431 protein-coding genes, 5 tRNA genes, 10 pseudogenes and 1 riboswitch (2 of these 447 running past the window's edge) are annotated in these 454,618 nt (G+C 62.0%); of the genes and pseudogenes, 219 read left to right on the top strand and 227 right to left on the bottom strand.

The window, feature by feature from the left end; all coding sequences use genetic code 11:
* On the bottom strand, positions 1–386 hold the 5' end (the start) of the coding sequence (locus RHE_RS03640) for an acetoacetate--CoA ligase (RefSeq protein ID WP_011424082.1). The gene continues 1,567 nt to the left of window position 1, outside the view; the window shows 386 of its 1,953 coding nt (coding positions 1–386); the start codon lies at positions 384–386; the stop codon falls past the left edge of the window.
* 248 nt (positions 387–634) lie between these two features.
* Here RHE_RS03640 and RHE_RS03635 point away from each other — a divergent pair, with 248 nt between their 5' ends.
* Entirely contained in the window at positions 635–2,527 is a 1,893-nt protein-coding gene (locus RHE_RS03635; protein ID WP_011424081.1) for an AsmA family protein, read from the top strand.
* A 24-nt stretch (positions 2,528–2,551) separates the two neighbouring features.
* On the opposite strand, the gene RHE_RS03630 is transcribed toward RHE_RS03635, so the two are convergent.
* From RHE_RS03630 to RHE_RS03610, 5 genes are all read right to left on the bottom strand, one after another.
* Positions 2,552–3,370, bottom strand: a complete 819-nt coding sequence (locus RHE_RS03630; RefSeq protein ID WP_011424080.1) for an ABC transporter permease — start codon at positions 3,368–3,370, stop codon at positions 2,552–2,554.
* A gap of 3 nt (positions 3,371–3,373) precedes the next feature.
* Complete coding sequence (locus RHE_RS03625; protein WP_011424079.1) at positions 3,374–4,285, bottom strand: ABC transporter permease subunit; 912 nt, start codon at positions 4,283–4,285, stop codon at positions 3,374–3,376.
* 4 nt (positions 4,286–4,289) lie between these two features.
* On the bottom strand, positions 4,290–5,432 hold the full coding sequence (locus tag RHE_RS03620) for an ABC transporter ATP-binding protein (RefSeq protein ID WP_011424078.1): 1,143 nt from the start codon (positions 5,430–5,432) through the stop codon (positions 4,290–4,292).
* A 91-nt stretch (positions 5,433–5,523) separates the two neighbouring features.
* Positions 5,524–6,621, bottom strand: a complete 1,098-nt coding sequence (locus tag RHE_RS03615) for a polyamine ABC transporter substrate-binding protein (RefSeq protein ID WP_011424077.1) — start codon at positions 6,619–6,621, stop codon at positions 5,524–5,526.
* Between the two features lie 124 nt (positions 6,622–6,745).
* Complete coding sequence (locus tag RHE_RS03610) at positions 6,746–8,155, bottom strand: helix-turn-helix domain-containing protein (protein WP_011424076.1); 1,410 nt, start codon at positions 8,153–8,155, stop codon at positions 6,746–6,748.
* A 192-nt stretch (positions 8,156–8,347) separates the two neighbouring features.
* Between RHE_RS03610 and aceA the strand changes: the two genes are divergently transcribed.
* Positions 8,348–9,637, top strand: a complete 1,290-nt coding sequence (gene aceA / locus RHE_RS03605; RefSeq protein ID WP_011424075.1) for an isocitrate lyase — start codon at positions 8,348–8,350, stop codon at positions 9,635–9,637.
* A 21-nt stretch (positions 9,638–9,658) separates the two neighbouring features.
* On the top strand, positions 9,659–9,895 hold the full coding sequence (locus tag RHE_RS03600; RefSeq protein ID WP_004673767.1) for an SMc00767 family acetate metabolism repressor: 237 nt from the start codon (positions 9,659–9,661) through the stop codon (positions 9,893–9,895).
* An 86-nt stretch (positions 9,896–9,981) separates the two neighbouring features.
* On the opposite strand, the gene RHE_RS03595 is transcribed toward RHE_RS03600, so the two are convergent.
* Positions 9,982–10,851: a LysR family transcriptional regulator gene (locus RHE_RS03595; RefSeq protein ID WP_042117916.1), complete on the bottom strand. Its 870-nt coding sequence runs from the start codon at positions 10,849–10,851 to the stop codon at positions 9,982–9,984.
* Positions 10,852–10,938: 87 nt separating this feature from the next.
* Here RHE_RS03595 and RHE_RS03590 point away from each other — a divergent pair, with 87 nt between their 5' ends.
* Positions 10,939–11,193, top strand: a complete 255-nt coding sequence (locus RHE_RS03590) for a hypothetical protein (protein ID WP_042119165.1) — start codon at positions 10,939–10,941, stop codon at positions 11,191–11,193.
* Here the strand turns inward: RHE_RS03590 and RHE_RS03585 are convergent.
* The 4 genes from RHE_RS03585 to RHE_RS03575 form a co-directional block, all read right to left on the bottom strand.
* A complete protein-coding gene (locus RHE_RS03585) occupies positions 11,166–13,013 on the bottom strand; it encodes a methyl-accepting chemotaxis protein (RefSeq protein ID WP_011424073.1) in 1,848 nt (615 codons plus the stop codon). The genes RHE_RS03590 and RHE_RS03585 overlap by 28 nt on opposite strands.
* A 201-nt stretch (positions 13,014–13,214) precedes the next feature.
* Complete coding sequence (locus RHE_RS03580; protein WP_011424072.1) at positions 13,215–15,746, bottom strand: methyl-accepting chemotaxis protein; 2,532 nt, start codon at positions 15,744–15,746, stop codon at positions 13,215–13,217.
* Positions 15,747–16,059: 313 nt separating this feature from the next.
* Positions 16,060–16,203: a hypothetical protein gene (locus RHE_RS33385; protein WP_020920413.1), complete on the bottom strand. Its 144-nt coding sequence runs from the start codon at positions 16,201–16,203 to the stop codon at positions 16,060–16,062.
* Positions 16,204–16,348: 145 nt separating this feature from the next.
* Positions 16,349–17,530: a BaiN/RdsA family NAD(P)/FAD-dependent oxidoreductase gene (locus RHE_RS03575; RefSeq protein WP_011424071.1), complete on the bottom strand. Its 1,182-nt coding sequence runs from the start codon at positions 17,528–17,530 to the stop codon at positions 16,349–16,351.
* 125 nt (positions 17,531–17,655) lie between these two features.
* Between RHE_RS03575 and RHE_RS03570 the strand changes: the two genes are divergently transcribed.
* The 5 genes from RHE_RS03570 to edd all read left to right on the top strand — a co-directional run bounded on the left by RHE_RS03570 (position 17,656) and on the right by edd (position 24,615).
* Positions 17,656–19,092: a glutamine synthetase family protein gene (locus tag RHE_RS03570; RefSeq protein WP_011424070.1), complete on the top strand. Its 1,437-nt coding sequence runs from the start codon at positions 17,656–17,658 to the stop codon at positions 19,090–19,092.
* 8 nt (positions 19,093–19,100) lie between these two features.
* The gene (locus RHE_RS03565) at positions 19,101–20,396 is read left to right on the top strand and encodes an NAD(P)/FAD-dependent oxidoreductase (protein WP_042117909.1); all 1,296 of its coding nucleotides are present in this window, start codon (positions 19,101–19,103) and stop codon (positions 20,394–20,396) included.
* A gap of 134 nt (positions 20,397–20,530) precedes the next feature.
* Positions 20,531–22,006, top strand: coding sequence for a glucose-6-phosphate dehydrogenase (gene zwf / locus RHE_RS03560; RefSeq protein WP_011424068.1), 1,476 nt, complete (start codon positions 20,531–20,533; stop codon positions 22,004–22,006).
* A gap of 10 nt (positions 22,007–22,016) precedes the next feature.
* Positions 22,017–22,715 carry a 6-phosphogluconolactonase gene (pgl, locus tag RHE_RS03555; protein WP_011424067.1) on the top strand — a complete coding sequence of 233 codons (699 nt, stop codon included), beginning with the start codon at positions 22,017–22,019 and terminating at the stop codon, positions 22,713–22,715.
* Between the two features lie 79 nt (positions 22,716–22,794).
* Positions 22,795–24,615 carry a phosphogluconate dehydratase gene (edd, locus tag RHE_RS03550; RefSeq protein WP_011424066.1) on the top strand — a complete coding sequence of 607 codons (1,821 nt, stop codon included), beginning with the start codon at positions 22,795–22,797 and terminating at the stop codon, positions 24,613–24,615.
* Positions 24,616–24,698: 83 nt separating this feature from the next.
* Here the strand turns inward: edd and RHE_RS03545 are convergent, their stop codons facing one another.
* The 6 genes from RHE_RS03545 to RHE_RS03520 form a co-directional block, all read right to left on the bottom strand.
* The gene (locus RHE_RS03545; RefSeq protein ID WP_020920408.1) at positions 24,699–25,052 is read right to left on the bottom strand and encodes a hypothetical protein; all 354 of its coding nucleotides are present in this window, start codon (positions 25,050–25,052) and stop codon (positions 24,699–24,701) included.
* A 175-nt stretch (positions 25,053–25,227) separates the two neighbouring features.
* Entirely contained in the window at positions 25,228–26,316 is a 1,089-nt protein-coding gene (locus RHE_RS03540) for an ABC transporter ATP-binding protein (RefSeq protein ID WP_011424064.1), read from the bottom strand.
* A gap of 21 nt (positions 26,317–26,337) precedes the next feature.
* The gene (bglA, locus tag RHE_RS03535; protein WP_011424063.1) at positions 26,338–27,990 is read right to left on the bottom strand and encodes a beta-galactosidase BglA; all 1,653 of its coding nucleotides are present in this window, start codon (positions 27,988–27,990) and stop codon (positions 26,338–26,340) included.
* A gap of 34 nt (positions 27,991–28,024) precedes the next feature.
* Entirely contained in the window at positions 28,025–29,188 is a 1,164-nt protein-coding gene (locus RHE_RS03530; protein ID WP_011424062.1) for a carbohydrate ABC transporter permease, read from the bottom strand.
* 1 nt (position 29,189) lies between these two features.
* Positions 29,190–30,203 carry a carbohydrate ABC transporter permease gene (locus tag RHE_RS03525; protein WP_011424061.1) on the bottom strand — a complete coding sequence of 338 codons (1,014 nt, stop codon included), beginning with the start codon at positions 30,201–30,203 and terminating at the stop codon, positions 29,190–29,192.
* A 184-nt stretch (positions 30,204–30,387) separates the two neighbouring features.
* Complete coding sequence (locus RHE_RS03520; protein WP_011424060.1) at positions 30,388–31,749, bottom strand: ABC transporter substrate-binding protein; 1,362 nt, start codon at positions 31,747–31,749, stop codon at positions 30,388–30,390.
* A 297-nt stretch (positions 31,750–32,046) separates the two neighbouring features.
* On the opposite strand from RHE_RS03520, the gene RHE_RS03515 reads away from it, so the two are divergent.
* Complete coding sequence (locus RHE_RS03515; protein WP_011424059.1) at positions 32,047–33,075, top strand: LacI family DNA-binding transcriptional regulator; 1,029 nt, start codon at positions 32,047–32,049, stop codon at positions 33,073–33,075.
* Here RHE_RS03515 and folD read toward each other — a convergent pair whose 3' ends face one another.
* The 26 genes from folD to RHE_RS03385 form a co-directional block, all read right to left on the bottom strand.
* Positions 33,076–33,975 carry a bifunctional methylenetetrahydrofolate dehydrogenase/methenyltetrahydrofolate cyclohydrolase FolD gene (gene folD, locus RHE_RS03510; protein ID WP_011424058.1) on the bottom strand — a complete coding sequence of 300 codons (900 nt, stop codon included), beginning with the start codon at positions 33,973–33,975 and terminating at the stop codon, positions 33,076–33,078. It abuts the gene before it with no gap.
* Between the two features lie 120 nt (positions 33,976–34,095).
* Positions 34,096–35,859 carry a GumC domain-containing protein gene (locus RHE_RS03505; protein ID WP_011424057.1) on the bottom strand — a complete coding sequence of 588 codons (1,764 nt, stop codon included), beginning with the start codon at positions 35,857–35,859 and terminating at the stop codon, positions 34,096–34,098.
* 170 nt (positions 35,860–36,029) lie between these two features.
* Positions 36,030–36,869, bottom strand: a complete 840-nt coding sequence (locus tag RHE_RS03500; protein WP_011424056.1) for a WecB/TagA/CpsF family glycosyltransferase — start codon at positions 36,867–36,869, stop codon at positions 36,030–36,032.
* A 291-nt stretch (positions 36,870–37,160) separates the two neighbouring features.
* Entirely contained in the window at positions 37,161–37,700 is a 540-nt protein-coding gene (locus RHE_RS03495; RefSeq protein WP_011424055.1) for a hypothetical protein, read from the bottom strand.
* On the bottom strand, positions 37,700–38,065 hold the full coding sequence (locus RHE_RS03490) for a hypothetical protein (protein ID WP_011424054.1): 366 nt from the start codon (positions 38,063–38,065) through the stop codon (positions 37,700–37,702). The genes RHE_RS03495 and RHE_RS03490 overlap by 1 nt, the downstream gene beginning before the upstream one ends.
* Positions 38,066–38,189: 124 nt before the next feature.
* A complete protein-coding gene (locus RHE_RS03485) occupies positions 38,190–38,753 on the bottom strand; it encodes a rod-binding protein (RefSeq protein WP_011424053.1) in 564 nt (187 codons plus the stop codon).
* 31 nt (positions 38,754–38,784) lie between these two features.
* Entirely contained in the window at positions 38,785–39,198 is a 414-nt protein-coding gene (locus tag RHE_RS03480; RefSeq protein WP_011424052.1) for a hypothetical protein, read from the bottom strand.
* Between the two features lie 7 nt (positions 39,199–39,205).
* Entirely contained in the window at positions 39,206–39,958 is a 753-nt protein-coding gene (locus RHE_RS03475; RefSeq protein WP_011424051.1) for a flagellar biosynthetic protein FliR, read from the bottom strand.
* Positions 39,955–42,042, bottom strand: coding sequence for a flagellar biosynthesis protein FlhA (gene flhA / locus RHE_RS03470; RefSeq protein WP_011424050.1), 2,088 nt, complete (start codon positions 42,040–42,042; stop codon positions 39,955–39,957). Before flhA ends, RHE_RS03475 begins: the two co-directional genes overlap by 4 nt.
* A gap of 134 nt (positions 42,043–42,176) precedes the next feature.
* Positions 42,177–42,443, bottom strand: coding sequence for a flagellar biosynthesis protein FliQ (gene fliQ, locus RHE_RS03465; protein WP_011424049.1), 267 nt, complete (start codon positions 42,441–42,443; stop codon positions 42,177–42,179).
* Between the two features lie 90 nt (positions 42,444–42,533).
* Entirely contained in the window at positions 42,534–42,962 is a 429-nt protein-coding gene (gene flgD, locus RHE_RS03460; protein WP_011424048.1) for a flagellar hook assembly protein FlgD, read from the bottom strand.
* A complete protein-coding gene (gene flbT, locus RHE_RS03455) occupies positions 42,953–43,402 on the bottom strand; it encodes a flagellar biosynthesis repressor FlbT (protein WP_011424047.1) in 450 nt (149 codons plus the stop codon). The genes flgD and flbT overlap by 10 nt, the downstream gene beginning before the upstream one ends.
* Positions 43,399–43,746, bottom strand: coding sequence for a flagellar biosynthesis regulator FlaF (gene flaF, locus RHE_RS03450; protein WP_010028573.1), 348 nt, complete (start codon positions 43,744–43,746; stop codon positions 43,399–43,401). The genes flbT and flaF overlap by 4 nt, the downstream gene beginning before the upstream one ends.
* A 36-nt stretch (positions 43,747–43,782) precedes the next feature.
* On the bottom strand, positions 43,783–44,835 hold the full coding sequence (locus RHE_RS03445) for a flagellar hook-associated family protein (protein WP_011424046.1): 1,053 nt from the start codon (positions 44,833–44,835) through the stop codon (positions 43,783–43,785).
* Between the two features lie 3 nt (positions 44,836–44,838).
* Complete coding sequence (gene flgK, locus RHE_RS03440; RefSeq protein WP_011424045.1) at positions 44,839–46,326, bottom strand: flagellar hook-associated protein FlgK; 1,488 nt, start codon at positions 46,324–46,326, stop codon at positions 44,839–44,841.
* A gap of 19 nt (positions 46,327–46,345) precedes the next feature.
* Positions 46,346–47,650, bottom strand: coding sequence for a flagellar hook protein FlgE (locus tag RHE_RS03435; protein WP_011424044.1), 1,305 nt, complete (start codon positions 47,648–47,650; stop codon positions 46,346–46,348).
* 126 nt (positions 47,651–47,776) lie between these two features.
* Complete coding sequence (gene rem / locus RHE_RS03430; RefSeq protein ID WP_011424043.1) at positions 47,777–48,448, bottom strand: transcriptional activator Rem; 672 nt, start codon at positions 48,446–48,448, stop codon at positions 47,777–47,779.
* Positions 48,449–48,716: 268 nt separating this feature from the next.
* A complete protein-coding gene (locus tag RHE_RS03425; protein ID WP_042117903.1) occupies positions 48,717–49,313 on the bottom strand; it encodes a lytic transglycosylase domain-containing protein in 597 nt (198 codons plus the stop codon).
* Positions 49,234–50,664 (bottom strand): flagellar hook-length control protein FliK, encoded by a 1,431-nt coding sequence (fliK, locus tag RHE_RS03420; RefSeq protein ID WP_041678546.1) that lies wholly within the window; start codon positions 50,662–50,664, stop codon positions 49,234–49,236. Before fliK ends, RHE_RS03425 begins: the two co-directional genes overlap by 80 nt.
* Complete coding sequence (gene motC / locus RHE_RS03415) at positions 50,661–51,956, bottom strand: chemotaxis protein MotC (RefSeq protein WP_011424040.1); 1,296 nt, start codon at positions 51,954–51,956, stop codon at positions 50,661–50,663. The genes fliK and motC overlap by 4 nt, the downstream gene beginning before the upstream one ends.
* A gap of 10 nt (positions 51,957–51,966) precedes the next feature.
* The gene (locus RHE_RS03410; protein WP_011424039.1) at positions 51,967–53,277 is read right to left on the bottom strand and encodes a MotB family protein; all 1,311 of its coding nucleotides are present in this window, start codon (positions 53,275–53,277) and stop codon (positions 51,967–51,969) included.
* On the bottom strand, positions 53,274–53,903 hold the full coding sequence (locus RHE_RS03405) for a FliH/SctL family protein (RefSeq protein ID WP_011424038.1): 630 nt from the start codon (positions 53,901–53,903) through the stop codon (positions 53,274–53,276). The genes RHE_RS03410 and RHE_RS03405 overlap by 4 nt, the downstream gene beginning before the upstream one ends.
* Before the next feature lie 199 nt (positions 53,904–54,102).
* On the bottom strand, positions 54,103–55,065 hold the full coding sequence (locus tag RHE_RS03400; RefSeq protein ID WP_042119164.1) for a flagellin N-terminal helical domain-containing protein: 963 nt from the start codon (positions 55,063–55,065) through the stop codon (positions 54,103–54,105).
* 302 nt (positions 55,066–55,367) lie between these two features.
* Positions 55,368–56,279: a flagellin N-terminal helical domain-containing protein gene (locus RHE_RS03395; protein ID WP_011424036.1), complete on the bottom strand. Its 912-nt coding sequence runs from the start codon at positions 56,277–56,279 to the stop codon at positions 55,368–55,370.
* A 244-nt stretch (positions 56,280–56,523) separates the two neighbouring features.
* Entirely contained in the window at positions 56,524–57,432 is a 909-nt protein-coding gene (locus RHE_RS03390) for a flagellin N-terminal helical domain-containing protein (RefSeq protein ID WP_011424035.1), read from the bottom strand.
* Between the two features lie 280 nt (positions 57,433–57,712).
* A complete protein-coding gene (locus tag RHE_RS03385; RefSeq protein WP_011424034.1) occupies positions 57,713–58,618 on the bottom strand; it encodes a flagellin N-terminal helical domain-containing protein in 906 nt (301 codons plus the stop codon).
* Positions 58,619–59,110: 492 nt separating this feature from the next.
* Here RHE_RS03385 and RHE_RS03380 point away from each other — a divergent pair, with 492 nt between their 5' ends.
* On the top strand, positions 59,111–61,027 hold the full coding sequence (locus RHE_RS03380; RefSeq protein ID WP_042117898.1) for an O-linked N-acetylglucosamine transferase, SPINDLY family protein: 1,917 nt from the start codon (positions 59,111–59,113) through the stop codon (positions 61,025–61,027).
* 70 nt (positions 61,028–61,097) lie between these two features.
* On the opposite strand, the gene fliP is transcribed toward RHE_RS03380, so the two are convergent.
* The 13 genes from fliP to flgF all read right to left on the bottom strand — a co-directional run bounded on the left by fliP (position 61,098) and on the right by flgF (position 70,026).
* Positions 61,098–61,835, bottom strand: coding sequence for a flagellar type III secretion system pore protein FliP (gene fliP, locus RHE_RS03375; RefSeq protein WP_011424032.1), 738 nt, complete (start codon positions 61,833–61,835; stop codon positions 61,098–61,100).
* Complete coding sequence (locus RHE_RS03370) at positions 61,832–62,338, bottom strand: flagellar basal body-associated FliL family protein (protein WP_011424031.1); 507 nt, start codon at positions 62,336–62,338, stop codon at positions 61,832–61,834. The genes fliP and RHE_RS03370 overlap by 4 nt, the downstream gene beginning before the upstream one ends.
* A gap of 12 nt (positions 62,339–62,350) precedes the next feature.
* The gene (gene flgH, locus RHE_RS03365; protein ID WP_011424030.1) at positions 62,351–63,067 is read right to left on the bottom strand and encodes a flagellar basal body L-ring protein FlgH; all 717 of its coding nucleotides are present in this window, start codon (positions 63,065–63,067) and stop codon (positions 62,351–62,353) included.
* Positions 63,064–63,603 carry a MotE family protein gene (locus tag RHE_RS03360; RefSeq protein ID WP_042117895.1) on the bottom strand — a complete coding sequence of 180 codons (540 nt, stop codon included), beginning with the start codon at positions 63,601–63,603 and terminating at the stop codon, positions 63,064–63,066. The genes flgH and RHE_RS03360 overlap by 4 nt, the downstream gene beginning before the upstream one ends.
* The gene (locus RHE_RS03355; protein ID WP_011424028.1) at positions 63,600–64,721 is read right to left on the bottom strand and encodes a flagellar basal body P-ring protein FlgI; all 1,122 of its coding nucleotides are present in this window, start codon (positions 64,719–64,721) and stop codon (positions 63,600–63,602) included. The genes RHE_RS03360 and RHE_RS03355 overlap by 4 nt, the downstream gene beginning before the upstream one ends.
* The gene (gene flgA / locus RHE_RS03350; protein ID WP_011424027.1) at positions 64,718–65,200 is read right to left on the bottom strand and encodes a flagellar basal body P-ring formation chaperone FlgA; all 483 of its coding nucleotides are present in this window, start codon (positions 65,198–65,200) and stop codon (positions 64,718–64,720) included. The genes RHE_RS03355 and flgA overlap by 4 nt, the downstream gene beginning before the upstream one ends.
* Before the next feature lie 16 nt (positions 65,201–65,216).
* Positions 65,217–66,005 carry a flagellar basal-body rod protein FlgG gene (gene flgG, locus RHE_RS03345; protein ID WP_011424026.1) on the bottom strand — a complete coding sequence of 263 codons (789 nt, stop codon included), beginning with the start codon at positions 66,003–66,005 and terminating at the stop codon, positions 65,217–65,219.
* Between the two features lie 19 nt (positions 66,006–66,024).
* A complete protein-coding gene (locus RHE_RS03340; RefSeq protein WP_011424025.1) occupies positions 66,025–66,366 on the bottom strand; it encodes a flagellar hook-basal body complex protein FliE in 342 nt (113 codons plus the stop codon).
* Positions 66,367–66,369: 3 nt separating this feature from the next.
* Positions 66,370–66,786, bottom strand: a complete 417-nt coding sequence (gene flgC, locus RHE_RS03335; protein WP_011424024.1) for a flagellar basal body rod protein FlgC — start codon at positions 66,784–66,786, stop codon at positions 66,370–66,372.
* 5 nt (positions 66,787–66,791) lie between these two features.
* Positions 66,792–67,184, bottom strand: a complete 393-nt coding sequence (flgB, locus tag RHE_RS03330) for a flagellar basal body rod protein FlgB (protein ID WP_011424023.1) — start codon at positions 67,182–67,184, stop codon at positions 66,792–66,794.
* Positions 67,185–67,345: 161 nt separating this feature from the next.
* Positions 67,346–67,888 (bottom strand): hypothetical protein, encoded by a 543-nt coding sequence (locus RHE_RS03325; RefSeq protein ID WP_011424022.1) that lies wholly within the window; start codon positions 67,886–67,888, stop codon positions 67,346–67,348.
* Between the two features lie 2 nt (positions 67,889–67,890).
* Entirely contained in the window at positions 67,891–69,288 is a 1,398-nt protein-coding gene (gene fliI, locus RHE_RS03320) for a flagellar protein export ATPase FliI (protein ID WP_011424021.1), read from the bottom strand.
* A gap of 3 nt (positions 69,289–69,291) precedes the next feature.
* A complete protein-coding gene (gene flgF, locus RHE_RS03315; protein ID WP_011424020.1) occupies positions 69,292–70,026 on the bottom strand; it encodes a flagellar basal-body rod protein FlgF in 735 nt (244 codons plus the stop codon).
* Positions 70,027–70,279: 253 nt separating this feature from the next.
* On the opposite strand from flgF, the gene motA reads away from it, so the two are divergent.
* The 6 genes from motA to RHE_RS03285 all read left to right on the top strand — a co-directional run bounded on the left by motA (position 70,280) and on the right by RHE_RS03285 (position 75,565).
* Complete coding sequence (motA, locus tag RHE_RS03310) at positions 70,280–71,152, top strand: flagellar motor stator protein MotA (RefSeq protein ID WP_020920386.1); 873 nt, start codon at positions 70,280–70,282, stop codon at positions 71,150–71,152.
* Positions 71,153–72,103 (top strand): FliM/FliN family flagellar motor switch protein, encoded by a 951-nt coding sequence (locus tag RHE_RS03305; RefSeq protein ID WP_011424018.1) that lies wholly within the window; start codon positions 71,153–71,155, stop codon positions 72,101–72,103.
* Positions 72,104–72,168: 65 nt separating this feature from the next.
* A complete protein-coding gene (fliN, locus tag RHE_RS03300) occupies positions 72,169–72,744 on the top strand; it encodes a flagellar motor switch protein FliN (RefSeq protein WP_042117888.1) in 576 nt (191 codons plus the stop codon).
* 27 nt (positions 72,745–72,771) lie between these two features.
* Entirely contained in the window at positions 72,772–73,812 is a 1,041-nt protein-coding gene (fliG, locus tag RHE_RS03295; protein WP_011424016.1) for a flagellar motor switch protein FliG, read from the top strand.
* Between the two features lie 227 nt (positions 73,813–74,039).
* Positions 74,040–75,119, top strand: coding sequence for a flagellar biosynthesis protein FlhB (gene flhB / locus RHE_RS03290; RefSeq protein ID WP_042119162.1), 1,080 nt, complete (start codon positions 74,040–74,042; stop codon positions 75,117–75,119).
* Positions 75,120–75,124: 5 nt separating this feature from the next.
* Positions 75,125–75,565 carry a hypothetical protein gene (locus RHE_RS03285; protein WP_011424014.1) on the top strand — a complete coding sequence of 147 codons (441 nt, stop codon included), beginning with the start codon at positions 75,125–75,127 and terminating at the stop codon, positions 75,563–75,565.
* Between the two features lie 48 nt (positions 75,566–75,613).
* On the opposite strand, the gene visR is transcribed toward RHE_RS03285, so the two are convergent.
* The 13 genes from visR to RHE_RS03220 all read right to left on the bottom strand — a co-directional run bounded on the left by visR (position 75,614) and on the right by RHE_RS03220 (position 87,863).
* A complete protein-coding gene (gene visR, locus RHE_RS03280; protein WP_011424013.1) occupies positions 75,614–76,360 on the bottom strand; it encodes a transcriptional regulator VisR in 747 nt (248 codons plus the stop codon).
* Positions 76,361–76,368: 8 nt separating this feature from the next.
* Complete coding sequence (gene visN / locus RHE_RS03275; RefSeq protein WP_042117883.1) at positions 76,369–77,115, bottom strand: transcriptional regulator VisN; 747 nt, start codon at positions 77,113–77,115, stop codon at positions 76,369–76,371.
* A 445-nt stretch (positions 77,116–77,560) separates the two neighbouring features.
* Positions 77,561–79,252, bottom strand: coding sequence for a flagellar basal-body MS-ring/collar protein FliF (gene fliF, locus RHE_RS03270; protein ID WP_011424011.1), 1,692 nt, complete (start codon positions 79,250–79,252; stop codon positions 77,561–77,563).
* Between the two features lie 194 nt (positions 79,253–79,446).
* Entirely contained in the window at positions 79,447–79,836 is a 390-nt protein-coding gene (cheT, locus tag RHE_RS03265) for a chemotaxis protein CheT (protein ID WP_011424010.1), read from the bottom strand.
* 16 nt (positions 79,837–79,852) lie between these two features.
* Positions 79,853–80,407: a chemoreceptor glutamine deamidase CheD gene (gene cheD, locus RHE_RS03260; protein ID WP_011424009.1), complete on the bottom strand. Its 555-nt coding sequence runs from the start codon at positions 80,405–80,407 to the stop codon at positions 79,853–79,855.
* Entirely contained in the window at positions 80,404–80,793 is a 390-nt protein-coding gene (locus RHE_RS03255; RefSeq protein ID WP_011424008.1) for a response regulator, read from the bottom strand. The genes cheD and RHE_RS03255 overlap by 4 nt, the downstream gene beginning before the upstream one ends.
* Positions 80,794–81,837, bottom strand: coding sequence for a protein-glutamate O-methylesterase CheB (gene cheB, locus RHE_RS03250; RefSeq protein ID WP_011424007.1), 1,044 nt, complete (start codon positions 81,835–81,837; stop codon positions 80,794–80,796).
* On the bottom strand, positions 81,834–82,742 hold the full coding sequence (gene cheR, locus RHE_RS03245; protein ID WP_020920377.1) for a protein-glutamate O-methyltransferase CheR: 909 nt from the start codon (positions 82,740–82,742) through the stop codon (positions 81,834–81,836). Before cheR ends, cheB begins: the two co-directional genes overlap by 4 nt.
* Entirely contained in the window at positions 82,739–83,206 is a 468-nt protein-coding gene (locus RHE_RS03240) for a chemotaxis protein CheW (RefSeq protein ID WP_011424005.1), read from the bottom strand. The genes cheR and RHE_RS03240 overlap by 4 nt, the downstream gene beginning before the upstream one ends.
* A 3-nt stretch (positions 83,207–83,209) precedes the next feature.
* On the bottom strand, positions 83,210–85,492 hold the full coding sequence (locus tag RHE_RS03235) for a chemotaxis protein CheA (RefSeq protein ID WP_011424004.1): 2,283 nt from the start codon (positions 85,490–85,492) through the stop codon (positions 83,210–83,212).
* Between the two features lie 17 nt (positions 85,493–85,509).
* Positions 85,510–85,875, bottom strand: a complete 366-nt coding sequence (cheY1, locus tag RHE_RS03230; protein ID WP_011424003.1) for a chemotaxis response regulator CheY1 — start codon at positions 85,873–85,875, stop codon at positions 85,510–85,512.
* On the bottom strand, positions 85,872–86,168 hold the full coding sequence (locus tag RHE_RS03225; RefSeq protein ID WP_011424002.1) for an STAS domain-containing protein: 297 nt from the start codon (positions 86,166–86,168) through the stop codon (positions 85,872–85,874). The genes cheY1 and RHE_RS03225 overlap by 4 nt, the downstream gene beginning before the upstream one ends.
* Before the next feature lie 63 nt (positions 86,169–86,231).
* Complete coding sequence (locus tag RHE_RS03220) at positions 86,232–87,863, bottom strand: globin-coupled sensor protein (protein ID WP_011424001.1); 1,632 nt, start codon at positions 87,861–87,863, stop codon at positions 86,232–86,234.
* Between the two features lie 645 nt (positions 87,864–88,508).
* Here RHE_RS03220 and RHE_RS03215 point away from each other — a divergent pair.
* The gene (locus tag RHE_RS03215; protein ID WP_011424000.1) at positions 88,509–89,930 is read left to right on the top strand and encodes an ArnT family glycosyltransferase; all 1,422 of its coding nucleotides are present in this window, start codon (positions 88,509–88,511) and stop codon (positions 89,928–89,930) included.
* Between the two features lie 15 nt (positions 89,931–89,945).
* Here the strand turns inward: RHE_RS03215 and RHE_RS03210 are convergent, their stop codons facing one another.
* Positions 89,946–90,242: a helix-turn-helix domain-containing protein gene (locus tag RHE_RS03210; RefSeq protein WP_020920372.1), complete on the bottom strand. Its 297-nt coding sequence runs from the start codon at positions 90,240–90,242 to the stop codon at positions 89,946–89,948.
* A gap of 34 nt (positions 90,243–90,276) precedes the next feature.
* Between RHE_RS03210 and ybaL the strand changes: the two genes are divergently transcribed.
* From ybaL to RHE_RS03190, 4 genes are all read left to right on the top strand, one after another.
* Positions 90,277–92,094, top strand: a complete 1,818-nt coding sequence (ybaL, locus tag RHE_RS03205; protein ID WP_011423998.1) for a YbaL family putative K(+) efflux transporter — start codon at positions 90,277–90,279, stop codon at positions 92,092–92,094.
* 54 nt (positions 92,095–92,148) lie between these two features.
* Entirely contained in the window at positions 92,149–92,532 is a 384-nt protein-coding gene (locus tag RHE_RS03200) for a hypothetical protein (RefSeq protein WP_020920371.1), read from the top strand.
* Positions 92,533–92,616: 84 nt separating this feature from the next.
* Positions 92,617–95,166 (top strand): protein translocase subunit SecD, encoded by a 2,550-nt coding sequence (gene secD / locus RHE_RS03195; protein ID WP_011423996.1) that lies wholly within the window; start codon positions 92,617–92,619, stop codon positions 95,164–95,166.
* 174 nt (positions 95,167–95,340) lie between these two features.
* Positions 95,341–96,063, top strand: coding sequence for a sensor histidine kinase (locus RHE_RS03190; RefSeq protein ID WP_011423995.1), 723 nt, complete (start codon positions 95,341–95,343; stop codon positions 96,061–96,063).
* 27 nt (positions 96,064–96,090) lie between these two features.
* On the opposite strand, the gene RHE_RS03185 is transcribed toward RHE_RS03190, so the two are convergent.
* From RHE_RS03185 to RHE_RS03175, 3 genes are all read right to left on the bottom strand, one after another.
* Positions 96,091–96,528: a response regulator gene (locus RHE_RS03185; protein ID WP_011423994.1), complete on the bottom strand. Its 438-nt coding sequence runs from the start codon at positions 96,526–96,528 to the stop codon at positions 96,091–96,093.
* Between the two features lie 28 nt (positions 96,529–96,556).
* On the bottom strand, positions 96,557–97,261 hold the full coding sequence (locus RHE_RS03180; RefSeq protein ID WP_011423993.1) for a helix-turn-helix transcriptional regulator: 705 nt from the start codon (positions 97,259–97,261) through the stop codon (positions 96,557–96,559).
* A 475-nt stretch (positions 97,262–97,736) separates the two neighbouring features.
* Complete coding sequence (locus RHE_RS03175; protein ID WP_011423992.1) at positions 97,737–98,114, bottom strand: response regulator; 378 nt, start codon at positions 98,112–98,114, stop codon at positions 97,737–97,739.
* A 194-nt stretch (positions 98,115–98,308) separates the two neighbouring features.
* Between RHE_RS03175 and RHE_RS03170 the strand changes: the two genes are divergently transcribed.
* From RHE_RS03170 to RHE_RS03155, 4 genes are read left to right on the top strand one after another with little or no spacing between them, the layout of a single operon-like run.
* Positions 98,309–100,453 carry a sensor histidine kinase gene (locus RHE_RS03170; protein ID WP_042117875.1) on the top strand — a complete coding sequence of 715 codons (2,145 nt, stop codon included), beginning with the start codon at positions 98,309–98,311 and terminating at the stop codon, positions 100,451–100,453.
* Positions 100,440–100,865: a response regulator gene (locus RHE_RS03165; protein ID WP_011423990.1), complete on the top strand. Its 426-nt coding sequence runs from the start codon at positions 100,440–100,442 to the stop codon at positions 100,863–100,865. Before RHE_RS03170 ends, RHE_RS03165 begins: the two co-directional genes overlap by 14 nt.
* Positions 100,866–100,869: 4 nt before the next feature.
* Positions 100,870–102,465: a response regulator gene (locus RHE_RS03160; protein ID WP_011423989.1), complete on the top strand. Its 1,596-nt coding sequence runs from the start codon at positions 100,870–100,872 to the stop codon at positions 102,463–102,465.
* A 21-nt stretch (positions 102,466–102,486) separates the two neighbouring features.
* Positions 102,487–104,166 (top strand): VOC family protein, encoded by a 1,680-nt coding sequence (locus RHE_RS03155; RefSeq protein WP_187331714.1) that lies wholly within the window; start codon positions 102,487–102,489, stop codon positions 104,164–104,166.
* On the opposite strand, the gene RHE_RS03150 is transcribed toward RHE_RS03155, so the two are convergent.
* The 3 genes from RHE_RS03150 to RHE_RS03140 all read right to left on the bottom strand — a co-directional run bounded on the left by RHE_RS03150 (position 104,132) and on the right by RHE_RS03140 (position 107,112).
* A complete protein-coding gene (locus RHE_RS03150; RefSeq protein WP_011423987.1) occupies positions 104,132–105,037 on the bottom strand; it encodes a DMT family transporter in 906 nt (301 codons plus the stop codon). The genes RHE_RS03155 and RHE_RS03150 overlap by 35 nt on opposite strands.
* A gap of 107 nt (positions 105,038–105,144) precedes the next feature.
* Complete coding sequence (locus RHE_RS03145; protein WP_011423986.1) at positions 105,145–106,629, bottom strand: FAD/NAD(P)-binding protein; 1,485 nt, start codon at positions 106,627–106,629, stop codon at positions 105,145–105,147.
* A 48-nt stretch (positions 106,630–106,677) separates the two neighbouring features.
* Positions 106,678–107,112: an OsmC family protein gene (locus RHE_RS03140; protein WP_011423985.1), complete on the bottom strand. Its 435-nt coding sequence runs from the start codon at positions 107,110–107,112 to the stop codon at positions 106,678–106,680.
* Between the two features lie 143 nt (positions 107,113–107,255).
* Between RHE_RS03140 and RHE_RS03135 the strand changes: the two genes are divergently transcribed.
* The 4 genes from RHE_RS03135 to ligD all read left to right on the top strand — a co-directional run bounded on the left by RHE_RS03135 (position 107,256) and on the right by ligD (position 110,656).
* Entirely contained in the window at positions 107,256–107,516 is a 261-nt protein-coding gene (locus RHE_RS03135) for a hypothetical protein (RefSeq protein WP_011423984.1), read from the top strand.
* Positions 107,517–107,592: 76 nt separating this feature from the next.
* Positions 107,593–107,823 (top strand): DUF2188 domain-containing protein, encoded by a 231-nt coding sequence (locus tag RHE_RS03130; RefSeq protein WP_020920363.1) that lies wholly within the window; start codon positions 107,593–107,595, stop codon positions 107,821–107,823.
* 18 nt (positions 107,824–107,841) lie between these two features.
* Positions 107,842–108,675 (top strand): non-homologous end joining protein Ku, encoded by an 834-nt coding sequence (gene ku / locus RHE_RS03125; RefSeq protein ID WP_011423983.1) that lies wholly within the window; start codon positions 107,842–107,844, stop codon positions 108,673–108,675.
* A gap of 1 nt (position 108,676) precedes the next feature.
* Positions 108,677–110,656 carry a DNA ligase D gene (gene ligD, locus RHE_RS03120; protein ID WP_011423982.1) on the top strand — a complete coding sequence of 660 codons (1,980 nt, stop codon included), beginning with the start codon at positions 108,677–108,679 and terminating at the stop codon, positions 110,654–110,656.
* Positions 110,657–110,675: 19 nt separating this feature from the next.
* Here ligD and ku (RHE_RS03115) read toward each other — a convergent pair whose 3' ends face one another.
* From ku (RHE_RS03115) to RHE_RS03095, 5 genes are all read right to left on the bottom strand, one after another.
* A complete protein-coding gene (gene ku / locus RHE_RS03115; protein WP_011423981.1) occupies positions 110,676–111,479 on the bottom strand; it encodes a non-homologous end joining protein Ku in 804 nt (267 codons plus the stop codon).
* Between the two features lie 88 nt (positions 111,480–111,567).
* Positions 111,568–112,713 carry a right-handed parallel beta-helix repeat-containing protein gene (locus RHE_RS03110; protein ID WP_011423980.1) on the bottom strand — a complete coding sequence of 382 codons (1,146 nt, stop codon included), beginning with the start codon at positions 112,711–112,713 and terminating at the stop codon, positions 111,568–111,570.
* A 227-nt stretch (positions 112,714–112,940) separates the two neighbouring features.
* Positions 112,941–113,963, bottom strand: a complete 1,023-nt coding sequence (locus RHE_RS03105) for an ABC transporter permease (protein ID WP_041678543.1) — start codon at positions 113,961–113,963, stop codon at positions 112,941–112,943.
* Positions 113,947–115,467, bottom strand: a complete 1,521-nt coding sequence (locus RHE_RS03100; RefSeq protein ID WP_042119158.1) for a sugar ABC transporter ATP-binding protein — start codon at positions 115,465–115,467, stop codon at positions 113,947–113,949. The genes RHE_RS03105 and RHE_RS03100 overlap by 17 nt, the downstream gene beginning before the upstream one ends.
* A 127-nt stretch (positions 115,468–115,594) precedes the next feature.
* On the bottom strand, positions 115,595–116,581 hold the full coding sequence (locus RHE_RS03095; protein ID WP_011423977.1) for a sugar ABC transporter substrate-binding protein: 987 nt from the start codon (positions 116,579–116,581) through the stop codon (positions 115,595–115,597).
* A 315-nt stretch (positions 116,582–116,896) separates the two neighbouring features.
* On the opposite strand from RHE_RS03095, the gene RHE_RS03090 reads away from it, so the two are divergent.
* From RHE_RS03090 to RHE_RS03050, 9 genes are all read left to right on the top strand, one after another.
* Positions 116,897–117,907, top strand: coding sequence for a LacI family DNA-binding transcriptional regulator (locus RHE_RS03090; protein ID WP_011423976.1), 1,011 nt, complete (start codon positions 116,897–116,899; stop codon positions 117,905–117,907).
* Between the two features lie 224 nt (positions 117,908–118,131).
* A complete protein-coding gene (locus RHE_RS03085) occupies positions 118,132–118,863 on the top strand; it encodes a FadR/GntR family transcriptional regulator (protein ID WP_011423975.1) in 732 nt (243 codons plus the stop codon).
* Entirely contained in the window at positions 118,860–120,446 is a 1,587-nt protein-coding gene (locus tag RHE_RS03080; RefSeq protein WP_011423974.1) for an ABC transporter substrate-binding protein, read from the top strand. The genes RHE_RS03085 and RHE_RS03080 overlap by 4 nt, the downstream gene beginning before the upstream one ends.
* A 75-nt stretch (positions 120,447–120,521) precedes the next feature.
* On the top strand, positions 120,522–121,481 hold the full coding sequence (locus tag RHE_RS03075) for an ABC transporter permease (protein WP_011423973.1): 960 nt from the start codon (positions 120,522–120,524) through the stop codon (positions 121,479–121,481).
* 3 nt (positions 121,482–121,484) lie between these two features.
* The gene (locus tag RHE_RS03070) at positions 121,485–122,360 is read left to right on the top strand and encodes an ABC transporter permease (protein ID WP_011423972.1); all 876 of its coding nucleotides are present in this window, start codon (positions 121,485–121,487) and stop codon (positions 122,358–122,360) included.
* A 19-nt stretch (positions 122,361–122,379) separates the two neighbouring features.
* A complete protein-coding gene (locus RHE_RS03065; protein WP_011423971.1) occupies positions 122,380–123,297 on the top strand; it encodes a dihydrodipicolinate synthase family protein in 918 nt (305 codons plus the stop codon).
* Positions 123,297–124,325 carry an ABC transporter ATP-binding protein gene (locus RHE_RS03060; RefSeq protein ID WP_011423970.1) on the top strand — a complete coding sequence of 343 codons (1,029 nt, stop codon included), beginning with the start codon at positions 123,297–123,299 and terminating at the stop codon, positions 124,323–124,325. Before RHE_RS03065 ends, RHE_RS03060 begins: the two co-directional genes overlap by 1 nt.
* Positions 124,322–125,275, top strand: coding sequence for an ABC transporter ATP-binding protein (locus RHE_RS03055; RefSeq protein ID WP_011423969.1), 954 nt, complete (start codon positions 124,322–124,324; stop codon positions 125,273–125,275). Before RHE_RS03060 ends, RHE_RS03055 begins: the two co-directional genes overlap by 4 nt.
* A 10-nt stretch (positions 125,276–125,285) precedes the next feature.
* Positions 125,286–126,221 (top strand): dihydrodipicolinate synthase family protein, encoded by a 936-nt coding sequence (locus RHE_RS03050; protein WP_011423968.1) that lies wholly within the window; start codon positions 125,286–125,288, stop codon positions 126,219–126,221.
* A 36-nt stretch (positions 126,222–126,257) separates the two neighbouring features.
* On the opposite strand, the gene RHE_RS03045 is transcribed toward RHE_RS03050, so the two are convergent.
* Positions 126,258–126,650: a RidA family protein gene (locus RHE_RS03045; RefSeq protein ID WP_011423967.1), complete on the bottom strand. Its 393-nt coding sequence runs from the start codon at positions 126,648–126,650 to the stop codon at positions 126,258–126,260.
* A gap of 155 nt (positions 126,651–126,805) precedes the next feature.
* Between RHE_RS03045 and RHE_RS03040 the strand changes: the two genes are divergently transcribed.
* Positions 126,806–127,399, top strand: a complete 594-nt coding sequence (locus RHE_RS03040) for a TetR/AcrR family transcriptional regulator (RefSeq protein WP_042117869.1) — start codon at positions 126,806–126,808, stop codon at positions 127,397–127,399.
* Positions 127,400–127,475: 76 nt separating this feature from the next.
* On the opposite strand, the gene RHE_RS03035 is transcribed toward RHE_RS03040, so the two are convergent.
* Positions 127,476–127,703 carry a hypothetical protein gene (locus RHE_RS03035; protein WP_011423965.1) on the bottom strand — a complete coding sequence of 76 codons (228 nt, stop codon included), beginning with the start codon at positions 127,701–127,703 and terminating at the stop codon, positions 127,476–127,478.
* Between the two features lie 232 nt (positions 127,704–127,935).
* Between RHE_RS03035 and RHE_RS03030 the strand changes: the two genes are divergently transcribed.
* Entirely contained in the window at positions 127,936–129,192 is a 1,257-nt protein-coding gene (locus RHE_RS03030; RefSeq protein WP_042117866.1) for an arsenic transporter, read from the top strand.
* Between the two features lie 152 nt (positions 129,193–129,344).
* Positions 129,345–129,665 (top strand): ATPase inhibitor subunit zeta, encoded by a 321-nt coding sequence (locus RHE_RS03025; RefSeq protein ID WP_157700389.1) that lies wholly within the window; start codon positions 129,345–129,347, stop codon positions 129,663–129,665.
* 188 nt (positions 129,666–129,853) lie between these two features.
* Here RHE_RS03025 and RHE_RS03020 read toward each other — a convergent pair whose 3' ends face one another.
* From RHE_RS03020 to RHE_RS03000, 5 genes are all read right to left on the bottom strand, one after another.
* Positions 129,854–130,351: a DoxX family protein gene (locus RHE_RS03020; RefSeq protein ID WP_011423962.1), complete on the bottom strand. Its 498-nt coding sequence runs from the start codon at positions 130,349–130,351 to the stop codon at positions 129,854–129,856.
* A complete protein-coding gene (locus RHE_RS03015) occupies positions 130,348–131,124 on the bottom strand; it encodes an HvfC/BufC N-terminal domain-containing protein (RefSeq protein WP_011423961.1) in 777 nt (258 codons plus the stop codon). The genes RHE_RS03020 and RHE_RS03015 overlap by 4 nt, the downstream gene beginning before the upstream one ends.
* A gap of 2 nt (positions 131,125–131,126) precedes the next feature.
* Complete coding sequence (gene bufB / locus RHE_RS03010; RefSeq protein WP_011423960.1) at positions 131,127–132,014, bottom strand: MNIO family bufferin maturase; 888 nt, start codon at positions 132,012–132,014, stop codon at positions 131,127–131,129.
* A 63-nt stretch (positions 132,015–132,077) separates the two neighbouring features.
* Entirely contained in the window at positions 132,078–132,365 is a 288-nt protein-coding gene (locus RHE_RS03005) for a BufA1 family periplasmic bufferin-type metallophore (protein WP_011423959.1), read from the bottom strand.
* A gap of 365 nt (positions 132,366–132,730) precedes the next feature.
* Positions 132,731–133,624 (bottom strand): LysR family transcriptional regulator, encoded by an 894-nt coding sequence (locus tag RHE_RS03000; protein ID WP_011423958.1) that lies wholly within the window; start codon positions 133,622–133,624, stop codon positions 132,731–132,733.
* A gap of 99 nt (positions 133,625–133,723) precedes the next feature.
* Between RHE_RS03000 and RHE_RS02995 the strand changes: the two genes are divergently transcribed.
* From RHE_RS02995 to RHE_RS02975, 5 genes are all read left to right on the top strand, one after another.
* Positions 133,724–134,185 carry a cupin domain-containing protein gene (locus tag RHE_RS02995; RefSeq protein ID WP_011423957.1) on the top strand — a complete coding sequence of 154 codons (462 nt, stop codon included), beginning with the start codon at positions 133,724–133,726 and terminating at the stop codon, positions 134,183–134,185.
* Between the two features lie 112 nt (positions 134,186–134,297).
* On the top strand, positions 134,298–135,089 hold the full coding sequence (locus RHE_RS02990) for an arylamine N-acetyltransferase family protein (protein WP_011423956.1): 792 nt from the start codon (positions 134,298–134,300) through the stop codon (positions 135,087–135,089).
* Between the two features lie 35 nt (positions 135,090–135,124).
* Positions 135,125–135,742 (top strand): YceI family protein, encoded by a 618-nt coding sequence (locus tag RHE_RS02985; RefSeq protein ID WP_011423955.1) that lies wholly within the window; start codon positions 135,125–135,127, stop codon positions 135,740–135,742.
* A gap of 174 nt (positions 135,743–135,916) precedes the next feature.
* Positions 135,917–137,098, top strand: a complete 1,182-nt coding sequence (nhaA, locus tag RHE_RS02980) for a Na+/H+ antiporter NhaA (RefSeq protein WP_011423954.1) — start codon at positions 135,917–135,919, stop codon at positions 137,096–137,098.
* Between the two features lie 292 nt (positions 137,099–137,390).
* Positions 137,391–138,212, top strand: coding sequence for a hypothetical protein (locus tag RHE_RS02975; RefSeq protein WP_011423953.1), 822 nt, complete (start codon positions 137,391–137,393; stop codon positions 138,210–138,212).
* Between the two features lie 59 nt (positions 138,213–138,271).
* Here the strand turns inward: RHE_RS02975 and RHE_RS02970 are convergent.
* From RHE_RS02970 to RHE_RS02925, 10 genes are all read right to left on the bottom strand, one after another.
* Positions 138,272–138,347, bottom strand: a tRNA-Phe gene (locus RHE_RS02970).
* A 180-nt stretch (positions 138,348–138,527) separates the two neighbouring features.
* Entirely contained in the window at positions 138,528–138,740 is a 213-nt protein-coding gene (yacG, locus tag RHE_RS02965) for a DNA gyrase inhibitor YacG (protein WP_011423952.1), read from the bottom strand.
* Between the two features lie 136 nt (positions 138,741–138,876).
* A complete protein-coding gene (locus tag RHE_RS02960) occupies positions 138,877–139,497 on the bottom strand; it encodes a Maf-like protein (protein ID WP_011423951.1) in 621 nt (206 codons plus the stop codon).
* 36 nt (positions 139,498–139,533) lie between these two features.
* Complete coding sequence (gene infA, locus RHE_RS02955) at positions 139,534–139,752, bottom strand: translation initiation factor IF-1 (protein ID WP_003545338.1); 219 nt, start codon at positions 139,750–139,752, stop codon at positions 139,534–139,536.
* A gap of 123 nt (positions 139,753–139,875) precedes the next feature.
* Complete coding sequence (locus RHE_RS02950) at positions 139,876–140,361, bottom strand: arsenate-mycothiol transferase ArsC (protein ID WP_011423950.1); 486 nt, start codon at positions 140,359–140,361, stop codon at positions 139,876–139,878.
* Complete coding sequence (locus RHE_RS02945; RefSeq protein ID WP_011423949.1) at positions 140,358–140,831, bottom strand: UPF0262 family protein; 474 nt, start codon at positions 140,829–140,831, stop codon at positions 140,358–140,360. Before RHE_RS02945 ends, RHE_RS02950 begins: the two co-directional genes overlap by 4 nt.
* A gap of 8 nt (positions 140,832–140,839) precedes the next feature.
* Positions 140,840–142,135, bottom strand: coding sequence for a histidinol dehydrogenase (hisD, locus tag RHE_RS02940; RefSeq protein ID WP_011423948.1), 1,296 nt, complete (start codon positions 142,133–142,135; stop codon positions 140,840–140,842).
* Positions 142,136–142,176: 41 nt separating this feature from the next.
* Positions 142,177–142,608 carry a DUF2948 family protein gene (locus tag RHE_RS02935; RefSeq protein WP_011423947.1) on the bottom strand — a complete coding sequence of 144 codons (432 nt, stop codon included), beginning with the start codon at positions 142,606–142,608 and terminating at the stop codon, positions 142,177–142,179.
* Between the two features lie 157 nt (positions 142,609–142,765).
* Positions 142,766–144,058 (bottom strand): UDP-N-acetylglucosamine 1-carboxyvinyltransferase, encoded by a 1,293-nt coding sequence (gene murA, locus RHE_RS02930; protein ID WP_011423946.1) that lies wholly within the window; start codon positions 144,056–144,058, stop codon positions 142,766–142,768.
* A 90-nt stretch (positions 144,059–144,148) separates the two neighbouring features.
* Entirely contained in the window at positions 144,149–144,343 is a 195-nt protein-coding gene (locus tag RHE_RS02925; RefSeq protein WP_011423945.1) for a hypothetical protein, read from the bottom strand.
* 156 nt (positions 144,344–144,499) lie between these two features.
* Here RHE_RS02925 and RHE_RS02920 point away from each other — a divergent pair.
* Positions 144,500–144,574, top strand: a tRNA-Thr gene (locus RHE_RS02920).
* Between the two features lie 261 nt (positions 144,575–144,835).
* On the opposite strand, the gene RHE_RS02915 is transcribed toward RHE_RS02920, so the two are convergent.
* Complete coding sequence (locus tag RHE_RS02915; RefSeq protein WP_244425754.1) at positions 144,836–145,192, bottom strand: hypothetical protein; 357 nt, start codon at positions 145,190–145,192, stop codon at positions 144,836–144,838.
* Between the two features lie 268 nt (positions 145,193–145,460).
* Between RHE_RS02915 and RHE_RS02910 the strand changes: the two genes are divergently transcribed.
* A complete protein-coding gene (locus tag RHE_RS02910; protein WP_009996061.1) occupies positions 145,461–145,706 on the top strand; it encodes a DUF982 domain-containing protein in 246 nt (81 codons plus the stop codon).
* A gap of 226 nt (positions 145,707–145,932) precedes the next feature.
* Here RHE_RS02910 and RHE_RS02905 read toward each other — a convergent pair whose 3' ends face one another.
* Entirely contained in the window at positions 145,933–146,190 is a 258-nt protein-coding gene (locus tag RHE_RS02905) for a hypothetical protein (protein WP_020920342.1), read from the bottom strand.
* A gap of 163 nt (positions 146,191–146,353) precedes the next feature.
* Between RHE_RS02905 and RHE_RS02900 the strand changes: the two genes are divergently transcribed.
* Together RHE_RS02900 and RHE_RS02895 are read left to right on the top strand one after the other, a co-directional pair.
* The gene (locus tag RHE_RS02900; RefSeq protein WP_011423943.1) at positions 146,354–146,620 is read left to right on the top strand and encodes a hypothetical protein; all 267 of its coding nucleotides are present in this window, start codon (positions 146,354–146,356) and stop codon (positions 146,618–146,620) included.
* 102 nt (positions 146,621–146,722) lie between these two features.
* Complete coding sequence (locus RHE_RS02895; protein WP_011423942.1) at positions 146,723–148,783, top strand: ATP-dependent helicase; 2,061 nt, start codon at positions 146,723–146,725, stop codon at positions 148,781–148,783.
* 126 nt (positions 148,784–148,909) lie between these two features.
* Here RHE_RS02895 and RHE_RS02890 read toward each other — a convergent pair whose 3' ends face one another.
* The 6 genes from RHE_RS02890 to mscL form a co-directional block, all read right to left on the bottom strand.
* Positions 148,910–149,848, bottom strand: coding sequence for an MBL fold metallo-hydrolase (locus RHE_RS02890; RefSeq protein ID WP_011423941.1), 939 nt, complete (start codon positions 149,846–149,848; stop codon positions 148,910–148,912).
* A 242-nt stretch (positions 149,849–150,090) separates the two neighbouring features.
* Positions 150,091–151,143: an enoyl-CoA hydratase/isomerase family protein gene (locus RHE_RS02885; protein WP_011423940.1), complete on the bottom strand. Its 1,053-nt coding sequence runs from the start codon at positions 151,141–151,143 to the stop codon at positions 150,091–150,093.
* Positions 151,144–151,225: 82 nt separating this feature from the next.
* Positions 151,226–153,187, bottom strand: a complete 1,962-nt coding sequence (locus RHE_RS02880) for a putative bifunctional diguanylate cyclase/phosphodiesterase (RefSeq protein ID WP_042117851.1) — start codon at positions 153,185–153,187, stop codon at positions 151,226–151,228.
* Positions 153,188–153,302: 115 nt separating this feature from the next.
* Positions 153,303–154,337 (bottom strand): UDP-glucose 4-epimerase GalE, encoded by a 1,035-nt coding sequence (gene galE, locus RHE_RS02875; RefSeq protein WP_011423938.1) that lies wholly within the window; start codon positions 154,335–154,337, stop codon positions 153,303–153,305.
* 203 nt (positions 154,338–154,540) lie between these two features.
* Positions 154,541–155,707, bottom strand: a complete 1,167-nt coding sequence (locus tag RHE_RS02870) for a pyridoxal phosphate-dependent aminotransferase (protein WP_011423937.1) — start codon at positions 155,705–155,707, stop codon at positions 154,541–154,543.
* Between the two features lie 120 nt (positions 155,708–155,827).
* Positions 155,828–156,265: a large conductance mechanosensitive channel protein MscL gene (gene mscL / locus RHE_RS02865; RefSeq protein WP_011423936.1), complete on the bottom strand. Its 438-nt coding sequence runs from the start codon at positions 156,263–156,265 to the stop codon at positions 155,828–155,830.
* Positions 156,266–156,485: 220 nt separating this feature from the next.
* Between mscL and RHE_RS02860 the strand changes: the two genes are divergently transcribed.
* Complete coding sequence (locus tag RHE_RS02860) at positions 156,486–159,989, top strand: PAS domain-containing hybrid sensor histidine kinase/response regulator (protein WP_011423935.1); 3,504 nt, start codon at positions 156,486–156,488, stop codon at positions 159,987–159,989.
* Positions 159,990–159,996: 7 nt separating this feature from the next.
* Here RHE_RS02860 and RHE_RS02855 read toward each other — a convergent pair whose 3' ends face one another.
* Positions 159,997–160,554: a TetR/AcrR family transcriptional regulator gene (locus RHE_RS02855; RefSeq protein ID WP_020920333.1), complete on the bottom strand. Its 558-nt coding sequence runs from the start codon at positions 160,552–160,554 to the stop codon at positions 159,997–159,999.
* 136 nt (positions 160,555–160,690) lie between these two features.
* Between RHE_RS02855 and RHE_RS02850 the strand changes: the two genes are divergently transcribed.
* On the top strand, positions 160,691–161,893 hold the full coding sequence (locus RHE_RS02850) for an MFS transporter (RefSeq protein WP_011423933.1): 1,203 nt from the start codon (positions 160,691–160,693) through the stop codon (positions 161,891–161,893).
* A gap of 15 nt (positions 161,894–161,908) precedes the next feature.
* Here RHE_RS02850 and RHE_RS02845 read toward each other — a convergent pair whose 3' ends face one another.
* Together RHE_RS02845 and RHE_RS02840 are read right to left on the bottom strand one after the other, a co-directional pair.
* Positions 161,909–162,352 carry a YybH family protein gene (locus RHE_RS02845; protein ID WP_020920331.1) on the bottom strand — a complete coding sequence of 148 codons (444 nt, stop codon included), beginning with the start codon at positions 162,350–162,352 and terminating at the stop codon, positions 161,909–161,911.
* Between the two features lie 119 nt (positions 162,353–162,471).
* Positions 162,472–162,876 (bottom strand): GFA family protein, encoded by a 405-nt coding sequence (locus tag RHE_RS02840; protein WP_011423931.1) that lies wholly within the window; start codon positions 162,874–162,876, stop codon positions 162,472–162,474.
* A gap of 57 nt (positions 162,877–162,933) precedes the next feature.
* Between RHE_RS02840 and RHE_RS02835 the strand changes: the two genes are divergently transcribed.
* Positions 162,934–163,434 carry a MarR family winged helix-turn-helix transcriptional regulator gene (locus RHE_RS02835; protein ID WP_187331713.1) on the top strand — a complete coding sequence of 167 codons (501 nt, stop codon included), beginning with the start codon at positions 162,934–162,936 and terminating at the stop codon, positions 163,432–163,434.
* A gap of 144 nt (positions 163,435–163,578) precedes the next feature.
* Here RHE_RS02835 and RHE_RS02830 read toward each other — a convergent pair whose 3' ends face one another.
* The 4 genes from RHE_RS02830 to RHE_RS02815 all read right to left on the bottom strand — a co-directional run bounded on the left by RHE_RS02830 (position 163,579) and on the right by RHE_RS02815 (position 169,618).
* On the bottom strand, positions 163,579–163,788 hold the full coding sequence (locus RHE_RS02830; RefSeq protein ID WP_011423929.1) for a cold-shock protein: 210 nt from the start codon (positions 163,786–163,788) through the stop codon (positions 163,579–163,581).
* 318 nt (positions 163,789–164,106) lie between these two features.
* Positions 164,107–166,323, bottom strand: a complete 2,217-nt coding sequence (locus RHE_RS02825; RefSeq protein ID WP_011423928.1) for an FAD-dependent oxidoreductase — start codon at positions 166,321–166,323, stop codon at positions 164,107–164,109.
* Between the two features lie 67 nt (positions 166,324–166,390).
* Positions 166,391–167,599 (bottom strand): acetyl-CoA C-acetyltransferase, encoded by a 1,209-nt coding sequence (locus tag RHE_RS02820; protein WP_011423927.1) that lies wholly within the window; start codon positions 167,597–167,599, stop codon positions 166,391–166,393.
* A 222-nt stretch (positions 167,600–167,821) separates the two neighbouring features.
* Positions 167,822–169,618: an acyl-CoA dehydrogenase C-terminal domain-containing protein gene (locus RHE_RS02815; protein WP_011423926.1), complete on the bottom strand. Its 1,797-nt coding sequence runs from the start codon at positions 169,616–169,618 to the stop codon at positions 167,822–167,824.
* Positions 169,619–169,859: 241 nt separating this feature from the next.
* On the opposite strand from RHE_RS02815, the gene RHE_RS02810 reads away from it, so the two are divergent.
* From RHE_RS02810 to RHE_RS02785, 6 genes are all read left to right on the top strand, one after another.
* Entirely contained in the window at positions 169,860–170,543 is a 684-nt protein-coding gene (locus RHE_RS02810; RefSeq protein WP_011423925.1) for a DNA-3-methyladenine glycosylase I, read from the top strand.
* A gap of 340 nt (positions 170,544–170,883) precedes the next feature.
* On the top strand, positions 170,884–174,633 hold the full coding sequence (locus RHE_RS02805) for a peptidoglycan-binding protein (RefSeq protein WP_011423924.1): 3,750 nt from the start codon (positions 170,884–170,886) through the stop codon (positions 174,631–174,633).
* Positions 174,634–175,098: 465 nt separating this feature from the next.
* Entirely contained in the window at positions 175,099–176,022 is a 924-nt protein-coding gene (locus RHE_RS02800) for a sulfite exporter TauE/SafE family protein (RefSeq protein WP_011423923.1), read from the top strand.
* The gene (locus RHE_RS02795; RefSeq protein WP_011423922.1) at positions 176,022–176,822 is read left to right on the top strand and encodes a TIGR02186 family protein; all 801 of its coding nucleotides are present in this window, start codon (positions 176,022–176,024) and stop codon (positions 176,820–176,822) included. The genes RHE_RS02800 and RHE_RS02795 overlap by 1 nt, the downstream gene beginning before the upstream one ends.
* A gap of 192 nt (positions 176,823–177,014) precedes the next feature.
* Positions 177,015–177,572, top strand: coding sequence for a dihydrofolate reductase family protein (locus RHE_RS02790; RefSeq protein ID WP_011423921.1), 558 nt, complete (start codon positions 177,015–177,017; stop codon positions 177,570–177,572).
* Between the two features lie 99 nt (positions 177,573–177,671).
* Entirely contained in the window at positions 177,672–178,253 is a 582-nt protein-coding gene (locus tag RHE_RS02785) for a transglycosylase SLT domain-containing protein (protein WP_011423920.1), read from the top strand.
* Positions 178,254–178,489: 236 nt separating this feature from the next.
* Here the strand turns inward: RHE_RS02785 and pdeM are convergent, their stop codons facing one another.
* Genes pdeM through RHE_RS02770 form a run of 3 tightly spaced genes read right to left on the bottom strand, consistent with a single transcriptional unit; the run spans position 178,490 to position 182,430 of the window.
* Entirely contained in the window at positions 178,490–179,215 is a 726-nt protein-coding gene (pdeM, locus tag RHE_RS02780; RefSeq protein ID WP_020920327.1) for a ligase-associated DNA damage response endonuclease PdeM, read from the bottom strand.
* 23 nt (positions 179,216–179,238) lie between these two features.
* Positions 179,239–181,749: a ligase-associated DNA damage response DEXH box helicase gene (locus RHE_RS02775; RefSeq protein WP_011423918.1), complete on the bottom strand. Its 2,511-nt coding sequence runs from the start codon at positions 181,747–181,749 to the stop codon at positions 179,239–179,241.
* Between the two features lie 48 nt (positions 181,750–181,797).
* Positions 181,798–182,430: a YitT family protein gene (locus RHE_RS02770; protein WP_011423917.1), complete on the bottom strand. Its 633-nt coding sequence runs from the start codon at positions 182,428–182,430 to the stop codon at positions 181,798–181,800.
* Between the two features lie 131 nt (positions 182,431–182,561).
* Here RHE_RS02770 and RHE_RS02765 point away from each other — a divergent pair, with 131 nt between their 5' ends.
* Positions 182,562–183,062: an RrF2 family transcriptional regulator gene (locus RHE_RS02765; protein WP_004672867.1), complete on the top strand. Its 501-nt coding sequence runs from the start codon at positions 182,562–182,564 to the stop codon at positions 183,060–183,062.
* Between the two features lie 20 nt (positions 183,063–183,082).
* Positions 183,083–183,544, top strand: coding sequence for a carboxymuconolactone decarboxylase family protein (locus RHE_RS02760; RefSeq protein ID WP_011423916.1), 462 nt, complete (start codon positions 183,083–183,085; stop codon positions 183,542–183,544).
* Between the two features lie 371 nt (positions 183,545–183,915).
* Here the strand turns inward: RHE_RS02760 and RHE_RS34845 are convergent, their stop codons facing one another.
* The 3 genes from RHE_RS34845 to RHE_RS02750 form a co-directional block, all read right to left on the bottom strand.
* Positions 183,916–184,050 carry a hypothetical protein gene (locus RHE_RS34845; RefSeq protein ID WP_276328765.1) on the bottom strand — a complete coding sequence of 45 codons (135 nt, stop codon included), beginning with the start codon at positions 184,048–184,050 and terminating at the stop codon, positions 183,916–183,918.
* Between the two features lie 131 nt (positions 184,051–184,181).
* The gene (locus RHE_RS02755; RefSeq protein WP_011423915.1) at positions 184,182–184,817 is read right to left on the bottom strand and encodes a YitT family protein; all 636 of its coding nucleotides are present in this window, start codon (positions 184,815–184,817) and stop codon (positions 184,182–184,184) included.
* Between the two features lie 208 nt (positions 184,818–185,025).
* Positions 185,026–185,958, bottom strand: a complete 933-nt coding sequence (locus RHE_RS02750) for a class I SAM-dependent DNA methyltransferase (protein ID WP_042117845.1) — start codon at positions 185,956–185,958, stop codon at positions 185,026–185,028.
* A 194-nt stretch (positions 185,959–186,152) separates the two neighbouring features.
* On the opposite strand from RHE_RS02750, the gene RHE_RS02745 reads away from it, so the two are divergent.
* From RHE_RS02745 to RHE_RS02735, 3 genes are read left to right on the top strand one after another with little or no spacing between them, the layout of a single operon-like run.
* Positions 186,153–186,419: a DUF6460 domain-containing protein gene (locus RHE_RS02745; protein ID WP_004675818.1), complete on the top strand. Its 267-nt coding sequence runs from the start codon at positions 186,153–186,155 to the stop codon at positions 186,417–186,419.
* A 1-nt stretch (position 186,420) separates the two neighbouring features.
* Positions 186,421–186,939, top strand: a complete 519-nt coding sequence (locus RHE_RS02740) for a CAP domain-containing protein (protein WP_011423913.1) — start codon at positions 186,421–186,423, stop codon at positions 186,937–186,939.
* 7 nt (positions 186,940–186,946) lie between these two features.
* Positions 186,947–188,290: an MATE family efflux transporter gene (locus RHE_RS02735; protein ID WP_011423912.1), complete on the top strand. Its 1,344-nt coding sequence runs from the start codon at positions 186,947–186,949 to the stop codon at positions 188,288–188,290.
* Here the strand turns inward: RHE_RS02735 and RHE_RS02730 are convergent.
* Entirely contained in the window at positions 188,266–189,354 is a 1,089-nt protein-coding gene (locus RHE_RS02730) for a quinone-dependent dihydroorotate dehydrogenase (protein ID WP_011423911.1), read from the bottom strand. The genes RHE_RS02735 and RHE_RS02730 overlap by 25 nt on opposite strands.
* Positions 189,351–189,704 carry a DUF952 domain-containing protein gene (locus RHE_RS02725; protein WP_011423910.1) on the bottom strand — a complete coding sequence of 118 codons (354 nt, stop codon included), beginning with the start codon at positions 189,702–189,704 and terminating at the stop codon, positions 189,351–189,353. Before RHE_RS02725 ends, RHE_RS02730 begins: the two co-directional genes overlap by 4 nt.
* Before the next feature lie 118 nt (positions 189,705–189,822).
* On the opposite strand from RHE_RS02725, the gene RHE_RS02720 reads away from it, so the two are divergent.
* From RHE_RS02720 to RHE_RS02700, 5 genes and pseudogenes are all read left to right on the top strand, one after another.
* The gene (locus tag RHE_RS02720; RefSeq protein WP_042119156.1) at positions 189,823–190,221 is read left to right on the top strand and encodes a hypothetical protein; all 399 of its coding nucleotides are present in this window, start codon (positions 189,823–189,825) and stop codon (positions 190,219–190,221) included.
* A gap of 89 nt (positions 190,222–190,310) precedes the next feature.
* Entirely contained in the window at positions 190,311–190,958 is a 648-nt protein-coding gene (locus tag RHE_RS02715; protein ID WP_011423908.1) for a response regulator, read from the top strand.
* Positions 190,959–191,081: 123 nt separating this feature from the next.
* Positions 191,082–191,753 carry a S24 family peptidase gene (locus RHE_RS02710; RefSeq protein WP_011423907.1) on the top strand — a complete coding sequence of 224 codons (672 nt, stop codon included), beginning with the start codon at positions 191,082–191,084 and terminating at the stop codon, positions 191,751–191,753.
* Positions 191,754–191,812: 59 nt separating this feature from the next.
* A pseudogene (locus RHE_RS02705) lies at positions 191,813–192,074 on the top strand (thermonuclease family protein); the annotation flags it as partial.
* A gap of 85 nt (positions 192,075–192,159) precedes the next feature.
* Positions 192,160–192,573, top strand: a complete 414-nt coding sequence (locus tag RHE_RS02700) for a tellurite resistance TerB family protein (RefSeq protein ID WP_011423905.1) — start codon at positions 192,160–192,162, stop codon at positions 192,571–192,573.
* Between the two features lie 11 nt (positions 192,574–192,584).
* Here RHE_RS02700 and RHE_RS02695 read toward each other — a convergent pair whose 3' ends face one another.
* On the bottom strand, positions 192,585–193,460 hold the full coding sequence (locus tag RHE_RS02695; RefSeq protein ID WP_020920318.1) for a transporter substrate-binding domain-containing protein: 876 nt from the start codon (positions 193,458–193,460) through the stop codon (positions 192,585–192,587).
* 423 nt (positions 193,461–193,883) lie between these two features.
* Here RHE_RS02695 and RHE_RS02690 point away from each other — a divergent pair, with 423 nt between their 5' ends.
* On the top strand, positions 193,884–195,890 hold the full coding sequence (locus RHE_RS02690; RefSeq protein ID WP_042117840.1) for a methyl-accepting chemotaxis protein: 2,007 nt from the start codon (positions 193,884–193,886) through the stop codon (positions 195,888–195,890).
* A gap of 141 nt (positions 195,891–196,031) precedes the next feature.
* Here the strand turns inward: RHE_RS02690 and RHE_RS02685 are convergent, their stop codons facing one another.
* Positions 196,032–196,412: a VOC family protein gene (locus RHE_RS02685; RefSeq protein ID WP_011423902.1), complete on the bottom strand. Its 381-nt coding sequence runs from the start codon at positions 196,410–196,412 to the stop codon at positions 196,032–196,034.
* Positions 196,413–196,772: 360 nt separating this feature from the next.
* Here RHE_RS02685 and RHE_RS02680 point away from each other — a divergent pair, with 360 nt between their 5' ends.
* Positions 196,773–197,054 (top strand): hypothetical protein, encoded by a 282-nt coding sequence (locus RHE_RS02680; RefSeq protein WP_041678811.1) that lies wholly within the window; start codon positions 196,773–196,775, stop codon positions 197,052–197,054.
* A 140-nt stretch (positions 197,055–197,194) separates the two neighbouring features.
* On the opposite strand, the gene RHE_RS02675 is transcribed toward RHE_RS02680, so the two are convergent.
* From RHE_RS02675 to RHE_RS02665, 3 genes are all read right to left on the bottom strand, one after another.
* On the bottom strand, positions 197,195–198,016 hold the full coding sequence (locus RHE_RS02675) for an oxidoreductase (RefSeq protein WP_011423900.1): 822 nt from the start codon (positions 198,014–198,016) through the stop codon (positions 197,195–197,197).
* A gap of 72 nt (positions 198,017–198,088) precedes the next feature.
* A complete protein-coding gene (locus tag RHE_RS02670; protein ID WP_011423899.1) occupies positions 198,089–201,199 on the bottom strand; it encodes an efflux RND transporter permease subunit in 3,111 nt (1,036 codons plus the stop codon).
* Positions 201,196–202,314, bottom strand: coding sequence for an efflux RND transporter periplasmic adaptor subunit (locus RHE_RS02665; RefSeq protein WP_011423898.1), 1,119 nt, complete (start codon positions 202,312–202,314; stop codon positions 201,196–201,198). Before RHE_RS02665 ends, RHE_RS02670 begins: the two co-directional genes overlap by 4 nt.
* A 98-nt stretch (positions 202,315–202,412) precedes the next feature.
* Between RHE_RS02665 and RHE_RS02660 the strand changes: the two genes are divergently transcribed.
* The gene (locus RHE_RS02660) at positions 202,413–203,000 is read left to right on the top strand and encodes a TetR/AcrR family transcriptional regulator (protein ID WP_011423897.1); all 588 of its coding nucleotides are present in this window, start codon (positions 202,413–202,415) and stop codon (positions 202,998–203,000) included.
* A 418-nt stretch (positions 203,001–203,418) separates the two neighbouring features.
* Complete coding sequence (locus RHE_RS02655; RefSeq protein ID WP_042117836.1) at positions 203,419–203,766, top strand: hypothetical protein; 348 nt, start codon at positions 203,419–203,421, stop codon at positions 203,764–203,766.
* A gap of 66 nt (positions 203,767–203,832) precedes the next feature.
* Here the strand turns inward: RHE_RS02655 and RHE_RS02650 are convergent.
* Positions 203,833–203,906, bottom strand: a tRNA-Gly gene (locus RHE_RS02650).
* Between the two features lie 58 nt (positions 203,907–203,964).
* On the bottom strand, positions 203,965–205,059 hold the full coding sequence (locus tag RHE_RS02645; RefSeq protein WP_042117833.1) for a 2'-deoxycytidine 5'-triphosphate deaminase: 1,095 nt from the start codon (positions 205,057–205,059) through the stop codon (positions 203,965–203,967).
* 74 nt (positions 205,060–205,133) lie between these two features.
* A riboswitch (SAM riboswitch) is annotated at positions 205,134–205,212 on the top strand.
* Between the two features lie 42 nt (positions 205,213–205,254).
* On the opposite strand from RHE_RS02645, the gene RHE_RS02640 reads away from it, so the two are divergent.
* Positions 205,255–206,439 carry an O-succinylhomoserine sulfhydrylase gene (locus RHE_RS02640; protein ID WP_011423894.1) on the top strand — a complete coding sequence of 395 codons (1,185 nt, stop codon included), beginning with the start codon at positions 205,255–205,257 and terminating at the stop codon, positions 206,437–206,439.
* Between the two features lie 223 nt (positions 206,440–206,662).
* A complete protein-coding gene (apaG, locus tag RHE_RS02635; protein ID WP_011423893.1) occupies positions 206,663–207,055 on the top strand; it encodes a Co2+/Mg2+ efflux protein ApaG in 393 nt (130 codons plus the stop codon).
* Between the two features lie 74 nt (positions 207,056–207,129).
* Here apaG and RHE_RS32850 read toward each other — a convergent pair.
* The 4 genes from RHE_RS32850 to RHE_RS02610 form a co-directional block, all read right to left on the bottom strand.
* Positions 207,130–208,078 (bottom strand): IS630-like element ISRel6 family transposase gene (locus tag RHE_RS32850; protein WP_086005013.1). Its coding sequence is split into 2 segments (ribosomal slippage): positions 207,130–207,741 and positions 207,743–208,078, totalling 948 coding nucleotides; the frame shifts between segments, so codons are not numbered across the junction.
* Between the two features lie 209 nt (positions 208,079–208,287).
* Positions 208,288–209,280 carry an Hsp33 family molecular chaperone gene (locus RHE_RS02620; protein ID WP_011423891.1) on the bottom strand — a complete coding sequence of 331 codons (993 nt, stop codon included), beginning with the start codon at positions 209,278–209,280 and terminating at the stop codon, positions 208,288–208,290.
* A 90-nt stretch (positions 209,281–209,370) separates the two neighbouring features.
* A complete protein-coding gene (gene argF / locus RHE_RS02615) occupies positions 209,371–210,285 on the bottom strand; it encodes an ornithine carbamoyltransferase (RefSeq protein ID WP_011423890.1) in 915 nt (304 codons plus the stop codon).
* Positions 210,286–210,322: 37 nt separating this feature from the next.
* Positions 210,323–211,522 (bottom strand): aspartate aminotransferase family protein, encoded by a 1,200-nt coding sequence (locus RHE_RS02610; protein WP_011423889.1) that lies wholly within the window; start codon positions 211,520–211,522, stop codon positions 210,323–210,325.
* A gap of 425 nt (positions 211,523–211,947) precedes the next feature.
* Between RHE_RS02610 and RHE_RS02605 the strand changes: the two genes are divergently transcribed.
* On the top strand, positions 211,948–212,481 hold the full coding sequence (locus RHE_RS02605) for a GcrA family cell cycle regulator (RefSeq protein WP_011423888.1): 534 nt from the start codon (positions 211,948–211,950) through the stop codon (positions 212,479–212,481).
* A 484-nt stretch (positions 212,482–212,965) separates the two neighbouring features.
* Here RHE_RS02605 and phoB read toward each other — a convergent pair whose 3' ends face one another.
* From phoB to phoR, 7 genes are all read right to left on the bottom strand, one after another.
* Positions 212,966–213,649, bottom strand: coding sequence for a phosphate regulon transcriptional regulator PhoB (phoB, locus tag RHE_RS02600; protein WP_004672768.1), 684 nt, complete (start codon positions 213,647–213,649; stop codon positions 212,966–212,968).
* Between the two features lie 160 nt (positions 213,650–213,809).
* Complete coding sequence (phoU, locus tag RHE_RS02595) at positions 213,810–214,523, bottom strand: phosphate signaling complex protein PhoU (protein WP_004672769.1); 714 nt, start codon at positions 214,521–214,523, stop codon at positions 213,810–213,812.
* A gap of 44 nt (positions 214,524–214,567) precedes the next feature.
* Entirely contained in the window at positions 214,568–215,383 is an 816-nt protein-coding gene (gene pstB / locus RHE_RS02590) for a phosphate ABC transporter ATP-binding protein PstB (protein WP_011423887.1), read from the bottom strand.
* 14 nt (positions 215,384–215,397) lie between these two features.
* Positions 215,398–216,720: a phosphate ABC transporter permease PstA gene (gene pstA / locus RHE_RS02585; RefSeq protein WP_011423886.1), complete on the bottom strand. Its 1,323-nt coding sequence runs from the start codon at positions 216,718–216,720 to the stop codon at positions 215,398–215,400.
* Complete coding sequence (pstC, locus tag RHE_RS02580; RefSeq protein ID WP_011423885.1) at positions 216,717–218,198, bottom strand: phosphate ABC transporter permease subunit PstC; 1,482 nt, start codon at positions 218,196–218,198, stop codon at positions 216,717–216,719. The genes pstA and pstC overlap by 4 nt, the downstream gene beginning before the upstream one ends.
* 166 nt (positions 218,199–218,364) lie before the next feature.
* Positions 218,365–219,399: a substrate-binding domain-containing protein gene (locus RHE_RS02575; protein ID WP_011423884.1), complete on the bottom strand. Its 1,035-nt coding sequence runs from the start codon at positions 219,397–219,399 to the stop codon at positions 218,365–218,367.
* Positions 219,400–219,762: 363 nt separating this feature from the next.
* Entirely contained in the window at positions 219,763–220,983 is a 1,221-nt protein-coding gene (gene phoR / locus RHE_RS02570) for a phosphate regulon sensor histidine kinase PhoR (RefSeq protein ID WP_042119155.1), read from the bottom strand.
* Between the two features lie 239 nt (positions 220,984–221,222).
* Between phoR and ppk2 the strand changes: the two genes are divergently transcribed.
* Positions 221,223–222,104, top strand: coding sequence for a polyphosphate kinase 2 (ppk2, locus tag RHE_RS02565; protein WP_011423882.1), 882 nt, complete (start codon positions 221,223–221,225; stop codon positions 222,102–222,104).
* A gap of 61 nt (positions 222,105–222,165) precedes the next feature.
* Here ppk2 and RHE_RS02560 read toward each other — a convergent pair whose 3' ends face one another.
* The gene (locus RHE_RS02560) at positions 222,166–223,383 is read right to left on the bottom strand and encodes a hypothetical protein (RefSeq protein WP_020920305.1); all 1,218 of its coding nucleotides are present in this window, start codon (positions 223,381–223,383) and stop codon (positions 222,166–222,168) included.
* 284 nt (positions 223,384–223,667) lie between these two features.
* Here RHE_RS02560 and RHE_RS02555 point away from each other — a divergent pair, with 284 nt between their 5' ends.
* The 4 genes from RHE_RS02555 (at position 223,668) to RHE_RS02540 (ending at position 226,804) form a co-directional block, all read left to right on the top strand.
* On the top strand, positions 223,668–224,627 hold the full coding sequence (locus RHE_RS02555; RefSeq protein WP_011423880.1) for an NAD(P)H-dependent flavin oxidoreductase: 960 nt from the start codon (positions 223,668–223,670) through the stop codon (positions 224,625–224,627).
* A gap of 117 nt (positions 224,628–224,744) precedes the next feature.
* A tRNA-Thr gene (locus tag RHE_RS02550) sits at positions 224,745–224,820 on the top strand.
* Positions 224,821–225,288: 468 nt separating this feature from the next.
* Positions 225,289–226,023 (top strand): HipA family kinase, encoded by a 735-nt coding sequence (locus RHE_RS02545; protein ID WP_166486887.1) that lies wholly within the window; start codon positions 225,289–225,291, stop codon positions 226,021–226,023.
* Position 226,024: 1 nt separating this feature from the next.
* The gene (locus RHE_RS02540) at positions 226,025–226,804 is read left to right on the top strand and encodes a DUF3037 domain-containing protein (protein WP_011423878.1); all 780 of its coding nucleotides are present in this window, start codon (positions 226,025–226,027) and stop codon (positions 226,802–226,804) included.
* Positions 226,805–227,600: 796 nt separating this feature from the next.
* Here the strand turns inward: RHE_RS02540 and RHE_RS02530 are convergent.
* The gene (locus tag RHE_RS02530; RefSeq protein ID WP_011423877.1) at positions 227,601–228,737 is read right to left on the bottom strand and encodes an acyltransferase family protein; all 1,137 of its coding nucleotides are present in this window, start codon (positions 228,735–228,737) and stop codon (positions 227,601–227,603) included.
* 231 nt (positions 228,738–228,968) lie between these two features.
* Here RHE_RS02530 and RHE_RS02525 point away from each other — a divergent pair, with 231 nt between their 5' ends.
* On the top strand, positions 228,969–229,325 hold the full coding sequence (locus tag RHE_RS02525; RefSeq protein WP_042117823.1) for a hypothetical protein: 357 nt from the start codon (positions 228,969–228,971) through the stop codon (positions 229,323–229,325).
* A gap of 221 nt (positions 229,326–229,546) precedes the next feature.
* The gene (locus RHE_RS02520; RefSeq protein ID WP_011423875.1) at positions 229,547–231,037 is read left to right on the top strand and encodes an MDR family MFS transporter; all 1,491 of its coding nucleotides are present in this window, start codon (positions 229,547–229,549) and stop codon (positions 231,035–231,037) included.
* Here RHE_RS02520 and RHE_RS02515 read toward each other — a convergent pair.
* Together RHE_RS02515 and RHE_RS02510 are read right to left on the bottom strand one after the other, a co-directional pair.
* Complete coding sequence (locus tag RHE_RS02515) at positions 231,034–232,983, bottom strand: ABC transporter ATP-binding protein/permease (protein ID WP_011423874.1); 1,950 nt, start codon at positions 232,981–232,983, stop codon at positions 231,034–231,036. The genes RHE_RS02520 and RHE_RS02515 overlap by 4 nt on opposite strands.
* 216 nt (positions 232,984–233,199) lie before the next feature.
* Complete coding sequence (locus RHE_RS02510) at positions 233,200–234,099, bottom strand: GntR family transcriptional regulator (RefSeq protein ID WP_011423873.1); 900 nt, start codon at positions 234,097–234,099, stop codon at positions 233,200–233,202.
* Positions 234,100–234,335: 236 nt separating this feature from the next.
* On the opposite strand from RHE_RS02510, the gene RHE_RS02505 reads away from it, so the two are divergent.
* From RHE_RS02505 to RHE_RS02475, 7 genes are all read left to right on the top strand, one after another.
* Positions 234,336–235,838 carry a UxaA family hydrolase gene (locus RHE_RS02505; protein ID WP_011423872.1) on the top strand — a complete coding sequence of 501 codons (1,503 nt, stop codon included), beginning with the start codon at positions 234,336–234,338 and terminating at the stop codon, positions 235,836–235,838.
* Positions 235,839–235,884: 46 nt separating this feature from the next.
* Positions 235,885–236,904, top strand: coding sequence for an aldo/keto reductase (locus tag RHE_RS02500; RefSeq protein ID WP_011423871.1), 1,020 nt, complete (start codon positions 235,885–235,887; stop codon positions 236,902–236,904).
* A 9-nt stretch (positions 236,905–236,913) separates the two neighbouring features.
* Entirely contained in the window at positions 236,914–237,363 is a 450-nt protein-coding gene (locus RHE_RS02495; RefSeq protein WP_011423870.1) for an RbsD/FucU family protein, read from the top strand.
* A gap of 206 nt (positions 237,364–237,569) precedes the next feature.
* Positions 237,570–238,559 carry an ABC transporter substrate-binding protein gene (locus RHE_RS02490; RefSeq protein WP_011423869.1) on the top strand — a complete coding sequence of 330 codons (990 nt, stop codon included), beginning with the start codon at positions 237,570–237,572 and terminating at the stop codon, positions 238,557–238,559.
* 103 nt (positions 238,560–238,662) lie between these two features.
* Positions 238,663–240,216, top strand: a complete 1,554-nt coding sequence (locus RHE_RS02485; RefSeq protein WP_011423868.1) for a sugar ABC transporter ATP-binding protein — start codon at positions 238,663–238,665, stop codon at positions 240,214–240,216.
* Positions 240,217–240,243: 27 nt separating this feature from the next.
* The gene (locus RHE_RS02480) at positions 240,244–241,218 is read left to right on the top strand and encodes an ABC transporter permease (RefSeq protein WP_011423867.1); all 975 of its coding nucleotides are present in this window, start codon (positions 240,244–240,246) and stop codon (positions 241,216–241,218) included.
* A gap of 63 nt (positions 241,219–241,281) precedes the next feature.
* Entirely contained in the window at positions 241,282–242,301 is a 1,020-nt protein-coding gene (locus RHE_RS02475; protein ID WP_011423866.1) for a zinc-binding alcohol dehydrogenase family protein, read from the top strand.
* 181 nt (positions 242,302–242,482) lie between these two features.
* Here RHE_RS02475 and RHE_RS02470 read toward each other — a convergent pair whose 3' ends face one another.
* Both RHE_RS02470 and RHE_RS02465 read right to left on the bottom strand, forming a co-directional pair.
* The gene (locus RHE_RS02470; protein ID WP_011423865.1) at positions 242,483–243,208 is read right to left on the bottom strand and encodes a copper homeostasis protein CutC; all 726 of its coding nucleotides are present in this window, start codon (positions 243,206–243,208) and stop codon (positions 242,483–242,485) included.
* Positions 243,205–244,434 carry a LysR family transcriptional regulator gene (locus tag RHE_RS02465; RefSeq protein ID WP_042117818.1) on the bottom strand — a complete coding sequence of 410 codons (1,230 nt, stop codon included), beginning with the start codon at positions 244,432–244,434 and terminating at the stop codon, positions 243,205–243,207. The genes RHE_RS02470 and RHE_RS02465 overlap by 4 nt, the downstream gene beginning before the upstream one ends.
* On the opposite strand from RHE_RS02465, the gene RHE_RS31370 reads away from it, so the two are divergent.
* The 7 genes from RHE_RS31370 (at position 244,402) to RHE_RS02435 (ending at position 251,652) form a co-directional block, all read left to right on the top strand.
* Positions 244,402–244,668 carry an acetyltransferase gene (locus RHE_RS31370; RefSeq protein ID WP_244425753.1) on the top strand — a complete coding sequence of 89 codons (267 nt, stop codon included), beginning with the start codon at positions 244,402–244,404 and terminating at the stop codon, positions 244,666–244,668. The two genes, RHE_RS02465 and RHE_RS31370, sit on opposite strands and share 33 nt — an antisense overlap.
* Positions 244,669–244,854: 186 nt before the next feature.
* Positions 244,855–245,763 carry a glycine betaine ABC transporter substrate-binding protein OsmF gene (gene osmF, locus RHE_RS02460; protein WP_004668856.1) on the top strand — a complete coding sequence of 303 codons (909 nt, stop codon included), beginning with the start codon at positions 244,855–244,857 and terminating at the stop codon, positions 245,761–245,763.
* A 57-nt stretch (positions 245,764–245,820) separates the two neighbouring features.
* Entirely contained in the window at positions 245,821–246,987 is a 1,167-nt protein-coding gene (locus tag RHE_RS02455; protein ID WP_011423862.1) for an ABC transporter permease, read from the top strand.
* On the top strand, positions 246,984–247,928 hold the full coding sequence (locus tag RHE_RS02450) for an ABC transporter ATP-binding protein (protein ID WP_011423861.1): 945 nt from the start codon (positions 246,984–246,986) through the stop codon (positions 247,926–247,928). The genes RHE_RS02455 and RHE_RS02450 overlap by 4 nt, the downstream gene beginning before the upstream one ends.
* Complete coding sequence (locus RHE_RS02445) at positions 247,925–248,674, top strand: ABC transporter permease (RefSeq protein WP_011423860.1); 750 nt, start codon at positions 247,925–247,927, stop codon at positions 248,672–248,674. Before RHE_RS02450 ends, RHE_RS02445 begins: the two co-directional genes overlap by 4 nt.
* Before the next feature lie 44 nt (positions 248,675–248,718).
* Positions 248,719–249,114, top strand: coding sequence for a VOC family protein (locus tag RHE_RS02440; protein ID WP_042117814.1), 396 nt, complete (start codon positions 248,719–248,721; stop codon positions 249,112–249,114).
* Between the two features lie 84 nt (positions 249,115–249,198).
* Positions 249,199–251,652 carry a glycoside hydrolase family 2 protein gene (locus RHE_RS02435; RefSeq protein ID WP_011423858.1) on the top strand — a complete coding sequence of 818 codons (2,454 nt, stop codon included), beginning with the start codon at positions 249,199–249,201 and terminating at the stop codon, positions 251,650–251,652.
* An 88-nt stretch (positions 251,653–251,740) separates the two neighbouring features.
* On the opposite strand, the gene RHE_RS02430 is transcribed toward RHE_RS02435, so the two are convergent.
* Positions 251,741–252,133 carry a PRC-barrel domain-containing protein gene (locus RHE_RS02430; RefSeq protein WP_011423857.1) on the bottom strand — a complete coding sequence of 131 codons (393 nt, stop codon included), beginning with the start codon at positions 252,131–252,133 and terminating at the stop codon, positions 251,741–251,743.
* A gap of 261 nt (positions 252,134–252,394) precedes the next feature.
* Between RHE_RS02430 and RHE_RS02425 the strand changes: the two genes are divergently transcribed.
* The 3 genes from RHE_RS02425 (at position 252,395) to otsA (ending at position 257,721) form a co-directional block, all read left to right on the top strand.
* Complete coding sequence (locus RHE_RS02425) at positions 252,395–254,095, top strand: long-chain fatty acid--CoA ligase (protein WP_011423856.1); 1,701 nt, start codon at positions 252,395–252,397, stop codon at positions 254,093–254,095.
* Between the two features lie 147 nt (positions 254,096–254,242).
* A complete protein-coding gene (pgi, locus tag RHE_RS02420) occupies positions 254,243–255,868 on the top strand; it encodes a glucose-6-phosphate isomerase (protein ID WP_011423855.1) in 1,626 nt (541 codons plus the stop codon).
* Between the two features lie 446 nt (positions 255,869–256,314).
* A complete protein-coding gene (otsA, locus tag RHE_RS02415; RefSeq protein WP_011423854.1) occupies positions 256,315–257,721 on the top strand; it encodes an alpha,alpha-trehalose-phosphate synthase (UDP-forming) in 1,407 nt (468 codons plus the stop codon).
* A 384-nt stretch (positions 257,722–258,105) separates the two neighbouring features.
* On the opposite strand, the gene RHE_RS02410 is transcribed toward otsA, so the two are convergent.
* The 3 genes from RHE_RS02410 to RHE_RS02400 all read right to left on the bottom strand — a co-directional run bounded on the left by RHE_RS02410 (position 258,106) and on the right by RHE_RS02400 (position 260,513).
* Entirely contained in the window at positions 258,106–259,032 is a 927-nt protein-coding gene (locus RHE_RS02410; RefSeq protein WP_011423853.1) for a carbohydrate kinase family protein, read from the bottom strand.
* A gap of 62 nt (positions 259,033–259,094) precedes the next feature.
* Positions 259,095–259,784 (bottom strand): orotate phosphoribosyltransferase, encoded by a 690-nt coding sequence (locus RHE_RS02405; RefSeq protein WP_011423852.1) that lies wholly within the window; start codon positions 259,782–259,784, stop codon positions 259,095–259,097.
* Between the two features lie 75 nt (positions 259,785–259,859).
* Positions 259,860–260,513, bottom strand: a complete 654-nt coding sequence (locus RHE_RS02400; RefSeq protein WP_011423851.1) for a TetR/AcrR family transcriptional regulator — start codon at positions 260,511–260,513, stop codon at positions 259,860–259,862.
* A 94-nt stretch (positions 260,514–260,607) separates the two neighbouring features.
* Between RHE_RS02400 and RHE_RS02395 the strand changes: the two genes are divergently transcribed.
* Complete coding sequence (locus RHE_RS02395; RefSeq protein ID WP_011423850.1) at positions 260,608–261,090, top strand: anthrone oxygenase family protein; 483 nt, start codon at positions 260,608–260,610, stop codon at positions 261,088–261,090.
* A gap of 162 nt (positions 261,091–261,252) precedes the next feature.
* Here RHE_RS02395 and RHE_RS02390 read toward each other — a convergent pair.
* The 7 genes and pseudogenes from RHE_RS02390 to RHE_RS02360 all read right to left on the bottom strand — a co-directional run.
* Positions 261,253–261,528, bottom strand: a pseudogene (locus RHE_RS02390) (glyoxalase superfamily protein); the annotation flags it as partial.
* A gap of 79 nt (positions 261,529–261,607) precedes the next feature.
* Positions 261,608–262,786, bottom strand: coding sequence for a GGDEF domain-containing protein (locus RHE_RS02385; RefSeq protein ID WP_011423848.1), 1,179 nt, complete (start codon positions 262,784–262,786; stop codon positions 261,608–261,610).
* A 173-nt stretch (positions 262,787–262,959) separates the two neighbouring features.
* Positions 262,960–264,006, bottom strand: coding sequence for a dihydroorotase (pyrC, locus tag RHE_RS02380; RefSeq protein WP_011423847.1), 1,047 nt, complete (start codon positions 264,004–264,006; stop codon positions 262,960–262,962).
* Positions 264,007–264,162: 156 nt separating this feature from the next.
* Positions 264,163–264,795, bottom strand: a complete 633-nt coding sequence (locus tag RHE_RS02375; RefSeq protein ID WP_011423846.1) for a nucleoside triphosphate hydrolase — start codon at positions 264,793–264,795, stop codon at positions 264,163–264,165.
* On the bottom strand, positions 264,792–265,574 hold the full coding sequence (locus RHE_RS02370) for an ATP-binding cassette domain-containing protein (RefSeq protein ID WP_011423845.1): 783 nt from the start codon (positions 265,572–265,574) through the stop codon (positions 264,792–264,794). The genes RHE_RS02375 and RHE_RS02370 overlap by 4 nt, the downstream gene beginning before the upstream one ends.
* 2 nt (positions 265,575–265,576) lie before the next feature.
* Complete coding sequence (locus RHE_RS02365) at positions 265,577–266,641, bottom strand: ABC transporter permease (RefSeq protein ID WP_011423844.1); 1,065 nt, start codon at positions 266,639–266,641, stop codon at positions 265,577–265,579.
* A gap of 152 nt (positions 266,642–266,793) precedes the next feature.
* On the bottom strand, positions 266,794–267,813 hold the full coding sequence (locus RHE_RS02360; RefSeq protein WP_011423843.1) for a sugar ABC transporter substrate-binding protein: 1,020 nt from the start codon (positions 267,811–267,813) through the stop codon (positions 266,794–266,796).
* 325 nt (positions 267,814–268,138) lie between these two features.
* Here RHE_RS02360 and RHE_RS02355 point away from each other — a divergent pair, with 325 nt between their 5' ends.
* From RHE_RS02355 to RHE_RS02340, 4 genes are all read left to right on the top strand, one after another.
* Complete coding sequence (locus RHE_RS02355) at positions 268,139–269,386, top strand: ROK family transcriptional regulator (protein WP_011423842.1); 1,248 nt, start codon at positions 268,139–268,141, stop codon at positions 269,384–269,386.
* Positions 269,370–269,843, top strand: coding sequence for an RbsD/FucU family protein (locus tag RHE_RS02350; RefSeq protein ID WP_011423841.1), 474 nt, complete (start codon positions 269,370–269,372; stop codon positions 269,841–269,843). Before RHE_RS02355 ends, RHE_RS02350 begins: the two co-directional genes overlap by 17 nt.
* Positions 269,844–270,203: 360 nt before the next feature.
* A complete protein-coding gene (locus RHE_RS02345) occupies positions 270,204–271,481 on the top strand; it encodes a DUF892 family protein (protein ID WP_011423840.1) in 1,278 nt (425 codons plus the stop codon).
* Between the two features lie 266 nt (positions 271,482–271,747).
* Complete coding sequence (locus RHE_RS02340; protein WP_011423839.1) at positions 271,748–272,329, top strand: TetR/AcrR family transcriptional regulator; 582 nt, start codon at positions 271,748–271,750, stop codon at positions 272,327–272,329.
* A gap of 28 nt (positions 272,330–272,357) precedes the next feature.
* Here the strand turns inward: RHE_RS02340 and RHE_RS02335 are convergent, their stop codons facing one another.
* A complete protein-coding gene (locus RHE_RS02335; RefSeq protein ID WP_011423838.1) occupies positions 272,358–273,365 on the bottom strand; it encodes an NADP-dependent oxidoreductase in 1,008 nt (335 codons plus the stop codon).
* Between the two features lie 434 nt (positions 273,366–273,799).
* Between RHE_RS02335 and RHE_RS02330 the strand changes: the two genes are divergently transcribed.
* Entirely contained in the window at positions 273,800–275,341 is a 1,542-nt protein-coding gene (locus RHE_RS02330; protein ID WP_011423837.1) for a putative bifunctional diguanylate cyclase/phosphodiesterase, read from the top strand.
* 126 nt (positions 275,342–275,467) lie between these two features.
* On the opposite strand, the gene RHE_RS02325 is transcribed toward RHE_RS02330, so the two are convergent.
* Together RHE_RS02325 and RHE_RS02320 are read right to left on the bottom strand one after the other, a co-directional pair.
* Complete coding sequence (locus RHE_RS02325) at positions 275,468–275,950, bottom strand: RidA family protein (protein WP_011423836.1); 483 nt, start codon at positions 275,948–275,950, stop codon at positions 275,468–275,470.
* A 111-nt stretch (positions 275,951–276,061) separates the two neighbouring features.
* Complete coding sequence (locus RHE_RS02320) at positions 276,062–276,496, bottom strand: cupin domain-containing protein (protein ID WP_011423835.1); 435 nt, start codon at positions 276,494–276,496, stop codon at positions 276,062–276,064.
* A gap of 116 nt (positions 276,497–276,612) precedes the next feature.
* Here RHE_RS02320 and RHE_RS02315 point away from each other — a divergent pair, with 116 nt between their 5' ends.
* From RHE_RS02315 to RHE_RS02300, 4 genes and pseudogenes are all read left to right on the top strand, one after another.
* The gene (locus tag RHE_RS02315; RefSeq protein ID WP_011423834.1) at positions 276,613–278,145 is read left to right on the top strand and encodes a winged helix-turn-helix domain-containing tetratricopeptide repeat protein; all 1,533 of its coding nucleotides are present in this window, start codon (positions 276,613–276,615) and stop codon (positions 278,143–278,145) included.
* A gap of 227 nt (positions 278,146–278,372) precedes the next feature.
* Positions 278,373–278,954 carry a TetR/AcrR family transcriptional regulator gene (locus RHE_RS02310; RefSeq protein ID WP_011423833.1) on the top strand — a complete coding sequence of 194 codons (582 nt, stop codon included), beginning with the start codon at positions 278,373–278,375 and terminating at the stop codon, positions 278,952–278,954.
* The gene (locus tag RHE_RS02305) at positions 278,951–279,313 is read left to right on the top strand and encodes a nuclear transport factor 2 family protein (RefSeq protein WP_011423832.1); all 363 of its coding nucleotides are present in this window, start codon (positions 278,951–278,953) and stop codon (positions 279,311–279,313) included. Before RHE_RS02310 ends, RHE_RS02305 begins: the two co-directional genes overlap by 4 nt.
* Positions 279,306–279,685: pseudogene (locus RHE_RS02300) on the top strand (TfoX/Sxy family protein). The gene RHE_RS02305 and the pseudogene RHE_RS02300 overlap by 8 nt, the downstream one beginning before the upstream one ends.
* A gap of 35 nt (positions 279,686–279,720) precedes the next feature.
* On the opposite strand, the gene RHE_RS02295 reads toward RHE_RS02300, so the two are convergent.
* The 9 genes and pseudogenes from RHE_RS02295 to RHE_RS02255 all read right to left on the bottom strand — a co-directional run bounded on the left by RHE_RS02295 (position 279,721) and on the right by RHE_RS02255 (position 288,010).
* Positions 279,721–280,758: a 4-hydroxyproline epimerase gene (locus RHE_RS02295; protein WP_011423830.1), complete on the bottom strand. Its 1,038-nt coding sequence runs from the start codon at positions 280,756–280,758 to the stop codon at positions 279,721–279,723.
* Between the two features lie 52 nt (positions 280,759–280,810).
* A complete protein-coding gene (locus tag RHE_RS02290) occupies positions 280,811–282,061 on the bottom strand; it encodes an NAD(P)/FAD-dependent oxidoreductase (protein WP_011423829.1) in 1,251 nt (416 codons plus the stop codon).
* Between the two features lie 83 nt (positions 282,062–282,144).
* Positions 282,145–283,422, bottom strand: coding sequence for an alpha/beta hydrolase (locus RHE_RS02285; protein ID WP_011423828.1), 1,278 nt, complete (start codon positions 283,420–283,422; stop codon positions 282,145–282,147).
* A gap of 611 nt (positions 283,423–284,033) precedes the next feature.
* Positions 284,034–284,915 carry an aldo/keto reductase gene (locus RHE_RS02280; RefSeq protein WP_011423827.1) on the bottom strand — a complete coding sequence of 294 codons (882 nt, stop codon included), beginning with the start codon at positions 284,913–284,915 and terminating at the stop codon, positions 284,034–284,036.
* Between the two features lie 256 nt (positions 284,916–285,171).
* On the bottom strand, positions 285,172–285,840 hold the full coding sequence (locus RHE_RS02275) for a class I SAM-dependent methyltransferase (RefSeq protein WP_011423826.1): 669 nt from the start codon (positions 285,838–285,840) through the stop codon (positions 285,172–285,174).
* A gap of 263 nt (positions 285,841–286,103) precedes the next feature.
* Positions 286,104–286,397 (bottom strand): hypothetical protein, encoded by a 294-nt coding sequence (locus RHE_RS02270; RefSeq protein ID WP_011423825.1) that lies wholly within the window; start codon positions 286,395–286,397, stop codon positions 286,104–286,106.
* Positions 286,398–286,593: 196 nt separating this feature from the next.
* A pseudogene (locus RHE_RS31365) lies at positions 286,594–286,751 on the bottom strand (cell surface protein); the annotation flags it as partial.
* Positions 286,752–286,879: 128 nt separating this feature from the next.
* On the bottom strand, positions 286,880–287,200 hold the full coding sequence (locus RHE_RS02260) for a hypothetical protein (protein WP_011423824.1): 321 nt from the start codon (positions 287,198–287,200) through the stop codon (positions 286,880–286,882).
* A 222-nt stretch (positions 287,201–287,422) separates the two neighbouring features.
* Positions 287,423–288,010 carry a hypothetical protein gene (locus tag RHE_RS02255; protein WP_011423823.1) on the bottom strand — a complete coding sequence of 196 codons (588 nt, stop codon included), beginning with the start codon at positions 288,008–288,010 and terminating at the stop codon, positions 287,423–287,425.
* A gap of 262 nt (positions 288,011–288,272) precedes the next feature.
* Here RHE_RS02255 and RHE_RS02250 point away from each other — a divergent pair, with 262 nt between their 5' ends.
* Both RHE_RS02250 and RHE_RS02245 read left to right on the top strand, forming a co-directional pair.
* Complete coding sequence (locus RHE_RS02250) at positions 288,273–288,695, top strand: hypothetical protein (RefSeq protein ID WP_011423822.1); 423 nt, start codon at positions 288,273–288,275, stop codon at positions 288,693–288,695.
* 240 nt (positions 288,696–288,935) lie between these two features.
* Complete coding sequence (locus RHE_RS02245; protein WP_166486886.1) at positions 288,936–289,784, top strand: hypothetical protein; 849 nt, start codon at positions 288,936–288,938, stop codon at positions 289,782–289,784.
* A gap of 71 nt (positions 289,785–289,855) precedes the next feature.
* Here RHE_RS02245 and RHE_RS02240 read toward each other — a convergent pair.
* The 3 genes from RHE_RS02240 to RHE_RS02230 all read right to left on the bottom strand — a co-directional run bounded on the left by RHE_RS02240 (position 289,856) and on the right by RHE_RS02230 (position 293,774).
* Positions 289,856–289,932: transfer RNA gene (locus tag RHE_RS02240), tRNA-Arg, on the bottom strand.
* Between the two features lie 123 nt (positions 289,933–290,055).
* On the bottom strand, positions 290,056–291,573 hold the full coding sequence (locus RHE_RS02235) for an ATP-binding protein (RefSeq protein WP_011423820.1): 1,518 nt from the start codon (positions 291,571–291,573) through the stop codon (positions 290,056–290,058).
* A gap of 197 nt (positions 291,574–291,770) precedes the next feature.
* A complete protein-coding gene (locus RHE_RS02230; RefSeq protein WP_011423819.1) occupies positions 291,771–293,774 on the bottom strand; it encodes a methyl-accepting chemotaxis protein in 2,004 nt (667 codons plus the stop codon).
* A 419-nt stretch (positions 293,775–294,193) separates the two neighbouring features.
* Between RHE_RS02230 and rpmH the strand changes: the two genes are divergently transcribed.
* The 8 genes from rpmH to RHE_RS02190 all read left to right on the top strand — a co-directional run bounded on the left by rpmH (position 294,194) and on the right by RHE_RS02190 (position 299,930).
* Positions 294,194–294,328, top strand: coding sequence for a 50S ribosomal protein L34 (rpmH, locus tag RHE_RS02225; protein WP_008524438.1), 135 nt, complete (start codon positions 294,194–294,196; stop codon positions 294,326–294,328).
* Positions 294,329–294,349: 21 nt separating this feature from the next.
* Complete coding sequence (rnpA, locus tag RHE_RS02220) at positions 294,350–294,751, top strand: ribonuclease P protein component (RefSeq protein ID WP_011423818.1); 402 nt, start codon at positions 294,350–294,352, stop codon at positions 294,749–294,751.
* Positions 294,751–296,544 (top strand): membrane protein insertase YidC, encoded by a 1,794-nt coding sequence (gene yidC / locus RHE_RS02215; protein WP_011423817.1) that lies wholly within the window; start codon positions 294,751–294,753, stop codon positions 296,542–296,544. The genes rnpA and yidC overlap by 1 nt, the downstream gene beginning before the upstream one ends.
* A 140-nt stretch (positions 296,545–296,684) precedes the next feature.
* The gene (gene yihA / locus RHE_RS02210) at positions 296,685–297,338 is read left to right on the top strand and encodes a ribosome biogenesis GTP-binding protein YihA/YsxC (RefSeq protein ID WP_011423816.1); all 654 of its coding nucleotides are present in this window, start codon (positions 296,685–296,687) and stop codon (positions 297,336–297,338) included.
* A 244-nt stretch (positions 297,339–297,582) separates the two neighbouring features.
* Positions 297,583–297,792 carry a cold-shock protein gene (locus RHE_RS02205; protein WP_016737600.1) on the top strand — a complete coding sequence of 70 codons (210 nt, stop codon included), beginning with the start codon at positions 297,583–297,585 and terminating at the stop codon, positions 297,790–297,792.
* Positions 297,793–297,922: 130 nt separating this feature from the next.
* On the top strand, positions 297,923–298,147 hold the full coding sequence (locus RHE_RS02200; protein ID WP_011423815.1) for a hypothetical protein: 225 nt from the start codon (positions 297,923–297,925) through the stop codon (positions 298,145–298,147).
* A gap of 201 nt (positions 298,148–298,348) precedes the next feature.
* On the top strand, positions 298,349–298,624 hold the full coding sequence (locus RHE_RS02195; protein WP_020920256.1) for a hypothetical protein: 276 nt from the start codon (positions 298,349–298,351) through the stop codon (positions 298,622–298,624).
* A 235-nt stretch (positions 298,625–298,859) separates the two neighbouring features.
* On the top strand, positions 298,860–299,930 hold the full coding sequence (locus RHE_RS02190; protein WP_011423813.1) for a sensor histidine kinase: 1,071 nt from the start codon (positions 298,860–298,862) through the stop codon (positions 299,928–299,930).
* A gap of 105 nt (positions 299,931–300,035) precedes the next feature.
* On the opposite strand, the gene RHE_RS02185 is transcribed toward RHE_RS02190, so the two are convergent.
* From RHE_RS02185 to RHE_RS02175, 3 genes and pseudogenes are all read right to left on the bottom strand, one after another.
* On the bottom strand, positions 300,036–300,590 hold the full coding sequence (locus RHE_RS02185; protein ID WP_042119152.1) for a fasciclin domain-containing protein: 555 nt from the start codon (positions 300,588–300,590) through the stop codon (positions 300,036–300,038).
* 109 nt (positions 300,591–300,699) lie between these two features.
* The gene (locus RHE_RS02180; protein WP_011423811.1) at positions 300,700–301,419 is read right to left on the bottom strand and encodes an anti-sigma factor; all 720 of its coding nucleotides are present in this window, start codon (positions 301,417–301,419) and stop codon (positions 300,700–300,702) included.
* A pseudogene (locus RHE_RS02175) lies at positions 301,416–301,956 on the bottom strand (sigma-70 family RNA polymerase sigma factor). Before RHE_RS02175 ends, RHE_RS02180 begins: the two are co-directional and overlap by 4 nt.
* 144 nt (positions 301,957–302,100) lie before the next feature.
* Here RHE_RS02175 and argB point away from each other — a divergent pair.
* Entirely contained in the window at positions 302,101–302,988 is an 888-nt protein-coding gene (gene argB / locus RHE_RS02170) for an acetylglutamate kinase (RefSeq protein ID WP_011423809.1), read from the top strand.
* A gap of 96 nt (positions 302,989–303,084) precedes the next feature.
* Here argB and RHE_RS02165 read toward each other — a convergent pair whose 3' ends face one another.
* Entirely contained in the window at positions 303,085–303,450 is a 366-nt protein-coding gene (locus RHE_RS02165; protein ID WP_042117808.1) for a metalloregulator ArsR/SmtB family transcription factor, read from the bottom strand.
* Between the two features lie 162 nt (positions 303,451–303,612).
* On the opposite strand from RHE_RS02165, the gene RHE_RS02160 reads away from it, so the two are divergent.
* A complete protein-coding gene (locus RHE_RS02160) occupies positions 303,613–304,551 on the top strand; it encodes an acyl-CoA desaturase (RefSeq protein WP_011423807.1) in 939 nt (312 codons plus the stop codon).
* A 382-nt stretch (positions 304,552–304,933) separates the two neighbouring features.
* The gene (locus RHE_RS02155; RefSeq protein ID WP_011423806.1) at positions 304,934–306,082 is read left to right on the top strand and encodes an alpha-hydroxy acid oxidase; all 1,149 of its coding nucleotides are present in this window, start codon (positions 304,934–304,936) and stop codon (positions 306,080–306,082) included.
* A gap of 63 nt (positions 306,083–306,145) precedes the next feature.
* Here the strand turns inward: RHE_RS02155 and RHE_RS02150 are convergent, their stop codons facing one another.
* The 3 genes from RHE_RS02150 to bchE are packed head-to-tail and all read right to left on the bottom strand — an operon-like array spanning position 306,146 to position 309,571.
* Positions 306,146–306,916 carry an isocitrate lyase/PEP mutase family protein gene (locus RHE_RS02150; RefSeq protein WP_011423805.1) on the bottom strand — a complete coding sequence of 257 codons (771 nt, stop codon included), beginning with the start codon at positions 306,914–306,916 and terminating at the stop codon, positions 306,146–306,148.
* Positions 306,913–307,986, bottom strand: a complete 1,074-nt coding sequence (locus tag RHE_RS02145) for a bifunctional transcriptional activator/DNA repair enzyme AdaA (RefSeq protein WP_011423804.1) — start codon at positions 307,984–307,986, stop codon at positions 306,913–306,915. Before RHE_RS02145 ends, RHE_RS02150 begins: the two co-directional genes overlap by 4 nt.
* A 55-nt stretch (positions 307,987–308,041) precedes the next feature.
* Positions 308,042–309,571 (bottom strand): magnesium-protoporphyrin IX monomethyl ester anaerobic oxidative cyclase, encoded by a 1,530-nt coding sequence (gene bchE, locus RHE_RS02140; protein WP_011423803.1) that lies wholly within the window; start codon positions 309,569–309,571, stop codon positions 308,042–308,044.
* 185 nt (positions 309,572–309,756) lie between these two features.
* On the opposite strand from bchE, the gene RHE_RS02135 reads away from it, so the two are divergent.
* Complete coding sequence (locus RHE_RS02135) at positions 309,757–310,473, top strand: pyrimidine 5'-nucleotidase (RefSeq protein ID WP_011423802.1); 717 nt, start codon at positions 309,757–309,759, stop codon at positions 310,471–310,473.
* 107 nt (positions 310,474–310,580) lie between these two features.
* Positions 310,581–311,195 carry a CREC-EF hand family protein gene (locus RHE_RS02130; RefSeq protein ID WP_011423801.1) on the top strand — a complete coding sequence of 205 codons (615 nt, stop codon included), beginning with the start codon at positions 310,581–310,583 and terminating at the stop codon, positions 311,193–311,195.
* Positions 311,196–311,269: 74 nt separating this feature from the next.
* Here RHE_RS02130 and RHE_RS02125 read toward each other — a convergent pair whose 3' ends face one another.
* Positions 311,270–312,130 carry an LOG family protein gene (locus tag RHE_RS02125; RefSeq protein ID WP_041678806.1) on the bottom strand — a complete coding sequence of 287 codons (861 nt, stop codon included), beginning with the start codon at positions 312,128–312,130 and terminating at the stop codon, positions 311,270–311,272.
* Positions 312,131–312,323: 193 nt separating this feature from the next.
* Here RHE_RS02125 and dapD point away from each other — a divergent pair, with 193 nt between their 5' ends.
* From dapD to RHE_RS02110, 3 genes are all read left to right on the top strand, one after another.
* Entirely contained in the window at positions 312,324–313,184 is an 861-nt protein-coding gene (dapD, locus tag RHE_RS02120; protein WP_011423799.1) for a 2,3,4,5-tetrahydropyridine-2,6-dicarboxylate N-succinyltransferase, read from the top strand.
* Between the two features lie 100 nt (positions 313,185–313,284).
* Positions 313,285–314,478 carry a succinyl-diaminopimelate desuccinylase gene (gene dapE, locus RHE_RS02115; RefSeq protein WP_042117802.1) on the top strand — a complete coding sequence of 398 codons (1,194 nt, stop codon included), beginning with the start codon at positions 313,285–313,287 and terminating at the stop codon, positions 314,476–314,478.
* Positions 314,465–315,061, top strand: a complete 597-nt coding sequence (locus tag RHE_RS02110; RefSeq protein WP_011423797.1) for a hypothetical protein — start codon at positions 314,465–314,467, stop codon at positions 315,059–315,061. The genes dapE and RHE_RS02110 overlap by 14 nt, the downstream gene beginning before the upstream one ends.
* Before the next feature lie 27 nt (positions 315,062–315,088).
* Here the strand turns inward: RHE_RS02110 and truA are convergent, their stop codons facing one another.
* The 6 genes from truA to RHE_RS02080 all read right to left on the bottom strand — a co-directional run bounded on the left by truA (position 315,089) and on the right by RHE_RS02080 (position 319,700).
* On the bottom strand, positions 315,089–315,892 hold the full coding sequence (truA, locus tag RHE_RS02105; RefSeq protein WP_011423796.1) for a tRNA pseudouridine(38-40) synthase TruA: 804 nt from the start codon (positions 315,890–315,892) through the stop codon (positions 315,089–315,091).
* Complete coding sequence (gene fmt, locus RHE_RS02100) at positions 315,892–316,827, bottom strand: methionyl-tRNA formyltransferase (RefSeq protein ID WP_011423795.1); 936 nt, start codon at positions 316,825–316,827, stop codon at positions 315,892–315,894. Before fmt ends, truA begins: the two co-directional genes overlap by 1 nt.
* A gap of 20 nt (positions 316,828–316,847) precedes the next feature.
* Positions 316,848–317,267, bottom strand: coding sequence for a type II toxin-antitoxin system VapC family toxin (locus tag RHE_RS02095; RefSeq protein ID WP_011423794.1), 420 nt, complete (start codon positions 317,265–317,267; stop codon positions 316,848–316,850).
* Positions 317,264–317,524, bottom strand: a complete 261-nt coding sequence (locus RHE_RS02090) for a FitA-like ribbon-helix-helix domain-containing protein (protein ID WP_042117799.1) — start codon at positions 317,522–317,524, stop codon at positions 317,264–317,266. The genes RHE_RS02095 and RHE_RS02090 overlap by 4 nt, the downstream gene beginning before the upstream one ends.
* A 65-nt stretch (positions 317,525–317,589) precedes the next feature.
* Positions 317,590–318,105, bottom strand: a complete 516-nt coding sequence (def, locus tag RHE_RS02085) for a peptide deformylase (RefSeq protein WP_011423793.1) — start codon at positions 318,103–318,105, stop codon at positions 317,590–317,592.
* 98 nt (positions 318,106–318,203) lie between these two features.
* Positions 318,204–319,700 carry a globin-coupled sensor protein gene (locus RHE_RS02080; RefSeq protein ID WP_042119151.1) on the bottom strand — a complete coding sequence of 499 codons (1,497 nt, stop codon included), beginning with the start codon at positions 319,698–319,700 and terminating at the stop codon, positions 318,204–318,206.
* A 198-nt stretch (positions 319,701–319,898) separates the two neighbouring features.
* On the opposite strand from RHE_RS02080, the gene RHE_RS02075 reads away from it, so the two are divergent.
* The 3 genes from RHE_RS02075 to RHE_RS02065 all read left to right on the top strand — a co-directional run bounded on the left by RHE_RS02075 (position 319,899) and on the right by RHE_RS02065 (position 324,692).
* Complete coding sequence (locus tag RHE_RS02075) at positions 319,899–321,119, top strand: DNA recombination protein RmuC (RefSeq protein ID WP_042117797.1); 1,221 nt, start codon at positions 319,899–319,901, stop codon at positions 321,117–321,119.
* 79 nt (positions 321,120–321,198) lie between these two features.
* The gene (locus RHE_RS02070) at positions 321,199–322,098 is read left to right on the top strand and encodes a ribokinase (RefSeq protein ID WP_020920237.1); all 900 of its coding nucleotides are present in this window, start codon (positions 321,199–321,201) and stop codon (positions 322,096–322,098) included.
* Between the two features lie 239 nt (positions 322,099–322,337).
* On the top strand, positions 322,338–324,692 hold the full coding sequence (locus tag RHE_RS02065) for a methyl-accepting chemotaxis protein (RefSeq protein ID WP_011423789.1): 2,355 nt from the start codon (positions 322,338–322,340) through the stop codon (positions 324,690–324,692).
* A gap of 72 nt (positions 324,693–324,764) precedes the next feature.
* Here the strand turns inward: RHE_RS02065 and ptsN are convergent, their stop codons facing one another.
* From ptsN to lptC, 7 genes are all read right to left on the bottom strand, one after another.
* Entirely contained in the window at positions 324,765–325,229 is a 465-nt protein-coding gene (ptsN, locus tag RHE_RS02060; protein ID WP_011423788.1) for a PTS IIA-like nitrogen regulatory protein PtsN, read from the bottom strand.
* Between the two features lie 73 nt (positions 325,230–325,302).
* Entirely contained in the window at positions 325,303–325,878 is a 576-nt protein-coding gene (gene hpf / locus RHE_RS02055; protein ID WP_020920235.1) for a ribosome hibernation-promoting factor, HPF/YfiA family, read from the bottom strand.
* Positions 325,879–326,167: 289 nt separating this feature from the next.
* Positions 326,168–327,073 (bottom strand): DMT family transporter, encoded by a 906-nt coding sequence (locus tag RHE_RS02050; protein WP_041678532.1) that lies wholly within the window; start codon positions 327,071–327,073, stop codon positions 326,168–326,170.
* An 88-nt stretch (positions 327,074–327,161) separates the two neighbouring features.
* Complete coding sequence (gene rpoN, locus RHE_RS02045) at positions 327,162–328,721, bottom strand: RNA polymerase factor sigma-54 (protein WP_011423785.1); 1,560 nt, start codon at positions 328,719–328,721, stop codon at positions 327,162–327,164.
* 144 nt (positions 328,722–328,865) lie between these two features.
* A complete protein-coding gene (lptB, locus tag RHE_RS02040; protein WP_011423784.1) occupies positions 328,866–329,642 on the bottom strand; it encodes an LPS export ABC transporter ATP-binding protein in 777 nt (258 codons plus the stop codon).
* 37 nt (positions 329,643–329,679) lie between these two features.
* Positions 329,680–330,312 (bottom strand): LptA/OstA family protein, encoded by a 633-nt coding sequence (locus RHE_RS02035; RefSeq protein ID WP_020920233.1) that lies wholly within the window; start codon positions 330,310–330,312, stop codon positions 329,680–329,682.
* A gap of 15 nt (positions 330,313–330,327) precedes the next feature.
* The gene (gene lptC, locus RHE_RS02030) at positions 330,328–330,993 is read right to left on the bottom strand and encodes an LPS export ABC transporter periplasmic protein LptC (RefSeq protein WP_011423782.1); all 666 of its coding nucleotides are present in this window, start codon (positions 330,991–330,993) and stop codon (positions 330,328–330,330) included.
* Positions 330,994–331,211: 218 nt separating this feature from the next.
* On the opposite strand from lptC, the gene sppA reads away from it, so the two are divergent.
* From sppA to RHE_RS02015, 3 genes are all read left to right on the top strand, one after another.
* Entirely contained in the window at positions 331,212–332,162 is a 951-nt protein-coding gene (sppA, locus tag RHE_RS02025) for a signal peptide peptidase SppA (RefSeq protein WP_011423781.1), read from the top strand.
* A 29-nt stretch (positions 332,163–332,191) separates the two neighbouring features.
* Positions 332,192–332,491 carry an integration host factor subunit beta gene (locus tag RHE_RS02020; protein ID WP_003544934.1) on the top strand — a complete coding sequence of 100 codons (300 nt, stop codon included), beginning with the start codon at positions 332,192–332,194 and terminating at the stop codon, positions 332,489–332,491.
* A 130-nt stretch (positions 332,492–332,621) separates the two neighbouring features.
* The gene (locus tag RHE_RS02015; RefSeq protein ID WP_011423780.1) at positions 332,622–332,954 is read left to right on the top strand and encodes a LapA family protein; all 333 of its coding nucleotides are present in this window, start codon (positions 332,622–332,624) and stop codon (positions 332,952–332,954) included.
* Between the two features lie 19 nt (positions 332,955–332,973).
* Here RHE_RS02015 and RHE_RS02010 read toward each other — a convergent pair whose 3' ends face one another.
* The gene (locus RHE_RS02010; RefSeq protein ID WP_020920232.1) at positions 332,974–333,408 is read right to left on the bottom strand and encodes a GNAT family N-acetyltransferase; all 435 of its coding nucleotides are present in this window, start codon (positions 333,406–333,408) and stop codon (positions 332,974–332,976) included.
* Between the two features lie 58 nt (positions 333,409–333,466).
* A complete protein-coding gene (locus RHE_RS02005) occupies positions 333,467–333,922 on the bottom strand; it encodes an SRPBCC family protein (RefSeq protein ID WP_011423778.1) in 456 nt (151 codons plus the stop codon).
* Positions 333,923–334,028: 106 nt separating this feature from the next.
* Here RHE_RS02005 and RHE_RS02000 point away from each other — a divergent pair, with 106 nt between their 5' ends.
* The 6 genes from RHE_RS02000 to RHE_RS01975 all read left to right on the top strand — a co-directional run bounded on the left by RHE_RS02000 (position 334,029) and on the right by RHE_RS01975 (position 340,524).
* Positions 334,029–334,628 (top strand): NUDIX hydrolase, encoded by a 600-nt coding sequence (locus RHE_RS02000; protein WP_041678531.1) that lies wholly within the window; start codon positions 334,029–334,031, stop codon positions 334,626–334,628.
* 126 nt (positions 334,629–334,754) lie between these two features.
* Positions 334,755–335,849 (top strand): class I SAM-dependent methyltransferase, encoded by a 1,095-nt coding sequence (locus RHE_RS01995; protein WP_011423776.1) that lies wholly within the window; start codon positions 334,755–334,757, stop codon positions 335,847–335,849.
* The gene (locus RHE_RS01990) at positions 335,846–336,706 is read left to right on the top strand and encodes a TrmH family RNA methyltransferase (RefSeq protein WP_011423775.1); all 861 of its coding nucleotides are present in this window, start codon (positions 335,846–335,848) and stop codon (positions 336,704–336,706) included. The genes RHE_RS01995 and RHE_RS01990 overlap by 4 nt, the downstream gene beginning before the upstream one ends.
* A complete protein-coding gene (gene lspA / locus RHE_RS01985; RefSeq protein WP_011423774.1) occupies positions 336,703–337,206 on the top strand; it encodes a signal peptidase II in 504 nt (167 codons plus the stop codon). Before RHE_RS01990 ends, lspA begins: the two co-directional genes overlap by 4 nt.
* 55 nt (positions 337,207–337,261) lie before the next feature.
* Positions 337,262–339,544, top strand: coding sequence for a hybrid sensor histidine kinase/response regulator (locus RHE_RS01980; protein ID WP_011423773.1), 2,283 nt, complete (start codon positions 337,262–337,264; stop codon positions 339,542–339,544).
* Between the two features lie 110 nt (positions 339,545–339,654).
* Positions 339,655–340,524, top strand: a complete 870-nt coding sequence (locus RHE_RS01975) for a GNAT family N-acetyltransferase (RefSeq protein ID WP_011423772.1) — start codon at positions 339,655–339,657, stop codon at positions 340,522–340,524.
* Between the two features lie 255 nt (positions 340,525–340,779).
* Here the strand turns inward: RHE_RS01975 and RHE_RS01970 are convergent, their stop codons facing one another.
* Positions 340,780–343,062 (bottom strand): NADP-dependent malic enzyme, encoded by a 2,283-nt coding sequence (locus tag RHE_RS01970; protein ID WP_011423771.1) that lies wholly within the window; start codon positions 343,060–343,062, stop codon positions 340,780–340,782.
* 113 nt (positions 343,063–343,175) lie between these two features.
* Here RHE_RS01970 and mutS point away from each other — a divergent pair, with 113 nt between their 5' ends.
* The 4 genes from mutS (at position 343,176) to murJ (ending at position 350,821) form a co-directional block, all read left to right on the top strand.
* Entirely contained in the window at positions 343,176–345,902 is a 2,727-nt protein-coding gene (gene mutS / locus RHE_RS01965; RefSeq protein ID WP_011423770.1) for a DNA mismatch repair protein MutS, read from the top strand.
* Between the two features lie 11 nt (positions 345,903–345,913).
* Complete coding sequence (locus tag RHE_RS01960; protein ID WP_020920229.1) at positions 345,914–346,189, top strand: hypothetical protein; 276 nt, start codon at positions 345,914–345,916, stop codon at positions 346,187–346,189.
* 134 nt (positions 346,190–346,323) lie between these two features.
* The gene (locus tag RHE_RS01955; protein ID WP_020920228.1) at positions 346,324–349,230 is read left to right on the top strand and encodes a [protein-PII] uridylyltransferase; all 2,907 of its coding nucleotides are present in this window, start codon (positions 346,324–346,326) and stop codon (positions 349,228–349,230) included.
* A gap of 10 nt (positions 349,231–349,240) precedes the next feature.
* Positions 349,241–350,821 carry a murein biosynthesis integral membrane protein MurJ gene (murJ, locus tag RHE_RS01950; protein WP_011423768.1) on the top strand — a complete coding sequence of 527 codons (1,581 nt, stop codon included), beginning with the start codon at positions 349,241–349,243 and terminating at the stop codon, positions 350,819–350,821.
* A gap of 168 nt (positions 350,822–350,989) precedes the next feature.
* Here the strand turns inward: murJ and RHE_RS01945 are convergent, their stop codons facing one another.
* Positions 350,990–351,418, bottom strand: coding sequence for a YcbK family protein (locus RHE_RS01945; protein WP_011423767.1), 429 nt, complete (start codon positions 351,416–351,418; stop codon positions 350,990–350,992).
* A 185-nt stretch (positions 351,419–351,603) separates the two neighbouring features.
* Here RHE_RS01945 and RHE_RS01940 point away from each other — a divergent pair, with 185 nt between their 5' ends.
* The 16 genes from RHE_RS01940 (at position 351,604) to trmB (ending at position 365,624) form a co-directional block, all read left to right on the top strand.
* Positions 351,604–352,002: a VOC family protein gene (locus tag RHE_RS01940; protein WP_011423766.1), complete on the top strand. Its 399-nt coding sequence runs from the start codon at positions 351,604–351,606 to the stop codon at positions 352,000–352,002.
* 97 nt (positions 352,003–352,099) lie between these two features.
* On the top strand, positions 352,100–353,164 hold the full coding sequence (trpS, locus tag RHE_RS01935; protein WP_011423765.1) for a tryptophan--tRNA ligase: 1,065 nt from the start codon (positions 352,100–352,102) through the stop codon (positions 353,162–353,164).
* 109 nt (positions 353,165–353,273) lie between these two features.
* On the top strand, positions 353,274–353,765 hold the full coding sequence (locus RHE_RS01930) for a universal stress protein (RefSeq protein WP_011423764.1): 492 nt from the start codon (positions 353,274–353,276) through the stop codon (positions 353,763–353,765).
* Positions 353,766–353,874: 109 nt separating this feature from the next.
* Positions 353,875–354,441 carry a NifU family protein gene (locus RHE_RS01925; RefSeq protein ID WP_011423763.1) on the top strand — a complete coding sequence of 189 codons (567 nt, stop codon included), beginning with the start codon at positions 353,875–353,877 and terminating at the stop codon, positions 354,439–354,441.
* Between the two features lie 87 nt (positions 354,442–354,528).
* Positions 354,529–355,191: a tRNA (adenosine(37)-N6)-threonylcarbamoyltransferase complex dimerization subunit type 1 TsaB gene (tsaB, locus tag RHE_RS01920; RefSeq protein WP_011423762.1), complete on the top strand. Its 663-nt coding sequence runs from the start codon at positions 354,529–354,531 to the stop codon at positions 355,189–355,191.
* A gap of 2 nt (positions 355,192–355,193) precedes the next feature.
* Positions 355,194–355,688: a GNAT family N-acetyltransferase gene (locus RHE_RS01915; RefSeq protein ID WP_011423761.1), complete on the top strand. Its 495-nt coding sequence runs from the start codon at positions 355,194–355,196 to the stop codon at positions 355,686–355,688.
* Positions 355,689–355,767: 79 nt separating this feature from the next.
* Positions 355,768–356,196, top strand: a complete 429-nt coding sequence (locus RHE_RS01910) for a Fur family transcriptional regulator (protein ID WP_011423760.1) — start codon at positions 355,768–355,770, stop codon at positions 356,194–356,196.
* A 27-nt stretch (positions 356,197–356,223) separates the two neighbouring features.
* The gene (locus RHE_RS01905; protein ID WP_042117786.1) at positions 356,224–357,021 is read left to right on the top strand and encodes a lysophospholipid acyltransferase family protein; all 798 of its coding nucleotides are present in this window, start codon (positions 356,224–356,226) and stop codon (positions 357,019–357,021) included.
* Between the two features lie 49 nt (positions 357,022–357,070).
* Complete coding sequence (gene miaB, locus RHE_RS01900) at positions 357,071–358,480, top strand: tRNA (N6-isopentenyl adenosine(37)-C2)-methylthiotransferase MiaB (RefSeq protein ID WP_011423758.1); 1,410 nt, start codon at positions 357,071–357,073, stop codon at positions 358,478–358,480.
* Between the two features lie 18 nt (positions 358,481–358,498).
* The gene (locus RHE_RS01895; RefSeq protein WP_011423757.1) at positions 358,499–359,551 is read left to right on the top strand and encodes a PhoH family protein; all 1,053 of its coding nucleotides are present in this window, start codon (positions 358,499–358,501) and stop codon (positions 359,549–359,551) included.
* Entirely contained in the window at positions 359,551–360,066 is a 516-nt protein-coding gene (gene ybeY, locus RHE_RS01890; RefSeq protein ID WP_011423756.1) for an rRNA maturation RNase YbeY, read from the top strand. Before RHE_RS01895 ends, ybeY begins: the two co-directional genes overlap by 1 nt.
* Positions 360,063–361,208 carry a hemolysin family protein gene (locus RHE_RS01885; RefSeq protein ID WP_011423755.1) on the top strand — a complete coding sequence of 382 codons (1,146 nt, stop codon included), beginning with the start codon at positions 360,063–360,065 and terminating at the stop codon, positions 361,206–361,208. Before ybeY ends, RHE_RS01885 begins: the two co-directional genes overlap by 4 nt.
* A gap of 111 nt (positions 361,209–361,319) precedes the next feature.
* Entirely contained in the window at positions 361,320–362,912 is a 1,593-nt protein-coding gene (gene lnt, locus RHE_RS01880) for an apolipoprotein N-acyltransferase (RefSeq protein ID WP_011423754.1), read from the top strand.
* A gap of 160 nt (positions 362,913–363,072) precedes the next feature.
* The gene (locus RHE_RS01875; RefSeq protein ID WP_011423753.1) at positions 363,073–363,492 is read left to right on the top strand and encodes a helix-turn-helix domain-containing protein; all 420 of its coding nucleotides are present in this window, start codon (positions 363,073–363,075) and stop codon (positions 363,490–363,492) included.
* Between the two features lie 180 nt (positions 363,493–363,672).
* Positions 363,673–364,926 carry a methionine adenosyltransferase gene (gene metK / locus RHE_RS01870; protein WP_011423752.1) on the top strand — a complete coding sequence of 418 codons (1,254 nt, stop codon included), beginning with the start codon at positions 363,673–363,675 and terminating at the stop codon, positions 364,924–364,926.
* Positions 364,923–365,624, top strand: a complete 702-nt coding sequence (gene trmB / locus RHE_RS01865; RefSeq protein WP_020920220.1) for a tRNA (guanine(46)-N(7))-methyltransferase TrmB — start codon at positions 364,923–364,925, stop codon at positions 365,622–365,624. Before metK ends, trmB begins: the two co-directional genes overlap by 4 nt.
* A gap of 284 nt (positions 365,625–365,908) precedes the next feature.
* Here trmB and RHE_RS01860 read toward each other — a convergent pair whose 3' ends face one another.
* Together RHE_RS01860 and RHE_RS01855 are read right to left on the bottom strand one after the other, a co-directional pair.
* A complete protein-coding gene (locus RHE_RS01860) occupies positions 365,909–366,166 on the bottom strand; it encodes a BQ00720 family protein (RefSeq protein WP_008524631.1) in 258 nt (85 codons plus the stop codon).
* A gap of 46 nt (positions 366,167–366,212) precedes the next feature.
* Entirely contained in the window at positions 366,213–366,638 is a 426-nt protein-coding gene (locus RHE_RS01855; protein ID WP_010032703.1) for an Hsp20 family protein, read from the bottom strand.
* A gap of 281 nt (positions 366,639–366,919) precedes the next feature.
* On the opposite strand from RHE_RS01855, the gene RHE_RS01850 reads away from it, so the two are divergent.
* Complete coding sequence (locus RHE_RS01850; RefSeq protein ID WP_011423750.1) at positions 366,920–367,864, top strand: nucleoside hydrolase; 945 nt, start codon at positions 366,920–366,922, stop codon at positions 367,862–367,864.
* 40 nt (positions 367,865–367,904) lie between these two features.
* Here RHE_RS01850 and grpE read toward each other — a convergent pair whose 3' ends face one another.
* Positions 367,905–368,540, bottom strand: coding sequence for a nucleotide exchange factor GrpE (gene grpE, locus RHE_RS01845; RefSeq protein ID WP_011423749.1), 636 nt, complete (start codon positions 368,538–368,540; stop codon positions 367,905–367,907).
* 111 nt (positions 368,541–368,651) lie between these two features.
* Positions 368,652–369,740, bottom strand: a complete 1,089-nt coding sequence (hrcA, locus tag RHE_RS01840) for a heat-inducible transcriptional repressor HrcA (RefSeq protein ID WP_020920218.1) — start codon at positions 369,738–369,740, stop codon at positions 368,652–368,654.
* Positions 369,741–369,867: 127 nt separating this feature from the next.
* Between hrcA and rph the strand changes: the two genes are divergently transcribed.
* The 4 genes from rph to hemW are packed head-to-tail and all read left to right on the top strand — an operon-like array spanning position 369,868 to position 372,864.
* Positions 369,868–370,587 carry a ribonuclease PH gene (gene rph / locus RHE_RS01835; RefSeq protein ID WP_011423747.1) on the top strand — a complete coding sequence of 240 codons (720 nt, stop codon included), beginning with the start codon at positions 369,868–369,870 and terminating at the stop codon, positions 370,585–370,587.
* Entirely contained in the window at positions 370,584–371,009 is a 426-nt protein-coding gene (locus RHE_RS01830) for a VOC family protein (RefSeq protein ID WP_042117778.1), read from the top strand. The genes rph and RHE_RS01830 overlap by 4 nt, the downstream gene beginning before the upstream one ends.
* Positions 371,010–371,654, top strand: coding sequence for an RdgB/HAM1 family non-canonical purine NTP pyrophosphatase (gene rdgB / locus RHE_RS01825; RefSeq protein WP_011423745.1), 645 nt, complete (start codon positions 371,010–371,012; stop codon positions 371,652–371,654).
* Between the two features lie 7 nt (positions 371,655–371,661).
* Positions 371,662–372,864, top strand: a complete 1,203-nt coding sequence (hemW, locus tag RHE_RS01820; RefSeq protein WP_011423744.1) for a radical SAM family heme chaperone HemW — start codon at positions 371,662–371,664, stop codon at positions 372,862–372,864.
* A 63-nt stretch (positions 372,865–372,927) separates the two neighbouring features.
* On the opposite strand, the gene RHE_RS01815 is transcribed toward hemW, so the two are convergent.
* From RHE_RS01815 to mutM, 5 genes are all read right to left on the bottom strand, one after another.
* The gene (locus RHE_RS01815) at positions 372,928–374,010 is read right to left on the bottom strand and encodes a saccharopine dehydrogenase family protein (protein ID WP_011423743.1); all 1,083 of its coding nucleotides are present in this window, start codon (positions 374,008–374,010) and stop codon (positions 372,928–372,930) included.
* A gap of 161 nt (positions 374,011–374,171) precedes the next feature.
* A complete protein-coding gene (dnaA, locus tag RHE_RS01810) occupies positions 374,172–375,722 on the bottom strand; it encodes a chromosomal replication initiator protein DnaA (RefSeq protein WP_011423742.1) in 1,551 nt (516 codons plus the stop codon).
* An 839-nt stretch (positions 375,723–376,561) separates the two neighbouring features.
* A complete protein-coding gene (rpsT, locus tag RHE_RS01805) occupies positions 376,562–376,840 on the bottom strand; it encodes a 30S ribosomal protein S20 (RefSeq protein ID WP_011423741.1) in 279 nt (92 codons plus the stop codon).
* Positions 376,841–377,031: 191 nt separating this feature from the next.
* Positions 377,032–377,805 (bottom strand): enoyl-CoA hydratase, encoded by a 774-nt coding sequence (locus tag RHE_RS01800; protein WP_011423740.1) that lies wholly within the window; start codon positions 377,803–377,805, stop codon positions 377,032–377,034.
* 20 nt (positions 377,806–377,825) lie between these two features.
* Positions 377,826–378,716: a bifunctional DNA-formamidopyrimidine glycosylase/DNA-(apurinic or apyrimidinic site) lyase gene (gene mutM / locus RHE_RS01795; RefSeq protein ID WP_011423739.1), complete on the bottom strand. Its 891-nt coding sequence runs from the start codon at positions 378,714–378,716 to the stop codon at positions 377,826–377,828.
* 149 nt (positions 378,717–378,865) lie between these two features.
* On the opposite strand from mutM, the gene ubiE reads away from it, so the two are divergent.
* The 8 genes from ubiE (at position 378,866) to RHE_RS01755 (ending at position 388,871) form a co-directional block, all read left to right on the top strand.
* The gene (ubiE, locus tag RHE_RS01790; RefSeq protein WP_011423738.1) at positions 378,866–379,642 is read left to right on the top strand and encodes a bifunctional demethylmenaquinone methyltransferase/2-methoxy-6-polyprenyl-1,4-benzoquinol methylase UbiE; all 777 of its coding nucleotides are present in this window, start codon (positions 378,866–378,868) and stop codon (positions 379,640–379,642) included.
* A 50-nt stretch (positions 379,643–379,692) separates the two neighbouring features.
* Positions 379,693–381,267 (top strand): 2-polyprenylphenol 6-hydroxylase, encoded by a 1,575-nt coding sequence (gene ubiB / locus RHE_RS01785; RefSeq protein ID WP_011423737.1) that lies wholly within the window; start codon positions 379,693–379,695, stop codon positions 381,265–381,267.
* 90 nt (positions 381,268–381,357) lie between these two features.
* Positions 381,358–382,935, top strand: a complete 1,578-nt coding sequence (locus tag RHE_RS01780) for an aromatic amino acid lyase (RefSeq protein ID WP_011423736.1) — start codon at positions 381,358–381,360, stop codon at positions 382,933–382,935.
* 136 nt (positions 382,936–383,071) lie between these two features.
* Positions 383,072–384,451 (top strand): dihydroorotase, encoded by a 1,380-nt coding sequence (locus RHE_RS01775; RefSeq protein ID WP_011423735.1) that lies wholly within the window; start codon positions 383,072–383,074, stop codon positions 384,449–384,451.
* Positions 384,448–385,728, top strand: coding sequence for a Zn-dependent hydrolase (locus RHE_RS01770; protein ID WP_011423734.1), 1,281 nt, complete (start codon positions 384,448–384,450; stop codon positions 385,726–385,728). Before RHE_RS01775 ends, RHE_RS01770 begins: the two co-directional genes overlap by 4 nt.
* Positions 385,709–386,806, top strand: coding sequence for a DUF917 domain-containing protein (locus RHE_RS01765; RefSeq protein WP_042117775.1), 1,098 nt, complete (start codon positions 385,709–385,711; stop codon positions 386,804–386,806). Before RHE_RS01770 ends, RHE_RS01765 begins: the two co-directional genes overlap by 20 nt.
* Before the next feature lie 3 nt (positions 386,807–386,809).
* A complete protein-coding gene (locus RHE_RS01760; RefSeq protein ID WP_011423732.1) occupies positions 386,810–387,139 on the top strand; it encodes a TfoX/Sxy family protein in 330 nt (109 codons plus the stop codon).
* 70 nt (positions 387,140–387,209) lie between these two features.
* Complete coding sequence (locus RHE_RS01755) at positions 387,210–388,871, top strand: urocanate hydratase (RefSeq protein ID WP_011423731.1); 1,662 nt, start codon at positions 387,210–387,212, stop codon at positions 388,869–388,871.
* A 30-nt stretch (positions 388,872–388,901) separates the two neighbouring features.
* On the opposite strand, the gene RHE_RS01750 is transcribed toward RHE_RS01755, so the two are convergent.
* The 3 genes from RHE_RS01750 to RHE_RS01740 form a co-directional block, all read right to left on the bottom strand.
* A complete protein-coding gene (locus tag RHE_RS01750; protein ID WP_011423730.1) occupies positions 388,902–389,288 on the bottom strand; it encodes a VOC family protein in 387 nt (128 codons plus the stop codon).
* The gene (locus RHE_RS01745) at positions 389,285–390,523 is read right to left on the bottom strand and encodes an MFS transporter (protein ID WP_011423729.1); all 1,239 of its coding nucleotides are present in this window, start codon (positions 390,521–390,523) and stop codon (positions 389,285–389,287) included. Before RHE_RS01745 ends, RHE_RS01750 begins: the two co-directional genes overlap by 4 nt.
* Before the next feature lie 138 nt (positions 390,524–390,661).
* Positions 390,662–391,573, bottom strand: a complete 912-nt coding sequence (locus RHE_RS01740) for a LysR family transcriptional regulator (RefSeq protein ID WP_011423728.1) — start codon at positions 391,571–391,573, stop codon at positions 390,662–390,664.
* A gap of 125 nt (positions 391,574–391,698) precedes the next feature.
* On the opposite strand from RHE_RS01740, the gene RHE_RS01735 reads away from it, so the two are divergent.
* On the top strand, positions 391,699–392,463 hold the full coding sequence (locus RHE_RS01735) for an SDR family oxidoreductase (protein WP_011423727.1): 765 nt from the start codon (positions 391,699–391,701) through the stop codon (positions 392,461–392,463).
* Between the two features lie 158 nt (positions 392,464–392,621).
* Positions 392,622–393,830, top strand: coding sequence for a bifunctional phosphopantothenoylcysteine decarboxylase/phosphopantothenate--cysteine ligase CoaBC (gene coaBC / locus RHE_RS01730; protein WP_011423726.1), 1,209 nt, complete (start codon positions 392,622–392,624; stop codon positions 393,828–393,830).
* Between the two features lie 122 nt (positions 393,831–393,952).
* Here the strand turns inward: coaBC and RHE_RS01725 are convergent, their stop codons facing one another.
* On the bottom strand, positions 393,953–394,765 hold the full coding sequence (locus RHE_RS01725) for a class II glutamine amidotransferase (protein WP_011423725.1): 813 nt from the start codon (positions 394,763–394,765) through the stop codon (positions 393,953–393,955).
* A 505-nt stretch (positions 394,766–395,270) separates the two neighbouring features.
* On the opposite strand from RHE_RS01725, the gene RHE_RS01720 reads away from it, so the two are divergent.
* The 7 genes from RHE_RS01720 to RHE_RS01690 all read left to right on the top strand — a co-directional run bounded on the left by RHE_RS01720 (position 395,271) and on the right by RHE_RS01690 (position 406,588).
* Entirely contained in the window at positions 395,271–395,948 is a 678-nt protein-coding gene (locus RHE_RS01720; RefSeq protein ID WP_011423724.1) for a FadR/GntR family transcriptional regulator, read from the top strand.
* Positions 395,945–397,234: a CynX/NimT family MFS transporter gene (locus RHE_RS01715; RefSeq protein ID WP_011423723.1), complete on the top strand. Its 1,290-nt coding sequence runs from the start codon at positions 395,945–395,947 to the stop codon at positions 397,232–397,234. The genes RHE_RS01720 and RHE_RS01715 overlap by 4 nt, the downstream gene beginning before the upstream one ends.
* An 87-nt stretch (positions 397,235–397,321) precedes the next feature.
* Complete coding sequence (locus tag RHE_RS01710) at positions 397,322–398,851, top strand: S10 family peptidase (protein ID WP_041678529.1); 1,530 nt, start codon at positions 397,322–397,324, stop codon at positions 398,849–398,851.
* Positions 398,852–398,861: 10 nt separating this feature from the next.
* On the top strand, positions 398,862–399,263 hold the full coding sequence (locus RHE_RS01705) for a GFA family protein (protein WP_011423721.1): 402 nt from the start codon (positions 398,862–398,864) through the stop codon (positions 399,261–399,263).
* A gap of 609 nt (positions 399,264–399,872) precedes the next feature.
* Complete coding sequence (locus RHE_RS01700) at positions 399,873–403,430, top strand: DUF5801 repeats-in-toxin domain-containing protein (RefSeq protein WP_011423720.1); 3,558 nt, start codon at positions 399,873–399,875, stop codon at positions 403,428–403,430.
* 81 nt (positions 403,431–403,511) lie between these two features.
* The gene (locus RHE_RS01695) at positions 403,512–405,257 is read left to right on the top strand and encodes a type I secretion system permease/ATPase (protein WP_011423719.1); all 1,746 of its coding nucleotides are present in this window, start codon (positions 403,512–403,514) and stop codon (positions 405,255–405,257) included.
* Positions 405,254–406,588 carry an HlyD family type I secretion periplasmic adaptor subunit gene (locus tag RHE_RS01690; protein ID WP_073990356.1) on the top strand — a complete coding sequence of 445 codons (1,335 nt, stop codon included), beginning with the start codon at positions 405,254–405,256 and terminating at the stop codon, positions 406,586–406,588. The genes RHE_RS01695 and RHE_RS01690 overlap by 4 nt, the downstream gene beginning before the upstream one ends.
* A 22-nt stretch (positions 406,589–406,610) precedes the next feature.
* Here RHE_RS01690 and RHE_RS34170 read toward each other — a convergent pair.
* Positions 406,611–406,828 (bottom strand): annotated as a pseudogene (locus tag RHE_RS34170) (DUF1236 domain-containing protein); the annotation flags it as partial.
* A gap of 75 nt (positions 406,829–406,903) precedes the next feature.
* Here RHE_RS34170 and RHE_RS01685 point away from each other — a divergent pair.
* Positions 406,904–407,974: an acyltransferase family protein gene (locus tag RHE_RS01685; RefSeq protein ID WP_011423717.1), complete on the top strand. Its 1,071-nt coding sequence runs from the start codon at positions 406,904–406,906 to the stop codon at positions 407,972–407,974.
* 244 nt (positions 407,975–408,218) lie between these two features.
* Here RHE_RS01685 and RHE_RS01680 read toward each other — a convergent pair.
* Both RHE_RS01680 and RHE_RS01675 read right to left on the bottom strand, forming a co-directional pair.
* A pseudogene (locus RHE_RS01680) lies at positions 408,219–408,493 on the bottom strand (DUF1236 domain-containing protein).
* Between the two features lie 232 nt (positions 408,494–408,725).
* Positions 408,726–410,309, bottom strand: coding sequence for a peptide chain release factor 3 (locus tag RHE_RS01675; protein ID WP_011423715.1), 1,584 nt, complete (start codon positions 410,307–410,309; stop codon positions 408,726–408,728).
* 90 nt (positions 410,310–410,399) lie between these two features.
* Here RHE_RS01675 and dut point away from each other — a divergent pair, with 90 nt between their 5' ends.
* Together dut and RHE_RS01665 are read left to right on the top strand one after the other, a co-directional pair.
* Entirely contained in the window at positions 410,400–410,870 is a 471-nt protein-coding gene (dut, locus tag RHE_RS01670; protein WP_011423714.1) for a dUTP diphosphatase, read from the top strand.
* A complete protein-coding gene (locus RHE_RS01665; protein ID WP_011423713.1) occupies positions 410,870–411,769 on the top strand; it encodes a GNAT family N-acetyltransferase in 900 nt (299 codons plus the stop codon). Before dut ends, RHE_RS01665 begins: the two co-directional genes overlap by 1 nt.
* Before the next feature lie 14 nt (positions 411,770–411,783).
* On the opposite strand, the gene RHE_RS01660 is transcribed toward RHE_RS01665, so the two are convergent.
* Positions 411,784–412,248, bottom strand: coding sequence for an Lrp/AsnC family transcriptional regulator (locus tag RHE_RS01660; RefSeq protein WP_011423712.1), 465 nt, complete (start codon positions 412,246–412,248; stop codon positions 411,784–411,786).
* Between the two features lie 112 nt (positions 412,249–412,360).
* Between RHE_RS01660 and RHE_RS01655 the strand changes: the two genes are divergently transcribed.
* From RHE_RS01655 to cysK, 3 genes are all read left to right on the top strand, one after another.
* A complete protein-coding gene (locus RHE_RS01655; protein ID WP_011423711.1) occupies positions 412,361–413,263 on the top strand; it encodes a DMT family transporter in 903 nt (300 codons plus the stop codon).
* 117 nt (positions 413,264–413,380) lie between these two features.
* On the top strand, positions 413,381–413,998 hold the full coding sequence (locus RHE_RS01650; RefSeq protein ID WP_011423710.1) for a LysE family translocator: 618 nt from the start codon (positions 413,381–413,383) through the stop codon (positions 413,996–413,998).
* Between the two features lie 147 nt (positions 413,999–414,145).
* Positions 414,146–415,108: a cysteine synthase A gene (cysK, locus tag RHE_RS01645; RefSeq protein WP_011423709.1), complete on the top strand. Its 963-nt coding sequence runs from the start codon at positions 414,146–414,148 to the stop codon at positions 415,106–415,108.
* Here the strand turns inward: cysK and RHE_RS01640 are convergent.
* From RHE_RS01640 to rsmI, 6 genes are all read right to left on the bottom strand, one after another.
* Positions 415,105–415,692 carry a hypothetical protein gene (locus RHE_RS01640; protein WP_244425752.1) on the bottom strand — a complete coding sequence of 196 codons (588 nt, stop codon included), beginning with the start codon at positions 415,690–415,692 and terminating at the stop codon, positions 415,105–415,107. The genes cysK and RHE_RS01640 overlap by 4 nt on opposite strands.
* Before the next feature lie 281 nt (positions 415,693–415,973).
* Positions 415,974–417,506: a YifB family Mg chelatase-like AAA ATPase gene (locus tag RHE_RS01635; protein ID WP_011423707.1), complete on the bottom strand. Its 1,533-nt coding sequence runs from the start codon at positions 417,504–417,506 to the stop codon at positions 415,974–415,976.
* 173 nt (positions 417,507–417,679) lie between these two features.
* Positions 417,680–418,627: a glutathione synthase gene (gshB, locus tag RHE_RS01630; RefSeq protein ID WP_011423706.1), complete on the bottom strand. Its 948-nt coding sequence runs from the start codon at positions 418,625–418,627 to the stop codon at positions 417,680–417,682.
* 87 nt (positions 418,628–418,714) lie between these two features.
* Complete coding sequence (locus tag RHE_RS01625) at positions 418,715–419,218, bottom strand: cupin domain-containing protein (RefSeq protein ID WP_187331711.1); 504 nt, start codon at positions 419,216–419,218, stop codon at positions 418,715–418,717.
* A gap of 119 nt (positions 419,219–419,337) precedes the next feature.
* The gene (locus RHE_RS01620) at positions 419,338–419,706 is read right to left on the bottom strand and encodes a YraN family protein (RefSeq protein WP_042117767.1); all 369 of its coding nucleotides are present in this window, start codon (positions 419,704–419,706) and stop codon (positions 419,338–419,340) included.
* Positions 419,696–420,613: a 16S rRNA (cytidine(1402)-2'-O)-methyltransferase gene (gene rsmI / locus RHE_RS01615; RefSeq protein ID WP_020920194.1), complete on the bottom strand. Its 918-nt coding sequence runs from the start codon at positions 420,611–420,613 to the stop codon at positions 419,696–419,698. Before rsmI ends, RHE_RS01620 begins: the two co-directional genes overlap by 11 nt.
* A 257-nt stretch (positions 420,614–420,870) precedes the next feature.
* Here rsmI and dnaN point away from each other — a divergent pair, with 257 nt between their 5' ends.
* From dnaN to RHE_RS01580, 7 genes are all read left to right on the top strand, one after another.
* Positions 420,871–421,989, top strand: coding sequence for a DNA polymerase III subunit beta (gene dnaN, locus RHE_RS01610; RefSeq protein WP_011423702.1), 1,119 nt, complete (start codon positions 420,871–420,873; stop codon positions 421,987–421,989).
* A 54-nt stretch (positions 421,990–422,043) separates the two neighbouring features.
* Positions 422,044–422,949 (top strand): DUF72 domain-containing protein, encoded by a 906-nt coding sequence (locus RHE_RS01605; RefSeq protein ID WP_011423701.1) that lies wholly within the window; start codon positions 422,044–422,046, stop codon positions 422,947–422,949.
* 95 nt (positions 422,950–423,044) lie between these two features.
* Entirely contained in the window at positions 423,045–423,644 is a 600-nt protein-coding gene (pmtA, locus tag RHE_RS01600) for a phospholipid N-methyltransferase PmtA (protein WP_011423700.1), read from the top strand.
* A 1-nt stretch (position 423,645) separates the two neighbouring features.
* Complete coding sequence (locus RHE_RS01595) at positions 423,646–424,227, top strand: histidine phosphatase family protein (protein WP_011423699.1); 582 nt, start codon at positions 423,646–423,648, stop codon at positions 424,225–424,227.
* 5 nt (positions 424,228–424,232) lie between these two features.
* On the top strand, positions 424,233–424,940 hold the full coding sequence (gene pyrF / locus RHE_RS01590) for an orotidine-5'-phosphate decarboxylase (RefSeq protein WP_011423698.1): 708 nt from the start codon (positions 424,233–424,235) through the stop codon (positions 424,938–424,940).
* 22 nt (positions 424,941–424,962) lie between these two features.
* Positions 424,963–425,250, top strand: coding sequence for a DUF1330 domain-containing protein (locus tag RHE_RS01585; RefSeq protein ID WP_011423697.1), 288 nt, complete (start codon positions 424,963–424,965; stop codon positions 425,248–425,250).
* Positions 425,251–425,356: 106 nt separating this feature from the next.
* On the top strand, positions 425,357–426,337 hold the full coding sequence (locus RHE_RS01580) for a complex I NDUFA9 subunit family protein (RefSeq protein ID WP_011423696.1): 981 nt from the start codon (positions 425,357–425,359) through the stop codon (positions 426,335–426,337).
* Positions 426,338–427,007: 670 nt separating this feature from the next.
* Here RHE_RS01580 and RHE_RS01570 read toward each other — a convergent pair.
* Complete coding sequence (locus RHE_RS01570; RefSeq protein WP_011423694.1) at positions 427,008–427,805, bottom strand: undecaprenyl-diphosphate phosphatase; 798 nt, start codon at positions 427,803–427,805, stop codon at positions 427,008–427,010.
* A 258-nt stretch (positions 427,806–428,063) separates the two neighbouring features.
* Here RHE_RS01570 and RHE_RS01565 point away from each other — a divergent pair, with 258 nt between their 5' ends.
* From RHE_RS01565 to RHE_RS01525, 9 genes are all read left to right on the top strand, one after another.
* Positions 428,064–428,756: a glutathione S-transferase family protein gene (locus tag RHE_RS01565; protein ID WP_011423693.1), complete on the top strand. Its 693-nt coding sequence runs from the start codon at positions 428,064–428,066 to the stop codon at positions 428,754–428,756.
* Positions 428,757–428,768: 12 nt separating this feature from the next.
* Entirely contained in the window at positions 428,769–429,926 is a 1,158-nt protein-coding gene (gene queG / locus RHE_RS01560; RefSeq protein WP_011423692.1) for a tRNA epoxyqueuosine(34) reductase QueG, read from the top strand.
* Positions 429,926–430,795, top strand: a complete 870-nt coding sequence (locus RHE_RS01555; RefSeq protein WP_011423691.1) for an SDR family oxidoreductase — start codon at positions 429,926–429,928, stop codon at positions 430,793–430,795. Before queG ends, RHE_RS01555 begins: the two co-directional genes overlap by 1 nt.
* Positions 430,796–431,192: 397 nt before the next feature.
* Entirely contained in the window at positions 431,193–431,555 is a 363-nt protein-coding gene (locus RHE_RS01550) for a septal ring lytic transglycosylase RlpA family protein (protein WP_011423690.1), read from the top strand.
* 156 nt (positions 431,556–431,711) lie between these two features.
* Entirely contained in the window at positions 431,712–433,001 is a 1,290-nt protein-coding gene (locus RHE_RS01545) for an RsmB/NOP family class I SAM-dependent RNA methyltransferase (RefSeq protein WP_011423689.1), read from the top strand.
* Between the two features lie 168 nt (positions 433,002–433,169).
* A complete protein-coding gene (locus RHE_RS01540) occupies positions 433,170–434,444 on the top strand; it encodes an imelysin family protein (protein WP_011423688.1) in 1,275 nt (424 codons plus the stop codon).
* 45 nt (positions 434,445–434,489) lie between these two features.
* Positions 434,490–436,028, top strand: coding sequence for a di-heme oxidoreductase family protein (locus RHE_RS01535; RefSeq protein ID WP_011423687.1), 1,539 nt, complete (start codon positions 434,490–434,492; stop codon positions 436,026–436,028).
* Complete coding sequence (locus tag RHE_RS01530) at positions 436,028–437,128, top strand: imelysin family protein (protein WP_011423686.1); 1,101 nt, start codon at positions 436,028–436,030, stop codon at positions 437,126–437,128. The genes RHE_RS01535 and RHE_RS01530 overlap by 1 nt, the downstream gene beginning before the upstream one ends.
* A 4-nt stretch (positions 437,129–437,132) precedes the next feature.
* Entirely contained in the window at positions 437,133–438,230 is a 1,098-nt protein-coding gene (locus RHE_RS01525) for a DUF1513 domain-containing protein (protein WP_011423685.1), read from the top strand.
* Here RHE_RS01525 and RHE_RS01520 read toward each other — a convergent pair.
* Positions 438,212–439,284 (bottom strand): annotated as a pseudogene (locus tag RHE_RS01520) (DUF2252 family protein). The gene RHE_RS01525 and the pseudogene RHE_RS01520 sit on opposite strands and share 19 nt — an antisense overlap.
* A 241-nt stretch (positions 439,285–439,525) precedes the next feature.
* Between RHE_RS01520 and RHE_RS01515 the strand changes: the two are divergent.
* From RHE_RS01515 to guaA, 3 genes are all read left to right on the top strand, one after another.
* Entirely contained in the window at positions 439,526–439,975 is a 450-nt protein-coding gene (locus RHE_RS01515) for a PaaI family thioesterase (protein WP_011423683.1), read from the top strand.
* On the top strand, positions 439,972–440,610 hold the full coding sequence (locus RHE_RS01510) for a 5'-methylthioadenosine/S-adenosylhomocysteine nucleosidase (protein ID WP_011423682.1): 639 nt from the start codon (positions 439,972–439,974) through the stop codon (positions 440,608–440,610). The genes RHE_RS01515 and RHE_RS01510 overlap by 4 nt, the downstream gene beginning before the upstream one ends.
* Before the next feature lie 98 nt (positions 440,611–440,708).
* On the top strand, positions 440,709–442,271 hold the full coding sequence (gene guaA, locus RHE_RS01505) for a glutamine-hydrolyzing GMP synthase (protein WP_011423681.1): 1,563 nt from the start codon (positions 440,709–440,711) through the stop codon (positions 442,269–442,271).
* Positions 442,272–442,491: 220 nt separating this feature from the next.
* Here guaA and RHE_RS01500 read toward each other — a convergent pair whose 3' ends face one another.
* Positions 442,492–443,190, bottom strand: a complete 699-nt coding sequence (locus RHE_RS01500) for a hypothetical protein (protein WP_042117756.1) — start codon at positions 443,188–443,190, stop codon at positions 442,492–442,494.
* A 330-nt stretch (positions 443,191–443,520) separates the two neighbouring features.
* On the opposite strand from RHE_RS01500, the gene RHE_RS01495 reads away from it, so the two are divergent.
* Both RHE_RS01495 and RHE_RS01490 read left to right on the top strand, forming a co-directional pair.
* Entirely contained in the window at positions 443,521–444,051 is a 531-nt protein-coding gene (locus tag RHE_RS01495) for a dihydrofolate reductase family protein (RefSeq protein ID WP_011423679.1), read from the top strand.
* A 206-nt stretch (positions 444,052–444,257) separates the two neighbouring features.
* Complete coding sequence (locus RHE_RS01490; RefSeq protein ID WP_187331710.1) at positions 444,258–444,749, top strand: GNAT family N-acetyltransferase; 492 nt, start codon at positions 444,258–444,260, stop codon at positions 444,747–444,749.
* A gap of 83 nt (positions 444,750–444,832) precedes the next feature.
* Here the strand turns inward: RHE_RS01490 and RHE_RS01485 are convergent, their stop codons facing one another.
* The 3 genes from RHE_RS01485 to RHE_RS01475 form a co-directional block, all read right to left on the bottom strand.
* Complete coding sequence (locus RHE_RS01485; RefSeq protein WP_011423677.1) at positions 444,833–445,378, bottom strand: YbhB/YbcL family Raf kinase inhibitor-like protein; 546 nt, start codon at positions 445,376–445,378, stop codon at positions 444,833–444,835.
* A 39-nt stretch (positions 445,379–445,417) separates the two neighbouring features.
* Positions 445,418–446,272: a helix-turn-helix transcriptional regulator gene (locus RHE_RS01480; protein WP_011423676.1), complete on the bottom strand. Its 855-nt coding sequence runs from the start codon at positions 446,270–446,272 to the stop codon at positions 445,418–445,420.
* A gap of 144 nt (positions 446,273–446,416) precedes the next feature.
* The gene (locus tag RHE_RS01475) at positions 446,417–447,313 is read right to left on the bottom strand and encodes a LysR family transcriptional regulator (protein WP_011423675.1); all 897 of its coding nucleotides are present in this window, start codon (positions 447,311–447,313) and stop codon (positions 446,417–446,419) included.
* A 125-nt stretch (positions 447,314–447,438) separates the two neighbouring features.
* Between RHE_RS01475 and RHE_RS31355 the strand changes: the two are divergent.
* The 3 genes and pseudogenes from RHE_RS31355 (at position 447,439) to RHE_RS01460 (ending at position 449,478) form a co-directional block, all read left to right on the top strand.
* Positions 447,439–447,812: pseudogene (locus RHE_RS31355) on the top strand (Atu4866 domain-containing protein).
* 43 nt (positions 447,813–447,855) lie between these two features.
* Positions 447,856–448,707: an oxidoreductase gene (locus RHE_RS01465; RefSeq protein WP_187331709.1), complete on the top strand. Its 852-nt coding sequence runs from the start codon at positions 447,856–447,858 to the stop codon at positions 448,705–448,707.
* Between the two features lie 36 nt (positions 448,708–448,743).
* The gene (locus tag RHE_RS01460) at positions 448,744–449,478 is read left to right on the top strand and encodes an SDR family oxidoreductase (protein WP_011423672.1); all 735 of its coding nucleotides are present in this window, start codon (positions 448,744–448,746) and stop codon (positions 449,476–449,478) included.
* 16 nt (positions 449,479–449,494) lie between these two features.
* Here the strand turns inward: RHE_RS01460 and RHE_RS01455 are convergent, their stop codons facing one another.
* The gene (locus RHE_RS01455) at positions 449,495–450,058 is read right to left on the bottom strand and encodes a methylated-DNA--[protein]-cysteine S-methyltransferase (protein ID WP_011423671.1); all 564 of its coding nucleotides are present in this window, start codon (positions 450,056–450,058) and stop codon (positions 449,495–449,497) included.
* Positions 450,059–450,173: 115 nt separating this feature from the next.
* On the opposite strand from RHE_RS01455, the pseudogene RHE_RS34165 reads away from it, so the two are divergent.
* The 4 genes and pseudogenes from RHE_RS34165 to ybaK form a co-directional block, all read left to right on the top strand.
* Positions 450,174–450,537, top strand: a pseudogene (locus RHE_RS34165) (2'-5' RNA ligase family protein); the annotation flags it as partial.
* A gap of 92 nt (positions 450,538–450,629) precedes the next feature.
* The gene (locus RHE_RS01445) at positions 450,630–451,691 is read left to right on the top strand and encodes a M14 family metallopeptidase (RefSeq protein WP_011423670.1); all 1,062 of its coding nucleotides are present in this window, start codon (positions 450,630–450,632) and stop codon (positions 451,689–451,691) included.
* Between the two features lie 85 nt (positions 451,692–451,776).
* Positions 451,777–452,127, top strand: coding sequence for an ArsC family reductase (locus RHE_RS01440; RefSeq protein WP_011423669.1), 351 nt, complete (start codon positions 451,777–451,779; stop codon positions 452,125–452,127).
* 3 nt (positions 452,128–452,130) lie between these two features.
* Positions 452,131–452,604: a Cys-tRNA(Pro) deacylase gene (gene ybaK, locus RHE_RS01435; RefSeq protein ID WP_011423668.1), complete on the top strand. Its 474-nt coding sequence runs from the start codon at positions 452,131–452,133 to the stop codon at positions 452,602–452,604.
* On the opposite strand, the gene RHE_RS01430 is transcribed toward ybaK, so the two are convergent.
* Complete coding sequence (locus RHE_RS01430) at positions 452,605–453,048, bottom strand: MarR family winged helix-turn-helix transcriptional regulator (protein ID WP_042117749.1); 444 nt, start codon at positions 453,046–453,048, stop codon at positions 452,605–452,607.
* A gap of 82 nt (positions 453,049–453,130) precedes the next feature.
* On the opposite strand from RHE_RS01430, the gene RHE_RS01425 reads away from it, so the two are divergent.
* Together RHE_RS01425 and RHE_RS01420 are read left to right on the top strand one after the other, a co-directional pair.
* Positions 453,131–453,814 carry a glutathione S-transferase family protein gene (locus RHE_RS01425; RefSeq protein WP_011423666.1) on the top strand — a complete coding sequence of 228 codons (684 nt, stop codon included), beginning with the start codon at positions 453,131–453,133 and terminating at the stop codon, positions 453,812–453,814.
* 130 nt (positions 453,815–453,944) lie between these two features.
* Positions 453,945–454,618: the 5' portion of an aminopeptidase gene (locus RHE_RS01420; protein WP_011423665.1), read on the top strand. 580 nt of this gene lie beyond the right edge of the window; the window shows 674 of its 1,254 coding nt (coding positions 1–674); its start codon is at positions 453,945–453,947; its stop codon lies beyond the right edge, outside the window.

Raw genomic sequence — 454,618 nt, 5'->3', positions numbered from 1 at the left:
TGCAGCTTGGAGACCAGCGCGCGCAGCCGATCCCACGACCAGCGGTCTTCGGCCTTGTCCTCGCCGCGGAAGATGATGGCGTCGGCCTCGCCGCGGCCGGGCAGCAGGTTTTCGGCGAAGTTCAGCGTCGCGTCGGGAAAGAAACGGGCTCCCAGCATGCTGTCGCCGTCGACGAGCACCTCTGCGCCGCGTTCTCCCTTTACGCCGCAGAAATTCCAGACGCTCGACCAGAACTTCTCCCGCTCGGCCACCGACCATGCGTGCAGATCCTCAAAGCCTGCAAGCGAGAGGCCGAATTCGGTATTGCAGCGCTCGATGAAGGCATGGATCGGGCTTGTTGCAACGGTCTCGGCCGAGGGCACCCAAAGTGGCTTGATATCCTGCATTCATTCTTCCTCCCCAATCCCGTCCTTATATCATGCTGCATTGCATTATAAAGTGCGCGACCGCCCGATCCCAAGCCTAAACGCGTCGCATAAACTGGATTCATGCGACGCTGTTCGGCTCTTCGTTTTATGATGTAGGTGTCCTGGAACCGCTGCGCGCTTCCGGGGCGACATGCATTGGATTTGCATAGGCCCGATATTTCATATATCGGGCGAAATCAGCGCATAACCGGTAACCGGCAGAGATCATGAGCACGTCTAGACATCGCAGGTGGCGCAGGAAGATCGGGCCTGTTTCGCGCTGGCTTCCGGCCTTCGCCCGCATCTCGACGCTGTTTCTGCTGGTTGCGCTTGCACTGTTCGTGGCCCTCAGGGTCGCAGCGCCCTATCTCATCACGACGGGTTTCGTGCGCTCCGGCATCGAGGACGCGCTGTCGAAATGGACGGGCTATCATGCCGAGATCAAGGGTAATCCGGTTCTCGAATTCTGGCCGACGCCGCGCATCACGCTGAACCAGGTCACCATCCGCCAGCCGCGCGAAAGCGGCGACAAGCTGCTCGGCAGCATTGAAAGCTTGTCGGCGGATTTCAGCCTCATCGATGCGCTGAGAGGCCGGACGAGTTTCCACGAATTCCATCTGCTGCGGCCGAACCTGGCGCTGACGCGTGACGAGAATGGCCTGATCGACTGGAGTTACACCGGCCTGCTTGCCCATGCGATCAGCGGCGTGCGCTACGAAAACGGGGCGGAGGTGCTCGATCCCGCTCTCGATGCCGAGATCGGTGCGGTGACCGTCGAGGACGGCACGCTTGCCGTGACCGACGTCAGGAGCGCCAAGACTTACAATTTCGACAGCGTCACGGCCGACATCGGCTGGCCACGGCTCTCGGGCGCGATCTCGGCTGTCGTGATCGCCCGTATCAACGGCGTTGACCTGAAGGTGGATTTCGCCTCGCGCCAGCCGCTGCTCGCCTTTGCCGGCAAGAGCGCCGAGACGCGGACATCGCTGACGTCAAACCTGCTGACGGCCCGTTTTCAGGGGATCGCCAGCATCGCCAGCCTTTCGGCGCTTTCCGGCAACATCGCCGTCAGCATTCCCGATGTGCCGGCATTTCTGACATGGTCGGGCAGATCGCTCCCCGGTGTCGGCACGCTGAAGAGCGCCTCGCTGGAATCCGACATCATGTCGTCGGGCAGCGGGCTGCGTTTCAACGATCTCAGCCTGTCGCTGAACGAGGCGAGCGCCACCGGCGTGATGGACCTTTCGACCACGACCGGCAGACGGCCGAAGATCGGCGGCACGCTCGCCTTCGACCAGATGAACCTGAAGCCGTTCCTCGACGCCTTTGCGCTGAGATTGGCGGCCGGCGAGGCGGAGGGAATCTCCACCGGCATCAGCGAGCCGCTGCAGTTGCTCGACGTCGACGTCAGGCTTTCGGCGCGGCGGGCTGAGATGGGCCGCTTCCAACTCTCCGATGTCGGCGCCAGCATGATCGTCACCGGCGGCGAGGCGAAGTTCGATATCGGCGACAGCGGCTTCGAAGGCGGCGAAATGACGGCACATCTGGAGGCGACGCGGCGCGACTTCGACGGCGGCGGCAAGCTGCAGCTATCGATCCGCGATGCCGACTTCGCCGGCCTTGCCGAGCGTCTGCAGCTCAAAGGACCGCTACCGCTTGCGACGGGATCGCTCGATCTCGACCTGCAGTCGCCGAAAGCGATCTGGGCGACCGGTCTTGCCGACGTCACCGGTAAGCTGCATTTCTGGACGAGGGAAGGCACGATCCCCGGCATTGACGCCGGCGCGCTCAGGACACAGGCTGTCGAAAAGCCGTTCTTTCCGCTGAGTGCCGCAGCAGGCGGTGCCTTCGCCTTCAACCAATTGGACCTTCAAGCCGATTTCGCCAACGGCTCCGCCGAAATCCATGACGCCCATGTCATCGGGCCTACGCAGACGCTGGCGCTTTCCGGCGTGGTTACCTATCAGTCGAACGGGCTGGCGCTTTCCGGTTCGCTGGAGGCAACCGATCCGGCCAAGACGGCAGAGCTGCCGCTTCTGCCGTTCTTCGTCGGCGGCTCATGGCCGAACCCGGTGATCTCGCCGGTTCCGCTTTTTGGCGGCACGCCCCACGCGCAATAAACCCTGCGTCCAATAGGACAGGGCTCAGGCGCCGGCGGCGGCCGCCCGCTCGTCGCGCTCGCGCTGCACTTCGCGCCGCTTGGTGACGATCGATGCGCAGATAACGCCGACTGCGACAATGGCGATGAGGATCGTGCAGATCGCATTGATCTCGGGCGTCACGCCAAGGCGCACCTGGCTATAGATCTTCATCGGCAGCGTGGTTGCGCCGGGGCCGGAGGTGAAACTTGCAATCACGAGGTCGTCGAGCGAAAGCGTGAAAGCCAGGATCCAGCCCGAAAACACCGCCGGCGAGATGATCGGCAGCGTGATCTCGAAGAAGGTGCGCACCGGCGGCGCGCCCAGATCCTGCGCGGCTTCCTCGATCGACTGATCGAAGCTTAAGAGCCGTGATTGCACGACGACGGCGACGAAGCACATGGTCAGCGTCGTATGCGCCAGCGTAATCGTCCAAAAGCCGCGGTCGAAGCCGATCGCCACGAAGAGCAGCAGCAGCGACAGACCGGTGATGACTTCCGGCATGACGAGCGGCGCATAGACCATGCCTGAAAAGAGCATGCGGCCGCGGAAGCGGGTATAGCGCACCAGCGTCAGCGCCGCCATCGTGCCGAGGATGGTCGCGAAGGTGGCCGACAGCAGACCGACACGGATCGTCACCCAGGCGGCATCGAGCAGGGCCTGGTTCGAGAGCAGCGAGACATACCATTTGGCGGAGAAGCCGCCCCAGACGGTGACGAGTTTCGATTCGTTGAAGGAAAAAACCACCAGCAGCACGATCGGCAGATAGAGGAAGGCAAAGCCGAGCACGACGGAGATGATGTTGAAACGGGTCCATCTCAGCATGGCTTACTTCTCCCGCTCTTCGGCCTTGGCCTGCACATTCTGGAAGAAGACGATCGGGATCACCAGGATCATCAGCAGGATGGTTGCGACCGCCGAGGAGACCGGCCAGTCTCTGTTCGCGTTGAATTCGTTCCAGAGCGTCTTGCCGATCATCAGCGTCTGCGAACCGCCGAGAAGATCGGGAATGACGAACTCGCCAACGGCAGGGATGAAGACCAGCATGCAGCCGGCAACCACGCCGGGGATCGATAGCGGGAAGGTGACGCGCCAGAAGGCCTGGACCGGCGTGCAGCCGAGATCCTGCGCTGCCTCGATCAGCGTGCCGTCCATCTTTTCGAGCGCCGAATAGAGCGGCAGCACCATGAAGGGCAGATAGGAATAGACGATGCCGATATAGACCGCCGTCGGGGTGTTGAGAATGATCAGTGGGGTGTCGATGATATGCAGCGACAGGAGGAGCTGGTTCAGCAGTCCCTCGGGCTTCAGGATGGCAATCCAGGCATAGACGCGGATCAGGAAGCTCGTCCAGAACGGCAGGATGACGAGCATCAGCAGCGTCGGCCGGATCGTGCGCGGCGCCTGCGCCATGCCATAGGCGATCGGATAAGCGATCAGCAACATCAGCAAAGTCGAGACCGCCGCGATGATGACGCTCGACAGGTAGGCGTTGAAGTAGAGTGGATCGTCGGTGAGATAGCCGTAATTGTCGAAGGAGAAGGTCGCGATCTTGCTCCAGAAACCGCTCCAGCCGTCGGCAAAAGAGAAAACAGGCTCATAGGGCGGTATGGCGATCGCCGTCGTCGACAGCGAGATGCGGAAAACGATGAAGAACGGAGCCAGAAAGAAGAGCAGCAGCCAAGCATAGGGAATGACAATGACGAGGCGGTTATAGAAGCGTGATGCCAGCGTGCCCATGATTTCAATCCTTCAGCAGCACACCCGCATCCTGATCGAAAGAAACCCAGACATCCTGATCATAGGTGAAGGGGTCTTCGACGGAACGCTGCGCATTGAGGGAAGAGGTTCTGACGAACTGGCCGCTCGCCAGCTTTATGTGGAAGACCGTCATGTCGCCGAGATAGCCGATATCCCAGATCTCCCCCTTGGCCGCATTGACGGGGGTGTTCGCCGGTGCCGCGCGGCTGACACGGATCTTTTCCGGACGAATGGCAAAACCGGCCGTGCTGCCGATTGCCGGAGTGTCGGGGGCGGCAATGCGGATGGTGAAACCGCTGTCGACAGCAATCTCGACGGCGCCATTTCCCGACGTCGTCACCTTGCCGTCGAAGATGTTCACGTCACCGATGAAATCGGCGACGAAGCGGCAATTCGGCGCCTCATAAATTTCGGCCGGCGTTGCCACCTGCACGACCTTGCCGTGGCTCATGACCGCGATGCGGTCGGCCATGGTCATCGCCTCTTCCTGATCGTGGGTGACCACAACGAAGGTGAGGCCGAGCGTCTGTTGCAAGTCCATCAGTTCGAACTGGGTTTCCTCGCGCAGCTTCTTGTCGAGCGCGCCGAGCGGTTCATCGAGCAGCAGCACTTTCGGGCGTTTGGCGAGCGAGCGGGCGAGCGCAACGCGCTGGCGCTGACCGCCGGAGAGCTGGTTCGGTTTGCGTGAGGCAAACTGCTCTAGCTTTACGAGCTTCAGCATCTGCGTCACGCGTTCGGCCATCTCGTCCTTCGCCATGCCGTCCTGCTCGAGGCCGAAGGCGATATTCTTCTCGACGGTCATATGCGGAAAAAGCGCGTAAGACTGGAACATCATATTGACCGGCCGCTTGTAGGGCGGCGTGCCGGCGAGGTCGGTGCCATCGAGGATGATTTCGCCCGAGGTCGGCTGCTCGAAGCCGGCGAGCATGCGCAGAAGCGTCGATTTTCCACAACCGGAGGCTCCGAGCAGCGCGAAGAACTCGCGGTGATAAATGTTCAGCGACAGATCATCGACGGCGGTAAAATTGCCGAAGCGCTTGGTGATATTCTTGAAGGCTATGAAAGGTTTTGCAGATGGATCGGTCCAGGGTGCGAAGGCGCGGCGGATATTGCCCAAAGATTTCATAAAATTCCCCGAGAATATAAGTTTTCAGCCGGCCTCCCCCCAGGCCGGGTAATTGAAAGGCCCGGACGTTTCCGTCCGGGCCTGCATCGACTTACTGGCCGGTGACGACCTTGGTCCAGATCCGCGTCGCCGTGCGCTGGGTCTTCGGGTCCCACGGCTTGACGGTGAAGAGTCCTTTCATCACCTCGTCCGTCGGGTAGACCGCCGGATCTTCGAGCACCTCCTTGCTGACGAATTGCTGCGAGGCCTTGTTGCCGTTGGCATAGAAGGTGTGGTCGCTCGCCTTGGCGATGACTTCGGGCCTCATCATGTAGTTCAGGAACTCATGCGCTTCGGCCACATGCTTGGCATCGGCGGGGATCGCCATCATATCGAACCACATCTGAGCGCCCTGCACGGGGATCGAATAGTTGACCTCGACGCCGTTCTTGGCTTCGGCGGCGCGGTCGCGGGCCTGCAGCATGTCGCCGGAATAGCCGAAGGCGATGCAGATGTCGCCATTGGCAAGGGCGTTGATATATTCGGAGGAATGGAACTTGCGGATATAGGGGCGGACCGCCGTCAGCAGTTCCTCGACCTTCTTGAAATCTTCGGCCTTGGTGGAGTTCGGATCGAGGCCGAGATATTTCAGCGCCGTGGTCATGACGTCCTTCGGCGTGTCGAGCACGTAGATGCCGCAGTCCTTGAACTTTTCGGCGACCTTCGGATCGAAGATCACTTCGAGGCCCGGCTTGGCATCGGGGCCGAGGATCTCGGCAACCTTCTTGACGTTGTACCCGATTCCGTCGGTGCCCCACATGTAATCGACCGCATATTCATTGCCTGGATCGTATGCGGCGGTGCGCTGCTGGATCACGTCCCACATGTTGGAGAGGTTCGGCAGCTTCGACTTATCGAGCTTCTGGAAGACGCCGGCCTGGATCTGGCGCTGCAGGAAGTCGGCGGTGGGAACGACAACATCATAACCGGTGCCGCCGGCGAGCAGCTTGGTTTCGACGGTCTCGTTCGAATCGAATGTGTCGTAGACGACCTTGATGCCGGTTTCCTTGGTGAAATCGGCAAGGATGCTGTCGTCGATATAATCCGACCAGTTGTAGACGTTGACGACGCGCTCCTGCGCAACCGCCGGAGCGGCGGCAAAGAGCGCGGCGATTGCGGCGGCCGTCACATTTGCGATGGTTGACCTCATGACTTCTCCTGTTTGTTCAAAGCGTCCGCATTCCCGGACCTCTTTTCCCTCTGGTTTGCCCGCAGACTAAGAAGGAATTTCTAACCCCACAAGCGCAAAAAATGCGCGTTCAATCATTTCACGATCACTGGAAGTCGAAGGCGCTGAGGCCCGCTACCATCTCGTCGAGCCCGAGCGGTCTCGTCACCGGCGCCTCGGCGCGGGAGAGGCAGCCGCGCCGCTCGCAGAGGCGACAGGCCGGGCCGATCGTGACCGGATCGACCGCCGTCATCTGCCCGTAGGCCAGGCCGTCTGAAAGGGCGGCATCACAGCCGATCAGCATCGCCGTGCGCCTGACCCTTTCGCCGAATTCGACGCTCGGTCCCTCGAGCGTGCGGGCGACCGTCAGGAAGGATGCGCCGTCCGGCATGATGACCGTCTCGGCGAGAATCTGACCGGGCTGCAGGAAGGCGGCGTGGATATTGAGCTTCGGACAGCCGCCGCCGAAGCGGGCCTGCGGAAAGCCCTGGGCGCCGCCTCGCCGCAGCCGGTAGCCGGCGGCATCGATCTCCATCATGAAGAAGGGGATGGCTGCCGCCCCCGGCCGCTGCAGCATGGTCAGACGCGTCGCCGCATGACCGAAAGAAACGCCGAAGCGGGCGCGCAGAATGTCGATATCGTAGCGCGTCGCCTTCGCCGCCGCCAGGAAGGCCTCATAGGGCATGGCGAGCGCCAGGGCCGCGATGCGGGCCAGCTCGAAGCGGGCGATGCGGCGCGCCTCGGCGGAGGAGAGCGAGAGATCGTCGAGCTCGGCATCGATAGCCGGCAGCAAAGCGAGGTTGGCCGTCTCGATAGCGATCTCGTGCGCACGGTCGGCCGGCGACAGGCGCTCGGAAATGAAAAGCCTCATCGAATGCCGGTCGAAACGGCGGCGTAGATCCGGCATGACATGCACCGGTAGGACGCGCACCGCAATGCCGCGCTCGGCCCGCAGCCAGTCCTTCAGCCCTGCGGCAAGGTCGACGCCGCCGGGAAGCGTCGCGGCAAAGGCTTCCGCCGCCGTCTCGATCCGGCCGAAATAGGCCGGTCTGCGCTCCAGCGTCTCGCGCAGCTCGTCGAGCGGCAACCGGCTGGCGGCGATCGGTGTGTGCCCTTCGGCCGCCATCAGCGCCGTCAGGTCCGACAGCCGGGCGGCCTGCTCGCGATAGGCGCGATAAAGCTTGATCATGCCGGCCGCGGCATTGGGTGCGGCCTCGGCCACTTCCACCAGTTCCTGGTCGCCGGGCAATTCGCCTGCAAGCAGCGGATCGGCAAAGACCTCCTTGAGCTGGCCGAGGCTGCCGCCGGTCTGCCCGCGCAACTCCTCCAGATCGACCCGGTAGACTGCCGCGAGCTTCAAGAGCAGCTGCACCGTCAACGGCCGCTGGTTGCGCTCGATAAGGTTCAGATAAGAGGGCGAAATCTCCAGCGCCTCGGCCATGGCGGTCTGCGTCAACGCCAGCGCATTGCGGATGCGCCGCAATTTCGGGCCTGCGAATATCTTCCGTTCCGCCATTGTCACACCCTTTGACAAGCAGGCGGCGCCTACGTTTACAAAATTTTACAAATTCACAGCGCCGCTCTGTCAATCCTCGTCATCTTAACCTCTTTCTGTTCAGGAAATCAAAGGTTTTTCTGGCCATTCCGCGCGATGTTGTCAATCTTGTCATCAACACCCCTGATATCGGTTTTTAGTGAGGAGATCAGCATGACCGATTTTTACAAGCTTGTTCCCAATGCACCGGCGGGCCGCTTCGACGGCATCGAAAGGCCCTATTCGGCCGCCGACGTGCAGCGGCTCAGAGGCTCGGTGGCGCTGACCCACACGCTGGCCGAAATGGGGGCGGATCGGTTGTGGCGGCTGCTGCACCAGGAGGACTTCGTCAATGCGCTCGGCGCGCTCTCCGGCAACCAGGCCATGCAGATGGTTCGCGCCGGGCTGAAGGCGATCTACCTCTCCGGCTGGCAGGTGGCGGCCGACGCCAATACGGCATCGGCGATGTATCCCGACCAGTCGCTTTATCCCGCCAATGCCGGGCCGGAGCTAGCCAAACGCATCAACCGCACGCTGCAGCGCGCCGATCAGGTCGAGACATCGGAAGGAAACGGGCTTTCCGTCGAGACCTGGTTCGCGCCGATCGTCGCCGATGCGGAAGCCGGTTTCGGTGGGCCGCTCAACGCCTTCGAGATCATGAAGGCCTATATCGAGGCGGGTGCGGCGGGCGTCCATTTCGAGGACCAGCTCGCCTCGGAAAAGAAATGCGGCCATCTCGGCGGCAAGGTGCTGATCCCGACGGCCGCCCATATCCGCAACCTCGACGCCGCACGGCTTGCCGCCGACGTCATGGGCGTGGCGACGCTGGTGATCGCCCGCACCGACGCGGAAGCGGCAAAGCTCTTGACCTCCGACATCGACGAGCGCGACCAGCCCTTCGTCGATTACGATGCCGGGCGAACGGTCGAAGGCTTCTACCAGGTCAGGAACGGCATCGAGCCGTGCATCGCCCGGGCCGTCGCCTATGCGCCGCATTGCGATCTCATCTGGTGCGAGACTTCCAAACCGGATCTCGAGCAGGCGCGCCGCTTTGCCGAGGGCGTGCACAATATCCATCCCGGCAAGCTGCTCGCCTATAATTGCTCGCCTTCGTTCAATTGGAAGAAGAACCTCGAGGAGGCGACGATCGCCAGGTTCCAGCGCGAACTCGGGGCGATGGGCTACAAGTTCCAGTTCATCACGCTCGCCGGCTTCCACCAGCTGAACTACGGCATGTACGAACTGGCGCGCGGCTATCGGCAGCGGCAGATGTCGGCCTATTCCGAGCTGCAGGAGGCGGAATTCGCCGCGGAGGACTACGGCTATACCGCGACCAAACATCAGCGCGAGGTAGGCACCGGCTATTTCGACGCCGTGTCGCTCGCCATCACCGGCGGCCGGTCGTCGACCACCGCCATGCACGATTCAACCGAACATGCGCAGTTCAAACCGGCTGCGGAATAAGGCGAAGAGGAGGACAAGACCATGGCATCCATTTCACGCGTCCGGGAACGGGCCGAAGAGCAGACGACCAGCATGAGCGAGGATCAGCAGACGACGATCCGCATGCTCGCCAACGACCTGCACCGGCTGAACCAGTCGGTCATGAAAGCCGTCGAGGCCGGCGTTTCGGTCGAACTGGTGCGCTCGGCCCGTCATCACGGCGGCGACGGCAACTGGGGCGACCTGCTCATTCCGGTCGTCGTCACCAACCGGCATTGACAAGCATAGCCTGGCGACCTCGGGTCGCCGCCCTTCATCGAAACGCCCGCGTGTCTCGGAGATGCGCGGGCGCTTCATCGTAAACTTCAACCGCGGCTCGGGCGCTTGCCGGCGAAGAGATCGGCATAGCTTCGGATGAGCTTGGTCATGCGGTCGGCGACCGTGCGGATCTCCGGACGATGGCGATCCTCGGCATTCATGACGATCCATTGGCGGTGACGCAGTTCCGGCAGTTCGCCGCCCTGGCGCTGCAATTCCGGATGAAGATCGCCGACGAAACAAGGAAGCACGGTCTTGCCGGCGCCGGCGCGCACCAGGTCCGGCAGCGAACGCGGCCGGTTGACGGTGGCGACGATGTTAGCAGCGGCATGGGCGTGCGGCCAGCGCAGATAGGCTGATATCGCCTCCTCCTCGCCGACGGCAATCCAGCGCTCGTCGGTCTCGGCGGCGTTGCGCCTGGCATAGACAGCATAGGCCACCTCCCCGAGCAGGCGTGCGGCCAGATTGGCCTCCTCCGGCTCGAAGGCACGAATGCCAATATCGCTCTCACGATAGGCAAGGCTCGCCCGCGCCTCGCCAATGGAGAGCGCAATGGCGAAGCCATCGCCCGGCATGCGGATCGCGGCGAAATTTTCGGTCAGCAGCCAGGCGAGCCAGGTGCCGGTGGTGATCCTGACGGTCGTGCCGCCCTCACCGGATTGCCGCCAGGCCTCCACCTTGCGGGCGGCGGCTTCCATCTCCTGAAGATGGTCGAGCAGCGCCTGGCCATCCTGCGTCAGCCGGTAACCGGTCTGGCTGCGCGAAAACAGGGCGCGGCCGACATCCTGTTCGAGATCGAGCATGCGCCGGCCGACCGTCGCGGGACTGAGCCCGCTGGCAGCACTCGCTCCGGTCAAGCCGCCGAGCCGGGCGACCTGCAGGAAAAGCTGGTAGGAATCCCAATTCGCGTTTTTCATTGATGAAAAACATAGCGGGATTTTCTCTGTTTATGAAGAGAATTTTGACGCCTAAATGAAGTGATGTCTAACAGAAAGGACATCGCCATGTTCGACATGATCACCATCGCCGGCGTCCACGGATATCGGCGTTACAGCAAGCCAAGCGGCTCCAAGGCGGATGAAGAGCGGTTCTATGCCGAGTTCGGAGACAGCAGCATCGTCCGCTTCGCGGCCTGGGTTACCTCGCTCGACCTGACGTTAAGGCGTCTTGCATCGAACGGAAGACGCCGCAATGTTGCGGCGCAATCCTGCGGCCGCCACGGCCGGGTTCCTCAGGCGACTTTCCTTGCGCCGAGGTGAGCGACCGCCGGTTCTGCGCCGAGGCGGAAACGCTCGATGAGCGCCATCAACGTGTCGGCTTCGCCGGCGAGCAGGCGGCTTGCCTGCGTCGTCTCGGCAACCATCGAGGCGTTCTTCTGGGTCATCTGGTCCATGGCGTTTACCGAACCGTTGACCTCCTGCAGCGCCGCCGACTGGTCGCGGCTGGCGGTGGCGATGGTTTCGACATGGCCGCTGATCGCAATGATTTCCTGGCTGATGGAGGCAAGTACGCTGCCGGTCCTCTGGACCAGCTCGGAGCCAGCCGTCACTTCCCGGCTGGATGTTTCGATCAGCGACTTGATCTCGCGCGCCGCATCGGCCGAACGCTGGGCAAGCTCGCGGACCTCCTGGGCGACGACGGCAAAGCCCTTGCCGGCCTCGCCCGCCCGTGCCGCCTCGATACCGGCGTTGAGCGCCAGAAGATTGGTCTGGAAGGCGATATCGTCGATCACCTCGATGATGTGTTCGATCCGCTGCGAGGCCCCTTCGATGCGCTGCATGGCAGCGACGGCATCGCCGACGACGGTCCCGGAATTGTCGGCCGTCTTCTTGGTCGCGGCGACGACATTGTTGGCTTCACGGGCGCGCTCGGCGGAAGAACGAACCGTGACGGTGATCTCTTCGACCGCAGCGGCGGTTTCCTCGAGATTTGCCGCCTGCGCCTCGGTTCGCTTGGAAAGCTCATCGGCAGAGGCGGACACGGCGCCGCTGTTGCGCTGGATCGTCGAGGCGCTGTCGCGGATGCCGGAGAGCGTATCCTGGAGCCGCAGCAGCGATGCGTTGAAATCGACGCGCAGCTGCTCCAGTCGGCCGACGAAGGGTGTGCCGATCGTTTGCGAGACATCACCCTGGGACAGGCGCCCAAGGCCGGCGGCAAGCTGGTTGACGGCGAAGTCGATCTGGCTGTCGAGCGAGCGCTTGTCGGCATCGTTGCGGGCGCGCTCGGCGTCGCTGAGGGCCCGCTGTTCGGCAGCCTCGGTTTCCAGGTCGCGCCGGGCGCGAGCGCTGTCGCGGAAGAGCGAGAGGGCGCGGCCGATCTCACCGAACTCATTCTTCTTCTCGAGACAGGGGATCGCCCCATCGAGATCGCCCGAAGAGATCGAATGGACGCTTGCGGTCAGCGCCTGCAAAGGCTTTACCGATAGGCGGATCGTACAGAAGGCGAGAACGCCGACGAGCAGCATGACGACGGCGCCAATGCCGAGAACCAGGATCAGCAATTCGTTCATGCGCTGATAATAGAACTCCATCGGAATGCCGATGAAGAGAATGCCGACATTGGCGTTCGATGCGTTCTTGATCGGGAAATAACCGGTCATGAACTTGCGGCCGAACAGCTCGGCCGGGCCAAAATAGGCCTCGCCCCGGGCAAGAACCGACTGGGCCGGGTGCTCGGCTGCAAGCTTGGTGCCGACGGCGCGATCGCCGTTTTCCTTCTTGACGTTGGTGGATATGCGGACGTAGTCGCTGCCCTGCTTCTGGAAGATGGTCGCAACGCCGGAAATCGACTGCGCCGTGCGGTCGACCAGCGAATGATCGGCAAGGGCCGGAATGGCCTCTTCGGTGACGGCGGAAAGCTGGTTGTCCTTGACTTCGACCTTCGCAGACTGATCGGCTGCGCCGTAGAGGACAGCCATGGCGCGGGCGGCGTCCCGAGCGTCGGAGACGGCACCATCCATCACATGGCGGCTCAGATTGTAATAGGTCACGCCGACAATAGCCGCTGTGCTGATCGCCAGCAGAAACAGCGTGATCGCGACGATCTGGCGGACGATGGATGCAGAGAAAAGGCGCGGCATCAAAACCCCCGGCGGCACAACGAGGGCTAAATTAGAGGAAAAGCGTTAAGGAAAATTTTCCGTAAATCTGGATCGGCCTGATATTCAGCCGCCCCGTTTTCGGACATTCCGTTGACCTGCCGAGGCGGCTGATCGGGGCCTGCCAACATGCAAACGGCCCCGGAAACCGGGACCGTCGAAAGAATGGAAATCGAGCCTTGATCAGGCGGCGCGGTAGACGCGCGCTTCACCCACCCCGCCGTCAATCTTGAACTGCTGGATGAGGCGGCGCAGTGCATCGGCCTCGTCGGCCAGTTCGCGGCTGGCGGCAGTGGTCTCCTCGACCATGGCGGCGTTCTTCTGCGTCATCTGGTCCATCTGATTGACCGTCGAGTTGACGCTCTGCAGTGCGTTGGACTGATCGTGGCTGGCGCGGGCGATCATCTCGACATGCTGGCTGATCGTGACGATCTGCGCGCTGATCTTGGCGAGCACCGTGCCGGTCTCCTGCACGAATTGCGAGCCGGAGCTGACCTCATTGGTCGATTTGTTGATCAGACCCTTGATCTCCTGAGCCGCGGCGGCGGAGCGCTGGGCAAGTTCACGGACTTCCATGGCGACGACCGCAAAGCCCTTGCCGGCTTCGCCGGCGCGGGCCGCCTCGATGCCGGCGTTGAGCGCCAGCAAATTGGTCTGGAAGGCAATCTCATCGATGACGCCGATAATCTGTTCGATCTGGCGCGAGGCTTCCTCGATGCGGCCCATGGCGTCAATCGCATTGCTGACGACGACGGCGGAATCGTCGGCGCTGCGCTTGGCCTGGCGCACGATCTGGTCGGCATCCTTGGCGCGTTCGGCCGACGAGCGGACCGTGACGGTGATCTGATCGACGGCAGCCGCGGTCTCTTCAAGCGAAGCGGCCTGTTGTTCCGTGCGCTTGGAGAGATCCTCGGCCGACTGGGCCATCTGGTTGCCATTGCCCTGGATCAGTTCCACATTGTCGCGGATCTGGCTCATCGTCGCCTGCAGGCGCAGCATCGAACCGTTGAAATCTTGACGCAGCTGTTCGAGACGGCCGATAAAAGGCGTTTCGATCGTCGTCGAGATATCGCCCTGCGACATGCGTTCAAGGCCGGCGGCGAGTGCATTGACCGCGAATTCGATCTGACGGTCCATTTCGCGCTTTTCGGCATCGTTGCGCTGGCGCTCGTGTTCGGCGGCAGCGCGCTCCTCGTCGCTCTGTTCCTCGATGCGGATCTTCGAGATCGCATTTTCCTTGAAGATGCCGAGCGCCCGTGCCATGTCGCCGATTTCATCGTGGCGCTGCTCGCCCGATATGCTGGTATCCAGGGCGCCTTCGGCGATGCGGCGCATGGCGCCGGTGATCTGACTGATCGGCCGCTGCAGCGTCAGCACCAGGGCGATGCCGCCGAGGATCGACAGAAGGATGCCGAGGCCGGTGGTCATGACGGAGATGCTGTTTGCCTGGGTGCGCTCGGTGCCAGCCGTCTGCTTCTGCAGTTCGGCGAAATCGGTGAGCTTCTTCCAGATCCCATCGAGTTCCTGTCGCGCCGCGGCATAGGCGGTCACGCGCTCGCCGATCGTATCGACAATCTTCGAACCGCCGCCGGAGATGGCGTCGAGCGCCGGCTTGATCGCGTCCGATATGCCTTCGGCAAAGCCCATACCCTTGGCGCTGGTGGTCAGCACCTCCATGTCCTTGCCGAGCGTGCCGGTCTGCTGCTGCAGACGGACGAGATTTTCCTTGCTTGAATTGGAGAGGAAATCGGAAAGGACGATCTGCAGTGCATAGACGGAATTTTCGAGACGCCGCGTATCCTGAAGGACCGAATTGGTCTGCGCGATGCGGCCTTCGAGTTCGGCGAAGCGCTGCGTCGCCTCACGCATTTTCTGCGTCGCGGTCAGCTGCGTATAGGTCGAGGTCTGGCGGAAGCGGGACACGAGACGACCGAGCTCGGTGATGTTTTCCTCCGTCGGGCTGGGCATCTCAGCGATCGTTTTGATGCTGTCGATGGTCGCAGCCAGCGAATCGATGACATTCTTCTGGTTGGTGGGGACCGAAATGGCGATCAGCCGCTGGGATTTGGTGATCTCCGGCAGCTGTTCCTTGATGTAGGCGATCTTTTCCTCAGGCGTCTGCGGCTTGCTGTAACCGCTGGCGACGCTGCCGAGGAAATCGCCGCCCTTCAGCAGGCGGTCGGCCGTACGCAGCGTGATGGTTGCGGCGCCTTCGTCGCGTTGAAGCGCGGTCTGCAGTTCATCGGCCTGATAGGAGACCGTGAAGCGGGTGCTGATTAGGCTCTTCTGCGCCGCGTCGATCTGCTCGTGCAGCTTCTGCTCCTGCTCGTGTAGCCCCCAGAGCTTGTCGACGACGCTCGAAATATCCTTGGTGCGGCGCGATGCCTCGGCAAGACTGTCGCGGCCGGCGGCCTCTTCTCCGACCTGATCCAGCGTCTGGTCGAGCACGCCCTGCTGGGTCTTCAGATCCGACAGCAGCTTGTCGCGCGCCTCGGGGCTGGTGACGCGCAGGAAATCGTCCATCGAACCGTAGAGATCCTTGAACCCGCTCAGCGACTGCAACACGCTGTTGGATATTTCCATGCGGCCCTGGAGAAGCCCGGATGCGTAAAGGCCGGTCAAGCCCACCGCCGAAATGGTGACGACAAAGGGCAGAACGAAGATCAGAACCTTGGTCTTGATCCTGAAACGGGAAAGAATCTTGTCAATCAACATGGCGTTCCGGGCCTTTCATACACTACTCCTCCCGCGGGCAGCCATAAGGCGCGCCAGCCGAGTGCACATCGAACTATTCTATTTCCATCGGGGGACCTGGAGGCCAGGCGGCAGTCATTGCCGGTTCATGTCCAAGCAGAGTTGGAAACGCCCAAATAATCGCGGGCAATAGTGTCAGATTAGATATTAATTTTCAGATAAGCGGTAATGGTGACGTAAGCCAAGGCGGTGAAACAATTGCAAATTATGCGCCGCGCGGCCGCAGTGGCGCGATCGGGAGCCGGCAGGTTTGCTTTCAGACGCGCGGGCCGGGTCAGATGAGGTGGGCGAGCAGCAGCGCCAGGCTGGCGGCGGTCGCGCCGGCTGCGAGCATCATGTATCGCAGGGTGGCGATGCGGGCATCGGGTTTTGCCTGGGCGATTGCAATGGCGCGGGCGCGTCGTGCGTTTCTGTTCATGCTCGAAACCTCACTCTTATGACACAACAGTCCAACAAAAAGGCCTGCCGGTAAAGCTTAATTTGGGAAAAGCTCTGTGAGCCGGCAATTGAGACAGGATGGCGCACCCCTCTTAAGAAGTCTTGAATCGTTATACCGGATATTTCTATGCGCATTCGCCGGCGGCAAAGCCGGAAGCCCAGGCCCATTGGAAATTATAGCCGCCGAGCCAGCCGGTGACGTCGACGCATTCCCCGACGAAATAAAGACCGGGAACGGTCTTTGTTTCCATGCTGCGGGAATCGAGCGCCGCCGTGTCGATGCCGCCGAGCGTCACCTCGGCAGTGCGGTAGCCTTCCGAACCGGACGGTTTGATGATCCAGTTCTGGGCGCCGGCGGCCAGCCGCTGCAGCGCCTTGTCGGGCAGATCGGCCATATTGCCGGCGATCTTTTCGCGCTCGACGAGAAACTGCGCCAGCCGCTTCGGCAGGATCTCGCCGAGAGCCGTCTGGGCCGACTGGCGGCCATTCAGCTGCTTTGCCGTCTTCAAATGCGCTGATATGTCGATATCCGGTTCAACCACGACGACGATTTCATTCCCCTCCCGCCAGTAGGAGGAAATCTGCAGGATGGCGGGGCCGCTTAAGCCCCGATGGGTGAACAGCAGCGCTTCGCGGAAAGCGGTGCGGCCATGGCGGATTTCGGCGGGGGCCGAAATGCCGGCCAGCGGCGCAATGCTTGCGAGCAGGCCGGGATCGAGCGTCAGCGGCACGAGACCCGGGCGGGTTTCGAGCACGGCCAGGCCGAACTGCTCGGCAAGGCGGTAGGCAAAGCCGGTGGCGCCCATCTTCGGGATCGATTTGCCGCCGGTTGCAACGATCAGTGAGGATGCCTCATAGAAGCCCTCCCCCGTGGAGACGTGGAAGCCTGTCTCGCTCCTTTCGACGCCTGATATTTCGGTGCCGAGATGCAGGCCCGCGCCGACCGCGCGCATCTCGTCCAGCAGCATGCGGATGATGTCCTTGGCGCTATCGTCGCAGAAAAGCTGGCCGAGCGTCTTTTCATGCCAGGCAATGCCGTGCCGGTCGACCATGGCGATGAAATCGGCGGGCGTGAAACGGGCGAGCGCCGACTTGCAGAAATGCGGATTGGCAGACAGGAAACTCTTCGGTTCGGCATGGATATTGGTGAAATTGCAGCGACCGCCGCCCGATATGCGGATCTTCTCGCCAGGCGCCTTCGCATGGTCGATGACCACGACCGAGCGGCCGCGTTTGCCCGCGCGAATGGCCGCCATCATGCCGGCGGCTCCGGCGCCGATGACGATGACGTCGCTTTTGTGCTGCAAACCCTTTTCCCCGATCCAACCGGCGTCTTCTTTTCCATCGAAGGGCGAAAGTCAACGTTCTCGACCTCTCGCCAATTGGCAAACTCCGGCTATGATGGCGCCACGATCAACCAGACCGGTGTGTCATGTCCCCAAAAAAGACGACGCTGAAGCCTGCCAGAAACGTACCCGCCTCGACCAAAACACCTCCGGACCCCGGATCCCTGCGCGGCGTTGCGAACTGGAAGGAAGCGGCGCAGTGGCTGAGGGCCAGGGGCATCGAAGACATCGAATGCATTACGCCGGACCTTGCCGGCGTTCCGCGCGGCAAGATGATGCCGAGCTCGAAATTCACCTCCAACACCTCGCTAGCCCTGCCTTCGGCGATCTACCGGCATACGATTTCGGGCGAATATCCCGAGGAGACGGAAAGCTTCCGTTACGAGCCCCGCGATAGCGACCTGAAACTGATGCCCGATCTTTCGACGCTGTCCGTCGTGCCCTGGGAGACCGACCCGACGGCGCAGGTGATCTGCGACATCGTCGATTCGGACGGCGGCGAAGTGCCCTATACGCCGCGCAACGTCTTGAAGCGGATCATGAGCCTCTATCACGACCGCGGCTGGAAGCCGATCGTGGCGCCGGAGATCGAGTTCTATCTGGTCGCCAAGAATGACGACCCCGACTATCCGCTGCATCCGCCGAAAGGCCGGTCCGGCCGCTCCATCCTCGGCGGCCAGGGCTATTCGATCGCCGGCATCAACGAATTCGACGAACTGATCGATGACATCTACCATTTTTCCGAAAAGCAGGGGCTGGAGATCGATACGCTGATCCACGAGGAAGGGCCGGCGCAGCTCGAGATCAACCTGCGCCACGGCAATCCGATCGAGCTTGCCGACCAAGTGTTCCTGTTCAAGCGCACGATCCGGGAAGCGGCGCTGAAACACGACATTTACGCGACCTTCATGGCCAAGCCGATGCAGGGACAGCCGGGCTCGGCGATGCACATCCACCAGTCGGTGGTCAATGTCGAGACCGGCAGAAATGTCTTCTCCAATGCGGACGGATCGGCGTCGAAGGAATTCTTCCACTTCATCGGCGGCATGCAGAAATTCGTGCCGAGCGCGATGGCGATGCTTGCCCCTTACGTGAATTCCTACCGGCGCCTGCAGCCCGACATGTCCTGCCCGGTCAACAACGCCTGGGGCTACGACAACCGGACCACCGCCTTCCGCGTCCCGGTTTCCGATCCGCAGGCGCGGCGGGTGGAAAACCGGCTGCCGAGTTCGGATGCCAATCCCTATCTGGCGCTTGCCGCCTCGCTCGCCTCCGGCCTGCTCGGCATCATGAAGGAGATCGAGCCGACGGCGCCGACAGAGGATTCAGCCAATGAGGGCTCGATCGACCTGCCACGCGGCCTCTTGGAAGCCGTGGCGCTGATGGAGGACGAGCCCGCCTTCGAAGAGGTGTTCGGCAAGCAGTTCATCGGCCTTTACGCCGGTGTCAAGCGCGGCGAATTCGAGACCTTCATGCAGGTGATCAGTCCCTGGGAGCGGGAGTTTCTTCTGCTGAACGTGTGAGCGATATCATGGCATCGCAGGAGATGTGGCGGAGCCCGATTGCGCCCGGGCTATCCTGGTATCAGGCAAGTGTCGGGGAGCGGCCGACCTACGCCGCTCTCGACGGTTCGAGGACATGCGACGTCGTCATTGTCGGCGGCGGCTATACCGGCCTGCAGGCCGCCTACAACCTCGCCAAGTCAGGCGTTTCGGTGGTGCTGATCGAGGCCTGGCGATTCGGAGACGGAGCGTCCGGACGCAATGGCGGCCAGCTCGGCACCGGCCAGCGATGGTGGCCGGAAGAACTTGAGGAAAAGATCGGCTACGAACGCTCGAAAGCCCTGTTCGATGTTGCCGAGGCGGCCAAGCGCCATCTTCTCGATTTCGCCCGGGAACATCAGATCGAGATCGATTATGTGCCCGGTCAGCTCAACGTCGCGCATAAGGCAAGCTACGAACGCGACTATCGTCAGAATGCCGAAATCGCCGCTGAGCGCTACGGCTATCCGCATTTGAGCTTCATGGACAGCAAGGAAACGCAGGAGCGGCTCGGCTCGAAGCGTTTCCACTGCGGCGTTCGAGATCTCGGCACCGGCCATATTCATCCGCTGAAGCTGCTCGTCGGGCTGGCGCGGGTGGCCTCCAACGCCGGCGCTTCCATCTTCGAGATGACCCCGGCAAAGGCGATCCACCAAAGCGGCGGCAAGGTGACGATTGAAACCGAAAAGGGCACGATCACCGCCGACCGGGCACTGATCGCCTGCAACGGCCATATCGGCAATCTGGAGCCGGTGACGGCAAGCCATGTCATGCCGATCCGCTCCTTCATCGGCGCCACCGTTCCGCTCGGCGGCTATCCCGATGTGCTGCCGGGCGGCGAGGCCGTCGCCGATTCGCGCTTCGTCGTGCGCTATTTCCGTAAATTCGAAGGCCGTCTGCTATTCGGCGGACGCGAGGCCTATACGGCCGACAATCCGCGAGACATTTCGCAGCATATCCGCCGGCAGATCAGAGAAATCTATCCCGACCTGAAAGACATCGAGATCACCCATGCCTGGGGCGGCAGCGTCGGCATCACCATGCCGCGCCAGCTTTTCGTGCGCGAGGTGATGCCTGGCGTCACTTCGATCGGCGGTTATTCCGGCCATGGCGTCATGCTGTCAAACTACTGTGGCAAGCTCTATGCGGAAACGGTGCTTGGCAAATCCGGCGATCTCGATCTGTTCAAATCGCTCGAAATTCCTGCCTTTCCCGGCGGGGCCCGGATGCGGGCGCCGCTGCTTTTCCTAGCCTTGTCGTGGTTTGCGCTTCGCGACAAGTTTTAGTCCGATTGCGGATTTCCTCTCATTGAAATTCGCTCTAAAACCGGTGCCTGACAGATTCATTGCACTGCACACTGGCTTTTTTAAATCGATTAGATTAAAAGGGCCGCCAACCAGCCTGATTGAGAGACAAGCTCATGAGCAGCCAGATCATTCCCGTTGAGCCTTTTGATTATGTCGTCTTCGGCGGCAGCGGCGACCTTGCCGAGCGGAAGCTTTTGCCTGCGCTCTACCATCGCCAGATCGAGGGTCAGTTTACGGAACCGACCCGTATCATCGGCGCCTCGCGCAGCCCGCTTTCGCATGAGGAATATCGCAAGTTCGCCAAGGACGCGCTCAATGAGCATCTGAAGAAAGGCGAATACGACGACGCGGAAGTCGAGAAGTTCTGTGCCCGCCTTTACTACGTGTCAGTCGACGCCCGCACGGATGCGGGCTGGGACCAGCTGAAGAAACTGCTCGACGAAAGCAAGGACCGGGTGCGCGCCTTCTATCTGGCGGTAGCACCCGGTATCTTCGGCGACATTTCGCAAAAGATCCACGATCACAAGCTGATCACCAGGTCGACCCGCATCGTCGTCGAAAAGCCGATCGGCCGCGACCTCGCCTCGGCGCTGCAGCTCAACGACACGATCGGCCGCGCCTTCAAGGAAGAGCAAATCTTCCGCATCGACCACTATCTCGGCAAGGAGACAGTGCAGAACCTGATGGCGCTGCGTTTTGCCAATGCGCTTTACGAGCCGCTGTGGAACGCCAACTATATTGATCATGTGCAGATCACCGTGGCGGAATCTGTCGGCCTCGAAGGTCGCGCCGGCTATTACGATACGGCCGGCGCGTTGCGCGACATGGTGCAGAACCACATTCTGCAACTGCTCTGCCTGACGGCGATGGAAGTGCCCTCGTCGATGGATTCGGAAGCCGTTCGCGACGAGAAGCTGAAAGTTCTGCGCGCGCTGAAGCCGCTCGATGCCTCCAATGTCGAGCAGGCGACGGTGCGCGGCCAGTATCGCGCCGGCGCTTCGGGCAGCGGCCCGGTCAAGGGCTATCTCGAAGAGCTGGAAGGCGGCGTCTCGAACACCGAGACTTTCGTCGCCATCAAGGCCGAGATCAATAACTGGCGCTGGGCAGGCGTTCCCTTCTATATCAGAACCGGCAAGCGCCTGACCGGACGCATGTCCGAGATCGTCATCACCTTCAAGCCGATCCCGCATGCGATCTTCGACCAGGCGGCCGGACGCATCGTCGCCAACCAGCTGATCATCCGCCTGCAGCCGGATGAGGGCGTCAAGCAGTCGCTGATGATCAAGGATCCGGGTCCGGGCGGTATGCGGCTGCGCAATGTCTCGCTCGACATGAGCTTCGCCCAGGCCTTCAATGTCCGCAATCCCGACGCCTACGAGCGTCTGCTGATGGACGTGATCCGCTCCAACCAGACATTGTTCATGCGCCGAGACGAGGTCGAAGCGGCATGGAAATGGGTCGACCCGATCCTGAAGGGTTGGGAAACGACCGGCCAGCAGGTGCAGGGCTATACGGCCGGCACCTGGGGCCCGAGCCAGGCCATCGCGCTGATCGAGCGCGACGGCCGCACCTGGCATGACGACATCTAGGACGACATCGATGGCATCGACCCTGCATTCCTTCGCCAGTGCCGCTGACCTCGCCGGCAGCCTCGCCGACACCGTCGCCGATAGGCTTTCGGCAGCAATAGCCGCCCGCGGCGCCGCCTCCATCGCCGTTTCCGGCGGCTCGACGCCAAAGGCCTTCTTCCAGGCGCTTTCGACGCGCGACATCGCCTGGGACAAGGTGACGATCACGCTGGTTGACGAACGCTTCGTGCCGGCCGACAATACCCGCTCGAACCATCTGCTGGTCGATGCCAATCTCTTGCAGGGCAAGGCAAAGGCGGCGCGGTTCGTGCCGCTTTACCAGCCGGCAGCCTCGGTCGAGGAGGCCGCAAGGCTGGCAACGAAAAAGAGCGCCGAGATCGGCATTCCCTTCGACGTCGTCATCCTCGGCATGGGCGGCGACGGCCACACGGCCTCGTTCTTTCCCGGCGGCAGCAATCTTGCCGAGGCGCTTGATGCGTCGACGCCGCGCGGCGTCATCACCATGGAGGCAGAAGGAGCCGGCGAGCCGCGCCTGACTTTCACCTTCTCCAGTCTTCAGGATGCCGGACTGCTGGTTCTCCATATCGAGGGCGAAGGCAAAAAAGACGTTCTCGCCAAGGCGGAAGGCAGCGGTGACGAGGCAGAAATGCCCATCCGCGCCGTTCTGCGCCGGGCCACTTCCCCGGTCGAGATCTACTGGGCTCCCTGATCGGCCCCAGACCCGGATCCGGATATCAGGCCGGAGCCGCCGAAAGAGATAGAGACAACGAACAAGGCAGGGATTTTCCATGTCCGCTCATGCACGCATTTCTGCGATCACGGATCGCATCGTCGAACGCTCGAAGCCGACCCGCGAGCGCTACTTGGAACGGCTGCGCGCCGCGGCTTCCAAGGGCGTGCAGCGTTCGGTGCTCGGCTGCGCCAACCTCGCCCACGGCTTCGCCATCTGTTCCCCCGCCGAAAAGGACGCGCTCGCCGGCGACCGCGTTCCCAATCTGGGCATCATCACCGCCTATAACGACATGCTCTCGGCCCACCAGCCGTTCGAGACCTATCCGTCGATCATCCGTGAGGCGGCCGCCGAGGCAGGCGGTGTCGCCCAGGTGGCCGGCGGCGTGCCCGCCATGTGCGACGGCGTCACCCAGGGGCAGCCGGGCATGGAGCTCTCGCTCTTCTCGCGTGACCTGATCGCCATGGCCGCAGGCGTCGGCCTGTCGCACAATATGTTCGATGCCGCTCTCTTCCTCGGCGTCTGCGACAAGATCGTCCCGGGCCTCGTCATCGCCGCACTTTCCTTCGGACATCTTCCGTCGATCTTCGTTCCCGCCGGGCCGATGACGACAGGCCTGCCGAACGACGAGAAGTCGCGCGTGCGCCAGCTGTTCGCCGAAGGCAAGGTCGGGCGCGCCGAGCTCCTGGAGGCAGAATCGAAATCCTATCACGGCCCCGGCACCTGCACCTTCTACGGCACGGCCAACTCCAACCAGATGCTGATGGAGATCATGGGATTCCACATGCCGGGCTCCTCCTTCATCAATCCCGGCACGCCGTTGCGCGAAGCGCTGACGCGCGAAGCCGCCAAGCGGGCGCTCGCGATCACCGCGCTCGGCAACGAATTCACGCCGGCCGGCGAGATGATCGACGAGCGCTCGGTCGTCAACGGCGTCGTCGGCCTGCATGCGACCGGCGGTTCGACCAACCACACGCTGCACCTCGTCGCCATGGCGCGGGCAGCCGGCATTCAGCTCACCTGGCAGGACATTGCCGAGCTTTCGGAAATCGTGCCGCTGCTTGCGCGCGTCTATCCGAACGGTCTTGCCGACGTAAACCATTTCCAGGCGGCGGGCGGCATGGGCTTCCTCATCAAGGAACTCCTGAAGCACGGCCTGGTGCATGACGACGTTCGCACCGTCTTCGGCCAAGGCCTTGCAGCCTACACGGTCGACGCCCGGCTCGGCGAAAACCGCACGGTGCTGCGTGAACCGTCGCCGGATAAGAGCCACGATCCGAAGGTGCTTTCCAACATCGAGACGCCTTTCCAGGCGAATGGCGGGCTGAAAATGCTGCGCGGCAATCTCGGCAAGGCGGTCATCAAGATCTCCGCCGTCAAACCGGAGCGCCACATCATCGAGGCGCCGGCAATCGTCTTCCACAGCCAGCAGGAACTGCAGGACGCTTTCAAGGAAGGCAAGCTCAACCGCGATTTTGTCGCCGTCGTGCGGTTCCAGGGCCCGAAGGCCAACGGCATGCCGGAGTTGCACAAGCTGACGCCGCCGCTCGGCGTGCTGCAGGATCGCGGCTTCCGTGTGGCGCTCCTGACCGACGGGCGCATGTCCGGCGCATCCGGCAAAGTGCCGGCGGCGATCCACGTCACCCCCGAAGCCGTCGATGGCGGCCCGATCGCCCGCATCAAAAACGGCGACATCATTCGCCTGGACGCGATCAAGGGCACGCTCGAAGTGCTCGTCGATGCCGCCGACATGGCCGAGCGCGAGCCGGTGACCGTCGATCTCTCCGACAATGAGTTCGGCATGGGCCGCGAGCTCTTCGCGCCGTTCCGCCGCGCCGTCGGCGCTTCGGACCAGGGGGCGAGCGTTCTTTTCCACTGAACGCAACCATCGTAAATAAGCAAAAACCCGCGGAGCGCGCGAAGCGTCCCGCGGGTTTGCTATTGGCAGTCCCGATCTATCCGTCAGGCGCGGATATCGAGGACGTAATCCTTGTGCGCCGGGTGCGTGCTGTAGACGAAGATCTTGTTCAGCTCCTTCTGCGTCAGCAGGCGCAGGAAGCGGACTTCGATCGTATTGTTGGCGTTGACCTTCATCAGCAGGCAGCCGACCTTGGTGATGCGGGCATCCGGAATGTCCAGATAGAACTGCTTCGGCAGGCTGAACTGAGTCAGAATCGCGAGCGTCGCGCTGCTCATCGAGATCCGCACGATGTCGCAGCGGCGCGAGGCCGCGTGCATGACGCCCTTTTCCGTATATTCGATGCGCGCGGCGTTCATTGTGTCCTCCATCTTGAACCGCGCCTCGCGGTCATACATGAAGGATTCTTCCTTGCTCAGGAAATGAGATCTTGGCTGTGACGGATTGGAAGCGGCCACCTGCTTGTCCCCCTCATAAATTGATGAGGAAAAGGTAGCAGCCGATCTTTAACAGAAAGTGATAATCCGGTCCGCCAAGTATAATTCTCGGGATTATTACCCAAAAATGGCCGCCTCATTTCCGGTAGGTATGGCCGCTTGCATCAAACAGATGCAACTTCTGCCTGTCGGCGGCAAAGCGCATCCTCTGGCCCTTATGGACATCGTAAATGCCCGGCAGCTTGACGACGATCGGCTCGCCGGGCACCAGGCCCTCGATGTAAAGCAGCGTCACTTCGCCGAGTGCTTCGACGATCGACACTTCGCCCTCGAAGACATAGTCGGCGCCGTCGGCGATCCTCAGATCCTCCGGACGAACGCCGAAGCTCGCCTGCTTGCCCTTCTCGGAGGCATCGGTCGCCACATCGAGCGTCACCGACATGCCGCCGGTCAGCGTCACGGTCGTCTGGCTGCCGGTTTGCGCGATCGTCGCGGGAATGATGTTCATGGCGGGCGAGCCGATGAATTTCGCGACGAAGAGGTTGGCGGGGCGCTCATAGAGCTCCAGTGGCGCACCGACCTGCTCGATATTGCCGGCCGACAGGACGACGATGCGGTCGGCAAGTGTCATCGCCTCGACCTGGTCGTGGGTGACGTAGATCATCGTCGTATCGGCCATCTGCTCGTTGAGACGGGCAATTTCGATACGCGTGGCGACGCGCAGCGCTGCATCGAGGTTGGACAGCGGCTCATCGAACAGGAAGACCTTGGGATCGCGGCAGATGGCGCGGCCGATCGCCACGCGCTGGCGCTGGCCACCCGACAGCGCCTTCGGCAGACGGTCGAGATATTTCGTCAGCTGCAGGCTTTCGGCCGCCGCCCGCACGCGGCGGTCGATCTCCTGCTTGCTTTCGCCGGCGATCTTCATGCCGAAGGCCATGTTGTCGTAGACGGTCATATGGGGATAGAGCGCGTAGGACTGGAAGACCATGGCAATGCCGCGCTTCGACGGCGGCACGTCGTTGACGAGCTGGCCGTCGATATACATCTCGCCGCCGGTAATCGCCTCGAGACCTGCGATCATGCGCAGAAGCGTGGACTTGCCGCAGCCGGACGGACCGACGAAGACGATAAATTCGCCTTGTTTGATATCGAGGTCGATACCGTGGAGAACGTCCACGGAACCGTAGGATTTGCGGATATCCTTCAGCGTCAGTCCAGTCATTTCTCACTCCCCTCCTGATCCTTAGGCGAGACGGGCGAAATACGCCCCCCAGGCCGGAATATCGATCTTGTCGCCATAGTTGTTGCTGGTAAATCCATGGCCCGTCAATGCTTGCCATTCTCCCGCAGGCAGAGTGACGCTGGTTTCGGCCGGGCTCATGTTGAAAATGCAGAGCAGCTTCTCGTCGCTATATTCTCGGGTAAAGACCAGGGTATCGCCCTCAGTCTCCTCGAATTCGATCTCGCCCTTGGCAAAGGCCGGGTGCAGCTTGCGGAAGGCGATGAAGCGTCGATAGTGCTCGAGCACGGAAGTCTCGTCGCCCTGCTGGACGTTGACGGCGCGCAGAATATGTTCGACCGGCACCGGCAGCCACGGCTTGACCGTGGAAAAGCCACCCTGGGCGACGTGGCTGTCCCAGACCATCGGCGTGCGGCAGCCGTCACGGCCCTTGAACTCCGGCCAGAACTGAATGCCGTAAGGGTCCTGCAGATCCTGATAGGCGAGATCGGCCTCCGTCAAAGCCAGTTCCTCACCCTGGTAAAGGCAGACGGAACCGCGCAGCGTCATCAGCAGCGAAGCATAGAGCTTGGCGAAGGCGTCATGATCGGCGACCAGTCCGCCCCAGCGGCTGACGTGACGCATGACGTCGTGATTGGAGAAGGCCCAGCAGGCCCAGCCGTCGGGAGCGGCCGCTTCGAAATCCTCCATCACCTCCTCGACGCGCTCCGGCGTCAACGGATCGGGCGCCAGGAACTCGAAGGCGTAACACATATGCATCTTGTCATTGCCGGAGGTATATTCGCCGACGATTTCCAGGCCGCGCTGGCTGTCCCCCACCTCGCCGACGGCGGCGATTGCCGGGAACTCTTCGAGCACGGCGCGGAAGCGCTTCAGGAAGGCAAGGTTCTCCGGCCGGTTCTTGTCGTAGATATGCTCCTGGAAATTATAGGGATTGACCGCCGGAGCCGTCGAGGCGTTGCGGCGCTCGGGAGCGAGTGCGGGATTGTCGCGCAAGAGCGGGTCGTGGAAATAGAAATTGATGGTGTCGAGGCGGAAGCCGTCGACCCCGCGATTGAGCCAGAAGCGCACGACATCAAGCAGGCGGTCCTGCACTTCCGGGTTATGCAGGTTCATATCCGGCTGCGAGGTCAGAAAATTGTGCAGGTAATATTGCATGCGCGTCGGATCCCACGCCCATGCGGAGCCGCCGAAGATCGACAGCCAGTTGTTCGGCGGCGAGCCATCGGGTTTGGCGTCGGCCCAGACATACCAATCGGCCTTGGCATTGGTCTTGCTGGAACGGCTCTGGACGAACCAGGGGTGCTGGTCCGAGCTGTGGGAGATGACGAGGTCGATCATCACACGGATGCCGAGGCGATGGGCCTCCGCAATCATGGTATCGAAATCCACCAAGGTGCCGAAGATCGAATCGACATTCTCGTAATCGGAAACGTCGTAACCGAAATCGCGCATTGGCGAGGTGAAGAAGGGTGAGATCCAGATCGCATCGACGCCGAGGCTTGCCACATGCGGCAGGCGGGCGGTGATGCCCTTCAGGTCGCCGATGCCGTCGCCGTTCGAATCCTGGTAGGAGCGCGGATAGATCTGATAGATCACCGCGCCGCGCCACCAGTCCTTGTCGGCGGTCAAGATCGATTGGGAAGCCACGTTCATGAGATATCCTGTCTGAAGTCACGTTTGGGAATGGTCAGCCGCCCTTGACCGAACCCGCCAGCAGACCACGCACCAGATAACGCTGCAGTCCGAAGAAAACGAGCAGCGGCACGACGATAGTGACGAAGGCCGACGCCGTCAAAATCTCCCAATTGCCGCCGCGCGAGCCGAGCAGCGCGTTCAGCCTGCCGGTCAGCACGAGGTGATCCTGGTCGGTGCCGAGGAAGACCATGGCGACGAGCAGGTCGTTCCATACCCACAGGAACTGGAAGATGGCAAAGGAAGCGAGTGCCGGGAAGGACAAGGGCAAAACGATACGAACGAAGATCTCGAAGTCACTTGCGCCGTCGACGCGGGCGGATTCGATGATCTCCTTCGGCAGGCCGGCAATATAGGCCCGCAGGAGAAAGATGGCGAGCGGCATGCCGAAGGCGGTGTGCGCAAACCAGATGCCGGGATAGGTCTTCGACGGCTGGCCGAGCATATTGCCGATCTCGTTGTAGAGGCGAAGCAGCGGAATCAGCGACATCTGCAGCGGCACGACGATGAGGCCGACGACGAGCGCAATCAGCAGCGCGCGACCGGGAAACTCCATCCAGCTCAAGGCATAGGCGGCAAAAGCGGCAATCAGGATCGGGATGATCGTCGCCGGGATCGTCACCGTCAGCGAATTGATGAAGGACTGGCCGATGCCTTCGCCGGTCAGAACCGTCTTGTAGTTCTGCAGCGTGAATTCCGGCGGCGCCGAGACGGACGCGTAGATGCGCCGCGGCCGCTCGTCAGGCGAAAAGGCCGTGTTCTTCATGTAGCGGTAGCTGCCGTCGCTGTTGATCTGCAGGCTTTCGCCGTCGCCGAGATCGGCGGTCTCGCCGGCTTCGAAAGCGGCCGGCTGCTGCACGCGGTTGCCGAACGCCTTGACCGAGCGGCCGGTCTGCCCTTCCAGCACATTGCCTGTGATGACGTAGTTGGCGCCTTCCTGCTTTTGCTGGTCGGGCGTGCCCAGGCGGACGGCGACCGTCTGTGTCGAGCCGACAAAGGCCGTCCACCAGCCGGAGACGACGATCTGGTCCTTGTCGCGCAGGGCGCTGACAAAGATGCCGAGCGTCGGGATGAGCCAGATGATGACGATCAGCAGAACGGCAAGGTGAACGAAGAGACGGGCGGGGCCGATCTTGAAGTAATTTCCGACAGCGGTCATCTCAATGGCCCTTCAGTTCGCGGTTGGCGCGGCGCACGTTCCAGATCATGATCGGCGTGACGGCGAGCATGATGATGATGGCGATGACAGCGCTTCGGCCGGAATCGCCACCACCGCGGAACATCCAGTCGAACATCAGATTTGCCAGCACCATCGTCTGCCACTGGCCGTTGGTCATGGTCAGCACGATGTCGAAGACCTTGAGGACGAGGATGGTGATCGTCGTCCAGACGACGGCGATGGTGCCCCAGACCTGCGGCACCATGATGCGCCAGAAGATCTGCCAGCCATTGGCGCCATCGATAACGGCGGCCTCGATCGTCTCCTCGGGAATACCGCGTAGCGCTGCCGACAGGATGACCATGGCGAAACCGGTCTGGATCCAGATCAGGATAACCATCAGGAAGAAATTGTTCCAGAAGGGAACCGAGATCCAGACTTCCGGCGTGCCGCCGAACAGCTGGACGATGGCGTTCAGCAGGCCGATCTGGACGTCGTTACCGCCGCGATATTCATAGATGAATTTCCAGATGACCGAGGCGCCGACGAACGAGATCGCCATCGGCATGAAGACGATGCTCTTGGCAATATTGCCCCACCAGATGCGGTCAGTCATGACAGCGATGACCAGGCCGAAGAAGGTGCAGGCGGCCGGCACGACGGCGAGCCAGAGGATGTTGTTGAAGATCGATTGGCGGAATTCGCGGTCGCCGATCGCCCATTTATAATTGGCGAGGCCGACGAACTGCAGACCGCTGCGGTCGTAGAAGGAAAGGATGAAGGTCGCAACGACGGGATAGACGAGGTAGACGAAGAGCAGGAAGAGCGCCGGGCCGAGAAACAGCCAGGGCCGGATGACCGCACGGCGGTTGAGGTTGCGCGATGCGGCGCGCACGTCGCCATCGCTCACCGGCAGAGCCAAATCCAGGATCTTGTTCGAAAAATAGAAATAGGCCGAGCACGCGAAAACGGCGACGACCACGACGCCTAAAGCGGACACTATCTGCGACAGCATTACGTCCCTCCCCTGCTTCCCCTGATCTTATTCCGACCGGTTTTATTCTGACGGGTCAGCGCCGGTCACCGTCAATCGGTTTATATTGCCCAATCACAAAATATCCTGCGATGGCCGGGCTGTTGGCGAGCCCGGCCACTCATGCAAGCCATGCCGCCGGCAAGCCGGCGGCATATATGAACGATTACTTGATGCCGTCCCAGGCGCTCTGGATTTCGCCGGCGGCCTCTTCGGCAGACTTGCCGCCGACGAAATCGACCATGCCCGTCCAGAACGCGCCGGCGCCGATCTTGCCCGGCATCAGGTCGGAACCGTCGAAGCGGAAGGTGGTGGCGGACGTCAGGATCTCGCCTTCCTTCTTCATCTGCGGATTGGCATAGGCATCGGTGCTGACGCCCTTGTACGGCGTCAGGAAGCTCGACTGCGCCATCCATACCTCGTGCGCGATAGGGCTCTTCAGGAAGTCGATGAAGGCACGAGCCGCCTTCGAATCCTTGGTGATCGAGACAAGCGTGCCGGCGCCGAGAACCGGCTTGCCGAGTTCCGGATGCGCGGCATAGGTCGGCATATAGAAGAAATCGGCATCCTGGCCGAGTTTCGTCCCCTCAGGGAAGAAGGACGGAATGAACGAAGCCTGATGGTGCAGGTAGCACTTCGGCGGAACGGCGAAGAGGCCCTTCGGACTGTCGCGGAAATCGGTCGACGCCACGGCCGCGACACCGCCATCGACATATTTCTCGTTCTTGGCGAATTTGCCGAATTCATCGATCGCGGCAACGACAGCCGGATCGGTGAACTTCAGCTCATTGGTCGTCCACTTGTCATAGGCTTCCGGTGGCTGCATGCGCAGCATGATGTCCTCGACCCAATCGGTCGCCGGCCAGCCGGTGGCGCCGCCGGAACCGAGACCGATGCACCATGGAACGCCGCCATCCTTGACGATCTGATCGGTCAGGGCATGCAGCTCTTCCATGGTCGTCGGGATCTTGTAGCCGGCTTCCTCGAAATTCTCCGGAACGTACCAGACGAGCGACTTCACGTCGGCCTTATAAGGGAAGGCGTAGAAGGCTTCCTTGCCATCCTTGCCCTTGTAGGTGCCGTAACCGACCCAGCTGTCGCCGGCGCCGTAATTGTCTTTGATCCACTTGGAATTGTCGTCGCCGAGCGGCGTCAGGAAGCCCTTGCCGGCGAGATCGGCCAGAAGGCCCGGCTGCGGCAGAATGGCGACGTTCGGCGGCGAGCCGGCCTGCGTGTCGATGACGATCTGCTGTTCGTAGTTTTCGGAAGAAGAGTATTTCGCGTCGACCCCGGTCGCTTCGGTGAAATAGGCGAGAACGCTCCTGAAAAACGCCTCGTCCTCGCCGCGCCACGGCCCGAAGATCGTCAGCGGCTGACCCTTCAGATCAGCGTGCGCGGCCTTGAATTCGTCATAGCTCTTCCAGTTGAACTTGGAATCCTGTCCCGGGGCAAATTTCAGATCGGCCGCGGGCGCAGCACCGGCAAACAGCGCCGCAACGGCAACGCCCATCAAAAATGACTTTTTCATGTGATCAACCTCCCATCACAATCCCAACCGCGCCGAATTCCTCGAAAAAAGAAATTTCAAAGCGCTTTGACACCCAACTCATTTCACTTTCGGTGGAATGAAGTCAAGTCATTTCGCGAGAATCCCCTGTGAACCCAGGGAATATCGTGGCGCAGCAGCGCCTACCGGGGAAATATGGAGCGATTTTTCTTGAGTCAAGCGCGCCAGATGCTACATAATTAAAAGCGCTTTGAGCGCTATTTGGAGGCAGGAGGCCTTCTAAGCGGCCGACAGGCATGCCGGGAGGAAGCATAGCAGGTGAATCTCAAACAGCTATCGGAATTGCTTGGGCTTTCGCAGACGACGGTAAGCCGGGCGCTCAACGGCTATCCCGAGGTCAACGAAGCGACCCGGGAGCGCGTGCTTCAAGCCGTCAAGGAGACCGGGTACCGGCCGAACAAGGCTGCCCAGCGGCTTGCCACCGGCAAGGCAGGCTCGATCGGCCTCGTCATGCCGACGGCGCCCGGCCACCAGTCCGACGTGCATTTCGGCGAATTTCTGGCCGGGCTCGGCGAGGAAGCCGTGCGCCACGATTTCCATTTCGTCATCATGCCTTCCGATCCGGATGACGAGGTGGCGGCGCTCCGGCGGCTTGCGATCAGCGGCAATGTCGATGCGCTGTTCATTGCCTATATGCGCGGTCACGACCCGCGGCTCGCCATGCTGAAGTCACTCTCCATGCCCTATGTCGTGCACGGCCGCTCCTTCGGCGCGGAGCTGGACTATCCCTATCTCGACATCGACAATGAAGGGGCCTTCTACGACGCGACGCGACTCTTGCTGCAGCTCGGCCACACGCGCTTTGCCTTGATGAATGGGCCGATGCATCTCGATTTCGCCATCCGCAGAAGGAACGGCGTCATCTCAGCGCTTGCCGAACGCGGCCTCACGCTCGAGGAGGATTGCATGAGCCACGCGCTGATGACAGACGAACAGGGCTTGCTGGCGATGGAACGGTTCCTTCAACTGCCGGAACGGCCGACGGCGATCCTCTGCTCCAGCACGGTGATGGCGCTCGGGGCGATCCGCGCGGTGAACCAGGCGGGATTGCGGCTCGGCGAGGATGTCTCGCTGATCGCCCATGACGACGTGCTGCCGCTCTTGAAGCCCGAAAACTTCTCGGTGCCGCTGACGACGACACGCTCCTCGCTGCGGGCGGCCGGCGTGCGCATCGCCCAGCGGCTGATCGGCACGGTGAAGCAGGCCGGCCCCTTCCCCGAACAGGAGCTCTGGAAAACCGAGCTGATCGTCAGGGCCTCGACAGGTCCTGCCCCGCAGCAATCATAATCAGAACTGCGGCGGCGTTTGCCCTGCAGCGCGATGAGCGGCGATGACGGTGTTGGCCATCAGCATGGCGATGGTCATCGGCCCGACGCCGCCGGGCACCGGCGTGATGGTGCTGGCAATCTCGGAGACCTCCCGGAAGGCGACGTCGCCGACCAGCCGGGTCTTGCCCTCGCCCTTCTCAGGAGCCGGCACCCGATTGATGCCGACGTCGATCACGGTCGCGCCGGGCTTGACCCAATCGGCCTTGACCATCTCCGGCCGGCCGACGGCGGCGACCAGAATATCGGCGTTGCGGCAGACTTCGGCTAGATTCTTGGTTCTGGAGTGCGCGATCGTCACCGTCGCATTGGCGTTGAGAAGCAATTGCGCCATCGGCTTGCCGAACAGATTGGAACGGCCGATGACGACGGCGTTGAGGCCGGAGAGATCCTCGCCATGGGTGCGGCGGACGAAGACCATGGCGCCGGCCGGCGTGCAGGAGACCAGACCGGTCTTCAGGTCGCCGGTGGCGAGCTTGCCAGCATTGACGACGCTCAGGCCGTCGACATCCTTTTCCGGCAGGATCGACTGGATGATCGGCTCGCTGTCGAGCGGCTTTGGCAAGGGCAATTGCACCAGGATGCCGTGGATCGACGGATCGGCGTTGAGCGTGGCGACGAGGCCTGCCAGTTCCTCCTGCGTCGTCTCGGCCGGCAGCGTGTGCTGCACGGATTTGAAACCGCATTCCTTGGCCATCCGGCTCTTGGAGCCGACATAGGCGTGGCTTGCCGGATCGTCGCCGACGATGATGACCGCAAGGCCCGTCGTGACGCCGCTCGCCTTTTCCAGCGCTGCCGTCGCACTCTTGACCGTCTGAATGACCGATGCAGCTACGTTCTTGCCGTCGATTACTGTCGCCACGCGTCTCTCCGCCCTGTTTCGCGTCAATCTATGGATAGTTGACGAGCGTCAAATGCCCGCTAACGCCCTATCCTGTCGGAAAGCGGCAAGGCAATATCAAATTTGCAAGGAAATGTTCGTTCAGCGCCGCGGTTGCCGCGTTTCCATCACGTGAACACGAAGCCGATCGCGCAGGCCCGAGATTTCGGAGCGCATCAGCTCGATCTCGTCGACCGCCGCCGGAGCCGGCACGGGCGATGGCGGCGGAGAAGCGACGGGCGCGAACGCCGGCAAATCCATTGCCGGAGCCGCGACGGATTTGCGCAAGGACAGCAGGAAAGCCAGGGCAAGACCGACTGCCAAGCCTGTGGCGGCGCCGGCCAGCGCGCGGCCGGTCAGACCGTTCGTTGCCGATATCGCCGACGCCAGCGGCGGCTTCAGCACGGTTATATGACCGTCGTCGGCTGCCCCCGATGCGGACGCCGCCTCTTCCAGCCGCGAATGCGCGGCATTCGCCTTCTCGCGCAGTTCGGTCAGTCGTGACAGATCGACGCCGGTATCCCGGCTTTGGGCGATCAGCGTGTTGCGGCGGTCGTTCAGGACCTTGCGCGCATCGGTCGCAGCCTTAGCGGCGGCATTGGCGACCTGGGCGAGCCGGGCAAGTTCCTTGCCCATATTCGCCTTCAGGCCCTCGGTTTCGGCCTGCTGCTGCAGCAGGCGCGGATGGCGCGGGCCAAGCTCGGCGGAAAGCTGCGCAAGCGCCGCCCTGGCGACCGCATATTTGTCGCGCCAGTCCTGCAGCGCAGGCGAAGTCATATCGGAGGACAGCGAACCATCGAGCACATCGGCAAGTTTTGCGGCCTTGAGCTGGTCGGCCTTCGCCTTGGCGGCAAGGATGCTCTCCTCCGCCTCTTTCAGATCGGCATCGAGCCGGTCGATCTGGCGGCGAAGATCAATCGCCACCTTGACGTTGCCTTCGCCGCTCTTTGCCGTGAAGGCAGCAAGCTCCGCCCGAGCCTCGTCATAGGCCTTGCGCAAAACCGCGTCGGTTTCGGCGTTGCCGCCTCGTGCGTCTCCGCCCGCTGCTTCGGCAAGCCTTGCGGCGATGCGGGTGGATTTGGCACCGTCGCCGGTCGTCACCCGCACCCGGATCGTGCCGGCGGCGGCATCGGGCACAATCTCGACCGCATGTTTCAGCGCGGCCTCGGCACGCGAGGCCGGATCGGCGGCAGTGCCGGTCGCCGAGAGAAGATCGAACACAACGGCGAGCGCATTGGCGCCCGTGCCGACGAATTCAGGATCGTGATCGAGCTTCAGGGTGGCGACCGTCGACGCAACCACGCGCGCCGACAGCAGTCCCTTCGCCGCAGCTTGCGTGAAAGCGGCGCGACTTGCGGCATCCGTTATCACTGCAAGCGTCGTTTCGGCGCGGTAGAGGGCGGGCGCAGCCGGCATCAGCATCGGCAGACCGGCGCCCAGGATTGTTGAGGCAGCGACCGTTACCGCGAAGCCGGCCTTGCCCGCGCGGCGTTGCGGTGCCGCCGGCCGGGGCTCGACCGGTTCCTGATGAATTGCGGCCAGCGGTTCGACAAAAATCGCCGGCTCCCCGGCGGTAGTCACCGGTTCCTCATATCGCGCTGGTTCCGGCGGAAGAACACGGCCGACATCATTGGCAGCCCGCAGACGGTTGCCGAGAATGGTTTCGATGCGGTCGACGAGCGGCACCTCGGGCGCCGCCCTCATGCGCTGCTCTTCCAGCACACGGCTGATGGCGCGCAGCAGGTCGGCTTCGGGCAGGGCGATATCCGGTCCGTTCGATCGGGACTGCCGATAGGGATCGTCATGGGCGCGCGGCCTTGCAGCTGCGCGATCGAGAAAACTGCTTCTGGCCCTGCTATCGTACATTTGCGCCACATCTCATGCACATGATGGCCGAGTTTACTCATCCGCACACGATGCAGATGATTAAGCCACTCTAAATTTTCATGGCAAAGAAATGGTTAACCGCAGCTGGCAAGAATTGCGGTCCGGTTCCTCGATAGCGCTGCTTGCATCAAACCCGCGGCACTGCAGGCTCAGCTCGCCTTCTTGCGGTCGGCCGGCGGCTGCACGACGCCGCGGGGCTCTTCCGGCTGGCTAAGAATTCTTTCGCGCCGCCGGAAGCGGTAGCGCAGGACATGAAAGAGGAAGACCGGAATGCCGACGATGTAACGCCGCCAAAGGCGCGCGGGCTCCTGCATCAAGCGATAGGCCCATTCCAGACGCATCATCCGCACCGTCTTCGGCGCCCGCGGCACGGCGCCGGAGACGAAGTCGAAGAGAGCGCCCACCGTCAGCACAAGGCGCGCATGGTCGGCACGGATATTGTCGTGAACCCATTTCTCCTGCAGCGGCGTCCCCATGCCGACGATCAGAATATCGAGTTTCTGGCGCTCGATCTCCGCGATGACATCCGTGGAGTCGACCTTGTCGAAAAAACCGTCAGAAATAACGACAAATTCGTGCCACGGCGTGTGCTTGCGGAAATTCTCCGCCGCCGCCTCGACGACCGAGCGCTTGCCGCCGATAAGGCCGATGCGGCGCGGGGCCTCCATGAAGGTGAGGAAGGCCGGGACGAAATCAGTGCCGTTCAAATTGGCGGGAAATGGCGCGCCATGAGAGATCTGCGAAGCGATGTTGAGGCCGATGCCGTCCGGCAGCACCAGATTGCGCGACATGATCCGGTAATATTCATCGTCCCGCAGCGCCGTCAGCATGTTATGGGCGTTGACGAAGCAAACCACGGTCTGACCGACGGGGATGGAGGCGAGCTCGTTGATGAAAACGAGGGCATCGTCCCAGCCGAGATCGCAGACCGGCAGATCGAAGATCGTCCGCCGCGACGCAAGCACCGCGAAGTTTGCAATCAAATTCATTCCTACCTCCTGCCGAGGGTGCGTCATGCGCCCGACATCCCGGAAAACAAGCCCATATCCGCACCCCGGAGGTCTCGAAAGGACCGGTCGCGTCACGCATGGAACGACGTCGCCCCGATCGCGGAAACGGCGCATGCCAAGCTGTGCCACCTGATATAACAGGACGGTTTCAAACAACCCTTAGGAAAATTCCTTGGATTTTTATGCTCGTATAAGTAGTTTATTAACCAAAGGCGGCCCAACGACAAACGGCGCCCGAAGGCGCCGTTGCTGCATCGATAATCCGGTGTTTCAATGGGCGGCCGGGGCCGGCGCTCCCTCAGCTGGCGTGCCCTCGATGATCTTGACCGGTGCGCCGAGCTTCTTCGGTTGACCGGCCGAATTTTGCTTGACCTCTTCCTTGGAGAGATAATCGAGCTGCTCCAGCATCACGTCGGCGACATACTCGCCGCCGAGGCGCTCGTTCATGCCCTTCCTGATCTCCTCGCGAAAGGCCTTCGGGTCGAAGGATTTGATGTGGGCAAGATCGACCATCTTGTTGCCGACGAGCAGGCTGAAAAGTTCGTCGGTCGTCATCTCGGTCAGCGGCAAGGTCACGCCCTTCAGCATGTCCTTGTTCATCATGAAGGAAATGCGGCCGAGAAAATAACCAGTAATCCCACCGTCGCCGATGACCGGCACAGTGATTGTTTCGCCCTTCACCAATTCGAGCGCGCTCTGCTTGGAATCCGTTGCCGCAGGTGCCGGCGCCGTCGCCAGGTACACCGAAAAATAGACCGAGGCCAAGGTAATGGCGCAAACCCAGATACCGGTGAGGACGAGCTTGATCATCAGTTCCCACGCGCGGCGAATTGTTCCTGGGAATAGGTGCCGTCGGCGTCGGCGTCCTGAACCGCATTCTTCAGGAGGTCGGCCACGGCACGAACCGCTTCGAGATGCGCTTCGACGCGCCGGGCGTTGAGCACCAGCTTCTTCTTCAAGCCGTGCAACTGATCGAGGTGGGAAGCGGCAAGCTCGGCCGGATCGGTATCGCGGAAAAGCATCGACAGCTCGTAGAGGCAGCGGCTCTTATGCGCATTGGAGACCTTGAGATCGAACTGCGGATCGTTGCCGATCCGGGTATTCTCATTGTCGATGATCATCTCGAGGCGTCCGAGGACGGATTTGATCCTGTATTCGTTCGAAATTATTTCCATTGTACCCTCGATTATGCGTCGCTTAGAGCATGATGCCGAAAAGTGTGCGCGGTTTTCGGGACGACATCATGCTCTAACTAATAATTGAGAACAGGATTTCGATTTTAGGCCAACAGGCCTGAAATCATCCTGTTCTATCGGTCTTGGCGTCCGCCGTCGGCGTGCCAAAGGTCTTGCGCTGGAAGTCGTCGATCATGCTGAGCGCGGTGTTGCGGTCACGATCATCGGTCGAAGCGTTGACGATCTTGCCTTCCTGACGGCGCAGCTGCTCGCTGTACATCTGCTTGGCGATGCCGATGCCGTCGCCCTTGGCCATGGTGTTGCCGAGCTGCTCGGCCATCATGCCCTTCCAGATATCGCCGGTCGCGCCCTTGCCGTAAACGTCTTCGCTCTCGCTCGGCAGCATCGACTTGACGAAGTTCTGCAGCACCATGGCCTCGAACTTCCGGTAGCTTTCCGGAACCTCCTCGGTCTTGGTGCGGTTCTGAATATGGGAGAGGCCGCTCTTCTGGCCGATATGATCGAGAACGTCGACCGTATTGGAGAAGCCCTTGCCGTTCTCGGCGAGGCTCGTCGCGGCAAAGGCCGCACGATTTGCCTTCAATTTTTCCTGGGCTGCCTGAACCTCCATGGGGTCGGCAGCTTTGACCACGTCCAGGACCAGATCACTGGGGGGCGAAATAGCCACGTTACAATCCTCTGAATTAAGATCGCAACGATTATGGTTTTTGAAGCTTGCTGGAGGCTGGCGTTGCGAATTGCTGGTCGATTACATCGTAAACAGCATTGTCGTCGGCCTCGCGGCGCTCGGCGTCCAAGGCCCCTTTCATGCCTTCTTCCAGCCGATCGGCCTTGGCGCGCTCGCGCGACAGCCGCATCTCGTGGATCTGCTGCATGCCGGTCAGCTGCTGATCCTTGATTGTCAGCCTGCCGAATCGGTCGGCATAATTCTGTGAGAAGGCGTGGTGGACCGGGTCCATCGAACCGAGAGCAACGATGACGTCGTCCATCGCCGCATTGACCTCGATGCGCTGACGGCTGGTTTCGGCCAGGTCGTTCTCCGCCATCCTCTCGATATGCCGCTGCACCGACAGCAGACGTTTGAGTTTTTGGGAGCGGCTCTTCTCGATCATATCAGCCTCATCGCCCGATATAGATCGAACTGAAGGCCTGGCCGAACTGGCTGACCAGCGCCGCGACCGAGACATAAAACAGGAAAAGGCCGCCCATCAGCAGATAGGGCGTGGAAATGAAGTAGACCGGGATCTGTGGCGCCAGCTTGTTGATGAAGCCGATCGAGACGTTGAAGATCATGCCGTAGATCAGAAACGGGCTCGACAGACGCAGCATGATGTAGGTCGTCTGCTCCAGCGTGTCGGTGAAGGAGATCAGCGTCGCGCGCATTTGCGTCAATCCGCCGAAGGGCATGGTCGTGTAGGAATCGATCAGCGCGCGGAAAACGATGTGATGGAAATCCATGATGAAGAGAATCATGATGCCGGCAAAGGTGATGAAGGCGGTAAGGCTGGTCTCCGGCGAGTCTTCGATGACGTCGGCGGAGCCCGGCTGGGTATAACCGACCATCATGGCGATGATCGTCGCGGCGAATTGCATGCCAAGCGTATAGATTCTCGCCAGCATGCCGTACATCACGCCGATCAGTGATTCGCTGAAGATCAGGCCGATATAGGTCGCGGATCCCGTATGGACGGCCGGATAAACGGTGTCCCAGAGCAGCGGCATGACGGCGATCGACAGCGCGAGGGCAATGAAGACGCGCAGCTGTTCAGGCACGCGCGCCGAGGAAAAACCCGGAAGAACCAGCACACAGCCGCCGATCCGGCAGAAAACCAGAAACAGCGCGAGAACCGTCCCTTGCGGGTCTGTTATCATGAAATCGAGCCCAAAATCTTTATCTCGATGCCCTTGGCCAATTCGACATGCGACAGGACCGGGAGCGTGGCGAACAGCCGTTCGATGATCATACGCACATAGGAGCGTGTTTCCGGCGACGTGACAAGGGCGAATGGCAGGCCGCGATCCATGAACTCACGGATAACTTTGCTGGCCTGCTCGCTGAATTCCTCCAGGCTGCGTGGATCGATATCGAATTCGATCACTTCGCCCTTGGCATCGCGCTTCAGCGCCTGGTGGAAGGCGAGATCCCATTTGCTGCCGAGGCGCAGCACACGCAATACGCCATTGTCGGCGAGATCGCCGCAGAGCTGCTGGGCCATGCGGATGCGGACATGCTCGACGATCTGCTCGGTCTTCCGGACATGCGGGGCAAGCTCGGCTACCGCTTCGAGAATGAGATGCAGGTTGCGGATCGACACCCGCTCGGCAAGCAGGAGCTTGAGCACCGCCTGCAGACCGGAATAGGACATATGCGACGAGCAGATCTCATCGGCGAGCTTCTTGTATTCCGGGTCGAGGCGATCGATCAGCACCTTGACGTCCTTGTAGGACAGAAGCTGCGGCAGGTTGTTGCGGATGACCTCGCTCATGTGCGTGAGCACGACGGAGACGTTGTCGATCGGCTGGAAGCCTTCGCGCTTCAAGTCGTCGGCGAAGTTTTCGAGGATCGAGACGGCCGGCATGCCGAAAGCGGGTTCGCGGATTTCGTCGCCGGGAATGCTGGGCTTGCGACCGGCGCCGGTGACGACGAGGACTTCGCCGACGCGCAGCAGATTGGATGCGACCGTCGTGCCGTGGATGCGGATCTGATAGGACTTCTCGGCGATGGCGATGTCGTCCGTGACCTTGATTTCCGGCACGACGAAACCGTATTGGGTGGCGAACTTCTTGCGCATCTTGCCGACGCGGAACGCCAGCTCCTGATGGGCGCCGAGCAGGCGGGTCGACACCATCTTGCCGAGCGCGAGCTCGATTTCGGAGGTGCGGAGCACCGACTTGACCGAATCCTTCTCCAGTTCCTTGCTCTGGACGACCTTCTTTTCCTCCTGTTCGCGGCGAAGCTTGTTTTCGGCCTCGACCTGCCGCGGAATGAACCAGGCGCCGAAGGCCAGAAGACCGCCGAGGACGGTGAAGGGAATGGTCGGCAGGCCCGGCATCAGGCCGAGAACGAACATCAGCACGGCCGAGACGGAGAGCGCGCGGGGATAGCCGCTCAGCTGATTGACGACCGCCTGGTCGGTTGAGCCGGTGGTGCCGCCGCGCGACACGAGAAGGCCGGCGGCGAGCGAGACGATGAGGGCCGGCATCTGCGAGACGAGACCATCGCCGACGGAGAGCTTGACGAAGACGTCAGCCGCTTCACCGATCGGCATGCCATGACGGAAATAGCCGATGATGATGCCGCCGAAGACGTTGATCGCGGTGATGATGAGACCGGCGACGGCGTCGCCGCGCACGAATTTCGAGGCACCGTCCATCGCCCCGAAGAAGGAGCTTTCCTCCTCGAGCTCCCTGCGCCGGCGCTGGGCTTCCTTCTCATCGATGATGCCGGCCGAAAGATCGGCATCGATCGACATCTGCTTGCCGGGAATGGCATCGAGGGTGAAACGGGCGCCGACTTCGGCGATACGCGTGGCACCCTTGGTGATGACGATGAAGTTGATGGTGATGAGGATCAGGAAGACGATCAGACCGATCACGAAGTCGCCGGACATGACCAGACTGGCGAAACCGGCAATAACGCCGCCGGCCGCATCGTGGCCCTCGTTGCCGTGGGACAGGATGACGCGGGTCGTCGCGATGTTGAGCGCCAGCCGTGTCATCGTGGCGATCAGCAGAATGGTCGGAAAGGACGAGAAGTCGAGCGGCTTCTGGATCCACAGCGCGACCATCAGGATCAGCACCGAGAAGGCGATCGAGAAGGCCAGCCCCATATCGATCAGGAACGGCGGGATCGGCAGGAAGAGAATGCAGATGATGCCGATGATGCCGAGGGCAAAACCGATATCGCGCAGGCTCGGGGCGACTTTCGGAAGGGGGAGTGCAGGTGGTTGCGCCATGACGATTCCGTCTCTTCATGAGAGGAGGCGGACATGGGTCCGCCCAATTCGGATCGAGAATTAAATGGCGAAGCTTGCGCGAAGGTGGCTGAGAAGCGGTTCAGCCTTTCGTGGAGGCGTAGCACCGCTGCGCACTAGAAGCCGGACTGGATGCGCGAAAAGACCAGATTGGTGAAAATGGAGATCTGCGAGCCGACGAAGGGGGCGGTGATTCCGACCACGACGAGCACTGCGACAATCTTCGGCACGAAGGTGAGTGTCGCTTCCTGCACCTGGGTCAACGCCTGGATCAAGGCAATGACGAGACCCACCACCATCGCGGCGAGGACCGCCGGACCGGAGGCAATCAGCACGGTCCAGATTGCCGCCTGGAACAGATCCAATGCATCAGCTTCATTCATCTGAAGGCAACCTCATATCGCCTCGAAGCAGCCCCGCTATAACAGGGCTGCAATTGATCGGCATGTCGGGCGCGCTGGCGGCCCTTTGCGTCAGGAGCTGCTGCTCGGCGCCTCGTCGGCAACAGTGATTCCCGCCTGCACGAGTATCTTATCGCCATCCGTGGTCGTCGCAATGATGCCGTCGGAATAAACCTTGACGGAATCGATGACGCCTTTGACGGTGCCGTCGGCGCTTTCCATATATTTGCCGACATAGCTGCTCGCCTGGGTCAGGCTCGAACTTGCCAGAAGCGTATCCAGCTTGGTGTTGGTCTGAATCGTCTGCTCGACCTGCGAGAAAGTGGCCAGCTGAGCGACCTGCTCGCTTGCATCCATCGGATCGGTCGGATCCTGGTTCTTCATCTGCGCGATGAGCAGCTGAAGGAAATTATCGTAGTTAAGCGTCGCCTTGCTCTGGGCCGAGCTCGACGAGCTCGTCGAGGTCGAGCTCGTCACGCTTGACGTTGCGTCTACCGCCATGGTGCGATCTCCCTGCGAATCTGCTCGACCATCGTCGGCGGCAGTTCCTGATTGTTGAGGATGTTGTCTTCGATCGCGTAGAGACCGCGGATGGCCTTCAATGCGTCGAAGGCGCGGCCGGTCGACACAAGCGCGTCGATCCGCTTTAGTTCCGCGAGGATCTCTTCGTTCTTGAAGCAGGTGAGCAGCATGGTGATCGACTTGCGGAACATCGCCGTCGAGTGGTCCTTGCCCTCGGGATTGATGAGGATCATCTGCGCGATGAAATAGAGCTGGCGCAGGGGCGTCGTTGCGCCTTCCGGCTGGAGGACGTGGTTCTCGAGAAGGAACGTCACATCATTCAGGAATTCCAGCGCGACCTTGCGGTCGACACGCAGGACGGCGCCGTTGATGAAGATTCTTTCTCCGGCTTTCAGAGAAATGCGAAGTGTGCTTTTCATTTAAGTCCATCCCTGATGATGGTGGTAACGTCGATGATGCCCTGGTAGTTATTAGACAGACGTTTTCTGATCCTGTCGCATTCCTTCAATATCCAGATCGCAATCGAGATGAGGTTGGCCCTGAGCTGGACATCCAGCTGGTTATCTGGATGTTTCAGATCCTCGATAAAGCTGATCCATACCCGGCGCGTATAAAACAGAGCTTCAATGGCTTCCCGACCGTATTTTTCCTTGTCGCGCGCCAACGACAGCAGTTCTATGGACCGGTCGAGAACCTGCCATTCCCGCTCTTTCGCGTCGGCCACCGAGTCCTGCATGACCTCGGCATATGAGAACTGATACATTCATGCATCCTTCTTTATACTGCGCGCCTTTGCTCATCAAAGGTAGTTCACGAGACTCAGCTGCTGGATCTTCGAGACGATCGTGTAAGCGGTTTCAAGCTGCGTTTCCAAAGTCTTGACGAGGGTCGAGGCTTCGTACGGGTCGACGCCCTGAAGATCGACCAGCTTGTTCTTGATGATGTTCGACTGGGCGTCGAGAGCGTCGTTGGACTTCTTGACGCGCTCCTGCGAGAGGCCGAGCTGGCTTGCCTGTGTCACGAGACCGCTCGTGGCCTTCGCCGTGTAGCTGATGGCCTGCTTGGACACCGTCGTCATTGCATCGGTGCTGAGGTTCTGGCCGAGCAGCGCGGTGGTCATAACCGAGGCGAGCGCCATATAGCGCATGCCTTCGGAATTGGCATTGGTCGAGGACTCGATCACTTCCGAGTTGCTGATGCGGCTCGTCATGTTCTGGCTTGATGCCTGCGACCAGCCGGTCGTCGTGTTGGTCCAGCTCGCTTCGCTGAACATCGGCTCAACCGTCGTCGTGATGAAAGTGCTCATCTCGGCGCCCGTGAGATCGCTGACCGCTTTCGGCGGGACAAGACCGGCCGCATAGGTGTTCAGGGCGGTAACGATCGCCGCACTCGTGGCGGTCGTCTTGTCGGTCAGCGGCTGCACGTCGGTATTGATGCCGGAGAACAGGTATTCCCCGTTCACCACGGTGTTGGCCGTATCCATCATGGTCGACAGTGCGCTGGTCGCCGACTGAATGGCGACGGTGATGCTGCCGGGATCATGGCTTCCCTGGAGCGCGGTCAGCTTCGACACGAGGCCGTCGCCGACATCCTTCATCTTGGAAAGGCCGAGCTGCGAGGATTCCATGCGCGCGGTGACGAGCGAATTGCTTGATTTGATCGAGTCTATTCGGTCGGTCTCGCGGGTGAAATCCACGCTTCTGGCGGCATTGCCTCCCAGCGAAACACCGATATCCGCGTAGACTCCGGTCGTCGCTTCCATCGTCGCCTTCGTCATCTGGTTCTGCGCCTGACGGATCGTCAACCGCATCGCATTCTGAATGGCCGAACTTGAAATAAATGAGCTCTTCATGGCTTAACTCGCAATATCCAGCAATGACTTCAACATTTCGTCTACGGCGTTCAGGATCTTGGTCGCCGCCTTGTAGGACTGCTCGATATCGAGGAGCAGCGTCAGCTCCTCGTCGAGGTTGACGCCGGTCTCATTGGAATAGGCTTCGTCGGAGCGTGACAGTGCCGCCGCGGTGTTTTCGGCCGCCGTCGTTGCGTTGCTGCGGTACTGCTCGAGCCAGCCGAGGGAATTGGTGGCATACTCCATGATGCTGACGTTGGAATCGATGCCCGTCGTGGCGTCGAAGCCGACCGGCGCTCCAGCTGCCGGGTCGAAATCCATGTCGGATGTCATCGCCGTATAGAGACGGTCGAGTTCAGCCGTATAGCCGCTGACGCCCGACGTGTTCAAGACGACGCCGGCGGCGTTGACGCCGCCATCGCGCAGGCGCATCGGGTCACCGCCCTGCGAGGTGATCACGCGGGTGCTGACTGTGATGGTCGACGCCATGCCGGCGACCGCGGTGGCGCCGGTGTCGACCGTGCCGCCGCTCCAGGTGAAGAGGCCGGGCACATAGGCCGGGGGCCCTGCCGTGTTCTGCTCCTTGAAGAGCGAAACGAGGCCACGGGCGGTTTCGTCGAGCTGCTTCTGAAAATTGGGGGCGATCTCATCACGGATCTGCAGGAGTGACTGGAGGCTCCCCTGCCCCGTCGTCGTCGAACCCTTACCGAGCGGCAGCGCAACACCGTCGATATAGACGGAATTGCCGACGGTGGTGGCTGTATAGATATCCTGGGACTTGAACGTCACCTTGCGCGGGATCGTCTCGAAGAGGATCGTTCCGTCCGGCGTGCTCAGCACCATGTCGTTGTTGTCGCGCGTCGTCGCGCTGACGCCGACGATCTGCGAAATCTGCTTCAGGACTTTCTCCCGTTCATCGAGAGCGCCGGATGTATCCGCACCTGTGGCCGTCGCGGTCTTGACCGCGTTATTGGCCTTCTCGAACTCGCTGAGAAGCGTGTTCAGCGTATCGACCGCGGTGGCTATTTCCTTGTCGGCGTTGGCGCGGACATCCTGAACGGATTGCGAGGCATTGTTCAAGGAGTTGGCGACGTCCTGGGCGGCTGTGATGGCACCCTGGGCGGCGACCGTGCTGCCCGGAGAGGTTCTGAAGGCCTGCAGCTTCTGCTGGAAAACGCCGAGATAGGTGGAGGGCGACGTTTCATAGTCGTTGCCGCCCATAATCGACTTGAGATCCTCCAGACCGCTCAGCAGGGTCTGCTGAGCGCTGTCCTGAGAGGATGACTTCAGATACTGGCGCAGCAGGGCATCTTCCTGGGCCCGGTCTATCTTGACCACCTGCGCGCCGTTCAGTGACGTGGTGAGCATCGCCTGGCGGCGCACGTAGTCCTTGTTGCCCGCATTCGAGATATTGTTCGATACGACACTGCTCTGCGTGCCGGTATTGTTGAATATGTTCTGCGCGGTGTTAAGTGCGGACGTGAGCGACATGGCTTACCCGTTACCTTACTTATCTCTTGAGGTTGACGAGGACGTCCATGATGTCGGACCCCGTCTGAAACACTTTCGAATTGGCGGTGTAGCTGCGCTGTGCTTCGATCATCTCGGTCAATTCGCCGGCAAGATCGACGTTCGAACCTTCGAGAGCGCCCGATTTGATCGTGCCGAGGCCGTTGGTCTGGGGAAAGCCGGTGACGGTGACACCGGACTGGCCGTTGGCGCTGTAGACGTTGCCGCTCATCAGCGTCAGCTTGTCCGGGCTTGCGACATTGGCGAGCGGAATGCGATAGAGCGGCTTGGTGCTGCCGTCTTCGTATTTGGCGTAGACGATGCCGTCGCCATCGATCGTGACGTCCTTGACCGGGCTCGCCGCCTGACCGTTCGGTGTGCCGGTGCCGGCAAAGGCGGCGCCAAGCTGCGTGAAGCCCGAGAGATCCATGTTGATGGACAGAGCGTTCTTCGTATCGGCAATCGGGAGGGCGCCGCCCGTCAGCATCTTGCCGTTGCGGTCGAATGTAAGGTTTCCGGAGGCGACAACGGCGCCGGCACCACCGGTGTATGGGAAGGAGGTTGTGCCGCCCGTCGCCGCATCGGCGTTGCGGAAGACCGCAACTTCCCAAGTGCTCGCCGTACCGGTTGCCGGCGGCGGTGTCACGACCGAGGTCTTCGTGAAGTAGAAGTCGTACATCACCTTGTTGCCGAGATGATCGTAGGCGACCATCGAGAACTTCTTGGTGTCGGCCGTCGTGGTGGCGGCGTTGGCGCTCGGCAGCGTCGCGGGGGCGACCGGAGCGATATTGGCGCCGGAATCGAGATTGCCCTTGAAGACACCCGATGTCGAGGCGATGGCGGTCAGCCCTTCCTGGTTGACGTTAACGGGAACGAGGCCGTCGAAACCATTGACGACGACGGCGGGAGCGCCGGAGTCGTAAGAATAGCCCATCAGCTGGAATCCGGCGGCATTGACGAGATTGCCTTCGTCGTCCTTCTGGAAATCGCCGGCGCGGGTCAGAACCGGCGTGCCGTCGGGTCCTTGGACAATGAAAAAGCCGTCGCCCGAAATCGCAAGATCGGTGGTGGAGGTCGTGTAAGAAATATCACCCTGGTCGGAGACGGCCTGGCGCACGGAGGTCTGAACGCCGCCGGAATTGTAGTTGCCGCCCGAGGAGGGAAGAACCAACGAGGAGAAGCTCGTCGATACGGCCTTGTAACCGGTGGTGTTCACGTTGGCGATGTTGTCGGAGACGGTGCTGAGGCGGTTTGCCTGCGCGTTCATGCCCGACACTGCCGTCTTCATGCTGCCGAAAATGCTCATCTGAAAACCTCGTTTTACCTGTTAAACTTAAGAGTATTTGTCGGGCCTTGCGTGAAGCTGTCTGTCATGGCGAGCAGCAGGGCCAATATCGAGGTTCAGCCGGGCGCCGCCACCCGGCCGGAAAAATCAGGCCCAGTCGATGCAGTAGCCGAGGAAGCGCTTGGAATCGACCGGATCGACGCCGAGCTTCTTGCGCAGCTTCTTGCGCAGCTTCGAGATGTGGCTCTCGACGACGTTCTCCTCGACCTCCTCATCGAAGATGCCGTAGATGGCGTTGAAGATCTGGGTCTTGGTGACCCGGCGACCGCGGTTGGCGATCAAATATTCGAGGATGCGGCGCTCGCGCCGGGGGAGCGCAAAGACCTCGCCGTTGATCTCGGGGTCGCGACCATCCGAGAAGACGCGGATGCCACCGACATCGGTGTAGTTGGCGATCGCCTTCAGCCGGCGCCGGATCGCAGCCGCCCTTGCAAGGATTTCGCGTGGATGGACCGGCTTGCGCACCACGTCGTCGACGCCGCAATCGAAAAGCGCAAGCGTGTTTTCGAGCGAAGGCTGATCGCTGACCGCGATCACCGGCGCCATCGAGCGGTCCCGGATCGCCCGGGGCAGTTCGAAGCTGCGCTGGCCCTGACCGATCAGGAAGGCCTCGACCGCCGCTATATCCGAATCGGCGGCGGTCTGCACCCACTCGCCGAATTCCGATGGATCAAAGCCGGTGGAGGGAATGCCCTCCCGGCCAAACAGGGATGTGTATCCGTCTTTCACGAGCTCACGCTCATCAACCACTACGATCATTCGTCCGCCTCCGAATCAGTGTGGCACTTCGATGATCTATGGGTACGAATCGCGCGAATCGGCGACAACTCGTTAAAGTGAATGGCGGAAATTAATAATTGATTAAGACTCGCCCGGCGATTTGATCTACATATAGTAGCCTGAATTGGATATCCACACAAAAGTTTCGTGGAAAAGTTAACGAGCGGTTAAATGTGACTTGCACACCGATTTGGCGCCGGATTCCTGCCACATTACGACACAGTTTCGTCACAATGTCGCTCTTCCATCAGTAGTTGAATCGATTTTGACAAAAGTTACTCGCATTGGGAGTCCACTTGCCGTAGCCGGTGGCCACCAAATTGGCGATGACGCGGCAGACATATTGCTTCTGCGCCGGGTTGTTATTCGGTCCTGCATGGTATCTCGCTACCGCCATCGTCCAGGTCTCGTGACGGTCATGCAGGTTGCGGAGAAACTTCGCCGCATACTCGACGTTGCGATGCGGATCGAACATATCTTCGGCGGTGGCGAAATTCTCGCCGTGATAATAGTGATTGATCTGCATGCATCCGATGTCGATGAGCTTCGCCCCGCCTCTGCGGGCGACATCGAACTGCCTCATCGCATCCTCTTCCGAGGGCGGAAAAATAGCCTTGCCTTCGACGTTCATGGCATAGGGATAGAGTGAACCCTTGCGGCCGGTCTCCGTCAGGCCGACCGAATAGAGGATGCCTTCGGGGATACCGTATTTGGCCGCAGCCGACTGGATTTCGCGTTCGCAGGCCCCGGTGGAAGCCGCCGCCTCAGAGGTAAACGCCCCCAGCACCGCTGCTGCGAACACCGCCAGCAGAGACGTCTTCGATACCGGTCTCGCCTGCGCCATTGAAGCCTCCATCCGTCCGCTGCGCCATCTGATTGTGGCGCTCGCGCGCCTCGCCGCCCTGCCCTTGCTGAGGGAGCGACTGCTGCTGGGAGCCCTGGCCCTGGCTGCCGGTCTGGTTGCCGGCGTCAGCGCGCTCGACAGGAGCCATGCTGATGGTGACATTGTCGACCGCATAGCCCTGGCTGCGCAAAGCTTCGAGAATCTTGCCGTGATCTTCCTTCAGCTGCCGGTAGGCTGCGCCCGTTTCGACTTTGAGGTCGACGTTCAGGGCGTCTCCGGTCAGGCGCATGGTCGCCGTCACCAGGCCGAGATCGATCGGGTTCATCTGGATCTTCAGCGTATTGACCACCTTGCCGGTACTCGTCCACTCCGCCGCGTTGGAGAGCGCCGAACTCGGCTGCATGGCGCGCGCCCATTCGGAATCGCCGGAGAGAGCGGCGGTGACCGCTGCCGAATTTGTATTCTGTGCCAGGCCGATATAGCGGCGCGATTCGAGGACCGAGACGTTTTCGACGTCGGTCTTCTTCGAGGCGTCCTTCGGCCCGGCCTGGTCCGCGCCGAGGTGAACGTCCATCGATACGCCGCGCCCGTCGGCGCGGCTGAGCCGGAAGGTTCTGCCGTCAGCGGCGTCGGCGTTCTCCGCACCTGGAACCCCGATCTCATCCACCTTAACGTCTTCGACATTGCCGCTGACGGCCGCCAGGGCATCGGTTGCGTGGCCGCTCGTTTTGGCGTCAGCCGCGGTCTTCTTGTCGACAGGCTCCCCGGGCGTGGCGGCGGCGAGATGCGCCGCGGCTGTGGCCGGCAAGACGACCGTCGCGCCGGGGGGCTCCTGCTTCAGCAGGCCGAGTACATCGGAAATGCCGCCGTCATCCTCCTCGCTGTCCGCATCCGCATCTGTTTTCGAGAGGTCGCTGTTGACGTGCTTGACGCCCTTGGCCACCTGCCCGGCCTCGTCGGCGGACGAATCCTTGGCATCGAGCTTGCCGAGATCGTCCGGCAATTTGCGCTGATCCGTTGCGGGCTTTGCGGCAGTCTTTTCGCCAATGGCGATCGTTTCCGGCTGCACCTCAGCCTGCGCCTTAAGGGCGGCGTCACTGAGATCGATCAACGGTTTGGCGCGGTTGCGGATCGTCCGCGCCACCTTCGCCGCGTCGCCATCGGCAACCACGCCCTGATCCGGCTGTGCATCGTCGGGCGCGTCGTTGGCGGCGCTGCCGCTCGCCTTGGCAAGCACATTGGAGAAGTCGCCATTCTGACCGGCGGCGTCACCCTTTCCAGCCTTCGCGGATTTCGCGGCCGCAGCCGCCTCCGCACCGGAGGCTCCGCCCGAGACGCTCAAATCCATCATTGTTCGTTGCCTTCCTGCGCCAGAAGACCATCGATCTCGTCGAGCTTGGATCGGCTGGTCGTCACAAATGCGTTGAATGAGGAGTCGGTATCCTGGCTCTGGCCAGTCGATGCCACACCTCCCGGAACAGGCTCGGGAGGCGCACCTGGCGTCCCCGGTTGCGTGGCTATCGCCGCAGCCTTTTCAGAAGTGATTTCTTGATGAGAAGTGTTAGGATTGGATGCTTGCGTCAAGCTTGCCGGGTCCGGCGCACGCAGAATCTGTTCGGCAACGGACCGCGCCGCCGCCTGCAGCGCCTGATCTCGCGGCGAAAGCGCTTCGCCGTCAATGCCACTGACATTCTTCGCCGCCTGGTCGATATCGTCCGTGGGAAGGCCGGCCATGCCGCCATAAAAATCCGCGAGCGGGCCGAAGGCATTGTCGGTGCCCGCGCCAAGCAACTGCACATGTTCGACCGCCATGCGCGCCAGCTCGGGCTTGCCCGCTATCGCGGCAGCGCGGGCGATGCGCAGATAGACCTCGCGCTGGCGCGGGGCATCCATGAAGGAGAGGATATCGACGACATCCTGCGGTTTCACGTCGTGATCATGGGCGACGACGAGCTTGACGAAGAGATCGGCGAACTGGCTGGCATAGGGCGAATGCAGGAAGCGTCTGGCATAACGCTGGGAATAGGCGAGCCCCTTGTCGAGCATTCCCTTGTCGACGCAGATGGCGAGGGAACGGCGCAAGGCCGCCTCCTCGACGATCGTGCCCGGCGCGGCAAGACGTGCCTGGTCGTAGAGGTCGAGCGCATCTGTCGGTTTCGTGGCGATCATCACGTTGCCGCCGATCAGCGCCAGGTATGGACCGATCTTCTTGTCGCGATATTCCCTGGCGGTTTCCTCCAGCGTCTTAGCGACGAGCAGCCCCTTGCCGGTCAGATATTTGCGCAGCACATCGGTGACGCGGTTGTCGAAATAGCCGTTGACGTCATGGGCGATTAGATATTCGAGCGTCTGGGGATTGCCGCCGCTCATCGTGTAGATCAGCGCCGCATCGACATTGCGGTCGTCATCGAAGATCTTTGTATCGGCCGTTCGCAGCCGCTCATCGATGGTGCCCAGCATGAAGCGCTGCATTTCGCCGGCCGAATGATCGCCAGCGACGACGGAATCCTGCACGAACTGCAGCGACCGCAGCATCTTGTACGGCGCAAGATCGTCGGGATCCTGCGCTTTGCCTGCGGCAGGCGAAAGCATCGCCAGGCCGAGGGCCATAAATCCGACGTAGCGATGCTGCCGACGCGCCATCCGACTATCCCTATTCCGCCTGCACCAGGATCTCGATCCGGCGGTTGGCCGCATTGAACGGGTCGGCGGGGAGCTTCAGCCGACGGTCGGCGAAACCGGAGACCTGGGAGACGCGCGTCTCGTTCAACCCGCCGCGCACGAGCATGTAATAGGCGCTCTGGGCGCGATCCATCGAAAGCCGCCAGTTCTCGTTCTGCCCACCCTTGTATTGGCGCCCGTCCGTGTGGCCGCGGATGGCGACTGCGCCACCCCTCTCCTTCAGGATCGTCCCGATCTTTTCCATGGCGAGCACCATCTCCTGGCGCGGAACAGCCGAACCGATATTGAACATCGAATCGTCGTTCTGGTCGGAGATGCTGACCAGCAGGCCGCCTTCGGCTGCCGTCACTGTCAGGCCTTCGGCGAGCTTGCCGGCAACACCGCCGATCTGTTGCGCGATCTGCGCCTGAAGCTGTTCAGCTTCCTTCTTCTGCTGCTCGGCCCCTGCCGCGTCCCTGTCGGCTTCCTTCTGATGCTCGGCGTCCTTCCGAGCTTCCGCCGTCTTCTCCTCAGGCGCCTTGCCATCCGTCACCTTGCCGTCCTTGGCCTCGGCGACGCCCATCGTTTCCTTGACTTCCTTGGCGGGCTTCTGATCGGTGGCCAAAGGCACCGGCTTCATATCCTCGGCCTTGGCGATCTCCGTCGTCTCGCTCTCGGCCGCCTGCCCCTCGCTCTTGCCGGGCAAGGGTTTTCCGGCCGTTGTCACCTCGACCTGCTTCGTCCAGAAATCCGGATCGAAAGGATCGCGATAGGCTTGCCCGCCATCGGCGCCGGTGGCAGGGCCGGAATCGGCGGCGCCGCCATCGCCCTTGGCGCTGACATTGGCCTGCTGGCCGACCTCCTGGGCGATCTCGGCGAGAACCGAATAAGGATTCTCGAAAAAATCGGCCTCGGAATAATTGGTCTGGTCGCCTGAGGTCGATGTCTGGTCGTCGCCATCGGCGGCGGACTTGCCCTCGGTCGGATTATCTTCCTTCTGTTTCGACTTTTCCTTCTTCTCCTCGCCCTCGGCATGGTCGACAGGCTTCTTCAGGCCTTTCTCGGTCGGCTTTTCGTCGGCAAGCTTGATCGGATTGAAATAGGTCGCAACCGCGGCCTTGGTTTCCTCGTTGGCGGCGTTCACCAGCCACATGACCAGGAAGAACGCCATCATCGCCGTCATGAAGTCGGCATAGGCAATTTTCCACGCACCACCATGGGCACCATCGTGATCACCGCCGCCATGCCGCTTGACGATAATGATCTCGTTTCTGCCGTGGTGATGGTTTTCGCCGTCGCTCATTCGAGAACTTTCTTCAGGCTGGCCACCCAGGCGGACATACGGGTGACGATAACGGATTCACCGATTTCGACGGCAAGATCGACATCGTCGGCCTCGATGTGCCGAACCGCCGCGGCATGTTCGCCCAGCTCGGCTTTCAATATGTCGAAAAGGCCGGTCGGCCCTCTGACGACGATTGGTCCGGCCGCGCCTTCGAGAATCGCTTCACGCAGCAAAGCGGCGAGACTTTCGGCAGCCTTGGCCGCAAGCGCGTCCGTCACGACGGGCGCAATGGCGATCGCCGCGCCGGCGCTGACCAGCTGAGCGACTTCTTCGGCGATATCGCGGACGCGGGATGCAATGACCGCCGCCGCCTCCACTTCATAGCGAATCTTCAGTTCCTCGAGCGCGCGCGCATGCGCCTCGGCCAGCGCGCGCGCCTCGCCTTCATATTTCTCGGTCAAATCAGCGGTCGCCGCGGCATGGCCTTGCGCATAGGCTTCGCGACGCTCCGCCTCGACGTCGACCGGCGGTTCGCTCGGCGTCTCCGGAAAAACATCTCCGGCCAAATCGTCGATATCGATGATCGGCGCTGACGGCTTCGGTTCGCCGAAGTCCTTCAAATACCGAGAAAGCGAAATGCTCATAGAAACCATCCAGCAACCGGAAGACGTGCGGCATGCCCGCCCCCGTTCAAAATGACCTGCGCGACATGTCCTTCGCAGCGAACAAGGGCTTGACCTTGCGCCGGCACGATTTTCGGACGATGCCTTCATGCCGGAAACTAGGAAGTCAAACTTGCGCGAAGATGAATGGCGCCGTCGCCATCAATGATCGCGCCCAGCTCTATTCCAGCAGAATGAGGATCTTGCTTGCAGCCGTGTTGAGAATAGAGATCGCTTCGACGGCCATCTGCTTCTGAGTTTCGATCGCCTTCTGGCGGATCGAGGCTTCATCCATATCGGTATCGACCAGCGCGCCGACGCTCTTGTCGATCGAATCCGACAGATCGGCCGCGTAGTCGATCTGATCGTCGATACGCGTCTTCATCACACCGATGGAGGCAGCCGTCGTCGTCAGCGACGAGAACAGGGCGTCGGTCACATCGAGCATGTCGACGAGCTGGGCGTCGGTGGTGTTCTTGTCGATCGCGATCTCGCTGCCCGTCGCCGGCGTGGTCGAACCGGCGTCCAGCAGATAATAGTTCCGCGGTCCGGTGCCGGTGTTGTTGATCGCCTGGGCATCAATCGCCTTGGTAAAAAGGCCGCCGCTCGCATTGTTCTTGTCGATGAGGATGGTCTGCGACGAAGGGAAGTCGATGGTCTGGGCCTGGTATTCGCCCGTCGAGGCGCGAACGAATCCTGAAATGACCGACCAAGTCGGCGGCGCGGTCTTGTCACTGTTCAGCAACCAGTTCTCGCCTGCAAACGACGTCGATTCGACGACGCTCTTCAGCTGCTCCTTATATTCGCTGATCTCGGCATTGATCTTGTCCTTGTCGGTGCCGGGCTCTCTTGCCGCAACCAGCTTGGCGCGGATCTGGCTGACGAGATCGATCGCCGAATTCATTGCCGTATAGGTCGCATCCACCTTGGCGGCGCCGAGACCGAGCGCATCGCCGATCGTGCCGAGATTGGTGCTGTCCGAGCGCATGACGGTGGCGACCGACCAGTAGGAGGCATCGTCTGCGGCCGTCTCGATCCGATAGCCCGAAGAAACTTGCTGCTGGGTCTGACTGGCTTCTTTGTTGATGCTGCGCAGCACCGCAAGTGCATTCACCGCGGCCGCGCTGGTAATCTTAACGGTCATCGACAGGGTCTCGGAATAAGATGAAAGGGCAGGCCGGATTGCCGGCGGCGACTGACGTGGCGTCATGCCTCCGGTGGGATTTCCACCGGCGTGTCGCAAAAGCAAATCAACTCAAGGTAAGGTTAACTCGATACCAAGCTGTTGGGCAAGAGCGCGGCCGGTAGCCGCAACCAGCATGTCCATAATTTCGTCAACCTATTGATATAATAGAAAGAACCGCGCCGTTTCGGACGCGGTTCTCGAGGTTTTGTGCTTGCCGCCGAATGGCGGCGCAAGATTCGGTCCAGCTTCAGCGGGCCGATTTAGCTGCGGAACAGGGTGAGGATGTTCTGCGCGCTGGAGTTGGCGATCGACAGCGACTGAATCGCCAGCTGCTGCTGGGTTTGCAACGCCGTCAGCTTGCTTGATTCCTCTTCCATGTCGGCATCGACGAGGCGGCCGACGCCCGAGTCGATCGAATCGCTGAGCGCTCCGACGAAGTTTTCCTGCAATTCGATACGGGTGGAAATCGAACCGAGCTGCGAGGCAGCCTTGGTCATCGCCTCCAGGCCAGCCTCAATCGACGTCAGTGCCATGGATATCTCGGCCGAACCGAAGGTGCTGATGTCCATCGAATAGATCGAGCCGATCGTGCCGTAGGACGTGCCGATAATGCCGGAGGTCGTCTCGATGGTGCCCGTCGAGGTCATGCCAAAGAGCACGTTGCCAGTGGAGCTCGTGTCCAGGACGTAGTCAGTGGTCTTGACCGAAACATTGCCATTGCCGTCGCGGACGAAGGTCGACACGACGCTCTTGGTGCCATCGGCGCCGGCGACCCAGTTTTCGCCGGAGAAGGAAGCCGACTGCGCGATGCTCAGAAGCTGCTGCTGCAGCTGGCCGATTTCCTCCTGGACCTTGGTCTTGTCGACGCCCTTTTCGGTTGCGGCAACGATTTTCGCCTTGATCTCGCTGATGACGTCAATGGCGCTGTCCATGGCGGAGTAGGCAGTGTCGACCTTGGCGGCGCCGAGACCGAGAGCGTCGGATACGGCCGAAAGCGCCTTGTTGTCCGAACGCATGGTCGTTGCGATCGACCAGTAGGCGGCGTTGTCGGACGCCTTTTCGACGCGATAACCCGACGAGACGCGGTTCTGCGTGCCTTCGAGGCTGTCATTGATTCCGCGGAGTGTCTGAAGAGCGGCCATCGCCGCGACGTTCGTCAAAATGCTGGTCATGAAATGATTGCCCCTTGTTGGCATCTGGGAAAAAGGGACATTCCGGAGTTACCGGGAACGGGGATCAGCCTCATGCCTGTTAACCGATTGTTAATGTCGGTTAACCCGCCGTCTCGTTGAGCTGAGAAGACAACATTATGGTTAATCAATCGTTAACGGAAATAAGAAAGCCGCGCTTCATCGAAGCGCGGCTCGAATAGGCGGTGCCCGCCGGAGACCGGCGGGCCATATTTTCTGGCGGTTATTAGCCGCGGAAGAGCGACAGGATGGTCTGCGAAGAGGAGTTGGCGATCGACAGCGACTGGACGGCGAGCTGCTGCTGGGTCTGCAGGGCGCTGAGTTTGGAGGACTCTTCTTCCATGTCGGCGTCGACGAGACGGCCGATACCGGAGTCGATCGAGTCGCTGAGAGCCGAGACGAAGTTTTCCTGAAGTTCGATACGCTTGGAGATCGAGCCGAGAGCAGCGCCGGCGCTGGTCATGGACTTCAGAGCCGATTCGACGTTGGTCAGAGCGGTCTGGATCTGGCCGAGGGTGAAGTTGGTGATGTCCATCGCGTAGACCGAACCCGTCGCGCCATTCGACGTACCGAGGATACCCGTGGAGGTTTCGACCGCGCCGTTGCTCATGCCGAACAGAACGTTGCCTGCGGAGCCGTCGTCGAGAACGTAGTCGGTCATCACGACCGATACGGCGTTGGAGCCGTCGCGGACGAAGGAAGCGACGACGTTCTTGGTGCCGTCAGCGCCGGCAACCCAGTTTTCGCCGGAGAAGGAAGCCGACTGCGCGATGCTGAGCAGCTGCTGCTGCAGCTGGCTGATTTCTTCCTGGACCTTGGCCTTGTCGACGCCATTTTCGGTCGCGGCAACCAGCTTGGCCTTGATGTCGCCGACCACGTCGATGGCGCTGTCCATGGCGGAGTAAGCGGTGTCGACCTTGGCGGCGCCGAGACCGAGAGCGTCGGAAACAGCCGACAGTGCCTTGTTGTCCGAACGCATGGTCGTTGCGATCGACCAATAGGCAGCGTTGTCGGCGGCCTTGCCGACGCGATAACCGGACGAAACGTGCGACTGCGTTGTCTGGAGACCCTGGTTGATGCCGCGCAGAGTCTGAAGGGCTGCCATTGCAGCATTATTGGTGTTGATGCTCGTCATAATATGTTTGCCCCTTGTTGGCAGATTTTAAAAAGGGACATTCCGGATTTCGGCCGGCCCACAGCGATCAGCATCATGCCTGTTAACCATTCTCGTTAGGGTTAACTCGCCGTTTCGATGGGCCTAGAAAACAGCAAGATGGTTAAGGAAAGCTAAATTCAAAATCGAAATTGCGTAAAAATATCTGATAGTTAGAGAGATTTTCATTAACCTTATGTTAAAACATTTCGCGGCCGGGGATGAGCCGGCCGCGAAACTTGAAAGCCTTGTGCCGACCGTTTTAACGGAAGAGCGACAGGATGTTCTGCGAAGAGGAGTTTGCGATCGACAGCGACTGGATCGCCAGCTGCTGCTGGGTCTGCAGAGCGCTGAGTTTGGAGGATTCTTCCTCCATGTCGGCGTCGACGAGACGGCCGATACCGGAGTCGATCGAGTCGCTGAGAGCCGACACGAAGTCTTCCTGGCTGTCGATGCGGCTGGAGAGCGAGCCGAGAGCGGCACCCGCGCTGGTCATCGACTTCAGAGCCGATTCAACGTTGGTCAGAGCCGACTGGATCTGGCCAGCGGTGAAGTTGGTGATGTTCATCGAGTAGATAGAACCGGTCGCGCCCGTCGACGTGCCGAGAATACCCGTGGAGGTTTCGACCGAGCCGTTGCTCATGCCGAACAGAACGTTGCCGGCGGAACCGCTGTTGAGAACGTAATCGGTCGTGGTGATCGATACGGCGTTGGAGCCGTCGCGGACGAAGGAGGAAACGACGCTCTTGGTGCCGTTCGCGCCGGCAACCCAGTTCTCGCCGTTGAAGGAAGCCGACTGAGCGATGCTCAGGAGCTGCTGCTGCAGCTGGCCGATTTCTTCCTGAACCTTGGCCTTGTCGACGCCGTTTTCAGTTGCGGCAACCAGCTTGGCCTTGATCTCACCGACGACGTCGATGGCGCTGTCCATGGCGGTGTAAGCGGTATCGACCTTCGCGGCACCAACGCCGAGAGCGTCGGAAACGGCGGACAGGGCCTTGTTGTCCGAACGCATGGTCGTTGCGATCGACCAATAAGCAGCGTTATCGGAAGCCTTTTCAACGCGATAGCCCGAAGAAACGTGGTTCTGCGTCTTGTTGAGGCCCTGGTTGACGTTGCGCAGCGTCTGGAGAGCGGCCTGCGCGGAAGAATTCGTGTTAATGCTTGTCATAAATCTGTCCCCTGGAAACTAGATACAAAAAGGAGGACATACCGGACTGTAGTACCGGCGATGACGGACCAGCTTCATGCTACTCGGCGCCCTGCTTGTTTTGGCCCAAACCCGTCATGTCCAGGGCAATCTCGCAGCCAATGCTTGCCAACTTCTTAAAAATACCGGTCTCGTTCTGGCCCTCACACGGCATAGTTAATGCCTCCTCACAAGCCTTAGTTAATGGCTGCTGAAGATAATTTTCGCATCTGAATTCCGAGCGTCGAAAGCGAGTTTGTACATGCGAAAAAGGGGCTCCTTCTGAAACAGGTGAGTGCTTTGCGGACGACGCAGGCGCAATGTCGCGCCACCGGTTTCAAGCAAGCTTCGAATGCCAATGTGTGAGATGCCGGGATAGCATCATCGGACCGATCCCTCGTTTTCGGGGAGGACGGCCCGCGTGCGTCGTCAAACGGCAGCCACGCCAGAATATTTCCTCGACGGAGTTGGGTTTTGAACAGCAAAGTTTCGTTCTCTGCGGCATCCAAAGATTACCAGGCAGGCCGCTACACAAAGTCCTTGGCGACGCTCAACCAGCTCATCGATACTCAGCAGGACGCCAAGACCTATGCGCTGCTGGCCAAGAACCTCGTGCAGCTCGGCTTCAAGGCCGATGCCGCGAAAGCCTATGGCCTGGCCGGCAATTGCGACGGACCGAACGCCTACGAATATCAGAAGCAGGCTGCCAAGCTCTATTATGAGACCGGCAGCGAGGACGAAGCACTGCTGATCGCCATGCGCAACCTCACCAAAGCGCAGGAAGATGCCGAACTCGCCTTCATCATCACCGCGATCTATCTGAAGCGTCAGCAGCGGGATATCATCCGTCCGTTCAAGACGGTGCTGTCGGAAAGCATGAATCCCGATCATATGCGCCTGGCGGCCCTGCTGCTCAGCGACGATCTCAACGACGCAACCAACCAGTCGCTTGCGCGCAACATCTTCAAACGTTTTCCGGGCAATCACGCCTTCCGCTTTCTTCACCTCGTTTTTGCCCGCGAATTCAACGATTTCGAAGAGGCGGCCAAGCATCAGGCAGTGATCGACGAAGCGCTGGCAAAGGGCAATGTCGAGATCCTGCGCAAAGACAACCCGTTCTATCATCTGCACTGGTGCGGCAACGAAGATTTCAACCGGTATGCGACGATCGGCACGACCCCACTTAATCAGGAGCGGGTCGCTTTGCGCCGCAGCCAGCCGCACACATGGTCGAACAAGATCCGCATCGGCTACATGTCATCGGACTTCTGGGATCGCCACGCGACGATGAAGCTGCTGCAGCGCATTCTCGAACTGCACGACAAGGACAGGTTCGAGGTCACGCTCTTCTGCCATACGGGCCCCGAATACCTGAAGCACAATGAGACCGATCGCAGCCGCTGGGGCAGGATCGTCGACATTCACGGCTTCTCCGACCAGGCGGTGCTGGCAGTCGTGCGCGAGCACAATATCGACATCATGGTCGATCTGAAGGGCCATACGTCAGGCAGCCGCGCGACAGCCTTCAACCAGCCGCTCGCACCGGTGCATGTCGGATGGCTCGGTTTTCCCGGCAGCACCGTCAACATCGACCTCGACTACGTCATCGGCGACCACTCCGTGCTGCCCGATGTGGCCAAGCCATTCTACCACGAGAAATTCTGCCGGCTTCCGGAGAGCTACCAGCCCAACGACCCGATGCATCGTCCGAAGCCGCGCCCCGTCACCCGTGAGCAGCTCGGCCTGCCGGAAGACGCCTTCATCTTCGCCTCCTTCAACGGCAACCGCAAGATCACCCCAGAAGTGGTCAACAGCTGGTGCCGGATTCTCAAACGGGCGCCGAACAGCGTGCTCTGGCTGATGGCCAATTCGCCACGCAACCAGGCGAACCTGTCGAAGCATTTCCAGACGGCAGGGATCTCGCCGAAGCGCATCATCTTCTGCCCGCGCGCGCCCTACGAAGACCACATCAGCCGCCAGCAGGCGGCCGACCTCGGGATCGACACCTTCCCGGTCAACGGCCACACCACCACCTCGGAGCAGCTCTGGGGCGGCCTGCCGGTCCTCACCGTCAAGGGCACCAACTTCGCCTCACGCGTCAGCGAAAGCCTGCTCAAGGCAATCGATCTGCCCGAACTCGTCGCAAGCGATCTGCAGGCATACGAGGATCTCGCCGTCGAGCTGGCGCAGAATCCCGCCCGGATCGCCGAATATAAGGCACATCTGAAAGAGCAGCGTTACATCGCGCCGCTGTTCGACGCCGAACGCTTCTGCCATCACCTGGAGCAGGCCTACGAAATCATGGCCGAACGGGCGAGACAGCGCCTGGCACCCGAGCACATGGATATTCCGGCGCTGCCGCCGCGCACGGCTCCCTTCGCGGCCGAGTAACGGCTCGACTGCATGAAAAACCCCGCCGGAGCGGATCCGGCGGGGTTTTCTTTTTTCCAAATACAGAGGGTCAGCTGAACGAGCGCACCAGACTGCCGACGAGCAGGTTCCAGCCGTCGATCAGTACGAAGAAGAGAATCTTGAAAGGCAGCGAGATCGAAGTCGGCGGCAGCATCATCATGCCCATCGCCATGGTGATGGTTGCGACGATGAGGTCGATGACGAGGAACGGCAGCACGACGAGAAAGCCGATCTCGAAACCGCGGCGAATCTCCGAAATCATGAAGGCAGGGATCAGCACGCGATAGTCGATCGGATCGGTCGTCTGGATATTCTGTCCACGTTCACGCGCGAGATCGACGAAGAGCGCCAGATCCTTGTCGCGGGTATTGGCCGCCATGAAGGTGCGGAAGGGCTCGGCGATGCGCTGCACCGCCTCCGTCTCGTTGATCTGGTTGGCAAGCAGCGGCTGCACGCCGTTCTGCCAGGCTTGATCGAAAGTCGGCGACATGACGTAGAAGGTCATAAAGAGCGACAGCGACAGGAGGATCATGTTGGACGGCGTCGAGGAGAGGCCCATCCCTGAGCGCAGGATCGAGAAGGCGATGACGAAACGCGGGAAGCTCGTCACCATGATCAGGATGCCCGGCGCGACCGAAAGTACGGTCAGCAGGCCGAAGGTGCGGATGATCCAGGCGGCGACGGAGCCATCGACCGGCACATTCAACAAGTCGGTCGGCAACTGCTGTGCCACCGCCAGTTCCGGTACCGCCATCATGGCGGCAAGGAAAACTATGAAACGAATCATTCGATGACAAAGGTCCTGAACATGACCTTCGATACCCGCCCTTGCGAGCGAAGGTCAACACGTTCCTGGATGTCATCCTTGAGATATTGAAAGCCGCGCGGCCCCTCGATCTGCTGAAGGGAAACCGTCCTGATATAGGCGAGGATATCCTGGTGAATGTCCTCGGCGACCTTGACGTCGGGCGGCCCGTTGAACAGCAGCGCGACTTCGAGTCGGACCCAGTTTTCGGAGGGGTAGGCGAGGTTCGATGTAATCGGCTCGAGCTGGACGACGTTGTTGGCCTCAGTCGAGATGCGCGCCAGACCTTCCTCGGCCTTCTTCTTGGCCTCGGCTTCCTTGGCCTGCTCTACCTCCTTGGCACCCTTGATTTCGGGCGCGACGATCGTGCCGACCGCCCAGCCGCCGCCGGCGCCGAGGAGCGTCAGGACGGCAATGCCGATGATCGTCATCAGCGGGCCGGATTTCTTCTTCGATTGACCTGCGCTTATGTCTTCGTCTGCCATCGTCGTCTGGCCTCAAAGCGGCGAGAAAAGATCGACGGCCTGCTGGCCGCGCGGAGGCTGCTGCACTTCCATCAGGCGGCCGCGGCCACCATAGGAGATGCGGGCTTCGGCGATCTTGTCGTAGGAGATCTGGTTTTCGGCGTTGACGTCCTGCGGACGGACGATACCGGCGACGTTCAGGATGCGCAGCTCCTGGTTCAGACGGACTTCCTGCGAACCCGAAATGACGAGGTTGCCGTTTTCGAGAATGCCGGTGACGACGGCCGCAACAAGAAGGGTCAGCTTGTCGGTGCGCTCGATCTTGCCCTTGCCGTCGGTGCTGGTATCCGAGCCGTAGGTCAGGTCGGTCTTCGATTCCGGGGTCCAGCCGAAGATCTGGGCGTTGACGTCCCAGTTCATGCCGCTCGAGTTCTTGCGGCTGCGGTTGGTCTCGTTGTCGAAGGAGGCCTTGTCATTGATCTGGATGTCGACGGTCAGGATGTCGCCGACGTTCAAAGCACGCGCATCCTTGAAGAGCGCGGCCTGCGAATCGCTCCAGAGCGAATAGCCCTGCGCCACGGCGCGCGGCTGCTTCGGATAGAGCGCCATCTGCGGGGTCTGGCCATAGGCAAGGCCGCTGCCGATCGGGCTCATGGCGGGCGCACGGCCGATCTCGCTGACTGCCGTCGGAGACTGGCAGCCCGCAAGGAGTGCGAGGGCGGCGATCGCGGCCGGGAAACGCATGTTCATGAAGGATCCTTCGACGTATTGGGATCGGACGCACTGGCGATGATGCTGGCGATGACGGCGGCTTTCTGCGGATCCATCTCGTTGAGGATGAGGCTCGACTGACGCGGATCGAGCCGCATGATGACAGCCGAGGCCACCTCGATCTTCATGTCCTGCAGCTGAAGCGCCGCCGCATCGGGTTTCATCTTCTTGTAGATTTCTGTGAGGCCGGCTTCCGCCTGCTTGAGGAAATCGTCGCGCCGCTTCAGCCAGTCCTGGTATTCGGCCTTGCGTTTGTTCATCTCTTCCATCCGGGCGTCAATGTCGGCGCGGAGCCTTTCCAGCTCCTGTTTCTGCAGGAGATAACGCTGGTCGCGGGCGGGATCGGCGATGTTGGTGCAGAATTGCTTGATCTCGTCCTGAGACGTGATGTCTCCCTCCGGATGCTCCTGTGCGAAGGCGCCCGGGATCGACAGAAGAACGAGGCCGGCTGCCGGCAGCGCCAGGCGGCGCAGCAGTTGCAGCACGGTCATGTCAGGATTGAGGATCGTCATCATTGCAGCACAAGCTCCGCCTGCAGGGCACCCGCCGACTTGATGCCCTGGAGAATGGCGATGATCCCATCCGGTTTCACGCCGATATTGTTGAGACCGGCGACAAGGGTCCTGAGGTCGGGACCGTCGATGATGGCAACGCGCCCACCGGTTTGCTCAGCCGCGATATCGGTCTGCGGCTGAACGGCGGTCCGCCCGCGCGAGAAGGGTTCGGGTTGGATGATCTGCGGCGTCTCGGTGACCTGAACCGTCAGAGTGCCGTAGCTGACGGCGACCGGCGAGACGCGGACATCGGAGCCGATGACGATCGTTCCGGTGCGCTCGTTGATGACAACCTTGGCCGGCGTATCGGTTTCGACGATGAGGTTTTCGACGTCGGCCATCAGCCGGGTGAGATCGGCAGTGCGCGGTTTCTGGATCACCACTTCCTGCGAATCCTTGGCTTCGGCGACCGGGCCGCCGAAGCGCGCGGAGGCATAGCCATTGACGATGTCGGCAATGCGGATCGCGGTCGAGAAGTCTGGATTGCGCAGCTGCAGGACGAGATTGACTGAATCCTTGAAGTGGGACGGCAGTTCGCGTTCGATGATCGCGCCGCCGGGCACGCGGCCGGCGGTGGTGACGCCTTCGGTCACGGTCGCCGCCTGGCCCTGCGCCTGAAAGCCGGAGACGATGACGGAGCCCTGGGCGACAGCGTAGATCTGGCCGTCGGCGCCGGAAAGGGAGGTCATGACGAGCGTGCCGCCACGCAGCGAAGTCGCATCGCCGAGCGAGCTCACCGTAACATCGAGACGGCTGCCGGGGCTTGCGAAGGGCGGCAGGTTGGCGGTGACCATCACGGCCGCGGTGTTCTTGGCATTGGACTGGCCGCCCTGTGTCGAGATACCGAGATTCTGGAGCATCGCCCGCATCGACTGCTCGGTGAAGGGCGAGGAACGGAAGCCGTCGCCGGTCCCCTGCAGGCCGACGATGAGACCGTACCCGATCAGCTGGTTATCGCGGCCGGCCTGAAGCGAAGCGATATCCTTGATGCGGGACGTCAGCGCCCAGGCAGGCGCCATGTCGGCCAAACTCATGGCGACGACCGCAACAAGGGTGACGATACGGAAGAACAATTTCATTTCGCCCTCACATGGATCGTGCCGTCTGCAAGCACCGTGCCGCTGACGATGACGCCGGAATCCATATTACGTGCACGGACCACCTGCCCCGTCGCACCGTCTTCGAGCGGCGTGCCGGCGGCAGAGATCGTCATTGCGCCAAGAGAGAAGACCAGGCGGATCGAAGAGCCGCGCGTTACCGTATACGGTTCGCGCAGAGCTGAAACCGAGATTGTACGGCCGGGCAGCAGCGTACGCTTGGAAACCAGACCTTCAACCTGCGAAATCGACTTGGCATAATCGCCGGCGAGGTTGGGGTTGGTGACCTCGACCTCCTGAAGCTGGCTGCCCGACAATGTGTCGCCGGGGTAGATGATCGTCGTCGGGACGACGGCATAACCCATGCCGGCATCCGCGTCCGCGGGCAAGACCATGCCCGCGATTGCGATCGTGGCTGCCGCCACCCATCCTGAGATGCGTCCTGCCCGGCAAAACATCATGTTTCGGCCCTTCCCTTTACTTCAGGTTCTTGCTGACGATGGAGGCCATTTCATCAGCGGTGGTGATCACCTTGGAATTCATTTCGTAAGCACGCTGAGCCGATATCAGCTCGGTGATTTCCTTCACCGGATCGACGTTCGAGGATTCCAGATAACCCTGCTTCATATAGGCAAAGCCTTCCTCGTCGGGATTGCCGACGACCGCCTCGCCCGAGGCCGGCGTTTCCTGGAAAAGATTGTCGCCGATCGGCTGAAGACCCGCCTCGTTGACGAAATCGGCAAGCGTCAGCTGTCCAAGAACGGTCGGATCGGTCTGGCCCGGCAGCTTGGCCGAGACCTCGCCGGACCGGCTGATGGTCAGTTCGGTCGAACCCTGAGGGATGGTGATACCAGGCAGGACCTCATAGCCGTCGATGGTGACGAGCTGGCCCTGGTCATTCTTGTTGAAAGCGCCGGCCCGGGTATAAAGCGTGGTGCCATCGGTCGACTGGATCTGGAAGAAGCCCTTGCCGATCAGCGCTACGTCGAGGTCGTTGCCGGTCTGTGTCAGTTCGCCCTGGAGATGCAGATTGCGGACCGCGGAGGTCTGGACGCCGAGGCCGATATTGGCGCCTTCGGGAACAACGGCCTGGTTGGCCCGGTTGGCGACGCCCTTGGCGCGTTCGGTCTGGTAGAGAAGGTCGGTGAACTCGGCGCGGGCCCGCTTGAAGCCCGTCGTGTTGATGTTCGCAATATTGTTGGCGATGACTTCCAGATTGGTCTGCTGGGCATCCATGCCCGTTGCTGCGATGGCGAGCGCTCTCATGTGTTCGTCCTCAAATCAGTTACATCTGCATCTTGGTGACTTCGAGAAAGGCCGAAACGACCTTGTCGCGGATGGCAATCGCCGTCTGCAGCGTCTGCTCGGCCTGGAGCATGGAATCGACGACTTCACGGGTCGTCGCCGTGCCCTTGATGCCGGCGAAGGACATGCTTTCGGCACCCTTCAGGCTGTTGACCGCGTCGGACGCCATGCCGCCCAGGACCGAGGCGAAGCTCAGGCCATTGGCAGCACCTGCGGTGCCCGGCATGGTCGTTGCGGCGGACGAGGCGGAATTTTCGGTGTCGACGGCGCCGAGCGCGCGGGTCATCGAAAGATTGCTGACATTCTGGACGCTGCTGATCATTTATTATTGGCTCTTCAGAAGATCGATCGTGGACGAGATGAGGTCGCGGGTCTGCCTGATGGTCTGCAGATTGGCGTCATAGGAGCGATTGGCTTCACGCATATCGGCCATCTCGACCAGGATGTTGACGTTCGGTAATTTGACGACGCCCTTGGCGTCCGCCGCCGGATTGCTGGGGTCGAATTCGGTGCTGAAGTCGCCTTCGTCGACGCCGACTTTCTTGACGTTGACGGTCTCGACGCCGCTGGTGCGATCCATCTGCTGGCCGAAGGTGATCGTCTTGCGGCGGTAGGGGTCTGCGCCCGGCGTGTCACCGGTCGAGCGGGCGTTGGCAATGTTTTCCGAGACGATGCGCAGGCGCGTCGATTGCGCCTCGAGCCCCGAACCGGCGATTTTCATAGCTGCGGAAAGCGGATCCATGGCAATTACTTCCTGACCGTCATCAACATCATACGGTTGAAGGAGCTGACCAGCGAGGTGTTCAAATCGTACTGGCGCTTGATGTCACCCGACTTGGAAAGCTCCTCGGCCAAACCGACGGTGTTGCCGGATTCTTGAATGCCGATCTCCTGGTCGAGGGCCGCTTCCTTGACGTCGATATCGCCGCTGTCGCTGAAATCGTTGCCGCTGAAATGCGCTGGATTGGTGCGCGCCATGGTGATGTCGGATCTGTCCAGCACGGCATCGAAGGGCGTGACGTCTTTGGCGCGGAATTTCGGAGTATTGGCATTCGCGATGTTGCCGGCAACAACCTGCTGACGGATCGTCAGCCATTCCGCCTGTCGCGAAGCCAAGTCGAAAAGTTGGATCGGTTGCATGAGAACTCTCCGTTTTTACTATCCGGAACCTAGAGCGGTAATCTTGCGTGGGACTTACGGGAATTCGGCCTTCGCGGCGCTTCGCCGAAGCCCGCCATAGAAAAGGGCTCCTGCCGGTTCGCGGCGGAGCCCGCTCTTGTCTTCAGCCTTTGCGAGGACGTTCAATCGTTCTTGTAGATATCGCCCTTGGAGGTGATGATCACCCATTTGCCATCGCGCTGCTCGATCATTGCCAGGCGGCTTTCGTCAGGCAGGACCGAACCGATGCGCACCACATACATGCCCGAGGGGTCTTCGATCAGCGCCCGGCCATTGGACACGTGCAGAAGGCGGAAGGAAGACTTGCCCGGGAAAGGCTGCTCTTCCAGCATCGCGCCGCCGTCACGCTGCTTGCCGAGATCGGAGACCGTCGCCGTCGTCAGCGGATCGACCGGCGGAGCCTTCCTGGCTGCCTCATTCTTGTTGACCATGGCCAGCGGCGAGACGCTGAAGACGTTGCGGGCGGGCCAATCCGGCAGTTCGCGCGAATTGCTGCTGCTCGCGACGTTGATGCCGAACTTGTCCGCATTGAAGAAGACGTACCAGGGGAAAAAGGCAGAGGCGCCGGCAAGCGCCAGGCCGGCGAAGGTAAGAAACCGATCCAGAGTGGCGGTCTTGTTGCGCTGCTTCAGGGAAGCGATGCGTTCATCGTCGAAATCAGCCACGACTATCTCCTCTGCATGGGTGCGCCCTGATTGCCCATGCCGGCTGCGGCCTTCAGCGCGCCGGCGAGGTCAGCAAAGGCGTCGACCGACTCACGATCGCCCGGCGCCTGTTTCAGGACGTCGTAAATGATGGGGACCTGCTTGACCGCCATGTCGAGATCGGGATCGGCGCCCTGACGGTAACCGCCGATCAGGCGCAGGTCCCGCGTCTCCTCGAAGCGGTGGATCAGCACTTTCAGCCGCGACACCAGCTTTTCCTGATCCGGCGTCCAGGCCTTTCGGGCAAGACGCGAGATCGAGGCGAGCGGATCGATCGGCGGATAACGCCCCTCTTCGGCGAGGCTGCGCTGCAGGACGATATGGCCGTCAAGGATGCCGCGCGTCGAATCGGCGATCGGGTCGTTGTGGTTGTCGCCGTCGACGAGGATTGAGATGATCGCGGTGATCGTGCCGGCGCCCTCGGGGCCGGGACCGGCGCGCTCGAGCAGGCGCGGCAGTTCGGTGAAGACCGACGCGGGGTAACCGCGTGCGATCGGCGGCTCGCCGGAGGCGGTTGCCACTTCGCGGATCGCATGGGCGAAACGGGTGACGCTGTCGACGATGAAAAGGACGTTCTCGCCCTTGTCGCGGAAATGCTCGGCAATGGTGATCGCCGTCAGCGGCGCCATCTTGCGCAGCATCGGGCTTTCGTCGCTGGTCGCGACGACGGCAATCGCCTTCTTCATATCGCTGCCGAGCGTATCCTCGATGAACTCGCGCACCTCGCGGCCGCGTTCGCCGACGAGCGCGATCACCACCTTGTCGAAGGCATCGGCGCGGGCAAGCATGGACAGAAGCGTCGACTTGCCGACGCCGGAGCCGGCAAAGATGCCGAGACGCTGGCCGAGGCAGAGCGGAGAGAAGATGTCGATCGCGCGTACGCCGGTCTTGAAGCCGGTCGCCACGCGCTGGCGCGTCATCGAGGGCGGCGCGGTGTTGGAAATCGAGCGGCGATCGAGTCCCGCGGCGATCGGACCCAGCCCGTCGATCGGCTCACAAAGCGAATTGACCGTGCGCCCGCACCAGCTGTCGGACGGCGAAATGCGGAAGGCGCCCTTGCGAATGACCGTGTCATGGATGCCGATCGGCTCACCCGGTTCGATCGGGCAGACATAGATCAGGTCCGGCTCGACACGCACGACCTCGCCGAGATGGATGCCGGTCGCCGATTTATGGGCGACGAATTCGCCGAGACGAACGTGACGGGAGAGACCGCGGACCGTGTAGTGGCCGGCAGCGATGGTCTGGACGCGACCGCCATGAGCGACGGCGAATTCCGGCGATGCGTATCGGTCGACGAGACCCGCCAGATGCACCAGCTTCGGGGAAAGGCCGTCTTCGGACAGTAGCGTGGTGCTCATTGCTTAGCGGCTGCCCCCAAGCGTCTGTACGGCCTGCTTGAACGAATCCTCGCTGTCGCGCATCAGCGAGGAGATGCTTTCGAAGGCTCGGTTGACTTCGATCAGCTGAGTGATCTCGCGCATGGCGTTGACGTTGGAATTTTCGAGATACCCCTGCTCGACGCCGACATTGAAGCGGTCGACGACGGCGCGCGGCTGGTCGGTAGTCATGATGCCGCTGTTTTCGTAACGCAGGTAACCCTTGCTGATATCAGCCTCAAACAGGCCGAGGGAGCCGACCTGGCGATCGCCCTGATAGATGATGCCATCGCTGCCGACCGCCGGCTCGCCGGCCTTCGTATCCAGCTGAATCGGCGCGCCGCCGGCATCGAGAACGGGATATCCGCGGATCGAAACGAGTTCGCCGGTTTCCCTGATCGTGAAACGGCCGTCCCTCGTGAGCACACGGCCGGCTGGCGTATCGAGCGCAAACCAGGCATCGCCCTTGATGGCGAAATCAAGCATGTTGCCCGTGTGCTGCAACTCGCCATTCTGCTCGTTCAGGTAGTCGTTGCCCTGAGAAACGAAGGCGACCTTGGTGTTCAGCTTGTTCTTGGTGGCCGCCACCATCTCGTCGAACTTCACTTCGGTGGCGCGAAAACCGGTGGTGTTCACGTTCGCCATGTTGTCGGCGATGGTGTTCAGGCGCTTTTCAAGCGCCATCTGCGACGACAGAGAAACGTAAAGACCGGATTGCATGTCTGTAAGCTCCAAGCATTGGCGATGAACGGAACGAAAAGCCGGGCGTCGTGTGATCTGGTTCGGCCGGAATTTCGCTGAGGCGGCATCTCAGAAACGGGCGCGAGCGCCCATTCGTCTCCTTTAGATTGGCGGCAGATGCTTGCGCGAAGCTGGCACGTGGAAATGCCCCGGACCGACCCTTTCATCAGCCTCACGCAAGGCAGAAACCCTATCCGTCTCGAAGAAAAGCAACGTTCAGATTGGGCTGACGATGAACATCATTATCGGATTTATTGTTGTCTGCGGCTGCATCGTCGGCAGCTTCATGGCGATGGGCGGCGAAGTGGATGCGCTGTTCCAGCCCTTCGAATTTCTCATCATCGGCGGCGCCGGCCTCGGCAGCTTCATCATGGCGAACCCGATGAAGGTGGTGAAGGATTCCGGCAAGGCGCTGGCAGAAGCCTTCAAGCACGCGGTGCCGAAGGAGCGCAATTATCTCGATACGCTCGGCGTACTCTACTCGCTGATGCGCGACCTGCGCACCAAATCGCGAAACGAAATCGAAGCCCATATCGACAATCCTGCCGAATCGACGATCTTCCAGCAGGCTCCGACGGTTCTGAAGAACAAGGAACTGACGGCGTTCATCTGCGATTACGTGCGCCTGATCATTATCGGGAACGCCCGTAGCCACGAAATCGAAGCGCTGATGGACGAAGAGCTCAACACCATCATGCACGACAAGATGAAGCCCTATCACGCGATTCAGATCATGGGCGATTCCTTCCCGGCGATCGGTATCGTCGCGGCCGTTCTCGGCGTCATCAAGGCGATGGCTCACATCAACGATTCACCCGAGGTGCTCGGCCATCTGATCGGCTCGGCGCTTGTCGGCACCTTCCTCGGCATTCTCCTGTCCTATTGCGTCTGCTCACCGCTGGTGTCTCAGATCAAGGTCGTCCGCAACAAGCAGCATCGCCTCTATGTCATCGTCAAGCAGACGCTGCTTGCCTATATGAACGGCTCGGTTCCGCAGGTCGCTCTCGAATACGGCCGCAAGACGATCTCGGCCTACGAACGTCCTTCCATCGACGCAGTCGAACAGGAAATGATGAACCCAGGCGGCGAAAACAAGGCGGCTTAAATGACCATGAGCGATGCTTCGCATGACAAACCGGCAATGGATCCCGCCCTTCTCGCCAAGCTGACCGGCGGGCTCGGAGACAGAGGCAGGGTCGCAAAGATCTGCAGCGCCTTCGGAGATGTCTACGGCGAGTTCCTTCCCGACATCATCAAAAGCGAGACCGGCCTCGACGTGACCGTCAGCTATCTCGGCTGCGAGATCGGCTACAAGAACCACCTGGTGGACGACCTCAGCCATAACGTCACGCTTGTCGACGCGACGCTGCGCAACTGGTCTCAGAACGTCACGCTTGCCTGCGGCAACGGTTTCGTCATCACGCTGATGGAACACCTGCTCGGCGCCACCGCCGATACGATCGAGGAGCCGGCCGAGCGGCTGCTCTCGGTCATCGAACTCGATCTGGCAGTCATGGTCTTCGACAAGATCGCCAAGGTGCTGCGCTCGGCGGTGAACGCACCGGGCGGTTTCGAGCCCAGTCTTTCGGCCCCGCACGCCCATGACGCCCGCCCCCGGCCGGCGGAGGACAAGCCGGACGAATTTGCCGCAGCCATCAACATGTCGATCACGCTCGCCGGCATTGTTTCGGAATTCTCACTGATCATTCCGCAGACGGCGCTGCTCAAGACCAAGGTGACGCCGCCGAAACCGAAGCGCCAGACCGGCGGCAATTCACCGGAGTGGACCGAACAGCTCGGCGACCAGGTCCGCCGCTCGCATGTCACGCTCGAGGCCAAGATCAGGCTACAGGACCTGACGCTGCGCACCATATCGAAGCTGATGGCCGGCGACGTCATCCCGTTCCACGACAGCGGCGACGTACGCGTCGAGGTCAGCGCCAACAGCAAGGAATTGTATATATGCGAGTTCGGGCGTTCTGGCGAAAACTATATGGTCCGCGTCAAGGATACGATGAACTCGGATGACGAACTCATCCGTCATTTAATGAATTGATCGGTTCTCTGGCTTCTGGGCTGCAAAGGCAGTTTGAGGCAAGTTTCAACTGGAATAGTGATTTCATGGCAACGAAGAAAACACAGCAGAACAGTGACCTCTCCCTGGATATGCCGGGCAGCGAAGCCGATCTCGACCAGGCGATCGACGATCTGCGCGGCGTGCTGAAGAAGGATGCCGATAGCGACCTGTCGCAGTTTGGCGGCGAGCTGGAGAATGATGGCTTCGCGGCAGGAACGGATCTGGCCGCCTTCGGTGGCGAAATTTCGGATTCCTCCTTCGGCGGCGATGATTTCGGCGCCGGCAATGCCAGCCCGGCTGCAGGCATGAATTTCGGCGGCAGCTCTTCGTTCGAGGCGTCATCGGCGCCACTCGGCAGCGCGCTGACCTCGAACTTCGAGCTGATCATGGACATTCCGATCGATGTCCAGATCATGCTCGGCACCAGCCGGATGCAGGTCTCCAGCCTGATGAATCTCAATGAAGGAGCGACGATCGCTCTCGACAAGAAAATCGGCGAACCCGTCGAGATCATGGTGAACGGCCGCAGGATTGCACGCGGCGAGATTACGGTTCTTGATAACGACGACACCCGATTCGGCGTGAAGCTGATAGAAGTTTTGAGTACGAAAAAAGCCTGATCCCTGTGGGGACGGAGAGGTTAGACCATGATGGACTTTGACGATTTCGGCGGCGCGCTAGCCGGGAAACCGTTGACCCAGGCTGAAAAGGCGGCGGCGGTCCTTCTCGCCATGGGAAAGGGTGTCGCCGGCAGGCTGTTGAAATATTTCACTCAGGCCGAACTGCAGACCATTATCGCATCTGCGCAATCATTGCGCGCCATTCCGCCGGACGAGCTCCTGTCGCTCGTCTCCGAGTTCGAGGACCTCTTCACCGAGGGCGCCGGACTGATGGACAATGCCAAAGCGATCGAGGCCATTCTGGAAGAGGGTCTGACCCCCGACGAGGTGGACAGCCTGCTCGGCCGCCGCACCGCCTTCCAGGCCTACGAGACCTCGATCTGGGATCGCCTCAGCGAGGCCGAGCCGGCATTCGTCGCACAGTTCCTGCTGCGCGAGCATCCGCAGACCGTCGCCTATATCCTTTCGATGATGCCTTCAAACTTCGGCGCCAAAGTGCTGCTGCAGCTTCCCGACAACCGCCGCGCCGACATTATGAACCGGACGGTCAATATGAAGGCGGTCAGCCCGAAGGCGGCGCAGATCATCGAGAACCAGGTGATGACGCTGCTTGCCGAAATCGAGGCAGAGCGCAACGCTGCCGGCTCGACCAAGGTCGCCGATCTCATGAACGAGCTCGACAAGCCGCAGGTCGACACGCTGCTCACCTCGCTCGAATCGATCAGCCGCGAGGCCGTCAACAAGGTCCGGCCGAAGATCTTCCTGTTCGAGGACCTCATGTACATGCCGCAACGCAGCCGCGTCCTGCTGCTCAACGACATTTCGACCGACGTGCTCACCGTGTCGCTGCGCGGCTCGCCGGCCGAGATCCGCGAATCGGTTCTCTCCGCCATCAGCCCGCGTCAGCGCCGCATGATCGAATCGGATCTGCAGAGCGGCATGGGCGGCGTCAATCCGCGCGAGGTCGCCATTGCCCGACGCGCCGTGGCGCAGGAAGCGATTCGCCTGGCCAACTCAGGCCAGATCGAGCTCAAGGAGAAGGAAGGCGACGCTTCGGCAGCGGCCTAATCTTCCGAGACTGTTGACAAATCCGGCCGCCCGAAAGGCGGCTGTTGATCGCCGTGCAACAGACGACTACCCTTCATCGATAGGCTGCGCTCTATAGCGCGTCGCAGAAAACCGGGTTTCGCGACGCGCTACAGTTTTTTGTTTTGGTGCTTGTCGTCATCAAAACCGCTGCCCGGTTGGGTGGCATGCATTCGCTGCGGCCTGTTTCTTTGACGGAGGGCCGCGGCTTGGCAGACGATGACAAGGACAGCAAAACAGAAGCCCCGACCGCGAAAAAGCAAACCGATGCCGCGGAAAAAGGCAACGTGCCGTTTTCGCGCGAGCTGTCTATCTTCGCAACCATCCTTGCCACCTATATCTATCTGGTCTTCTTCCTCCCCGACAGCGTCGGACGCATGAGCGAAACGCTGCGCGACATCTTCGAGCAGCCCGACCAGTGGAAGATCGAAACGGGGCCGGATGTCCTTTCTTTATTCGTCAGGCTAGGCTGGGCAATTGCGGCGCTGCTGGCGCCCGCCTTCATCCTGTTCATGGTGTTCGGCATCGCCTCCTCCGTCTTCCAGAACCTGCCGACACCGGTGCTTGAACGCATCCGGCCACAGGCCTCGCGCATCTCTCCCGCCAAGGGCTGGGGACGGCTCTTCAGCCTGCCGGGCCTCATCGAGTTCGGGAAATCGCTGTTCAAGGTCGTCGTCGTCGGGCTCATCCTGTTTTTCGTGCTGAGGAGCGAATATTTCAGCTCGATCGACGCAATGTTCTCCGACCCGCAGACGATCCTGGTGCGGATCTCGACGGCGATGCGCAAGATCGTCATCGTCGTGCTGATCGCCACCGCGATCGTGGCAATCGCCGATGTTTTCTGGACGCGCCATCACTGGTTCACCGAGCTGAAGATGACGCGGCACGAAATCAAGGAAGAAAACAAGCAGGCACAGGGCGACCCCTTTGTCAAAAGCCGGCAGCGCTCGCTGATGCGCGACCGCGCCCGCCGGCGCATGATCGCCAACGTGCACCGCGCCACGCTTGTCATCGCCAACCCGACGCACTACGCCGTGGCGCTGCGTTATGCGCGTGAAGAGAACGACGCGCCGGTGGTTCTGGCGAAGGGCCAGGACCTGATTGCGCTCAAAATCAGGGAGATCGCCGAGCAGAACGGCATCCCAGTGTTCGAGGACCCGCCGCTCGCGCGCTCCATGTTTGCGCAAGTCTCGGTCGATAGTGTCATACCGTCAGTCTTCTACAAGGCCGTTGCGGAGCTCATACACAGGGTCTACGCCGCAGACGCCAAGAACAAACGGGTAAGATAAGCCGAATGAAAAAATGCCCTCACTCTGCCCAGCGTGAAAAGATCCTCGCAGACGCGATCAGCCCGGTCGCCACCGAACTGCGCCTTCTGGATGCCTCTGACCTCATTTCACTGCTGCGCTTCGAGTATTACGGCAATCTGGCCGATCTCGTCGCTTCGGCGGCGGAGCTTTTCTTTCATCCGGGCACGGTCAATTTCGGCCTGGGCGGAAACTACGCGCTGGAATGGGGCGGCAAGCCCGAAGTCGTTCTCGACCTGGAAATCAAGCCGCGGGGCGTCACCGTCTATGCCCAGCTCACTCTTGCCGAAAATCATGCCGGCATCGAAATCAACCACATCGCCTTCGAGGACCCCTCCTCCGATCCCGACGAGAACACTGCCTTTCTGGAAAAGAGCCTTCGGCAATCCCGCTACAGCGTGAAACCGCCGCACGCACTCGCCAGCTGATTTGCCTCAGGGCAATTCGACGTCTTTCAGGAAGTGGCAGGCGCCGGTTCAGCTGATGTAGCCGAGCCGGATCGCCTTGGCGATCGCCTGGATGCGGTTGACGGAATCGAGCTTGATGGTCGCCGAGCCGAGATAGGCATTGACCGTGTGCACGGATAGGCCGAGCTTTTCGGCGATCTCTTCGCTGATGCGGCCATCGCCGGCAAGCTGGAGACAGGCGATTTCTCGTTCGCTCAGCGCTTCGGCGGCGGCCGAGCGGCGTTCGTCGAGCGAGAGCAGATCCATCATGACGTGGCAGCAGCGGCCGTGCAGCTCGACAATCGTATCACTTGAAGGATCGATATCATCGCCGGTGAAAAGGATGAAGCCGTTGCCGACGGCGCCGAGCCGCACCGGAAAGGCGAGGCCGGAAAAAGGCAGAATTCCATCCTTCAGGCGCGTCATGAAGGGCGAGAAATCTGCCGGACCGGGGGCCGCCCGGTCGTGCGCGCCAGCCCATGAAAGCGGCAGCAGCGACTTTTCGATATGGTCGAGAAGAATATCGCCATAGGCATCCGTGAAGGCCTTGCCGAAACCGACATTCGAAAGCCCCCAGTTCTCGAGCTCACAGACAAGGCGTTGCTTTGCCGGCATTCCCGAGCCGCTGACACGGTAGATCGCGAAGCCTTGAGCGTCAGCGAGCTTCTGCATCGCGATCAGCCGCGGAAAAAGATCCGAACGGCTGGAAATCCTGTTCACCCGCACCATGCGCAGCGGATCGGCGCCGTTCATCGCCCTGCTTGATGGATGCCCCATGGATCCCCCTATACGAGATTGTTGCGGACCGCGAAGGCAATGGCCTCCGACCGGGTCTTGGTCGCCGTCTTGCGCATTACGCTGGTGATGTAGTTGTTGATGGTATTGCGGGATATTCCGAGAATCATCGCGATCTCGTCGCTGGTCTTGCCCTCCGCGATCCAGAACAGGCATTCCAGCTCACGGTCAGTCAGTTCGAAATCGCGGTCGACCTTTGCGCCCCCGCAGCGAAGGAAGCTCGCGATGTAGCCGGCAAGCAGTCCCACGTCCCGCAGGCGCTCCGGCGACAGGATGAAGCCTTCGCCGAACAGGAACATCAAGGCGAGGCGCGAGCGGCCGACATTGAAGGTCAATGAGCAATACTGGCGGCTGGCACCCTCCGGCACATCGGCACCTTCGGGCAGCAGCGCGAAATTCGGCTGGAAGACCTGCATGCATTTTTCCAGCTCGGTCGAGCGGGCATAGGTGCTGACGAGATCATTGGCGATATCCCTAACCAGATCGAACGGCCAGTCAGACGATACGATGAAATCGAGGCCGCTTTCCTGGATGAGATCACAGCGCGCCAGAAGATAGTGTGAGGCACCCACATAGTCCGTCAGGGCGCGCAGACCGGACTGCAATCTGCCGGTGTCGGCGACACCATGCAGGCGCCGAACCAGCTCGTCGCGCGGCAAGAGAGCCGGCGCCACCACGCTCGCGAAATTCGCCATTTGCCTCTCGCCTTTGCTCGCCTGATATATCGTCATATCCATTGGCAATTTCCTGCGGCTGAGGAACGATCAAGCTCGGTGCAACAGCAACTTTTCTGTAAAGGATTCAATTCAAGCTCCGCTCGAATCCCAATTCGAATCACCCAAGGGTAAGCCAGCCGGTGTAAATCACCATCTCCGACTTCTAGGGATTTACTTTCGCTGCCGCTCATGCCGTGATTCGAGGACGACTCGCGCCCCTCAGAATACTGGGAAGGCTAAGATGATTCTGGCTGTACCGCAACTTCATTCGCGTTTTACGCGAGTGATCCTCAACAGTTTTATCCAAATTTCTTGAGGCGGCTGGATCTATTCCCCATTCGACTCCCGCGGCCAAATACAAACTGGGTAATGAGATGTCAGCTCTCCTGCGGGGAGCGATAACAATTCTGCTCAGGCAGTGAAAAGCTTGATACCGACAAGAAAGGCCGGTTGCCCGGCCTCCTCGTTATGCTGCGTCGTCGATCGCCCATTTCCTGAGGATCTTTGCGGCGCGCTCCTCGTTGATTTCCACCATGCGGGCAAGCTTGCGCTCCGGGCCTTCCTTGACGCGGCGGTTGAAGTTGCCGTCGTCGTCGCCGAGGCTGAGCAGATCCTCCGTGCTGTCGAAGCCGAAGTCGGAGCCGAAGCCGTCCATGAGAGCGCCTCCGGCCGCCCCTGCCGCAGGCGCGAAGTCCGGCAATTCGAGGCCGGCCGCTTCCGGCGTGGCGTCGCCGAGCACCGAGCTGGAACCATTGCCGCTGACGCTGCGTACCAGCGGCCGCAGACCCATCCAGACCACCACGAAGGCGACCGCGACGAAGGCGAGCGAGTTGATGATGCCGGCAAGATTGCGGCTCAGCATGTCCATGACGCGGACACCGCCGGTGGCGTCTTCGAGCAGCTGGTTCTCGAGGAAGTCCATCGCCGTGACGGTGACGACGTCGCCGCGCTTGGCGTCGATGCCGGCCGCCGATGCGACGATCTTGTGCATTTCGGCGAGATAGGCGTCGATCTTGGCCTGGTCGGCGGGCTCGCCGACCATCTTGGCGATGCGGCCCTTGTTGACCACGACCGCAATCGAAAGCTTCTCCACCTGATAGCTGTTGCGAGTCGTGGCCGTGGTCTTGCTGTTTATCTCGTAGTTGGTCTGCTCTTCGCGCTTATCCGACTTGTCCTGTGATTCCGGGCCGCCGGAGCCGCCGGCATCAGGAGCCGCCTGGGGAATGTTCTGTTCGACAGTCGTCGCATTGTCGGACTGCCTCTGCTGCGACTGCTGAGCTTCCTTCGTCGAACGAACCGAACGTTCGACCTTGGATTCCGGATCGTAAACCGTCTCCTGGATCTGTTGAGCATCGGTGTTGAGGTCGGCGGTGACGCTGGAGCGGAAGTTATCCATCCCGAGGAAGGGCGCCAGCGCCTTGTCGATGTTGGATTCGACTTCCTGCTGAACGTTCTGGACGATGTTGAGCGAGCGGTTCAGCGAGCTGTTGCTCGCCTCGTCGCCGGACGCGAGCAGCTGGCCGGCAGAATCAAGAATCGTGACGTCATCGACATCAAGCCCCGGCACGGCCGAGGCGACGAGGTGACGGATCGAGGTCGCCGCGCTGCGCCCCGTGGCGGCGCTGGCGCGAATCATCACGGAGGCGGTCGGTTTCTGCTCCGCCTTCCGGAAGTTTCCGACCTCGGGCATGACAATATGGACGCGCGCGGCCGTTATGCCCGAGATCGACTGGATGGTGCGTGCGATTTCGCCTTCCAGTGCTCGAACCCGCGTCACTTCCTGCATGAAGGAGGTCAGGCCGAGGGAGCCGACGTTGTCGAAGAGTTCATAGCCGGCGTTGGCGCTGTTCGGCAGGCCGCGCTCGGCGAGCATCAGGCGGGCCTTGCCCGTCATGCCAGCTGGAACGGTGATGCTGGAGCCGTCCGTGCCCACCTGGAAATTGATGTTGGCTTCGGCAAGCGCCATGCTGATCTGGTTGAGATCGGGAGCGTCGAGACCGACATAGAGCGTTTCTTGTGCCGGCTTGTTGACGAAAAGGGCAGCCGCAAGGATGATTGCGATGGAAACGGAACCGACGCCGCCCAGAATCATCAGGCGCGTTCGGCCCAGGGCACCAAAGTTCTTAAAGATCTGAACTAATTGATTTAACAGATTCATTCTGTTCTCGCACGATCCGTCAAAGACAAAGGAGGCTTATTGCCTCATCCGACGAATAATCGGCGAAACTTGTGCGAGCGTTTCGTGAGGAGCGCGCGAGAGCGAAGGGCTGGAGCGTGTCGCTCAGCGGTTTTGCGAGAACGACGTGCGTGAAAAGGACCTGAGGCGCGGAAAGGGCGTTGAAAAACTGCGCTTCAGAAGAAGTCGAAGTCGCCAGCGGCCTTGCTCAGCGGCTGCGAATGACCGTGGCGCGTGGAGCCGCCCAGCGCCTTCTGCATCTCCGCCAGCTTGACGAGGCTGAGCGCGGTCGCGACATCGACCGTCCAGCCAAGCGGGATTTCGCCGGTGATGGTGTCGATGAATTCGGCAAGACCGCGTGACTTCTGCACGGCCAGATCGATGCCCTGCATGACCTTCATGGCGTCCGGCGAGTTCAGAATTTCAGCGCCACCGAGATCGAGAAGCTGCGGCTCGATGCGCTCGATCAGGTAGGCCACATCGTGGAGCTCCGAAACGATGCGCATCAGGAGGTCGCTCAGCGCTTCGACAGGCGCGGGCGGCTCCATCACCGGAGTAAATGTCATATCAAAATCCTCGCCCTCAAAAAAATTCGATACTGGTTTCGGCGGGCTTCTGCGGAGCGGCAGGACGCTGCTCGAGAGCGACGGTTCTCTGCGTTTCGGCGCCGGTCAAGGGGTATTGCCGGGCCCGACCGGAGACCGGCCAATATTCGAGCTTGCGCCCATGCTCTCCGCCTGTGGAGGAGCCGACCACCGGAATGCCTTCATCCCTCAGAAACTGCATGGCGAACGCCGCATTCTGCTCACCGACGTTGGAGAAAGTCGAGATCGTCTTTGCGCCGCCGAAGATCTTTGCCTCCAGCCGGTCGCGCCGGGCGCCCTGCTTCAGGAGACCGTTGATCAGCAGTTCCATCAGATGCACGCCGTAGCGTGTGGCATCGCCACCTGAGGCCGGCGACGTCGCCGAACCGGGCAGAAGAAAGTGGTTCATCCCGCCGACGCCGGCAACGGGATCTCTGAGGCACGCAGCCACGCACGAGCCGAGAATGGTCGAGAGGACCGCATTCGGATCGCTCAGAACCTTGTACTCGCCTTGAATGATGTGCACGCGGCGGGCTGCCCCCTCAACGATCATTTCAGAGCTCCAAACACGGCTTCGATAGCCGCTTTCATCTTCTCGATCGTAAACGGCTTGGCGAGCACGTTGTTGGCGCCGAGCTGGGCCGCCCTCTGCACCAGCGCGCGATCGCCCTGAGCGGTGAGGATGATGAAGGCCGCCTTCTTGGTGTTCGGGTTGGTGCGCACGGCCTGAAGGAAGCCGATGCCATCCATCTTCGGCATGTTGAAATCGGAGATCACCAGGTGGTGCGGCTGCTCGGTCATGATCTTCATGCCCTGCTCGCCGTCACCTGCGGATGTGATCTGCTTGAAACCGAGCTGGGTCAGCGCGTCGCTGAGCAGCAACCGGCTCGTTACCTGATCATCGACGATCAGAACTTTGATTTTCTCCGCGATCGACATTTATTCGGTCCCTTCCTTTCGGGCGGCTGTCAACTTCAATATCTCTTCACCGATGGCAGTCAGTGGCAGCTGCTGCTCGACGGCGCCAAGTTCGTGAGCAACCCTTGGCATTCCGTAAACGACGCAGGTTTTTTCGGTCTGGCCGAGCGTTCTGGCGCCCGCGTGGCGCATTTTCAACAATCCGGCGGCGCCATCTCGGCCCATTCCGGTCAGAATCACGCCGACGGCATTGCGGCCTGCGAGTTCCGCGACCGAATCAAAGAGCACGTCCACGGACGGGCGGTGACCGTTGACGGGCGCCCGGTCGACGAGACGGCAGCATGGCGCGGACCCGCCGCTGACCTGGAGATGGCGTTCGCCGCCCGGCGCCAGGTAGATCTTGCCGATCTCGAGACGGGCGCCGTCGGTCGCTTCCTGCACGACCGGCGCGCAGAGACGGTTTAGCCGTTCGGCGAAACTCTTGGTGAAGGTGGGCGGCATATGCTGAGTGATGACGGTCGGCGGGCAATTTGCCGGGAATTTCTGCAGTACGGCGATCAGCGCCTCGACGCCGCCGGTCGACGAGCCGATCGCGACGATCTTACGGCCGACGCGGAAATCGGCGACGGAAGGCGGGGGCGCGACGGCGGCCGCCGGTTGGGAGAACTGACGCTGCGTGCGCGCGGCCGCCTTGACCTTCTCGGCGAGATCGCCGAACGGCCTGTGTTCGCCGGGACCCGGCTTGCCGACGCAATCGAAGGCGCCGATCTCAAGCGCCGCAAGCGTCGCTTCGGCGCCGCGATGCGTCATCGTCGAGACCATGATCACCGGCATCGGCCGCAGCGTCATGATCTTTTCAAGGAAATCGAGGCCGTTCATGTTCGGCATCTCGATGTCGAGTGTCACGACGTCGGGATTCAGCCGCTTGATCGCTTCGCGCGCTTCCAGCGCGTCGCCGGCCTGGCCGATGACGCTGACTTCCGGGTCGGAGCTCAGGACCGCGGTAATCAAACCCCGCATGGTCGGCGAGTCGTCAACAACGAGAACCCGTGCCGGAGCGCTCATGCCTTCCTCCCGAGACCCTTGGTCGTGTAGCGATAGGTCGTGATGCCGATATTGTCGAAGACGTGTTTCGCCTCGCCCGAGACACGCTCGGAATGGCCGATATAGAGATGGCCGCCCTCCGGCAGCAAACCGGCGAAACGCTGCCATATCTTCATCTGCGTCGGCTCGTCGAAATAGATGACGACGTTGCGGCAGAAGATGACGTCGAACTTGCCCTTGAACGGCCATTGCGCCATCAGGTTCAGCTCGTTGTAGGTGATCAGCCGCTTGACGCGGTCGTCGACCTGGAACTTGCGCCGGCCCTGCACCTCGACTTCGCTGAACCATTGCTTGCGCATGGCCGGCGAGACGGTTTCGAGCGCGCTCTCGTCGTAAGCGCCGGCCCGGGCGATGGCGAGGATTTTCGGATCGATGTCCGTCGCCAGGATCTTGAAGTCGTAATCGGCGACATTCGGCATCAGCGACAGCACGGTCAGCGCGATCGAATAGGGTTCTTGCCCGTCGGACGAAGCAGCCGACCAGATGCGTACCCTGCCGCCCGATCTCGCCCGCTGCAGAAGCTCCGGCAGAACATGGTCGCGCAGATGCTCGAAATGATGGTTCTCGCGGAAGAAGCGGGTGAAATTGGTCGTCAGATGCGAGAGCATTTCGCGCCGCGCCGCGGCACCGGCCGGCGAAGCGACGAGTTCGCAATATTCCCGGAAACCCGACAGGCCGAGATTGCGGATGTGCTTCGACAGACGCGAATAGACGAGTGAGGCCTTGGTCTCGTTGAGGAAGATGCCGGCATCCGAGTAGATCATTGCGGCGATTTCCGTGAGGTCGCGGCGCGTCAGCGGATATTCTCCGCTCGCCAGCACCTCATCAGCTCCCTGCCTCTGATCTTTCGCACCCATTGCACTCATGCGGCTTCGCTTTCGGTCTCAGAAAAGAGGGCTTCGAGTTCGATCAGGCAGATCATGCGCTTGTCGATGGCGAGAATGCCCCGGGCAAACTGGCGCTCGAGGTCGGAGGAGATTTCGGGCGTCGGCTGAATGATCTCGTCGGTCACCGTCAGAATGTCGGAGACGGCGTCGACCAGGAGGCCGACGACTTTACGACGGACCTGGGCGACGATGATGACGTGACGGGCAGTCGGATCGGCCGGCTTCATGCCGAGCCGAGCAGCAAGATCGATGATCGGCAGCACCGCGCCGCGTAGGTTGATGACCCCCAGCATATAGGCAGGTGAGTGCGGCATCGCGGTCGCGGGGGTCCAGCCCCGGATTTCGCGAACCGACATGATGTTCACGCAAAATTCCTGATCTCCGATGCGGAACGCGATCAGCTCGCGATCCCCCTGGTTCAGACTTTTTACAGCGTACGACATTCCTTACCCTACCGCTGCTAACGACATTTCCGCTTTGAGCGAGTGGCCGCGCGAGGCGCCGACCACCGCGTCGACATCAAGGATGAGAGCCACGCGGCCGTCGCCGAGAATGGTGGCGGCGGCGATGCCGGGCACATGGGTGTAGTTGGCCTCCAGGCTCTTGATGACCACCTGGCGCTGACCCTGGATGGCATCGACCATCAGGGCGCGCTGGCCGCCGCCCTCCGATTCCACCAGGAGCGCCACACCTTCGACGGGGTTGGCCTGGGTTGCCCGGAAGTTCAGGATGCGGCCGACATCGACCAGTGGGCAGAACGAGTTGCGGATCGAGATCAGCCGGTGGTTGGCGCCGAAGGAGTGGATCGCGGCAGCTTCCGGCTGCAGGGTTTCGACGATCGCGGTCAGCGGCACGACCAGCGTCTGGCCGGCGACAGTGACCACCATGCCGTCGAGAACGGCGAGCGTCAGCGGCAGGCTCATGGTGAAGACCGAGCCGTGGCCCGGCTTGGACGTGATGTTGATGCGACCGCCGAGCGCCTGGATCGAGCGCTTGACGACGTCCATGCCGACGCCGCGGCCTGATATGTCGGAGATCTTGTCGGCCGTCGAGAAGCCCGGCAGGAAGATCAGGTTGTCGATTTCCTCGTCCGACAGGTTCGCGTCGGCCGGGATCAGGTCATTGTCGATCGCCTTCTGGCGGACCTTTTCGCGGTTGATGCCGGCGCCGTCGTCGGCAAGCTCGATCAGAATGCGTCCCGAGCGGTGCTTGGCGGTGAGGCGCACCGTGCCTTCGGTGTTCTTGCCGGCGGCAGCCCGCTTTTCCGGCGTTTCGATGCCGTGGTCGACGGCATTGCGGATCATGTGGGTCAGCGGCTCGGCCAGCTTGTCGATGACCGTCTTGTCGACTTCGGTATTCTCACCTTCGGTAATGAGGCGGATCGACTTGCCAGTCATGTCGGCGATTTCGCGGACGATACGCGACATGCGCTGGAAGACCGGCTTGACCGGCTGGGCGCGGATCGCCATGACCGAATCCTGGATCTCGCGGGTGAGCTGCTGCAGCTCCTCGAGACCCATGTTGATCGAAGACGTGCCGGTTGTGTCGTTCTCGATGACGCTCTGCGACAGCATCGCCTGGTTGATGACCAATTCGCCAACGAGGTTGATGAGACGGTCGACGCGATCGAGATCGACGCGGATCGTCTGGCCGGCGCCGGCGGCGTTGTTCTGGGCGGCGGCATTGGCCGCGGCGGCTGCGGCGGCGGCCGATTCCTTCTTTTCGACGCGAGCGGCGGCGGCCGCCATCTGCGTGACATTGGAAGCGGTCTCGGCGGCAGCAACGGCAGCGGCCGTGTCTTCGGACCGTGCCGCGGAAACGGCTTCCGCTGCGTCGGTTTCGTCCAGGATCGACAGGTCGAAGGGAACCGGCACCATCGGCAGTTCCTCATTGCCGGTCACGCCGGCGCTTGCTTCCTCGACTGGCTTTACCGTGAGGTCGCAATCCCATTCAGCGAATTCGAAGACGGTTCGGATGGCGTCTTCACCCTTGTCGGTCTTGATCGTGATGTTCCAGAAGAAATAGGCAGCCTCCGGATCGAGCTCCTCGAGACCGGGCAGCTCATCCATATTGCAATAGATCGTCATTTCGCCGAGGCGCGAAAGGTCGCGTAGCAGCAGGGTGGCGTCATTACCCTTCGAATAGAGTTCGTGGCGCGGCTTGAAGGTGATCTCGTAGGCCGGCAGACCGGTCTCTGCGCCGTCCTCATCGCCGAAATCGTCGAAGGAAAAGGGGATCGGCTGGAAGCCGCTGTCGTCAGTCGGCTTGGCGGCCGGCGCAGGAGCGGCCGGAGCCGCCTTTGCGGCGGCCTTGGGCGCAGGCGGTTCGGCCGAAGGAGACGGCAGCTCGCCATTGGCCAGCGCCTCGAGCTCCTTGACGAGACCACGGCTGCGGCTTTCATCGACACTGCCGCCGTCGCGCGCGGCATTGGTCAGGTCGGCGAGCACGTCGGCCGACTTCAGCATCACCTTCAGGACATCCTGGGTCGGCTCGAGCTTGTTGGAGCGAACGCAATCGAGAGTGGTCTCGAAAACATGGGCGAAGGCTACGAGATCATCAAGGCCGAAGGCGCCGGCGCCCCCCTTGATCGAATGCACGGCACGGAACACCGCATTGACGGTTTCCGGATCGCGATCGCCATCGTTCATTTTCAGAAGACCGGATTCCAGCTCGGCGAGCTGTTCCTCGCACTCCTGGAAAAAGATCTCTTTGATTTCGTTCATATCCATAGGAGCAAATCCTGGGTTTAAGCGGTTACGCGCTCAATTGCATCGATCAGCTTGGCCGGATCGAAAGGCTTGACGATCCATCCCGTGGCGCCGGCCTGGCGGGCACGGTTCTTCTTTTCCGCGTCGCTCTCGGTCGTCAGGACCAGGATCGGGATCGCCCGATACTTCTCGTTGCGGCGCACACCTTCGATGAAGCCGAACCCGTCGAGGCGCGGCATGTTGATGTCGGTCACGATCACGTCAGGATTGGACTCTTCGAGAACCTCGAGGCCCTCGACGCCGTCTTCCGCCTGAATCGTGTCGAAACCGGCATTATTCAGCGTCACGAGCAGCATGTTTCGGATGGTGCGGGAATCATCCACGGTAAGCACTTTTTTCTTCATTGCCGAATCTCCTTGGCAAGCAGGTGGTCAATATTGACGCCAACCAGCTGCATGGTTTTGTGAAATGCGTCGGACACCTTAGAGAAGGTGAACGGCTGCTTGTCCTGCTCCCAGGTCTTCTCGGCGGCCATCAGGACCTGAGCGCAAAGAGCCCCGACCCGCTCGACACCGGATGCGTCGATCGAAAGACCGCTGCCCCTCAGAGAGATAAGTTTTTCACGCAAGGCGGAAGCCTCGTTGAGATCGAGCACCGCTGCCAAATTCAGCGTCTTGCCACTCTTCTTTGCTACCATCAGCTTGTCCTTGTCCCCTTGTCCCCGGCCCGAAAAGATGAGCTGCGGCGATCATCCGATAGGTTAGTAAACATTCCGCCCACCTCCGACGCTTGCGAGCGACTGCGGAAGGCCAAAATCTTCATTTTCGTATTCGTCTTCGACCGCGGGACGGCCAGCCGTTTCGATCCCGCGGGACGGCGTTGCGCGAACCGAGCCCAAGCGCCCGGAATGCGCATTTTCCCGGGCGATGCGGAATTCGCGAATTGTCTGGCCGAGCTCAAGAATAACGGTATGGAGGTGGTCGGCGTCTTCGGCGGAGCGTTCGGCCAAACCGGCATTGTCGGCCACCTCTGCGCCGAGCTCTTTGACGTCGGCCGCCACGCCGTCGAGGCATGCGGCATGCTCGCCGGTCCTGGTGGCGATGCCTGATATGGCGGCGTTGATGTCGGTGACCTGCCGCACGATGCTGCCGATCGAATCCTGCGTACGTCCGACCATCTGCACGCCGGCGTCGACCTGCGCCTTGGTCGTCGTCACCAGCGTCTTGATCTCGCGGGCGGCGTCGGCCGAGCGCTGGGCAAGCGCACGGACTTCTTGGGCGACGACCGCAAAGCCGCGGCCCGAATCGCCGGCGCGAGCCGCCTCGATGCCGGCATTCAGCGCCAGAAGATTGGTCTGGAAGGCGATCTCGTCGATCGCGCCGATGATCTGGCCGATCTTCTCGGCCGACTGCTCGATGTCCGCCATAGCGCTGATCGCGCGGCCGACGACCTCGCCGCTTTGCGCGACCGCAGCGCGCGTCGAGGCGGCCGCCTGTTCGGCGGCGCGGCTGTCGGCGGCGGCGTTGCGCACGCTTGCGGCAATGCCGGCAAGGGCACCGGCGGAAAGCTGCAGCCGCTCGGCCTGGCTGGACGCCGTGCCGGCGAACTGCCGCGACTGGCCGGCAAGCGAAGAGGTCGCCGTCTCGGCCTTATCAGTGCGTTCGGTCATCGCGGCGAATTCTGCCTGGAGGCCGTCCAAGGCGTCGTTCAGGGCGGCGGCGATCCCGGCATAGGCGCCGTCGGCGTCGACAGGCGCGCGCCGCGTCAGGTCGCGGTCGGCGAGGCCCTCGATGACCTCACCGAAGATCCGGGCGATCTCCGCTTCACTTCCAGCGCGCTGATCGGCGAGCGCACGGCTCTGGGCAGCTCGCAACGCATTGAAGCGAAGCGAAACGGCGATTTCCACGTCGACCATGACGATGCGGATGATCGCCGTCATCAGATCGGAAATTTCGCGGGTGCGGCGCCTGGCCGAGGGCAGCAGGGGCCGGCCGGCGATCTCTTCGGCGAGACCGGAAAGGACATGCTCCAGCATGACGCCGTGGCCGGCCACGTGCCAGCGCGGGTCGAGGCCCATCTTGCTTTCGGTGTCGGAGAGAACCTTGACGCGCTCGGCATAGAGGCTGTCGAAGCGCGCATCCGTCAGCACGTCCCAATGGGAGGACTGCAGATCCTGCAGACGATCGACCTGTCTGTCGCTCTCGAAATTGCGCGCGGCGTCGGGATAGGACTGGAACCTGTGGAAGAGATCGCGCAGGCCCGCTTTCAGATGCGCTTTAAGGGCCGGCCGGTTACGGCGCACCAGTTCGCACTGATCGGCATCGAGGCCGGCAAAACGCAGGCGGTCGCGCAAGCTACCTGCCTGCGCTCCACGAGCCTGATCTGATGGCATGTCTTGCCTCAACGCCTGTCCCCGACCCACTTTCCAGGCGAATGCCCGGCAAAAAACTTTTGCAGCATTCGATGAACGCAAGCGCGGAGCCGGTCTTCACCACCGCGACGACCGGCAGGTAAAGCCCCTGATCAGCTATGTTTCGAAGCTGTCTGAAGAGATGGATACCGGATCGACCCGGTACGGCGGTACGGCGTCATGCCTGCTGGGAACGAGCACATCTTCCCATTCCGACGTGTAACCCAATGTTTATGGTTAATTCCTTGCCCGAAGGTTAATACGCCTTTCCAGGAGCAGGCTTTTGGAGCAATTCAAGGCAGTTCACAGGAAATACTTCCATGGAGTTGCACGCCTGCTACAAGGCACACGCAAGCTCCGTGTTATAGGCCGGTCGACAACCAAGACATGACGTCGACAAGGACAGAGCAATGATTGTTCTCGGATTGGGTTCCTGCTTGATCGCAATGGGCGTACTTGCCGCCATCGCCAGCCTCGATTTCCTTGCCGCAAACCGCGACATCGGCATGCTTCGGGTGTTCTGAAAGCTCTCCGGCTCCAAGCCGATCCATTCCCTTCCCCGTTGGCAGTCCGGCGCCTTTGGTGTAATCGCACTCGCGCCTTTCATGTCAGCGGAACACTCGGTTCATGTCCCCCAGATCTGGTCTCCTCATCGTTTTCGGCTTCACGCTCTGGCGCGTCGTCACACTGCATTTCGATGCCACAGACCTGTTTGTCGACGAGGCACAGTACTGGTTCTGGTCGCAGAATCTCGATCTCGGCTACTATTCAAAACCGCCGATGATCGCCTGGGTGATCCGGGCGATGACGGAGCTTTCCGGCTCTAACGCCATCTATTTCATCAGGCTGCTCGGACCGCTGATCCACATGGCGGCAGCACTGGTGCTGATGAAGGTGGCAAAACGGTTCGTCGGGCCGGAGATCGAAGGCTGGACGGGCGCCACCTATATCACGTTGCCAGGGGTGGCGCTTTCCTCGGTGTTCTTCTCGACCGACGTGATCCTGCTGTTTTTCATCGCGATCGCCCTGCTCGCCTATTTCGGCCTGACGCAGCGGCGCTCCGTTGAACTGGCGCTCATCATGGGCCTCGGCGTCGGCCTCGCCTTTCTGACGAAATATGCCGTGCTATTCGTCGTACCGGGCGGCGCGATAGCCCTCCTGCTCATTCCATCGGCACGCATCGCAGTTCGGGACTTCATCATCGCGGTCGCGGTTGCGGCGGTCGTCGCCTTGCCGAACCTCTGGTGGAACCTGCAACACGACAATACGACGGTGCGCCATACGCAGGATATCGCCCATTGGAGCGACATCGGCATCAATCTGCGCCGCGGGCTCGAGTTCTTCTCCGCCCAATTCGGCGTCGTCGGACCGATCATCTTCTTTGCAATGCTCTGGGCGGTCTATCGCATGATCAAGGGCCGGAGCGATGACCGCGAAAAGATGCTGATCTGGCTGTCGATGCCGGTGGTGGTGCTGATCACCCTGCAGGCGACCGTCGCCAAAGCCTATGCCAACTGGGCCGTGACCGCCTATGTCGCTGGCACCATCCTTGCCGTCTGGCTGCTTTACCGGATGTGGCCGAAGGGGCTAAGGCTGTCGCTCACCATCAACGGCATCGCAAGCCTGCTCTTTCCGCTGGCGACCATCTTTCCGCAGCAATTGCTGCTGCCGAACGGTGACGAATTGATGAAGCGCTATCTCGGGCGCGCCGCGGTCAGTCGCGAAGCGGGAGCACTTGCAGCTCAGGCCGGCACCGACATCATCGTCACCAACAACCGCGACATGGTCGCCGATCTCTTCTATACGCTGCGCGACGCACCCTACCGGATCTATGCCCGGGCGCCCGCAGGACTTCCAGAGAGCTATTACGAGCAGGAGTTCGCGCTGCCTGCCGACGTCACCGGCAAGGTGCTTTTCCTGACGGACGTCTCCCTCAGCTGTGCCACGGAAACACCGGAGGTACTGAAGAACTGGCAGCCGACGGCGGGCTATTACAAGGGCAAGGCGCTTTACATCTACAAAGTCTCCGCCGGCTGCCTGGCGCCCTGAGCGGCTTCAGCCTGTTCAATCGGGCAGGCAGAGGCCGGTGCCTGCCCCTTCGATCTCGACGAACCTGACACCTCCCTTTTCGAATGCGAGACGCAGCTGCGCCTCCGTCGCACGGTGGATGTCGTGGCGGCGTCCCTCGTAATCGCGGATGGTGCTGCGCGAAACGGCGGCTCTTTCGGCCAGATCGGCCTGAGTCCAATCCAGCAGGCCGCGCGCCGCGCGGCAGAGAGCCGGGGTGAGAATTGTTTCCCTTGCGCCTTGACCCATGATTTCTGGCTGCCCATATTGGTCGAGATAGACCATATATGTCATAATATACACGGGATCTCCAGTTCGGGAGACAGCGATGCCGCACGATACGCCCTTGATTTCGACGATCGTCGGCGGCCTCGTGCTGGCTTTCATCTTCGGCGCGCTTGCTCATCGAATGCGCATGCCGCCGCTCGTCGGCTACCTGATCGCCGGGGTGCTGGTGGGGCCGCATACGCCCGGTTACGTGGCGGATCAGAGCCTTGCGCCGGAGCTTGCCGAAATCGGCGTCATCCTGCTGATGTTCGGCGTTGGGCTGCATTTCTCGCTCAAAGACCTGCTATCGGTCCGCGGCATCGCGCTGCCTGGCGCGATCGTGCAGATCGGTTTTGCGACTTTGCTCGGCTGGGGCCTCGGCGCCTTCATGGGCTGGCCGACCGGCGGCAGCCTGGTCTTTGGGCTGGCGCTTTCGGTCGCCTCTACCGTCGTGCTGCTGAAGGCGCTACAGGAGCGCCGGCTGGTGGAGACGGAGCGCGGCCGGATTGCCGTCGGCTGGCTGATCGTCGAAGACCTCGCCATGGTGCTGGCGCTGGTGCTGATCCCGGCGGCAGCCAGCATCGGCGGCGGCCATGGCCCTGTCGAGCCGCTGTCGGCGGGTCTGAACAGTCTGCTCGGCCTCGATCTCGGCATCGGCGGCATGATCGCCATGACGCTGGTCAAGGTGGCGCTGTTCGTGGCGCTGATGCTGGTCTTCGGCCGCAAGCTCGTTCCCTGGACCATGCACCGCATCGCCCATACCGGCTCGCGCGAGCTCTTCCGACTTGGTGTGCTCGCCATCGCGCTTGGCGTCGCCTTCGGCGCGGCCAAGCTGTTCGGCGTGTCGCTGGCGCTCGGCGCCTTCTTCGCCGGCATGGTGCTGGCCGAAAGTGAGCTCAGCCATCGCGCCGCCCAGGAAAGCCTGCCGCTGCGCGACGCCTTTGCCGTGCTCTTCTTCGTCTCGGTCGGCATGCTGTTCGACCCGAACATCCTGCTCGACAGGCCGCTGCCCATTCTCGCCACCGTCTTCATCATCGTCATCGGCAAATCGGTGGCCGCCTTTCTGATCGTGCTCGCCTTCAAGAAGTCGCCCGGTACGGCGCTGACGATTTCGGCAAGCCTCGGTCAGATCGGCGAATTCTCCTTCATCCTCGCCGCTCTCGGCGTCGAACTCGGGCTGTTGCCGGAGGAGGGCCGCAACCTGATCCTTGCCGGCGCCATCATCTCGATCATCCTCAATCCGCTGCTGTTCTTCCTCTGCGACCGGATGCGGCCTGTTCTCGAAAGTGCAAGGCGCGAGGAAACGGCAGCCGACCCGGCTTCGGCCGCGGATACGGGAGCCGCGCAGGAGCAGGTGCCGCCTGGGGACGACGAGGTGCATCCGAGCCCACTTAACGGTCACGCCATCCTCATCGGCTACGGCCGGGTCGGCAGGATCGTCGGGCAGAATCTCAAATCGTCAGGCACGGCCTTCCTCGTCATCGAGGATTCCGACAAGCGCATCGGCGAATTGAAAGCGCAAGGGATCGAAGCCTTCATGGGCAATGCGGTGGCGCGGGAGACGCTCGATCTCGCCAATCTTTCGGCTGCGCGCAGCCTTGCCATCGCCATCCCCAACGCCTTCGAGGCCTGCCGCATCGCCGAGCAGGCGCGCAGCGTCAATCCCTCTATCCTCATCGTCGCCCGCGCCCATTCCGACGCCGAGGTCGACGAGCTGAAACAATACGGCGCCGACACCGTCATCATGGGCGAACGGGAAATCGCGCTTGGCATGGTTGACCGGCTGGCTCAAGTGCATCATGAGAGTGTTTCCTATGAAGACAGGCAGGAGCCTGCTACAATTATCCCGACGGGCACTGCTCCGCCGGAGCGAGAATGAGAGATTGGCGCGCTTTTGAGCCGATACGGGAGTGACATCGCCGGGATGGAGGAGATGGGGCTGGATCAGCACCGTCTGACGAGCCGTATCGCCGCTTCCCTTCTCTTCGCCATCCTCGCCTATATTGGCCTGCTTTTCGGCGGCAATCTGGTCATTTCGCCAGCGGCGGCTCTCAACAATACCCTTTCCTCTTCCGGCCGCGATCCACAGCCGCAGCAACTGACCGCGCGCGATGCGGTGCGCGGCGTGCTTGCCGCCGACCGCAAGCTTGCGCCCAAGCAGGCAGCTTATGATGCCGGATCGCCTGCCCTTGCCGCTCCGCCAGTCGTTGATTTCGCCGGCCGGAACATGGCCACTGCTGTTCCGGCACCCGAGGCGCCGCTTCCTGCCGCCGTTTTCAGGATTTATCAGCCGCGCGCGCCGCCGACGGTCGCCTAAGGCCTGCGCCGAGCAGCGCGTGATAAATTGACGAATATACCGCCAGCGTCCAAGCGCCGGCTCTCCATTATCAAGGAATATAACATGCGTACTTCACCATGGCTGGTGCTCACCTATACGGTGATCATCGTAGTGGGCATCTTGATCGCCCTGCCGAACGTCCTGTCGCAATCCGTCCTCCAGCGCATCCCTTCATGGCTGCCGCATGAGCAGGTGTCGCTCGGCCTTGACCTTCGCGGCGGCTCGCATCTCGTTCTGGAAGTCGACGAGGCGGATCTGACCAAGGAGCGGCTGCAGTCGCTGCTTCAGGACGCCCGCCGCGTACTGCGTGAAAAGGGCATCCAGCCGAAGGCCGTCGTACGCAATCAGAACCAGATCGTCGTGACGCTTGCAGACGCCTCGCAGAGCGATGCGGCCGTTACCGACCTCAAGACGCTCGCCAACCCGATCGGCACCGGCCTCAGCGCCGGCCAGGCCGACCTGACGGTCACCGCGAATGGAGCGACCATCACCGTAGCCTTCTCGCCGGCCGGCATCTCCGCCAATGTCGACAACGCCGTCCAGCAGAGCCTTGAAGTCATCCGCCAGCGCGTCGACCAGGTCGGCGTCTCCGAGCCGACCATTCAACGTATCGGCGCTAACCGCGTGCTCGTCCAGCTTCCCGGCGCACAGGATCCGTCGCACCTGCGCGAACTTCTGGGTTCCACGGCAAAGATGTCGTTCCACATGCTGGCGCCGAACAACCAGCCCGGCCCTGGCGTCACCATGATGCAGGATGACGAAGGCCGATCCTATCCGGTGCTCGACCGCGTCGAAATCTCCGGCGACCGCCTTTCGGATGCGCGCGTCGGCTTCGACCCCAACACGCACGAGCCGATCGTCAGCTTCCGCTTCGACAGCGCCGGCGCTACCCGCTTTGCCGAGATCACCCGCCAGAATGTCGGCAATCCCTTTGCCATCGTCCTCGACGACAAGGTGCTGAGCGCTCCCGTCATCCGCGAGCCAATCACCGGCGGTTCCGGCCAGATCTCCGGTAACTTCTCGGCCGACAGCGCCACCACGCTTGCCGCCATGCTGCGCGCCGGCGCCCTGCCCGCCAAGCTGACCGTCATCGAGGAGCGCACCGTCGGCGCCGACCTCGGCGCCGACGCGATCAAGATGGGCATCTATTCCGGTATCGTCGGCTTCATCCTCGTCGCGGCCTTCATCTTCGTGCTCTACGGCACCTGGGGCATCCTGGCGAATGTGGCGCTGCTGATCCACACCATCCTGACCTTCTCGGCGCTGACGCTGGTCGGCGCAACGCTGACGCTGCCGGGTATTGCCGGCGTCGTTCTAGGCATTGGCCTCGCGGTCGATGCGAACGTCCTGATCAATGAACGTATTCGTGAAGAGACCCGCAAGGGCAAGGGCGCCTTTGCCGCCATCGATACGGGTTTCAATCGAGCCTATTCGACTATTATCGACGGCAACATGACGGCCCTGATCGCTGCGGCCATCCTGTTCTGGTTCGGCTCCGGGCCGGTTCGCGGCTTTGCCGTGACCATGGCGCTCGGCCTGATCATCTCGATGTTCACTTCGGTCGCCTTCGTTCGCGTGGCGATGATCGAGATTACTCGCCGCCGCAAGTTCAAGGTGCTGAACATCCGGCCGTTGATCCCCTTCAGCCCCTATGACAAGCACATCCAGTTCATGAAGGCGCGCTTCTTCGGCGTCACCGTTTCGGCGCTGCTTTCGATCGCCTCCGTCGTGCTCTTTATCCATCCCGGCCTGAATTACGGCGTCGATTTCCGCGGCGGCATCCAGATGTCGGTCAAGACGAAAGAGGCGGCCGATCTGGCGAAGTTCCGTGAGGGTCTCGATAGTCTCGGCCTCGGCGAAATTACGCTGCAGACCTTCGGCGACAACAAAAGCATTCTCGTTCGGGCGCAGCGGCAGGAAGGCGGCGAAGAGGCGCAGACAGCTGCGGTGACCAAGCTGAAGGCCGAAGTCGCCAAGATCGATCCGAGCGCCACCGTCGAAGGGACCGACGTCATCGGTCCGAAGGTCAGCGGCGAGCTTGCCTCGGCCGGCATCCTGTCGGTCGTGATCGCCAGCTTCGCGATGCTCATCTATATCTGGGTACGGTTCGAATGGCCCTTTGCCGTCGGCGCCATCGTTACGCTGGTGCTCGACGTCACCAAGGCGATCGGCTTCTTCGCAATCACCGGCCTCGACTTCAACCTGACGGCCATCGCCGCCATCCTAACGCTCGTCGGCTATTCGGTGAACGACAAGGTCGTCGTCTACGACCGCATGCGCGAAAACATGCGGCTCTACAAGTCGATGCCGCTGCGCGAGATCATCGACAAGTCGATCAACGAGACCCTGGCGCGAAGCCTTTATACCAATGCCACGGCCTTCCTCGCCCTGGTGCCGATGGCGATCTGGGGCGGCAGCGCCGTCTCGAGCTTTGCGATCCCGATGGTCTTCGGCATTCTGGTGGCCGGCGCCTCGTCGATCTTCATCGCCGCACCGATCCTGCTCTTCCTCGGCGACTGGCGCCGCCGCCACGCCAAGGCGGTAGCGGCAACCGACGCGGCGGCCGAAATCATCCCGCCTGACGAGAGCCGCTCGCGCAAGTCGGCGAGCTGAAAAACGGGTTGTTAACGCATCCTTGAAGAGGGCGCCGGTTGCAGAGCCGGCGCCCTCTTTTTATTGTTGCCTATTGCCAGGATAAAATTATGCAACAATTCAAGATATTACAGCGTCCGTCGCGCGGCTGCAAAAGGAGCGCGACGCCGCAGCAGAGATCGGGAAAACCGCGAGATGTCACCAAACCCGACGAAACCGCTTGAGACCAATATTGCCGGCGACAACGAGGAGCGCATCAAGCGCTTTCTCGCAACCGCCTCGCACGACCTGCAATCGCCGCTGCGCCATATCGCCATGTATGCCGAGCTGCTGCTCGACGATCTCGAGGAAACACTCGACGACGAACAGCTTCAGAGCCTCAAGATGATCCTGGAAAAGGCGCAAGCCGCACAACGCCTCACCAAGGCACTGATGAGCCTTGCCGGTGGAGCGCCGCAGGTAACGTTGGAAGAGGTCGACCTGAAGGCCCTGGCTGAAAAAATCTGGAGCGAACTCATCGAGGAGACGGGGGCTCGCGACGCAACGTTCGCCAGTGAGGGCCTCCCCTCCATCCGTACCGACCCGGCGCTGTTCGGTCTGGTGTTAAGGCAGCTCATTTCCAACGCCCTCACCTATCGGAGCTCATCGCCGCCGCATGTGGCGATCGCAGCAGAGCAAGAGGGGGCGAACTGGTTCATCCGGATTTCCGACAACGGGATGGGCATCGATCCCGCTTACCGAGAGCGGATCTTCGAACCGTTCTGGAAATTGCCGAAGACGGGGGCAGCTCCCGGCGCCGGTCTTGGCCTGACGACGGCGCAGGAGCTTCTGAAGGCGCTTGGCGGCGATATCAGTCTTGAGCATTCCGACGAAACCGGCAGCCGCTTCACCATCCGCCTGCAGTTGCGTGAGACGTGAACTGCTGACAACACAGCGCGCCATGCGTTAAATGCTGTAATCGTCCTTCCAGAAATCCGGGACATCGTAGTGCACATATTCGCGGATGATGTGCTGCAGCGTCTGGACGTCGATCTCATCCTTGCCGATGCGGAAGTCGACGCCGTAATCCGGGAATTCCTGGAAATAGCCGCCGGATATGTCGGTCGAAACGACGCCGATCGGGCCGGTAAAGCCGATGCCGCGCAGCTCCGGCACCGTCTCGCGGAAATCGGCATTGGGCAGAAGGCGATTGTCGAGCAGGATGAGATCGAAGCGCGCCGCGCGCACCTTTTCCAACGCGTCTCCAATCGACGGCGAATATTCGACTTCGACGGCCGGCTCGGAGAGATCTGCGATCTTCTTTTTGAGCGCGCGGAATTCGATGAACTCGTCGTCGACAAAGAGAATCTTGACGGCATTCTGTCGGACCGTTTTGGTGATCATTTCATTTTCCCAGTCCCGAAGCCAATTTTCACGAAACCAAACCATTTCTCAGGGCGATTGCCACCATGTGGACGCGGTTCACGGCGTCGAGCTTACGCGCGGCCGCAGTGATATGCGAATTGACCGTATGTTCGGACAGACCGAGAATGATGGCGATTTCGGCCGAGGTCTTGCCTTCGCTGGTCCATTTGACGATTTCCGATTCGCGCTGGGTCAACCGCCCGGACATCTCAGGCGTTAGGATTTCCTCGTACAGCTTGTCGAAAATGCGCATGGCATCAAGAAGCATGTCGGCGATCTCGCCCTGATCCGGCTCCTCACGCTCGCCGCTCAGCACGAGGCAATATCGCCGCCCTTCCGGCGTGAACAGCGGAATGAAGAGGAAGACGCCGCTGCGGAACTCGTTGAAAAGCAGATCGGAGGGATAGGTGTCCGACTGCGCGCTCCTGCCATGGACGGGCGTTGCCAGAAACTGAGCGCTCTTTGCCCGGGTGGTCCCGAGCGCCTCCCTCAACGTCGCAATGAAAAGACCGACCCGTCGCTCGGCGACATTGGTGATGACGATATCGCGCTCGCCGAAGGGAGCCGAAGCCTCGGAAATGCGGGCAAGCGCGAAATTATCGAAGTGGTAATGCTGCGCTGCTGCTTTCAGCAGACGGAAAAAATCGGTGCGGTTGATCGCCCGGCTCAGTTCGGGTCCGGCATGAAAAGGAGTTGCCGCGGCATTGCTCATTCCCACTCTTCCTCTCCTCCCATGCCCCGGTCCCGAAATCTTGGGATATACGTCTTACGCGCGAACAGCTACAAAAATTGCGAGACAGTTGATGAGAGATATCGAAACGGGGACTTTCGGTATACAAGGCGGATATCATCAATTATCTCAACTACAGGTGATGCACGGGCAGATATACTGAGGGGCAGTAGTTCTTACCTGGGTATCGTAAATCTTCTCGCATTCAACATCCATGAATACGGGAAGGCAGTGCCAGACGTAAGCGCGAGAGAGCCGATAGGCCCATTCAGCTAAGGGGTTGGCTGGAAGTTCGTGGCGGCGAACACGGGTCAATCGGTTCTCTCAGCGCTTATTTTTCGTTCCGTCCTTTTCGCTTCGGTTGCATCTTGAAATGCACACTCGGCCTTGTCAATTGCGGTTTGTCAGTTCGCCCGGACGAACGCCAGGAAACGCACCATCCGATTCCCGCTGTTTCCTACACTTCCAGATTGAGAAGGATCGCGGCGAGGTCAAGCGGCTTCTCAAGGTAAAGATCGGCACCGGCTTCGAACGCCCGCGCGCGATCCTCGTCGGCATCCGATCCACTGCAGATGGCGAGACGCATGGTTCTGAAACGATCATCCCCGCGCAGCCTGCTTACCAAGCCGATGCCGCTGTCGAGGGGCATATAGAGATCGGCGACCAGCAGTTCCGGCGGAGCCCAGCCTTCGGCGACGCGCTGCTTCAGCGCCTCCAGCGCCGTCTCTGCCGTCGAAAAACAGAATAGATCGACGTCTATCTGCTGCTTCTTGCGGATATAGTCGAGATAGAAGAGATCATCCCTGCTGTCGTCGACGTAAACTATCGTAGGCATCCGGCACCGTGATTTGGGTATTGTTCGAATGAACCTCGTTGTCCTTCGACGTCACGATATCGCGATTTTACGAAAATTCGATCTGTCCGATCGAAAAATCATTTCGGAAAAAGCGCAGCGGCGGCGTCCGCTGCCTATTGAGTATTCCTCGATTTCGGAAAAAATGGCCGCGCGAACCGAGAGAGGATACACGGGTGCAGGATAAGGGCAACGTGGACCTGCAGGACCAGCGTAGGCGATGGCGCTACCGTGCCTTCGCGATTGCGGTCGGCTGCCTGCTGTTGCTTCTCGGTGTCAGCACCTTGGCCGGCTGGCTGTTGCAGATCGCGATCGTTATTTCGCTGATCCCCGGCTTTCCGTCGATGGCCTTCAACACCGCGCTGGGCTTCGTGCTTTCCGGCGTCGGGCTTGCCGCCTCGATGCTGGCCGGCCGCCGCTTTCGCATAGCGGCGACGGTCATGGCGGGGCTGGCGGCGGCGATCGCGGCCGCCCGGCTCGTGGAAATCGCCACGTTCGGGCGGCATTTCCACAATATCGACCTGCTGATCTCGCAGCTGCTCGTTCCGCCTGACTTTATCGCTGCGATCGGCGGTGGCATGGGCCCCAACACGGCGCTGATCTTCCTGATCGCCAACCTTTCGCTGCTGCTCTCCCTCCACCTGGAAACGTCGAAGAGCCAGGTGGTGCAGGAGCTGACCAGCTACGTCGTCATCACGCTCGGCATGATCGCGCTCGCCGGCTATGTCACCGATGCCGAACAGGGCTATCGCTGGGGACCTTATGCGGCGATGGCGCTGCATACGGCGATCGGCATGGTGGTCTTCGGCTGCGGCCTTGTTGCCCGCTCCTGGTGGATGCAGCCGGCAAACCGTGCACAGATCCCGCTCTGGATCCCGGCGGCGGTCTGCTTTACCGCCCTTCTCGTCGATCTCTATACGCCGCTCGGCCTTGCCAACGGCATTCTCTACGTGCCGCTGGTGCTGACGGCCCTCTGGTTCGGCAACAGGAATGCGCCGCTCTTCTTCGCCTTTACCTGCACCGTGCTGCTGATGCTCGGCTTCTTCGCCGTCAGGCACGACGAGGCGTCGTTCTGGCAGGAGATCGCCAACCGCACGATCACCGCCGCCACGCTCTGGCTGATCGCCATCCTCGTCTACTATTTCCTGCGCAACAACCAAAATCTGGAAGCCGAACGCATCCGTTTCGGCGCGCTGGTGCGCAGCACGCCCGACGCCGTCATCGTCATCGACGGGCGCGGAACGATCAAGAGTTTCAATCCGGCGGCCGAGAGCATGTTCGGCTACGCTCCGCAGGAAACGATCGGCCGGAACATCAAGATGCTGATGCCCGAACCCTATCATTCCGAGCACGACGGCTACCTTGCTCATTACCGGCAGACCGGGGAGGAACGCATCATCGGCACGACGCGCATGGTTTCCGGGCGGCGCAAGAGCGGCATCGTCTTTCCGATCGAGGTGTCCATCAGCGTCGTCGTCAGCGGCGAGACCAAGACCTTCGTCGGTATCGTTCGCGACATCAGCGAGCGCGCGCGGCAGGAGGAGCGGATGAAAACCACGCTTGCCCAGCTCGAGGCCTATACGGCCGAGCTCGAGCGCAGCAACCACGACCTCGATGAATTCGCCTATATCGCCTCGCATGATTTGAAAGAACCGCTGCGAGGCCTGCACAACCATTCCCGCTTTCTCCTCGAAGACTATGAGGACAAGCTCGACGACGACGGCGTGCGGCGGCTGAATCGGCTCGTGCGTCTCAGCCAGCGCATGGAGAAACTTGTCAACGACCTGCTCTACTTCTCCAGGCTCGGGCGACAGCAGCTTGCGGTCAAACGCGCCGATATCGGTCTGATCGTCAAGGATGTGGTCGCGACAATGGAGCTTCTCCTGGAGGAGCGGCATGCCCGGGTCGTCATCGACGGTCGGCTGCCGGATGTGGTCTGCGACGCGCCGCGGCTGACGGAAGTGTTCCGCAATCTCATCACCAATGCGATCAAATACAACGACAAGCCGGCGCCGCTGGTCTCGATCGGCTATCTCGAGCGGTTCGTCGGCAAGGACGGCACGGTTGCCCGCAACGTGTTTTTCGTTAGGGATAACGGCAAGGGGATACCCCAGGAATTCCATGAGGACATTTTCCGCATTTTCAAACGGCTCGAAAAGTCGCAGGATTCCGACGACGGGACGGGAGCAGGCCTCACCTTCGTCCGCAAGATCATCGCGCGGCACAACGGCGATATCTGGCTGGAGTCCGAAGTCGGCGTCGGCACCACGTTCTATTTCACCCTGGGAAGAAAGCGCGAGGGGCAGAATGCAGCAGCGTGACACGCAACCGATCCTGATCGTCGAAGACAGTGAAGACGATTTCGAAGCGACGATGCGCGCCTTCAAGCGCACCAACCTGCGCAATTCGATCCGATGGGCGGCATCGGGCCAGGAAGCGCTCGACATGCTCGCCTCGATGGCGCCGAAACCAGGCCTGATCCTGCTCGATCTCAACATGCCGGGCCTCGACGGCCGCAAGACGCTGCAGGCGATCAAATCGAACGACGGCTGGCGCAAGATCCCGGTGGTGATCCTGACGACATCAGACGACGAACGCGACATCGAAGGCTGCTACGCGCTCGGCGCCAACACCTATGTGCAGAAGCCGGTCGATCTCGACGGCCTCTTCGCGGCGATCCAGCGGCTGAAGGAATACTGGTTCGAAATCGCGATCCTGCCGCTCGAGGACTGACAGTTTGGCGGAAGACTGCTGCATTCTCATCATCGACGACAACATCGACGACCGCGAGGTCTATCGCCGCATCCTGGGCCGCGTCTCCAGCACGGCCTATACCGTCCTCGAAGCGGAGACGGGTGAAGAGGGCCTTGCGCTGAACAGCCGGAAACGGCCGAACTGCATCCTGCTCGATTATTCGCTGCCGGGACGCGACGGGCTCGGCGTTCTTGCCGATTTATTGGAGGATGATCCCGCCGCAAACGTCATCATGCTGACCGGCCAAGGCAGCGAGACCGTCGCCGTCGAGGTGATGAAGAGCGGCGCGCGCGACTATCTCACCAAGGATTCACTTTCACCCGAAACGCTGCATCGCTGCATCCAGAACGCCATCATGCATGGCATGCTGGAAGCCCAGCTGGAGCAGAAGCGGCAATCGCTTGAAATCTTCACACGCGCGATGGCGCATGATCTGAAGGAGCCGCTGAGGACGATCAAGTCCTTCAGCCGGATCCTGCACGGTTCTGCAGTGCTTCCGGCCGAAGACCGCGAGCTGCTCGATTATGTCTTGAGCGCCGCCGACCATATGGAAGACCTGATCGTCAAGGTCTCGAACTTCACCAAGCTCGAAGCCTATGGCGGGCCGCAGCTGACGCCGGTCTCGCTGTCGGATGTGCTCAATCAGGTGGAGGACAATCTGCGCCAGCAGATTGAGAGCCGCGGGGCCGTCATCGTCCGCGGGCCGCTACCGGAGGTGATGGGCGATGCGACGTTGCTCGCCCAGCTTCTGCAGAACCTGGTGTCGAATGCCATCCGCTATTGCGATCAAAAAGTTCCGGAGGTCCAAATCTCGGGCGAAGCGCATGGGGATAGCTGCCGCCTTGCGGTGCGTGACAACGGACCGGGCATCGACCCCCAGCACCGCGAGCTGATCTTCCAGCCGTTCAAACGGCTCGTCGGCCGGGGTATTGAGGGCACCGGGCTCGGCCTTGCGATCTGCCGCCGCATCGCGCAGCTGCATGGCGGCTCGATCTGGTGCGAACCGGACAAGCGACCCGGCGCCACCTTCATCGTCGAGATACCGCTCGCCGAGGCGCGGCCCGCGCCGCCCACCGCATCAACCGTTCCGCCCAGCCTGAAGCCGGCGGAGCAGCCGGGCGAAGGTTCCGGCAGGCTTGCCGAAGTGCTGCTGGTCGAAGACAGCCCCGCCGACATCCAGATTCTGAAGATAAAGCTGATGCGGCGCGAGAAGGTGACCTTCAACCTGCATGTCGCCACCAATGGGCGCGAGGCGATGCGGCTGCTCGAAGAGCGTGCCGACATCGCCGACGTGCCGCAGATCGACCTGATGCTGCTCGACATCAACATGCCAATCATGGACGGTTTCGAGGTGCTGAACGCGCTTTCGGCCGATGCGCGTCTCAAACGAATTCCCGTCTGCATTCTCAGCACCTCGAGCGACGAGACCGACATGCAGCGAGCCAGAAATCTCGGCGCGCGCGCCTATATGGTCAAGCCGCCGACCCTGCAGCAACTGGAAGAGGCGCTCGAAGATGTCGATCATTTGGAATTGTTGCAGCGCGGCGATTCGCTTGCGCTTTGTGCGGAACAAAACTAAGCGGTGGTCATTGGCAACGGTATGACTTTCGCAGCTCTCATACTCGCGCTCCTGACGACGCTTCAATCAGGACTGCTCTCCATGGTATCAGGCATACATCACGTTACGGCCATCACCCGAAAAGTGCAGGCGAACGTAGATTTTTACGCCGGCTTTCTCGGCATGCGGCTCGTCAAGCAGACGGCCGGCTACGAGGATGCGACGCAGCTCCATCTCTTCTACGGCGATTCGGCAGGCACGCCGGGTTCGCTCGTCAGCTTCCTCGTCTGGGAAGATGGCGCGCCCGGCCGGGCGGGTTACGGCCAGATCAGCGAAATTTCGCTGGCGATCGATCCGGCGAGCATCGGCTACTGGCTGACGCGCGCCATGAGCTTTGGCCTGCGCACGGAGGGGCCAGCCGACGAATTCGGCGAGCCTGTGCTCCGGCTGAAAGATCCCGACAATATCATCCTCAAGCTCGCCGGCGCCAAGAACCTCACATCGCCGGCCGCCTGGGACGGCGCTTCGATCCGGGTCGAACACGCCGTCCAGCGCGTGCGCGGCGCAACCATGCTGACGGAGAAGCCGGCCGAAAGCCGCGGCTTCCTCGAGCGCCATTTCGGTTACCGCTTCCAGGCCAACCGCGGCACCATCGACAGGCTGGTTTCTCAGTCCGGCGACGTTATCGACGTGCGCGACGCGCGCGGCTTCTGGTCCGGTGCGCCGGGCACCGGCACCGTCGATCACGTCGCCTTCCGCGCTCCGGACGAGGAGACGCTGCGTTCGGTATCCAAGGCTTTGGAGGCGGCCGATGCATCGCCGACCAACATGCATGACCGCAAATATTTCCGCTCGCTCTATGCCCGGGAGCCGGGTGGCACGCTGGTGGAGCTTGCGACCGATAAGCCGGGCATGGCCGTCGACGAACAGCACGCCGCGCTCGGCACCAAGCTCTTCGCGCCTCCCGACGCCATCACCAACCTCAACGAGCTGAAGGTGATTCTGCCGCAATTTTCGATGCCCGGCCAGCCGCGCATCAATTACCGCGAGCTGCCGTTCGTCCATCGCTTCTATACACCGCCGAATCCCGATGGCAGTGTCTTCGTGCTCCTGCACGGCTCCGGCGGCAATGAGACGACGCTGATGCCGCTCCTCAACAAGGCGGCGCCGCGCGCAACGCTGCTCGGCGTGCGAGGCCGTGCGACGGAAGAGGGTTTTCCGCGCTGGTACAAGCGAATCACCCCCTTCTCCTTCGACCAGAACGACATCAGGACCGAGGCCGAAGCCTTTGCGGCCTTCATCGAAGGCGCCGTCAAATCCTACGGCCTCGATCCCAAGAAGATCGTCTATGTCGGCTATTCCAACGGCGCCAACCTCCTGAACTCGCTGCTCTACCTGCACCCGAATCTTGTGCACAAGGCGGTGCTGCTGCGCTCCATGCCTGTGCTCAGCGACTATCCGCATGCAGATCTGAAAGGCACGGACCTGCTCGTCATCAGCGGCAAGACGGATGCCTACGGCAAATATGCGAGCGAGCTCGAAGAGAGGCTGAAGAGTTCGGGGGCCACCGTCGATTCCGACGTCATCCCCGGCGGCCACGATCTTGGTGACGCCGATGTGCCGATCATTCAGAAGTGGCTGCTCCAGAGAATGGCCGATGATCGACCGCCGCTGGAGCAGCAAGCAGTCAAGCCGACGAGCGAGACGTTCGGGCAACCATGATGCCGGCGAGCACCACCGCGGCGCCCAGCGCCTGCATCGTGCCGATCGCCTCGTCGAGCAGCGCCCAGGCGAGAATTGCAGCGACGACCGGCTGCAGCAGCAGCGTCAGCGATGAAAAGGCGGGCGGCAGATAGGCCAGCGCATAGGTGATCGCCACCTGCCCGCCGGCATGGCTGACAAAGGCGAGGCCGAAGAGGATCGACCAGCCGTAGAGGGTCGCCGGCAGCATCTGCCCTTCGAAGAAGAAGGCTATCGGGAAGGTGCAGACGGCAGCCGATGCCGTGCTCCACAGCATGATGCGGATCGTATCGAACCGGCTGCGCAGCCTGCCGATCGCCAGGATATAGCAGGCATAGAAGAAGGCGGCGATCATCGCGGCGCCGTCGCCACTCAAATTGCCATTGCCGAGCCCTGCCGGTCCGCCTTTCAAGATAACGACACCGGCGAGCGCCAAGACCAGCCCCAGCAGGAAAACGCCGCTGGTTCGCGCCTTAAAAAACAGGACGGCGATCAGCGTGACGAAAACAGGCGCGAGGTTTGCAAGCAGCGTCGCGTTGGCGACCGATGTCATGGTGAGCGAAAGATGCCAAGCGGCGAGGTCGAGCGCCAGCATGAGGCCCGGAAGAACCAGCAGGCCATAATCGGAAAGGCTTTGCGGCTTCGGCCCCCTATCCTTCTTCATGAGCGAGACGATGAAGATCGGGATCAGCGCCAGCGCCACACGCCAGAAGGCAGTGGCCATCGGCCCGACCTCTGACAGGCGAACGAAGATCGGCGAACCGCCGATCGCCGCCCCGCCGAAAACGAGCGCCGCCAGGGCAAGGCGAGTGGAAGGCGAGGCTTCGGAAAGTGTGGAAGCGGTCTGCGACATGATCTCGGAATTCTGAATGCCCGAAGCTGACGGCGGGCCCTGACTGCCAACTGGGTAGCAGAAGCCGATCGAAGTGGACAGTCAAAGAACGACATCGCAGCGGGAAATCAGGCAGGGCTCGTCTTTGTCATGACCGACTGCAGCTTTGCGGCGATTTCACTTGCAACAAAGAAGGCATGCTCGGTCACCTGCGGCAGCCCCATCAGCTCGCCGAAGGTGCCGCGCGCCAGCGGACCGGAGATCAGTAACGAAGGCTCCGCCTTTCCCGATGGGCCGATCGCCTCCGACTGCTCGGTGCAGGCAAGACCGAGGCCTGTGGGATCAAGCGACAAGTGGCCGTCTGCGGCAAGTGCAGCGAGCCAGGGCTGAGTTTCGAGAATGCCGCCATGGGCCGGTCCTGTGGTGACGACGACGGCGTCGTAGCTGCGCTCCAACGGCTGGCGCCGGTGGCGCGGCTGCAGGGTGCACGCAATGCGTTCGCCTTCGATGCGCGCATCGGCCACGGAGCCGGCAAGGATTTCGAGGCGGCCGGCAGAGATCGCCACGTCGAGCACGGCTTCCACCTGCGGCGCGATGCGGAACCGATGCACGTCCCAAAAGGGACGCAGATGGCGGACGAGACGGCGCCGCTCGGCAACCGGCAGCGCCTGCCACAGATCGTGTCCCTGCGCCCGCACCTGATCGATCACGCCATGCCAGCTTATGCCCTGCGCCTCCGCGGCGCTGATGGCGGCGCGGATTCCTGCCAGCAGCGAAACGGCAGAATGGGCCGCGTCGCAGAGGAAATCGCCGAAGAGCGGCTGCGGCACCGGTGCATGCCCGCGCGAGCGCAGACCGCGGCGGGAGATTGCCGTCACCGGACCGCGATGCCCGCGTTCAGCGAGCGAGGCAATGACATCGGCGGCAGTCAAGCCATTGCCGATGACGAGCACGCGGTCCTGGGGACGGATCACCTCAAGCGCAGCTGGTTTCGTGGTGTCCGCGACGAAACGAGGATGGGCGGCAAGCCGAGTTGCAAGCCGGCCGGGAGCCGCTGGCGGCGGATGGCTGGTGGCAATCGCGACGATATCGGCCAGCATCACGCCGCCCTTATCGTCGCGGATCGACCAGCGGCCGGCGCGGCGCTCGACATGGGTCACGGCGGCGCGGCAATGACGCACGCGGCCGTCTTCCAGCAGCGGCTTCAGAAGCGAGGCGACATAATCGCCGAAGAGCCGGCGCCGGGGAAAGAGCAGGCCATCGGGCCGTCTTGCCTGCGGGTCGCAAGCGACGGCATCGCGCGCCTCGATCCACGTCTGGAACTCACCCTGATCGTCGGGCTGCAGGCTCATCTTGGCGGCGGGAACATTGATGCGATGGGCCGGGTCGTCCGTGTCATAGGCAAGACCACGGCCGAGTTCCGCCCGCGGCTCGAAGACCACGATGACGGGACGCTCGCCACCGTTTGCACGGGCGAGATGATAGGCGACGCCCGCGCCGGAGACGCCACCGCCGATGATGGCGACGACGGGCTGGTCGGACATCGACAGAGACTTGGGCTGCATGATGGCCGATACCGTTGCTTCGATGCCCCGAGCATAGAAGCCGGACATGACTCGCGCAATCCTCCGGGCCATAATTGTCTATAGTTCTTATGAAGATCAGACTTGTTTCGATATCAGGGTCGAGAATTCGGGAGTGCCGCGGATGGTGTTGCTGACCGTGCAGATCTCGTCTTCGGCGGCATCGACGATCTTGCGGCGGGTCTCTTCGTCGATATCGCCCTTGATCGAGAAGACGATGTTGAATTTCGCAACACGTGAGAGGCCTTCCGCCGCCTTCTCGCCGGTGACGTCAGCAGTGACCTCGCTGATCCTGTCGAGAACCCCCATCTGACTGGCTGCAATGCGGGCGCTGAGCACGAGACAGGCCGAGAGCGAGGCATAGAGCAGATCGAGCGGGCTGAAGCCCGGCTGCGACGGCGCAGTGACGATATCGATCTCACCCTTGGTCGTGGACGTGACATGCGGAAAGCCGGTGCGGCCGAGGGTGGCGGTAGCGCCGGTCGGACGGGGGCGTGCCTTGAGATCGGCCATGAAAAATCCTCTGACAGTAGCCTCGCAGAAATAGCGAGTTGCGCCTCGGCCCGCAACGGCGGTGTAATGACTGGTAACGGAACCTTTCCATCCGTCATCAGTTGACTACACCTGAACGAAATCAGTGACAAAGGTGCAGAGCGATGCCGCATGTCCGCAGCATGGATCGTCGGGGCCGGCGGATGGACGCCCGCGACCGGCTGATCGTCGCACTCTATGCACAGCTCAAGGCCGAGCGGGAAACGCGCGAGACGCTGGAATGGGCGATCCGCAACGGCGCGATCTCGCAGGAGGTGCTGGAGGCGATCGCGGCCGATCCGGTTCCCGTCGTCACCAGCGAGGATATCGCTTCGCTCGAGAAAATCATCGCGCTCGACGAAAGGCGCAAACCAAATCGGAACTAGAGCATGATGCCGAAAACTATGCGCAGTTTTCGGCCGACATCATACTCCCAGTCGAACTGAAAAGAGGAGATCCGAAATGGCCGATATCACCTATGAGGTCGTGCCGCACGACAATGGCTGGGCTTACAAGCTCGGCGATACGCTGTCGGAAACCTATGCGACGGCTGAGGAAGCGATTGTCCACGCCAAGGATGCTGCGTCACGTCAGAAAATCGGCGACGGCGACGCGTTGCTCGCCTATCCTGCACCCGACGGCGGCTGGGCGTTCCAGGAGCTCGAAACCGACAAGAGCAGCAGTCGGCTCTGATTTGCAACGGAGGATGGAATGGCCGCCCGGGCAAGCTGGAAGGGTCATTTGAAGGTAGGCGACCTTGCTTGCGCAGTCGGGCTCTATACCGCCATTTCCTCCTCCGATCGCGTTTCCTTCAACATCGTCAACCGCAGGACCGGCCACCGGGTGGAACGGCAATTCGTCGACAGCGAGACCGGCAAGCCAGTCGGCCGGGACGATCAGGTCAAGGGCTACCGGATGGAGAATGGCGATTACATCGTCATCGAAGGCGACGAGATCGCCGAGATCATGCCGGAAAGCGACAAGGTGCTCAACGTCAAGGCTTTCATTGCCTATGACGGTATCGACAAGCTCTATTTCGACCGTCCCTATTACCTCGCGCCCGTCGACGAACATGATGAAGAAGCGCTGTCGCTGATCGTCCGCGGCATGCGCGACAGCAAGGTCGCGGCGCTCGCCGAAGCCGTACTTTTCCAGCGCAACCGAACGCTGCTGATCCGGCCTCATGACGGCCACATCGTCGCGACCATGCTGAATTTCGACTATGAGGTGCGCTCAGCCGAGGCGGTCTTCAGAGACATTCCCGACATCAAGTTCGACAAGGAGATGCTCGAGCTCGCCGGGCACATCATCGAGACCAAGCACGGGAGCTTCGATCCCAGCGCCTACGAGGACCGTTACGAAGCGGCCCTCGTCGAACTGGTGAAGGCAAAGATCGAGGGCCGGGCGCCGCCGAAGAAGAAACCGGCGCCCGAAGGCAAGGTCGTCGACCTGATGGAGGCGCTGCGCCAGAGCGCCAAGATGAGCGGCACGGCGGCGAAGAAGGCGCCGGCGCGCAGCGACAGCCAAAGCAAGAAGGCAGGCTGAGATGGCCCTCGAAACCTGTCAGGCGAAGCGCAATTTCAAACTCGCTCCCAAATCGAAAGACGGCAAGGCGGTTGCCGCCAAAAGACCGGCAGCAAAGGCCAGATCCCCGGCACCACGAGAACGCGACTGGCCGAAGGGTGCGCGCAAGGGCGCAATGCCCGATTTCATCGAACCGGCGCTTGCCAAGCTGAAGCCGAAGCCGCCGGCGGGTGACCGCTGGATTCACGAAATCAAGTTTGACGGCTACCGGCTGCAGGTCAGAGTCGAGAACGGCAAGATCAGAATGTTGACCCGCAGCGGCCTCGACTGGACGGAGAAATTCGGCCGCGAGGTGCTAGAGGCCTTTGCCGCCCTGCCGGTGCAATCGGCGGCGATCGATGGCGAAATCGTCGTCGAGCGCGATACCGGCGCCTCGAACTTCTCGGCACTTCAGCACGATCTGAGCGAGGGCCGCAACGATCGCTTCGTCTTCTATGCCTTCGATCTTCTCCACTTCGACGGCTACAACCTCGTCGATGTGGCGCTCATCGATCGCAAGCAGCTGCTCGAAAGCCTGCTGCCCGACGATAACGACAAGCTGCGTTACAGCGCGCATTTCAACGAAAGCGGCGGCCTCGTGCTCGACCATGCCTGTCGGCTCAGCCTCGAAGGGATGATTTCCAAACTGCGCGATAGCAAATACAGGTCGGGACGCAAAGGTGATTGGATCAAATCGAAATGCTCGCACCGGCAGGAATTCGTCATCGGCGGCTACGTGCCGTCGACATCGATGAAGAATGCGATCGGCTCACTGGCGGTGGGCTATTACCAAGGCGGTGAACTCAAGTATGTCGGGCGCGTCGGCACCGGATATACGGCGGCAACCGCACAGATGCTCTATGAGAAACTGTCGCGTCTGACGCAGAACGAGAATTCATTCGACGACAAGCTGACGTCAGAGGAGCGGCGCGGGCTGATCTATGTCAAGCCGCAGCTGGTCGGCGAGGTCGAGTTCCGAGCCTGGTCGGCCGACGGCAATCTGCGCCATGCGGCCTTTCGCGGCCTGCGCGAAGACAAACCTGCCAAGGACGTGACACGCGAGATGGAAAAGACCACAGCGCCTCTCCTGCCGAAATCGGCAGTGACACTCACCCATCCCGACCGCATCTATTGGCCGGACGAGGGTGTTACCAAAGAGGGGCTGGCGAATTATTATGCCCAGGTCTGGCGCTTCATGGCGCCCTATGTCGTCAACCGCCCCTTGGCGCTTCTGCGCCTGCCGGACGGAATCAACGGCCGGCAGCGCTTTTTCCAGAAACATGCCTGGAAAGGCATGAATCCGCATATCGAGGAGATCACCGACCCCAAGGACAAGCAGGGGGAGAAGCTGCTGCGGATAACCGATTTCGACGGCATCGTGGCCCTGGTGCAATCGGCCGTGCTTGAAATCCACCCCTGGGGTGCTTCGACCGACAATTGGGAAAAGCCCGATATGATCACCATGGACCTCGATCCCGATGACGAGGTGGCGTGGGCAGATGTGATCGCCGCCGCTTACGAATTGAAGGAGCGGCTGGAGGCCGAAGGCCTCGCCGCCTTCGTCAAGACCTCGGGCGGCAAGGGGCTGCATGTGGTGACGCCGCTCACGCCGAAGGCCGGCTGGGCCGAGGTGAAGGGTTTCGCCAAATGGCTTGCCGACAGCATGTCCGCCGACCGTCCGGACCGTTATCTGGCGACGGCGACGAAGGCCAAGCGCACGGGGAGGATCTTCATCGACTATCTCCGCAACGGCCGCGGGAATACGGCGGTCGCGCCCTATTCGGCACGGGCACGGCCGGGTGCGGCGGTCTCGATGCCGCTGGAATGGAGCGAACTCACCATCGAGGTCGGACCGGCCTATTTCACGGTGGACAATGCGCCGACCCGGCTCGACGCGCTGCCGCGTGATCCCTGGGACGGATTTTTCGCCGCGGCGAAACCGTTGGAAAAGAAGAAGCGGTAGACGAAGCCTTTCCGAAGCTCTAACGCGACTTCCGCCCGCCTTCCGCTGTCAGGCTCTTCTTCAACGCATCCATGATATTGATGACGTTGCCGCTCGATTTCAATGGTGCGGGCCTTTTGGCGGGCGCCGCCTTCTTCAGGCTCTTCTGCTTGCCGCGGATCATCGATTTCAGCTGCTTCTGGATCGGGTCCTGCACCATGGTCGGGCTCCAATCCTTCGTCTCTTCCTTCACCAGCCGCTTCATCAGCGCCAAAAGCTTGCTGTCGATCCTTGCCTTGTCGTCGATTTCGGCCGAGGGTCGGCGCACCTCGTCGCCATAACGCAGGGTCCACAGAACGATGCCTTTGCCTTGCGGCTCCAACAGCACGGCGCGCTCGCGGCGATAGAGAACCAGGCGGGCAATGCCGACCACGTCATTCGCTTTCATCGCTTCGCGGATGACGCAGAAGGCTTCCACGCCGACCTTGTCTCCCGGCGCCAGGAAATGCGGTTTGTCGTACCAGATCCAATCGATCGAGCCGCGCGGAACGAAACTGTCGATATCGATGGTGCGGGTGCTTTCGAGCCCCACTTCCTCGATCTCCTCGTCCTCGAGAAGAACATAATCGTCCTCGCCGCGCGGATAGCCCTTCACCTGGTCCGTGTCGGCGACCGGCTTATGGGTCACGCTGTCGACATAACGGCTTTCGACGCGGTTTTTCGTCTGGCGATTGAGAACGTGGAAACGCACCTTGTTGCTGTCGGTCGTCGCCGGCGTCAACGAGACGGAGGCGGTGACGAGCGAGAGCTTGAGATACCCTTTCCAGAATGTCTGGCGTGCCATGCTTCCCTCTCGCACACGATGGGACATGGCAATCAACGGCAAAAACCGCGCTTTGGTTCCGGGCCCGGCATGACCGACAGCATTTGGTTCAGATCGAGAGATACCGCTTCTGCCAGGGCAGCTTTTTTTCCTCCCATGCGCGCGGCGTGAACGCATCATAGGCGGTTTCGGCGATCGCCAGCATCCAGTTGCGGCCCTTGCGGGCCAACAGCACGCAAGACAATTCCATGCCGGGCTCGACAGTGATGGATGGCCGATTAGCGCCTGGGATATCCAGTCCTTTGTCACGCCACTGGATGACGATCTCATCGGGCTCGGATGTCCATTCCCCCGAAGCGACGGAGGCCTTGCCGTCGGAGTTGAAACGGAGCGGCGGCGCCACAAGGTTCAAGAAGCTGCCGTCATTATGATAATTGCCGTCGATCTCGCCGGCGGTTGCTTTGCCCTTTCCCGACAGAACCATGTCCTGCCCGCATCGCATGAAGATATTGCGCCGGACGCTCCCCGACCACTGACGATTGGCGAAGAAGGCGATGTCGCATCCGCTGATGACGTTGTCGTGGATGTCGATGTCCTTGCGAAAGGCCAGCTCCTGGTCGGAAAAGCCGCTCAGACTGATCCCGCGATTGTTGTTCTCGATCCAATTGTCATAGACGTGATGGCCGGCATGATCAGCCTTGTCGCCGATGCCGTAGCCGAAGGAATAGTCGTTCATCCTGCCGTCACGCATGATGTTGCTGCGCACCACGGCATCGTCGCCGATCGATGAAAAGGAGAAGTTCTTGCCGCCGATGAAATTGTACTCGACGAGATATTTCCGGGTTTTGTCGCAGACCAGCGCGCCCTTGTTCGAGGTGCTCGTCGGCGACTGCAGGAAGAGGTTGCCGCGGATCACGACGTCCGAACTGATATTGTCGTCGCTGTTCTGATAGGCGAACTGACAGCAATCCGCCCCCTCACCCGGTGCCTCTCCCATCCGGTTGTTTTCCAGAAGCACATTCGACGTCTTCGTCAGATAGATGCCGTCGCCCTTAACATTCTCCGTTTCGCAGCGCCTGACGACCAGGTTGTTGCCATTGTGAAACTTGAACCCACGCGGTGAGTTCTTGACGATGACGTCTTCGACCACCGTATCGGAAAACACCTGATAGGCGACGCCGATATCGTCTGCCCCGTCGATGACTTGTGCCCGCGTAGAGACGCCATGAGCTTTCTTTCGCAGGATTGCGGGCATCCGATCTCCATCGACGCGGTCGCTGCAACGCCGCGCATCTTCTCAGACGCGCCAAGGGTGCGGCAACGCTTTGACCGACTGCAGAATTTATCCTTAAATCAATTTCGATCTAAGGAATACGCAGTCACGTCGAATTAATGCAGGGCATGTGGCAGGAGTTTGACGGCCTGCCTCAATTTCGCAGGCCGTCTAAAGAAGATCCTCAAAGGCCAACGCCTTGCGATCGGTCATCGCGTTTCGAGTATCCGCATCAACCGCCCGCGATAGCTATCCAGAATAACCGCAAGCACGATGACGGCGCCGATGACGATCGGCTTGATGTTGTCGTCGGCCCCCAGCAGCTGCAATCCCGTCGACAGCACCTGCAGAATGCAGGCACCGACAAGCGTTCCGACGATCGAGCCCTTGCCGCCCGAGAGGCTGGTTCCGCCGATGATGACCGCGGCGATCGCGTTCAATTCATAGCCTATGCCGGCAACCGGACTGCCGACATTAAGGCGCAGCAGATAGACCATGGCGGCAATGCCGGCGGTGAGGCCCGAGATCGTGAACACCGCGATCTTGTAGCGCTTCGGCTCATGTCCCGACAGCCGCACAGCCTCTTCATTGGTGCCGATCGCGAAGACGAAACGGCCGAAAACCGTATAACGCAGCACGAACCAGCCGACGAGGACGACGACTATCGCAATCAGGAAGATCGACGGGAAGATGCCCCAGAAGATCAGATTGCCGAAATCGACGAAGGGCTGCGGCAGGCCGGTGATGGTGGAGTTATCGCTGACCACGCGCGCCAGGCCGCTTGCGACATTCAGCATGCCGAGCGTGACGATGAAGGACGGAAGCTTCCACTTTTCGCAGACCCATCCGTTAATGGCGCCAAGGATCGCACCGGTACCCATCGAGGCGAGCGACGCCAGCACGATCGCAGCCCAAGGGGACAGCCTCGGGTCGATCATGATCGTCGCGCCGATAACCGTGCAAAGGGCGAGCAGCGAGCCGACCGAAAGGTCGATGCCGCCGACCAGGATGACGAAGGTCATGCCCGAGGCGAGGACCGTGTTGATGGCGATCTGCACGAAGATCTTCAGGAAATTCTCCGGCGTCGCGAAATAGGGCGCCGTTGCCGAGAAGAATATCAGGATCAGGACGAGGGCGACGGCAACGCCTGCCTCTTTCATCGAGATCCGGATGAGCTTGTCCCAGAAGCCTGTTTCTTGCGCTTCGACCTTGGTTTCAATGTTGCCGGACACGACTGTACTCCTTGTAAGCGAGTGAGAGGATCCTGCTCTCCTCGAATTGATCCCGCGCTATTTCGCCGGCGATCTTGCCGTCCGACAGGACGATGATGCGATGGCAGATGCCGATGAGCTCCGGCAGGTCCGAGGAGACGACGAGAACGCCCTTTCCTTCAGCGGCGAACTTCCAGAGAAGTTCGTAGATCTCCGCCTTGGCGCCAACATCGATGCCGCGGGTCGGCTCATCGAAAATCAGCACTTTGGGGCCGCGAAAAAGCCATTTGGCGATCACCACCTTCTGCTGATTGCCGCCGGAAAACGTCCTGACCAGCTGATGGATCGACGGGGTTTTGATGCGCAGCTCGCGCACGAGACGCTGCGCGTGCTCGTTCTCCACCTTCCGCCTGATTAGCCCGTTACGGGAGATCTTGCTGAAATCGGTGACGGTGGCGTTTTGCGCGCAGCTCATGTCGAGCATCAGACCCTGCAGCTTGCGGTCTTCCGTCGCCAGGCACAGGCCGGCGGCAACCGCATCCTTTGGCGACTTGATCTCGACCGGCTCGCCGTCAACGCGGATGTCGCCGCCGGCCTTGGCGTCGGCGCCGAATATGGCGCGCACCGCTTCCGTTCGGCCGCTGCCGACAAGACCGGCGATGCCGACGATTTCTCCCTTGGCGACGGAGAACGACAGTTCCGGGCTGTTGCGTGTCACCTTCAGGCCGGAGACGCCAAGCGCCTCGCCGAACACGGCGCTGTCGCTGCGAAAGATACCATGATCCGAAAGCGTTCGTCCGACCATCAGCTCGACGATATCGGGGATCGCCAATCCGGAGAGCGGCCTCGTAATGACACGCTGGCCGTCGCGCAGCACCGTGACGTCGTCTCCGACTTCGAAGATCTCCTCGAGCCGATGGGATATATAAAGCGTCGTCACGCCCCGCGCCTTCAGCCGCTTCAGGATCTCGAACAGCCGGTCGACTTCCTTGGAGGTCAAGGTTGCCGTCGGCTCGTCGAGGACGAGCAGCTTGCTTTCATAGCAGAGCGCCTTGGCGATCTCGAGCAGTTGCAGCTGCGCGACGCTGAGGCGGCTGGCAAGCGTCGTCGGCGCCACGTCGAGGCCGACTTCTGCCAGCAGTTCAGCCGCGCGGCTGTTCATTTTCCGGTAGTCCACCAGGCCGTATCGGCGCGGAAGATGCTCGAAAAGCAGGTTTTCGGCGACGGTGAGATTGGAAAGGGGATGGAGTTCCTGGTGGATGACGCGAATGCCCGCCTGGAAGGCTTCCAGCGGCGAGCCCGGATGATAAGGCTTGCCGTCGAAAGAAATGTGCCCGTCATCCGGCTTGAAGACGCCGCCCAGCAGGTTGATCAAGGTCGACTTGCCTGCGCCATTCTCGCCGAGGAGAACGTGGCCCTTGCCACGGCCGATCCGCATGGAAACATTTCTGAGCGCCACGACGCCCGGGAAACGCTTGCCGATCCCCTCCAGCTTCAAGATGTAGTCGTCTGCTGCGTCTGACACGTCCACCTCGTGCACGATCCGTTGAAATTCGAGATGGCCACCCTCCGCACAAGACGCAAATCGGCTGGCAGCGGTCAGCGCCGGCTTGGCAGCCGGCGCTTCCTGTGGCCTTAAATCGGCAACCCGATTATTTGAGGTCGCCGGCGGTGACGAGCTTGATGTCGGTCTTGACCCAGCCGGTGAATTTCTCGCCGGCAAGTTCGCGCATACCGTAGTCGATGCCCATGACCGCCATCTGCGCGCCATACTGTTCGACGGTGGCAAGCATCTTACCATCCTTGATCAGCGGCTGCACCGGCGGGATGTTGTCGAAGCCGACGACCTTGATCTTGCCGGCCTGGCCGGTTGCATCGAGCGCCTTGACGACGCCCAGCGCCATCGAGTCGTTGGCGGCCATCACGCCCTGAATATCCTTATACTTCGTCAGGAAATTGGTCATGACGGTGTTGGCTTCTTCCGTCTCCCAATGGGCGGTCTTGCTGTCGAGCAGCTCGAGCTTGCCCGACTTGACGGAGTCCATGAAGCCTTCCTTGCGTTCCTTGGCATTGTCGGCCTCGGGATTGCCCTCGAGGATGACAACCTTCGCACCAGCGCCCAGATCCTTGGCCAGCGCATCGCCGGCGAGCTTGGCGCCTTCGCGATTGTCCGGGCCGAAGAATGCCAGGTCGATACCGGCGGCCTTCTTGGCATCGGCATCGAGCGGCACATCGATGTTGATGACCTTGACGCCCGCCTTGACCGCCTTTGCAAGCGGCGTTGCCATCGCCTTCGAATCGGCCGGGGCAACGACGATGATGTCGTATTTCTGCGTCACGAAGTTCTCGACGGCATCGACCTGAGCGGCAAAATCGCGCTCGTCCTTCATGCCGACCGCCTTGAACTCGAACTTGTCCTTGTTCTCAGCCGCATACTTATCGGCACCGGCCTTCATCTGCTTGAAGAACTCATTGGACAGAGACTTCATGATCAGGCCGACCTTGGGCTTGCCGGCCGCAAAAGCGGGCGACACGCCGCAAGACAAGGCGAGCACCAGGGTGCCGGCAAGGCCAAGCTTCAGTGCCGCACGGCGCGGCGCATTCATCAGGACGGAATCACGCTTTGTAGAATGGGACATTTCTCTCCTCCGAACGGTTCCGGGCCTATCCTCACCTGAGTGCCTTCGCAGATGAACCGTTTCCAACGACACTCGGGTAACAATGCGTCGACGGATTGTCAAGGCGCTGGAAACCAGAGGTAAGTGGGGAAAATGGGATTAATCCCTCCTCTCGGCAAGTTGCGACAATGAACCGTTTCCATTGAATGCGGCCCATCCCGATGTTATGGGAGATGTCATCACGTTTGACGAAGGCGATGGAGACCATTAGCTGAAGGCTCGATCGGGTGCCCTCGGAGGTCCCGAAGTGAAGATGAAGGGACATGTTCTTCCATTATGCCAAAAGTCGGAATTCGAGACGTTGCCAAGCTTGCCGGCGTTTCCACCGGGACTGTCTCACGGGTCTTGAACGACCATCCTTCGGTGACGGATGAGCTAAGGGCACGCGTCAGACGCATCATCGACGACCTCGGCTATATGCCCGACCCGTCGGCGCGAAGCATGCGCAGCAAGGTCAGCCGCCTGATCGGCATCGTCATTCCGGATCTGACCAATCCGTTCTTCTCCGAACTCGTGCAGTCCGCCGAACAGGCGGCGGCAAGTCATGGCTACAACATCATCGTGATGACGTCGTTTGACGATGCGGCCAAGGAGGCCGACCGCATCGGGCAGCTGACAAGCCGGAAGGTGGACGGGATCATTCTCGTTCCGAGCAATGATTTCCATACGCTCAAGCTGCCGAAGGCTCTGCCGATCGTCGTCGTCGACCGCCTGATGCCGGGATATTCCGGCATCGCCTCCGATCACCGCAGCGGCGTGCGCCTCGGCGTCGAACATCTCTTGAAGCTCGGCCATCGCCGCATCGGCTTCATTTCAGGCCCCAGACATTCCGTGCCTGCCAATGATCGCCTCAAGGGTTACCTTGAGGCGATGGGGCAATCCGGCGACGACGGGCAAATTCAGGCCTCGCAACTGATCGCCGAGGCGGCTTTCGACTATGAAAGCGGCCGCTCAGCCGGAAACTATCTGCTGGCGCGGGCGCGCAGCGAACGCCCGACCGCCATCTTTGCAAGCTCGGATCAGCAGGCGATCGGCTGCATGAGAGCGGCGCATGATCTGGGAATCCCGGTTCCCGCCGCCCTTTCCATCGTCGGCTTCGACGGCATTCCGCTGTCGAGCATGACGACGCCGCGGCTGACCACCGTCAGGCAGCCGATTCAGAAGATCGCCGCAGCGGCGGTCGCGGTTCTCTTGAACAAGCAACCGACGCCCGGCGTCGGCCATCCCATTCTGCTCGACTGCGAGCTTGCGGAAGGGGAAACGACCTCCTCCCCGCAACCCGATTGACCAGACCTCTCGCCGGGCGCTTCTCCGGCTTTCGCCCATCATAGATTCCGCTCTCACGGTCCAGACCGAAGCACGGGCTGCGCCTTGGCCGAAACGCATCCCCTTTCTCTGCCGCAACGTCAGCCAGGCGCCGATCTCCCGTGCCCAAACAAATCCATTTGACGGATATCCTACAAGTGGATATGTCTTAGCCATCTTCATCATTGCAGACCAATGGGAATGGCATGTCGCTGAAATCCATGAAGCCCCTCGCCCGCGCGCCTCTTCTCCACGTCTCCGTGCAGGAAAGCCTGCGGGCCTATATCAGCGACAACGGGTTGAAGCCCGGTACGCTGCTTCCGGCCGAATCCGACCTGGCGAACCAGCTCGGCGTCAGCCGCAATTCACTGCGCGAGGGCATCAAGGCGCTGGAATCCGTGGGCGTACTGGAATCGCGCCGCGGCATCGGCATCTTCGTCAAAGCCTTCTCGTTCGAACCGCTGCTCGATAATCTCGCCTATGGCCTCGGCGGCGCGCTGCGTCAGATCGAGGAAGTGATCGAGATCCGCCGAACCCTGGAAGTCGGCCTGATCGGCAAGACGGTCGAGATGATCGGCGACGACGATATCGCCGAGCTGCGCGCCACCGTGGACCGCATGCGGGTCCATGCCGAGCGTGGTCAATCCTTCGCTGACGAAGACCAGCTCTTTCACACCCTGCTGTTCCGCTGCCAGAACAACGAGACCCTTGCCCGGCTGATCGATGTGTTCTGGCTCGCCTTCTACAAGGCGTCCGATTTCATCAACCTCGACAATGCCGATCCCGTCGCGACCTGGAGGGATCACGCGGCGATCGTCGATGCCATCGAGGCAAGGGACGTCGCGGAAGCACAGAAGCGCCTGGACCGCCATTACCACGGCATTTCCCGGGTGATCGCCGCCAATAAGAAAAGTGCCAATGTGGGAGGAGCACAATGAAAGGACTGTTGAGATTATCATCCGCCATCGCGCTTGCTGCGATGATGGCGACGACCGCCATCCCTGCCTTCACCGCCCCGGCGCGGGCAGCGACGCTGTCGGGCGGCTTCGATGTCGGGCCCGGCGGTTTCCAGGGCAATTTCAACCCGCTCGCCGCGACGGGCGGCTTCACCTGGCTCAGCGTCTACTTCGAGCCGCTGGTGACCTATGACGAGAAGCTCGAGAAGGTCGTCGGCCAACTCGCCTCGTCCTATGAGGTCAGCCCCGACCAGACGACCTACACGTTCAAGCTCGCCGACGCGAAATGGCATGACGGCAAGCCCTTCACCGCAAAGGACGCGAAGTTCACCATCGAGCTTGCCAAGAACGCCAAGACCGGCTCGGTTCTCGCGGCGCGCCTGAACGCGGTTTCCTCGGCCGAGGCCAAGGACGACAAGACGCTGGTCATCAAGTTGTCGGCCCCGTCGGCCAGCCTGATGGACGCGCTGACGAAGGTGATGATGCTGCCGGAGCACGCGCTTTCGCAGATCCCCGCAGACCAGCTCGCCAAGAACAGCTGGTGGTCGACCGCGCCGATCGGCACCGGACCGTTCAAGTTCAGCAAATATGTCACCGATCAATATGTTGAACTTGCCGCCAATACCGACTACCGGGGCGGCAAACCGGCCTTGGAAAAGATCATCAACCGCTATTTCGCCAATCCGGCGGCGGCGATCGCCGCACTGCGCGCCGGCGAAATCCAGTTCACCTATGTCGATTCCAACGATCTTAAGGCCTTCAACGACAATAAGGACTTCCGCGTCATCGAGGGCAACTCCTTCGTCGTCAACTATCTCGGCTTCAACCACGACTCGCCGATCTGGAAGGATATCCGGGTCCGTCAGGCGGTGATGTACGCGATCAATCGCGACGCCATCATCCAGAGCCTTTACGGCGGCGCCGCCAAACCGGCAAACTGCGCCTATATCGCCGACCAGGTGGTGCCGGCGGGCATCGAGACCTATGCCTATGATCCGGAAAAGGCCAGGCAGCTGCTGAAGGAAGCCGGCTGGGATCAGATCAATGGCGATAAGCCGATCACCCTTCTGACCTATTACACGACGCCGCTTGCCGCCAATGTCATGGCCGCGGTCCAGGCGATGCTGGCTCAGGTCGGCATCAACGTCACGCCGCGCGCCGTCGACACGCCGACCTATAACAGCATCGTGCTCAACCCGACGCCAGACATCGCGCAGTTTCAGATGGTCTACGCTGGCCTGCAGAACGGCCCGGATCCGGGCAGCATCAATGTCGGCCTCAACGAGAAGCAGATCCCGCCGGCCGGCCCCAACGTCGCCCGCGTGCGCATGCCGGTGCTGACCTCCGCGCTCGACGCGGCGCTGAGCGAGACGGATGCCGCCAAGCGCTCCGCCCGCTACCAGGAGGTCTGCAAGGTGATGAACAAGGAATTGCCCTGGGGTCCGCTGTGGGTGGCGAAACGTTATGGCGTCGCCTCCGCCAAGCTCAAGGACTTCATCTGGACGCCTGCTCCCGGCGGCGGCCCTTACCAGGCGCATCCGGAAAAATGGGCGATCGCCGAATAGGGCGCCACGCATCCTGATAGAGCCAGGCGCGGCCAGGTCGACGAACCTGTCCGCCCGCACAGGAACGGATTTTCCATGCTGCAATACAGTCTCCGGCGGCTGCTGATCGGAGCGGGCATGCTCTTTGCCTTGAGCATGCTGATCTTCGTCATGCTGCGCCTTACCCCCGGCGATCCGATCGACGCCTATATCGACCCGAACGTGCCGATGTCAGCGTCGGATCTTGCGGAACTGCGGGTCACGCTCGGCCTCGACCAGCCGCTGCCGGTGCAATATGTCGCCTGGCTGCGGCAGGCGCTGTTGGGAAATCTCGGCTATTCGATCAAGCGGCCCGACCAGCCGGTGCTCGGCCTCGTGCTGTCGCGGGTCGGCCCGACGGTTCTGCTGATGGGATCGGCGATCGCGATCGCGATCATCGCCGGCATCGCGACCGGCATCGTCAGCGCGGTTCGCCGCAATTCGATCGCCGACCTGTCCTTGTCGGTCTTGGCGGTCACCGGCATCTCCAGCCCGCCCTTCTTAAGCGCGCTGGTCGGTCTCTATCTGTTTTCGGTCTATTTCAACTGGATGCCCTCCGGCGGCATGCTGACGCCGGGCCAGGAATTCTCCGTCGCCGACCTTCTCCATCACCTGATCCTGCCCGCGACATTGCTGGCCGTCGCGCAGACAGCGCTGATCATGCGCTATATGCGCGCGTCCATGCTGGAGGTGCTGAACCAGGATTATGTGCGCACGGCGCGCGCCAAGGGCGTCTTCGAATTCTGGGTCATCACCAAGCACGCCCTGCGCAATGCGCTGCTTCCCGTCATTACGCTGATCGGCTCGACCATCGGCCTTGCGATCGGCGGGGCGATCTTCATCGAAAGCGTCTTCAACTGGCCCGGCATGGGCCTGCTCATGGTCGATGCCGTGGAGGGCCGCGACTATCCTGTCATCATGGGTTCGACGCTGGTGATCGGCGCCTGCGTCGTCGTGGTCAATCTTCTGACCGACCTTGCCTATGCGGTGGTCGATCCGCGGATCAAGGTGGGCTGAGCGATGCTGGCGCGAAGCCCTGCCCGCAGCCCGGGCCCGATCGTACGCTCTCTGCATCGATTCCTGCTCAACCGGACCGCCTTGCTCGGCCTCTGCATGATTGCGCTGATGATCGTCGCGATCCTTTCCTATCCGTTGTGGTGGAGCTTCAAGCCCAACGACATCGATCTGCTGGCGATGAATGCCCAGCCGGGGCCGACACACTGGTTCGGCACCGATGGAGTGGGCCGCGACATCCTCGCCCGCGTCCTGGACGGTGGCCGGATCTCGCTGCTGGTGGCCCTCACCTCGACCGTCATTTCCGCCATTATCGGCTTCCTGATCGGCGCCGTCTCGGCGCTTGCCGGCCGCTGGGCGGATGCGGTCACCATGCGTTTCGTCGATCTTGTCATGACGCTGCCGCCGGTCATCTTCCTGCTGGTGCTCGCCTCGATCGCCGGCACCGGCATCTGGCCGACGGTCTTCGTGATCTCGCTGCTCTCCTGGCCTCTGCTGGCGCGCATGGTGCGCGCGCGGCTGCTGGAACTTCGCGAGCGTGACTTCGTGATGGCGGCAAGAGGCATGGGGGCGGGCCTGCCGCATCTCCTCCTCCGCCACGGCCTGCCGAATTCGATCGACATCCTCGTTGTCTTCGCGACGCTGCAGATCGCCAATGCCATCCTGCTCGAGGCCGGACTTTCCTTCCTCGGGCTCGGCATTGCGCCGCCGGCGGCAAGCTGGGGCAACATGCTGAATGCCGCCCGCTCTACCGCAGTGCTCGAACAATACCCCTGGCAGTGGCTGTTTCCCGGCGGCTTTCTGGTGCTTGCCGTCCTGGCAATCAACTTCATTGGCGATGGTCTTCGCGATGCCTTCGACCCTCGCGCCGAATTAAACTGACGATCGAAAGAAAGCGAAAATGAGCAAATTCAAGGGTGTCGTTCCTCCCGTCGTAACCCCGTTGAACAAGGATTACACCGTCGATTACCCGTCCTATACGCGGGTGCTGGAAAATCTGATCGAGGCCGGCTGCCACGGCCTGTTCGTGCTCGGCTCGACCAGCGAGGTGATCTTCCACGACGAACAAACCCGGCAGGAGATCATCGAGCACTCGGCCAAGGTCATCAACGGCCGGGTGCCGCTGATCGTCGGGGTCATCGACCCCACCACCGACCGGGTCATCAACCATGCCAGGATCGCCAAATCGGCCGGCGCCGACGCGGTTGTCGTGACGGCGCCGTTCTACACGGTCACCAGCCAGGCCGAGACCATCGATCACTTCCGCTATATCCGCGATGCCGTCGACGTGCCGCTGATCGCTTATGACATTCCCGTCTGCGTGCATGTGAAACTGCAGCGCCAGACCAGCGTGACGCTGGCGAAGGAGGGAACTATCATCGGCATCAAGGATTCGAGCGGCGACGACGGCAATTTCCGTTACGTGCTGCTCGATCTCGCCGGCAACAAGGATGTCTTTCTGATGACCGGCTCAGAGATCGTCGTCGACACGGCGCTGCAGATGGGCGCCCACGGCGTGGTGCCCGGCATCGCCAATGTCGATCCGCATGGCTACGTCAGGCTCTGGAATGCTGCCCAGCGCGGCGACTGGGTCGCCGCCCGCAAGGAGCAGGAACGGCTCTGCCGGCTCTTCGAAATCGTCTGGGTCGGGGCGGGCCGCGTCAGCGGCGGCGCTGCCGGCATCGGCGCCTTCAAGGCGGCGATGAAGAGCCTCGGCATCATCGATACGGCGCTGATGCCGCGCCCGCGCGCGGCGCTCAACGAGGCCGAAACTGCGAGGATCGACCAAATCCTCCGCGCCACCGGCCTGCTTGCCTGATGGATGCCATACCACATACCGCCGACACCATTCTCGACATCAAGGGGCTGCGGACCGTCTTCCGCATCCGCTCGGGCGAGGTGACGGCGGTCAACGGCATCGATCTGAGCGTGGCCGCCGGCGAGACGCTTGCGCTCGTCGGCGAGTCCGGTTCGGGCAAATCGGTAACCAGCCTTTCGGTCATGCGGCTCCTGACCCGCAATATCGGTGCAATCGCCGCCGGTAGCATCCACCTGAAGCGCAAGAATGGTGCGGTCAGCGACCTTGTCTCGATCGCCGAACCTGAGATGCGCGCCATTCGCGGCAATGATATCGGCATGGTCTTTCAGGAGCCGATGTCGAGCCTCAATCCCGTCTATACGATCGGCGACCAGATCTCGGAGCCGATCCGCATCCATCGCGGAGCGGACCGGAAGACCGCCATGGATGCGGCCGTCGCGCTTCTCGACAGTGTGGGCATTCCCGATGCCAGGCGCCGTGCCGGTCAATATCCGCACGAATTATCCGGCGGCATGCGCCAGCGCGCCACAATTGCCATGGCCCTTGCCTGCGACCCGACGCTGCTGATAGCCGACGAGCCGACGACGGCGCTCGACGTCACTATCCAGGCGCAGATCCTCGCCCTCCTGCAGAGGCTGCAGCGCGAGCGCGGCATGGCCATGCTCTTCGTCACCCATAATCTCGGCGTCGTCGCCGAAATCGCGCATCGGGTGGCGGTGATGTATGCCGGGCGGATCGTCGAGACCGGGCCAGTGGCCGAGGTTTTCCGCAATCCAAGGCATCCCTACACGATCGGCCTTCTGGCCTCGATGCCCAAACTTGGGGATGCAAGCCGGATGAAGCAGGCCGGTGAAAGGCTGGCGGCCATTCCAGGCGTCGTACCGAGCCTGATGAATATGCCCGCCGGTTGCGCTTTCCAGCCCCGCTGCAAATTCGCAATTGACGACTGCCGTGTGGCTGTGCCGCCGCTAGCCGACGTCAATCCGCGCCACCAGAGCCGCTGCATTCGCTGGCAGGAGATCCGATGAGCGAGCCCCTTCTCTCCGTCCGCGACCTTGGGAAAGATTATACGTCCCGCGGAACCAAGCTGACCATCCTGCGGGCCATATCCTTCGATGTCGGCAGGGGCGAGGTGGTCGGGCTGGTCGGCGAATCCGGCAGCGGCAAGACCACGATCGGGCGATCAGTGCTGCGGCTTGTCGAACCCTCCGCCGGAAGCGTCCGCTTCGACGGCACCGAACTCACGAGCCTGTCCTCATCGGCAATGCGTCGCCTGCGGCCCCGGATGCAATATATTTTTCAGGACCCGTTCGCGAGCCTGTCGCCCCGCATGACAATCGGCGAAATTCTGACCGAGGGACTGAAGATTCAGGGCGTCGGCACGGCAAGAGAGCGATTGGACCGCGCCCGCGCCGCGCTCGAGCAGGTCGATCTTCCCACGGACGCCGTCAACCGTTATGCCCACGAGTTCTCGGGCGGCCAGCGGCAGCGGATCGGCATCGCCCGGGCGCTGACGCTCGCGCCGGAATTCATCGTCGCCGACGAGCCGGTCTCCGCGCTCGATGTCTCGATCCAGGCGCAGGTGATCAATCTTCTGCGTGAGCTGCAGCAGGGTCTTGGGCTGACCATGCTGTTCATCAGCCACGATCTCGCCGTGGTCGAATATATCTGCGACCGGGTGATCGTCCTCTATCTCGGCCGGATCATGGAGATCGCGCCAAGTGCTGCGCTTTATGCCAGACCCCTGCATCCCTACACCCGGGCGCTGCTCTCGGCGATCCCTTCGCCCGATCCCGATTCGCCGCGCCACCGCCAGATCCTCAAGGGCGATATTCCGAGCCCCGCCGATCCCCCGAGCGGCTGCGTCTTTCGCACGCGCTGTCCGAACGCCTTGCCCGCCTGCGGCGAGACCGTGCCGGAACTGCGCGAAATGAAGCCCGGGCATTTCAAAGCCTGTGTCCGAGATGACCTGAACTGAGGGACGTGCGATGACCACCACCCGCCGCCACCCGATCGCTGGCAACTGGGCTAGCCTGCTGCTCCCCATTGCCGAAGACGACAGCATCGATTTCGAAAAGCTCGCCGAGGAAATCGACATTCTGATCGCCGCCAAGGTCGATGGCATCTATTCGAATGGCACCGCGGGAGAATTCCACAATCAGCGGCAAGCGGAGTACGAGCGAATTCAAGACGTGCTGGCGTCGCGTTGCCGCGCGGCCAGAATGCCGTTCGTCATCGGCGCCTGCCAGCCCGATCCGATCATCATGCTCGATCGGCTGCGCCGCGCAACCTTTCACAAGCCATTGGCGATCCAGGTGATCTTCCCCGACTGGTGGCCGCTCACCAACCTCGAAGCCACCGACTTCCTGAAGCGCGCGTCGGAGGCGGCGGAAGGAACCCCGCTCATCCTTTATAATCCGCCGCATGCGAAACGTGTCCTGTCGCCAGCCGAGCTCCGTGAGGTTTGCGGCCCCTGTCCGTCAGTGGTCGGGATGAAGATCGCCGATGGCGACGACGCCTGGTATGCGCAGGCACGAGCGCATCTTTCCGAATTTTCGCTGTTCATTCCCGGCCACCATCTCGCAACCGGCATAAAGCAGGGCGTTGCTGCCGGGGCGTTTTCGAATGTTGCCTGTCTTCATCCCCGCGGCGCCCAGGCCTGGACAGAGCTGATGCATCGGGATCTGGACGCAGCGCTTGATATCGAAAGCCGCATCTGCGCCTTCATGGACGATCACATCGTCCCGTTTCGCCGTGACCGCGGCTATTCTAATGCAGCGCTCGACAAACTGCTTGCCGCGATCGGCAACTGGGGCCCGGTCACCACAAGGCTGAGATGGCCTTACCACTTTATCGACGAGCAAGAAGCGGCAAGTCTGCGCGATCGCGCGCGCGTGATCATCCCGGAGCTCTTCGCTCAGTAGGTGACAAGACGCAGACCGAACGGGAGCCCTGCGGCATCATGCCGGAATGCGGGCGATGACCTTGATCTCGAAATCGAAGCCTGCCAGCCAGTTCACACCGATCGCGGTCCAATTCGGATAGGGCGGCTCGCTGAAAGTCTCCTGCTTGACGGCCATGATCGTTTCAAACTGGTTCTCCGGATCGGTATGGAATGTCGTCACATCCACTATGTCGTCAAAGGTACAGCCTGCAGCCTCCAGCGTCGCCTTGAGGTTTTCGAAAGCCAGCCTGACCTGGTGCTGGAAGTCCGGTTCAGGTGTTCCATCGGAACGGCTGCCGACCTGGCCGGAGACGAACAGAAGATCACCGGTTCGGATGGCGGCCGAATAACCATGGTCCTCGTAAAGGGCGTGTCTGTTCGCCGGAAAGATTGCTTCGCGTCGGGTCATTGTCGATCTCGCTTCCTATCGTGATTAGATGAGCAGCAGGCGATGGAGGGGCTTCACAGGTCACCCTGCCGTTTGATATACGTCGCGTATATGAACTACGTCACGGGCCGGATGTCAAGTCTCATATACGGCCCGTATGCGAAATTGGAGGTGAGATGGTAAGAAGGCGCAGCGAGACGATGGAGGAAAATCGTGTGAAGCTAATCGCGGCCGCCCGAAAGGCCTTTGCCGAGAAAGGATATGCCGCCGCTTCGATGGACGAACTGACTGCCGAAGTCGGCCTGACGCGGGGAGCGCTCTATCACAACTTCGGAGACAAGCGCGGGCTGCTTGCAGCCGTTGTCGATCAGATCGACACGGAAATGGCGTCGCGTGCAAAGGAGATCGGCGCCCGCGCGGGTGATGATTGGCAGGGCCTTCTCGCCGAGGGCGCGGCTTATATCGAAATGGCGCTCGATCCGGAGGTCCAGCGCATCGTCCTGCTCGATGGGCCTGCCGTGCTGGGTGATCCTTCACAATGGCCGAGCCAGAGCAGTTGTCTTCAGGCAACCAGGCAGACAATCGAGCGCCTTATCGTCCGGGGCGCCCTCAAGCCGGTCGACGCGGAAGCAGCCGCCCGGCTGCTCAACGGCGCTGCGCTCAATGCCGCCCTCTGGATCGCGGCGACTGACCGGCCGCAGGATCTGTTGCCAAGAGCTGTCGAGGCCTTCGACGCCTTGGCTGCCGGCCTTCTCAATACGTCCGCGTGAGCTTCCGATATACTGGCGGCAAACTGGGAATTTTGTTGGAAGGGAAGCGGTGCGGAGTGGCTCACACCGTTGTCTGTCACCAATAGCTCCCGAAAACCAGAAGAATTGCGCCGACCGCGATGACAACCATCGCCGGCCAGTTCCGCGCCAAGCTGAGGAACCTCAGGCCTTGGCGCCGCGGTTCGAGCGTGGCGCCGCCCTGCGGCATCAGGTGGGGATCACTCGGCTTTCGACGAAGCGTCGGCCGAAGGAGAAAAAGAAGGCCGCCGATTATGAGCGCGGCACCAATCAGAACTGCCCACATCGTCATCTCCGCCTGGGGATACGGGTGTGAGTTAAACCAGATCCAGCTGTGATTGTTCCGTTACGGATGTGCAGCCGATCGGCTGATTTCGGGCTTTGGTTTCCGGCAATTGTTAGTTTTCCAAGCTAAACGGATTTGTCAGTGCCTGAGCAAACATGTATTTGAACGGCAAAACACTCTCGCAACAACCAAAGCGGCTGTTCTGCCGCGCACCAACCGAACGCGATTGCAAATGACTGAACATGCCATGACCTGGGGGATCGCCGGTCTCACTGCGATGGGCGTCGTCGTGCGTCCCTTTCGGTGGCCGGAAGCGATCTGGGCCGTCTTCGGCGCCCTGCTCCTGCTCGCCTTTCGCCTCGTCGGACCCCATGATGTCCTGGCGGGCGTCGCCAAGGGCGGCGACGTTTATCTCTTTCTGATCGGCATGATGCTGCTCTCCGAACTTGCCCGGCGCGAAGGCCTGTTCGACTGGATCGCCGCCATTGCAATCGCGTACGCCCAAGGATCACCCCGGCGTCTCTTCGTGCTCGTCTATCTTGTCGGCGTGATTGTCACTGTCTTTCTTTCCAACGATGCGACGGCCGTGGTGCTGACGCCGGCCGTCTATGCCGCCTGCCGGACGGCGCGGGTCAAAGACCCGATGCCTTATCTGCTGATCTGCGCCTTCATCGCCAATGCTGCGAGCTTCGTTCTGCCGATTTCCAACCCGGCCAATCTCGTGATCTTTGCCGGCGGTGATATGCCGCCGCTCTCCCGCTGGCTGTCGACATTCATGCTGCCGTCGATCATTTCGATCGTCGCCACGTTCCTCTGCCTCTACTGGACGCAACGCCGCGCCCTTGCAGAAGACACTCTTGCCGCCGACACGCAGCAACCGCCCCTCTCCCGCAGCGCCCACCTCGCGGGATGGGGAATCCTGCTGACGGCCATCGTTCTTATCACGGCGTCGGCCATGCATGTCGACCTCGGCGTGCCGACCTTTGTTGCGGGCACGATCACCACCGCGATCGTTCTGATGCTGACGCGGCAAAGCCCGGCCGAGACGATGAAGGGCATCAGCTGGAGCGTTCTGCCGCTGGTCGCCGGCCTGTTCGTCATCGTCGAATCGCTCGATCATACCGGGCTGACGAACATTCTCTCCGATCAGCTGGCTGCGCTTGCCTCGGCCTCGCAATCGCAGGCGATCGGCGTGGCGGGCCTGCTCGTCGGCGTGATCTGCAACCTCGTGAACAATCTTCCTGCCGGCCTGCTTGCCGGCAGCGTGGTGCAGGCCGCAGGTGTCTCCGACAAGATCGCCGGCGCCGTGCTGATCGGCGTCGATCTCGGACCCAATCTGTCGGTGACGGGGTCGCTGGCGACGATCTTGTGGCTGTCTGCCCTGCGCCGCGAAGGACTGCATATCGGCGCCTGGACGTTTCTAAAACTCGGAACCGTCGTCATGGTCCCCGCACTCATTCTGTCTCTGGGGTCGCTCCTCTTGTTTTGAGTGGAAGCGCAGAACCGCTCTAACTTTTTTGATTTACCCAATTATGTGGTGAAATGGTGCGAGAGGCCTTCGTGCAGGCAGTTTCCAAATGATTGCTTGCGCAGCGAATGCGACGCATTCAAACAACTGACGGCCATTCAGCGGGAGGATCGATGATGGGCATCATCGACGAGCGTGAAGAAGCACTCGAGAAAGAGTACATCGTGAAGCTCGAGCGTTCGTTCCATATCAAGGCGAGGCGTGACCGGCTGCTGGCACGCTGGGCGGCCGAGCTCATCGGAAGAACCGACTTCGACGTCTATTTCGACGAAGTCATTTCCGCCGAGTTGCTGGAGTCAGGAGATGAGAACGTCTTCAGAAAGATTCTCAGCGATCTGCAATATGCCGACGTCGCGATCAGCGCTCAGACGGTTCGCGAGAAAATGAAGCAGCTTCTGCTTGAAGCGGCAAGGTCCCTTGACGAGGCCGGCTAAAGCCTTTCCGGGTGATGCGCGCTAGGCTGCCGGCACTTTCGTGCAGGAGACATCTCATGACCGTCCCATTGCGGCGGCAGCCGCTGACGCCATGACGCCGGACGGTTCTACGCCAGCCCCTTCGTCCGGCGCAGGCCCTCATGCCAGCTGAGCGCCTCCTCGCGGCGATGAGGCGTCTGGCCGCCGCGTCATTTACGGCGCTGCAAGACAAACGGATCAACCGCAATCTTGCCCCCGCCGAACACGACCAACGCCAGCGCCATTGCCGCCCAGGGCAAATGAAAATTTGCCCAGCCATCCGGGATGGTGAGCTGGATAATCGCCGTCATCAGCAGCAGACCGAGGGCAGCGAAGCGTGTGGCCAGGCCGAGGATCAGCAGAATTGGCAGAACCAGTTCTCCGATTCCGGCGGCCGTCGCCATCGTCAGAGGAAAGGGGTAGGCGACTGCGCTGCCGAAGATATGAAGCTTGAACTCCTGCTCGAATAGATATCTTGCGCCCGATGAAAGCGTCAGGAAGCCGTCCCATTTCGTCAGCCCCGACTTGAAGAAGGGAATAGCCAGCGCAAAACGCAGTGCCAGCAGCGGCAGCGACCTGGGAACGGAGGCGAGCAGCGCTTCAACGCGAGTGACGAGGGAGGCAGCGGCAGCGCCAAAGCCGTGCGAAGGGGCCACTTCGGTTTTCATGTGGAGTTTCCTTTATACTGTTGAAAGGCTCTAAACGCGCCGATACCGGCAAGGCCGACCAGCGCCGTTCCGAAATCGAATTCCGGGGCAGCCGCAAATGCCGCCTCTGCCGCCTCGCCGAGAGTGGCGGCGTTGAACAAGGCGGCGGCAAAAACGGCGTCCCGCGGCGGCAGGACATGAACATTGACCGACATCTCCGGTCGCACGACCAGCACCGCTTGCCCACCCCAGTCGGAGACCGGCGAAACCACCGCCTCTTGATGTGCGCTCCAGATCGAACCAACCGGAAAATTCGACAGGATCAGGCGTGCCGAGGGGTGTGGGAGGAGCCGCAAGTCCGAAAGCATCTCGGGCGCCACGGCTCCGAATGCCGCAAGATCGAGAGGCGCGCTGTCGGCGGCGTGGTAAGCCTCCGTCCAGGCGGCCTCGAGCCGGGCGACATCGGGCAGATAGACAAGCGTGCCTGCAGGCTCAAAAGCTGCGACGAAGTCGGGGAAATCGTCGCCATATTCCATGATCAGCGGCGAGGCCGGCTTGTGATCCTGGACGTAGGCCCGCGCCATGGCTGCAAAGAACTCCGAGCCGACGAGCCTCTCAGTCACCGGAAAGCGTTGCGCCAGCGCCTTTGTCAGCCCGACGAACACATTGTTGCGGTATACGGCAAACCGTGCCGCGTCGGGCTCGCCGCGTGCGTTGATGACGCCGTCCGGAACCGGCCGGTCGGGATGCAGCAAGGCATCGGCGAAGGCGGCTTGGCGGGCTGCGAAATCCATCGTCACGCCGCCCGGATCCGGCGCCCGCCGCGGCGAAAGGTTTCGGCGGCGAGCATTGCATCCACGCGTTTGGCCTCTGAATACAATGTGGCGAAATCCGGAACATTATTGTCCCATTCAATCAGCGTCGGAAGTGAGCCGGTGCGCGCCAGGGTATGTTTGTAGAGCGCCAATACGTCGCTCTTCACCGCCGTCGCGTGCGCGTCAATCAGCAGCCGATCGCCGGCGGGGTCGACGGTTTCGTCGTAACCCGCAAGGTGAATCTCGCCGACGAACTCGACCGGAAAACGATCTATATAGGTGGCGGCATCGAGCCGGTGGTTTACCGCCGAGACCATCACATTGTTGACGTCGAGCAGAAGGCCACAGCCCGTCCGCTGCGCGATCGTCGCCAGAAAATCCACTTCATCGATCGTACTCTCGGCGAACAGCATATAGGTGGAAGGGTTTTCCAGCAGCAGTTGCCGCCCGAGCGCCTGTTGCGTTTCATCGACATGGTCGACGACGCGCGCCAGCGTTTCTTCCGTGTAGGGTAGCGGCAACAAATCGTTGAGAAATCCCGTGTCATGGGTCGACCAGGCCAGATGTTCGGAAAAACTCTGCGGCCGATAGCGGTCGAGCAAGCTGCGAAGCCGCGTCAGATGCGCCTTGTCGAGCCCGCGCGCCGCGCCGATCGATAGACCGACGCCGTGCAGCGAAAGCGGATAGTGCTCCGTGATGGCTTGGAGATAGCGATGCGGCGGCCCACCTGCGCCCATGTAGTTCTCGGCATGGATCTCAAAGAAGCCGACATCCGGCAGATCGGCCAGAATAGTCTGGTAGTGCTCGGCTTTAAGGCCGAGGCCGGCCCGCGCAGGCAGGGGGACGGGTCGGGTTGCTGAAGCGGTCATCGCGGTTCTCCAGGTTTAGCAGAAAAGCACGGAGGCCCGGGCATCGGACCTCCGCTTTCGTTGTCAGCCTTTGGTCGGCTCGAGCTTACCCATGTGCCCGTTGACATTCATGCTGGTGCAGGTGCCAGCGGGGACGGCCTTCCAGGCGTTCCCCTGATAATCCATCGTCGATGTACCGGCGCAGGTCGTGCCGGCACCGGCGGCACAATCATTGTGGCCCTTGAGGGCGATGCCATAGCATTTCTCGTTGCCCACCATTTTCTCCGCCGGCAGAGGCGCGGCGAAGGCAGCGGATGAAATCGCAGTGGCGAGCGAGCCTGCGAGGGCGAGGGTGAGAGTGGAACGGTTCATGGATGGTCTCCTCTTGCAAAGATCCGCGTACCGGTCATCGGCCGCGTAATCCCTCTTTCGAGCCGACGATGCCGCTTGTTACAGGCATGGCGAACACGAATTGGTGATCGGCCTTCGCACGACGATACGGTTTTGTTCATAGGAGAGTGGCGGTGCTCGTTGGCGCAGACGCCACTGGAGGATTTCGCCGCACTCAGCTTATGGGTATTCACCTGCGACGGCTTCAAGGACCAGCGGCCCTTCCGCCTCCAGCGCCCAATCGGCGCACAAGGCTCATGACTGACCTTGATCGTCTGTCCACCTGCTGCCGCAGCCCCGATCAAACCTTCGCCGCCCGCGTTTTCCGATCCGAATTGGGACTTCGTCTATGGTCGCAGTTTGCCTGCCAGGAACGAGACGAAGCGTCGGACCTTTACCGCGATATGGCGATTGGCCGGATAGACTGCCTGTAACTGTATCGTGCTGATATCCCAATCGGGGAGAAGACGGACCAACCGGCCCTGCCTGAGGTCTTCCCCGACGACAAAGTCGGGCAGAAGGACTATGCCGAGTCCTAGCACGGCGGCGTCGCGAAGACCAAGACTATGATTAAGCTCCAGGCGGGGCACGATGGGAATGCGAAACTCCTCACCGTCCCTGCTGAACGGCCAAATCCGCCCCCATCTTAGTTCGGCGAAGTGAAGGCAGGCGTGGTGAACGAGGTCATGCGGCGTCATTGGCACCCCGTGTTCGGCAATATAGGCCGGTGAAGCGGAAATCACGATTGACGATGTCGCCAGTTGTCGGGTGATGAGATTGATATCGACCTCAAGGCGGCCTCGAATTGCAAGGTCGAAGCCATCCTCGACCAAGTTCACCGGCCGATGTGACAGGTCGAGTTCGACTGACACAGCCGGGTTGAGTTTGAGGAACTCCGAAACTGCCGGCACGATCACGAGGTGCCCGAGGTCGGGGGGCGCCGACACCCGCAATCGCCCGACAGCTTCCTTCTGAAACGAGATTGCGGCCCGTTCGGCCTCTCTTATCTGCGGCAGGATTCCCGAAAGCGCCTGCCTGTAAGCGGCCCCGGCCTCCGTCAGGGCGACCTTGCGCGTCGATCTTTGAAAGAGGCGGATGCCGAGGCGATCCTCGAGTTGTCTGACTTGGGCGCCGACCGTCGCCCGCGCCATGCTCAGTTCCTCGGCCGCCTTCGTGAAGCTCAGATGCGTGGAAACCGTTAGAAATGCGGCAATCCCGTCAAGCGGATCAAGCGTTTTCATGAGTGCAATTATCCATACAATGATGTCGGTTTATCCCTCTTATCATGGGAGAGGACGCAAAGTAATCGGTGGGGTGTACTCAAGCAAAGGAGACCCGACATGATGACATTCACCCAAGCTGCGGTCTCGCCGTCCGGGTGTGGGACGCTGGCAATGGCATTCGGCAGGCATGTCATCCGCATGATGGCCGCCAGTACCGGCGGTTCTCTCGGCATGTTCGAGGCCTTCGTGCCGGCCGGCGAAGGTCCGCCTCTGCATGTGCACGAGCGCGAGGACGAGTTCTTCCGCGTCCTTGCCGGCCGCTTCGGCTTCTGGTGCGCCGGCGACTATGTCGAACTTGCGGAAGGCGGCTGCATCGCATTGCCGCGCGGTTTGCCACACCGTTTCCGCAATGTGGGGAAGGTGGAGGGCCGCCTCATGGTCGTCGTCACACCGGGCGGGTTCGAAAGTTTCTTTCCGATCGTCGAGCTCTCCAGGCCCGAAACGCCCGAGCAGATCGCCTCGGTCGCCAGGGGCTTCGGCCTGACCATCCTGCCCGAGGGCGACCGCAAGGTCGCCTGAACCACCCAAACAGACAACCGGAACCCGGACAACGGTCCATCGAAAGGAGACCGAAGGATGACACACGTGCCTTCGAACGAAAACGCAATGACCCTGACAACAACGCAGCTCGATGCCTATCTGGCCCGGATCCGGGCTCGAGCAGCCGCTGCGTGTCAGTATCGACACCCTGTCGCAGCTGCACCGCGCCCATCTCATGACCTTCACCTTTGAAGCGCTCGATGCCTTCATGGGTTGGCCCTCCGCGATCACGCCGGCCGCGGCCTTCGCCAAGATGGTCGAGGGACGGCGCGGTGGCTGGTGCTACGAGATGAACGGCCTCTTCGGCGCCGCGCTAGCTGCGCTCGGCTTTCGCGTGACCCGCCTTTGCGGCGGCGTGCAACGGGAAAAGCTCGGCGATATCGCCATTGGCAATCACCTCACCCTGCGCGTCGATCTCGACCGTTCCTATCTTGCCGAAGTCGGCGTGGCGGATGCCATCATCGAGCCGGTGCCGCTGGCCGTCGGGCCGATCAGCCAGCGCGGCTTCGACTTCTCGATCATGCCGGCGGATGGCGGCTGGCTGCGTTTCAACAATCACATGCATGGCATTGCCAAGAGCTTCGATTTCAAGCCAGACCACAGCGACGAGGCCGCCATGGTCGCAACCCATGGCTGGCTGATGCAGGATCCCGCCTCCCCCTTCACCAATGCGCTCGCCGTCCTGCGACACACGGCAGACGGCTATGTCGCGCTGCAGAACGACTGCCTGCGCCGCGTAACCGCAAACAGCCTCAGCGAGCAGCGCATCACCAGCGCGGATCATCTCGCCGACACGTTCGAAACCGTGTTCGACCTCGACATTCCCCAGGCGGCAAAAGTCTGGAAGCGCCTCCAGTCCCTCACCCGCGACAAGGCGGCCTGAGCCAGCCTCATCATTCCAGACTCAAGGACATATCCATGCTGCGCATCCCTGCATTTCTGTTCGCTCTCGCCCTGAGCGCGATCACCGCTTTCGCCGCCGCCGACGACCCGGGGCCCGGCGGGGCCTACAAGACCGATCCCTCGCATTCGAGCTTCAACTGGTCCTTCAACCACTCCGGCCTGTCGCACTACACCGCGCGCTTCACCAGGGTCGACGCGCGGCTCGACTGGAAGCCGGAACGGCCGGAGACCTCCGCCCTGTCGGTCACGATCGATCCGCTCTCGGTCCGGACCGACTACCCCTGGCCTGACAAGGTCGACTTCGATGCCGAGATCGGCGGCGACAAGACGTTCCTCGCCGCCAAGCCGATCACCTTCGTGTCCAGGGCCATCCAGATCACGGGCGAGAAAACCGGCACCGTCGAAGGCTTGCTGACCTTTCGCGGCGAGACGCATCCGGCAACGCTCGATGTCACCTTCAACGGCTCGATGGCCAAGCACCCGATGATGGGCGTCCCGAAAATCGGCTTCTCGGCGAGGGGCAGCATCAAGCGGAGCGAATGGGGGCTGGACTTCGCAATTCCCGAGCTCGGGGATGAGGTCACCTTCGCCATCGAAACCCAGATGGTGCCCGCCGACTACGCATTCCAGTGAGAAGCGAAGCGAGCGGCAGGTCCAACGGACCTGCGCCTCTTTGCCGATTTCGCTGGCAATGGCGATGCGACCCCTTTATCTTGCAGGGATGGCGTGTGCTGCGTGCGCCACGGGCTTTCCCGAAATCGACGGAGACTGAAGATCAACCTTCCAAAGCACAGGGAGCGCTGACCGGTGTCGCAGCCTATCTCTCCAGGTCTCATCCGATCCACCCTTCGCCAGTTCCTCGATAGCGAAGCGTCAGGCGGTCTGGTGCTGATGGCAGTCGCCTTGGCGGCAATCGTGACGGCGAACTCACCGCTTGCAGAGGGTTACTTCCACGCTCTTCATATCTATCTAGGGCCGCTCAGCCTGCTGCACTGGATCAATGACGCGCTGATGGCGCTGTTCTTTCTCCTCGTCGGGCTCGAGATCAAGCGCGAAATGCTGGACGGCCAGCTCTCCAGCTGGAGTCGCCGCATTCTGCCGGGTGCGGCGGCACTGGGAGGCATGCTCTTCCCCGCCCTCTTCTACATCCTGTTCAACCGGGAAAACCCGGCCGCCCTGCGTGGCTGGGCGATCCCGACGGCGACGGACATCGCATTCGCCCTGGGCGTCATCTCCCTGTTCGGCCCGCGCGTGCCTGCCTCGTTGAAGATCTTCCTGGCGGCACTGGCGATCATCGATGACCTGGGGGCCGTCGTGATCATTGCGCTGTTCTACACGAGCGATCTCAACCTGCTGGCGCTCGCAGCGGCTGCGGCGGTGCTCGCCGCGCTCTATGGCATGAACCGGGCCAGGATTCTGAAGCTATGGCCGTATCTGCTGCTCGGCGCCGTGCTCTGGGTGCTCGTCTTCGCATCCGGAATCCACGCGACATTGGCCGGCGTTCTTCTCGCACTGACGATTCCGTTGAAGGCAACGCCGGGAACGCGCGAGGCGAGCCACGAGCAGTCGCCGTTGCACCATCTCGAGCACATCCTACAGAAGCCCGTCGCATTCATCGTCGTTCCGATCTTCGGCTTTGCCAATGCCGGCGTCTCCTTCTCTGGCGTCTCGGCTGCCACGCTGACCGAGCCATTGACCCTCGGCGTGGCGGCAGGACTTTTGCTTGGAAAACTGGTCGGCGTTCTCAGCACGGTCTTCCTGCTCGTCAAAATCGGTCTCGCCGACCTTCCAGCCAAGGCGAGCTGGGGGCAGATGACCGGTGTGGCCGCCCTCTGCGGCATTGGCTTCACGATGAGCCTTTTCATCGGGCTGCTTGCATTCAACGATCCCGACGTCCAGGACCATGTGAAGATGGGCATCCTGCTTGGGTCTCTGCTGTCCGGTCTGGTCGGCGCGGCGATGCTCGCAACATTCAATCGCCGATCCTAGAAAGCGGGGCTGCAGTTCTCCATGAAGAACCCGGCCGATAGCGCCCGTTGTTTCGGCCGAAAGAGACCTCCAGTCAAAGCTTTGGGAGCAAGCATCTGCAACAAAAGCCTGCTCGAATTGTACGCAAATTTTCGCTAAAGTCGGCCAGTCGCTGGCCTAGCAGTGACATTTGTCTATTCGCTATTTTTATTATCCCGAACCAGCATCGCTTACACTTCGGTTTTAAATGTCGATACCTTTACGTTCAGCCTCACTGCAGAATAGATGCCGCAGCTACAGTGTTGAAGATCTCATGACGGACGCCGCTTTTGCCGCAGCTCTGCGTGAATCCGCCTCCGAGCTACTGGCAATCCATCGCAGAGCGCCGAGAATAGTGCGTTATGTTGCCGATCTGCAGAAGTGGCTGCTCAGCCAGGCGGCGTTGGCACTGCATTTTGAGCGGAAGCTCAACCCGTCCTGCCCCCCTTTGACCGCTTCCAACCTTGCAAAGTTTCTAGTCGAGAACCACATCGCGAGCCACAACACCGTCGTCGCACATATGAAGGAGATGGCGTATTACAAATTATTCGAGCCGGTGGAGACGACGGATCGGCGCGCCAAACCGTTACAGGCGAGCGCCTATGCTGAAACCTTGATCCGGCAATGGTTCGAAGGGCACCTTCGTTCCTTGGACGGCATGGACGCGGGAGATCGCTGTCGGTGGTCGGAGGCGGATGAGACAATTCTGTATCGCGCTCAGCCGCGTATTGCACGTCGGCTGTTTAACCATCCGGATTGGTATAGCCCGCCCGAAAGCGTTGCGCTGTTCGTAAGGTCCGAATCCGGAAGCAACATATTGCACGACCTCATGTCGCGTGTGCCACTGGCACCGGTCGTAGGTGAACGCACCTGGGTGGGCGATGTCTCTGCACGACTGACCGCGGCCGAATATGTCATTTCCCGCAGTCATGCCAGCAGATTGCTGGCGGCCGCGCAAAATCAGGGACTGCTGGGATGGGAGGCTACCCAAATGAGCGGGGATTGCTGGGTTTCCGCGAGATTCGTCCTCGACTACAGACGCTGGCAGGCCACGAAATTCTCGGTTATCTCCGAGGTTTTGGCGAGTATCGAGTAGACGCTTGGGATAGCGTTCCCGAAGGAACGCTGAACCGATGAGACTGTTTTGGAACCGTGTGGTGCCCAGGGGCGGAATCGAACCACCGACACGCGGATTTTCAATCCGCTGCTCTACCAACTGAGCTACCTGGGCCAACCTGCTTCGCTGCGGTGCTCTTGATGAAAAGAACTGCGGGGCCTTGGTTCGCCCCGGAAGCGAGCGGGGTTATAGCATCTTGTTCGCCCATGGCAAGCGTCAAATGACTCTTTTTTGACGGTCTTGCCGATTTTGCCGATTCATGTGGAAAAATAAGAGCTTCGGGGAGGAAATCTGCTAGTTTTCCTCGTCGGGATAATCGGCCTTCGTTTCGTCGTCGGCCACTGGAATGGCATAGGAGCCGGTCAGCCAGCGGGAGAGATCGACCTCACGGCAGCGGTTGGAGCAGAAGGGGTAATGTTCTCGGTTCGATGGTTTGCCGCATTCCGGGCAAGGGCGCGTCTTGCGCAGGGGCTCGACCTTGGCGGCGGCTTTCTTGTCTTCGAGCATGATCGGTTCCGTCCTAAAGCATGTCGCGCAACAGTGTCAGCGCTTTTTTGCGACAACGACATGCATAAAAACAAAGCCTTAAAGCGCGACGCGCAGATCTGAAAGATCGTGACGCGCTTTAAGCATTGGCCGTGGGTCAGCCCTCGGGCCACCGGCTATGCACATCGAAGCCCTCGCCGGTCAGAAGCAGAATGGTTTCATATAGCGGCAGGCCGACGACATTGGTGTAGGAGCCCACCATCTTCTGCACGAAAGTGCCGGCAAGGCCCTGGATGCCGTAAGCGCCCGCCTTGCCGCGCCACTGGCCGGAGGCTAGGTAGTTCTCGATCTCGAAACCGGAGAGCCGCTTGAAGCGCACCTTGGTCTCGACGATCTTCTGGCGAATCTTGCGATCCGGCGTCACCAGGCAGATGCCGGTATAGACGAGATGGTTGCGTCCCGACAGGAGATGCAGCGAACTCAGCGCCTCGTCGGCGAACTCGGCCTTGCCGAGAATGCGCCGGCCGACGGCGACCACCGTATCGGCGGAGAGGATATAGCTCCCCTTCCAGGTGATATCGCCCTTGATGGCGGCAAGTGCTGCCTCGGCCTTCTCGGCCGACAGCCTTCGGGCGAGCGAACGCGGATGCTCCGACTTCTTCGGCGTTTCGTCGATATCCATCGGCATCAGGCGCGAAGGCTCGATGCCGGCCTGGTTGAGCAGGTCGACGCGGCGGGGCGAGCCCGAGGCCAGAATGAGCTTGTATTTCAGCGCCATGAAACCTCGACCATCGGCGGACGGGAGCGAGCAGACTTACTTGAAACGATAGGTGATGCGGCCCTTGGTCAGATCGTAGGGCGTCATTTCCACAAGCACCTTATCGCCCGCGAGAACGCGGATGCGGTTCTTGCGCATGCGGCCGGCGGTATGAGCGATGATCTCGTGTTCGTTTTCAAGCTTCACGCGAAACGTCGCATTCGGCAGAAGTTCGGTGACGATTCCCGGGAATTCGAGGACTTCTTCTTTCGGCATATAGTGGTTTTCTTCCTGTGGGTTGCAGAGGCAGCGCAACGCGCGCCTTTAAAATTTGGGCGGAAACTACACAATCAACGCAGGTTTGTGAACCTTGTTGATCAGGCTTTCCTTTATTTGTTTTCATGCCGATTGCGCGGCAATGCCATTTCGTTTGAGCAGCCGGCTCTCGATGAGGACGGCCAGGTGATCGCGAACCTCGCGATAGCTGTCCAGTATCTGCTCGCGCGTGCCGCTGACGACCGTCGGATCCATGGTCGGCCAGTAGACGACGTCAATCGCGTTCGACCGCGTCAGCTCGAGTGCGGCGTGATGGGCCTGCGGCGACAACGTGATGATCAGATCGAAATAATCGTCTTCGAGTTCTTCCAGCGTCTGCGGCTGGCGGCGCCCGAGAGAAAGCCCGATTTCGTCGAGCACGACATCGACGAACGGATCGCGCTCGCCGGCGCGAACGCCGGCGGACCTTATATAGGTATTGGCAGGCAGAATGCTACGGGCGATCGCTTCGGCCATCGGCGAGCGGATGGCGTTCAGGCCGCACATGAAGAGGATGGCGCCTGGCCTTTTTGCGTCCCCGACGTCGGCGGCGAGCTCCATCGCCGTCATCCGCGCCAGTAGAGCACGCAGACCAGCGTGAAAAGGCGCCGGGCGGTGTCGAAATCTACCTCGATCTTGCCGGCCAGCCTGTCTTTCAGCGTCTGCGAGCCTTCATTGTGGATGCCGCGCCGGCCCATATCGATCGCCTCGATGCGGCTTGGCGTGGCCGATCGGATCGCTTCGTAATAGCTTTCGCAGATCATGAAGTAATCTTTGACGATCCGCCGGAACGGGGTGAGCGACAGGATATGGGTGGCGACATCGCCGCCTTCTTCCGTCTTGATGGCGAACACCAGCTTCGAATCCATCAGCGAGATGTTCAGCCGGTAAGGACCGCCGGAATGGCCGAGCGGCTCGAACCTGTTCTCCTCGATGAGATCGAAGATGGCGACGGCGCGTTCATGCTCGACATCGGGTGTCGAACGGCCGATCGTATCGTCCAGGACGACGTCGCAAAGCCGGAAATCGCCCGCCGCCATGCCCTCACCTAATCGAGGTTGAGGCGGATCGCGACCGACCGCGCATGGGCATCGAGACCTTCGGAGACGGCAAGCGCGATCGCCGCCGGGCCGAGGGTGCGCAACTCAGCCGGCCCCAGGCGCAGGATCGAGGTGCGCTTGACGAAATCGAGCACCGAAAGACCGGAGGAGAAGCGCGCCGAACGCGCTGTCGGCAGCACATGGTTCGAACCCCCGACATAATCGCCGATGACCTCGGGCGTATGAGCGCCGATGAAGATCGCGCCGGCATTGCGGATGCCGTCGAGCAGCCGGTCGGGATCGGCGAGGGCGAGCTCGACATGCTCGGCTGCGATGCGGTTGGCGAGCGGAATGGCTTGCTTCAGATCGGCAACGAGGATGACGGCGCCGAAATCGCGCCAGCTTGCCGCTGCCGTCTCGGCGCGGTTCAGCGTCTTCAGCTGGCGTTCGACCGCCTGCTCCACCGCCTTGCCGAATTCGACATTATCGGTGATCAGGATCGCCTGGGCGCTGGCATCGTGCTCGGCCTGCGCCAAAAGGTCGGCGGCGATCCAATCAGGATTGTTGTCCTTATCGGCAATCACCAGCACCTCGGAGGGGCCGGCGATCATATCGATGCCGACGGTGCCGAAGACATGGCGCTTGGCGGCGGCGACATAGGCGTTGCCGGGACCGGTGATCTTGGCGACCGGGGCGATCGTGTCGGTGCCATAGGCGAGAGCGGCGATCGCCTGGGCGCCGCCGACGCGGTAGATCTCGCTCACACCGGCAAGCCTGGCGGCGGCGAGCACCGCCGGATTGACGGCGCCGCCTGTGGCAGGAACGGCGATGACGACGCGCTCAACGCCGGCGACCTTTGCCGGCACCGCATTCATCAGCACCGAACTCGGATAGCTCGCGGTGCCGCCCGGAACATAGAGCCCGACCGCCTCGATCGCCGTCCAGCGCGAGCCTAGACCGACGCCGAGATCGTCCTCGTAGATATCGTCCTTCGGCAGCTGCCGGCGATGATGGCTCTCGATGCGCAATGCCGCAAGCTTCAGCGCCCCCAGCACTTCGGCAGGCACCGCCTCGATCGCGGCGTCGATCTCCTCAGGCGTCACGCGCATCGGCACGGCGGCGAAATCGATGCCGTCGAACTTCAGCGAATATTCGGCCAGCGCCACATCGCCGCGCGTCCTGACATCATCGATGATAGCGCGGGCGACGGCGTTCACATCCTCGGACACTTCGCGCTTTGTCGTCAGAAAAGCGGCAAAATGCTGCTCGAAACCTTCCGATGCCTGATCCAGCCAGATTGCCAAGAGCTATATTCCTTCTCAACTCGAACCGCGATGTTCAAACTTCAGGGGTGGCGGGGTTTGGAAGCCGCCTGCCATGCGCCACCGATATCGGCCATCTGGACCTCGATGCATTCGACGTCGAGCGCAATCGAGGCCGTGCCCGACAGCGCCAGCTCGATCGTGCCATCCGGCCCATCGCCCTTTTTCTCGAAACGGAGCGCCAGCAGCGACAGAACCTCATCGCGTTTGCCGCGATCGATGCCGAGCGAACGGACGGCAAGCACGCGCTTGAACACCAGAGCGGCGCGGCGGCGCTCGAAACCTCTGCGCTTGCGCGCGGCACTCTCCCAGACGAAGCGATTGGCGGCAAGCGCGAACTGGGCGCCGCGCGGCGACCAGTCGATGTCGCCGACCTTGAAGACGCTATCCTGCATATGCGCAGAAATGATCGCGAGGTCTTCGTCATCGAGCGCAACAAGCTTCAGGTCGGTCATTCAGGCTCAATCCCTAGAGCAGGATGCCGAAAAGCGCGAGCTGTTTTCGGACGACATCATGCTCTTGCTATTTAACAGGCATCGCCGGAATGGCGATGCGTCAGACAAGGGAAATAAGATGCTGCGACCGATTAAGCAACTGGAATGAAGGTGTCTCTTACTCGCTGATGCGCTCGACGACTGCGCCGCAGCGGGTCAGCTTCGCTTCGAGCCGTTCGAAGCCGCGGTCGAGGTGGTAGACGCGGGAGACCGTAGTTTCACCCTCGGCGGCGAGACCGGCGATGACGAGCGAGACGGAGGCACGCAGATCGGTCGCCATCACAGGCGCGCCGCGCAGGCGTTCGACACCTTCGATCTTCGCCGTCTGGCCGGAGAGCGAAATCCTGGCGCCCAGCCGGGCAAGCTCCTGCACGTGCATGAAGCGATTTTCGAAGATTGTCTCGGTGACATGCGAGATGCCGGAGGAGCGGGTCATCAGCGCCATGAACTGCGCCTGCAGATCGGTGGGGAAACCCGGGAAGGGATCGGTGACGATATCGACCGGCTTGATGCCGGCGCCGTTGCGCCTGACGCGCATGCCGTTATTGGTCGCGGAGATGTCGGCGCCGGCCCGGCGCAGGGTTTCCAGCGCGGTATCGAGCAGCGCCACATCGGTATTTTCGAGCACGACGTCACCGCCGGCCATGGCGACGGCCATGGCGTAGGTGCCGGTCTCGATGCGGTCCGGCAGGACGCGATGACGGGCGCCCGAGAGCGAGGTGACGCCTTCGATGGTGATGGTCGAGGTGCCGGCGCCTGATATCTTGGCGCCCATGGCGTTCAGGCAGTTGGCGAGATCGACGACTTCGGGTTCGCGGGCGGCATTGCCGATAACCGTCGTGCCGCGGGCAAGCGTTGCCGCCATCATCAACACATGGGTGGCGCCGACCGAAACCTTCGGGAAGGTGTAGCGCGCGCCGATCAGGCCGCCATCCGGAGCCTTGGCGTTGATGTAACCGGCATCGATCTCCATGGTCGCGCCGAGCGCCGTCAGGCCTTCGATGAAAAGATCGACGGGGCGCGTGCCGATGGCGCAGCCGCCCGGCAGCGACACGCGGCAATGGCCTTCGCGCGCCAGCAGTGGCCCGATGACCCAGAAGGAGGCGCGCATCTTCGAGACCAGTTCATAAGAAGCGGTGGTATCGACGATGGTGCGGCAGGTGAAATGGATCGTGCGGGCGTAGGAGTCCTCCTGGCGCTCGCGGCGGCCGTTGACGGCGACATCGACGCCATGATTGCCGAGGATGCGCATCAGAAGCTCGACATCGGCCAGATGCGGCACGTTTTCCAGCGTCAGCGTGTCACTGGTCAGAAGCGAGGCGATCATCAGCGGCAGTGCGGCATTCTTGGCGCCGGAAATCGGAATGATGCCATTCAGCTCATTACCGCCGACAATTCTGATACGATCCATGTGCGCTTACTTCCTGAAAGTTCTGCCTTGAAAGAAGGTGAGGTGTTTAGGGGATTTATGAAGAGGCTTCAATTCGTCTGGGACGGAACATTACGATTCGTCCATTTTTGCGGCGGGCAGCCCGTTTGTTTCGTCGGCCTGGCCGGAACGGCGGGCGCGCACCTGCTGTTTGCGTCTCGAAAGATTTTCCCTGAGCTTTTCGGCGGCGCGTTCGCGGCGCAGTTTCGCCTGTGCCTCGATTGCCTCTTTACGGCTCTTCTGGCCGGTTTCGGTCTTGTCGTTCATGCATATAGAATTAGCCGAATTCGCGCCGATCCAAAAGGCCCTTGCACCTCTATCCACGCGAAGTTGGATTTTGCGGCTTGCGCTTGTCGTCAAGCTGTGGCAATAGCCGCCCCGTTCCCGCAATTGAGCCGCCCGGCTCCACGCGGATCTGGTCCTGCTGCCGTAGCTCAGTGGTAGAGCACACCCTTGGTAAGGGTGAGGTCGGTGGTTCAATCCCACTCGGCAGCACCAGTTTTCTTATCCGACATCATTTCTTGCACTTGGCTGGCCCTTATCCGGCTGCCGCCACCGACTGGGATCGAGCCACGGGTCTCGACCCGTCCTTCGGACTCCCGTAAACGGGGCGAAGGGAACAATCCGCGACCTCTCTATTCCCCTCACCCCGTCGCGGGGCACGTCCCCTCGGCCCGTTGACGAGGAGAGGGTCAGGGTGAGGGGCAGCCGTCCGCACCAAGCGGACTGCATGCCAGTACAATCGGGCATTTCGGTCGCTTAGAGATAATAGGGCGGGAACGGGGATAACCGCCACCGTTCGATCAATTCGCCAGTTACCACAACTTCTTCACCTGGAATTGGCTCGTGGGGCAGTCCATTAACCCCGTCAAATATGCCCTCTACATACCATCGATCAACACTCTCTGATGCCACATAGGAGGCGATATCTATCGTCTCCGTCTTCCCCAGCCGCTGAAGGTTGACCCGCAGATATTCCCGCTGCATTCGCGGGACCGTTTCGATGGAGATATGGACGAGGAAGGCTTCTTCAGCCGATATGTCTGCGTGCGCAATAGGCGGCATTGCCAGCGCGCCATAGAAAATAGCAGTCTGGATCAGATTTCGGCTAACCACATACTGAGCTCTTAGCTTGCGGAGCACGGATCAGCGATACGGGCCTGCACCATATGGCTTATATAAGGCCTCTCCTTCGCCTACGGGCGTCGCTCCCTTCGAATCCTACGATCCCGGGGTCGCCAAGTGACATTTCCGTTCGCCAGCAACAAACGATTCACCATTGTTGACCGCAAAAATCTCGCTAGAATAGCTATCATGGCGGCGTCTCGCTTGAGGATAGGTGGGCGCTGCAGCGTAGTTCTGTCGAAACCCTGGAGGAGCATCGATGGCAACTGAAAAATGGCACGACCCGGTCAAGGTCGGTTTCGAAGGCGCTGACCTCAGAACCGTCAACGGGCCGTTCGATGCGCTGAAATGTCTGGCGGATCTCTGGCCGAGCGCGCGCGGACTGCATTATATCAAGGCGCGCAGCACCTGCCGGGCAGCACTCGACGGGCGCAAGAGCGTGGAAGAGGCGAGAGCCGAGTTCTTGGCGGCGGCCGAAGAGGCGAAGCTGAAGCTGCTGCATTAACGCGCCAGGGAACGTCCGGCTGTTTTTCGATCTGTTCGGCAAAGCGTGCCAGAACGAGACATTGTTTAATTTTCAGTTAACCCTGGATCGAGCAGTGCCGGGTTTTGGCGTAAAGGGCGTTGCGCCCGGGATAGCTGTTTCGATAGAAAACACGTAGCCATCATGATGATGGTCAGAGGCTCGTCACCGGAAAAGCCGGCGAGCCTCGTTCGGACAACCCCGTTTGTCAGCAGCCCACGTCGCCGGCATTCTCCACCTCGACATAACCGACACCGATGATCGTGCCGTCAGCCGCGCGGATGAAGGACGGCAGATAATGCGGCTCGACCGGCTGGCAGGCGACGGTGGCGGTATAGTCGTTTAGGGCGATCTGATCCTTCGGCAAGGCGGAATAATCCGTGCCGGTCTCAAGCGAGGCATGGGCCGAGCCAGCAAAGACGCCGATGATCAGGGTGGACGCCCAGAGGCGAAGAAGCGTTTGCATGAGGGTCTCCAGCGTTTCAGATCCGGCATTTCAACCCCTCGGAAGGCGTTTGGTTCCGTTGCCATGCCATGTGCCAGTGATATCCTCGCGGACTGCGGTGCTGCACCTTGGCGGAAGGCGCCGCCGTTCCATATCTGGCTGCAGTCTGAGAGGAATGACGACTATGAAAGCGCTACTGCCCGCCCTTTTCGCCGGCGCCCTGCTGGCCGGCTGCTCCTCGGCCGACAGCCCGGCGCTCGAACCCATCCCCGGCAGCATCACCTATGGCGGCCAACCGCGCACCAAGCTCACCAAATCGCCGGTCGGCAGCGCCGTCTACAACCAGTTCTACAATGAGACGGGCCAGCGTGTGGAGGAAACCTATATTCTCCAGCCGGACCGCAGCCTGAAGCTGGTGCGGCGCGAGGTGGGACCGGACTTCCCCGATTGAGGATCGCCGCGCCGCAGACTTGACAGCGGCCGAATTCGCGAACATTCAAGGAACATCTAATCTTCTCGCAGTGATTCTGCGGGAGCCCGACCGGACGGCTGGATGTATCTCGAAAAGCTCAATCCGCAGCAGCGCATGGCCGTCGAGCATGGCACGCTCACCGACGGCAGCCATATTGCCGGGCCGCTGCTGGTCATTGCCGGCGCCGGCTCCGGCAAGACGAATACGCTGGCGCATCGGGTCGCCCATCTGATCGTCAAGGGCGCCGATCCGCGCCGCATCCTGCTGATGACCTTTTCACGCCGGGCCGCCGCGGAAATGGCGCGGCGCGTCGAGCGCATCTGCCGCGACGTGCTCGGTTCGAAGACCGGCGTCATGGCGGATGCGCTCACGTGGTCCGGCACCTTCCACGGCATCGGCGCGCGGCTCTTACGCGAATATGCCCAGCAGATCGGCCTCGATGCCGATTTCACCATCCATGACCGGGAAGACAGCGCCGACCTGATCAACCTGATCCGGCACGATCTCGGCTTCTCGAAGACGGAAAGCCGCTTTCCGGCCAAGGGCACCTGCCTTGCCATCTATAGCAGGGCGGTGAATTCGGAGACCGCGCTCGACCAGGTGCTGCGCGACGCCTTTCCCTGGTGCGCGGCGTGGGAGAAACAGCTACGTGAGCTTTTCGCCTGCTACGTCGAGGCGAAGCAGGCCCAGAATGTGCTCGATTACGACGACCTCTTGCTCTACTGGGCGCAGATGGTCGGCGAAAGCGTGATTGCCGAGGATATCGGCAGTCGCTTCGACCATGTTCTCGTCGACGAATACCAGGACACCAACCGGCTGCAGGCCTCGATCCTGATGGCACTGAAGCCGCAAGGCCAGGGGCTGACGGTCGTCGGCGACGATGCGCAGTCGATCTATTCCTTCCGTGCAGCGACAGTCCGCAACATTCTCGATTTTCCCGCGGCCTTCAGTCCGCCCGCCGATATCGTCACGCTCGACCGCAACTATCGCTCGACGCAACCGATCCTGACAGCCGCCAACGCCGTCATCGATCTCGCCTCGGAGCGCTTCACCAAGAATCTCTGGACCGAGCGGCAATCCTCCGAGCGGCCGCGCCTAGTGACGGTCCGCGACGAGACCGACCAGGCGCGTTACGTCGCCGAGAAGGTGCTCGACCATCGCGAGGAAGGCCTCAAGCTCAAACAGCAGGCGGTGCTGTTCCGCGCCTCGCATCACAGCGGGCCGTTGGAGGTCGAGCTGACCCGGCGCAACATTCCCTTCGTCAAGTTCGGCGGACTGAAATTTCTCGACAGCGCCCATGTGAAGGACATGCTGGCCGCCCTTCGCTTCGCGCAGAACCCCCGCGACCGGGTGGCGGGCTTCCGGCTGATGCAGATCCTGCCCGGCGTCGGGCCGTCGACGGCGCAGAAGGCGCTCGACCTGATGTCCGAGGACGCGAGCCCGCTATCGGCGCTGGCCGCCATGCCGGCGCCGCCGCGCTCCGGCGAGGATTGGACGGCATTCGTTTCGATGCTGCAGGAGATGAAATCCGGCAAGGCCGGCTGGCCGGCGGAAATCGAGCTGGCGCGGCAATGGTACGCGCCGCATCTGGAACGGCTGCATGAGGACGCGGCGACGCGGCAGGCCGATTTGTTGCAGCTCGAGCAGATCGCCGGCGGCTATGCCTCGCGCGAGCGTTTCCTCACCGAGCTCACGCTCGATCCGCCGGATGCGACCAGCGACCAGGCCGGCGTGCCGCTGCTCGACGAGGACTACCTCATCCTCTCGACCATCCATTCGGCCAAGGGCCAGGAGTGGACGAGGGTCTTCATGCTGAATGTCGTCGACGGCTGCATTCCGAGCGATCTTGCCGTCGGCGCCACCGCCGAAATCGAGGAAGAACGCCGGCTGCTCTATGTGGCAATGACACGCGCCCGCGATGGTCTCGACCTCGTCGTGCCGCAGCGCTTCTTCACCTATGGGCAGAATGCGCAGGGCGACCGGCATGTCTATGCTTCGCGCAGCCGATTCATTCCAGCGACCCTGCTGCAATTCTTCGAGGCCTGCAGCTGGCCGCAGGTGAAATCCGATGCCGCGGCGCAAGCCCAGGCGCGGCAGGTGCGCATCGATGTCGGCGCCCGCATGCGCGGCATGTGGCGATAATGCATGTCGCCCGGAAGTGTGCAGCAGTTCCGGGACAGCGACATGCATAAAACCAAAGACCAAAGCGCGCCGCACGGAATCCGATCCGTGCGGCGCGCCTTGCTTCGGCCCTGACGTGACGGGCGGTCAGTAGTCCCAGAACACCGGCACCCAACGGAAGACGTCACCGTCGACCGCCACCCGGCCCACTGACGGGAACGGCAGGTGGGTGGCCACCAGTTGTTCGCCGTTCGCCGCCAGCTCCTTGAGAAGATCGATGCGAACGCGAGCGGCCTCCTCGGGATCGTGTTCGAAACCATTGTACCAGTCGGGGTGCTCGAACCCGACCGCGAACACGGCATCGCCGGCGAATGTCAGACGGTCGCCGCCGGATGCCAGGCGGACCACGCTATGTCCGGGGGTATGGCCGCCGGTGCGTTGGACGACCACACCCGGCGCCACCTCGGACCGCTCGTCGAACAGGTTGAGATGGTTGCCGTACTCGCTGAGGAATCGCTTTGCCGTTGCCCGAAGTGCATCGGGAAAGCCGGGCGGCATGGATACGTGGCTGAAATCGGGCGCCTCCCAGAACTTGGTCTCCGCAGCCGCCACGTGGATCCTGAGATCGGCACGCAAGCGGTCCTTCACGCCATCGACCAGCAGCCCGCCGATGTGATCCATGTGCAGGTGGGTGAGCACCACGTCGGTCACCGATGCCAGATCGACGCCGGCGCCCTCCAATCGCTTGATCAACTGCCCGGCCCGCGGCAAGTTCAGGTCCGGATCCAGACCAAGCCCGGCGTCGATGAGGATGGTCTGCCCGCCGCTGCGCACGAGGACCACGTTCAACGCCCAGTCGAAAGCGTCTCGCGGCAGGAACATATCGTCCAGCCAGACTGCCCGGTCAGCCGCGTCGGCGTTATGTCCCAGCATCGTCGTCGGGAGCGGCAACACGCCATCGCTGATGATCAGCACTTCAATTTCGCCGATCCGCACCGCATAGCGCGACGGAACCAATTCTTCGGACTTCGGCCTGCCAGGCTCCTGCTGACCAGTCGTACGGGGTTTTGCTTCTGCCTGCGACATGATGCGCTCCTGTTTGTTGGTGATCGAGAGATGTCGAATAGGGTCACGTCGCGGACCCTAAGCCGAAGCGTGGTTGGCGGTCGATCAGTTCAAAGGAGAGGGAAAGCTAGGCTTTAGCACAGGCCGGCCTACGGTCTCGGCGCGTCACGCCGAAGACTTGGTGTAGCAGAGGCTGGCATCAGGACGCAGAGGCTCTCGCCCGCCGCAGATGCCGCGCATTCAGCATTCAGGGGATGACAGCATCAGAGCAAAAGCGGCGGCTCGGCCGGTTTCAGGAAGTTCTCGACCGTTTGCGCCTTGACAGCCTCGACAGAGGCCGGCGACCATTTCGGATTGCGGTCCTTGTCGATGACGGCGGCGCGGATGCCTTCGAAGAAATCGGGATTATCCAGCATCTGCAGGCAGGCGCCGAGCTCGCGGCCGAGACATTCGGCGAGCGAGCCGCTGCGGCGGCCGGCTCTCAGGAGCTGCAAAGCGAGCTTCAGGCTGGTCGGCGAGCGCGTCAGCAGCACGCGGCGCGTCTCAGCGGCGAATTCGCCATCCTCCCCGGCGAGCGCCGCCAGAATCTCCTCGACGCTGTCGAATCGGAAAGCGCGGTCGATCATAGTCGAGTTGTGCCGCAGTCGGCTCTCGCCCGGAGGCTCTGCGTATACTTGCAGGACGCCATCGACATCACCCGACGAACTGCCGCGCGGCAGGCCCGACAATGTCTCGATCACTTCTGCGAGCCGCGACGAGGCGATCTGAAGATCGGCAAGGTGGGCGTATATCGCGTCGGCCGCGGCGATATCGAGCCCGGTCAGACCGAGCCATGTTCCGGCCTCCCCGGGTGCCTTCGGCAGCAACCAGGTGGCCCCGACATCCGGGACGTAGCCGATGCCGGTTTCCGGCATCGCCAGCCGGGTGCGCTCGGTGACGATGCGGTGGCGGCCGTGCGAGGACAGGCCGACGCCGCCGCCCATGGTGATGCCGTCCATCAGCGCGACATAGGGTTTGGGGTAGACGGCGATCATATGGTTGAGACGGAATTCTTCCCGCCAGAAGGTTCCGGCGAGGCCGTCGCCGGCCCGGGCGCTCTCATGCAGGGCGCGGATATCGCCGCCGGCGCAGAAACCGCGTTCGCCCTCCCCTGTTGCCACGACAGTCGCCACCTCGGCGTCGCGGGCAAAGCCATCCAGCGCCTCGGTGATCGTCCGGATCATCGCCAGCGTCAGGCTGTTCAGCGCCCGCGGCCGGTTGAGCCGGATGATGCCGGCAGTGCCTCGCCGCTCGATGATGACTTCGCTGTCCTGCATGGTTCACCTCCGCTGTTGGAACATGCATAGACGACGATGCAAGATCGCTCCAGAGCATTTCAGGCCAGCCGTGATTGATCGATCAGGCCGACAGCGAACCCCGGGCGGATGCTTTTGCCTCGCAGCGAGCGGCATAGTCGATGGCGAGTTCCAGCGGCAGCGGCCGCGAAAAATAATAGCCCTGCGCCAGGCGAACGCCGATCGCCTTCAGCCCCTCGGCGATCGCTTCGCTTTCGACGCCCTCGGCGACCGAGGCGATGCCGAGGTTCTGGCAGAGGTTGGCGACCGAACGGGTGATGTTCATGCACCGGGCGTCACGGTCGAAATTCATCACGAACCCCTTGTCGATCTTCAGCTTGTCGAAGGCGAGGCGATGAATGTGGCTGAGGCTCGAGAAACCGGTGCCGAAATCGTCGAGTGCGATCGAGATGCCGGCGGCGCGCAGCATCGTGATCACCCGGTCGGCGGTGTCGAAATCGGAGAGCAGCGCGGTCTCGGTGATTTCGAATTCGATGCGCCTGGGATCGACGCCGGAGCGGGTGATCATGGCCAGCAGCGCCATCGAGGTCTCGTGGTCGCAGATATCGCGGGCCGAGAGATTGAAGGACAGCCGCAGATGGCGCGGCATGATCGCCAGCGCTTCGAGCGCCTGGGCAAAGAGAATGCGCGTCATGCGGCCGATCACGGCGGTGCGGTCGGCGGCAGGGATGAAGGCTGAGGGACTGATGCGGCCGAAGCGGGCGCTGTCCCAGCGGGCGAGCGCCTCATAGGCGACGACGCGGCCGCTCTGCAATTCGACGATCGGCTGATAATCGAGCTTCATTTCGCTGGCGAAGTCATTTGCCTGCAGCTCCAGTTCGATCAGGTGGCGCTGGGTCAGGATCTTCTCATGATCGGCCGAGAAGAATTCGACGCCGCTGCTGCGCTTGCTCTTGACCTGATAGAGGGCAAAATCCGCCTTCTCGTAAAGATCTTCGGCGGTGTAACTGCCGGCTTCGGGATAGACGATGCCACAGGAGCCGAAAACGCGGACCGAGCCGTCGGGGATTTCGTAAGGGTTGCGGACGGTGGCGCAAAGCGCCTGGCCGAGATCGGCGATCGCCTGGCGCGTCATCGAGCAGGGAAAGATGATGCCGAATTCATCGCCGCCGAGACGCGAGACGATGCCCGCCTCGCCGACCAGCACCGTGAAGCGCCGGGCCGTCTCCTTGAGCACCAGATCGCCGGCGGCATGACCGAAGACGTCGTTGACCGGCTTGAAGCCGTCGAGATCGATGATGCCGATGACGGGCGGCGTCGACGGATTTTTCTGCAGCCGTTCTTCCAGTGAGAGGAAGAAGCTGCGGCGATTGGCAAGGCCGGTCAGCTGGTCCTGCAGCGCGTTGCGGCTGTTGACGAGGTTCAGTTCCTCGGCCTCCTCCTGCTTCTGCTTCAGTTCCTCGGTCAGTTGCACCAGGCCGACGAAATTCTGGAAATAGCTGTTGATCACCCTGAGGAAGGGCAGGATCAGGAAAAGGCCGCTGACGGCGGTGGCGACGAAAACCGGGTTGCCGGAGAACATAAAGGTCGCGATCATGGCCGAGAAGGTGATGACCGTAGTCATGGCCGCCGCCATCGGCAGATGCATCAGGCAGAAGATGCAGGAAATGCCTGTGACAACGAGGAAATAGGCAATCTGGCCCTGCTGCAAAGCGTCGCCATATTGGTAAAGCGCGATCGACCAGCCGCCGAAGGCGACGGTCAGGATGCCAGCGCCCGAGATGGTCACCTTCATCAGTCTATAGGCCCGCTCGGCGGTGATGTTTTCCTTGCCTCTGATCTCCCACCAGCAGAGACGGAAGACACAGACGACGCTCAAGGCCACCGGAATATAGAGCGACAGCCATAGGGGCGCGGATTCGAGATGGGTGATCGCTACCGCAAGCGCATTGATGACCAGCAGGATATAGAGAATGGGAATCTGTGACGACAGGGCCCGAAACTGCGCCATCAGAAGCGTCGGATTGTCTTTTCGCAGCTGCAATGAGGCCAGAAAGTTCTTCATCTTCTCTTATCCGTCGGCCAGAGCCAGCCAGCGAAAGCTTGATGTTTCCTTATTCACGTCATGTCATTCGAACCCGCGGGCGCGGAGTTAGACGGCGGTCGCCGCCGGACACCGCTCAGAAGGATGCGGCGGCAAGTGCCCGGTGGATGCTGTGCAGGTCGTCGACGTTTCTGTTGGACAGGAAGAGTTCCCAATCCAGCGAACTCTGGACGATGGTCTCAAGCGAATCGTATCGGGGCTTCCAGTCGAGAATCTGCCGGGCGAGCGAAGCGTCGGCGACGACGCTTGCCGAATCGCCGGCGCGCCGTGGCGCCATGTGAATCTTGAAGGAATGCCCGTGCAGGCGGGTGACCATGTTCAGGACGTCAAGCACGGAATAGCCGCTGCCGTAACCGCAATTGGCGACGAGCGGGCCTTTGTCCCTGCGCAGGTGCTGCAGCGCTTTCAGATGCGCATCGGCGAGGTCGGTGACATGGATGTAGTCGCGCACGCCGGTGCCGTCATGGGTGGGATAGTCGATGCCATAGACATGGACGCTGTCGCGCTTGCCGAGCGCTGCTTCGCAGGCAACCTTGACGAGGTGCGTGGCGCCCGAAGTCGACTGGCCCGTGCGCTGGTGCGGGTCGGCGCCGGCGACATTGAAGTAGCGAAGCGCGACATAGTTGAAATCATAAGCGGCGGCGGCATCGCGCAGCATCAGCTCGGTCATCAGCTTCGATTGACCGTAAGGATTTTCCGGGTTGAGGGGAGCCGTCTCCTTCACCGGCAGGTCCGTCTGCTGCTGGCCGTAAACGGCGGCCGTCGAGGAGAAGACGAAGTTGCGGATGCCGGCCCTGATCGAGGCGGAAAGAAGCGCACGGGTCTTGCCGGAATTGTTGTCGTAATAGGAGAGCGGATCGGCGACCGACACCGGCACGACGGCGGAGCCGGCGAAATGGATGATCGCCTCGATGTCGTTTTCGATGAAGATCTTCTTCAGTATGTCGGGATCGGCGATATCGCCGAGATAAAAACGCGCCGCCGGCGCCACCGCCCAGCGGAAGCCGGTGGAGAGACGGTCGAGCACGACCACATCCTCGCCTGCATCGATGAGCGCCCAAACCATGTGACTGCCGATATAACCGGCGCCACCCGTCACCAAAACCGCCATGCCCCCACACCCCGCTTCAATTTATGAGCAGGGGCATCAGGCGCCGGTTTTCTTTCCGATTTTCTTATCACGGCGCCGTTGGAAGGCTTTTGAACGGGTATGTTTGGAGTCGTGGTTAGAGGCCGATTTCGCTTTTTGCTACAGTTTTATCGATCGGGCGATTTCGGCACGAAATCGTCCCGCACGGTGTGCCCCGCACCCTCTCAGCGCTTGAGGATATAGTCGCAGAGACGCTCGGCCGCGATTGCCACCTGGGCGGGGTCGCGCAGGAAACAGGCGCGCAGGAAGAGCTCGCCGCCGGCGCCGAAGGCAGCCCCGGGAGCAAGGCCGACGCCCGTCTTGTCGACGATGTCGATGGCGGCGCTGCGGCTGTCGGCAACGCCGTCGATCTTCAGGAACGCATAGATCGCGCCGTCCGGCTTAAGCGTCTCGACGCGATTTGTGGCAATCAGCGCATCGCATAGGATATCGCGCGACCGCGCCGCCCTGGCGATGTTGGCGGCGACGAAATCATCGCCTTGATCAAGGGCTGCGACGGCGCCCTTCTGCATGAACTGGGCGACGCCCGATGTCGAATACTGAACCAGGTTTTCGAGCACCTGGCCCATCTCAGGGGGTGCCACGATCCAGCCGACGCGCCAGCCCGTCATCGACCAGTTTTTCGAGAAGGAATTGACGAAGACGATCTTGTCGTCCGGCTCCATCACGTCGAGGAACGAGGCCGCGCGGCCGCCGGCGAAGTGATAGCGCGCGTAGATTTCATCTGCCATGATCCAGAGATCATGTTTGCGGGCAAGGGCCAGGATATCGTCGAGATCTTTCTTCGTCGCGGTCCACCCCGTCGGATTGGACGGGGTGTTGATGAAGATGCCTCTGGTCTTGGATGTGATGGCGGCTTCGGCGCGCTCGAGATCGACCGTCCATTTGCCGCCTTCGAACTGCAGCGTGACGCCGACAGAGCGCGCACCTGCTATTTCGAGGGCTGCGGCAATATTCGGCCAGGCGGGGGTGAGGTAAACGAATTCGTCGCCAGGCGAGGTCAGCGCCTGCACGCAGATCTGGATCGCCTGCATGCCGGAGCCGGTGACGTAGAAATGCTCGGCCGGAAGGCGCAGGGAAAAATGCCTGACATAATAGTCCGACAGCGCCCGGCGAAGCTCCGGAATGCCGCGCTGCCAAGTATAGAAGGTCTCGCCAGCGGCCAGCGCCTCCATCGCCGCCCTGCTGATGAAGTCGGGCGTCGGCAGGTCGCCTTCACCGACCCAGAGCGGCAACAGGCCTTCACGGCCACGGGCATAATTGACGACTTCGACGATTCCGCTTTCGGGCGCCGCTATGGCGCGCGGGCTGAGGCTTTCCACGATCGACATGCATATCTCCGGTTTCCGCCTTCATAGCGGATTTGCGCCGGCAAATCCCATGATAACAAGTGATGGCAGATCGATTTTCGTGATGAATGGCGGCCCGCTCGACAGGGGGCCGACGACCGATCAGACGGCGGGGCGTTTGGCCAGCAGATCGCGGATCTCGGTCAGCAGCTGGACGTCGGCCGGCGGCGGCGGCAATTGTTCCGGCTCCTGCTTTTCCTGACGCTCGACCTGCTGGCGCAGATAGTTCACCGCCTTGACCATCAGGAAGATAATCCAGGCAAGGATCAAGAAATTGATGAGGACAGTGAGGAAGCTGCCATAGGCGAAGACCGCCCCTTGGGCGCGGGCGGCGGCAAGTGTGGGCGCGTTGACGGCCGACGAGAGCGGCAGGAAATAATTGGAAAAATCGAAGCCGCCGAAAATGGCGCCGACGATCGGCATGATAAGGTCGTCGACCAGCGATTTGACGATGCCACCGAAGGCACCGCCGATGATGACGCCGACTGCAAGATCCATGACATTGCCGCGGGCGATAAAGGCCTTGAACTCATTGAGCATCGGATCCGTCTCCCTTCGATCCCATTTCAGAGATATGCCGTTGTTTCGATTAGCTACATTTTCGTTGCAATTAATCAATCGGCAATCGCAATTATCTGGCGAAGTCGCCACCGGCCTTTGACTTAAGGTGTAGATGGACGGGAATTTTCAAGGCAGCTGAAATGCCTTAAGCTGACTTCGTTGCGGGAGGTGCCGGCGGCTTTTCGCCGGCGGAGGGTTAATGCTTCCAGGCTGGGTCATATTCGCGTCTGCCTTCGGCTACCTGCTGCTGCTTTTCGCCGTGGCAAGCTACGGCGACCGCAAGAACCGCGGCCCGGGGGCGCTTGAAGGCGGGTGGCCCGTCGTCTATGCGCTGAGCCTTGCGATCTATTGCACCTCATGGACCTATTTCGGCAGTGTCGGGCTTGCCGCCCAACGCGGCCTGGAATTTGCCGGCATCTATATCGGCCCCGTCCTCGTCTTCACGCTCGGCATGCCGCTGCTTCGCCGCATCATCGAGCTCGCCAAGGCGGAGAAGCTCACCTCGGTCGCTGATTTCGTCGCCGCGCGCTACGGCAAAAACCCGACGGTCGCAACGATCGTGGCGCTGATCTCGCTGATCGGCACCGTTCCCTATATCGCGCTGCAGCTGAAGGCGATCTCGAGCACCGTCGGCGCCATGGTCAACCCGTCCGATTACGGCATCGGCAGCGGCAATCTCTATTTCCTCGACCTGCCGCTCGTCGCCACCCTCGTGCTCGCCTGTTTCGCCATCATGTTCGGCACGCGGCATACGGATGCGACGGAACACCAGGACGGCCTTATCCTCGCCGTCTCGATGGAATCGGTGGTCAAGCTCGTCGCCTTCCTCACGGCCGGCATCTGCGTCATCTGGTTTCTCTTCGATGGCCCCACCGATCTCTGGCAGAAGACCGTCGAAAACGACCTGGTGATGTCGGCGCTCGGCTATCATACGCCGATCAGCCGCTGGATCACTCTGATCATTCTGTCGGCCTTCGCGATCATCATGCTGCCGCGGCAGTTCCATGTGACGGTGGTCGAAAACCGGACGGCGAAGCAGCTGAAACTCGCAGGCTTTCTGTTTCCCGCTTATCTCATATCAATCAATCTCTTCGTGCTGCCGGTGGCGATCGGCGGGCTCCTGACCTTCGGCGGCGCCGGCAATGCCGATTTCTACATGCTGTCGCTGCCGCTGGCCGGCGAGATGCCGGTGGTGTCGCTGATCATCTTCATCGGCGGCTTCTCTGCCGCCACCGCGATGGTCATCGTCGATTCCGTGGCGCTGTCGATCATGGTGTCGAACGACATCGTCATGCCGATCTTCCTCCGACGCAAACTGGCCGGCCGTGCCGGCCAGCGCGACGATTTCGCCAAGACGCTGCTCAACATTCGCCGCAGCGCCATCTTCGCCGTGCTGCTCTTCGGCTATGCCTATTACCGCTCGACCGACAGCACCGCCGGGCTTGCCTCGATCGGCCTGCTCTCCTTTGCGGCGATCGCGCAGATCGCGCCGGCGCTGTTCGGCGGGCTGATCTGGCGGCGGGCGAATGCGCGCGGCGCCATCCTCGGACTGACCTCCGGCTTCGTCATCTGGATCTATCTCTTGTTCCTGCCCTCGCTCGGCGGGCCTGATTATTCCTATGTGGCGAGCGCCGTGCTCGGCTTCATCTTTCCCGGCTCGACGCTGTTTACCGCGCCCGGGGCGGATCCGCTGGTCAATGCGACCGTCATGAGCCTACTCGTCAACACCGCCTTCTTCATCGTCGGCTCGCTCACCCGCAATGCCCGGCCGCTGGAGCGCATCCAGGCCGGCATCTTCGTCAAACGGCATTCGCGCTCGCAGTTCGCCACGCGCGGCTGGAAGACCCGCATCAGCGTCGGCGATCTCAAGGCGGCGATCTCGCGTTATCTCGGCGAAGAGCGCATGCAGCGCTCGTTCACCACCTACGAACAGAGCTCCGGCCGCAAGCTGGAGGACGAACAGCAGGCCGACATGGCGCTGATCCATTTCAGCGAACAGCTGCTCGGCAGCGCCATCGGCTCGTCCTCTGCCCGCCTCGTGTTGTCGTTGATCCTGCAGAAGATCGAGGATGCCTCGTCCGACACCGCCTGGCTGCTCGATCAGGCAAGCGAGGCGCTGCAGTATAACCAGGACATGCTGCAGACGGCGCTGTCGCAGATGGATCAGGGCATTGCCGTCTTCGACAGTTCCAACCGGCTGACGATCTGGAACCGGCGCTTCCGGCAATTGCTTGAGCTGCCCGAGAATGCCGGTCAGGTCGGCTTTCCCCTCTCCGAGATCGTCACCATCCTCAGCCAGCGCGGCGACATCGCGCCCGGCGATCTGCAGCAGACAGTGCGGCATTTCCTGACGCTCGACAAACCCTTCGCACTGGTGCTCGGCGGCGGCGAGCGGATCATCGAGGTGCGCTCCAACGCCATGCCCGACAAGGGCATTGTGGCAACCTTCACCGACATCACCCAGCGCGTCAACGCCGACCAGGCGCTGAAGCAGGCGAACGAGACGCTGGAGCAGCGTGTCGCCGAACGCACCGCCGAGCTGACCCGCGTCAATCGCGAGCTTGCCGAGGCACGCGCGGCCGCCGACGAGGCGAATATTGGCAAGACGCGCTTCTTCGCCGCCGCCGGCCACGACATCCTGCAGCCGCTCAACGCCGCCAGGCTCTATTCCTCGGCGCTGGTCGAACGCATGGCGCAATCCGACAACAGTCCGATCGTGCGCAACATCGATTCAGCACTGGAATCGGTCGAAACCATCCTGGGCGCGGTGCTCGATATCTCAAGGCTCGATACCGGCGCCATGCGGCCGCGGCTTGCCTCGGTCGCGCTTTCCGACCTGCTGGAGCGGATCGAGACCGATTTTGCGCCGATCGCCCGTGAGAAACAGCTGAAGCTGGTGGTCATGCCGACATCGCTGCGCGTCCGCTCAGACCCGAACCTGCTGCGCCGCCTGGTGCAGAATCTCGTTTCCAACGCCATAAAATACACGATCACCGGCAAGGTGCTGGTCGGGGCGCGGCGGCGCGGCAACCAGGTGATCATCCAGGTAATGGATTCCGGCATCGGCATTCCGCCATCGAAATTCCGCACCGTGTTCAAGGAATTCGCGCGGCTGGACGAAGGCGCCAAGACTGCTTCCGGCCTCGGGCTCGGCCTTTCGATCGTCGACCGCATCGCCCGCGTGCTCAACCATCCGGTCGAGCTGCTCTCGACGCATGGCAGGGGCACTGAATTTCGCATCTCCATGCCGCTCGACGTCTCACGCCCGGCCGAGGCTGCTGCCGCCGTCACCCCCGCAGACCGCCCGGGGCAGCCGCTCAAGGGACTGAAAATCCTCTGCATCGACAACGAGCCGAAGATCCTGGAAGGCATGCGGTTGCTGCTCAGCGGCTGGGGCTGTGAGGTGACGGCGGTGGATTGCCTTGCCGAGGTGATCGCCATGGACGGCCGCGATGGGCCGCCGGACCTTGCCATCGCCGATTATCATCTCGACGACGGCACTGGGCTTGCCGCAATCCTGCATCTGCGCCGGCAGTTCGGTATCGACATCCCCGCCTTGCTTGTTACCGCCGACCGCACGCCTGAAGTGCGCAGTGAGGCCGAGCGCTACGGCATCGCCGTTCAACACAAGCCGGTGCGTCCGGCGGCGTTGCGCGCCTATATCACCCAGATATCGGGCCTCAAGCGCGCCGCCGCCGAGTAAGGCAAGTTCAGTCAGGCGCGCTCATGATGCGCGAAACGAGATCGCACACACGCGCCGCATCCGGCACGTCGCCGAACAGGATGCGATACATGATCGGCGCCACCACCTGATCCATGACGAGGTCGACATCCGGAAAGGCCTCGCCGCGCGCCTTTGCCCTGTCGGCGATGACGACGATCTGCTGGCGCGTATATTCGCAGCACTTGCTGGCATTGGCGCCGGCCTGCGCCGCCAACACGTCGCGGATCATCTCGCGGCCCGGCCCGGAGGACATTTCCTCGGCATATTGTTCGGCCCAGGCCTGAAGATCGGCCTTGCCGCTGCCGGCATCGACCGGCTGCATATCCGGCCGCAGCCGCTCGACGGCGACGTCGGCGAGAAGCTCCTGCAGGTCGCCCCAGCGGCGATAGATGGTTGACGGCGTCACGCCCGCCCTGGCGGCGATCAGCGGGATCGTCACCTCCGTGCGATTGAACTCGGCCAACAGATCGCGCGCCGCCTTGTGCACCGACGCCTGGACCCGAGCGCTTCGTCCGCCCGGACGGAGATTCTCTTTCACTGCCATGCCTGTAACCCGACCTTCATCCTGACATCGATGGTTCAAAATCTTTGACAGGAGCATAAACGCAAATAATTTGCCTTTGCGCCTTATTCACCCTACATGGAGCTAACGCAACAGGTTAGCTTTAAGGGGCTTATATATGTTCGCTGCCTCCAAATCCACAGAGAATGCTCCGCGCCCCTCGATCGGCTTCCACGCGCTGACGCTCGCCACCTTCTTCGGTGCTTCCGCCGCGCCGACCCCACTCTACCGGATCTATCAAGATAACTTCGCGCTCTCGCCGGTGCTGATTACCGTGGTCTTCGCCGTCTACGCCTTTGCGCTGCTGGCGGCCTTGCTGACGGCCGGCTCTATCTCCGATCACCTCGGCCGCAGGCCGGTGATCTTTTTCGCCCTGCTGCTCGAAATCATCGCCATGGCGCTGTTCGTCGTCGCTACCGGACCGGGTTGGCTGATTGCGGCGCGGATCGTCCAGGGTATTGCTACCGGCATCGCCGGCGCCTCGCTCGGAGCCGCGCTCGTCGATGTCGACCGGGCAAAGGGGCAGATCGTCAACTCGATCGCGCCGCTTTGCGGCATGGCGGTCGGCGCGGTCGGCACCAGCGCGTTGATTCAATTTGGCCCCTCCCCGATGCACCTCACCTATGCGTTGCTGCTCATTGCGTTCACGCTGCAGGCGGGCGGCATATGGCTGACGCACGAGACCGCCGGCAGGCGGCCGGGCGCCCTCGGCTCGCTGATACCACGCGTCGCCATTCCGCCGCAGGTCAAGCGGCCACTGTCGCTGGTGACGCCGATCAACATTGCCAACTGGACGCTTGCCGGTTTCTATCTTTCGCTTGTCCCATCGCTGGTCGCCAGCACGACCGGCAGCAGGGCGCCGCTGACCGGCGGGGCTGTCGTCACCGCGCTGATGGTCAGCGGCGCGATCACCGTCTATATCAGGCGCAGCAAGACGGCATCGGCCAATCTCGGTTTCGGCGTATCGGCGAAGACGCTCGGCATCCTGACCGTCGTTGCCGGCGTGCACCTTGCCAATGTTCCGCTGCTGCTCATCGGCACTGTCTTTACCGGCGCCGGCTTCGGCACCAATTTCCTAGGCTCGATCGGCACCATCATGCCGCTCGCGAAAGCTGACGAACGAGCCGGGCTGCTGGCCGCCTTCTACGTGCAGAGCTACCTCGCCTTTAGCCTGCCGGCGATCCTCGCCGGGTTCCTGGCGAAATCGGCCGGTTATGCGCTGACGACGGATATCTATGCGACGGCAATCCTGTTGTTGATGGGCGTCGGGATCATGGCTGTTCGCGCCGGCCGGGGGAAGGCGGCGGAGAATGCGGCCTGACACCGGCGCGAGTGTTCACGGCTGGAGATCGAGCAGCGCGCGGCCGCTGCCATCCATGGCGAAGGGAACGGAGGCATGCTGATGGGTCACCAGCCAGCGGCCATCCTGTTTGACGAGGCCGAGCGTCTGTCGGAACCAGAGATCGACCTTGGTGCCATCGGTCTTCGTCCCGGTCATCCGCGTGAGGCCACACCAGAAAGCGACACCTTCGCCGACCGTCAGTTTGGCATCGCGCACCTCGCCGCCGATCGGACCTTCCCAGGTGTCGAACCAGGCCTGCAACCCAGCCTTGTCCTTGCCGTTGATGACCAGCGGCGGCGCCAGGGAAAATTCCACGGAATCTTCGGCCTCGTAGGAAAGCGCCTCCTCGGCGTTCTTTTCCCCCAGCGCCTTGGCCCGCATCATCAGCATGGCGATGACCGCCTCTTCCTCGTGCCTGGCAATTGCTTCGTCTTTCACGGCCGTTCTCCTTTTCCGTTATGGACAGAGGACGAGTGGCAGGAGGACGATCCGACAATGATGCATTTCAGTCTCGGCAATTCGGACGCAGGATCGCTGCGCGTACGACCGGAATTGCTTCAGAGATAACTCGTCACTTCAGGCTCGTTCCACCAGGCATCGTGCCTGCCATCGGCGTAACGAACCGGCAGCGCCGCCAGTTCCTCGGGCGTAATATTATCCAGGCAGGCGATGTTGATCGAGACATAGGCGCCGCCGATCGCCTCGACATAACCGTCACCATATGCCGGCACCCCGCAGGTGCGGCAGAAGCGGTGATGGCCGCTCATCGTATTGAACTGGTAGTCGGCCATGACAGCCTCGTCGCACATCAGCCGGAAATCCTCCGGCTTGACGTTGGCGCCCCAATAACGCCGCTTGGCACAGATCGAACAATTGCAGCGGCCGGTGCCGGCTTCGAGATCGATATCCACCTCGTAGTGCACTTTGCCGCAATGGCAGCTTCCCTTGTAGGTCCTCTTCATGGCGATCTCCCCTCCGGCGTTGCGTTCTGCTTGTCTATATGACAATGTATTGTCATCATGGATGAGATACCGAATAGACAACATGTTGTCAAACATAATCGGCCTGGGCGAACGATGGAAGGGGATGCCTTTTCCGCTTTCGCGATCACAGCTCTGCGTCTCGCCGGTCACCTGACCGCCGCCGGCGACCGGTTGGCGAAGCCTGCAGGACAAACCAGCGCGCGCTGGCAGGTGCTGGCCGCGGCAAGGCGCGGCGACCTCTCGGTGGCGCAAATCGCCCGCGCGCTCGGCCTCGCCCGTCAGGGCGTGCAGCGGCTTGCCGACGTGCTCGCGGATGAGGGGCTGATTGCCTATGCCGACAACCCGCAGCATCAGCGCGCCAAGCTGGTGCGGTTGACGGCGGAAGGGGCGGCGCGGCTCGGGGTGATCGAGGTGGCGCAGGCGGGATGGGCGAACAAGCTCGGAGCCGCGTTTACCTCGGCCGAGCTCGATGCGGCGCGGACTGTCATGGCGCGGGTGATGGAGGTGATGGAGGTCGACGAGATACCCGGCAATTGAGCAATTCGCCCCCGTGATGATGCGCCCGCCGTCGACCCGAAACAAAAAAAGGCCGGGCTCACCCGACCTTCCCTGCCGTCTCAACGAATCGTGCCAGTACATCCGTGGTCACGATCCGGAGATGATATTCAAGCCTTTGAAGGCTCAGGCCGCCTGGAGGCGGTCTGCCGACATCTTGCCGGACTTGTTGTCGCGGACGAGATCGTAGGACAACTTCTGGCCATCCTTGAGGTCACGCATACCGGCGCGCTCAACGGCCGAAATGTGGACGAAAACGTCGGCGGCGCCGTCATCCGGCTGAATGAAGCCGAAGCCCTTGGTTGCGTTGAACCACTTAACAGTACCTGTGTTCATGACGATATCCTTTTCGAATCGCTCATAGAAGATTGCAGCCCGGGCAAAGCCCAAGCGGCGATGAAAACCGATTTTGGAGGAAGGTCGTCAGGAACGACGCAAGCGCCGTTTCAAAGTTCATCTAGCAAGATCGATGTGCGAGGATGTAGTTGCAAATTGTGTCCGCGGCAAGGCGTCGGCAAGGGAAAGTCGAAATCGTGCACTTGGGGCGAAAGGGTCCCGTGGTGACGCGGCGCCCCCTCTGCCCGGCAGGGCAGAGGGGGCGGCCGCGGCACTACGGTAAAGATACTCCCGTTAGAACCAAGCCGCGGATCGCGCTTACGCCGCGGCCTTCGTCCCCGCATAGGGATCGAACCGCCCGTAGAACGTCTCGCCCTTGGCAGCCAGATCCCTCAGCAGCGGCGTCGGCTTGAAGTGATCTCCGTAAGTTTCCGCCAACCTTTCAGCCAGATCCACGAAAGCCTTCGCGCCCATGCCATCGATATAGCTCAGCGCACCCCCGGTATAGGGCGCGAAGCCGAAGCCGAGGATCGAGCCGACGTCGGCTTCGCGCGGATCGGTGACGATGCCTTCTTCCACGGTGCGGGCGGCTTCGAGCGCGATGGTGACGAGGAAACGCTGCTTCAGCACGTTAACGTCGACCTCCTCCGCCTTCTTCTGCGGATAGAAGCTCTTGAGATCGGGCCAGAGGGATTTCTTGGCCGGTTTCGGGGGGTAGTCATAGAAGCCTTTGGAATTCTTGCGGCCGAAGCGGCCCTCCTTCTCCACCATGCGGGAGATAAGCTCCATATGCCTGGGGTCGATGGCCTTCTCGCCGAGATCGGCGACGGCGGCTTTGAGGATCTTAAGCGAGAGGTCGATGGCGACCTCGTCGTTGAGCGCCAGCGGACCGACCGGCATGCCGGCCATCTTGGCAGCATTTTCGATCATGGCAGGCGGCACGCCTTCGATCAGCATGTCGTAGCTTTCCGACATGTAGCGCAGCACGCAGCGATTGACGAAGAAACCGCGCGTGTCGTTGACCACGATCGGCGTCTTCTTGATCGCCGCGACATAGTCGAGAGCGACCGCCAACGCCCTGTCGCCGGTCTCCGTGCCGAGGATGACCTCGGTCAGCATCATCTTTTCGACGGGCGAGAAGAAGTGGATGCCGATGAAATCGGCCGGGCGTTTGGAATTCCTTGCCAGCCCCGTGATCGGCAGCGTCGACGTGTTGGAGGCGAAGATCGCGCCTTCCGGCAGCACCGCTTCAACAGCGTCGATAACCGCCTTCTTTACCTCGCGATCCTCGAACACGGCCTCGATAACGAGGCCGACATTGGCGAGATCGGCATAATCGCCCGATGGCGTGATGCGGGAGAGAAGGGCTGCCGCCTCATCTTGAGTAAGGCGTCCCTTACCGATTGCATCCTTGACGAGGCCTTCGGAAACGGCCTTGCCCTTGGCAGCCGCTTCCATGTCACGGTCGATCAACGTCACCGAAATGCCGGCAGCTGCCGTGACATAGGCGATCGAGGCGCCCATGAAGCCGGCGCCGACGACGCCGACATGCTTGAGCTCCGTCTTCGGAATGCCGGCGGGGCGGCGGGCGCCCTTGCCGAGCTCCTGCATGGAGATGAACAGCGAACGGATCATCGAGAAGGCTTCGCGGGTCTGCAGCACCTCGGTGAAATAACGCTGCTCGATCTTGAGACCCGTGTCGAACGGCACCTGCAGGCCTTCATAGACGCATTTCAGGATGGCGAGCGCGGCCGGATAATTGCCCGAGGTTTCGCGGCGCAGGATTGCCGGTGCGGCTGGCCAGAGTTGGGCCGAGGCCGGCGTCCAGATGCCGCCGCCCGGCAGCTTGAAGCCCTTCTCGTCCCAGGGGGCCACCGGCTTCAGCCCGTCCTTGATCATCTGCTTGGCGGCCGGGATCAGCTGATCCGGCTCGACCACCTGATGCACGAGGTTCATCGCCTTGGCGCGCGAGCCGCTCAGCGACTGACCCGTCGTCATCATCTGCAGCGCGTCCTGGGCGTTCGCCAGCCGCGGCACACGCTGGGTGCCGCCGGCGCCGGGGAAGATGCCGACCTTGACCTCGGGCAGCGCGATCTTGACGCTCTTGGCATTGGAGGCGACGCGGCCGTGGCAGGCGAGCGACAGTTCGAATGCGCCGCCCATGCAGGTGCCATTGATGGCGGAAACCCAGGGCTTGCCCGAGGTTTCGAGCTTGCGGAACAGGCCGCTCATTCGGCCAACCAGACCAAAGAGCGTCTGTACCGCCTTTTCCGGGCTCTTGGCCTTCTCCTCCTGATAGGAGCTGAACATCGACTTGATCATCGAAAGATCGGCGCCGCCGGAGAAGGAGGATTTGCCCGATGTGAAGACGACACCCTTGACGCTGGCGTCAGCGGTGGTGGCGTCGATGATCGCATTGAGCTCTTCCATCACCTCGGCGGTGAAAACGTTCATCGATTTGCCGGGCATGTCCCAGGTGACGAGAGCGATGCCATCAGCGTCGGTTTCGAGCGTGAAATTGGTGTAGGTGCTCATCTTGGGGAATTCCTCTCCCTGAATTTTCTTGTGGTGAAGCCCCCCTGCGGGGCGGGGCCCGATCCCATCAAACGCGTTCGATAACGGTTGCCGTGCCCATGCCGGCGCCGATGCAGAGCGTTACCAGCGCGGTGTTGAGGTCACGACGTTCCAGCTCGTCGAGCACAGTGCCGAGGATCATGGCGCCGGTGGCGCCGAGCGGATGGCCCATGGCGATGGCGCCGCCATTGACGTTGATCCTGTCATGGTCGATGTCGAAGGCCTGCATGTAGCGCAGCACGACGGCGGCGAAGGCCTCGTTCAGCTCGAAAAGGTCGATGTCCGACAGGTTCATGCCGGTCCGCTTCAACAGCTTCTCCGTGACGTCCACGGGCCCGGTCAGCATCAGGGCCGGATCGGAGCCGATATTGGCGAAAGCCTTGATGCGGGCGCGCGGCTTCAGCCCCATGCTTTCACCGCCGGCTTTGGAGCCGAGCAGGACGACGCCGGCGCCATCGACGATGCCGGAGGAATTGCCGGCGTGGTGGACATAGTTGATGCGTTCGATTTCCGGGTGGGCCTGGATGCCGACGGCTTCGAAGCCGCCCATCTCGCCGGGCATCTGGAAGGACGGGTTGAGGGAGGCGAGCGCCTGCATATCGGTGCCGGGGCGCATATGCTCGTCCTTATCAAGGATCGTCAGGCCGTTCTGATCCTTGACGGGCACGACCGATCTGTCGAACCAGCCTTGTTCCCAGGCATGGGCGGCGCGCTTCTGGCTCTCGACGGCGTAAGCGTCGACATCGGTCCGGCTGAAGCCGTATTTGGTGGCGATGAGATCGGCCGAAACGCCCTGCGGCATGAAATAGGCGGGGAAATTCACCGACGGATCCATGAACCAGGCGCCGCCCGACATGCCGAGACCGACGCGCGACATGCTTTCCACACCGCCCGCAACAACGATGTCGTCGGCGCCTTGGGCGATCTTGCCGGCGCCGAAATTGACGGCGTCGAGGCCGGAGGCGCAGAAGCGGGAAATCTGCATGCCGGGCGCCCTGGTGGAATAACCGGCTTCGAAGGCGGCGGCCTTGGGGATGACGGCGCCGGCATCCATGACCGGGTCGACGCAGCCCATGATGATGTCGTCGACGGTTGTCGTGTCGAGCCCGTTGCGGTCGCGGATCGCTTCCAGCGTCTTCGCCGCAAGGCGGACGGAGGGCACCTCATGCAGGGCGCCGTCCTTCTTGCCGCGGCCGCGCGGCGTGCGGACGTGGTCGTAAATGAAAACCTCGGTCATAGTCTCATCTCCCTGGCGGCGCGGCGGCGCCGGTGAATTTCGTGTTTTCCCTTCTCCCCAGCGGGGGTCCGAAGGACGGGTCGAGACCTGTGGCTCGACCCTGGGCAAAGCGAGGCGATGAGGGGTCTCCGGCAAAGCCGGAGCCAGAAGAAGGCCGTGCCCGCGGCCCCCTCATCCGGCCCTTCGGGCCACCTTCTCCCCCAGGGGAGAAGGGGAACTCCATCAAAACGCCTCCGCGGCCAGCGCCATCATCGTGTCGGCGCCGGCTTCGATGCGGGCCTTGCGAAGGGCAGTTTCCGGCATGATCCGCTCCATGAAGAATTTCGCGGTGATCAGCTTGTTCTTCAGGTAATCCTCGCGGCTCGCATCGCCTGAGGCAAGGCCGTCCTCGGCGGCCTTTGCCATCTTCGCCCACATATAACCGAGAACAACGAGGCCGAAGAGGTGCATGTAGTCGGTCGAGCCGGCGCCGGCATTGTCGGGCTTGGCCATGGCGTTCTGCATGAACCACATGGTCGCGCCCTGGACGTCGTTCAAGCCTTTCTTCAGATGCCTGGTGAAGAAGGAGAGCTTTTCATCGCTGCGGTTCTCCTCGCAGAAATCGCCGATCTCCTTGAAGAGCGCCATGGCGGCGCGGCCGCCGTTGAGCGCAAGCTTGCGGCCGACGAGATCGAGCGCTTGAATGCCGTTGGCGCCTTCATAGATCATGGCGATGCGAGCGTCGCGCACATACTGGCTCATGCCGTGCTCTTCGATATAGCCATGGCCGCCGAAGACCTGCTGGGCCATGACCGCGTGATCGAAGCCGCGGTCGGTCATCACGCCCTTGAGGATCGGTGTGACGAGGCCGAGAATGTCGTCGGCCGTCTGGCGCTCCTTCTCGTCGGTGGCGCGGTGGGCGATATCCGATTTCAGCGCCGTCCAGAGCAGGAAGGCGCGGCCTGCCTCGTTGAAGGCTCGGATGGTCATCAGCGACCGGCGGATATCGGGATGGACGATGATCGGATCGGCCTTCTTGTCCGGCGCCTTGACGCCGGAAAGCGAGCGGCCCTGGATGCGGTCGCGGGCATAGTTGGCGGCATTCTGATAGGCGATTTCGGAAATGGCGATGCCCTGCAGGCCGACCATCAGGCGGGCCTCGTTCATCATCACGAACATGGCATTGAGGCCGCGGTTTTCGGCGCCGATCAGGAAACCCGTCGCCTCGTCGTAATTCATGACGCAGGTGGCGTTGCCGTGAATGCCCATCTTGTGCTCGATCGCGCCGCAGGTGACGGCGTTGCGGGCGCCAAGCGCGCCATCCTTGCCGACCAGAAATTTCGGGACGATGAACAGCGAGATGCCCTTGGTGCCCTCGGGCGCGCCTTCGATGCGGGCCAGAACCAGATGAACGATATTGTCGGTTAGGTCGTGTTCGCCGGCGGAGATGAAGATCTTCTGGCCGGATATTTTATAGCTGCCGTCCGCCTGCGGCACCGCACGGGTGCGCAACATGCCGAGATCGGTGCCGCAATGCGGCTCGGTCAGGTTCATGGTGCCGGACCATGAGCCGTCCACCATCTTCGGCAGATAGGTTTCCTTCTGTTCCTGCGTGCCGTGGACGAGGATCGCGGCGATCGCGCCCTGCGTCAGGCCAGGATACATCATCAGCGACATGTTGGCGGCGGAGGTATATTCGCCGACGGCGGTATGCAGCGTATAGGGAAGTCCCTGCCCGCCGAATTCCTCCGGCACCGCAAGGCCGATCCAGCCGCCTTCGCGATAGGCGTTATAGGCTTCCTTGAAGCCCTTCGGCGTCGAGACACTGGCGTCGTCCTGCCGTCTGCAGCCTTCCTGGTCGCCGGAATAATTGACCGGAAAAAGAACTTCTTCGGCCACCTTGGCCGCCTCGCCGAGGATCGCCTCGATCATATCGGGCGTCGCATCGGCAAAACCGGGAAGATTATTGTAGCGTTCGAGGCCCAGCACGTCGTTCAGAACGAAAAGCGTATCGTTTACCGGGGCCTTGTAGACTGGCATCTCTCAAATTCCTCCCATTCAAATAACCGGATCGCGCCGGCCTCGGTCATCGTCTTACAAAATATTGACGTTTGCGTAAACGTCAGATTCTGCCTCTCGAGCGCCTTTTCACGAAAAAATTCGAGAGCGCGAACCCGCAAGCCGTGGATGCAAAGGCAGGAGACGTCATCTCATCTTCCTTGTCCATTGGGGAATGGCGTATAAGCGCAACCGTCTTTGACTAAGCATCAGGTGGGCCGGCATGATCAGTTTCGAGGCGATAAGGCAGCGCGCGGAAGAACGAAAAGGCGGAGCGGCCGCGCTGCAGGCCTTGCTGGAAAAGCATCGGCCGGATCACGACCGCCTTCGCGCCATGTCCGACGATCGTATTCTCGCCGACATGACCCGCCGCATCTTCTACAGCGGCTTCGTCCAGAAGGTAATCGATGCGAAGTGGCCGGGTTTCGAGGCGGCGTTTTCCGGCTTCGATCCGGCGGCGCTGAATATCGCGCCCGACGATTACTGGCATGAGCTGACATCGGACGAGCGGATCATCCGCAACGGCGCGAAGATCATGTCGGTTCGCGCCAATGCCGCCTTCGTCAGAGAGCTGGCGAGGGAACATGGCAGCGCCGGCGCCTTCTTCGCCGACTGGCCGCGGGAGGACCAGATCGGCCTTCTCGATCTGCTGAGCAACCGCGGCAGCCGGCTCGGCGGCATGACCGGCCAATATTTCCTCCGCGGCATCGGCCGCGACAGCTTCGTCGCCACGCTCGACGTGCTCGCCTGCCTGAGATCGGCCGGCGTGCCGCTCTCCTCGTCCGGCACGACGAAGAAGGATCAGCAGCTGATCCAACAGACCTTCAATGAATGGGCCGGGGAGACCGGTCTTTCCTTCATTCATCTGTCGCGCATCAGCGCCTATTCAATCGATGCGGCGCACTGAAATTCCAGCCGGACGATGGCTATCCGATGCGGCGAATTTCACGGCAATTGCCGCCTAAAACAGCCTTTCGAACGCAAACGTTAAAAAATTCTCATCGATCTTAACGGCTTGTTTACCACGTTTCGTGAAAGGTGCGGATTGAGCCGTAGTGATCCGCATTCTTTTCCCCGTCTCGCGTTTCCCAAGGATGCCGCTACATCGTTCAGCGTGAGGAAAGTCTAATTGACTATCCTCTCATTGGATGAGGGCGCTCTGGTCTGCACGACAGGCGCGGGCCACAGACGGAAAAGCCACGGATCGAGCTCTGACGAGAGGTCGAGCAGTCGAAGCGAGCAATAAGATGAACGGATCGCGATCAAATCCTTCCCGACAGTCCGACAGGACCTCGCTCGATGCGCTGAATCGCACGATCGAAGGGCTGGAGGCGCGCATCGAGGGGCTGATGGGCAGCGGACGCGATCCGCGGCCGCGCACCACGGCCGAGCGCGATCCTTATGCGGCCTCCAACGCGCCCCGCCCCACCCGAGCACCGATCGAGCCGCGGCCGGATCCGCTGGCGGAAATTCGCCAGCGCCAGCAGGCACTGGAAGCAGGCCGCGAACGCTCCTATGGGCGCGAGCAGGCCGCTCAGCTGCGCGACCCTGTACCGCGCGCCGCCGCACCACTCGCCGCCCCTGCCTTGCGCCCCGGCGATGACACGATGACCGAGATCGCCCAGGCGCTCGTCAACCTGCGCCAGGACTTGAAGCGCGACATTTCCGAGGGCGTGACGCGCGAGATGAGCGCGCTGCGCGCCGAACTGCGCGAGATCAAGGCTACTGCCGGAGACAGCCGATTCGCCGACGACATCCGCGCCGACATGGGCCGTCTTGCCCAGAGCATCAGCCAGTTGGCCGGCCGCTCGAGCGGCCCGGAGGCCGCCGGCCTGCGCGAGGATTTCGAGGAGCTGCGATCGCTGATGGACGGGCTGGCGCGCGAGGAATCGCTGCGCCATATGGAAAACCGCTGGGACGGCGTCGAGAGCCGGCTTGCCGCACTCGATACCGAGGGGTTGCAGGAAGAGCTCGTTTCGCTCGCCTACCGGCTCGACGACATCAAGCGCCATATCGGCGGCATGGGCGAAAGCCCAGCGGTGCGGGCACTGGAAGACAAGCTGATCGCCATCGCCACGGCGATGGAGCAATTCGGCAACATGATCCAGCCGCATGACCGGGTCATGTCCGAGCAGTTCGCCGCCATGGACACGCGGCTCGACGAGATCAGCCGGGCGATCGCGGCCAGCGGACGCGCGGCCGCCGGCAACGATCCGTCGCTGATGCAGCGGCTGGAAAGCCGGCTCTCGGCGCTCGCCGACCAGATCGACGTGATGAGCCATGATGCGGCCAGCAGGGCGACGCCGGCCGACGAGCTGGCGATGCGGCTTGAGGCGCTGACCGAGCGTGTCGAGGAGCTGACCAAGGCGGAAGCGACGTCGCGGCTCGACGAGCGACTGGAACATCTTTCTTACCTGCTGGAGCGCACCCAGAAGGCGGCTGCGCAACCCGACCTCACCGGACCGCTTTCCGACATCTCCCGCAAGATCGACGCGCTCGAGACCGGTGCCGTCAACGACGTGCTGGCGCAGCGGCTCGATTATCTCGCCCGGCGCATCGACGAGATGGGCCATCAGCAGCCCGCGCCTGCCGCGGCGATCGATGACGGAGCCTTCCAGCGTCTCGAAGGCCGGCTGAGCGACATCGCCGCCCGGCTCGAAGAAACGACAGCGGCGCCGCCGACCGATCCGCGGGCGCTGAAGAGCCTCGAAGACCAGATCGCCAACCTTTCGGCGCTGATGAGCGAGCCGCGCGAAAGCGCCGCGATCCCTGCCGACCTCGACCGCCGCATGGGCGCGATCGAAGACTATATGGCGACAAGCGACGAATATATCATCGAGGCGGCGCGCCAAGCGGCGGAAGCCGTCGTCGAAGCCTATTCGCGCAATGGCGGCCTGCAGGGCGGCATGCCCGCCGCCGATATGTCGGCGCTGACGGCGCTGGCCGAGGATCTGCGCCATCTCGAGGATATCAGCCGCGACAGCGAGGAGCGCACCCACAAGACCTTCAAGGCGCTGCACGAGACGCTTGTCCATATCGCCGACCGGCTCGACGGCATGGAAGAGCGCGGACGGCCGGTCGCGCAGATGCCGGTGGCCGACGTCGATTTCGACGTCGACCCCTACGCGCTGATGGTGGCTGAAGCCGCGCGCGACGCGGCCCCGGCAGCGAAAGCTTCTCCGGTCATCCGCACGGCAGAGATCACAGCGGAACCCGCCGCCCCGGCGCCTGCCGCGGCCATGAGCGCAACGAGCGCAATCGCCATCGACGCCGCAACGCGGCCGCAGGAGACCCCGACGCCGGCACCGGCAAAAACCAGCCTGCTCGCCAGCCTGGGCAAGCGGCTGCGACCCGGCAAGAAAGTCGAGGCGCAGGCGAATGAACGGCCGGTGATCGACCCGGCGCCGTCGATCGACCCCGCCGACGTGGTACCGACGGATGCCGCGAACGAACTGCTCGAGCCGGGTTCCGGCGCGCCCGACGTCAAGAAGATTCTCGAGCGGGTGCGCGCCAGCCAGAGTGCTCAGCGCGGCAAACCTGCCGTCGGGACCGATCGCGCCGATTACATCGCCGCTGCGCGCCGGGCGGCTCAGGCAGCCGCAATGGAAGTGGACGCCAATCCGAAGCAGGCGGCAGTCAAGGCCGAGAAGAAGGCCGCGAATGCCGACAAGACCGATAAGTCGGGCAAAACCAGCGCCTTTTCGCGCTACCGCCGGCCGATCCTTCTCGCCGTCGGCGCCGTGCTGCTCGCGATCATGGCCTTTCCGCTGGCCCGGACGCTGATGAGCGGCGAGCCGGCACCGCAGCCGCCGGCGGAGGTCTCGGCGCTGACGGGGGCGACGGAAAACCCGAAGCCGATTCCGCCTGAGGCATCACCCGCCCAGCCGGATACCGGCGCCGCCGATATAAACGCCCCTGCAACGGCGAGCGCGCCGGCCGCCGATCAGGCGCAGCCGGAAACAGCCCTGCCTGCCGCGGGCGATCATCTGACCGATGCGACGCCGCTCGACAGCGAAGGGGCTGCAACCTTTGCCCCCGCCGGTTCGTCTGCCGCAACGCAGGAAACATCGAGCTTCACTGCGAACAGCCCGACCGCAGCGGCGCCCGGGCCGCATGCGGCGATTACCATTCCCGACACCGTGCAGCCGAAATCGCTTGCCGATGCGGCACAGGGCGGCGACGCCCTGGCGCTGTTCGAGATTGGTGCGCGCTATTCGGACGGCCGCAACGGCATGAGCGTCGACCAGAAACAGGCGGCGAACTGGTACCAGCTCTCGGCCGACAAGGGTTTTGCGCCGGCGCAATACCGGCTCGGCAGCATGTATGAGAAGGGCAACGGCGTCGAACGCGACATCGCCAAGGCGAAGGGTTTCTACGAGCAGGCGGCCAACCAGGGCAATGCCAGCGCCATGCACAATCTCGCCGTCCTCTACGCCTCCGGCGCACTCGGCCAGCAGGATTATGCGACGGCGGCCTCCTGGTTCACCAAGGCCGCCAATCTCGGCATCACGGACAGCCAGTTCAACCTGGCGATTCTCTGCGCGAGGGGCAACGGCGTTTCGGCGGATCTCGAAGAATCCTACAAGTGGTTTGCAATCGCCGCCAAGGCCGGCGACAAGGATGCAGCGCAGAAACGCGACGAAGTGGCCAATGCCATGAAGCCCGACCAGCTCGAACGGGCGCGCGCCAAGGCCGACCTCTGGAAGCCGGAACCACTCGACCATCGCGCCAACGGCATCGACATTCCCGACGAATGGGCGGGCACGGGCATGAAGACGGCAACCGTCGACATGAAGAAGGCGATCCGCAACATCCAGGCGATCCTCAACAATAACGGTTTCGACGCCGGCGTGCCGGATGGCGAAATGGGTGCAAAAACCGTCGCCGCGATCAAAAGCTTCCAGAAATCGATTGGCCAGGCGCCGGACGGCAAGGTGACGGACGCGACCGTGAAGGCGCTGCTCGAACGGAACAAGCAGGTCGCCAAGGCAATCTGAGGCGCGTGGTTTCAACCCGGAAGATTGACGAAAGCTGCTCTCACCGGGCTGCCGCCACCGCTAGGGGTCGAATGAAGACCCCTCCCCACAAGGGCCCACAAGGGGGAGGCGCCTGGATGCCGCGCCCACTGTTTCTATTTCACCGTCTCATCCGCAGAGAGGCTGATGTCTGCTGCAGTGGCGCAACACGCTAGCCCCTCCCCTTTGGGGGGAAGGGTCTTGGTTCCGGCTTCGCGGCACGAAGCCCGAAGCACCCCGAATTTTTCCGGCCCTCGTCACAAAACCTGAAAAAAGCCCGATTATGCCGGACATATCGGTCCGCGCATCGCCGAATCTCCTGCCATCGATCTCCATCAATCGGGGCCGATCGAAAGCCTCTGGCAACGATTTCACAGTATGGTGCGCATTCGAACGGGGACGTGACAGAAACCGCCCGGCAGGCGCGGTCATCATTCGGGGTCGGTTGTGACAATCTATCTGCCCATCGCAGAATTGTCGGTGAACATCTTCATCATTCTCGGCATGGGGGCGGCCGTCGGATTCCTGTCCGGAATGTTCGGCGTCGGCGGCGGTTTTCTCATCACCCCGCTGTTGATTTTCTACAATATCCCGCCTGTCGTCGCCGTCGCCACCGGCGCCAACCAGGTCGTGGCGTCGTCGATCTCGGGTGCGATCACCCATTTCCGGCGCGGCACGCTCGACATCAAGCTCGGCACGGTGCTTCTGGTCGGCGGTCTTTCAGGGGCGACCGTCGGCATCTGGATCTTCTCGCTGCTGCGCGCCATCGGCCAGCTCGATCTGATCATCTCGCTGATGTATGTCATCTTCCTCGGCACGGTCGGCGGGTTGATGCTGCTCGAAAGCATCAAAGCCATGCGGCGGGCCGCACGCAACGAGCCGCCCGTACCGCGCAAGCCGGGCCACCAGCACTGGGTGCACAAGCTGCCGCTCAAGGTGCGCTTCAAGAAATCGAAGATTTTCCTCAGCGTCATCCCGATCGTCGCACTCGGTTTCGCGATCGGTATCCTGACCTCGATCATGGGTGTCGGCGGCGGCTTCATCATGGTGCCGGCGATGATCTACCTGTTGCGCATCCCGACCAATGTCGTGGTCGGCACCTCACTCTATCAGATCATCTTCGTGACTGCCTATACGACGATCGTGCAGGCGGCGACGAACTTCTCCGTCGACATCGTGCTTGCCTTCATCCTGATGGTGGCGGGTGTCGTCGGGGCGCAATACGGCGTGCGCGTCGGCCAGAAGCTGCGCGGCGAACAGCTGCGCGCCCTGCTCGGCCTGCTGGTGCTGGCTGTCGGCCTGCGTCTGGCGATCGCACTGGTGGTCACCCCGGCGGACGTCTATTCGGTGGTGATGGGGACCGGCAACTGATGCGCCTGCTTGCCTCGATCCTCCTGTTCCTGTGTCTGCTGCCGGCGGTTGCCGGGGCGCAGTGGCTGCCGGGGCAGGCAACGGAAGCGGTGCGCGAGGGACTGGAGATCGGCACCTCGACCAGCGAAATCGCCATCACTTCGGATTTCCACGGCGCGGATCTGACGATCTTCGGCGCGCTCTCGAACACCGACCAGCTGCTGCTCGCCATCGGTCAGTATGACGTGGTCGTGGTCCTGGAAGGCCCGCGCGAGGATGCGACGGTGCGCAAGAAGGAGCGTGTCTTCGGCATCTGGGTCAACAGGCGCTCGATGACCTTCGAAGCGGTGCCGCATTCCTATTCGATGTCGAGCTCGCGCATGATCGACGACCTGACGACGCCGCTCGAACTGACCGATCAGGGGATCGGCATCGACCACATTCCGCTAACGCCGGTGGGCTTCGTCGGCGACGGCAGCAATCTCGGCGAGTTCCGTCAAGCTTTCCTGCGGCTGCAGCAGGGCGGCGCGCTTTACGACCGCAACCCGAGCGGCGTGCGGTTCGTTTCATCGAACCTTTTCAAGGCGAGCCTGCGCCTGCCGGCAAATATTCCGAACGGCGTGCACACGGTGCGCGCCTATCTCTTCAAGAGCGGCAATCTCATCACCGATAAATCTCTGCCGCTGCGCGTCATCAAAACCGGCATCGAACAGACGATTACCGATGCAGCCCATGATCAGCCGATCCTCTACGGCTGCGCGGCCGTGGCGCTCGCCGTCGTCACCGGCTGGGGCGCCAGTCTGATCTTCCGCAGGGACTGAGCCGCCGCAAGGCACCGTACTCCCGCGAATATCTGTTACAGCGGTCACCGGTCGAGCCGGCGTGACCGCACGTGCCCCGACGCACTTCATCCGCGCCTCCTCGTAAAAACCGCTTGCGTTTTGCTATCAGTTATCTAAGCTTCAGACGAGTTCTTGTACGCAACCGGTTTAAAAATCGGGAAGGAGAATGTCATGAGAAAGCTTATCGTCTGGAACCTGATGACGCTCGATGGCTATTTCGAAGGCACGAAGCCATGGGATATCGACTTCCACAATCTCGCCTGGGGACCGGAACTCAAGCGCTATGCCGAGCAGTTCGGCGAAGAAGGCGATCTCCTGGTCTTCGGCCGCAAGACCTATGAGGGCATGGCCGCCTACTGGCCGACCGCCGAGGACGAAGACAAGATCAAGTCCTATATGAACGGCATTGCCAAGATCGCCGTCTCTCGAACGATGACCGAGCCCGGCTGGAACAATGCGCGTATCGTCAGCGATCCGATCCCCGAATTAACGAGGCTGAAGCAGGAAGACGGCAAGACGATTTTCATCTTCGGCAGCGCCGCACTTGCCGACAGCCTGCTGAAAGCCGGTCTCATCGATGAGATCAGGGTCTGCGTGGTGCCGGTCATTCTCGGCGGCGGCAATCCGCTCTTCAAAGCGAACGAGGCCCAGGTGCTGTTGAAGCTCATTGAATCCTCGACCACGCAAAGTGGCGCAGTGATTCTGCGCTATGAGCCGGTCAAGGCGTAGCGGGCTCACCCGTGGCCCCTTCAGAAAGTTCCTATTCGACTAAAAACCGGTTTTTAACATTTACGAGTTAGTAATCTCTCGGAAACGAGAGGTTCTGTTATGCGTACTCGTATCGTTCTGACCGCCGTGGGTCTCGCGTTGCTTGCCGGCTGCGCGACGGCGCCGAAGCAGACGAGGAACATCTGTGCCGTCTTCGATCAGCGCGAAGGGCTTTTTTCCAGCTGGCAGAGGGCAGCCGAGCGGACGGAGAAGAAATACGGCGTGCCCGTGCCGATCCTGATGGCGACGATGTACACCGAATCGGGTTTCCAGCCTTATGCGCGGCCGCCGCGCACCAAGCTGTTCGGCTTCATTCCCTGGACCCGGCCATCGACCGCCTATGGCTATTCGCAGGCACTTGACGGGACATGGGATCACTATCAGTCGCAGACGGGGAACTGGGCTGCGCGGCGGACGAATTTCAGCGACGCGATCGATTTCATCGGCTGGTATCATTACCAGAACAGCGTGGACACCGGCATTCCGCTGAATGATGCCTATAACCTTTATCTCGCTTATTATTCCGGGCCGACGGGATATAAGCGCGGCGACTGGCGCTCGAACGGGCAATTGCAGCAGACCGCGCAGAAGTTCGCGCGGATGGCTGGGACCTATCAGCAGCAGTTGCAGGGGTGTGATTGATAATAATTAAGGGCGTGCCGCGCCAGCCCCCCTCTGCCCTGCCGGGCATCTCCCCCACGGGTGGGGAGATCGGCTGGGCGCGATAGCTCCCCCAAACAATGACGAACTGGTGTTCCGCACGACGTTAGAGAGGGACTGGCGAGCCAACCTTTTGCCGATCTCCCTCCTTGTGGGGGAGATGCCCGGCAGGGCAGAGGGGGGTCTCACACGGCATACCCCATCAGGGATAACAGACCCTACCCCCGCAAATTCCCGTACCTGACCGAATAGATCCGATCGCGCCCCAGCAGATGCGCCACCAGCGACGAGGTGTCGAACAGGCCCTTCATCGCCCGATGGCCGAGGTCGAGACCGCCGCTCATCACCCCGAAGGCCGGCATGATGAGGCGGGCGCCGTCGGTGGCGAAACAAGGGCGGCGGATCGATCTCTCGCGCCGGCGCACGGTCGCCGACGGGTGCAGGTGGCCGGCGATTTCGCCGCTCTGCAGCCCGTTTTTCGGCTCGTGGCGGAAGGTCAGGCCGGCATAATGCATCTCGTCGGTGCAAGCGCCGGGCAGATCGACGACGCCGTCGGGGTCGTGATTGCCGTTGACCCAGATCCATTCGCGGCCGCGCGCCATGGCGACGATCAGCGCGCGAAAGTTTTCCGGCAGATGCGCGGAGCCGATGCGATCGTGGAAATTGTCGCCGAGCGAGACGACGAGCTTCGGATCATAGCGCGAGATGACGGCGGCCAGCACGGTCAAGGTCGCCAGCGTATCATAGGGCGGCAGCATCATGCCGCGGCGGGCGAAGGCCGCGCCCTTTTCCAGATGCAGGTCGGAGACGACGAGCAGGCCGGCATCCGGCAGATAGAGGGCGCCGAGCGGATCGCAGACGGCGGCAATACCGTTCACCGATGTCTCGATGGCCGGTATCGCGGCCAGTCCGGAAATGTCGCGCGCCAGCGCCAGGCGGTTCATCAAAGTCGTGTTTTTCCCAGTCATTATGCCAGAGCTTCGGCGATCAGATCGTCCGCCGCCTCGGCCAATAGCGCATCGTGGGCCTCGCCGGGCACCGCCTCCCGTCCGATCTCCAGCATCACCGGCACGGCGAGCGGGGAAATATGATCGAGCGGGCGATGGGTGATGTGGCCCCTGATTCGCATCAGCATATCGCCAAGTCGGCTTATATCCAAAAGTCCGGTCGCCGCATCCTGCCGCGTCGCCTGCAAGAGGATGTGATCCGGCTCATGGCTGCGGAGCACGTCATAGATCAGATCGGCGGAGACGGTGATCTGACGGCCGCTCTTTTCCTTGCCGGGATGGCGGCGCTCGATCAAGCCTGCAATCACGGCGCAATTGCGGAAGGTGCGCTTCAGCAGGAAGGATTCGTTGAGCCAGGCTTCGAGATCGTCGCCCAGCATGTCCGCGTCGAACAGGTCGGAAAGGCTGAGCCGGCCGTTGCCGATCATTAGGCCCATATCTTCCAGCCCCCAGATGGCGAGAGAGTAATCGGTGGCGACGAAGCCGAGCGGCTTGGCGCCCGCCCGGTCCAGCCGGCGGGTGAGCAGCATGCCGAGCGTCTGATGGGCGAGACGGCCCTCGAAGGGATAGGCGACCATATAGAAGCGGCTGCCGCGCGGGAAGGTTTCGATCAGGAACTCGTCACGCTTCGGCAGCATCGACTTGTCCGTCTGCAGCGACAGCCAGTCGCGCACCTGATCCGGCAAATGGCGCCAGCGGTCGGGATCGGCGATCATCGCCCGCACCTGCTCGGCGAGATAGGTCGACAGCGGAAACTTGCCGCCATTATAGGCGGGGATCTTCGGATCGAGCGAAAAGGCCTGCGACGCCAGGCATTCGTTTTCGCGGATGCCCTCGAAACGCAGCACCTTGCCGGAGAAGATGAAGGTGTCGCCTGGCGACAATTGCTCGAGGAAATATTCCTCGACCTTACCCAGCGTCGCGCCGCCGCGGCCAATCCGGCCGCCCTCGCCGCGCTTGACCATGCGGATGTTCAGCATCGGGCTTTCGACGATGGTGCCGAGGTTGAGGCGATATTGCTGGGCGACAGCAGGATTGGAGACGCGCCAGCGGCCTTCCTTGGTCTTGCGGATGCGGGCGTAACGTTCGTAGGTCCTGAGCGCATAACCGCCGGTCGCGACGAAATCGACGACGCGCTCGAAAGTCTCCCAGCTGAGATCGGCATAAGGTGAGGCACTGGTGACTTCGTCATAGAGTTCCAGCATGTCGAAGGGTTCGGCGCAGGCCATGCCGAGCACGTGCTGGGCGAGCACGTCGAGCGCGCCGCGGCCGACGGGCGGCGTGTCCTGTGCGCCGATATAATTGGCGTCGAGCGCTGCCTGGCACTCCATCACCTCGAAGCGGTTGGCCGGCACGAGGATCGCCTTCGACGGCTCGTCCATTCGGTGATTGGCGCGGCCGATGCGCTGAGCAAGACGGGATGCGCCCTTCGGCGCCCCGACATGGATGACCAGATCGACATCGCCCCAGTCGATGCCGAGATCGAGCGTCGAGGTGGCGACGACGGCACGCAGCCTGTTTTCGGCCATCGCCGCCTCGACCTTGCGGCGCTGGGCGACATCGAGCGAGCCGTGGTGGAGGGCAATCGGCAGATTGTCGTCATTGATCGTCCAGAGCTCCTGGAACAGCATTTCGGCCTGGCTGCGGGTATTGACGAAGAGCAGCGTCGTCTGGTGGTCGAGCAGCTGTTTGTAGACGTCGGGAATGGCATATTTGGCGGAATGGCCGGCCCAGGGAATGCGCTCTTCGGTCGACAGTATCGAAATGTCAGGTTTGGCGCCGCCTTCGACGACGACGAGGCCGGCGTGATGCTCCCTGCCCTCCTGCTGGGGGACCAGCCATCTCTGCAGATCCATCGGCTCGGCGACCGTCGCCGACAGGCCGATGGTCTTGAGGTTTGGGGCAACGCGGCGCAAGCGGGCAAGGCCGAGCGACAGCATATGGCCGCGCTTGGAGGTAACGAGCGAATGCAGCTCGTCGAGCACGACATATTTCAGATCCTTGAAGAAACGCTCGGCCTCGCGGTTGGCGAGAAGCAGGGCGACCTGCTCGGGCGTCGTCAGTAGAATATCCGGCGGATTGAGTTTTTGGCGCTGGCGTTTGGCGTTCGGCGTATCGCCGGTGCGGTTTTCGACGGTGACCGGCAGGCCCATCTCCACAACAGGCTTCATCAGGTTACGCTCGATATCGATCGCCAGCGCCTTCAACGGCGAGACATAGAGCGTGTGAATGCCGGTGAAGGCGGAACCGGGCGGGATTCTGCCGCGGCGGGTGAGATCGGTCAGCGACGGCAGAAAACCGGCAAGCGTCTTGCCGGCGCCGGTCGGCGCAATCAGCAGCGTGCTTTCGCCACTCTCGGCGCGGGCAAGCAGTTCCAGCTGATGGGCGCGCGGGCGCCAGCCCTTTTCCGCAAACCAGCGGGTAAAGGCGGCAGGCAGCAGGGTGCTGGCTTCGGAGTCGATCTGGTCCACGCCCTGAAGGTAGTGAAAATTCAGGGAAAAAGAAGAGCGGCCGGCCGCTTACACGGCGATATAGCGGTCCTTGCGATGATTGATGGCGAGCGTGAGGTTGAACACGATGGCGCCGAGCACCGAGCAGGCGATGATCGCGGGGCTGGCGACCAGGAAGGAGAGCGCCAGGATGAGACAGTCGAAGCCGAGCTGGACGAGGCCGGCGCGCCAGCCAAGACGATCCTGGATATAGAGTGCGAGGATGCCGATGCCGCCGAGGCTGGCGCGGTGGCGGAAGAGCGCCAGCACGCCGGCGCCGATGACAAGGCCGCCGAAGAGCGCGCCGGCAATAGGATCGACCTGCCCAATACCGATGAAGCCGGGCACGAATTCCGACAGAACTGAGGTCAGCGCGATGGCGGCGAAGGTCTTGATGGTGAAGGCGGGCCCCATGCGGCGGAAGGCGAGATAATAGAAGGGCAGGTTCACGGCAAAGAAGCAGAGGCCGAAGCTGAAGCCGGTCGCGTAATGGGCAAGGAAGGCGAGACCGGCGGTGCCGCCGGCAAGCAGTCCGGCGCCGGAGAGCAGCGAGACGCCGAGCACGGCAAGCATGCTGCCGGCGACGATGCCCTGGGCGTCGTCGAACAGCGAGTGGCGGTCGGCGCTGGAGTTCAGAAGGCCTGTAAAGACGTTGGATGCCATGATGTTCCCCTGTCGGTTTTTTCCGGTTCTATCCGCCGTCACAATAAAGGCAAGCGACAAGCAGTGAGGACAACAGTTGACAGCTGGCATAATCATGGATATATTTTATCCACGATAAGGAGATCGCCTCGATGAAGATGAGCGACGGCGTCGAGCAGGCCATTCATAGCGTTGCAATGCTTTCCGGCCTCTCCGAAGGCGGCGTGCTCTCGGCCGCGGCCCTGGCAGAGTTCCACGGCGTGTCGACGAGCTATCTGTTGAAACATCTGCAGGCGCTGTCGGGCGCCGGCATCCTCGATACCGTGCCGGGCCCGCGGGGCGGATATAAGCTGGCGAAGGCGGCGGAAGAGATTTCGCTGCTCGACATCCTGCTCGCCGTCGAGGGGCCGGCACCGGCTTTCCGCTGCGCCGAAATCCGCCAGCGCGGGCCGAACCCGGTCTCCGATCGCTTCTTCGCCAAGCCCTGCAATATCAGCGCGGCGATGCTGCGGGCCGAACGGGTCTACCGGGCCGAACTCGCCAAGACCAGCATTGCCGATCTCGGCATCGAATTGAATGCCCTCGACGACGGATCGATCGCAGCCCGAGGATGCGCCTTCCTCGAAATCCACGAACGCAAAACGGCTCGCTGAGCCACAACAAGGAGAAAGACATGCAACCGCGTTTCAACTTCGCTAAAGCCGCCCCCGATGCCTACAAGGCCGTCGCCGCACTAGAACAATATGTCCAGACCTCCGGCCTGGAACGCCGCTTCATCCACCTGATCAAACTGCGCGCCTCGCAGATCAACGGCTGCGCTTATTGCGTCGACATGCATGTGAAGGAGGCCCGCCACGACGGCCTTGGCGAACAATGGATCAACCTGATGTGCGTCTGGCGGGAATCGCCGGTCTATGATGCCCGCGAACGCGCCCTGCTCGGCTGGGTCGACGCCGTCACCAACATCGCCAAGACGGGCGCCCCGGATGCCGACTACGAGACGCTGAAGGCGCATTTCTCCGAGGAGGAAATGACGAAGATCACCGTTGCGATCGGTGCGATCAATATCTGGAACCGGCTGGCGGTCGGCTTCCGCTCGCAGCATCCGATCGATGTGGTGACAAAGGCGGCTTGAGGCCAGTACCACGGGGTTGAGACCGATACCTCAACCCGGGCAAACGTGGGGGCCACACAGCACCGCCTTGAACCAGGAAGTGCAACGTCTCATTCGCTGCATCGACGGCGAGTTTCGCAAAACAGCCCCCAATTTCCGTCATCCCAGGCCTTGAGCCTGGGATCCATGGCCCCGCTGGTGGGGCGGCGTGGATCCTCGGGTCAAGTCCGAGGATGACGGAGTGTGGGGTGATTTCTGGAGCAAGAACAGCGAGGAATCGGGGCGCGGCTGCGATTCTTACGTGGGCTTCTCAACTCAATCATCTGCCTACGGGCGCCCTTATGATGGCATCCCAGCAACCGACCCGAAATCTCGGGTCGGTTGTTTATCCGTTACTCGCGACCAGTCGTGGCCCGTGCGGCAACGGCGTCAGACCCATCGCCTGAGAGGTCGATGCTGTTGAGCAGATCGCGGACGACTTTCGTAATTTCCTCTGCGGAAGCGCCCTTGGCGTATTCTTCCTGCATGCGGCGTCTCACAAGTTTTTCCAAATCTGACATAACTCACCTCATCAAATCCGGCGCGGGTAGAAATGTCGCGCCGGGACCGGTCACAGGCAAGTTACGTTTTGTTCAGAATGGGTTACGGATTTGTAATGTCAGAGGGCGATGTAGCGGTCGGCGCGGTGGTTGATGGCGACAAAGAGGTTGAGGACGATGGCGCCGAGGACCGAATAGAAGACGACGGGCGGCGTGGTGACGAAAAAGGCGGCGGCCAGCACGCACATGTCGATGGCGAGCTGGACGAGGCCGGCGCGGATGCCGAAACGCTCCTGCAGGTAGACGCCGAGAATGCCGACGCCGCCGAGGCTGGCGCGATGGCGATAGAGGGCCAGCGCGCCGAAGCCGAGCAGCAGGCCGCCGAGAAGGGCCGCCCAGGCGGGATGGATGCTCGAAATGGAAAAGAGACGCGACTGCAGATCTGACATCACCGAGGTCAGGCCGATGGCGATGAAGGTCTTCATGGTGAAGGCCATGCCGAGACGCTTCCACGAGAGATAGAAGAACGGCAGGTTGAGCAGGAAGAAGGCAAAGCCGAAATTGACGTCGAAAGCGTAATGCAGAAGGAAGGCGACGCCGGCCGTGCTGCCGGTGAGAAGGCCGGCGCTGGCAAGCACGTAAAGGCCGAGTGCTGCGACGAGACTGCCGGAAAATATGCCCTGCACGTCTTCGATGGGAGAGTGACGCGTCGCGCTCGTATTCCAGACGCCAAGGGCATTGATGAGCTGTGTCATGTCGCCAGTCTCCATTGCAGACGTGTTCGCGAGCACGTCCGGAGACATCCGGACGCGGTGGATTTTTGAATGTGAAATGAGCCGGAGCGCCCGGCGTCTTATCGCCCCACTCTCTCGGATATCCCTGCAATATCAAGCTTTCCGGGTGCCGATCAAGCGAAATAGGTAAGTAATGCTGTCCTATTTAAAAATCGCAAGAAACATTCGCTCAAGCCGGCTTGCGCGTAAGGAATAGAATGCCGGCAACCGGTTTGCCGCCATCTTTGCGAATGACTTTCTTGACGATCTCGAGGATTTCGAAGCCGTGACGGGCAAGCAGCATCCTGACATAGGGTTCCGAATGGGCATAACGCAGCGACGGCGCGAGGTGAAAGGCCTCGCCCTCCCCCGCATCCTCGACGGAAAAGGCGAGATCGGCGCCTGATGCGGCGAGCTCTTCGATAAGGGCAAAGACGCTTTCGAGATTGCCGAGATACATCAGCACGTCGGCTGCCGTCACCAGGTCGGCGCGGCCGCGTGGCCCATCGGCAAAGAGGCCGGAAAGATCGGGGGCGAGAGACAGGTCGGCCTGGGCGAGGTGATCATAGACCTCTTTCTCGGCCGCCTTGGCCAGCATGTTCTGCGAGAGATCGAAACCTTCCAGGCGACCGACGCGGCCGTGGATTTCGGGGCCGAGCAGGCCGGTGCCGCAGCCGAGATCGACGGCGCATGCGTAATGCCTCCCTGTGGCAGAAACGAGGGCTGCGAGTTTCTGCGGCACGGTGTAATCGAGTTTTTCGACGAGCGAGGTTTCGAAACGGTCGGCATAATCGTCGAACAGGCGCTCGACATAGCGGCTCGGCGGCCGGTCGGGTGTGGCGCCGTCGCCGAGAAGGGCGAGCTTGAGGGCCGAACCGAAAATATCTTCGGGATCGAGGGCAAGCGTGTTGCGATAGGCTTCGATAGCGGCTTCCGCCCTGCCCGCCTTTTCGCGATAGGTGGCGAGGCGATACCAGCCGGCAGCCCAGGCCGGTGCGAGTTCGAGCGCCTGCTCCATCAGCTCGGCGGCCGCCTCCGGCTCGCCGCCCTCTTCGAGCATTCGGGCATAATCGGCGCGGCGGTCGGCGATGACATCGCCGGAGGAAAGCTGGTGGGGCTGCATGAATAGACCTGTTGGCGCTTACGCATGTCGTTACCCCAAACCGCTGCACAGTTTGCACGACATGCGTCTGCCCGCATCTGGCGGCGGCCACAAAAAAACTCAAGTCCTATTTCACAGGCAAAGCGGCCAATCCCGGAAAGGGCTTGCGGGCGGCGCGCCGCGACCTTATTCCAAGGGCAAACAGGAGATGGCGCATGTCCGATCAGGTGAACAGGTTTCTCGGCGATTCGCTCGGCCGCACGTTGATAAAACTCATCGTCGTGTCGCTGATCGTCGGCTTCGTCATGACCGTCTTCGGCCTGACGCCGTGGAACATCATCTATGGGTTCCGCGACTTCATCCTGGAAATCTGGCACCGCGGTTTTTCAGCGCTCGGGCGCGTCGGCGACTATCTCCTCCTCGGGGCGACGATCGTCATTCCGCTCTTCCTCATCCTTCGCCTTTTCAGCTATCACCGGTAACATGACCTCCATCGATCTTTCCCGCCGCGGCCTGCTGCGTCTTTCCGGACTGGCGTTCGCCGCCGGCATCGCCGGCTGCACCACCACGCCGCGCCTTGCCGGCACCCCTTCGAATGGCGAGGACGAGACGGCGAGCGTATTGCCGCTCGTCAATCAGCTGCGGGCCAAGAACGGCCTGCCGCCGCTGTCCGCCGATCCGGCGGCAAGCACCGCCGCCCTCTTCCAGGCGAAACGTATGGCAAGCGCCGGCAAGATGGCGCATCTCATGGGGATAACCGATAGTTTCGGCGCCCGCGTCAAGGCGAGCGGCGTGCGGCTGCCGGCGGCAGAAAACATCGCCTCCGGGCAGCGGAGCGTCGATGAAGTGGTGAAGGCCTGGATCAACTCGCCGCATCATCTGGAAAACATGCTGGGGCGCTATGACGGCCTCGGCGTCGCCGTCGCTCACAATTCATCTTCCAGGGACCTGCCCTATTGGGCCATGGTGCTTTCCAGCCGAGGCGATTCCGCCTCGATATGAGGCTGGTATGGATACGCGCAGCAACGACGCCTTCGCTTTCGACGTGACGCATCGGCTGGTGCTGTCGATCGCCATTCCGATGACGCTCGGATTCCTGACGACGCCGCTGCTCGGGCTGACGAGCACCGCCGTCGTCGGTCATATGGGTGACCCGGAAGCGCTGGCGGGGCTCGCGATCGGTGCAATGCTCTTCGATCTGATCCTCGGCAGCTTCAATTTCCTGCGGGCATCGACGACCGGGCTGACGGCGCAGGCCTATGGCCGGCGGGACCAGCAGGAACAGCAGGCGGTATTCGCCAGGGCACTGATCTCGGCGCTCGGCTGCGGGCTGGCACTGCTCTGTCTTTCGCCGTTGCTCAAGGCGGCGGGTCTGCGGCTGATGGGCGCGGAAGGCGCGATCGCCGAGGCGACCGCCACCTATTTCTCGATCCGCATGCTGGCAGCGCCGGCCGCACTCGCCAATTACGCCATTCTCGGCTTCGTGCTCGGGCGCGGACAGGGCAGCGTCGGACTGCTGCTGCAGGCGCTGATCAACGGCATCAATATCCTGCTGTCCATCTATCTCGGCCTGTCGCTCGGCTGGGGCGTGGCTGGTGTCGCCTGGGCAACCATGGCCGGTGAGATGGCTGGCGCGCTCGCCGGGCTTTTTGTCGTGCTCAGCGGCTTTGCCAAGGCGGAGCGGCCGGCGTGGTCGGAGATCTTTTCCCGGCATCGCCTGGCGGAGCTTTTCGCCCTCAACCGCGATATCCTGATCCGCACCTTCGTGTTGATCGGCGCCTTCGCGATCATGACGCGGATCGGCACCGGCTTCGGCGCGGTGACGCTTGCCGCCAATGCCGTGCTGATGAATTTCTTCCTGCTGTCAGGCTATTATCTCGACGGGCTTGCGAACGCCGCCGAGCAGATCACCGGCCGGGCCGTCGGCGCGCACTACCGGCCGGCCTTCGACCGCGGGCTGAAGCTGACGATCCTCTGGTCCTTCGGGCTGGCGGCGATCGTCTCCGCCTTCTTCTGGCTCGCCGGTCCATGGCTGATCTCGGTGCTGACCACCTCGCCCGAGGTGCGGCAGGCGGCAGCGACCTATCTGCCCTGGGCGGCGGTGACGGGGCTCACCGGCGCCCTTGCCTTCCTGATGGACGGCGTCTTCATCGGCGCGACGTGGTCGGTCGACATGCGCAACCGGATGCTGATGTCTTTTGCCGGCTACCTCGCCATGCTCGCCGTCTTCGTGCCGCTCTTCGGCAATCACGGCCTGTGGCTTGGGATGAACGCCTTTCTGCTGTTCCGCGGCTTCTTCCTGGCCATGCTGGTCAGGCCGCGGGCCGATCAGACCTTCCGCGCCGCCCAATAATCCAGCCTGCTGTCGCGCAACGCGCGGATCGAGCCGGCCTTTTCGCGGTCGAGCAGCGCCGAAAGACCGCGAACGATAGTGCCGGGCAGGCCAGGACCTTCATAAACCATGCAGGAATAGAGCTGGACGAGATCGGCGCCAGCCCTGATCTTCTCCAGCGCCGTTTCGGCCGAGGAGACGCCACCGACGCCGATGATCGGCAGATCAGGGCCGACGCGCTTGCGCATCCTGGCAAGCACCGCCGTCGACTTTTCAAACAGCGGCACGCCGGAGAGACCGCCCGCCTCCTTCGCCTGTCGCTGGTCCTTGAGACCGTCGCGCGACAGCGTGGTGTTGGAGACGATCAACCCATCCAGCGGATGCGCGAGCGCTTCCGCGGCGATATCGTCCATGCCTTCCTCGGTCAGGTCAGGGGCGATCTTCAGAAAGACCGGGATCTTCCGGCCGGATTTCTCCGCCATCTCGTCGCGCACCGCAAGCACGGCCGACAGCAGCGCCGCAAGGCTTTCGCGCGCCTGCAGGTCGCGCAGGCCCGGCGTATTCGGCGAGGAGATGTTGGCGGTGAAATAACGGGCGACGGAATGGAAGCGGCGGATGCCGGCGACGTAATCGGCGATGCGGTCTTCGCTGTCCTTGTTGGCGCCAATATTGACGCCGAAGATGCCGGTGCCCGTCAATTCAGCGAGCCGCCTGAAGGCGGCCTCATGGCCTTCATTGTTGAAACCGAGGCGGTTGATGACCGCTTCATCCTCGACCAGACGGAAGATGCGCGGGCGCGGATTGCCGGATTGCGGCTTTGGCGTCACCGTGCCGATTTCGGTAAAGCCGAAGCCGAGCTTCAAGAGCGCCTCCGGCACCTCGGCATTTTTGTCGTAGCCGGCGGCCATGCCGAGCGGATTTTCGAAGGTAAGGCCGGCGATGGTCTGGCGAAGGCGCGGATCCGGAGCGATCTGACAGGCGGGCACCAGCCCGGATTTCAGCGCCGCGATCGACATGCCGTGCGCCGTTTCCGGATCGAACAGGAAGAGGCCCCTGCGGGCGAGACGCTGGAAGGGATCGATCATGGCTGCAGCTCCGGAAAAATGTGGGCGCCGGTCTCGTCGAGCGGCAGCCGCACCTCCCAGAGCACGGCCGCAAGCGGCAGATCGGCGTAGAGATGCGGAAACAGATCGCCGCCGCGGGAGGGTTCGAAGATCAGCTTGTCACCGAGGCCGCTGCCATCAACGGCAACCAGCATGAGGCCGGACTGGCCGGCAAAATGCAGGGCGGCGGTCTGCTTGACCTGGTCGGCCGTCGAAAAATGGATGAAGCCGTCCTTGAGATCGATGCCGGCGCCATGAAAAACACCGCTTTGTCTGGCTTGCTGCCAGAGCGTTTCCGTCACGATCTTGTAAAGGGTCGGTGTCAGGGTCATCATGGCCTCGCGATTGCTGGTCCTCGATCACCAGCGCTTTGCCGGAAAGAGGCGGCAATGTCCACGCCCCGGCGCTCAAAAACAGGACCCGCCCAGGCAAAATCCGGAGGATGAGATGATGAAGATTTTGGTTCTCACACTTGGCGCTGTTCTCCTGCCGCTGGCAGCCGTCGCGGCCGAGGCCGATGCGGGCCGCTTTCAGCTGGAAAAAAGCGGCGATCATTTTGTCCGGCTCGACCGCCAGACCGGCGCCATGTCGATCTGCCAGGACAAGGACGGCGCTCTCGTTTGCCGCATGGCCGCCGACGAGCGGGCGGCCTATGACGACGAACTCGACCGGCTTTCGCAGCGGGTGACGAAGCTGGAACAGCGCGGCCTCGTCGAGCGAGCACTGCCGAGCGATGCCGAAGTCGAGCGCTCGATCAGCATCATGGAGAAGATGATGAAGAGTTTCATGGGGATGGTGAAGGAGTTCCAGGCCGAGGAAAAGGCCAATCCCCTTCCGCAGAAGACCTGATCTGATATAATCTATCAGCAGATATGCATGGATCGCAGTGGGGACGGCGTCGCATGCAGCATGATCGGGCTCTTGGGAGGGAGTTTTCGATGCAGGAACAGACCATCATCATTGCCGACGACCATCCGCTGTTCCGCGATGCGTTGCGCCAGGCCGTCATCGGCATGGAAGGCTGCCAATCGATCGTCGAAGCCGGCGATTTTGTCGCCGCGCGGACCGCAGCCGGCGCCCATCCCGACGCCGACCTGATGCTGCTCGACCTCGCCATGCCCGGCGTCAGCGGCTTTTCCGGCCTGATGGCATTGCGCGCCGAATTCGCCAGCCTGCCGATTATCATCGTCTCGGCGACCGACGACGCAACGACGATCCGCCGGGCCTTGGAACTCGGCGCTTCCGGCTTTATTTCCAAATCCTCCGGCATCGAAGACATCCGCCGCAGCATCCAGACCGTGCTTGCCGGCGATATCGCCACGCCGGAAAGCTATCGCGACGGCCAGGAGCAGGATCCTGATGTCGCCGATCTGATCCACCGCCTGCATACGCTGACGCCGCAGCAGAGCCGGGTGCTGACCATGCTGGCCGAAGGGCTGTTGAACAAGCAGATCGCTTATGAACTCGGCGTCTCCGAGGCGACGATCAAGGCGCATGTTTCGGCAATCCTCTTGAAACTCGATGTCGACAGCCGCACGCAGGCCGTCATCCAGCTCGGCAAGATCAACATGGCGATGGTCGCCTGAGGGCAGCAGAAACCCCGATAGCAGGATTTTATTCCTCCTTTACCTTTACCCGCGCCGCGCGGTCGGTTACACTCCGGCCGGCTGAAGCGCGGCCTCGGACAGGCTGCACGAAATCGGGCGCATATGCTGTCACACAAGCAAATCTGGGAGGCGATCGACAGGCTTGCCGAACGGCACGAGCTGACGCCATCCGGTCTTGCTCGCCGCGCCGGACTCGACCCCACCTCTTTCAACAAGTCGAAACGGCTTTCCGCCGATGGACGGCTGCGCTGGCCGTCGACGGAATCGATCGCCAAGGTGCTCGATGCGACAGGGGCGAGCATGGAGCAGTTTCTCGCCTTCATGCAACCGGCCTCCAGTTCCTCCGGAGAGCGGATCGGAGAGCGCGCCGGGCCGTCGCCAGGCGGCGCCATTCCGCTACTCGGCTTCGCCCAGGCCGGGGCCGGCGGCTTCTTCGACGATGGCGGCTTTCCGGCCGGTCATGGCTGGGATGTGGTGGAGTTTCCGCCCAAGCCGTCGCAGAGATCCGGCGTCTATGCGCTGGAGGTGCAGGGCGAGAGCATGATGCCGCTTTATCGCGACGGCGATGTGCTGATTGTCGAACCCGGGGCGCAGGTGCGCCGCAACGACCGCGTCGTCGTGCGCACATGCACGGGCGAGGTGATGGCGAAGGTGCTCTTGCGCCAGAGCCCGCGGTCGATCGAGCTGATGTCGCTCAATCCCGAACATCCCAACCGTACGCTTGATCTTGCCGATGTCGATTGGATCGCCCGCATCATCTGGGCCAGCCAGTAGGAAGATATTCCATGCGTCCTGCCGCCGTCTTTACAGGTATCATAGGGATGGCGGTAGTGGCAGACCGGCAATGGCCCTGCGGCATGACGGCGAAGACGGCGCTGCTCCAGCTCTTGCGCAACCGCAGCCTCACCTGCGATTCCGACGCGGTCGAATGGAAGGGAACGGCGATCGCCGCATGCCGACTCGGCACGCAGGATCTCGGTACGTGGCTCGCCGAAAACGGCTGGGCGGAAGCAAAGGCGGGTTGCCGCTTTCATCCGTCGCCGAGAGGGCGAAACAGGCGCAGAAAGGCATCACGGCGGCGATCCGCGCCGCAAGGCCGCCCGCCGGCGCGAGATGCTGCCGATCTCTTGTAATGGCCGCCGCCAGTTCCTAATCTGGGCTGATCAACAAGGAATCAGAGATGAACAAGCCGCTTTCCGCCCATGATGCGCTGATCTACGTGATGGTGATGGCCTCCGCCGTCGACAGCACCATGAACGACAGGGAGATGGAAAGGATCGGCCAGCTGATCGGCTTCCTGCCGGTTTTCCGGGATTTTGATGACGATAAGCTCATTCCGATCGCGCGCGACTGCGCGGCGCTGCTGGCCGGGCCCGAGGGCCTCGACGTCGTTCTCGAAACCGTCCGCGATACCCTGCCTGCAAAACTCTACGATACGGCCTACGCGCTTGCCGTCGAGGTGGCCTCCGCCGATCTCTCGGTCAAGGCGGAGGAATTGCGGCTGCTCAGCCTGCTGCGCGACCGCCTCGGCCTCGACAAGCTCACCTGCGCGGCGATCGAACGCAGCGCGATTGCCCGCTTCCGCAAGGGCTGAATCCCACGGGATCAATAGAGCCCGTAGGGAAAATACCGCAGATAGATTTCCTGAAGACGGCCGTTGCGCGACAGCGCGGCAAGCGCATGGTCGATGGCCGAAGTCAGCACGCTGTCCTTCTGCCGCAGCATGATCGTCATGCCCTCGCCGAGGAATTGTTCGGAGAGGTAGGGGCCGTCGAAGAGCGCGCAGCATTTGTCGGAGGCGAGCGAAGAGACCCAGAAGGAAAGCTGCAGCGCATCGGCGAAGGCGGCATCGACCTTGCGCTCCTTCAGCGCTGCAAGCAGGGCGTCCTTCGTGTCGAAAGCCTGTGCTTTCAACGCCGGGAAAAAGGCGGCCAGCATCGCCTCATGCACCGTGCCTTTGACGACGCCGACCGGATGGTTCGAGAGCGCAGCAGCGGTCTTTCCATCGAGCGGGGCGGCGAGATTGCGCACGAAGCGCGCCGGCAGCATCAGATATGGCCTCGAGAACAGGAATTGGCGGCGCAACTCCGGGGTTACCGCAAGGCCGGCGATGACGGCATCGCCCTGCGAGGCGGCGAGCGCATCCTTAAGGTCGGTGAAAGGCATCGCCTGGATCTGGCACTTGTCCGAAATCTCCAGCTCGCCGCAGATTTCGCGGGCGAGATCGACGTTGAAACCGGAAAGCTTGCCGTTCTGATCGGTGAAATTAAAAGGCGGGAAATCGACCGACGTCAGAAAGCGCAGGCGGACCAGCGAGGAGAGATCCGGCCTGGCGAGACGCTCGCGGGCATCGAAGAGCAACGGCAGCGAGGGCGCAGCTTGCTGGGCGAATGCCGCAAAGCTCGAAAACACCGCTGCCAGAAACAGGCCGACCGCTAGAAAAGCCCTGATAGTCGGGGATGCCTGCTGGGATTCAATCATGGTGATCCAGTTTCGGGTTGGGGTCGACGAGATGTAACAGAGTCATGCCCGGCGGGGAATATCTATGGACGTGGGCTAGCATCGGCTGCGGCATACTCCAAGGCCTCTCATTGGCCGCGGCATCCTCCCACGCCCCTTATCCTGAGGCGCTGGGCTAAAGGCCGGAGCCTCGAAGGACACGCTCCAGATGGCGCAAACCTCCTGCTCCCCTCAAAATTAAGGGCGGGACTGCGCCTGCGCGTTAGCGCGGAATTAAAGAATATCGCCTCTATTTGTCGCGACGATACCGACCCCACCAGTCGATTGCATGATGCATGCGTCAACTCCCTTTCCGGCGCCGCGACAATCAGCAGCGCTCTTTACAAATCCAGTTTCCAAACACCGGACGCGCGGCGCGCCCGGCCAGATCGGGTGACATTTCCCATGTTGAAGCATCTGAAAATCCGCACCAAAATCATATCGGTCGTGTCGCTGCTCGGGCTGATCACGATGGCGGGGCTGGTCTATGTCATCTCCGAATTCCGCCGGGCGGACACCGCCTATAGCGCCTTTATCGACCATGAGGCGCAGGCCTCAATGCTGAGCGCGCGCGCCAGCGCATCGGTGGTGGCCTCGGTGCTGCAGGTCACCCTGCTGGCCGACATGAAACCCGATACGCCGGCTTTCCAGACGGCGCTTGCCACACCCAGCAAGCTGCCGCAGGCCCGTGACCGGATGAAGCAGGCCCTCACACTGGTTCCGAGCCGCAAGGCGGCAATCGACGAAATCCAGGCCGGTATCGATGATATCGAAGCTTTGGCCAACAAGATCATCGAGCAGAGCAAGGCCAAGGACAGCGCCGGCGCGCTCGCGAATGTCGCGCTGATCAATGCCAAGCTCGACGCGCTGACGCCGAAGATGATCGCCAACAACGATGCGATGATGGCGCTGCTCAATGACGGCGGAGACGCGCTTTCGGCTTCCGTCGATGGCCGGATCACCTTCTGTCTCATCCTGATCGGCATTGCCGTTCTCGCCGCGGTCGGCATCAGCATCGCCGTCGCACAGTGGGGCATTTCAGGCCCGATGGCGCAACTGCGGCTGCGCATGGCGCGCCTTGCCGAGGGCGACACCGACAGCGAGATCGTCGGCCTCGACCGCGGCGATGAGATCGGCCAGATGGCAAAGGCGGTTTCGATCTTCCGCGACAACGCCATCGAGCGTCGCCAGATCGAGGCGCGCGCCGAGGCCGACCGCAGCGTCAGCGACGGCGAGCGCCGCGAACGCGAGGCGCAGAAGGCGCGCGAAGCGTCCGAACTCGACCGCGCGGTCGCAGCCCTCGGCGACGGCCTGCGCCGCCTTGCCGCCGGCGATCTCGCCTCGCATATCAACGAGCCCTTCGTCGCCCATCTCGACGCGCTGCGCCAGGATTTCAACCATTCGGTCGAAAAGCTCAACGAGACCCTGCAGGCGGTCGGCGCCAATGCGCGGGCAATCGGCGCCGGCGCCAACGAGATCCGGTCTTCCGCAGACGAGCTTTCCCGGCGGACGGAACAGCAGTCGGCCTCGGTCGAAGAAACCGCAGCGGCACTGGAAGAAATCACCACAACGGTGCGCGACGCCGCCAAACGCGCCGAGGAGGCGAGCCAGCTCGTCACCCGCACGCGCCTCGGCGCCGAAAAATCCGGCGAGATCGTCCGCAGGGCCGTCTCCGCGATGCAGCAGATCGAACAGTCCTCGGCCGCGATCGGCAACATCATCGGCGTCATCGACGACATCGCCTTCCAGACCAATCTGCTGGCGCTCAACGCCGGCGTTGAGGCGGCGCGGGCCGGCGAAGCAGGCAAGGGCTTTGCGGTGGTGGCGCAGGAAGTGCGCGAGCTTGCGCAGCGCTCCGCCAAGGCGGCCAAGGAGATCAAGGACCTGATCACCAATTCCGGCACGCATGTGCAGACCGGTGTGTCGCTGGTCGGCGAGACCGGCAAGGCGCTCGACGCGATCGTCACCGAGGTGCAGGAAATCAACCAGCACGTCCACGCGATCGCCGAAGCGTCGCGCGAACAGTCGATCGGGCTGCAGGAGATCAACACCGCGGTCAACACCATGGACCAGGGCACGCAGCAGAATGCGGCGATGGTCGAGCAGTCGACCGCCGCCAGCCACAGCCTCGCCACGGAGGCGACGGCACTCAACAATCTGCTCGGCCAGTTCCGGCTGACCGGAACCGGCAGCTTCGCCGCCGCCGCACAGATCACCTCGGCCCGGTCGCCGACCGCCCTGCGTGCGCCAGCGCGCCCGGTGGCCAAGCCCCCTGCGATCCGCGTCGCCCGGGAAGGCACCGCCCGCCCGACCGCCTCGCCGGCGCGCGCCCTCGGCCAGACCCTCGCCAACGCCTTCGGCGGCGGCAGCACGCCGTCGAAGAGCCACGAGGCGGACTGGACGGAGTTTTGAGGCAAACAATACTCTCAGTGTCCGCCTGCCCTTCATCCGCCTGCCGGCACCTTCTCCCCGCTTGCGGGGCGAAGGGGACATGACGCAAGCTCTCCGTTTCGCGCAGCCTTCTCTTTGCAGCAAAACACCTCTCGCCTCGGTTTAACCCGGCCGCCAACCTACCTCGACGAGGATATTTCCCGGCGCCGTGCAATAAAACAGCCAGCCGCCGCGCATGGCGGCCGGCGGACCGGAGAGCACGGCACCAGCAGCAACAAGTCCGGCATGGACAGTATCGACATCCGCCCTTTTCGGCAGAATGAAGCCGATATGATAGGTCTGGCGGCCTATCTCCACCTGGTCGGCGGTGCCGAACTTGGCGATGGCGTGGCTCAACACGATTTCGAGGCCGGCATCATCCTCTAGGATCGCCAGGCCGTTGTTGCTGCGCATATCCTTCAGCTTCAGGCCGAAATGGCGGATGAAGAAATCCGCCGTCCCAGCAATATCGGGTACGTGAAAATCGAGATGGTTCAGGCGCATTGACAGTCTCCGTTCAAAATTATCCCGGGACTGACTTTTGCCGTCTCCGCACGCCGCCGGGATGCCGCATTTGCATGCGGATCACGTCGCGGGTTCTCGTGCCCTGGGGCACGGAGCAGAGCTTCGTCAGAGCGCTTTGACGCTCGGACGGAAGGGATCGGGCTTACCTCAACCGATCCTGCCTTTTTCGACGATGCCGATCTAGCAGACGACGCCGGCTTCGGCAATGGAAGGGCTGAAGCGATCGCGGCACTCCAGGCGCTGCTTCGCGAAGGCGTGAAGGCGAAGATGGCGTTTCATCTGGCAAGCAGGATGCAATCAGGAGTAAGATCGCCGCTTCGGCGCATCGGAAGGATGGACATGAAACCCGCACTCCTCGGCCTCATCGGCACCCTTGTTCTTGCCGGGTGCAACAGCGTTTCCTACTATGGCGGCCCCGGCCTCGAGCCGATCCCAGGCAGCATCACCTATAACGGCCAGCCGCGCAGCAAGCTCACCAAATCACCACCCGGCTCCAGCTTCCCGCATGATTTCACCGACCAGTATGGCCGGCAGGTGGAGGAAACCTACATCATCCAGCCGGATCGAAGCCTGATCATTGCGCATCGGCAATACAAGCCGATCCGGTTCTTTGGGGATTAGGTCTTCATTGGCATGGCGTTGCTTGAGGTCGAGCAAACGCCCAATTCAGTTTCGGTTCAAGAGATAGATGACGTCGGCGGCCGCCTGGGCACCCTGACGATACTGTTGAGGCCGACGACGTCTGAAAGTTTAAGCGAAATTCAGGAGGCGTTTCGTTTACCGAAGCCGAATGTCCTTCTCAGACTGCCGTCGACCGCGTTTGCCGGCATGAACCTGCGCAGCCGGCTGAGCAGGGTCGCCTGGCCTCCAGCGGGTTGGCGCATTCGGTATGGACCGTTGATTGCGGCTAGAATCTTTTCTGCGACTGAAAGCGCCGATGGCGCGGTTCTGATCTGGGCCTGTACCGCCTTGATGGTCGCATCGGCCTGTGTTGCGTAGGCACCCAGGGGTGCTGCGGTTTGCGCCGCGTTTACATCGAGCTTGGTGTTCGTGAAGGTCGGTTCAAGCAGCACCACACGCACGTTGAACTCGCGAATCTCATGGTCCAGCGACTCCGATAGTCCTTCGAGCGCATGCTTGCTGCTGGCATATATTCCCATGAACGGTGCCGGCAGGAAGCCCAGGACCGAACTGATATTGATGATGAGCCCGCTGCGGGCGGCGCGCATGGAGGGCAAAGCAGCGCGGATCATACGCAAGGGGCCGAAAACGTTGGTATCGAATACGGCCAAAGCTTCGGAAGGCGAGGTGTTTTCGACAGGGCCGACCAGCGAAACGCCGGCATTGTTGATCAGGATGTCGATCTTGCCCGCTTCGGAAAAAACCCATTCAACAAAATTGGCGACCGAGGCGTCATCGGTCACATCAACAGTCCCATAGCGCACGCCGGGAATGGCATTGGCGCGCTGCGGGTTCCGGACGCCTCCAAAGACCTCGAACCCGTTTTGCGCAAGAAGGCGCGCCGAAGCCTCGCCTATTCCGGAAGATGCTCCGGTGATCACTACAACCTTATCTTTAGACATGCATGCTCCTTGATTGGCGCGGGTCATCAATTATGGGCTTCAGCAGAAGCGGCTGCCTCGGCAACACAGGCATCACTCGGCAGCCAATGCTGCCTGCAGTTCCACGTCCTCTGGTGAATTCTCGTGACTTTCGTTCTTCGCCGGCTTGATGCGGAACCATGTGGCGTAGAGAGCCGGAAGGAAGAGCAGGATCATCACCGTGCCGACCGCAGTTCCACCGATCAGCGTGTAGGCCATCGACCCCCAGAACACCGAGTGGGTGAGAGGAATGAAGGCAAGCACGGCCGCAAGGGCTGTCAGAATGACGGGACGCGTCCGCTGCACCGTCGCCTCGATGACGGCGTGATAATCGTCGAGACCGGCTGCCTTGTTCTCCTTGATCTGTTCCGTCAGGATCAAGGTATTGCGCATCAGGATTCCGGCCAATCCGATCAATCCGAGAATGGCGTTGAAGCCGAAGGGCTGATTGAAGAGCAGCAGGACCGGAACCGCCCCGGCAAGACCGAGCGGCCCCGTCAGCATGACCATGGTCATGGTCGACAGGCTGCGGACCTGCAGCACGATCACGATCAGCATGGCGGCAATCATCGCCGGGAAGATTTTGACGAGGGCGTCGTTGGCCTTGAGCGACTCCTCGATGTTCCCGCCCATCTCGATACGATAGCCCACAGGCAGCGTGGCGATCAGCGGCTGAAGCGCCTTCATGACCTGCTGGGACACCTCGGGGGGCTGCGTCGCCTCGTCGATATCGGAACGGATCGTGACAACGGGCGTGCGGTCGCGACGTTTCAGGATTGGCTCCTCGAACCGGATTTCGGAATGACCGATCTGATCGAGCGGGACCTGGCGGCCATCCCGGCTCATCAGCGAGAAGTCCGCCAATCGCGACGGGTCAAGCCGGTTGTCGCCGGCACTGCGGGCGACGACAGGCACGTTGCGGATATTCTCGCGAACCTCGGTAATCGGAATCCCGCTCAGCAGCAACTGCATCTGCTGGGCGGCCTCCGCCGGCGAAAGCCCGATCAGGCCCAGCCGTTCCTGGTCGGGAACGAAGCGCAGCACCGGAGTGCGGTTGCCCCAATCGCGGTTTGCCTGACGCACATCCGGCACGCTCTTCATGATCTCCAGGGCCTTTTCGGAGATCCGGTACAATTGGTCGGCATCAGGACCCATGATGCGGAATTCGACCGGAAACGGCGTATAGGGACCGAAGACGAGCTGGGTGACGCGGACATAGGCTTCGGGAGCGAGCCCATCCGAGATGGCCGCGCGCAGGCGAAGCTTCAAAGCCTCGCGTGTGTGGGCGTCAGGAGTCAGCACGACGATCTTGGCGAAGGACGGGTCCGGCAGCTCAGGGGCCATGGCAAAGAAGAAGCGGGGAGCGCCCTGACCGGTATAGCTCGTGACTGTCTTCGCCTCCGGCTGCTGCTGCAGCCAGTCTTCGAGCTTCCCGACCGTTGCGGCCGTGGTTTCGATACTGGTCCCTTCAGGCATGCGGACTTCAACCAGAACCTCCGGACGATCCGAGGTCGGGAAGAACTGCTGTTTCACCGCTCCCATGCCCACGACAGAGACCGCCATGACGATGGCGACCACCGCACATGTGACGAACTTGTGGCGCACGGTAAATTCGATCATCCCCCGCAGACGCCGGTAATTCGGCGTGTCGTAGATGGCGTGATGGCCGCCTTCGACCGGTTTGATCGCCGGCAACATCTTGACGCCGAGATATGGCGTGAAGATCACCGCGACAATCCACGACACGATCAAGGCAAAGCCCACGACCCAGAAGATATTGCCGGCATATTCGCCGGCGGTCGACCGGGCAAAGCCGACCGGCATCAGACCGATGATCGTCACGAGCGTGCCTGATAGCATCGGGGCGGCCGTATGGCTCCAAGCATAGGCGGCCGCCTTGATGCGGTCCATCCCCTCTTCCATCTTCACCACCATCACCTCGATGGCGATGATCGCGTCGTCGACCAGAAGGCCGAGCGCGAGGATCAGCGCACCAAGGGTGATGCGATCGAAGAACCGGCCGGTCTCCAGCATGATGAGGAAGACGACGGCAAGGGTCAACGGAACGGCCAGAGCCACGACGATCCCGACGCGCCAACCAAGGCTGACGAGGCTGACGAACAAGACGACGCCGAGCGCCATGGCGAATTTCAGCATGAATTCGCCGACGGCTTCCTGGATGTTGACGGCCTGGTCGCTGACCTTGGCGAGCGTCATGCCGAGCGGCAGGGTCTTGGCGATCGCGGCGGATCTTTCCTCCAGCGCCTTGCCGAGTTCCAGACCGTTCCAGCCCTGCTGCATCACCGCGCCCAGCATGATGGCGGGCTCGCCGTCATGGCGGATGAGATAGGTGGCCGGATCCTCATAGCCGCGCCGCACTTCGGCCAAATCGGAGAGTTTCAACGTGCGTCCGGCCGCGACGATCGGCGTGTCTGATATCGCCTGGATGCTGTCATAGGCGCCGTCGAAGCGAATGAAGACCTGCGGGCCGCGGGTGTCGATCGACCCCGCCGGCGTCACGGTATTTCGCCGCTGCAAAGCGGCTGCGACATCTTGCGCAGAAATGCCGAGCGTCGCCAGCTTGGCATAGGAAAATTCGACAAAGATCTGTTCGGGCCGCTCACCGAGAATGTTGATCTTCTTGACTCCAGGCACATGCAGAAGATCCTGGCGGATCACCTCGGCCTGGCGCACAAGCTCGCGCATCGGCATGCCCTTGGCCTTCAGCGCATAAAGACCGAAGCTGACATCGGAATACTCGTCGTTGACGAAAGGACCGAAGACGCCCTGGGGCAGATTGCGGGCTTCGTCCCCAAGCTTCTTTCGGGCCTGATAGAACTCCTCTTCGACCGCCGTGGATGGCGTACTGTCCTTCAGCGTCACAGTCAGAAAGGCGTATCCCGGCCGGGTTGTCGTCTCGACACGATCGTACCAGTTGAGTTCCTGGAGGCGCTTCTCCAGCGGCTCGGCGACCAGATCCTGCATCTCGCGCGCCGTGGCACCCGGCCACACGGTCGTCACGGTCAAGGTCTTGATGGTGAATGAGGGGTCCTCCGCGCGCCCAAGCTTGACGAAGGCATAGGCGCCGGCGGCGGCCAGCAGAATGATGAAGAACAGCGTAACGGCCCGTTCGCGGACGGCGAGCGCGGAGAGATTGAAGTTCATTGTTTTGCCGCCTCTGCCTGTTCTACCTTGGTGCGCACGCTGGCGCCGTCCTGCAGCAGATGGGCGCCGAGAGCGACGACCGGCTCGCCTGCTTTGACGCTGGAAACCACCGCGACCTCCTCGCCTATTTGTTCAATTTTCACCTGCCTGAAGTGGACGGTCGAAGATTTCTCATCGAAGACCCACACGCCGGTTCGGCTGCCGTCGTCCAAAACCGCGCCGACAGGCACCGCGGCCTGTGATTGGCCCCTGCTGTTGGAGATCCTGATCGTCACCGTCGCGCCCAGCGGGGCCGACGCTGCCGCGCCATCCAGAACCCAGCGTGCTTCATAGGTGCGGGTTTGAGGGTCGGCCGCGTCGGAGATCTGCCGCAGCCGCGCCTTGTCCCGCCGGCCTTCGCTTCCGTAGATGCTGGCATCGGCTGTTTCGCCGATCTCAGGCCGCAGGAATTCCGGAAGCCAGACCAGCGCTTCACGCGGACCGGCCTGTGCGAGCCGGACGACGGTTTGTCCTGCCGTCACCACCTGCCCCGGCTCTCCGAGCGTTTCGACAACCGTCCCATCGGTATCGGCAACGAGGATGGAATAGGCGGTCTCGTTCTCTGCGACCTTCGCGTCCGCTTCCGCCGCGGCAAGCTGCGCCGTCGCGGTGTCGAGAGCTGCCTTCGCCTGTTCATAGCGCTGCGGCGTCGCGGCCAATCCGTTTTTCACCAAGGCGGCATAGCGCCGCTCGTCGGCTTGCGCCTGGATCAGCACTGCTTGCGCCGCGGCAACCGCGTTTCGCTTCGCCGTCAGGGCGAGACGCAGATCGGTCTCGTCGATGCGCATCAGCGGCTGGCCAGCCTTAACCTGCACGCCAACGTCCACATAACGCTGCATGATCTTGCCGGGGACACGAAAACCGAGATTGCTCTGCACCCGGGCGGCAATGGTGCCCGTGAAGGTGCGTTCGGTGGCCTCCGGGTTTTTTGCCTCCACCAGCTTGACAAAGGGGGGTGCCGTGCGGGCATCGGCGGCTTTTGCACTGGCTTTGGAGGGCTCCTCGAAAAGCACGAAAGCGGTGGCGCCGGCAGCAGCCACAAGTGCGAAAGCGCCGAGTAATATTTTGCGATTCATCTCATTAACCCTTATTGACCGGCACGGCGGATCATTTAGATTGCGATCTAACTCTAAAACTGGTATAGATGTCAAATGAAATCTAATTGGAGGTCGCTATGAGAGTCAGCCGTGCCCAGGCCGAGGCCAACCGCGAAACAGTGATCAACGTCGCAAGCCGGCTCTTCCGGGAGCATGGTTTCGACGGCATCGGGCTGAAAGATCTGATGAAAGGTGCCGGCCTCACCCAGGGCGGATTCTACAAACAGTTCCGATCGAAAGACGATCTTGCGGCGCTGGCATCCGGGCGAGCGATGGAGAGTGCAATTCGCCGGTGGTCGAGGGTTGCTGCGGGAAGCAGCGATCCCTTCGGCGCGGTTGTCGGCATGTATCTCTCAACCGGGCACCAGGAAGAGAAAGGCGACGGCTGCCCCCTGGCCGCGCTCGGGTCCGACGCAGCGCGTCAGAGCGAAGAGGTGCGCGCTCCATTCCAGAATGGCATCGAAGCTCACCTTCAGGTTCTCGACGAATTGATCCCAGCATCGGACGGCACAAAACAGTACGAGAAAGCCATGGTCGTGCTGTCCCTCATGGTCGGCGCCGTAACCATATCTCGCATCATGACCGATCAGGCCATGTCGGAGCGACTGCTGGAGACCGCCGCCGATGCAGTCAAGCACATTGCGGGCGGCACAGAAGAGGAATGAGACCTCGATTCCCCAAATCGGACGTCTTTTTCACCTCGCAGAGCGGCGCATTCTCGGGCCATCGTTAACTGCACTGCCGCTCGCAAAGCGCGGTCCTGCCGCTCTCAGGCGCAAATTGAACAGGCTCGCATGCTTCATAACACCGCACTCACCCCACGAATGGCCGGCGCAGACTTCGACGGAATGTTGGAGACGTTTCTGGGAGCCGCCCGCTTTGACGCATTGCCGGCTCGTAAGCTGCTAGTCTAGTCGGCCTTGGGTCGTCGGCCCGGTTCCACTCGTAATTAGCTTTTTCGTTCGTAAAAGATCTTCATCAAACTGGTGCGCGGGATTGTCGTATGGGGCCGGGCGATTTCGAGCCGGGGTGCGGCGGTGGTGGTCGTAACCGATAGCAGAAAAATTGCTATCGAGACGATCCATGTTGGAAGTAGACTGGCAAAAATATAGCTGGGCGCAGCGAGGGCAGAGCGTGGGTTCAATAGAAAAATATCTCGATTCCCATGGAGAAATCGTACCAATAACTCTTTTGTCATTGGTCCTCGTATTTCTGATTAGTGTAGAAATTAGAGAGATACTCTTCTATAGGAAAAATGGCTGGAATTTTGATCTGGACAGTAACGTTGGATTGAAGGTCTATAACGGGGATTCGAATTCCGAAGAGGATCTTACTTCAAATAAATCCAGGGTTTGCTACGGAACTCCGTTCGCGATTGCTGTATGTGCGATTGCATTGATTCCGTTCGTGCTGTTTTTGTTTTCGAAGTAAATTGCTGATTTCTAAGCTGATATTGGACGTCGTTAGACGATGATATACAAAACGGTTGAGGTGCAATGGAGCGGGTGAAGGGAATCGAACCCTCGTATTCAGCTTGGGAAGCTGCTGCTCTACCATTGAGCTACACCCGCGATGAAGCGAGATTTCCAACAGAAGGGGGCCGCTGTCAAGTCGGCTGAGCGCAGCCCGTCAGATGCGGAAGTGTTTCGAGAGTTTCAGGCCCTGGGCCTGGTAGTTGGAGCCGAGGCCGGAGCCGTAGAGGCTGGCGGGCTTTTCCTGCATGTGTTCATAGACCAGGCGGCCGACGATCTGGCCGTCTTCGAGGATAAAGGGCACTTCATGGCTGCGCACTTCGAGCACGGCGCGGCTGCCGCGCCCGCCGGCCGGCGCATGGCCGAAGCCCGGATCGAAAAAGCCGGCATAGTGGACGCGGAACTCGCCGACCAGCGGATCGAAGGGGGTCATCTCGGCGGCATAATCCGGCGGCACGTGCACGGCCTCGCGTGAGACGAGGATATAGAATTCGTCGGGATCGAGGATCAGCTCGTTGCGGCCGCGGCTATAGAGCGGCTCCCAGAAATCGAAGATGTCGTGCTGGTCCTTCTCGTCGATATCGACGACGGCGGTGTGGTGCTTGCCGCGATAGCCGATCAGGCCGTCCTTGTCGCCGCTGAGATCGATCGACAGCGCGATGCCGCCGCCCGACACGTTCGGCTGCTTGCTGGCAACCAGCGTCTCGCTTTCATGCAGCTTCAGAAGTTCCGGCTCGCCGAGCACGGATTGGCCGACGCGGAAGCGGATCTGCGACAGGCGCGAGCCGCGGCGCACGACGATCGGAAAGGTCCGCGGGCTGATTTCGAGATAGAGCGGGCCGGAATAACCTGCCGGGATCTTGTCGAATTCCTGGGCGTAGTCGGTGATGACGCGGGTGAAGATATCGAGCCTGCCGGTCGAGCTCTTCGGATTGGCCGACGCCGACATGTCGGCCGGGAGCGCGAGGCTCTCCATCAGCGGCACGATATAGACGCAGCCGGTTTCGAGCACCGCGCCCTGGGACAGATCGATCACGTGCAGGCTCAGCCGATCGAGCTTGTCCGACACCAGATGCGAAGGCCCCGGCATGAAGGAAGCGCGCACACGAAAAGCCTTGCTTCCTAAGCGCAGGTCGAGACTTGCCGGCTGGATCTGATCGCGGTCGAGCTCCCGCTCGGAGTTCAGACGCCCCGTTTCGAACAGCGCCGCAATCGCGCGGTCCGCCAGAATTCCAGTTTCGCGAGCCATCATGCCCCATCCATCATTTTGCCGCCGACAAAACCAAATACGGGGAATTGACGCAAGCAGCTAACAGCAGTATTGCAGAATTATCCCGTGGTGATTTGGCCGGTCGGCTTGCAGCCACGTTAAACAAGTGGCTAAAAAGACCGGGTTGAAACCGGTCTGCTTTTGCGGCCGGTTTTTTTGTTATGTGAAGGTGATGGCATGAGCAAGACCTGGCGCCCGGCAACCCAACTCGTCCATGGCGGCACGCTGCGTTCGCAATATGGCGAAACGTCGGAGGCAATCTATCTCACCCAGGGTTTCGTCTATGACACGTCGGAGGCGGCCGAAGCCCGCTTCAAGGGCGAAACGGACGGCTTCATCTACGCCCGCTACGGCAGCCCCACCAATGACATGTTCGAAAAGCGCATGTGTGCATTGGAAGGCGCCGAAGATGCCCGTGCCACCGCCTCCGGCATGGCGGCCGTCGCCGCCGCCGTTCTCTGCCAGGTGAAGGCAGGCGACCATATCGTCGCCGCCCGCGCCCTGTTCGGCTCCTGCCGTTGGGTCGTGGAAACGCTGGCGCCGAAATACGGCGTCGAGTGCACGCTGGTCGACGGCCGGGATCTCGCCAACTGGGAAAAGGCGATCCGCCCGAATACCAAGGTGTTCTTCCTGGAAAGCCCGACCAACCCGACGCTCGAAGTAGTCGATATATCAGGCGTCGCCAAGCTCGCCAATCAGGTCGGCGCCAAGCTGATCGTCGACAATGTTTTTGCGACGCCGCTCTTCCAGAAGCCCTTGGAGCTCGGCGCTCATATCGTCGTCTATTCCGCAACCAAGCATATTGACGGCCAGGGCCGCTGCCTCGGCGGCGTGGTGCTCGCCGACAAGGCATGGATCGACGAGAACCTGCACGACTATTTCCGTCATACCGGCCCAGCCATGTCGCCGTTCAATGCCTGGACGCTTCTGAAGGGCATCGAGACACTGCCGCTGCGCGTGCGCCAGCAGACCGAGAATGCAGCGAAGATCGCCGATTTCCTGGCGGAGCAAGGCAAAGTCGCCAAGGTGATCTATCCCGGCCGCAAGGACCATCCGCAGGCCGAAATCATCGCCAAGCAGATGACGGGTGGCTCGACGCTCGTCTGCTTCGAGCTGAAGGGCGGCAAGGAGGCGGCCTTCGCGCTGCAGAACGCGCTTGAGATCATCAAGATTTCCAACAATCTCGGCGACAGCAAGAGCCTGATCACCCATCCGGCAACGACCACGCACAAGAACCTGACGGAAGAGGCGCGCGCCGAACTCGGCATCTCGCCGGGCACGGTGCGGCTTTCGGCCGGCATCGAGGACACGGACGACCTGATCGAGGATTTCGCGCGGGCGCTTACCAAAGTTTCGGCCTGAGCGACTGGAATAGCGGCCGGACTTCGTCCGGAGCCGGCCGCCGATCCGCGGGAACAAGTCCACCCGCGCTGGCGTTGCGAAGTAAAATTAACGCTGACAGTTAGGCTTAACGATCGAAAACCCTTCGATCATCACCATTTGACCGATGATAAACGTTCCGTTTCTTGACGAACAGGGCCTCTTTATAAGATACGGGTAACATATCTTGACTATGGTGCAAGGCATGTATCGCGCCCTCACAAGAGATATCGAAGTCGTGGTCGAACCGTTCTATCTGGAGGAGCAATCCGATCCGGAGGACGATCGCTATGTCTGGGGTTACCGGATCGTCATCAGCAACAATTCCGGCGTCGCCGTTCGTCTGGTCAACCGCTACTGGAACATCACCGACCAGAACGGCCAGGTAGACGAGGTGACCGGCCCCGGCGTCGTCGGCGAACAGCCGCGGCTCAGCCCCGGCGATACCTACGAATATTCCTCCGGCTGCCCGCTCGACACGCCCTCCGGGCTGATGTTCGGCCATTACCAGATGGAAACGGATGAAGGCGAGCTTTTCGACGTCGACATCCCCGCCTTCTCGCTGGATTCACCGGGGCTGCTGCGCGTGCTGAATTGAGGGGCAAGTTCCCACTCAAGAGATTGCCGAGATCTGAAAAAGTCCCTCGTCACAAGGGGAGGGGCTAGAGCCTTTCATGTTTTGACGGAAGCGTAGCCAGCATTTGAGAAGTAGTTGGCGCATTCCTCTGGCTTGATAGTGTCGGCGAGTATGCCCAGATGGCGCCAGGTTTCCTCGATGGTTCGCTTTTGGGCCTGGCGCATCCAGTGCTTGATCTTGGCGAAGGCCTGCTCGATCGGGTTAAGGTCGGGGGAATATTTCGGCAGGAACCAGAGCCTGGCGCCGACGGCCCTGATGGCATCGCGGATGGCCTTGGCTTTGTGAGAGCCGAGATTATCGAGGATGACGATGTCGCCAGGTTTGAGGGTCGGGATCAACTGCTGGCGGACATAGGCGTGAAAGCATTCGCCATTGATGGGACCGTCGAAGACGCAGGGTGCAGTGAGCTTGTCGCAGCGTAGGGCGCCGAGGAAGGTGAGGGTGCGCCAGCGGCCATGCGGGGCAAAGCCGCGTAATCTTTTGCCCCTCGGCCCCCAGCCGCGTAACGGCGCCATGTTGGTGCGGATCCAGGTCTCGTCAATAAAGACGAGCCGCTTCGGATCGAAGCGGTCTTGCCAGGCTTTCCAGCGAGCTCTGCGGCGGGCAATGTCGGCGCGGCCCTGCTCAAGGGCGAACAGCGTTTTTTTTAAAGCTCAAGCCCTCGCGGCGCATGAATTGCCAGATGGCATTGTGGGAGACGCTCACACCGCGGGCGGCTAACTCATCCTTCAGCCGATGTAGCGTCAGATGTGATGTCTGCTCGATCTGCTCGACAATGAAGGCGCGGTGCGGCTCCAGCACACGTCGGCGATGGCCGCCCATCTTACCGGGCGACACACTACCGGTGGCCCGATAACGCTGCGACCACTTCACCACGGATGAGATAGCTATGTTGAACCGCTCCGCCACCACCCGGCAGCTCTGACCGTCCACAACCGCTGCAATGACTCGCTCGCGAAGATCATTCGAATAGGGTCGCGTCATGGATGCTGGCCTCCATTCCAGCATCCATCATGAATCACAAATCTGCTGATTTGGGAATCCCGCACCGATTCCGATAAGAAATGATCCGCTCTAACGCAATGCGCCAAATGCAGCAGACATCAGCGTCTTTGGGGAGACGGTGAAATGGAAAACGGTGGGTGCGGCATCCAAGCCTCTCCCCTTTTGGGAGGGGTTTTTGGCGCCGAGAATTATTCCGCCGGCTGAAGCTCGGCCGCTTCGAAGCGGTAGGTGGTCGAGCAGAATTCGCAGGTGACGGATATCTCGCCGTTTTCCTGGCTGGCCTCGATCTCCTCGGCGGTGAAACCCTTCAGCACGTTGCCGATCTTTTCCCGCGAACAGCTGCAGCGGTCGAAGACGGCGCGGGGCTCGAAGACGCGCACGCCGCGCTCGTGGAACAGGCGGAACAACAGCCGTTCGGTGCCGACAAGCGGATCGGTCAGCTCGTCGGCGTCGATGGTCTCGACCAGCGAGCGGGCTTCGGTCCAGGCATCGTCCTCACCATGCGGGCGGTCGCCGGTGTCGCCGTCGCCGCCGTGGAGATCGGGCTGGCGCATACGCTCCGGCGCCTCCGGCAGGAACTGGGCGACGAGGCCGCCTGCCCGCCAGCGGTGGCGCGGCTTGCCGGCGTCGTCACGGTCGAAGAGTTCGGCCGCAGCCAGGCGCACACGCGTCGGGATCTGCTCCGACTGGCGGAAATAGACGCCGGCGATCTCCTCAAGCGAGGTGCCGTCGAGCGCGACAATGCCCTGATAGGGCTGAGCAAACTTGCCCTGATCGATGGTGAAGGCGAGCACGCCCTTGCCGAGCAGTTGCTCCGGCTCGGTCTCGCCTGACGCAATGGCCTGGTCGAGCAGCGCCCGATCGAAACGGGCATAGGCGCGCACGTTCTCAGGTGTCGAGAAATCGGCGACGAGCAGATCGACCGGGCCGTCGCCCTTGGTCTGCACGGTGAACTTGCCGTCAAACTTCAGCGAGGTGCCGAGCAGCACCGTCAGCACGACGACTTCGGCAAGCAGCCGGGCGACGGGCGCGGGATAATGATGGCGCTCGAGGATCGCATCGAGCATCGGGCCGAGCTGGACGGCGCGGCCGCGCACATCCAGACCCTCCACCTGAAAGGGGACGACATGATCATCGCCGGCGAAATCGAACTGGCCGAGGGCGGCTGCAGCTTCTGCCATGGCTTTCACTCCTAGTTTTCAAGCAAAGGGTCAGCGTACCCTTCGCTCGCGCGGTCGCGCGCTTATCACGCGCGACATCCGATTGATGGTTCAGATCGCGCCCAGGCACCAAGCAAGAATCGACTTCTGCGCATGAAGACGGTTTTCCGCTTCATCGAAGACGACGGATTGCGGGCCGTCGATCACCTCGTCCGTCACTTCCTCACCGCGATGCGCGGGCAGGCAATGCATGAACAATGCATCGCTGCCGGCCTTGGCCATCAAGGCCGCATTGACCTGATAAGGCTGGAAGACGTTATGACCCCGGGCCCGATGTTCCTGATTCATGGAGACCCAGGTATCGGTCACCACGCAATCGACGCCTTCGACCGCACGGTCGGCATCATGGCATAGCATGATTTCGGCGCCCTCGTTGCGGGCCCAGTTCAGATAGTGATCCTTGGGCTCCGAACCAAGGGGTACGGCCATGTTCATGCGGTAGCCGAAGCGCGCGGCACCTTCGACCAGCGAATGCAGCACATTGTTGCCGTCGCCGGTCCAGGCGATGGTCTTGCCTTTGATCGGGCCGCGATGCTCCTCGAAGGTCATGATATCGGCCATGATCTGGCACGGATGGGTATCGTCCGTCAGGGCGTTGATCACAGGCACGGTCGCATGTTCGGCAAGCTCCAGCAGGCGCGAATGCTCGGTGGTGCGGATCATGATCGCATCGACATAGCGCGACAGAACCTTGGCGGTGTCGCCGATCGTCTCGGCGCGGCCGAGCTGCATTTCGGTACCCGACAGGAACAGCGTTTCGCCGCCGAGCTGGCGCATGCCGACGTCGAAGGAGACGCGGGTGCGCGTCGACGGCTTCTCGAAGATCATCGCCAGCATCTTGCCGGCGAGCGGCTTGTCGCCCTTGCCAGCCTTGAAGGCCTGCTTGCGAGAAAGCGCGTCGTTCATGATGGTTCTGAGGTCGGCCGATGTAACGGCCGAAAGATCGAGGAAATGTTTAGGAGCCATGTTCTTACCTGTCGTGCGCCCGAAGGCGGCGATCCCTTCAAGCCGTCTTCTTGATCTTGGCGGCGCGGATGCTCTCGGCGGCGCGCTCGAGGCGCGCGAGCCCCTCGCGGGCTTCCTCGGCGGTGACCACCAGCGGCGGAAGAAGGCGGATGACGTTGTCGCCGGCCGGCACGCCGAGCAGATGCGCGGCGCGGATCGCCTGCAGCAATTCGGCCGAGGGAACCGCAGCCTTGACGCCGAGCAGAAGCCCCTCGCCTCGGATATCCTCGATCACATCGGGATAACGGTCCTTCAGCGAGGCCAGCCCCTGGCGGAAGACGAGCGCGACGTCGCGCACATGCTCCAGGAAACCCTCGGCGAGGATGACGTCGAGCACGGCACTGCCGACGGCCATGGCCAGCGGATTGCCGCCATAGGTCGAACCATGCGTGCCGGCCTTCATGCCGGAGGCAGCCTCGGCCGTGGCAAGGCAGGCGCCAAGCGGGAAACCGCCGCCAATGCCCTTGGCAACGGCCATGATATCAGGCGTGATGCCGGACCATTCATGAGCGAAGAGCTTGCCGGTGCGGCCGACGCCGGTCTGGACCTCGTCAAGGATCAGAAGCAGGCCGTTCTCGTCGCAAATCCGGCGGAGCGCCTTCATGAACTCAGTCGTGGCGGGACGCACGCCGCCCTCGCCCTGCACCGGCTCGATTAGGATTGCTGCCGTCGCATCGGTGATCGCGGCGCGGACCGCTTCGATATCGCCGAACGGCACCTGATCAAAACCCGGCGCCTTGGGGCCGAAGCCTTCGAGATATTTCTCCTGGCCGCCGGCGGCGATCGTCGCAAGCGTGCGCCCATGGAAGGCCCCTTCGAAGGTGATGATGTGGAAACGCTCGGGATGGCCTTTGGAAAACTGATAGCGGCGAGCCGTCTTGATGGCGCATTCGAGCGCCTCGGCACCGGAATTGGTGAAGAACACCTTGTCAGCGAAGGTGGCGTCCGTCAGGCGTTTGGCCAGGCGCTCCTGGCCGGGGATTTCATAGATGTTGGAGAGGTGCCAGACCTTGTCGGCCTGCTCCTTCAAGGCGGCGACCACATGCGGATTGCCATGGCCGACGGAGGTGACGGCGACACCGGCGCCGAAATCGAGATAACGCTCGCCGCTCTCGGTGATCAGCCATACGCCCTCGCCTCGCTCGAACCGCAGCGGGGCACGAGAATAGGTGTCATAAAGCGGCGCGGCTTCGGCCATGGCGCGGGTCTCCCGATCAGCGTTGTCAATCGCCGGACTCCGGCTAAGAAAACCAGGCCCGAAAAATCAAAAATGCCGCCTTTCGGCGGCAAGCGGTACTATTTCCTTTTCGCGCTGCAATGTCAACAAAACTGCGGCCTTAGCGTATGCAGCAAGCTTGTACAGCGGCACTTTCGGCCTTCAACAGGCATTATTGCAGAAATGACACGCAGAGGCAGCAAGTTGGGGAAAACTTGAAATTCGATTCATCCGGATTCCCGCGACTCTTGTCACGGAGTCAGCCTCACACTAGGTTAAAGTTCAATTACTAGACTGCATGCGGCGGAACTAGTCACCAAAATTGATCAAGCGTTTCTTGTTTCGGAGGCTTCCGGGACAACGGTGAGGGATTCTGCCATCACCAACGCAAAAGGTGGAGACAGGGCATGAACTGGACAGACGAGCGGGTCGAGAAACTCAAGAAGCTTTGGGCCGAAGGACTGAGCGCCAGCCAGATTGCTGCGCAGCTTGGCGGGGTCAGCCGAAACGCCGTTATCGGCAAGGTGCACAGGCTCAACCTTCCCGGCCGCGCCAAGGCCGGCGGCACAGCCACAGCGGCGCGCACGCCGAAGCGTCAGACATCCGCGCCGCGCGCGCCGAACTACGCCTCCCGGATCGCCACCCGCACCGTGACCCGCCAGCAGGGCGCAACCCTGCTGAAGGAAGAGATCGAGATCGAAACGGTCGAGGAAATGGAATACGTGCCGAAGGGCAACGTGGTCGTGCCGATTTCCCGCCGCCTCGGCCTGACGGAACTGACCGAACGCACCTGCAAATGGCCGGTCGGCGATCCGCTGAAGGACGATTTCCACTTCTGCGGCTGCGAATCCCCTGACAATTCGCCCTATTGCAGCTACCACCAGAAGCTTGCCTACCAGCCGATCAACGAACGCCGCCGGGCGGCAGCGCGGGTCAGCTGAGCGGGCAAACCATTGCTGGAAATGCGAAACGGGCCTCGTGGCCCGTTTTTTTATGGAATGGTGGAGCTGTGGCTGTAGGTGCTGATACGGCAAAGATCACGAACCACACGGTCTCAGAGCAATCCAGGAGAAGCCTGAAGCGATTTTCATTCAGGAATTGCGTAAGACGGCTCTTGCTTCCATGGAGAGCTGAACCGCTCCAGCTCGACTGCTTCAGACCTCTCGCCTCTTGCCGGCCGCCTTCCCCAAACTCCGTCATCCCAGGGCTTGACCCTGGGATCCACAACCAAGCACGCCGCTTCAATTTGTTCGCCTGCAGTGGGATGCCATCACTCTTTCCGCCGTGCCAGCCGCATGGATCCCAGGGTCAAGCCCTGGGATGACGGAGAAGAGGTTGTGCCGAATACACATAAGCTGCGCCGGCGGGTTGAAGGGAGTGGGGAAGGCTGCACCGGTGGGAATGCCGACCACACACACCCTCAGCTTAGGCTTCCATCGAATAGCCGGCGCCGCGGACGGTGCGGATGACGTCCTGCATATTGGAGAAGTTCAGCGCCTTGCGCAGGCGGCCGACATGGACGTCGACCGTGCGTTCGTCGACATAGATGTCGTGGCCCCAGACGCCGTCGAGAAGCTGCGAGCGGGAAAAGACCCGGCCCGGCGACGACATCAGGAACTCCAGCAGGCGGAATTCGGTCGGGCCGAGGCGGACTTCGCGGCTCTTGCGATGGACGCGATGGGTTTCGCGGTCGAGCTCGATATCGCCGCATTTCAGCACCGAGGACAGCACCTCGGGACGGGCACGGCGCAGCATCGCCTTGACGCGGGCGACGAGCTCGGGAGTCGAAAACGGCTTGACGACATAATCGTCGGCGCCAGTGGACAGGCCACGGACACGCTCGCTCTCCTCGCCGCGCGCCGTCAGCATGATGATCGGCAGCCGCTCGGTTTCCGGCCGCATGCGCAGGCGCCGGCAGAGTTCGATGCCGGAGACGCCGGGCAGCATCCAGTCGAGGATGAGAAGGTCGGGCGTGCGCTCCTGAAGCCTGATTTCGGCCTCGTCGCCGCGCAGGATGGTATCGACCTCGAAGCCTTCCGCTTCGAGATTATAGCGAAGGAGCACGCTGAGCGCCTCCTCGTCTTCAACAACTGCGACTCTCGGGATCATGCGTCTCCGTCTCCTCGCGCACAAGCCTTAAATCGGGACGATTTAATCAGGCGTCCTGCGCAAATTCAGAAATTGGCTGCGACCTCTTTGCGCGCCCCTAACTGGCGCGCACGCAAGTGACTGGTCCGGGCGGCGGGCCCGGGCGGCTCGCTCGGAACGATTATTCCGTCGCGGCGCCGACGGTGTTGGCGCTGTCATCCTTCGGACGATCGCCTTCCGGCTGGGCGCCCGTCGCCATGTAGTAGATCGTCTCGGCGATGTTGGTGGCATGGTCGCCGATGCGCTCGATGTTCTTGGCGCAGAAGAGCAGATGCGTGCAGCTCGTGATGTTGCGCGGATCTTCCATCATGTAGGTCAAGAGCTCGCGGAACAGCGAGGTGTACATCGCGTCGATCTCGTTATCGCGTTCGCGGATGGCGGTCGCCTTGTCGGCGGCGCGTGTCGTATAGACATCGAGCACTTCCTTGAGCTGGACGAGCGCCAGCTCGGACAAGTGCTCGAGACCGCGGGCGAGCTTGCGCGGAACGCCGGTGCTCTGCACGGCGATGACGCGCTTGGCGGTGTTCTTGCCGAGGTCGCCCACGCGTTCGAGGTCGGCGGCGATGCGGATCGAACCCATGATTTCGCGCAGATCCGCGGCCATCGGCTGGCGGCGGGCGATGGTGACGATCGCCTTGTCGCCGATCTCGCGTTCGGTGTGATCGAGGATCACATCGTCGGAGATGACCTTCTGCGCCAGCGCCGTATCGCCGTTGACCAGCGCCCGTACGGATTCGGCGACCATCTGCTCGGCCAGGCCGCCCATTTCGGAAATGCGCCTGGAGAGGAACTTCAGATCATCATCATAGGCAGAATAAATATGTGTCGATGCCATGGGGCTTTGTCCTCGAATAACGGGAAGGCTTCGGATGACCGCAATCAGCCGAAGCGACCCATGATGTAGTCCTGGGTGCGCGGATCGTCCGGATTGGTGAACATCTTGTCGGTGTCGTTTTCCTCGACGAGGTTGCCGAGGTGGAACATGGCGGTGCGCTGCGACACGCGCGCGGCCTGCTGCATTGAGTGGGTGACGATGACGATCGTGTAGTTCTCGCGCAGTTCGTGGATCAGTTCCTCGACCTTGGCCGTGGCGATCGGGTCGAGCGCCGAGCAGGGCTCGTCCATCAGGATGACCTCAGGGCTGACGGCGACGGCACGGGCAATGCACAGGCGCTGCTGCTGGCCGCCGGAAAGGCCGGTGCCGGATTCGTGCACGCGGTCCTTGACCTCGTTCCACAGGCCGGCGCGCTGCAGGCTGCTCTCGACGATCTGGTCGAGATCGGCCTTCGACTTCGCCAGTCCATGGATGCGCGGGCCGTAGGAGACGTTTTCATAGATCGACTTCGGGAACGGATTCGGCTTCTGGAATACCATGCCGACGCGGGCGCGCAGCTCGACGACGTCGATATCCGGATCATAGATATCGTCGCCGTCGAGGGTGATCTTACCGGCGACGCGGCAGCCCTCGATCGTGTCGTTCATGCGGTTGAGGCTTCGCAGGAAGGTCGACTTGCCGCAGCCGGAAGGGCCGATCAGCGCGGTTACGGTGTTTTCACGGATGTTCAGGTTCACATCGAAAAGCGCGCGCTTCTCGCCGTAGTAAACCGAGACATCCTGTCCGATCATTTTATACGGGACGTTGCTCATCTTCTGATCCAGCGCCTTTTCAACTGCAGCTTCCGTCAACATGTTCATGATATCTACTCCGTTTACCAGCGGCGCTCGAAGCGACGACGCAAGAGAATGGCGCCCATGTTCATGACGATCAGGAACAGGAGCAGAACGATGATGGCACCCGAAGTACGCTCCACGAAGGCCCGTTCGGCCTCGTTCGCCCACATATAGACCTGCACCGGCAGGGCCGTCGAGGGCTCGAGCGGTGTCGCCGGCGCGTTGGCGACGAAGGCGACCATGCCGATCAAGAGCAGCGGCGCGGTTTCGCCGAGCGCATGCGCCAGGCCGATGATCGTGCCGGTGAGGATGCCGGGCATGGCAAGCGGCAGGACATGGTGGAACACCATCTGCATTTTCGAGGCGCCGAGGCCGAGCGCTGCGGCCCGGATCGACGGCGGCACGGCGCGCAGCGCCGCACGCGTGGCGATGATGATCGTCGGCAGCGTCATCAGCGTCAGCACTAGGCCGCCGACCAGCGAGGCCGAGCGCGGCAGGCCGATGAAGTTGATGAAGACGGAAAGGCCGAGCAGACCGTAGACGATCGACGGGACCGCGGCGAGGTTGTTGATGTTGACCTCGATCAGGTCCGTCAGCTTGTTCTTCGGTGCGAACTCCTCGAGATAGATCGAGGCGGCAACCCCGATCGGCAGGGACAGCGCCAGCACGATCAGCATCAGGTAGAGCGATCCGATGAGGGCAACGCCAAGACCTGCAGCCTCCGGACGGCTGGAATTGCCGTTGACGAAGAGGCCGGTGTTGAACTCTTTGGTCAGAGCCCCGCTCGCCTTAAGCTGGTTCATCCAGTTAACCTGCTTGTCGTTGACCTTGCGGTTCTTCTCATCGACGGAAAGATCGATCTGGCCCTTGTTGGCGCTGTCGATATTGGCGTCGGCGAGAACGGAGACATTGACCGTCTTGCCGATCAGCGAGGGATCGGCGACGACCATGTCGCGCAGCTGGATCGGCGCACTCTTGGAGAGCATGGCGGTCGCGTCGCGCACATCAGGCTTGCTCGACGCATTGATGTTCAGCTGCTTGACGATCGCGTCGCGCAGCAGAACCGGATAGTTGGCGGCGACCAGCACCGAAGGGTCGCTCGCGCGCTTGTTGTTCGGGTCGATCGTCTTCTCGGTGAATTCGATCGGCAGGGTGATCGCGGTCTGCTGGAAGGCGGTGTAACCTTTGCCGATCACCGTCCACAGCAGGATGAACAGGAAGACGAGACCGAAGGTGATGGCGGCGATGCCATAGGCCTGAAACCGGCGCTCGGCGGCGTAGCGGCGCTTGATGCCGATATCGCGACGGGCTGGCGCCTTGGAAACGGTGACACCTGCCGTGGGAGAAACAATATCCGTCATTCGTACTGCTCCCGGTATTTGCGCACGATGTAGAGCGCGTAGATATTGAGGCAAAGCGTGATGCAGAACAGGGTGATGCCGAGGGCAAAGGCAACCAGCGTCTGCGGCGAGGTGAATTCAAGGTCGCCCGTCAGCTGGTTGACGATCTTGACGGTCACCGTCGTCATCGGCTCGAAGGGGTTGATCTGGATGCGGGCGGCGACACCGGCGGCCAGCACGACGATCATGGTTTCGCCGATGGCGCGCGAGGCGGTCATCAGCAGCGCGCCGACGATGCCGGGAAGGGCGGCCGGCAGCACCACCTTCTTGATGGTTTCGGAGCGGGTGGCGCCGAGACCGAGCGAACCGTCACGCAGGGCCCGCGGTACGGCGGTGATGATATCGTCCGACAGCGAGGACACGTAGGGGATCAGCATGATGCCCATGACGATGCCGGCGGTCAGAACGCTCTGCGCCTGGATGAAGTTGGTGTAGCTGCCGGAGAGCAGGCCGCTGATCTGAGCGGAGAAATCGCGCAGGAACGGACCGACGGTGACGAGGGCGAAGAAGCCGTAGACGATCGTCGGAATGCCGGCCAGCACTTCGAGAAGCGGCTTGGAAATCCCGCGCACCTTGGGCGAGGCGTATTCAGCCATGTAGATGGCGGCGAACAGCCCGACCGGCACGGCGACCAGCATGGCGACCAGACCGATATAGAGCGTGCCGAGCAAGAGCGGGATCAGGCCGAACTGGCCGAAGGACGAGCCGCCGGCGCCGGCAAAGCGCGGATCCCAGACGGTGCCGAAGAAGAAATCGCCGGCTGGAACGACGGCAAAGAAGCGCGTGGCTTCCGACAGCATCGACAGAACGATGCCGACCGTCGTCAGGATGGCGATCGAGGAGGCGAGCAGCAGCCCCCAGAGCATGACGCGCTCGACGCGGTTGCGGGCGCGGAAGCGGGGCGCGATGGCGCGCAGCGCGTAGAAGGCGCCGGCGACAGCCAGAACGAAAACAACCGCGGTCATGGCCAGGCGGCTCGTCAGGCTCATGGCGTTGAGCTTCTTGGCGGCCTCGACCATGTAAGGCTGCGGCTGGCCGGCGAGCGGCACGCCCTTCTCACTGAGCTTGGCCTGCAGGGCGGCCGGATCGTTTGCGACAGCGGCGGCTTCGTCGGAAGTCAGCATCGTCAGGCCGCGCGCGACCGTCGCCACCATCGAATAGCTCAGATCCTGCTCGACTGCGGCCTCGGCCTTAACGTCGGCGGGGAAAGTGCCGCGCACCGAGGACTGAATGATACCGGGGCTGACCGAGAGCCAGACGCAGAGAACGATGAGGGCCGGAAGAACGGCCCAGATCGCCGCATAGGCGCCGTAATAGGCCGGCCGGGAATGCAGTGCGGAGGACCTGCCTCCGGCAAGGGCTGCGGCACGGCCGCGCGCGACCAGATAGGCGACGGCGCCGATCACCACAAGGCACAGAAGTATGACGGATGTGCTCATTCGTTACGTCCCCAGGCCCGTGGCCCCCAAAAAGCGCGGCGGCTTCATCAGCCTACCTTCGGCTTCCAATCATGGAGAAGGATTTCAACCCTGCAGCGGAAAGACCGGGACGCAGGGACATAAGCGATGCCGGCGCGGGCCTTGAAGCACCGCGCCGGCAAAGTCATTACATGGACTTACCGGCTTCGACGTCCTTGCGGATCGCGTCACGCTCGGCATCCGGAGCGGCAACGAGGCCGTACTCAGCCAGCGGGCCGTCGGGGCCGATCATCTGGTCGGATACGAAGAAGTTGACATATTCCTTGAGGCCCGGAACGGCGCCGAGATGTGCCTTCTTGACGTAGAAGAACAGCGGGCGGGAAACCGGATAAGTGCCGTTGGCGATCGTTTCGGTGGACGGGACGATGCCGTTCACGCTGGCGACCTTGAGCTTGTCGGCGTTGTTTTCATAGAAGGAAAGGCCGAATACGCCGACGCCGGTCTTGTTGGCGGCGATGCGTGCGAGGGTTTCCGGATAGTCGCCGTCGATGTCGACGGCAGCGCCGTCCTTGCGGACTGCGACGCAAGCCTTGGTCTGGGCAGCCTTGTCGGAGATTTCCTTGGCGATGACGTCGAGAGCGCCCGAAGCCTTGCAGCCGGCGGCAAGAACGTTCTGTTCGAAGACTTCGCGCGTCCCGTGCTTTTCGCCCGGGATATAGGCGGCGATATCAACAGCCGGGAGCTTCGGGTTGACTTCCGACCACTTCTTGTAGGGGTTGGCGACGAGCTTGCCGTCGACGACGACCTGGGCTGCGAGGGCCTTGTAGATGTCGGCGGGAACGTAGGCGACATCGGGATTGGACGAGTCGGTTGCGAAGACGATGCCGTCATAACCGATCTTGACTTCCTGGATGTCCGTCACGCCGGCGGCCTTGCAGGCTTCCAGCTCGTTCTTGTTGATCGAACGCGAAGCGTTTGCGATGTCGATGGTGTCTTCGCCAACGCCCTTGCAGAATTCCTTTAGGCCAGCGCCCGTGCCACCGGACTCGACTACCGGTGTCTTGAAGTTGGTGAAGGTCTCGCCGAAGGATTCGGCAACGATCTTGGCGTAAGGCAGGACGGTGGACGAACCAGCGATCTGGATCTGGTCGCGAGCGACGGCTGCGCCAGCGAAAGCAACAGTTGCAGCGAGCGCAGCAACGGTGAGCTTGAAGGTGTTCATTAAAATCTCCCGCATTGGGCTTGTGTGAGTGCGGCCTAAAGAGGCCCCCGCAGTGCCATTTTTCATCGGCGGGACTCTCTTAGCGCTGTAAGCACCGTCCTTTTATGTCAAACGCGTGAAACATTTGTGACAGGTTAAGTCTTTGTTTTTAAATGATCAGTAATACGAGATCCGACTGATTGCGTCGGCGGATGGAAAAGCTCGGACCGCAGAGCGATCTGGCGTTGCAAAATTTTCACAGATGGCCCGTCGGTTGTCGGATGCGCGCAAACAAAGCGAAAGGGGTGCGCCGCGACCTCGCGACTCCGGGGAGAAGGGACATGCCGCAACCGTTCGATCCTCGTCCAGAAGGGACCACAAATATCAGAAGCGCACTGTAAAATTGGTGCCCTTGCCGACCTCGGACTTGACGATCAGCCGGGCGCGGTGGCGGGTCAGGATATGTTTGACGATGGCAAGGCCGAGGCCGGTGCCTTTTTTCGAGCGGCTGTCCTCGATGCTGACGCGATAGAAGCGTTCCGTCAGACGCGGCACGTGCTCGGCCGGAATGCCTGGCCCCTTGTCGACGATGCTGACCTCCACGGGCGCCCCGGCGCCGTTCTTCAGCCAGACATCGACGATCTTGCCCTCCTGGCCGTATTTGCAGGCATTCTCCATCAGGTTCTCGAAAACCTGCACAAGCTCGTCGCGGTCTCCCAGCACCTCGACCTTACCATCGGGCAGATGCAGGTTGATGTCGACGCCGACATCTCTGGCCAGCGGCACCAGCGAGTCGCGGACATGGCCGAGCAGCGGCACCAGATCGACCTTTTCATCCGGCGCGATGTGCGATTTCAGCTCCAGGCGGGAGAGCGACAGCAGGTCGTCGACCAGCCGGCTCATGCGGGTGGCCTGATCAAGCATGATGCCGAGAAACTGCGCCTGCGCCTTCTGATCGTTCTTCGCCGGCCCCTGGATGGTCTCGATGAAGCCGCGCAGCGAGGCAAGCGGCGTGCGCAGCTCATGGCTGGCATTGGCGACGAAATCCGACCGCATGCGGTCGATCCGGCGGACCTCCGATATATCGCGGAAGGACAGGATGAAAAATCGCTCCGTCTCTCCGTCGGCCTGGAATTCGACAGGCGCGCTGCGGACGATATAGACGCGTTCGGACGGCAGCCGCTCGGCATGCTCGATCTGGTTCGGCGCATTGGTGGCGATGGTTTCGCGCACCATGTCGAGCACGCCGGGGGAGCGCAGCCGGGCCGATATATGTGCCCCGATCGCCACCTCACCGAAGGCCTTTTCGGCGGCACGGTTCTGGAACAGCACCGAGGCGTCGTCCGACAGCACCATGGCGGGGACATCGAGCCCGGCAAGCGTGGCGGAAACGTCAGGCAGCCGGCTTGGAGGCGCGTGCGGCTCCGTCTCCACCGGCTCGACGGGTTTCGCATTGAGGACCGGCGCCTCGTTGAACAACGCCGCCAAGATCATCACGAGCAGGAGAACGAGCACCACCCACTTGTTCATCCCGGCGGCAAGGGCGGCAAGGGCGCTGAGGATGGCTGCAAGCAGCACGGGGCGTTCGCGCCGGATGCGCGCCAGCAGGCTTTTCCTCCAGGGGGTTTCGTCTTGCAAATGGGCCTCGCGGCGTCGATTCGTTTCTTATATTGAACTCTGCCTGATAGCGGCAATTCATGACAGAAAGTTTTCGGCTGGCGCCGCTCAAGCGTAAGACTGCAGCGCAAGCTCGGGAAAAATCACCGGCCAAAAGCGAAAGATTTGATTTTCAACGGCAAATATGTTCGCCTGCGGCCACAGGACCACGAGCGCAGGAGGAGCATATGGGCGAGACTGTCGAAAGCAGGGCCGTGGAGCTCGATATCCGCGGCAAGAAGCGCATCTTCGACGTCGACGATCCGGTTCTGCCGGACTGGGTGGACGACCACGCGCTGGAATCCGGCGAATTTCCTTACAAGAAGAAACTGAACGAGGAGGATTATCTGGAGCAGCTGGAAAAGCTTCAAGTCGAGCTCGTCAAGGTGCAGTTCTGGCTGCAGGCGACCGGCAAGCGGGTCATGGCGCTGTTCGAGGGGCGGGATGCCGCCGGCAAGGGCGGCGCGATCTCGGCCTCCTCCGCACATATGAACCCGCGCCTCGCCCGCGTCGTGGCGCTCGCCAAACCGACCGAACGCGAGCAGGGGCAATGGTATTTTCAGCGTTATGTCGCGCAGTTTCCGACGGCGGGCGAATTTGTGCTCTTCGACCGCTCCTGGTACAACCGCGCCGGCGTCGAGCCGGTGATGGGCTTCTGCACGCCGCAGCAATATGAAGGCTTCCTCAAACAGGCCCCGCAGCTCGAAAAGATCATTGCCCATGAGGGGATCTTCTTCTTCAAATTCTATCTCGATATCGGCCGCGAGATGCAGCTCAAGCGTTTCCACGATCGCAGGCACGATCCGCTGAAGGTCTGGAAGCTGTCGTCGATGGACATCGCGGCGCTGGCGAAATGGGGCGATTACAGCGAAAAGCGCGATCGGATGCTGAAGGAAACCCATACGGATTTCGCGCCATGGACCGTCATTCACGCCAACGACAAGCGGCGTGCAAGGCTGCAGCTCATCCGTCACATGCTCAACCGGATGGATTATGACGGCAAAGACGAGGCGGCGCTCGGCGCTATCGACAAAGAGATCATCGGCTCAGGCCCCGGCTTCCTGAAATAGATCCCTGCCGCTGCCGGAGGGCGCCGCGCGTCTCTTCAGACGCGGCGCTGTAAAAAGCCCGTCACTGCCCCGGCAGGATGCGGATGGCGAAGAGGTTGATGCCGCGCGCCTTGCCGTCGAGATCGCTGTTGATCGTCAACATGCCCGGCGAGTTCGGGGCAAGCGAGCGGTCGAACTTCACCTGCAGCAGCGCATCCGACTTTTCCCGGGTGACGCTGAAGCGATGGCGGGCGCAATTGCCGAGCGACTGAAAATTGCATTCGACGGTCACCTGCGTCGGCTCGTCGGTGGTCGATTGCAGCGTCAGCGCGATGGTCGAGGATTTGCCGGCAAGCTGCTGCAGCACCGAGGCGGGAACGCTGACGGAGATATTGCCGTCAGCCGCACCGCTTTCGGAAATCAGCCGGACGGCAGGGCCGTCATTCTCGGTGATGTTTTCGGTGCGCGCCTGCGGGCCGCTCTTGATCTTGTCGGCCTCGTCGGGCTTGAACACCGGGATCCAATCGGCCGAAAAACTGTTCTGCGGATCGATGGTCACCGGCTGATCGGTGTGGGGAGCCGCGCTGTTGCCCGCACCATTGTCGTCAGCGGCGTCGTCGTTGCCGGTGAAATCCTCCGGCTGGGTGCTCGCCGGCGGATTGGCGACGCTGGTGTCGCGCTCGGCTGCCGTCAAAAGCAGGCCCGACGTATAGGCCCACCAGGCGCCGATGCCGATGAAGGCAAGCAGGACGCACCAGACGAGCAGCCTCGAAAAGAATTTGCGCGGCTTGCGGCGGCCTGCCGCCCGCTCCGGGCGGAAATCCATGCTGGTCGCACGTTCGCCGCGCGTCAGCCGCTCCTCGCCGATCGGGGCGGCTGCGAGATGATCGGCATTGCCGGCATGGACGTTGTGAAGGCTCGAATCGTCGCCCCGATGCATGACCACCTCGGGAGAGCGGGCCTCGCCTGCGGCCATGGGACTGTCGATGAGGCTGTCGATATCGGTCACATCCCCCTTGTGAACCGGCGGCGGCGGCATTTCGACGACCGGCGGCACCGGCACTTCGGGCGGCCTTTGGCGGGGGTGAAGGCGGTCACGCTCCTCGCTCTCGATGGCGTGGATGGTGCTTTCCAGGCGATGGCGGTGATGGGCGACGGCATCGGCATCGGTGATGTCCTGCTTGCGCAGGCCCGCTTCCAGCGCCTGGCGGGCGGACTGGTAGATCCTCGCTCGAACCTCCGGATTGTCGCGATCGGCATTTTCGAGCGCTGTTCTGATGGCCGTTTCTAATCCGCTCACATCACGTCCTTCACATTGAACCCGGCATGGGACCACAATCCCCCCCGTTCTCCATCAAAATTCGGTAGCGGCAAGCGCGGCAAACCGCAAGCCTTGCAAACCCGCCGGCCCATTGATCCCAGGCGATATTCGCCAGCGTCACGGCATGCGGCCCTACCCTATTCTTTCTGCGCATATGATATATCGGGCTGAAATCGACGAAGGCGTGGCAGCCGCTCTTTTATCGGCTTTTCTTCTCTGTTATGAGATTGACGTTTTCGTAAACGTCAATCTGAGCGGTAACCATGGCCCTGCCCCCGATCCTCAAGGACAAACTCCGACTGCCGGTGATCGGCTCGCCGCTCTTCATCATCTCGCATCCTGCGCTGACGCTCGCGCAATGCAAGGCGGGCGTCGTCGGCGCCTTTCCGGCGCTGAACGCCCGGCCGGAAAGCCAGCTCGACGAATGGCTGGCCGAGATCACCGAGGAGCTTGCCCGCCACGATGCCGGCCATCCGGAAAGGCCGGCAGCACCCTTTGCCGTCAACCAGATCGTCCACATGTCGAACAAGCGGCTGGAGCATGATCTTTCGCTCTGCGTCAAATACAAGGTGCCGATCGTCATCTCTTCGCTCGGCGCGGTGCCCGAGGTCAATGCCGCCGTGCATTCCTATGGCGGTATCGTGCTGCACGACATCATCAACAACCGCCACGCCTATTCGGCGATCCGCAAGGGCGCCGACGGGCTGATTGCCGTGGCATCAGGCGCCGGCGGCCATGCCGGCACGCTGTCGCCCTTCGCGCTCGTCCAGGAAATCCGCGAATGGTTCGACGGGCCGCTGCTGCTTGCCGGCGCAATCGCGACCGGCGGCGCCATTCTGGCGGCGCAAGCGATGGGCGCCGACATGGCCTATATCGGCTCGCCCTTCATCGCAACAGAGGAAGCGCGCGCCGCGCCTGCCTACAAGCAGGCGATCGTCGAAGGGGCAGCCAATGACATCGTCTACTCCAACTATTTCACCGGCGTGCACGGCAACTATCTCAAGCCGTCGATCCTCGCCGCCGGCATGGACCCCGACAACCTGCCCGTCGCCGACCCTTCGAAGATGGATTTCGAGCAGGCGACCGGCGGCGCCAAGGCCTGGAAGGACATATGGGGCAGCGGCCAGGGCATCGGCGCCGTCAAGGCGGTTGAGCCGGTGGAAAATCTCGTCGACCGGCTGGAGGCGGAATATAAAGCCGCCCGCGCCCGGCTGGCGCTCTGAGGTCTTCCACACCCTCCCCTCTTTTTTGCCAAAGGCATGACAGGGTGCTTGAAATCTTCGGACAATGCCTGTATCAGCGCCATGCAAATCGCAGGCCGCACGCTTCGGCCGCCAAATGCCGCTTTAGCTCAGTCGGTAGAGCACATCATTCGTAATGATGGGGTCACGTGTTCGAGTCACGTAAGCGGCACCATTCCTCTCATTGAAATCAATTACTTGAGCGAAAACTGGCACGGCAACCAGCCAGATTTCCAGCCCTTGAAATGTTTGGTAGGACTTTCCGCAACGTTTCCTGAGACAGGTTGACCAGATCGAGCAACACTGCCCCGAGGCCGCCACGTTGCGGCATTTGCAACAAATCGGCCTTAGCGCTTACTAATAATCAAATCAGACCTCGGCCTTAACCGCTCCGTCAAGTTTCCGTGAACGCCTTGCCGGGATGAAAGTGTAGTACCGTAACGAGGTTTCCGGTCTGCCTGGGGATTAGCCCGACACCAGCCCGAAGCCCGATGGCAGGATATTAGACCACACATTGAAGTTGTCGCTTCCCTAGTGTACCACCAACCTGACGGGGGCGAGATTGCTGGCTGGGGTACATTGGCAACCTGCGCGAATAGAGCGCGTGAATAGGGTACTTGCTACAAGCACCAAGCCGTTACTCGTGGCTACTGATGCCGGCACGGCACTTGTGAAGTACATGGGTAACCGAGCAGGCTTGGATGCGCTGGTCACAGAGCTGCTCGCGGCAGAACTTGCCAGCCGAGTTGGCTTGCGGACCCCAGATTTTGCGGTCGTAGAAATACCAGATATCGAGACTAATGATCCACTTGTAACCGTGCAAGGCGGGCCGGCGTTCTTTTCTCGTTGGGAGCAAGCTCAAAGCTTATCGCCCAATTCGAAGCTTCTGGCAAACCTGCGAAGACCCAGCGACGTAGCACTCCTGGTGGTATTCGACACATGGATTAGAAATAAAGATCGGTTTGCTGACGATGCCGATGGTGGTGTTCTGAACTACGACAACATTCTGTTCATGCCGGATAAGCGTAAAACGCAGCTTCTGGTCATCGATCACAGCCATGCTTTCGCAGAGACGTCGCTGGAGGACGAGATCAACGATTTCTGGGCAACTGAGGAAACGGTTTACGGATTGTTTAACGAGTTCGCCCCAATGCTGACGCGGCATGATGTAAAATCCGCGCTGGATACGCTATGCGCCGTGGCAATTGGCGAGATAAGGGATATATGTCTTTCGCCGCCGCCCGAGTGGGGCTTTACTGCGGGTACCGCCAATCGTTTGGCTGACTTGCTGGTAACGCGGGCAAATCGGATGAGCGACTGGCTGCCGGATGCGATATTCGACCAAATGGAACTTGATCTAGACGGGAAGGAGGCATGAAATGGAAGCAATGAAATTATTCTATTCCATTGTACAGTTCAGCCCCTTTCCGGAGCGGTTTGAGTACGTTAACCTCGGGATTGTCGTGTTTGAAAACCGCCAAGGCAAGGTTGTCGTTAAGTTGGCAGACGACTTCGCACGTGTGAAGAAATTCTTTGGCGATTTTAACGCAACATTCCTCAAAAGCGCTGTTCACGATTTTTCGCAGAGAGTTGTGCATCACTTCTCTCGACCGGCGATCGCCGCCACATCCATCAATGACTTCAATTCGAAGAGGGCCGATTTATTCCGGCTGACACCCATGAACGCGGTTGCTGGTGTGCGAGCTGATGATGTCGCGGAAAAACTCTTCATTGAGCTGGTCGCTTGGCATGGCCAAGCCAAAAAAATGGAGCGAATTAACACTCTGCTGACGCGCGCTTTTCGGAATGCTGGCGTGCTAGCACTTCTCGACAAGCGCCCTGAGCCTGTGCACATTGAGCAGTATGGCGTGAACGTTCAGGCTGACTACGGCTACCAGAACGGCGTCTATAACCTGATCGATGCTGCCCGGTTTGACAATCCGCAACGCGGTTTGGCTGAAGCCGGAAAGCGAGTTCTGGAAGGGAAGGCGCTCTCCGAGATGCTAGGAAAGCGCCTCATTGTTGTCGGAGAGTTCGGCGGCCAGCCGGATCGATTCGTCGAGAACCTGCGTAGTGATTTTGAGAGTGTCGGCGCGAAGCTCTTCCGACTAGAAGAGGTTGACAAGCTCTCTGAAGAAATACGGCGAACGGCGCACTAAAACCGGAAACGTTGCTTTCTTTGCCAGCTAAGCTTGCTTTTATCCGCATCAGCGAGCGGCGTGGCAGGTTGAGAGATCGCCGTGCTGTCAGCTGACCAGACGCAGGCGAGCAGGACCGACGCCAGTCACGTGCTACGCCCAGCGTTCCATTAGGCCACGATGTTGCTCCAGTAGATCGCCACGATTGTAGCCCCGCGACACAGCGCTACCGACCACGTGCCGAAGGCACACCTCACCCATTTCGTACGACGCATCCGTGCAATCGGTTAGGAACATTCGAAGCGAAGCGCTCATGCCATGCTGTCGAGCCGCCAAGCCCTGTCGGCGCATCATCATTCCGAGCGTCATGTCCGAGATGACGCCTTCACGAGCCGACTGGAACAGATACCCGGTCCACGACTGAGGACGAGCGGCGGCAATGATCCTTTGTGCCTCAGCACTGAGCGGCATTGTGAAGCTTTCCGTTTCGCCTTTCTGGTCTTTCAGTTGCTCGCCCGGTATTAGCCAGGCCGAGCCGTCGGGCGTGATGTCTTACTCGCGCATGTGTCGTAGGTTCGCGGATCGAGCGCCCTTCAGGATCAGCAAGCGCATTGCTAGATGAGCGGTCGAACCGTCGACAGTTCACGATGCTCTGCCCTCGGGCGACACGAAAGTTTAAAATGATCGATGACGAGTGACAGGAAAGCTATCTCTGGATTGCCGAAGAGCCTGGCTTACTCCCGAGTGGCTGTGTTGGCCTATAGCGGCGCAGCCGCCGGAGGCGCAACCCCATCCGTTGAGGATCGCGCCGGCGGTTCTACGCCGCCACCTGTCTCTGTTGTGTCAGGCGCCTGCCGAGCGCCTGACCGGGCAACTCGATAAACTTGTAGCCTATGAAGGACAAGACGTAGACGACAGGGATGGTGACGATCAGCGTCGCCAGCCAGCGAGCGGGATTGCTGAGGTCGGTATTGCCGATCAGCCAGCCGATCACCGGCTGCATGATGAGCAGGTGAATCAGGTAGGCCCCGAAGGAAAGTTCCCCGAGGTTTCGAAAGAAGCTGTTGCCGAGCACCGAATTGACCGAGCGGGAATAATGGCCGGCGGAACCCGGAAACCGATCGGCGTGCACCAGGACAAAGAACAGCGCCACGATCCCCACGCGCACAGTTTCGTGCAGCACGGTCACATCGCCGCCCAGAGGGATGAGGACCAGCAGGGCGGAAATCGCAAAAGCGAGGTAAGCTCTGCCGTGTGCCATCCACAATGCGCCCGCCAGCAGCATGCCGGCGGCGAAGATGTGCATCTTCATCGGAAGGAATGACGGCATCGGGAAGCGAAAGCCAAGACGATGCGCGGCCAGGGCTGCAATGACGGCCAAGCCGACGGTGACGAGCATGCCCTTCAGCCAGCCCAGCCGCCCGAGGATGATCATGATGAAGGGCAAAGCCGCATAGAACTGCATTTCCAGGCCGATGCTCCAATCGGGAAGCGCCGTGCGGAAAGCATGGGCCGGGGACAGGCCGAACAGGAAGGAAAGATGCATCAGGTAGTTGCTCAGGCTGTCGTCCAGATAACGAGATGCAGCCTGCGGCGGATTGCCGTTGAAAGCGTCAATGACCATCCTTGCTTGATAGATCTCGGATCCGGCGACGAGAGCAATCACCAGCATGACGTAGTAGAGCGGTGCGATGCGGAAGAAGCGACGCGCCCAGAACACCGCCCATGTTTGCGGGCTCTCCCACGGCTCCCTGGCCTTGCGCCGCTGATAGTGGAACACCATCAGGAAGCCCGAGAGCATGATGAACAGGTCGACCCCGAGTTCCGGATCTCCGATAATCGGCACCTTGAATCCCGTCAGGATGTGCGCATGGCCGATCAGCACCCATAAGGCTGCCAAACCACGCAAACCATCCAGGCATTCGATGCGTCTGCCGCCTTTCATCGCGTCCATGAGATACCTCTATCCATTCGTATCCGCAGGTATGGTTAACATCTTCGACGGCAACCGGATAGTGTTGAGAGAATTTTAATGGGCTTCGGCCACAACTTGCGCGGGTCGACGGTCGATGAAGGGCGGGGGTGTCAGGCTACCCAATGCGTCCTTTCGGCGGCGAAATATCCGGAAGGAACATGCCGCTCCCGAACAGGTTTCCCCCTTGAGACAACAAGGATGGAGAAGACCATGTCCTGCAAACTCATCGCGATATCCCTCCTTTCGATCGGTCTTGCCGGCTCGGCCCTCGCCCAGACGGCCGGCGGGGCGAATTCCAGCGGGCGGCTTTCGGTGGCGCCTGTCATCGGCGGCTCGGGGAGCTCGGGCACGGGCTCGGCGAGTACCGGATCCGTCGGCACGGGCGCGGCCGGCACCGGCTCTGTCGGCACCGATCCCGGCACGACCGGCAGCACGCCCGGCACTGGCGGCGTCGATCTCAACCGCGACCGCAGCACGATCAATCCCGGCGGCGTCAATCCAGATCTTCAACAGGTGCCGGGCTGCACGGCCGGTACCGGCTCACTCAGCGAGGCTTGCCAGCAGTGAGGCGGGCGAGCGTCCGCGTTCGATGGAATGAAGACCCGGCCGTGATCGCGCCGGGCCTTCATTTCGGCTGACGTTGCGCAAAAAGATGGCTGTCGCGAGAATTGCTTTACCGACTTGCTTTCAGGTCGTAGAACTGCTGCATCCCTCCGCACATGGCGATCGCCACACCAGCCAGCCTGCCGATATCTCCGGCATCCGCGGAGCACCCGAAGAGGACCGTCATGTCGAATGCAGCGCATCGCTCGAACCGCGTGCTTGTCGTCGCGACCATCATGGTGGCGACATTCATGGTCGCCATCGAGGCAACGATCGTGGCGACTGCAATGCCGCGCATCGTCGGACAGCTCGGCGGCTTTTCCTATTACAGCTGGGTGTTTTCGGCCTTCCTGCTGGCGCAGTCGACGACGACGGTCATCTACGGCAAGCTTTCGGATATTTTCGGACGCAAGCCGGTGTTGATCGGCGGCATCCTCATCTTCCTGGCCGGCTCTTTGCTCTGCGGCTTTGCCTGGTCGATGATGTCGCTGGTGCTGTTCCGGCTGCTGCAGGGGCTCGGCGCCGGCGCGATCCAGCCGGTGACGATGACGATTATCGGCGATCTCTTCAAGCTGGAGGAGCGCGGCCGCGTGCAGGGCGCGATGGCGACCGTCTGGGCGACCTCGGCCGTCGTCGGGCCGCTCGCCGGCGGCATCATCGTCGACAATATTTCCTGGGCCTGGATCTTCTGGATCAACCTGCCGATCGGCATCGTCTCGATCGTCGCCTTCATGATCTTCCTCAAGGAGAACGTCGCGCACAAACAGGCGAGGATCGATTATCTCGGATCGGTGCTGTTTTCGGTGTCCATCGTGGCGCTGCTCGTCATGCTGACGGAAACCGATGCGGGCGCCTCAATCCTGCTGTCGCTTTTCGCCGTCTTCGTGGTCGCGGGGCTGCTCTTCCTCGCCCAGGAGAGACGGGCGCCGGAGCCAATCATTTCGATCGCGCTCTGGAGCCGCCGGCTGATCGCCACCAGCAATGCGGCGACGCTGCTTGCCGGCATGGCGCTGATCGGGCTTTCCACCATCCTGCCGATCTATGTGCAGGGCGTGCTCGGCCGCACGCCCATCATCGCCGGCTTCACGCTGACCATGCTCATCGTCGGTTGGCCCCTGGCGGTGATGCTCTCCAGCCGCTTCTACAAGGCTTTCGGCGTTCGCCGCACGCTGCGCGTCGGCAGCCTGATGTTTCCGTTCGGCGCCTGTTTTCTGCTGTTCCTGACGCCGGAAAGCTCGCCGGTTCTCGCCGGCGCCGGCTCCTTCTTCATGGGCTTCGGCATGGGCCTGATCAGCCTGACGAGCATCGTGCTGGTGCAGGACAGCGTCGAATGGTCTATGCGCGGCAGCGCCACGGCCTCGATCATCTTCGCCCGCAGCCTCGGCAATACGCTCGGCGCCACCGTGCTCGGCGCCATTCTCAATGCCGGCATCAGCCATTATGCGAGCGGTGCAACCGCGGCCGTCCTTCATAAGGCGCTGAACCAGCCGACCGGCCTCTCGGCGCTTGCCGCCGATCCGGCGATCCGCAGCATCTTCGACGCGGCCCTGCACTGGAGCTTCTGGGGTGTGGTCGTCGTCGCGGTGCTGACCTTCTTCACCACCTGGCTGATCCCCGTCGGCCACCGCCAGACGCACGATGAGCCGGCGGTGGCAAGCGAGGCGGCCTCGCATTAGCGGCGGTTGTCCAAAACGCGCAGGATCAGGTTTCGTCTTCCCTTGCGCGGGACGAGATCGATATCGCTGACGAGCTTTGCGCCGCCCTCACGCCGCTCCAAGGTGATCTTGCGGCTGTGGAAGGCTTCCAGTTCGGCGCGATGCGCCACGCTGATGATGGTCGCCGCCGGCAATTCGTCGATCACCATCTCCATCATCCTGTCCTGGCTCTTCTCGTCGAGTGCCGAGGTCGCTTCGTCGAGCACGATGATATCGGGGGTGTGCAGCAGCAGCCGCGCAAAGGCGAGCCGCTGCTTTTCGCCACCCGACAGGATCTGGTCCCACGGCGCTTCTTCCTCGATCTTCTCGCTCAGATAATCCAGCCCCACCTTGGCAAGGGCCGCCTTGATTTCCTCCAGCGTCCAGCTGTCGGCGGCACGGGGATAGGCCACCGCGCGCCGAAGCGTCCCGGACGGGATATAGGGCCGCTGCGGCAGCATGAACAAGCGCCGGTCGCCGTGGAAATCGACGCTGCCGTGACCCCAGGGCCAAAGACCGGCGATGGCTCGCACCAGCGTGCTCTTGCCCGAGCCGGATTCGCCTGCCACGAGCACCCGCTCGCCCGGCGCGATCTCGACCTGGGTTTCCTTGACCACCGCGGTGCCGTCGTCGAGAGACACCGAGAGATCGTTCAAGTTCAGGATCGCATTGCCCTTGGTTTTACCATGCCGGATGCGTCCCAGAACGTCGCTCTGCTCGGCTCGCTCGAGGCCGTCGAGCGACATCATCAGCGAGGCGACGCGTCGCGCGCAGGCGTTCCAGTCAGCAAGACGTGGGTAGTTGTCGACCAGCCATCCGAACGCCGTCTGAACGATGGCAAAGGCGGAGGCTGCCTGCATGACCTCGCCAAGCGTCATTCCGCCTGCGAGAAATTTCGGCGCGCATAGCAGGAGCGGCACAACAGGAGCAATCAGCATCGATCCGTGCGAGACGAAGGTCGTGCGCATGTGCTGGCGCGCAAGCAGGGCCCATTGCCTGAGCACATTGGAAAATGTCCTGTCGAGGTCGCTACGCTCCTCGTCCTCGCCGCCGAGCAGGGCGATGCTCTCACCGTTTTCGCGCACACGGGTCAATGTGTAGCGAAGCTCGGCCTCCACCTGGTTCTTGACCTCCGAGACCTGGACGAAATGGCGGCCGATGACCGCGATCACAGTTGAGGTGATCACGGCATAGAGCACCGCAGTGACGACGAGAAAACCGGGAATGGTGATGGTCGACCCGGCGAGCGGCAGCGTCAGCGCTCCGCCGATCGTCCACAGCACGACGATGAAGGTCGAAGCCGACAGAAAGGCGGCGATGACGCCGGCGATGAAGTCGACCGGCGCTTCGGTAGCGATCCGCAAATCCTCCGAGATGCGCGCCTCAGGATTCTTGTGGTCGCCGCCGATGAGGTTCAGCTGATAATAACGACCGTTGGCCAGCCAGCGCGTGATCACCGCCTTCGTCAGCCAGGAGCGCCAGCGGCGCTGGATCATCATGCGAACATAGACTTGCGCGGTGACAAGCGCGACGCTTCCGAGCACAAGCGGCACGAAGACGGCGCTCAGGTAGTAGACGGTGCCGGCGTCGTGTCGCTCTATGGCGTCGAAGATGCCGCGGTTCCAGCGATTGATCCCATATTGGAAGCCGACATTCATGCAGATCATCATCAACAGACCGATCGAGCACGGCCAGGCGAGCTTGTCGCCACTGCTGCCCCAGTAGCAGCGGGCGCTGATCCAGAAACGCCTCAGCAAATATCGCTTGCGCGCCTGCTCGGCCTCCTCAGGCGTGAGGTTCTGACTTGGTTCGATGACATCTGGCGGCGGTGCGACCTCGACAGTCGATGCCTTCTCCTGGCGCGACTTCTCGGCACCGTGCTCCTCGGTGCCGTCGACCGATTTCGGTGTGATTTTAACGTCGGTCATAGGCACGATAACGGCTTACAAATCAGAAGGTTTCATGGCGCCGATGCCGGACGCGGTATCGCAGGTCTCAAGGCGACGAGGCGCAGCAGTCGGATCAACCCTGAGTTTTGCCGACATAGCGTGATGGATTTTTAAATGTGCAAGTTCCAACGGACGATTCACGGCCTGGGGAGGTCAGCCGTCGTTGGTGTTGTGCCGTGTCGCGCTTCTCTTACCTCACGCGCTCTCGGTCGCATTCTGCGGCAGAGATTGCAGCAGGGTCTGACGGGCGGAGCGCAAATGGACGCGGCAGGCCTTCCCGATCGCTGCCTGGTCGCCGGATTCCAGTGCGGCGATATAATCGAGATGTTCGTGGATGGCGCGCTCGTTGCGCTCGCGGGCGGCGGTCTTGTTCCACTGATAGTGATAGTGGAAGATGATGGCGATCGCATCGTAGAAATCAGCGATGAAGCGGTTCTTCGAAGCGCGGTGGATCAGCAAGTGGAAGCGCTCGTCAAGGACGGAGAAATCCTTGAAGCGCTGGTTGATGTCGGCAAGCATGGCGACATGCTCCTCGCGCATGGCGGCAAGATCGGCCCAGGCCTGATTGTCGCGGGGAAGCCGCCCGAATTCGGCGGCGGAATGCAGTTCGAACATTTCGCGGACATCGGCAAGCTCGAGCGCAAATTCGCGGGTGAAGCCCTTCAGCGTCCAATGGCTGTTCGGCCGCTTCTCGATCAGTCCGAAGCGGGAGAAGCGGATCAGGAATTCGCGCACGCTCGTCGTGCCGGTGCCGATCTCGCGGGCAAGCTCCAGCTCGTTGATCTGCATGCCGGGAGCAGCGTCATCGGCCAGGATGCGCCGCATGAAGCTGCGCTCGATGATGTCATGCAGCGAATCCGTCTCTTCGGAGGGGAAGAGGTCGCGGTCGGTGGGCTCGCGCAGCACGATCTTCTGACGTTTGTTCCAGCGGATGATGCCTTCATCGCTGAGGCGGGTGAGGATGGCACGCGCGGTGGAACGGCTGACGCCGAGCTGGGCGGCGATCTCCGGTTCCGACGGCAGCGCCGTATCCGTGCGCAGGGCCGCGGCATACCTGTTGTATGCTTCCTTGAAGACCGTGTTCTGCCTTGCCATCAGATCCCCCGCTTTCCGCCCGCGTGCCGGGATTGCCGTTCCGCTTCAGAAGCGAAAAGGCGCCCGACCGGAGTTTGTTGAAAAAACTATTAGCGTATTTCCGATCGTCTGCGGCGCATTGCCTCCCTCGTCCACAGGATCAATATTCCCGTTGACTTGAAAATGTTTATTGTAGATAAAAAACAAAATCAATCGCATTCGCCGATGCAGCGAGCGTTTCCTTCAGGGAGAAGAGATTGGACAAACAGCCTTGGATCATCCTGTCGGCCGGCGACAATGTCGCGGTCGCAACGGCCGCCATCGCCGAGGGCTCGACGGTTGCCGGCATTGCAGCCCGCCAGAAGATCGAGCCGGGCCACAAGGTGGCAATCGCCGATATTCCCCTCGGTTCCGCCGTGGTGAAGTACGGACAGGCGATCGGCCGCACCACCGCCGAGGTCAAGGCCGGCGAGCATGTGCACAGCCATAATCTGCATTTTGAAAACGACCGGCTCGCCGCCACTGCCAATTCGGCGCCCGAAACAGCAACCGCCGAAGACAAGGCGCGCACCTTCATGGGGTATCGCCGCGCCGACGGACGGGCGGCGACACGAAACTATATCGGCATCATCGCCAGCGTGAACTGTTCCACCACCGTCTGCCGGGCGATCGCCGACGAGGCGAACCGGACGATCCTGCCGCATTACGACGGTATCGACGGTTTCGTGCCGATCGTTCATGACCAGGGCTGCGGCATGAGCTCGACCGGCGACGGCATGAACGTGCTGCACCGCACGCTTGCCGGCTATACCAGACATGTGAATTTCGGCGGCGTGCTGATGATCGGCCTCGGCTGCGAGGTCAACCAGCTGACGCTTTACGGCCAGAGTGGTGCGGGCGCCTCGAAGCGGCATTTCAACATCCAGGACGCCGGCGGTTCGCGCCGGGCGGTCGAGCGCGCCATGGGCGTGCTGCGCGAGATCGCCGCCGATGTCGGCAAGGAGAAGCGGGTGCCGATCTCGATCGGCGAGATCATCATCGGATTGCAATGCGGCGGTTCGGACGGCTTTTCCGGCATCACTGCCAATCCGGCGCTCGGCGTCGCCGCCGATCTCCTGGCGGCGGCCGGCGGCACGGCGATCCTGTCGGAGACCTCGGAAATCTATGGTGCCGAGCATCTGCTGCGCAGCCGCGCCGTCAACGACGAGGTGGCGAGAAAGCTCGACGAGAAAATCGCCTGGTGGGAAGACTATGTCGCCTTGCACGGCGCCTCGCTCGACAACAACCCGTCGCCCGGCAACAAGCGCGGCGGTCTCACCACCATCCTGGAAAAGTCGCTCGGCGCGGTTGCCAAGGGTGGCCGCTCGCCGCTGACGGCGGTCTATGGTTATGCCGAGCGGGTGACAGCCCCCGGCCTGGTCTTCATGGATACCCCCGGCTATGACCCGGTCTCGGCGACCGGCCAAGTGGCCGGCGGGGCCAATATGATCGCCTTTACGACAGGGCGCGGCAGCTGCTTCGGCTGCCGGCCGGCGCCGTCCTTGAAGCTGTCGAGCAATTCGGCCCTCTATGCCTCGATGGAAGAGGACATGGACATCGATTGCGGCACGATCGCGACGGGTGATGCGACGATCAGCGGCAAAGGCCGCGAGATCTTCCACCTGATCGTCGACACGGCCTCCGGCAAGAAGACCAAGAGCGAGATCTTCGGTTACGGCGATAACGAATTCGTGCCTTGGCATCTCGGCGCAACGCTCTAGATTTCGATGCTAAGCTTTTGTTTTTATGCAATTCCCAGGGGGCATGATGAAGACGAGACGGATCGGCAAGACCGGGCTTGAGGTGACCGAGATCAGCTACGGCGCAGCTCCCCTCGGCGGCCTCTACCGCGCATGTCCGCGTGAACAGGCGATGGAAACGCTGCAGGCCGCCTGGGACAGCGGCATCCGCTATTTCGACGTCGCGCCCTGGTATGGGCTCGGCCTTGCCGAACGGCGCGTCGGCGATTTCCTGCGCGACCAGTCGGATGGCTCCTACGTGCTCTCCACCAAGGTCGGCCGGCTGCTGCGGCCGGTGCCGACGGGGACGGTGCCGGATTACAGCTATGTCGATCCGCTCTCCTTCGATGCCGATTACGACTATTCCTATGACGGCATCATGCGCTCGGTCGAGTTCAGCTATGCCCGTCTCGGCCTCAACCGCATCGACATTCTCTACGTCCACGATATCGGCGTCTATACGCATGGCGCCGCAAAGAACGCGGTCTATCAGAAGCAGCTGCTCGATTCCGGCGTGAAGGCGCTGGAAGAGCTGAAATCCTCAGGCGCGATCTCCGCCTTCGGCCTCGGCGTCAACGAAGTGCCCGTCTGCCTCGACGTCATGCGCCATGCCGATCTAGACTGCATCCTGCTCGCCGGCCGCTATACGCTGCTCGACCGTTCGGCGGTCGACGAACTGCTGCCGCTCTGCCGGCAGAAGGGCACCTCGCTCGTGGTCGGCGGCGTCTTCAACTCGGGCATTCTCGCCACCGGCCCGGTGCCGGGCTCGCATTTCGATTATATGCCGGCCGATGCGGACGTGCTTGCCAAGGTCGGCGCCATGGAGGCGATCGCCAAGCGCCACGGCGTGCCGCTCGCGGCCGCTGCCATGCAGTTTCCGCTGCGCGACCCGATCGTCGCCTCGGTGCTGATCGGCACCGCCAAGCCGTCGAGCCTGACGCGCAACATGGAAATCGTCGAGCCGCCGCTTGCAGAGGGCATCTTTGCCGAATTCGAGCCCTATACGCTCACCGCGCCGCCGCTCGGCGCCGAAGCGGTCCGGGTCTGAGGAGACACTATGCTGAGAGGTATTCATCCGCTGCTCGGGCCCGACCTGCTCCATGCGCTGAAGACGATGGGGCATGGCGACGACATCGTCATATCGGACGCCAATTTTCCCTCCGGTTCGATGGGCCCGCCGGTCATTCGCGCCGACGGCGTCAGCGCCACCGGGATGGCCGAGGCGATCCTGACCCATATGCCGCTCGATACTTTCGTGCCGGAAACGGCATGGCGGATGGAGGTGGTCGGCGACCCGCAGGCCGTGCCGGAAGTCTGCGCCGAATTCCAGCAGATCGTCTCGAAACGCGCCGGCGATTTCCGCATTGTGCCGGTGGAGCGCTTTGCCTTCTACGCGATGGCTCGCAAGGCCGCCTATATCGTCGCGACCTCGGAATTCCGCCTGTACGGCAACCTGATTTTGAAAAAGGGAGTCGTGCATCCCCATGAGGTTGAGTTCGGACGATAGCTATTTTAGGTTATCGTGGTATTGAAATAAAATCAGTAGCTTGGAAGGAGTTTTCCGGAGTAAAAAAGCGCAACAGACGCCCTTGCAATTTGATTGCGCCTCGGCTAGCTTCTGCCTGCAAATGTTTTTTATCGATAAAAATCGTCCGCCTGCGTTCAGCGGTCCGGTTTATTTGGAGGAGAACGCATCCTGAGAGGAGAACCTTTATGAGCATCGTGAAATCCCTTCTGTCTCGCCGCGCCTTCACCGCGTTGGCAGGCGCCGCCGTCATCGCCACGGCGATGCCGGTCACGTCTTTCGCTGCCGATGTGACGATCCCGATCATCGTCAAGGACACGACGTCCTTCTACTGGCAGATCGTTCTGGCCGGCGCCCGCAAGGCCGGCAAGGATCTCGGCGTCAACGTGCCGGAACTCGGCGCCCAGGCAGAATCCGACATCAACGGCCAGATCTCGATCCTGGAAAACGCCGTTGCCGGCAAGCCGGCCGCCATCGTCATCTCGCCGACGGAATTCAAGGCGCTCGGCAAGCCGATCGATGAAGCCGCCAAGTCGGTTCCGATCATCGGCATCGACTCTGGCGCCGACTCCAAGGCGTTCAAGTCGTTCCTGACGACCGACAACGTCCAGGGCGGGCGCATCGCCGCTGACGGCCTTGCCGCCGCCATCAAGGAGATGACCGGCAAGGAAGAAGGCGACATCGTCATTCTCACCAATCTTCCAGGCGTCGGCTCGCTGGAGCAGCGCCGCGAAGGCTTCCTGGATCAGATCAAGACCAAGCATCCCGGCCTGAAGGTCATCGCCGACAAGTATGGTGACGGCCAGGCGACCACCGGCCTCAACATGATGACCGACCTCATCACCGCCAACCCGAAGCTCGTCGGCGTCTTCGCCTCGAACTTGATCCTGGCGCAGGGCGTTGGCCAGGCGATCGCCGAAAACAAGCTCGGCGACAAGATCAAGGTCATCGGCTTCGACAGCGACGACAAGACGGTGGGCTTCCTCAAGGATGGCGCAATCGCCGGCCTCGTCGTTCAGGACCCCTATCGCATGGGCTATGACGGCATCAAGACCGCGCTTGCCGTCTCGAAGGGCGAGAAGGTTCCTGAGAATGTCGACACCGGCGCCAACCTCGTCACCAAGGCGAACATGAAGGATCCCAAGATCGACGCGCTCCTGAACCCGAAGATCAAGTAAGCAGACAAGACGGCCGCGCCGGCTCAAAAACCGGCGCGGCCTTTTCCATCCATGCTATGGTTCAGCAGGGATGGAGCAGACGCGACAAGAGGAGGAGAGGTCCATGATCGGACTGGAAGAGGTCAGTCATCGCCATGATGACAGCGCCACGCTGAAAGAAGCCAATCGCATTCCCGCCGGATCGCCTATCCTCGAACTAAAAGGCCTGCAGAAGAATTACGGTCACGTGCAGGCGCTGAAGCCGGCGACGCTGACCTTCCTGGCCGGAGAGATCCACGCCATTGTCGGCGAAAACGGCGCCGGCAAATCCACCCTCATCAAATTGCTCACCGGCGTCATCACCCGCACGGCCGGCGAAGTGCTGTGGTGCGGCCATCCGGTGGGGCTATCGACGCCGAACGAGGCGATCGCCCGCGGCATCAACGCCGTTCACCAGGAAGTCGTGCTCTGCCGGCACCTGACGGTCGCCGCCAATCTTTTCCTCGGCGACGAGGTCAACCGCTACGGCCTGATGCGCAAGAAGCAGATGGAGAAGATGGCGCAGGCCGTTCTCGACGATCTCGGCTTCGGCCTTCCGGCGGGCGCGCTCCTGAGCTCGCTAACGATCGGCCAGCAGCAGCTGGTGGCAACGGCGCGCGCGGCGATGCGCGGCACGCAGTTCCTGATCTTCGACGAACCCACGGCCTATCTGACACGCCAGGAATCGGCGCAGCTGTTCAAGCTGATCCGCCGCCTGCAGGGCGAAGGCGTTACCATCGTCTATATCAGCCACCGCATGGAGGAAGTCTTCGAACTGGCCGACCGTGTCTCGGTGCTGCGCGACGGCACGCATGTCGGCACGCGGCTGATCGGCGAGACCAACGATGCCGAACTGATCGCCTTGATGATCAACCGCTCGATCGAGCAGATCTACCACAAGGAAGAGATTGCGATCGGCCAGACGATCGTCGAGGCCAAGGGTCTTTCCGGTCCCGGCTTCGAGGACGTGTCGCTCAGCGTCAAAGCCGGACAGATCGTCGGCCTCTACGGGCTGATCGGCGCCGGCCGCAGCGAATTTGCGCTCGGTCTCTACGGACGCCAGCCGATCAGGTCAGGTGAGATTGAATGGATGGGCAAACGTGTCGATATCCGCAACGAACGCACGGCGATGGAGCTCGGCATTGCGCTGGCGCCGGAAAGCCGGCGCGACCAGGGGCTTTGCCTCAACCTGCCGATCGGCCTCAACATCAACCTGCCGGTCTTCGGGCGGCTGAGCCATGGGCCCGTCATCAACCACGCGCGGGAATCGGCCAATGCCGACAGGCAGATCCGCGATCTCAGCATCAAGACACCGAGCCGGCGGGTTCCGGCCTCCAGCATGTCGGGCGGCAACCAGCAGAAAATCGTCATCGGCAAGTGGCTGAGCCATGGTGCCCGGCTGTTCATCTTCGACGAGCCGACCGTCGGCGTCGACGTCGGCACCAAGGCGGAAATCTACCGGCTGTTCGCCAAGCTTCTGAAGGAGGGGGCGGGTATCATCCTGATCTCGTCCTACCTGCCAGAGGTCTACGAACTGGCCGACCGCCTGCACGTCTTCCGCGGCGGCAGGCTCGTCGCCAGCCATGATTTCCACGCGGCGACGCATGAACAAGTGCTCAGCGAAGCGATCGGCGTCTGAGCCAGAAGAAGAAGAGGGAGAAAATTCATGACTGCCACCCCCACCGAAATCGTCGCCCCGCCGCCGCGCCGGAAAATGAACATCCTGTTCGGCCTCACCCTGATCGGCCTGCTGATCTTCCTCTGGATCGTGCTCGGCTTCGTCACCGCCAGCTTCTGGACGCCGCTCAACATCTCCAATCTGCTGCGTCAAGGCGCAATGACGGCGATCCTGGCGCTCGGCCAGACTTTCGTCATCATTACCGCCGGCATCGATCTGTCAGTCGGCGCCATCGTCGGCTTCTGCACCGTCATCATCGCCTGGCTCCTGCAGGCGGGCGTGCCGCTTTGGGGGGCGATCGTGCTGACGCTCGCCATCGGCGTGGCAATCGGCGCCTTCCACGGTTTCGGTATCGTCCATATGGGCCTGCCACCCTTCATCATCACGCTGGCAACGCTGACCTCGCTGCGCGGCATCGGCCTGCTGATCACCAACGGTTCGACGATCAGCATCACCGACGAGAGCTTCAGCAACTTCGCCCGCGCCGATTTCCTCGGCATTCCGAGCCTGTTCTGGATGGTCATCCTGGTGGCGGTGCCCTCCTTCGTCTTCCTGCATCTGAGCCGCTGGGGCCGCTATCTCTTCGCGGTCGGTTCGAATGCAGAAGCGGCGCGCCTTTCCGGCGTCAACGTCAAGGGCATGATCTACCTTGCCTATATCCTCTCGGCCGGCTTCGCCGCATTCGTTGGCGTGCTGCTCGCCTCGCGCATCGCCATCGGCAATGCGACACAGGCCGACGGCTGGGAGCTGCAGGCGATCGCCTCCTCGGTCATCGGCGGCACCAGCCTGTTCGGCGCGGTCGGCTCGGTGCACGGGCCGCTGATCGGCGCCTTCATCCTCGCCACCATCAACAACGGCGCCAACCTTCTGAACGTCAACTCCTTCTGGCAGCGCATCATCACCGGTCTCTTGATCATCGTGATCGTCTTCTTCGACCAGCTGCGCCGCCGCAAGAGCAATTGAGAAACTCAGAGAAGCCGGTCGCACAGGCCGGCTTCTTCAATTTCCAGGAATGCGAGACCTGTCATGAAAGCAGTTGTTTGCCGCGAGCCCGGCGTGCTCGAGATCGTCGAGCGGCCATCTCCCGACGCACCGGCGCCCGGCTGGGTGCGGCTCGCCGTAAGCCATGTCGGCATCTGCGGCACGGATTATCATATCTTCGAGGGCAAGCACCCTTTCCTCGAATATCCCCGGGTGATGGGGCACGAGATCTCGGCGACGGTCATCGAAGCCGGTGAGGGCGTAACGCTTGCGGCCGGCACATCAGTCATCGTCAATCCCTATCTCTCCTGCGGCCAATGTGTCGCCTGCATCAAGGGCAAGCCGAATTGCTGCACCAACATCAAGGTGCTCGGCGTCCATACCGACGGCGCCTTCTGCGAGGAGATCTCGGTTCCGGCAGGCAATCTCTATCCCGCCAAGGGTCTCAGCCTCGAGGCGGCGGCGACGACGGAATTTCTGGCGATCGGCGCCCATGCGGTGCGCCGCTCACTGACCGGCGCCGGCGCGCGCGCGCTTGTCATCGGCGCCGGCCCGATCGGCCTCGGCGCGGCGATCTTCTCGCGCATCGCCGGCCATGACGTGACGCTGCTCGACACCAGTGCCGAGCGGTTGCAGATGGCATCGGAGCGCTTCGGTTTTACCTCAGGGATCGTCGCCAACGAGAAAACCGCCGATGCCGTGCGGGAAAAAACCAATGGCGACGGTTTCGATGTGGTCTTCGACGCCACAGGCTACGGCCCGTCGATGGAGAAAGCCTTCGCCTTCGTCGCCCATGGCGGCGCGCTGGTGCTTGTCAGCGTCGTCAAGGACGACATCCGCTTCTCCGATCCCGAATTCCACAAGCGCGAGATGATGCTGATCGGCAGCCGCAACGCCACCCGCGCCGATTTCGAGCATGTGGCAGATTCGATCGCCAAGGGACTGGTGCCGGTGGATAAGCTCATCACCCACCGCACGACTCTTGCCGATGCACCGCGCGATCTGGCGCGCTGGGCGCATGAAAAGAGCGGGCTGATCAAGGCGGTGATCAGGGTTGAGGGTTAGGGTGATTGCCGGGATGAGCCAGCGGTCTCGGCCTGTCCTTCGGACCTCGTGAATTTCCCTGCGCGATGTGAGCGAGGAACAGAGAGGCTGCCGCAAATCTCTTCTCCCCTCGGGGAGAAGAGGGAGTCGAGAGGTCGCGTCATCTCCCCTTCCTCCCAGGCGTTCGTGCCAGGGGCGGTCGCTAAGCCCCCGCCGCAATCACCCTGCACATCTCCCTAACCACATCGACATTCGTCCTATTGCTGCTCTTCGCCTCGAAACCGAAGGCAACCGCACGTGGATCGACGCTGTCGACCTGGGAGCTGCAGGATCCATGCACTTCGCGGGCTCCGGTCGCCTGCAATATGGCGCCGACATTGGCGGGGCGGATGCCGCTGCCGGGCATGATCGAAATGCGGCCGGCCGCCTTTGCCGACAGGCGTTTCAGCGTTTCGATGCCGTCAACCGCCTTCAGCGCACAGCCGGAGGTGAGAATGCGTTCGCAGCCGAGCTCGACCGCCTGTTCCAGCGCCTGGTCGGCATCCGGCACCAGATCGAAGGCGCGGTGCAGCGTTGATCCCAAGCCTGAAGCATGCGTCTTCAGACGGTGGATCAGCGGCATGTCGAGCGTGCCGTCCGGCCGGTTGGCGCCGATGACGACGCCGGCGAGGCCGGCGGCACGCGCGGCGTCGATATCGAGCAGCATCGCTTCCTCGTCGGTGTTGCCGAAGATGAAGGGTCCGGCATGCGGGCGGATCATCGCGTAGACCGGAATGGGCGCCCGGGCGGCAATCCGCATCAGGCTCGGCTGCGGCGTCAGGCCGCCGAGCTCGAGCGCCGAGCAGAGCTCGATACGGCCGGCGCCGCCCTCAATGGCGGCGGCAAGGCCGTCGGCGCTGTCGACGCAGACTTCCAGCAGGATCGTCATGCGGCGCTCTCCCTCACTCCGTCGGTTTTCGCGACGGTCTCCGATGTTATTCTCGCCGCCGCCGCGATGATGACGGCGCAGGCATCGGCGGCGGCTTTGCGATGGTTGAAGGCGACGTGATAGGACATCGGCAGGGCCTCGTCGAGATTGACGATGCGTACCTTGTCGGCGATCGGCATGGCGCTGACACGGCCAAGGAAGGAGACGTAACCGTGATTGGCGACGAGATCGACGATCACGGGCAGCGAATCCGCCGCGGTGATATCGCGGCTGCGCAAGCGCCGGTCGGGCGCCCGCTCGTTGCTGAAGGCCATGGCCGCATGGCCGAGGCCGGTGCGTGGGCTCGGCATGCAGATCGCATGGCCGGCGACAAGATCGGCGACCGTGGTTTCGGTACTATCAGGCGGTGCGATCGCCACCATGTCGGTCTGCAGCAGTTCGCGATGGCGGAAATCTTCCAGGCCGAAGACCGAATCCAGGATCGCCACGTCGATGCGGCCGCTCTTCAGCGCCTCGCGCAGATCGTCGGCGGTCATCGAGACCAGTGAGATCGCATTGTTGCTGCGCCGCGCATTCCATTCAGAGACCAACTGGCCGAGGCAGCGCGCCACCCAGCTTTCCGATCCGGTCGGGATGATCGAGCCGATGCGCAGCGACCGCGCCGTGCGGCGATAGCGCTCGTCGGCCGCCGATTTCAAATCATTCCAGGCTTGGCTGATCGCCATGAAGATCTGGTAGGCGCGCCTGCCCTCCTCCGTCAGAACAGAGCCCTGCGCCTGCCGCTCGAACAGCCGGCGGCCGAGGAATTTTTCAAGATTGGCAAGCTGGAGCGAAAGCTGCGGCTGACCGAGATGCAGGCGGCGGGCCGCGCGGTTGATGCTGCCCTGGTCGGCGACCTCGAGAAACCGCTCGATCGCGACGATCTTGACGGGAATGCGAGCGGCCCAGGCCTCGTCGATCCCGCCGGCGTCGACCTGGCCGGCGAATTGGCAGAGTTCGCCAATCGCGACCGTGATCGGCTCCAGGCCTTCGAGCGTGCCGGCGCTTGCGATCAGCGTCACCAGCTCACCGGAGGCGCGTTCCGTCAGCTTCATCGCCAGCTCTGTCTCGATGTTGCGGATGGCCGCAGACACGGTGGAGGGTGACAGCTGGAAGCGGCGCGCGGTCTCGCGGACCGAAACCGAGGTCAGGACGTGGCGGATGATGAACAGGGCGCCGAGATGCAAAGGCTGGCTCCGGAAAGCGCTTTAAAAACTGGACGATATGATGTGTTCGCGAAAAAAGATATCCCTGCCTCGATAGAGCCGGGCTATCGTGGTCGTCACAAAAATCCGGGCGGCGGTCATCCGCGCAAGAGCACCGGAACCATCGCGGAAACACGCAAGGGAACAAAAACAAATCGCGCCGGCCCTGGAAAAGGGAATGCCTTTCCGCGCGCTGAACCGCGTTCGCCGCCATAATCGTGGCGTGAGCGCAATTACTGGAGGGGGCTTGCATCGATTTTTCGAGCGTGCACGCTATTTCCATGACGCACGCAATTCCGGCATGATCGCGGGCTTGTCGCCCATGCCGGCGGATTTCCTGCGCATAAGCCGCCCGTCAGGGGGCCTGCGCCACGTCAACGGTGTTAAAACAGGGGATATTCCATGCTGAAGAAACTCGCACTCGCCGTCTCGCTCTCTGCCTTCGCGGCGGGTGCGGTTCAGGCCGCAGACGTCGTCGTCTCGTCGAAGATCGACACGGAAGGCACGCTGCTCGGCAATGTCATCGCACTGGCGCTCGAAGCCAACGGCATCAAGACGCAGGACCGCATCGCACTCGGCGCGACGCCTGTGGTGCGCAAGGCGATCACCGCTGGTGAAATCGACATCTATCCCGAATATACCGGCAATGCCGGCTTCTTCTTCAACAAGGCCGACGATGCTGCCTGGAAGAACAACGACCAGGGTTACGAACTGGCGAAGAAGCTCGATTACGACGCCAACAAGATCGTCTGGCTGACGCCGTCGCCGGCTAATAACACCTGGGCGCTCGCCGTGCGCAACGACGTCGCCAGCCCGAACAAACTGAAGACCATGTCCGATTTCGGCAAATGGGTTGCCGGCGGCGGCACCGCCAAGCTTGCGGCCTCTTCCGAATTCGTCAATTCGGCCGGCGCGCTTCCCGCCTTCCAAACGACCTACGGCTTCCAGCTGAAACCCGATCAGATGGTCGTCCTCTCCGGCGGCGATACGGCGGCGACGATCAAGGCGGCGGCCGACCAGACGAACGGCGTCAACACCGCTATGGTCTACGGCACCGACGGCGCGATCGAAGCGGCCGAACTCACCGTTCTCGAAGACGACAAGGGCGTGCAGCAGGTCTATGCGCCGACGCCGATCATCCGCGAAGCGGTGTTGAAGGCCAATCCGAAGATCGAGGAAATCCTCTCGCCGATCTTCAAGAGCCTCAGCGCCGACGAGCTGCGCAAACTGAACGCCAAGATCCAGGTCGACGGCGAGCCGGCAAAATCCGTCGCCGAGGCCTATCTCAAGGAAAAGGGATTCCTGAAGTAATCATCGCCCGCTCCGCCCGGCAGCGGGCGGAGCATCTCTTCCCATAAGGTTGGATCGATGGAAGAAACCTCAGCGGTCCGCAGGCTGGACCGGCTCGGCGCGGTTCTGGTGGCCGGCGGCGTCACGTCGACCGCACTGATGCCCTTCATCTATGTGAAGGCGAACCGCATCGCCGCCGGCAAGCCGATGCTGCTGACCCAGCTTCTTCCCCAGCCTTCCGTCATCATTCTGAGCGCGCTGCTTATCCTGACCGCCTTGGCGGCGCTATTTCTGCGCAGTGCATTGGCCCGGCTTGCGATCGCCACGCTCTGCCTTGCGGCGCTGATCGCAGCGATTGGCCTCGTCTCGACCGCCGCGACGCCGCCGGGCAGCACCGTGGCCCGCATGACGCCCGGCGGTGGTTTCTGGGTGCTGTTCGCGGTGATCGGGCTCATTATCTCCGACGCGCTGGTGAAGATCCGGCTGGCGCCCTGGATGCGGGTCGCAGCGCTTGCAGGCTATGCGGCGCTGCTCTTCGCCTTCCTGTCCTCCGGCCTGCTCGACAGCCTGTCGATCATGAAGGAATTCTCGACGCGGGCGGCGCAGTTCCGCACGGAAGCCTTCGCGCATCTGCTGCTGGCGCTCGGTTCGCTCGCCATCGCGATCGTCCTCGGCCTGCCGCTCGGCATTCTCTGCTTCTGGGTGCCGCGGCTGCGCGCCATCGTGCTGCAGGGCTTGAGCCTCATCCAGACGATCCCAAGCCTTGCGCTTTTCGGCCTGCTGATGCTGCCGCTCGGCTATCTCGCCACGCATGTGCCGCTAGCCGCCGATATCGGCATCCGCGGCATCGGCACGGCGCCGGCGCTGATCGCGCTGGTGCTCTATTCGCTGCTGCCGATCGTCGCCAATACCGTCGTCGGCCTTGAGGGCGTCGATCCCTCAGTGCGGGACGCCGCGGCCGGCATGGGGCTGACGCGTCGGCAGATCCTGACCGGTATCGACATGCCGCTTGCCTTTCCCGTCATCCTCACCGGTATCCGCATCGTGCTGGTGCAGGCGATCGGCATGGTGACGATCGCCGCTTTGATCGGCGGCGGCGGCTTCGGCATCTTCATCTTCCAGGGGCTCGGGCAGACGGCGATGGATCTCGTCCTGCTCGGCGCCGTGCCGACCGTCTTCTTCGCCTTCTCATCGGCCGTCATCCTCGATGCGGTCATCGACAGCATCCGGGGGCCCGCCGCATGAGCATGATCGAGATCCGCAACGTCACCAAGCGCTATGGCGCCGCCACCGTCGTCGACAATGTCTCGATGCAGGTCGAAAAGGGTTCGATCACCGTCATCGTCGGCACCTCCGGCTCCGGCAAATCGACGCTGATGCGGATGATCAACCGGCTGGTGCCGATCACCCAAGGCGAGATCTTCGTCGGCGGCCAGAATGTCATGGACGTCGAGGTGACCGAGCTTCGCCGCCGGATCGGCTACGCCATCCAGGGGCACGGCCTGTTTCCACACCGCACCGTGGCGCAGAATATCGCCACCGTGCCGCAGCTTCTGGAATGGGATTCGGCCCGTATCGCCGCCCGCGTCGAGGAACTGCTCGGACTGTTCAACCTCGATCCGGCAACTTTCGCCGACAAATATCCGCACCAGCTTTCCGGCGGCCAGCAGCAGCGCGTCGGGGTCGCCCGGGCGCTGGCCGCCGAACCGGAACTGCTGCTGATGGACGAACCCTTCGGCGCGCTCGATCCCGTCATCCGCGGCAAGGCGCAGGACGACCTGCTGGCGATCCAGAAGCAGTTCGGCACCACCATCATTCTCGTCACCCACGACATGGACGAGGCCTTCCATCTCGGCAATCAGATCGCGGTGATGAGCCAGGGTCGCTTGCTGCAATGTTCGACGCCGGAAAAGATCCTCACCGAGCCCGCCGATCCCTTCGTGCAGCAACTGACCGGCACCTCCGACCGGGCGCTGAAGCTGATGTCGCTGCTGCCGCTGAAGGAAAGCATGGAGCCGACCAAAAGCGGGCTTGCCTATGCCCTGCCGCAATCACTCAGCCTGCGCGATGCGCTCGCCGAAATGATCTGGCAGGGCGTCGATGAAGCGGCCGTTCAGGATGGCGAAAAGGCCGCCGTCGGCTCGATCTCGATGACGCGACTGCTCGAACTGGGCCGCAAGGCATGAAACTCGTCGTCGCCAATCTCTTCCGCCTGGCGGCGCTCGCCCTCCTCCTGATCCTGCTATTCAGGACAGAGTGGCTCTCCTTCCTGCTTGTGCCGCTGACCAGCAACAACGCGCCTGCCGTCTACACGCAGAACAGCCTTGCCTCACTTGCGCTCGGACATCTGCAGCTCGTCATCGGCTCGATCGCCTGCAGCGCCGTACTTGCCGTGCTCGGCGGCATCTTCGTCACCCGCAAGAGCGGCGCCGATTTCCTGCCACTATCTCGCGCCATCGCCAACGCCGGACAGACCTTTCCACCGGTCGCGGTGCTGGCGCTCGCCGTCCCCGCCACCGGCTTCGGCGCCATGCCGACCCTGATCGCGCTCTTTCTCTACGGCCTGCTGCCGATCTTCGAAAATACCGTCGCCGGCTTGAAGCAGGTGTCGCCGCAGGTGCTCGACGCCGCCGACGGCATGGGCATGAATGCGACGCAGCGGCTGTTTCGCGTCGAGCTGCCGCTCGCCCTGCCGCTGATCCTCGAGGGGCTGAAGGTCGCGACCGTGATCAATATCGGCACGGCGACGATCGGCTCGACGGTTGCGGCAAAGGGCTTGGGTGAGGTGATCATCGCCGGACTGATATCGGACAATACTGCCTTCATCCTGCAGGGCGGGCTGATCGTCGGGCTGATGGCGGTGCTGATCTATGACGCCATGGGCCTCGTCGAAGCGGCAATCACGCGAAGAATCGGCTTGCGCGCGGCGTGAAAGGACCGCTACCACAGGCGTGACGGAAAGATTGGGAGGCAGAATTGGCGAAGATAATCCACTCCATGATCCGCGTTCTCGACGAGGCGCGTTCGGTCGAATTCTACAGCAAAGCCTTCGGCCTTTCGGTCGCCGACCGCGTCGATTTCCAAACCTTCACGCTGATTTATCTCAGCAATGCGGAAACCGGCTTCGAACTGGAGCTGACGGTCAACAAGGGCCGGACCGAACCCTACGCTCTCGGCAATGCCTATGGCCATCTCGCCGTCTCCGTCGACGAGGTGGCGGCGGAGCGCGAGCGCATGCTCAAACTCGGGCTGAAACCGGGCGAGCTGGTCGAGCTCAATCGCGACGGCAAGCTCTTCGGCCTGTTCTTTTTCGTCAGCGATCCCGACGGCTACAAGATCGAAGTGCTGCAGCGCCACGGCCGGTTTCTCTGACGCCACGCGCCGCTGCCGATCGCCGCGGCGCCCCTCCCAATGGCACCCCACCACAGTTTCGAGGGCATAAACCAGGAGCCCGCCATGATCGAGAAGACCGTGCTCAACTCCGGCTGGACGCTTAACTGCAACGATACAGGAAGGGCCGGCCTGCCCGATGCAATCCCCGCGACGGTGCCGGGCTGCGTGCATCTCGACCTTCTCGCCAACCGGCTGATTCCCGACCCCTATATCGACATCAACGAAATCACCAATGACTGGATCGGCAAGACCGATTGGACCTATCGCTGCCGTTTCGAGGCCTTGCCTGACGATGACAGGGTGCAGGAGCTCGTCTTCGACGGGCTCGATACGGTCGCGGTGATCCTGCTGAACGGCGAAGAGATTGGCCGCAGCTTCAACATGCACCGCACCTATCGCTTCGATGTTTCGGGGCTGCTGCATAAGGCCCAGAACGAACTTACCGTCAGCTTCCGTTCGGCTTACGCCTATGGCGCGGAGATGGAGAAGCATTACGGCTACCGGCCGAACAACTATCCCGGCCCGGGCAATCTGATGCGCAAGATGGCGTGCAATTTCGGCTGGGACTGGGGGCCGACGCTGGTGACATCAGGTCTCTGGAAGCCGGTGCGGCTGGAAAGCTGGGATCGGGCGCGGCTCGCCGAGACACGGGTCACCGCAACACTCTCCGGCGGCGACGGGCTTGTGAAAATCCATGCGAAGGTGGCACGACATGGCGAGGCGACGTGCCGGCTGACCGCCGCGATCGGCGGCGTGACGACAACGGTTGTGATCAGGCCTGAAGAAGATGAAGTCACCTTCGAGCTCGTCCTTCCCTCGCCAAAACTCTGGTGGCCGCATCATCTCGGGGCGCAGCCGCTTTATCCCCTCACGCTCGAACTCCTCGACGATGCCGGCGGCGATCTGCTCGACACCTATGAACGGGCGCTTGGTTTCCGGTCACTCAGGCTCGACACCTCGGCCGACGCGCACGGCTCGGCCTTCACCTTCGTCATCAACGACGTGCCGCTCTTCATCGCCGGCGCCAACTGGATCCCCGACGATTGCTTCCCCTCGCGGGTGACGGCCGAGCGTTACGCCGCCCGCATTGAGGAGGCGAAGGCCGCCAATATCCACATGCTACGCGTCTGGGGCGGCGGTATCTTCGAGCGCGACGAATTCTACGCGGCCTGCGACCGCATGGGCATGCTGGTCTGGCAGGATTTCCTCTTTGCCTGCGCCGCCTATCCGGAGGAAGAGCCGCTTCGAAGCGAGGTCGAGGCGGAGGTGCGCGACAATGTCGTGCGGCTGATCTCGCATGCCTCGCTGATCCTCTGGAACGGAAACAACGAGAATATCTGGGGCTTCGACGAATGGGGCTGGCGGCCGATCATCAAGCAAGGCGAGAGCTGGGGGCTCGGCTATTACCTCGACCTGCTGCCGCGGCTCTGTGTCGAACTCGATCCCGACCGGCCCTATTATCCCGGCAGCCCCTATTCCGGCTCGATGGAGATCGAGCCCAATGCCGACGCGCATGGCTGCAAACATATCTGGGACGTGTGGAACGATGTCGGCTACGAGGTCTACCGCAACTATGTCCCGCGCTTCTGCTCCGAATTCGGCTGGCAGGCGCCGCCCACCTGGGCGACGATCGAAGAAGGCGTGCATGACCAGCCGCTGACGCCGCAATCGAACGGCGTTTTCCATCATCAGAAGGCGACGCTCGGCAACGACAAGCTGATCCGCGGCCTTGCCGGCCATCTGCCGGAACCGGAGACGATGGATGACTGGCACTTCGCCACCCAGCTCAACCAGGCCCGCGCCATCCGCTTCGGCATCGAGCACATGCGCTCGCATCGGAATGTCTGCAAGGGTGCGGTCGTCTGGCAGTTCAACGACTGCTGGCCGGTGACCTCCTGGGCCGCCCTCGATTCGGCCGGGCGCCGCAAGCCGCTCTGGTATGCGCTGAAGGCGGCTTACGATCCGCGCCTGCTGACGATCCAGCCGCGCGATGGCAGGCTTGCGGCAGTGGCGGTCAATGAGAGAACCTTGTTCTGGCGGGCGAAGATCAGCGGCAGGCGGATGAAGCTCGACGGCACCGTGCTTGCCGAATTCGAATTCTGGCGCCTGCTCTGCGACCGCTTCGAGGCAAAGGAATTTCCGCTGCCGGAGGATATTGTTAGGTCAGACTTACCGACGGAAGAGGTCATCGTCGTTGAGATGCTCGACCGGCGGGCCTTTCACTATTTCGTCGAGGATATCGAGCTTGCCCTGCCGGTGCCGCGATTGAGCGTCGATGTCGCGGCGATCGCTGGAGGTTATGCAATAACGGTGACGGCTGAAAATTTCGTCAAGGACCTCTGCCTGATGGCGGATCGGGTGGATCCGGATGCTGTGGTGGATACGATGCTGGTGACGCTGCTGCCGGGCGAGAGCCATGTGTTTGTGGTGAGGACGGCAAAGGTGATTTCGGCCAATGACATTGCCGTCGGTTCAGTGCTGCGGTCGGCCAATGATCTTGTGGCAGGTCAGCAATAAAGGCGGCCGCAACCTCTCGACTCGTCAATACACACCAAAAAGGCCCCGCATCGCACGGGGCCCTTCCTGCTCGGTCCATCGGACGAGATTACATCCAGTAGGGCGGCACGCCGTAGTAGTCATAGACCCGGCGGCCATTATCGTTGTACCAGGTGTCGTCATCGTCCGAATAGCTCGGGGCGCCTTCGATCTGCTCCTTGGTTAGGTCGATCCGATAGCCGTCAAGCTGGGTGTCGTAGGTCAGCTTTTCCCAGGGAAGCGGATAGTGATCATCTCCGATGCCCAGGAAGCCGCCGAAGCTCAGCACCGCATAGGCGACGCGGCCATCGAGCTTGCCGATGATCAGCCGTTCGATCGAGCCGATATGCCTGCCATCCGGGCCATAAACGCGGGTACCTTCGACGCGGTCGCTGGCGATCAGCGAAGGGGTATCCTTCACATTTGGGTCGCGGCGGCTGGCGTCGGTGTCCTGATTCAACATTGTGCACCTCCTCTGGTGTTTCCTCGTGGTGAGTATGCAGGATCAACGTCACGGCGGACTCAAAGTTCCCGGGTTTTGTCGCCGATCGAGCTATCGGCAAGCGTTGACGTTTACGTCAAGGTTAGTATAGCTTCATTCGGCTTGAACCATTCAGGCAATGGCATAAGCTGCCGGACTGGAAGATGGAGGATGCTTCCGGTCAATTGCGAGCTAGTCGACCAGGGCTCGACCGGCGCGGCGGCCGCAAGGGAGAGAGACACAATGACCAGCATTTCCGTCCATCCGAACGGAGCAAAAACCGACAAGCCGTGGCTTGCCACCTATCCGGATATGGTTCCGGCCGAACTCCCGCCGCTGGAACATGCCTCGCTTGCCGAACTCTTGGAAAAATCCTGCGCCCGTTACGCCGACCGGACGGTTTTTTCGAGCATGGGCAAGTCGATGAGCTACCGCGATCTGGAGAGCCAGACGCGCAAGGTTGCCGCCTGGCTGCAGAGCATCGGCCTCGAGAAGGGCGACCGCGTCGCCGTGATGATGCCGAATGTCCTGCAGAACCCCGTCGCCACCTATGCGATCCTTCGGGCCGGTCTGGTGGTCGTCAACGTCAATCCGCTCTATACGCCGCGCGAACTCGAACACCAGCTGCGCGATTCCGGCGCCAAGGCGATCTTCGTGCTGGAGAATTTCGCCCGCACCGTCGAGCAGGTCCTCAACAAGACCGACCTGCGCCATGTCGTCGTTACCTCGCTAGGCGAAATGCTGGGACCGAAAGGGCTGATGGTCAACTTCGTCGTGCGCAAGGTGAAGAAGCTCGTTCCCTCCTGGTCGATCCCGCAGCACAAAAGCTTCAGCCAGGTGCTGCGCGAAGGCGCGAAAAAGAGCCTCCAGCCGGTGACGCTTGCGGGCGGCCACATCGCCTTCCTGCAATATACCGGCGGCACAACGGGCGTTGCCAAGGGCGCGGTGCTGACACATCAGAACCTGCTCGCCAACAAGCTGCAGCTGTCGCTCTGGCTGCGATCGGCTTTCCAGCGTAAGAAACAACCCGAGGTTCTGAACTTCCTCTGCGCCCTGCCGCTCTACCACATCTTCGCGCTGACGGTGAATTCGCTGATGGGCATGTCGCTCGGCGCCCACAATATCCTGATCGCCAATCCGCGCGATATTCCCGGCCTCGTCAAGGAGTTCGGAAAGTCGAATATTCATATCTTCCCCGGCCTCAACACGCTGTTCAACGCACTGATGAACAACGCCGAATTCGCCAAGCTCGATTTCTCCTCGCTCATCATGTCGCTTGGGGGCGGCATGGCCGTCCAGCGCCCGGTCGCCGAACGCTGGTTGAAGACGACAGGCACGGCTATCACGGAAGGCTACGGGCTTTCGGAGACCTCGCCGGTAGCCACCGCCAACCGCTTCGATTCGATCGAGTTTACCGGCTCGATCGGCCTGCCTATCCCTTCCACCGAACTCGACATCCGCGACGAGGAAGGCCGCTCGCTGCCGCTCGGCGAAATCGGCGAGATCTGCATCCGCGGGCCGCAGGTGATGGCCGGCTATTGGCAGAAGCCGGAGGAAACGGCGCGAGTGATGACCGCCGACGGCTATTTCCGCTCCGGCGACATGGGCTTCATGGACGAGCGCGGCTATACTAAGATCGTCGACCGCAAGAAGGACATGATCCTCGTCTCCGGCTTCAACGTCTATCCGAACGAGATCGAGGAAGTCGCCGCCATGCACGCCGGCATCCTCGAAGCCGCGGCGGTCGGCGTGCCGGACGGCCATTCGGGCGAGGCGGTCAAGCTCTTCGTGGTCAGGAAGGATCCGAACCTGACGGAAGCGGAGGTGAGGGCGCATTGCATCGCCAATCTCACCAACTACAAGCGCCCGCGCTTCATCGAATTCCGCACCGAGCTGCCGAAATCCCCTGTTGGCAAGATCCTGCGCAAGGACCTGCGCGGCTGAATTTGACAAGCTCCTGAAAGCTCACATCTAAGAGCCATCCGCTTGCCGCGGGTGGCTTTTTTCATATTGGAGCGATGGCTGAACTTGATTTGGCCCCGATAAAGCGAATAGTTTCCGCAACCCTTTCCGCCTCCAAAGGAGCCTCCCATGAACGCCATCGTCGAACAGCTGAAAAGCACTGCCGCCGCCACCAAGGCGACCGATCTCCGCGCGGCCTTCGCCGCCGATGCGCAGCGCTTTTCGCGCTTTTCCGTCTCGCTCGACGACCTGCTGATGGACTATTCCAAGACGGCTGTGAACGACGAGATCCTCAAGCTGCTGGTCAAGCTTGCTGAAGAGGGCGGCGTCGAAAGGAAGCGCGAGGAGATGTTCTCCGGCAAGGCGATCAATTTCACCGAGGACCGGGCGGTTCTGCACACGGCGCTGCGCAACCGCTCCAACACGCCTGTCCTCGTCGACGGCAAGGACGTCATGCCTGACGTCAACGCCGTGCTTGCCGCCATGGGCAAGTTTGCCGACGACATCCGCTCCGGCGCACTGAAGGGTGCTACCGGCAAGGCGATCACCGATGTCATCAATATCGGTATTGGCGGCTCCGATCTCGGCCCCGTCATGGCGACGCTGGCGCTTGCCCCCTTCCATGACGGCCCGCGCGCCCATTTCGTCTCCAATATCGACGGCGCCCATATCGCCGACATCCTGAAGCTCGTGCAGCCGGAGACGACCCTCTTCATCGTCGCCTCGAAGACCTTCACCACCGTCGAGACGATGACCAATGCGCAGACGGCGCGCAGTTTCATCGCCAAGTCGCTTGGCGAAGCGGCCGTCCAGCACCACTTCGCCGCCGTCTCGACGGCGCTCGACAAGGTCGCCGCCTTCGGCATCGACAGCGCCCGCGTCTTCGGCTTCTGGGATTGGGTCGGCGGCCGCTATTCGATCTGGTCGGCGATCGGCCTGCCGCTGATGATCGCGATCGGCCCTGAGAATTTCGGCAAGTTCCTCGACGGCGCCCATGCCGTCGACAATCATTTCCGTCAGGCGCCGGTTACCGAGAACCTGCCGATGCTGCTCGGCCTGATCGGCTTCTACCACCGCAATGTACTCGGGTATCCCACCCGCGCCATCCTGCCCTACGACCAGCGCCTGTCGCGCTTCCCGGCCTATCTGCAGCAACTCGACATGGAATCGAACGGCAAGGGCGTCACCATCGACGGCACGCCGGTCGATGGCAATTCCGGGCCGGTCGTCTGGGGCGAGCCCGGCACCAACGGCCAGCACGCCTTCTACCAGCTCATCCATCAGGGCACGAGCATCATCCCGGCCGAGTTCATGATCGCCGCCAATGCCTTCGAGCCGGAGCTGCGCCATCAGCATCAGCTCTTGATCTCCAACGTTCTCGCTCAGTCGGAAGCGCTGATGAAGGGCCGCACTTTCGCCGAAGCCAAGAAGCAGCTGACCGACAAGGGCATGGATGACAAGAAGGCCGATTTCATCGCCCCGCACCGCGTCTTTACGGGCAACCGCCCATCGATCACCTTCGTCTACGACAAGCTGACACCTTACGCGCTCGGCCGCCTGATCGCGCTCTACGAACACCGCGTCTTCGTCGAAGGCGTGCTCTTCCGCATCAACTCCTTCGACCAGTGGGGCGTCGAGCTCGGCAAGGAACTGGCGACGGGCCTACTGCCCGTCGTCGAAGGTAAAGAGAGCGCGGCGAGCCATGATTCCTCCACCCAGGGGCTGGTTGCGGCGCTGGCGAAGCTCGCGAAATAGCTGATCGAGGGGCGGCGCACCACTGCCCCTTATCGCGTGAGGCAGGGCAACGGTCCCTGCCCCATCTTCCGGCGACCTGCCACATCATCATTGCCAAAACTGACAGTGACGCGGCCGGGTGCCTGCCTGCCGCGCGACGGGCTCGTCGCTCGCAATCGGATGAAACGTTCTTCTATTGGAAAATTGTAGAAAGAATTCTTCCATTCCGCGTGAATTGCCCTAGATTCAAGCAAATTCTGTGCAACTGGTGCTTCCGACGACATGGCCTATCAAGCCCGGGACGACGCTCCGTTCCATTGTTCCCGCCGGCCTATACGGCGGCCCCTCGTCCGGATGGCTCGTTCGATGTCGGTGCCCGCCCAGCATCGCCCCCGTCACATTCAGGAGGTTCGCCAGGACGCTCGTCACCTCGCGTTTTCATGTCCCATCTCAACTGAAGGAACCCCATGAGCCGTCTTATCGTCGTTTCCAATCGCGTTCCCGTGCCGAGCAAAGATGGCGGTGCGGCTGCCGGCGGCCTCGCCGTCGCACTGCAGGCGGCCCTGCAGGAGCGCGGCGGCATCTGGATGGGATGGTCGGGAGAGTCGAGCGGCGAAAGGGAACCGGGCGCGCTGTCGCTGCAGCAGAAGGGCAACATCACCTATGCCCTGACCGACCTCACCGACACCGACGTCGAGGAATATTATCGCGGCTTTGCCAACCGCGTTCTCTGGCCGATCTGTCACTACCGCCTGGATCTCGCGGAATATGGCCGGAAGGAAATGGCCGGCTATTTCCGCGTTAATCGCTTCTTCGCGCACCGGCTGGCGCCGATGATCGAGCCGGACGACATCATCTGGGTTCACGATTACCACCTCATTCCGCTGGCGGCAGAACTGCGCCAGATGGGGCTGAAGAACCGGATCGGCTTCTTTCTGCACATCCCCTGGCCGCCGGCCGACATTCTCGTCACCATGCCGGTCCATGAAGAAATCATGCGCGGCCTCTCGCATTACGATCTCGTCGGCTTCCAGACCGATTATGATCTCCAGAATTTCGCCGGTTATCTGAGAAGAGAGGGCATTGGCGACGATCTCGGCAACGGATTGTTCGATTCGCACGGGCGGACCTTCAAGGCCGGCGCCTATCCGATCGGCATCGAGACCGCGGCCTTCGCCGAATTCGCCGAGAGAGCCGCTGACAATGTCATGGTGCAGAAGACCCGGCGCAGCATCGAAGGCCGCGATATGATCATCGGGGTCGACCGCCTCGATTATTCGAAGGGCATCATTCAGCGGCTGGAAGCCTTCGAACGCTTCCTCACCAGCAATCCTGCCTACCAAAACAAGGTCACTTATCTGCAGGTCACACCGAAATCGCGATCGGAAGTGCCCGAATACGAACATATGCAGAAAATGGTCGCCGAACAGGCCGGCCGCGTCAACGGCGCCATCGGAACGGTCGACTGGGTGCCCATCCGCTATGTCAACCGATCGATCAGCCGCAACGTGCTCGCCGGCCTCTATCGCCTGGCGACGATCGGGCTGGTGACGCCGTTGCGCGATGGCATGAACCTCGTTGCCAAGGAATATGTCGCCGCCCAGGATCCGGACCGCCCGGGTGTCTTGGTGCTATCGCGCTTCGCTGGCGCGGCACGCGAATTGAAGGGGGCGCTGCTCGTCAATCCTTACGACGTCGAGGGCACTGCCAATGCGCTTGCCAGAGGGCTTGCCATGTCGCTCGAGGAGCGCCGGGACCGCTGGAGCATGATGATGGAACACCTGCTCTCGCACGACGTCTCGCTGTGGTGCAAAGATTTCCTGCGGGACCTAGTGGCTGTTCCGAGTTCCGATGGGAGCGGGGCGCACGGATAGGCTCTTTAGCGCGCTAAGAATAAAATCTCCGGCAAATCAGTGCTGGTTGGCACGGAAATGGGGCGTAGGCGTTGCGGCATATCCCCTTCTCCCCGCGGGGAGAGGTGCCGGCAGGCGGATGAGGGGGCCGCCCGGCACAAGCCTCACATCATCCCAAACTCCATACCGCGCCGCCCTAACCAAGCTCGAATTGATTTCGGCGGGATTGAATCCCGTAGGAGGAACCTACTAAGACCGGCATGTGCGGCCCCCTCATCCGCCCTACGGGCACCTTCTCCCCGCTGGGGAGAAGAGGGAACCGAGACGTCGCGGCATTCCTCCTTCGCCCCGTTTACGGGGAGAGGTGCCGGCAGGCGGATGAGGGGGCCGACGCTGGCTTAAGCCTTAAAGCCCGATCTCATGCGCCCAGGGCGGGTTGGCGCCGGCGCGGGAGACAGTGACGGCGGCGGCTTTGGCGCCGAGCGTCAGGGCGTTGCGCACCGACCGTTCGTCGAGCGAGGCCACTTGCTGCTTGGTCAGCAGGCCATCCCTCTTCAGCGAGGCCAGCACGCCGGCATCGAACGTGTCGCCGGCGCCGACCGTGTCGACGACCGCGACGCGCTCGCTCGGCACCGTCACCTTGCGTTCCTTGGTATAGCCGGAAGCGCCTTCGGCACCCTTGGTGATGACGACGAGCTTGGCGCCGTGGCTGAGCCAGTGGGCGGCGAGCGCATCATGGTCGCCTTCGAGGCCGAACCAGTCGAGGTCTTCGTCGGAGAATTTGACGATGTCGGATTTGGCCGCCATGCGCTTGATTCGGGCCATATGCGCCGGCTTGTCCTTGATGAAGCCCGGGCGGATGTTCGGATCGAGCGAAATGACGCGCTTTTCCGCCTCGCGGTCGAGCAGCGCTTCGTAGGTTTCGCCGCAAGGGCTCGGGATCAGGCTGATCGCGCCGAAATGCAATGCTTCGCAATCATCGCCGAGGACGGGCAGGTCAGCCTCGGTGATCATCCGGCCGGCCGTGCCTTCGTCGTAGAAGGCATAGGTCGCCTGGCCGTTGACCAGTTTGACGAAGGCAATGGTCGAGGGGCGCTGGGTGATGGCGCAGGGGCTGTAATCGACATTGGCAGCCTTCAGCGTCGCAAGCAGGATTTCGCCCATCATGTCATCGGCAATGCCGGTGAAGAAGGCGGTCGGGATGCCGAGGCGGCCGAGCGCGATCGCAGTGTTGAAGATCGCACCGCCGGCATAGGGGGCAAAGCCCTTTTCGCCCAGGGTCGTATCCCTCGGCAGCATGTCGATCAGGGCTTCGCCGCAACACAAAATCATCGGATTCCTCCCAACAGCACGGATATGTTCTTCAATCGATTAAGCGAGCTTTTGTCAAAAGGCTAGAGCGAAAGCTCACTAACGCCACCATTCCTTCCCGACCAGGCGAGCGGCGCATCGAGGAAGGCCTCGACTTCCGCGAGCGTCTTGTCGTCGAACAGCTGCTGCGCCCTGGCGACGGCCAGAACATTGCGCCAGGTGGCGATATGATGCAGCCGGACCTTGCCGTCGGTAAAGCGCTGTTGGCCGAAGATGTCATAGAAGAACAGCGCGATGCCGTGATCGACGATACCCCCGGCGGCGCGGACCGCATCGATGAACTTGAACATGCTGCCGCCGGCCGTCGTCAGGTCCTCGATGACGAGCACACGCGAACCTTCCGGCATATTGCCCTCGATCTGGGCGTTGCGGCCATGGCCCTTCGGCTGCTTACGGACATAGATCATCGGGAGACCCAGGCGGTCGGCGAGCAGGGCGGCGAAGGGAATGCCGGCGGTCTCGCCGCCGGCGATGCAGTCGAACTGCTCGAAACCGGCGTCGCGCAGCAGGGTGCTGGCGGCGAAATCCATCACCGTCGAACGGATGCGCGGGTAGGAGAGCAGCTTGCGGCAATCGATATAGACCGGGCTCGCCATGCCGGAGGAGAGCTTGTAAGGCTGAGCGGCGTTGAAATGCACCGCCTTGATCTCCCAGAGCATCTTGGCCACCAGTTCGGCCATCAAGGCGCGGTCGGGAAACGTGGTCTGGATCATGCGGCTCTCCTTCGGCTTTGCTCATTGCGGCAATAGCAGCAAGAGCCCCGAGTTTCCAGACGCAACACGGCTCTATCAGCGCAGCAGCTGGCTGAAATCAACGAGCTGCATCGTCTTGAACAGAGCGATCGCACGAGCCCCCTCCTCCGCATCTAGCGATACGGCGTAACGGACGGCCGCGGCCAGCAGCTGCATGGTCAGCCGGGCAATCGCCAGAAGCTCGCCGTGGTCGCGATCGGGCCACAGGCGGGCGAGCACGGCGAGAAACGCCTGGGCGTGGAATTCCATGTCCTCGGCATCGATCTGCTGCAGCAGCTTGTCGGTATGGGTCGCATGCCAGAGATCGCGCATGACAGGCTCACGGCGGAAAAAGGCATAATATTCGTCGACGATATTGGCGAGCGCACCTTGCAAGGCCGCGGCGTCCGCGACCTTTTCCAATTCCACCTCGACACAGCGCCTGCCCTCTTCATTGAGGCGTTCGGCCAGGGTTCGGATGATCGCGCTCTTATCGGGGAAATACTGGTAGAGCGCACCGAAGGAGATGCCGGCCTTCTCGACGATCTCGCTCATCTTCAGGCCGTCGCTGCCCTTGCTTTCGATCAGCTCGGCGGCGACGGCGAGGATCTTTTCGAAGCGTTCGCGGCCGCGCTGCTGGCTGGGGATCCGACGCGGCTGGCCCGTATTCTGTTGCTGACGCCTGCGGGACGCGCCGGGCTGTTCCGACATGCTCTCTCCTTCATGGTTGACAATCAAAATAAGAGAGTTTATCTCATTTCGCAAATGAGAGAGTTTCTCTTATTTTCCCGGAAGGAGCTTCGACATGCAGATCGTCCTTATCCTTTCCCTCGTCGCCGCGGCGATCGGCAGCGGCCTCGTCGCGGGCATCTTCTTTGCCTTCTCGACCTTCATCATGACCGCCTTTTCGCGCATCCCGGCCGAACAGGGCATTGCCGCGATGAACTCGATCAACGTGACGATCGTCCGCTCGCCCTTCATGGCGCTGTTCGTACCGACGGCGATCCTCTGTCTGGTGATTGCCGTGCTGGCGGTGATCAACTGGCGCGGCGGAGCGTCGGCGCTGATGCTGGCGGGAGCCGCGCTCTATGTCATCGCCTCGTTCCTCTCGACCATCATCTTCAACGTGCCAATGAACGATGCGCTGGAGAAAGTGAGCGGCAACGGGGCGGAGGCGGCCGCACTGTGGGCGACCTATCTCACGGACTGGACCTGGTGGAACCATGTCAGGACAGTGGCCTCGCTGCTGGCTTCGGTGGCTTTCGTCAGAGCGTTGATGATCGTTTGAAAGGGGCGCCGGCAGCTGCCCGGGGCGAATGGGGTGGCTGCAACGTCTCCGTCCCTCGCCAACGTCGCGCGTGCACGTCCCCTCGCCCCGTTTTTACGAGAAGAGGTTTGGGGTGAGGGGCAGCCACTGGTGCGAACCGTACAATGCTACAGCGCGCCCTGCCTACGCCTGCTGGCAAAAGGCGATGCGGTTGCTGAAGGGGTCGGTGACTGTCATCTCCAGCCCCCAGGGCGCTTCCTCGACGCCCGGCTTCATGTAGCGATAATCCTTGCCGGAGAGTTCGGCATGATAGAACCGGATATTGGCGACGCGCACCAAGGCCTTGGCGCCGGGGCTGGCGTCGCCGGAATGTTCGCCCGCGACTGCTGACCCGTTCGCCATCGATCGCCAAACGGCAAGGGATGTGAAGGTTGATATCGGGATGCATTCACCGTAACGCCATTGTCAAAACGTCGGCGTCGCGGGGCGGCTGGCCGCATCCGGCCGAGGCCGATACTAGGAGACGCGCAGTCCGGGATCAAGACGCCGTGCGCGATGCCTCGAGGGGCACCGCCTGCAGATGGCCGGCAAGCTCGACGCGGTTGCGGCCGCCGCGCTTGGCGGCGTAAAGCGCCTTGTCGGCGGCGCTCAGCATGGCATCGAAATCGAGCGGCGTGGAGCGGCCGGGCGCGACTCCGACGCTGACCGTGCATTTCAGCACCTCGCCGTCGATCGGGATTTCGCGCGCCTCGAAGGCCCGGCGGATCCGCTCAGCCGTCAGTTCGGCCCGGCCGGGCATGATCTCCTTCAGCACGAGCGCAAATTCCTCCCCGCCGAGCCGCGCGGCGGTGTCGCCCGGGCGGCAATGGGCGGTCAGTTCGTCGGCGAAGACGGTGATCACCCGGTCTCCGGCGGCATGGCCATAGCGGTCATTGACGGATTTGAAATGGTCGATATCGAAGACGATGACGGCTGCGGTCGTTCCCATCGGGCGCGTGCCGTATTCGTCGAAGACGGCGCGGCGGTTGAGCAGACCGGTCAGCGGATCGGTGATCGCCTCGAGACGATGGCGGGCGGCAAGCCGCCATTGATGCAGCGCCAGCGACAGCGCACCGATCCCCGTCATGCCGGCGATGCAAATAGCGAGGCTCAGATCCTCCGCCCAGTTGCTGGGCGCCTTGCCGAGCACCAGCTTGCCGTCGGCAACGAGAACGGCGGCGCAGAGCACGAAGGAGACCGCCGTCAGCGTATAGAGCGCGGCAATGCCGAGGAGCGGCGCAGGCGCTTCGGCGCGAGCAAGCCAATATTGCCGGGCGGTGGCGAAGAGCAGCAGGGCGATGGCGAGATTGTCGGCAATGAAGGCGAGGCCGTCATAGCCTGACAGCATCGGCAGGATCGAGGCGGCCATCGCCGCCAGAGCCCGGATCGCGATGGCGGCAATCGACACATCGCCGGTGAGAAACTGTTTTCCCGCGCCCCATATGGTGGCGAAGCCGGCGTGGAACAGCACGAAGCTGCCAATGGCAAAGACAACTTGCGGCCGGTTGACGTAGGCGCTGTAGACAAAAATCCCGCTGACGACGAGGACGAGGCCGACGGTGGCGGTGAGCAGCACGGTTTCGGCCCGGCGCACCAGCCAGCTGCCCATCAAGGTCACGGCAAGGCAGGCCGCGGAGACGCCGAGCGCCAGCAAGAGGGAGTTGTAGTCAAGCGTCATGCTCTTCAGTCTCCGCAGCTGTTGCCGCGCCATTGGCAACTCATGGGGTCCGCGATGGAGACTGTCTTATGCATCCGTTAAAAAATGATGCACCGCACAATGCAAATGTTACGCGTTTAACGTAGCGCCGAAAATAATGATAAATTTTCGATTTAAAATTGAAATCGGACGGATTACGCAGAAGCCGAGACTTGCCAATGCAAGGGAACCATCGGGTCGAACACGGTCACAGCACCCGCGCCGGTTTCAATCTTAGCGGGAAAAACGACCGGATCAGCCTGCTTTGACAAGGTGATCCGCTCCTCGTTCGGCGACAGGCCGTACCAGGCCGGCCCATTCAGCGAAGCGAAGGCTTCCAACCTGTCGAGCGCGCCCTCCTCCTCGAAGACATGGGCAAGGCAGCTCATCGTATTGATCGAGGTGTAGATGCCGGCGCAGCCGCAGGCGCATTCCTTCAAGGGATCGACATGCGGGGCGGAATCGGTGCCGAGGAAGAAGCGGGGGTCACCGCTCACGGCGGCGGCGCGCAGCGCCAGTCGGTGGTTCTCGCGCTTGGCGACCGGCAGGCAGTAATAATGCGGCCGGATGCCGCCGACGAGGATGGCGTTGCGGTTGATGATCAGATGGTGGGTGGTGATCGAGCCGGCGAGATTGCCCTGGGCCGCCTTGATGTAATCGATGCCGCCCGCGGTCGTCACATGCTCCATCGTCACCTTCAGCTCCGGCAGGCGCCGGCGCAGCGGATCGAGCACGGTGTCGATGAAGACGGCCTCCCGGTCGAAAATATCGACGTCGGGCGTCGTCACCTCGCCATGGACGCAGAGCGGCAGGCCGATCTTCGCCATGCGCTCCAGCACCGGCATCGCCTTCTCCATGTCGCGCACCCCACCATGCGAATTGGTGGTGGCGCCGGCCGGGTAAAGCTTGACGGCGGTGATGAGCCCGCTTGCCGCCCCCGCCTCGACATCGTCGGGGCTGGTTTGTTCGGTCAGATAAAGCGTCATCAGCGGCTGAAACCGGTGGCCGTCCGGCAACGCCTTGAGGATGCGCTCGCGATAGGCCTTCGCATCCGCGGTGGTGACGACCGGCGGCACCAGGTTGGGCATGATGATGGCGCGGGCAAAGGTGCGGCTCGTGTCGGCGATCACGCCTTCCAGAATGGCGCCGTCGCGCAGATGCAGGTGCCAGTCGTCGGGACGGCGGATGGTGATCGATTGCATGGCAGGCCTCCGAAGCGATGCGTCTGCGGCCTGATAGCACTAAAGCGCGTCGCATTGAAATTGATTCATGCGAGGCACTTCAACGCAATTTACCTGCACGTCGCCATCCCACCGCTCACGGGTTCAGCCGGCATGGTCGTCAAGCCAATGGCTGCATCACGCCAGGGCGATCTCCAGCGTCACGTCGGCCGGGCGGCGGTTTTCCAGGATCAGCCGGCCGTTCGGCAAGTCGTTGCCGTAGACCTTGGCGCTGGCGGCCTCCTCGTCGAGGTTGTAACCGCGCCAACGCGCCCAGAGCCGCTCCTCCAGCACCTCGATCGGCGGCGCCAGCATGATCGAAAAATCGAAGATGCCGTCGAGCTCGGCCCATTTGCCCTGCGTGAAGAGCAGATAATTGCCCTCGACGATGATGAACCGGTCTTTGGGATCGATGGGCCGGGCGGAGGCGATGGCGAGCTCGCGCGAGCGGTCGAAGACCGGCGCCAGAACCTCCTGGTCGGCCCGGCGGACGGCGCGGATGATATCGAGGAATCCCCTGACATCGAAAGTTTCGGGAATGCCCTTGCGGGCCAGAAGCCCGCGTTCGATCAGGATGGCATTGTCCATGTGGAAGCCGTCCATCGGCAGGACTGCAGCACTTTCGCCCTTGGCTTTCAGCGCCGCCGCCAGATTGTCGGCCATGGTCGATTTGCCCGAACCCGGCGGCCCGGCAATGCCGATCAAGAAACGTCTGGCATCGCCGGCGCGGCCAAGAACCTCGCCGGCGATTTCGTCGATGCGTGCACTCATGCCGCAACAGGCTCCGTCGGTACCGCCTTGGCGCCGGTCATGAAGGCGACGGCGTCGGACATGGTGTATTCCTTGGGATTGATCACCGTCAGGCGCCGGCCGAGGCGGTGAATATGGATCCGGTCGGCGACTTCGAAGACATGCGGCATGTTGTGCGAGATCAGCACAATCGGCAGGCCGCGGGCGCGCACATCGAGGATCAGCTCCAGCACCTTGCGGCTTTCCTTGACGCCGAGCGCCGCGGTCGGCTCGTCCATGATGATGACCTTCGAGCCGAAGGCGGCGGCGCGGGCGACGGCGACACCCTGGCGCTGACCGCCGGAGAGCGTCTCCACCGCCTGGTTGATGTTCTGAATGGTCATCAGCCCGAGCTCGGAGAGCTTGTTGCGAGCCAGCTTTTCCATCGCCGGCCGGTCGAGCATGCGGAACATCGAGCCGAGAGGGCCTTTCTTGCGGATCTCGCGGCCGAGGAACATGTTGTCGGCGATCGAGAGCGCCGGCGACAAAGCGAGGTTCTGATAGACGGTCTCGATGCCGGCCTCACGCGCTTCCATCGGCGAGCGGAAATGCACCTGCCGGCCTTCGAGTGTGATCACTCCCTCATCGGGGGTGACGGCGCCTGAAATCGCCTTGATCAGCGAGGACTTGCCGGCGCCGTTATCGCCGATGACGGCAAGGATTTCACCCGGGTAGAGGTCGAAATCGGCATTGTCGAGCGCGGTCACGCGTCCATAGCGCTTGACGAGACCGCGGGCGGTGAGAATGGGTTCGACAGTCATGATCACACCGAAACCTTTCTGATCCACTGGTCGATGGCGACGGCGGCGATGATCAGCACGCCCGTCAAAAGAACTTTCCATTGCGGATCGGCGCCGAGCATGTTGAGGCCCATCGACACGACGCCGACGATCATGGCGCCGAACAGGGTGCCGAGGATGGAGCCGCGGCCGCCGAAGAGCGAGATGCCGCCGATCACGGTCGCGGTGATCGCCTGGAGGTTATAATCGGTGACGGCCGAGGACGGCGAGATCGAGCCGTTGCGGCCGATCGAGACCCAGGCCGCGAAGGCGGCGATGACGCCCGATATGGTGTAGACGGTGAGCAGCACCTTCTTGGTCTGGATGCCGGAGAGCTTGGCCGCTTCCGGATCGTCGCCTACCGCATAGACATGCCGGCCCCAGGCGGTGTGATTGAGCACATACCAGAGCAGCAGGACGAGCAGCACCATGGCGATGACGCCGAGGGTAAGCACTGCGGTGCCGAGCCTGAAGCTTGCGGCGAAAAGATGCAGCAGCGGCGCCTGGGCGTCGACATCGGCATCGCGGATCGTCTCATTGGCGGAATAGATGAAATTCGTCGCCATGACGATGTTCCAGGTGCCGAGCGTGACGATGAACGGCGGCAGCTTCATGAAGGCGACGAGGAAGCCGTTCAGCAAGCCGCAGAGACCGCCGACCAGCAGGCCTCCGATGACCGCAATCGGCGTCGGTATGCCGTAGGTAATGGCGACGTTGCCCATGATGACAGCCGAGATCACCATGATGACGCCGATCGAAAGATCGATGCCAGCCGTCAGGATGACCAGTGTCTGGGCGGCACCGAGAATGCCGACGATGGCGATCTGCTGCAGGATCAGTGTCAGGGTATAGGACGAAAAGAACCGTCCGCCGAGTGCTACCCCGAAGATGATGATCGCCAGCACCAGCACGATCAGCGGCACGGCGGCCGGCGTCGAGTGCAGAAAATGCTGCGCACGCTTGATCAGCGGGACGCCCTGGTGCTCGAAGGAGGCGACGTTCTTGTCGCTGCCGTCGAGGACGCGTTCGAATTCCTGTGCTCCGGTCATGGTTCCTCCTCCGCATCCGCGCGCCGAACCCGCGCGGAGGCCGCCACCCATTGTCATCCGTTCGTTGCTTAGCCGGTGGGGTGACGGCACATCGTCCGTCCAAAACGGCCAGGGATCAAGCCCCGGCCGCTTTCTCTTTCAATAGATCGGGCTCAGCCCCAGCACTTGTCGGTGCCTTCCTTGGTGTCGATCGACTTGACGCCGGAGACCGGCTTGTCGGTGACGAGCGAAACGCCGGTGTCGAAGAAGGACTTGCCTTCCGTCGGCTTCGGCTTCTCACCGCTATCGGCGAACTTCTTGATCGCCTCGATGCCGAGCGACGCCATCAGCAGCGGATATTGCTGAGAGGTGGCGCCGATGACGCCTTCCTTGACCGACTTGACACCCGGGCAGCCGCCGTCAACCGAGACGATCAGCACGTTCTTTTCCATGCCGACGGCCTTCAGCGCCTGATAGGCACCGACAGCGGCCGGCTCGTTGATCGTGTGGATGACGTTGATGCTCGGATCCTTCTGCAGAAGGTTTTCCATGGCCTTGCGGCCGCCTTCCTCGTTGCCGTTGGTCACGTCATGGCCGACGATGCGCTTGTCGTCTTCGTCGCCGATCTTGTCCGGGTTCTTCGGGTCGATGCCGAAGCCCATCATGAAGCCCTGGTCGCGCAGGACGTCAACCGTCGGCTGCGACGGCGTCAGGTCGAGGAAGCCGACCTTGGCGTCCTTGGCCTTGTCGCCGAGCGTTTCCTTGGCCCACTGGCCGATCAGCTTGCCGGCGAGCAGGTTGTCGGTGGCGAAGGTGGCGTCGGCGGCATCGGCCGGCTCGAGCGGCGTGTCGAGCGCGATGACCAGCACGCCGGCATCACGCGCCTTCTTGACCGAAGAGACGATGCCCTTCGTGTCCGAGGCGGTCAGCAAAATGCCCTTGGCGCCGTCGGCGATGCAGCTTTCGATCGCCGCAACCTGGCTTTCGCTGTCACCGTCGACCTTGCCGGCATAGGACTTCAGCGAAACGCCGAGTTCCTTGGCCTTGGCCGTCGCACCTTCCTTCATCTTGACGAAGAAGGGATTGGTGTCGGTCTTGGTGATCAGGCAGGCGGAAACGTCAGCCGCCATGGCCGGCGCGGAAAAGGCGACGCCGAGTGCGAGCGCGCCGAAAGCGAGAACTGATTTCTTCATGAACTCCTCCCAGAGTTTGCCGGCGCCGCCTTGCGGGCCGGAATTTTCGAGATGTGACACTTCGCTTCGGTCGCTTGTCGCTTCCGAAGCCGCCCGTGCCCTTGACGCTGGCAATTAAGAGCGAAAGAAATCGGCTTGTCAATAAATAAATCCAATTGAATTATTAATTCGATGTGGCATGCTCAATCGCATTAGGATGTACGGTACCGCGCCTTTTCAAACGCAGAGAATGGCCGCCATACCGCTTTCAGCTGCTGCACAATCCGCTTGGATCGCTTCCGATCCGGGGAACCGTGCAAGAGGCCAACGCTCGGGAGGAGCGGCCATGTCGTCTTTGGATGGGCCGGCACACGCACCGGTCCCGCCGCCCATTCTCAATCCGGCCGGGGGCGCGAACCAGGTCAGGGTGCGCGCCTATAACGAACGGCTCGTGCTGTCGCTGGTGCGCCTCTACGGCGCGCTGTCGAAGGCCGATATCGCGCGCCGCAGCGGGCTGTCGGCACAGACCGTCTCGGTCATCATGCGGGTGCTGGAAAAAGAAGGGCTGCTATCGCGCGGGGCGCCGGTGCGGGGCCGTGTCGGCCAGCCGTCGATCCCGATGCATCTCAATCCCGACGCCGTCTATTCCTTCGGACTCAAGATAGGCCGGCGCAGCGCCGATCTGGTGCTGATGGATTTCGTCGGCCGCATCCGCATGCAGCTGCACCAGACCTATGCCTATCCGCTGCCGGACGAAATTCTCGCCTTCGTCACCTCGGGCATCGAGGAGATCGAGAGCAGGCTCGACGACAAGCAGCGCAGCCGCATTGCCGGCCTCGGCATCGCCGCTCCGTTCGAGCTCTGGAATTGGGCCGAGGAAGTCGGCGCACCACCGGGCGCCATGGAGGTCTGGCGAGAGGTCGACCTGCAGGCCGATATCGCTGCGCGCGTCTCCCACCCCGTCTTCCTGCAGAACGATGCGACCAGCGCCTGCGGCGCCGAACTCGTCTTCGGCGTCGGCCCCTCCTATCCCGACTTCGTCTATTTCTTCATCGGCTCCTTCATCGGCGGCGGCATCGTGCTCAATTCGGCGATCTTTTCCGGCCGCACCGGCACGGCGGGCGCGATCGGGCCGCTGCCCGTGCGCGACAGGAACGGCGAAACTAAGCAGCTGCTCGAGATCGCCTCGATCTTCGTTTTGGAAAACATGCTGCGCGAACGCGGCATCGATCCCGAGCCGCTCTGGTATTCGGCCGACGACTGGGTCGATTTCGGCGAGCCGATGGAAGTCTGGATCCAGGATAGCGCCAAGGCGCTGGCCCAGGCGATCGTCGCCGCCGCCTCGATCGTCGATTTCAGCGCCGCGGTCATCGACGGCGGCTTTCCCGATTGGGTGCGCAGCCGCATGGTGCAGGCGACGATCGACGAGGCCGCCAAGCTCGACCTGCAGGGCGTCGTCATGCCCGAAATCATCGAGGGCGCGGTCGGCGCGCAGGCGCGCGCCATCGGCGGCGCCAGCCTGCCGATCTTTTCGCGTTACCTCACAGACCAGAACGTACTCTTCAAGGAGATAGACCATGCTGAAGGGACTTGATCCGCTTCTGAGCCCGGAATTGCTTTTCACGCTGCGCGCCATGGGCCACGGCGACGAAATCGCCATTGTCGACGGCAATTATCCCGGTGTCGAACATGCCCGCCGGCTGATCCGGCTCGACGGTCACCGCCTCATTCCGGTGCTCAACGCCGTGCTCAGCGTGCTGCCGATCGACGATTTCGTGCCGGAGGCAATCTTCCGCTCGACCGTCAAGGCCGAGCGCGACAAGCTCGATCCGGTGCATGAGGAGATGATCGACTGCTGCGCGCTGCACGAGCCGCACCGACAGGTGGTGCCGCTCGTCGGCCAGGATTTCTACGGCCGGGTGCGCGCCGCCCATGCGCTGATCCAGACCAGCGAGCCGAGGCTCTATGCCAACATCATCCTGCGCAAGGGCGTGATCTATCCGAAAGAGCCGGGCACGCAGGCGGCCGAGGTTGACCCTTTCGTATATTAGCCAAGGGTCTGGTCCCGCCGTTCAAGCCACGATTTCGCTGCGCGCGCCTGCCTAGACGCGCGGCGCTTACAACCCGTGCTGAGCCACGCCAAAGATGCTCAGCTGCCGATCCGGCCAGCCGCGGCTGTCCGCATTCCCACGCCTTATTGGCTGCGCGAGTATCGATGATCTCGTCGAGGAAGCGACCTTGTGATGGGGCTCCTTATCGAAGGTTACGTCCGCACAGGCAATGCCTGCCTCCAAAGCGGCACCGACGGTGTGGGTTGATGAGGACGCAATCCGATGCGCCGGCAGCAGCCACAGACGGGGAACATTCCTGCGATAGGTCGGTTAGTCGCCATCCAACCAGGAGGATGCCCAATGTATCACCATGTAAAAAAGCTCATGTATACCGTTCGGGTTGACGAACCTGATCCAAAATTCGGCAATATGCTGCTTGAGCAGTTCGGCGGCGCAAACGGCGAACTTGCGGCGGCCATGCAATACTCTATTCAAGGTTTAAATTGCGAGGACCCCGGTCGGAAGGACCTCCTGATGGACATCGGAACCGAAGAACTCAGCCACCTCGAGATCGTCGGGACTCTTGCGAGAATGCACCTCAAGCCGCTGAAGTCGGTCAGGGAGGAGGCGGCAGCCGATCCGCTGATCGCCATTGCAGGCGGCGGTGGCGTGAACCTTTTCAATTCGATGGGAAACCCCTGGACGGCCGATTATCTCAAAATAACAGGCGAGCTGGATGTGGATCTGCGAAGCAATATAGCCGCGGAAGCACGCGCCAAGATCGTCTACGAACGCCTGATCGACTTCTGCCGCGATCCGGGGACCAAGGATGCGCTGCAGTTCCTGATGACCAGAGAGATCACCCATATGCGTGCTTTCGCCCTGGCTCTCGAAAGCATGGGCAAGCCGCCGCTGAGCGTCGGCAGGATTGCGCCGACGGCAGGACTGGTCGATCAGTTCTTCAACGATTCCACGGGTCAAGGGGATTTAGGTGAGGTCGACACCCGCGGTCCATGGAATGAAGGAGAACCCTGGGAATTCGTGGAGGCGCCGGCGTTCCAGGATCTTCCGGGAGCCGAAAACGGCGGGACGGCAATCCGCGCTCAGAGCGCCCCACCTGAAGGGGCGGAAGCGATTCAGGAGGTCCTTGTAGATGAGCTCCGCGACCTGCTGCATGCGGAGAAGCAGCTGTTGAAGGCGCTTCCCAAGATGCAGAAAGCCGCGCGCACGCAGCAGCTCCAGACCTTGCTGCGCAACCATCTTGCCGAGACTGAGGCGCAGGTCGAGCGTTTGAACGAATGTCTGCGCATCCTTGGCACGTCGGCTCGCGCCAAGCCATGCAAGGGCATGGCCGGCCTAGTGGAGGAAGGCGAGGAAGTGATGGCGGAGGGCAAGAAAAAGGAAGACGCTCCCGCTGATCTGGCTTTGATCGGAGCGGCGTTGCGGGTCGAGCATTATGAGATTGCCGCCTACACCACTGCTCGCAATATGGCACTTCAACTTGCGCAGCCGGCGGTCGCTCAATTGCTAACACTGTCGCTGGGTGAAGAGCAGAATGCCGGCCAGTTGCTGGATCAGGTTGCCCAACCCCTGATGTCGGCGGCGAGAATGCCAAGTAGCGTCCTTCTGACAGTTTAGCCGTGCGGAGCGAGGAACGCGTGGCTGCCACCTACGACGCGGCAACGATCTGAGGCCCATGCCGAGAGGCGCTTTTTCCCGCATTCAAAGTTGCTGCAGATGGCACCGCCCGTAAAAAAACACGCGGTGCCATCTGCATGTAATGCGTCACCGTCACAACGGGATGCCTTTGTTGACCGCCCATATTAATGATGCACATCATCAATAAGTAAGCTATAATGACGGCCGCCATCATAGTTGGAAATGGCCGTTGAAAGGACCGTGACGTGCGGATCACCAAGGAACAGAAGCAGGAAAACTACGACCGGATTGTCGCCACCGCGTCAGAGCTGTTTCGCGAGCGTGGATTCGATGGCGTGGGCGTGGCGGAATTGATGGAGCGCGCGGGGCTCACCCATGGCGGCTTCTACAATCACTTTCGCTCCAAGGAGGAACTGATCGCCGAATCGACCGAGAACGGGTTGAACGAGACCTTGCAGCGCTATGCCGGTCATGACGTCCTCGACGTTATGGAGCTTTATCTCGCACGCGATCACCGGGATGGGCGTGGCCAAGGGTGCACGGCCGCAGCACTGAGTTGCGATGCCGCCCGACAGCCTGAGACAACCAAGGCCGTTTTCGCTGCAGGAATAGACAAGCTGGTGCGCGCGCTGGAGGGTGGCATTGCGCAACGTCACGCTTCCGGCGCCGGCGGGCGCGCCCAAGCCATCGCCATTCTCGCTCAAGCCGTTGGCGCAATCGTGCTTTCGAGGGCTTGCCCGGACGATTCTCCCTTGGCTGACGAACTGCTCGACGCCTGCCGCGCGGATTGCCGCGACGCGATTGAGAACCCGATGCGGCAACGATAGGGCCAGGCATACGCCGGCGCGACGAACGTCAATTCGCGACGGCGATGACCACCTTGCCTTTGGCACGCCCGGTCTCGACATAGGCCAGCGCATCTCCAGTCCTTTCAAACGGGAACACCTTGTCGACGACCGGCCGGATCACGCCTTGTTCGATCAGGCGCGCAATCTCACCCAGCTGCCGCCCCTCGGCGCGCATGAACAGGAATGAATATGCGACGCCGAGACGCTTGGCCTTTTTGCGAACTCCTCGGCTGAGCAGCCACAGTACCAGCTTCAGGAACAGGTTGAGGCCGAGCTCCCTGGCGAATGCCGGATCGGGCGGACCGGAAATGGAAATGAGCCGGCCACCCGGCTTCAGCACGCCCAGCGACTTTTCGAGCGTCTTCGGATCCTGGCTGTTCAGCACCAGATCGTAGCCCGACAAGATCTTTTCGAAATTCTGCGTCTTATAGTCGATGACCACATCCGCCCCGAGACTTCTCGCCAGCTCGGCATTTTCAGCGCTCGTCGTCGTCGTCGCAACCGTCGCGCCGAGGTGTTTGGCGAGCTGGATGGCGAACGTCCCGACACCGCCGGAACCGGCCTGAATGAAGACTTTCTGGCCGGGCTTTATCTTGCCCACCTCGACCAGCGCCTGCCAGGCGGTCAACCCGACAAGCGGGACGGACGCCGCTTCGCTCATGCTGAGGTTGCCTGGCTTCAGCGCCGCATCGGCTTCATCGATGGCAATGAATTCGGCGAATGTCCCGACCCGATGATCGCGCGGTCGTGCATAGACCTCGTCACCCGCCTTGAACCGCCTCACCCCGGATCCGACTTTGACAACCGTTCCGGCAAGGTCATGCCCGAGGACGAAGGGCGGACGATAGGGAAGAATGAGCTTGAACTCCCCGTCCCGCACCTTGGAGTCCAACTGGTTCACGGCGGTGGCCTGAATCCGCACGAGGACGTCACTATCCCGCAACCCCGGTTCCGGCAGGCTGGCGAGGCGCAGAGCGCCTTTCTTCTTATATTTGTCAACGACGAATGCCTTCACGGGGCTTTCTCCTGTTGCGGCGTCAGGTGTCAAGGAAAGGATAAAGCCATCAGCACAAATCGGCGTGAACCCATATGGCAGAGGACCCTCTGGTTTCAGAGTGTATTTTAATGACGTTTATCATCATAGATCATTAATGATGCCCGTCATCAAAGTTGTCAAGCGGATATTCCTGAACCAGCGCCTCATCCGAATTGCGGCAAAGCTATCCGTTGTGCGCAGGGAAACACCAGCGCCCCATGTCAGGGCAACTCGCCGTTAACCTTCGACGCCCACAATAGTCTTTCGAACTTGTCTGCGCGCTTGATCGGCGACCGCAAGTCGGCCCTTTCAAATGCCGCCCGAATGATTTGTGGCGGTCTTCGATCACCGCCAGGGACGATGCGGTCCTGCGAACTGGCCATGATGGCTCTCATACAACAGGAGCCGTTCATATGCCTCGCATCCAACTGACCAGACCCCAGGTGGAGATACTGGGCTGGCTTGCGATCTTCCTGCTTCTCTTCAGCCTTTCCTGGCGCTTCCAGTGGCATGGGGAGCTTGATGAGTTCATCGAGCGGCATCACCACTACCCGCTCGACCACGCACTGCTTGCCCTGAACATCTCCGGGTTTTTGGGGCTCATCTATTCCGCGCTCAGGATCCGGGATCTTTCGAGGGAAGTTGATCGCAGGCTGCAGGCCGAAAAGCACGTCGATTGGATTGCCTGTCACGACACGCTGACCGAGCTGCCGAACCGCAGGTTTCTGGAGTCGATGTGCGCGCAGGCGATGACCGATAAATCGGCAGAAGAAACCTATGCCGTGTTCAGCATCGACCTCGACGGCTTCAAGAAGGTCAATGATCTCTTGGGGCACGACCACGGCGACGCGGTGCTGAAGACTGTCGCTCAGCGGCTCTCGTCGCTCTTCTCCCGCGAGCACGTTTTTCGCCTTGGCGGAGACGAGTTTGTGGTCCTGGTGCGGCGGGTCGGAAATCCCGACCTCGTCGCCTTGGGGAACCGCATCGTCAGCGCGATCGGCAAGCCGTTCACATTCAATGGTGTCGCCGTCGATCTCGGCGCCAGTGTCGGCGTCGCACTATATCCCGAGAACGGCGATGAGCTCGGTCAAGTCATCCGGCATTCGGATTGTGCGATGTATGTCGCGAAAAAGCAGGGCCGCAATCTGGTGAAGCCCTTCGTGCCTTCGATGCAGGAGGAGCTGGCGAAACGGGTGAGAATAGAAGGCGATCTGCGGGCGGCCATCCGCCAGGGCGAGATCGTTCCCTATTATCAGCCGCTCGTCGACCTCAAGGCGAACAAGATCATCGGCTTTGAGGCGCTGGCGCGCTGGAAATCGGCTTCCGGCGACTTCATCCCGCCGAGCGAATTCATTCCAGTGGCGGAGGAAGCCGGCCTGATCGTCGAATTGACGGACCAACTGCTTCGCCGCGCCTGCACCGATGCGCTTTCCTGGCCAAACGAGCTTGTCCTGTCGTTCAACCTTTCACCGATCCAGCTGAGCGACCGGTTGCTGGGCCTCAGAATTCTCAAGATATTGGGCGATGTCGGCCTGCCCGCACACAGGGTCGAGCTTGAGGTGACGGAGAGCGCCATCATCCAGGACGCCGTCACCGCACGCATTGTCCTCGACGATCTGGTGAATGCGGGAGTCAGGATTGCGCTCGATGATTTTGGGACAGGCTATTCGAGCCTCTCCCAGCTGTCCAACTACCGGTTCGACAAGATCAAGATCGACAGGAGTTTCGTCGCTTCGTTCGAGACCGATGACAAGCAGGACATAGTGATCAAGGCCATCATCGCGCTCGGCGCCGGGCTCGGCGTAATGATTACGGCCGAAGGCATCGAAGAGCAGAGCCAACTTCAGCGACTGCAGGATCTCGGCTGTGACATCGGCCAGGGATATCTGTTGGGCAGACCTGCGCCGATTGAGGAGATCACCGCACATCAAGTCGACAGCATGCAGCGTCGTTGATGGACATGCATTCGTCTATCAGGCGGAGGGAGAGTTGCCGCCTCCCATCGCCTTGTGCGGTTGTGTAGGTGCTGGCACCTGCGCTCCGGAATGCCGTCACAATCGAGCCCGCTCGGCCAGTAGGGATCAACCGTCGATTTCGACTTCCGCTTCGCAATTTACCGGCGCATTCAACGGGATGGCCATGCCGATGGACGAGCGGGCGTGCGCGCCGGCCTCGGGACCGTAGAGCTCCAGTATCAGATCTGAATAGCCGTTTGTCACCAGCGGCGTCTCATTGAAACCTGGAGCAACATTCACCATGGCGAAAACGCGCAGCCAGGCCGTGACCCGATCGAGGTCTCCGACGGCGCGTTTGAGGCTTGCGAGATGGGCCAGGGCAACAAGCCGCGCCGATGCGTAACCCTGCTCCGGCGACACTTCGGCTCCGACCTTGCCCAGCGGTTTTGCCAATGTCCCATCCGGATTGCAGGCGACGTGACCTGAAATATAAGCGCGGGAGCCGCGCACCCGAACCCAGGTAAAAGGCAATTTCAGACCGTCGCGAACCTTCAAGGGTTCGGGTAGTTCCAGACCCATTTCCGCCAGACGTTGTTCGATGATGGCCATGATGCACCTCCCATGTGGTTGGATCGCGCAAAAGCGGCCAGCGGTTTTGCGTGAGCGATATGCGAAAAAAACAGGAACCTGAGGCGTGGCAAATCCGGATTGGCGGCGCGCTCAGGGTACGATGCCGTCAAGCTCCGGCATGAGGATGACGCTCTCGTTCGCCGCGGGGTCGTTGCGGGCACCGAGGAACTCGGCGTCTTCCAGGCTGCGATTGACGGCGACGTGCGGAACGCCGGCAGGAATGAACAGGTAGTCACCGGGGCGCACCGTTTCGCAGCGTTCGAGCTTCGCGCCCGACCAGATCTCGATCTCCTGGCCGGCGGTCATGAGAAGGGCGGTTTCGTGTCCCTCGTGGCGATGGGCGCTGGTACGCCTGCCTGCGGGCAGCGAAATCCTCCCGAGCCACAGCATGGTCGATCCGACGCTCTCAGCCGAGACGCCCGAGCGGTAGACGGATCCCTGCTGGGCGATATGGCTGTCGCTGCCACTGACGACCTTCGCGGTTACTCCAGAAGAATTTTTCGGCTGGGCTGCTTCGTTCTTCATGGCTCTCACCATTCCGTGGCGCGATGAAACAGACTCTGCGCGCTCAGTCGACGCAAGTCCTGAAGCGATGCCGAAAAGTTCCGAAAAACGCCGAAATCGGCGTATCATGGCCGGCCATGAACAGTCAGCACATTGCATTCGGCCATTTCGAGTTCAGCGCCGAGAACGGATGCCTGCTTCGTGACGATCGGCCTGTCGCCATTGGCGCCCGCGGCGCTTCGCTACTTGCCGTTCTGCTTGCGGCGCAAGGGGGCGTCGTTTCCAAATCGGCTCTGATGGATGCCGTTTGGCCGGGATTGGCCGTTGAGGAAAGTAATCTTTCCGTTCAGATTGCTGCGCTTCGCAAGCTGCTCGGTCCGGCATCGGACGGCAGCGAATGGATCGCCACCGTCCCACGGGTCGGCTACAGGTTTTCCGGCCGGGTGGAGAGCGCATGCGACGGAACCGACGGCGAGTGGCATGCGCAAGCCGGATCCAAATTGGGGATCGCAGTCCTGCCGTTCGAAAATCCAGGCGGCGACGCCGAGAAGCAATATCTGGCCGACGGGATCGCCGACAACCTGATCATAGCGCTCACCCGGTTTCGATGGCTGCGCGTCGCATCACGCGGTGCGAGTTTCAAAGACAGGAACGGCTCCAGGGATCCGCGCGCAGTCGGGCTGGCACTCGGTGTCAATTTTCTGGTGGATGGGGCTATCCGCTATACAGGCGATCGAATCCGGATATCGGTGCACCTCGCCGAGGCGACGAAGGGCGCGACCGTCTGGTCCGAACATTACGATCTTCAGCTGGCCGAGATTTTCGCGGTGCAAGACGCCATCGCCGAGCGGATCGCCGCGGCAGTCGAACCCGAGCTGCTGTTGCGCCACGGGCTTGCCGTGGCTCCCCACACCGGCAACATCACCGCCTGGGACCTCGTTCGGCAAGGCACATTCAATTTCCACAAGGTCTCGAAGCCGACCCACCTTCTGGCAAGGCGTTTTTTCCGCGAGGCCGTCGAGCTCGACCCCATGCTTCCGGAGGCGCAGATCTGGCGCGCGCGGGTCAACGCCGGCCTCATCGCCTACGGCTGGACCGACGATCCCGCCGCGGATGGTCAGGAAGGATTAACTGCCGCCCTGCGGGCGATCTACCTCGACGCGCGAAACCCGTACTCGCATTATGCGCTGGCGATCGTGTCGGCCTATACGGGCCGAGCCGACCAGGCGATCCTCGCCGCGGAACGGTCGATCGAGCTCGGTTCAAGCTTCGCTCTCGGACATCTCGTCCTTGGCATGGCCCGGCTCTTTTCCGGTGATGCCGCCGGCGCACGCAGACCTTTGTCTCGCGGCCTCGAACTCAATCCGCATGATCCGCAGAACGGGGTCTGGTTCAGCCTGCTGATGCTTGCACTGTTCTTTTCAGATGACGTCGAGGGCGCGCTGGAAGTGGGGCATACAGCCTTAAAGGCGCGGCCCGACTGGCCGGCGCTGCTGCGCATACACGCGTGCTGCCATATGGATCTCGGAAATATTGAGCAGGCTCGCCGGTTTGCCGCTGCTGCCAGCAGCCTGCCGGAAGCTGCTGGTGATGCGCTTGGGCCGTTCAGAGAGGGCAACACGGAATGGGCGGCCCGTCTTGAGCAGTTGCTACGTGAGGCCGAACTTTAACACCGCCTCTGCCTCCGTCAGTCTTGCCGGCGGGCTATGGGCGACGTCGACCGGCCAGGACTTCTACTCTGCCAACCTCATCCTGACCCATTCCGAAAGCGCGATGCAGCGCACCCGGCATGAGCAAATGCGACCGGATGCGAATTTTCGCACAACCGACGAAAGGCGGTTGCACTCGCATTCTTTATCAGTCATTCTAGAACAACTGATAAAGAATCGAGGCGAGTGTGGGCAGAAGGCGGGAATTCGATGAGGAAGCGGTGCTGAAGGGGGCGATGCACGTCTTTCGCAAACACGGCTATCAAGGTGCGTCGATCCGAGACCTCGAAGAGGCGACGGGCCTCAAAGGCGGAAGCATCTATCACGCCTTCGGCGACAAGGCCGGGCTCTTCGACGCGGCGTTCAGACATTACAATCGGGCGGTCCTGGAGGGGCGGCTCGAGCGATTTGCGCCGCCGGGGAGCGACCTTAAAGGCGTGCGCGAACTGTTCCTTTCACTGCTGCATGAGCCCGACAATGGCTCCCTGGGCTGCCTGATCACCAACACGGCCGTGGAGTTCGGCGGTAACATCAACACGCATCCCCGCGTCGAGGCAGCGCTCGGTCTCCTTCGCAGCACGTTCCGCTCGAGACTCGGCGAGCCGTCGACCTCGGATCGAGACGCGGACGAAGCCAAGGCGGACAGGACAGCCGTCCGTCTACTTGCCTTCTATCAAGGCCTGCTCGTGCTCATTCGCGGCGGCGAAGACAAAGCGAGCCTGCGGCAGGCGATCGAAGACGAATTCAATCAACTGGAGACACTGTTATGACGCCTGAGGCGCTATGGAATCGATATGCGGCCATCTGGTCGCTGGACGCGGACGTGCGCGAGCCGGAAATGTCGGCTTGCCTCGCCGACGATGTGACCTATTGCGATCCGAATGGAGTGATCACCGGGCGAGCCGGCCTCTCGGCTTACATGGCTGGCTTCAAGGAGAGCGTACCGGCAGGCCGGTTCATAATATTGAGTGTCCTCCATCACAATGAACGTTCGCTGGCACGCTGGGAACTGCGCCACGAGGACGAGACCGTCCTGCAAACGGGGACAAGCTTCGCGGCGATGGCCGATGGCCGGCTCAGCGCGATCACCGGCTTCTTCGATCCTCTGGCAGGGCAGCACCATGGGTAGCGAGGCGACACGCAGCCTGGCGCTTGAATTTGCGAGCCAGATCGCCCACCGGGCGCCATCGATGTCCGGCGGTTCTTCGGCGGATCCGCCCTCGTCCGAAACGGCGCGCTGTTCGGGTTCCTCATGAAGGGCACATTGTATCTGCGCGTCGACGCCGCAATGCGCGCGGAATTCGAGGCAGATGGCGCAGAACCGTTCAGCTACCGCGCCGCCGGCAGGGAGGTGAGGGTTCGCCGCTACTATGCAGTGCCGGCGCATGTGATCGACGATCCCTGGCTGCTGCGCAGGTGCTCGGAACGAGCATTGCATGCGACCCCGCTGCCTGGCCGCAAACGCTCAAACACGACCGCCGCCGTCACCCCGTGTGGCTGATGCCGATATCCACCCGCCCCTCGTGCTTAGAACCTTCAGATCTCCCCCGCCGACGGCCCCCAGACATCCGTCAGCGCGAAGCCGCCGGGATGCGGGTCGAAGGGGTCGAGGGCCACCTGGGTGAGGCCGAAGGTGAAGCCGCGGCCGGTGATGGTGGGAATGACCGCCGGGCGGCCGGCGACCTCGGTCACCGCCTGCAGGCCGACCTCGAACTCCGAGCCGATGATCGATTTCGAGGTGAAGACGTCGCCGACCTTGGCCTTGCCGCGGGCATGAAGGGTGGCGAGATTGGCCGAATTGCCGGTGCCGCAGGGCGAGCGGTCGGCTCGGCCCGGCCACATGGTGGTGCAGGTGCGCACCGTGCCGTCGGCCTCGGTATCGCGGAACATCACATAGGCGACGCCCGAAATTGCCGGGATTTCGGGATGGACGACCTTGATATCGCGATTGATTAGCTCTTTCAGGATCATGCCGGCCTGGACAAGGCCGGCGGCATTGGCCTTCTCGATCGTGAGATTGATCTGGCCGACATCGACGAGCGCATAGAAGATGCCGCCATAGCAGAGATCGGCCTTGATCTTTCCCCAATGCGGCGTGTCGATCTCGACGTCGAGCTCATGCACGAAGGAGGGCACCATCGTGAGCTTCACCTTCTCGCAGCGCCCGTCGCGGCAGGTCGCCGTCGCCTTGACCAGACCGGCGGCGGTCTCCAGCGTCACGATTGTCTCCGGCTCCTGCATCTCGACAATGCCGGATTCGAGCAACGCCGTCGTCACGCAGATCGAATTCGAGCCGGAGCTCGCATGCGCCTGGTCAGGCTGCAGGATGATGAAGGCGGCGTCGGCGTCGGGATGCCTTGCCGGCAGCAGCAGGTTGACCGAGCCGATCGGGGCACCCCGCGGCTCCAGGCACAGGAAGCGGCGGAGCTCGTCGCCTTTCGGATCGGTGTTCAGCCAGTGCAGCTGCGCGGCGATGGTTTCGCCGGGAATCTTCGGAACGCCGCCGATCGCGACGCGGCCGATCTCACCCTCGGCATGAACGTCCAGCAGCTGGATCGTGCGCTTCCATCTCATCTCGAAACTCCAGTTCGCACGCGACGGCTGACGCCATCGACGCGGTTCAAAATCAGTATCGGTCTATGCGGAACGGGGTCATATCGACCGACGGTTTTGCTCTGCTCACCATATCGCCGATCAACCGCGCTGTCGTCGCAGCGTATGTCAAGCCGAGATGGCCATGACCGGTCGCATAGAAAACGCCCGGCATTTTCGACGACGGCGAGATGATCGGGATCGTATCGGGCAGGGCTGGGCGATGGCCCATCCATTCCGTCGCCTCCTCGACCTTCAGCCCCGGCAGCACCCGCTGGGCGTGGCGTACCAGCACCCGCGGCCGGCGGAAATCGGGAGCGGCGTCGAGACCGGCGAGTTCGACATTGCCACCGACGCGGATGCCGCCGGCCGTCGGCGTCACCATGAAGGCGCGATGCGGCCAGATCACCGAGTAGCGCATGGATATGCCCGGCTTCATAATCTGCGTGTGATAGCCGCGCTCGGTCTCCAGCGGGATCGGTTCGCCGAGCTTGGCCGCCAGGGACCGGGTGTGGACGCCGGCGGCAAGCACAACGGAAGCCGCCTCGACACGGCTGCCATTGTCGAGGAGGACGACGACGCTGCCATCGCCCTTGCGTTCGATATTCCTGACGGTACCTGAGACGAAGGTTGCGCCGGCCGCCAGGGCGGCGTCGGCCAGTTTGACAACCAGCTTGTAGGGATCGCGGACCGACTTGTTGTCGGGGAGCAGCACCGCTTTGGCGATCGCCGGCGAAAGCGCCGGCTCATGATATTGGATGGCGCCGTTGCTCAACACCTCGAATTCGAGGCCATAGCGCTGCATCATGGCGAGGTGGCCACGATCGGCGGTAAACTCAGCCTCCGTCTCGTAGATCGCCAGGCAACCTTCCTCGGTCAGCAGCTCGGATGCGCCGATCGCCTGCAGCATCTCGCGGAAGTCGGCGAGCGCCCGCAGCGACAGGCTCATGCCGGCGTCTTCGATTTCTCTGAGGCGCGACGGGCGGCCGGCGGCGAGGAAACGCAGGAACCAGGGCAGCATCTTTGCCGCATAGGAAGGCCGCAGCCAGACCGGGCCTTCAGGATCGAGTAGCCAGCCCGGGATTTTCTTCCAGGTCGACGGCCCGGAGCCGGCGGCGAAATCGAGCGCGATGCTCGCCATATTGCCGAAGGAAGTGCCGCGTCCCGGCTCACCCTTATCGATCAGCGTCACCTCACGGCCACGCCGCTGCAGCTCGAAGGCTATCGAGGCTCCGATCACCCCTGCGCCGACGACGACCACCCTCTTCTTCGTCTCATCCGCCATGCCATCAACCCGTCACGCGGCCAACAGCATCGCCGCTTCGTTGGTCTGATATATCAGATCAACGATGATTGCCTATGAAATTTTTACTGGGTGGCGGGCAGGCTGGCGCCGACGCTGTCGCCGACCGAACCGACGGTATTGTCCACCGACTGGCCGAGACGCTTCAGCTGGGCGTCGTAGTTACGCCGGGTGCGCGGATCGAAGATCGCGATCGGCGTGCTGACGGCGACACCGACGGCACTTCCGGCGGTCTGAGCCGCCCCCATCGCCACGGCGCCGACCGCCTCGCCGAGCCCGACATTGGAATCGGTGATCGTCTGTCCGGCGATCAGCCGATCGCCGATCAGCTTCACCACTTCGGGGCTTTCGGCGAATTTGCCATGGTTCAGCCGGTCACCGCCCTTGAGCTTGGTCAGATCGAGCACGGTGATGCCGGCTGCTTCGAGCTTGCTGCGATAGGGCTCGGCCGAGGGGTCGATCTGGCCGAGGCGATCGATATTGCCAGAGATGCGCCGTGACAGGGCCAAGGCGCGATCATCGCGGGAGACGAAGATGGTGAAATGCGGACGGTCTTTGCCGAGGCTCATGAACTGCCGGCCGAAGACGTCGACATCGAGATCCGGCGAGGCAAGGATGACATTGTTGATCTTCGAAGCGACCTGACCGTTGCGGATCGCCATCTGGCGGAGTGCTTCGACGGTCAGCCAGGTACCCATCGAATGGGCCATGACCGTGACGTCGCTGACCGCGGGATTGGCGGCGGTGCGGGTCAGCAGCTCTTCCAGCGCATCGCGGGAATAGTTGGTGCTTTCCTTGTCGTAATTGTAGTCGAAGATGCTGGCGCGCGACGGCCAAGTAAAGACCACGGGCGCGACATCGGCATGTGAATCATGGACGATCTGGGCGAAGCGGTAGACGGCGTCTTCGTAACGGTTGTTGAAGCCGTGCACGAAGACGAGCACGCGGCGGCTCTTCGGCATATGGCTCTTCAGCCAGCTCTCGCCCGCGCGCTCGCCCTCGAGCGGATCGACGGAAACGGTGACGAAGTCACGAAGCGGATCGGCCGGCAACCGCTTCGGCCATTGCACCTGGCCGACCTTGCGGTTGGCTTCCGGAGGGATCGAAACATCGACGGCGTTAACGGCAAGCCCCGTGCCGCGTTCGCCGGAGAAAAGCACGGCCGGATTGTCGTCGGCAGCGCGCGTCGTCGCCACCAGGAGATCGATCTTCGACGTCCCCGGCGGCACTGTGCCGGCCGCCTGCATGACGCCAACCGGCCTGCCGCCGCAGCCGGCGACCGCAAGCGATGCAACCAGAAGCCCTGCCCGAGCCGCACGCGAGGCGCGCCATTTGCCGATCATGACCAAACTCCAACCGGTTCACGCGCCGGACGGACGGCACATGTTCAAATAGTCCGACGGCGCTCGCCGAGTCAAACCGCGTGTGATGAAGAACCTGCCGGGAAAAGAAAAGAGCCTGGCGCGGGAGGAGGTGCGCCAGGCTCTTGATCCTGACTGACAACTGGGAGGAGGAGTGTTGTCAATCCGATGTAAGAGCGCTGGGAGGAGGAGTGCGCTGCTTACGAAGATAGTGATACCCCATCCATTTGATCGGGAATAGCGAAATTACCGCAATGCAGCAATGCAGTGGGTGCAAGGCTCGCCGTAAAATTAACAGGTCAACGCCTTATTTTGCGGCATGTTTGACCAAGTGGTCAAATTCTGCTGAAAAATGAGGCCGCACTGAGCGCGGATGGCTCGCCCAGTCCAAGCCCCCTCCCCAACCCCTCCCCACAAGGGGGACGGGCTAAGCTGCGGCACCCTGCGCGACCCAAATAAGTGTTGCCGCCTGTTCCCGTTCTACGGATTGGCTTGATGGAGGTTGTGTGAAACGGTGCGGCATCCCAGCCCCTCCCACAGGGAGGGATTGGGGAGGGGTCTTGTTATGGGAACTGCCATCGGTCGCATCGCCCTCAATCAGCCTTGAACGCTTTCCGGCCCTCAGCATCGAGCGCCGAGAACTCCTCGTCCGAGAGGCTGATATCAACAGCCGCAACATTTTCTTCCAGATGCTTGACCTTCGACGTGCCGGGGATCGGCAGCATCACCGGGCTGCGCTTCAGCACCCAGGCGAGCGCAATCTGGCTCGGCGCAGCATTGTGCTTTTTGGCGATCGTGTCGAGCAGCGAACCTGATTTGGCGAGGTCGCCGGCGGCCAGCGGGTACCAGGGGATGAAGCCGATATTGTGCTTGGCGCAATAATCGAGCACATCCTCGCTGGTGCGATCGACGAGATTATAGCGGTTCTGGACGGTGGCGACCTTGAAGTGCTTCGAGGCCGCCTCGATTTCGGCGACGGAGACTTCGCTCAAACCGGCATGGCGGATGAGGCCGGCGTCGAGCAGCGATCTGATCGCATCGAACTGTTCCCTGGCCGGCACTTTCGCATCGATGCGGTGAAGCTGCCAGAGATCGATGCGCTCGACCCCGAGATTGCGCAGGCTCTTATGCGCCTGCTGGATCAGATATTCCGGACGGCCGACCGGCAGCCAGATGTCGGGGCCGTGGCGGGTCAGTCCGCCCTTGGTGGCGACGACGGACTTGCCGCCATAGGGATGCAGCGCCTCCTTGATCAGCCATTCGGAAACGTCGGGACCGTAGGAATCGGCCGTATCGATGAAATTGACGCCAAGCTCCGGCAGGCGCTTCAGTGTGCGGATCGATTCAGCGTGATCTTCGGGCTCGCCCCAGATGCCCTTGCCGGTGACGCGCATGGCGCCGAAACCGAGGCGGTTGACCTCGATCTCGCCGCCGATCTTGAAAGTGCCTGACTTGGCTGCGTTGTGACTGGCCATGATCTTTCCTCTCTTGGTCAATGAAATCGTTCAAAGTGAGCGGAGCAGCCGAAACCGCCCCGTTAACGGCGACCGCGGCTGGAGGCGGCGGCTTTCAAAGCGGCAAGTTTGCCCTGTTTTTGGCCACGCCGAAATGGATGAGCCGCCCGCCGCGACGGTATCGTTAGCGAGGCCGCGGCGACGCTTGCAGATATAGGACGGCGCCATGGGGATAACAGGGATACGCCGATACGTCCTTCCGCTTGGCGTGTCCTGTTCAGCCGCCGGTTTCGCCGGAGAAGGCGGCGACATCGATTTCAGCGGCGCTGTCGCGATATCGCAGGCGCTCGCGCGAGAGTTCCAGCGGCTTGCGGCGGGAAATCCGGTAGACGGAAGCGGGCGGCAGGTTGCGCACCGTGCCGCCGATGCGCACGGCCTTCAGGCCGAGGCGGTCGAGGATCGGCCGCGGCACCGGGCAGCGCGGGCCATAGGTGAACTGATAGATTGCCCCGCCCGGCCGCATATAGGTGAAGACGCCGGCAAGGATCGAGGCGATCTTGCGCGGCGACATCGACAGAAGCGGCAGGCCGCTGATGACGGCGCCGACCGGTTCTCCTTCGAAGATATCGGCTTGGGCGAGATGGGCAGCATCCATCTGCAATATGCGCGCCGCCGGAAACCGCGCCTGCAGCGCACTGATAAATTCCGGGCCATACTCGATCAGCGTGAGATCCGCCTCGCTGATGCCGCGGGCGAGCAGCGCCCGGGTAAACACCCCGGTGCCCGGGCCGAGCTCGATGATCGGCCCATCGAGTGCGGCAATTTCGCTGGTCATGATCCTGGCCAGGGAATCGCCAGACGGTGCGATGGCGGCCACTCGAAGCGGATTGCTGACCCAGGAGCGGAAAAAATGCAGGAAATCGGAGCATGCAGCCTTTGCGGTCATGACTGTCCCACCTGTCTGAAATTCAATTGAGTATCAATGCGACCATCGCGGCCAGCATGGCAATTCCAAGGCAGAGAGATCAATCGCCTGTGTAAGCCGGCCTTTGCGACGATTTTTTCCATCGGCGTCCGCGCCATTTCCGCATCCGTGGCTTTTTTGCCATCATTGATGGCGGGCGCTCGCGCAAAAGGCTGGCGCCGTTTCGGCCACCGTCCAGATGAAGGGGCGGCCTGGAAGCCGCCCCTTAGCCCGATCGCGCGGCCTCAATAGTTGCAGCTGGAGCTGCTGGTGGGATTGAAGCCGAGCTTGCAATCCATGTTCAGCGGCTTCTTCAGGTCCATCATATAGGGTGAAGCCATGGTCCCGGGCGTGCGCTCGCCGATCGAACCGGTGGCGCGCCTATCGTGCTGCAACCGGGTTGCTTCCTGGGGCTGCTTGACTGCGCCCTGCTCCGTCGCACTCGACTGGAGGGGAGCCGCTTCGGCCGAGAACGAGGAAAGGCCGAGCACTGCGCCGATGGCCGCGGCCGCCAGACCGCTCTTGAACGTGGTGATCATGATCGTCTCCTTGGGAGGATTTGAGGGAATTTACGCCGAGGAGTTAGGAAGCGGATTTGTCACATACGACCGCACCGCAACTGGGGTCACGAACATGTGAGCGGCGCCCTGGTCGGGAAAGAGGCGGCTCGTCGCCGCCTCTTCCTTTGCCGGCTCAATAGCCGTTATCGCAGGGCATGCTGCCGGGACCGATCGATCAGGAAAACGTAGGGTTGCACATTGTCGGGGCCGCCTGCCTGTTCACGGGCTGGCGGATGATCGAGCCGGTCGTGCCGGCTTCGACGCCGAAGGGGCCAGCGGATACCAATAGCCATCGGAATGGCGGCGGGTGCCTGGACGTTGCGTGGCAATGCCATCACGCGCAGCTTCCAAAACTCGTGATTGCAGGCGATCCGTCGTGACCTTACCGCGAGAAATTGTGAAAAGTCGCAATCAGGCGGAGGGCGCCGACAGGCGTTGGCAAGGAACGGAATTCTCTATGCTTAATTCGCGTATAATGCGCGGTAGCCCTGGCCGGAGAGGCAGGCGACATATTGCCGATGGGCGGCGGCGCGTGCGGTCGTTTCCGCTTCGAGCGCATCGGCCTGCGCATATCCGGTCAGCTGGGCGCGCAGCTCATATTGGCGCTTCGCCTCGTCATACATGGCATTGCCGTCGGCCATGCAGATGCCGTGTGCAACGGCCGGCGGATTGACCGGCACGCCGACGGCCAGCAGCACCGGATCGTTGGCATGGTCGATGCAGCCGGCAAGGACCGCCATCGCGGCCGCCGCGCCCAAAGCCCGAAAAATTCCCATCGCCATGCATTCCTCCGGCCGAAAGCGGTCAAACATCGTCACGCTCGCGGATACAGGAGCAAGGTTGCGCGAAGCTAGGCAGGCCGGTCAGCAGGCAATCGTTCGACTAGCTTCCGGTTTGATCTTGCGGGCTCATGAGGAATTCCCCACCAGAATCTATATAGCACTGCGGAATCCCGAAATTGGTTGCGGCATTGAAATCATTGCCTCTTCCCTCGCCCCAAGCGCTCACGAGGCGCGGCGAATTTCGGGATCCCGAAGCGGCGGGATTTCGGGATCCCGAAGTGGCGTTTTTTTCTTCCGGCCGACCCGCCCGCGTTTTTCGGCGGCAAGCTTGCGGTCGATCTCCGACCATTTCCGGCACTTCTCTGCCGTGCATCGCCGCCAGTCGTTGGTCGGCAGCGCCCCTTCATGGTCACCGACAAACGTCAGCGTGAAGAGGTTCGGATGCGCGACACCGCTGCCCGCCCGACCGCGGCGAACCTTGATAAGGCCCTTATAGTCCAGTTCGTCGAGGGCATCGGCCACATATTCGCCGGTGACGCCGTAGGAGACGAACTGCGGATGGGTCACGACCAGCCTGCCATTAGCCAGGGCGGCGTGTGCGTTGTGTTCGATGATGATGCGGAAGAAGGCGCGGCTGGCGTTGGTGCTCAGTGACGTGAACGCCGGCGATTCCAGCAGCTGGATCGTCAACCATTGCCAGCGAAGGCTGCCGTCATCGCCTCCGCTCGGCGGCGCGGTATGTTTGCGCACGAGCGAGCGCGTCTTGCCGGCACTGGTGCGGCTCCTGTCACGAGGGTTGAATTCCGCCATCAGACCCTCACCTCGGCTGCCAACCCGTCCTTGCGGGAAACAACAGAGGAACTCGTTCTTTCACGCCTGCGGAGGAAACGACCGACCCAAGCGGCGACATCGCTATTCGTTACAATATTCTTCGGCATTCAACATTCCATGGTTGCAACGACGAGCAATCTAGCGTAAGAACGTTCCATGAACTAGGAAAATAATCTTAGGCGTTTTGATGTCCCGTTCCCGTCAGACGGCGACAGGCAATTGCACACGGTGGGAGGCCAGCATGCGAAAGTTCGGCATGAGGGAGAAAGGCGCGATGATCTATGGCCAGCAGTTGCTGGCACTGGTTTCGATCTTGCTGGGAAGCACCGTCCAGGCTTTTGCCTGCGATCAGCCGATCGTGATTTCCAACTGGTCGCTCTGTGCCACCGGCAATGTCAGCGCCGAGGGCGGCGCCGCTGATTGGAAAGTCGTTCCTGCATGGACTCGCCAGAAAGCTATAAGCGCGTATTTCGGAAACGAGCCGCGGCTTTTGGCAAACCACGGTCTTTGCAATGAAAAATTCCAGCGCGTGGTCACCTGCCTGCCGGGATGGGAGATGGGCGACCCGGATGAGTGCTCTTATCTCTGCAGTGGCTATTACTCATCCGCCTACGGGAAGAAAGAAAGGGAAGACTTTGAAAGAGACTTCCCGACCGCTCAATAGTTTTCGCTTCGCTGTCTTGGGGCAGAGGATGGAGCGACTGTCGCGGTAAACTTTTCAGGGAGACGTCCAGAACACTGGCCTTTCGATGCTCGGCGAGACAGGGCGAAAGTCAGCCAACCAGCGCATCATCATCCGGACCGTCATTTTCAAGCAACCATCGGTGGATATCAGCCAGCCGAGTGATTGAATTTTTCGCCGTCGGTGAGCATGATGCAACGGGATCTATTGGTGGGGAGAGACTTGAAAAACATCGTAGGGAATTTTGGCGTCTCGATCTTTGGGATCGCGACGTTCTTACTGACCGTCATCGCGGTTGTAGCTGTTAACCAATTTACCCACTTCAATTTTTTCACCTTGAGCTTTTTTGTTGTTGTTCCAGCGGGCGCTCTCCTCTGTGGTGCTGCTGCCGCGAGCGGCTACTATTTTGGCTCGCTGTTGTTTCATACGCGGCCAACCGTGCTGATCCTAATACAGATACTTGTCGTTGCCGCAATCGCCCAGTTCGCGATCTATTATGGCGAATACAGACTGTTGGATTTAGGGAACGGGCGTATGGCGTCCGACGTCGTTAGCTTCAGTGAATATCTCGATATCTATCTCAGCCACACGAGCTTGCGGGTTGGCCGAGCAGGAACGAATACTGGCGATATCGGCGATTACGGTCGTATCTTGGCATTCATTCAATTCCTTGGTTTTGTGGTCGGCGGGGTGTCTGTCTGGCTGATGCTGCGGGTCTATCCAGTTTGCGAAAAGTGCGGTCGATATCTCCGGACCTTGGCAAAGAAGCAGCAGATTTTCTCCACGCAGGAGGACTTCACTCGCTACTACGATAACCTTTTTGAGGTGCCGGTGGACGGTCCTCACTTCGCGCAGTTGATGAAATGGCAGCCGGGCAAGGGCGATAAAATCGTTAAGGGAACGATTCAGACTCAAACGACTCTGCGGGGCTGCCCGAACTGCCACACACAGCGCATCTCCCAGGAGGTGAAAGTTTGTGGTGACAAGGAATTTCGTGATGTTCCTCAGTTAACAAGGCATATCCGCATTCCAGACGGGATAGACCTTAAACCAGTCGTGAAAGCCGTTTGATGACAGGGCATACGACAATGGTAGTCTAATAGACTGAGAAAGTTGATGTTTCTCGTCAACTTGGGAGAAAATGGCGCACCCGAAGAGATTCGAACTCCTGACCCCCAGATTCGTAGTCTGGTGCTCTATCCAGCTGAGCTACGGGTGCGTGGCAGAAGCGGCGGTACCGCTTGCGTGGGCGATCCTCTAAAGGGTCCTTTCGGACAATGCAAGAGCATTTCTGAAAAAATCGCGCGTTTGCCTGTTGGCGGCCGCGGCAGCTGAAATTCCCTCACTTCTCGCTGTGCGTCCGGTTGCGGTAATCGTCCAGTGAAACCGGGCGATCGGGGATTTCGATGCGGAACTGGGTGCCGACCGTCGGTTTTTCCACAAGCGCGATGGTGCCGCCATGGGCGAGCACCAGCTCGCGGGCAATGGTGAGGCCAAGGCCGGTGCCGCCGGAACGGGCCGAACCGCGGAAGGCGGCAAAGAGGTTCTGGCGCGCCTTCAGCGGCATGCCGGGGCCGGTATCGTCCACTGTGATGCTGACGACGCTGCCGACGCGCTGGGCGGAAACGGTGATGCGCCTGATAATGCCGGGGCTGCCCTCGCCCGGCGAAGTCAGCGCCTGCAGCGCGTTGCGGCAGAGATTGTGGATGACCCGGAAAAGCTGCTCGCCGTCGGCATCGACCTCGAGATCGGCAGCGAACTGTTCGACAAACTCGATGCCGCTTTGCGGATCAATCGCCAGCATATCCTTGACGTCCTGCGTCAGTCCCAGCAGCCGAACAAGGCGGCGGCGCGGCGCCGATTCGCTCGCCTTGCCGTAGGACAGTACCTCCGTCGTATAACCGACCGCGCGGTCGATGGTGCGCAACAGCTTGGGCGCGAAGCTCTTGACCATCGGATCATCGACATCGACGAGCCGGTCCGACATCAGCTGCGCGGAAGCCAGGATATTGCGCATATCGTGATTGATCTTGGACACGGCGAGGCCAAGAGCGGCAAGGTTCTTCTGCTGCTTCAGCGTCTTCTGCAGCTCCATCTGCATCGAGGTGAGGTTGCGGCCGGCCACCGCCAGCTCGTCACGGCCACCGTCACCGATATAGATATGGGCCGGATTCTCGGGATCGGAGGAGAATTGCTGCATGCTGCCGGTCAGCCGGCGAATCGGGCCGATGAGAATGCGATTGATTGCAAAGAAGATCAGCGTCGCGGTGAAGAGCGAGATCAGCACCGACAGCAGCAGCACGTTGCGGGAATAAGCAAACATCGCCGTACGCAGCGGCCGGTCCTTCATGACAACCTCGACGCCGACCTTGTTTTCGCCGACCGGGCCATAGACGCGGATCATCCTGCTGCCGCCGAAGATCAGGGTGTCGAGCGCGTCGCGGATCGCCGTCAGCGGCGGCACGTCGGTGAGGTCGTAGGATTCGTCGACCGAGGTCGGCATGTCTGTTGTCGCCAGCAGCCGCGAGGTGCCTTCCTTGCGCAGCACGATCGCCTTGGTGCCGGTCGCTTCCAGCGTTTCCTTCTGCAGGGCGCGCGGCAGCTCGATCGGCTGCAGCCCGTCGATGACGATGGCGGCGGCGGCGGCCGTGTTCAGCCTGTCCTGCAGCCAGCGCATCCGCATGCTGGCGACCGAGGGAAAGAAAATCAGGATCTCGGCGAGCATGATGAAGACGACGGTGAGCCAGAGCAGCTTGCCCGAAAGCCCGCCGAACAAGCCGGACGGGCACCGCCCCTTGGCAGCCTCGCCGGCCGCCGGGATGTCAGCCGAAGGATCTTTGCCCTGGTCTCGAACCGGCATGGTCTTCTCGCCCGATCGGCAGCGCTCGCCGCCCTCACCGTTGGGTTCTTATATTAGACCAAGATGCTCCGCTTTCAAATCTTTGCGAGCAGCGTCATGTCGCCACAAAGAAGCGCGCATCCGAGAGGAGTGAACGACCGGGCGGAAAAACTAACGCCGCCCGGAGGCGGCGTTAAAAGGCACCTGATCAGTGGGGATCAGAACTCTTCCCAGCTCTGCTCGGCTGCGGCCGCCGCATTGCCGCCTCCGAAGGCGCGGGCGACCTTGGCGATCGCCCGGCGGGCGGGTGAGGCGACCGGCTGCCTGTGCGGCTCGTTGCGGACGAGCGCCGCGGGTGCTGGCCCGTCCGACAGCTTGAAGCGGGCGATGAGATGCACCAGCCCGTTGGCTTCGGCCGAAAGCCGGTGGGTGGCGGCGGAGGTTTCCTCCACCATCGCGGCGTTCTGCTGCGTCACCTGATCCATCTGATTGACGGCGGTGTTGACCTCCTTGAGGCCGGTCGACTGCTCGACCGCGGCGGTGGCGATCGAATGGATATGGTCGTTGATCGCGATGACGCGGGTGCCGATTTCCGAAAGCGCCTCGCCGGTCGCCTGGACGAGCTTGACGCCGACCTGGACCTCGTCACCCGACTTGGTGATCAGCGCCTTGATGTCCTTGGCGGCCGTCGCCGAACGCTGGGCGAGTTCACGCACTTCCTGGGCGACCACGGCAAAACCCTTGCCGGCCTCACCGGCGCGGGCCGCTTCGACACCGGCATTCAGCGCCAGAAGATTGGTCTGGAAGGCGATCTCATCGATGACGTTGATGATCTGACTGATCTCGCGCGAGGCCTGCTCGATGCGGCCCATGGCTTCGACGGCATTGCGCACGACGACGCCGGAGCGGCCGGCATTTTCCTTGGCTTCCGACACCATGACGGTGGCTTCATGCGCCCGCTCGGTGGAGTTCTGGACGACGGCGGTGATCTGATCGAGCGCGGCGGAGGTCTGCTCGAGGGCGGCGGCCTGCTGCTCGGTGCGCTTCGACAGGTCGTCGCTGGCATTGCGCAGCTCGGCGGTGTTGCCGTTCATCGCTTCCGTCGTCTCGCGCACTTCACGCATCGTCGCCTGCAGCGTAACCAAGCTGTTGTTGACGTTCTGCTGCAACTCGGCGAAGGCGCCCTGGAAGCTGCCCTTCATCGTCTGGGTGAGATCGCCTTCGGCAAGGCTTGCGATGACGCGGCGGGTCTCGCCGATGCCGGCGTCGACGCTCGACAGCAGCGTGTTAATGTTGCCGGCGAACTGGTTGAGATTTTCGTCCTGATAATCCTTGTCGATGCGGTGGCTGAAATCGCCGGCCGCGGCCGCGGCCACGACGACGGACATGCTCGACTGCAGGTCGTCGCTCTTGGCGCGCATCGCCGCCTCCTGAGCGTTCAGGCGCTTGACGGCCAGGCCGTTCTCCTTGAAGACGGCGACGGCGGCGGCCATCTCGCCGATTTCGTCCTTGCGGCCGGCAAAGGGAACCTCGGCGTCGAAGTTGCCGTCGGCAACCTCCTTGATCGCGTGGGTGACACGCTTGATCGGACGGCTGAGATGGCTGGTGCCGATATAAAAGCCCATGCCAACGCCGGCCGCGATGCCGATGCCGGTGATGCCGAGGACGAGCATCAGCACCCAGGAACGGAAGCTCTCGATCTCATCATTGACCGCCTGAAGCGCTGCCTTGTCTGTGGCGACCACCGCGTCGATCTCGGCCTGGAACGCCTTGCGATTGGCGCGGTTGGCCTCATTGTTGCCCTGGGCGCTGGCAGCCTCGGGGCCGACTTCGGTGCCGAGCCGAGCCGTTTCCGTGCGGAAGGTGCGGAATTCGGCGGCGCGCGCGACCAGCTTGGCGAAATTGTCCTTTTCGCCCTCGGGCACGAGCGGCGCCCAGCCGGCAATGACCTTGTCGATTTCGTCGAGGCCGGCCATCAGACCCTTGGCGAAGTTCGGCGTATCCTTGATCGATTTTGCGGCATAGATGCCGCGCGATTCCATGACAACGGCGGTGACGAAACGGTTGAGGCGTTCGCCGGCATAGGCGCGGGCGGCGGCGTGCTCGTAAGCCGTCAGATTGCGGCTGTATTCACGCATGGCGGATATTGCTGTTGCGCCGATCAGAAGCGCTACCGCGCCCATCACGCAAACCAGCAGATTAATTTTCCCGCGGATCTTCAATGCAATGCCTCCTAGCTACACCACAGCCTGGAAACAACTCCCCCAGCCGATGCGCTGAATATCAGCGAAATTGATTAAAGTTAGATTTCTAATATTTACGATTAAGAGTACAGAACATTGCCGATCCGACCCTCGCCCTTTCATTCAAGCCGTTGAAATTTCGGGCGATCGACCCGATGCGGCGCCAAAATACAACTTCTCGGCGCGGGTCGAATTTATTAACACCACAATGCGAAAACCGCGCTCGCCGATGGCCGCGCAAGTCAAATGAGCCGATATAATTGACTTTGCCGGGCTTCATCCGTATAAGCCGCGGCACGTCCGGTCACTCAAGCCTTTCATGGCCCGCCCGTTCGAAAAACAACGCTCCTTGCATCATGCAAATTCAAGAAGGGCCGCACTCCGCGGTGTTTAAATAAATGAAGCGTACCTACCAACCATCCAAGCTTGTTCGCAAGCGTCGCCACGGCTTCCGTGCGCGCATGTCCACGAAGGGTGGCCGCAAGGTCATCGCTGCCCGCCGCGCGCAGGGCCGCAAGCGTCTTTCGGCTTAAGGCCGGATTGCCCGAGAAGAGATGGCGGGCGAAGTGACGACCAGTGAGAAGAAACACACTGTCGGGCGGCTGAGAAGCCGCCCGCAGTTTCTTGCCGTGCGCGAGGGCGAAAAACGCCGGGGAGGTCTCTTCCTTCTCGAAATCCTCGATCGGAAGGACCCCGACAGCCAAGCGCGTGTCGGTTTTACAGTCACCAAAAAACATGGCAACGCGGTCGAGCGGAACCGCATGCGCCGCCGCCTGAAAGAGGCGGTGCGGCTTCATGCGGGGTTTGCAATGAAGCCCGGACACGACTATGTGGTTGTCGCGCGCAGGGACGTGCTTGACGCGTCCTTCCAGGAATTGGCCGCGGAATTGAAATCCCGCGTGGAAACCAGGCCGAAACACCGGCGCCCCGGAGACGGACGCCCCAGGAACCTATGATGGAAAACAACCGCAATTACTTCATTGCGATCGCTCTCTCGGTGCTGATCGTCCTCGGCTGGCAGTTTCTCTATATGAATCCGCGGATCGAAGCCCAGCGCAAGGCGCAGGAAGCCCAGAAGGCGCAACAGCAGACCGAGCAGACGCAGCAGCCCGCGGCAGGCGGCCAGGCGCCGGCCCAGACGAGCGGCGCAGCCCCGTCCGGCCAGGCGGCCGCGACCGCGACGCGCGAGCAGGCGCTCGAAAAGACCCCGCGCATCGCCATCGATACCGCTGCGCTTTCCGGCTCGATCAACCTTGCCGGCGCCCGGCTCGACGACCTGAAGCTCAAGGGCTATCACGAAACCGTCGATGACTCGAGCCCGACCATCACGCTGTTCAGCCCGGCCGAAACCAAGGATGGTTACTTCACCGAGCTCGGCTATATCGGCAGCGACACGACGGGTGCAGTCCCCGGTCCGTCGACGCTATGGACGGCTCCGGAGGGCGCCAAGCTCACCGAGAAGACGCCGGTGACGCTCTCCTATACCAATGACAAGGGCCTGACCTTCACCCGCACGATTTCCGTCGACGAGCGCTACATGTTCACCGTCGCCGACAAGATCGAAAATACCGGCCAGGCGCCCGCCGCGCTTTCCTCCTACGGCCGCGTGATGCGCTACAACAAGCCGACGACGCCGTCCGTCTACGTGTTGCACGAAGGTTTTATCGGCGTCATCGGCGACGACGGCCTCATCGAAAGCAAATATAGCGCCGTCGAGAAAGAAGCCGTGTCGCCGGCGAAATCCGCCGGCGGCTGGCTCGGCATTACCGACAAATATTGGGCGGCGACGATCGTTCCGCCGCAGAGCTCTGCCTATGAGGCGAAATTCTCGTATTTTTCCGACGGTCAGCCGCGCTATCAGGCAGACTACAAGAACGATGCCTTCAGCGTTGCGCCCGGCCAGTCGATCGAGCTCAAGAACCTCGTCTTTGCCGGCGCCAAGGAAGTGCCCGTCATTGACGGCTACGAGGCCTCCTATTCGATCCCGAAGTTTGACCGGCTGATCGACTGGGGCTGGTTTTATTTCATCACCAAGCCGATGTTCAAGCTGATGGACTTCTTCTATCGCTTCTTCGGCAATTTCGGCGTGGCGATCCTCTGCACCACGATCGTCGTCAAGGCGCTGTTTTTCCCGCTCGCCAGCAAGCAGTACGCCTCGATGGCGAACATGAAGCGCATGCAGCCGAAGATGGAAGAGCTGAAGGCGAAATTCGGCGACGACCGCATGGGGCTGCAGCAGGCGATGATGCAGCTCTACAAGGATGAGAAGATCAACCCGATCGCCGGCTGCTGGCCGGTGGCGCTGCAGATCCCGATCTTCTTCTCGCTCTACAAGGTGATCTATATCACCATCGAGATGCGGCACGCGCCTTTCTTCGGCTGGATCAAGGACCTTTCGGCGCCCGATCCGACGACGATTGTCAACCTGTTCGGCCTGCTGCCCTTCGAGGCGCCGACCTTCCTGCATCTCGGCGTCTGGCCACTGATCATGGGGGTCACCATGTTCCTGCAGATGCGCATGAACCCGACGCCGCCGGATCCGACGCAGGCGATGATCTTCAACTGGATGCCGCTGGTGTTCATGTTCATGCTGGCGAGCTTCCCGGCCGGCCTCGTCATCTACTGGGCCTGGAACAACACGCTCTCGGTGATCCAGCAATCGGTGATCATGAAGCGCCACGGCGTGAAGATCGAACTCTTCGACAATCTGAGGGGTCTGTTCCGACGAAAGACGGCGCCGTCGAAATGATGCCCACAAGCCCCGCTCCGGCGGGGCTTTTCATTTCCGGTCATCCGCGGGGCAAGGCGTGGGCCGCCTGAAAGCTTGACATCCGCCCGTAAAACCACGAAGCCGACAGAAGACCGAACCCTAGGATTGCCGAGCCCCGCATGCCTGAAACCGAAAAGCCGCTCTTCGGCCACCCCTGGATCTTCATCCGCGGCGTCCCGTCGCTCAACTTCCTGCCGCCGGAAGGACCGCCTGAAGTCGCCTTCGCCGGACGCTCGAATGTCGGCAAGTCGTCGTTGATCAATGCGCTGGTCAGCCAGAAGGGCCTGGCGCGCACGTCGAACACGCCGGGGCGCACGCAGGAGCTCAACTATTTCGTGCCGGACGGATATTCCGGCGAGGCGGGCGACCTGCCGCCGATGGCGATCGTCGATATGCCGGGCTATGGCTATGCGCAGGCGCCGAAGGAGCAGGTCGACAAGTGGACCAAACTCGTTTTCGATTATCTGCGCGGCCGCGCGACTCTGAAGCGCGTCTACGTGCTGATCGACAGCCGTCACGGCATCAAGAAGAACGATGATGACGTGCTTGATCTGCTCGACAAGGCTGCTGTTTCCTACCAGCTGGTGCTGACAAAAACGGACAAGATCAAGGCGCCGGCCGTTCCCAAGCTGCTTGCCGAGACGGCGGATAAGATACGCAAACGCCCGGCCGCCTATCCCTATCTGCTGTCCACCTCGTCCGAAAAGGGCGACGGGCTCGACGAGCTGCGCCAGGCGATTGCCGAAACGGTCGGCATTGCAAACTGGAAATAACCAGCCAACCTGTATTGTACTCGCCGAAACAGCTAAAAGTTTATTTTCCCGTCAAGCAGAAAAACTAAAGGTTGACGGGGCTGAATAGGTAACCTATATAGTGCTTATCGAATTTTGCTTGCTGGCTTGGTTATCGCGCGATTAGCACCGCGGCCTGAACGAACTTCCTTCCAAAAATCGTTACCACCATCCGCATCGCCTTCACGCCTTGCGGTTTCTCAATATTGCTATGAAAGGGTTCATCATGACCACTGGCACAGTTAAATGGTTCAACTCCACCAAGGGCTTCGGGTTCATTCAGCCCGACAATGGCGGTGCTGACGCCTTCGTCCATATCTCCGCCGTCGAACGCGCCGGAATGCGCGAACTCGTCGAGGGTCAGAAGATCGGCTTCGATCTCGAGCGAGACCACAAGTCGGGCAAAATGTCCGCTTGCAATCTCCAGAAGGCCTAAATCGGTATCTGCTTCCCTTTGACCACGGATGTACTGGCACTGCCGGAAGCACCGATTTACTCAAGGCCGGGCAATCTGCCTGGCCTTTTTGTTTTCGCTCGCACTCGAGCCCTTCAATATTGGAGAAGAAATGACAGAAACATACAGCAAATCGCGCCAGCGGGCGGAAATCGCCTTCGGCAACATCCAGTCCCAGTTTTTCGCGAAGAATAAGGCCATGGAAGAGCTGGAATCCCACGCCCAATCGCAACACGCAAAGACGCTGCGGTTGCGGGAAGCACGGCTTGCGAAGCAACGCGACGATCGCGCCTCGGCAATGTCTGTTCTCCTTGCGAAACGCGCCAAAGCCTGCTGATCACCGGCAAAAGATCGCGGCCGAGCCCTAGGCAGGTTGCCCGGAGACATGCGGAGCTGCGCCGAATATTTTCTCGCGCGCGAACCCACCGCATCCCCCTATCCGACGCAACTTCAGGAGGAAGTATTGGCGGGTTCAAAGAGGCGGCAACAGGACGGGCAGAGCCGTGCTGACAGTTCACTCATACCAAAGGACGCCGCAATGGCAGAGGATACGAAGGAACTTCAGTCGATCAATACAGCATGGCAGATCGCCATCCAGGAGATTTTGCGCATGGTCATTCGAGACATGTATCATGGCGGCGGCGAGGCGTCATTCAAGTCCCATATCAAGCGCATAGAAGAAGCAGCGGTGGACAGTATTTATACGGATTTGCGGCTTCGCGGGACGGATGAGTGGACGGAAGTTCTGGTCAAAGAAAGGGCCAGCAATTTTGTCACGACGCTGCTGACCTCGTTCACTTATGACCGGGCGTAAGCTCGCGACTGACGCTGACGAATGACCTTGCGCCCAACAGAGGTCTGCCGACCAGTCACGTCGACCGTCGCGTTCACGGCAGCTTGTGCAGACCATCGAGATCTCCGACAGTTGCCGCATTTGAACACCGGCTGTTTAGTCGTGCGACATCGATTGTACTTGCGCCAAGAAAGCTTTTGAAGCAACGCTTGATCTCATGCTGTTGAAGAGCAGCGGCGTCCGCGAGAAATCATCCATGACTGACAGCAAAGACGAACCCCTTTCGCCAGAAGGCGTCGGCAACCTTCCTCATCTTGCCGAAGCCCTCGACGATGACCGGTTTCGACACTTTCTCGACCATGTCCCGTTTGCAGTGGCGGTCTCCGAGCTCGGCACCTTTGAGAAGCTAGTTTATGTAAACCTCGAATTCGAACGGCTGACAGCGCTGACCGCCACACAGGTGGAGGGAAAACGTTGGTCGGACATCGAGGTGAATTGCACTGCAGTCTCCGGCGAGACAACGCTTACAGCCGCTGTGACTACGGCGGAGGAATATATTGGCGCCTTCTCGCTCGCAGCAGAAAACAATGTGATTATCGACGTTTGGTCGAACACGATCGTCAACGACGATGACGTCCCGCTTTTCCGTCTGGTCGCCTTCGCTGCCCGCAATGAGGTGACGGATGGCCAGAGCTTCAGTGAGCTGCTGGCCGAGAAGGATGTCCTTCTGCGAGAACTTCAGCATCGCGTGAAGAACAATCTGCAGATGATCACGGCGCTGATCCGAATGGAGGCGCGTAATGCTCAAAAGAACGAGGAGAGCGAACGGTTTGCACGACTTGCAGGGCGGATCGAAGCCTTGGCTCTGCTCTATCGCGCGCTCTCGGACGAAGAGAAGGGCGCGATGATCGATCTCGGCAGCTATGTGAGCCAGATCGCGGCGTCGGTCATGGCCGCCCACGCAGTGGAAGGCATCCGGCTCGACATGAAGGTGGATACCTGGCCGGTTTCCGTGAATGTGGCGATGCCTGCCGGACTCGTTGTCAACGAGCTCCTGACCAATACATTCAAGCATGCCTTCGTAGGGCGCGATGGCGGAGAGATCACGCTGCGCTGTGTCGTCAGCGACACCGGATGCAGGATTACCGTCGCCGATAATGGCGTCGGCCTTCCTGAGGATGTGTCTTGGCCGAACCCAGGAAAACTGAGCGCTATGATCATCCAGTCCCTGAAACAGAACGCCCATGCCGAGGTCGAAGTCAGCTCTTCCCCCGGCACCGGCATGAGTGTCTCGCTCGTTTTCCCAAGGATCGAAGCGGCCCAATAGCCAGGTCAGCGGCGCCGCGCCCCGTTCACGCAAAGGCTCGACGCTGGGCGCCGTTTGCAGTTGCTTTGGGCGCGCCCGAAGAGCGCGCCCTCTGCCGATACAAACTTACATCTTCGGCAGCAGCACCTTGTCAACGACATGGATGACGCCGTTCGACTGCTTGACGTCGGCGATGATTACATGGGCAATGTCGCCGTTTTCGTCGGTCAGCGTGATCTTGCCCATGCTCTCCCTGGCTTTGATCACACAGCCGCCGACGGTCTTGATGTCGTGCTCGCGGCCATCATCCTTGATCATCTTGGCAACGGTTTTGGCCATAGCGTCCGCGGCCACCACGTGGCAGGTCAGAACCTTGGTCAGCGTCGCCTTGTTTTCCGGCTTCAGCAACTTATCGACGGTGCCCTTGGGCAGGGCGGCGAAGGCCTCGTTGGTCGGCGCAAAGACCGTAAAAGGCCCTTTGCTCTCAAGCGTGCCGATGAGACCGGCCGCCTTGACGGCGGCGACAAGGGTCGTGTGATCCTTGGAATTCATGGCGTTCTCGATAATGTTCTTGCTTTCGAACATTGCAGCGCCGCCGACGACCGGGTTCTTCGCCGCGGCAAAGGCGACAGCGGACAGGGCGGCGGCAAGTGCAAAGCCGCGCAATAAGGACTTGATGATGATCTTCTCCTCTGGCCGGATATTCTTCGCCGGCATCATGCCTGAGCGTCGTCCGGGCAATGCCAACTACGAAGTGATGCGCCGAAGAGTTTCAGAGGAGAGAAACTGATTATGGCTGGCGTACGGTGCCGCTCGCAATCACCGGACCGGTCACCTGCCCGCTCGGCGAGCCGCCGAAAGGCTCGAGGCTGACGGCAAGCGTTGCGCCATCGGCGACATTGTTGCGCAGATCGGCCGGAATGACGAGTTCGCCGCTTTCGCCGGGCTGGAAAATGCCGAGCGATTTCGGGGCGCCGCTGCCTGGCACCAGCCAGAGCTCCAGCGATTTCTCCTCCGGCTTGCCGGCGGCGACCGGCACGATCTTCAGCCGGCCGCTCTGGATCTCGTAGGAGGCGCGGAGATTGATCGCGTTGCTTTGACCCGCAAGATCGGCCACCAGCGGTGCCGGGCCCTGCGGCTGCGGCACAAGGCCGGAGGCGAAGATGACGGCACTGACGGCGACGACGATGCAGGCGAACGCCAATGAGCGCCAGAAGACCGCCGAATTCCACAGCCCCTGCGAAAAGGATGTGGATTTTACGGCATCGCCGAACAGCCGAGACTCGATCTGCTTGAAGGTTTCCCGGCTCGGCGCGACGCCGTCATATTCGTCGTTGAAGGCGGAGAGGTTGGTTTCCCAACGGCTGACGATCGCCGCAAATATCCGATCGTGGCGCATGCGCTCTTCGACCACCCGGCGATCCTGCAGTGATAGGACGCCCAAAACATATTCACCGGCGAGGACCTCGTCGCGGGAGCGGTTTCCCTTGCTTTTATCGGGCGATGTCATCGTTCCATGCACTCTCTCAGTTTCAAGAGGCTGCGCCTGAGCCAGGTCCGCATCGTGTTCAGCGGAACGCCGAACTGATCCGCCAGTTCCTGATAGCTCAGCCCTTCGACATAAGCCCGTTTCACGGCGACCGCACGATCAGCTTCCAACTCTTCCATGCAGGTGTCAATCCGCCTTCCGTCATCCTTCGTCACCGCCTGTCTTTCCGGGTCGGGCGCGGCATCGGCAAGATCGTAAGCGCTGTCGAGTTCGTCGGCGACGGGCTTGCGCGCGCGCAACAGATCGATCGACCGGTTGCGGGCAATTGCCGAAAGCCATGCCGAGGATGAGCCCGAGGCCGCCTGGAAGCTGCGGGCGCGTTGCCAGATGCTGATATAGACCTCCTGCAGGGCCTCCTCGGCCTCCGTGCGGTCGTTCAAGATACGCAGGCAGATTGCAAAAAGTTTCGGTGCGGTCTGGCTGTAGAGGGCGGCGAAGGCCGTGCGGTCGCCCGAGCGCCACGCGGCCGATCAGCTCCTTAATCTCATCGCCTTGCATGCCGTTCCCCATATCGTGCTTCGCTCAGCCGGCCGGTCCAACTCCTCCGGCTCAGTGCCACATACGAAAAACTATTGCGGTCTGGATTATTCCCTCTGTCAGAAACTTGCGATAAAAGGCCGCGATCAATTCTGCGGGGTTCCCATGAACGAGTCCGAAAGCGAAATCCAGGCACGTCTTCTCGCCCAGGCGCTGCCTTTCATGCAGCGTTATGAAAACAAGACGATCGTGGTGAAGTACGGCGGCCATGCGATGGGCAATCCCGAGCTCGGCAAGGCCTTTGCCAGCGACATCGCGCTTTTAAAGCAGTCGGGTGTCAACCCGATCGTCGTTCACGGCGGCGGCCCGCAGATCGGCGCCATGCTGACCAAGATGGGCATCGAATCGAAATTCGAAGGCGGGCTTCGCGTCACCGACCAGAAGACGGTCGAGATTGTCGAGATGGTGCTCGCCGGCTCGATCAACAAGGAGATCGTCGCGCTGATCAACCAGACCGGCGAATGGGCGATCGGCCTTTGCGGCAAGGACGGCAACATGGTCTTCGCCGAAAAGGCGCGCAAGACCATCAAAGATCCGGATTCCAACATCGAGCGGGTGCTTGATCTCGGCTTCGTCGGCGAAGTGGTCGAGGTCGACCGCACGCTGCTCGACCTGCTCGCCCGCTCCGAGATGATCCCGGTCATAGCCCCGGTCGCCCCCGGCCGCGACGGCGCCACCTACAATATCAACGCCGACACTTTCGCCGGCGCCATTGCCGGCGCGCTGAACGCCACCCGCCTGCTGTTTTTGACCGACGTTCCCGGCGTGCTCGACAAGAAGGGTCAGCTCATCAAGGAACTTTCCGTTGCCGAAGCGCATGCGCTGATCGCCGACGGCACGATCTCGGGCGGCATGATCCCCAAGGTCGAGACCTGTATCGATGCGATCAAGGCCGGCGTGCAGGGCGTCGTCATCCTGAACGGCAAGACCGCCCATTCCGTCCTGCTCGAGATCTTCACCGAGCACGGCATCGGAACGCTGATCGTTCCCTGATCAAGGGCTGCGCTCTTCACCACACGAAGGGCGCGTCCTCTCACGCCGAATATTTCCCGGTTTTCCCACAGGTTGGGAGAGATGCCCCGAGTCGCCTCAGGGTAATTCTTTCCGACGCGCACGCGCCTGGCTTTCCTTCTTGAGCGGTCGGCCGACCGGGCAGACCTCCTGCACGAAGCCGTTGAGCGTATTGACGAGATTGTTCTCGATCAGGGAATAGTGGACGAACTGGCCCTGTTTCTCCCGTCTGATCAGCCCCGCCGTTTCCAAGATAGAAAGATGCTGCGAAACCGCTGGCTTTGAGATGCTGAAGCGCTCGGCGATCTCGCCGGCGGTTAGCCCCGATGCCGAGAGGTAAGCGAGGATCTTCCGCCGCGGCGCACTGGAAAGCGCGTGGAACACCCGCTGGGCGGCGCCGACCGAGCTGCCTTCTGAAAGGTCGTCGAAATTCTCGTCTTCCAAGTTCCGTCTCCATGCCTGCGACACGAAAGCATCGCTGCGCTTAAGCAATTAACGTATTGCTTAATTATTTTCATTGGCGCAAAGTAATTAGATAATTGCTTAATTAATTGAATGGCGGGCGCTGTTCAACTGGAGAATACGCCCGAGGGGAGGAGTTTTGCCATGCGCAGCATTTCCACCGGACGCATGATCGACGACAGCAGTGATTCCGTGAAGGGCAGCGTGGTCTGGGTGCCCGCAAAATCGATCTGGATAACCACCATGACCGTGGTTGCCGTGGTGGGCGGACCACTGACCTTCAGCTGGAGCGCTGTTATCGTCTTCGTTCTATCGACCGCTATCACGATCTGCCTTGGTCATTCGGTCGGCATGCACCGGCTGCTGATTCACCGTTCCTTCAGCGCTCCGCTCTGGCTCGAGCACCTGCTCGTCTATCTCGGCACGCTGGTCGGCATGGCCGGCCCGTTCGGCATGATCTACGCCCACGATATTCGCGACTGGGCGCAACGGCAGCGAGACTGCCATGACCTCTATGCCCATCGGCGATCGTTCTTCGTCGATGCCTTATGGCAGATGCATTGCGCCGTGGCGCTCGACGAACCGCCACGATTCGTCGTTGAAGAGCGCGCGCGGCACGACCGCTTCTACCGCCTCCTGGAGGCGACGTGGATGGCGCAGCAAATTCCCTTGGCACTGCTGCTCTTCAGTCTCGGCGGGCTGCCGTGGCTGGTGTGGGGGATTGCCGTCAGGATCTCGGTATCGCTGACCGGCCACTGGCTGGTCGGTCATTTCGCCCATCGCAACGGCCATCAAGGCTGGAGCGTCGATGACGTCGCTGTGCAGGGATACAATCTGCCGCGTTTCGGGCTGGTGACCTTCGGCGAGAGCTTCCACGGCAACCATCACGCCTTTCCGGAATCGGCGCGGCTCGGTATCGAGCCGGGACAGCTGGACCTCGGCTGGCATTTCATCCGGCTGCTGGCAGGGCTCGGCCTTGCTTCGGCGATCAAGCTCCCGCACACGATCGTACCGAGGGATGGGTTGAGACGCGTTGAAGTCTCCGGAGACACTGGTGAGGATCATCCTGTTGGTCAGCGTTGAGGGGTACCACTGAATATAGCACGGCATTCAAGAGAGCCTCACCCTGAGGTGCCCCGGAGGGGCCTCGAAGGGCGGGGCGGGTGCAGTGGCGGTCGATGCAGGCAAGGAGCGATGCCGCGGCGTGTCCTTCGAGGCTTCGCCCTGCGGGCTACGCACCTCAGGATGAGGGATGTCGGAGGATGCCGCGCCGAGGCAGAGGCGGAGAGAGACGGCAGCCTATGGATGAGGTGCGTTCGAGGACGCCGCGGATCATTATCCTCCTGCAAACCCACCAAGCCGCAATATCCACGCGACAGGTCGCAAATCGCACGATCTAGACTTGGCAAGATTTCGAATCGTGCTTTAGGTTGCGCCCCGAGAACTTAACGGGTCGAGCAAACAGATGCGCCTTACAGACTGCTATAATTTTCACGATTTCCGGCGCATGGCCAAACGACGGCTTCCCGGGCCGATCTTCGATTATATCGATGGTGCGGCCGATGACGAGGTGACCTATCGGCGCAATACCGCGGCCTTCGAGGCTTGCGATCTGGTGCCCAATGTTTTGCGCGGGGTGGCCGAGGTCGACATGTCGGTGACGGTCATGGGGCAGAAGCTGGCCATGCCTGTCTATTGCTCGCCGACGGCGCTGCAGCGGCTCTTCCATCATCAGGGGGAGCGGGCGGTCGCGGCGGCGGCGGCCAAACACGGCACGATGTTCGGCGTCTCGTCGCTCGGAACTATCAGCCTGGAGGAAGCCCGCCAGATCAGCGCTGGACCGCAAGTCTATCAGTTCTATTTCCACAAGGATCGCGGCCTCAATCACGAGATGATGGCGCGAGCGAAAAATGCCGGCGTGCAGGCGATGATGCTGACGGTCGACAGCATCACCGGCGGCAATCGCGAGCGCGACAAGCGCACCGGCTTTGCCATTCCCTTCAAGCTCAATCTCGCCGGCATGATGCAGTTTGCGATCAAGCCCTCCTGGGCGATCGACTGGATGACGCATGAAGCTTTCCGGCTGCCGCAGCTCGAAAACCATGTGAAGATGGACGGCGGGGCGCTGTCGATCAGCCGCTACTTCACCGAGATGCTCGACCCCTCGATGTCGTGGGACGACGTGGCCGAGATGGTGCAGGCCTGGGGCGGGCAATTCTGCCTGAAGGGCATCATGTCGGTGGAGGACGCCAAGCGCGCGGTCGAGATCGGCTGCACCGGCATCGTATTGTCCAATCATGGCGGCCGCCAGCTCGACGGTTCCCGCAGCGCCTTCGATCAGCTGGCCGAGATCGTCGATGCGGTCGGCGATCGGATCGACGTGATGATGGATGGCGGCGTGCAGCGCGGCACGCATGTTCTCAAAGCGCTGTCGCTGGGGGCAAAGGCCGTCGGGCTCGGACGCTACTATCTCTTCCCGCTGGCCGCTGCCGGACAGCCCGGCGTCGAACGGGCGCTGGAGAACATACGCACCGAGATCGAACGCGACATGAAACTGATGGGCTGCACCTCGGTCGACCAGCTGACGCGGCGCAATCTGCGCTTCCGTTCCTGAGCGGAGCAGGATGTCATCGCGGGCCGCAGCTTTCATACGGATGCGGCCCGCAAGCTATTGGCCTTAGAGCAGGCTATAAATCGCCGCGGCCTCCTGCCTCAGCTTTTCCATCATCGACCGGTAAGGCCCCGGGCCATAGCTGATGCGGCCGACCCCGAGCTTTGCCAATGTTTTCACGTCAGGCGCGCCTGCCCGCATCATCACGTTGACGGGAAGCGACGAGGCCGCGCAGATCTTTTCGATCAAGGCGGGATCGATCAGGCCAGGAACGAAGAAGCCGCTGCCGCCGGCCGCGGCATAGGCCCCGCCCCGCTCGATCGCCTCGTCCACCAGGCCGGCATGTTTTGAAAGATCGCTCTCGGCGAGGAAAAGGTCGGTGCGGGCGTTGATGAAGAAGGGCATGCCTTTACCGTCGGCGATGGCGCGAATGGCGCGGATGCGCGCCGCCTGGCTCTCGATGGGATAGAGCCCCTCGCCCGCAACCACCCGATCCTCGAAATTGATGCCAATGGCGCCGACCTCGATGAGCTTGGCGACATTGGCGGCCGCACCCTGAGGATCGGCCGAATAAGCGCCTTCGAAATCGACCGAAAGCGGCAGGTCGACGGCATCGGTGATGGATTTCGCCGTCTCCACCAGCACCGACATCGGCAGCTTCTCCCCGTCGGCAAAACCATGAGCTGCGGCAACCGACCAGCTTCCGGTGGCAAGCGCCTTGGCGCCGGCATCGGCAACGGCCTTCGCCGTACCCGCATCCCAGATATTGTAGAGTACGATCGGGTCGCCTTTCCGGTGAAGCGCGCCGAATGCCTTGGCCTTTTCAGTCTGATTCATGCTGTCTCCTCCATCCTTGTTTCTGTGCCGATCTTTTCCTCATGGCGCAGCAGCCATTGTTTGCGCCAGAGGCCGCCGCCGTAACCGGTCAGAGAACCATCGGCGCCGAGGATGCGATGACAGGGCACGACGATGGCAAGCTGGTTGGCGCCATTGGCGCGGCCGACCGCCCGCACCACCTCCGGCCTCTCCATCTCCCTGGCGAGATCGCCATAGGCGCGCGTCTGCCCGAGGGGGATTTCCATCAGCCTTGCCCAGACATGTTTTTCGAAGGGCGTGCCGCCTAGGGCCAGGGGCGTCTTGAAAACGGTCAGCCGGCCTTCGAAATAATCGCGGATCTCCGCCTCGATCTGATCGATCGCCGGGGTGCGGCCGATCGCGACGGAGGAGCGGACACGCTTCTGCAGCGCTTCGAGTTCGCTCAGTAGCGCCTTGCGATCGTGAAATTCGAGAAGGTGCAGATGCGTCTTGTCAGCAACCGCGATCATCGGCCCGAGCGGGGTGTCGAACCAATCGGCAAAGAGCAGTTCGCGGTTCTGCGAAAGCGCCGGCGCCTTGCCGACGAGCCGCTGGAATGCCGCGCGAAAGCCGCTTGGCGTTTCGTATCCGGCGTCGATCTGCGCATCGATGACACGCGCCCCGGCGGCGAGCTGCCTGGCCGCTTCGCCGAGCCTGATGTAACGGACGATATCATGGAAGGTCATGCCGAGCGCCCGCTTGAAGGCGCGGCGCACGGTCGAGGGATCATGGCCGCGGCGAACGAGCTCGTCTTCGCTCCAGCGGACCTCCGGCTCCTCCTCGAGCCGGGCGAGCAAGGCGTCGACGATCGGCTCCCGGCCCGGCTGCTCCAGTGGCCTGCAGCGCCGGCAGGGGCGAAAACCGGAATGCATGCAGGCGGCGATCGTCTCGAAGAAAAGCGTGTTTTCCCGCTTCGGCTTGCGCGCTGGGCAGGTCAGCCGGCAGAAGACTCCGGTCGTCTTGACGCAGACATAGGCCTGGCCCTCATAATCGGCGCTGCGCGCGATCAGGGCATCATAGAGCGTATCGTCATCGGGGCGTTCGAACAGCATTTCCGCTTTCTAGCACCCCGCGCCGGCTGCGTCCGCCGAAAATCAGGCGGCTATTTTATTCCGCCGCGTCGAGGCTCTTTAGATGCCGTTGCGGGCGCAGCATCGACTCCTCCTCGGCATCCTGTGGCGCGCCCCAGAAATTCTCGAGCGTCGGGCCATTCTTCAGCTGGCGGCGGCGGAAGAGAAATTCGAAAACCTCATGAAACCAGACGCGGCGGCCCATCTCAGTGTACCAGCGCATCGAATGGCGCTGCTCGCGGTCGCGATGGAAGAGGATGCGCATCAGCGCCTTCGGCCGCGCCTGGACCGCCACCTCGATGAGCTTGACGCAGACGACCAGCACGAACGGGTGGAGGTACCGCATCTTCAAGACCTGATGCTTGTAATCCCATTTGCGGATGTCGGTCTCGATCACCTGACGGTCGCGGGCGATACGGAAGAAGGGTGTCCAGCGATGCGGGGTGACGTAAAGCGCCTGGATCTGATCGGGATCGTAGGAGAGCAATTGCCGGAAGCCGCGCCAGAGATCGCTGAGCTTCTCCTCTTCGAAACCGACGACCCAGGTCGCCATCGAGAGGATATCGTGCTGGCGCAGGAGCCGGATTGCCTCCCTGTCGGTCGTTTTGGCTCCGCCCTTCTTGATCAGCGCCAGGGTTGCCTCATCGGTGTTTTCCATACCGAGCAGCCAGCGCACGACGCCGGCCTTGCGATAGAGGTGCAGGATATCGGCGTCACGCACGATATCGTCCGTGCGCGTCGAGCCGACGATCTGCACCGGCACGTTCTCGGCGATCATCGCTTCGAGGAATGCCAGCCAGGCCCTGCGCGACGAGGTCGGGTTCTCGTCGGCAAGATTGATGAGCTCGACACCCTGTTCGCGATAGAGCCTGGCGATCTCCTTTGCAAACCCCTCCGGCGAGCGGTGACGCCAGCGGGTCCAGAAGCCGCGCTGGCCGCAATAATTGCAAAGATGCGGACAGCCGCGGGAGAACTGCATCACGACCGCCCGCTTGCCACCCCAATAGCTGTAGCGGGCATGGTCGATCAGTTCCCAGCCGATGCGATAGCCATCGAGATCGGCGATCGCCTGCGCTGGCCGGGTTGCTTGGATTTCGCCGTGGCCATCGCGATAGGCAATGCCGGCAACAGCATCAAGCGGGCGATGGGCGGCGAGCGCCTCGGCGAGGCGCCGCATCGTTTCCTCGCCCTCGCCGCGCACGAGAATATCGAATGCCTCAGTCTCGGCCAGCACCTCCCGCCAATGGTAGGTGGGGAAAACGCCGCCATAGACGATGCGGATCGCGGGATCGCTGCGCTTGACCGCTTCTGCGATCGCGCGGGCAGTCGGATGGGCCGACGTCGAGCCGGAATGGCCGATCAGCACCAGATCCGGGCTGTTCGCGGTGATCCGGTTGACGATGTCCACAATCGTCATCGGTCCGAACTCTGCATCGATGAGGCTGACATCGTGACCGCCATCGATCAGCGGGCCTGCGACGGAGAGAAGGCCGAGCGGTGGAAGGTGATCATCGGGAATACGGCTGCCGATCGCGGTATGCGGCGGATTGATCAGAACGATCTTCATGCGACTTCACCCTTGCGGGTCCCCTGTCTGACGCAGGCGGAACGTCACCAGCGATCCATGGCGATATTCCGCCAGAATCTCTTTAAAGTTGTGAAGATCTGGCGGCATTTTTAAGAAGGCGGCGGGAAACCGGACACTTGAGCAAAAGCCTTTGGTTTCCCACGGCAGCCATGCCATAAGACCGCATGACAAAGATCGACCGCACCCCCGAAAAAGCCGATTTCGACCACGTCACCGACTGGGTGTTCGACCTCGACAACACCCTCTACCCGCATCACATCAATCTTTTCGCGCAGATCGACAAGAACATGACCGCCTATGTCGCGGCGCTGTTACAGATGGGGCGGGAAGAAGCGCGCAAGCTGCAGAAGCAATATTATCTCGATCACGGCACGACGTTGCAGGGCCTGATGATCCATCACGGCATCGACCCGAACGATTTCCTCGAAAAGGCGCATGCGATCGACTATTCAGCGCTGACGCCGCAGCCGGAACTCGGACAGGCGATCAAGGCGCTGCCGGGCCGCAAGTTCATCTTCACCAACGGCAGTGTCAAACATGCGGAGATGACCGCCGGAGCGCTCGGCATTCTCGAGCATTTCGACGATATCTTCGACATCGTCGCCGCCGATTACGTGCCGAAGCCGGCGCAGGCGACCTATGACAAGTTTGCGGCGCTGAAGCGCGTCGAAACGAACAAGGCGGCGATGTTCGAGGATCTGCCGCGCAATCTGACGGTGCCGAAGGCGCTCGGCATGCAGACCGTTCTGCTCGTGCCGCGCAATCTGGAAGAGACCGTCGTCGAGTGGTGGGAAAAAACCAGCGGCGAGGAGGATCACATCGATTTCGTCACCGACGATCTCGTTGCATTTCTCGGCAAGGTGACCAGATCCGGCGGCTAGAGTCACGTTACGAAAGTTTCACCCAGCTTACCGATGTTTAACTGGGTCATTGAGGCCTGCTGCCGTAGCTTCTTTCGTGAGGGGACACCTTACGAAAGGGAAACACGATGTACCGCAACAAGCTGATACTGGCAGCGCTCTCCTCCGTCCTTATCTTCGGCGCCGCAGCCGGGGCAAGCTTTGCCGCACCGGGCGACGGGCCGCGCCCGCATCATGCCGGCATGGACCGCCCGGGCCGCGATGCCTTCCTCGAAATCACTTATGTCCGCATGCTCAAGGAGTTCGACGCGAACAAGGACGGAAAGGTCTCCAAGGAGGAAGCGACCAGTGGCCTCGACAAAATCTTCGCCGCGATCGACACCAACAATGACGGTTCGCTGACACCCGGCGAAATCCGCCAGTACCGGCAGACGCAGCTGCAGGCGATGAGAGATCGGCACAAGCAGGACGCCGGCGACGAGAACGCGAACGGCGCGCCCGATATGCCGGACAGCGAATCCGGGCGGCCGCCGCGCGACCGCCATGACGGTCGTCGCTGGATGCGCCACGGCGGCAACATCATGCGCGCCTCGATGATGATGCATCGGATCGACACCGACGAAAACGGCCAGATTTCCAAACAGGAGGCCGTGGCCGCCTTCGACAAGCTGTTCACGCGCATGGACCGCAACAAGGATGGCGTCGTCTCGATCGACGACATGCCGGACCGGCCGTTCCTGTAAGACTGGACGAACCATTGCGCTCTTTCCCCGCTCCGGCGGGGAAAGAGCCAAGTTCACCAAGGCATGGCTTGTTCTTAGTGTTCGTAGAAATCCTGGACGATCTTCCACGCGGCGTCGGCGGTGTCGACGAAGCTGATCAGCTTGACATCATCCGGCGCGATCGTGCCGAACTCGGCCAAGGCCTCGAAATTGATGATGCGTCGCCAGAAGGCCTCGCCGAACAGGATCAGCGGCAGGCGTTCCATGCGGCCGGTCTGGATCAGCGTCAGGCATTCAAAGAATTCGTCGAGCGTTCCGAAGCCGCCGGGGAAGACCGCGATCGCCTTGGCGCGCACCATGAAATGCATCTTGCGAATGGCGAAATAGTGGAAGTTGAAGCTGAGCTCCGGCGTCACATAGGCGTTCGGGGCCTGCTCGTGCGGCAGCACGATGTTGAGGCCGATCGACGGCGCGCCCTCGTCGGCCGCACCGCGATTGCCCGCCTCCATGACGCCGGGGCCGCCACCGGTGACAATAACATATTCCTGAAAGTCGAAGCCCGCCGAATATTTCGAGCAGAGGCGGGCAAATTTGCGCGCCTCGTCATAATAGACGGAGGCCGCCTCCAGATTGGCGCGCTGGATGTCGTTGCGCGCTGCCCAGGCACTCTGGCCGGGGGCGGGAATGCGGGCACCGCCGAACATGACGACGGTCGAGCGGATGCCGCGTTCGGTCAGCATCATCTCGGTCTTCAGCAATTCCAGCTGCAGCCGGATCGGCCGCAGTTCTTCACGGCAGAGGAAATCCTCATCGACATAGGCAAGACGATAGGCCGGCGACAGCGTCTGCGGCGTCTTCGGCACGGCTTGCGCCCGCTGCCTGTCGGTCGAGCTGCTCTTCAACGGGTCCCATACGCCATCCTTGCGCCTCGAACCGCCATTTCGTCCCTTCGCCATGTCGAAATGCCTTTCAGTACTGCCGGCCACAGTGCCGGATATGTCGCTATAACGCCTTGAAACCAGATTGATCCTGCCCGAAAAATAATTCCATTCCATGAGCGCATGCTGTAGAGCAGGACGCAATCCCGCCAACCGCAATTCCGGAGACTGCGCCGTCTCCACGATAAAGATCGAAGTTTAAGGAATTCCCATGAGCGCCACCGACCTCGCATCCCTCGAAAAGACCATCGAAGCCGCTTTCGACAATCGTGACAATGTGAACATGTCGACAAAGGGCGAGGTTCGCGATGCGGTCGAAGCCGCGCTCAACCTGCTCGATGAAGGCAAGGCGCGTGTCGCCGAACGCGGTGCCGACGGCGTCTGGACGGTCAATCAGTGGCTGAAAAAGGCCGTGCTACTGTCCTTCCGCCTCAATGACATGCAGGTGGTCAAGGGCGGCTCGGGCAATTCCACCTGGTGGGATAAGGTTCCCTCGAAATTCGAGAACTGGGGCGAGAACCAGTTCCGCGCGAGCGGCTTCCGCGCCGTGCCGAACTGCGTCGTGCGCCGCTCGGCCTATATCGCCCCGAATGCCATCCTGATGCCCTCCTTCGTCAATCTCGGCGCCTATGTCGGCGAAGGCACGATGGTCGACACCTGGGCAACGGTCGGCTCCTGCGCACAGATCGGCAAGCATGTGCATCTGTCCGGCGGCGTCGGCATCGGCGGCGTGCTGGAGCCGATGCAGGCCGGCCCGACGATCATCGAGGACAATTGCTTCATCGGCGCCCGCTCCGAAGTGGTCGAGGGCTGCATCATTCGTGAAGGTTCCGTGCTCGGCATGGGCGTTTACATCGGCAAGTCGACCAAGATCGTCGACCGCGCCACCGGTGAGGTCATGTACGGCGAAGTGCCGCCCTATTCCGTCGTCGTCGCCGGTTCGATGGCCTCGGCCAACGCGACGATGGCAAACGGCCTGCCGGCACCGCATCTCTACTGCGCCGTCATCGTCAAGCGCGTCGACGAACAGACCCGCTCCAAGACCGGCATCAACGAGCTGCTCAGAGATTGATGACACCGGCACATTGATCCGGTAAACAGACGGCGTCTTTTACGCAAGGCGGCTCCGCCTTGCCATGTCTTTGCCATTCCCGCCGGATAGTTCGACCGCCATGACCGCAACCGACCCCGTCGCTAATCTCCAGACATTGATTCGCTGCCCATCCGTGACGCCCGCCGAAGGCGGCGCGCTCACGGCGCTCGACGCCATGCTCACGCCGCTCGGCTTTACGGTCGACAGGGTGACGGCACGCGAAGAGGGCACAGCCGCTATCGAGAACCTCTATGCCCGCCTCGGCCGCGACGGCCCGCATCTGATGTTCGCCGGCCATACGGATGTGGTGCCGGTCGGCGACGAGGCCGCCTGGACGCATCCGCCCTTTGCCGCCGAAATATCTAACGGCGAGCTCTTCGGCCGCGGCGCCGTCGACATGAAGGGCGGCATCGCGTGTTTCGTCGCCGCCGTCGCCCGCCATATCGAAAAGAGCGGCCCGCCTGCCGGCTCGATCTCCTTCCTCGTCACCGGCGACGAAGAAGGCCCGGCGATCAACGGCACGATCAAACTGCTGCAATGGGCGGCGGAGCGCGGCGAACGCTGGGACGCCTGCCTTGTGGGAGAACCGACCAATCCGGACCGGCTCGGCGACATGATCAAGATCGGCCGGCGCGGCTCGCTGTCGGGGAAGATCACGGTGCATGGCGTACAGGGCCATGCCGCCTACCCGCACCTGGCCGACAATCCAGTGCGCGGCCTATTGCAACTGACGCAGGCGCTGATGGACCCGCCCTTCGATGGCGGCACCGACGATTTCCAGCCATCGAACCTCGAAGTGACGACGGTCGATGTCGGCAACCCTGCGACGAACGTCATTCCGGCCAAGGCATCGGCAAGCTTCAACATCCGCTTCAACGACAGCTGGACCGTCGAAACGCTGCGCGCCGAAATCTTGCGCCGTCTCGAAGCCGCCGCAGGCAATGGCCAGCTGCGTCCAGGCAGGCCGCCGGCCAAATATGATATCGTCTGGGCCGACCGGCCGAGCCACGTCTTCCTGACCCGCAACAATGCTCTGATCGCCTCGCTGTCTTCGGCCATCGAAAGCGTGGCCGGCCGCTCGCCGGCGCTTTCGACCACCGGCGGCACGTCGGATGCGCGCTTCATCAAGGATTATTGCCCGGTCGTCGAGTTCGGCCTCGTCGGCCAGACGATGCACATGGTCGACGAGCGCGTCGCCGTTGCCGATCTGGAGACGCTGACGGCGATCTACCAGACCTTCATCGACCGCTGGTTCGCCCATGCCGGGTCTTAGGGAAGTCCAGTATTATCTGGCCGGCCTCTGGCTGCTGATCCGGATGGATCCGCGCGGCTTCCGCTTCCTCGATCTGTCGGAGCGCGGCGTCAACCGCTCGTTCTGGGCGATGGTCTGGTGCCTGCCGCCGACGGGCATTTCCTGGCTCTGGTGGCGACAGGCCTTCCTGCGCTCGATGCCGCCGGAGGCCGATGTCGATTTTGCCTTTTATATCAGGCTCGGCCTCGTCGAGATCGCCAACTGGATCGTGCCGCTGGTCTTTGCCGGGCTGCTGCTGCTTGCCTTCCGCATGGGCGAACGCTTCGCCCCGGTCGTCGTCAGCGTCAACTGGCTTGGTGTGCCGCTCTCCTATGTCAACGGCCTGCTGCTGGCGCTGGTGTTCTTCCTGCCCGGCGCCGTCGGCCTCGTCTCGTTGCTGCTGCTCGCCTTCATGCTGGCACAGGTCTTCGTGCTGGCGCGCATCCTCCGGATGATCTGCCACGATCACGCGCTGATGGTCGGGGCGCTGACGCTGGTGCTGCTGGTGCCGTCGATGATCCTGTCGGAATATCTGCAGCACTTCCTCGGCATTTATCCCGCCTGAGCCGCGTTATCGCATGAGATTGGACCATCATGAGAGATCGTCGTCGCTTTCGTCGGCGGGCAGCCTACGGCGATCGGTGATCACCTCAGGATAATCCACCTGCAGGAAATAGAGCCCGTCGGGCGGCGCCACCGGGCCGCAGGCCTTGCGGTCGCGCGCTTCGAGTGCCGCCTCGACATCGTCGGGCGTCCATTTGCCCTCGCCGGCGAGCTTCAGCGTACCGGCGAAGGAACGGATCTGGTTGTGGAGGAAGCTCTGCGCGGTGGCACGGATCTCGATCAGCGCACCGCTGCGCGTCACATCGAGCCGGTCGAGCGTGCGCACCGGACTGTTCGCCTGGCAATGGGCGGAGCGGAAGGTGGAGAAATCATGCCGGCCGACCAGCCGCTGGGCGGCGGCATGCATGACCTCGTCGTCGAGGGTCTTCGGCACCCACCAGGCCTTGCCGGCTTCGAGCGCCAGCGGCGCCCGGCGGCTCACGATGCGGTAGAGATAATGGCGGCGCAAAGCCGAGAAGCGGGCATCGAAGAATTCGGGAACCGCCGCGACGTCGAGAATGGAGACGCGCTCGCCGGCCAGCCTCAGATGCGCATTCAGGGCGTTCTGCAGCTGGTAGGGCGACCATTCCTTCGAAAGATCGGCATGGATCACCTGTCCCATGGCGTGGACGCCGGAATCGGTGCGGCCGGCGCCGCGGACCGAAACGGTCTCGCCGGTCAGCGACAGCACCGCGGCTTCGATCGCACCCTGCACCGAGGGACCATTCTCTTGCCGCTGCCAGCCGACATAGGGGCCGCCGTCATATTCGACGGTCATGCGGTAGCGCGGCATCAGGAAAGCCTCGTGCCTGCGCCAAGCGGCGTGCCCCTGAGGAAATCGGCCGCGGCAAGCGGCTTGCCGCCTGCCTTCTGCAGCCGCGTCAGCCGCACCGCGCCGGAAGCACAGCCGACGAGGAGATCGTCGGTCAGCAACTGCCCCGCGGTCCCCTGCCCCTCGGCCAACTCCGAGCCGAGCACCTTCACCCGTTCCGGCTTGCCGCCGATCTCAAGCTCGAACCAGGCGCCGGGGAATGGCGCCAGGCCACGGATATGATTGTGCACATCCCTGGCATCTCTTCCGAAATCGATGCGCGTCTCGGCCTTATCGATCTTGGCGGCATAAAGCACGCCGTCTTGCGGCTGCGGCGTCAGCGGCAGGTCGTTCATCTCCAGCTTCACCATGGCTTCCGCCATCGCCTTGGCGCCGACCTGCATCAGCCGGTCGTGCAGTTCGCCAGCCGTCATGTTCGGACCGATCTCGACTTCGCGGCTCAGCGCGACTGGGCCGGTGTCGAGACCCTTGTCCATTTTCATCACCATCATGCCGGTCTTTTCATCGCCTGCCATGATCGCGCGCTGGATCGGCGCAGCACCCCGCCAGCGCGGCAGAAGCGAGGCATGCCCGTTATAGCAGCCGTCGCGGGTGCCGTTCAAAACCGCCTCGGGTAGCAGCAGCCCGTAGGCGACGACGACGGCGACATCGGCCTTGAACGCGGCAAACCTCTCGCGCTCCTCCGCATCCTTGAAATTAACCGGGGTGAAGACCGGCAGACCGAGCAGCTCGGCCGCCTGGTGCACCGGCGATTTCTGCAGATCGAGCCCGCGCCGGCCACCCGGCCGCGGCGGCTGCGTATAGACGGCGACGATCCTGTGGCCGGCGTCGGCGAGCAGGCGCAGGGTCGGAACGGAGAACTCCGGGGTTCCCATGAAAATGATGCTAAGAGACATTCTATCTCGCCAATTGAGGATCAGCCGTCTTCAAACGGGTTTACGAGCTTGAGATCAAGCCCCTCGAAATCTCGGGTGTTCCGGGTGGCCAGAGTGCCGCCATTTGCAAGGCAGATGGCGGCAATCATGGCATCCTTGGTCTCCATCGGCCGCCCAGCCTTCCTACGCTGAGCCGCCAGGAGGCCGTGGCGATTGGCCGCGCTCGGGGAAAAACCGAGGATGCGGCCGGCAAATTCCGACTCGATCCTGTTGAAGTCGGCTATCAAAGTTGCCTTCCGCCTGCCATCGTCGAGAAGTTCGAGACCATAGCGCATTTCAGCGACGGCGATCGTCGTCAGAAAAAGCGTCTCGACGTCGTAGCCATCAAGCCAGTTCAATATCCGCTCGCTGTGGGTTCTCCCCTGCAACTCGGAAATCACATTCGTATCGAGGACGATCATTTGTCGAAGTGCGGCGGTTCGCGGTCCGATTCGTGGCGGGATGCGGCGATGGATTCCACTTCCTCATCGGTCAATCTTTCATCGCTCATCAGCGAGCGCAGGCGCTGTCCGGCGGAAGCCCCCGAATGCCCGACGGCAATCTGCCGGCGGATGATTTCGATCGCCTCTTCCGAAAGGCTGCGGCCATTACGCTGCGCGCTTTCCTGAAGCTGCCGCTTCATTGCATCAGGAACATCGCGAATAAGCAGGTCACCCATTCGGCACCTCCATCATGATATCGGTGATATCATAGTGCCTCGCCGGCGCATTTTCAACGCAACACTCAGAGCGCCTTGGACTTCGCCGCCTTGGTGAACTTCTTGATCACCATCTCCCGCTTCAGCCGCGAGATGTGGTCGATGAAGAGCACGCCGTTCAGATGGTCGATCTCGTGCTGCAGGCAGGTGGCGAGCAGCCCATCGGCCTCCACCATCTGCTCCTTGCCCTCGCGATCGAGATACTTGACCGAGACGGTAGCCGGGCGCTCGACCTCGGCATAATAATCCGGAATCGACAGGCAGCCTTCCTCATAGACCGAGCGGTCGTCGGAGGATTTGACGATCTCGGGATTGATGAAGACCTGCGGCTGCTTTTCCTCGCCCTCGCGGGAGACGTCAATGACCAGCATGCGGCGCGGCACGCCGATCTGGATTGCGGCAAGGCCGATGCCCGGCGCGTCGTACATGGTTTCCAGCATGTCGTCGGCAAGGCGCTGCAGGTCGGCATCCACACGCTCGATCGGCTTGGAGAGCTGACGGAGAACGGGGTCGGGAAGAATGATGAGTGGCTTGATGGTCATGGGCGTTCCCATAACCCATCTTTTCGCGCTATGGAATTATCCGGCGGGCGGCGAAGACGCTTTTTTGCATCCCCGCCCGGAATTTCGCCATATTCGCATCAAGCTGCCCGGCGAGCAGTGATGGCAGCATGGGCTTCCGGCCGGGCACGGAAGCGTCGCAGCAGCTCGATCAGGTGGTCCACCTCCTCCTTGAGGCGACCAGTTTCCGCCGAAGTGCGCTCGACCATGCCGGAATTCTGCTGGGTGATCTCGCCCATGCTGCGGATTGCCACGCTGACCTCGTTGACGCCGGTCGCCTGATCGCGGGCGGCAGCGGCGATATCGGCGACGAAGCGGTTGATGATGTCGATGCGGCCGATCATGTCATTCAGCGCTTCGCCGGTGCTGGAGACGATGCCGACACCCTCATTGACCTGGGTCGAGCTCTGCGAGATCAGGTTCTTGATCTCCTTGGCGGCTTCGGCCGTGCGCTGGGCGAGTTGGCGGACTTCCTGGGCAACGACGGCAAAACCCTTGCCAGCATCGCCGGCACGTGCTGCCTCGACGCCGGCGTTCAGCGCCAGAAGATTGGTCTGAAAGGCGATCTCGTCGATGACGCCGATGATCTTGGAAATTTCCGTCGAGGATTTCTCGATGCCGGCCATCGCCGAGACGGCGCTGGTGACGAGTTCACCCGAATTCTTCGCCTTCTGCTGCGTCTCGCGTACGGCGTCCGAAGCTTTCTCGGCATTGGCGGCGGTCTGGCCGACGCTGACGGAAAGCTGCTGCAGGGCAGCCGAACTCTCCTCGACGCCCGCCGCCTGCTGGGCAGTGCGCAACGCCAGGTCGTTGGTCGCATTGGAGATGACGTCGGCGCCATTCATGATATGGCCCGACGTGTCGCGCACCGACGCGAAGGACTGGCGAAGGGCCTTGACGGCACGATTGTAATCCTCGGCCATCTGCCGGAAATTGCCTGGCAGGTCGGATGGCAGAGTGGCCTCGAGATCACCGCTCGACAGCGCCTCCAAACCGCGGCGCAGTTGGTCCAGCGCCATCGCCTGATCAGCTTCGGCCTGGGCACACTGCTCTTCCAGAGCCTGGCGTTTGGCTTCAAGAGTCTCGAGATAGACCGAGATGGAATAATCGATGTCGAGCATGCCTGATTTGATGACGGCCGACAGCTTCTCGGCCAACTGCCTGCCCTGCTGGCGCGCGAAGACCGACGGCCACTGCTTCTCCATGATGCCCTTGACGAGTTCAGACATAACAAGGGCGTAGCCGCCGATATACCAGCGCGGCTCCAGCCCGATGCGGGCATGCGTGCGGCCGACCGCGGTCACGCCGTCCACATAGGTTTCGTCGAAGGCGCCGCTGGCAAGCTTACCCCAATGATCTTGCTGGCGCTTCTTCGCATGGGCGACATGGTTCTTATCAGAAAAAAAGCCTGAGACGGCGGGGGTCCTGGCGACTTTGGCATAAAACTTATCGAGGGCAGCGCCGATCAGCTCTGATATGACGGGGCTGAGATCCCGCATCGACCGGCGCGCCGCCTCGTCCAATTCGATGAAATCGAGGCGCTGTCTGAGGGCACTATCAGTCTGCTGGGATGTCATGGAAATCTCTGTACTTGGCGCAACGGCGCGGGAGGGAATTCTGCGGCACAGATTTTGGTCAATATGGTTGAACAATGGTTAAATAGGCCGCGATTTTCCGCATCGGCGAGGAAAAAGGCGACATGGGGAAATTGAGGATCGCCAAATTCGTTCACGTTTTGATCTATATATTGCCGCATCTTCTGTTATGGTTGCGGCATGACCGTTCATTCCGAATCGCTCGCCCTCTCCGTCGTCTCGCTCAGTCCGGCCGTGCTGGCGCTTGCCGGCGGCGTTCTCATCGCCTTCGTGCTTCTGGTGATCATCCTTCTCTTGCGCGGCGCCAGCCTCCGCCGCGAGCAGGCAGAGGAGGCGAGCCTGCGGGCTGGCGAAAGCGAGGCCCGCATGGCCGAGCTTCTGAAGATCCAGGCGGAGATGCAGGGCCGCATCACGGCGATGGCCGAGGTCTTCGGCGCGCGGCAGAGCGAGCTCAACCAGGCAATCAGCCAGCGTCTCGACGGCATGTCGCAGCGCGTCAGCTCGACAATTACCGAGCAGACGAAATCGACGCATGAGAACCTGCAGCGGCTGCAGGAGCGACTGGCGGTCATCGATGCCGCGCAGAACAACATCCAGACGCTCGCCAAGGACGTCGTCGGACTGCAGGCGATTCTCTCGAACAAGCAGACGCGTGGCGCCTTCGGCCAGTCGCGGATGGAAACGATCGTCGCCGACGGCCTGCCAATGGGCGCTTATGCCTTCCAGCAGACGCTCTCGAACGGCTCGCGGCCGGACTGCACCATCCGCATGCCGAACGGCGCGCCGCCGCTTGTCATCGATGCGAAGTTCCCGCTTGAAGCCTGGAACGCCATCCGTGACGCCGGCAGCCCCGAGGCCGCCAAAATTGCCGGCCAGCAGTTCCGCCGCGATCTAGAGATCCATATCCGGGATATTTCGGAGAAATATCTGATTCAGGGGGAAACCCAGGAGACGGCCTTTCTCTTCGTGCCGTCGGAATCGATCTTCGCGGAGATCCACGAGAACTTCGAGCCTCTGGTGCAGAAGGCACACCGGGCGCGCATCGTCATCGTCTCGCCGTCACTGCTGATGCTGTCGATCCAGGTCATCCAGGCGGTGCTGAAAGACCAGCGCATGCGGGCGCAGGCACATCTGATCCAGGGCGAGGTGGCGCTGCTGATGGACGATCTCGGCCGCCTCGACGAGCGGGTGCGCAAGCTGCAGGGCCATTTCGCCATGGCGCAGAAAGACATCGACATGGTCGTCACGTCAGCCGACAAGCTCACCAAGCGCGGCGCCAAGATCGAGGCGCTGGAATTCGAGGCAGGCGGCGAGGCCACGCCCGCCCGCGACGAGACCCCAGCCAAATCCGTGGAAAGCCGAACCGGCCTTCTAAAGCTTCGGGTGGTTGACGAGGAGTGACCGCTTCGGGCAGTGTCTCGCCCCATGAAATAGCAGGAGCATGATGTCATTTGCATGCTCCAACAGACGGGACAGCCTGATGATCACAGTTTTCGGATCCATCAACATGGATCTCATCGCCACGACCGAGCGACTGCCGAAGCCCGGCGAAACGGTGGCCGGCAACGGTTTTGCCACGGCCGCCGGCGGCAAGGGCGCCAACCAGGCGCTGGCAGCCCGTCGCGCCGGCCGCTATGTGCATATGGCCGGTGCCGTCGGCAAGGATGCTTTTGCCGCCGATGCTCTTGCCCTGCTCGATGAGGCGGGAACCGACCTCTCCCTCGTCAAGCATGTCGATGGTCCCACAGGCACGGCGTTGATCCTGGTCGGCGGCGACGGCGAGAACATGATCGCCGTGGTTCCGGGCGCCAACGGCATGGTCATGCCTGCGGATGCGCAAATCGCGATCGGCCGCATGAACGAAGGCGACATACTGATGTTGCAGCTCGAGGTGCCCGTCGCAGCCGTCGAACGCGCGCTCTCGGCCGCGCGCGCCAAGGGCATCACCAGCATCCTCAACCTCGCCCCCTTGATCCCCGATGCACCGCGTCTCGGTCGCCTGGCCGATATCGTCATTGCCAATGAGACCGAGTTCGAGCGGCTTGCCGGACAGAACGGCATGGACGCACAAGCGCGCGAGGCAGCGCTTGTACGCCTGCATCAGGAAACCGGCCAGACGCTGATCGTGACGCTCGGCGGTGACGGCGTCATCGCCATCCGGGACGGGGTCATTTCACGGGCGCAAGGGCTGGCGATCGATCCTGTCGACACGGTTGGAGCGGGAGACACCTTCTGCGGCTATTTCGCCGCCAGCCTCGACGGCGGACTCGATTTTCCGACGGCGCTGCGCCGGGCGGCGGTCGCCGGTTCACTCGCATGCCTCAAATCAGGCGCGCAACCGTCGATTCCTTTGAGCGAGGAAGTCGCAGACAGGATGTAGGCTGGCCTCCTTGCGAACGGTGGCCGGCCCCCCTTCAATTTCGAGGGGATTTCTGCGGCTCTCCTCACATAAACCACTAGAGTTTCACTCAAATTTAAGGGGTCTCCGGCGATCCTCCCAGTGATCGCCGGGTCTTCGCGCTTTGGATCCGCGGCTCATGCGGCTGCTCCATGACGGAGCCATGCCTTCGCTCCTGTGCCGAAGAATGGCCGTTCGGCGCATCCTTGCCCGAGGACCCCATGTTCATCTTTCGCATGAAATCGCTTGCAGCGAAACTTATCGTCATTACCGGCATCGCCATCGCACTTGTTCTCATCGTTTCGAATTTCTTCCTCATCGGCCAGACCCGGGATCGCGTCCAGACGCTGACGATGGATCAGGCCAGCCTCGAAGCAAAATCGATCGCCAATGAAATTGCCGCCAATGTCGGCGAGCTCGCCAGCGCCGCACGCAGCATGATGGGCGTCCTCGGCCGCGCCCATGACGGCAAGTCGCTCGACCGCAGGGGCATGATCAACGTGCTGAAAGCCAATCTCGAACAGAATGCCTTTGCCTTCGGCAGCTGGTTCTGCGAGCAGCTCGGCGCGCTCGACGGCAAGACCACCGAGATCGCCAACAATAATGACGAAGGCACGAACAAGAACGGCGCCTTCACGCCCTATTGGTCGAAGACCAAGGACGGTGGCATCCAGTACTCCACCTTCGACAATGATTATACCGCCGAATGGTGGAAGCTTGCTGCCGACAGCGGCAAGGGCGCGATCACGACCCCCTACCTCGCCCAGGGAACAGATGTGCCGACGCTGCTGACGTCCATTGCCTATCCCGTCATATCGGGCGGCAAGATGATCGGTGTCGGCGGTGTCGACATCTCGCTGAAGTCGCTGACCGACAAGCTGCAGGCACTGCATCCTTTCGGCTCCGGCCGGGTGACCCTGCTCTCGCAGGCGGGCAACTGGATCGTCGCGCCGATCCCCGACCTGATGACCAAACCCTATGACGGCGAGGGCGCCGACGTCGTCAAGGCGGCGCTGTCGAACAAGCAGCCCGGCCTTGTCCGGAACCTCACCTATGACGGCCTCGCCCCCTTTGACCGCGTCGTCTATCCGTTCGAAGTCCCCGGCGTCAACGCCACGTGGGTCGTGCTCGTCGATGTCCCGCACACGGCGATCAACGCGCCGGTGCAGGACCAGACCTACATGATGATTGCCACCGGCCTCGTCGTGCTCGGCGCGGTGATGCTCGCGCTCTATTTCGCCGTCCGCTCGCTCGTACAGCGGCCGCTCGGCAGCCTTGTCGCTAGCGTCAAAACGCTCAGCGACGGCGAATATGCCGAACCCATCACTGCCCAGGACCGTACCGACGAAGTCGGTTCGGTCGCCAAGGCGCTCGAAGGCTTCCGCTTCAAACTCGCCGACTCCAGGCGCCTCGAAGACGAGGCCACCCACCAGCGACAGGCCGCCGAGACCGAGCGCAGCCGTTCGGAATCGGAACGGCAACAATCGGTGTCGCTGCAGCGTCATATCGTCTCGATCGTCGGCGCCGGCCTTTCCGAACTGTCCCAGGGCAATCTGGGTCACCGCATCACCGAGGAATTCCCCGGCGAATACGGCAAACTGAAGCAGGACTTCAACGCCGCGCTTGCGAGCCTCGAAGAGACCATCAACACGATGAATCTCAGCGTCGTCAATATCGGCGCCGGCACCGGCGAGATCAGCAACAGCGCTTCCGACCTCGCCAAACGCACCGAGCAGCAGGCGGCAAGCCTGGAAGAGACGGCGGCAGCGCTCAATGAGCTTACCGCCCAGGTCAATTCCAGTGCCGAGAATGCCCGCACGGCTGCCGACAACGTCAACCTCGCCTGCCAGGATGCCGAGAAATCAGGCGAAGTGGTGCAGAAAGCCATCGCCTCCATGCATGGGATCGAGCAGTCTTCGACGGAGGTTTCGCGGATCATCGGCGTCATCGACGAAATCGCCTTCCAGACGAACCTGCTGGCGCTGAATGCCGGCGTCGAAGCGGCCCGCGCCGGCGAGGCCGGCAAGGGTTTTGCCGTCGTCGCCCAGGAAGTGCGTGAACTCGCGCAGCGTTCGGCCAATGCTGCCAAGGAGATCAAGACGCTGATCAACACCTCGGCCGTCCAGGTCAAGGAAGGCGTCGATCTCGTCGGGCGCGCCGGCGGCACGCTGCACAAGATCGCCGAACAGGTGATGGGCATCAACAGCCTCATCCGGCAGATCTCGGCATCGGCGAGCGAACAGGCGGTCGGGCTGAAGGAAATCAACCAGGCCATGAACCAGATGGATCAGGTGACGCAGCAGAATGCGGCGATGGTGGAGGAAGCGACCGCCGCCAGCGTGGCGCTCAACGACGAGGCGCAGACGCTGAAGGCGCTCGCCACACGCTTCAGCGTCTCCGGCTCCGCCAACGCGACGGCACCCGCCTCCGTGGCAAGGCAGATGCGTGCGCCGGCTGCAGCCCCCTCGCATTTCGCGGCCGCTCCCGCGGTCCGCCACGCCCCGGCGACCCGCCGCACCACGCCTCAATCGCATGGCTCGGCTGCCGTGGCTCGGGATAACTGGGAAGAGTTCTGACCGTTCAGCCCTGCATAAGAAAAAAGGCGCCTGCGAAATCAGGCGCCTTTTTTCATTTAGGGATTATGCAGCTCAAGCAGCGTTCGACGTCTGCTCCTCGTTGAGGAAGGCGTAGATCGCCGAGGCGGAATCGGTGGCCCGCAGCTTTGCAACCAGGTCTTGATCGCGCAGGACGCGGGCGATGCGCGACAGGGCTTTGAGATGATCGGCGCCGGCGCCCTCCGGTGCCAGCAGCAGGAAGACGAGATCGACGGGCTGGTCGTCCAGCGCTTCGAAATCGACAGGCTGCTCCAGCCGGGCGAAGATGCCGACGATCGAATGAATGTTCACCAGCTTGCCGTGGGGAATGGCGATACCGTTGCCTACGCCGGTCGAGCCGAGGCGTTCGCGCTGCAGGATGACGTCGAAAATCTCCCGTTCGGAGAGCCCGGTGATCCTCGCGGCTCTTGCCGCCAATTCCTGAAGCAACTGTTTCTTGGAATTTACTCTGAGGGCGGGAATGATCGCATCCTGATGGAGCAAATCTGCCAATGCCATTTCTTTTTCCTTCTGTCGCCGGGATCAGATGATGCGAGGAGCGGCGGCGATACCGCCGCTCACCGCCCTGATCTCAGCCTTTGATATTGGCTGAATCGATCCAGCCAATATTTCCGTCGTGCCGACGATAAACGATATTCAGATGTTCCTTGCCGGGACTGCGGAACAGGAGAAGCGGCTCATCGGTCATGTCGAGCGCCATCACGGCGGTGGCGACGGACATGGTCTTCAACTGCTTCGTGCTTTCAGCGACGATTGCCGGGGCGAAATCGTCGGGAATTTCATCCTCGTGATCAGGAACGGAGTCCATGACCGTGTAGGAGACTTCTGCAAAGCCATTCAGGTGGTTTCCGGCATGATGGTCCTTCAGCTTGCGCTTGTAGCGGCGCAGACGCTTCTCGATGCGCTCGGAAGCGGCGTCGAAGGCAAGCAGCGGATCGGTTGCTTCGCCGGCGGCATGCAGCACCACCCCGCTGTCGAGATGAAGCTTGCAGTCTGCCGAGAAACGAGAACTCGCCTTTTCGACGGTCACCTGGCCGGAATACCCCCCGTCGAAGTATTTCGTGATGGCCATAGCAATTTGGTCCTCGATCTTTTGACGGAAGGATTCACCAATTTCCATATGTTTCCCGGATACACGCACACTCATGGAGTTTCCCTTCTTATGGTCGTTTGCGGGTATCAGTTTACGCCAAGCCTTAGGTTCATCCAAGCACTTCGCGCAATCTCAAGCAAGATCGGCGTGGGCCTGCGGGCCCTCGGTGCCCTTGGGATGATGGGGATAACTTCAAAAAGCGCTCACGGCGTCGATTGCGGCGGGCTTCTAGCCAGAGCTTACCAGAAAGTCAATAGGAGGCCGAATCAGCCCCGGGCGCGATCGTAGAAGCTGTAGCAAATCTCCTGCGGAAGGAGCCTTCCAGCAACTTCCTTTCATGAGCTCACGCGCTTCGGGCCTGCGTTGTGCGCGGCATCGTCATGGCGATGACACCGAGAATGACGCAGGTGAGCCCGATCCAGGCCGTCGGGCTCAGGCTTTCACCGAGGAAGACGATACCGATCGCGACACCGATCGGCACGCGGAGATAGGCTTGCGACGTGGTTCCGACCGAACCCAGCGTCTGAACGAGGCGGAAATAGATCGTAAAGGCAAGCGCCGTCGAAAAGGCGGAAAGGCCAAGCAACGCCAGCACCGATGCGGCCGAGGGATCGAGCCCCCACGGCCGATCGACGATCAGGCTCACGGGCATCAGAATGACCGCGCCCGAGATCAGCGAACCGGCCGCCGGCACAGCGGGATCAAGGCCTCTGAAGTTCTTGCTGAAAATCGCGGCCCCGGCATAACAGATGGTCGCCAGGATGATGGCGAGCTGCGCCATCAGGCTTTCGCCAAGACCGCCGAGCGCTTCGACGCCGATGACGAGGCAGATGCCGGCAAGCCCGGAGACGACGCCGAATAGCTTTCGCGCCGTCGCCTGCTCATGGCGGGTTATCGACACGGTCAGCAGGAAGGTGAAGATCGGCGTCGCCGAATTCAGGATCACCGCCAGTCCGGCATCGACGGACTGCTCCGCCCAGGCGATCAGCGTGAAAGGAATGACGCTGTTCAGGCAGGCCTGGACGACGAACAGGCGCCATGTGGCGCGGTCGCGCGGCAGGCGGACATGCCGATGGCGAAGCACGGCCAGCAGAATGGCGCCGGCGATCAGTGTGCGCACCGCGATCAAGGTCACCGGCGGGATCGTTTCGACCCCGATCTTGATAAAGGTGTAGGAAGAACCCCAGAGGGTCGCCAGCACCAAAAGCAGGACAAGTTCTTTGGCAAGCTTCGGATTTTGCGGCGTCATAGGCACATCGATATTCGTTTAAGACACGGGAGAAATAGGCCAATTTGCGAAGTGGATGCTTCGATCACCGTCGAAGCGTCCTGCTGCCTCAGAAGCCCGCGACCTTGGCGAGCGCCCGTTTCTCGCGGCGGCGCTGGACCGAGGAAGCGATGTTCATCGCTTCCCGGTATTTCGCGACCGTGCGGCGGGCGAGATCGACGCCGCCCTTCTTCAGCATGTCGACGATATCGTCATCGGACAGCACCGCCTCCGGGCTCTCCTGCATGATCAGCGCGCGGATCTTGTGACGCACGGCCTCGGCCGAATGGCTGTCGCCGCCCTCGACGGCGCCGATCGATACGGTGAAGAAATATTTGAGTTCGAAGAGGCCGCGCGGGGTCAGCATATATTTGTTCGAAGTGACGCGGCTGACGGTGGATTCATGCATCTTGATCGCCTCAGCCACCGTTTTCAGGTTCAGCGGCCGCAAGTGGTCGACACCGTGCAGCAGGAAGGCGTCCTGCTGGCGGACGATCTCGCTTGCCACCTTCATGATGGTCTTTGCCCGCTGGTCGAGGCTGCGGGTCAGCCAGTTGGCGCTCTGCAGGCACTCGGAAAGGAAGGCGTGATCCTCGCCGTTCCGGGTCACGCGGGAAAAATAGGACTGATTAACCAGCACACGCGGCAGCGTATCCGGATTGAGCTCGACCAGCCAGCCACCCTCCGCGGAGGGCCTGACGACGACATCGGGCATGATGGCTTCGGAAACGCCCGTCTCGAAACCGCTACCGGGCTTCGGATTGAGCTGGCGGATCTCGCCGAGCATGTCGAGAAGATCTTCCTCATCAACGCCGCAGAGCCGCTTCAGCGTGGCGAAGTCGCGCCGCGCCAGGAGTTCGAGATTTTCGACCAGCGCCTGCATGGCAGGGTCGTAACGGTCCTTCTGCCTGAGCTGGATCGCCAGGCATTCGGCGAGGCTGCGGGCGAAAACACCCGGCGGATCGAGCGTCTGGAGGGCGGCGAGCACGTGTTCGACCTGCGTGAGACTCGTGCCGAGGCGCTCGCCGGTCTCGAGCAGATCGACCTGGATGTAACCGGCATCGTCGAGCTGATCGATAAACTTCTGCGCGATCAGCCGATCGCTCATATCCGGCAGGACGAAGGGGATCTGCTGAGCGAGATGATCGCGCAGCGACACCTGGCCGGCGACAAAATCGTCGAGATCGTAATCGGCGCCGTCGGCGCTGCCTGGCATCGACTTCCACTGACCGACGAGTTCCGGTGCGTCGAGGCGCTGCGGACCACCGTCATCGGGAAAGACGTTGGTGTAATTGGCGTCGAGCTCGTCGTTCAGCCGGCTGCTGCTTTCGCTGCCGCCATTGTCGTACCAGTCGCTCGACAGCGCCTCGGCGCGATTGTCGGCGCCGTCATCCGAGCCGGCGTCCTCCGGCGAATGACCGAACTGCTCGTCCTCGCCTGCCGCCCGTTCGTCGCCCGCCTCGCCGTCATTCGACGGAAATTCGAGCAGCGGGTTCTTCTCCACTTCCTGAGCGATGAACTGGGTGAGCTCGAAATGCGTCATCTGCAGCAACTGGATGGATTGCATCAGTTGCGGCGTCATGACCAGGGACTGGCTCTGGCGCAGGAATAGGTTGGCGGACAGTGCCATGACGGACGCGAAACTCCCCTCGATTCCTCCGGGAAACCGCGTCCAGTTAACGCTTCAGGCCACGGAAATCCAGTTGGCCCAAAAATTGCTTTTTTATCTCATTTGGTCAAGCGGAACTACGCGGCAAGGTGAATCAGCGCGGGATCAGAGGCTGAAATTGTCGCCGAGATAAAGCCGGCGCACTTCCGGGTTGTTGACGATGTCGTTCGCCCGGCCGTGGGTCAGCACTTCACCGGCATGGATGATATAGGCGCGGTCGATGAGACCAAGCGTCTCACGCACGTTATGGTCAGTGATGAGAACGCCGATGCCGCGGGCCGTCAGATGGTGGACGAGGTTCTGGATGTCGGCGACCGAAATCGGGTCGACACCGGCGAAGGGCTCGTCAAGCAGCATGAAGGTCGGGTCGGTTGCAAGCGCGCGGGCGATTTCGAGGCGGCGGCGTTCGCCGCCGGAAAGGGCGACGGCCGCACTCTTGCGCAGCTTCTGGATATGAAATTCCTCCAGCAGCTCATTGAGCTTCTGCTCGCGCTCGGGCTTGTCCTTCACATGCACTTCGAGGACGGCGCGGATATTTTCCTCCACCGTCAGGCCGCGAAAGATCGAGGCTTCCTGCGGCAGGTAACCGACGCCGAGGCGCGAGCGGCGGTACATCGGCATGGTCGTGACATCGTTTCCATCGATCTCGATCGTGCCTTCATCCACCGGCACCAGGCCGGTGATCATGTAAAAGCAGGTCGTCTTGCCGGCGCCGTTCGGGCCGAGCAGACCGACGGCTTCGCCGCGACGCACCACCAGGGAGACGCCGTTGACGACACGGCGCGTCGCATAGGTCTTGGTCAGACCACGGGCGATCAGTGTTCCCTGATAGCGGCTCTTGTCGGCGGCACCCGCAGCTTGCGGCTCAGGCCTGCCGAACATGGTGGATAGCGATGATAATTTCACGTGGGAGGCCGGTTCAGTTCTGCTTCTGCGCGTTCGGCTGCGATTTTGGATCGAGCTGAATCTGGACACGACCGCCGCAGCTTTCAAGCTCCGCCTGGCCGGTTTGCATATGAACGGTCAGCTTGCAGCCGGTGAAGACGTTCGGACCGTCCGACAGAATGACCTTGTTTCCCTGATCCGCGGTCAGGATGAATGTCTGCGAGGCCATGTCGAAATTGCCGTCGTCGGCGGTCGCCGTCTGCGTGCCGGAGACCAGGTAGACCTTGTCCGTCACCAGGATCTTGTCGATATCCGCACTTCCGGACGCCAGCGAGGCCGATTTCTCGGGCTTCGCCTCGGGTTGAGCCGGCGCGCCGGCGCCCGACTTTGCGGCCTTGTCCTTGTAATAGACGGTCATCTTGCCGGACTGCATCGTCGTCGTGCCCTGGACGACCTTGACGTTGCCGGTGAAGAGGGCCGTGTGCTCCTGGTCATGGATCTCCAGCTTGTCGCTTTCGATCTGGATCGGCTGATCGTTGGAAAGCTTCATGCCCGACATGGTCGTCGACTGCGCTCCCGCGCCCGAGACCGTCAGAACAAGGGCAAATGCGCCGGCAACAAATGCGATGCCCGTCTTGCAAGCTGAAATGCGACAATCTTTTGTCATGGGTGACCCGGCTGGTTAAGTGCCCTGTTTATGAATGGTGGATGGATCGACATTCATGCGAACATTCCCCTCGAATGTGATCACGCGCCCCTTATCGGTTATCTCCAGCGTCTTCGCAACAATGGAAGCATTGTCCTTTGTGATGGTGACGGGATCGTCGCTGCGCATGTTGCCGCCCTTGATATCGAGCCGGGCGGACTGAAACTGCGCGTTGAGGCCGCTGCTCAGCACCAGGGTGAAGGGAGCCGTCATATGCAGGTTGTCGGTGGCGCGATTATAATCGGCAGTCGAAGCGATGACGCGGGCAATCAGCCCGTCATTCATCGGCACGGCGGCCTTGATGGTCTCGAGGGTGATGAGATCGGGATTGCGGATATCCTGCAGCGCCCGTTCGGCAAGCATGGAATAATTGACGCCGTCGGAGTTGCGTCCGGCAATTGCCGGCTTTTCCATCACGACCTTGCCGTTCTCGATCTTGGCGCCTTCAAACTTGACGTTTTCGGGCAGGTACAAGCTCACCAAGGCCACCGTCGCGAGGGCGCCGGCGACGATAAGGGCGGCCAACGGCAGCAAAATCTTCAGTCTCCGCACGCGGGCGGAATGGAACAACGCATCGCCATAGGGGCTCCGGCCGGAGCCCGCATAAGCGGCATGTCCGTTGTTCTTCAGGGTATCGAGCATAGGTCTCGTTCCATGTGCGATGATTGCCCCGCCTGCTTAACAAAGCGGCCGACAATCACAGTTCGTTTCGCATTATTACATTGGCTTGCCAATATGGAATTTTTTCTGCAACAAGCAACAAAACGGAAAAACATACAAAAGTGGCATTCGTACGCGCCGCTGCCATCAATTTCACCGGGTCCATCGGCGCCATGCCGAACCCAGCGCTGGAGGTTTCTATGGACAGTTCGATTATCGCGGATCGCCGGCGGCTGCGCCGCAAGCTCGGCTTCTGGCGCATCGTAGCCGTCGCCCTCATCGTGGCGCTCGGTTTTGCCTTCTACCGCTTCGCTCTCGGCGAGGCCGGCACGGCAAGTCCGCATATCGCCCATGTGACGATATCGGGGCTGATCGTCGATGACGACGAACTGCTGGAGCGGCTGAAAAAGGTCGAGACCAGCAATCAGGTGAAGGCTGCGGTGATTTCGATCTCTTCGCCTGGCGGCACGACCTATGGCGGTGAAAAAATCTTCAATGCGATCCGGGCGATATCGGCCAAGAAGCCCGTCGTCTCCGACGTGCGCACGCTTGCCGCCTCGGCCGGTTATATGATCGCCACCGCCGGCGACACGATCATAGCCGGCGACAGCTCGATCACCGGCTCGATCGGCGTCATTTTCCAATATCCGCAGATCCAGCCGCTGCTCGACAAGATCGGCGTATCGCTGCAGGAGATCAAATCCTCGCCGCTGAAGGCCGAGCCCTCGCCCTTCCACGAGGCGAGCGAGGAAGCCAAGGCGATGATCCGCAACATGGTTGTCGACAGCTATAACTGGTTCGTCGACCTGGTCGCCGAACGGCGCAAGCTGCCGCGTGAGGAAGTGCTGAAACTCGCCGACGGGACGATCTATACCGGCCGGCAGGCGCTCCAGGCAAAGCTCGTCGATACGATCGGCGGCGAGGCGGAAATCCGCGCCTACCTGCAATCGCGGGGCGTCGACGCCGATCTGCCGATGGTGGATTGGGACAAGAAGAGCAACACGCCTTTTCTGCTCGCCGGAGCTGTTTCGCGGCTGGTTACTATCCTAGGTTATGATGATCTCATCAGGGGCCAGGATATCAACGGAATCCTGCCCCCAAAGTTGCTTCTTGACGGGCTGCTTTCAGTTTGGCAGGTTGGCCGCGATTGATAAGAAATCAATAATTTAAGGGGGCGACTGTGATCAAGTCCGAATTGGTGCAGATTGTTGCGGCACGCAACCCGCATCTCTATCATCGCGACGTCGAGAATATCGTCAACGCGGTTCTCGACGAGATCACCGATGCACTGGCTGCGGGCAACCGCGTCGAATTGCGCGGCTTCGGCGCGTTTTCGGTCAAGAACCGCCCTTCCCGCTCCGGCCGCAACCCGCGCACCGGCGATACCGTCTTCGTCGAGGAAAAGTGGGTTCCCTTTTTCAAGACAGGCAAGGAGCTGCGCGAGCGGCTCAATCCCGGCCAGGCCGACGAAGAGGATTGAGCGGCGCAAGCAGCCTGCGGCGAAACCGCACTTGAACTTGAACACCGTTTTCCTATTCTGCTAGCGCATCGGCCCGAAAGTCGGAATCGATTTTCGGGCCGATGCATATAAGGCGCATGGAGAAGCTCAAATGGCCAAGAAGATCGTCAACCTGTTGATTCTGCTGCCGCTCGGCGTCATCCTCATCATCTTCTGCGTCGCCAACCGGCAGAGCGTCACGCTCGCCTTCAATCCCTTCAGGCCCGACGATCCGGTGCTTGCGGTTTCCGCACCCTTCTTCGTCTTCCTGTTCATAGCGCTGATCGCAGGCATGCTGATCGGCTCGGCCGCCACCTGGTTCAGCCAGGGCAAACACCGCAAGCGCGCCCGCATCGAGGCCAAGGAAGCCATTCGCTGGCAGGGCGAGGCCGATCGTCACAGGTCCCGCGCGGAGGACATCGCCGGCCAGCTGTCGTCGCGGTAAGATCGGCTTTACCGCCTCGTCAAACCGGAGAAAAGCTCAGCTCCTCATAATCACCTTCCGGCGACGCGCCATTGCCGGTCACGGCGAAACCGTGGGAAAGGTAGAAGGCCTTCGCCCGCCGGTTGTTCACCAGGCATTTCAGCCGGTACCTATGTCGCGGCCATTCCGGCAGCGCCCTGAGCAGCGCCGTGCCGGCGCCGAGCCCCTGGAATTCCGGCCTTATATAAAGCATGTGAATGAAATCGTCCTCCGGCCAGAGCGACAGGAAGCCGGCGACGCTCCGATCGGCATGCTCACAGACGAAGATCGTCTCGCCATTGGTATGAACGCAGAAATCCTCGCGGTGAAACTTGCCGGGATCGACCCAGACGAATGTTTGGCGCCGCACTGAAAGATAGATGTCCGCGAGCGTTTCCTGGTCTTCCGCCAACGGCGGCCTGATGGTCCATGTCATCATGTCGGAATAGCTCAGGCGCAGGTCCGCGCCAAGCCGCGGCGAAAGCCTTCGGCGCTCAATCCGCAGCCATTTTTGCAACGACCGCACTATTGAAATCCGAGAAGAAATTTTCGGCCAGCCGCTGCGAGGTCGAATCGAGCAGGCGTGCGCCGAGCTGGGCGAGCCTGCCGCCGAGTTCGGCTTTGGCCCTATAGTGCAGGATCGTCTCCTCGCCCCTCGCCTCAAGTACGACATCGGCGCTGCCCCTGGCGAAGCCGGCCAGACCGCCCTTGCCTTCGGCTGATAGCGTATAGCTTTCCGGCGCATCGATATTGGAAAGCGTCAGCAGCCCATGGAAGGTGGCAGACAAAAGGCTGAACTTGACCTTGATCGTCGCCTCGAAAGCGCTTGGCGACAGCCGCTCGATGCCCTGGCAGCCGGGAATGCAGTCACGCATGATCTCCGGATCGTTGAGCGCTGCCCAGACGATGTCCCGCGGCGCGGCGATGCGTTCTTCGCCGGTGAAATCCATTCGGCAGCCCCATCTTCGATTCGCTCAACTTATCCAGCGGGAAACCGCTTTGCCAAGGCGGAGGGGAATGTTATCTGCGTTACGATCCCGAGCGAGGAATTGGCCGATGAACGAACTGAAGCCCTGGAGCGTGACGGCAAGCCGCATCACCTATGAAGACCGCTGGATCCGGGTGCGGAGCGACGATTGCGTCACCGCCGACGGAATCGTCATCGCGCCATTCCATGTGCTCGATTATCCCGACTGGATCAACGTCATCCCAGTCATGCCCGACGGGCGGGTGCTGCTGACGCGGGAATACCGGCACGGCCGCGGCGAGATCGTGCTCGGCCTCGTCGCCGGCGGTGTCGAAGCAGACGATGGCAAGACTGGCGACGGAAAGAGCGGCGATGCGGCGTTGGCGGCGGCACAGCGCGAACTGCGGGAAGAGGCCGGCTATGAAGCCTCGACCTTCGTCAAGCTGCTCACCTCCTATCCGAATGCGGCCAGCCACAGCAACACGGTGACGAGCTGGCTGGCGCTCGGTCTGAGCCGAGCCGGCGAACCGCGTTTCGACCCCGGCGAGAAGGTCGAGCTGCTGTTTACCGATCTTGCCGCCATCCTCAGCGACCTGCAATCCGGCGCCGTCATCATGCAGTCGATGCATGTCGCTGCACTTTATGCGGCAGAAAGCTGGCTTCGGAGAGGGGCGCGTCCGAGGGCTTGAAATAGGGGCTGTGCCCGCAGAAGCTGCCCTCTCGCCGGGGCCGGCCAGCGCGCAGTTGATCCGGCACGGTCTTCTGGGCTACTGCATAGCCTGCAAGACACCCCGACAGAGACGCGGAAGAGCACGTTGAAACAAAGAGAACGCCGGCCGGGCCAGAAGAAGACATCAGGTCCCGCCGGTGAAAGCAGCAGGGACGATCGCGCCGGCCGATCACTGAAGCCCGTGGTGCGCCCCGCGGCCACACGCGATACAGTTCGCGAGACTGCGCCGGCCGCGGTTTCGCGCCCGCTCATGGCACGCAGCGGCGATCGGCCGGCGGAGCGCGTGCCTGTCATTCTCGAATCGCTCGGCGCCGGCGATTTCCACCTGATCGACAGCGGCGACGGCCAAAAGCTGGAGCAATATGGCCCCTACCGCATCATCCGCCCGGAAGCTCAGGCGCTGTGGCGGCCGTCGCTGGCGCCGCAGATCTGGGAGAAGGTCGATGCCGTGTTCACCGGCGATACCGACGAGGAAGGCACCGGCCGCTGGCGCTTCCCGAAGGCCGCGCTCGGCGAGACCTGGCCGCTCAACCTGCTCGGCGTCGATTTTCTCGGCCGCTTCACCTCGTTCCGTCACGTCGGTGTCTTTCCCGAACAGATCGTGCACTGGAGCTGGATGAAGGAGGCGGTCGAAAATGCCGGCCGGCCGCTGAAGGTGCTGAACCTCTTCGGTTATACCGGTGTCGCCTCGCTGGTCGCCGCCGCCGCTGGCGCCGAGGTCACCCATGTCGACGCGTCGAAGAAGGCAATCGGCTGGGCGCGCGAAAACCAGGCGCTCGGACGCATGGAGAAGCTGCCGATCCGCTGGATCTGCGAGGATGCGATGAAATTCATCCTGCGCGAGGAACGCCGCGGCAGCCAGTACGACATCATCCTGACCGATCCGCCGAAATTCGGCCGCGGCCCCAATGGCGAAGTCTGGCATCTTTTCGAGCATCTGCCGCTGATGCTCGATGTCTGCCGCGAAATCCTGTCGCCGAAGGCGGCGGGCCTGGTGTTAACGGCCTATTCGATCCGCGCCAGCTTCTATTCGATCCACGAGCTGATGCGCGAAACGATGCGTGGCGCCGGCGGCGCGGTCGAATCCGGCGAGCTGGTCATTCGCGAGGCAGGCCTCGACGGCAAAACGCCGGGCCGCGCGCTTTCCACCTCCCTCTTTTCCCGCTGGGTGCCGAAATGAGCAAGGACTTCCACGATCAGGGGCCGCGCAGGGTCGGGCAGGTGAAGGAAGTCACCTCGCTCGCCAATCCGATCATCAAGGACATCAAGGCGCTGACCAACAAGAAGTCGCGGGAGGAAAGCGGGACTTTCCTCGCGGAAGGGCTGAAGCTCGTCATCGATGCGATCGAGCTCGGCTGGACGATCCGAACGCTGGTTTATGCCAAGGCCGCCAAGGGCAAGCCGCTGGTCGAGCAGATGGCGGCAAGGACCGTCGCCTCGGGAGGGCTGGTGCTCGAAGTCAGCGAAAAGGTGATCGCCGCAATCACCCGGCGCGACAACCCGCAAATGGTCGTCGGCATCTTCGAGCAGCGCTGGGCGCCGCTCAAGGGTATTCGGCCGCAGGAGGGTGAGACGTGGGTGGCGCTCGACCGGGTACGAGATCCGGGCAATCTCGGCACCATCATCCGGACGGCCGATGCAGCCGGCGCGTCCGGCATCATTCTGATCGGCGAGACGACCGATCCCTTCTCGCTGGAGACCGTACGGGCAACCATGGGCTCGGTCTTCGCCGTTCCGGTCGCGCGGGCGACGCCGGAGGAGTTCCTGGCCTGGCGGAAGTCGGCTGGCGTTTCCATCGTCGCCACCCATCTGGCCGGCGCGGTCGATTATCGCACGATCGACTACCGGAAGAAGCCCACCGTACTCCTGATGGGCAACGAACAATCCGGCCTGCCGGACCAGCTCGCCCGGGAAGCGGATGCGCTTGCCCGCATCCCGCAGCAGGGCCGTGCCGACTCCCTCAACCTCGCCGTCGCCACTGCCGTCATGCTTTTCGAGGCGCGCCGCCATCTCCTCTCACTTGCCGAGGGCAAATGACCGAACCGACGCATGCACGCCCCGCACTGTTTTCGCGCCCGGCGCCGATCCTCTTTTTCATCGTCGCCGCCGTTCTGATCGACCAAGTCGTCAAGGTCGCCGTCGATCATTACCTGCCGCTGCAGGAAGCCGTGCCCGTCATTCCGATGCTGGCGCTCTACCGCACCTATAATCTCGGCGTCGCCTTTTCGATGCTGGAGGGCATGGACGGCTGGTTCATCGTCGGCATGCGGCTCGTCATCGTCGCCTTCGTCATCTGGCTGTGGTACCGCACGGCAAAAGACCGCTGGCTCGCCCATCTCGGCTATGCGCTGATCATTGCCGGGGCGATCGGCAATCTTGTCGATCGCTTCGCCTACGGGCATGTGATCGACTACATCCTGTTCTACACCGAAAGCTGGTCGTTTGCCGTGTTCAATCTCGCCGACAGTTTCATCACCATCGGCGCCGGCTGTGTCATTCTCGAGGAGCTGCTGCTGCCGAAAAAGGCCGGCCGCTAAAATCTTATCGAATTCCTGAAGGCATTCGGAACAAGCCTCATGTTATCCAGATACCATGCAGAGTCTGGGACAGTTGCAGGAAAGATTGTCCGCCGCCTTCGGCGGAACCGCCGTCAAGCCGCATCAGGAGCGGACGGAGGACCCCCCTCCGCGTCCCGGCGCATCTGCAGCGCGCACGGGGGCTGCTCCCCTATCAGGGCCTGCAGCGACGCGGCGCCTGCTGTTCTACTGGCTGAGCGGTGCCGGCTTTCTGGCCGCGATGATCCTGACGCTGCTCGCCCATGCCGGCGAGCCGTTGCTCCTTTCGGGCGGTCTCGTCGCTCTCGGCCTTGCCGTCATCGCCGGCTATGCCGTGCTGATGGTTCGCCGGCAGAGAAGCGAGCAGCCGGCCGATCGATCCACTCCGAATGGCGATGATGGCGCGAAGCTCTTCGCCGAGGTGCATGACGTGCTCGGCGACATCACCCTCACCCGCGCTATGGACCGGCGCATCATCTCGGCCAACGACACATTTCGCCGTCTGACGGGCCGTCTGCGCCCGGAAGGGCGGACCTGCGAAGAGATCGGGCTTGCCTTCCGCCCCGGCCCGATCCCGCACTGCTACGACGTCGAGATATCGACGCCGGAAGGCCAGCGTATTTTCCTGTGGCGCGACGTCGTCACCCGCGACCCGGGCAGCGGTCACCTGCTGCTGCAGAGCGTCGCCCGTGATGTGACGGAGGAGCGGCTCATCGCGCAGAGCCGGGAGTCGGCCCGCCAGAAAGCCGAGTATAACAGCGCCGCGAAATCCCGACTGCTCGCAACCGTCAGCCACGAAGTGCGCACGCCGCTTTCCGGCATTCTCGGCATGACGCACCTGCTCGCGGAAACGCGGCTGACTCAGGAACAGCAGAATTATCTTGCCAACATCCGTCAGTCCGGCCATGCCTTGACGCAGCTTGTCGAGGATCTACTCGATTTCTCCACCATCGAGGTCGGCCGCTTCGAGCTGCACCCGCGCTCGGAATCGCTGCGCAAGCTTCTCGAAAGCGTCGTCGAAATGCTCGCCCACCGGGCGCATGAGAAGGGGATCGAGATCGGTGCCACCGTTTCGTCGGACGTGCCCGAGAATATGAGCTTCGATGCGGCGCGGCTGCGCCAGGTTCTCTTCAACGTCATCGGCAATGCCGTCAAATTCACCCAGGCCGGCGGCGTCTTCATCCGCGTCTCGCTCAATGCCGGCAACCTCCTGATCACCGTCACGGACACCGGTCCGGGCATGACGGCGGAGGAGCAGGCGCGCGTCTTCGGCGAATTCGAGCAGGGTGGAAATGTTGCCGACAAGAGCGGCGGCACCGGGCTTGGCCTTGCCATCTCCGCCCGCATCATGCGCGAATTCGCCGGCGCCTTGACGGTCACCAGCCAAAAGGGCAAAGGCAGCACCTTCACCATCCGCTTCCCCATTGAACTCGACAGCGAGCGCTCCGAGCGGCGAAACACGCTGCTTGCCGGCAACAGCGTCGTGCTGCTGGCGCCAGCCGGGGCTGCCCGCTCCGCCATTGCCGAAACGATCACCGCGCTCGGCGGCGTCTGCCACCTCGTCGACACCGGCGAGGCTGCGCGCGCGAGGCTGCTCGGAATGGCAAGCGGCAGCCGCCGGCCGACCGATATCATCGTCGATCATCGCATGTCCGCGGAATTTTCAGCGCATCTTGCCGATCGCGCCGAAATCGCTGCCCTTGGCCTGCGCAAGGTCCTGCTCGTCAACCCGGAAGAGCGCAGCGCCCATCCGCTCGACCTGTTCGACGCCTGGCTCATCCGGCCGCTACGCGAACAGTCGCTGATCGATGTGCTGCGCGGGCGCATGCGCGGCATGGAGAAGCGCGACGCGCTGAACGACAACCAGCCCGGTTTCGGCCTGCCGATGGCCGAGACCGTGGTTGCCGCACACGGCCTGCGCATCCTGCTCGGAGAGGACGATCCGATCAATGCGATGCTGGTGCGCGTCATGCTCGAAAAGGGCGGACACAAGGTGCACCATGTCGAGGATTTCGAGACGCTCCTCGATTGCGCCCTCGGCCAGGCGAACGCCCGGCCCGACATCATCATCAGCGATCTATCGATGCCCGGCGGCAACGGCATCGACATGCTGGGGCGGCTGCGCGGCCATGAAAGGCGGCTCGATCTTGCCCCGGTGCCGGTGATCGTGCTCACCGCCGACAAGAGCGACGAGTCGCGCCGCCAGGTCTTGCTCAATGGCGCCAACCGCGTCATGGTAAAGCCGGTCGATCCGGTGCGGCTGCTGACGGAAGTTCAGGCGGTCGCGGCCCTCTCCGCCCGCCGGGCAGAGGCGCGGTAGGTCGCTGAATTGACTGCGCAGACCGCTTGCGCCGGGAAATTCAATATGTCACTTTCCTGTCGCACAGAAGTGTTTTATGGCGTCGATAAGCCGGCAACGGGAGAATCGCCATGTCCTCCATCGACATCCTGAATCGTGACGTTACCGCGGAGGCTGCACGGCCGGCTGCGCAGCAAGACGGCGCCATTCTCGGCCGGATCGGCAATCTCGAAACCCGCCTCGCCCACACGGCACGCGAGATTGATGCGGCCCAGGCAGTGCGCTACCGCGTTTTCGTCGAAGAAATGAAGGCCCAGCTGCCGCCGGAAGCCATGCGGCGCGAACGCGATTTCGATGCCTATGACGCTTTCTGCGACCATCTTCTCGTTCTCGACCGCTCGCTCGAGGGTGATCCGGAAGACCAGATCGTCGGTACCTATAGGCTGCTGCGCCAAGATGTCGCCATCGCCAATGGCGGTTTCTACTCGGCTTCCGAATTCGAAATCGAGAGCCTCCTCGCCAGGCATCCGGACAAGCGTTTCATGGAGCTCGGACGCTCCTGCGTGCTGCCGGAATACCGCACCAAACGCACCGTCGAGCTTCTCTGGCAGGGCAACTGGGCTTATGCCTTGAAGCACGGTATGAGCGCGATGTTCGGCTGCGCCTCGTTTCCCGGCGTCTATCTCGAAAGCCACGCCCTGGCGCTGTCCTTCCTCTATCACAATGTGCTGGCGAAAGACGAATGGGCCGTCGGCGCGTTGCCGCATCTCGCCCGCAACATGGATCTGATGCCGGCCGAGGCCGTCAACCCGAAGCGGGCGCTGATGGCCCTGCCGCCGCTGATCAAGGGCTATCTGCGCCTCGGCGCTATGGTCGGCTCGAGCGCGGTCATCGACCATGCCTTCAACACGACCGACGTGCTGATCGTGCTACCGATCTCCAGCATTTCCGACCGCTACCTGAACTACTACGGCGCCGACGCCGGTCGCTTCGCGAGCTGATTGCTTCGTCGCACGGCTGTCTGGTAGGCGCCAACGGCTGCCTCTCACACTGACCCTTGCCTGGATCGAGCAACGGGTCTCGACCCGCCCCTTCGGCCCCCCGTAAACGGGGCGAGGGGGACTTGCCACACGACACGTCGGTTGGACGAACAGGCCATATCCCCGTCGCCCCTTTCACGGGGAGAAAGCGGCGGCAGCCGGATGAGCTCGCCGATCTCCCCGGTCACTGAATACTCGCCATGCGAGCAGATGGCCTTATGAGCCGCCATAGGCGGCAATCGCCGCCATGTTGACGATGTCGGAATCCTTGGCGCCCATCGAGGTGATCTGCACCGGCTTGTCGAGGCCGACGAGGATCGGGCCGATCACGGTGGAGCCACCGAGTTCCTGCAGCATCTTCGTCGAGATCGAGGCCGAGTGGAAGGCCGGCATGACGAGGACATTGGCGGGGCCGGAGAGCCGGCAGAAGGGATATTGCTCCATCACCTTGCGGTTCAGCGCTACATCGGCGGCCATCTCGCCGTCATATTCGAAATCGACACGGCGCCGATCGAGGATCTTCACCGCTTCGCGCACCCGCTCGGAGCGTTCGCCGGAGGGATGGCCAAAGGTGGAATAGGCAAGCATGGCGACGCGCGGCGGATAACCCATGCGCCGCGCCAGGCCGGCGGCCTCTTCGGCGATATCGGCAAGCTGCTCGGCCGTCGGCATGTCGTGCACTGCCGTATCGGCGACAAAGACGGTGCGGCCGCGGCAGAGCGCCAGCGACACGCCGATGACACGGTGGCCGGGCTTCTCGTCGATGCAGCGGCGCACATCCTCGAGTGCGGTCGAATAGTTGCGTGTGATGCCCGTCACCATGCCGTCGGCGTCGCCGAGCGCCACCATGGTGGCGGCGAAATGGTTGCGGTCATTGTGGATCAGGCGCTGGGCATCGCGGTGGAGATAACCCTGCCGCTGCAGCCTGGCATAGAGGTAATCGATGTAGGCCTCGACGCGGGTGGAGATGCGAGCATTGACGATCTCGAGGCCGGGGCGGTTGAGATCGATGCCGGCGCGCTCCGCCGTCGCCCGGATCAGGTCCTCGCGGCCGAGCAGCAGGGCGGTGCCGAGCTGCTGGTTGGCATAGGACAGCGCGGCGCGCAGCACCTGCTCTTCCTCGGCTTCGGCAAAGACGATCCGCTTCGGACGGCGGCGGACACGTTCGTAGAGGCTGGCAAGCGTCGAGGCGATCGGATCGCGGCGGGCCGAAAGCTCGCGGGCATAACCGGCCATATCGGTGATGACCTTGCGGGCAACGCCGCTTTCGATCGCGGCCTCAGCGACCGCGACCGGGATCGCCGAGATCAGCCGCGGATCGAATGGAACCGGAATGATATATTGCGGCCCGAAACGCGGGCGGTTGCCCTGATAGGCGGCGACCACATCATCGGGCACATCCTCACGGGCAAGGTTTGCCAGTGCCTTGACGGCGGCGATCTTCATCGCGTCGTTGATCGTCGAGGCGCGCACGTCGAGCGCACCGCGGAAGATATAGGGGAAGCCGAGGACGTTGTTGACCTGGTTCGGATAGTCCGAGCGGCCGGTCGCCATGATGGCGTCGTCGCGGATGCGGGCCACCTCCTCCGGGGTGATTTCGGGATCGGGATTGGCCATGGCGAAGATGATCGGCCGGTCCGCCATCGAACGGATCATCTTGGCCGAGAAGGCGCCCTTCTGCGACAGGCCGAAAATGACGTCGGCCCCTTTCATCGCCTCTTCCAGCGTGCGCGCCTCGGTCTTTGCCGCATGCGCCGATTTCCACTGGTTCATGCCCTCGGTGCGGCCTTGATAGATGACGCCCTTGGTGTCGCAGAGGATGATGTTTTCAGGGGCAAAACCCATCGCCTTGACCAGTTCGACGCAGGCAATCGCCGCCGCGCCCGCACCGTTGCAGACGAGCTTCGTCGTCTTCAGGTCGCGGCCGGTCAGCTCCAGCGCGTTGATCAGGCCGGCCGCGGCGATGATCGCCGTGCCATGCTGGTCGTCGTGGAAGACGGGAATATCCATCAGCTCGCGCAGCCGGCTTTCGATGACAAAGCAATCGGGCGCCTTGATGTCCTCAAGATTGATGCCGCCGAAGGACGGGCCGAGGAAGCGCACGCAGTTGATGAACTCGTCGACATTTTCGGTGTCGATCTCGAGATCGATGGAATCGACGTCGGCAAAGCGCTTGAAGAGCACCGACTTGCCTTCCATGACCGGCTTGGAAGCGAGCGCGCCGAGATTTCCGAGGCCGAGGATCGCCGTGCCGTTTGAAATGACGGCCACCATATTGCCGCGCGCGGTATAGTCGTAGGCCGTCTGCGGATCGGCGGCGATCGCCTTGACCGGGACGGCGACACCCGGAGAATAGGCCAGCGACAGGTCGCGCTGCGTCGCCATCGGCTTGGTCGGGTTGATCTCCAGCTTGCCGGGGCGGCCCATGGCATGAAATTCGAGCGCCTCCTGGTCGGTAACCGAGGTCACCGGCCGGTCCTTCTTATCGATATCGGGCATAAATCCTCCAACGTCCTGTGGGCGACGCTTCGCTCTTCCTCAAATGCTGTTGTCATCTATAGCGGCGCGCGGATAGGGTTGGCACCTGTTTTTTTGGGAAAAACTGCACCTCTGTGAACGCACGAATAGACATCGGGAATGAAGCCTTTTCGGCTGCCGAGCTCGCCACGGCGGAAAGCCGTGCCTCCGCCACGCCGATGATGGAGCAATATATAGAGATCAAGGCGAACAATCCTGGCTCGCTTCTGTTCTATCGCATGGGCGATTTCTATGAGTTGTTCTTCGAGGACGCTCTCGAGGCTTCGCGGGCACTCGGCATCACGCTGACGAAGCGCGGCCAGCACATGGGTCAGGATATCCCGATGTGCGGCGTGCCCGTGCATGCGGCCGACGACTATCTGCAGAAGCTGATTTCGCTCGGCTTCCGCGTCGCCGTCTGCGAACAGATCGAGGATCCGGCCCAGGCCAAGAAACGCGGCGCCAAATCCGTCGTCAAGCGCGACGTGATCCGTCTCGTCACGCCCGGCACGATCACCGAGGAGAAGCTGCTCTCGCCTTCGGAATCAAACTATCTGATGGCGCTCGCCCGCATCCGCGGCGGCGCCGAACCGCAGCTGGCGCTCGCCTGGATCGATATTTCCACAGGCGTCTTCCGGCTTGCCGAGACCGAAAGCTCGCGGCTGCTTGCCGATATCCTGCGCATCGATCCGCGCGAATTGATCCTGCCCGACACGATCTTCCACGATGCCGAGCTCAAGCCGGTCTTCGACGTGCTTGGCCGCACGGCGGTGCCACAGCCTTCCGTGCTATTCGACAGCGCCAGCGCCGAAGGCCGGATCGCACGCTATTTCGGCGTCTCGACCCTCGACGGCTTCGGCAGCTTCTCGCGCGCCGAACTCGCGGCGGCGGCGGCCGCCGTCGCCTATGTCGAGAAGACGCAGATTGCCGAGCGGCCGCCGCTTGGAAAGCCGGAGCGGGAAAGCGCGGCGTCGACGCTCTTCATCGACCCGGCCACCCGCGCCAATCTGGAGCTCGCCCGCACGCTGTCGGGCGACCGCAACGGTTCGCTCCTGAAGGCGATCGACCGCACCGTCACCGGCGGCGGCGCGCGGCTTCTCGCCGAGCGGCTGATGTCGCCGCTCACCGACCCCGCCCGCATCAATGCGCGGCTCGATTCGATCGGCTTTCTGATCGAGGAGCCCTCGCTCTGCGGCAAGCTCCGCGACACGCTGAAACATGTGCCCGACATGCCGCGCGCCCTGTCCCGCCTGGCGCTCGACCGCGGCGGGCCACGCGATCTCTGGGCAATTCGCCAGGGCCTGCAAGCGGCCGGCGGACTTGCCGATCTTCTTGCAAGCGCGATGCTGCCGGAAGAGCTTGATCAAGCGCTCTCCGGGCTGCAGGCCCTTCCCGCGGGCCTCGAAACCCTGCTTGCAGAAACGCTCGCCGATGAATTGCCGCTGTTGAAACGCGACGGCGGTTTCCTGCGCGACGGTGCGAGCGCCGAGCTTGACGAGGTCCGGGCGCTGCGCGACCAGTCGCGCCGCGTGATCGCCGGGCTGCAATTGCAATATGCCGAGGAAACCGGCATCCGGTCGCTGAAGATCAAGCACAACAATATCCTCGGCTATTTCATCGAGGTGACCGCCGGCAATGCCGCCCCGATGACGGAGACGTCGGAGGCGAAGTCCCGCTTCATCCATCGCCAGACGATGGCGAGCGCCATGCGCTTCACCACCACCGAGCTTGCCGATCTCGAAAGCCGCATCGCCAACGCCGCCGATCGGGCGCTGACGATCGAACTCGAAGCCTTCGACAGGATGACGGCGGCCGTGGTCGCGCAGGCCGAATCGATCAAATCGGGTGCGCGGGCGCTTGCGGTGATCGACGTCGCCGCAGGCCTGGCGCTTCTGGCCGAAGAGCAAGCCTATTGCCGGCCGCAGGTCGACGGCTCGAAGATGTTTGCGATCGAAGGCGGACGCCATCCGGTCGTCGAACAGGCGCTGCGCCGGCAGGCGGGCGGCCCGTTCGTCGCCAACAATTGCGATCTGTCGCCGAAAACAGGCGACAAGGACGGGGCGATCTGGCTGCTGACCGGCCCGAATATGGGCGGTAAATCGACCTTCCTGCGCCAGAACGCATTGATCGCGATCATGGCGCAGATGGGTTCCTTCGTGCCGGCGACATCGGCCCATATCGGCATCGTCGACCGGCTCTTCTCCCGCGTCGGCGCCTCCGACGATCTGGCGCGCGGACGCTCCACCTTCATGGTCGAGATGGTGGAAACGGCTGCCATTCTCAATCAGGCGAGCGACCGCTCACTCGTCATCCTCGACGAAATCGGCCGCGGCACCGCCACTTTCGACGGGCTGTCGATCGCCTGGGCCGCCGTCGAGCACCTGCATGAGGCCAATCGCTGCCGCGGCCTCTTCGCCACGCATTTCCACGAACTGACCGTGCTTTCGGAAAAGCTCGGCCGGCTATCGAACGCCACGATGCGCGTCAAGGAATGGGACGGCGACGTGATCTTCCTGCATGAGGTCGGGCCGGGTGCGGCCGACCGCTCCTACGGCATCCAGGTCGCCCGTCTTGCCGGGCTTCCGGCCTCGGTCGTGGCCCGGGCCCGCGACGTGCTCACCCGCCTCGAAGATGCCGACCGCAAGAACCCGGCGAGCCAGCTGATCGACGATCTGCCGCTCTTCCAGGTGGCGGTGCGCCGCGAGGACGCGGCCCGCGGTCCGTCCAAGGTCGAGGAGGCGCTGAGGGCGATGAGCCTCGACGACATGACGCCGCGCGAGGCGATGGACGCGCTTTACGATCTCAAGAAAAAGCTGAAATAGGAGCGCGGCCGATGTTCATGGAAAAGCTGGTTCGCGAAACCGAGCGCCTGTCGCTGATCTGCTCCATGCTCGACACGATGCGGCGCGCCGACCGGGACCGCAATGCGCGCGGCTGGACCTCGCCGATCGGCCTGCTGAAAATGACGCGCAGTTGCGCTACAATCTCGGAGCTCGCTACTTCGATTGCCAAGGCAGGCTATCGCGAATGCGACCGTCAGACGCTCGAGGAGATCCTGAGCGAGACACGGCAGGTCTTGTATTCGCTGCATGCCGAGTTCGCGAGCTGAGGCTTTTCGGGAAAGTCGGCTGCTTGCGTCAAAGCATCCCGCATCCAGCAGCGGACCAACACCATTTCGCCAAATTTAAAGGTTCTTGCAATATGAAAGCCCGTGTCAATCGCCGGGCAAAGAGGCTATAGCGCATGCAGACGAAACAAGCGGCAGGCCGCGAACCGGCAGCCCGGCATGAACAGGACGCCACTTCGGCGAAAGCGATGCGCGACCTCGATTTCTCGACGATCCTCGACACCGAACTGCTGCAGAAGCAATGCGACGCCGTCGCCGAAGCCAACCGGAACCGACCCGACATCATGCGCGCCGATCTTCTCGCCGTCTTGAAAAAGGCGAGCACGGAAGGCCGGCAGAAGGCGCGGGCGGCCCTTGCCGCCGACGGCAGCGGGCTGAATTGCGCCTATCGGATTTCCTGGCTGCAGGACCAGATCATTACCGTCCTCTATAATTTCGCCACTGCCCATATCTTTCCGCTGCAGAAGGAAAAATTCGCGGTGACCGCCGTTGGCGGCTATGGTCGGGACACGCTGGCGCCAGGCTCCGATATCGACCTGCTCTTCCTCTTCCCGCCGAGGCCGGCGGAGGAGACGCACAAGGCGGTCGAATTCATGCTCTACGTGCTCTGGGACATGGGCTTCAAGGTCGGCCACGCCACCCGCACGGTGGAGGAATGCATCGCGCTTTCCAAGTCCGACATGACGATTCGTACCGCAATCCTCGAGATGCGCTATATCTGCGGCCTGCAGCGGCTGGAAACCGAGCTCGAAGCCCGCTTCGACAAGGAGATCGTCACCGGAACCGGCCCTGAATTCATCGCCGCCAAGCTTGCCGAGCGCGACGAGCGCCACCGCAAGGCGGGCGACACGCGCTACCTCGTCGAACCGAACGTCAAGGAAGGCAAAGGTGGGCTTCGCGACCTGCACACGCTGTTCTGGATCTCGAAATATTATTACCACGTGCGCGACCAGGCGGAGCTGATCAAGCTCGGCGTCCTGTCGAAACACGAATATCGCCTGCTGCAGAAAGCCGACGATTTCCTCTGGGCGGTGCGCTGCCATATGCACTTCCTGACAGGCAAGGCCGAGGAGCGGCTGTCCTTCGACATTCAGCGCGAGATCGCCGAGGCCTTCGGTTATCACACCCGCCCCGGCCTCTCGGCGGTCGAGCGCTTCATGAAGCACTATTTCCTCGTGGCCAAGGATGTCGGCGATCTCACGCGCATCCTGTGCGCCGCACTCGAAGACCAGCAGGCGAAGTCGATCCCGGGTCTCACCGGCGTCATCAGCCGTTTTACCCATCGCACCCGCAAGATCGCCGGCAGCGTCGAATTCGTCGAAGACCGCGGCCGCATCGCTCTCGCCGACGCCGAGGTCTTCAAGCGCGACCCGGTCAGCATCCTGCGGCTCTTCCACGTCGCCGACATCAACGGGCTGGAATTCCATCCGGACGCACTGAAACGCGTCACCCGTTCTCTCGCGCTAATCGACAACAGGCTCAGGGAGAACGACGAGGCGAACCGGCTCTTCATGTCGATCCTGACGTCGAAGCGCGATCCGGCGCTGATCCTGCGCCGGATGAACGAGGCCGGCGTGCTCGGCCGCTTCATCCCCGATTTCGGCAAGATCGTCGCGATGATGCAGTTCAACATGTATCACCACTATACGGTCGACGAGCATCTGATCCGCACCGTCGAGGTTCTCTCGGAGATCGACAAGTCACGATCGGAGGATCTGCATCCGCTTGCCAATAAGCTGATCTCGGGAATCGAGGACCGCGAGGCGCTCTATCTCGCCGTTCTCCTCCATGACATCGCCAAGGGCCGCCAGGAGGATCATTCGATCGCCGGCGCCCGCGTCGCCCGCAAGCTCTGCGCCCGCTTCGGCCTGTCGCAGAAGCAGACGGAACTCGTCGTCTGGCTGATCGAGGAACATCTGACGATGTCGATGGTGGCGCAGACCCGCGACCTCACCGATCGCAAGACCATTATCGACTTTGCCGACCGCGTACAGTCACTCGACCGGCTGAAGATGCTTCTGATCCTGACGATCTGCGATATTCGCGCCGTCGGCCCCGGCGTCTGGAACGGCTGGAAGGGCCAGCTTCTGCGCACGCTCTATTACGAAACCGAGCTGCTCCTGGCCGGCGGCTTTTCGGAGGTCTCCCGCAAGGAGCGGGCCAATGCCGCCGCCGAGGCGCTGCGCGGCGCCCTTTCCGACTGGAGCCAGAAGGACCGCAACACCTATACGAAGCTGCATTACCAGCCCTACCTGCTCTCCGTGCCGTTGGAAGACCAGCTCCGCCACGCCGACTTCATCCGCCAGGCTGACAAGGCGGGCCAGGCGCTCGCCACCATGGTGCGCACCGACAGCTTCCACGCCATCACTGAAATCACCGTGCTGTCGCCCGACCATCCGCGCCTTCTCGCCGTCATTGCCGGCGCCTGTGCTGCGGCGGGCGCCAACATCGTCGACGCACAGATCTTCACGACCTCGGACGGACGGGCGCTCGATACGATCCATGTCAGCCGCGAATTTGCCGACGATGCCGACGAGCTGCGCCGCGCCGGCACGATCGGGCGGATGATCGAGAATGTACTGGCCGGGCGCAAGCGCCTGCCCGAGGTCATCGCCACGCGCACGCGCAACCGCAAGAAAAGCAAGGCTTTCGACATTCCGCCTTCAGTCAACATCACCAACAGCCTGTCGAACAAGTTCACGGTCATCGAGGTCGAATGCCTCGACCGACCGGGCCTCCTGTCCGAAATCACCGCCGTGCTCTCCGATCTGTCGCTCGACATCCAGTCGGCCCGCATCACCACGTTCGGCGAGAAGGTGATCGACACCTTCTACGTCACCGACCTGGTCGGGCAGAAAATATCCGGTGACAGCAAGCGCGCCAATATCACAGCCCGGATGAAGGCCGTCATGGCCGAGGAACAGGACGAACTGCGCGAGCGCATGCCCTCCGGCATCATCGCGCCCGCCGCCACCGCCCGGACATCGCCCGCGGCCGAAAAGAAAGCCGATTCCCCCGCATGAGCCCCAAAGCATGAGCCTCGTCAAGAAATTCGCGACCGTCGGCGGCGCCACTCTCGGCAGCCGGATCTTCGGTTTCGTCCGTGAAACGCTGATGGCGGCGGCGCTCGGCACCGGACCGATGGCCGACGTCTTCTACGCCGCCTTCCGTTTTCCCAATCTCTTCCGCCGGCTGTTTGCCGAAGGGGCCTTCAATGCCGCCTTCGTGCCGCTCTTTGCCAAGGAAATCGAGGCGAACGGTACGGACGGCGCCAAGCGCTTTTCGGAGGAAGTCTTCGGGGTCTTGTTTTCGGTGCTGCTCCTCATCACCATCGTGATGGAGCTTGCCATGCCGCTGTTGGTGCGCTTCATCATCGCACCGGGTTTTACCGACGATCCCGACAAGTTCTCGATCACGATCCGCATGGCGGCCGTGATGTTTCCCTATCTGATGTGCATGTCGCTGACGGCGATGATGAGCGGCATGCTTAATTCGCTGCATCATTTCTTCGCCGCCGCCATCGCCCCCGTCTTTCTCAACGTGGTGATGATCGGAGCGCTGTTTTATTCGCTCTATACCGGGGCCGATCCGCTCGCGACAGCTTGGTATCTCTCCTGGGGCGTCCTGGCCGCCGGGGTGCTGCAGCTCGCGGTCGTCTATATCGGCGTGCTGGCGGCCGGCATGAGCATCGGCTTGCGCTTCCCGAAAATGACGCCGAACGTCAAGCGGCTCTTGATCCTCGCAGTGCCCGCCGCCGTCACCGGCGGCATCACTCAGATCAACCAGCTGATCGGCCAGGCGATCGCCTCCTCGCGCGACGGCGCGATCGCCGCCTTGCAATATGCCGACCGCATCTATCAGCTGCCGCTCGGCGTCGTTGGCGTCGCCGTCGGTGTCGTGCTGCTGCCGGAGCTTGCGCGGGCGCTGAAGGGCGGGGCGCTGCGCGAAGCGGCAAACCTGCAGAACCGCTCGATCGAATTCGTGCTGTTCCTGACCATCCCCGCCGCCTTCGCGCTGTGGATCCTCTCGGACGAGATCATCCGCGTGCTCTACGAGCGCGGCGCCTTCCATCAGGAAAATACCGCGGTAGTCGGCACGATCCTGGCGATCTACGGCATCGGCCTGCCCGCCTTCGTGCTGATCAAGGCGCTGCAGCCGGGCTTTTATGCCCGCGAGGACACCAAGACGCCGATGCGCTTCTCGGCGATCGCAGTGGGGACCAACTGCGTGACGGCGCTGACCCTCTTCCCCTTTATGGGCGCGCCCGGCATCGCCGTCGCCGAAGCCACCGCCGGCTGGATCAGCACGCTTCTGCTGTTCACCACGCTTCTGCGCCGCGGTCATCTGACATGGGAATGGGCGCTGGCAAAACGCGCCGCCCTGCTGATCGTCGCCTCGGCCGTTATGGGCGCGGCGATCTTCTTCCTTAAGCACTATTGGGCGCCGTGGCTCGCCTCCGGGGCGCCGCTTCTGACCAAGGTCGGTACGCTGGGGCTGCTGATCGCAATCGCCATGCTCATCTATTTCGCCGCCGCCTTCCTGATCGGCGGGGCGAACCTCGGCATGATTCGGCGCAACCTGAACCGCAAGCCGGTACCGGCGAAGGATGCGTAAAACCGGGGTAATTGCCGATATCAGCCCATCATCCGGCTGCCGCCGCCGATCGGGGTCGAGCCTCGATCCAAGACCCCTCCCCCTTGTCGGGAAGGGTTGGGGAGGGGTTTTAGGCGGGTCGAACCGGACAGCCATTGCACAAGGCCGAGCAGCACTTTTCTCTCTCGCTTAACAATCGACCCATCGCCTCTGCGGGCCGACATCGACGTGAATGATGCCGTTGCAATAGCTGCCGATACCGCCGATGCCGGGAGCTGTCCTGGCGGCAGCAATGATTGTTCGTTCCGAGAGGCCCGGCACCCTGATATCAGCCGCCAGGCATTTTCCATGCAGGGAGCCATGACGGCGAGGATGCGGCCGCAGGCCGGAAGTAACGATCGGGCGGCGTCCGGTCTTTGCGGCGATATGCGACAGGATCGCGCGCAGGCGCACTGGAAAACAACCGGCGCGCACGCTGACGGTCTGGAGCGCGTAGGCGAGGCGCGCCTCATGCCGGGGGAAATGGAGGGCGTGTCTCTTGAAGTCTTGACCGACGGCGCTGGTTGCTGATTGTAGGGTGAAAAGGCCTGCCATGGCGAGCGAAACGAGGTTCTGCATGGTCCCTCCGGGCGGTTAGCGTGGCGGCCATTGGGCCGCCTCTGCGCTCGAGGATTTTCAGTTCAATAAAAGCTTTTCTGTGAAATTTTATACTCAATTATGGCTAAACAGCTTGATCAATTAGGCTTAACATCGGGACATTACCCGCCTCAAAACGGAAAAAACGTCCAAATGCAGGAGGTCGCATGACGATCCAGTCCCTTTTCCTCGTCACCCTCGTCGTCGACGACTACAATCGCGCCAAGGCCTTCTATTGCGGCGCCCTCGGCTTCGATTGCCTTCAGGACGAGAAGCAGCCGGACGGCAAGCGCTGGGTGGTGGTGAAGCCGAAAGGCGGGGATGGGGCGGCCTTTCTGCTGGCGCAGGCCGCAAACGATGCGCAGCGCGCGGCGATCGGCAATCAGACGGGCGGCCGCGTCGGCTTCTTCCTGAAGACCGATGATTTCGTGCGCGATCATGCCGCCATGCTTGCGGCCGGAGTGCGTTTTCTCGAAGAGCCGAGGCACGAGGTTTACGGCACCGTCGCGGTGTTTGCGGATCCCTACGGCAACAGCTTCGATCTGATCCAGCATACAGCGGGCTGAACCCCTTGATTGCGACCGGTCGCCCGTGCATAAGCCGCGGCATCAGCAACACAGGCGAAAAAGCCTTGGGGCCCTCCACCAGCCTATTGAGGACGACATGAGCGAATTCAAGAAACTCGTATTCTCCGGCGTGCAGCCGACCGGCAATCTGCATCTCGGCAACTATCTCGGCGCGATCCGGCGCTTCGTGGCGCTGCAGGAAGGCAATGACTGCATCTACTGCGTCGTCGACATGCATGCGCTCACCGCCCAGCTGGTGCACGAGGACATGCCGAGCCAGACGCGCTCGATCGCCGCCGCCTTCATCGCCGCCGGCATCGATCCGGAAAAGCATATCGTCTTCAATCAGTCGGCCGTGCCGCAGCACGCGGAACTCGCCTGGATCTTCAACTGTGTCGCGCGCATCGGCTGGATGAACCGCATGACGCAGTTCAAGGACAAGGCCGGCAAGGACCGTGAGCAGGCTTCGCTCGGCCTCTACGCCTATCCGAGCCTGATGGCCGCCGACATCCTCGTCTACCGCGCCACCCATGTGCCCGTGGGCGAGGACCAAAAGCAGCATCTGGAGCTTGCCCGCGACATCGCGATGAAGTTCAACCTCGATTATGCCGAGCATATTCGCAAGAGCGGCTACGGCATCGACATCACCGTCGGCGACGAGCCGGTGCATGCCTATTTCCCGATGGTCGAACCCTTGATCGGCGGACCGGCGCCGCGCGTCATGTCGCTGCGCGACGGCACCAAGAAAATGTCGAAATCCGATCCCTCCGACCTTTCGCGCATCAATCTCATGGACGACGAGGAGGCAATCTCGAAGAAGATCCGCAAGGCCAAGACCGATCCGGACGGTTTGCCGAGCGAGGTCGACGGGCTGCAGGGCCGGCCGGAAGCCGACAATCTGGTGGCGATCTATGCCGCGCTCGCCGACAAATCGAAGGCCGAGGTGCTGGCCGACTTCGGCGGTCAGCAATTTTCGGTCTTCAAGCCGGCGCTGGTCGATCTCGCCATCCATGTACTGGCGCCGATCACTGGCGAGATGCGCCGGCTGATGGACGATACCAGCCATATCGACGCGATCTTGCGCAAGGGCGGCGAACGGGCGAGAGCCCGCGCTGAAGTGACGATGAGCCAAGTACGCGACGTCATCGGCTTCCTCTACTGAGGCAGATCTCCTCTTCTGCCTTCTGGGGAAGAACGGGGGCTCCTTCAGAGCGAGAGGCGCCAAAAACTGCGCTTGCAATTTTTCCGCTTCGGGTGTCAGAGTCCGCCCCATGGTATCGAAGCGACTCTCACGGCTCGAAGGTCACCGCCGCAAATTCATGGCGGTGATCGACGGGACACCCGAATGCCAGCGCGCCGTTCATTACGCCGGCCGGCGCGCGAAGAACTCCAATGGCGGCCTGGTGCTGCTCTATGTGATTCCCAACGGCGATTTCCAGCAGTGGCTCGGCGTCGAGGAGATCATGCGGGCCGAGGCGCGCGAGGAGGCCGAGGCAACGGTTGCCAAGATCGCCCAGATCGTGCGCGAGACGATCGGCATCGAGCCTGAGGTCGTCATCCGCGAAGGCAGTGCGGCCGAGCAGATCAACGCCGTGATCGAGGAAGACCGCGACGTGGCTATCCTCGTTCTCGCCGCCGGCTCGGCAAAGGAAGGCCCGGGACCGCTGGTTTCGTCGGTCGCCGGACGCGCGGCGGCGTTTCCAATTCCCGTCACCGTACTGCCGGACACGCTGACCAATGAGGAAATCGACGCCCTCTGCTGAACCTATTTCTTGAGTACAAGTCTCTTGATTAGGCCAGGCAATGGGCTTATCTTCTTTTGAAGAATTCTAAAGACGGCCGAGGTCTCGAGCCTGTCACATGGAGAGCCAGATGTTCATTCAGACCGAAGCCACGCCGAACCCCGCCACACAGAAGTTCCTGCCGGGCAAGGTCGTCATGGAAAATGGCACCGCCGAATTCCGCAGCGCCGAAGAGGCTGAAGCCTCGCCGCTCGCCGCTCGGCTGTTCGATATTCCTGGTGTGACCGGCGTCTATTTCGGCTATGATTTCATTTCCGTTTCCAAGGACAACGCCGAATGGCAGCATCTTAAGCCGGCTATCCTCGGCTCGATCATGGAGCATTTCATGTCCGGCAAGCCGGTCATGGGGGATGCCTCCATCCTTTCCGAGGACGTCGATGCCGGCGACGAGTTCTTTGATGAAGGCGACGAATCGATCGTGCTGACCATCAAGGAGCTTCTGGAGACTCGCGTGCGCCCGGCCGTCGCCCAGGACGGCGGTGACATCACCTTCCGCGGCTTCAAGGACGGAAAGGTCTATCTGAACATGAAAGGCTCCTGCTCCGGCTGCCCCTCTTCGACGGCGACGCTGAAGCACGGCGTTCAGAACCTGCTGCGCCATTTCGTTCCCGAAGTGCAGGAAGTCATTGCCGCTTGAAAGCTGGAATTCGCCCGGTCGTTCATGTCAGGTTCGGCCGGACGGGTTTATGATTAGGCAACAACGGTTTATTCGGAAATTGATGGCATGATCGTTCTGGCGCTCGACACGGCAGGTGTGGATTGCGCTGCCGCCGTTTATGACAGCGGCAGGAATACGATGCTGGGGGAGGCATCGGACATGATCGGCAAGGGGCACGCTGAACATCTGATCGGTATCGTCGATCACGCGGTGGATCAGGCGGGAGTGACACTTTCTCAGATCGAACGCCTCGCCGTCACCATCGGTCCAGGCTCCTTTACCGGTATCCGCGTCGGCGTTGCCGCAGCCCGCGGTTTTGCGCTTTCCCTCAACGTGCCCGTCGTCGGCGTCACCACGCTGGAGGTGATGGCCGCCGCCCAGCGTGAGAAGACGCCCGGCCGCGCCGTGCTGGCGGCGATGGACGCCAAGCGGGACGAAATCTATCTCCAGTCCTTCGCAGCCGATGGTTCCCCGCTCGATGCGCCGCGGGCGGCAAGCGTCGCTGAGGCCCAGGCTTTCGCCGCCGGGTTCGATGGTGAAATCACCGGTTCGGCAACGCCGCTCCTGAAGGCCGGCGCCGGTGGCGATCACACCAATGTCTTTCCGATTTCGATTGTCGCGCGTCTAGCGGCTGCCGCCCCCGCCGATGCCGGAAAGCCAAAGCCCCTTTATCTGCGCGGACCGGATGCAAAGCCGCAGGCCGGATATGCGATTGCGCGACGAGTGTGACCATGCTGGAAGCCTACCTGACGCTGAAGCCGGAATTCGAGATCATCGCCATGGAGCGCGAGGATTGCCGCGACGTCGCCGTCCTGCATGGCGAGCGTTTCGCCCGGCCCTGGGGCGATGGCGAATTCCACAGCCTGCTGTCGCAGGAGACTGTCTTCGGCTTCGTCGCGCGCCAGACCAATGCGATCCTGAAAAAGCCGCTTCCCGGCTTCATCCTTGCCCGCCAGGTCGCCGGCGAGGCCGAGATCCTGACAATCGCCGTGCAGGCGAAGGTCGCCCGCGCCGGACTCGGCTGGCGGCTGATGCAGGCGGCGATGCGGGAAGCGCGGGCACGCGGCGGCGAGAGCATGTTTCTCGAGGTCGATGACGGCAACACGGCAGCGCTCGGCCTCTACCACAAGCTCGGCTTCGAAAAGGTCGGAGAACGTAAGGGTTACTACAGACAGGAAAACGGCGCCGTCTCCACCGCGCTTGTCATGAAGCGCGTTCTTCGCTAGTTCCCTGACAGAGAGACGACAGGATGGCCGGCGCAGACGCGCCGGAGCCCTGTCGCCAAAAGAATATTGAAGGCGGGCCATGCCTGATGTAGCCAAGACCCTTGAGGAGCTTTGCGTCGAACGCGGCATGCGTATGACCGAGCAGCGCCGTGTGATCGCGCGTATCCTGGAAGATTCGGCGGATCATCCCGACGTCGAGGAGCTCTACCGCCGCTCGGTGAAGGTCGATGCGAAAATCTCGATCTCGACCGTCTATCGCACCGTCAAACTGTTTGAGGATGCCGGCATCATTGCCCGCCACGATTTCCGCGATGGGCGTTCGCGCTACGAAACTGTCCCGGAAGAGCATCACGACCATCTGATCGACCTGAAGACCGGCACGGTCATCGAATTCCGTTCGCCGGAGATCGAGGCGCTGCAGGAGCGCATCGCCCGCGAGCACGGCTTCCAGCTGGTCGACCACCGCCTCGAGCTCTACGGCATTCCGCTGAAGAAGGACGATCACTGAAGCAATGACGGCCCGGGAGCATCACATTTGATCGCCTGGCTGCGCATCGCGTTGGCTGCGATCGTCATTCTGTCCGTCAGCATCGTGCTCATGCCGCTGCAGGTGCTGGCGCTGCGTTTCGACTGGCGGCTGCGCCGCCGGCTGCCACGTGTCTGGCACGGGATCGTGTGCTATTGCCTCGGCATCCGCGTGCGCGTGACCGGCAGGCTGGAAGGCCGCCGGCCGCTGATGCTCTGTTCCAACCATTCGTCCTGGATGGATATCATGGTGATGTCGGCGGTCGCCGACGTCGCCTTCATCGCCAAGATCGAGGTGGCCGACTGGCCGATCTTCGGCACGCTCGCCAAGCTGCAGAAAAGCGTCTTCGTCGTGCGCGAGGAAAGGCGCAAAACCGGTCATCAGGCCAACGAGATCGCCGGGCGCATGGCCGACGGCGAGATCGTCGTGCTCTTCCCCGAGGGCACGACCTCGGACGGCAACCGGCTGCTGGAGGTGAAATCCTCGCTGTTCGGCGCCGCGGCGATGGCCGTGCCCGCTTCGCCGACGGGAACCGTCGTGGTGCAGCCCGTGGCTATCGCCTATACAAGGGTGCACGGCATTGCCATGGGACGCTATCATCGGCCGCTCGCCGCCTGGCCGGGTGATATCGAACTGCTGCCGCACCTGATCGACATCGTGCGATGCGGCGCGATCGACGCGGAGGTTTCCTTCGGCGAAGCGGTGGAATACCGCGCCGACACCAACCGCAAGGAGGTCAGCGCGACCATCGCCTCGCGCATCCGCAACCTCCTGAACAGCCGCCTGCGCGGGCGAGACATCGGCTGAAACAAGATTTCGATTTTCTCGGGCGGCAAAAACCACTAAATAGCGCGCCATGACACAGGACAGCGCCCTCCTTAAGGCCCCGGAGCAGACACTCCGCGATGGCTCCAACAGCCGCAAGGTCTTCATCAAGACCTATGGCTGCCAGATGAACGTCTATGATTCCACACGCATGAGCGATGCGCTTGCCCGCGACGGCTATGAGCCGACGGAAGATATGGAAGAGGCGGATCTCGTCCTCCTCAACACCTGCCATATCAGAGAGAAGGCGGCCGAGAAGGTCTATTCGGCGCTCGGGCGGCTGCGCGAGATGAAGAAGAAAAAGGCCGCGGACGGCCGGGAGATGATGATCGGCGTTGCCGGCTGCGTCGCCCAGGCCGAAGGCGAAGAGATCCTGCGCCGGGCGCCGGCCGTCGACGTCGTCATCGGGCCGCAGACCTATCATCGCCTGCCCGAGGCGCTGCGGCGGGCCAAGGAAGGCCAGCGGGTCGTCGATACGGAATATGCGATCGAGGACAAGTTCGAGCATCTGCCGGTCGCCGAGAGCCGGAAGATCCGTGCCCGCGGCGTCACTGCCTTCCTGACGGTGCAGGAGGGCTGCGACAAGTTCTGCACCTTCTGTGTCGTGCCCTATACGCGCGGCTCGGAAGTATCGCGACCAGTCTCGCAGATCGTCGAGGAGGCCGAAAAGCTCGTCGAGGGCGGCGTGCGCGAAATCACGCTGCTCGGCCAGAACGTCAACGCCTGGCACGGCGCCGGCCCGCGTGGCGAGGCATGGAGCCTCGGCGACCTGCTCTACCGGCTTGCCGAGATCCCCGGCCTGGCGCGGCTGCGTTATACCACAAGCCATCCGCGCGACATGGACGACCGGCTGATCGCGGCGCATCGCGACCTCCGGGCGCTGATGCCCTATCTGCACCTGCCGGTGCAATCGGGCTCCGACCGGATCCTGAAGGCGATGAACCGGCGTCATACGGCGGCCGAATATCTCAGTCTGATCGAGCGCATCCGCGCCGTGCGCCCGGACATCGCGCTATCGGGCGATTTCATCACCGGTTTTCCGGGGGAGACAGACAAGGATTTTGAGGATACACTCAGACTTGTGGAGGAGGTGCGCTATGCGCAGGCCTTCTCGTTCAAATACTCGACTCGGCCGGGCACACCCGGCGCGGAACTGAAGGACCAGGTGCCGGAAGAGATCAAGGCAGAACGGCTGGAACGCCTGCAAGCGCTTCTTTTGAAGCAGCAGCAGGAATTTGCCGAGTCCTGCATCGGCAAGGAGATTGATCTGCTGCTCGAAAAGCCCGGCCGCATGCCGGGCCAGCTGATCGGACGTTCTCCCTGGCTTCAATCCGTGAATGTTGATGCAAAAGCATCGCAAATCGGTGACATTATCAAAGTGCGAATCACCGGAACCGGAACGAACAGCCTGTTTGCCGAACGCGCAGAGGCTGCGGTCTAACCCAAGGAGCCCGACCGCTTGAACGGACAAGAATTGGTTTCTTCTTCACCGCGCCACCCCCGCACGCCGAGCGACACCAATCACTTCGTCCTGACGTTCGAGAACAATCGGTTCGCCAGCGAACTCTTCGGCCAGTTCGACCAGAACCTCAAGCTGCTCGAGGAGCGGCTGAACATCGATGCGCGGGCGCGCGGCAATTCCGTCGTCATTTCGGGCGATGTCGTGACCACCAATCAGGCGCGGCGCACGCTCGATTATCTCTATGAAAAGCTCCAGAAAGGTGGCAGCGTGGAACGATCCGACGTCGAGGGCGCAATCCGCATGGCGGTCGCCGCCGACGATCAGCTCAGTCTTCCCACCATGGAGCGCAAGGCCAAGCTGACGATGGCGCAGATTTCGACGCGCAAGAAGACGATCATCGCCCGCACGCCGACTCAGGACGCCTATATCCGCGCGCTGGAGCGCGCCGAGCTCGTCTTCGGCGTCGGCCCGGCCGGCACCGGCAAGACTTATCTCGCCGTCGCCCATGCCGCCCAGATGCTGGAGCGCGGCGCGGTCGAAAAGATCATCCTGTCGCGCCCAGCCGTCGAGGCCGGCGAACGCCTCGGCTTCCTGCCCGGCGACATGAAGGAAAAGGTCGACCCCTATCTTCGGCCGCTCTATGACGCGCTCTACGACATGATCCCAGCCGACAAGGTCGATCGGGCGATCGCCGCCGGCGTCATCGAAATTGCCCCACTCGCCTTCATGCGCGGCCGCACGCTCGCGAACGCCGCCATCATCCTCGACGAAGCGCAGAATACGACGTCGATGCAGATGAAGATGTTCCTGACGCGTCTCGGCGAAAATGCCCGCATGATCGTCACCGGCGACCCGAGCCAGATCGACCTGCCGCGGGGCGTCAAATCCGGCCTCGTCGAGGCCCTGGAGCTGCTGAACGGCGTCGAGGGCATCTCGATCGTGCGCTTCAAGGACACCGACGTCGTGCGCCATCCGCTGGTCGGCCGCATCGTCAGAGCCTATGACGCCACCTATCATGTCGAAGCCGAAGACGTCGGCCGGCAGGACTGATGGCCGAGCTCGATATCCAGATCAGCATCGAGGACATCGGCTGGCCCGGCGAGGAAACGCTGCTGGTTTTTTGCGAGCGCGTGCTCGGGGCGGCCGCGATCTATCTTCGCGACAATGAGAAGCAGCCCTTCCCGAAGATGCCGCCGGAGGTTTCGCTGGTCTTTACCGACGATGCCTCGATCCAGGACATCAATGCCGAATGGCGCGGCAAGGACAAGCCGACCAATGTCCTCTCCTTCCCGGCCTTTCCGGTTCAGCGCGGAAAGGTGCCCGGGCCGATGCTCGGCGACATCATCATCGCCCGGGAGACGGTGGAGCGGGAAGCCCAGGAACTCGAAAAGAGCTTCGACGACCACCTGACCCATCTTCTGGTGCACGGTTTCTTGCATCTTCTCGGCTACGACCATATGAATAATGCCGAAGCCGAAACTATGGAGGGGCTGGAGACTCGCATTTTGGCGCAGCTCGGCCTATCTGATCCCTACGAGGGTCAAGACCTTAAAATGGAACCATGAGCGACTTTACGACGAAGCCGGCGGCAGACGCCAAGGACTCCGAATCATCCTCTTCTTCGGATGAGGTTGGCAGTAGTAGTCGGCCATCCGGCCGATCCCAATCCTTCTGGTCGCGCGCCGCTCGCATTCTCCGCCCGCAGCAGGGCTCGCGACTGCGCGAGGATCTTGCCGATGCGCTGATGACCGATGCGGCCGGCGACGATGCTTTTTCGCCCGACGAACGGGCGATGCTGCACAATATCCTGCGCTTTCGAGAGGTGCGCGTCGCCGACGTGATGGTGCCGCGCGCCGATATCGAGGCGGTGGACCAAAATATCACCATCGGCGAGCTGATGATCCTGTTCGAGGAATCCGGCCGCTCGCGCATGCCTGTTTATGCCGATACGCTCGACGACCCGCGCGGCATGGTGCATATCCGCGACCTGCTCTCCTATGTCGCCAAGCAGGCGCGCAACAAGCGCCGCGGCCCGGCAAAGCCGGCCGCTGCAACGCCGGCGATCGAAGTCGCGCCGGAGAACATCCAGAAGCCGCCGCGCTCAACCAAGCCCAATTTCGATCTTGCCCGGGTCGACCTGCAGAAGACGCTGGCCGAGGCCGGCATCATCCGCAAGATCCTGTTCGTGCCGCCGTCGATGCTGGCCTCCGACCTGCTGCGCCGGATGCAGGTGAACCGTACGCAGATGGCGCTCGTCATCGACGAATATGGCGGCACCGATGGTCTCGCCTCGCATGAGGACATCGTCGAAATGGTGGTCGGCGACATCGACGACGAACATGACGACGAAGAAGTGATGTTCAAGCGCGTCGCCGAAGACGTCTTCGTCGCCGACGCCCGTGTCGAACTGGAAGAGATCGCCGAAGCGATCGGACCGGATTTCGACATCAGCGAACAGGTCGACGAGGTCGACACGCTGGGCGGGCTGATCTTCTCCGCGCTCGGCCGCATCCCCGTCCGCGGCGAAGTCGTCCAGGCCCTGCCGAACTTCGAATTCCATATCCTCGACGCCGATCCGCGCCGCATCAAGCGGCTGCGCATCACCCGCAAGCGCCACGCGATCCGGCGCCGCGCCAAGGAGGCTGGCGACATCGCGCCCGGACCCGAGACCGGCGACGACCGGCCGGCCGAATCGACCACGAACTAGGCATCAGTACGAAAATCGGAATCGCCTTTCGGGTCGACGCGGAAACAGGACAAAGAGCCGCTTTTTTGAAAGACTGCGAATGGGTTGATTCGCGGTTTGATGGGAGTGCGCATGGAGCGGCTTGCGGACAGGGTTATCCTCGTCTGGGGGTTAAAACGGTCGTTGCTGGCCGTCGCCGCTGGAGGATTCGCCGCACTGGCGCTGCCGCCTTTCGGCTTTTTCGCGGCGATGTTCCTCTCCTTCACGCTGCTCGTCTGGCTGATCGACGGGGCGGCGGCCTCTCCTGAAAGCGGCCTGATCGGCAGGCTATCGCCGGCCTTTGCCGTCGGCTGGCTGTTCGGCTTCGGCTATTTCGTCGCCGGCCTCTGGTGGATCGGTCATGCCTTGCTGGTCGATTCGGAGGAATTTGCCTGGGCACTGCCCCTGGCAGTCCTGGGACTGCCGGCCTGCCTTGCGGTCTTCTACGGGCTGGCGACCGCACTTGCCCGGATCGTCTGGTCCGACGGCATGGGTCGGATCGCCGCGCTGGCGGCCGGCTTCGGCCTGATGGAATGGCTTCGGAGCATCATTCTTACCGGCTTTCCCTGGAATGCCATCGGCTACGGCCTGATGCCCGTTCCGCTGATGATGCAGTCGGCGCATGTGATTGGCGTGATGGGGGTGACGACGCTTGCCGTCTTCGTCTTCTCCGCTCCGGCGCTGATCGGAACGCGCCAGGGCGCGAAGTCTGGAATTGCGCTCGCCGCCCTGCTGTTTGCCGCCCATCTCGGTTACGGCGCCTATGCCCTCCATCTGGCGCCGCGGCCGCAGTCCTTGCCCGAATACAAGCGGCCGGTGGTGCGGCTGGTGCAGCCGGCCATCGACCAGGCGGCGAAGATGGACAACGACGCCGACCGCAATGCGATCTTCGAAACCCATCTGAAGCTTTCCGCCGAAACGCCCAGGAATGGCGGCCGCAAACCCCACATTATCGTCTGGCCGGAAACCTCGATCCCCTTCATCCTCACCGACAACCAGGATGCGCTGACGCGCATCGCCGATACGCTCGACGACGACCAGATCCTGATCGCCGGGGCGGTGCGCGCCGAGGAGATGGGACCGGGCACCCCGGTGCGCTACTATAATTCCATCTATGTGATCGACGGCCGCGGCCAGATCATCGCCGCCTCAGACAAGGTGCATCTCGTGCCTTTCGGCGAATATCTGCCCTTCGAGGACATCCTCACCGAACTCGGCATCCAGAACGTCGTCGAGATCCCCGGCGGCTTTTCGGCCGCCGCAAGTCGGCACCTGCTGGCGTTGCCCGGCGGCCTCAATCTCTACCCGCTGATCTGCTACGAGATCATCTTTCCGGGCGAAATGACCGGCGACATCGTGGATGCCAACGCGCTCCTCAACCTCACCAACGATGCCTGGTTCGGCATCACGCCCGGGCCCTACCAGCATTTCCAGCAGGCGCGTGTTCGAGCAATCGAGACAGGCCTGCCGCTGATTCGCGACGCCAACAACGGCATTTCGGCACTCGTGAACGCGCACGGGGAAATCATCGCAGGCCTCGATCTTGGTGAGCTCGGCTTCATTGATGCAACTGTTGATGGGTTCGGCAATGGGTTCGGCACCACATACCCCCGTGAAACATACTTCTGGTTGACCGAAGCATTGCTGATGTCGATTGCGGTAATTTCTCGCAAAGGTTTTATTTGAGGGTTGAATTGACCAAAAACCCCTAAAATTGCATAGTGATGACAATCGGCGTTGTTTACGTTTGCTTGAAGGTGGTTTCACCGCTGCTTGCAACGTGGCGTTTTGGGATGGATCAGGGGCATGCCGGTTGGAAACAGAAATTCGTAGCTAGGGCACGACCATGATAGAAAACAAAAAGAAGCCGAATCCGATCGACATCCATGTTGGCAGCCGCATTCGCCTCCGCCGAACGATGCTGGGCATGAGCCAGGAAAAGCTTGGCGAAAGCCTCGGCATCACCTTTCAGCAGATCCAGAAATATGAGAAGGGCACCAACCGTGTCGGCGCAAGCCGTCTCCAGAACATCTCCAGCATCCTCAATGTTCCGGTCTCCTTCTTCTTCGAGGACGCGCCCGGCGAACATGCCGGCGCCGCCGGCGGCATGGCCGAAGCCTCCAGCTCGAATTATGTCGTCGACTTCCTCTCCTCCTCCGAAGGCCTGCAGCTCAACCGCGCCTTTGTGAAGATTTCCGATCCCAAGGTCCGCCGCAAGGTCGTGGAACTGGTCAAGGCGCTCGCTGCCGAAGCCGACGCCGACTGATCCAGCTCCTCATTGTAAAATAGGAAAGGCGGTCGAAAGGCCGCCTTTTTTGCGTTTTTAGGGCAAAATTTGTCATTTCGCCATAGATATAAAGATATATTTATGTCCTTGTGCGCTTGTCATCGGCGCCCGAACTGAGTACCTACTAGCTGGCTTTTATTCTTTGAGGGGAATCCCGGAATGCGCGCGAATTATCTCTTTACTAGCGAATCTGTTGCCGAAGGTCATCCGGACAAAGTGTGTGACCGCATCTCCGACGAGATTGTCGATCTGGTCTACCGCGAAGCGGCCAAAACAGGCGTCAATCCGTGGGGCGTGCGCATTGCCTGCGAAACGCTGGCAACGACCAACCGCGTCGTCATTGCCGGTGAGGTCCGCCTGCCGCCGAGCCTGATGAAGAAGGACAAGGACGGCAAGGACGTCATCAATCCCTCGAAGTTCAAGGCCGCCGCCCGCCGCGCAATCAAGGATATCGGTTACGAACAGGACGGCTTCCACTGGAAGAAGGCAAAGATCGACGTGCTCCTGCACTCGCAGTCGGCCGATATTGCCCAAGGCGTCGACAGCGCCGCCGACCAGCAGGGCGACGAGGGCGCCGGCGACCAGGGCATCATGTTCGGTTACGCCTGCCGCGAGACGCCGGACCTGATGCCGGCACCGATCTACTATTCCCATAAGATCCTGCAGCTGCTGGCGGCCGCCCGAAAGAAGGGCGACGGCGAAGTCGCCAAGCTAGGCCCGGATGCCAAGAGCCAGGTGACGGTGCGTTACGTCGACGGCAAGCCGTCGGAAGCGACCTCGATCGTGCTTTCCACCCAGCATCTCGACGACAGCTGGGATTCCAATAAGGTCCGCGCCGTCGTCGAGCCCTATATCCGCGAAGCACTTGGCGAGCTGAAGATCGCCGACGATTGCAAGTGGTACATCAACCCGACCGGCAAGTTCGTCATCGGCGGCCCGGACGGTGATGCGGGCCTGACCGGCCGCAAGATCATCGTCGACACCTATGGCGGTGCCGCCCCGCATGGCGGCGGCGCGTTCTCCGGCAAGGACACGACCAAGGTCGACCGTTCGGCCGCCTATGCCGCCCGCTACCTCGCCAAGAACGTCGTGGCCGCCGGCCTCGCAGACCGCTGCACAATCCAGCTCTCCTACGCGATCGGCGTCGCCCAGCCGCTGTCGATCTATGTCGACCTGCACGGCACCGGCAAGGGCGTCTCCGAGGACCAGGTCGAAGCGGCGATCCGTGGGAACATGGATCTGTCGCCGTCGGGCATCCGCCGTCACCTCGATCTCAACAAGCCGATCTACGCCAAGACTTCCGCCTACGGCCATTTTGGCCGCAAGGCCGGCCGCGACGGCTCGTTCTCCTGGGAGCGCACCGACCTCGTCAAGGCGCTGAAGGACGCCGTCAAGACCAAGGTTGCTGCATGACGGATATGGAGCGCCGGGGACGGGCGACCGAAGCCTTTTTCGGTCGCCGAAAGGGAAAGGCCCTGCGCGAACAGCAGGCGGAAACGCTGAACAGTCTGCTCCCGGCATTCCTCATCGATCTCTCAGCGGCTCCCCCGGAGCCGCTGACATCCCTCTTCCCGGTTCCGGTCACGACATTGCGGCTGGAAATCGGTTTCGGCGGCGGCGAACACCTGATCCATCGGGCGCTCGAAAGACCTTCGACCGGCTTCATCGGCGTCGAGCCCTTCGTCAATTCCATGCAGAAGCTGCTCGCGCGCGCCGGCCAGACCGGGGCGCGCAATATCCGCGTCTACAACGACGACGCGACGCAGCTGCTCGACTGGCTGCCGGATGCATCGCTCGACCAGATCGATCTGCTCTATCCCGACCCCTGGCCGAAGCGGAAACACTGGAAACGCCGTTTCGTCTCGAAAACCAATCTCGACCGCTTTCATCGTGTGCTGAAACCCGGCGGCCTGTTCTGCTTCGCCTCCGATATCGACACCTATGTGAACTGGACGCTGCTCAAATGCCGCGACCATAGCGGCTTCGACTGGATCGCCGACAATGCGGCCGACTGGCTGACGCCCTACGAGGGCTGGCCGAGCACGCGCTACGAGGCGAAGGCGCGGCGCGAGGGCCGGTCTTCGGCCTATCTGACGTTCCGGAAGATTTGAGAGTCGGCGACGGCTAAATGGTGACGGGCGTCCCGCGCGGCCCCCTCATCCGACCCTTCGGGCCACCTTCTCCCCGCTGGGGAGAAGAGGGAATGCCGCTTCGCCATGGGTCCCATTGGATCGAGTGCCTTTAAGCAGGCAGTTCGTTTGAGCAGTGCCGGCGCGCCTTGCTTTCTCTTCTCCCCAGCGGGGAGAAGGTGGCCCGCAGGGTCGGATGAGGGGGCCACAGGCACAGCACCAACGACGATGAAGCAGCGTCCCGACAATTAGGCACTATCTGACAATCAGTGCAGGCTGACCGTCTTCAGTTCGTCTTCGGCAGCCTTGAAGAAGGTGCTGGAGCGGTTATCCGTCAAGAGGATCGGCGTGCCGTCGGCGCCGAAGAGTGCCCAGAGATCGACGTTCGGATCGATATCCGGCGCCTCGGGGAAACACTTGGCGACCTCTTCGGTGCGCATTTTTCTGATATAGGCGACCTCGCCGTTGCCGATGTGGGCAAGTTCGGATTTGGTCAAGTGAGACGTGGCTTCTTTCATCAACATTCCTGTTCCTCCGGAAGAAGGGACCAACGGTTTGGAAACCGTTGTGCTACTGTGAAACCGAAATGTTAATTTTCTTGACCATGCGGGCGGGTTCCGGACGAATTAGATCGACGGAGAGCAGGCCGTTCTTCAGGCCGGCGCCGAGCACCTGCATGCCGTCGGCCAGCACGAAGGTGCGCTGGAACTGGCGGGCGGCGATGCCGCGATAAAGATAATCCCGCTCGCCCTGCTCCACCTGGCGGCCGCGGATGACGAGCTGATTCTCCTCGGTGGAGACATCGAGCTCCTCCTCGCTGAAGCCGGCCACGGCAAGGGTGATGCGCAGACGTTCCGGCGCGCCGCTGTCGGCGGCGATGCGCTCGATATTATAGGGCGGATATCCGTCGCTTGCCTTGGAAATGCGCTCCAGCGTCTTTTCCATGGCGTCGAAGCCCAGAAGCAGCGGGCTGGCGAAAGGGGTAATGCGGCTCATCTCTTTTCAAGTCCTTGATGCAAGCGACCATCCCGGACCTCAGATGCAGCATCCGGATGCCGCTAATATGGGGGCATGATCACGGCGCTGCAAGGCGCGCGCGATCCTCCCGGATTTAAACATCGGTCAATTTTCGAATGGCGGCGCCTGCCTCCTTGCTTGACAAAGGACCGGCTGCCTCGCATCAAAACATGCCCGCGCGGAATGTGCCGATTTGCGACGGGAAATGAAGAGATGGTGTCTGCCGGGACAATCGGCATGGCGAAAACGGGACGAGTGGAATGGCAAGCGCGAGAAAAATCATCATCGACACGGATCCGGGCCAGGACGACGCGGCCGCCATCATGCTGGCTTTCGGCAGCCCCGATGAGCTCGAGGTGCTCGGCATTACGACGGTCGCCGGCAACGTGCCGCTGTCATTCACCAGCCGCAACGCGCGCATAGTCTGCGAGCTCTGCGGCCGCACGGATGTGAAGGTTTTTGCCGGCGCCGAGGGACCGATCGCCCGCAAACTGGTGACAGCAGAACATGTGCACGGCAAGACCGGCCTCGACGGCCCTGTTCTCAACGAGCCGACCATGGCGCTGCAACCTGGCCATTCCGTCGATTTCATCATCGAGACGCTGCGCCGCGAGCCGGAGGGCACCGTGACGCTCTGCACGCTCGGGCCGCTCACCAATATCGGCATGGCCTTCCAGAAGGCGCCCGACATCGTTGCCCGCATTCGCGAGCTGGTCATGATGGGCGGCGGCTTCTTCGAGGGCGGCAATATTACGCCGGCCGCCGAGTTCAACATTTATGTCGATCCGGAAGCGGCCGACATCGTCTTCCGCTCGGGTGTGCCGATCGTGATGATGCCGCTTGACGTGACGCACCAGTTGCTGACCCGCAAGGACCGGGTGAAACGCATGGCCGAGATCCGCACGGCGCCGGCAAAGGCGATAGTCGAGATGCTGGAATTCTTTGAACGCTTCGATATCGAGAAATACGGCTCCGACGGCGGGCCGCTGCACGACCCGACCGTGATCGCTTATCTCTTGAAGCCGGCACTTTTCCAGGGCCGGGACTGCAATGTCGAGATCGAGGTCCGGTCGGAACTCACCGTCGGCATGACCGTGGTCGACTGGTGGCATGTGACCGATCGCAAGCGCAATGCGAAAGTGATGCGCCACGTCGATGCGGACGGCTTCTTCGATCTTTTGATCGAACGCTTCGCCCGCATCTGAGTTTTTCTTTCCTTCTCCGATACGGAGAGGGAAAACGACGTCAGGCGTCCTTCTCGTCGAAGACGGAATTGATTTCGGCCTCGACCGGCTTCGGGCCGCCCTTGGCGACACCGACCATGGCCGGGCGCAGCACGCGCTCGCCGATGGTGAAGCCTGCCTGCACGACCTGGACGACCGTGTTGTTCGGCACTTCGGAGTTCGGCACCTCGAACATCGCCTGATGGAAATTCGGATCGAATTTCTGGCCGACCGGCTCGAGTTTGCGAACGCCGTGTCGCTCCAGCGCCGACAGCATCGAGCGCTCGGTCATCTCCACACCCTCGATCAGCGTGGTGAGGCCGGCATCGGCCGTGGCCTTGGCCTCCGGAGAGATGGCGTCCAGCGCCCGGCGCAGATTGTCCGAGACGGCGAGCATGTCGCGGGCGAAACCGGCGACGGAATAGGATTTTGCATCCTTCACCTCGCGCTCGGTGCGACGGCGCAGATTATCCATCTCGGCGGCAAGGCGCAGATAGCGGTCGCGCAGCTCGGCATTCTCGGCCTTCAGAAGCTCGAGCGGATCCGGCTGCTTTGCCTCCTCCTGCACGGAATTATCAATCTCGACGTTGGCGGCGGCGTCTGCTGCGGCATCGGCCGCAGTTGCGTCAGGTCCGTTTTTCGTCGTTTCATCGGTCATGACGGTCTCCGGTTGGTGTCTTCAGATGCGCCCGATATCGAGGTTTGACCGAAAAAAATCAAGTCTGCGTGACGAAGAAGAGAAGATTCCGCATTATCGACGGCGACAACCTCAAAGCGGATTGCGCGAGAGGCGGGAGACGAGCTGCGCAGTGTAATCCACCATCGGCACGATGCGGGAATAATTGAGCCGCGTCGGACCGATGACGCCGACGGCGCCGACGATCCGGTCATCATCGTCGCGATAGGGCGCGACGATGAGCGATGAGCCGGAGAGCGAGAAGAGCTTGTTTTCCGAACCGATGAAGATGCGCACGCCCGAACCGGTTTCAGCCAGATTGAGGATCTCGATCAGGCTGTCCTTCTTTTCGAGATCGTCAAACAGCATGCGCAACCGGTCGAGATCCTCGGCGCCGGCGAGGCCTTCGAGCAGGTTGGCGCGGCCGCGAATGATCAGCTGGGCGGGCTTCCCCTCGTCCGGGCTGCCGGCCCAGACGGCGATGCCGCGCTCGACGAGATCGCGCGACAGCGCATCGAGCTCGTGGCGGACATCATCCTTTAGACGGCTCAATTGTTTGCGCAGTTCCGGCAGGGTCTGGCCGGACATGTGCGCGTTGAGGAAATTCGCCGCCTCCGTCAGCTGTGAGGAGGTGACGCCGGCCGGCAGTTCGATGATACGGTTTTCCACCTGGTCGTGATCGCCGACGAGCACGGCGAGCGCCTTTGTCGGCTCCAGCCGGATGAACTCGACATGCTTCAGCACCGGATCGCTTTTCGAGGTGATGACGAGGCCGGCGCCGCGCGAAATGCCCGACAGCATGCGGCTGGCCTCGTTCATCATCGATTCCACCGGGTTGCCGCCGCTTTCGGCCCGCACCTGGCGGTCGATATTGGCGCGGTCCTCGGCGGAGAGATCGCCGATCTGCATGAAGGCATCGACGAAGAAGCGCAGGCCGATCTGGGTCGGCAGCCGGCCGGCGCTGACATGCGGGGAGTAAATGAGGCCGAGTTCTTCGAGATCGCTCATGACGTTGCGCACCGAGGCCGGCGAGAGCGACATCGGCAAAAGGCGCGACAGATTGCGCGAGCCGAGCGGCTCGCCGCTTTCGAGATAACCTTCGACGATGCGGCGGAAAATTTCCCTGGAGCGCTCGTCCAGTGCAGCAACGGCATCCGAAACCGACGTCGACCTGATGCCCATGAACCTTTTCGAACCCACGCTGATGATGCTTTCGAAAATATAGTCAAACTCGCACCCGTGGCAAAAGGGAATTTGCAAATAGGCGCCGCCAATCGTAGAAGCGGTCAACAACTCCAGGAGAATAAGAATGCGGCCTTCAGGCAGAAAAACCGACCAGATGCGCAAGGTCTCGTTCGAGCGCAATTTTTCCAAGCATGCGGAAGGCTCCTGCCTGGTGAAATTCGGCGATACGCACGTGCTTTGCACCGCAAGCCTCGAGGAAAAGACGCCGCCGTGGCTGCGCAATACCGGCAAGGGCTGGGTGACGGCCGAATACGGCATGCTGCCGCGGGCGACCGGCGAGCGCATGAAGCGCGAGGCCGCCGCCGGCAAGCAGGGTGGCCGCACGCAGGAAATCCAACGGCTGATCGGCCGGTCGCTGCGCGCCGTCGTCGACCTGCAGGCGCTCGGCGAAAAGCAGATCACGCTCGATTGCGACGTCATCCAGGCCGATGGCGGCACACGGACGGCCTCGATCACCGGCGGCTGGATCGCGCTTTACGACTGTCTGAAATGGATGGAAAGCCGCAACATGATCAAGGTCGACCGGGTGCTCAAGGATCACGTCGCCGCTATCTCCTGCGGCGTCTTCGCCAACCAGGCGGTGATCGATCTCGACTACCTCGAGGATTCCTCAGCCGAGACCGATGCGAACTTCGTCATGACCGGCGCCGGCGGCATCGTCGAAATCCAGGGCACGGCCGAAGGCACGCCGTTCAGCGAAGAGGAATTCAGCTCGCTGATGCGACTTGCCAAGAACGGCATCGGCGAACTCGTCGCCCTGCAGAAACAGGCCATCGCGGGATGAACGCCATGCTGGAAGGCATGCTGGAAACGGCGCTCTATGCGCGCGATCTCGATCAGGCCGAGACGTTCTACGAGGGCGTTCTCGGGCTTGAAAAGATCACCCGCGCCGGCAACCGGCATGTCTTCTTCCGCTGTGGCCCCGGCGTTCTCCTCATCTTCAACCCAGAGGAAACGATAAAGCCGCCGCCACCCGACGCACTGCAGGTGCCGCCACACGGCACGACCGGGCAAGGCCATGCCTGTTTCCAGGTGTCCGGTCGCAATATCGATGCGATGGCCGAACAGTTGAAGGCGGCGGGTGTCGCGATCGAATCCGAGGTGCACTGGCCAAACGGCGGCCGCTCAATCTATTTCCGCGACCCTGCCGGCAACAGTCTGGAATGCGCGGAGGCAAAAATCTGGGGCATCGAACAGGATATCTGAATGCGCAAGCTCGAAACCAAAACCATCGTCGTCGCCAGCCACAATGCCGGCAAGATCCGCGAGATACAGGAATTGATCGGGCCGCTCGGCTTCACCGCCAAATCCGCGGCCGAACTGAATTTCGTGGAACCTGACGAAACCGGCACGAGCTTCGAGGAGAATGCGACGATCAAGGCGGTCGCCTCGGCCAATGCCGCCGGCATGCCGGCGCTTTCGGATGATTCCGGCCTGGTGGTCGACGCGCTCGGCGGCGATCCCGGCGTCTACACCGCCAACTGGGCGGAGAAGGCGGACGGCACGCGCGATTTCGACATGGCGATGGCCAAGGTGGAAAAGGCGCTGCAGGAAGCCGGCGCCACGACGCCGGAACAGCGCGGGGCGCGTTTCGTCAGCGTGCTCTGCCTTGCCTGGCCGGACGGGCATACCGAGCTTTTCCGCGGCGAGGTGGAAGGCCATGTCGTCTGGCCGCCGCGCGGCACCCAGGGCTTCGGCTATGATCCGGTTTTCCAGCCCGAGGGTTATGCCGTCACCTTCGGAGAAATGAGCGGCGAGGAGAAACACGGCTGGAATGTCGGCAAGCCGCAGGCGCTGTCGCACCGGGCCCGTGCCTTCAAACTTTTCGTCGAAACCTGCCTGGAGGCATAAGTCGGACGTGGGCCATTTCGACACGCCAAGCCTTTCGCGCGATGCGGCGCTCCTGCCCGATACCGGCGAGCCCGGCTTCGGCGTCTATGTGCATTGGCCCTTCTGCGCGGCGAAGTGTCCCTACTGCGACTTCAACAGTCATGTGCGCCATCAACCGGTGGATCAGGAGCGCTTTGCCGCCGCTTTTCTGAAGGAGATGGCGGCGGTCCGGGCGATGAGCGGACCGAAGACGGTGACGAGCATCTTCCTCGGCGGCGGCACGCCGTCGCTGATGAAGCCGGAAACGGTTTCTGCCATTCTCGATGGCATCGCACGGCATTGGCATGTGCCCGCCGGCATCGAAATCACCATGGAGGCCAACCCTTCGAGCGTCGAGGCCGAACGGTTTCGCGGCTACCGGGCGGCCGGCGTCAACCGGGTCTCGCTCGGCGTGCAGGCGCTGAACGATCGCGATTTGAAATTCCTCGGCCGGCTGCATGACGTCGCCGACGCGCTGAAGGCGATCCGGCTGGCGCGCGAGATCTTCCCGCGCATGTCCTTCGACCTCATCTATGCCCGGCCGGACCAGACGGTCGACGAATGGGAAAAGGAACTGAAGGAAGCGATCTCCTATGCGGTCGACCATCTGTCGCTCTATCAGCTGACCATCGAGGAAGGCACACCCTTCTTCGGTCTGCACAAATCAGGCAAGCTGATCGTGCCGGACGGCGAACAATCGGCCCTGCTCTACGAGGCAACGCAGGAGATCACGGCGCGTGAGGGCATGCCCGCCTATGAGGTCTCCAACCATGCCCGGCCTGGTGCCGAAAGCCGCCATAACCTGACCTACTGGCGTTACGGCGATTATGCCGGCATCGGCCCGGGCGCACACGGCAGGCTGACGCGCGGGCATGAGAAGCTCGCGACGGCGACTGAGCGCAAGCCGGAAGCTTGGCTCGAGATGGTCGAGCGCGACGGCCACGGCATTCTCGATGAGGAGCGGCTCGGCTTCGAGGAACAGTCGGACGAGTTGCTGCTGATGGGACTGCGGCTGAGGGAAGGCGTCGATCTCGCCCGCTGGCAGCAGCTTTCCGGGCGCGAACTCGACCCGAAGCGCGAGGAATTCCTGCTCGAACACAAATTCATCGAACGGATCGGCAATTCACGGCTGCGCTGCACATCGGCCGGCATGCTGATCCTCGATTCCGTCGTCGCCGATCTCGCCTGCTGACATCAAGACAACGGACTATTTCCAGCGCGGCGATGACCTTACCGCCGCGCCCGAAACCCATTCTCACCTGTGGCTGGTGGCGCCCGCCTTGAACAGGCTGCCGGTCGGCGTCTTCAGGAACATCTCCAGCGGAATATGCTCCTGGTGCAGGAAGCCGGTCGCCGGCAGCAAGCCGTCGCGGACCATCTCGATGACTGCGACGACGGATGCCGAGGTCGTCCAGGCAATTGCCGTGCGGCGGGCGCCGGCGATTTCGATCGGGTAATAGGCGCGCACGAATTCCTTGCGGCGCAGGCTGCCGTTCTCCGTCCCTTCCGCGGCGACATGGACATATACGACGTCGTCTTCGACGGGTGGCTTGGCATTGGTCAGAATCTCGCCGGCGAGCATACGCTTGTCGCGCATCAGGAGCTCATGGAAGAAGAAGTTCATCAGCTCCATATGCCCGGGGTAACGCATGGTCTTGTAGTCGAGATTGTCGATCTTGCCGAGCATGGTGTCGCACATGGTGCCGAGGCCGCCCGAGGTGGTGAAGGCTTCGAGTTTGACGCCGCCGACATAGACCGTCTCGTGCCATTCCATCGGCGAGACCAGCTTGCGCACACCGCCCTCGATGACCTCGCAATCGTTCAGATATTCGTTGACGACGCCCTCCGGCGACCAGTTGAAGGCATAGCCGAGAAGGCCGGTCGGATGCTGCGGCAGGGCGCCGACGCGCATGCGGATCGAGCGGCAGCGCTCGAAGCCGTCGGCAAGGCTTGCGCCGACGATGCCGACGAAACCCGGCGCCAGGCCGCATTGCGGCGCCATTAGCCCGCGGGCCGTCTTCGACAGTTCGATGATGAAATTGGTGGTGGGGACGTCTTCAGTCAGATCGAAATAATGGATGCCGGCAAGATGGGCGGCGCGGGCCAGTTCGATGTTGAGGTGATAGGGTAGGCAGGAGAGCACCGCCTCGACGGTGGAGAGCAGCTCGCCGATCACCTCGGCGTCGGAAATATCGCCGGCGCGGCACTTGAAGGGCAAGTCGCCCAGCGGCAATTGCGCATCGACGCCGATGACCTCGAAGCCGCCTTCATGCAACAGCGTCGCCGCCAGCCGTCCGACCTTGCCCAGGCCGAGAACGGCGATCCTTTTGAAACTCATGCAAATCCTCCCACGCGCCCGCTTCGGCGCTTTCATTTTGTTCGATGCGCGCCGCTTCAGATCGGACGTGCAAGGAATGGGCGGAGGTATAGAGTAAAAAGCTTATAAAGAAAAACGGCCGGAATTGTTTCCGGCCGACGAATTCGTCGAAAATCCACCACTTATTCGTTGATCAGCCGCTTCAGCAGCTCGATTTCGTGCGAAAGCTTGGTGTCTCCCGATATCAGCTCCTCGATCTTGCGCACGGCGTGCAGCACGGTCGTGTGATCACGCCCGCCGAAACGGCGGCCGATCTCGGGGAAGGAGCGCGGCGTCAGCGTCTTCGACAGATACATGGCGATCTGGCGCGGCTTGACGATGACGCGGGTGCGGCGATTGGAGACCAGTTCCTGGCGCGAGACGTTGTAATGCCGGGCGACGATGCGCTGGATATCCTCGATGCGTACACGGCGCGGTTCGCCCGAACCAACAAGATGGGCGAGCAATTCGTCGACGCGCTCGATCGACAGGTTCGGCTCGAAGGAGCGGCGGAAGATCAGCTGGTTGAAGGCGCCTTCGAGTTCGCGGCCGCTGGCCGTGATGTTGCGGGCGACGTGCTGAAGCAGATCGGCCGGAATTTCGAGGGACGGATCCTCAAGCCGGGCCGCGGCCAGGCGCCGCTTGAGGATTTCGAGGCGCATTTCGTAATCCGGCGCGTCGAGTTCGATCGCCACACCGCCCTGCAGGCGCGAGCGGACGCGGGGATCGAGCGACTCCAGCTCCCATGGCGCCCGGTCGGCGGCGACGACGACCTGCTTGGCGCTGTCGAGCAGCATATTCAGGAGATGGCAGAATTCGTGCTGGATCATCTTGCCCTGCAGGAACTGCATGTCGTCGATGATTAAGAGATCGATGTTGCGCAATGAATCCTTCAGCGTCAGCGCGTCGTTGTCGCGGATCGCCGTGGCGAAGCGCCACATGAAATATTCCGCCGTCAGATAGACGACGCGCAGAGCCCGCGGGTTCTGCACCGCCGCATTGGCGATCGCCTGCAGAAGATGGGTCTTGCCGAGGCCCACCGTCGAATGGACGAAGAGCGGATTGAAGCGCACGGCGCCGGAGCCGACTTCCGCGATTGTCTTGGCAGCCGCAAGCGCGACGCGGTTCGAGCTGCCTTCCACGAAGGTATCAAAGGTGAAGCGGCTGTCGAGCGGCGAGCCGAAGAGCGGCGTGCCGAGGCTTGCGGGCCTTGCGGCGGCAACGGCCGAAACCGCCTGCTGGACGGCCTGGCCAGCCGGCTGGGCGCTCGGCGGACGGCGCATCTGCGCGGGAGCAGCGGGCTCAGGCTGGACCACCTCGTCGGCGGCCTTCATGCCGCTGCGCGTTGCCGTGCGCACGAGGATTTCGATCTTCATGATTTCCGGATCTTCGGCCTGGAACAGACCGGTGATAAGGTCGAGATAACGATTGTTGATCCACGACTTCAGGAAGGTCGTGGGAACTGACAGGCGAACAACGCTCTTCGATACCGAATGCAGCTTCAACCTGGCAAACCAGCTGGCATAGACGTCAGGACCGACCTGGGCCTTCAAGCGCGCGCTGACGCGCTCAAACAAAATGCTCTGCTTCATTTCCGCCTTTGCTTCCCCCACTTCCTGGCGAATGGAGCCGAACGCCTGCGGTGCCGCATCCCCATTGTCGAGCCCGCCCGCCATCATCGTATTCATCTGCATAATGCCGCCTTTCAATTCCACCGGGCGGCCTCCGCTAAACAGCCGCCCGATCATTCCCCGCTTTGACGGGCTGGCGGCATCCTCATGAAGCCACTCGCCTGCCGGTTCACTCAAACACGGCACGGAAGCTCGTTGCAGGTACCGCATTCATGCGGCGCCTTCATCGGCTTTCGGTGCCAGGCTTGTCGGTCAATCCTCGTTTTCGGCCGACCAGCCCGAACGCAATATTACTATCCCTATCCAGCATCCTCACGTTAAACGTGTGGTTGCCATAGGCACAAAACATCCCTGCCCCGTAACAGCCACGTTACGGCCCAAATCCGTCAAGTGCTTGAAAAAACGGAAGCGCAAGGCTCCGTAACAGATGGCACAAACGTATCGCCCTGCCGACGTGGCAGTTAAGACCGAACTCTGCAGGTGATGTCCGCGCCCTCTGTTGGACGCCATTTAGGCAGGATCAAATGGCAAGATCAACGATGAATTTTACGCAAAATTAAGATGCGGCCATTGACTCGGCCCGCCCTTTTCGGGCGTCACACCAGCGTCAAAAAAGAATCGCAGTTGAATCAAAGAGATTCCCCGTTCGGGCTATTTTGACACGCAAAGAAAGAAAAAAAATAAAAATCTTCTTGACTCGGACGTGATCCCCAAAGGTTTGGCCAGAGTCGCGGAATGGGAAAGCATCCTTGCGCAAGCCATTGTTTTTTAATGCTTTTTCCTGTCATGGCTCTGACACGAAACAGTCGTGCCATTAACCATGAAGGACGCTCCTCAGCGGAATCGAAAAAGCCCGGCAAAATTACCGGGCTAATCATAACGAGGAGGTCGTTAATGGAGTATTACGCGGTCGGCGAGACCGAAAGAGCCTTCACACGAGCGGCTAGGCGAGAGACCTTGCGCGATGCCGTGTTGGAGTGCAGCACGCCCTTGCTGGCGGCGCGGGCGAGTTCCGGCTGAGCGGCCAGGAAAGCCGCCTTCGCCTTGTCGGCGTCACCGGATGCGATGGCCTCTTCGACCTGGCGAACGAAAGTACGAACGCGCGAGCGACGAGCCTTATTGACGTCGGTACGGCGGGCGATCTTGCGGGTCGCTTTTTTCGCCGAAGTTGTATTGGCCATGGATGCCTCTCTCAAGAATTCGAACAAACTCCGCCATTACCGCGGGCCCTGCGGCCACCAAATCCAGCAATGCGGGAGCAATCGCGGAAAACCAGAGCGGCTTTCCGAACCGTGGGCGGGCATATAACCTTAAAGCCGGCCCACGTCAACGCGGATTTTCAAGCTTTCCGGCGGCAAGCGCCGAAAAGCATTCAACGGTGCTTAAAGGCAGGTTTGCGCTTCTCGACGAAGGCCGCCATGCCTTCTTTCTGATCGTCCGTGGCAAAGAGACTATGAAACAGGCGGCGTTCGAACCGTAACCCTTCCTCCAGCGTCGTCTCGAAGGCGCGGTTGACCGCCTCCTTGGCCATCATGACGGAGGGCTGCGAAAGCGAGGCGATCTTTTCGGCCGCGGCAAGCGCCTCGTCGAGAAGACGCTCGGGCGCCACCACACGCGAAACGAGTCCCGATCGTTCGGCTTCAGCCGCATCCATCATCCGGCCGGTCAGGACAAGATCCATCGCCTTCGCCTTGCCGACGGCGCGCGTCAGCCGCTGCGAGCCGCCCATGCCGGGGATGACGCCGAGGGTGATTTCCGGCTGGCCGAACTTCGCCGTCTCCGAGGCGATGATGAAATCGCACATCATGGCGAGCTCGCAGCCGCCGCCGAGGGCAAAGCCGCTGACGGCGGCGATGACCGGCTTGCGCGCCTTGGCAATGTCGTCCCAGCCGCTGATGAAGTCACTCTTATAGATGTCGGCGAACTGGAGCGACTGCATCTCCTTGATATCGGCGCCGGCGGCAAAGGCGCGTTCGGAGCCGGTGATGACGATGGCGCCGATCGCCTCGTCGGCGTGGAACGCGGCGTAGGCCGCCTTCAACTCCTTCAGGACGGTGGAATTCAATGCGTTCAGCGCCTGCGGGCGATTCAGCGTGACGAGGCCGACATTGCCTCGGGTTTCGACGATCAGGGTCTCGTAGGCCATGCTGGTCTCCCGGTTCTCTGTTATTTCTGGCAGGCGGCGCAATAGAAGGTGGAGCGACCCGCCTGTACGATACGGGCGACCGTACCGCCGCAGCCGGGCGTGCCGCAAGCCTGACCTTCGCGATCATAGACGGAGAAGGAATGCTGGAAATAGCCGAGCGATCCATCCGCCCGGATATGGTCGCGCAGCGACGAGCCACCGGCGGCGATCGCGTCGGCGATGACCTCGCGGATCGAGGCGACCAGCAGGTCGAGCTGCTGCTTCGGCCGGCCGCCTGATGTCACCAGCGTGCCGGCGGCGCGGATCGGCGAAAGGTGCGAGCGCCACAGCGCTTCGCAGACATATATATTGCCGAGACCGGCGATGTTCTTCTGGTCGAGGAGCGCGCTCTTCAAGGGCTGTGCCTTATCGCGGAACCGTTCGGCGAGATAGGTGGCGCCGAGCTCGTTGCCCGTCGGCTCCGGGCCGAGGTCTCGGAAGAAGGGATGCGCGGAAAGATCGGCACGCCCCACGATATCCATGAAGCCGAAACGGCGCGGATCGTTATAGACGACGCGGCGCGGCCCGCCTCCGCCTTCGAGGTGAAAGACGACGTGATCGTGCTTCTCGTCCTTGCTGCGGGCATGGTGGAATTCGCCCGGCATCGCCGAGGCCGCACCCTCCTCGATGCGGAAGGAACCGGACATGCCGAGATGGGAAATCAGCGTATTGCCGTCGTCGAGATCGACCAGCAGATATTTGGCGCGGCGGCCAAGCCCGACGATGGTGCGGCCGGAAACCCTCTCCGCCAGGGCATCGGGAAAGGGGAAGCGCAGATCCCTGCGGCGCAGCTCCAGCCTCGTGACGCGAGCCCCCTCCATCGCCGGCGCCAGCCCGCGTTTGACCGTTTCGACTTCTGGCAATTCCGGCATCTTAACCCATCTATATCGAACGTGTTTCAACCGAGGACGATGTGCGCTATAGCGCCAGTGTGCCGCGGAGAGCGCGGTCCAGTGATAACGTCGCGCGCGGTCTTTCGCTATGGCCTGCGCGGCTGATCTTCAAGGAACGGAGCAGCCCGATGTCAGAAAGCCGCACTTCCGCCGATGGCGGCATGGAGACCTCCTACGGCTTTCGCGAAGTGCCGGGCGGCGAGAAGCAGGGTCTGGTCAACCAGGTATTCCACAAGGTCGCCAAACGCTACGACATCATGAACGACGTCATGTCGATGGGCATGCACCGCGCCTGGAAGGATGCGATGATCGCCGCGCTCAATCCGCGCAAGGAGCCGGGCTACAAGGTGCTCGACGTCGCCGGCGGCACCGGCGACATCGCCTTCCGCATCGTCGAGGCTTCGGGCCGGCAGGCGCATGCCACCGTGCTCGACATCAACGGCTCGATGCTCGGCGTCGGCGCCGAGCGGGCGGAAAAGAAAAAGCTTTCCGGCAATCTCACCTTCGTCGAGGCGAATGCCGAGGAACTGCCCTTCGAGGCCGCCAGCTTCGACGCCTATACGATCGCCTTCGGCATCCGCAACGTGCCGAGGATCGACAAGGCGCTGTCCGAGGCCTATCGCGTGTTGAAACGCGGCGGACGGCTGCTGGTCCTGGAGTTTTCGGAAGTCGATATGCCGCTTCTCGACAAGATCTATGACGCCTGGTCGTTCAACGCCATTCCGCAATTCGGCAAGGCGATCACCGGCGATGCCGAACCCTACCAGTATCTGGTGGAATCGATCCGCAAATTTCCCAATCAGGAGAATTTCGCTGCGATGATCCGCCAGGCCGGCTTTTCGCGCGTCACCTACACCAATTATACCGGCGGCATCGCCGCGCTCCATTCCGGCTGGAAGCTCTGAGAGATGAGGGTGGAGAAACTGACCGCGCCTTCGAAAGCAGGCAAGTCTGCATGAGCACGTTCGGAGCCTATTTCCGCCTGATCCGGGTCGGCTGGATCCTCGTGCGCGAAGGCGTGATCTCTGCACTGCCTTCGGAAGGCCTGCCGCCTTCGATCATCCTTGGCAAATCCTTCGTCGGCCTGTTTGCGCGCAGCCGCGCCATGGCGATCACGCGTAGCGACCGATTGGCGCAGGCCGTCGAGCGGCTCGGCCCCTCCTATGTGAAGATCGGCCAGTTTCTGGCAACGCGGCCCGACGTGGTCGGCGTCGAATTCGCCAACGACCTGTCGCAACTGCAGGATCGGATGGCCTTCTTCCCCGCCGCCGCCGCCAAAGCCAATATCGAAGCTTCGCTCGGGCGGCCGATCGGGGAGCTTTATGCGAGTTTTGGCGATCCAATCGCCGCCGCCTCGATCGCACAGGTGCATCCGGCTGAGGTCGAAACGGCCGGAGGCCGCAAGAAGGTCGCCGTCAAGGTCGTACGGCCCGGCGTGCGCCAGCGTTTCGCCCACGACATCGAGGCGATGTACCTCGTTGCCCATATGCAGGAGCGTTTCCTCCCTTTCAGCCGGCGGCTCAGGCCGGTCGAGGTGACGAAGACGCTGGAACAGACGACGAAGGTGGAGATGGATCTTCGCCTTGAGGCGGCAGCGCTTTCGGAGATTGCCGAAAACACCGACAGCGATCCCGGCTTTCGCGTGCCGAAGGTCGACTGGGAGCGCACCGGCCGCGACGTTATCACCATGGAATGGATCGACGGCACGAGAATGTCCGACGTCGAGGGGCTGCGCGCCGCCGGCCACGACCTCAACCTGCTCGCCGACACGCTGATCCAGTCGTTTCTCCGCCACACGCTGCGCGACGGTTTCTTTCATGCCGACATGCATCCGGGCAATCTTTTCGTCGATGCAGGCGGCATGATCGTCGCGGTCGACATGGGTATTGTCGGGCGGCTCGGCAAAAAGGAGCGACGGTTCCTCGCCGAAATCCTCTACGGCTTCATCACGCGCGATTACATCCGCGTCGCCGAGGTGCATTTCGAGGCGGGATATGTGCCGGGCCACCACAATGTCGAGAGCTTTGCCCAGGCGATCCGGGCTATCGGCGAGCCGATCCATGGGCAGCCGGCCGAAACGATCTCGATGGGCAAGCTCCTGACGCTGCTGTTCGAAGTGACCGAACTCTTCGACATGGCGACACGGCCGGAGCTGGTGATGCTGCAGAAGACCATGGTCGTGGTCGAAGGCGTGTCGCGCATGCTCAACCCGCGCTTCAATATGTGGAAGGCTTCCGAGCCCGTCGTCGGCGATTGGATCCGCACCAATCTCGGACCAAAGCGGATCGCGACCGACCTCAAGGACGGACTGAAGGCGGCGGTCAAGCTTGCCGAAGCCGTGCCGGAAATTGCGGCGAAGACCGAAAAATTCCACCACCAGCTCCTGCATATGAGCGAGCACGGCCTGCGTTTCGACGAGGAGACGGCGGAGGCGATCGGCAAGGCCGAAGCTCGGCATAACCGCTCCGGCCGGATCGCGTTGTGGGTCATCGCATTGACGCTCCTCTATATTGCCTGGATGCTGAGCTGACCGCCTGCCAATAACATGCTGTGTTCGGCATTTAGGATATCCCATGTGACCGAGGGCTCGCTTAGTCTCTCGAGTTAGGAGATACGGCACATGCAGCACGAACGCCCCGGCATCGAACTTTCCGGACGTCCCCTCGGTTTTGCCGAGATGGCGGCGATCGGTGCAGGCAAGGCAAAGATTTCGGCCTCGCCGACCGGCATGGCCCGCATCGCCATAGCGCGCGAGATCGTCGAGGATGCGATTGCTTCGGGCATGCCCGTCTACGGCTCGACGACCGGAGTCGGCGCCATGAAGGATGTGGAGTGGTCGGCCGACGAGCTCGACACCTTCAATCTCGGCCTGGTGCGCGCCCATCATTTCGGCACCGGCACACCCTTTTCCTGCAATGTCGTGCGCAACGCCATGGCGATCCGCGTCAATACGGCGCTGACCGGCCAGGTCGGCTGTACGCCGGAACTGATCCAGGCCTATATCACGATGCTCGAAGCCGATCTCATTCCGGTCGTGCGCCGAACCGGCTCGATCGGCTGCGCCGATATCGGCCTGATGGGACAGATCGGCGCGGTGCTGACCGGCGTCGGCGAAGCGGTCTACCGCGGCAGCCGGATGCAGGCGGCCGACGCCTTCCGGGCGGCGGGACTGCAACCGGTGCGGATGGCGCCGCGCGACAGTCTCGCCTCGCTCAGCGTCAATGCCGTGAGCTTTGCCGCGGCGGCGGAAACGACGCGCAGTGCCGCGGCCTCGATCCGCATCCTGCTCGCCACCGGGATGATGGCGGCCGGTGCGCTCGGCGCCTCCCGCGATCCCTGGAAGGCGGTCCGCCATGTTGGCACGGCGCGTGAGGCACTGATCGGCGCCTGGCTCTGCAACGCGTCGGACGACTGGGACTGGCCAGTTGCAACGCATGTGCAGGATCCGCTCAGCCTGCGCATGATCGCCCAGGTGTTCGGCGCCGTCATCGAAAACCTGCTTTCGACCGGCCACAAGATCCTTGCCGCAACCGGACGCTCGGACGACAATCCGGTCGTCGTCGAGGGTCGGGTGATGACATCAGGCGGTTCGCTTCCCCTCGATGTGACGATCCTGCTCGAATCGGCCGCACTCTGCATGGCGCATGCGGCGCGCAACGCCTTCAACCGCTGCGTCATTCTCGGCAACGGTCAACGGCGCGACCTGCCGGTCAACCTCGTGCCGCCGGGACGGATTGCCACCGGCTTCGGGCCGATCATCAAGCTTGCCGGCGAAATCTTCTCGCGCGTCCTGTCGATGTCGGGTCCCGTTTCGGCGCAGTCCCTGGTCGTTGCGGCCGGCCTGGAGGACGAGGCCGCCTTCCTGCCGCTGGTCATCGAGCGCTTCGAGCGTCAGATGCAGGCGCTGAAGCGCCTCGCGGCACTCGAGGCGCTCTTGTCTGCCCAGGCGATTGACATTCTCGGCGATGAACCGAAGGGCGTGGCCGGTATGCTCTATGAGGTCGTCCGCAAACATGCGGCCTTTTATACCGTCGACCGGCCGCTTTCGGCTGAGGTGGAGGCGATCGAGGAAGAGCTCGGATCGGACGACTTTCTCGCGAAACTGACCGAGCAGGTTCCGATTGCCTCCTTCGACGATTTCTTCGCACTCGGTTCGCCGGAGCCCAGCGAAGGGCGCCTGGCCAGCCGAGCAGGGTGATTGCGGGCGAGGCCCAAAATCTCAATCCTGCTCTACATTAACCAATCGGTGCGTGATGCCGTCCGAAAGACGTTCAAGCTTTGGCATCACGTTTCGGCCGGCAACGGTTCCGACGTCAGTCTAGGGAGGAAGCGGCATGGACTTCGATCTCGTTCTGCAGGGCACGGTGGTGTTGCCGAACCGCATCGTCGAAGAGGGTTATGTTGCCGTGCATGCCGGCAAGATCGCCGAAGTCGGCCTCGGCGTCCCGCCTGCAGCGCGCGAACGGCATCTGCTCGGAAGAGCGTTGATCCTGCCAGGCGCCATCGACGCGCAGGTGCATTCGCTGTCCCAGAAGGATCAGGAGGATTTCGTCTGGTCGACGCGGTCGGCAGCGGCCGGCGGCGTGACTACGATCGTCGACATGCCCTATGACGAAGGCAATCTCGTCTGCTCGGCGGCGGCGGTCAAGCGGAAGATCGACCATGCCGCCCCGCAGGCGCGGGTCGATTTTGCCCTTTACGGCACCATCGATCCGCAAGAAGGCCCGGCGCGGATCCCGGAGATGACCGAGGCCGGCGTCGCCGCCTTCAAGTTTTCCACCTTCGGCACCGATCCCAAACGTTTTCCGCGCATTCCCCCCGCTCTACTCGACGCCTGCTTCGCGGCAATCGCGCCGACCGGGCTGACGGCAGGCGTGCATAATGAGGATGACGAGGCCGTGCGCAGCTATATGGAGCAGGTGAAGGCAAGCGGCATCACCGACTGGCGGGCGCACGGCCTGTCTCGGCCGGCGATTACCGAACTCTTGGCGATGCACACGATCTTCGAAACCGGGGCCAATACCGGCTGCCCTGCGCATGTGGTGCACTGCTCTCTCGGGCGCGGCTATGACATCGCCCGGGCTTACCGCCGCGACGGTTTTGCCGCGACGGTCGAATGCTGCATCCATTATCTCACTCTCGACGAGGAAAACGACGTGAGGCGCCTGGGGGGCAAGGCGAAGATCAATCCGCCGGTGCGACCACGCGCCGAGGTGGAGAGGCTCTGGCGGAAGGTCGCAGAGGGTGATGTCTGGCTGGTCTCGACCGATCACGTCAGTTGGTCGGAAAACCGCAAGACCGATCCCGATATGCTCGCCAACGCATCCGGCGTTCCCGGCCTCGAGGTGATGGTCCCGCTTTTCATCAAGGGCGCTCTCGAGCGCGGCATTCCCCTGACCTGGGCCGCGCGGCTGATGGCGGAGAATCCGGCGAAGCATTTCCGGCTTGACCACATCAAGGGGGCGCTGACATCAGGCAAGGACGCCGATATCGCCGTGCTGGAACCGCGCGAAAGCATCTATGATGCGGCTGCGAGCGGCAACAACGTCGTCGGCTGGAGCCCCTATAACGGCATTCGCCTGCCCTGGACCGTCTCCGCCACTTATCTGCGGGGCGAAAGAATCGCCGAGGGCGGCAAGGTAATGGCCGCGCCCGGCACTGGGCGGTTCGTCCGGCCGCCGCCGCGCCAGATCATTTCGGGAGCCGCCACATGAGCCGCAATCTTCCAGTCAATGCCGGCCGGATCGCTGAAGATATCGAGGCGCTTGCCGGTATTACCGAGCCGGGGCGCCCCTGGACACGGCGGGCTTTCACGCCGCTCTTCATGGAAGGCCGGGCCTATATCGAGGCGCGGATGAAGGCGGCAGGGCTGGAAACACGGATCGATGCCGCCGGCAATCTGATCGGCCGGCGAACCGGTAGGAAGCCCTGGTTCGGCACGATCATGATCGGCTCGCATTCCGACACGGTGCCGGAGGGCGGCCGCTACGACGGCATTGCCGGGGTGGTCTCGGCGCTTGAGGTGGCGCGGGCGCTGCATGATCAGGGCATGGAACTGGACCACGATCTCGAGATCGTCGATTTCCTTGCCGAGGAGGTGAGCATCTTCGGCGTCTCCTGCATCGGCAGCCGCGGCATGACCGGCCAGCTGCCGGAGGCCTGGCTGTCGCGGGAAAGCGGCGGCCTCGATCTTGCCGGCGGCATCGCCCAGGCGGGCGGGGAGCCTGGCGTGCTGGGACAACAGAAGCGGCCCGATCTGGCCGGCTTTCTGGAGCTCCATATCGAGCAGGGGCCGGTGCTCGAAGCCGAACGGGAGGATATCGGCATCGTCACCGCCATTGCAGGTATTACCCGCATCGAAATCACCGTCGAAGGACGGGCTGACCATGCCGGCACGACGCCGATGGACAGGCGGGCGGATGCGTTGGTGGCGGCATCGCAGCTGGTGCTCGACATCCGCAATGCTGCCGCCGAGCTTTCCAAGACGCCGGGGCATTTCGCGGCGACGGTCGGCGAGTTCAGGATCGAGCCGAATGCGGCCAATGTCGTGCCCTCGAAGGTCGTGCTGCTAATCGACGGGCGCGCGGAAATCCGCGCCGATATGGAGGCATTCTGCCGCTGGCTCGACGGCCATGTCGAAAAGCTGGCGACCGCCTACGGCGTGATGATCGAGACGCCGAACCGGGTTTCCGACAATCTGCCGACGCCCAGCAATGCCGCGCTGCTTTCGACGCTGGAGACCGCCTGCGAGCGCGTCGGCGCAAAATACCGGCGCATGGCCTCCGGCGCAGGGCACGATACGGCCTGGATTGCCAAGGTGGCGCCGGCGGCAATGGTCTTCGTGCCCTGTCGGAAGGGTCGTAGCCATTGCCCCGACGAGTGGGCCGACAATGACGATATCGCCCTCGGCGCAGCCGTGCTTTTCGAGGCGGCGCGCGAGATGGATAAGGATTCGAAGCGGGAGAAGGCCGATGGGACGTATATTGGTTGAGAAGGACGTGGAAGCCGCCGTCAAAGGCGGCTCCGTCTATGCCGCCGGCGGCGGCGGCTGGGCCGATCACGGGCGGATGCTTGGGCTTGCGGCCGTCACCATCGGCAAACCTGAACTGGTGTCGATCGACGAATTGAAGGATGACGCCTGGATCGCCACGGCGGCCGCGATCGGCGCGCCGGCCTCCACCACGCCCTGGGAAATGCAGGGCGTCGATTATGTGAAGGCCGTGCAGCTCTTGCAGGAGGCGCTCGGCGAAAAGCTTTCCGGGCTGATCATCGGCCAGAACGGTAAATCCTCGACGCTCAACGGCTGGCTGCCGTCGGCGATCCTCGGCACCAAGGTGGTCGATGCCGTCGGCGATATCCGCGCGCACCCGACCGGCGACATGGGTTCGATCGGCATGGCCGCCTCACCCGAGCCGATGATCCAGACCGCCGTCGGCGGCAACAGGGCCGAGAACCGCTACATCGAGCTCGTGGTGAAGGGCGCGACGGCAAAAATCTCGCCGGTGCTGCGCGCCGCCGCCGATCAGTCCGGCGGTTTCATCGCCAGCTGCCGCAATCCGCTCAGGGCGTCGTATGTCCGGGGCCATGCAGCCCTCGGCGGCATCTCGATGGCACTTGCGCTCGGAGAAGCAATTATTGCGGCGGAGAAGCGCGGCGGGCCAGCGATCATCGATGCGATCTGCAAGACGACGGGCGGACATATCCTCGCCGAAGGCGCCATCACCCGCAAAGACGTCGTCTATACCAAGGAGGCCTTCGACATCGGCACCATCGCCGTCGGTTCGCGCGACAAATCAGTGACGCTGCATGTGATGAACGAATATATGGCGGTGGACGATGCGGATGGCGGGCGGCTTGCGACCTTCCCCGCTGTGATCACCACACTGTCGCCTGAGGGCGAGCCGCTGAGCGTCGGGCAGTTGCAGGAAGGCATGCATGTCTTCATCCTGCATGTGCCGATGGATATCATTCCGCTGTCAGCTAGCGTGCTCGATCCGACAGTTTATCCCGTCGTCGAGAAGGCGATGGGAATCGAGATCGCGCGTTATGCGCTGGCGGCGAAGGCCTGAGCCATGGCACGCGATCCCGGCCTTGAAGAACTGCTACGTGAGGAACTCGACGATCGTCCTGGCCTCAGCGAAAAATCCATGTTCGGCGGCCGCGCCTTCCTGCTGAACGGCAATCTTCTCTGCGGCGCGCGCAGTGACGGCATGCTGATCCGTCTCGGCAAGGGCAATGATGATTGGGCGCTGGCGCTGCCGGGCGTAAACCGGATGCTGATGGGCGAGCGAGTCATGCACGGCTGGCTGCGCGCCTCCGCCGAGGCTTACGGCGACGATGCCCTGAGACGGCGTCTGCTCGATGCGGCGCTTGCCTATGTGGAATCGCTGCCAGGCAAGTGACCAATTAGCTATTCCCCTTCTCCCCGGCCGGGAAGAAGGGAAAAGCAGAGAACCAAGCGAGGAACCCGTGATGCCGAAGGCCAATCCACGCCATCCGAAATTTCCGATTCCCGGCGGGCCGGAGTTGCGCGCCAAGGGCTGGCGGCAGGAGGCGCTGCTGCGGCTCCTCGAAAACGTGCTCGCCGTCGGCGAGGATCCCGACAATCTGATCGTCTATGCCGCGCTCGGCAAGGCCGCCCGCAACTGGGCGGCGCATAGGGGCATCGTCAAGGCGCTAACGGAGATGGATGAGGGTCAGACGCTGCTCATCCAGTCCGGCAAGCCGATCGGGCTCGTAAAGACCCATGCCCGGGCGCCGCTCGTCATCATGGCGAACTGCAACATCGTCGGGCAATGGGCAAAGGCCGAAGTGTTCTACGAGCTGCAGCGCAAAGGGCTGATCTGCTGGGGTGGGCTGACGGCAGGGGCCTGGCAATATATCGGCAGCCAGGGCGTCATCCAGGGCACCTACGAGATTTTCATGCGCATCGCCGAACGGCGTTTCGGCGGCGACCTCCACGGCCGCTTCGTGCTGACGGCCGGACTCGGCGGTATGGGCGGCGCGCAGCCGCTTGCCGGTCGCATGGCGGGCGCGGCGATCCTCTGCGTCGACATCGATCCGGAGCGGGCGCGCAAGCGCCAGCAGATCGGCTATCTCCAGGAGATCGCGCCGGATATCGATACCGCCCTTCAGATGATCGATGCAGCCGTAAAAGAGAAGCGGGCGCTGTCCGTCGGGCTCGTCGGCAATGCGGCGGAGGTTTATCCCGAGATCGCTCGGCGCGGCATCGTGCCCGATATCGTCACCGATCAGACCTCGGCGCATGACCTCGTCTATGGCTACGCACCGAAGGGCATGAGCCTTGATCAGGTCAAAGGCCTGCGCGACGACGGCCAGGGGCAATTGATGGCGGCAAGCCGCGCCTCGATCGTCGAGCATGTGACGGCGATGCTAGAGTTCCAAAAGAAGGGCTCAGAAGTCTTCGATAATGGCAACCTCATCCGCACTCAGGCGAAAGAGGGCGGTGTCACCAATGCCTTCGATATTCCAATCTTCACCGAGGCCTACCTCAGGCCGCTCTTTGCCCGGGCGATCGGCCCGTTCCGCTGGATGGCTCTGTCAGGCGAGGAGAGCGATATCGCCCGGATTGATGATCTTCTCATCGAGATGTTTCCCGATAACAAGATCATCACCAATTGGATCCGGCTGGCGCGCGAGCACGTACCCTTCGAGGGCCTGCCGTCGCGCATCGCCTGGCTCGGCCATGGCGAACGCACGATGCTGGCGCGGCGTGTCAATGCGCTGATTGCGGGCGGCGATCTCAAAGGTCCCGTCGCCTTCTCCCGCGACCATCTCGATGCCGGCGCCATGGCGCATCCGAATATCATGACCGAGCGGATGAAGGACGGCTCCGACGCGATCGCCGACTGGCCGCTGATCGATGCGATGATGCTGTGCTCCTCGATGGCCGATCTCGTCGTCGTCCATTCCGGCGGCGGCGGCTATGCCGGCTACATGACGAGCTGCGGCGTCACCGTCATCGCCGACGGCACCGACGCCGCCGACGAGCGGCTCGACCATGCGCTGACCAACGACACCGCCCTTGGTGTCATGCGCTACGCCGATGCGGGTTACGAGGAGGCGCTGGATGAGGTGGCGAAGAAAGACGTGCCCTATATCCGGCCGGATTGAGCCGGGAGGCGGATATCGGCCCATCGAGCGTCAGTCGATCAGGTTCGAAACTTCGATGAGATTGCCGTCTGGGTCTCGGAAATAAACCGAACGCAACCGTCCGGTCGCGCCGGTGCGTTCGACCGGACCTTCCTCGATCACAATGCCGGACGCCTGCAGATAGGCGATGACCCCGGCAATCGACGTTTCGGCGATGAAACAGAGATCGCCGGACCCGGGGATAGGATGTTTGGCCTTGGGTTCGAATTCGTGGCCGGCCTGATGCAGGTTGATCTTTTGGCGGCCGAATTTCAGCGCCTTGCGGCCTTCCGCGAAGGTTTCGACCGACATGCCGAGGATGCGGGAATAGAAATCGCAGGTGGCTGCGATATCGGCGACGGTCAACACCAGATGATCGAGACGGTCGATGCGGATCATGCGTTTTCCCTTGCAAGACGCTGCGCGACACAGGCGGAGATAAAGGCAAGCGCCAGCATGACAAGGGTGAAGACGACGACGGCGGCCCAGCCGCCGATTGCCCAGAACCAGCCACCCGCCGACCCCATGAGGCTGGAGCCGACGTAATAAGCCAGCATATAGAGCGACGAGGCGTGGCCCTTGGTGCCGTGCGCCAGCCTGCCGACGAGGCCGCTAGCAATGGAATGGCTCATGAAGAAGCCGGCCGTCAGCACAATAATCCCGAGGATGATCGATGGCAGCGCGGCGGAGAGCGTCAGCATGCTGCCGGCGGCCGTCAGCGCCAGACCGAAGAGCAGCACGCGAAAATGCCCGATCCGATCTCCGATGAGGCCGCCGATCGAGGCGGCGCCGATGCCGAAGAGATAAACGGTGAAGATCAAGCCGAGTTCGGTCTGATTGAGGCCGTAAGGCGGCGCCACGAGGCGGAAACCGGCATAATTGTAGATGGTCACGAAGGAGCCCATCGCCAGGAAGGCGATGGCGAAGATGAAGGGCAGCGCCGGATTGGCGAGATGGCCGAGCCAGGCCCTGACATGGAAACGCGGGTCGAAGCCCGGCCGGCGGACAAAATTCCGCGATGGCGGCAGCAGGGCGATGAAGCCGAGCGCCGCGACAAGGCCGATGGCGCCGATGAGAAACAGCGCCGGCCGCCAGCCGAGATATTCGGCGAAGATGCCGGTCAGCACGCGGCCGGACATGCCCCCAAAGGCCGTGCCGCCGACATAAAGGCCCATGGCGGCGCCGAGGCCGCGCGGATCGATCTCCTCGGCGAGATAGGCCATGGCGACGGCGGGCACGCCGCCGAGAACGAGACCTTCAACGGCGCGGATGACGAGCAGCAGGTGCCAGTTCGGCGCAAAAGCCGTGGCCACCGTCAACAAGGCCGCGCCGACCAGTGAAATCGACATCAGGCTGCGGCGACCGAGCCCTTCCGAGACGGCGGCGGCGCAGACGATGGCGAGCGCGAGGAAACCGGTGGAGAGCGACAGCGACAGCGAGCTTTCGGCCGGGCTGACGGAAAATTCCTGCGAAAAGATCGGCAGCAGCGGCTGCACGCAATAGAGAAGCGAGAAGGTGGAAAAGCCGGAGAGGAAAAGCGCCAGGCTGGCGCGGCGATAGGCACCGGTGCCGCGTGTCAAATAGCGCTTTTCTCCTGTGAGCACGGTCTTCACGGCGTGCACCGAGGGCGGCATATCTTCATCCTGACGGACTTTCGAATTCATGGGTTAGACAGGATTCAGATTTGAGCGGTGGGCCTAAAATCTGAATCCTGTTCTACATTAAAGAGTTAGAGCATGATGTCGCCCGAAAACCGCTCACACTTTTCGGCATCATGCTCTATCCGCAATATCCCAATAGGGCGGATCGCCAAAACTCTTCTTCAGATGATCGGCGATGGCGCGCAGCTTGGCCGAAGGGTTCCGACCGGCGGGATGGGCCATATAGATGAATTCGGCCTCCGGCCTGTGACCGACATCGATTTCGGCAAGCCGGCCCTCGCGAATAGCCGGGCCGGCAATGAAGGCGGGCAGCAGCGCAATGCCGAGGCCGGCGATGGCGGCGTCGCGGAGCATATCGCCGTTGTTGATGCCGAGCGCCGGTTTTGCACGGACGAGGATCGCCCCCTCCGGCGTCTGGAAGCGCCAGTCGGCGACACCGCGATTGGTGTAGAAGATACCGCGATGATTGTTCAGGTCGGCGAGCGAGCGCGGCATTCCTTGGCGGGCGAGATAATCCGGCGAGGCGCAGAGAAGGCGGCGGCTCGGCGCGAGCTTCCAGGCGACCAGCCGGCTGTCGGCGAGCGGGCCGTTGCGGATGATGGCGTCATACCCATCCGATGCGGCATCGACACGGCGATCGTCGATATCCAGCGTCAGGCGGATATCGGGATGTGCGGTGAGAAAGGGATAGAGCGCCGGACCGAGATGCATGCGGCCGAAGGTGACGGGTGCAGCAATGCGGATCGGCCCGGAGAGCGTGCCGCGCCGCTCGGCCATGTCGGCGGCGGCCTCCTCGATCTCGCGCACGATGCGCCCGGCTCGTTCCAGGAAGACCGCACCGTCCTCCGTCAGAGCAAGTTTGCGCGTCGTACGGTGCAGCAGCGTGCCGCCAAGCGCCTTCTCCAGTTCTGCCAGCCTTTCGCTGACGACGGATTTGGAGAGTCTGAGCCGCCGGGCCGCCTCGCTGACCGAGCCGGCCTCGACGACGGCAACGAAAGCGGCAATGCCTTCGACCTTGATCATTGTTCGGTCTTTCCGAATTCGAATTCCCCGATCTGGAGACTAATCCGAACGAAAGGAAAATGCCATCTTCCATTCAACGGAAGGGACGGCAGGGGCCGCCTCGCCTCAACATAGGAGATGGAACCATGAACCGCTTGAACGACAAGGTCGCAATCGTCACCGGCGCAAGCTCCGGCATCGGCCGCGTCACGGCAAAGCTCTTTGCTGCCGAAGGCGCCAAGGTCGTGGTCGGCGCCCGCCGCGAGCGCGAACTCGACAGCCTGGTCGCGGAGATCAAGGCCGAGGGTGGCGAAGCGGTGGCCGTCGCCGGCGACGTCCGGTCGGAAGACTATCACAAGGCGCTGGTCGCGGCCGCCTTGACCCATTACGGCAAGCTCGACATCGCCTTCAACAATGCCGGCATCATCGGCGAAGCGGGTCCGAGCACCGGTGTCTCGGAAGCAGGCTTCAGCGAGGCGCTGGCGGTCAATCTGACCGCATCCTTCCTCGCTGCCAAACATCAGATCGGCGCGATGGCGGAAAATGGCGGTGGTTCGGTGATCTTCACCTCGACCTTCGTCGGCTACAGCTTTGCCTTTCCGGGCGTTGCCGCCTATGCCGCCAGCAAATCCGGCCTGATCGGCCTGACGCAGGCGCTGGCCGCCGAATTCGGACAGCAGGGCGTGCGCGTCAACGCCGTCCTGCCGGGCGCCGTTGATACCGACATGTACCGGGACATGAACGATACGGCGGACAAGCAGGCTGCCATCACCAATATGCATGCGCTGAAGCGTGTCGCGACGCCTGAGGAGGTCGCCCGCTCAGTTCTCTACCTTGCCTCCGACGATGCCAGCTTCGTCACCGGCACGGCTTCGCTGGTTGACGGCGGCATTTCGATCACCCGCAGCTGAGACGGCGCGGGGCGATTTCCGGCCGGCGGGTTGGTGGTTTCTCTCCAACCCGCCGGCCGGATCAAGCGGAGCCGACGCATGTCGTTCACGCGATTGCATGTTCTACGCCAAAGGCTTAGGGTCGAGGCCGGGCAGAAAAAGGCGACGGGTAGAAAGCCATGGCTCTCAGCGGCAAACGCATCCTCCTCATCATCTCTGGCGGCATCGCCTGTTATAAGAGCCTGGATCTGATCCGCCGGCTGCGCGAGCGCGGCGCAAGTGTGCGTCCCATCATGACCAAGGGGGCACAGGAATTCGTGACACCTCTTGCCGTCGGTGCGCTGGCCGCGGATCACGTCTTCACCGATCTGTTTTCGCGGCAGGACGAACAGGATGTCGGCCATATCAGGCTGGCGCGCGACTGCGATCTCGTGCTGATTGCGCCCGCCAGCGCCGATCTGATGGCGAAGATGGCGAACGGCCTTGCCGACGATCTCGCTTCGACCGCGCTCCTGGCAACGGCGAGGCCGGTGCTTGCGGCTCCGGCGATGAACCCCAGAATGTGGGCGCATCCGGCGACCCGGCGCAATGCGGCAAGACTGCGGGAAGACGGCGTCCGCTTTGTCGGGCCGATGGCTGGCGAGATGGCGGAAAGCCACGAGGCCGGGCTCGGCCGCATGGCGGAACCGCTCGACATCGTCGCTGCCGCCGAAACCATGCTCGAGGACGGGGAAAAACCGCTGAAAGGACGCAAGGCGATCGTCACCTCAGGACCGACGCATGAGCCGATCGACCCCGTGCGCTACATCGCCAACCGCTCCTCCGGCCGGCAAGGCCATGCGATCGCTGCAGCGCTTGCCAAACTGGGGGCCGAGGTGACGCTCGTCTCCGGGCCGGTGGCGATCGCCGACCCCGTCGGCGTCCACACCGTGCATGTCGAGCGGGCGGAGGAAATGCGTGATGCCGTGCTGGCGGCGCTGCCGGCCGATATCGCCGTGATGGTGGCAGCGGTGGCGGACTGGCGCGTCGCTTCGGCCGCCGATCAGAAGCTGAAGAAACATCCGGGCGAATCCATTCCGACGCTGGCGCTGACGGAAAATCCCGACATTCTCAAAACCGTCGGCCATCATACGATGCGGCCGAAACTGGTGATCGGCTTTGCCGCCGAGACGCAGGACGTGGAGAGCAATGCAAGGGCGAAACTCGAGAGGAAGGGCGCCGACATGATCGTCGCCAACGACGTTTCTCCGGCGACCTGCATCATGGGCGGCAGCCGCAACAGCGTCAGACTCATCCGCCACGACGGCGTCGAACGGTGGCCCGACCTGGCGAAGGAAGAGGTTGCCGAAAGATTGGCGGCGCTGATCGCCGAGCATTTCCACGCATAGTTCGCAAAACTGTGCAGCGGTTTGCGACAAAGACATGCGTGAAAACCAACACCTAAAGCGTGACAAGCTGATCTGAACGATCGCGGACGCTTTAGAAAATCGCTTTCGATTTTCGACGAAGATTATGCGGAGGCGGCCAAAGGCTGCAGCTTGGCGACGCTCCGATTTTCCGGCCGGAAATCGGCGACGTTGATACCGTTTTTGCCGACGGTGACGGCGCTGCCATCGGGAATTTCCGCCCAGGCGTCGACATCGTCGTTCAACGGCTCGGAGACGAGGCAATAGCCGGCGCCGACCGGCGAGGCATAAAGCGTCGGGGCCTTGCGATCCGTGGCATAGCGTATCGCATAGAGCGTATTGCCGTCGGAGAAGGCGGCGGTGAAGCGCAGCAGGATCGAGCCGATGGTGTTTTCGGCCAGATCTTCGACGAAGCCGACCATACTAGCCATCGCGGCGATCGGCGCCTCGCGCAGGCCGAACTGGAGCGCCAGCAGGAACATCAGCTCGGAATCGGTCGTGCCGCTGCGGGCGTTGAACAGCTCGTCGTCAAGCATCGCCTCCATTGGCCGGCGCAGGCGCTCGAAGCCGGATATCTGGCCGTTATGCATGAAGGACCAGGTCTCATGGGTGAAGGGATGGCAATTGTCCCGGCGCGTGCCGCCGCCGGTGGCGGCGCGGACATGGGCGAGAAAGAGCGGCGAGCGGATCTGCCGCGCCAGGCTCTTCAGATTGCAATCAGACCATGCCGGCAGGATGTCTCGGTAGCGGCCGGGTTCTGGCCTGTCGCCATACCAGGCGATGCCGAAGCCGTCGCCATTGGTCGCCGTCTTGGCGCGGGTGGCGCAGTGGGACTGCTCGATCAGCGAATGGGCGGGCGAAGATACCAGCTCCTCGAGATAGAGAGGGTCTCCGTGATAGGCTGCCCAGCGACACATGGCTCTTTGCTCCGGAACCCGCGGCATCGGCGGGCATGCTCTAAATTGTCGAACGCCACGGCTAATAACAGCTTAACGCGCGACCGATTTGCAAGCAGATCATGACGGTTTGGTGACGGATGCCGGCTTCAAATTCGGCGAAAGCCTGTGTTCTTTTGTGAATGCCTGGCATTCATCGAATCCTTGCGTCAAGGGTATTTCTACTTGCATCTGACACGAATCGTCCTACCTTGGGTCTATCAGCAACGGAACGAAAGGAAGGTGATCCAATGTCTAATGAGATTTCGGACCTCGTATCGGGCATGGAAGAGGTGACGAAAGCGAGGCAGCCCTCGCTCTAAAACCCGCCTTCCTGGGGCTGCTTTGACAGTCCAGGCCAGTTCGAGGCCAAACTCATGGAAAGGGTCGCCGAGGCGGCCCTTTTTTATTGCCTGAATTTCCGACATTGACGGACGATCGGGATTCTTCTACTCATAAAGTCATCAGATGACTTTATGAGTAGAAGATGCAGGCGGTCAGCAAGACCAATCTCGCCGATGAGGCGATCGAGGCAATCCGCAGCGACATTGTCGGCAAGCGCTGGGCGGTCGGCGACAAGCTGCCGAACGAGGCCTCGCTGTCGGCCATGCTCTCCGTCAGCCGCGGCACGGTGCGCGAGGCGGTGCGGGTGCTTGTCTCCCAGGGTTATCTCGAAACCCGGCAGGGGTCGGGCACCTATGTGCGTTCGACCAGCGACGCCGGCCGGCCGCTGACCATGGCGCGGCGCGCGAGCCTGCGCGATCAGTTCGAAGCGCGCTTAGCACTCGATGTCGAGGCGGCACGCCTGACGGCGATGCGCAAGACGGCGGAGACGATTGCCGAGCTGCGCCGGCTGCTGAATGAACGCGGCAGTTACGCCGGCGGCGATGAAGCCGCCTTCATCGAACGGGACCTCGCCTTCCACAAGGCGGTCATCGCTGCTTCCGGCAATCGGGCGATGATCGAAATCTACGCTTTCTTCTCGGCCTCGATCACCGACACCATTGCGGCGACGCTCGGCAAGGATATTCCCGAACCCGACATGCAGGCGCATGTCGATATCGTCGATGCGATCGACACCGGCGATCCCGACCAGGCGGATGCCGCGGTGCGCCGCTTCATGGCGCCCGTTCTTGCGGCACTCGACCGGATGATCCTGTCATGAATACACCTTCCAACGCTGCCGCCATCACGCTTGATGTGGCCGAGGAATTGCTGATCGATGCCGAGTCCGGCAGCCTTCCCGCCCAGCAGGCAACGCCGGTGCGGAATGGTGCGGCCAGTTTGCTGCTCGGCGCCAGCCTCGTGCTGATCGCTTTCAACCTGCGCCCGGTGTTTTCGAGCGCCTCGGCGCTCCTGCCGGAGATTCGCTCCGAACTCGGGCTGAGCGCGCTCGGCGCCAGCCTGCTGACGACGCTTCCGGTCGTCTGCCTCGGCGTCTTCTCGCCGCTTGCACCGCGTCTTGCCCAGCGCATCGGAACCGAACGCACACTGCTCGGCGTTCTCCTGCTGCTTGCGCTCGGCACAGCTTTTCGCGGGCTTTCCTCCCTGCCGCTGCTCTTTATCGGCACGGCGCTTGCCGGTGCCTGCATCGCCGTCGGCAACGTGCTGCTGCCGGGACTGGTGAAGCGGGACTTCCCCACGCGCGCCGCGCTGATGACCGGCTTTTATACGATGGCGCTCTGCGCAGGTGCGGCCAGTGCGGCCGGGCTGACGCTGCCGATCGAACATGCTCTCGGCGGCTCTCTCGGCGGCGCGCTGGCCGCCTGGGCACTGCCGGCGCTCGCCGTCGGTCTGATCTGGCTGCCGCAGGTCCTTCGCAGCGGCGCCGGAGCAAGGCGAAACGGCTTTCGCGTCGACGGACTCTGGCGGGACCGGCTGGCCTGGCAGGTTACGCTGTTCATGGGGCTGCAATCGGCGCTTGCCTACTGCGTCTTCGGCTGGCTGGTTCCGATCCTGCGCGAACGCGGGCTCGACGGCGTCACGGCCGGGGCGATCGTATCGCTCTCGGTGATGGTGCAGGCGGCCTCCTGCCTCGTCGTGCCGCATATCGCCGTGCGCGGCCGGGATCAGCGATTGATCAATGCCGGCCTCTGCGGCGTCGCCGTCATGGCTCTGCTTGGACTGCTCTTTGCGCCGCTTTCGAGCGTCTGGCTGTGGGCGGTGCTGCAAGGCATCGGCCAGGGCGGACTGATCGCGGCCGCCATGACGACGATCGTGCTGCGCTCGCGCGATCCCGATGTTGCCGCCCATCTCTCCGGCATGGCGCAATGCGTCGGCTATCTGCTCGCCGCAATCGGCCCGCTGATCGTCGGCCTCATCCGCGGCTGGACCGGAAGCTTTTCCTGGTGTGCGGTTCTCTTCATCGCGCTCGGGCTCGGGGCCGCGATCAACGGCTGGAGGGCCGGCCGGGCGCTGGAGGTGAATGTGCATGCGGTCGAGAAAGTCTAGGCTCACCGGCCCATCACCATCTCTTGATGCCGGTCGCCAGGCGCGGATGCTACGCTATCTCAGCCTGCATCCGCCGGAGGACAAGTCGTGCGCATACGAACCCTGTTTCTGCTCACCGCGTTGATGGCATCGCTGGGGCCTGCCCTTTCGCCGGCGCAGGAACGCGGCGGGCGCCAGGCAAATGTCGAGCGCAGTGCGCGCGACGGCGTGCTGAAGCTGCTGCCGGCCGACTCCGTCACGGAGCACGAGTTGACGGCCGACGGCCGGAAGATCGCCTATACCGCGACCGCCGGCACTCTTGATCTCTTCGGTCAGGACGGAGCGCAGACCGGAGCGATCTTCTACACCGCCTATGTCGCCAAGGGTGACGGGGCGGATCGGCCGCTGACCTTTGCCTTCAACGGCGGGCCGGGCGCAGCCTCCGCCTTTCTGCATCTCGGGCTGGTCGGGCCTAAAGTGCTCGATTTCGGGCCGCAGGCACGCGACGGCGCCTATGCCAAACTCGTCGACAACCCGCACAGCTGGCTCGACTTTACCGATCTCGTGCTGATCGATCCGATCGGCACCGGCTGGAGCCGGACGGCAAAGGCCGACGACGCCTCCAACTATTACAACGTCAACTCGGATGCCCAGAGCATCGCCAAGGCAATCGCGCTCTATATCGCGCATAACAACCGTTCCAACTCGCCGAAATATCTGCTCGGCGAGAGTTACGGCGGTTTCCGCGCCGCCAAGGTTGCCTCCACCCTGCAGGAAAGCCAAGGCATTGTCGTCGCCGGCGCCGTGATGCTCTCGCCGCTGCTCGAGGGGCAGCTGATGTTCAATGCCGACCAGTTCGCGCTCGGCGCGGCGCTCGAGCTGCCGTCGCTGGCTGCCGCCGAACTCGACCGGCAAAATGCCTTCGACGAGGAGAAGCAGAGGCAAGCGGAGCGTTTCGCGCTCGGCGATTATTTGACGACGCTCGCCGGCCCGCCGCCGACCGGCGCCGATGCTGCATCCTTCTATGGCAGGGTCGCCGGGCTCACCGGCATTCCGCAGGATATCGTCGCCCGCAACCGCGGCTTCCTCGGCAATTCCTTCGTCAAGCACTCGGACAGCGACGGTCAGGTGACAAGCCCCTACGATGCCTCCTTCGCGGCGCCCGATCCTTACCCGGAATCGGATTACGACCGCGGCGACGACGCCATCCTCGACGGCTTCACCCGCGCCTATGGCGGCGCCTTCGCCGATTATGCCCGCAACGAGCTCGGCTTCAAAACCGAGATGACCTATTCGCTGCTCGACGGCGATATCAGCCGGCGCTGGGAATGGGGTGGCGGCCGCGGCGGCGGATCACGCTTCCAGGCGAGCGCGACCGACGACATCAGGCAGCTGCTCGCCTCGAACACGGCCTTCCATCTGCTGATCGCGCATGGCTACAGCGATCTGGTGACGCCTTACAGCGTCAGCCGCTATGTGGTCGACCACCTGCCGCCGTCGCTCGCCGATGGCCGCGTCGGGCTGAAGCTCTATCATGGCGGCCATATGTTCTACACGCAAGCCGATCAACGGGCCGCCTTCACGGCGGATGCCAAGGCCTTCTATGCCGCACGCCCGGCCGCACAACCGGCGGATTGAGGAGTTGCCGATGCATATAACGGGAGGATGTCATTGCGGGGCGATCCGTTATCAGGCGGAAATCGATCCGGAGCGGGTCACGATCTGCCACTGCACCGATTGCCAGCGATTGACGGGCTCGGCCTATCGCGTCACCGCGCCGGCGCAACCGCAAAGCTTCACGCTTGTTTCGGGCGAACCGCGTAGCTATGCGAAGCATGGCGACAGCGGCGCCCTCAGCCGGCAATTCTTCTGTCCGAATTGCGGATCGCCGCTCTATCGTACGGATGGCGAAGGCCGTGCGATCGGCATCCGTCTCGGCGGCATCGACCAGCGGCGGGACCTGACCCCAAAGAAACAGATATGGTGCCGGTCGGCTCTGCCGTGGGTGGAAAATATTCAGCCGCTGCCGCGGTTTCATGGCGAGGACTAGCGGAAGCAGGACGACTATGACCTGAGGAAGGGAGTCGTAGGCCGCAATCGGTTATCAGCCACTTAATCAGCACGTTGAGTCGCGAGACCACCACGGTGATGAGCCTGTGCGAGAGCGCAAGCCAAAGACCGCCCCCTTCGTTCGCGACTTCTACTGCCTTCCCGGAACTGAGCGGTGTGAACCCGACCGTCGCGCGAACATCAAAAGGAGAACCCGCTAATATTGCTCTAATTTTAGCTCGAACTGACTAAGTGCATTCAAGATCAATTTATAGTATATATAACTCGAGGGGAGAATCGCGCATACGTCGCGACGGGCTACCGCAATACTCAACGGAATTCTGCTGAATTTTACATCCTTGTATTGTATTTTGCGGACGTAATCTTCAGAGACTCTATTACGACGGCCTTAGATTGGGACTCTAGTCGTAACGCGTATAGGGACTTTAGTCCTAATACCCTCCAACTGTGAATGAGCTAGTCCTCTCGATCGACCACAATCGCAGTCGATCGAGAGCTCTAGGTTCAATACGCAAGAGGGTGGGTCCGGGGATGCAGTTCGGCATCCGGGCTCTGTGACCCTCTGCGAGCTAGCCGAGGGAGAAGCTCCATGGCACTCGATATCACAACTCAAGATCTCATCATCGACGAAACCCCCAGTTTGCAGGACGACGACGTCAACCCAGCGATTGCGCCACATAACAATGCGACGGTGCAATATCTGTTGAGCCTCGACGCTGCCGGTGGGCTGACCACGCCGGAGGTCGCCTACCAGAGCAATTTCGTCGTGGCCTCGGCGAGCGCCGGGGAAACCATCAGCGCGGTCGTTCTCACCCAGAACTCTTCCGGGACCCCGTACTCCACCACGGACGGCGTCAACAGCGGCCTTCGCACGGTCGACGGCAATTACATCTGGCTGTTTCAGGATGCGACGCATCCAAACGTCGTAATCGGCGTCATCGGAACCACCAACGCGGCCACCGAGCCGGCCGAGACCGGGCCGCTCGCCTTCTCGCTGGCGCTGGTCGGCACCGGCGCCACTGCCGACCTCTACACCGTCCAGTACGTGCCGTTGTTCCATCTCGATCCGAACAACGCCGACGACCGCATCGATCTGACCAACAAGGTGTTTGCGTCGGTTACGGCAACCTCGGTGGTCAACTTCAGCCAGCTTGGCGACGCTCCGTCCGGGCATAACAACTGGTATATTCTCGACGCCGACGCAGCCAGCCCGCAGAAGATCCTCGTCACCGCTCACGACAATGGCGTGCAGGCGGAAGTCAACGTCAGCACGCAGGGCCTCGGTGTCGCATCCCAGGACGTTCGCTTCGGCCGCGAGCTCCAGATCGACCTGATCACCGGCGGCACCCAGAGCGCGGGCAAGGATTTCACCAACACGCCAACCGCGCCCGACTACGGCTCTCACATCGAGAACGTCTTCAGCGCCGGCTTCTCGGTCTCACAGTCGACACCGACCGGCACCGTCGCCGACATCGAGATCCACGCTTATAACAATGACGACAATGTCGAAGGCGCTGCCTTCCCCACAGACGATAACGATACCGAGATCAACATCACCGGCGTGACATTCAAGCTGAACGGCGTCACAAAAACGGCCGCGGAGCTCGGTATCACGGTCAACCTCACCGGCACCGGACTGATCCTTGAGAATGTCGGAGAGGGCGTGACGGTCGATTTCACGACCGCGGGCGGAGCTGGCGGAACCTTCGACCGATTTACCATCAAGAATATCGACACCGAGAAAGACTTCTTCGATGTGAAGGAGGTGCACTTCAGCGGTGCTGTGGGCAACGCCTACAATGAAGAAGTTGGGTCGTTCATCAACTTCGACGATGACGGGCCTAGCATCACGGCAACCGGCACCCCGCCGCAACTGACAGTGGACGAGACCGTCCTGGCGACCAACGCCAGCGCCGACTTCTCGACCTTCTTCACCTCGAATGCGGGGGCCGATGGCGGCGCCGCAACCGCTATCACTTATGCGCTCGGCATCAGCCAGGCCGGCAGTGCCAGCGGCCTCACCGACACCGCAACCGGCCAGTCCGTGCTGCTCTTCCTCGAAGGCGGCAATGTCGTCGGACGCGCCGGATCCGCCGCCGGCGCAATCGTCTTCACCGTCAGCGTCAGCGCTGCCGGCGTCGTCACCCTCGATCAGCAACGGGCAATCGTTCATGCGGACGCCACTAACCCGGATGACAGCCGAACCCTGGCGGCCGCCAACCTCGTCACCCTGACCGCCACCATCACCGATCGTGACGGCGATCACGCCCCGGCCACCCACAATATCGGCCAGAACCTCAACTTCAAAGATGACGGGCCTAGTATTACGGCAAGCGGCACTCCACCGCAGGTGACAGTCGACGAGACCGTCCTGACGACCAACGCCACCGGTGACTTCTCAACCTCCTTCACCTCGAATGCGGGGGCCGATGGCGCCGCTGCCACCACCTATGCACTCGGCATCAGCCAGGCCGGCAGTGCCAGCGGCCTCACCGACACCGCAACCGGCCAGTCCGTGCTGCTCTACCTCGAAGGCGGCAATGTCGTCGGACGCGCCGGATCCGCCGCCGGCGCGGTCGTCTTCACCGTCAGCGTCAGCACTGCAGGCGTCGTCACCCTGGACCAGCAAAGGGCAATCGTCCATGCCAATGCCAGCGACCCGGATGACAGCACCACCCTGGCGGCCGCCAACCTCGTCACCCTGACCGCCACCATCACCGACCGTGACGGCGATCAGGCCTCGGCCAGCCGCAATATCGGCCAGAACCTCAACTTCGAGGATGACGGGCCGACGATCACCAAGCCGTTCGACGGTAACCCGGCTACCCTGGCTATCGAGCATGAGACCCTGGCCAATGTACTCAACGCATCGGCGAGCGGCGCCTTCGGCTATGATATCGGCGCGGACATTCATCCGGCCGCGTTCTATACGAATGGCGGCTCCGACTTCGTCGACCAGGACACCCAGACAGCCGGCGTCCAGATCGGACTGACCGGCACGATCACCGGCGGCGGCGGCGGCAGTCTTCTCAGTTCGAATGTAACGCTCGCCTCGGAGAGCCTGACTTCCGCAACGTTCAACTTCACCTTCACCTATGACAAGGACCCGGCGTCCGGCAACCAGGTCGGAACGGCAGGCGGCACCCTGGTCTTCGACAAGGTCGCCGACACCTACACGATCCAGCTGACGGATCCGCTCGAAGGCTTCAGCTTCGACGTGCTCCACACCAGCGAACTCTTGTCCAAGGAGCCGACGGGCAATACCGGCCATCCTGAGATCGTGGTGGAAAAACTGCAGGCGGATGATCCGAACACAACGGCGGACGAAGACTTCTACGTACAGTTCACCGGCAACCTGATCGACAAATCCCACCCGTTCAGCCTCACGACCAATGGCGAGGGGTCATCCAGTGATACCGTCTTCACCCCCGGCGGGCACGAGATGGTCAGCAACACCAACGAAACCTGGGTGTCGGCGACGCAGAGCACCAACGGTGTCGCCGGCGACACGATCCAGAAAGACGAACTGCTGACCTTGCGGTTCTTCAACAGCAATGTCGGCATCGCCAACGAAGTCACGACCCCGACGGCGACCGCCGGCGCGATGGCCATCAAGTTCGATGGCATCGGCAGCAGCGAGGATCTGATGCTAATCCTCAACCTGATCGACAAGAACGGCGCCGACAACATAGCCGGCAACGCGGACGACAACTCGACGATCACCCGGGCGATGTATGTGTCGAACGCCGATATCTACAAGACCGGCCAGGTTCCGGCGCCGTATAATACCGAGTTCACGCTCGACAATAATGACGGCCTCGTGATTGTCGAGCAGAACGACTACAACGCCGCCGGCGAAGACTACGTGTTGCAGGGTGCGCAAATCATGCAGTCGGGCAATGGGATCACCGGCACCGCTGCGGCGATCGACCTCAACAGCGTGACCGGCGCCAATGGCGGCAGCAATGCGACGTCAAGTCTGGTCGACTTCGATGCCACCGATAACGACGTGCTGAAGATCACCGATATCGGCTTCACCTCGACCGTGACGCAGACGCCGAACGCCAATCTCGACTTCGCCTTCAATGTGGTGGACGCCGATGGCGATCAGACAGCGATGCAGCACATCCTTGTCGACGTCGCCTGACAACTGACCAAACGGGGGCAGCATTCGCTGCCCCCGTGATCCATCGCGCAAGGTGTCATCTCGAGTACAGAGCTAGAAAAGATGAAAACCAAACAGCCGCCCCCGGCGCTTCAGGTTGTAATGAAAGAAGCCAGACGGGCCATCCGGCCGCTTATCTGGTTCAGCGGGGGCATCAACGTGCTGATGCTGACCGGGGCGCTTTACATGCTGCAGGTCTATCACCGCGTGCTGTCCAGCCACAGTCTCGAGACCTTGGCGATGTTGTCGCTGATGGCGGCAGCCGCACTTGCGGCAATGGCGGGGCTGGAGGTGGTGCGCGGGCGCCTTCTGGCAACCGTGGGATCGTGGATGAACGCGCGGCTGGCGCCCGTTCTGCTGACGGCATCGGTGGAATATGCCGCCGCAAAACCCGGCCAGGCCAACGCCCGCCCGCTGCGCGACCTCGACCAGGTCCGGAATTTCTTCACCAGCCCGAGCATCTTCCCCATTCTCGATGCGCCTTGGGCGCCGCTGTTTTTCGCCGCCATCTTCTTCATGCATCCCTGGCTGGGTTGGCTGGCGCTGTCGGGCGGCGGGGTGCTGTTTGCACTGGCCTTGCTCAACGAATGGCTGACGCGCAAGCCGTTGACCGAGGCCACCAGCGCACAGTCGCGGGCCTACAACCAGGCCGAGGCGGCAATCCGCAACGCCGAGGTCGTCCAGGCGATGGGCATGCTGAAGCCGCTGCTGGAAGGCTGGAAGGTGCAGCAGGACGAGGCAAACAGGGGCCAGGTTCTCGCCGCCAACCGCGGCGGCATCATCTCGGCCATTGCGCGTTGCCACCGGCTGGCTCTGCAAATGGGAATATTGGGACTCGGAGCCTATCTCGTCCTGCGCAACGAGGCTTCCCCGGGCATCATGGTCTCCGCCTCCATCCTGATGGGCCGCGCGCTATCGCCGGTCGAGCAGGCGATCGGCACGTGGAAGGCGACGGTCGGCGCGCGCGCCGCCTACCGGCGCCTCACCGCCGTCGCCGGCGAGCACCCAGAGGCCACGCCGGTTCCGGCAATGCCGCGGCCGACAGGCCGGTTCGAGGCCGACAATGTCGTGCTTGCCCGACAGGGCGGCGAACATATTCTCAAAGGGATCAACTTCCGTCTCGAGCCGGGTGAATCCATGGCTTTGATCGGCCAGAGCGGGGCCGGCAAGACGAGCCTGGCACGCATCCTGGCCGGCGCCTGGCGACCTTCCGGCGGGCGGGCTTTGCTCGATGGCATGGATGTCGCCCAATGGGCGGCGGAGGACCGCGGTCATCATGTCGGCTACCTTCCGCAGGACATCGAGCTTTTCGCAGGCAACGTCTGCGAAAATATCTGCCGCTTCGCCACGGTCAGTCCCGTGGTCTTCGACAAGGCGGTCAAGGCAGCGCAGCTGGCAGGCGTCCACGAACTGATCAAAGGGCTGCCGAAGGGTTACTTGACCGAGATCGGTGAATCCGGCGCGGTGCTGTCGGGCGGACAGCGCCAGCGCATCGGCCTGGCACGGGCGCTCTACGGCGATCCGGCGCTCATCATCCTGGACGAGCCCAATTCGAATCTCGACCGGGAGGGCGAGGAGGCCTTGATCGCGGCGCTCGGCACGGTCAAGGCGGCGGGCACGACCGTCATCCTGATCGCACACCGGCCGAACATCATGGAAACCGTCGACAAGATACTGGTTCTCAACCGAGGCCAGCAGGACCTGTTCGGTCCGCGCGACCATGTCTTCAATGAACTCGCCGCACGTGTCCGCAAGGTCGCGCAGATGCCGACGATCGTGGCGAAGCAGCAAGGACCGAAACAGCCATGACGGATATGAAGGTCGTCCCGTTGCCGGTTTCGCCGCCCGCTGCGCCAATCCCCCTGCGTCTCACAGGCGTAACGGTCACGGGCTTCGCGATCATATTCCTGTTCTTCGGCATGGCCGGAGGCTGGGCGACGCTTGCACCGCTGGACAGCGCCGCAGTGGCGCCCGGCCTTGTCAAGGTTGCCGGTGACCGCAAGCTCATCCAGCACCTCGAGGGCGGGATCATTGCAGGATTGACCGCCGCCAACGGCGACATCGTCAAGGCCGGCAAGGTCCTCCTCCAACTCGATGACACGCAGGCGAGGGCAAGGCTTGATCTGGTCCAGAACCGGATCGCGACGCGCGAGGCGCTGGCCGCTCGCCTGAGGGCCGAGCGCGACGGCAAGGCCGAGATCGAGTTCGATCCGGCGCTGCTTGCAAACCCCACCAAATCGGCAAGGGACGCGGTGGCCGCCCAACGTGACGTGTTTTCGGCCAAGCACCACAATTTGAAAGACGAGCGAGAAATTCTCAGCCAGCGCCGCCGCCAGACCGAGGAAGAGATAACGGGACTGCAGGAGCTCATCGTCACCGAGGACAAGCAGATCGAGGTGTTCGAGGGCGAAACCAGGGATCTCGAGAGCCTCGTCAAGCGCGGCCTGGTCACCCGCGAGCGTTGGCTGCTGCTCAGACGGCAACAGCGGGAAGTCGAAGGGGAGCGCGCGACCAATGTCGCAGCGATTGCTCGCGCCAGGAGCGCCATGGCCGAGATCGACATGCAGATCGTCAACCTCAACACCTTGCAGCTGAACCAGGCCGTCGAGGAGCTGAGCAAGGTCGAGGCGGAATTGTTCGACCTCAGGCAGGAGGAACGGTCCGCCAAAGACGTGCTCGCCCGCACCAATGTCGTCGCGCCGGTCGACGGCATTATCATGGACCTGAAGGTCCATACGACCGGGGGCGTCGTGAAACCCGGCGAGACCCTGATGACGATCGTGCCGATGGGGCAGCAGCTCGTCATCGAGGCCATGGTCAGACCTGAGGACGTCGAGACGATCGCTTCCGGACAGCCGGCGCGCGTCAGTTTCCCGGCCTTTGCCCGTTACAACCTGCCGCCGCTCGACGGTGTGGTGGAGATCGTATCGGCTGACCGGATGGTGGAGGAGCGAAGCGGCGCGCCCTTTTTCGCCGCGACCGTTGTGATCGATCAGAGCGAGCTTGCCAAACTGGAGGGCCGTAAACTCCTGCCCGGCATGTCGAGTGAGACGATGATCCGGACGGGTGCACGCACCGTGCTTTCTTACCTCGCCGAGCCGATCACACAGAATTTCCGGCGGGCGATGCGGGAAAAGTAGCCGCAGCCCCACTCATCCAAGCATCCTTCACCGGCGCTACATGGACCTCCTTCACCATCGATCGAATTTCGGTCTGCTGTTCAATCGAGATGTTGACGTTGGTGGTGATCGAAGTCTGTTGTTCGTCGTCGTGTCGTTGGTGACGTTAGTCTCGGACGAGTTCTTGTTTGTCGTCGTCGCAATCTGATCGCTCGGCTGCTTGGTCGCATCGCCGCTCTGCGTGGTGGCGCCTCCGCTCGTTTTCACACCGGCTCGTGACAACATTCGAAAGTAACCTTAATGGTTCATTAAGCTTTAGAAGCGCGGGAGGTTCGCATGCGCGGGGGCGATATCAAGAAGGCATTTTACCCGAACTTCAACATGATCAGGCTTGTCGCAGCCTCCACGGTGATCTTCTCGCATGCCTTCCTTATCTCGGAAAGGACCTCGGCGAACGAGCCCTTCCATCGTCTGCTCGGCGAGGGCAATATCCTTGGCCTCTTCGGCGTCTATGCGTTTTTCATCACCAGTGGCTTCCTCGTCACGCAGAGCGCGCAGTTCGGCAGCGCGGGCGGTTTTCTCTGGCGGCGGGCGCTGCGAATTTATCCGGCGTTTGTCGTCTATACGCTGCTCAGCGTCTATGTCCTGGGCGCCTTGTTCAGCTCGTTGGGTATCAGCGGTTATTTGCTCAAGTCACTCCATGTGAAGACGACACTGCATGCGCTGCTCGACCCGAATTTTGGCATGACCCTGCCGCATGTGCAGTTTTATGATCCCGCAATCTCCTGGCTTGCCACCTTCGTCAACGGCTCTCTCTGGACGATCGGACAGGAAATCGTCTGCTATCTCATCGTCGCGGGATTGATGGCAATCGGGTGTCTGCGAGCCCCACTGATGGCACTTGCCCTCGCCGTGGGCGTGACCTGGCAGCTCTTCTTCGATCATCCGTGGCCAAAGATGCGGTTCCTGACGGATTTCACCTTTATCGCCCCCTACTTCTTCTGCGGTTCGCTTCTTTGGTTCGCGATGGAAAAGCGGCAGCTCAACATTGTCCCGGCATTGATCTTCGCGGCGCTCGGTGTGCTCTGCCTCGTCCTTTGGCCCGACTATCTTTACGGCCCCATGTTGTTCGCCTATCCGCTTGTCTACATCGCGACCTCGCCGGTCATACGCCTGCCGTCTCTCGAACGATTGGGCGACGTCTCCTACGGCACCTATCTCTATGGCTGGCCAGTGGAGCAGGTGATGAACCATGCGCTTGGCGAGGACAGCACGTGGTGGGCCGTCTTTGCCCTTTCCCTGCCGACAGCATGGTTGCTCGGCTGGCTATCATGGCACCTCCTGGAAAAGCGCGCGCTGCGGTTAAAGCGGATCTCGCTCCTCCAGCGACAACCTGTCAGTCCCTGACATTTCCTTCCAGAGCGTCGTGCAGGACAAAGTTGTATCGCGACGTCTGGGGATGTCGAAAGCATCCCGGCAGTATGTCGTCCAAAGGAGACCCTGCGGTTTCGGCGTCACCGGACGCGGCTGACTGCCTTGGATGCCAAGCTGAGTTCAACTCTTACGCTCCGAGCGAAGATGAGCTAATGCGTTGGAAGGTGGAATGACAAAGGATCGCGAGCCTCGGAAGCAGGCTCGCGATCCTTTGACGTTATTGGACGACCTCGATCACTGTGCGGGTCTTCGGATTGACGAGCACACGCTTTTTGTTGACGACCACATAGCCGTAATCAAGTTGATCGGGGATTGTGTGGATTTCGACTGTGTCAGGAAGCGTCGTACCAACAGCAACGTCACCATCAAACGTGACGGATGGTGTTTCCTGTTTCATGACATAGGTTTTGACCTCGCGGGAACGACGACTGCCGCAGTCTGCGCGACCGCAGCGCCGCTGAGCGATACGGCAGAGATGACCAGTATTTTCATGTCATCCTCCCAGGATCTTGAATGTCCCGGCAAAACGCTACCGATAAGATATAGTTCCTGCGCTACACGGAATGCCTGCGGGCATGTCGCTCCCGGACAGCTGGCGCGGATCAGTTTTCCGGCCTTTGTCCGCCACAACCTGCCACCGCTCGACCGCTCGACGGCGTCTTGGAAATCATATCGGCTGACAGGATAGTGGGAGCGCCAGCCCCCACTCTTCCAAGACCCCCGATCACGCCGCCTTGGCGGCGTGATATTCCTTGATGGCGACCATCTTGATTGCCGGGTAACGCTCGGCCTCGTAACGCAGCGAGAATGCGTCCTGGGCGAGGAAGACGGGATCGCCGTCGAGATCGCGGGCGATATCGCCGCGTTTGACGGTGAGGAATTTGTCGAGATCGGCCGGCTGATCGGCCGAAATCCAGCGGCACACGGAGAAACGCGACATTTCGAAGGAGACCGGCAGGCCGTATTCGGCCATCAGCCGTTCCTTCAGGACGTCGAGCTGCAGGGCGCCGACGACGCCGACGATTGCCGGTGAACCGTCTTCCGGCGAAAACAGCTGGACGACGCCTTCTTCAGCCATCTGCTGCAGGGCTTCCTTGAGCTTCTTCGCCTTCATCGCATCTTCGAGACGCACGCGGCGCAGGATTTCCGGCGAGAAGTTCGGCACGCCCTGAAAGACCAGCGATTCGCCTTCGGTCAGCGTGTCGCCGATGCGCAGCGTCCCGTGATTGGGAATGCCGACGACATCACCGGCATAGGCGGTGTCGGCCAGCTGGCGCTGCGAGGCGAAGAAGAATTGCGGCGCCGTCAGGCCGAGCTGCTTGCCGGTGCGGGCGAGCCTCGCCTTCATGCCACGTTCGAGCTTGCCGGAGCAGATGCGCGCAAAGGCGATGCGGTCGCGGTGGTTGGGATCCATGTTGGCCTGGATCTTGAAGACGAAGGCCGTCATCTTGTCGTCGGTCGCGTGCACCGTCCTGGTATCGGCCACCTGGTCGCGCGGCGGCGGGGCGAATTCGCCGAGCGCATTGATGAGGTCGCGAACGCCGAAATTGCGCAGCGCCGAGCCGAAGAAGACCGGCGTCATATGGCCTTCGAGGAAGGAGTCGCGATCGAAGGGGCGGCAGGCCTCGATGGCGAGCTCGGTCTCGTCGATGAAGGCCTGGCGCTCGTTTTCCGGCAGCCTGTCGGCGACCGCCTGCGGGCCGTTGACCGGCGTCGTTTCGACTTCGGTGTCGGAGCCGCGGGCGGTGCTATTGGCAAGATGATAAGAGCCGCAGAAGGTTTTCGAGCGGCCGATCGGCCAGGTGATCGGCGCCGTATCCAGCGCCAGCTTCTCCTCCACCTCGTCGAGGATCTCGAAGGGATCGCGGCTTTCCCTGTCCATCTTGTTGATGAAGGTGATGATCGGAATATCGCGCATGCGGCAGACTTCGAAGAGCTTCAGCGTGCGCGGCTCGATACCCTTGGCGGCATCGATGACCATGACGGCGGCATCGACGGCCGTCAGCGTGCGATAGGTGTCGTCGGCAAAATCCTCGTGGCCCGGCGTATCGAGAATGTTGAAGACATTGTCGTTATATTCGAAGGTCATCACCGAGGTGACGACGGAGATGCCGCGCTCGCGCTCGATCTTCATCCAGTCGGAGCGCGTCTGCATGCGATCCTTCTTCGCCTTGACTTCGCCGGCAAGCTGAATGGCGCCGCCGAACAGCAGCAGCTTTTCGGTGAGCGTCGTCTTGCCCGCGTCCGGGTGGGCGATAATAGCGAATGTGCGGCGGCGGGAGACCGCCTCGGCGAGGCTTTCGGCCATGATGTGAATCCTGTGGAATTGCCGCGTATCTAACGATTAAAGCCGGGCTTTGCAATTGACCTCGGCCTTAGGGGCGCAAAGTAATGGGCCATGACCATTCATCACGACACGCCCCCGACGCTGAACCTCATCCGCCTGGCCAATGGCGAAGGCCTCGACCTGCCCGCCTATGAAAGCAAGGGGGCGGCCGGCATGGACCTGCGCGCCGCCGTCGACGGCGATGCGCCGCTGACGCTTGCCCCCGGCGAACGGGCGCTGCTGCCGACCGGCTTCATTTTCGAGATCCCCGAGGGTTTCGAAGGCCAGGTGCGGCCGCGCTCCGGCCTTGCCTTCAAGCACGGCATTACCTGCCTCAATTCACCCGGCACGGTGGACAGCGACTATCGCGGTGAAGTGAAGGTGTTGCTCGCCAATCTCGGCGAAGAAGCCTTTGTCATCGAACGGGGCATGCGCATCGCCCAAATGGTGATCGCGCCGGTGACTCAAGCACGGGTGACGGAGATCGCCGCGGCAAGCGAAACGGCGCGCGGCGCCGGCGGCTTCGGTTCCACCGGCGTGTAATGGCAAAGGGCCTCGACAGCGCGGGCCTGACCTTCCAGCAGGATTATTTCGGCGATCCCGCCGGCTGGGCTGCGCTTGTCCGCCTGCTCCAGGATATTTTCGGCATCGATATCGGTCCGCTACAACAGCTTGGCGGCCCCGATCCCACCAGCATGCCGTTCGGCTGGTTCGATACCGAGGGCGAGCTTGCGGCCAATCTCTCGGCCTTCGCACTGCCTTTCATCCTCAACGGCAGGCTTGTCCATGCTGCCGGGCTGCAATCGGGCGCGGTGCGGCCGCAGTGGCGCGGCCGCGGGCTTTATCGCGATCTAACGGTGAAGGCGCTCGGCTGGTGCGAGCGGCAGGGCTTCGACGCTGTCATCCTCTACACCGATAAACCGTCGCTCTACGAAGCCTACGGTTTTCGCGCGATACCACTGAACCCATATGAGGGAACGGCACCCGCCCCCACGATTGGCGCCACACCCGCCCGGCCGCTCTTGCCGGCGAATGCGGACGATCTCGCCCTGCTGCAATTGCTGCTGAAAGCACGCAGCCCGGTTTCGACGACGCTCTCGGTGGCAATGAATGCGGCGATGTTTCTCATCAACACGCAGCTCGATCCCGATGTCCGCATCAGCTTCCTGGAAGATTGCCAGGCCGTCATCGCCTGGAAGATAGATGGGACAGGCCGCTTCAGCCTTCTCGATGTCGTGGCAGCGGAGATCCCATCGCTTGCCGCGATCCTCGGCGGGCTCGACATTGCCTCGGCCAGCGTCGAAGTGCTCTTCCGGCCCGACAAGCTCGGCTGGACGGGCGCTCCGCAGTCGTTTGAAGTCGGAACGACGCTGATGCTGCGCGGGCTCGGCGACGACGCCCCGCATTTTCCGGCGATGCTCTCGCCGATGGCCGATTTCTAACCCGTTTCGTCGATCTATTTCCCACGTGACAGCGGCGGCAGGCGGCGCTTGACCGGCGAGGCTTTGATCATCGCGGTGTTGGTCTCGGCGCGTTCGGCGACCCTGTCCAGGAGGCCGTCGAGTTCCGCCATCGAGCGGATGACCAGGCGGGCGATAAAACAATCCTCGCCGGTCACCTTGTCGCATTCGACGATTTCAGGAATTTCCTGAATGAGGCGCTCGACGATATGCAACTGCCCCGGCAGCGGCCGCACGCGGACGATCGCCTGCAGGGGATAACCGATGGCGGCGGGATCGAGATCGATGGTGAAGGCCTTGATGACGCCGCGCTCCTCCAGCCGGCGCAGACGCTCGGCAGCGCTCGGCGAGGAAAGCCCCACCTGCTGCGCCAGTTCCTTCAGCGAGATGCGGGCATTGCCGGCCAGCGCTTCGAGAATGGCCTGATCGATTTCATCGAGCGGCTGGACATCGTTAGGCATGTACGTAATTTTCCCTATTATTATTAGGCGACAGCAACGAAGTTCGTTTCTATCTTTATATAATTTTGCCCCTCGCCGCAATATTATCACCTCAGCAAAAACGGAGGCGATCATGAGCGGCAACATCAAAAGAGGCACAGCGGAAATGACGGCAGCGATGTTGATCTCGGGGACGATCGGCTGGTTCGTCGTCATGTCGGGCCAGCCGGTCAGCGGCGTCGTCTTCTGGCGCTGCCTGTTCGGCGCGATGACGCTGCTCGTCATCTGCGGCGCTCTCGGGCTGCTGCGGCCCGGCATCCTCACCCTGCGCGCCTTCGCCATCGCCGTGTTCGGCGGCGTCGCCATCGTTGTCAACTGGCTGCTGCTCTTCGCCTCCTATTCGCATGCAACGATTTCGATCGCCACGACCGTCTACAACACCCAGCCCTTCATGCTGCTGGTACTCGGGGCGCTCTTCCTCGGCGAGAAGATCACCGCCGCCAAGCTGTTCTGGCTGACGCTCGCCTTTGCCGGCATGATGGCAATCGTCCAGGCAAAACCGGGCGGAAGCGGCGATAGGTTCGAGAGCTACGGCCTCGGCATCCTGATGGCGCTGGGCGCCGCCTTCTTCTATGCGCTGGCAGCGCTTGCCGCGAAATGGCTGAAGGGCACGCCGCCGCATCTGATCGCGCTGATCCAGGTCGCAACCGGCATGTTGATGCTGGCGCCGATGACGGATTTTTCGCACCCACCTCAGGATGCCGGAAGCTGGGCAATTCTGGTTTCCATCGGCGTCGTCCATACCGGGCTGATGTATGTGCTGCTCTACGGCGCCATCCAGCGGCTGCCGACGCATCTTACCGGTGCGCTGTCCTTCCTCTATCCGATCGCCGCCATCCTCGTCGACCGGCTGGCCTTCGGCCACGCGCTGCAGCCGATGCAGATTGCGGGCGCCGCCATCATCCTCTTGGCTGCCGCCGGCATGAACCTCGGCTGGACGCCGCGCTGGCTGCGACCGCGGGCACTTCAAGGCTGACGACAGCGGCAGGCACGGGGCGGCAGGCATTTCTTCTGGTGATGGACCCATCAACGCCGGCGGATTGATTGGGACGGCTTGGCGGATATAAAACAGCTGGGAAGAGGGAGCCCACACATGAGCCTTGCCGCCTTGCTTGCCTATGCCGGAGCACTGTTCATCGCCGCCGCCATCCCCGGACCCGGGATCACGGCGATTGTCGCCCGCGCGCTCGGCTCGAATTTCCGCGAGACCTTCTTCATGGGTCTCGGCCTGGTGCTCGGCGACATGACCTATCTCACCGCAGTCATTCTCGGCCTTGCCTTCGTGGCGCAGACCTTCACCGAGGTCTTCCTCGCCATCAAGATCGCCGGCGCCCTCTATCTCGCCTATATCGCCTGGAAACTCTGGACGGCGGGACTGCTGCCGCATGATATCGCGGCGAAGAAATCCAGCAATATCGGCCTGTCCTTCCTTTCCGGCCTGCTGGTGACGCTCGGCAATCCGAAGACGATGCTGTTTTATGTCGCGCTGGCGCCGACGCTCATCGATATCGGCAATATCGGTTTGCGCGACTATGCGCTGCTGCTCGCCGTCACCTTCGTCGTGCTGATTGCCGTGCTCGTGCCCTATATGCTGCTGGCCTCGCGGGCCCGCATGATGCTAAAAAAGCCGCGCGCCCTGCAGGCGCTGAACCGGGTTGCGGCCGGCATTCTGGCCGGCACGGCTGCCTTCATCGCCACACGGGCGGCCTGAAATAAACATCCGTAAGGAAACGGTTTTCAAAGCTTATTTTCTCTCTCATCCGCGCGCCGGAAGCGAACGCGCTCTGGCCTCCTGCGGCCTTTGACCCTATTCTCCTCCTCGATTTCAGGAAACGGAATTTCAAAGGGAGAGCACACCATGTCGCACAAGCCCGGCCGCGGCCGCATCTATTCCTCGATCACCGAGACCATCGGCGACACGCCGCTCGTGCGCTTCGACAAGCTGGCGCGGGAAAAAGGCGTTGTCGCCAACCTGATCGGCAAGCTCGAATTCTTCAACCCGATCGCCTCGGTCAAGGACCGCATCGGCGTGGCAATGATCGAAAGCCTCGAAGCGCAGGGCAGGATCACCCCCGGCAGGTCCGTGCTGATCGAACCGACCTCCGGCAATACCGGCATCGCGCTCGCCTTTGCCGCCGCTGCCAAGGGCTATCGGCTGATCCTCACCATGCCCGAAACCATGTCGGTCGAGCGCCGTAAGATGCTGGCGCTGCTCGGCGCCGAGCTGGTGCTGACCGAAGGTGCCAAGGGCATGAAGGGCGCGATCGCCAAGGCCGAGGAACTGGCGGAGTCGCTGCCCGACGCCATCATTCCGCAGCAATTCGAAAATCCGGCCAATCCTGAAATCCACCGCAAGACGACGGCCGAGGAAATCTGGAACGACACCAACGGCACCGTCGACATCGTCGTCTCCGGCATCGGCACCGGCGGCACGATCACCGGCGTCGGTCAGGTGCTGAAAAGCCATAAGCCCGAAATCCAGATCATCGCCGTCGAGCCCGCCGATTCCCCCATTCTCTCCGGCGGCAATCCCGGCCCGCACAAGATCCAGGGCATCGGCGCCGGCTTCGCGCCGAAGATCCTCGACACCGGCATCTACGACGAAGTCGTCACCGTGACCAACGACGAAGCCTTCGAACAGGCGCGACTGGTCGCCAGGCTGGAAGGCGTGCCCGTCGGCATTTCCTCGGGTGCAGCGCTGACGGCGGCGATCAAGGTCGGCAGCCGTCCCGAGAATGCGGGCAAGAACATCGTCGTGATCATTCCGTCCTTTGCCGAGCGGTATCTTTCGACGGCGCTGTTTGAGGGGCTGGGGAGCTAAAGCGGGCTGTGGGCGGGCCTTTCCACCGGCAATTTATCTCGCACAATATCGGGGCGCTTCGGCGCCCCTTCTTTTTCGCCGCACCTGCATCCCAATCGAAGTGGGACGACATTTCTGTGGCAGTCCGTAATAATGATGGTCGATGTCCCGCCTGAACTCGTTGAATGCAAATGCTTGCCAACCTTCTCCATGACTTCGAGCAGCGTCGCAGCCAAGCGAGTGAGCTCGCTGTGCTCTCTCGCCTGCTCCGGAGCGTAGCGCGAGATGAAGTACTCACGCTTTGCTGTCATTGCCTGTAGATGCAGTGCGGTCTTCTTTCGCAGCTGAAGTTTAGCAACGAACCTTGAATCAACGAGGTTGTGCATCCGCTTGCGTATTTCCTCTGGAGCAACGCCCTCATGGCGCAGAAAGGCATTCAAGTAGAGCTCAATAGCATGAATGGCGCACATCCGAGCCGGCGCCATGGATAATGCAACTTGCTTCTGACCCTCGCTGAACAAGCATTTGGAAGCGAGAAAGTAGGCATTCGCCAAGTCTAAAACTTCCAGGGGGTTGGCATTTGAGCCCGAATATTCATTACTCATGGGCATTCCCGGTAGGAGGCTTCTCATCCGTCGCCTCCGATCGACTATGTCGAACGGACCGACATCCTTCTCGAAATTTTTTTCAGCCAAAGCTAATATTGTAAAGAGCGACCAAGTGAGGAGAGGCTCTTACCGCTAACGGATAAGCAACACAGAGGAATATCTAATCGTCCGAGGCAGCAAGAATTGCTGAGGACAGCCACCAGTGGGCGCCATCGGCAGATCGCTGGACGGCGTGGCGACGAATACTTCAAAATATCTGCACGCACCCGCCCTTCTTATTACGCCGCCGCCGTCAGCCTCTCTCCGGCAATGCGGTAGGAGATCGCTTCAGCCAGATGCAAGCGTCCGACCGTCGGTTTGCCGTCGAGATCGGCGAGGGTGCGGGCGACCTTGAGGACGCGGTGATAGCCGCGGGCGGAGAATTTCATTTTTTCGGCGGCGTCGCGCAGGAGCTGCAGGCCAGCGGCGTCGGGTTCGGCGAGTTTTTCGATCATGGCGGTGGAGCAGCGGGCATTGGTGCCGATGCCTTTGGCGCCAGCGGCCTCGAAGCGCTCTTGCTGGAGTTCGCGGGCGCGAGCGACGCGGCGGGCGACGTCGGCGCTGGCCTCGGCCGCCATCGGCCGGATGAGATCGGCGGCGGAGACGGCGGGCACGTCGATGCGGATATCGATGCGGTCCATCAGCGGGCCGGAGATGCGGGCCTGGTAATCGCTCATGCAGCGCGGGCCGCGGGCGCAGCTATGGCCGGGCTCACCGGCCATGCCGCAGCGGCAGGGATTCATCGCCGCGATCAGCTGGAATTTCGCCGGATAGGAGACACGGTGATTGGCGCGGGCAATGACGCATTCGCCGCCTTCGAGCGGCTGGCGCAGCGCATCGAGCGCCTGCGGCGTGAACTCGGGAAATTCGTCGAGGAAGAGCACGCCGTGATGGGCAAGCGAGGCTTCGCCCGGCCGGGCGCGTATGCCGCCGCCGACAAGCGCCGCCATGGTGGCGGAATGATGCGGGGTGCGGAAGGGGCGGCGGTCGGAAAGTTTGCCGCCGGAGAGCTCACCGGCGATCGAATGGACCATCGACACTTCCAGCAATTCGGCCGCCGAAAGCGGCGGCAGGATCGACGGCAGCCTTGCCGCCAGCATCGACTTGCCGGAGCCGGGAGGGCCGACCATCAGCAGATTGTGGCCGCCGGCGGCCGCCACCTCGAGCGCGCGCTTGGCGCTTTCCTGACCCTTGATCTCGGCAAGATCCGGCAGGTTGGCGGCATTGGCGCGGATCGACGCCTCCGGCCGCGACAGGACCTGGGTGCCGCGGAAATGATTGGCAAGGGCGATCAGGCTGCGCGGGGCGAGGATATTGACCTCGGCGCCGGCCCAAGCGGCCTCGGCGCCGCTTTCGGCCGGGCAGATCAGCCCCTTGCCGAGCGCATTGGCGCCGATGGCGGCCGGCAGCGCGCCTGCGATGGCGGCGATCGTGCCGTCGAGATTGAGTTCGCCGACGACGACATAATCCGACAGCGCATCGGCGGGAATGGCGCCGAGTGCGGCCATCAAGGCCAGTGCGATCGGCAGATCGAAATGCGAGCCTTCTTTCGGGAGGTCGGCCGGCGCCAGATTGACGGTCACGCGCTTTGCCGGCAGCGCCAGGCCGGAGGCGTGAAGGGCCGCCTGCACCCGCTCGCGGCTTTCGGCCACCGCCTTGTCGGGCAGGCCGACGATCTGCATGCCGATCTTGCCGGGCGCGATCATGACCTGGACCTCGACCGGCACGCCTTCTATGCCCTGGAATGCCACCGTACCGACACGCGCGACCATATGCCCATCCCCTGCCCGCAAACTCTTATACCGCCCGCAACCCTTCAGGGCCAGCGGTTGCAATCTGGCACGGAAGCAGGAATAAAACAAGAACGATCAAGGAACGTTTTCAGATATGAGTGGTGACCGGGGTTGTACCCGGTCACATCGGGCATGGGGCTGGAGCCGCAGGCTCAGCTGCGCTTGCGCTCGATCGCATCCCAGAGCAGAGCGGCGATATCGGCGCCGCCGAACTTTTTCACCTCGCGGATGCCGGTCGGCGAGGTGACGTTGATCTCCGTCATGTAATCGCCGATCACATCGATGCCGACGAGCAGGAAGCCGCGCTCCCTCAGCGCCGGGCCGATGCGCTCGCAGATTTCCTTTTCGCGCGCCGTCAGTTCGGTCGCCTCGGCGCGGCCGCCGACATGCATGTTGGAGCGGCTGTCATGCTCGGCCGGCACGCGATTGATGGCGCCGGCAAACTCGCCGTCGACGAGGATGATGCGCTTGTCGCCCTTGCGCACGTCGGGCAGATATTGCTGGGCGATGAAGGGCTCGCGGAAAAGCTGGCCGAACATTTCTAAGAGCGAAGAGAGATTGCGGTCGTCGCGGGTCGAATGGAAGACGCCGGCGCCGCCATTGCCGTACAGCGGCTTCAGGATGATATCGCCCATCTCGTCGCGGAAGCGGCGGATCTCGGCCGGATCCTTGGTGATCAGCGTCTTCGGCATCAGGTCGGAAAATTCGGTGACGAAAATCTTCTCGGGCGAATTGCGCACCCAGGCCGGATCGTTGACGACGAGCGTCTTCGGGTGGATGCGTTCGAGCAGATGCGTCGAGGTGATATAGGCCATGTCGAAGGGCGGATCCTGGCGCAGCAGCACCACGTCCATGGTCGAAAGATCGACGCGCTCGGGCGCGCCAAGCTCGAAGTGATCACCCTTGACGTCGCGCAGCACCATCGGCTCGACGCTGGCAAAGAGCTTGCCATCGCGGAAGCTCAGGCGTTCGGGGGTGTAATGGAAGAGCCTGTAGCCGCGCGCCTGCGCTTCCAGGCTCATGGCGAAGGTGGAATCGCCTGCGATATTGATGCCGGCGACATGATCCATCTGGACCGCTACATTGGTGATCTTGGCCATTTCCGTCCCTCGCTGAATGCGGGACAGATGTAGGTCGGCCCGGTTTCAAACGCAACGGTCATCGAAGGCTTGCGGCGGTCGCAATTTTCAGGCGGCGATGCCCTGGCTGCCGCCGTTGCGCAGCATGTTGCGCAGCCGGTAGGCGATTGCCAAAGGCTTCGGGAAGGGCTTGCGCAGGAAGGCGACCTTGCGGACGTAAGTGTCGACCCGCCAGCTCGCCCAGGTTCCACCTGCGAAAAAGGCGACGTCGCCGGGGCACAGAGTCCGTTCCGTGCCATCCTCGGCGGTGATGTGGACCTCGCCTTCGAGGATCATCACGGTCTCGTCCCAGCCGAAGTGCCAGCGGAACTCGCCCGCCGTGCAGTCCCAGATCGCCGTCAGCGACGCCTCGTCCTGGCCGCGCGAATGTTCGGCGGTGCGGGCTTCAGGATTGCCGCTGATGATCCAGTCGGGATTGATCGGCGTCGATTTCAGCGGCAGGCGGTCGCTCGCATGCGCGACGAAGGATTTCGCGGCCGGCTTCAGCGCGACATAAGGCACCGAGCGCGCGGCCATGGCGACCGCGCTTGCAAACATCATCTTCCAGACCACGCAACAACCCCCAATTCTTAATCCCTACCGCGATGGTGGGTAGCAGAGAGAGGTAACGAGCTCGTTCAAACCGGGACTAAAGTTTTAACAATCCGGAAACCCGACCGGGCCGAAAGCGCTCAGAAGGCGTCGGGAAAGTGCCGCGGCAAGCGGCCGGGCATGACGGCGATGATGTCGTAGCGCTGGGAAAGGCGGGCCTGATCCGCCTGACGGGCGAGCCAGAGATCGCTTGCCGCCCGGATCCGCTTCTGAGCGGCGACGGAGACGGCGTCGATCGCCGCAGCCTCGCCATGGCGGGCCTTGACCTCGACGAAGATTGTAAGATCGCCCTTGCGGGCGACGATATCGATCTCGCCGAGCCTGGTCCGGTGGCGCAGCGCCAGGATACGGTACCCCTTCAGCATCAGGAAGGCGGCGGCGACATACTCCGACATGCGGCCGCGGCGCAGCGCCTTCCTCTTGATGACAGTAAGGTCTTTATTGCCCATTGCCGCTCTTCATCTCCAGAAGGCGCTGGTAGAGCGCCTTGCGCGGCAGGCCGGTGAGACGGGCGGCCTCGGTCGCAGCTTTTGCCGTCGGCATCGACATCGACAGGTCGGCAAGCACGGCTTCGATATCGGCCTCAGACGTTTCGGCCGGCTGCGGCGGACCGACGACGAGGACGATCTCGCCCCTGACGTTTTCCACCTGCTGATAATGGGCGGCCAGCTCTGCCAGCGTGCCGCGGCGGAATTCTTCATAGGTCTTGGTCAATTCGCGGCAGACGCAAGCCGGCCGGGCCGGGCCGAGCACATCGGCGGCGGCAAGAAGCGTCGCACCGATGCGGTGGGGCGATTCAAAAAAGATCAGCGTCGCCGGTGCGGCGGCAAATTCACCGAGACGATCGCGGCGGGCCTTGTCCTTGGACGGCAGAAAGCCGGCGAAGAGGAAGGCGTCGTTCGGCAGGCCGGAACCAACAAGGGCGGCGAGTGGCGCCGAGGCGCCTGGAATGGGAATGACGCGATAACCGGCGGCAATTGCCTGCCGGGCCAGCCGATAACCGGGGTCGGAGACAAGCGGCGTGCCGGCATCCGACACCAGGGCCACCGAGCGGCCGGCCTCGAGCGCTTGGATGAGCCGCGGGCCGGCTTCGTCGGCATTGTGCTCGTGGTAAGCGAAGGGGCGATTCTGAATGCCGTAGCGGTCGAGCAAAACGCGGGTGACGCGCGTATCCTCGCATGCGAGCACGTCGGCGCCGGCCAGCGTTTCCAATGCGCGCAGCGTGATGTCACCGAGATTGCCGATCGGGGTCGCGACGAGATAGAGCGCCGGCTCCAGCGGCCGCGCCGGCACCGCCATGTTGTGCAAGCGGAAGCTTCGCTTCGTGGCGTCCTCCGCGGTGGTTTGCTCGTTCATGCCATTTGCCTTCGTCTCGACGGCCCTTCCCCTCATCGGGCCTTTATGGGCGAGCGGCCGCGCTTCGGCAAGGGCTGGGATTTCTGTGAGGATTGCTCCGGAAAACCTGAAATGCGGGGGCTCAGCCGTCCATGCCTCTTGCCATCCAATGCTGAAGTCTGCCATTTTGCCCGTCCACTCCCCCGACCTAAATCGGGAAAGTATTCTTCGGGCCTTCGATGCGCCCGGGCAGTCACGGTCGAAAGCGGTAGCATCCCATGCGTATTACTATTGAGCGGTCAAACCTTCTGAAATCGCTGAACCACGTCCACCGTGTGGTCGAACGTCGCAACACGATCCCGATCCTGTCCAACGTACTGCTCAAGGCCGATGGCCAGAACCTCGACATGAAGGCGACCGACCTCGACCTCGAGATCACCGAGGCGACGCCGGCAAACGTCGAACAAGCAGGCGCCACCACCGTTCCGGCCCATCTTCTCTACGATATCGTCCGCAAGCTTTCCGATGGCGCGGAAGTGCTGCTGGCGACCAGCACCGAAGGCGGCTCGATGACCGTGCAGTCCGGCCGCTCGAAATTCTCGCTGCAGTGCCTGCCGGAATCCGATTTCCCGGATCTGACCGCCGGCACCTTCACCCATTCCTTCAAGCTGAAGGCGACCGATCTGAAGATGCTGATCGACCGCACCCAGTTCGCGATCTCGACGGAAGAGACGCGCTATTATCTCAACGGCATCTTCTTCCACACGATCGAGAGCAATGGTGAGCTGAAGCTCAGGGCGGTCGCGACCGACGGCCACCGGCTGGCCCGCGCCGATGTCGATGCGCCCTCGGGCTCCGAGGGCATGCCCGGCATCATCATTCCGCGCAAGACCGTCGGGGAACTGCAGAAGCTGGTCGACAATCCGGAAGCGATCGTCACGGTCGAGGTTTCCGACGCCAAGATCCGCATGACGATCGGCTCGATCGTGCTGACCTCGAAACTGATCGACGGCACATTCCCGGATTACCAGCGCGTCATCCCCACCGGCAACGACAAGGAAATGCGTGTCGATTGCACGACCTTCGCCCAGGCCGTCGACCGTGTCTCGACGATCTCCTCCGAGCGCGGGCGCGCCGTGAAGCTGGCGCTTTCCGAAGGGCAGCTGATGCTGACCGTCAACAACCCCGATTCCGGCAGCGCCACGGAAGAAGTCGCCGTCGGCTACGACACCGATTCGATGGAAATCGGCTTCAACGCCAAATATCTGCTCGACATCACCGCGCAGCTTTCCGGCGAGGAAGCGATCTTCCTGCTGGCCGATGCCGGCTCGCCGACGCTGATCCGCGACACCGCCGGTGACGACGCGCTCTACGTGTTAATGCCGATGCGCGTCTGACGGAACGAAGGCAGCCGCTTTCGGTTTTCCTCCTGTCAGACAGGAGGTTCCAGGATGAAAAAGACGGGAGCGGTGCGCATCGGCATTTCCGGCTGGACCTATGCGCCCTGGCGCGGGCAATTCTATCCGGAAGGCCTGCCGCAGAAGCAGGAGCTTTCCTACGCCGCCCGTCACTTCCGTTCGATCGAGATCAACGGCACCTTCTACGGATTGCAGAAGCCCGAAAGCTTCGGCCGCTGGCGGGACGAAACGCCTGATGATTTCGTTTTTGCGGTCAAGGGACCGCGCTTCCTCACCCATGTGCGGCGACTGAAGGAGATCGAGGCGCCGCTTGCCAATTTCTTCGCCTCGGGCCTGCTCAGGCTCGGCCCCAAGCTCGGGCCGGTCCTCTGGCAATTCCCAGCCAACATGTCCTTCGATCCGGATCGTTTCGAAAATTTCCTGTCGTTGCTGCCGCATGATCATGATGCGGCGATCACGCTTGCCAAGCGGCATGACGAGCGGCTCAAACAGGCCTGGCTCAAAAGCGACGGACACCAGCCGATCCGCCATGCGTTCGAAATCCGCAACGACAGCTTCCGCTCAGCCGAGTTCATCGAGATGCTCCGGCGGCACAAGGCGGCGCTGGTCTGCGCCGATACGGTGAAATGGCCGCTGCTGATGGATATCACTGCCGACTTCATCTATTGCCGCCTGCATGGATCCGAACAGCTCTATGTCAGCGGCTATGAAGACCAAGCACTCGATCTATGGGCCGAGCGCATCCGCGCCTGGGCACAGGGCGGAGAACCAGAGAATGCGACGCGGGCAGTTGCACCGCTGCCGGCGAGAGCCAAGGGTCGCGACGTCTATCTTTATTTCGACAACACCGATAAGAAACTTCGCGCCCCTGTCGACGCCGGCCATTTGAGCGAAAGACTTGCCGACCTCATGCCTCATTCCCAGCGAAAGGCTGCATGAGCTGTTGATGCCGATGTCCTCGTTGCGAAAATCCTTGTCCCGGGAACGACGAGCAGCATATTAAGACAGTCGATCAACGTGCGGATGGGTGGAGAATGCGCTTACGGGTCAAGGTGAAGGAACACCTCGGGAAGAGATTTGATGAGGAAATCCGCTTCTTCCGGGGCATGATGCAGGGGCCGAAGACGGTGGGCTCTATCGTGCCGACCTCTTCGATTACGGCCAAGCGCATGGCCAGCGTCATCGATATGCATTCGGGGCTGCCGGTGCTGGAACTCGGCCCGGGCACGGGGGCCATCACCAAGGCCATCCTCGGCCGGGGCGTGAAACCGGAAAATCTCGTGGCAATCGAATATTCGACGGATTTTCACCAGCATCTGCTGCGAACCTATCCCGGCGTGCACTTCATCAACGGCGATGCCTTCGATCTCAAGACCACGCTCGGCGACTACAGCGACCGGACGTTCGATTGCGTCATCTCCTGCATTCCCCTGTTGAATTTTCCAATGGCGATGCGCGTCTCGCTGCTCGAAAGCCTGCTCGACCGCCTGCCTGTCGGCCGACCGGTGGTGCAGATTTCCTACGGCGCGATTTCGCCGATTGCCGCCAATCCCGACCGTTATCACATACAGCACTTCGATTTTGTCGTGCGCAACATCCCGCCCGCGCAGCTCTGGATCTACCGGCGCGGCTGAGATGTTCGGGCTCTATGTCACCCATCCGCAAGTCAGAATCGATGCGAATGTTCCCGTGCCGAAATGGGGGCTTTCCGAGGTCGGCGCGGCGCGAGCGCGCAAAGCTGCCGAGAGCGACTGGGCCAGACGGCTGACCCGCATCGTCTCCAGCGAGGAGACGAAGGCGATCGAAACGGCCGAAATCCTGGCGGCCGCCTCCGGCATCAGCGTCGAGATCGTGCATGGCATGCACGAGAACGACCGTTCGGCCACCGGTTTCCTGCCGCCGCCGCAGTTCGAAGAGGCGGCGAACTGGTTCTTTGCCCATCCGGAAGAAAGCTTCAGGGGCTGGGAGCGCGCCGTCGACGCGCAGGCCCGCATCGTAGCGGCGGTAACGGCCGTTCTCGCCACACATGATACGGCCGCACCGATCGCCTTCGTCGGCCATGGTGGCGTCGGCACGCTGCTCAAATGCCATCTGGCGGGCCGGCCGATCGCCCGCGACCGCGACCAACCGGCCGGCGGCGGCAATCTCTATGCTTTCGGCCTTGCGGATCTCGGCCTAACATGCGACTGGACGCCCATCGAAGACTGGCGGGGGTGACTCACATGGACGCACGCGAGCGGCTGATCGTCGGCCTGGATGTACCAACGATCGGCGAGGCGGAACGACTGGTTTCCACGCTCGGCGACGACATTCTCTTTTATAAGATCGGCTATCAGCTGGTTTTTGCCGGCGGTCTCGAATTCGCCCGCGACCTTGCCGCAAGCGGCAAGAAGATCTTTCTCGACATGAAGCTGCTCGACATCGACAACACAGTCGCGTCAGGCGTCGAGAATATCGCCAAGATGGGCATGTCGATGCTGACGCTGCATGCCTATCCGAAGGCGATGAGAGCGGCGGTGGAGGCCGCGGCCGGCTCCGGCCTCTGCCTGCTCGGCGTCACCGTGCTGACCTCGATGGATGCCGAGGACCTTGCCGAGGCCGGCTATAACCAGGACCCGCACAGCCTGGTGCTCAGCCGCGCCGGACAGGCGCGCGCCGCCGGCATGGGCGGCATCGTCTGTTCGGCGGCGGAGGCGGCCGAGGTGCGGGAGGTCGTCGGTCCCGACATGGCGATCGTCACCCCCGGTATTCGCCCGACCGGCAGCGACAAGGGCGACCAGAAGCGGGTGATGACGCCTTTCGATGCGCTGAAAGCGGGATCAACCCATCTCGTCGTCGGTCGGCCGATCGTCAAAGCGCCCGATCCGAAACAGGCGGCCCGCGCCGTCCTCAACGAAATGGTGGGCGCGCTCTGGCCGGCAAACCGCTGACGAGAACCAAAGGGAGAAGATCATGGCCAAGGCATATTGGATTGCGCGCGTCGACGTTCGCGACGCCGAGCGCTACAAGGATTATGTGGCGGCGGCCAAACCGGCCTTCGAAAAATACGGGGCGAATTTCCTGGCGCGCGGCGGCGCGATCACCGAGCTCGAGGGCAAGGCGCGCACCCGCAATGTCGTGATCGAATTCCCGTCGATGCAGCATGCGGTCGACTGCTATAATTCGCCGGAATACCAGATCGCCGCCAAAATCCGCCAAGAAGTGGCCGATGCGGAAATGGTCGTCGTCGAAGGCGTCTGAGTCCCTTCGCACCCGCAAAACTCACGGCGCGATGGGCCTTCCCGTCGCGCCGGGATTGGGCTAAGACGGGATACAGCATCCCGCACAGCCTTTCGAGGAGCCTGCCATGACCCTTGCCAACCTGCCACCGCTCGTCACCGTGTTCGGAGGCTCCGGCTTCGTGGGCAGGCATGTGGTGCGGGCGCTCGCCAAGCGCGGCTATCGCATCCGGGTCGCCGTACGCCGGCCCGATCTCGCCGGGTTCCTGCAGCCGCTCGGCAATGTCGGCCAAATTTCTTTCGTGCAGGCGAACCTGCGCTATCGCAACTCGATCGACCGTGCCGCCGAGGGCGCCAGCCACGTCGTCAACTGCGTCGGTATTTTGCATGAGACCGGCCGCAACACCTTCGACGCGGTGCAGGAATTCGGCGCGCGCGCGGTTGCCGAAGCGGCGCGCAATGCCGGCGCGACCCTTACCCATATTTCGGCGATCGGCGCCAACACCGATTCCGATTCGGATTATGGCCGCACCAAAGGCCGCGCGGAAGCGGCCATTCTCTCCATCAAGCCCGATGCGGTGATCTTCCGTCCGTCGATCGTCTTTGGACCGGAGGACAGCTTTTTCAACAAGTTTGCCGATATGGCCCGCATGTCGCCTGTCCTGCCGCTGGTCGGCGGCGGCAAGACGAAATTCCAGCCTGTTTATGTCGAGGACGTCGCCGAGGCGGTCGCCCGCGCCGTCGACGGCAAGGTTGCCGGCGGCAAGATCTATGAGCTCGGCGGACCCGAGGTGCTGAGCTTCCGCGAATGTCTCGAGATGATGCTGAAGGTGACGAGCCGCAAGAACCCGCTGGTGTCCCTGCCCTTCGGCCTGGCTTCTCTGATCGGCAGCATCGCCTCGCTGATCCCCTTCGTGACACCGCCGATCACGCCGGACCAGGTGCGCCTGCTCAAGCGCGACAACGTCGTATCCCCAGAAGCGGAGGCGGAAGGCCGCACATTGAAGGGCCTCGGCATTACGCCGACCATGCCGGCATCGGTGCTCGGCTCCTACCTCGTGCAGTACCGTCCGCACGGCCAGTATACCGGTTCCGGCAAGGCTGCCTGACCATCTTTCCCGAGGAACGATAGCGCCGCGCCGATCCGGCGGGCGGCGTTTTGCTTTGCCGCAGCTGCGCGTCTTGAAAGGCGTGTGGCGCTGTCATGTCGGCGCAAACTCGGCATGTTTTCCTGCCGGCTAGATCGAGCAGCGTTGCATAAAAGGCGCAGCGGAAATTTTGTGGAATTAACGCCAAATTTAGCAGGAACGTTTATTGCTATTTGTCATTCCACTGACTACCAAACCCCGCGTCTTCCAACGGACTCAACGTCTGCGAAGGCGTGCGGCAATCACTGTGAAAGGCATTACTCGATGGGCAAGTCAATCGCGCTCCTTTTTGCGTGTGCGGCGCTGATTATCATGGCAGGCTCTTTCGTTGCGCCCGGTTCGGTCGCGGCGATCAAGGGCGACTGCTCGCCGGCCTACGGCGTCGATCCTTGCTCGACGGCTTCGATCAGCCATTGACGAAAAAGCCGGCACCTTGCGCCGGCATCTACGAAGACAAGCAGTCGGGAACGCCGAACAAGGCGTTTCCGCAATGAAGGCTCGGTATTGCCTGCTTCGAAGCAGCGACGAGCGTCCTTCCTCTCAAGATAGCGGCCGAGCGGATATTCGTGCGCCCAATTCCGACGGGCAATGCATTCGCGCCGGGAGTTGCGCGAATGCATTTGCAGGTGCCTCAGGCGATCATGCCGGTTGCGGTCATGCCGAGCAGCAAGACGCCGAGAATGATGCGGTAGATGGCAAACAGCGTGAAGCGGTTGCTCCTGATATAGGCGAGCAGCCATTTGACGGCGATGAAAGCGACGATCGTGGAGACGACGAAGGCGATGGCGAGCGCCGTCCAGTCTTCACCTGCCGCGCCGCCATCCTTGAAGGTCTTCAGCAGTTCATAGCCGCTTGCGGCATACATTGTGGGGATGCCGACGAGAAAGGCGAATTCGGTCGCCGCGGCGCGATTGCCGGTGCCGGCCAGCAGGGCGACAAAAATCGTGGCGCCGGAGCGTGACGTACCCGGAAAGACGCCGGCAACGATCTGGGCGATGCCGACCAGGATGGCGACAAGCCAGGTGATCTGCTTATGCGGCGGCCGGCGCGCGGCGGCCCATTCGGCAAAGATCATCCAGATGCCGCCGATGATGAGCGCCCAGGCGATCGGCGTCGCGGTCTCGGGAAGTTCAAAGCCGAGCTTCTTGACGACGAGCCCGAGGATAGCGGTGATGAGAAATGCGACGATCAGCTTGGCGGCATAGTCCCGATTCTCAGGCTCGCGCCAGCCGAGCACCAGATCCAGCAGGCGGCGCCAATAGATGATGGTGACGGCAAGGATGGCACCCGCCTGAATGACGATATTGAACATGTCCGACCGATGGCCGAGCCATTGCTCTGCAATGATGAGATGGCCGGTGCTCGAGATCGGCAGAAACTCGGTGATCCCCTCGATGACACCGAGAATGGCGGCATTGATATAGTCCATAAATTGTCTCCGGTTTAAAGATCGTTCGGATCGAGCCTTTCCTGCTGGAAATTCTCTGAGCTGCGTCTGAACCGATCAGGCAGCCGTTATCCTCGTAGGCACGATGTGTGTTTTGTCCCTTGTCAGATGGCGTGAAAGCCGATTCGCTTGTATTGGCCTGGCCAAACTCCTATAGCTTCAACCAATGAGTCATGACTAAGGCGCTATAAACGAGCTGCCACACAGTCCTGTAACAGCAATCATAAAGCCCGAGTATCGATGCCCACGCTTTATCATCATCCCATGTCCTCCGCATCTCGCTTCGTCCGGCTGATCCTAGCGGAATACGGCTATCAGGCGGATCTGATCGAGGAGCAGACATGGGAGAAGCGCCGGGATTTCCTGGCGCTCAACCCGGCCGGCACGCTGCCGGTCTATGTCGACGACAGTATGCGCGCGCTCTGCGGCGCGAGCGTCATTTCCGAATATCTCGACGAGACGCACGGGGTCTTGAAGCGCGACCGGCGGCTGCTCGCCGAGGACCCATTCCAGCGGGCGGAAATCCGCAGGCTGACCGAATGGTTCATGCAGAAGATGGAAAACGACGTGACGAAGCCGCTCGCCCGTGAGCGTGTCTACAAGTTGCAGATGACATCAGATCAGGGTGGCGGAGCGCCGGATTCGAAGATTTTGCGTACGGCCCGCGCGAATATCCGCCAGCATATGCGTTATCTCACCTGGCTTGCCGGCTCGCGCCAATGGCTGGCGGGAGAGCGGATGAGCTATGCCGATCTCGCCGCCGCCGCCTCGGTCTCGATCCTCGATTATCTCGGCGAGATCGAGTGGGCCGAAGCCCCGGTCGTCAAGGAGTGGTATCAGCGGCTGAAATCGCGCCCCTCTTTCCGGCCGATGCTGACGGAGCGTGTGCGCGGCCTGACCCCCGTTTCACACTATGCCGATCTGGATTTCTGACGAGGGCTCTTCATGCCCGAAGCTTATAGAGATGACAAAGAGCGGCGGCGCCGCGACAATTTGACCGAGTTCGTCAGGACGGAATCTGCCGCCAAGGGCTTCGATCTCTGCCGCATCACCCGCCCGGATGCGATTCCTGAAGCGAAGCAGCGCCTCGGCCAGTTCATCGATGCCGGGCTTCACGGGACAATGGAGTGGATGGCGGAGACGCGCGAGCGGCGCGGCGATCCCCTGACCCTCTGGAGCGAGGTGCGATCCGTCGTTGTCTTCGGCCTCAACTACGCCCCGGAAGAAGATCCGCGCGGCATCCTCGACAAGCCGGACAAGGCAGCGATCTCCGTTTATGCCCGCAACCGCGATTATCACGACATCATCAAGGGCCGGTTGAAGGAGATCGCCACGCGTTTTGCGGCGCGGGCCGGCGCCGATGTGAAGGTCTTCGTCGATACCGCGCCTGTCATGGAAAAGCCCTTAGCGGCCGCGGCCGGCCTCGGCTGGCAGGGCAAACATACCAATCTCGTCAGCCGTACGCATGGTTCCTGGCTGTTTCTCGGCAGCATGTTCACCACCGCCGACCTCGTCACCGATGAGGCGGAGGCCGATCATTGCGGCTCCTGCCGCGCCTGTCTCGATGTCTGCCCGACGGCTGCTTTCCCCGCGCCCTATCAGATCGATGCGCGACGCTGCATCTCCTATCTCACGATCGAGCACAAGGGGCCGATCGACCCCGATCTCAGGCCGCTGATCGGCAATCGCATCTATGGCTGTGACGACTGTCTTGCCGCCTGCCCCTGGAACAAGTTCGCGGTCTCCGCCTCCGAAATGAAGCTCAAGGCCCGCGAAGATCTGAAGCAGCCGTCGCTCGCCTTTCTGCTGACGCTCGACGATGCCGCCTTCCGCGCCCTTTTCAGCGGCTCGCCGGTCAAGCGGATCGGCCGCGACCGCTTCATCCGCAATGTGCTGATCGCTGCGGGAAATTCCGGCGAGACGGCGCTCATTGCGCAATGTCGCGAACTCGCCGGCGATGCCGCCCCGGCGGTGCGCGGCATGGCGGTCTGGGCGCTTTCCCGGCTGATGGAGGCTGGCGAATTCTCGGCCTTTGCCGCACAAAGGACTGATGAGAGCGACGACGATGTGCTGCACGAATGGCGGTTGGCGGGAGTGGGCTGATGCATGTGATGATCTTTGGCTGCGGTTATTCCGGTACGGCGATTGCGAAGGCCTTTGCCAGCCAGGGCGTGCGCGTTTCCGGCACCACGCGTTCGGCCGAGAAGCTCGAGGCGCTGCGAGCCAACGGGATCGAAGCCTTCCTCTTCGATGGCGAGACAATGGGAGACGGGCTGAGCCGCGCTCTTGAGAGCGTCACCCACCTCGTGCAATCGATCGCCCCAGGAAAGGCCGACCCGCTGCTGCAGCTATTAGGCGAAGACAGCGGCCGTCTCCTGCCCCGGCTCGAATGGATCGGCTATCTCTCCACCGTCGGCGTCTATGGCGATCACAAGGGCGCCTGGGTAACCGAGGAAACGCGGTGCCTACCGATTTCCGGGAGATCGAAGGAGCGGCTGGAGGCCGAACAGGGCTGGCTGGCGCTGGGCCAGGAGCGCGGTGTGCCGGCGGCGGTGCTGCGCCTTTCCGGCATTTACGGGCCGGGGCGCAACGCCTTCTGCAACCTCGAAAAGGGCACGGCGCGGCGGCTGATCAAAAAAAATCAGGTCTTCAACCGCATCCGCGTCGAGGATATCGGTGCGGCAACGCGCTTCCTGTCGGCACGCGGCCTCGGCGGTATCTATAATGTCACCGACGACCGGCCCGGCCCGCCGCAGGATGTGATTGTCGAGGCGGCGCGCCTGATGGGCGTCGAACCGCCGCCGGAACAGGCGTTCGAAACCGCCGAACTGACGCCGATGGCACGCACCTTTTACGGTGAGAACAAACGCGTTTCCAATGCGAAGCTCAAGAAGGCGGGCTTCGAACTCTCCTTCCCGACCTATCCGATGTCGCTTGCGCAATTGTGGCAGGATGGGCGCTGGCGCGGCTAGAGCCGGCGGCTCGCGCGCTCACCCGAAAGGAGTAGGAAATTCCTACTTTCCGTCAGCAGGCGGTAAAATTTCGCCCTATATTATGGTTAACAGCCTTTAAATTTGCCCAATTGTGGCAATGAATATGGCAAAACCAGAAAAAAATTTTCGCGATTTTTGTGAACGACGGGACGGCGGCAGTTACTCGGGAAAATTCATTCGCATTTGAACTGATTTTATTATGTTTTTTCCACGGATGACGGCAGTCACCAATTTCCGACATTATATCAATGCTCTCACAAATGTTACATACTGTAACGTTCCGTGAACTGCAGCGGCACTTTTTCGCCACTTTTTAACAGATTTAAGCCCCACCGCCTGCAAGGGCGTAAGTTCAATAGTTGAGGGATACTCTGTTTTGAAGAAAATAGGTCGTTCTATTGTCGCTGCCGTAACTATTGCAGCCTGCTCTTCCATGCTTCCGGCGGAGAGTTTTGCTGGAAATGGCTGCGGCGGTGCTTCATGGTACGCGCTTCGCTCCAAAACTGCTTCCGGGGAACGTATGAACCCCGCCGTCTTGACTGCTGCGCATCGTTCGCTCGCATTCGGCACCAAGGTGAAGGTCACCAACCGCAACAATGGCCGCACCGTCGTCGTTCGGATCAACGATCGAGGTCCGTTCATTCGGGGCCGCGTGCTCGACCTGTCGCGGGCAGCCGCGCAGAATATCGGCATGGTGAGCTCGGGCACTGCGAAGGTCTGCTACCAGGTTATCAGCTAAGGCCGTAAGCCTCTTAACAACCGGCTGCGCCGTCAGCCGCGCTTGCTCTTGCCGTCAATCGCGGCTACCACGCGGTTGAGACTTGTGACCCATCCGCCCCGCGACTGTCGCATCAGCGCGGATCGTTCACATGCCACGGCAATAGGAGACATGTGAATGCGTCTGGGCGGCCGCCTCGAAGGGGCGATTTCAGTGCTCGCGGATATCGATGCCCGCAAGCGACCTGTCGCCGACGCGCTGAAGGATTGGGGTCTTGCCCATCGCTTCGCCGGCTCCGGCGACCGCGCCGCAATCGGCAACATCGTCTATGACGCGCTGCGCATGCGGCTTTCCCATGCCTGGCTGATGGATGACGACAGCGCTTCGGCCATTGCCCATGCCGTCATGTTCCGCCAATGGGGCTTCACACCCGACAGTCTCGGCGCCGACCTGGCGGACGACAAGTTTGCGCCGACGCCGCTTTCAGCCGACGCCCTCGCCGCCTTTGCAAGCCGCTCGCTCGACGACGCGCCGCCGCATATCCGCGGCGATATTCCCGAATGGGTCCAACCCTCCTTCGAACAGGCCTTCGGCGCCGGATGGCTGGCCGAGGCACAGGCACTTGCGGCGCGACCGACACTCGATCTGCGCGCCAACATCCTGAAGGCCTCCCGCGACAAGGCCGTCAAGGCGCTCGAACGCGCCGGCGCGCATGCTGCGAAAATCGCCCGCTACGGCATCCGGATTGCCGCCGGCGAAGGCGCCTCGCGTCTGCCCAACGTCACAGCCGAGCTTTCGTTTCAAAAGGGCTGGTTCGAAGTTCAGGACGAGGGATCGCAGATCGTCGCCGACCTGGTGCTCGCCAAAGACGGCGAACAGATCCTCGATTATTGCGCCGGCGGCGGCGGCAAGACGCTCGCCATGGCGGCCGCCATGCAGAACAAGGGACAGGTCCACGCCTACGACGCCGACCGCAGACGGCTGGCGCCGATCATCGAACGGCTGAAGCGGGCGGGCACGCGCAATGTCCAGGTGCATGATGACGTCAAAGGGCTCTTCGGCCTTGCCGGACGCTGCGACAAGGTGCTGGTCGACGCCCCCTGCACCGGCACCGGCACATGGCGCCGCCGCCCTGACACGAAATGGCGGTTGACGGCAAAAAACCTCGCCGAGCGCACCGCCCAGCAGCAGGATGCGCTGGCGCAGGCGAGCGGCTTTGTCAAAACGGGCGGCGAGCTGATCTACGTCACCTGCTCGGTGCTGCCGCAGGAGAACGAAGAACAGGTGCGCCGCTTCACGGCCGACAATCCCGACTTCCAGATCGTCAGTGCGTTGCCGGCCTGGGACGGCCTGTTCGGCAAGGATGCCCCGCATCCGCATTCTTCCGACGGCCTGACGGTGACGCTAACGCCTGCTTCCACCGATACGGACGGCTTCTTCTTCTGCCGCATGCAGCGGAAAGCCTGACTCGGCGTGGTTGCCGCCGGTTTCTCAAGGCGAATGCGTTGCGAAACAAGCGTGTTGCAGCGCCTTCTCATCTTAAAATTATTCCAAACTAGAGCGTTTGACACCAGTTTGCTTTTGCGCGAAGAGACGGAGCCCGATTAGGCGGAAGACCCGTCACAGGAGAGGATCATGAAGCTCAACACATTCCGTGCAGCCGTGCTGGCGATCGCCCCCGCCGCGCTGCTCGCCCTTCCCGCGCAGGCCGAGACCGATGCTGCCGCCGTGGTGAAACATTATGCCGAGGTGGCGCACGCCAAATACGAGGACTCGCTGACGACGGCAAAGGCGCTTGACGCCGCGATCGACGCCTTCCTGAAGGCGCCGACCGACGAGACGCTCAAGGCCGCCAGGGACGCCTGGATCAAGGCGCGCGTGCCCTACCAGCAGACGGAAGTCTATCGCTTCGGCAATCCGATTGTTGACGACTGGGAAGGCAAGGTCAACGCCTGGCCTCTCGACGAGGGCCTGATCGATTATGTCGATGCCTCCTACGGCACCGAGAGCGACGAAAATTCACTTTACGTGGCAAACGTCATCGCCAGCAAGACGATCAAGATCGACGGCAAGGATGTCGACGCCACGAAGCTGACACCTGAATTCCTCTCCGGCACGCTTGCCGAAGCCGGCGGCATCGAAGCCAATGTGGCGACCGGCTATCACGCCATCGAGTTCCTGCTCTGGGGTCAGGATCTGAACGGCACGGGGCCAGGCGCCGGCAACCGCCCGGCAACGGATTACGACCTCAAGAACTGCACGCACGGCAATTGCGACCGCCGCGCCGAATATCTGAAGTCCGCTTCCACCCTGCTGGTTTCCGATCTGCAGGAAATGACCGACGACTGGAAGCCGGACGGTGCCGCAACGAAGAACGTCGAAGCCGATCCGAAGGCCGGCCTCGTCGCGATCCTGACGGGCATGGGTTCGCTCTCCTATGGCGAGCTTGCCGGCGAGCGCATGAAGCTCGGGCTGCTGCTGCACGATCCGGAAGAAGAGCATGATTGCTTCTCCGACAATACCTACAACTCGCATCTCAACGACGCGATCGGCATCGCCGCCGCCTATACCGGCGACTACACCCGCGTCGACGGCACCAAGCTCGGCGGCCCGTCACTGCACGACCTCGTCGCCGCCAAGGACAAGGCGCTCGACGCCGAGATGGAAGGCAAGCTCAACAAGACGCTCGATGCGATGAACGCCATGGCCAAGCGCGGCGAGACGGTCGAGAAGTACGATCAGATGATCGCCGAGGGCAACAAGGAAGGCAACGCCGTCGTCCAGGCCGCCATCGACGGGCTGATCGACCAGACGACGTCGATCCAGCGCGTTATTGCCGCACTCGATCTCGGTACGGTTCAGCTTGAAGGTTCCGACAGCTTGGATAATCCTAACGCCGTCTTCAAATAAGCAAAGGCGGGCCGCTTCAAAAGTCGGAGCGGCCCGGACCCTGAAATGTCGCATGCTCCGGCCCCCCGATTGATCGCCAGCGCAGCGCTCTGCGCCCTGCTTTCCGGATTTTCCGCAACGATTGCCGCCGGTTTCGATCTGCCGGCGAAACGCGCCGACCTCTCCGAGGCCGATCTCAAACGCGTCGCCGACGTCACCCGGCCGACCAAGGACTTTTCAAAGGCCGAACAATACGAAGCAATGCAGGCGGGTGCGACGACCTCGATCGATCCGGTCACCGAAGACAGCTTCACGCATATTTCGGCCAACATGCCTTTCGAGGAAGAGCAGAATTTCAAGCTCGGCAATGCGCTCTTCCGCAAACTCTGGGTTTCCGCGCCCTCCTCGACGCAGGCCTCAGATGGGCTCGGGCCACTCTTCAACGCCCGCTCCTGCATGAGCTGTCATGTCAATGACGGCCGCGGCAAACCGCCGGAAAGGGGACCGAGCGCCGTGTCGATGTTCCTGCGGCTTTCCCGCGCAGCCAGGACGCCGGAAGAAGAAAAGGCGATCGCAAGCGCTGACATCCTCAACTTCCCCGATCCGGTCTATGGCCATCAGCTGCAGGATCTTGCCGTTCCCGGCCTCGCCGGTGAAGGCCGGATGACGATCCGCTATGATGAGGGGACGGTAAAGCTTGGCGACGGCGAGATCGTATCGCTGCGCCGACCGCATTACGCCGCGACCAACCTGGCCTATGGACCACTCGATGCATCGACGACGATCTCGGCGCGTGTCGCCCCCGCCATGATCGGCCTCGGGCTGATCGAGGCGATCCCCGCGGCCGATATCCTTGCCCATGCCGATCCCGACGATGCCGATGGCGACGGCACCTCCGGCAAGGCGGCGATCGTGCGCGACCACCGCAGCGGAAAGATCGCGCTCGGCCGCTTCGGCTTGAAGGCGCAGAACGCCACGGTGCGCGACCAGAATGCGGACGCCTTCGCCAATGATATCGGTATTTCGACGCCCGACCAGCCGGACGCGCATGGCGATTGCACCGAGGCGGAAAAGAAATGTCAGGCAATGCCGACCGGCGTGCAAGAATGGCTGGGCGCAGAAGAAGCACCGGGTCCCATTCTCGATCTCGTGACTTTCTATTCGGAAAATCTCGCCGTTCCGGCGCGCCGCAAGGCGAGCTTCCCTGACACGCTGCGCGGCAAGCGGATCTTTTACGAAACCGGCTGCATTTCCTGCCATGTGCCGAAATTCGTCACCCGCCGGGATGCGACCAACAAGGCGCAATCCTTCCAGCTGGTCTGGCCCTATTCCGATTTTCTCCTGCACGACATGGGCGACGGCCTTTCCGATGGCCAACAGGTCGGGCTTGCAAGCGGACGTGAATGGCGCACGCCGCCGCTATGGGGTATAGGACTGACCCGGACTGTCAGCGGACACAGCTTTTTCCTGCATGACGGCCGTGCGCGGGACCTCACCGAAGCGATCCTCTGGCATGGCGGCGAAGCTGAAAAGGCCCGCAACGCTTTCTCCGCGCTGTCAAAAGACGACAGAGCGGCCCTGATTACATTCCTGGAGTCACTTTGATGCGCCTTTGGCACCCGCTGCTCTGCCTCACTCTGATCGGCCTCGCCACGTCGGCGGCCGCTCAGACCGCCGCTCCTCAGGCAGGGCTGAACGAGGATGCCGTTCCCGCCGTCATGCAGCGCGCCGTCGACGAGGTGATCCGCCCGGGCTATCGCAACATGCAGCAATCGGCCGCCCGGCTGACGACGGCAATGAAGGATCTCTGCAGCGACGGCACGCAGCAGACGCTCGACAAGGCCAAATCCGCATTCGACGATACGATCCGCTACTGGTCGATCATCGAGATCGTCCAGACCGGGCCCGTCATCCAGGACAATCTCTTCGAGCACATCCTGTTTTACCCCGACCGCAAGGGCGTGGGCCTGAAGCAGGTGCAAGCGCTGATCGCCAAGGCCGATCCGAAGGACGCCACCGTCGATGCCATCGCCGACAAAAGCGTCGCGCTGCAAGGCCTGACGGCGTTGGAATATGTGCTCTACGGCAGCGGCTCGGAGGACCTCGTCAAGCAGAAGGGCGGATTCCGCTGCCTTTACGGCCAGGCGGTCGCCGGCAATATCCAGCGTGAGGCGGGCGAAGTCGTCGCCGCCTGGGAAAAGCCCGATGGCGTGCAGGCGAGTTGGAAACATCCAGGCCCGCAGAGCAATGATTTCATGGACAATAGGGAAGCCGTGACCGCGCTGCTCGGCATTCTCGTCCACGGCGCGGAGAATGTCCGCGACCAACGGCTGGAGCAGTTCTACAAGGGCAAGGACACCGCGCCGCGGCCGCGCATGGCCATCTACTGGCGTTCGAAGAATACCTGGAAATCCATGGCCGCCAATCTGGAAGGCCTGCGGACGCTCTGGCAGAAGGCCGGCATGGCCGAGCTTCTGCCGGCGGACAAACGGTCGGTCGAGGCTTCGATCGACGCGGATTTCAAATCGCTGCTCGACAGCGTGCCGAAGCTCAATCCCGACATCGACGTCGCTGTGAGCGATGCCGAGAAGGCCAAGCTCGATGCATTGCTTGCCGACAGCCGCCAGCTGATCACCAGAATAAGCGACGAATATGGCTCGGCCGTCGGCCTTTCGGCCGGCTTTTCCTTTTCGGACGGAGACTGAAGCGATGATACGAAGCACCACGATCGATCGACGCAGCTTCGTCAAGGCGGCAGGAATCGGCTTCCTTGCGGCCTTGACGCCAAGGTCGCTGATGGCCTTGGAGCGCTCGGACGCCGTCTACGCCTCGGGCATTCGCGCCGCCGACGGCTCCTTTGCCATCGCGACGGTGACAGAGCGCGGCGAAATCATCGATCAGTTGGCGCTACCTGCCCGAGCTCACGGCATGGCCTTCAGCGCCGCCACCGGCAAGACCGTCGCCTTTGCGCGCCGGCCCGGCACCTATGCGATGATCTTCGATGTCAGGCATAGGAGCCAGCCGATCGTCATCAACTCCCGGGCAGACCGGCATTTCTACGGCCACGGCGTCTTCTCGCCCGATGGCCGCATTCTCTACGCCAGCGAGAATGATTTCGATGGCAATCGCGGCATGATCGGCATCTACAACGCGACCGACCGTTTCACCCGCATCGGTGAATTCGAGACGTACGGCATCGGCCCGCACGACATGACCGTTTCCGATGACGGGCGCCTTCTCATCGTTGCCAATGGCGGCATCGAGACGCATCCGGACTTCGGCCGCATCAAGCTCAATCTCGGGGCGATGCAGCCATCGCTGGTCCTGATCGATGCCACGACGGGCGCGTTGATCGAAAAACACGTGCTGCCGGCCGAATGGTCGCAGCTGTCGACCCGCCACGTCGACCTCGACGGCGACGGCCGCATCTGGTTCGCCTGCCAGTACGAGGGCCGCCGCAAGGACCTGCCGCCGCTTGTCGGTCATTTCGCCAAGGGGGAGGATCTTTCCTTCGTCGACCTGCCGGAAGAGACGACGCGCAGGCTTGCCAACTACGTCGGCGCGATCGCCGTCAATCGTAGCGAAGGCCTCGTCGGCGTCACCTCGCCGAAAGGCGGCGCCTCTGTGACGATCGACGCGAGGACGGGCAAGGTGCTGGCCGAGACGACAATTGCGGATGCAGCGGGCATCGCGCCGGCGAAAGAGGGCTTTGCCGTCTCCTCCTATGACGGGGATTTCCTGCAGACCCGCAGCTCTGTCGCATGGGATCAGCACATCGTTCGGATCTCTCAGCCGACGCGCGCATAGGCCTTCTGCTCGGCACTGATCGCCGATGCGGCGGCCCTTGCCGCTTCATGCAACCATTCGCTCCCGCGCACCCGCAGATCGTCCAGGATCGCCGCCGCCGCCGTCGGATCGTCGGAATGGCAGTTGGCGATCTCGAAGCCCGTCAGCTCGAGCATCGTTGGCGCAAGCAGGATTTCCGGGTGCTTGTCGATCTCGATCTTGCGGCTGTTCGGCGAGAGCCGGCGCAGGAGGATCCGGCCGGAGACGGCATAATGTGGAACGGCCGAGCGCATCCGCCCTCCGGCAATCTTGCCTGCATGGATCGTCCCATGCTGCGGCCCGCGGCAAAGCGACAAGGCTGACGGCACCAGCGCCTTCGCCTCGCGCAGAACCGGCCCGCCCTGCCATTCGCTATAGGCGACGAAACGCGGCCGACCGAGACTGCCGGTGCCGGCGCGATGCGGCTTCGCCACGAAGCGACCTGAGCCGGGCGGCAATGCACCGGTAAGCGCCCTGATATAGGCGGAAGGAACCAGTTTCTTGCCGGGACGCAGCGTCTCGTATTTCTCCCAAATTCCCGGCGTTCGGCATTCGGCAGCACCAATGCTTGGCGTAGCCATTTGTAGTCACGTTCGAGGATGACGGGCAGCGGATTTTCAAGGCCCCGGCGATAGCCGGTGAGGATCAGTTCGCCGATCATGCGGACGGACGGGCCGCTGTCGCCGCGCGCCAGGATGGCGCTTGCCGCCAGACGAACGAGGTCGAGCGCATAAGGCATAACCGCCGCGTCATCGAAATCATTGACGCCCCAGACGAGCCGGCCCTCGACGTCGCGCCAGGTGCCGAAATTTTCCAGATGCGTATCGCCGATCGCCAGCACTTCAGGCGCGCCTGCGAGGTCCTGGCAGATGTCGAGGATGGTTTCGCACCAGCGCCAATAGGTGGCGCGCAGGAAGACGAACGCGCTGCTGCGCATCTTCTTGTGCTTCTCCCGCAGATCCTTCTTGACGAGATCGTCGCCGAGTTCGCCGGTCAGCCAGTTCTCGAAATTCCGGACCGATTGCGATATCATCATGCCGCTGATGCTCCATCATTTCGAGTTCGATGCGAGAATACGCGCTTCGCGCGAAGCTGCAATCACCATTGCACGCGGCTGGCGGCGCTCGCGAAGCAGGCTGTGCAATCGCGGCACGGCGAAAGGTTGCCCCGGCGACACGGTTTGCGGTTTCCGGCAGCGTCGCGACCGGATTTCGGCAACGTCCAGCTTGTCGAATGCGGCCCGTCATGCCACTTTCCCGGCTTCGAGAGGGGTAGCCATGAGCGAGACTGACAGGGGCGATTTCCGCGCGCGAATCCGCCGCAATTTTGCGCGCCAAGCGGCGATGCAGACGATCGGCGCGGCGCTGACGCGCGTCGAGCACGGCGTCGTCGAGATCGAGCTTCCCTTCGACGTTAAACTGACACAGCAGCACGGCATCCTGCATGCGGGCATCATTTCGGCGGCACTGGATTCGGCCTGCGGCTTTGCGGCCTACAGCCTCATCGACCCCGAAGCCTCGATCCTGACGATCGAGTTCAAAGTCAACCTCATGTCGCCGGGGCGTGGCGAGCGCTTCCTGTTTCGCGGGGAAATCACCAAACCCGGCTCCACCATTATCGTCGCCGACGGGCGAGGCTACGCGATCAGTGACGGGCCGGCGAAACTCATCGCGTCCATGACCGGAACGATGATGGTCATCCGCGGCAGAGAAGGAATTACAGGATGAAGTTCGAGCTGAAGTCGGTCGCAGGAAAATCCATGCTTTTCGTCATGGCGGCGGAGGCCGAATACGGCTCCTTCCTGCGTTCGCGCATCGAACCCTTGATGACCGGCGTCGGCCCGGTCGAGGCGGCGGTCGCGCTGACCAAGACCTTGGCACGGCTGGATGCGGCCGACGACCTGCCGGATCTCGTGGTTTCGCTCGGCTCGGCCGGTTCGGCGAAACTGGAGCAGACCGAAGTCTATCAGGTGAGCTCGGTTTCCTATCGCGACATGGACGCCTCGCCGCTCGGTTTCGAAAAGGGCAGGACGCCGTTTCTCGACCTGCCTGCGGCGCTCGAGCTGCCGCTGCGCATCCCCGGCATTCCCGAGGCAAGCCTTTCCACCGGCGGCAACGTCATCTCGGGTGCCGCCTATAGCGATATCGACGCCGACATGGTCGACATGGAGACCTATGCGGTGCTGCGCGCCTGCCAGGGCTACAAGCTGCCGCTGATCGGCCTGCGCGGCATTTCCGACGGTGCGGTCGAACTGCAGCATATCTCCGGCTGGACGGAATATCTGCACATCGTCGACCGCAAGCTCTCCTACGGCGTCGACAGCCTGTTCACGGCGCTGGAGGACGGGGTTTTCTGGTTTTAGAGCTCAGCGCCCCGCGCGGAGACAATCGGAACAATAAAAACCCGACGCCGTCGATTTCCCGGATTGCCAGGCGAAGCGCTTTTCTTTAAAGCCTCGCCATGACCCAGACAGCACATCCCGACTCCGTTCTCATCGTCGATTTCGGCAGCCAGGTGACCCAGCTCATCGCACGGCGCGTGCGCGAGGCCGGCGTCTATTGCGAGATCGTTCCCTTTCAATCTGCCGAAGAAGGCTTCAAGCGCCTACAGCCGAAGGCCGTGATCCTCTCCGGCAGCCCGGCTTCCACCGTGGACGAGGGATCGCCGCGAGCGCCTCAGATCATCTTCGACAGTGGCCTGCCGGTCTTCGGCATCTGCTACGGTCAGCAGACGATGTGCATGCAGCTCGGCGGCAAGGTCGAAAGCGGCCATCACCGTGAATTCGGACGCGCCTTTCTGGATGTCGACAAGGATTGCGAGCTGTTCGAAGGCCTCTGGTCCTCCGGCTCGCGCCATCAGGTGTGGATGAGCCATGGCGACCGCGTCACCGCGCTGCCCGATGGTTTCAAGGTGGTCGCCACCTCTTCCAATGCGCCCTTCGCCTTCATCGCCGACGAGAAGCGCAAATATTACGGCGTGCAATTCCACCCCGAGGTCGTCCATACGCCTGACGGCGCCAAGCTGATCGGCAACTTCATTCACAATGTCGCTGGAATCAAGGGCGACTGGTCGATGTCGGCCTATCGCCAAAAGGCGGTCGAAGAGATCCGCAAGCAGGTGGGCGACAAGCGCGTCATCTGCGCGCTTTCGGGCGGCGTCGACAGCTCCGTCGCAGCGCTCCTGATCCACGAGGCCGTCGGCGACCAGCTGACCTGCATCCTCGTCGACCACGGCCTGATGCGGAAGGACGAGGCGGCCAATGTCGTCGCCATGTTCCGCGAGCACTACAATCTGCATCTGCTGCACGTCGATGCCTCGGACCGCTTCATCGGCGAGCTCGAAGGCGTCAGCGACCCGGAAACCAAGCGCAAGATCATCGGCCGGCTCTTCATCGAGACCTTCGAGGAAGAGGCAAAGAAACTCGGCGGCGCCGATTTCCTCGGCCAGGGCACGCTCTATCCTGACGTGATCGAGAGCGTTTCCTTCACCGGCGGCCCGTCGGTGACGATCAAGTCGCACCATAATGTCGGCGGCCTGCCGGAACGCATGAAGATGCAGCTCGTCGAGCCGCTGCGCGAACTCTTCAAGGACGAGGTGCGCGCGCTCGGCCGTGAACTCGGCCTGCCCGACAGCTTCATTGGCCGTCATCCCTTCCCCGGCCCCGGCCTTGCCATCCGTTGCCCCGGCGGCATCACCCGCGAGAAGCTCGAGATCCTGCGCGAGGCCGATGCGATCTATCTCGACGAAATCCGCAAGGCCGGCCTCTACGACGCCATCTGGCAGGCCTTCGCCGTGCTGCTCCCGGTCCAGACCGTCGGCGTCATGGGCGACGGGCGCACCTATGAATTCGTCTGCGCGCTGCGCGCCGTCACCTCCGTCGACGGCATGACCGCCGATTTCTACCACTACGACATGGAATTCCTCGGCCGCGCCGCCACCCGCATCATCAATGAGGTGCGCGGCATCAACCGTGTGGTCTATGATGTCACGTCAAAGCCGCCCGGCACCATCGAGTGGGAGTGAAGGTTGTAGGGTGCCCGGGAACGCCATCCCGACCAGCAAATGCTTTCGCCGCCTCCGGGATGGTGAAAGCGAGGCCTCATGAAACTACAGGGGAGGAGCTCGGCTCGACGTCACATTGCGGCTGGCGTCGATGACGAGATCGGCGCTGGCAGTCATAGCGCACGAATGCGCCAGCACGAACTCGATCTGAACTTTGTCGCCAGCCTCTGCCGAGAGTCGCTTACAAATCTTTTGCATAGCGTCGTCCATCGGACCCGGTCCCGCCAGAATGATGACAGCTGATCGTAGACAGGGGAATGTCCTTGAGACGCGAGAATTCAACCAGGGTTACCTTGCGCTCTTCTTTCCAATGGCCGACATCCGCGCTCGGCACGAGGCCTTCGATCATCTGGTGAGCGATGCTCACGTAGCTTTCGTGATAGGTAACAAGCACGCGTCCGGTTCTTACCATCTCCGTCGTAATCCGGCCAGCGAGGTCGCAGCGATTCCTGCGGCTCGTGCACATGATGCGGATTGACTGTACGCCTGATCCGACCGCGGCAAGCACCTCTGCTATCGTGTCTGGTGGATCAACCGGCTCCTCTGCGATCGGCCCCTCAAAAGTTGTATCCCGCTGCCAGTTCATGCTGGCCTCATAGTCCCGAGACCAATACTCTAGAATCCGGTGCATAACGCTGCTCATGGCAGGCCCAGCACCGCAGCAATGAACGTTTGGCGGATCCCCGTAATCCACCCGACTGAGGCGGATCTCATCATTCAAGCCCAAACTTTTGCTAGCGAAGACTTCAGTTAGCGCGACCTTGAACATGCGTCCGCACCCTTGGCATGAAACCTCGGCGAGCGCCGCTTCGGAGGCGTAAATATTCCCTATGTCTTCCGGCGAGAAATCTCCAAAGCGGGGAACGCCGTAGTCGTCCAACCATGTCGGCTGTTCTGCAATGCGGTCGAGGAGTACTGATACATATGCGATGCTTGGATCCCCGAACGAGTAGAATGACCGCGTCACAATTGCAGATCGCTTCCGTGACGCCAATAGTGGTCACTGCGAATCCTTTCGCAGAGGGTTGCCTGCGCACTCCTTTTCGTACTGAGGCGCGATTGGTAGTTCCCAATGGCGCTCTTTTGCGAGTTGCCTACACTGGTCTGTGAAAAACCGATTGCAAGTTACTATCAGTCCATCTAGGCTTTGAGCGATCACGCAACGCCATCCGACTCCCGGCGATGAACCGTTGAAGGAAAGGAAGTGAGCATGGCCAAGCTCGTGTTCGGAATGAACCAGTCCCTGGACGGCTATGTCGATCACATGGCGTTCGGCCCTAGCCCGACGCTCTTCCGTCACTTCGTCGAGTCGACGCGGAGGCAAGCGGGCAGCGTGTACGGTCGGCAAATGTATGAGATCATGCGTTACTGGGATGACGATCATTCTGAATGGAACGCAGACGAACGCGACTTCGCGGCCGCCTGGCGAAACCAGCCGAAATGGGTCGTCTCGCGTTCGTTGAAATCGGTCGGTTCCAACGCCAGGCTGGTCGAGGGCGATCTTGGGAGTGCGATCCGCAAGCTGAAAGCCGAAGGCGACGGAGAGATCGAAGTGGCCGGACCGGACCTGGCGCGAAGCCTCACCGACCTCGGCCTGATCGACGAGTATATTATCTATCTGCATCCCGTTGTGCTCGGTCACGGCACGCCCTATTTTGCCGGACCCCGACCGCGGCTGCGCCTTATCGCCAATGACAAAATTGACGAGGATGTGATCCGGTTGGTCTACGTTCCAGCTTAATTTCCCGAACTGGAAGAATCGCTGACAATAACGTGCTAGGGTGGTCGCGCCTGTTATTCGCACTTTCATTTGCAGGAGAAGGCCTTTGTTTGCCGTCGCAACAATTCAGAACTCACCGGCTGCGGCGGTAGGGATAGAGGCGCTCGGCATCGCGGCCGAGAGCTGATCCCCATTATTGCCCGGCCTTAGCGCGCCCATGCGGGTGCATGTCTAATGTCGAGAAGAATATGATCATCGAGCTAACGCCTATTGATTTTGACGCGCTGCTGAAGGGCAGCGCGCCTCTTAACCTGCGCCTTGTCCCCGACAGCGCGATTGCGCCTCCTGAGGTATTGGAGATGCTGCGCCGCCTTGCGGCCGACATCGGCGCGGCATTCTCGCCGTCGGCCTGGATGATCGTGGAGGAGGATGAGATCGTCGGTCTCTGCTCCATCGTCAGAACGCCACGAGATGGAAACATCCACATCGGCTATGGCATTGCGCCTTCCCGCCAGGGCCGTGGATGCACGACCCGGGCCATAGGGCAGTTGCTGGCATGGGGACGGAGCGATCCTCGAGTGGCTCTGCTCTCTGCCGAGACAGGGATCGGGAACATCGCGTCGCAACGTGTTCTCGAGCGCAACGGGTTCATCCGCACCGGCGAGCGCATCGATGCCGAAGACGGTCCGTTGATTTGCTGGGAAGCCGTGACGGATTAGTTTGCCTGCATGAGAGCGGGCATGGCCGGCCAAGGTTCCTCGGCCGGCCATGCTCTATGGGGACAATAGCTGTGACGACTGCCTCAGCGGCCATAGGTGACTTCGATCGAGGCCTTGTCGAGCGTGTTTGCCCTGACATAGAAGCCGACCATGGCGCCCGGCGCCGTCTCGGGAAGCGGAAGCTTGTCCACCTTGAGCGCATAGACAGTGAACTGGTAGCGGTGCGGCTTATCGCCGGCCGGCGGGCATGCGCCGCCATAGCCTGATGTACCGAAATCCGTGCGGCCTTCCACGGCCCCTGCCGGAAGCTTTTTGTCACCGCTGGCGCCGGTGGCAATCTTCGAGGCGTCTGCCGGAATGTTGAACACCGACCAATGCCACCAGCCGGAACCTGTGGGCGCATCCGGATCATACGCCATGACGGCGAAGCTCTTGGTTCCCTCTGGCGCGCCCGACCAGGCCAGTTCCGGCGAGATGTTCCTGCCCGAGCAGCCGAAGCCGTTGAAGACCTGCGCGTCGGCCATGGCCTTGCCGGCGGCCAGGTCCTTCGAGGTGAGTTTCATTTCGGCGTGAGCGGCCGTGGCGCCGAAGACGGAGGCGGCCATAAGTGCTGCTGTGATCAAACGCATTGCTGTTCTCCTGTGGTTGACGATGCCGGGAAACTACCGTCACCGCGCAAGTGCATCTGCCCCGCTCTGCTCAATTTCTGCCCCGATCCGCTCAAACTGCTCGGTGCCGCTGCGTACATGGCGCGGGCTGACGCCGAACCGCTCCTTGAAACGTGCTGAAAATTGCGAAGGTGAGTCATATCCGACCTCCAGCGCAACCTGGGCCATCGGCAATGTCGTGGTCTGAATGAGTGCAAGAGCGCGATTCATTCGGGTATCGGTCAATATCTCGCTGAAGGCGGTATTCTCTCCGGAGAGCCTGCGCCTCAGCGTCGCCTCGCTCATGTTGAACAAGCGCGCAGCTTGGGCCAATGTCCAGGCGGCGGCGGGATCAGCTTCGATCATCTGCCTCAACCGGTCCTCAAGCCGGGAGCTTTCGCATCGGCCGAGCACCGCCCCGCGGAGCGCGAACCAGGTGACGAGTTCCATCAGGCGAGCCTTGGCGATAGCGCCGGGAAGGCGCGCCAGATTGCCCGGCTGGCAGCAATACTCGAACAATGCCGCAGCTTCCTCCGGCAGGCCTGAGGTGCTGGCGGGAAGAGGTCTCGATGGCACGGCGACCGATCCCATCCTATCATATGCGTCCTCGAAAAGCTGTCGCGGAATTGGAAGGGCCAGGGTCTGATATTTCTGCGGCGCCTTGGGAATATTCTCCATCGTCAACGGCCTGTAGTCGGGCAGCAGGCCGTAGTCGCCGGCCTCTAGTCGTAAAGGCTTGTCGTCCGACATGACGATCTTCGTTCCCGATTGGACCTGGATCAACAGGGGAGTGGTGTTGACGAGGCGGTAGAAGCAGGCTCGCCCACCCTGGCGGATCAACGCCCTGGTCGGGATAGGAAAGACGTCGTCGCGCATAGATTCTCCGCCAGCGGGATAGCCAGAACGGCGATCGCGGGATCGGTGACGCCGCCCGCTCGCCATGGACCTGGAGGCTCGGGAATATCAAAGCCACGTGCCGTCAGCAACCTTGGGCCAGGAGCCAGGACTTGGGCCAGGGGCTTAACGACCGGCTGACCGGCGCACATAGTCGACCAGCGCACGCAGCTTCAGTGGCTGCCTCTGGCGCTTGGGATAGTAGAGATAAAAGCCCGGAAACGATGGGCAGAATTCCTCCAGCAGCGGCACCAGCTCGCCGCGATCGACATAAGGTTCGAAGGTTTCCACCATGCCGAAAGTGATCCCGGCCCCGGCGCAGGCCATGCGGATCATCATGCCCATATCATTGGTCGTGATCATGGGGTCGACGGCGACGTCGAAATCGCGGCCGTTCTCCCTGAACTCCCAGCGATAGGGTGCGGTGTCCGGGCGTGGCCGCCACCCGATGCAGGCGTGGTTCTGCAGGTCGCGAGGGTGCCGAGGAGGAGCGTGACGTTGAAGATAGCCGGGGGATGCGGCTGAGCATTGCCTCTGAGGGGCGGACACCGGTACCGCGATCATGTCCTGCTCGATCACCTCGCCCAGTCTCACACCAGCATCGAAGCCGGCTTCGACGATGTCGAATTCGTCATCGGTGATGGTGATATCGAGCTTGATGCCCGGGCAGGCCTGCAGGAATCCGGTCAGCAATGTGCCGGACAGGAAGCGCTCGGCGATGGAGGAAACGGTGATTCGCAGCAGACCGCTCGGGCGCGCCTGCATGTCGCGCACCGTCTGCATCGCATCCCTGACCTGGCGCATCGAGGGACGAACCGCCTCGAGGAAGACTTCGCCGGCCTCGGTCAGGCTGACGCTGCGCGTCGTGCGCTGAACCAAGGGCGCACCAAGCCGGTCCTCGAGACGCTGCAAGGCCTGGCTGACGGCGGAGCGGGTAACGCCCAGACGCTCGCCGGCAAGCCGGAAATTCCGCGCCTCCGCCACGGCGAGAAAGACTGAAATGCCCTCGAGATCATCGGCCATTGGTTAGCAGTACTAACCAAGTTGTCCGGCATTGGCAACTTAATCGCGCAGCTCGGGAAAATTATCTTACTGTCGAGGTCAAGCCATGGCCCAGCCCTAAGTGCCCCTGCTTCGAAGGAAGAGCGATGCGAAAGATTTCCAGCAGCCCAGTTCTGCATTTCTTCACCCGGTCATTCTGACCGGCGCGGCGCTCCCCGCGTGGTCCGCCGACGCCTCGACCGAGCGAAAATCCAAGTTCCAACAACCAAGCGAGAACACCATGCAGCAACATCCCTATGTCGGCATGTGGGTCACCGAAGACGGCCGCGTGCGGCATGAACTCCTGCCTGACAATCGTTACGACGAGGCCCGCGGAAACCGCGAGCACGCCTATCGCGGGCGATACGAAGTCACCGGAACGCATATCGAATACCGGGACGATACGGGCTTCATCGCCGACGGCGATTTCGTCGACGACAATACGCTCCATCACGGCGGCATGGTGCTTCGCCGCAAATGAGCCGCCCGCACACCGAAAAGGCCGCATAGGACGGCCGGAAAGGATGACGACCATGTCTTCCACCACACCCATCTGGTTCATCACCGGTGCATCGTCCGGCCTCGGCCGGGCACTCGCCGAAGCGGTCCTGGCACGCGGTTGGCGCGCTGCCATTACGGCGCGCAGGCCCGATACGCTCGGCGATCTCACGGCAGCGCATGGGGAGCGGGCGCTGGCCCTCGCCCTCGACGTGACGGATGGCCGCTCCGTCGCTGCTGCGGTCCGCGACGCCGAGGCGCATTTCGGCGCCATCGATGTCCTCGTCAACAACGCCGGCTACGGATATCTCTCGGCAATCGAGGAGGGCGAGGATGCCGAGATCCGCGCTCAGTTCGAGACCAATGTCTTCGGCTTGATCGCCGTTATCAAAGAGGTTCTGCCCGGCATGCGCTTACGCCGGCAGGGGCATATCTTCAACGTGTCCTCGCTTGGGGGGCTCGTCGCCTTTGCCGCGACCGGCTACTACCACGCCACCAAGTTTGCGGTCGAAGCCCTGTCGGAATCGCTGGCCAATGAGGTCGGGCCGCTTGGCATCCGCGTGACGATCCTGGAGCCCGGCGGCTTCCGCACGGATTGGGCCGGCCGCTCGATGGTCGAATCCGGCACAATTATCGAAGACTATGCCGAGACCGCCGGCAAGCGGCGCCAGGCCACCCGCTCAATCTCCGGCAAGCAGCCGGGCGATCCCGCGCGCGCGGCAAGCGCCATCATATCGGCCTTCGAGGCGGGCGAACCGCCGCTGCGCCTGCTGCTCGGGGCAGCTTCCCTGAAGATCGCCCGTGAACGGCTCAATACGCTTCGCGCCAATTTCGATGCCTGGGCGGACACCACGCTCAGCGCAGATTTTCCAAGTTGACCATCAAGAAACTCTCAACCTGCTCAGGAGCTTGAAATGTCTGATATCGAAGGAAAAGTCATTGCCATCACCGGAGCCAGCAGCGGCATCGGAGAGGCCACGGCAAAAGTGCTGGCCGCCGCCGGAGCACAGATCGTGATCGGCGCGCGCCGCAGCGAGCGTCTGGAGGCGCTCGCCGGCGAAATCGAAGCCGGAGGGGGAACGGTGCGTCTGCGAAAACTCGACGTCACCGACCGTGCCCAGGTAGAAGCCTTTGCCGGCTTTGCCAGATCCGAGTTCGGCCGGCTTGATGTCATCGTCAACAATGCCGGTGTCATGCCGCTTTCGCCGCTCGACGCCCTCAAGGTCGAGGAATGGGACCGGATGGTCGACGTCAACATCAAGGGCGTTCTCTACGGCATCGCGGCCGCTCTTCCGATCATGAAGGCACAGGGATCGGGGCAGATCATCAACCTGTCCTCGATCGGCGGCCACAGCGTCTCGCCGACGGCCGCCGTCTATTGCGCGACGAAATACGCGGTGCGGGCAATCTCGGACGGACTGCGACAGGAGACAAATCGCATCCGCGTCACCGTCATTTCTCCCGGCACGACGACCTCGGAACTGGCCGAGACGATCACCGATCCGACCGCGCGGGATGCGATGAAGGCTTTCAGGGCCATCACCATCAGCCCGGAAGCCGTCGCCAATGCGATCCTCTACGCCATCAGCCAGCCCGATGACGTCGATGTCAGCGAGATCATCGTCCGGCCGACGGCCAGCCCGCATTGAGCAGCCGGCATTTCCCCTAAAAACCCAGCGATTGCTGGACCGGCGGCGGCGGGGCGAGGCTGACCCCTTCGAGCTCCAGCATGCGGGCCTTCGAGGACGAACCGCCGGGCGCGGAGAAGCCGCCGATCTTGCCGCCGGCGGCTAGCACCCTGTGGCAGGGAATGATCAGCGCGACCGGGTTTTTCGCCATCGCTTGCCCGACATCGCGGGCCGCTTCCGGCCCAACGCCAAGCTCCTTCGCCAGCGCACCATAGGTGGTCGTGCGGCCCCAGCCGACACGCCGTGCTGCCGCATAAATATCTCTAAAGAAGTCATTCTGGCCGGCAAGATCGAGTTGGACGCCGGAGAAATCGGTTTCCTCGCCTTGGAAATAGCGCTTTACGGCCGCGACCGTGTCCAGCACCTCAGGCATCGGGCTGCCGGGTTGGGCATCTGGCAGGCGGCGCAGCAGCAGCCGTTCGGTCGCTTCCGCGGTTTTCGTCGGCAATTGGAAGCGGGCGATGCCGGCCTCGCTCCAGGCGATGCCGCAGAAGCCGCCGGTGGTTTCGAAGATGAGATAGTGATGTATCGTCTCGGCCATGACACAGCCTCCGCGTTTTCGATTAACACCAAAATCGTACGGAGCGACCGCTGTTTCAACCCGTTTCTTGCGCGTATGTTCCTTTTTCGTTCTTGATCTTCCATTTTGCCGGAGGATCTTGGCGGCGCGCCAGGCCGGCGCCACGGTCGAGGGTGCGCCGATCGCGATCACCTTCGACAGGATCATGAGCTTCAGACGGGAAGGCAAGGCGCGACCTCTGCTCCTTTGCGGCGAAGGCGGGCGGAAAGAGCTCAGCCGACTGCATGTTCAACTCGGGGTCGGCATGCACAATGCCGGATTGCCGCACAATATCAAACCGGATTTCACGCCGCATATGACACTGCTTTACGACCGCAGGGGGTGCCGCCTGCAAATCTCGACAGGCCGGTTCATGGGCAGCACAGGAGTTCCTGCTCATTCACAGCGTTCTCGGAAAAACCGAACACCGGATCATCGATCTTTGGCCGCTGCTTGGCTGATCGCAACGATGTCCATCGACCGTGGCTTGCGCGAGCCGGATTTCCGCGCATAAAACTCGGAAAAGCTGTTCGATTGCAAGCGAGACAAAAACATGGACGTTTCGGAGATCATTATCCCGGGCGATACGCCGGGAACGGAGTGGCGGCTGCCGGTGCTGCGTTTTGTGGGCCGTGATCCGAAGGCTCCGAAGGCCTATATCCAGGCGGCGCTTCACGCCGGCGAGCTGCCGGGAACGGCGCTTCTGCATTTCCTTTGCGAACGTCTGTGGCGAGCGGAAAGCGAAGGCGCGGTCGCCGGCGACATCACCATCGTGCCGCAGGCCAACCCGATCGGCACGGCGCAATCGCATTTCGGCGAATTGCAGGGCCGTTTCGATCTCGGTTCCCGCACCAATTTCAACCGCGATTTTCCGCTGATCAGCGCCACCGATCGGGCAATGCTGACGGAAGATCTCAATGATTATCCGGCTGCCGATCAACTGAAAAGGCAGCTCCTGGACATGGCGCTCGGCGCTGATCTCGTCCTCGATCTGCACTGCGACGACGAATCGCTGCAATATGCCTATATCGATGAGGCCTTCTGGCCGGAGGCAGCCGATCTTGCCGCCGCGCTCGACATGGAGGCGGTGCTGCTTTCGGATGGCGAAAGCTCGGCCTTCGAGGAAGCCGTCGGTTTTGCGTGGAAATATGCGGTTCCGGGCGAACGACAACCCCGGCTCCCGGGCAAGCTTTCGGTCACGGTCGAGCTGCGCGGCAAGCGCGACGTCGATCCGGCGCTGGCGAAGCGGGATGCGGATGGGCTCTGGCGTTTCCTCGCCGCACGGTCGATCGTCAGCGACGAAAGAATGGCGCAGGCCGTGTTTGCCGGTCCCGCCGTGCCGCTCGACAATGTCGAGATCATTCGCGCTCCCCAAGGCGGCGCCGTGCTCTTCCATCGCACGATCGGCGACAGGGTTGCAGAGGGCGAGCTTCTGGCGACGATCGTCACTCGGCCGGGTCAACCTGACGGCAGCATCGATTTGCACGCGCCGCAGGATGGGCTGATCCTGACCCGAACCTCGGATCGGCTGGTGCGCCGGCGCGGCGACCTGATGAAGATCGTCTGCGCACGGCCGAGCAAGGCCGCACGCAAGGCCGGCACGCTGGAGAGTTGAGCAGGCGCCGCCGGGGATAAATGCCGGGCGGCGTTTGCGCTGGCGCTTGCGCATGCTATCCCGCTGCCATCAAAGGGAGACTGGTATGGCCGTCACCATCTATGGGATCAAGAATTGCGACACGATGAAGAAAGCCTGCAGCTGGCTGGAAGAACACGGCGTCGCCTATGAGTTTCACGACTACAAGGCGCTCGGCATCGACCGCGCCCATCTCGAAGACTGGATCGACAAGGCCGGCCTCGACACGGTGCTCAACCGCGCCGGCACCACCTTTCGCAAACTGCCCGATGCCGAGCGTGAGAACCTGAACCGGGAAAAGGCGATCGCACTGATGCTCGACCAGCCGTCGATGATCAAGCGGCCGGTGCTGGAGACGGAAGGCAAGCTTTTGATCGGGTTCAAGCCGGAGAATTACGCGGATATGTTCGGGCGCTGAGCAATGTCCAAGACCACCCGCGCGACACAGGTTCTTTCCCAGTCAGGCGTCGCCTTCACCATCCACACCTATGATTATGACCCAGGCGCAGAGCGCGTCGGGCTGCAGGCGGCGGAAGCCCTGGGTGAGGCGCCGCAGCGGGTGCTGAAGACGCTGATGGCCGAGGTGGACGGCAGACCTGTCTGCGTCGTCGTTCCGTCGGATCGCGAAGTCAGCATGAAGAAACTGGCCAGCGCCTTTAGCGGCAAATCGGCCAGAATGATGAAGCCGGCCGATGCCGAGCGGCTGACCGGCTACCATGTCGGCGGCATCAGCCCCTTCGGCCAGAGGAAGGCCGTGCCGACGGCGATCGAGGAGACCGCTCTCGCCGAAGCGCTCGTCTATATCAATGGCGGACAGCGCGGGCTGCAGGTGCGGCTTGATCCAAAGGATGCCCTGAAGGCATTGAAAGCGGTCGGCGCGTCATTGATTGCCTGATCAGAGGAAACGAGCGAGCAGTCCGGAAATTGCCTTCGCCTCGTCTTCCGCAAGCTTGCTGCCGACATGGATCTCGATCGCTGCGGCATAGACGGTCCACATCCGCGTGCGAAGCATTCGGCCGGCATCGGTAAGCAGAACCCAGCGCCCGCGGCCGTCCTCGGCGAAGACCTCGCGCCGGACCAGGCCCTCTCTTTCCAACCGATTAATCAGCCGGGAAAGATTATACTGCGCCAGCAAGGTCCGCTCCTCGATCTCGTAGGGCCGCAGCTTGCCGTCTTTCGAGCGCGCCAGTTCCCAGAGCACGTCATACCAGGCAAGCGGCGGCATGCCGGCCGCTTTCAGATCGGCTTCGATCGCGGCCAGCAGCCGTTCGCGGGTCCGCATGATGCTGGTCCAGGCAGAGGTGGCGGCCTCAGTCGGCTTCGGTGTCTTTTCCATCATAGATGCAAATACATTTATCTTGCACAAGCCCGCAAGCGCTATTATATGCAAATGCATCTATTAAAACAGCAAGGAGACGTTCATGAGCAGGCTCACCCTCATCAGCCATCATCTCTGCCCCTATGTGCAACGCGCCGCGATCGCACTTCGCGAAAAGGGTGTTCCCTTCGAGCGCATCAACATCGACCTTGCCAACAAGCCGGACTGGTTCCTTGAGATCTCGCCGCTCGGCAAGGTGCCGCTGCTCAGGATCGAGGAAGACGATGGCGGCGAGGCCATCCTCTTCGAAAGCAGCGTTATCTGCGAATATCTGGAGGAGACGCAGGCGGGATCTGCCCTGCATCCGGCCGATCCGCTTGCCCGCGCCCGCCATCGCGGTTGGATGGAATTCGGCTCGTCCGTGCTTTCCGATCTCTGGGGCTATGAAACGGCCACGGAGGTGGAACAGCTGGAGGCCAAGCGCAAGGCGCTGATCGCCAAGTTCGCGACGCTCGAAGGAGTGCTCGCGGATGGACCTTATTTTTCCGGTAGCAGCTTCAGCCTCGTCGATGCCGTCTTCGCGCCGATCTTTCGGTATTTCGATGTTTTCGAGAGGCTCGGAGATAGCGGCATCTTCGCGGGGCTCGAGCGGGTGACGCGCTGGCGAATCGCGCTCGGCGAACGGCGAAGCGTGAAAGACGCCGTCGGCGAAGATTATCCGCAGCGGCTGATGGAGTTCCTCGACAAGCACGAATCGATCCTGCTCAGGCTGCCTGCCGCCGCTTGACGCTTGCGCGAAGGCGGTCGGGCATGGTGCCCGGCCGCTTTCAAATCGGCAGCTCTGCGCTTCATTTTCGCCGCAAACCGGTCTAAGTCTTTCAGCCTCTTAGCGTCGATGACAGAAGGCAGGTTGAACCATGACTTTCATGCCCCAGAGCCAGAACACCGTTGATCCCGTCAAGCTGGAGAAGCTCGCGGAAGTCGCCGTCAAGGTCGGTTTGCAGCTGCAGAAGGGCCAGGACCTGGTGATCACCGCGCCTGTTGTGGCGCTGCCGCTTGTGCGCCTCATCACCAAACACGCTTATCAGGCCGGCGCCGGGCTGGTGAGCGCCTTCTACTCCGACGAGGAAACGACGCTGGCGCGCTTCCAGTATGGCAGCGACGAGAGCTTCGACCGCGCCTCCGACTGGCTCTACGAGGGCATGGCCAAGGCCTATGCCAACGGGGCGGCCCGTCTGGCGGTCGCCGGCGACAATCCGATGCTGCTTTCCGAACAGGATGCCGGCAAGGTCGGGCGCGCCAATCGCGCCACCTCAACCGCCTATAAGCCGGCGCTGGAAAAGATCTCGAATTTCGACATCAACTGGAACATCGTCTCCTACCCCAACCCTTCGTGGGCCAAGGTGGTCTTCCCCGACGACCCGGAGCCGATCGCGATCGCCAAGCTCGCCAAGGCGATCTTTGCCGCCTCGCGTGTCGATGTCAGCGACCCTGTCGCCGCCTGGGCGGAGCACAATGCCAATCTCGCCAAGCGCTCGGCCTGGCTGAACGGCGAGCGTTTTGCTTCGCTGCATTTCAAGGGTCCGGGGAC

The organism is Rhizobium etli CFN 42 (assembly GCF_000092045.1).
Classification (GTDB): Bacteria; Pseudomonadota; Alphaproteobacteria; order Rhizobiales; family Rhizobiaceae; genus Rhizobium; species Rhizobium etli.
The sequence above is the reverse complement of the archived record's forward strand: the minus strand, read 5'-3'. Positions and strand labels throughout refer to the sequence as shown.

Coding starts and splice junctions, on each gene's coding strand:
- RHE_RS02765 (WP_004672867.1), top strand. CDS start 182,562: ATGAAGATGAGCGACGGCGTCGAGCAGGCCATTCATAGCGTTGCAATG.
- RHE_RS03225 (WP_011424002.1), bottom strand. CDS start 86,168: ATGGTAGCAAAGAAGAGTGGCAAGACGCTGAATTTGGCAGCGGTGCTC.
- RHE_RS02455 (WP_011423862.1), top strand. CDS start 245,821: ATGGAAGAAACCTCAGCGGTCCGCAGGCTGGACCGGCTCGGCGCGGTT.
- RHE_RS03360 (WP_042117895.1), bottom strand. CDS start 63,603: ATGATGACGATCCTCAATCCTGACATGACCGTGCTGCAACTGCTGCGC.
- RHE_RS03030 (WP_042117866.1), top strand. CDS start 127,936: ATGACTGAACATGCCATGACCTGGGGGATCGCCGGTCTCACTGCGATG.
- RHE_RS03615 (WP_011424077.1), bottom strand. CDS start 6,621: ATGAGGTCAACCATCGCAAATGTGACGGCCGCCGCAATCGCCGCGCTC.
- RHE_RS02395 (WP_011423850.1), top strand. CDS start 260,608: ATGCAGATCGTCCTTATCCTTTCCCTCGTCGCCGCGGCGATCGGCAGC.
- RHE_RS01960 (WP_020920229.1), top strand. CDS start 345,914: ATGTTCATGGAAAAGCTGGTTCGCGAAACCGAGCGCCTGTCGCTGATC.
- RHE_RS02645 (WP_042117833.1), bottom strand. CDS start 205,059: ATGATGGCTCGCGAAACTGGAATTCTGGCGGACCGCGCGATTGCGGCG.
- RHE_RS03630 (WP_011424080.1), bottom strand. CDS start 3,370: ATGCTGAGATGGACCCGTTTCAACATCATCTCCGTCGTGCTCGGCTTT.
- RHE_RS02400 (WP_011423851.1), bottom strand. CDS start 260,513: ATGTCGGAACAGCCCGGCGCGTCCCGCAGGCGTCAGCAACAGAATACG.
- RHE_RS03220 (WP_011424001.1), bottom strand. CDS start 87,863: ATGCCATCAGATCAGGCTCGTGGAGCGCAGGCAGGTAGCTTGCGCGAC.
- RHE_RS33385 (WP_020920413.1), bottom strand. CDS start 16,203: ATGAACAGAAACGCACGACGCGCCCGCGCCATTGCAATCGCCCAGGCA.
- phoU (WP_004672769.1), bottom strand. CDS start 214,523: ATGGCATCGACACATATTTATTCTGCCTATGATGATGATCTGAAGTTC.
- RHE_RS02405 (WP_011423852.1), bottom strand. CDS start 259,784: ATGATCCAGACCACGTTTCCCGACCGCGCCTTGATGGCCGAACTGGTG.
- RHE_RS02290 (WP_011423829.1), bottom strand. CDS start 282,061: ATGGCGGATGAGACGAAGAAGAGGGTGGTCGTCGTCGGCGCAGGGGTG.
- dapD (WP_011423799.1), top strand. CDS start 312,324: ATGAGCGCCACCGACCTCGCATCCCTCGAAAAGACCATCGAAGCCGCT.
- RHE_RS02610 (WP_011423889.1), bottom strand. CDS start 211,522: ATGGCCGAAGCCGCGCCGCTTTATGACACCTATTCTCGTGCCCCGCTG.
- ku (WP_011423981.1), bottom strand. CDS start 111,479: ATGGCACGCCAGACATTCTGGAAAGGGTATCTCAAGCTCTCGCTCGTC.
- RHE_RS03065 (WP_011423971.1), top strand. CDS start 122,380: ATGAGCAAATTCAAGGGTGTCGTTCCTCCCGTCGTAACCCCGTTGAAC.
- RHE_RS03570 (WP_011424070.1), top strand. CDS start 17,656: ATGTCCCCAAAAAAGACGACGCTGAAGCCTGCCAGAAACGTACCCGCC.
- RHE_RS02270 (WP_011423825.1), bottom strand. CDS start 286,397: ATGATCACCACGTTCAAGAGCGGTCTGGCGGCCGCGGCCATCGGCGCA.
- RHE_RS03095 (WP_011423977.1), bottom strand. CDS start 116,581: ATGTCCCATTCTACAAAGCGTGATTCCGTCCTGATGAATGCGCCGCGC.
- RHE_RS02180 (WP_011423811.1), bottom strand. CDS start 301,419: ATGACATCGCCCGATAAAAGCAAGGGAAACCGCTCCCGCGACGAGGTC.
- lspA (WP_011423774.1), top strand. CDS start 336,703: ATGACCGAACCGACGCATGCACGCCCCGCACTGTTTTCGCGCCCGGCG.
- RHE_RS02370 (WP_011423845.1), bottom strand. CDS start 265,574: ATGACTGTCGAACCCATTCTCACCGCCCGCGGTCTCGTCAAGCGCTAT.
- fliK (WP_041678546.1), bottom strand. CDS start 50,664: ATGATGGATTTGAGCGTCTCGGGCGGAGCCTCCGGTGCGGAGGCGGCT.
- grpE (WP_011423749.1), bottom strand. CDS start 368,540: ATGACCGATGAAACGACGAAAAACGGACCTGACGCAACTGCGGCCGAT.
- RHE_RS01860 (WP_008524631.1), bottom strand. CDS start 366,166: ATGTTGATGAAAGAAGCCACGTCTCACTTGACCAAATCCGAACTTGCC.
- RHE_RS01555 (WP_011423691.1), top strand. CDS start 429,926: ATGCATGTGATGATCTTTGGCTGCGGTTATTCCGGTACGGCGATTGCG.
- RHE_RS03340 (WP_011424025.1), bottom strand. CDS start 66,366: ATGATCAGCAGCGTCCAGAATGTCAGCAATCTTTCGATGACCCGCGCG.
- RHE_RS02695 (WP_020920318.1), bottom strand. CDS start 193,460: ATGATTGAATCCCAGCAGGCATCCCCGACTATCAGGGCTTTTCTAGCG.
- RHE_RS01665 (WP_011423713.1), top strand. CDS start 410,870: ATGGCAAAGGGCCTCGACAGCGCGGGCCTGACCTTCCAGCAGGATTAT.
- RHE_RS01855 (WP_010032703.1), bottom strand. CDS start 366,638: ATGAGCCGCATTACCCCTTTCGCCAGCCCGCTGCTTCTGGGCTTCGAC.
- RHE_RS01705 (WP_011423721.1), top strand. CDS start 398,862: ATGCATATAACGGGAGGATGTCATTGCGGGGCGATCCGTTATCAGGCG.
- fliG (WP_011424016.1), top strand. CDS start 72,772: ATGATGGACTTTGACGATTTCGGCGGCGCGCTAGCCGGGAAACCGTTG.
- fliF (WP_011424011.1), bottom strand. CDS start 79,252: ATGAATCTGTTAAATCAATTAGTTCAGATCTTTAAGAACTTTGGTGCC.
- RHE_RS03035 (WP_011423965.1), bottom strand. CDS start 127,703: ATGTGGGCAGTTCTGATTGGTGCCGCGCTCATAATCGGCGGCCTTCTT.
- ubiE (WP_011423738.1), top strand. CDS start 378,866: ATGTCAGAAAGCCGCACTTCCGCCGATGGCGGCATGGAGACCTCCTAC.
- queG (WP_011423692.1), top strand. CDS start 428,769: ATGCCCGAAGCTTATAGAGATGACAAAGAGCGGCGGCGCCGCGACAAT.
- RHE_RS02365 (WP_011423844.1), bottom strand. CDS start 266,641: ATGACCGGAGCACAGGAATTCGAACGCGTCCTCGACGGCAGCGACAAG.
- RHE_RS02470 (WP_011423865.1), bottom strand. CDS start 243,208: ATGACGATCCTGCTGGAAGTCTGCGTCGACAGCGCCGACGGCCTTGCC.
- RHE_RS01580 (WP_011423696.1), top strand. CDS start 425,357: ATGACCCTTGCCAACCTGCCACCGCTCGTCACCGTGTTCGGAGGCTCC.
- RHE_RS03140 (WP_011423985.1), bottom strand. CDS start 107,112: ATGGCCGATCTCAAGGCACGCCCCCGTCCGACCGGCGCTACCGCCACC.
- RHE_RS02935 (WP_011423947.1), bottom strand. CDS start 142,608: ATGACCGACCTGAAGCTTGTTGCGCTCGATGACGAAGACCTCGCGATC.
- RHE_RS01970 (WP_011423771.1), bottom strand. CDS start 343,062: ATGCCCGATATCGATAAGAAGGACCGGCCGGTGACCTCGGTTACCGAC.
- RHE_RS02520 (WP_011423875.1), top strand. CDS start 229,547: ATGTCGAATGCAGCGCATCGCTCGAACCGCGTGCTTGTCGTCGCGACC.
- yihA (WP_011423816.1), top strand. CDS start 296,685: ATGCCTGAAACCGAAAAGCCGCTCTTCGGCCACCCCTGGATCTTCATC.
- flgF (WP_011424020.1), bottom strand. CDS start 70,026: ATGCAATCCGGTCTTTACGTTTCTCTGTCGTCGCAGATGGCGCTTGAA.
- rpmH (WP_008524438.1), top strand. CDS start 294,194: ATGAAGCGTACCTACCAACCATCCAAGCTTGTTCGCAAGCGTCGCCAC.
- RHE_RS03200 (WP_020920371.1), top strand. CDS start 92,149: ATGGGGCTGGATCAGCACCGTCTGACGAGCCGTATCGCCGCTTCCCTT.
- RHE_RS02260 (WP_011423824.1), bottom strand. CDS start 287,200: ATGGCGATGGGAATTTTTCGGGCTTTGGGCGCGGCGGCCGCGATGGCG.
- RHE_RS02905 (WP_020920342.1), bottom strand. CDS start 146,190: ATGCAAACGCTTCTTCGCCTCTGGGCGTCCACCCTGATCATCGGCGTC.
- RHE_RS01760 (WP_011423732.1), top strand. CDS start 386,810: ATGGCACGCGATCCCGGCCTTGAAGAACTGCTACGTGAGGAACTCGAC.
- RHE_RS02195 (WP_020920256.1), top strand. CDS start 298,349: ATGGCAGAGGATACGAAGGAACTTCAGTCGATCAATACAGCATGGCAG.
- ligD (WP_011423982.1), top strand. CDS start 108,677: ATGGCCCTCGAAACCTGTCAGGCGAAGCGCAATTTCAAACTCGCTCCC.
- RHE_RS02385 (WP_011423848.1), bottom strand. CDS start 262,786: ATGACGCTTGACTACAACTCCCTCTTGCTGGCGCTCGGCGTCTCCGCG.
- RHE_RS03395 (WP_011424036.1), bottom strand. CDS start 56,279: ATGACCAGCATTTTGACGAACGTCGCGGCGATGGCCGCTCTTCAGACA.
- flgG (WP_011424026.1), bottom strand. CDS start 66,005: ATGAGAGCGCTCGCCATCGCAGCAACGGGCATGGATGCCCAGCAGACC.
- RHE_RS01775 (WP_011423735.1), top strand. CDS start 383,072: ATGGACTTCGATCTCGTTCTGCAGGGCACGGTGGTGTTGCCGAACCGC.
- RHE_RS02670 (WP_011423899.1), bottom strand. CDS start 201,199: ATGAACTTCAATCTCTCCGCGCTCGCCGTCCGCGAACGGGCCGTTACG.
- RHE_RS02555 (WP_011423880.1), top strand. CDS start 223,668: ATGGCCCTGCCCCCGATCCTCAAGGACAAACTCCGACTGCCGGTGATC.
- RHE_RS03110 (WP_011423980.1), bottom strand. CDS start 112,713: ATGCCCGCAATCCTGCGAAAGAAAGCTCATGGCGTCTCTACGCGGGCA.
- RHE_RS03075 (WP_011423973.1), top strand. CDS start 120,522: ATGCTGCAATACAGTCTCCGGCGGCTGCTGATCGGAGCGGGCATGCTC.
- RHE_RS03085 (WP_011423975.1), top strand. CDS start 118,132: ATGTCGCTGAAATCCATGAAGCCCCTCGCCCGCGCGCCTCTTCTCCAC.
- RHE_RS02925 (WP_011423945.1), bottom strand. CDS start 144,343: ATGAACGACAAGACCGAAACCGGCCAGAAGAGCCGTAAAGAGGCAATC.
- RHE_RS02135 (WP_011423802.1), top strand. CDS start 309,757: ATGACAAAGATCGACCGCACCCCCGAAAAAGCCGATTTCGACCACGTC.
- RHE_RS02005 (WP_011423778.1), bottom strand. CDS start 333,922: ATGGATTTCACCGGCGAAGAACGCATCGCCGCGCCGCGGGACATCGTC.
- RHE_RS02450 (WP_011423861.1), top strand. CDS start 246,984: ATGAGCATGATCGAGATCCGCAACGTCACCAAGCGCTATGGCGCCGCC.
- RHE_RS02425 (WP_011423856.1), top strand. CDS start 252,395: ATGACCAGCATTTCCGTCCATCCGAACGGAGCAAAAACCGACAAGCCG.
- RHE_RS02685 (WP_011423902.1), bottom strand. CDS start 196,412: ATGCGCCTGAACCATCTCGATTTTCACGTACCCGATATTGCTGGGACG.
- RHE_RS03145 (WP_011423986.1), bottom strand. CDS start 106,629: ATGTCCGGCTTCTATGCTCGGGGCATCGAAGCAACGGTATCGGCCATC.
- RHE_RS03070 (WP_011423972.1), top strand. CDS start 121,485: ATGCTGGCGCGAAGCCCTGCCCGCAGCCCGGGCCCGATCGTACGCTCT.
- RHE_RS02825 (WP_011423928.1), bottom strand. CDS start 166,323: ATGAGCACCTACACCAATTTCACGCTCGAAACCGACGCTGATGGCATC.
- RHE_RS03040 (WP_042117869.1), top strand. CDS start 126,806: ATGGTAAGAAGGCGCAGCGAGACGATGGAGGAAAATCGTGTGAAGCTA.
- fliQ (WP_011424049.1), bottom strand. CDS start 42,443: ATGAATGAAGCTGATGCATTGGATCTGTTCCAGGCGGCAATCTGGACC.
- RHE_RS03050 (WP_011423968.1), top strand. CDS start 125,286: ATGACCACCACCCGCCGCCACCCGATCGCTGGCAACTGGGCTAGCCTG.
- RHE_RS34845 (WP_276328765.1), bottom strand. CDS start 184,050: ATGCAGGAAGAATACGCCAAGGGCGCTTCCGCAGAGGAAATTACGAAA.
- RHE_RS01800 (WP_011423740.1), bottom strand. CDS start 377,805: ATGGCCTACGAGACCCTGATCGTCGAAACCCGAGGCAATGTCGGCCTC.
- RHE_RS02655 (WP_042117836.1), top strand. CDS start 203,419: ATGTTGGAAGTAGACTGGCAAAAATATAGCTGGGCGCAGCGAGGGCAG.
- RHE_RS02495 (WP_011423870.1), top strand. CDS start 236,914: ATGCTGAGAGGTATTCATCCGCTGCTCGGGCCCGACCTGCTCCATGCG.
- RHE_RS03355 (WP_011424028.1), bottom strand. CDS start 64,721: ATGAAATTGTTCTTCCGTATCGTCACCCTTGTTGCGGTCGTCGCCATG.
- RHE_RS01510 (WP_011423682.1), top strand. CDS start 439,972: ATGAAGTTCGAGCTGAAGTCGGTCGCAGGAAAATCCATGCTTTTCGTC.
- RHE_RS02350 (WP_011423841.1), top strand. CDS start 269,370: ATGCTGAAGGGACTTGATCCGCTTCTGAGCCCGGAATTGCTTTTCACG.
- pmtA (WP_011423700.1), top strand. CDS start 423,045: ATGCGCTTACGGGTCAAGGTGAAGGAACACCTCGGGAAGAGATTTGAT.
- pyrC (WP_011423847.1), bottom strand. CDS start 264,006: ATGCAATCGATCACCATCCGCCGTCCCGACGACTGGCACCTGCATCTG.
- galE (WP_011423938.1), bottom strand. CDS start 154,337: ATGGCGGTTTTGGTGACGGGTGGCGCCGGTTATATCGGCAGTCACATG.
- RHE_RS02830 (WP_011423929.1), bottom strand. CDS start 163,788: ATGAACACAGGTACTGTTAAGTGGTTCAACGCAACCAAGGGCTTCGGC.
- RHE_RS01690 (WP_073990356.1), top strand. CDS start 405,254: ATGACGGATATGAAGGTCGTCCCGTTGCCGGTTTCGCCGCCCGCTGCG.
- yacG (WP_011423952.1), bottom strand. CDS start 138,740: ATGCTCGAAGACAAGAAAGCCGCCGCCAAGGTCGAGCCCCTGCGCAAG.
- RHE_RS03240 (WP_011424005.1), bottom strand. CDS start 83,206: ATGTCGTACGCTGTAAAAAGTCTGAACCAGGGGGATCGCGAGCTGATC.
- RHE_RS01605 (WP_011423701.1), top strand. CDS start 422,044: ATGAAAAAGACGGGAGCGGTGCGCATCGGCATTTCCGGCTGGACCTAT.
- RHE_RS01720 (WP_011423724.1), top strand. CDS start 395,271: ATGCAGGCGGTCAGCAAGACCAATCTCGCCGATGAGGCGATCGAGGCA.
- RHE_RS01675 (WP_011423715.1), bottom strand. CDS start 410,309: ATGGCCGAAAGCCTCGCCGAGGCGGTCTCCCGCCGCCGCACATTCGCT.
- cheY1 (WP_011424003.1), bottom strand. CDS start 85,875: ATGAAGAAAAAAGTGCTTACCGTGGATGATTCCCGCACCATCCGAAAC.
- RHE_RS01525 (WP_011423685.1), top strand. CDS start 437,133: ATGATACGAAGCACCACGATCGATCGACGCAGCTTCGTCAAGGCGGCA.
- RHE_RS02110 (WP_011423797.1), top strand. CDS start 314,465: ATGCCGGGTCTTAGGGAAGTCCAGTATTATCTGGCCGGCCTCTGGCTG.
- RHE_RS01915 (WP_011423761.1), top strand. CDS start 355,194: ATGCTGGAAGCCTACCTGACGCTGAAGCCGGAATTCGAGATCATCGCC.
- RHE_RS03545 (WP_020920408.1), bottom strand. CDS start 25,052: ATGTATGACCGCGAGGCGCGGTTCAAGATGGAGGACACAATGAACGCC.
- RHE_RS02155 (WP_011423806.1), top strand. CDS start 304,934: ATGCGCCTTACAGACTGCTATAATTTTCACGATTTCCGGCGCATGGCC.
- RHE_RS02810 (WP_011423925.1), top strand. CDS start 169,860: ATGATCAGTTTCGAGGCGATAAGGCAGCGCGCGGAAGAACGAAAAGGC.
- RHE_RS03235 (WP_011424004.1), bottom strand. CDS start 85,492: ATGGATATGAACGAAATCAAAGAGATCTTTTTCCAGGAGTGCGAGGAA.
- RHE_RS03130 (WP_020920363.1), top strand. CDS start 107,593: ATGGCCGATATCACCTATGAGGTCGTGCCGCACGACAATGGCTGGGCT.
- pstA (WP_011423886.1), bottom strand. CDS start 216,720: ATGACGGATATTGTTTCTCCCACGGCAGGTGTCACCGTTTCCAAGGCG.
- mscL (WP_011423936.1), bottom strand. CDS start 156,265: ATGCTCAATGAGTTCAAGGCCTTTATCGCCCGCGGCAATGTCATGGAT.
- flgA (WP_011424027.1), bottom strand. CDS start 65,200: ATGATGTTTTGCCGGGCAGGACGCATCTCAGGATGGGTGGCGGCAGCC.
- visR (WP_011424013.1), bottom strand. CDS start 76,360: ATGGGGCATCCATCAAGCAGGGCGATGAACGGCGCCGATCCGCTGCGC.
- cheD (WP_011424009.1), bottom strand. CDS start 80,407: ATGATCGTTGAGGGGGCAGCCCGCCGCGTGCACATCATTCAAGGCGAG.
- RHE_RS02145 (WP_011423804.1), bottom strand. CDS start 307,986: ATGCTGTTCGAACGCCCCGATGACGATACGCTCTATGATGCCCTGATC.
- RHE_RS01980 (WP_011423773.1), top strand. CDS start 337,262: ATGCAGAGTCTGGGACAGTTGCAGGAAAGATTGTCCGCCGCCTTCGGC.
- RHE_RS02870 (WP_011423937.1), bottom strand. CDS start 155,707: ATGTCGATCGTGGAAAGCCTCAGCCCGCGCGCCATAGCGGCGCCCGAA.
- pdeM (WP_020920327.1), bottom strand. CDS start 179,215: ATGAACCGCCTGGCGCTGGCGCGCGACATTTCCGGACTGGCCGCGATA.
- cheT (WP_011424010.1), bottom strand. CDS start 79,836: ATGACATTTACTCCGGTGATGGAGCCGCCCGCGCCTGTCGAAGCGCTG.
- RHE_RS01565 (WP_011423693.1), top strand. CDS start 428,064: ATGCCCACGCTTTATCATCATCCCATGTCCTCCGCATCTCGCTTCGTC.
- pstC (WP_011423885.1), bottom strand. CDS start 218,198: ATGAGCACATCCGTCATACTTCTGTGCCTTGTGGTGATCGGCGCCGTC.
- RHE_RS02660 (WP_011423897.1), top strand. CDS start 202,413: ATGAGAGTCAGCCGTGCCCAGGCCGAGGCCAACCGCGAAACAGTGATC.
- RHE_RS03405 (WP_011424038.1), bottom strand. CDS start 53,903: ATGAGCATTTCGCTTTCTCGGTATTTGAAGGACTTCGGCGAACCGAAG.
- ptsN (WP_011423788.1), bottom strand. CDS start 325,229: ATGGCATTGGCAGATTTGCTCCATCAGGATGCGATCATTCCCGCCCTC.
- RHE_RS01735 (WP_011423727.1), top strand. CDS start 391,699: ATGAACCGCTTGAACGACAAGGTCGCAATCGTCACCGGCGCAAGCTCC.
- RHE_RS02125 (WP_041678806.1), bottom strand. CDS start 312,130: ATGGCGAAGGGACGAAATGGCGGTTCGAGGCGCAAGGATGGCGTATGG.
- RHE_RS02575 (WP_011423884.1), bottom strand. CDS start 219,399: ATGAACACCTTCAAGCTCACCGTTGCTGCGCTCGCTGCAACTGTTGCT.
- RHE_RS03210 (WP_020920372.1), bottom strand. CDS start 90,242: ATGACATATATGGTCTATCTCGACCAATATGGGCAGCCAGAAATCATG.
- RHE_RS03165 (WP_011423990.1), top strand. CDS start 100,440: ATGCAGCAGCGTGACACGCAACCGATCCTGATCGTCGAAGACAGTGAA.
- RHE_RS02860 (WP_011423935.1), top strand. CDS start 156,486: ATGCTTCCAGGCTGGGTCATATTCGCGTCTGCCTTCGGCTACCTGCTG.
- bglA (WP_011424063.1), bottom strand. CDS start 27,990: ATGAACGTGGCTTCCCAATCGATCTTGACCGCCGACAAGGACTGGTGG.
- RHE_RS03520 (WP_011424060.1), bottom strand. CDS start 31,749: ATGAAAAAGTCATTTTTGATGGGCGTTGCCGTTGCGGCGCTGTTTGCC.
- RHE_RS03180 (WP_011423993.1), bottom strand. CDS start 97,261: ATGAGCAATGCCGCGGCAACTCCTTTTCATGCCGGACCCGAACTGAGC.
- RHE_RS03435 (WP_011424044.1), bottom strand. CDS start 47,650: ATGAGCATTTTCGGCAGCATGAAGACGGCAGTGTCGGGCATGAACGCG.
- RHE_RS03480 (WP_011424052.1), bottom strand. CDS start 39,198: ATGATCGAGAAGAGCCGCTCCCAAAAACTCAAACGTCTGCTGTCGGTG.
- rnpA (WP_011423818.1), top strand. CDS start 294,350: ATGGCGGGCGAAGTGACGACCAGTGAGAAGAAACACACTGTCGGGCGG.
- RHE_RS02285 (WP_011423828.1), bottom strand. CDS start 283,422: ATGATCGGCAAATGGCGCGCCTCGCGTGCGGCTCGGGCAGGGCTTCTG.
- motC (WP_011424040.1), bottom strand. CDS start 51,956: ATGGCGCGTCGGCAGCATCGCTACGTCGGATTTATGGCCCTCGGCCTG.
- fliP (WP_011424032.1), bottom strand. CDS start 61,835: ATGATTCGTTTCATAGTTTTCCTTGCCGCCATGATGGCGGTACCGGAA.
- RHE_RS02850 (WP_011423933.1), top strand. CDS start 160,691: ATGTTCGCTGCCTCCAAATCCACAGAGAATGCTCCGCGCCCCTCGATC.
- murJ (WP_011423768.1), top strand. CDS start 349,241: ATGAGCCTCGTCAAGAAATTCGCGACCGTCGGCGGCGCCACTCTCGGC.
- RHE_RS03490 (WP_011424054.1), bottom strand. CDS start 38,065: ATGGAAATAATTTCGAACGAATACAGGATCAAATCCGTCCTCGGACGC.
- RHE_RS02740 (WP_011423913.1), top strand. CDS start 186,421: ATGACCTCCATCGATCTTTCCCGCCGCGGCCTGCTGCGTCTTTCCGGA.
- RHE_RS02410 (WP_011423853.1), bottom strand. CDS start 259,032: ATGATTTTGTGTTGCGGCGAAGCCCTGATCGACATGCTGCCGAGGGAT.
- RHE_RS01460 (WP_011423672.1), top strand. CDS start 448,744: ATGTCTGATATCGAAGGAAAAGTCATTGCCATCACCGGAGCCAGCAGC.
- RHE_RS02960 (WP_011423951.1), bottom strand. CDS start 139,497: ATGGCGCTGAAATACAAGCTCATTCTGGCCTCGGGCTCGCCCCGCCGC.
- RHE_RS02200 (WP_011423815.1), top strand. CDS start 297,923: ATGACAGAAACATACAGCAAATCGCGCCAGCGGGCGGAAATCGCCTTC.
- RHE_RS01780 (WP_011423736.1), top strand. CDS start 381,358: ATGCAGCACGAACGCCCCGGCATCGAACTTTCCGGACGTCCCCTCGGT.
- rph (WP_011423747.1), top strand. CDS start 369,868: ATGCGGCCTTCAGGCAGAAAAACCGACCAGATGCGCAAGGTCTCGTTC.
- RHE_RS01445 (WP_011423670.1), top strand. CDS start 450,630: ATGGACGTTTCGGAGATCATTATCCCGGGCGATACGCCGGGAACGGAG.
- dnaN (WP_011423702.1), top strand. CDS start 420,871: ATGCGTATTACTATTGAGCGGTCAAACCTTCTGAAATCGCTGAACCAC.
- RHE_RS02745 (WP_004675818.1), top strand. CDS start 186,153: ATGTCCGATCAGGTGAACAGGTTTCTCGGCGATTCGCTCGGCCGCACG.
- ybaK (WP_011423668.1), top strand. CDS start 452,131: ATGTCCAAGACCACCCGCGCGACACAGGTTCTTTCCCAGTCAGGCGTC.
- RHE_RS02990 (WP_011423956.1), top strand. CDS start 134,298: ATGCCTATCTGGCCCGGATCCGGGCTCGAGCAGCCGCTGCGTGTCAGT.
- RHE_RS01455 (WP_011423671.1), bottom strand. CDS start 450,058: ATGGCCGAGACGATACATCACTATCTCATCTTCGAAACCACCGGCGGC.
- rpsT (WP_011423741.1), bottom strand. CDS start 376,840: ATGGCCAATACAACTTCGGCGAAAAAAGCGACCCGCAAGATCGCCCGC.
- RHE_RS02500 (WP_011423871.1), top strand. CDS start 235,885: ATGAAGACGAGACGGATCGGCAAGACCGGGCTTGAGGTGACCGAGATC.
- trpS (WP_011423765.1), top strand. CDS start 352,100: ATGAGCGAATTCAAGAAACTCGTATTCTCCGGCGTGCAGCCGACCGGC.
- RHE_RS02075 (WP_042117797.1), top strand. CDS start 319,899: ATGACCGTTCATTCCGAATCGCTCGCCCTCTCCGTCGTCTCGCTCAGT.
- RHE_RS02250 (WP_011423822.1), top strand. CDS start 288,273: ATGCGAAAGTTCGGCATGAGGGAGAAAGGCGCGATGATCTATGGCCAG.
- RHE_RS01640 (WP_244425752.1), bottom strand. CDS start 415,692: ATGAGTAATGAATATTCGGGCTCAAATGCCAACCCCCTGGAAGTTTTA.
- RHE_RS02755 (WP_011423915.1), bottom strand. CDS start 184,817: ATGACACAGCTCATCAATGCCCTTGGCGTCTGGAATACGAGCGCGACG.
- cheR (WP_020920377.1), bottom strand. CDS start 82,742: ATGAGTGCAATGGGTGCGAAAGATCAGAGGCAGGGAGCTGATGAGGTG.
- RHE_RS02725 (WP_011423910.1), bottom strand. CDS start 189,704: ATGACCCTGACACCGACCCTTTACAAGATCGTGACGGAAACGCTCTGG.
- RHE_RS02835 (WP_187331713.1), top strand. CDS start 162,934: ATGGATGAGATACCGAATAGACAACATGTTGTCAAACATAATCGGCCT.
- RHE_RS03080 (WP_011423974.1), top strand. CDS start 118,860: ATGAAAGGACTGTTGAGATTATCATCCGCCATCGCGCTTGCTGCGATG.
- ybaL (WP_011423998.1), top strand. CDS start 90,277: ATGCCGCACGATACGCCCTTGATTTCGACGATCGTCGGCGGCCTCGTG.
- RHE_RS03175 (WP_011423992.1), bottom strand. CDS start 98,114: ATGCCTACGATAGTTTACGTCGACGACAGCAGGGATGATCTCTTCTAT.
- RHE_RS01945 (WP_011423767.1), bottom strand. CDS start 351,418: ATGCAGAACCTCGTTTCGCTCGCCATGGCAGGCCTTTTCACCCTACAA.
- RHE_RS01495 (WP_011423679.1), top strand. CDS start 443,521: ATGGCCAAGCTCGTGTTCGGAATGAACCAGTCCCTGGACGGCTATGTC.
- RHE_RS03150 (WP_011423987.1), bottom strand. CDS start 105,037: ATGTCGCAGACCGCTTCCACACTTTCCGAAGCCTCGCCTTCCACTCGC.
- RHE_RS03410 (WP_011424039.1), bottom strand. CDS start 53,277: ATGAGCGACGGCGAAAACCATCACCACGGCAGAAACGAGATCATTATC.
- otsA (WP_011423854.1), top strand. CDS start 256,315: ATGAGCCGTCTTATCGTCGTTTCCAATCGCGTTCCCGTGCCGAGCAAA.
- infA (WP_003545338.1), bottom strand. CDS start 139,752: ATGCCGAAAGAAGAAGTCCTCGAATTCCCGGGAATCGTCACCGAACTT.
- RHE_RS03590 (WP_042119165.1), top strand. CDS start 10,939: ATGTTCGACATGATCACCATCGCCGGCGTCCACGGATATCGGCGTTAC.
- RHE_RS01685 (WP_011423717.1), top strand. CDS start 406,904: ATGCGCGGGGGCGATATCAAGAAGGCATTTTACCCGAACTTCAACATG.
- RHE_RS02690 (WP_042117840.1), top strand. CDS start 193,884: ATGTTGAAGCATCTGAAAATCCGCACCAAAATCATATCGGTCGTGTCG.
- flbT (WP_011424047.1), bottom strand. CDS start 43,402: ATGAAAAGCACACTTCGCATTTCTCTGAAAGCCGGAGAAAGAATCTTC.
- RHE_RS03400 (WP_042119164.1), bottom strand. CDS start 55,065: ATGACCGTTAAGATTACCAGCGCGGCCGCGGTGAATGCACTTGCGGTG.
- RHE_RS01585 (WP_011423697.1), top strand. CDS start 424,963: ATGGCCAAGGCATATTGGATTGCGCGCGTCGACGTTCGCGACGCCGAG.
- RHE_RS02065 (WP_011423789.1), top strand. CDS start 322,338: ATGTTCATCTTTCGCATGAAATCGCTTGCAGCGAAACTTATCGTCATT.
- flgB (WP_011424023.1), bottom strand. CDS start 67,184: ATGCAACCGATCCAACTTTTCGACTTGGCTTCGCGACAGGCGGAATGG.
- RHE_RS01830 (WP_042117778.1), top strand. CDS start 370,584: ATGAACGCCATGCTGGAAGGCATGCTGGAAACGGCGCTCTATGCGCGC.
- RHE_RS01990 (WP_011423775.1), top strand. CDS start 335,846: ATGAGCAAGGACTTCCACGATCAGGGGCCGCGCAGGGTCGGGCAGGTG.
- RHE_RS02430 (WP_011423857.1), bottom strand. CDS start 252,133: ATGTTGAATCAGGACACCGACGCCAGCCGCCGCGACCCAAATGTGAAG.
- lptB (WP_011423784.1), bottom strand. CDS start 329,642: ATGTTCGGCAGGCCTGAGCCGCAAGCTGCGGGTGCCGCCGACAAGAGC.
- RHE_RS03540 (WP_011424064.1), bottom strand. CDS start 26,316: ATGACTGGACTGACGCTGAAGGATATCCGCAAATCCTACGGTTCCGTG.
- flaF (WP_010028573.1), bottom strand. CDS start 43,746: ATGTATCAGTTCTCATATGCCGAGGTCATGCAGGACTCGGTGGCCGAC.
- guaA (WP_011423681.1), top strand. CDS start 440,709: ATGACCCAGACAGCACATCCCGACTCCGTTCTCATCGTCGATTTCGGC.
- RHE_RS01530 (WP_011423686.1), top strand. CDS start 436,028: ATGCGCCTTTGGCACCCGCTGCTCTGCCTCACTCTGATCGGCCTCGCC.
- RHE_RS02475 (WP_011423866.1), top strand. CDS start 241,282: ATGAAAGCAGTTGTTTGCCGCGAGCCCGGCGTGCTCGAGATCGTCGAG.
- coaBC (WP_011423726.1), top strand. CDS start 392,622: ATGGCTCTCAGCGGCAAACGCATCCTCCTCATCATCTCTGGCGGCATC.
- RHE_RS01635 (WP_011423707.1), bottom strand. CDS start 417,506: ATGGTCGCGCGTGTCGGTACGGTGGCATTCCAGGGCATAGAAGGCGTG.
- RHE_RS02015 (WP_011423780.1), top strand. CDS start 332,622: ATGGCCAAGAAGATCGTCAACCTGTTGATTCTGCTGCCGCTCGGCGTC.
- RHE_RS03565 (WP_042117909.1), top strand. CDS start 19,101: ATGGCATCGCAGGAGATGTGGCGGAGCCCGATTGCGCCCGGGCTATCC.
- miaB (WP_011423758.1), top strand. CDS start 357,071: ATGACACAGGACAGCGCCCTCCTTAAGGCCCCGGAGCAGACACTCCGC.
- RHE_RS02750 (WP_042117845.1), bottom strand. CDS start 185,958: ATGCAGCCCCACCAGCTTTCCTCCGGCGATGTCATCGCCGACCGCCGC.
- RHE_RS01955 (WP_020920228.1), top strand. CDS start 346,324: ATGCAGACGAAACAAGCGGCAGGCCGCGAACCGGCAGCCCGGCATGAA.
- RHE_RS02515 (WP_011423874.1), bottom strand. CDS start 232,983: ATGACCGACGTTAAAATCACACCGAAATCGGTCGACGGCACCGAGGAG.
- RHE_RS01515 (WP_011423683.1), top strand. CDS start 439,526: ATGAGCGAGACTGACAGGGGCGATTTCCGCGCGCGAATCCGCCGCAAT.
- RHE_RS03370 (WP_011424031.1), bottom strand. CDS start 62,338: ATGGCAGACGAAGACATAAGCGCAGGTCAATCGAAGAAGAAATCCGGC.
- bchE (WP_011423803.1), bottom strand. CDS start 309,571: ATGAAGATCGTTCTGATCAATCCGCCGCATACCGCGATCGGCAGCCGT.
- RHE_RS01940 (WP_011423766.1), top strand. CDS start 351,604: ATGACGATCCAGTCCCTTTTCCTCGTCACCCTCGTCGTCGACGACTAC.
- RHE_RS02995 (WP_011423957.1), top strand. CDS start 133,724: ATGATGACATTCACCCAAGCTGCGGTCTCGCCGTCCGGGTGTGGGACG.
- RHE_RS02675 (WP_011423900.1), bottom strand. CDS start 198,016: ATGTCTAAAGATAAGGTTGTAGTGATCACCGGAGCATCTTCCGGAATA.
- RHE_RS02975 (WP_011423953.1), top strand. CDS start 137,391: ATGACGGACGCCGCTTTTGCCGCAGCTCTGCGTGAATCCGCCTCCGAG.
- RHE_RS02530 (WP_011423877.1), bottom strand. CDS start 228,737: ATGGACGCGATGAAAGGCGGCAGACGCATCGAATGCCTGGATGGTTTG.
- RHE_RS02035 (WP_020920233.1), bottom strand. CDS start 330,312: ATGACAAAAGATTGTCGCATTTCAGCTTGCAAGACGGGCATCGCATTT.
- RHE_RS02330 (WP_011423837.1), top strand. CDS start 273,800: ATGCCTCGCATCCAACTGACCAGACCCCAGGTGGAGATACTGGGCTGG.
- hrcA (WP_020920218.1), bottom strand. CDS start 369,740: ATGGGCATCAGGTCGACGTCGGTTTCGGATGCCGTTGCTGCACTGGAC.
- lptC (WP_011423782.1), bottom strand. CDS start 330,993: ATGCTCGATACCCTGAAGAACAACGGACATGCCGCTTATGCGGGCTCC.
- sppA (WP_011423781.1), top strand. CDS start 331,212: ATGGACAGTTCGATTATCGCGGATCGCCGGCGGCTGCGCCGCAAGCTC.
- RHE_RS01930 (WP_011423764.1), top strand. CDS start 353,274: ATGGTATCGAAGCGACTCTCACGGCTCGAAGGTCACCGCCGCAAATTC.
- RHE_RS01755 (WP_011423731.1), top strand. CDS start 387,210: ATGCCGAAGGCCAATCCACGCCATCCGAAATTTCCGATTCCCGGCGGG.
- RHE_RS02880 (WP_042117851.1), bottom strand. CDS start 153,187: ATGAAGAACTTTCTGGCCTCATTGCAGCTGCGAAAAGACAATCCGACG.
- RHE_RS03625 (WP_011424079.1), bottom strand. CDS start 4,285: ATGGGCACGCTGGCATCACGCTTCTATAACCGCCTCGTCATTGTCATT.
- yidC (WP_011423817.1), top strand. CDS start 294,751: ATGGAAAACAACCGCAATTACTTCATTGCGATCGCTCTCTCGGTGCTG.
- bufB (WP_011423960.1), bottom strand. CDS start 132,014: ATGACCGCTTCAGCAACCCGACCCGTCCCCCTGCCTGCGCGGGCCGGC.
- RHE_RS01570 (WP_011423694.1), bottom strand. CDS start 427,805: ATGGACTATATCAATGCCGCCATTCTCGGTGTCATCGAGGGGATCACC.
- RHE_RS01440 (WP_011423669.1), top strand. CDS start 451,777: ATGGCCGTCACCATCTATGGGATCAAGAATTGCGACACGATGAAGAAA.
- def (WP_011423793.1), bottom strand. CDS start 318,105: ATGACCATCAAGCCACTCATCATTCTTCCCGACCCCGTTCTCCGTCAG.
- RHE_RS02620 (WP_011423891.1), bottom strand. CDS start 209,280: ATGGCAGAAGCTGCAGCCGCCCTCGGCCAGTTCGATTTCGCCGGCGAT.
- RHE_RS03445 (WP_011424046.1), bottom strand. CDS start 44,835: ATGAAGAGCTCATTTATTTCAAGTTCGGCCATTCAGAATGCGATGCGG.
- RHE_RS02795 (WP_011423922.1), top strand. CDS start 176,022: ATGCGCCTGCTTGCCTCGATCCTCCTGTTCCTGTGTCTGCTGCCGGCG.
- RHE_RS02895 (WP_011423942.1), top strand. CDS start 146,723: ATGTATCTCGAAAAGCTCAATCCGCAGCAGCGCATGGCCGTCGAGCAT.
- RHE_RS03600 (WP_004673767.1), top strand. CDS start 9,659: ATGGCATCCATTTCACGCGTCCGGGAACGGGCCGAAGAGCAGACGACC.
- RHE_RS01655 (WP_011423711.1), top strand. CDS start 412,361: ATGAGCGGCAACATCAAAAGAGGCACAGCGGAAATGACGGCAGCGATG.
- RHE_RS01660 (WP_011423712.1), bottom strand. CDS start 412,248: ATGCCTAACGATGTCCAGCCGCTCGATGAAATCGATCAGGCCATTCTC.
- pgi (WP_011423855.1), top strand. CDS start 254,243: ATGAACGCCATCGTCGAACAGCTGAAAAGCACTGCCGCCGCCACCAAG.
- RHE_RS02900 (WP_011423943.1), top strand. CDS start 146,354: ATGAAAGCGCTACTGCCCGCCCTTTTCGCCGGCGCCCTGCTGGCCGGC.
- RHE_RS02355 (WP_011423842.1), top strand. CDS start 268,139: ATGTCGTCTTTGGATGGGCCGGCACACGCACCGGTCCCGCCGCCCATT.
- RHE_RS01490 (WP_187331710.1), top strand. CDS start 444,258: ATGTCTAATGTCGAGAAGAATATGATCATCGAGCTAACGCCTATTGAT.
- RHE_RS02435 (WP_011423858.1), top strand. CDS start 249,199: ATGATCGAGAAGACCGTGCTCAACTCCGGCTGGACGCTTAACTGCAAC.
- RHE_RS01620 (WP_042117767.1), bottom strand. CDS start 419,706: ATGGGCAATAAAGACCTTACTGTCATCAAGAGGAAGGCGCTGCGCCGC.
- RHE_RS02130 (WP_011423801.1), top strand. CDS start 310,581: ATGTACCGCAACAAGCTGATACTGGCAGCGCTCTCCTCCGTCCTTATC.
- RHE_RS02080 (WP_042119151.1), bottom strand. CDS start 319,700: ATGACATCCCAGCAGACTGATAGTGCCCTCAGACAGCGCCTCGATTTC.
- RHE_RS03385 (WP_011424034.1), bottom strand. CDS start 58,618: ATGACAAGCATTAACACGAATTCTTCCGCGCAGGCCGCTCTCCAGACG.
- ybeY (WP_011423756.1), top strand. CDS start 359,551: ATGGCCGAGCTCGATATCCAGATCAGCATCGAGGACATCGGCTGGCCC.
- RHE_RS01745 (WP_011423729.1), bottom strand. CDS start 390,523: ATGCCGCCCTCGGTGCACGCCGTGAAGACCGTGCTCACAGGAGAAAAG.
- RHE_RS03090 (WP_011423976.1), top strand. CDS start 116,897: ATGCCAAAAGTCGGAATTCGAGACGTTGCCAAGCTTGCCGGCGTTTCC.
- RHE_RS03390 (WP_011424035.1), bottom strand. CDS start 57,432: ATGACGAGCATCAACACCAATAATGCTGCAATGGCAGCCCTTCAGACT.
- secD (WP_011423996.1), top strand. CDS start 92,617: ATGCGTACTTCACCATGGCTGGTGCTCACCTATACGGTGATCATCGTA.
- rdgB (WP_011423745.1), top strand. CDS start 371,010: ATGCGCAAGCTCGAAACCAAAACCATCGTCGTCGCCAGCCACAATGCC.
- RHE_RS03215 (WP_011424000.1), top strand. CDS start 88,509: ATGTCCCCCAGATCTGGTCTCCTCATCGTTTTCGGCTTCACGCTCTGG.
- RHE_RS01885 (WP_011423755.1), top strand. CDS start 360,063: ATGAGCGACTTTACGACGAAGCCGGCGGCAGACGCCAAGGACTCCGAA.
- RHE_RS02665 (WP_011423898.1), bottom strand. CDS start 202,314: ATGAATCGCAAAATATTACTCGGCGCTTTCGCACTTGTGGCTGCTGCC.
- RHE_RS03055 (WP_011423969.1), top strand. CDS start 124,322: ATGAGCGAGCCCCTTCTCTCCGTCCGCGACCTTGGGAAAGATTATACG.
- mutM (WP_011423739.1), bottom strand. CDS start 378,716: ATGCCGGAATTGCCAGAAGTCGAAACGGTCAAACGCGGGCTGGCGCCG.
- RHE_RS02815 (WP_011423926.1), bottom strand. CDS start 169,618: ATGCCAGTCTACAAGGCCCCGGTAAACGATACGCTTTTCGTTCTGAAC.
- argB (WP_011423809.1), top strand. CDS start 302,101: ATGAACGAGTCCGAAAGCGAAATCCAGGCACGTCTTCTCGCCCAGGCG.
- RHE_RS02790 (WP_011423921.1), top strand. CDS start 177,015: ATGAGAAAGCTTATCGTCTGGAACCTGATGACGCTCGATGGCTATTTC.
- RHE_RS01850 (WP_011423750.1), top strand. CDS start 366,920: ATGGCAAGCGCGAGAAAAATCATCATCGACACGGATCCGGGCCAGGAC.
- RHE_RS03305 (WP_011424018.1), top strand. CDS start 71,153: ATGACCATGAGCGATGCTTCGCATGACAAACCGGCAATGGATCCCGCC.
- truA (WP_011423796.1), bottom strand. CDS start 315,892: ATGCCGCGCTACCGCATGACCGTCGAATATGACGGCGGCCCCTATGTC.
- RHE_RS02605 (WP_011423888.1), top strand. CDS start 211,948: ATGAACTGGACAGACGAGCGGGTCGAGAAACTCAAGAAGCTTTGGGCC.
- RHE_RS02320 (WP_011423835.1), bottom strand. CDS start 276,496: ATGAAGAACGAAGCAGCCCAGCCGAAAAATTCTTCTGGAGTAACCGCG.
- RHE_RS02050 (WP_041678532.1), bottom strand. CDS start 327,073: ATGACGCCGCAAAATCCGAAGCTTGCCAAAGAACTTGTCCTGCTTTTG.
- cysK (WP_011423709.1), top strand. CDS start 414,146: ATGTCGCACAAGCCCGGCCGCGGCCGCATCTATTCCTCGATCACCGAG.
- RHE_RS02345 (WP_011423840.1), top strand. CDS start 270,204: ATGTATCACCATGTAAAAAAGCTCATGTATACCGTTCGGGTTGACGAA.
- RHE_RS02525 (WP_042117823.1), top strand. CDS start 228,969: ATGTCCTGCAAACTCATCGCGATATCCCTCCTTTCGATCGGTCTTGCC.
- zwf (WP_011424068.1), top strand. CDS start 20,531: ATGAGCAGCCAGATCATTCCCGTTGAGCCTTTTGATTATGTCGTCTTC.
- RHE_RS02360 (WP_011423843.1), bottom strand. CDS start 267,813: ATGAAGAAATCAGTTCTCGCTTTCGGCGCGCTCGCACTCGGCGTCGCC.
- RHE_RS02840 (WP_011423931.1), bottom strand. CDS start 162,876: ATGAAGAGGACCTACAAGGGAAGCTGCCATTGCGGCAAAGTGCACTAC.
- RHE_RS01770 (WP_011423734.1), top strand. CDS start 384,448: ATGAGCCGCAATCTTCCAGTCAATGCCGGCCGGATCGCTGAAGATATC.
- RHE_RS02190 (WP_011423813.1), top strand. CDS start 298,860: ATGACTGACAGCAAAGACGAACCCCTTTCGCCAGAAGGCGTCGGCAAC.
- ubiB (WP_011423737.1), top strand. CDS start 379,693: ATGAGCACGTTCGGAGCCTATTTCCGCCTGATCCGGGTCGGCTGGATC.
- RHE_RS02540 (WP_011423878.1), top strand. CDS start 226,025: ATGGAAGCAATGAAATTATTCTATTCCATTGTACAGTTCAGCCCCTTT.
- RHE_RS01815 (WP_011423743.1), bottom strand. CDS start 374,010: ATGAGTTTCAAAAGGATCGCCGTTCTCGGCCTGGGCAAGGTCGGACGG.
- flgK (WP_011424045.1), bottom strand. CDS start 46,326: ATGTCGCTCACGTCCGCACTTAACACCGCGCAGAACATATTCAACAAT.
- trmB (WP_020920220.1), top strand. CDS start 364,923: ATGACGGATATGGAGCGCCGGGGACGGGCGACCGAAGCCTTTTTCGGT.
- RHE_RS02325 (WP_011423836.1), bottom strand. CDS start 275,950: ATGGCCATCATCGAACAACGTCTGGCGGAAATGGGTCTGGAACTACCC.
- RHE_RS02490 (WP_011423869.1), top strand. CDS start 237,570: ATGAGCATCGTGAAATCCCTTCTGTCTCGCCGCGCCTTCACCGCGTTG.
- RHE_RS02855 (WP_020920333.1), bottom strand. CDS start 160,554: ATGGCAGTGAAAGAGAATCTCCGTCCGGGCGGACGAAGCGCTCGGGTC.
- RHE_RS02445 (WP_011423860.1), top strand. CDS start 247,925: ATGAAACTCGTCGTCGCCAATCTCTTCCGCCTGGCGGCGCTCGCCCTC.
- RHE_RS02000 (WP_041678531.1), top strand. CDS start 334,029: ATGAACGAACTGAAGCCCTGGAGCGTGACGGCAAGCCGCATCACCTAT.
- flgH (WP_011424030.1), bottom strand. CDS start 63,067: ATGAACATGCGTTTCCCGGCCGCGATCGCCGCCCTCGCACTCCTTGCG.
- RHE_RS02010 (WP_020920232.1), bottom strand. CDS start 333,408: ATGACATGGACCATCAGGCCGCCGTTGGCGGAAGACCAGGAAACGCTC.
- RHE_RS03020 (WP_011423962.1), bottom strand. CDS start 130,351: ATGAAAACCGAAGTGGCCCCTTCGCACGGCTTTGGCGCTGCCGCTGCC.
- fliI (WP_011424021.1), bottom strand. CDS start 69,288: ATGAGCACCACGCTACTGTCCGAAGACGGCCTTTCCCCGAAGCTGGTG.
- RHE_RS02715 (WP_011423908.1), top strand. CDS start 190,311: ATGCAGGAACAGACCATCATCATTGCCGACGACCATCCGCTGTTCCGC.
- RHE_RS02315 (WP_011423834.1), top strand. CDS start 276,613: ATGAACAGTCAGCACATTGCATTCGGCCATTTCGAGTTCAGCGCCGAG.
- RHE_RS03500 (WP_011424056.1), bottom strand. CDS start 36,869: ATGAATTTGATTGCAAACTTCGCGGTGCTTGCGTCGCGGCGGACGATC.
- RHE_RS01485 (WP_011423677.1), bottom strand. CDS start 445,378: ATGCGTTTGATCACAGCAGCACTTATGGCCGCCTCCGTCTTCGGCGCC.
- aceA (WP_011424075.1), top strand. CDS start 8,348: ATGACCGATTTTTACAAGCTTGTTCCCAATGCACCGGCGGGCCGCTTC.
- dnaA (WP_011423742.1), bottom strand. CDS start 375,722: ATGCAGATGAATACGATGATGGCGGGCGGGCTCGACAATGGGGATGCG.
- RHE_RS01545 (WP_011423689.1), top strand. CDS start 431,712: ATGCGTCTGGGCGGCCGCCTCGAAGGGGCGATTTCAGTGCTCGCGGAT.
- flhA (WP_011424050.1), bottom strand. CDS start 42,042: ATGGCGCAACCACCTGCACTCCCCCTTCCGAAAGTCGCCCCGAGCCTG.
- RHE_RS02295 (WP_011423830.1), bottom strand. CDS start 280,758: ATGAGATGGAAGCGCACGATCCAGCTGCTGGACGTTCATGCCGAGGGT.
- hpf (WP_020920235.1), bottom strand. CDS start 325,878: ATGAGTGTGCGTGTATCCGGGAAACATATGGAAATTGGTGAATCCTTC.
- RHE_RS01595 (WP_011423699.1), top strand. CDS start 423,646: ATGTTCGGGCTCTATGTCACCCATCCGCAAGTCAGAATCGATGCGAAT.
- RHE_RS01875 (WP_011423753.1), top strand. CDS start 363,073: ATGATAGAAAACAAAAAGAAGCCGAATCCGATCGACATCCATGTTGGC.
- RHE_RS02275 (WP_011423826.1), bottom strand. CDS start 285,840: ATGACCGCAAAGGCTGCATGCTCCGATTTCCTGCATTTTTTCCGCTCC.
- RHE_RS02205 (WP_016737600.1), top strand. CDS start 297,583: ATGACCACTGGCACAGTTAAATGGTTCAACTCCACCAAGGGCTTCGGG.
- RHE_RS03580 (WP_011424072.1), bottom strand. CDS start 15,746: ATGTTGATTGACAAGATTCTTTCCCGTTTCAGGATCAAGACCAAGGTT.
- RHE_RS01910 (WP_011423760.1), top strand. CDS start 355,768: ATGCCTGATGTAGCCAAGACCCTTGAGGAGCTTTGCGTCGAACGCGGC.
- RHE_RS03585 (WP_011424073.1), bottom strand. CDS start 13,013: ATGCCGCGCCTTTTCTCTGCATCCATCGTCCGCCAGATCGTCGCGATC.
- RHE_RS03505 (WP_011424057.1), bottom strand. CDS start 35,859: ATGTACGATAGCAGGGCCAGAAGCAGTTTTCTCGATCGCGCAGCTGCA.
- RHE_RS02910 (WP_009996061.1), top strand. CDS start 145,461: ATGGCAACTGAAAAATGGCACGACCCGGTCAAGGTCGGTTTCGAAGGC.
- RHE_RS01425 (WP_011423666.1), top strand. CDS start 453,131: ATGAGCAGGCTCACCCTCATCAGCCATCATCTCTGCCCCTATGTGCAA.
- RHE_RS03005 (WP_011423959.1), bottom strand. CDS start 132,365: ATGAACCGTTCCACTCTCACCCTCGCCCTCGCAGGCTCGCTCGCCACT.
- visN (WP_042117883.1), bottom strand. CDS start 77,115: ATGGATATGACGATATATCAGGCGAGCAAAGGCGAGAGGCAAATGGCG.
- RHE_RS02770 (WP_011423917.1), bottom strand. CDS start 182,430: ATGGCATCCAACGTCTTTACAGGCCTTCTGAACTCCAGCGCCGACCGC.
- RHE_RS02640 (WP_011423894.1), top strand. CDS start 205,255: ATGAGCAAGACCTGGCGCCCGGCAACCCAACTCGTCCATGGCGGCACG.
- flgC (WP_011424024.1), bottom strand. CDS start 66,786: ATGGATCCGCTTTCCGCAGCTATGAAAATCGCCGGTTCGGGGCTCGAG.
- RHE_RS02720 (WP_042119156.1), top strand. CDS start 189,823: ATGAAGATTTTGGTTCTCACACTTGGCGCTGTTCTCCTGCCGCTGGCA.
- motA (WP_020920386.1), top strand. CDS start 70,280: ATGAACATCATTATCGGATTTATTGTTGTCTGCGGCTGCATCGTCGGC.
- RHE_RS02070 (WP_020920237.1), top strand. CDS start 321,199: ATGATCACAGTTTTCGGATCCATCAACATGGATCTCATCGCCACGACC.
- ku (WP_011423983.1), top strand. CDS start 107,842: ATGGCCGCCCGGGCAAGCTGGAAGGGTCATTTGAAGGTAGGCGACCTT.
- RHE_RS03190 (WP_011423995.1), top strand. CDS start 95,341: ATGTCACCAAACCCGACGAAACCGCTTGAGACCAATATTGCCGGCGAC.
- RHE_RS01535 (WP_011423687.1), top strand. CDS start 434,490: ATGTCGCATGCTCCGGCCCCCCGATTGATCGCCAGCGCAGCGCTCTGC.
- RHE_RS02160 (WP_011423807.1), top strand. CDS start 303,613: ATGCGCAGCATTTCCACCGGACGCATGATCGACGACAGCAGTGATTCC.
- RHE_RS01475 (WP_011423675.1), bottom strand. CDS start 447,313: ATGGCCGATGATCTCGAGGGCATTTCAGTCTTTCTCGCCGTGGCGGAG.
- RHE_RS03475 (WP_011424051.1), bottom strand. CDS start 39,958: ATGATAACAGACCCGCAAGGGACGGTTCTCGCGCTGTTTCTGGTTTTC.
- metK (WP_011423752.1), top strand. CDS start 363,673: ATGCGCGCGAATTATCTCTTTACTAGCGAATCTGTTGCCGAAGGTCAT.
- osmF (WP_004668856.1), top strand. CDS start 244,855: ATGCTGAAGAAACTCGCACTCGCCGTCTCGCTCTCTGCCTTCGCGGCG.
- RHE_RS02710 (WP_011423907.1), top strand. CDS start 191,082: ATGCTGTCACACAAGCAAATCTGGGAGGCGATCGACAGGCTTGCCGAA.
- RHE_RS01715 (WP_011423723.1), top strand. CDS start 395,945: ATGAATACACCTTCCAACGCTGCCGCCATCACGCTTGATGTGGCCGAG.
- RHE_RS01700 (WP_011423720.1), top strand. CDS start 399,873: ATGGCACTCGATATCACAACTCAAGATCTCATCATCGACGAAACCCCC.
- RHE_RS03425 (WP_042117903.1), bottom strand. CDS start 49,313: ATGGCGCAGGCGAGACCGGTATCGAAGACGTCTCTGCTGGCGGTGTTC.
- RHE_RS02485 (WP_011423868.1), top strand. CDS start 238,663: ATGATCGGACTGGAAGAGGTCAGTCATCGCCATGATGACAGCGCCACG.
- phoB (WP_004672768.1), bottom strand. CDS start 213,649: ATGATCCCGAGAGTCGCAGTTGTTGAAGACGAGGAGGCGCTCAGCGTG.
- RHE_RS02700 (WP_011423905.1), top strand. CDS start 192,160: ATGAACAAGCCGCTTTCCGCCCATGATGCGCTGATCTACGTGATGGTG.
- RHE_RS02760 (WP_011423916.1), top strand. CDS start 183,083: ATGCAACCGCGTTTCAACTTCGCTAAAGCCGCCCCCGATGCCTACAAG.
- RHE_RS02680 (WP_041678811.1), top strand. CDS start 196,773: ATGAAACCCGCACTCCTCGGCCTCATCGGCACCCTTGTTCTTGCCGGG.
- RHE_RS01765 (WP_042117775.1), top strand. CDS start 385,709: ATGGGACGTATATTGGTTGAGAAGGACGTGGAAGCCGCCGTCAAAGGC.
- RHE_RS02090 (WP_042117799.1), bottom strand. CDS start 317,524: ATGGGTGACCTGCTTATTCGCGATGTTCCTGATGCAATGAAGCGGCAG.
- RHE_RS03025 (WP_157700389.1), top strand. CDS start 129,345: ATGATGGGCATCATCGACGAGCGTGAAGAAGCACTCGAGAAAGAGTAC.
- RHE_RS02235 (WP_011423820.1), bottom strand. CDS start 291,573: ATGCCGGTTCGAGACCAGGGCAAAGATCCTTCGGCTGACATCCCGGCG.
- argF (WP_011423890.1), bottom strand. CDS start 210,285: ATGGCTCCTAAACATTTCCTCGATCTTTCGGCCGTTACATCGGCCGAC.
- RHE_RS02510 (WP_011423873.1), bottom strand. CDS start 234,099: ATGGCAAGGCAGAACACGGTCTTCAAGGAAGCATACAACAGGTATGCC.
- RHE_RS02950 (WP_011423950.1), bottom strand. CDS start 140,361: ATGACGGCGATGGAGCTCGCCGCCGACGTCGGGGACGCAAAAAGGCCA.
- murA (WP_011423946.1), bottom strand. CDS start 144,058: ATGGATCGTATCAGAATTGTCGGCGGTAATGAGCTGAATGGCATCATT.
- RHE_RS02730 (WP_011423911.1), bottom strand. CDS start 189,354: ATGATCGATCCCTTCCAGCGTCTCGCCCGCAGGGGCCTCTTCCTGTTC.
- fliN (WP_042117888.1), top strand. CDS start 72,169: ATGGCAACGAAGAAAACACAGCAGAACAGTGACCTCTCCCTGGATATG.
- lnt (WP_011423754.1), top strand. CDS start 361,320: ATGGAGCGGCTTGCGGACAGGGTTATCCTCGTCTGGGGGTTAAAACGG.
- RHE_RS03255 (WP_011424008.1), bottom strand. CDS start 80,793: ATGTCGATCGCGGAGAAAATCAAAGTTCTGATCGTCGATGATCAGGTA.
- RHE_RS03135 (WP_011423984.1), top strand. CDS start 107,256: ATGCCGCATGTCCGCAGCATGGATCGTCGGGGCCGGCGGATGGACGCC.
- RHE_RS03610 (WP_011424076.1), bottom strand. CDS start 8,155: ATGGCGGAACGGAAGATATTCGCAGGCCCGAAATTGCGGCGCATCCGC.
- RHE_RS02480 (WP_011423867.1), top strand. CDS start 240,244: ATGACTGCCACCCCCACCGAAATCGTCGCCCCGCCGCCGCGCCGGAAA.
- RHE_RS02280 (WP_011423827.1), bottom strand. CDS start 284,915: ATGGCCAGTCACAACGCAGCCAAGTCAGGCACTTTCAAGATCGGCGGC.
- RHE_RS02735 (WP_011423912.1), top strand. CDS start 186,947: ATGGATACGCGCAGCAACGACGCCTTCGCTTTCGACGTGACGCATCGG.
- gshB (WP_011423706.1), bottom strand. CDS start 418,627: ATGGCCAAGATCACCAATGTAGCGGTCCAGATGGATCATGTCGCCGGC.
- RHE_RS03525 (WP_011424061.1), bottom strand. CDS start 30,203: ATGCTGTCGCAGATAGTGTCCGCTTTAGGCGTCGTGGTCGTCGCCGTT.
- RHE_RS03495 (WP_011424055.1), bottom strand. CDS start 37,700: ATGATCAAGCTCGTCCTCACCGGTATCTGGGTTTGCGCCATTACCTTG.
- cheB (WP_011424007.1), bottom strand. CDS start 81,837: ATGAGCGCTCCGGCACGGGTTCTCGTTGTTGACGACTCGCCGACCATG.
- RHE_RS01725 (WP_011423725.1), bottom strand. CDS start 394,765: ATGTGTCGCTGGGCAGCCTATCACGGAGACCCTCTCTATCTCGAGGAG.
- RHE_RS01740 (WP_011423728.1), bottom strand. CDS start 391,573: ATGATCAAGGTCGAAGGCATTGCCGCTTTCGTTGCCGTCGTCGAGGCC.
- ppk2 (WP_011423882.1), top strand. CDS start 221,223: ATGGGCGAGACTGTCGAAAGCAGGGCCGTGGAGCTCGATATCCGCGGC.
- RHE_RS03595 (WP_042117916.1), bottom strand. CDS start 10,851: ATGAAAAACGCGAATTGGGATTCCTACCAGCTTTTCCTGCAGGTCGCC.
- tsaB (WP_011423762.1), top strand. CDS start 354,529: ATGATCGTTCTGGCGCTCGACACGGCAGGTGTGGATTGCGCTGCCGCC.
- RHE_RS01430 (WP_042117749.1), bottom strand. CDS start 453,048: ATGATGGAAAAGACACCGAAGCCGACTGAGGCCGCCACCTCTGCCTGG.
- dapE (WP_042117802.1), top strand. CDS start 313,285: ATGACCGCAACCGACCCCGTCGCTAATCTCCAGACATTGATTCGCTGC.
- RHE_RS03045 (WP_011423967.1), bottom strand. CDS start 126,650: ATGACCCGACGCGAAGCAATCTTTCCGGCGAACAGACACGCCCTTTAC.
- rem (WP_011424043.1), bottom strand. CDS start 48,448: ATGATCGTAGTGGTTGATGAGCGTGAGCTCGTGAAAGACGGATACACA.
- RHE_RS02890 (WP_011423941.1), bottom strand. CDS start 149,848: ATGTCGCAGGCAGAAGCAAAACCCCGTACGACTGGTCAGCAGGAGCCT.
- RHE_RS01540 (WP_011423688.1), top strand. CDS start 433,170: ATGAAGCTCAACACATTCCGTGCAGCCGTGCTGGCGATCGCCCCCGCC.
- RHE_RS02150 (WP_011423805.1), bottom strand. CDS start 306,916: ATGAATCAGACTGAAAAGGCCAAGGCATTCGGCGCGCTTCACCGGAAA.
- rsmI (WP_020920194.1), bottom strand. CDS start 420,613: ATGAACGAGCAAACCACCGCGGAGGACGCCACGAAGCGAAGCTTCCGC.
- RHE_RS02255 (WP_011423823.1), bottom strand. CDS start 288,010: ATGGCGGAATTCAACCCTCGTGACAGGAGCCGCACCAGTGCCGGCAAG.
- RHE_RS02820 (WP_011423927.1), bottom strand. CDS start 167,599: ATGACCGAGGTTTTCATTTACGACCACGTCCGCACGCCGCGCGGCCGC.
- RHE_RS01925 (WP_011423763.1), top strand. CDS start 353,875: ATGTTCATTCAGACCGAAGCCACGCCGAACCCCGCCACACAGAAGTTC.
- pstB (WP_011423887.1), bottom strand. CDS start 215,383: ATGAACATGTTGACGGAAGCTGCAGTTGAAAAGGCGCTGGATCAGAAG.
- RHE_RS01650 (WP_011423710.1), top strand. CDS start 413,381: ATGAGCCTTGCCGCCTTGCTTGCCTATGCCGGAGCACTGTTCATCGCC.
- RHE_RS02095 (WP_011423794.1), bottom strand. CDS start 317,267: ATGATCGTCCTCGATACGAATGTGATTTCCGAGTTGCAGGGGAGAACC.
- RHE_RS03530 (WP_011424062.1), bottom strand. CDS start 29,188: ATGACCGCTGTCGGAAATTACTTCAAGATCGGCCCCGCCCGTCTCTTC.
- RHE_RS02305 (WP_011423832.1), top strand. CDS start 278,951: ATGACGCCTGAGGCGCTATGGAATCGATATGCGGCCATCTGGTCGCTG.
- RHE_RS03285 (WP_011424014.1), top strand. CDS start 75,125: ATGAAAAAATGCCCTCACTCTGCCCAGCGTGAAAAGATCCTCGCAGAC.
- RHE_RS02945 (WP_011423949.1), bottom strand. CDS start 140,831: ATGGCGGCGGGCGATTTCCGGCTTTGCGACGTCGTCCTGGACGATACG.
- edd (WP_011424066.1), top strand. CDS start 22,795: ATGTCCGCTCATGCACGCATTTCTGCGATCACGGATCGCATCGTCGAA.
- RHE_RS03000 (WP_011423958.1), bottom strand. CDS start 133,624: ATGAAAACGCTTGATCCGCTTGACGGGATTGCCGCATTTCTAACGGTT.
- apaG (WP_011423893.1), top strand. CDS start 206,663: ATGTATCGCGCCCTCACAAGAGATATCGAAGTCGTGGTCGAACCGTTC.
- flgD (WP_011424048.1), bottom strand. CDS start 42,962: ATGGCGGTAGACGCAACGTCAAGCGTGACGAGCTCGACCTCGACGAGC.
- RHE_RS03185 (WP_011423994.1), bottom strand. CDS start 96,528: ATGATCACCAAAACGGTCCGACAGAATGCCGTCAAGATTCTCTTTGTC.
- RHE_RS01695 (WP_011423719.1), top strand. CDS start 403,512: ATGAAAACCAAACAGCCGCCCCCGGCGCTTCAGGTTGTAATGAAAGAA.
- RHE_RS03635 (WP_011424081.1), top strand. CDS start 635: ATGAGCACGTCTAGACATCGCAGGTGGCGCAGGAAGATCGGGCCTGTT.
- RHE_RS01480 (WP_011423676.1), bottom strand. CDS start 446,272: ATGCGCGACGACGTCTTTCCTATCCCGACCAGGGCGTTGATCCGCCAG.
- pgl (WP_011424067.1), top strand. CDS start 22,017: ATGGCATCGACCCTGCATTCCTTCGCCAGTGCCGCTGACCTCGCCGGC.
- RHE_RS02805 (WP_011423924.1), top strand. CDS start 170,884: ATGAACGGATCGCGATCAAATCCTTCCCGACAGTCCGACAGGACCTCG.
- RHE_RS03060 (WP_011423970.1), top strand. CDS start 123,297: ATGGATGCCATACCACATACCGCCGACACCATTCTCGACATCAAGGGG.
- RHE_RS03155 (WP_187331714.1), top strand. CDS start 102,487: ATGACTTTCGCAGCTCTCATACTCGCGCTCCTGACGACGCTTCAATCA.
- RHE_RS03015 (WP_011423961.1), bottom strand. CDS start 131,124: ATGGATTTCGCAGCCCGCCAAGCCGCCTTCGCCGATGCCTTGCTGCAT.
- RHE_RS02985 (WP_011423955.1), top strand. CDS start 135,125: ATGCTGCGCATCCCTGCATTTCTGTTCGCTCTCGCCCTGAGCGCGATC.
- RHE_RS01750 (WP_011423730.1), bottom strand. CDS start 389,288: ATGATCCGCATCGACCGTCTCGATCATCTGGTGTTGACCGTCGCCGAT.
- dut (WP_011423714.1), top strand. CDS start 410,400: ATGACCATTCATCACGACACGCCCCCGACGCTGAACCTCATCCGCCTG.
- RHE_RS02375 (WP_011423846.1), bottom strand. CDS start 264,795: ATGAGTGCACGCATCGACGAAATCGCCGGCGAGGTTCTTGGCCGCGCC.
- RHE_RS02785 (WP_011423920.1), top strand. CDS start 177,672: ATGCGTACTCGTATCGTTCTGACCGCCGTGGGTCTCGCGTTGCTTGCC.
- RHE_RS01465 (WP_187331709.1), top strand. CDS start 447,856: ATGACGACCATGTCTTCCACCACACCCATCTGGTTCATCACCGGTGCA.
- fmt (WP_011423795.1), bottom strand. CDS start 316,827: ATGTCTCTTAGCATCATTTTCATGGGAACCCCGGAGTTCTCCGTTCCG.
- RHE_RS02885 (WP_011423940.1), bottom strand. CDS start 151,143: ATGCAGGACAGCGAAGTCATCATCGAGCGGCGAGGCACTGCCGGCATC.
- pyrF (WP_011423698.1), top strand. CDS start 424,233: ATGGACGCACGCGAGCGGCTGATCGTCGGCCTGGATGTACCAACGATC.
- rpoN (WP_011423785.1), bottom strand. CDS start 328,721: ATGGCACTGTCCGCCAACCTATTCCTGCGCCAGAGCCAGTCCCTGGTC.
- RHE_RS03620 (WP_011424078.1), bottom strand. CDS start 5,432: ATGAAATCTTTGGGCAATATCCGCCGCGCCTTCGCACCCTGGACCGAT.
- RHE_RS01975 (WP_011423772.1), top strand. CDS start 339,655: ATGTCCTCCATCGACATCCTGAATCGTGACGTTACCGCGGAGGCTGCA.